Genomic DNA, 355,274 nt, shown 5'->3' on the forward strand with positions numbered 1-355,274 from the left:
ACTTGCATTGGATATCCAATGCAAGTGGTTCTGTAATGAAATATGAATCGCTATATTTAGATTTAGATTTAATTTATTTTATATTATTTTTTTAGAACTCAATTCTATTTTTAAATAAGCATAAAAAATAGGAGCTGCTATTAATCCTGTTAATCCAAAAATTGATTCTAAAACAATCATAGCAATAATCAATTCCCATGTATTAGAGTTAATTTTGTTACCAATGATTTCAGCGTTTAAAAAATATTCTAATTTATGAATTAAAATTAGATATATTAACATTATTATTCCAATACTTAATGAAACAGATAAAGCTGAAATAGTTATCATAATATTAGAAATTATATTCCCAACTATTGGTAATAATCCTAAAATAAAAGTAATGATAATTAAAGTTTTTCCTAATGGAAGAGTTTCTCCAAGTAACGGAATTAACATAAAAATCATAATTGATGTTAATAACGTATTAACGGAAGAAATTTTAATTTGAGCAAATACTATATTATGAAACGCGTGAGATAAATTATATATGCGCTCTAATAATTGATTAACAAAATATGTATTATTTTCTATATATTTTTTTGTATATTTAGGACAAGAAATTATAGTACCAATTACTAATCCTATTAGTAAAGTAATGCAACCATGTAAAATGATATGTCCCATATTACGAATAAGGATCAGATTTAATTCAATCCATGAGAATATTTGTTCTTTTAGTTCTGATGTTGTATTTGGAAAGAACTTGAGTAAGGTATCAGGGAGTTTTTTTTTAAAATCAGAAAAAATTCGATTAATTTCGTTAAGTGTATTAATTTTATTCATATCTTCTGTAAAAAAATTAGTACAGCTTGTAATACTTATCGTAATAGTAAAAATAATGATAATAATTATTATTGAAATAGAAAGTTGTCTAGCTCGGTAAGGCGTTATAAACCGTTCGAAATAAGATGCTAGAGATACAATAATTTCATAAGTTAAAAACCCAGAAAAAAAACAAGGAAATAAACCTAATGGGATAATCATAATAATAGATGAAAATATTATTGCATAAGAACTTATTATAATATAAGTTTTTGTAGAAAACATTATGAATTTCCTAATACATAAATTATTATAATAATTAAATACCTAAAGTTAATTTTATTGTTTTTAATAAAATAACTTATATGTACTTTATATGTAAAGAATCTAATTTATAATGATTAAATAACTTAGTAATAAATTAGATAAAATATATATAATATTTTTATAAAATAGTATCACGTATGTAGTATATGAAAATTTTAAAATATATACAATGTGTTAATGAGCTAATACAGAAATTGACCTAGTTTTTTACAAAAATTTAGTAATGTGATGTTAAATTTTTCATATTGGAAGTTTGAAATAAAATTTTGTTTAAATTATTTAAATATATTTATTCATATAAATGAATATTAATAAATTAATTAATATGAAACAACAGAATTGTAGTTTTAATATAAAAACTATACAAGACTTAATAATCGCTTTAGAAAGGTATTGGAAGAATCATAAGTGTATTATAGTACCATCTTTAGATATGGAAGTAGGTGCGGCTACTTCTCATCCTATAACATTTTTTAGAGCTATTGGACCAGAGCCTATAGCTGTAGCTTATATACAAGCATCTCGACGGCCATCTGATAGCAGATATGCAAAAAATCCGAATAGATTGCAGCAATATTATCAATTTCAGGTAATTATTAAACCATCTCCAGAAAATATGTTACAGTTATATTTAGATTCATTAAAAGAAATTGGAATAAATAATTTAGAAAATGATATTAGATTTATTGAAGATAATTGGGAAAATCCTACATTAGGAGCATATGGGTTGGGATGGGAGGTCTGGTTAAATGGAATGGAAATAACTCAACTTACTTATTTTCAAAAAATAGGTGGATTAGAATGTTCTCCTGTTACTGGAGAAATAACTTACGGATTAGAAAGATTATCATTGTTTATTCAAGATGTGGATAATATATATGATTTAATTTGGGGGGATACTGCAGCTAATGTCTTTACATATAGGGATTTGTATTATCAAAATGAATTAGAACAATCTAGTTTTAATTACGAATATATTAATGTTGATTTATTATTTAAAAATTTTAATAAATATGAAAATGAAGTACATTATTTACTTAATTTAGAAAAACCTTTAATGATCCCGTCTTACGAAATGATTTTAAAATTAATACATATTTTTAATTTATTAGACGCAAAAAAAGTAATCTCTATTACAGAGCGTAAAAATTATATTTTGCGTATTCAAAGATTATCACAAATGATAGCAGAGATGTATTATTTATTTCGTAAAACATTAGGGTTTCCTTTGTGTTCTAAAAAAAATATATAATGTGTATGTGAAGATATATAAGATATGAAAAAATATACTTTTTTAGTAGAAATAGGTACTGACGAATTGCCTGCTAAATTTTTAAAAAAAATAGGACAGGATTTTGCTTTTTATGTTACAAATGAATTTAAAAAAAACAATATTTGTTATGATACAGTGGATTGGTTTATTTCTCCTAGACATTTAGCAATTAAATCACATATTTTTGTGATGAAAAGGAATAAAAATTTATTTAAATCTTGTATGCCTAATGATATTGGTATCAGTAATGAAACTGTAAATACCAATGTTTTAAATAAAGAAAAGAACATTAATTTATTTCAGAACAAATCAATAAAGACTGATATTTTAAAATTAAAAAAATGTAAAATAAAACATACATTAGAAGATAATTATATAATTAATAAAAATGTAGAGGATGTATTGATTCAAGTTATTAAAAATGCTTTAGGAAAATTAACAAGTTATGAAATGATGAAATGGGGAGATATACAAGTTCCATTTATTAGGCCAATTAATACTATAACAGTATTATTAGACACTGATATAGTTCCTGGTTGTCTTTTTAATAAAAAAGTAGATAGAGTAATATATGGAAACAGATATATAAAGAATAATGAAATTATTCTGGGTAATGCAAATGATTATCCTGATATTTTAATAAAAAAAGGTTGTGTTATTGTAGATTATAATATGCGTAAAGATGCAATACGTATAGCTGTTGAGGATAAGGCTGCAGAACTTGGAGGAGTAGTTAATATTCAAGATAATAGTGTTTTTTTAGATAGGATTACTTCTTCAATAGAATGGCCTGTTATTTTGTTTGGAAAATTTAACGAAAGATTTTTAAAATTACCAAAAGAATTAATGATTCATATTATGCAAGATAAACAAAAATATTTTCCTGTATATGATAAGAATAAAAATTTTCTTTTGCCATGTTTTATTTTTGTGATTAATACAATTACACATGATTATAAAAAAATAATTCAGGGTCATGAAAATATAATTAAAATGCGTTTTATGGATGCAGAATTTTTTTTAAAAAATGATAATAGATATCGTTTAGAAGATTATTTTTTTAAATTAAGTTCAGTAGTATTTCATCATCAACTTGGAAGTTTAAAAGACAAAACAAATCGAATAACAGAATTATCTGGTTGGATAGCTAATCAGATTCATGAAAATGAATTTAAAGCTAGGAGATCTGGACATTTGTGTAAATGTGATTTGGTTACTGATATGGTATTAGAATTTCCCGAGGTTCAGGGGATTATTGGGATGTATTATGCTGAACGAGATGGAGAAGATAAAGAAGTAGCATTAGCTCAGAAAGAACATTATCAACCTAGATATAATACAGATGAATTACCTGTAGAACGGATTTCCTGTATTGTATCTATTGCAGATAAAATGGATACAATATCTGGTATTTTTGGTATTAAAGAATTTCCTACAGGAAGTAGAGATCCATTTGGTTTAAAACGATTAGCTGGAGGTGTATTAAATATTATTATTGAAAAAAAGATGTCATTAAATTTATTGAGCTTAATAAATAAGTCAGTTGAATTATATGAATCAAAATTAACTGATGATGTGATAAATGTAAAAAATAATATTTATAACTTTATGTGTAAACGTCTTTGTTTATTTTATAATGCATTAGGTTATAAAGCGAATATGGTTCAATCTGTTTTAAATACTAAATTTGGGGATTTTACTAATTTTAGAATTCATATAGATTCTATTAATAATTTCTATACTATTCAAAAAGAAAAAAGTATATTATTAAATTCAGTATATAAACGTATATCAAATATTATTAAAAATAAAAATGTATTTTATGATGATTCATCGAAAATTGATAAATTTATTTTAAAAACTGAAGAAGAAATACAATTATTTAAAAAAATAATGCATACTAAAATCAATTTAAATTTTTTTTTAGAAAAAGGTTACTATGAAGATGCCTTAGAAATATTGGTAATTTTATCGAGTTTAGTTAATGAATTGTTAGATAATGTTGTGATATTTGATCCAGATTCAAAAGTTAAAGAAAATCGATTACTTCTATTAAAGGCAGTAAAAGATTTAATTTTACAGGTTTTTGATGCGTCTGTTATGCAGACATAACAGACGCATCAAAAACCCCTTTATATCAGGTTTGATAATAAAGCGACTCATCGAATCTTCTGGAAGCTTCATCCCAATTTATTACATTCCAAAAAGCTTGAACATAATCTAAACGTCTATTCTGATATTTAAGATAATATGAATGTTCCCATAAATCTAAACCAAATATTGGAAATCCATAAGTACCAGAAAATTTTTTTCCCATCATCGGATTATCTTGATTTATAGTAGAAACAATTTTTAGATTGTTATCTTGTTGAACTAACCAAGACCAACCTGATCCAAAATGACTCAGAGAAACTTTCTCAAATTCTTTTTTGAAGTTATCTAAATTTAGAAAAGTGTCTCCTATAGCCTTTTTTAACGATCCTGTTAATTCTGTACCGAATTTAAGAGATTTCCAAAAAAGATGATGATTAATGTGTCCACCTCCATTATTTCGTAATATATCTCTTTTTTCTTGTGGAACAGAATCTAATTGTTTAATTAGATTCTCTATTGAAATATTTGAAAATTCTGGTAATTCCTTTAAAATAGAATTAGCATTATTAATGTACGTTTGATGATGCTTAGAATGATGAATTTCCATAGTTCTTTCATCAAAGAAGGGTTCTAGAGCATTGTAAGGATAACCTAATTTAGGTAAAGTGAAAACCATTTTGAATTCTCTTTAGAATCATATATTTTAATACTTGGAGTTGATTATACTTTGTTGTTTTATATAAGTAAAGTATAATTTAAAAAATTCAATGATGCATGTATTAATTTTAAGAATAATTTATTTATTATATTTAATAAATAAAAGATAATTGTATATATGTTTATTTTTGTATCATTAATATATGTTATTAATTTTTATAGTGTGTTTTAAAATAGGAATAGGTATAATTAATTATCAATGAATAAGAGGTTTTTGAATTTTGAATTGCCTGAATTTTCTGCAATTAAAATGAATCATATTAGTGATATAATAACTAAACAAATAAATTATTGTTATAATACAGTAGAATTGATTGTATCGTCAGGTAAATCAATTACTGATTGGAAAGATTTACATGAGCCATTAGTGATTGCAGAAAATAAATTAAAAAAGGTTTGGTCTCCAATAGCTCATTTAAACGCAGTACATCATAATTCGAAATTACGTTTTGTATATCAAAAAAATTTGATGGCTATACTTCAGTATAAAAATTGGGTACTTCATCATGAAGGATTGTATCGATTGTATAAATTATTTCAAAATGATAGTTTGTATCAATCATTAAGTATTGTTCAGAAAATAGCATTAAAAAAAATTTTATCTCGTTATGAATTAACCGGTATTTATTTATGTGGGGATAAAAAAAAAATTATTGTAAAATGATTTCTATGTTATCTCAGTGTAGTGTAATGTATTCTAACAATGTTTTAGATTCTACATTAGGATGGACAAAATTAATTACAGATAGAAGTGTGTTATCTGGAATTCCAGATAATCAATTAAATATAGCTCGTTTATTAGCTCAAACAAATAAACAGAAAGGGTGGTTATTTACATTACAATATCCTGTTTATTTATCAATTTTATCATATTGTGATGATCAGAATTTTAGAGAAGAACTATATTGGTCTTTTAATACACGAGCATCTGATCAAGGCCCTAATGCTAAAAAATGGGATAATACTTTAATTATGGATGAAATTTTATCATTACGTTATGAAATAGCTAAAATTTTAGGTTTTAATAATTATTTTGAAAAATCTTTAAAAACAAAAATGATTCAAGATCCTAAAAGAATACTTAATTTTCTTATGAATTTGTTTGATCATGTATATGATAATGCAAAACAAGATTTGTTAACAATACAAAAATTTGCTAAACAATATTATTCTTGTCAATGTTTAAAACCATGGGATATAGCATATTATCAAGAAAAACAAAAATCGCATCTTTTTTGTATTTCAGAAAAAAAATTACGTCCATATTTTACTGAAGAAAGAGTTTTATCTGGAATGTTTGATATAGCAAATCGTATGTATAATATTTTTATATTAAAACGTGAACATGTAGAGGTATGGAATTCAAGTGTACGATTTTTTGATATTTTTAATGATCAAAATGAATGGCAAGGGGGATTTTATTTAGATCTTTACACAAGAAAGAATAAATGTGAAGGAGCATGGATGGATACATATACAGATATAAAATACGAAGGTGATATAGAATATCAACGTCCTATCGCATACCTTACTTGTAATTTTGACCCCACTCCTGAAGATATAGATACACCACGTTTATTGACACATGAAAATATAATTACTTTATTTCATGAGTTTGGACATGTATTGCATCATGTTTTAACATCTTCGAACATTCCAGAAATTTCTGGAATAAATGAAACAGAATTAGATGTTATAGAAATTCCAAGTTTATTTATGGAAAAATTTTGTTGGGATTCGAATATATTAAGATCTATTTCTATGCATTATAAAACAAAACAACCTTTATCGGATAAAATGATTAATAGATTATTACAATCAAAATCTTATCAAATATCGTATAATTTATTAAAACAAATTATATATGGGGTATTTGATTTTAAAATTCACTATGAATATCATCCGAATTCAAAAAAATCAGTATTAAAAATATTTAACGAAATTTTAAAAAAAATGTCAGTATATCCTACTTCGAGTCAAGACAGATTTCCTCATATTTTTACTCATATTTTTGCGTCTGACGAGTATGCAGCAGGATATTATAGTTATTTATGGTCAGATATGTTAGCATCGAACATTTGGTTAAATTGTAAAAATTTAAAATTAACTGATTCTCAAATAGGAAATATATTGTTTTATTATATGGATTATATAAGTAAATCAATAAATTTAAAAAGATGTTTTACTCAGTCTAAAAATCGCACGATTACAACGAAATCTATTTTAGAATATTATAATGTTCCTATAAAAAATAATATATTTTTTAGTTTGTTTTAATTTGTAGTATGTTTATTATATTAAGTAATATTTGACCTAATTTTATATTTATAAAAATCAATATAAAATATTGTAAAATAGTTTTTCAGGAAGACGTTTTATATATATTTATAAAACAGTTTAAAAGCTAATAAATAAAATCCTCCGCTTAATATAATTGATATAGGTATCGTTAAAGTCCAAGTCATTAAGATATTTTTTATTATTTTCCATTGTACTCCTTTCCATCCGTGTATTAGCATACATCCAGTAATAGATGATGATAACACATGAGTAGTAGAAACAGGCATACCAATATAACTAGCTGTGCCAATGGATATAGCAGTAGTGAGTTGAGCAGATAAACCTTGTGCATAAGTCATTTTTTTTGTACCTATTTTTTCTCCTATAGTAATAGCAACTCTTTTCCAACCAATTGTTGTACCTAAAGATAAGGATAAAGCTACTGCTAAAATAATCCAAGTTGGAGCATATTCAACAGTATTTAATAAATATACCTTTAAATGTTTCAAGAATTTTTTATTCTTGTTTGAAATTTCTGGTTGAGTTATGATTTGATCTAAAATATCAGCAATATATATTAATAATTGCCTTATTTGAAGTCGTTGATTTAAATTTAGTTCTTCATAACTATTTAAATTATCGAGTAGTAGTAAGGAATTTTTCAAAATAGTTAAGGTTAATGAGAAGTCGTAAAAAATTTTTTTTATTTGATCTTTCGTATATATTGCTGATATTCGACAGTTACAATCAGTCTGATGATTATGTTCTCGAATTAATTTTTTTGTAATTTTTTGAATAGCTGGATCAATCATGGTTAATTGATTTAATGCTGTGGATATAGGCATAGACATAATTTCTAAAGGAATAATATTTTTAAAATGATCATCTTCTTGTTGAATATAATATCGTTGAAAGTTATTGATTGCATTTCGAGTATTAATAATATCATTATTATTAGCATGCATATTTAACACAAAACTAGCAGGTGCTACTCCTACTAAAAGTAACATAATTAATCCAATACCTTTTTGACCATCATTAGCGCCATGAGAAAAACTAACTCCAGCAGCAGATACGATTAATATCATACGAATCCATAATGATGGATGTTGTTTTCCACATATTTGAGCTTGCTCAGATGGGGTAGTATGAATTTCTTGATATTTATTATTATTTTGACATTGCAATAGTAAAAACATTATTATTTTAGCTATAATTAAACTTATTATTGGAGATATTATTAAAGATAAAAAGATATTGATTAATTGTGAGATATTTAATTCTTCATTTATCGAACAATGCATGATGAATGAATTAGCAAATCCTATCCCAATTAGCGTCCCAATTAAAGTATGAGAACTTGATGTAGGTAAACCAAAATACCATGTACTAAGATTCCATAAGATTGCTGCAGATAACATAGAAAAAATCATTATTAAAATATGATTAGCACTAGTATTTATGAAAAAATAAGTAGGAATTAAGTGTACGATAGTATATGAAACACTAACCCCACCCAATATTACTCCTAAAAAATTGAATATTCCTGACATGATAACTGCACTACTAGAGCGCAATGCACAAGTATAAATTACAGGAACTACAGAATTAGCAGTATCATGAAATCCATTAATAGCTTCGTAGATGAAAACAAAGCACAATGCAAGTATTAACATGATTCTGATATGTATGTCTAAATCATAGAATAGATATGACATAAGAAATACGCTTTTATTATAAAACAATTAATTTTTTAAATTATTTATACTAATTAACATAAAAGTTAGTATTTTGCCTTTAAATATTGAGATATATTATGTGTATATGATATACAATAGCATATTATCTTGTATATAAAATATTATGCATTAGTTTTAATTAATAAATAAAAATAATTTTATATAATAGAGTATTTATGAACAAATGAATGTTATTTCAAATTTAAAGTTATTGTTTCAATAATACTATAAGATATTTTTGCATTTAAATATAAGTAAATAGAAAAAGATTATATAACATAATAAGAATTAATATTTAATTAAATGAATAATATTTTTGATATATATAATAAATTTATTAATTTAGTTAAATTAATGCGTATTAATCAACCTATTGGTTTTTTCTTATTGCTTTGGCCAACTTTATGGGGTTTATGGATGTCAAATGAAGGTATTCCTGATACTTTTGTTTTAATTGTATTTATTATTGGGGTAATGTGTATGAGGTCTGCTGGTTGTATAATTAATGATTATATTGATTGTAATATTGATATACATATTCAACGTACTAGACGTCGTCCAATTCCTAATGGAACAATTACAAAAAAAGAAGCATTATTAACTTTTTTATTTTTAATAGTTATTGCAGCAGGATTAATTTCTGTATTTAACATTATGACTATATTGTTAGCTTTTTTAGTATTAGTATTATTATCGATATATCCTTATGCTAAGAGATACATTGATGTACCCCAGTTATTTTTAGGAATTTTATTTAGTTGGCCTATTTTAATGTCATATACTGCAACGTGTCATGATATAAATGGTACTACTTGGTTATTATGTGTAGCTAATATTATTTGGACCATAGTATACGATACAGAATATGCTATGGTAGATAGAGATGATGATCGTAAAATTGGTGTGAAATCTTCTGCACTTTTCTTTGGCTCTATGGATAAATTAATTATAGGAATATTACAAACAATTACTATATTTATATTTATATTAATTGGATGGAAAGAAAACTTATCTATGGTATTTTATTATTTTTCTGTATTTGGAGTTGGTATATTATTTGTATGGCAGCAAATATTAATGTATGATGGAAACAGAATAAAATATTTTAAAGCTTTTTTAAATAATAATTATGTAGGTTTGTTAGTGTTTATAGGAATTTTACTAAATTTTATTTAATTATGTAATAAAGATCATTAAATATATGACCGATATTAATAATATTTATGTTTGTAACATGTTTTATTCTTGTAGAAATATTTTTAAATAATTTATTTATTTTGTTATATAGTAATAGTATTTAGAATGAATAAATTTTTATTAATTTTAATTAATAATAAATAAGATAAATTATTGTTTGTCTTTTAATAAAGATTAATTATATTTTATTTAGTATGTATTAAACTAGTGCAATTAAAGCATAATCCGTGAGATTCAACGATATTGCTAGATATAATAAATCCGCTTAATTGTGCTGTATTTTGTAGTATTTCGTCAACTCCTTTGACAGTATGTTCTGTTACTTGTTTACAATGATTGCAAATAAAAAAAACAAAGTTATGAGATAATTCTAAAAAATATTTACATAACATGAAACTATTAGTAGATTCAATACGATGAATAAAGCCTTGCTCTAGTAAAAAATGTAAAGCTCGATAGATGGTAGAGGGTTTTGCATGGGGTAACGAAGATTCTTGTAATAAATTTAATAAATCATATGCACTAATTGCTTTATAGTGTTGCTGAGAAATTAACCGTAATACTTCTAGGCGTTGTGGGGTTAATCGCACATGTCTATGTATACATATTTTTTTTACTTGTATCAAGAGTGTGTGAATATTAATATTCATATCTTTATTCCTGTAATATTTTTATAAAAATAGTTGATTAATTAACAAATTTACTTAATTATTTATTTTAAATAAAAAGTAGTATAGATGTATTTAGAACAAATAAATAGATTTAAATATAGAATGGTAATTTTAGTATAGAATTATATATAATTAGTTTATATATTGTAACAAATTATTTAATTTTTTAAAATTATATTATTGATATATGAACAATAGTTATTAATTAATGGTTTTAGTACAATAATTATCAGATATGTTGATAGTAGTTATGTATTTTGCATGTGAAAATTAATATTTATGTTTAGAAAAAAAAATATTAAAGATAGTTCGATAGGAGAGCAAAAAGGATATGGTGATAATATAAAGATATTACCGTATTCATTGGAAGCTGAGCAATCAATTTTAGGTAGTTTAATGTTAGATAATGAACAGTGGGAATATGTATCCACTCAAATTACTTCTGATGATTTTTATAATTCAGAACATCGTGTTATTTTTTCTGAAATTCAACGTCTATTAGATATGAATAAACCTATTGATTTAATAACATTGTCTGAATCTTTAGAAATACAAGGGAAATTAAATTTAGTAGGAGGATTTGGATATTTAGCTGAATTATCAAAAAACGTTCCTAGTGTTTCTAATATTAATGAGTATGTTAATATAGTTAAAGAACGCTCAATAACTAGATCAGTTATAAGTACAGCTCATAAGATAGCTGATGCTGGATATAATACTCAAGGAAGAAATAGTGATGAATTATTAGATTTTGTTGAATCTCTTGTTTTTAAGATTTCACATCATAAATATAATAATAGTAATAATTTAAAAAGTATAGACTATATTTTATCAGATACTATTTCTCATCTTGAAAAATCATGTATTAATTCTAAATTTGGTATTACTGGAATTTCTAGTGGATATAGAGATTTAGATAAAAAAACTGATGGATTACATCAATCTGACTTGATTGTGATTGCGGCTCGTCCTTCTATGGGTAAAACTGCATTTGCTATGAATTTATGTGAGCATGTTGCAATGAATGAATGTAAACCAGTATTAATATTTAGTTTAGAAATGCCTGGAAATCAAATAGCTATGAGAATGTTGGCTTCTTTATCTAGAGTAGATTATATGAATATTAGAACAGGTCAATTAAATAATGAAGATCGATTAAGAATTTCTAGCACTATAGAGTTATTATTAGAAAAGCGTAATATATATATTGATGATTCTTCATATTTGACTCCATCTGATGTGCGAGGTCGAGCTAGAAGATTATTTAAAGAACATAATGGGCTAAGTTTAATAATGGTTGATTATTTACAATTAATGCGAGTGCCATCTTTATCAAATAATCGTACATTAGAAATTTCCGAGGTTTCTAGATCATTGAAATCTTTAGCTAAGGAATTAAAAGTACCAGTAATTGCTATTTCTCAATTAAATAGGAGTTTAGAGCAACGAGTTGATAAGCATCCTATTAATTCAGATTTACGGGAATCTGGAGCGATTGAACAAGATGCAGATCTTATTTTATTTATTTACAGAGATGAGTTATATCATGAAAATAGTGAAATGAAAGGTATTGCTGAGATTATTTTAGGTAAACAGAGAAATGGCCCAATAGGAACAATAAAATTAATTTTTAATGGTCAATGGGCTAGATTTGATAATTATATTGATAATAATCAATATTGAAAAATTAAGTTAAAATTTATTGAATAAATCTATGAGATTATTGTAGTGAAATATAAAATAAATCATGATACAATTATAATGCAAAATATAGTTCTATAGTATTTGTTGTTACGGTTAAGTATAATAAAATATTAAATTACAAATTGTAGATTGTTAATATTGTTGATTACCTTATTAGTAAGTATTAGATTAGTTGGAATGAAGGAGTATTTGTGTGGCTTCTAGAGGAATTAATAAAGTTATTTTGATTGGGTATGTAGGTCAAAATCCAGAAATTCGTTATATGACTAGTGGAAATGCAGTAGTCAATATGTCTATTGCTACCACTGAATCTTGGAAAGATAAACAAACTAATGAGATAAAAGAAAGGACAGAATGGCATCGTATAGTTTTGTTTGGAAAATTAGCAGAAATTTCATCGTCCTTTCTTCGTAAAGGATCTCAAGTGTATGTTGAAGGATCTTTAAGAACTAGAAAGTGGCAAGGTCAAGATGGAAGTGATAGATATATTACTGAAGTTATTGTAGGTATGAATGGGGTTATGCAAATGTTAAATAATCGTTCTACAGGATTAGAACATGAGCCATCTAGCGATGAAACTGTAGGATTAGAAGATAATGATATAATTAATATTCAAAATGATTCAAAGTCAAATGATGAATCTGAGTCAGATTTTAATGAAGATGATATTCCTTTTTAGGCATATAAAGTATTCAATTTATTTAGAGTATTTCTTATACAAGATATTAGTTTGTATATAGGTTATGTGTAAATTTCAGATTTAAATTACATATATGATATAATTGATAGGAATAATGTATTCGTATTATTGCTCATAATATTCAAATTTTATTAAAAATAATTAATCCAAATTTTATTTAAAAGTTGTAAGAATTTTTAGAATTATTTGTATGTACTTCTGCAAGTATCCCTTAGAAAAGGGTATAGCATATTATTTATATATTAAGTGTTAATATATAATATTAAATAGATTATATATACAAATATGTATATTAAGAGATAGGATTGAAATCATGGAGATTTTTTTTACAATTCTTATTCTTACTTTAGCTGTATCTATTTCAGGAATAATAAAGCAAATTTTACCATTTCAAGTACCATTACCTTTAATGCAAATTTCGTTAGGAGCAGCATTAGCTTGGCCAAAATTTGGGTTACATGTTGATTTTAATCCTGAGTTATTTTTATTGCTTTTTATCCCTCCATTATTATTTTCAGATGGATGGAAAACGCCAATGAAAGAATTTTTACGTCATGGAGGAGAAATTATAATATTAGCACTGGTGTTAGTTATTATTACTGTAGTAGGAATTGGATATTTAATTCATTGGATGATACCGGAGATACCATTAGTTGCATCTTTAGCTTTAGCAGCAGTTTTATCTCCAACGGATGCAGTAGCTCTTTCTGGAATTGTAGGGGAAGGACGTATCCCCAAAAAAATTATGGATATTTTACAAGGAGAAGCTTTAATGAATGATGCATCTGGATTGGTGTCTTTAAAATTTGCTATTGCTGTAGCTATGGGAACTATGATATTTAGTATTAGCGGAGTATCTGTAGAATTTATTAAAGTAGCATTAGGAGGATTATTAGCAGGGATATCTGTGACTTGGGGTTATAGTAAATCATTAAGATTAATTAGTCGTTTGAGTAGTGAGGATCCAGCTACTCAAACAGTGCTTCTATTATTGTTACCTTTTGCTGTGTATTTAATTGCTGAACATATTGGAGTATCTGGAATTTTATCAGCAGTTGCTTCAGGGATGACTATTGGTCAATCTGGTATTATTCGACATGCTCCATTAGCTATGCGTTTGAGAGGTAATAGTGTATGGACTATGTTGGAATTTATTTTTAATGGTATGGTTTTTATCATGCTTGGATTACAATTACCAGATATTTTATTTACTTCTATTTCTCAAGCAGAGTTAGATCCAACTATAAAAACATGGATGTTATTTGTATATGTAATTATTATTTATATAGAGTTAATTATTTTAAGATTTATATGGTTATGGTTGATGAAATACATTAGTTTATATTATATGTATAATAGACCTATGGTATTTAGTGAATATAGTATACGTGAAATTTTGATTGCTTCTTTTGCGGGAGTTCGAGGAGCGATTACATTGGCAGGTGTATTGTCAATACCAATTTTTTTAAAGGATGGAACAGCATTTCCATGTCGGTATCAACTTGTTTTTATTGCTACTGGAGTTATTTTACTTTCTTTATTGTGTAGTGTCATAATTTTGCCATGGTTGCTTCATGGAGTTAAAGTATCGGATAAATCATTGCAACGTTTAGAAGAACGAATGGCTCGTTCTATAGCCGCTGAAGTAGCTATAGATAGTTTATATAAGCTTGAGGAGAGGTTGACACATAGTACTGAAGAAAATATTGATAGTCAATTAATCAATGAGGTGAGTGCTAGAGTTATTGGTAATTTAAGAAGACGTATTGATGAAAATAATGATTTACGTTCTATGTTAATGGAGGATTTAGAAAGGCGTATGAGATTAAATGCGTTAAGAGCTGAGCGAAGTGAGTATTATCATTTACGTGCTCAGCAAAAAATCACTAATGAAACATTGATAAAATTATTACGTGATTTGGATTTGTTAGAAGCGTTATTAATTGAACATGATTAAGATATAGTCATGTTAAGTTTGATTTATTTAATTGATAATTTTACTATTTAATACGGAACGTTGTGTTAGAATATCATTGTTGTACAGTACGATTGGTAAAGTAATATATAATAAGTGATCATAAGGATTTTTAATTTAAATAGTTGATTATATTAGTTATTGAATTTTATTATATATTAAAATATTTTTTTGAAGTTACCTTTTTCAGTAATTACAAAGGTTAGATTTTTATAGAGTATACATGAATAGAAATATCAATTTTATTAAGGGGTAACTATGATGATTAGAGATTTTAAAATTACCCTTGCTTGGAAGATTTTTTTTGCTTTAAACTTGGGTATTATTGTAGGAATTGCATTACATGATCAAATGGAATTAAAAGATTGGATTATAAATACATTGCTTTCTCCATCTGGGGAAGTGTTTATTAGATTGATTAAAATGATTGTTGTTCCTATTGTGATGGCTACATTGATTGTAGGAATTGCTGGAATAGGAGATGTTAAGAAATTAGGAAGTATTGGACTAAAGACTATAATTTATTTTGAGATTATTACAACTCTTGCTATAATATTCGGTGTAGCACTTGCTAATATATTTCATCCAGGATATGGAATTGATATGTCTATTTTGTCTAAGACGGATATATCGATGTATGAACAAACAACATCTGAGATTCAATCAAATTTAACGAATACTATGTTATCATTAATTCCATCAAATGTTATAGATTCAATGGCTAAAGGAGATATGTTGCCGGTCATTTTTTTTTCGGTGATCTTTGGTCTTGGATTAGCTGCATTACCAGATAAGACTAAATTACCATTATTGGATATGTTTAATTCCATAGCAGATACCATGTTTGAGGTGACAAATATGGTAATGCGTTATGCTCCTATTGGAGTTTTTTCATTAATTTCAGTAACAGTTGCAACTTTTGGATTTAGTTCGTTATTACCTCTTACTAAATTAGTTTTGTTGGTTTATGGTGCTATAGTATTTTTTGCTTTAATAGTATTAGGAATAGTTGCCCGAATATGTAATTTAAAAATTTGGAATTTAATTTGCATTTTAAAGGAGGAATTAATTTTATCTTTTTCTACTGCAAGTTCTGAAACTGTTTTACCTCGTATTATAAAAAAAATGGAGGCATATGGAGCACCATCTACTATTACTGGATTTGTAGTGCCGACAGGATATTCATTTAATTTAGATGGGTCTACTTTGTATCAAAGTATTGCAGCTATTTTTATTGCTCAATTGTATGGTATTGAATTATCTTTAAGTCAAGAAATTATTTTAGTATTGACTTTGATGATTACTTCTAAAGGTATTGCAGGTGTTCCTGGAGTATCTTTTGTTGTATTATTAGCTACTTTAGGTAGCGTAGGCATTCCATTGGAAGGATTAGCATTTATTGCTGGAGTTGATAGAATATTAGATATGGCTCGTACTGCGTTAAATGTGGTAGGAAATGCATTAGCAGTGTTAGTAATTGCTAAATGGGAAAATCAGTATGATACAAAACAAGCATTAGCATATGAATTAAAAATGTTAGGCAATAAATGAAAAATTTTATTTTTAATATTAGATATAATATTAGTAGTGATATCTGTTTTATAAAAGAAATTAGTGGATAGAATAATATATTTATACACTACTAAATCTACTCAGTAGTAATAAGTTATGATTGTTTATTACTGAGTAGATTTAGTAGTGTATTTTTGGTTTTAAAGATATGAAGTGTTATGTATATAAAAATAGAGATAATAAATTTTATAGAATTTATATATTGTTGTACAAATGAATTAAATTTGTTGTTTAATAAAAACGCATTGCAATAGCTTCTATTTCTATTTTTACATTTTTAGGTAGTTTAGAAATTTCTACACAGGATCGAGCTGGTAAATTTAAAGGTATGTTGTTGTGTTGAGTTTTTTTTGAAAAATTTGTATTGAAGAAATCATTATAACTATCATTAATTTTTGGTAAATCATGAATATTTGTTACAAATAAAGTGGTTTTAACAAGATTGGTAATTTCTAGATGTTTTGATTCTAAGATATATTGTATATTTTCTAATGTTTGATATGTTTGATCGTAAATATTATCAGGGATTTCCCCTGTTTGTTGAATAATAGGAATTTGACCAGATATATATATTATACTTCCAGTATCTATAGCTTGAGTATATGGACCAAAGGGACCTGGAGCTTTTTTTGTATAAATAGATTGAATTATTTTTTTCATGTAAAACTGCAATTAAGTTTTTAGTAATAATAAATAATTTATATTTAAAACTGTGCATTGTATCATGTTTAATGTAATAATTAATTGAAATTATTATCTTATTAACGAAAAATTTTTTGAAAATAGTTATAGTGTTTTCATTTTAAATTTGGAAGCAATGTTGCAAGCATTAAAGATTTTATTGTATGCAATCTATTTTCAGCTTGCTCAAAAACTACACTGTATTGTTTTGATTCAAATATTTCATTTGTTACTTCTAATCCATTTAAATAATTGTATTTTTGAGCAATTTTTTTACCAATAACGGTTTCAGTATTATGAAATGCTGGTAAACAATGTAAGAATTTTACGTTTGGATTTTCAGTTTGATTTATCATATTTTGATTGACTTGATAAGGAGATAGTAAGGAAATTCGATGAGCCCATACTTTCTCATTTTCTCCCATAGAAACCCATACATCAGTATATAGGAAATCTACATTTTTTACTCCTTCAGCAATATTCTCAGTAAGCAAAATGTTTTTAAAATTAAGTTGATGAGATAGTTTTTGACATTCTAAAAATAATTCTTTTTTTGGCCAAAATTCTTTAGGCGATACTAATCTTAAATCAAATCCCATTATTATAGCTGCTTCTAACAAAGAGTTTCCTATGTTGTTTCGAGCATCTCCAACGTAAGCTAATTTCATTTTATCAAATGATTTATGTGATATTTGTTCTTGCATGGTCATCAGATCAGCAAGTAATTGTGTTGGATGAAATTGTTCAGTAAGACCATTCCATACTGGAACATTAGAATATTGAGCAAATATTTTGACAATGTCTTGGTTGTATCCACGATATTGAATTCCATGATACATTCGTCCTAAAATTTTAGCAGTATCTTTAATAGATTCTTTGTGTCCGATTTGACTAATATTAGGAGTTAAACAGGTTACTCGAGCTCCCTGATCAAATGCTGCTACTTCGAATGCACATCTCGTTCGAGTTGAATTGTTTTCAAAAATAAGTACAATATTTTTACCTTTTAATTGTTGAGTTTCTGTTTGATTATTTTTTTGATATTTTAAATTATTTGCTAAATGTAATATATATTTAATTTCTTTTACATTAAAATCTTTTAATCTTAAGAAAGATCGTCGATATAATTTATTCATAAAATATCCTTTAATTTATTAACAAATAAACTATTATTACTTAAATTTTTATTTTATAAAATAGGTGTAAATAAAATATGTAACTAATTTTTAAAATTTAAGATTTATATTTAATTTATAAAGTGTTTATTCTGATAAAGTTAGGATTATAGAAAGTTGATTAAATAATTTGTTTTTAATGTTTTCATAATAAATTAATTTTTCTTGTTTTTTAACTAAGTAAATTTTTAAATTTAAGTTGTTATTATCTAGTTTTTGTTTGATATCATTTATTTTACGGGTTAATAATTCTATTTCTTTATGTAATTTATTTATTGCAATTTTTTTATTAAATACATCTGGAATAAAAATTAATAATTCTGATTTATTTATCTTAATACTAAATGCTATTTTGGAAGGATTGTCATGTTTTTTTAAAAGATCAATTTTTTTTAGTTGTGCAATTTTAATAAGCAAATAGTTATTATTTAGTATATATCTTTTTATGTGATCAGAAGAATAGCGAAATGCTATGCTTAAAGGGATTTTATATGGTATCCCGATATATGTTCGAAACATTCTTATCTCAGAAATAACACTTTTTATCCATTCAAATTCAATGATAGCTTCTGTATCAATAAAAGGAATATGATAATTAGGGAATGGTTGTAACATAATAGTATTGTCTTTAACTTGTATTATTTGTTTGATTTGTTGCCAAATTTTTTCTGTAATAAAAGGAATAATAGGATGACACAGACGTAATAAAGTTTCAAAAGATGTGATTAAAGTATAACGAGTTCCTGTTAATTGTTGGATATTAGTATTGGAATAGAGTATAGGTTTAATAAGTTCAATATACCAATCACAAAATTGATGCCAAATGAATTCATATAATAAGTTTACAATTTTATCAAATCTGTATTTTTCTAGTTCTTGGTAAAAAATTTGAATAGTTTGATGTAACTTAGAAATGATCCAACGATCTGGTAAAGAGAATATTTTTTTTGTTTTAGAATTTATTCCACAATCTTGATTATTGGTGTGTAATAAAATAAATTTACTAGCATTCCATAATTTATTACAAAAATTATGATATCCTGTTAATCTGTTTATATCCCAGTGTATATCTCGACCAGAAGATGACAATGCTGTTAAAGTCATTCTCAAAGAGTCAGCTCCGTATGCTTTTATTTCATGTAAAAATTGTTTTTTTAATTGATTTTTATTTTTTTTATCAGAATTTTGTGTTGATTGTAGTGAATTAAAATTATTGTTTATATTGTTATTTAGTAGATTATTTGAGGATATTCCATCGATTATATTTACTGGGTTTATTATATTATTTTTAGATTTGGACATTTTTTGTCCATGTTCATCTCTTATTAGTCCGGTAATATATATTTTTTTAAATGGAATTTGACTATTGTTGTTTGTATCTTTAATAAAATACATAGTCATCATAATCATTCGAGCAATCCAAAAAAATATGATATCAAATCCGCTAATTATAATATCAGTAGGATGAAAGAAATTTAATAAATAATCACTTTTAGGCCAACCTAAGCTAGAGAAGGTCCATAAACTGGAAGAAAACCATGTATCTAATACATCGTTGTCTTGTTGTAATATTGTATCATCATTTAATTGATGTTTTATTCTTATATCTGATTCACAATGTCCTACATATATTTCATTTTTATCGTTATACCAAGCAGGAATCTGATGCCCCCAGCATATTTGTCTGGAAATACACCAATCTTGAATATTATTCATCCATTCAAAATATATATTTTTATATGTATTAGGAATAAATTCTATTTTTCTTTCCTTAACAATATTTGTTGCTTGTTTAGCTAAACATTTAGTTTTAATATACCATTGGTTGGTGATTAAAGGTTCAATAATTGTTCCAGTTCGATTATTATACGAAATTGTTGTATTGTAGTCTTTTACTTGTTCTAATAGGTTATATTGTGTGCATTCTAAAATGACTATCTTTCTAGCTTGTTCACAATCTAAATTACGAAATGTTTTTGGAATATAGTAGTGGTTATCCTGATTATAAATTTGATCATGATTATGAAAAATTTCAGGTTTTTCAAGAATTTTTCTATGAGTTGAAAAAATGTTAATCATTGGTAAATCATGTTTTTTACCTATAATATAATCGTTAAAATCATGCGCAGGAGTGATCTTAACGCAACCTGTTCCTACATTGGGATTTACAAATTTGTCAGAAATGATGGGTATTTTTCTATTTATTAAAGGTATTAATACATATTTTCCAATTAAATCATAATAACGAGAATCTTGTGGATTTACTGCAACTGCAACATCTCCAAATATAGTTTCTGGTCTTGTTGTAGCCACAGTTATATAATTACTAATAATGTTAGTATTAGTAGTGGAAATATTAAATTTTCTATTATGTTCTTCTAATTGATATTTTATGTACCACATAGAACCTTTTACTTGTTTATGTGTTACTTCTAAATCAGAAATAGCAGTTTGTAATTTGTAATCCCAATTTACTAATCGTTTTCCCCTATAAATTAAATTGTCTTCATATAAACGAATAAATGCTTCTTTCACAGCAAAAGAAATTTGTGGGTCCATAGTAAATCGTTTATTTTTCCAGGATACTGAACATCCCAATCGTTTTATTTGATAACTAATTAATTTTTCAATATGTTTTTTCCATATCCAAATTTCTTGTAGTAGTTTTTTTTTTGTATTATTTGTTTTTATTGTATTTGTGTTGCTAAAAATTTTATTTTCTACAAGTATTTGGGTAGCGATTCCAGCATGATCAACGCCGGTAACCCATAATACATTTTTTCCGTTCATACGATTATAACGAACTAAAATATCCATGATAGTTTGTTGAAGCGCATGACCTAAATGCAATTCTCCAGTAATATTAGGAGGAGGCATCATGATACAAAATCTAGATTTTTTAAAATTTATTGTATCAGGTTCAAAATAACCTGATTTTTCCCAAAATTCATAAATTGGTTCTTCTATTTGTTTTGGATTATATATTTTTTCCATCATATATTAATCACTTATCGTAAAATTAAATATTTTTAGTATTTTTAAATGAAACCCGATATCTTTTAATATTTTATATCGTATTCTAGCTAATTTTTTTAAAAAAAATTCTGAAGGAACGAAATCAATAATTTCATTGAAATTGAAAAAAAAATCTTTATTTGTTTTCATTAGATTTATTAAAATATCTTTTAGTAAAGCATTACTGAAACAACATTGCTTCCAATATATAATTATTGGGATTTTATGTATATTTTTTCCAAATAAATCATGAGGTAGAAAAGCATTTTTGTCTATGTTCCATAAAAATTCATCTATTTTTAAAGCTTGAGTTTTATTTTCACAAGCTATTAGAATGCTTTTTCCAAGTCTCCATTTATTTTGTGTTAGATAACATGCTAATTTTTCTTGAAAATTTAGTTTATTTTTATAATCTACTGAAGGCAGCAGATAAAATAATCCTTGTTTTTTATTCGACACTTCTATTAACCTTATTCATCTTTTTATTGTCAGTATATATACTGAATATATATTTTTCAGAGATATTTAAGATATAAATTCTATTATGTTAAGAGGTATAGATATAATTTAGTTATCTAATGAAATTAGATGTAGTTTTGTTAATCAAAAATTGACTTAAAAGTTCGACAGGTCTTCCTGTCGAACTTTTAAGTTCTTTATTTGATATCCATGCAGTTCCAGCAATATCTAAATGAGCCCAATTATATTTTTTAGTAAATTTATTGAGGAAGCATGCTGCTATAATAGCTCCTCCTCCAGATTTATCTCCAGTATTAGTTATATCTGCTATGGTAGATTTTAATTGTTTTTCGAATACTTCATGAATAGGCAATCTCCAGATAAAATCTTGGGTTTGCTCTGAAGCTAAAATTAAATCTTTGGCTAAATTATTGTTATTAGTCATTAATCCGCTAAAGTGTCTTCCTAAAGCTACAACACATGCTCCTGTTAACGTGGCTATATCAATCACGATTGATGGGTTATATCTTTCTACGTATGTTAAAACGTCACATAATACTAATCTTCCTTCAGCATCAGTATTTAAAATCTCTACTGTTTGACCGGATAAAGTAGTTATTACATCTCCTGGTTTTAAAGATTTACTGCTGATCATATTCTCAGAGATAGCAAGAATTCCAATTATATTTAATGGCAACTTTAGATGAGATACTATACACATGATTGCATATACTACAGCAGCTCCACACATATCATATTTCATTTCATCCATATTATTTGAAGGTTTGATAGATATTCCACCTGAATCAAAAGTGAGCCCTTTTCCTATTAAAACTATAGGATTATTCATATTTTTGCCGTCAGGATGATTTGTATATTTTATAACAGGCATTACAGCTGGGTAACTTGATCCATTTCCGACCGCTATATAGGAATTCATTCCCATTTTTTTTAGATTTGATTCACAAATAATATCTACACTTAAGTTACTATAATAACTAGGTAATTTCAAAACTTGGTTAGATAAATAATTTGGGGTACAATAATTGGGAGGCATGTTGCTTAAATTTTTTGCTATATTAATTCCGTTGGAAATAATTGATCCATCTTTCACAGCTTGTTCACAAATTTTGAATTCACTGGGATTGTTTATATACAAACAAACTTCAATTGAAGAAGTATTTTCTAATGAATTCTGGTGATTTTTAAATCTGTTAAAAGTATAGAATTGATTATTAATTATCGATATACTATGTCTTATTTTCCAATAAGGAAAGTATCCATTGATATTTAATTCAGTTAATAAGAACAAAATTTTATTAATATTAAAATTCTTGCAAAATTTAATGGAGTTACATAGTATTTTTTTGTAAGTACTAGAATTAAATTCAAATTCTTTACCGCATCCAACTAGTAAAATTTGTCTATTTAAAAAATAGGGAATATCGTATAATAATAAGTTTTGATTTAAAGACCCATCAAATTTACTTCGTTGCAATAAAGAATAAATGTATTGTTGACTGACATTATTTATATGTTCCGTCGAAGGAAATAAACGGCAATGTTCAAATACACCAGCTATGATACAAGTATCTTCATCAGATTTTAAATAATCATCAGTAATTTTAAAATTTACTGTTTGTTCATTTATTAACATAATTATTATTTATTATTAGCTAAAAATTTTAATGTAAATAAAACCTATTTTTTGATTAACTAATTTTGATTAGTATACTTATTTAATTTATATTTATGAGTATGAGACATTATATACTAAAATCACAATGATGACAGCATTTTTTATGTGTAAAACAAGACTTTAATAAAAAAAATAATGATTTTAACTAAATATATTATCAAAGAAATATTAAAAAATCAATTAATTATTTTAGCATTATTGTTTTTAGTATGTTTCTGTCAGAAATTTATTAAAATTATGGATTTAGAAAATCCTGCACCAGTATATTTAATTTTTTTATATCTTGTTTTGAGTATTCCAGAATTAGGAAAGTTACTTGTACCTTTTAGTTTATTTCTTAGTGTACTTATTACTTGTTATAAATTCTATTTACGTAATGAAATTTTAGTGATGTATTCTTGCGCCATAAATAAATTTTTTTTTATAAAAAGTATATTATTATGTAGTACAATTGTGTTTATTGTAGCTTTGGTTAATATAATGTGGGTATCTCCATATTGTGCATGGTTACGATATTTAATGTTATCTGAGATTGGTAAAAGTGTTGATTCTATTCAATTAGTAGAAAAAAAGTTTTTATTAGTATTAAGTGAACGTACAGTTTTTCTTATTAAGAAAATTAAAAATAAAAATTTGCAGTATGTTTTTGTAGTAAAAAAAAATTGGGATATTAATGGTAATGCTGTTTTTATGATTGTTATAGCAGATCAGGGTGATTTGTATAATTATTCTAATCAACTAAAATCAATTACTTTAAAATCAGGAATGTATTATGAGATACATTATGATTGTGCTCAATTAAGTTTTTCAGATGTATATGTAAGTAATTTTTGTCAGTATAATGCTTTGATTGATCATCATATTAATTTTTTTAAAAGATCTTATAGAACAGTTGAATATATGTCTATAAATCAACTTTTATGTCATGATTCACTATTCGAGAAATATATAGAATTAAATTGGCGTTTTGTTTTATTAGTATCTATTATTATTATGCCAATAATAGCTTTATTATCAACAATAAATATTTCAAATAATCATTTATTAAATGGTTTATTAGCAATTTTATTATATATATTGTTTTTTACATTGCATATTTTGTTACGTTTTTCTACTAATACAAATTATTTAGAACCTATATTAGGTATGTGGGTGATTAATTTTATTTATTGCATCATAATATTATTAATGAATTTATGTAAATATCGATGTTTATGATAAGTATAATTAATTTTTATTTGTTTTTTAAAATAAGTAAAATGTATGTATAAAATTTTAAATTTTTATATAAAAAAGTCTATATTATCAAGTATATTAATGGTTTTTTTAATATTGATATCTTTGTCAAGTATTATTAAATTAATTGATGGATTACGTGATTTTGAAAAAAAAACTTGTTCTATTATAGAATTTTTTTTTATATTTTTTTCAGCTTACTAAAAGATTGTGAATTATTTTTTCCGATATCTATTTTGTTAGGAGGATTATTAGGATTAGGTATTCTTGAAGTACGCAATGAATTAATAATTATGAAAGTTTTTGGATTAAGTAATTTTCAGATTACTATATCTGTAGTTAAAGTTTCTATTTTTATATTAATATTTCATATAATTTTTAATGAGTGGATATTGCCATATAGTCAATATATGCTTTTTGTATATAAAGGTAATAAGGAATATAATACTTATTTTTTTCCTGAAAAGGAAAAAAATTTATGGCTGATGGATAATGATAGTATTATTTCTATTGAACATATGATTGCTTCTGATAATTTGTTAGGGGTGAATTTATATTGTTTAACTAAAGATAAAAAGATAGAAAAGATTGTATGTATGAAATGTGTGACGCATATTGATAATAGTTGGATTGCATCTGAAGCAATTGAATTGAATTTTTTTGATAATATTAACGTAGTTAATAAAAAGATTTTTCAATATAAGTGGGATACAAGATTAACTCCTAATTTATTATCAATAATTACTACAAATCCTCGAGTATTATCTGTATCCAAATTAATATTTTGTATAAAATATTTAAATAAAATGAATCAAAATTCTCAATATTATGAATTAATATTGTGGAATAAGATTTTATCTCCTATAATGGGAGTAATAATGTTAGTGATAGCATTATTGTATAGTTTTGGTCCATTTTCTAATAAAAAAATAAGCACAAGATTATTTTTTGGCAGTATAATTAGTTTTTTATTTTATATTTTACATCAATTTTTTAGTATATTTAGTGTTATATATAATATACATCCGTTAATAGGATCGATAACTCCAATTATGTTGTTTATAATAATTAATGCTGTAATTATTTTTTGTAAAATTATTTAATTTTTAAATTTTTAACATACGGTCATATATTCATTTATATATTTAAGTAACATATTTTTAATACGATCTCTTAACCATTTATGGGAAGTAGATTGATTGTGTTTAGAGTGCCATGCTTGGATAATGCTGCGTTTACCTAAATTAAAATCTGCGTCAAAGTAGGTTATTGGAATATGTAATGCATGTGTAAGTATTAATATAAAATTTGGTATTATTGCTAATGCATTTGAGTGTGCTACAGAATTTATAGTAGTAATGTATTCTGAGGTAATTCCAATGATATTACGTTCTGTCCAAAAATATTTGTTAGTTTCATCTGAATTTGTTGAATGTTCATGTTTAGTTTGGATGAATTGATATTTTAGCAAATTATCTATATTTTTATGTTTAGATAAAATGGGGTGATGATTTCTACATATTACATAACATTTGGACATATAGATGGTACGAATAGTAATTTCTGGATTGAGTGGACGCATTTCTCCTAAGTATAAATCTATACTATTATTTCGTAAAAAATCATCATCATAGTCAGAATCATTCACTAAGTTCATGAATACATTAGGAGAATTAGTTTGAATATCTTGAAATAAGATAGTGCTAAGAGCAAAAAAAATGGAACTATTTGATGCTATAGTCACTGATATGTTAGTTGTTTTTGGTTCGAAAATAATATGTGTATTTATTATTGATTCAATTTGGTTTACTAATTCTTTTATATTTTGTTTTAAAGATATTGCTTTGGGAGTAGGAGTTAATTTAGTTCCACTACGTACTAAGATTTGATCATTAAATAAAACTCGTATTTTGTTTAATGACTTGCTGATGGCAGGTGCAGTAACGTTAAGTTTTTTTGAAGCTAAATTGACACTATTATTTTCTAGTAATGCATTCAAAACTATTAATAAGTTAAAATCAAAGTTATTCATATGATAAAATTCATGTAGTATAGTATTTTACTAAGTATTATAATGTATAAACGTATAATAGTAAATATCTGCATATTGATAAAAACTTTTGTATGGATTTAAATTTATATTAATGCAATAAATACGTATAAATTATTTTATGTTGTTATAGTTATGAATGTATTTAATTAAATATATTTTTGTTATTATTTTTTATAGTTATTATGTATAATAAATAAGTTACAATTTTTATAATTATAATAAGATTATGAGTATATTTTTATATTTGAGTGGTATGATGTGTGTAATGGAGTGTTTTAAATTTTATTATTAAGTTTTAATAACTGAATTGTCTACATTTTTAGTTTTTACTTATATCTTGACGCCGAAGTGGCGAAATAGGCAGACGCAATTGACTCAAAATCAATCACTGTAACAGGTATGTCGGTTCGAATCCGACCTTCGGCACATGTTGACTTCATAGAAAATATATTTGTTATATTTAATTATATTAGAGATATTGTATCTTTGATATTTTGATGATTTCTGGTGTTTTTTGTTCTGAATATGTTATAACATAACATATTCAGAACAAAAAATATTTTGAATTTATGAAATTTTATCATTTTAATTATAAAAAGAGTTTATCAACTGGAATGAAAATTTTAATAACTTCAGGGTTAATACGAATGTCAGCAATATTAATAATTTTAATTTGTTTATGGGTAATGATTATTTGGGTATCTGTTTCATTTAAATAAATTTAATGCTTATGCTAATAATGTATGATTTAATAACAGGTTATCATGGTCGCAGTATTACTCCACCAATTAGTGGGCATATTACTAAAGGTAGTATATTGGTGGTTATAGGACCTAATGGAATAGGTAAATCTACATTTTTAAAAACATTAGCAGGATTATTGCCTCCTACTTCAGGTAAGTTAGAATTTTTAGGAATTAAAAAATCTAGAGTAGTAGGATATTTACCTCAAAAAAAAAATATAGATTATAATTTTCCAATTACTGTATTTGATGTAGTGTCTATGGGTTGTTGGCCGAGAATAAATTTTTTAAAGAAAATTAATGATTATCAGAAATATTTAATATGGAAGGTTTTAAAAAAGTTGAAATTATTAGATCTGATAAATCAGTATGTAGATAATTTATCAGGAGGAGAGTTTCAACGAATGCTTCTTGCTCGTATTTTAGTACAACAAGCATCATTTATTTTGTTGGATGAACCATTTCAAGGAATAGATCAGTTGACATGTACCATTGTTATGGATGCTATTAATGAATTATGTTATGATGGATGCACTGTAGTTATAGTATTACATGATAATCAATTTGTATCTAAAAATTTTTCGTATAATACTTTATTATTGACTCATTCAGATAGTATTTGGTCTACATCTTCTTAAAATAGGTGATATTTTTGTTTCGAATGAATATGATGTTCTATATTAATACAAATATAGATGTTAATGGTTATTATATTTATATTTTTAAGATATATTCATATCTTTAATAAGGTTATATATGATTTTACATGTATTATTTGACCCATTTATTTATTTTGGGTTTATGTGTAAAGGGATAGTAGCTTGTTGTGCTTTATGTATTAGTATTACTCCAATAGGTGGATTTTTATTATTAAAGAGAATGAGTTTAATAGGTGATGCCTTATCTCATGCTATTTTACCAGGAGTTGCTATAGGATATTTTTTTTCAGGAATCTCATTAACTGTAATGAGTATTGGGGGTTTTGTTGCCGGATTAATTGTATCGATTTTATCTATTTGGGTTAGCGAAAAAACAACATTACAAAAAGATGCTAGTTTTTCTGGATTTTGTCTTGGGGCTTTAGCATTAGGTATAGTACTAATTTCATTGCAACATTCTGATATTGATTTATTAGATTTATTAGTTGGTTCTATATTGTCTGTAAGTATGTTTCATATAAAATGTATTGGAGTAGTTAGTACGATAACATTGATTATTTTATCATTATTTTATAGGGTCTTGATTATAGAATCATTTGATCCAGATTTTTTAAAAACCAACAACATTGTTTTATTTAAAAGTATTCAAATAGTTTTTTTATTTATTGTAATGCTGAATTTAATAGCCAGTTTTCAAATTACTGGTACTTTAATGTCGATAGGTTTAATGATATTACCTAATTTATCTGCACGGTATTGGGTGAATAGTTTGATAAATATGTTGTTGTTATCTGTATGTATAGCTTTATTATGTTCTTGGATTGGTTTATTAGTTGCATTTTATATGTTTTTACCAGCAGGCCCTACTATAGTGTTGTGTGGTAGTATATTTTTTTTTATTTCAATTTTATTTGGCAGTAATCATGGAATTATATTTTCTATTCGTCGAAAGGAAAAATAGAGAAATGATGAGTAACAATTTTTATAAATTTTATGTGTTTTATATATAAAATGTATGGCATATTAAATTAAAAGGTAATTTAAGATTGTGTTAAGCGATCATTATATATGTAGTTTATGATTTTTGTCAGTTTAGTGTATAATTTAGAGATGAACATTCAATTATATATATAATTGAAAATAAGTGATTTTTGTTATTTTTTGATTATTTTAATTGAATTAATAAAATAAAATTTTAAAAATGAGGTATTAAATAATATATTTAAATTTATGGAAAGTTAAAAAATTTTTATATTTTAATAATAAATAAATAGTATGATTATAAAAGAATATTAGATTCAAATTACACTATTATTGATATGTATATCCTCTTGATTCAGTAGCAGTAGTAATGAATTTTATTAAGTGTTATCTAATTTAAATAAGTTAATTAATCACTAGAATTCTATTGAATTAATTATTTGATATATAATTAAATTGAAATGAATTTCCTAAATATACTTCTTGTACATGTTTGCTACTTAAAATTTCTTGAGGAGTGCCATGAGCAACAATGACCCCTCGATTGATTACATAAATTCGTTCACATATATTTAGTATCGCTTGTACATTATGATCAGTGATTAAGATGCCAAGTTTATGTCTTTTTAGTTGTTTAATAATTTTTTGAATTTCTTTTATTGAAATTGGATCTACTCCAGAAAAAGGTTCATCTAGTAGTAAAAATTTAGGTTTAGCAATTAATGCGCGTGCTATTTCCACACGTTTTCGTTCTCCTCCAGACAAATTTCGACCAACGTTATTTCGTAAATGGCGAATATGAAAATTGTCCATTAAATTTATTACATGTTGATAACGTGCATTTTTGTTGATATAAGGATGCATTTGAGCAATAGACATTAAGTTTTCAAAGACAGTTAAATTTCTAAAAATTGAATTATCTTGAGGCAAATAACTAATTCCTAATCGGGCTCTAGCATAAATAGGTAATTTGCTAATATCTGCATCATTTAGAAATATTTTTCCAGAATTTTGCAGAGTAATACCTAGAATTATATAAAATATTGTAGTTTTTCCAGATCCATTTGGTCCTAGTAGTCCTATAATTTCTTCAGAATGTATATATAAGTTAATATCATTTATTATATGCATTTGTTTATAACTTTTAGAAAGTTTTTGTATAATTAAAGTTGCCATCTGTTTATTATAAAAACATTATGTATTTTGATCACTGATCAAAATAACCATTTTTTATTTATATATTTTTTATTTATAATTGTATATAGGATGTATTAATAGAGTTGTAGTGGTATTTCCAATGTCTTTAGAAGTAGCTTGAATTTTATGTTCATTTATAAAATATACGATATTATCGCTATGTATAGAGTTGCCTAGTTGTTCAATATAGGCATTTCCTTGAAATGTAATTGTATTATTTTCAATATTATAACATATAGTATTAGATTTAGCAGATGTTATGATATTATTATCAGTTTTTTTTTGAATATTCTGTAGAATGACAGGGTTTCCATAAGCCTTAATGAATGTTATTAATTTGTAATTATTTTTATTATGATTGATAATTACTTTTTCTGCATGCAATTTAATATTTTTGTATTTAAGAATGACATGATCTTTAAAAATTACTGTATTACTTAGTGTATTTATCAGTTGGGAAGTGGAACTAATTTCTATTGAGTGGTTATCTGCATAAATTAAATTATAAAAAGAAAATAATATATGTATTAAAGTAAATATTATTCTTTCATGTTGGTTGTATTTTTTCATATTCATATTTAGTGTATGTGTTATTTAAAAGTTCTATTTTGTTTGTGTTAAGTGATGCATACATTTTTGAGCCAACAGAATAAAAATAATATCCATGGATAATAGTTTTACTATTTGAAATCATACTATAGTTTGTAAAGTTAATTAATATTTGATTTGTAATAATGAATTTAGTATCGCGAGTATTTTTAGAGATTTTATTTATAAAAACATATCCAGATAAATTTAGTGTTTTTTTGTGATTTAATTGAGCTTTATTACATCGAATAATCCATGTTTCAATTTGTTTTTCGTTAAATATGATAATATAAGGCTTAGTAAATTCAGTTATTTGTTTATTTAGTGAATGTTGAGCGTAATTAGAAGTTAATTGAAATTTAAGATTTCCGTTAATATTGTATGAATAAATAGTGATGTTGTTTCCATACTGAATATCAGTGTCATTATTGAATAAAGAAATATCTGATTGTATTGTTGATTTAACTGTATTGCAGTACCAATAAAATATAGAAATTAATATTAGTAAAATTTTAACAAATATATTTTGTATTCTGACATTATTATTTATTTCTTTATAAGAAATGTTTATCATGTTTTAAATAAATAATTTTTATTTTTGATACAGGTATATCGTTAGTATAATATATACCATATAACAATTTCACATGAATAAATATTTGTGTGTATTAGTTTTAAAAAAATATGTTAGTTTGAGCATAATATTGTTTTTTATATTTGAGTTAATTTTGAATATTATGATGTTGTATTTTTTTTTGTTTTATTTTTTTATTTTTGTATATAAAAATGTTTATTATTTGTTAATATTACAAAGTAAGGAATTAGGAATTTACATTTTTAAATAGATTAAATATAAAAAAATTAATAGTTAAAATGAATGCAAATAAAATTAAAGAAATATTATTAAAATACTTAAAGTTAGATAAAGTATATGTTTGTTTTGATTATAATAAACATTATAAAATAATTGCTGTAGATTCTATATTTATAGGTAAAAGTAAAGTAGAACGACATAAAATTATATATACTCCTCTTATGAAATATATTATAAATAATGAAATTCATTCTTTATCCATTTATGCTTTTAATCCTGATGAATGGAGTATTAGCAATAGATTTTACAATGTTAATTGATATCTTTTATGTATATAAATGAGAGGTATAAATTCATATGTTACTATATATTATCATATAGTATAGTATTAGTTTGATTGTACTTTAAAATTAAACATAAAGAATGAATAAATTTTATATTCAAGGACCTACTACATTAAGTGGAGAGGTAGTGATATCAGGAGCTAAAAATTCTGCTCTTCCTATTTTATTTGCTACGCTTTTAACTGAAGAACCGGTGGAAATTTATAATGTTCCTAAATTAAAGGATATAGATTCTGCCATTGCATTGTTAAATTATTTAGGAGCTCAAGTAGAACGTCAAGATATTATAATATTTTCTGATACGAGCAAAGTGTATCGTTATTATTGTGCTCCTTATGATTTAGTTAAGTCTATAAGAGCATCTATTTGGATATTAGGCCCTCTGGTTGCTAGATTTGGCCATGGTAAAGTGTGGTTGCCAGGAGGATGCTCTATTGGAGCAAGGTTAATAGATTTACATATTGATGGATTAGAAAAATTGGGAGCAACAATAATAGTAGAAAAAGATTATGTAATAGCTTCTGTAAATGGTAGGCTTCGTGGAGCACATATCGTTATGAATAAAATCAGCGTAGGGGCAACAGTAACTATCATGAGTGCTGCTGCGCTAGCTGAAGGCATTACAGTTATTGATAATGCTGCACGTGAGCCAGAAATTGTTGATACTGCTAATTTTTTGATTATGTTGGGTACTAAAATTACAGGAGCTGGAAGTAGTAGAATTATTATTGAGGGATCCCGAAAATTAAAAGGAGGAAAGTATCGTATTATCCCAGATAGAATCGAAACTGGTACATTTCTGGTTGCAGCAGCTATTTCTCGTTCGAGCGTTGTATGTTTAAAATCTGATCCAAATACTTTAAAGTTTGTTTTGAAAAAACTTCAAGAATCTGGAGCAGAGATTAATATTGGAAAAGATTGGATTAGTTTAGATATGCACGGTAAAAGACCAAAAGCTATTGTTGTGCGCACAAGTCCGTATCCTGGGTTTCCCACTGATATGCAAGCGCAATTTACTTTACTAAATATTATATCAAAAGGTGTAGGAAAAATAACAGAAACTATATTTGAAAATCGGTTTATGCATGTTCCAGAGTTAATTAGGATGGGAGCTAAAGTTTATATATTAAATAATACAATTATATGTTATGGAGTTAATTCATTAATAGGCGCTCAAGTGATATCTACTGATTTGAGATCATCGGCAAGTTTAATATTAGCTGGGTGTATAGCTGAAGGATTGACTATTATTGATCAGGTGTTTCATGTTGATAGAGGATATGATAGTTTTGAAAAAAAGTTAGAAATCATGGGCGCTCATATTCAGCGTATTACTGATAAAATAAAAGATATAAATGAAATATGATTGTGATTATTTAATGTAAAATAGCTATTTATAGAAGCAGATGTTGGTTAATAAATAAAGATCAACCTTCTTACAAAAGAAATAGAACATAATATAGATATATCTTTTTATTATTATTATCTTAATAATAGAAAGATACTGGTGCCTCCTCGGACGATATTAAGCGCTATTACTGTTGGTTTTTCTTTTAAAATTTTTCGTAATTGAGATAAATTATATATTCTAGTTTTATTTAACCCGATAATTACATCTCCTTTTTGCAATCCTATTGCAGCAGCAGGAGAGTCTTTAATTACATCTTCTACCTGCACTCCTTTTGTACCATCTTTTAAATATCCATTGCTCAAAGAAGCTCCTTGAAGGGCTGGGGTTAATATTTCTGCACTAGTGCTAATGTTGGTACTGTCATCTAGTAAAACAGAAACTATGTGTGTTTTTCCATCTCTTAGTAGTCCTATTTTGATAGTTTTACCCGGGGTAGTAGTACCTACTTTTACTCGTAATTCTGCGAAGTTTTTTATTGGTTTTCCTTCTACAGATATGATGACATCTCCTGCTTTAATACGAGCTTTAGCAGCAGCTGATCCTGGTAAAACTTCGCTAACGAACGCTCCTCTTTGTATATCAATATTAAATGCTTTAGCAATATCAGTTGTTAATTCTGTACCTTTAATTCCTAATTGACCTCTTTTTACTTCTCCAAATTCAATTAATTGTTGACTTAGATTTTTAACAATATTACTGGGAATAGCAAAACCAATACCAATATTTCCTCCTCCAGGAGCTAAAATAGCGGTATTAATTCCAATTAATTCTCCATATAAATTAACTAATGCTCCTCCAGAGTTTCCTCGGTTTATGGAAGCATCAGTTTGGATAAAATTTTCTAGTCCTTCAAGATTTAAACCACTTCTTCCTAGTGCTGAAATAATTCCTGAAGTAGCAGTTTGACCTAATCCGAATGGGTTTCCTATAGCAACAGCAAAGTCTCCAACTTTTAAAGTATCGGAATCTGCTATTTTTATTTCAGATAAGTTTCTGTTAAATTTTAATATTTGTAATAATGCTAAATCGGTTTGTTCGTCATGTCCTATAACTTTTGCTTTGTATTCTTGCCCATCATTAAGTTGTATTGTAATTTTATCAGCTTCGTTTACAACATGATTATTAGTAATAATGTAACCTTTGTTAGCATTGATAATTACTCCAGATCCTAATCCTTCAAATTGTCTAGTTCCAAAATTTCCACTAGGAGGCAGATCTGGCCCAAAAAAATATCTAAATTCCTTAGGTAAAGTGAGTCTTTTTGAAGGTTGAGTACCTTCCACGTGTATACTTACTACAGCTGGAAGTACTTTGTCTAACATCGGAGCTAAACTAAGTGGCATAGAAGAATATGAAGTGTTTGCAAATAGCAGTGTATTGTAGTTGTAAGTGTAAAATTTAAAATTTATAATAATTTCTAATCCCAATATTGTACTTAATATAATTATTGAATTTATTATTGTTTTTATAAGTAATTGATTCATTATTCGTATTCTTAATAAGGTCAAAATTATATTTGATACTATTTTAGCAAAATATAATATTAATTTATAATTAAAGTTATGATTTATTATGTTTAGTTTGATTATATTTTAAGATTATGAAAATTATACAGTTTAGTATAATAGTTGCATGAAGATCATTAAAGATATGTTATAATATCCTTTTTTATTGTTATAAATTATTTTTTTCTTCTTGTATATCATGTTGTGTGTTTGAATCATCTGAGTAGTCTCTAGGAACTTCAGTAGGTAAATGTTCTGCATGTTTCTTATGCATATTTTTAATACGATCAGGATATTTGTTTTCTTGATCATATATATTGGGTAAGAAAAAATTAGCATTTTTTGTAATATTTTGATATAAATTTTGGTAATTTTCTGAAATTTTGTTTAAAATCTCTATATTATATTCAAAATGAGCTCTGAGTTTGTTTTGATATTCATTTAATTTCATTTTATTATTTTGAAGTTCATTATATATGGTTTTATGTTTGTTTAGTAGATTACGATCTTTATAATACATTAAAGTCAGTCCTATAATACATCCCGTTAGTAAACTTAAAAATATTGTAATAATCCAAATCATAATAATATTAATCTCCTTTCTTATATTTGATTTATGTAATTTTAATTTTGTGTGCCTTTTTAAAAAAATTGGTTTAATAATTTAAAAATATATAATATACTATTTTATATTTAAGATTTCTGTTTATCTTATATAGATAGAATTGTTTATTTTGGCAGATAATATAAAAAATGTATATATATAAAATACATATACATTTTTTATATAATGTTATTTTGATAGTTATATTTGTAATGTGTTGATTAAAAGATTGAAGCATATATATATGAAATAAAAGAACATATTTATTTTTGAATGTTATTTATATAATAAGTACATTACTGTCTTTAAAAGATGATTATCCTAGATAGGTTTAAATTTTATAAAATAATAAAATTTTTGTGTTTTTTAAATAAAATTTTTCAAATGATGTTATTTATGTTAAAATGCTGAGTTTAGACTAAGGGTGTAATTATTTGTATTTTTATTAAACGACTGGTTTTAGGGTATTGTAAATTAAAGAAATTTTATGAATGAATAGATTAAATATAATACAAAGGTCATGGTATCTTGTTGATGCTACTAATGAGGTTCTTGGTAGATTATCTAGTTTGATAACTAAATATTTAATTGGTAAGCATAAAGTTGAGTATGCTCCTAACCTAGATATAGGTGATTATATCATTGTAGTTAATGCAAAAAAAATTTATGTAAGTGGACGAAAATATGAAAATAAAATTTATTATAGACATACAGGTTATGTTGGTGGAATAAAAAGTTTAAAATTTAAAGAGCTTATTTCTAGTAATCCCAATAGAATAATTGAGATAGCAGTAAAAGGAATGTTACCTAAAAATAGGTTGGGTAGAGTTATGTTTCGTAGATTAAAAGTTTATGGAGATACTAGACATAAACATATAGCACAATCTCCTAAATCTTTAAAATTAATTGATGGATTTATAAGTAAGGACGTTTAGTTGTGAATATGGTGTTTAATCAATATTATGGGACTGGAAGAAGAAAAAATGCTTCTGCTAGAGTGTTTTTAAGATTAGGTTCTGGAAAAATTATAGTAAATAATCGTTTGTTAGATAGTTATTTTCCAAAAATTAATGCGCAGGCAATAGTAAAAAAACCATTAGAATTAACTAAGTTGTTAGGTTCTTTAGATGTATATATTACTGTAACAGGAGGTGGTGTTTCAGGTCAAGCTGGAGCTATATGCCATGGAGTTTCTCGTGCATTATTAAGTTATGATACAAATTTAAAAAGTACGTTACGGTCTGTAGGGTTAATGACAAGGGATTCTAGAGTAGTAGAAAGGAAAAAAATTGGTTTACGTAAATCAAGAAGAAGACCACAGTTTTCTAAACGTTAGTAAAACTATTTATAGAGTATTTATTCCCCGTTATTTTTGTAGTTGATATTACTTGTATATCGCATCTAAGTTAGTTTTGCATTGCATATTAATTATAAAATAAACAAAAAATTAAATTATGAATGTAATGACACATATGAGTGTCATGTTATTAATTGGTAGTAGTGTATCAAAATGCAGTTAAAAGATAGAAGAACGTGTAGTAAATTTAGTAATATTTTAATTGAATGAACTATTAAGTAAAAATGAAAATAGGGAATACATTTTTTACACCTTTTATGGTTTTTGCTATTTTTTCAGCATATTGACCTTCTTTATGAGTAACTTGACCTAAAAGAAATACCTCTCTATTTTCTGTAATGACTTTAATTTTTGATATATGTATATTTTTATTGGTAAATAAATTGAATCGTATTTGATTACTAATTAGTGAATCAAATAAAATGTCTTGTAAAGATATTGGGGATTTTTTTCTAATAGCGTTATAAATTTTTTTTGTTCCATTAATATTCGTAATAGTTGTTATAATTTTTTTAGATAATTCTGAAGAAGGAGATTGTCCTGTTAGTAATATGTTGCCTTGATATACTGTATTTATTATTCTAGTGGATTCTTTAATTTGTTTATCTTGATTAAGAGCATGGAAAATTCTTATTTTAAGGATATTATCATCTATTTGAGAGCCTATAGTGCGGTTATCATACCATGTAGTAGTGATGATGGTAGCAGTTCCTATAGTTAATAGGCTAGTACATCCTGATAATAATATTAAGATAAATAAGGTTAATAATGTAAAAAGTGTTGTATAATTTTTCATATTAATATAGTTGTGTATGTATACATGTATAGTATATTATAAAGATAATATTATTTTTTGTAATATAATTCGATATCAGTAGTATATATAATTATTGTTAGAATATTGTTTTATATGGTATAAGAGAATTTGTTATATATAGCGAATATTGATAAATTAAGATATATTTTATTTAAGTAAGTAAATTTTTCAAAAATTTACTTCAATTAATTAGATATGAACTAATATGATAGTGTAATTTATTCATATAATAATGGATTTATTGTTTAAATATAATGTGTTTTTGATTATATTTGGTATGATTTATTTTAATAGACAGTGTGATATATTCAAGTGAATATAAATAATGCATTATATATTGTGCCTACTCCTATTGGTAATTTACAAGATATTACATATAGAGCATTATCTACATTACGTCATGTAGATTGTATTATTGCGGAAAGTACTTGTCGGGTTAGAGTGCTGTTGAATTTTTTTTCTATTAAATCATCCATATATATTATGAATAGATATAATGAAGAAAGTAGAATTCCTTTGTTAATTTCAAAACTGCAAGAAGGATATAATTTAGCTTTAATTTCTGATGCAGGAAGCCCTTTAATTAGTGATCCAGGATATAGATTAGTACAAACTTGTCATGAAAAAAAAATAAAAGTAATTTCATTACCTGGACCATGTGCTGCTATTGCAGCGCTTTGTGGATCTGGATTACCTGTAAGTCGTTTTTGTTTTGAAGGATTTCTTCCATCTAAGCAAAATTTACGAGTAAGTCGTTTGAAAGAATTATCAGAGGAATCAAGAACCTTAATTTTTTATGATGTAAAATATAGAATTATAGATAGTTTAAAAGATATAGTATCTGTTTTCGGAGAAACGCGTTATGTTGTATTAGTGAGAGAACTAAGTAAAATTTGGGAATGTATTTATGGGGCTCCAGCAGGTCAATTATTATTTTGGATACAACAAGATAAATCTCGTATAAAAGGAGAAATAGTACTAGTTATATCAGGATATAGTTGTAAAAATTATAATAAATTATCTCTACAAGTATGGAATGTGATGAAGTTGTTAGCATCAGAATTGTCTGTAAAGAAAGCTGCGACTTTAGTTGGAAATATATATGGTATTAAGAAAAATATTTTATATCAAAGGTATTTATATGAAAAAATTAAATAAAAAATAAATAATATACGATTATTTATGTAATACCTATAAGTATTTTAGATATAAAAGTTGATTAGGCAATCGCTGCTTTTAATTTTTTAACTATAAAAGAAATAGAATAAAAGGAGAGGAAAGTCCGGGCTCCGTAGGACGAAGCGCCAGGTAATTCCTGGGGGATGTGAATCCACGACAAGTGCAACAGAAAGGACACCGCCATTTTAATTATAAAATAAAATATATTATCATTTTTATAGTAAAAGTAATATATGAATATCAGGATGAAAATGGTAAGGGTGAAAAGGTGCGGTAAGAGCGCACCATACAATTGGTAACAATTTGTAGTAATGTAAACTCCGCTTGGAGCAAGGCTAAATAAAAGTTCTATAGCATGGTCCGTGCTGAATTTGGGTGAGCCGCTTTAATTTATATGCGAATATAAATATAGATAAATGATTGCCCTAGACAGAACCCGGCTTAAAGATCAACTTTTATATCATGAATAAATAATAATGCTTACAGACGTAAGCATATGTGGAAAACAATAGATGATTATATAAGATTATATCATATTAGTGATTTTTAAAAAATTTTTAATAGAATCTTATGTTAAATCACAATTTAATTTTATTCTTTTTAGAATCTGACAATAAGATACTTGATAAGTAAATTTACTGATATTATTGAAGTTTATGGGTTTTTATCTTTAAAAAATTATCATATTTAGTTAATATTAAATTTTGATTATTAGTAAAAATTTAATACTTGCTATGAATAAATCAAATTAGTATAAGTTTTTAAAGAATATATATTTTGGATTATTAATGGTGTGTATAAAATCATGTTAAAGCTAATATATATATTTATTGTATGTTAAGTAAAAATTATGAATATATTAAAGGAATTATTAGGTGTATTGACTCAAAATGGTTTAACATTATCTTCTAATATTAAATTGATTTTAATTTTTTATATAGTGGTGTTTGTTGTATTATTTTTAGAAAATGCTATTATTCCAGCTTTTTTTTTACCTGGAGATAGTTTATTAATTGTTTTAGGAATATTAGTTGAAAAAGGTATATTAAATTTTTTTATAACTTTAAGTATTTTGACTGCCGCTTCTAGTTTAGGTAGTTGGGTAAGTTATTTGCAAGGAAAATTTTTATTAAAAAATAAAAGAGTATTGAATTATTGGGTATCATATTTACCTGGACAATCATATCAGAAAGCAAGCAATATGTTTAATAAGCATGGATTGCTGGCTTTGTTTGTGGGTCGTTTTGTTGCTTTTATCAGAACAGTTTTGCCAATTATTGCTGGAGTATCTGGATTAAATTCATTGAAATTTCAATTGTTTAATTGGATTAGTTCATTTGTGTGGGTATTAATATTAATTATTCTAGGGTGTTGTGTAGGGCATATAGAATATTGTTTAGATTTTATATTAGAATAATAATTTTTATAATATAAGATAGGTATGGTTTAGAAAGTTTCATATATAAATATATAAATATAAACAAAAACCACTATACTATCATGTGGCCCCTGCTGGATTTGAACCAGCGACCAAGCGATTATGAGTCGCCTGCTCTGACCATCTGAGCTAAGGGGCCAATTTTTTATCTACAAAAATGAATTCTACAGATAAAATTATACTATATATAATCTATAATACATACAAGCAATAAAATAAAAAAATAACATTTATTTTATATTAAGTATACTAAATTAAATATGTGTAGTATTTTATAAATATAATAAAATTTCTAAAGCATATATGTTACGAATATATGATGATTAAATATTTGTTGATCATAAAAAACAATAGAATTAATTGATGTATAAAAATTTTTGTGTTGAATATCAAATATATTTTGATGAAATTTGTTTGTAGTTTTTATTGATATTATTATGTATTTTATATTTTTATTTCTACAATTAATTATAGAAAAGTTAATTATTATTAATCATCATCTAAAAAACTCCTTAATATTTCAGATCGACTAGGATGTCTTAATTTTCTCAAAGCTTTTGCTTCTATTTGACGAATACGTTCTCGTGTTACATCAAATTGTTTACCTACTTCTTCTAAAGTATGATCGGTATTCATATCAATACCAAATCTCATACGTAATACTTTTGCTTCTCTTGGAGTTAATCCAGAGAGAACATCGTTTGTAGCAGCTTTTAAATTATCTGATGTTGCTGAATCTAAGGGTAAATCAAGACTAGTATCTTCAATCAAATCTCCAAGATGTGAATCTTCATCATCACCTATAGGAGTTTCCATGGATACAGGTTCTTTGGCAATCTTTAACACCTTTCTAATTTTATCTTCAGATATTAACATACGTTTTGAAAGCTCTTCTGGTGTAGGCTCGCACCCTGTTTCTTGTAAAATCTGTCTTGAAATACGATTAAGTTTATTTATAGTCTCAATCATGTGTACTGGAATTCTAATGGTACGAGCTTGATCTGCTATAGATCTAGTAATAGCTTGACGGATCCACCAAGTTGCATAAGTAGAAAATTTGTAACCACGACGGTATTCGAATTTATCTACTGCTTTCATTAATCCAATATTACCTTCTTGTATTAAATCTAAAAATTGTAATCCTCTATTTGTATATTTTTTAGCAATAGATATAACTAATCTTAAATTAGCTTCAACCATTTCTTTTTTTGCTCGTCGGGCTTTCGCTTCACCAATAGACATACGTCGATTGATATTTTTTACTTGTTCTATTGTTAATCCTGTTTCTTTTTCTATTTGATATAATTTCCACATGCTGTGTTGTATTTCTTCATTAACTGTATATAATTTTTTAGACCATGATTCATTTATAGATAAAGCTTTAATTAACCAATTTTTATTGGTTTCGTTACCTGAAAATAAATCAATAAACTTTTTTTTTGGCATTTTGCTAATATCTACACATAATCTCATAATTAATCGTTCTTGAAAACGAATTCGATCCATCATAGTGCGCATGTTATTAACTAAATAATCAAATTGTTTTGGAACTAATCTAAATTGTTTGAATACTTCAGAAAGTTTTAAGATTTCAGATAATGATTTAGTATGGTTTCGACCATTATTTTTAATTGTTTCTCGAGTTATTTCATATTGTTTTTGTAAAGCTATAAATTTTTTTCGTGCTAATTCTGGATCAATATTATTATCATCATCCTCATTGTCTGTATTATCTTCATCATCTGTTACAACATTAGTTGGAATATGATTAATAGGTTGTGTTGTTTGTATTGCATCAATGTTTTGATTTACATCAAGATCAACAAAACCAGTAATTAAATCTGATAGACGGGTTTCACCTATTTCTACACGTTTATATTGTTCTATCAAATAAGTGATTGCTTCTGGATATTCAGCCACTGAACATTGTACTTGATTAATCCCATCTTCAATTCTTTTAGCAATATCTATTTCTCCTTCTCTAGTTAATAATTCTACAGCTCCCATTTCTTTCATGTACATGCGCACTGGATCTGTAGTTCTGCTTAAATCTGGATCTACATTAGATAAAGCTTGCATTGCAGCTTCTGTTGCGTCTTCTTCATCATTATTAACAACTGTATCACAATTTTTTGTCAATAAAAATTCATCGGAATCAGGAGCTTCTTCCATTACTTGAATACCCATATCATTCATCATTTGAATAATATTGTTTAATTGGTCAGAATCAATAATATCTTCTGGTAAATGATCATTCACTTCAGAAAAAGTTAAGTAACCTTGTTCCTTTCCACGAGTAACAAGTAATTTTAGTTGTGATTGTGGGTTATGTTCCATAAAACGACTCCCACGAGTGTAAAAAGTAATATTTCAAATTAACAACAATTATTTTCATATATAATTTTAATTAAAATGTTAACAAATGAAAAGCAAAACAAAGTATCTTTTGATAATTATTATTAGTAGTATATTATTAATATACGATATCATTACTTATTTCAATATATGCGTTGAAGATAACTTTTGGTTGAGTGTCCAAAGTTCTTGACGTTCTTTTTTTGTTAAACTATATACTCGATCTTTCGTAATAAGTATATTTTGTCTTTTTTCGAGAACTAAATTATATAATTTGATTAAAGAATTGATAAAAGTGATGACAATCATATCTTTTTTAATTGTATGTTTCCAGTGTGCCAATTTTTTAAGAGTAAGAAAAAAATGATTATTTTTAGCATGTTTATTATAATAAAAATTTAGTAATTGTGCAGTAGTTAAAGTTGGATAGGATTGACATAATTTCACCAAGTTTATAAATATTTTTATTTTATTATATGTAATTTTTTCTAGGCCTTGTATAGTTGGAACTAATTTAGCAAGTTTTGGGTTTTGTATCAATAATCCGATTAAAATATGTTCTATATTATATAGTATATTATTTTTATACTGCCTATTATTAATAGGCTTACTTTTTTGTGTAAGTAGTTGATTTAGCTTGTTTTCATCTAATATCCCAATTATTTTGCTTAGTTTTTGTTTTAAACATAATTTCAATATTTGACCTGGAATTTTATTGATCATAGGTAATATTAAACTACTTAATTTAACCCGACCTTCTAATGTGTGTAAGTTTGTTTTTTTAGATAAAGTTTCAAATAAGAAATAGGACAAGCTGCGTGCTTGTGTGATATATTTTAAAAAATTATCTTTTCCTATTTTACGTATTAATGTATCAGGATCTTCTTGATCAGGTAGAAATATAAAATATATTTCTCGATTATCAGTAAGATATGGTAATATAATTTTAAGTATACGCCAAGCAGCTTGTTTTCCAGCGTAATCACCATCGTAGCAACAAATAATTTTATCAGTAACATTATATATTAATCGAATATGGTTAACTGAAACAGATGTGCCTAGTGCTGAAACTGCATAATTTATTCCAAATTGTGTTAACATTATTACATCCATGTATCCTTCCACTAATATTATATAAGGAATATTTTTTTGTTTTTTGCAAGTTTCATAAAATCCATATAAATACTGATTTTTTTTAAAAATATCAGTATCTGGAGAGTTTAGGTATTTAGGTTGTTTATGATTTTGATGAATAACGCGTCCACCAAATCCGATTATTTTTCCTGATTGATTTTTCATAGGAAAAATAATACGTTCACGAAATCGATCATATTTGTTTTTTTGTTTATCTGTTATTAACATTCCTGATTGAGTTATTGATTTATGATCATATATTTTAAGATTTAAATTACAGTTGATGTTATTCCAACCTGTGGGGGCAAAACCGATATTAAAGTTTAAAATAGAATTATCGGTTAATCCTCTATTTTTTAAATATTTATAAGCATAAGAATATTTTTTATTTGTTAAATTATTTTGGTAATAATTACATAAATCATACATAAATTTGTTCAAATTGCTCTTATAATGGATTTGACCATAATTATTGTGATGTAAAAAATGTTTTATAGGAATTCCATGAATAGTAGATAATTTTTGTATAGATTCAATGAACGTGTATTGATTATGATGCATTAAAAAATTTATAACATTACCGTGTGCTCCGCAGCTAAAACAATAGTAGAATTGTTTTTTAAAACTTACAGTGAAGGATGGATATTTTTCTGAATGAAATGGACAACATGCAACAAAATTTGAACCTTTTTTTTGTAAAGGTATTTGTTTTTGAATTACATTAACGATGTTAGTACGCGATATTAATGTGTCGATTAGAGTTTTTGGAATACGAATAATCATGTTTGTATCATATTCATATTGGTTATTTTGTTATATAGTAATAGTGATAAAAATAAATTAATTATATAGATAATTATATTCTAATAATAATATAAAAGAGTTTATTTTATTTTAAGTGATGAAATAATTATTGAAATAGTGTATTAAAACGATCTAATTCGTTTAGAGTTTTCTCTGATTATTTTTTTTATGTGTCTTTTTATAGCTGATGCTTTTGCTCTTTTTCGTTCTGTGGTAGGTTTTTCGTAAAATTCTCTACGACGTACTTCTGATAATATACCTGCCTTTTCACATGATCTTTTAAAACGACGTAATGCTACATCAAACGGTTCATTTTCACGTATTCTAATTACTGGCATATATTCCTCTTATTAATTTTTATTGTTATACAATTGATGTTGTTTTATAATTTGTAGTGTTAATATAAATTTTTATTATAGTGTAGAATATTTAATTTTTCAAAATATTTAATTAATTATTATTGTTATTTGAATGTAACAATATACATAAATAAAGAAATGTGATATATGCGTGTTTTAGGAATTGAAACTTCATGCGATGAAACTGGAATAGCAGTATATGATCAAAACGAAGGATTGTTAATAAATAAGATATATAGTCAAAGTTTATTACATTCAAATTATGGAGGGGTTGTTCCAGAGTTAGCAGCAAGAGATCATATATTGAGAATCATCCCTTTGCTTTTGTCTGTATTAAAAGAGACTGGATTGAGTTCATCCGATATACATGGAATTGCCTATACTGCTGGTCCAGGTTTAGTGGGAACGTTGCTAGTAGGTTCTGCTGTTGCTCGTTCTTTAGCATATTCATGGAGAATACCTGTTATTGATATTCATCATATGGAAGCTCATTTGTTAGCACCTATATTAAGTTTAAAAAATATAGTTTTTGATGCTAATTTTTATTGTAATTATGTTAATACTATTAAATTTCCTTTTATTGCTTTATTAGTATCTGGCGGGCATACTCAACTTGTGATGGTGAATGCAATAGGAGAATATAAAATTTTAGGAGAATCAGTGGATGATGCAGTTGGAGAAGTATTTGACAAAATTGCGGTGCTATTAGGATTGAAGTATCCTGGTGGAGCGGCATTATCAGAAATGGCACGAAATGGCTTGAAAGATCGTTATATTTTTACAAAACCAATGATTAATAAACCAGGTTTAAATTTTAGTTTTTCTGGATTAAAAACTGCTGTATCACGAGTAATTATGTCATTAGGAACTAACGATAATCAATCTAAAGCTGATATTGCATGTGGATTTGAACGTGCTGTAGCTGAAACTTTAACTATTAAATGTTACCGTGCTTTAAAACAAACAAAAATAAAAAATTTAGTAATTTCTGGAGGGGTTAGTGCTAATTGTGTGTTGCGATCACATTTAGAGAAAATGGTAAATTCTATTCAAGGCAATTTATTATATCCAAAATTAGAGTTTTGTACAGATAATGGAGCTATGGTAGCTTGTGCTGGGTTGATCAGGTTAAAATCAGGATTAGTAGCTAATCCTGATTTATCTATTTCGGTAAAACCTCGTTGGTCATTAGAGTCATTACCTAAAGTAATGATTAAGTGAAATATATTTAATTTTTAACTTAATTGTTACATATATTGATGCAAATATTAAAATAGTAATTGTATAAATCTAAAGATGTTTTTCTTGATTTCTCCACAATCGTTTAATATTATTAATATGTCGGATTAATATTAAGCAAGATAATAATATAATTAATGGAAAGTGTGGGTATTGAATATACCATGCGTAAAATGACATTATTAATGAAGTAGTTATTGATCCTACAGATGCATATTTGAAAAGTAATACAGTAATAATCCATGAACTAAGCATAATAATAAAAAAGTTAACATTTATTGCAGATAGACTTCCAAATGCAGTAGCCACTCCTTTCCCTCCTTTGAATTGAAAGAATATAGGATACATATGTCCTATGCATGCAAAAATAGTTATTATATGTAAATAAATAGAAGGAATTTCAAAATTTAATCCTATCCAGATTGGAATAGACCCTTTTAATACATCAAAGAGTGTTACATAAATTGCTAATTTATACCCAAATATTCTGAATATATTAGTAGCTCCAGGATTCTTAGAACCGTTATTTCTGGGGTCTGGTAAATGAAAAATTTTGCATATTAAAATAGCTCCAGGTATTGATCCTAATAAATAAGTAAGTATTATTAATATAGTAATCGTAATCATGATAATTTGAAGTAATAAGTTAAATAATAATTATTATATATATTTGGTTTGATGTAAACTAAATATTAATATTGTTTTATTATTGGATAAATATGAATTTAAATTTATGAAATTTTTATATATAGATCAATTAGTAGTAATGGCTAGAATTGGTGTATATGATTGGGAAAAGCAATGCTTACAAAAATTAGTTTTTGATTTACAATTAACTTATGATAATAAATTTTTTGAATTTGCTTCAAGTACACTTATTTATTTAGATTATACTAAAATAAATAAAATAATATTAGATGTAGTAAATTCCAGGCATTTTTTAATAATTGAAAGTGTTGCAGAAATAATAATAGAAAATTTAATGAGTAGATTCCCTATAATTTCTTGGATTCAAATAAAAGTCAATAAACCAAATGCAATACGTAATGCGTATAATGTTGGGTTTTGTATTTCGAGAAGAAAAATGAATAGTTCTAAGAAATTGAAATTATATACAGGATTAAAATAAATAATGTTATTTATAGCAAAAATGATAATTAATTGTTTTTTGTTAATATTAATTATACATAGTTAATATTTTTAGAATTTGTCTGTATTGTATATTACGTATATTTATTTGTTATATAAATTATGGGAGATTAAGATAATGTTAGATCGTTTAAATTAGTTATTGCTCTGATTTTAGGTTGTAGTAGAAGGTATAACTAAATTTCTTTCTATTTCTTCAATAGAACATATAATTTTAATTGAGAAGTTGTTATTAAATTGTGATATAAATGGTTTTCAATGAAAACTATTATAATAACTATGTAATTAAAGGTCACTTTAGTTATTTTAGCGGTTTTTAAAGGATTTTTATGTTGTGTTATTATATAGTGTACTTAGTTATTTTAGTTCAAGATATAATAGTGTTTTTTTGTTTAGGAATGTTACATATATTGATTGGAACTGTTCCAATATAATTATTAGGTTTTTATGATATTTAAAAATTGAATTATTGTATGTACTACAATTATTATTGTGTATGGTTTAATGGAAAATGGTATTTTATGTATTGAAGAATGGAGTTGGCATAAGTTATCGTTTTTATCAAAACATAGTGTATGTAACACTAAATATAAACAAGATAACTTATTATCAAGTTTTTAATAAGATGATTTTAAATGTTTAGTTTTTCTTAAAATTTTCTAGATTTTGGAGGGAGCAAGCTATTGGAATAGGTTATTAGTAAATTTGGATAGAGGAGTAGTGTTTCAATTTTCATTTTTATTTAGCTAGTTGTTCCAGTCAGATACACTTGAATCTGTTGTATTTGTTATATTATAAAGTTGATACTATATGATGTTATTAGTATGTATATGATTGTTGTGGATGTTTAATAATATTTGCTATTTCAATATTTTTTATTAGATGTTTATTAGAAGTAATTCAGAGTATTTCTTTAACTTTATTTGCGATGAACAGACTTCTATATGATTTTTAAAAATATATTTAGCATGAAAATGTGTAATATTTTTGTGTAGACAAAAAATAATGTCGTATAATATTTTTATTCAAAATGATTGTTAAGTTTTAAATAAAAATACAAATACTATGTAAATAAAAAATAAATAAAATATCTATAGCTCTTTTTTATTCCATGTCTTTAAAAGATGTAATCTTCTGTTATACAATTCTTGTCCTATATGAATTTTATAGAATCCATCGTTTATAATTTCATGAACTTTTATTTGATTAGTTAACGTAAAAGCTGTTCGTAAAAATTTTTCTTGATGATATAAATACTGAATATAAGATTTATTATCTAATAAATGAGATTTATTAATATAAATAATTTGTTCAATGTTTTTTGGGCAACGCCAGCAATTAAATTCCTTAAATATTGTCATAATCATTTTTTCAGATAATGTAGTAACATCATATAGGTAATTATAGTAAATAGAAACTGTCGTCGATAATTTAGAAATATTATTTGGAATTTTTAATCTTTTGCATAAAGTATATACTGATGAGTGTGTTGATTGTATTAGTGTATTGTTGTGATGAGATTGTTTGAATAAATTATACTGTTCACCTAAATTACAACATAGTATTGCAAAACGTACGGCAATATTTTTAGTTAAACGAGAGATATTTAATAGTTTACTCATAGTATGATCACCTATGTTATTAAAATTTAAATGCCATTTTTTTGAACTGGATATTGTAAATAATGTATATAATTCGGGGAATAATATTTTTAATGCACCACATTTTTGTAAAACCTGAAAATATACTTGAGGATCGTTTGTGAGAAGAGCTTTTTTAGTTTCCATCCATATGCGTTCTGAAGATAATAATTGTAATTCATTAGAAGTAGACATTTGAGTTATAAGTTGTAATGTTTCTGAAGCAATGGTAAATCCCATATGTTTAAGTTTTGCAGCAAATCTTGCAACCCTTAAAATTCTTAATGGATCTTCATGAAATGAATTAGAAACATGTCTGAGTAATTTTAGTTTAATATCTCTTTGTCCATGATATGGATCCAACAAATTTCCGTCCATATCGTATGCCATAGCATTAATAGTTAAATCTCTACGGTACAAATCTTCTTCAATGGTAACAGAAGGATCAGTATAACAAGTAAATCCTGTATATCCTAATCCAGATTTACGTTCAGTACGAGCTAGAGCATATTCCTCATGGTTTTCAGGATGCAAAAATACTGGGAAATCTTTACCAACTTGTTCGTAGCCTATTTCTAACATTTTTTGAGGATTTGAACCTGTTATAACCCAATCTTTTTCTACAATGGGTAAATTTAATAATGAATCTCGTACTGCACCTCCTACTAAATATTTTTTCATATTTTCTATTGAATCTGAATCAAAATTTTTTATGTAAAATACATATGCTAATTATTAATTTTTATGCTTATGCGGATTGATTTTTAAATAAAAATAATACTACAAATTTTATTTATTATGTATAGTATAAGTATATTAATTAATATGTAATAATAGTGTTTTTAAAAATTAAGTTGCAATTTATTAATAATATTTAGGCATTTTAATGAAAGATTATAATTGTTGTTCTGTAAATTTTTTAAAATCTAATGTATTAATAGTTGGAGATATAATGTTAGATCGGTATTGGATAGGATCTACTAATATGGTTGATTCAGAGTCATCATCATCTTCTTCTGTGCCAATAGTTAAGGTTAATAAAGTAATTAATAGACCGGGTGGAGCTTCTAATGTTGCAATGAATATTGCTTCGTTAGGTGGAAAAGTAAGATTAATAGGATTAACAGGGATAGATAAATCTGCTCATATATTAAAAAAACAGCTTACAAAATTTAAGGTACAATGGAGTGTTATTTCATTAAATACATATTCTACTATCCTAAAATTACGAGTGTCATCTAAGAATCAACAATATATTCGGTTAGATTTTGAAAAAGATATTAAAAATATTGATACTACTCAGTTGATGAATCAAGTTAAATTACATTTAAAGCAACATAAAATTTTAGTGTTATCTGATTACGCAAAAGGTACTTTAGATAAAATAGAAGAAATAATAAAATTAGCACGTTTAGAAAGCATTCCGGTAGTGATAGATCCTAAGGGGATACAATTTTCTCGTTATAAAGGAGCAACTATATTAACTCCTAATATGTCAGAATTTGAATCAGTTGCAGGATTTTGTCGTAATGATAGAATTTTAATTAATCGTGCTCGAGAGATTATGAATGATTATGATTTTTCGGCATTATTAGTGACTCGAGCTGAACGAGGTATGGTTTTACTACGAAAAAAAATAATAGATCCGTTATACTTGGAAGCTCAATCAAAAGTGGTATATGATGTTACTGGAGCTGGGGATACAGTTGTTGGAGTATTATCTGCAGCTTTATCATCTGGTATCAGTTTAGAAAAATCGTGTTTTTTAGCTAATTTAGCTGCTGGAGTAGTAATAGGTAAGCATGGTACTTCTACTATTGATATAAATGAAATGAAAAATATTGTTCAACAGTATGAATATAAAAAAATTCCGTTTGGTATTATATTAAAGGAAAATACTTTAAAAAGAATTGTATCTGTAGTACGTAGTAGAGGAGAAAAGATAGTCATGACGAATGGTGTATTTGATATACTACATTATGGACATGTTAGTTATTTAACTAAAGCAAAGAAGCTTGGAGATAGGTTAATTGTAGCAGTAAATAGTGATGAATCTACCAGAAGGTTAAAAGGGAAAGAAAGACCTATAAATACTCTAAAAAAACGCATGTTTGTTTTATCTGCTTTATCTATGGTGGATTGGGTAGTTCCTTTTTATGAGGATACTCCTGTTAGATTAATTTCAGAAATATCTCCTGATTTTTTAGTGAAAGGAGGTGATTACAGTGTTTGTGAAATTGATGGAAACAAAGAAGTCCTTAGTAAAGGAGGAAAAGTATGTGTATTAAAATTTCATTCCGGTTATTCTAGTAGCAGAATAATTAATTTTATTCAAAATAATACAACAAATTAAATTAACGTGAATAAACTGAGTTAAGTTAATAAAAATTATTTTTGTTATTGAAGATCTTTTTTAAAGATATTTTTATGATATGTAAAATAAGGTAAAGACAAAAGTTTTTTTGTATGTATTGTAGTAATTTATATGTTATATTTGTTTTATTATGTCTATAGTACTATTCATTTTTGTTAAATTTATGTTTACATATTTCTTCTAATATTTTTATTCTTTTCTCTAGTTTTTTTATTTTTTCTTGTATTTCAAAAAGAAATTGAGTTTGTGCATCAAATTCTTCTCTATTAGGAATGTTCATAAAATTAAGTTGATTTTGTAATATTTTTCGTATTTTAGAATCTAAATCGCATGTAAAGTGATAAATGGATCTAGGAATAGATTCATGTAAATATCGGGCAAATTTTTCAATAGTTTCAGGATCAAACATAGAAAATATTCTCAAATGTTATTCCACATGTTGTTAATATAAAAATATTGTAATAAAATTTATTTTACAGGTAATAGGTTAATAATTGATAGAAAACAGAATTATACAATTTTAGAATGATATTGTAAATTTATCTTTTAGTTAGATTTGTATTTTTATAAATAAAATTATGACATTTTTATTAGTCGTTAAAGAGTAGAAAAGTTGGTTTTAATAATGTATTAAAAATTTAGGTGTTGTATTATTTGTAAATTAATTAAAAATTTTTAATATATATTTCTTAATATTATAAAAGTTGCAGTAAAGTATTTATCGAGAATTTAAATAATTATGTATCAGCAAGAAGATCTTTTACTTGAATTTGGAACTCCGATAGAACGTGTTAAAAATGCATTAGATGCGTTGCATGAGGGTCGTGGAGTTTTAGTAATGGATGATGAAAACCGAGAAAATGAAGGAGATATGATATTTGCTGCAGAAAGTATGACTGTTAATCAGATGGCTTTAGCTATCCGATATGGTAGTGGCATAGTTTGTTTATGTTTAACAGAAGATAGATGTGAGCAGTTAAATTTACCTATGATGGTAGAGAATAATAGCAATAATTATAAAACTGCTTTTACCGTTACTGTAGAGGCTTCAAAAGGCGTAACTACTGGTGTTTCAGCAAAGGATCGATTAACTACTGTCAAGGCTTCGATTGAAGATTGCGCAAAACCTTCTGATTTAAATCGACCTGGACATGTGTTTCCTTTAAAAGCGAGTAATGGAGGGGTATTAACGCGATTAGGGCACACAGAAGCTGCGGTTGATTTAGTTACATTAGCTGGCTTTAAAAAACCATTTGGAGTGTTATGTGAAGTTACTAATGAGGATGGCAGTATGGCTCGTACCGTAGAAATAGTTAAATTTTCAAAACAGCATAGCATGCCTGTGTTAACTATTTTGGATTTAGTAACTTATATTAGTTTTAGAAATAAATCGTAAAGTTGCATATATTATTAAATAATAAGATAATAAATTATAATGTAGTAATATATACAGTCTATTATATATGGATTGATAAAATAAATTAATTGACATCTTTTGTTTGATGAAGGTATGCTTTTATAAAATGATGTTTGTATTGTTATATTTGTTGTATGTATATTAAAAATTTGTTTTTATGAAATAAAAGTATTATATATAATTTTATGTGTTTAGTATATTTTGACTGGAAGTAGCGATAGATGTTTGTTTATATATGATTGCTATAATTCGCGTAATTTTAATTTTGATGATATCAATTAATATCTGTGTATTTGGTATAGTTTATTGTTTATGTGTTCCTAAAAAATTGTGTTGTGTTAATGTGTTTAGTCAATTGTTTGGATATATGGCCTTTATTATTGGAGTGAAGATTGAAGTACGAAAATTTAAAGATTTGTCTAGATTTAAAAATTATGTATATATTTCTAATCATCAAAATAATTATGATATGATGACAGTATCTAATGCAGTACAACCGAATACTATAACAATAGGAAAAAAAAGTTTATTATGGGTTCCGTTATTTGGTCAATTGTATTGGTTAAGCGGAAACATATTGGTTAATCGATCGAATTGCAGTACGCAGGAAACTCGTAAAATTTTATTAAAGATTATTAATGTTATTAAAGTCTATGGTATGTCAGTATGGATTTTTCCAGAGGGAACAAGGAACCGTGGAAAAGGATTATTACCTTTTAAAACAGGAGCTTTTTATACAGCAATTTTTGCTAAAGTTCCAATTGTTCCGATTTGTGTGTCCAATATATCTAATAATAAAATTAAATTGAATCGTTGGTCAAATGGATTGGTAATAATTGAAATTATGCCTCCTGTAGAAACGTATCAATATAGGCTCAATCAAGTTCGTAATGTGGCTGCACATTGTCATAAAATTATGCAATTGAAAATTGATGAATTGAATAAGGAAGTAATGTTTAGAGAAAATTAAGTATCTTTAAAATGCATAATCAATCGAGTATATTAATTCATAGATGATTGTGTTTTGTTGTAGTTAATGATGTAGGATAATATATTACATTAAAGATTAGATACGATCCAATCCATTTGATAGATCTTGAAGTAAATCTTTATAATGTTCTAATCCTATATGTATTCGCACTAATGTTCCTGTAAAGTCTAATAGTCCAGCAGGACGGATAGTGTTCAATTCTTCTACTTGATTTGTTATAATTAATGACTCAAATCCTCCCCAAGAATATGCCATTTTGAAATATTTAAAATTATTAAGAAAATTTGATAGCTTCATATCAGTAAGGCGTTGTTTTAAAATAAAGGAGAATAGCCCACTAGATCCACTAAAATCTCTGATAAAATATTCATGACCTTTACAGGTAGATAAAGCTGGATGATTAACTTGATGTATTTTTGGATGTGTAGATAGCCAGTGGGCTATATACAATCCGTTTTCTTCGTGTTGTTTTAATCTAGTATGTAATGTACGTAATCCACGGGTTGCCATATATGCAGTATCAGCGTCAATAATTTGTCCCATTAAATAAGAGTGTTCTTTTAGTTGATCCCAACATCTGGCATTAGATACTGCGGTACCGAGCATACCGTCAGAATGCCCTAGAATATATTTTGTACCAGATTGAATAGAGATATCTATCCCTATTTTTAGAGCTTTTAAAAAGACTCCTGCTGACCAAGTATTATCTAGTAATATAATTATATCTTTTTTTTTTGCACGAGCTGCTTTAACTATTTCGGGGATATTTTGTACTTCCATAGTAATAGAACTAGGAGATTCTAGAATAATTAATTTAGTATTATTTTGAATAAGACTGGTAATATTAATGCCAATTAATGGATTGAACCAGGTAATTTTAATCTTCATTTTTTTAGAAATTACTCGACAAAAATATTGAGTAGGTTCATAAGCTGAACCTGTAATTAAAATATGATCTCCTGTAGTTATAAACGCAAGAATGGTATGAGTGATAGCAGCTGTACCACATGGATATAATATGCAGCCTGATCCGCCTTCTAACTCCATCATAGATTCTTGTAGAGAAAAATGAGAAAGAGTACCATATCTTCCATAAAATAATTTTCTATTCATTCGGTTTTTAAAAGCATGTTTTTTTTGTTCAACGGAATGAAAAATGACTGAAGATGCTCTTTGAATAATAGGATTTACTGCTCCTTGTGTAAAGTCTTCATTTCTACCAGATATGATAAGTTTAGTTGCATCTCTCATGATATCAATATATTTATAATTTTTGTTATATTGTACATAAATTTTTATAAGTATAACATTACATTATTGATGCACAATATATTTGTTTAGATTTTATATTTTAAAGCAAAAGTTTAGTATATATTGTTATATATGTATAGATAGAATATCTAGAAACCCACAGTTTATTTAATGTTATTAAATTTAGCAGCAGTGTAATTTTCTAGAAATTTTTTATTATAGTGTATAATATGCCCGGACTTGGAATCGAACCAAGGACACGAGGATCTTCAGTCCTCTGCTCTACCAACTGAGCTATCCGGGCAGAAAATTATAGTAATCTTGATTAGGATCATACTATATAATGTATGTAGTATACAATAAATACTTAAAAATTAACGAAGATTTGTTTAAAAAATTCAATTGCATATGAATCAGAAAATAAATGTAATTTTAAATGAGAACAGCAATAGTTTTTGTGTTAATTATTATATTAGTGATGTAGAGATAGATTGTTGTGTAAGGAGCAAGATAAGATAAAAAGGATATTTTTTATTTTAAAGTATCGATCATCCAATTTAAGTAATTTAATTCAGAATGAATTATAGGTATTGATAATAATTCCGGTATGGAATAAGGATGAAGCTCTTTGATTTTATTAAAAACTTTTTTCTGTAAATCAAATTTTGTTTTTATTAACAGTTGTATTTCATGAGAATTTTCTAATTTATTGTTCCAGTAATAGTAAGAATGTACGTTATTTAGTAGACTGATGCATGCTGCTAATTTTAAATTCAATAATATTTGTATTAATTCTAAAGCGAATTTTTTATCATTAGGTATAGTGCATAGAATAATAATTGTTTTGATTGTCATTGTAAAACTCATAATTCTTGTTATAATGAATAAATATTTAATTTTTCTATTATACAGAATTATAATAGATATATTAAATACAATAAAAAAATTGTTTTAAATATATTAACAGCATATTCCGTATTTATAAAAAATTAGGTGAATTACACTTTTATTAGTTGTTTTACTGCTGAAAAAATAGAAAAATTAAGTTTTATATAAAAGTTTTTTTTGTAACCCCTTGAAGGAATGATGAATGCCCCCATTTTACATATTGTCTTAAGAAGATAATGGTATAAAATTTTATTTTTAATTATGATGAAATAAGATATTGTAAGTAGATGTAATAATATAATAATTAGGGAGCGTTAAATGAAAATTCGTCCATTGCATGATCGTGTAATTGTAAAACGTAAAGAAGTTGAATCAAAGTCTGCTGGAGGTATCGTATTGACCGGGTCTGCAGCTGGAAAGTCTACACGAGGTGAGGTGTTGGCTGTTGGTCATGGCCGTGTTTTGGAAAATGGGGAAGTGAAAGCTTTAGATGTACGCGTTGGTGATACAATTATTTTCAATGACGGGTATGGTGTAAAAGTAGAGAAAATTGATAATGAAGAGGTATTAATTATGTCAGAAAACGATATCCTTGCTATCGTTGAAAAATAATTAGTGATTAACTTATTAATTTAACTAAAAATTTTTTAAGGGAAAATGAAATGGCAGCTAAAGATGTAAAATTTGGTAATGATGCTCGTGTTAAGATGCTTAGGGGAGTTAATGTTTTAGCCGATGCGGTAAAAGTTACATTGGGCCCGAAAGGTCGTAATGTAGTATTAGATAAGTCTTTTGGAGCTCCGGTAATCACTAAAGATGGTGTGTCTGTGGCACGAGAAATAGAATTAGAAGATAAATTTGAAAATATGGGGGCTCAAATGGTAAAGGAAGTAGCCTCTAAAGCAAACGATTCTGCTGGGGATGGCACTACAACTGCTACTGTATTAGCTCAATCTATAGTTAATGAAGGATTGAAAGCAGTTGCTGCTGGAATGAATCCAATGGATTTAAAGCGAGGAATAGATAAAGCAGTAGTAGCAGCGGTGGAAGAGTTAAAGAAATTATCTGTTCCGTGTTCCGATCCTAAAGCTATTGCTCAAGTAGGAACTATTTCTGCAAATTCTGATGAAACTGTAGGTAAATTAATAGCTCAGGCGATGGATAAAGTAGGTAAAGAAGGTGTTATTACCGTAGAAGAGGGATCTGGATTACAGGATGAATTAGATGTGGTTGAGGGAATGCAGTTTGATAGAGGATACCTTTCTCCTTATTTTGTAAATAAACCAGAAAGTGGAGCTGTTGAGTTAGAGCATCCTTTTATTTTATTAGCCGATAAAAAAATATCTAATATTAGAGAAATGTTACCTATATTGGAATCTGTGGCAAAAGCAGGAAAGCCTTTATTAATTATAGCTGAAGATGTTGAAGGAGAGGCTTTAGCCACTTTAGTAGTTAATAATATGCGTGGGATAGTAAAAGTTACTGCGGTAAAAGCACCTGGGTTTGGAGATAGACGTAAAGCCATGCTACAGGATATTGCCATCTTAACTGCAGGCACTGTAATTTCTGAAGAAATTGGATTGGAATTAGAAAAAGCAACATTAGATGATATGGGTCAAGCTAAGCGTGTGGTGATTACCAAGGACGCAACTACTATTATTGATGGAGTAGGAAATAAATCCGCAATAGATAGTCGTGTTGCTCAAATCAATCAGCAACGAGATGAAGCTACTTCTGATTACGACCGTGAAAAACTGCAAGAACGCGTAGCTAAATTAGCTGGAGGTGTTGCAGTAATAAAAGTGGGAGCCGCTACTGAAGTCGAAATGAAAGAGAAAAAAGCTAGAGTTGAAGACGCTTTGCACGCCACTAGAGCTGCTGTAGAAGAAGGTGTTGTTGCTGGTGGAGGTGTAGCTTTGATTAGAGTAGCTAATGCCATTAGAAATTTGTGTGGAGATAATGAAGACCAGAACGTTGGAATTAAAGTAGCAAGACGTGCTATGGAGGCTCCTTTGCGTCAAATCATGGCAAATGCCGGGGAAGAACCATCGGTAATAGCCAATAATGTTAGATCTGGAGAAGGAAATACAGGTTATAATGCTGCAACTGAGAAATATGGAAATATGATAGAGTTGGGTATTTTAGATCCTACCAAGGTGACTAGGTCTGCATTACAATATGCAGCTTCTATAGCCGGATTAATGATTACGACGGAATGTATGGTTACAGAGCTTCCTAAAGAAGATAAACCTGATTTAGGTGGAGCAAATCCTGGAGCTGGTGGTATGGGTGGCATGATGTAATGTTGGAATAGCTGATATATTTTTATTAAATATATTGTTACATATAAATAATAAAAGAAGAGTAAAGTGTGTTATGGAGTCTAACCAACCCAAACGTTTGCCACTCTGTATATTTTCTTTTCATACAGAGTGGCAAACGTTTGGGTTGGTTAGATAAAAAGAGAGAGTTAGATATTTATTTTCAAGTAAGTGGTAAGGTTATAAAAAAATTAAATTTATGGTATATTGTGGGATTAATGAGTTAAAAATTGGATTAAAAATAATTCAAAATAAAGAGCCATGTGTTATCATTGGAAATGAATGCATAAAACCTGGGAAAGGATTATCATTTAACAGAGTACGCTTAAAAAACATAATATCTGGAAAAATTTTAGAAAAAACATTAAAATCTGGGGAATATTTAGAATTAGCTGATGTTATTGAAACCAAATTAATATATGTATATAAAGACAGTAATTTATGGTATTTTATGGATGAAATCAATTTTGATCAAATTTCTATTCATTCAAGTGTAATAGGAGAATCCGAAAAATGGATGAAAGAACAATTGGTTTATTTTATTACTTTTTGGAATAACAATCCAGTTCTTGTTATACCTCCAGGTGTTATGTGTCTCCGAATTGTCAAAACAGGTCCAGTCATGAAGAGTGCTTCATCGTTGTCGACATCTGCTGGAAATAAATTAGCTACTTTAAGCACAGGAGCTGTAATAAAAGTTCCTTTTTTTATTAAATCTGGAGAGTTAATTAAAGTTAATACTAGTACAGGAACTTATGTTTCTAGAGTAAAATAATTATTTTTATAATAGTTTTATATGTTTAAAATTAGAATGTAATGATTTTTATACTTTGAGGTTTGGTTTTATTAGTATGTTGGTTTGATTTCATTAAAATGAGTAGTATTTTTAATATAAGAAGTTAAGTCAACAGCAGTTGTATGTTCTTTATATAAATAAATAGGAAAACACGGTAATTCTAAACCATTATCTTTGTAATATTTTATAATACTTGTGTTAATTTGATGACGTAAAGGAACTCTGGATTTTATATTTGCAGTGTATATTCGAATTTCAAAAATAGATAATCCTTGTTGAAAGTCTATTAAATATACTTCTGGGGGAGGGGTATCTAGAGATAAAGAGGAATTTTTTATTATTTTAGTAAGTACTTGTATCATTTTTTTTGTATCTATTTGTAATGGGGCAGGAATTCTAAAGATCACTCGAGTCATCGTATCCGAAAGTGACCAATTTATGAATTTTTTTGTAATAAATTCTTTATTTGGAACGATAATTTCTTTATGATCCCAATCGGTAAGTACTGTTGCTCGAATATTGATTTTAGTAACATTTCCAGTAAAATTATGAATAGTTATAGTATCTCCAATACGAATTGGTTTTTCAAATAAAATCATTAATCCAGAAATAAAATTTGCAAAAATCTCTTGTAATCCAAATCCTAATCCTACTCCTAATGCAGCAATTAACCATTGAATTTTTACCCATTCTATTCCTATTAGAGAAAATCCTACTAATCCACCTGATAACATTGAGATATATTTAGTTAATGTAATAATGGCATATTCTGTGCTTGGAGTGAAATTCAAGTATTGTAATAATGTTAATTCTAGAAAAGCTGGTAAATTTCTTACTGTTATTGTGGTAATTATAATTACCACAATAACAGTAAGAAATTTATTTAATGTTATAGGTTGAATATTTTCAATACCTTTAATGGTAGATTTGACATCCCATAGTGTAATATTTTCTAAAAAAGAAAACGCAAAACGTAATTCAGACCATAATAAAGTCATTAAAATTAAAGCTATTAAAGTAATAATAGATCTGATAAGTTGTAATGATTGTGTGCTTATAACTTCTAAATCTAAAGAGTTTTTATTGTTATTAATGAATTGTTCTTTTTTTATTAATTTTGTTCCTGAATTAGATTCATTATAATTTTCAGTGATTAATTGATTTTCTTGTTTTGTTTTAGATCGTTTAAACGCAATACGTCTACGTTGAATACCCATCCATCTTCGAATTAGATGATATATTATCAATAATAAAATCCAAATCAATAATGATGTTTCTAATCGAATCAATAATTCTTGAGCAACAAATAAGTAGCCAATTGCACAAGAAATAGCGGCAACAATTGGAGCAGCTATCATAATATTCCATAAAAATTGATTAATTATATTATCAGAAGAATCATATTTATTTAAATATAAAGGTAATCCCGAACGTTTCAAATTAGAAGTAAAATGTATTAAGTAAATGCACAATATAAAAAAGCATACTCGTCCTAAAGTATTAGAGAATTCTCTATTGTTATAATTATTAAATATAACTAAAGATGTTGTCAAGATTGTAATTGAAGTTACTGACCAAAAATAATTTTTAGAAAAGACTTGTTGAATTCTTTTTTTAGGCCATCCAAAATGAATGATAAATAATCCTTGGGGAGATGCAAAATAACTACTTATTATAAATATCCATAATATAAAAGCTGTAGCATGCATTCCATCTCCGATAGAAACGATGACTGGATACGGCCAAGCGTGGTTTAAGTTATATCCTATACTAATCCATAAAATTGGTATAGGCAAAGCTATAAACATAGAACTCCATATATTATGAAAAGTTATTAAAAAATTATCCTGATTAACTTTACCTACATATTTACTGGTTGTCTTTAAAAATTCATAATACCAACGGCGTGTTCCGAAATGCAGCCCCAATGACACTATAAAACAAAATATTGTTGGAGCTAATGTTTTAGGATTTGTTAAAATCATGCATAATGCAGATTTAATTTGATTATGAAAAATATTATTGGTTAGTAGTTTACATATATCTTGATATACATTTATTGGATAAGATATAGTGATAGGACAAATATCAGCCACCCAAAATAAGTAACGATGAGTAGCTTGTTGTACTGCTTGTAGGGAATCTTTAAGTTGATCATAAAGTAATTTTAGTTTTGTTAATTCAAGAATTTGGTTATCATAATTATTTAATAAAGATACAATTAATTCTTTTTGTATGTTTAATTGTTTTTCAAGGATATTTTTTTGGGTAAGTGTTAATTCTGATTCATCATCCTGTTTACTATTTAATATAATACTAGAAATTTTATTTATATAATTCTCATATTGTAATCGATTTGCTTTTAATTTAGCCATATCGTTATCTAATTGTTGAATTTTAGGTTTTTTAGGTAAATTAGCAACTTGAGAACGTAGTGTTTCTCCAAGAATTGGAGATTTATTTATCCATTGTGATTGTTCAACTAAATTATAAAAAACTTGATTTACTTGTAAAATATGAGTTTCAATTTCTCTTTGCCTTAAGATAATATTGTTCATATCTTGAGTGTGTTGAGTGATTAATAATGAGAGATCATGATTTATATATAATTGATTTTTTATAGATTTTGGTAATTCATCATGTTGTTCTTCTAAAATCTTTTCAGTATAAGCAATAGCCTGATCAGCTTCTTTATGACGAAGATAAATTAACTCATTTTTTAATATTTTTAATAAATTATTTGTATAATTATATTTTTTTTTTATTAATGCTATTTTTAATTTAACTAATTCTTTTCGGTTATTAGCACTTAATTGAGCTAATTCTAGTTCAACTAATTTTAATCGATTAGCGGAGCGTTCTGCTTGAAATGAAATAAATTTGGCATATTCTGTATCAGTGTTAGTAAACAAAATTTGTTGTTGTTCTAAATTATTTAATATATTTTTAATGGTAATTTGTTGTTGTGGTAGTAGTTTTAATGTTGCATAAATAGAATGTAATTGATCTTCTTCTTGCACAAGAAGTTCAGATAAATTTATTAATTGATTGTTAATTTGGAATATTTTTTGTTGTAATTCATGAATAGTTAGATTTTGATATATATTTGTTGGTTGTTCGTGTATGTTGTTGTATTCAGTTTGTAATTGTAGAATTATATATGAAAAGTTGTTTATAACATGTTGATATTCTTTAATTTTTTCATTGGATAATTTTTTTTCAGTAATAAAATATAAAGCAGATTTTAAAAGATCTATAGTAGTTTTTTGATTGTTATTAATATGGTTTAATTTTTCGATTTGTTGTAAATCTTTTTTAATTTTTTCTTCATCTAAAAGATCATAAGAAAATACCTTTGGGGCAAACAAACTCATATTTATATATATTATTGCAAAAAGTAAGGTAAGTGTATATTTTTTTAGGATCATGCTATAAATTGATAAATAGTGGTTATTAAATTGCATGTTATAAATACTATGAGGTAAATACAAACAGAACGTCAAGAAATCATTTTTAAAAATAAATGATTTCTTGACGTTCTGTTTGTATTATATGTTATGCTCTGCATATATTTCAATTATTTGTTTATGATAATCGTTTTCCTTGAGCTAAAGACATTCCAATTCTAGCAGTATCATTTTGTTTTAATTGATCATTTAAAAATATTGTATCGCCGTTAAATAGGTTAATAACAGTAGACCCCAACTTAAAAATACCCATTTCTTCTCCTTTAGGTAAGACAACTGATTCATTATTATTTTCGGAGGTAGTAATCATTTTCTTATTGTTGTTTAAAGGAGGATAGTGCCAATGTTTGACTATTCCTGTTCTAGGAGGAATAATTGTTCCACACCATGTAGTTTCAATACTACCAACCATTGCGGCTCCTACTAAAATTTGAGCCATATACCCAAATTTTGTGTCAAACAAACAAATTATTTTTTCATTTCTAGATAAAATATTAGGAATATTTTTAAAAATTTTAGGGTGTACAGAAAATAGTTCTCCTGGTATATACAATAATTCTCTTAATGTTCCAGTACAAGGCATATAAACTCGATGGCAGTTTTGAGGAGGTATATATATGATGCTAAAATTCCCATTTTTAAAATAATCTATTATTGTATCATGTCCTGCAAGTAATTCATCTAAATAATACGAACAGTTTTTAATTTTAAAAAGATGAGTATCATTAATTTTGCCGATTTGAGATATTATTCCATCTGCAGGTATTATTAAAGTATCTGGGTCTCTATTAATAGGACGAGAACTTATATCAAATTTTCTAGCAAAAAAGTCATTAAATGTTTCATAGTCATTTATGTTTGGGTTAGAGCATTCCTTTAGATCTATATTATAAAATTTAATAAATAACCTAATGGAGAATTGAGTTATTAGCCCCCCTTTTAAAGACGCTCCTAATCCTACTAAATAAGTAATCCATTTTTTTGGTAATAAATATTGCAGTATAACTTGTATTTTTTCGGACATATTATCATACCCTACTTAAGTATGAAGTTAATTTATATTAGTTTAATATAATTTTCAAGATATTCTTATTTAATTCAATTTTAGTTAACAAATTTCTTTTTAGAAAAAATTAAATTTTTGTGATATTAAGTTTTAATAATGAAATTCCATGTGTATATAATTCAACATGTTAAGTTATTTATAGTAATTAATATCAAAATTGTATTTTATCATAAAACAAACATAATGTGCTGTTTTATTTTGTACAAATAAAATGTTAATTTATTAAATAGCTTATATTTGGATTGTAGGTTTGAATAGGGTATTACTAGTAAATAATACTTATTTATATTAGTGGTGTTTATTGAAATACTTAATTGAATATTTTAAATAAATGTTTATTTTAGTTTAGCCAATTTTTTGGCATTAAAAGTAATTGAAAAAATGTTATGTATTATATATCATTAGCAATAATTTCAATTGTGTTTGATTTTTATTAAATTGTTTGATAATTAAGTTTGATTTTAGATGGTTTAGTGTGTTATTTAACATATATATGAATGCAATTAATTAGAATATATTTTGTTTATGGAAAAAAATTTAATTTGGATAGATTTAGAAATGACTGGATTAAATCCAGAAAAGGATCGTATTCTTGAAATAGCTACATTGATTACCGATAGTGAATTGAATGTTTTGTCGGAAGGGCCAAATTTAGTGATTAATCAAAATGATTTACAATTATCAGCAATGGATTCATGGAATATAAGTACTCATAATGCAAATGGTTTATTAAAAGAAGTTCGTTCTAGTAAGTTAAATGAATATGATGCATCTAGTTTAACTATAGAGTTTTTAAAAAACTGGATATCTTCTAAAAAATCCCCTATGTGTGGTAGTAGTATTGCTCAAGACCGTAGGTTTTTAATTAAATACATGCCTCAATTAGAGTCTTATTTTACTCATCGATATTTAGATGTTAGTACGATTAAAGAATTGATGATTAGATGGAGATTAGATTTAATGTCAGGATTAAAATTAAATAAAAAAACTCATCGTGCTTTGGAGGATATTCGAAGATCAATTGCAGAATTATTGTATTATCGTAAATATTTTATAAATTTCAGAAATAGTTAAGGCTTGAATATTAATTTTTATGTATATGAGTAAAAATTTAATTTTATTTTTATAGGTAGAAATTGTACTGATATATAGTGTATATTTTGGTCGCGTGTATTATTTTTGATAATAGTGTATAAGGAACAACAATAGTACGAGATGAAATGTTATCTTCATATAATATATGAATTCCTGTCGAATGCAATAAAAGTGAGCGGGAATAGCTCAGGTGGATAGAGCACAACCTTGCCAAGGTTGGGGTCGCGAGTTCAAATCTCGTTTCCCGCTTATACATGTGTTTGTTTTAATTATTGTATAATGATACATATGATATTAAATGATAATATATGTATAAATATTTATATGCATTAAGATTATTGGTTTTTAGTTGTTTTTTCTAATGAAAAATACAACTTTTACACATAAGTAAAAGTGTATTAATAACAATTAATAATTTAAAATTAATAAAATTATATTAATACAGTGTTAATTAATAATGAAACAATATGTGTTTGTTTTATCTGATAAGTCTCAAACTTTATTATTAGGAGCTGCTTTAGCTGAAGTTTGTTTGTTAAATTGTATTTTTTACTTGTATGGATGTATAGGATCTGGGAAAACTACTTTATGTAAGGGTTTTTTAAAATCTTTAGGATATAAAAAATATGTGAAAAGTCCGACATATACTTTAATTGAATCTTATTTTTTATCTAATAAACATGTTTATCATATAGACTTATATAGGTTACATTCAAAGGAAGAGCTAATAAGTACAGGTATTTATGATTGTTTTAACGGAAAATCTATATTATTAATAGAATGGCCAAAACCAGAAGTTCATATGTTGCCTGATCCAGATATTTCGATACATGTTAAGTATTGTAAAAATTATGAGAAGTCTCGAAAAGCAGTTATTACTGCTTTTAGTAGTCTTGGTCAAACAATAATAGATGATGCGTTATATACTGGAAGCTTTAAGTATGAAGTTAAAGTATAAAAAAATAATGTTTTTAATGCTAATCGTATTTAAATATTTATTTTTTAATATAATTTATGCCTCGACGGTATTTAATTCTATTTATATACAAAATAATACGCATCAATCTACAGTGATTATATATTGTAGTGTTGTTCCTATGTATACAATTTTTTATTTACATAATCCAGAAAGAATAGTTATAGATTTATTTAATATTTCAAATATACAAAAAAATGCATTTCCAGTAAATTGTAATAAAAACAATTTAATTAAATGTATTCGTACGAGTTCTGCTGTAAATGGAAATAGTACACGTATAGTTTGTGATTTAAATCATTTATCTGATATTAAGGCAGTAGTTCAAAAAAAAGTAGAAAAAAATTATCGAGTTATTTTAAAAATTTCAAAAAAAATACCAATTGAATCTTATTTGAATATGATGTACCATCATAGTACATGTAATAACTCTATTACACATCAAAAGTCGTGTGTTACTGTTTCTTCAAAACCAATAATAGGTAATAATACTAATTATCCAGTAAGAGGAATAATTAATAATAACAATATTAGCAATAATATTAAATGTTGTTCTAATAGTGGTGGTGATCAAGTTCAACAATCATTGCCTATTATTGTAGCTATTGATGCAGGTCATGGAGGTCAAGATCCAGGAGCTACAAGTTATTATGGAATTTACGAAAAAAATATTACCTTTAATATTGCAAAAAAATTAAAGAAATTATTAGATAGAGATTTAAGATTTAAAGCTGTTATGATTAGAAATGGGGATTATTTTTTATCAATTATGGATCGTTCTGATTTAGCTAGAAAAAAGAAAGCAAATATATTAATTTCTATTCATGCAGATTCTTCTACCAATTCTAATATTAAAGGAGCTTCAGTTTGGATTTTATCTAAAAATAGAGCTCATATAGAAACAATTCATTGGCTAAAATGTAAAGAAAAATATACAGAACTTTTAGGAGGAATTGGACAAATACTAAGTCATTATCAGAATGATCCATATTTTCGATATTTAATATTGGATTTACAGTTTTGTTATGCACAAAAGGCTGGATATGATATTGCAGTGCATATGTTACATCAGTTAAAAAATCTTGGGCTTTTGCATAAAAATACGCCTGAGTATTCCAGTTTTGGTGTATTACGATCTCCTGATATTCCATCTATTTTAGTAGAAACAGGGTTTATTAGTAATTTTAAAGAAGGTCAATTACTTTCAACTGATAAGTACCAAGAACAAATAGCACAAGCTTTGTATACAGGATTACGCTCATATTTTTTGTTTTCTCATCAGCAGCATCAAAAAAATAGAGTATCAAATTGTGTATGACACATATTTATTAAGAAAATGTATGAAATATTTCTAATACAAATAGAATAAATATGTTATTTAATTTAAAAATTAAATGTACTTTTATATGAAGTGATATATAACATATGATGTTTTAATACAGAATGATTGTGTAGTAAATAATTATATTAAAAATGTTTTAATTTTGAATCAATTAAAAATTGAAAATAATATTATTATAAATGAATGAAAATACCTCTTGTCCTCAAATTATTTTTTTGATGGGCCCTACAGCTTCTGGAAAAACAAATTTGGCTATTGCTCTGAAAAAAAGAAAATTAAAAATAAAAATTATTAGTGTAGATTCAGCTTTAGTATACAAAGATATGAATATCGGTACAGCCAAACCTTCTTTTTCTGAATTACAAATTGCTCCTCATAAACTTATAAATATTCGTGATCCATCTGATTGTTATTCCGTATCAGATTTTTATCATGATGCAGTCTTTGAAATAAAGGAAATTATTAGATCTGGCTATATCCCTTTGTTAGTAGGAGGGAGTATGTTATATTTCAAAGTTTTATTACAAGGGTTATTTCAATTACCAGGATCTGATCAAAATATTCGTGATAATTTAAAATGTATTGCTCAAAGAACAGGATGGATAAATATGTATAAAACACTTAAGTATATTGATCCAGAATCCTCTAGAACTATTCATTTTAACGATCATCATAGAATAATTAGAGCGCTAGAAATATTTTTAATTTCAGGTAAGACTTTAACAGAATTAAAGCATCAATCTACTTGTTATGTTTTAAAAAATAGGGTGTTGCAGTTTGCCGTGATGCCATCAAGCAGAAAAATTTTAAATGATAGAATTGAGCAACGTTTTTATAAAATGTTAGAAATGGGATTTGAACAGGAAGTAAGGGAGTTATTTTCTAGATCAAATTTACATAATAAAAAATTGAAATCATCAATTTCTTGTGTAGGTTATCGTCAAATGTGGCAGTATTTATTAGGTGAAATTGGATATAATAATATGGTATTTCAGAGTATTTCTGAAACTAGGAGAATAGCTAAACAACAACTTACATGGCTTCGAGCATGGCCTAATTTACACTGGATAAATAGTGATAATAAATCTAAAGCAGTTAATGATATATTAACAATATTGTATCAGAAATTTATTGATATATAAAATTTATTACAGTTAATTAATGTAGCCGTTTGTTTATAAAATTATTTTTTATGAAATAGAAGTAAAATTTTGAATAGTTTTGAATAAAGATCTATCTATATTTTATGTAAACTAATATTTTAAAAGATAGAAAAATATAAATATAATACATTTATAATAATAGGATTTTATAAATTAAGTTTATTTTTGTTTTCAAAAAATTAGTATTTGCAGTTAGATATAATATTCACTATAGTAAACCACTTTAATAATTATTAAGGTTATTTATGTTAATTGAAATAATTAATATGTGGAAATAATATTATGAGTAATGTTATACTGAACATAGTATTTAACTATGTATTAATATATATTATAAATGTAGTTATATCAATAAGAATTTTTAAAAAGGGAGTGATTGTTAATTGAGCACATTATTCTAATAATATATTAATAAATCAGATGAATAAAATGTTCTATATACAGAACAATAATGTATTTTTAAATTAATATTTAAGATGTATGTTTTATGTACGAATAGCGTTGTATAATTGATTTGAATAAATTTAATAATAAAGCTATATTAGTTTATGTGATGCTTTCTAAATCAGAGGATATAAATTGGAATATTGAGGAATGTTCGAATTTAGCGCGTTCTTCTGGAATTCAAGTGTCAGGCGTTCTGATTATTAAAAATTTAAGGGTAATTAATGTTAAATATTTTATTAGTAAAGGAAAAATATTAGAACTAGAATATATGGTTAAGAAACATTTAGCATCTATTGTGTTATTTAATTGCACTTTGTTTCCTAATCAAGAACGTAATTTATCGGAATTGTTATATTGCAAGATAGTAGATAGAAATCAATTAATTCTTAATATTTTTGCTGATAGAGCACGTACGTATGCAGGAAAGTTGCAAGTAAAATTAGCACAATTACGTTATTTAAACTCTCGTTTAACACATGAATGGAATCATTTAGAACGTCAAAGAGGTGGAATTGGAGTAAGAGGAGGTCCAGGAGAGATGCAATTAGAAAATGATCGTCGTTTATTAAATAAACGTATATTTCGAGTTTTATCAGATTTAAAAAAAATAGAAAATCAGAGAAAACAAAATAGGTATCGTCGAATTAAAGTTGGAATTCCTACTATTTCTTTAGTAGGATATACTAATGCTGGGAAATCTACATTATTTAATTCGATGACATTTTCAAATGTAGATACAGCTGAAAAATTATTTGTTACCCTTGATCCAACATTCAGGAGAGTTGTAAAAAAGAGAAAACCACATATGATATTAGTTGATACAGTAGGTTTTATTCAGAATTTACCAAAAGATTTAATAACTTCTTTTAAATCAACATTACAGGAAACATCAGAATCAGATCTATTATTACATGTGGTAGATGTATCTAGTAAAAAAATTGAACAAAATATTAATGTAGTTCATGATATTTTAAAAGAAATAAATGTTCAGAATATTCCTATTCTTTTAGTTATGAATAAAATTGATTTAATGGATAAAATAGAACCCCACATAGATCGAGATATTGATGGATATCCGATTCGAGTTTGGTTATCTGCTTATAATTATATAGGTATAAAATTGTTAAACCAAGTTATTGATGAAATATTGCCGAGTCATATGATATCACGAAAATTAATGATACCAATAAATAGTAGTTTGTATCAAGAGTTATATAAATTACAGGCAGTTAAAAAATTTTATTATGAAAATGAAAATATTGCAAAATTGAAAGTGCATTTATCTTTTAAAGATTGGAATTATTTAACAAAATATTACGGCTCTTTATCTAGTTATATTGTTTGAGTAATATAGTAATTTAAAATAAGGCATATGAGCATTAAATATTTGTGGGGTGTAAAATGATATGTAATTGTTTTTTTTATTGGCGTAAATATGTGTACAATTGTTGGTATAATTATATTTTTAATAAAATCATTAAAAACTTTGTAATCAAATATAAAAATAGACTAAAATTTAATATTTCTGATATATGTAAATATTTAAATAAGATGATTTTTACTTCTAATGAATTTAGTAGTTATCATAATAACAAGGAATTTTCCAATAATATATCTCCTTTAATTATTGTTGGTGTTTTTATGATAATAGCAGTTATTTTGTGGGCTGTAAGTGGATTTTACACTATTAAAGAAGCAGAAAGAGGAGTAATTTTAAGGTTTGGTAAATATCATCGTTTAGTACAACCAGGGTTAAATTGGAAACCTAATTTTATTGATTTCGTAATACCTGTAAATGTTGAATCAGTTCGAGAATTAGCAGCATCTGGAATGATGTTAACTTCTGATGAAAATGTTGTTCGAGTGGAGATGAATGTACAGTATCGAGTAACTGATCCTAAAAATTATTTATTTAGTGTAATTAATGCAGATGATAGTTTACGTCAAGCTACTGATAGTGCTTTACGTGGAGTCATTGGAAAATATAATATGGATCGAATCCTTACAGAAGGACGTACAGTAGTACGTAGTGACACTAGAAGAATTTTAGAAAAAACGATTTATCCATACAATATGGGCATTAGCTTGTTAGATGTTAATTTTCAAACTGCTCGACCTCCAGAAGAAGTGAAAGCTGCATTTGATGATGCTATTGCAGCTAGAGAGAATGAACAGCAGTATATTCGTGAAGCTGAAGCTTATGCTAATGAGATACAACCTAAAGCTAATGGGCAAGCTCAACGAATTTTGGAAGAAGGACGTGCATATAAAGCTAGAACGATTTTAGAAGCTCGGGGAGAAGTGCAGAGATTTTTAAAAGTTTTACCAGAATATAAAGCTGCTCCTGATATTACCAGAGAAAGATTGTATATTAATTCTATGGAGCGAATCTTAAGTAATACTAAAAAAATTTTTGTGGATTTAAAGAATACTAATAATATATTGTTACTTAATTCCGATACAATGATATTAAATAATAGTGATCATAAAGATGGTGCTGGTAGTAATTTAGGAAAAAATTCTAACAAAAAAAAATCTAATGTGAGTATTAAAAAAAGTTCTTCAGCATTTAATTCTGAATATAATTTACCTTCTAGTCATATTAATAGTAATTCTGCCGAAGGATTGTTGGATAAACGCCAATTGAATGCGGCAAAACGTGTTGATGTTATTAGACAGGGACAAGGAATGGAGTTATAAATGATACGAAATTTGTTGTTATTTATTATAATATGCATGTCATCAGTATTGTTTCTTTCGTTATTTACTGTTCAAGAAGGACATAGAGGGATGATATTGCGTTTTGGAAAAGTATTAAGAGATGAGGATAAAAATCCGTTGATTTATTATCCTGGATTACATATGAAAATTCCTGGAATAGAAACGGTGAAAATTTTTGATTCCAGAATTCAGACTATGAATAATCAAGCTGATCGTTTTGTTACTATGGAAAAAAAAGATTTGATTATTGATTCATATATTAAATGGCGTATCAGTGATTTAGGTCGTTATTATTTAGCTACTGGTGGTGGAGATGTTGCTCAAGCAGAAGTTTTAATTAAACGTAAGTTTTCGGATAGATTAAGATCTGAATTAGGAAAATTAAAAGTTCAAGGAATTGTAACTGATTCTCGAAATCAATTAATGACAGATGTGAGAATATCTTTAAATTATGGAACCTCTGGAGAAGAAATATTAGAATCTTCGATGAATAACAATGTATATTCATCAAACAATATACATTCGAATATACATAATATGTCAAAAAGATCACAGTGTAATCATAATGCTTATGAATATATGAATCCAAATAGTATGACTGCTTTGGGAATTGAAATAATAGATGTAAGAATTAAACAAATTAATTTACCAACGGAAGTATCTGATGCTATTTATCAACGTATGCGTGCAGAGCGAGATGCTGTAGCAAGAAGACATCGTTCACAAGGAAGAGAAGAAGCAGAGAAATTAAGAGCAACAGCAGACTATGAAGCTACTCGGACTTTGGCAGAAGCTAAGCGTCAAGCTCTTATTATGAGGGGTGAAGCAGATGCTGCTACTGCTAAATTATATGCTAAAACTTTTAATGAGGATCCTAATTTTTATTCATTAATACGTACCTTGAAAGCTTATGAAAATAGTTTTAAGAACAATGATAATCTTATGGTATTAAGTTCAGATTCTGATTTTTTACGTTTTATGAGGTCACCAAAGAACAACATATCTTCACATAAATAAGATTTACTACATATTAAATATGTAGTGTTAGAATAATATTGAGAAGAAGTTAATTGATGAACTGATTTATTTAAAGCTTATACGATAAAGATTATATGAATAAATAATATTATATTTAATTATTTTAATAACAGGTAATAAAATACAGAATGATACAAAATATTGTAGTGTTAGGAGCTCAATGGGGAGACGAAGGAAAAGGAAAAATAGTAGATTTATTAACTTCTACGGCTAAATATGTAGTGCGTTATCAAGGTGGCAATAATGCTGGACATACCATTACCATAAATAATAGAAAGATAACTTTACATGTCGTTCCTTCCGGAATACTTAATGAGAATGTTATCAATATTATTGCTGGAGGGGTAGTATTGTCTCCTATTGCTTTTATGAAAGAAATAGAAAAATTAAAAGAATTAAATATTTCTATAGACAAACGAATATTTATTTCAGAATCTTGTTCTCTAATATTACCTTATCATGTAGCAATAGACTTAGCACGAGAAAAAAAGTTATTTAACACTTTTACTGAAGGTGTATCAGTTGTTGATAATACAATTATTGGAACTACTGGATGTGGAATTGGCCCTGCTTATGAAGATAAAGCAGCACGTAGATCGTTACGTATAAGTGATTTACATAATTATAAAGATTTTGAAAATAAATTAAAAAATGTGGCAGATTATTATAATTTTCAATTAGAGAAATATTATCATTTAGAACCTATTAATTACAAAAATATTTTAGATGAAATTATGTCAGTTTCTAGTTCTTTAATAAATATGATTACGGATGTTTCAGAGTTATTAATAAATGCTAGAAAGAGAGGAGAGAATGTTATATTTGAAGGTGCTCAGGGAAGTTTATTAGATTTGAATTATGGTACTTATCCATATGTAACTTCAACTAATACTATTGCAGGAGGTGCGACGGTAGGGTCCGGTATAGGTCCAAATTATATTGATTATGTAGTTGGAGTAATAAAAGCATATTCTACTAGAGTTGGATATGGTCCTTTTCCTACCGAATTATCGAATGATATAGGAGATTGGTTATGTGTACATGGTAAAGAATTTGGATCTACTACTGGAAGACGTAGAAGAACAGGATGGTTTGATGCAGTTTCAGTACGTCATGCTATTAAAATTAGTTCTATTGCTTCTGGATGTTTGACAAAAATTGATGTATTAGATGGATTAGAAAGAATTAAAATTTGTGTTGCATATCAGTATTCGAATGGAGAATTAGTATATCATTTTCCATCTTCTTTAGAGAATATTTTAAGCATTACTCCAGTATATGAGAGTTTGTCTGGATGGGCTTATGGAAGTACGGCCGGTGTTAAAGAATTTAATCAGCTTCCTGTAGAAGCTAAAAATTATATTAAAAGAATTGAAGAAATTATAGGAATTCCAATATATATTATTTCTACTGGATCAGATCGGTCTGCGAATATAATTATAAAAAATCCATGGAACTACAATTCATGTATGTAATTCATTATAGAATATGTAATATACTATATTATTACAATATAGTAACTAATAAATATTTTATTAGTATTATTTTATATGGAATATATTTATGTAAAATAAAATAAATAAAATGCTACATTGTTAATATTATGTATTATTGTGTATTTCTATATATGAGTAATGTTTAGAAATTATTAATTTAAGGTTATTTCGTGTATATTAGTAAAATAAGATGAGTGAAATAGTATATGGAATACACGCGGTACAATCTATATTAGATAATAATCCAGATTTTGTATTAAAGATGTTTATTATTAAAAGACCAAGAAATTCAAGATTGGAATTTTTGGTTAATTATAGTATTTTTTTAAAAATTAAAATACAGGAAAAGTCTCGTCGTTGGCTAGATATTAAATCATCTGGGTCGTTGCATCAAGGAATTATTGCTGAAATTAATAGGATACCTAAAAAGCTTTGCTTAAGAGAAAATGATTTGTTAAAGTTATTACAATGCTGTAATGGAACACCATTATTTTTGGTATTAGATAGAGTGACTGACCCGCATAACTTAGGAGCTTGTTTAAGATCAGCAGATGCAGCTGGAGTACAGATGGTAATAATTCCAAAAAATCGTTCAGCACCTATAAATAGCACGGTAAGGAAGATTTCTAGTGGTTCTTCAGAATATATGCCTATTTTGCGAGTTACAAATTTATCAAGAATTTTAAAGTTACTTAAGCAACATGATATTTGGGTCATAGGAACATCAGAGAAATCTGATCAAGTAATTTTTGATACTAAATTAGTTAGACCGTTGGCTTTAGTTATGGGTTGCGAGAGTTCTGGAATACGTCGAATTATTAGAGAAAATTGTAATGAACTTATTAGTATTCCAATGTTAGGTAGAATGTCATCTTTAAATGTTTCTGTAGCTACTGGAATATGTTTATTTGAAGTACTAAGACAACGTCGTAGTTATCGTAAATAATATGCATTGAATTAATATATATAGTATTACAGAAAAAGTGGATATAGTGTTATGTTTATTTATCATATTATGGATTTTATACGGTACGAATGAGGAGTATATATGATATTTAAAAGTGTCATTATTTGTAATAAAAGTATGTGTTGTTTAAAAAATTCTTTGTTATTTCTAGTTTTTTTTAATTAAATCGTAGTATTATGATCTGTATATGATGAAGATATGTATAAGGATATATTTTATAGTATTCTACAATTTTTTAATAAAGGAAAAAATTCATGCGTCATTATGAAATAGTATTAATAATACATCCTGATTTTGGTGGTAATATTTCTAATATGATTGATCATTATACTGAAATAATTGTTAATTCTGGAGGGAAGATTCATCGTGTAGAAAATTGGGGGGATCGACAATTGGCATATTCAATAAAAAAATTAAATAGAGCTTATTATGTCTTAATGAATATAGAAGTTTCTTTAAATACTCTTAATGAATTAAGTAATATTTTTAGATTCAATGAAAGGATCTTAAGAAATATAATAATTAAAACTAAATATGCGAAAACTGATCCATCTCCTATGATGAATAAAAAAGAAGATAATAAAAATTGTAATATAAATGAAACACATCAGATAAATTAAATTTAATATTATAAATGTTTATCAATTAATTTAATGGAATTTTATATATGGGGGGATATATATAAAAAATGGCTCAACGTTATGTACGTCATCGAAAATTTTGTCGATTTACAGCAGAAAAATATATATATATTGATTATAAGGATCTTGTTAGTATACAAAGTTCTATAATAGAAAATGGTAAAATCATTCCTAGTAGGATCACTGGAACATGTTCAAAATATCAACGACAATTAGCTCGTGCTATCAAGATAGCACGTTATTTATCTTTATTACCATATATTGATAAATATTAATAAATATTACGTTATATAATGAAACGAATTTAATTAAATTTGATGACATGTAGAGATATATAAGATGAAAGTCATTTTATTAGATGATATGAAAAATTTAGGTATTGCTGGATCTGAGATAATTGTTAAATCAGGATACGCAAGAAATTTTTTAATTCCGAAATCTAAGGCAATATTAGCTACAGAAAAAAATATTGAATTATTTAAAGAAAAACAGTTGAATTATGAAAATCGACGCGTTCAAAAAAAATTAGAAGCTGAAGTTTATGTGGAATCAATAAATAAATTGGGTAGTGTTATTATTACGGCTAAATCAAGCACTCAAGGAAAACTTTTTGGTTCGATCAGGTCAAAGGAAATTGCTAGAGCGATATCAGAATCATTAGGTTTTAAAATTTATAAATCTCAAGTTCGGTTAATTGATTGTAATTCGTTTAAAAAATTGGGTGAGTATAAAGTTAAGATTCATATATATAATGATATGTGTGCTGATTTAATAGTTAAAATAATTGCTGTATCTTCTTAGAGGGAAAAGAAGATATATTGTAATTTATTGATTTATTTAAGTGATAAAAATTAAAAATTTATTATTTTTAATATAAAATTGAATTTATGTTGTAGTTTAATAAATTAAATATAAAATTGATACTTTCAAGATGACAAGGTAAATAAACATAATCGTAATTATGGAAAATAATTATAAAATAATTGATCAAATTAGTTACATTGCTCGTGTAGCTGGCGAAGAAATAATGAGAGTGTATTCTATAAATAATCATGTTAGAATAAATGTAAGAAAAAAAATAGATCAATCTTTTGTAACAAATGCTGATTTATTTGCTCATCAAATAATTTTATCTTTTTTAAAGAAATTAACTCCTCATATTCCTATTATATCGGAAGAACAGCTTCCAGCGTGGGAAGAGTGTAAAAACTGGAATTATTTTTGGTTAATTGACCCGTTAGACGGCACTAAGGAATTTTTATCTCGAAACGGAGAATTTACGGTAAATATTGCTTTTATTAAATATGGTGAACCTGTAATAGGAGTGGTATATGTTCCAGTATATGATGTATTATATGCATCAAGTGATAATAAAGCATGGAAAGTTAGTTCCACTGGAAAATTAGAATTATTAAATGTTTTTTCTAATGAATATAAAATTTATAAAAATCCTATTGTAGTAATGAGTAGAAGTAATGTTACTGCTTACCAACAGGAACTTTTAAATAATTATTTAATAAATATAAAAAATTATAAAATTGTTAATATTGGATCTTCATTTAAGTTTTGTTTGGTAGCAGAAGGAATTGCTCAATTTTATCCTAGATTTTCTTCTACTAAAATTTGGGACACAGCTGCAGGACATATTATTGCCAAGTCAGCTGGAGCTTTAATTAATGATTGGAATGGATATCCTTTAAATTACAAAAATATTAATAAATATTTTTTAAATCCTGGTTTTCAAGTATCGTTATGTTCATGATTCTGTAATATATGTGTGAAATGGAATTTATCTATATGTGAATAGATATATAATTGAACAGGATAGAAAAGAAGGGTTATGATGTTTTATTTTATTTGTTTAAATTTACGTAACAATACATGTCAATAATGTTTTTTAAAAGAATTATCGACGATATAAATAATAATCATTAAAATTAGCGGTAACGTATATATGTTATGTTTGTATAATATATAATGAGAAAAATTATTATAATAAAGTTGTATATTATTATGTTTTGGATTTTAATTCCAATATATTGTGTAGGAGAAGTGCAAATAATATTAGAAGGATTGGATGTAAAGTTAGAACATAATATACGTAAAAAACTTGAGTTTTATACAAAGTATGATATTAATTTACTTAATTCAAATGTTAAAAAAGAAATAAATGATGTAATTAAATCTAGTTTAAGGTCTTGTGGTTATTACAATCCTAGTGTTAGTTTGGATTTTGTTATTAAAAATATAGAAAATAAAAGATTGAATGTTTTAGTTATAAAAGTTTTTCCGGGAATACCTATTAAGATTGTTCAAGTAAATATTGATGTAGATGGAGAAGGAAAAAATGATATTGATTTTCATAATATAATTGAAGATAGTAAGTTATTTATTGGAAAACAATTAAATCATTATGATTATGAGCAGATTAAAAATAAACTTTATAGTTTGGCTGTGTCTAAAGGATATTTAGATGCTAAATTTCGGAAAAGTCAGTTGATTGTTATTCCTGATTTACATCAAAGTATTTGGGATATTAAGTTTTTTAGTGGATATCGATATATTGTAAAAGCAGTAAAATTTCAAGGTAGTCAAATTCAAGAACATTATTTAGAAAATATATCTAATATAAATATTGGAGATTATTATTCTACTAAATCTGTAATAGAATTAAATCGACGATTATCTTCTACTAATTGGTTTGAATCTATATTTACATCTTCGAATTCTGTTTCATGTGTTCAAAAAAAAAATTAGTATTAAACGTTTTATTGACTCCTAATGTTAAAGATAGTTTTGAGATTGGATCTGGATATACTAATGAGACAGGTTTACGTGCTAAGATTATTTGGAAAAAACCGTGGATAAATTCATATGGACATAGTTTAGAAAATAGTTTTAGTATATCAGCATTAGAACAATTTATAGATATAAATTACAAGATTCCTATTTTGCGCAATCCTTTAGAAGAATATTATTTATGTCAAGGAGGTTGGATATATGAGAATAATGTATATGATTTACAGTCTCAAGTTATTATGTTCAATATAGCACGATATTGGAAGCGTGTAGACGATAATTGGCAACGAGTGATTAATTTATATTGGTATACAAATCATTGTGTTTATAAAAATAAATTTACTAAAACTACAATATTGATTTGTCCTGGAATTAATATAAATCGAGTACAAAAACGAGGTGAAATAGTTCCATATTGGGGAAAAAGTCAACGTTATTCAATAAATATATCGGCAAATTATTGGAAATCAGATATTGATTTTATAATTTTAAGAGCCCAAAATATTTGGATTCGTACGTTTTTAGAAAAAAATCGTATTGTAATTAAAAGCAATTTAAGTTGGATGGAAGTAAATAATTTATCATCATATATTATCCCGATGTTTCGTTTGTTTTTTGATAAAGACTGTAGTATTCGTGGATATGAGTATAGAATCGTATCGTCTTTTCATGATTCTGTTCAATACACAAAATCAGTAACAAATACTTTTGAATATCAATACAATATTTTCGGCAGATTATGGAGTGCTATTTTTATAGATTTTGGGGAAATTGGTAATAATATTAATTGGAAAAAAAATTTTAAATCTGGTTTTGGTGTTGGAATACGTTGGCAGTTACCAATAGGTCCTGTAAGATTAGATATAGCAATTCCACTAATACATGAAATTAAAATAAATTATAATTTTTTACATTTTTACGTAAATTTAGGACCGGAATTGTAATGTTTATACGAAAAATGTTTTTGATTTTATTATTAGGAATAACTGCTGTATGTGGAGTATTTATATTTTTATTTGGAACAAATACAGGAACCAATTTAATATTTACAGGAATAACAAATCAGATTTCTGGTTTCACTTTTGATTCAGTTGTTGGGCGTTGGGGTGATTTTAATATATCTCATATAGAATATAAGATACCTTCATTAGGTATAGTGAAGATTAATAAATGTGATATTTCAATAAATTTTAAATATTTTTTATTTAAAAAAATATATGTAGATCATTTGTTTTTAACGGATATTTACATAGATGGAAAATTAGTTAATTTATCGCCTGATGATATAAAAAATATAAAAAAAAATAAAATTTTCAAAAAATTTTTAAAAAATTATTCAATTATTTTTAAAAATGTAATACTTAATAATATTTCTATACTATTAAATAATATAGAACTACAATTTCAACAAATTAATACTAGTTGTGTTTTTAAAAATAATATATTAAAAATATTATCTTCTGATATTACAGGAGGATCTTTTTTATATAATTTTTTTTTAGATAAAAATTTAATTAAAAAAAATAATATAACAATTCATTCAGTATGTTGGGTAAAAAGTTTTTCTTATATAAAAGATATATTACGCAGTTTCATTGATAAGACATTAACAGTTCTTCAAAAGAAACATGAAATTTCTATAAATTTTATATTAACTGATGTTCAGGGAAAAAATTTTTGTTTTTTTTTCAACAATCAAAATAAATATGTCATTAATTATTTTCAAATACATTTTTCTTATATTAAAGAGGTAATAAATACAGAATTTCATATTGATTTATCTTTAGGACGATTTGATGGTATTAGTAATGTTATTTTACGCAATCATTGTCCAATATGTATAGTAGCTAATTATGTTCATTATAATAATGATAGAGAAAGTTGTGATAATAATAAATTAGAAGAAAAAAATTTTGGAAAAGTTAAATTAGTAGTGACAGGATCTTTAATTGATGAATTATGTATAGATTGTACTACTTTTAATATTATTTCCTCTACTATACATATATTAGTGAAAATTAAATTGATGTATCCTTTTGTACCAATTAGTTTATTTATTACTGGAGAAAAAATTCCAATTGTCTTTTTGGGAAATAACAATTTTATTGTTGAAAAAATTAATTTTTTTTTGATAGGAAATATGACTAATTATTATATTCAAATGCAATCTGAACTATCTTGTGCAAAAATTATGATGACATATGTATCAGTATCAATGAATGCTCAAGGAAATTTAAATAATTGTATTATTTCCACATTAAAAATAAAAACACTAAATGATTATTATAACATAGAAGGAAAGATTAAATGGAAAGATTTAATTGATTATAATAATGTATGTTTTTTTAATAAAATAAATATGAGGGAGCATGTAAAATATTCAATGAAGAAGTTGATATGGAAAAAAAGTATGATTCAAGAATATTTAGATAATAACTTTTTAGGATTAGCAGCATCATATTCTAATGTATTTGAAAATGTTAAAAATAATAATATTGCACATGATGAATGGGTGTCTATAAAAACTGATGGGAAGTATAATATTTTTGATTTTATGTTGAATGTAGGAAAATACAATAATTTTTTAGTAATTCAAGAAAATATACAACAAAATCGTATTTTTAATATTTCTTTAAAACTTAAGGTAATAGATTGTTCTATTTTTTCATCTCAATCAAATAGCCACTTAAATATTTATTGCAAATTATATAGATCGGTTAGTTTATTTTCTATATTGTTTAAAGTTGATGCTCAATCTTTAGATTGGAAAAACAAAAATATTAACATTGAAAAAATTCAAATTAATAGTCATGTTCATTATGGTGAATTAGTTCAGAGCGATTTTTTTGTAAAGTTAGATAAAATGCAATATAAAGAATTTTTATTACATAAGCTTTTGATAAAAGGAATAGGAAATTTTTCAAAACACTTTTTGAATGTAGAATTATATGGAAAAGAATTAGTTGGAACAATGAATATTAATGGAAAATTTGATTTATTTAATCGAATTTGGAGTGGAAAAATTAATAAAACAAATATTGTGACTCCTATAGGAACGTGGAAGTTGATAAATGATATTGTTTTTACTTATCAATATATACCTCAAAAAATTATTTTTAAATCACATTCTTGGGAAAGTAAATCATGTAGAATCTCAATGTATGATATGGCTCAAAGAAGTTTTTTCAAAAAAATATTTAAAATAAATAAGTATTTTGATCCTTCATTTTTAAATTTTAAATCAATAAATATTATAAATATATATAGTATGCGTATATATTTTACAGATGTATGTTGGAATGTTACTGATATTTTACCTCAAGGTTCTATGTATTGTTCTGCAACTCAATTAAATATTGGATTATATAATAAGGATAATATTAACCTTTGTATTGAAATTAACGATGCAATTTTAAATACAATATTTACTCCAAGTAATTTTTCTTGCGTTGGATCGATAAAAACAGAAAATGATAAAAGTTGTTGGAGATTTTCAATCACTGATTTTTATAGCATTCCTAAGGTTTTTGGAAATGTAACAATCTCCAATATGAAAGTAAATTCTTTTTTTCATTTATTATTTCAACTAAAAGAATGTATAAATGGATTGATTAATATGAATTTAAATTTTCACGGAAATTTAAATTCACCTAATTTTTATGGATTTATTCAATTTGAAAATTGCAATTTTAACCAATCTAATACTTTTTTTAATATGAAAGATGGTTTTTTAAAAATTAATTTTTTTGGAGATTATGCATTATTAAATGGTTTAATAAAAACAGAATATGGAGAACAATTGAATTTAGATGGTAAATTGGTTAAATTTAATTCTTTGACGAATTTTTATTTATTATTAAATGTAAAAGGAGATCAAATTGATATACATGTATCTCCAACAACATATGCAAAAATATCTCCTAATCTTATTTGTACAATAACTGTAGATGGTGTTGATGTTAAAGGCAATGTAGATATACCTTATGCTCAAATTGAATTTCAAGAATTTTTAACAAATTCAATAGAAATTTCATCTGAAGAGGTTTTATTAGATAGTCAATTTCGTCCTATTTTTATAAATAATTCTAAAAACTTAAGTATATTTACTATTTCTAATCTTTTTGTACATCTAGGTCATGATGTAAATTTTAATGGATTAGGATTATATACTAAATTAAAAGGTGATTTAGAAATTACATATAATGATAAAAGTAATTTATTAGTAGTAGGACATGTTAGAACATCATCTGGTTATTTTAAAGCATATGGTATAAATTTAATACTAAAACAAGGTCAGATATTATTTTCTGGAGCAGTTAATGAAGCATATCTTGATATTGAGGCAATTAAAAATACTTCTTGTGTACTGAATAACTCAAAGGACCCTATTACTGTAGGTATACATATTACCGGAGTGTTAGAACAATTAAAATTAGAATTTTTATCGAACTCAGCATTATTATCTCAACAAGAGATAGCTTCTTATTTATTAGGAGAGTATAACACAACTTTATCTAATTTAAATATAATTAATAATAACAAAATAACATCTTTATTAATAGGAATGGGTATAGAACGATATGAAAAAATTATTGGTAAAATTGGTAGGGTTTTAGGAGTTCAAGACTTAACAGTGAATACGCAAGATTTTGGAACTACATCAGTAGTGGCGTTAAGCGGATATATAGCTCCTGGATTACAAATTAAATACGGTGTAAATATTTTTGATTTATTTACTACAATAACAATAAGATATTGTATAAATCATCAGTTATATTTAGAGGCTACATCTAAAGGTTATGATTATGCGCTAGACTTGTTGTATAGATTTAGTATTTTTAATTAAATACTAAATCTATACAACAAGTCTAGTTAAAAATACTAAATCTATACAACAAGTCTAGTTCTATAAATTTATTTTGATTTTGTATTAGAGAAAATTAATTTTTATTATTATGTTTGTATTTTTCTTTTTCGATTTGAGCGCGTTGAAAAGCATTAAAAATTTTTGATTTAGCTACATTAGCATTTTTCCACTCTTTTATTTTTACCCATTTATTAGGTTCTAAATCTTTATAATGTTCGAAAAAATAAGTAATTTGAGTACGCAAAAAAAAAGGAAATTCATCTATATCTTTTATAGATTCATATTGATTTGATGTTTTTCTATTTGGTACTGCTATAATTTTATAATCCTCTCCAGATTCGTCTGTCATGTCTAGCATTCCTATAGGTCTACAATGAATTACAGATCCAATTAACAAAGGATAAGGTGTAGGTACTAATACATCAATAGTATCTCCATCTAGAGCTAATGTATCATTTACATATCCATAATTACATGGATAAAACATAGGAGTAGATAAAAATCTATCAACATAAAAACCCCCATTTTCTTTATTAATTTCGTATTTTACAGGAGACGAGTTTGCTGGTATTTCAATTATGACATATATGTCTTCTGGAATATTATCCCCAGCTGAAACCTTTTGCAGATTCATACTGTTTTCACTTTAATTTATAACTTAATTGACTTTACTTTTAATATTAATTAAAAAAAAGTTATTTATTTTTTAAAAATAAACGACATACACCCACATCATATGTTTGATACTATACAAAAGATTTTTTATTTGTCAAGTATAAATTTATTAGTGTAATTTTTATTATTGATATCTTTGTATTATAAAGTGAGCCAATTTTTTTAAAGCTTGTTTATATGGAGATACAGGTAAAACATTTAAACAAGAAATAGCTTTATTAATTTTAATTTCAGCACATTTTCTAGTGTATTCTAAAGAACCATATTGTTGCATGGTATGTAAAATAATATTAAAAAAACGATGACTATTGCCGTGTATGATAGCTTGTCGTATAATTGATGCTTCTTTCGGTGTACTATGATGAATAGCATGTAGCAAGGGTAATGTAAGTTTACCTTCATTTAGATCATTTCCTGTGTGTTTACCTAAAGAAATGGTATCTGTTGCTCCATAATCTAATAAGTCATCAATTAATTGAAATGCAATTCCTATATATTTTCCATATTTACTTAATGCTTGTTCTTGTTTAAGATTAGCATTGGCTACAATTGCTGATGATTGAGAAGCTACTTCAAATAAACGAGCTGTTTTATTATAAATAATTTTCATGTAGTGATTAATAGTAATGGTAGGGTCATGACAATGTACTAATTGTAATATTTCTCCTTCTGAAATAATGTTAACTGCATTAGCCATTAAGGAAAGTATTCGTAAAGATTGTAATTCTGTCATCATTTGAAAAGCACGAGTATATATAAAATCACCTACTAATATGCTAGCAGAATTTCCAAAAATTACATTAGCAGTTATTTTTCCTCTTCTCATTTCTGATGTATCTACAACATCATCATGTAATAAAGTAGCTATATGAATAAATTCTATTAATGTAGCAATAATAATATGTTGTGTTTTTTTATAAGTTAATGATTTTGCAATTAATAAAATCATAATTGATCGAATTTTTTTTCCTCCACTATTAATAATATGGTGAACTAATTTATTAATTAGAGTTGTTTTTGATTTTAATCTTCTATGAATTTCAAAATTGACACTAGTCATATCTTGTTGGATAAGTTTATTTATTTGATTTATATTCATATTATTATGATTGGTTATGATTATATTTTTGTATAATTGCTAGTGGCGTTATGTTAATTGTACTATTTATTAAGTGTAACAATTTTATTAATATGATAATAAGTGTGTTTAATTTTATTAATTATATTGAGAAACATGATATTATAATGTATAAATATCTAATTTAGATAAAGTGTGATAATATCAGATTATAACGAGAGATGGATTATTATTTATGTATGCAGTTTTTCAAAGTGGAAGTAAACAGTACCATGTTTATGTAGGAAAAATTATTAATATTGATAGGATGAGTATTGGAATTGGAAGTCAAGTTGAATTTAATCAAGTTCTATTTCTGGAAAAGAATGGTTGCATTCAAATAGGCGCACCGTTTATCAATACTGTCAAGGTTATAGCTAGTATTATTAGTCATGATCGTTGCGAAAAGATAAAGATTATTAAATTTCGTCGTCGAAAACATTTTAGAAAATTTCAAGGGCATCGACAATATATTACAAAAGTGAAAATTATAGATATTGTAACTTTTTCTTAATATAGAAGAATGTTATGTTATTATTTTATGTAGGAAATAGGGTATATGGCACATAAAAAAGCTGGAGGTTCTACTCGTAATGGCCGAGATTCACAAGGAAAACGGTTGGGAATTAAACATTTTTCAGGAGAATTTGTTGCTGCAGGTAGTATTCTTGTTCGACAACGTGGAAGTAAATTTCATCCTGGTAGATATGTAGGTTGTGGAAGAGATTATACTCTTTTTGCTTTAAAAAATGGAAGAGTATTTTTTAAAAAGATAGGCAAATTAAATCGTAAATTTGTTTGTATTATTGATTGATGTAGATATAAGTAAAAATTTATTGTGTAAATTTTTGTTATTTAATAAAATAAAAAACAACGTAATACAATAATAATTATTGAATTTAGTCGTCTATAACATAGTACGTTTCATTAAAAATTTTTGTAAAGTTAACAATAATTTTGTCTTAATTAAGATTGATAATATATCATGATATAATGCAAGATATTAATGTTTTATTATTAAAAAATTGAGGATGAGAGTTGAAATTTGTTGATTCAGTAAACATTACTGTAATAGCTGGTAATGGCGGTAATGGATATATTGGTTTTTTTAAAAAATGGAGAAAAGGTATTTTTTTAAATAAATCTGATGGTAGTAACGGAGGGGATGGAGGTAGTGTTTGGTTATTATCTGATCCTAATATTAGTACTTTAAGTTATTTTAGTAATAACCGTGTATTTAAAGCTAGTAATGGAAAATCAGGTCAAATTAGGGGTTGTACTGGAAAACGTGGAAAAGATTTGATAATACATGTTCCTGTCGGTACTCGTATAAGTTGTCAGAAAACAAATGAATTTTTAGGAGATATGATAAATCAACCAAGTGGAACTTTGTTGATGGTAGCCCGTGGTGGGCGTCATGGCATAGGTAATAGTGGTGTTAAATATTTTAAAAAGAAGTGCAATAACAAAGATATTGAATATTTTGATAAGGTGAAAGTAAAAGGAAAGCCTGGAGAAATTAGACATTTGTTTTTAGATTTGATTTTAATAGCAGATGTAGGAGTGTTTGGATTGCCTAATTCTGGAAAGTCTAGTTTTATTAATATGGTATCTAAAGCTAAATCCAAAGTAGCAGAGTATCCATTTACTACTTTAACTCCTAAAGTAGGAGTTGTTCAGATAGATGATAGCCGCCTTGTAAATAATAATAGATTTATTATAGCAGATATTCCAGGTATAATTAAAGGGGCTTCTATGGGGTCTGGTTTAGGAATAAAATTTTTAAAACATTTACAACGTTGTCAAATGTTATTGCATTTTGTTGACATCAACCCATCAGACCAATCTGATCCAATAAGAAATATTATAAATATTGAAAAAGAACTAAAAGTTTATGATAAAAAATTAAGTAATAAAACTAGGTGGTTAGTTTTTAATAAAATAGATTTATTAGATGGGTTAGATGTAGATAATAAAATAAATTCTATAATCAGATCTTTGGGATGGAATAGTCGTTATTATGCTATTTCTGTTATACACAAAATAAATTTATCGTTATTATGCTGGGACATTATGAAATTTATTGGCAGTAATAGTATTGTATCTGCTATAAAAAGTAGATTGTGATGTCATAATTGTCAGTAATTATTTTTATAATTAGTATGATTCGCATATATTGTGTTTTGTATGTGTTAGTTAGTTGTTAAAAATAGGTTATTGTTATTTATTGGTTGATAGTTTTAGAGATAAATTTAATTTATAAATATGTATATAGAAATATAATTAATAATAGTGAGAGGTATATATTTCTTTATATCTTAAAACTTATTTTAATAAAATACAATTGATATGATTATGAAAATGAAGCAAGTTCCTATGACTTTGCGTGGAGCAGAGAAGTTGAGGAAAAAGTTGGATTATTTAAAAAACGTATTGCGTCCAGAAATTATAAGGAATATTTGTGAAGCACGAAAACATGGAGATTTAAAGGAAAATTCTGAATATCATGCTGCTCGAGAACAGCAAGGTTTTTGTGAAGGCCGTATCCAAGAGATAGAATATAAATTATCAAATGCATATATTATTGATGTAACTAAAATAATTTCTGGTACAAAAATTGTATTTGGTGCAACAGTATTTATTGAAAATATGGAAACACAATGTAAAAAGATGTATCGTATTGTTGGTGAGGATGAATCTAATTTAAAGAGAAATATGATTTCTATTAGTTCACCTATAGCTCAAGGGTTGATTGGAAATAAGGAAGGGGATATTGTAATAATTAATACTCCACAAGGACAAATAAAATATAAAATTATTAAAATTGAATATTTATCAGAAGAGTGATGTGTGTGTTTTTAATGATTACAGGTAATTGTTTACTATGGTATTTGAAAAATATAGTGAATATTATGTAGTATGTATCTTATCACTGTTACAGGAATAGTTGTTGCTTTTATGGTAAATACTGATGGAACTGATTTATGAATATGGTTATTTTATAATAAATATTATATATTAGGTATAAATTAATTGTATTTATTTTATGATATCTTTAATAAGTGATTAATTTGATGAGATTTAAATTTGTCATTAATCAATTTAGTAAATTATTGTCATTATATGTAGGCAACAAATAGGTTTTATATAGATGTTTGATAGAAAACGTTTTATACATACGTCAAGATGGACTCAAAAATATTATGCAGATCAATATACACGTGCTGCACGAGTTCGAAGATTGAGATCGCGTTCTTGGTTTAAATTACAATTTATTGATCAGATTGATGTATTATTAAAAAAAGGTATAACAGTAATAGATTTAGGATCAGCTCCTGGGGGTTGGTCTACTTATGCATCAAAAAAGGTAAGTAATACAGGATATATTATGGCATGTGATATATTACCTATGAAAAAAATTAAAGGCGTTGATTTTTTACAGGGTGATTGTGAGGATCCTAATTTTATTAAAAAAATACGTTCTTGGGCAAACGATAAAAAGGTTCAGATTATTTTATCTGATATGTCTCCTAATACAACTGGAATATCGATAATTGATGTATGTAAATCTATACGTCTTGGAGATATAGCATTAAGTATATGTCAGAATGTTTTAGAGTTAGGAGGATCATTTTTAGTAAAAGTTTTTCAGGGAAAAGGTTTTGAGCAATATTTATGTAATGTAAAATCTTTATTTTGTAATGTGAAGATTCGAAAACCGAGTTCTTCAAGATATAATTCTCGTGAAGTTTATATTGTAGCAAAAAAATTTAGATATAAGGTAATTGATATATTATGAATGTTATATTAATGAGATTTATTAAAATTGGTTAAGAAGAGGGGTTATTCTTTTGAGTGATATGGCAAAAAACCTAATTCTTTGGTTAGTTATTGCGGTAGTATTGATTTCTTTGTTTCAAAACTTTGGATTTAATGATTCAAATAATCGTAAGGTAGATTATTCTACTTTCATGTATGAGTTAAATCAAGATCAAATTAGAGAAGCTCATATTAATGGCAGAGAAATTATTGTTATAAAAAAAGATAGCAGTCGTTATATTACTTATATTCCAGTAAATGATCCAAAATTACTTGATATTCTTTTGACAAAAAAAGTTAAAGTGATTGGAGAACCACCAGAAGAACCTAGTTTAATTACGTCTATATTAATTTCTTGGTTTCCTATGTTATTGTTAATAGGAGTATGGATTTTTTTTATGCGTCAAATGCAAGGAGGTGGTAAAGGAGCGATGTCTTTTGGAAAAAGTAAAGCGAAAATGCTTAACGAAAATCAAATTAAAACTACTTTTGAAGATGTTGCAGGATGTGATGAAGCAAAAGAAGAAGTAAAAGAGTTAGTAGAATATTTGCGTGAACCAAATAAATTTAAAAAATTAGGCGGAAAAATACCTAAAGGAATTTTAATGGTAGGACCTCCAGGAACTGGTAAAACTTTATTAGCTAAAGCAATAGCCGGAGAAGCTAAAGTTCCTTTTTTTACTATTTCAGGATCTGATTTTGTAGAAATGTTTGTTGGAGTAGGTGCATCTAGAGTACGAGATATGTTTGAACAAGCAAAGAAATCAGCTCCCTGTATTATTTTTATTGATGAAATTGATGCAGTTGGGAGACAAAGAGGTGCAGGATTAGGAGGAGGACATGATGAACGAGAACAAACTTTGAATCAAATGTTAGTAGAAATGGATGGATTTGAAGGGAATGAAGGAATTATTGTAATAGCTGCTACTAATAGACCAGATGTTTTAGATCCTGCTTTATTGAGGCCTGGCAGATTTGATCGTCAAGTTATAGTAGGATTACCAGATATTAGAGGTCGAGAGCAAATACTAAGAGTGCATATAAAAATAGTGCCATTATCTTCTGATGTTAATATATCGGTAATAGCGAGGGGTACTCCTGGGTTTTCTGGAGCAGATTTAGCTAATCTTGTAAATGAAGCTGCTTTATTTGCTGCTAGAGAAATGAAAAATTCAGTATCTATGGCAGAATTTGAAAAAGCTAAAGATAAAATAATGATGGGAACAGAACGACGTTCTATGGTAATGACAGAAATTCAAAAAGAGTCTACTGCATATCATGAAGCAGGTCATGCTATTATTGGAAGGTTAGTTCCAGATCATGATCCTGTACATAAAGTGACTATTATTCCTCGTGGTCGAGCTTTAGGAGTAACATTTTTTTTACCAGAAGTAGATGCTCTTAGTGTGAGTAAACAGAAATTAGAAAGTCAAATTTCTACACTGTATGGTGGAAGATTAGCTGAGGAAATAATTTATGGTGCAAATAGAGTATCCACTGGATCTTCTAATGATATTAAAATAGCTACATCTATTGCTCGTAATATGGTAACTCAATGGGGTTTTTCAGAAAAATTAGGACCATTATTATATGCTGAAGAAGAAGAGGAGATATTTCTTGGTCGATCAGTAGCTAAAGCAAAACACATGTCTGATGAGACTGCTCGTATTATTGATCAGGAAATTAAATTGTTAATTGAGAGAAATTATTTAAGAGCTCGAACATTGTTAATAGAAAATATAGATATTTTGCATGCTATGAAGGATGCATTAATTAAATATGAAACTATTAATGCCTCTCAAATAGATGATTTAATGAATAGGAAAAGTATGAAAGATTCATTTCATAAAGAAGGTATACAAACAAAAATTGATAAGGTAGATAATATACAATCTGATACTTCAAAAGAAGTACAATCTACAAGTAAAGAATCTTATGATAATAACCCAAATGTAGCATCGTAATAAATAGAAATTTATTTAAAGTTATAAATATTTATATTTATATATAGTATTTTTATATATATATTGTATATATAATTGTATGAAGAGCTATTGTTAATAACAAATTTTTTATTGTATATTGAAAAATATTATGAAATTAATTAGTAATAATCGGGTTTTAGATCTTTTTTATACACAAGTTATGGGAATTTTAAATATTACTCCTGACTCATTTTTTGATGGAGGATTATATAATACTGTGCCTAAAGCAATTAATCATGTATCTAAAATGATTAATGATGGAGCTACTTTAATTGATATTGGAGGAGAATCTACTAGACCAGGATCTAAGGGAATTAGTGACGAAGAAGAAGCAGAACGTGTTTTGCCTGTAATACGTGCTATTGTAGATCGTTTTGATATTTTTATTTCAGTAAATACATCATCAGCATTAATAATGAAAGAAAGTGCTCAAATAGGAATACATTTAATTAATGATGTAAGATCATTGACTACTAAAGGAGCAATGCAAGCTGCAGTATATTCTAATCTTCCGGTATGTTTAACTCATATGAAAGGTAATCCAAATACTATGCAAAAGTTTCCTAATTACCATAATGTTTTACATGAGGTGAATGATTATTTTAGTAATCAGATTATGAGATGTGAATTATCAGGTATTAGCAAAACTCGATTACTACTTGATCCTGGGTTTGGTTTTGGAAAAAAGAATCAGCATAATTATAAGTTATTGTCAAATTTAAAATATTTTCATCATTTTGGTTTACCTTTACTGATAGGAGTATCTAGAAAGTCAATGCTGAATTGTAATAATCGTACTGATTCTTCAAAAAATAGGTTGGTAGGAAGCATAGCATGCGCTGTCATTGCAGCAATGCAAGGAGTGCAAATTATTCGGGTTCATGATGTTAAAGAAACAGTGGAGGCATTACAAATAGTTAAATTTGTACAAGAAAAAGAAAGAATTTAATGGAAATAGGAATTATTTATATGAATCATTTGAGATATTTTGGAACTGATGGGATTAGAGGAAGGGTAGGTCTACCTCCAATTACTCCAGATTTTATGCTAAAATTGGGGTGGGCTGTTGGAAAAGTACTAAATTGTTGTGGTAGAAATCGATTTAATCCAGTGATTATAGGAAAAGATACTCGAATTTCTGGATATATGTTGGAATCAGCGTTGGAGTCTGGATTAGCTGCTGCTGGTTTATCTGCTTCGCTAACTGGACCTATGCCAACTCCAGCTATTGCATATTTAACTCGTACTTTTAGAGCTGAAGTTGGTATTGTTATTTCTGCTTCACATAATCCATTTTATGATAATGGTATTAAATTTTTTTCTATAAAAGGTACTAAATTAAATAATTATGTAGAGTATTCTATTGAAGCAGAACTAAAAAAATGTTTAACATGTGTTCAGCCTAAATTATTAGGGAAAGCTAGTCGTATTGTAGATGCTGTTGGGCGTTATATTGAATTTTGTAAAAGCACATTTCCTACTCATCTTAGCTTGAAAAAATTGAAGATTGTTGTTGATTGTGCTAATGGTGCTACTTACCATATTGCTCCAAGTGTATTTCGAGAATTAGGAGCGGATGTAATACCTATTTTTTGTCAACCTAATGGAATTAATATTAATAAAGCATGTGGAGCTATGGATATTCGTCAATTAAGAGCAAAAGTTTTATCAAAGAAAGCAGATTTAGGTATTGCATATGATGGAGATGGAGACAGAGTAGTTATGGTAGATCATATCGGCAATAAAGTAAATGGAGATCATATGTTATATATATTAGCTAGAGAATATTTATATGGTAGAAAATTGAATGGAGGTATAGTAGGAACACTTATGAGTAATATGGGTTTAGTATTAGCATTAAAACAATTAAATATTCCTTTTGTACGCGCTAATGTTGGAGATCGTAATGTATTATCTATGTTAAAAAAAAAGGGATGGTATATTGGCGGAGAAAATTCAGGTCATATCGTTTTATTAAATAAAACCACTACTGGAGATGGAATTATTGTTGCTTTACAAATACTATCCACTATGGTAACTAATCGCGTTAGTTTGTATGAGTTATGTCATGATATATATTTACTACCTCAAATTTTGATTAATGTATATTGTTTTGGTTTGTCAAATCTTTTACAGTCTAATTTAATAAAAAAAGAAGTAAAAGTAGTAAAAAAGGAATTGTCTGATCAAGGTCGAATATTATTGCGTCAATCTGGAACTGAACCGTATATCAGAATTATGGTGGAAGGAAGAAAATATAATAAGATTTTATGTTTAGCTAAAAGAATTGCTTCAGTCATTAAAGAAGAAATAAATAAAGTTAATAAGTTAATAATATGAGATAATTTTTGTTGAAATATTGATAAAAATTATTAATTATGAATAGGAATGGTACGAATTATGTATCAATTTTTTTTGGTTACATTTGTAATAATAGCTGTTATTTTAGTCATTTTAATTATGTTACAACAAAATAATGGAAATAGCATAGGAGGATTTGATCATCGTTCTTTAGGAGATATGTTAAATTCTGGATCTTTTAACGATAATGTGACTCGTATGATTGTTATATTAGCTGTATTGTTTTTTTTATTTAGTTTAATATTAGGAAATATGAATAGTAAATATAATGATCACGTGTATCTTCAAAGTAGCAGTAAACAAAAAAGATAGGATTATATGACAACGAGTAAATAAATATATGAAAATAAATACGATGATAGTTTAGTAATGATTTATTAGTACAATACAATGTTTTATTAAGAGAAATTAGGATTTTTTATTATTGTAGTGTTGTAATATTGTATATATATTTAAAGAGTAATTTATTACTGTCTAATGCCGAGATGGTGAAAAAGGTATACACGCTATTTTGAGGGGATAGTTCCTTGTATTAGGATTGCGGGTTCGATTCCCGTTCTCGGCATTAGACAGTAATATAATTAATTAGTTGATTTTTTTAAATATTTCAAGTAAAATGAAACGGTTGGATTTTAAAATAGCGGGGTGGAGCAGTATGGTAGCTCGTCGGGCTCATAACCCGAAGGTCGTTGGTTCAAATCCGACCCCCGCAACCATTGATTGGTAATGTATGATGTTTTTGATTTGATTATGTCGTTTCAATATAGATTAGTTTTTCTTTTTTTTAATGGAAAAACTGGTAATCCTGTTTTTTAAACTAATATTTTCCTATAATTCTTTATAATTACAGGAAAGTTCATATTTCATTATATATTGTGCATAATATTGATAATAATTGTTGTTTTAGTTGTTATTTAATATATATATATATATATAAAATTTTACTAAAATTAACTTTTTACAATATATTAATTATTATTAATATATAAATATACATAAATTGTTTGATAGAAGTTTGATGTTTATTGTATCTTTCTATCTGTATAGATAATATAATATTGTTCAGGATATAAATAAAAATAAATTAAATTGTTATATCATTATTAGTATAATAACTGATTGAGATTATTTGGAATGAATAAAGAAATTCTATCTGTAGTAGAAGCCGTTTCTAATGAAAAAGCAGTTCCAAAAGAAAAGATTTTTTCTGCATTGGAAACAGCTTTAGTTACTGCAACTAAAAAGCAATTTGAGCAGGATATTGATGTAAGAGTAATAATTGATCGGAAATCAGGTCAAATACATACTTTTCGTCGGTGGATTGTAGTAAACCAAGTGATACATCCTACCAAGGAAATTACTTTAGAGGCTGCTCGTTTAGAAAATTCTGAAATTAGTATTAATGATTATATTGAAGATACCATTGAATCAGTTGGGTTTGATAGAATTACAACTCAAACGGCTAAACAAGTAATTATTCAAAAATTACGTGAAGCAGAGCGTATGATTATTATTGAGCAATTTTTAAGTCGTCAAGGAAATATTATTACAGGTATAATAAAAAAAATAAATAGGAATGCTATCCATGTAGATTTAGGTAATAATGCTGAAGGTATAATTAAAAGAGAAGATATGTTACCTAGAGAAAATTTTAGATTAGGAGATCGAATACGTGGAATATTATATGAAATTAAACCCGATTCTAAAGGTCATCAATTATTCATAAGTCGTACTTGTACCGAAATGTTAATTGAATTGTTTCGCATTGAAGTGCCTGAAATTGGAGAAGAGGTTATTACTATAAAATCGGCTGCTAGAGATCCTGGTTCTAGATCTAAAATTGCTGTTAAGACAAATGATAATCGTATTGATCCTATAGGAGCATGTGTTGGAATGAGAGGAGCACGAGTGCAAGCTGTTTCTAGTGAATTAGGAGGTGAACGGATTGATGTTATATTATGGGATAATAATCCTGTTCAATTCGTTATTAATGCTATGTCTCCAGCTGATGTAGTTTCAATTATTGTAGATGAAGATAAGCATGCGATGGATATTTCAGTTAATGAGTCTAATTTAGCTCAAGCTATTGGGAGAAATGGTCAAAATATTAGATTAGTATCTCAATTAAGTGGATGGGAACTAAATATCATGACAACTCATGAATTGGAGAAAAAACGTCAATCTGAATTACGTAATACGATGAATATTTTTGTTCAGGTATTAAACATTGATGAGGAATCTGCTAAGGTGTTAATTGATTCTGGATTTTCCTCTTTAGAAGAATTAGCGTATGTTCCTATAACAGAATTATTATCGATCGGAGTATTTGATTCAAAAACAGTAGAGCTTTTAAGATTTAGAGCAAAGCAGGCTTTAAGAAATTTTTCTGGATTTGATAGATCTATAGGAAAAAATAATCATGACGATAATGTAAATTCAGTGTCAGAATTATTACAATTGTCTGGTCTTAAATATGAAACAGCATTAAAATTAATTGATCGTGGAATTTGTAAGTTAGAAGATTTAGCTGAACAAGATATTTTAAGTTTATCTGAAATACAAGAGTTAACAAAAAAAGAAATTGGAGATTTAATTATGGAAGCTCGAAATATTTGTTGGTTTAATTGTAATAATAAATAGTGATAATAATGTTTTAAATTAAAATAAAATGTAAAGGATTATTATGATATCATCACACGTGACAATTCAGACATTGGCTATAGAAATGCAGATGTCTGTTAATCATTTGATACAGCAGTTTTTAAATGCAGGTATTATTAAAACTGCATTTGATTTTGTTACTCAAAAAGAAAGAGAAATTTTATTTAAACATATGGACTTTAATAAAGTAGCAGTATTTAATGAGTTTTCCCTACAAAGGAAGACTCGTAGTACTTTAAATGTATCTAGTATCAGCGGAAAAAATAAAAAAATACAAATAGAAGTACGTAAAAAGCGTGTATATATGGTGAAATGTGCTATTCAAGATTCTTATTCTTCTAATGAATCACATGTTGTATTTCAAGATAGAAAAAGAAATTATAAGTATAAAAGTAATGATAATGAATTAATTAAGTGTAGTTCACAGCATAACAGGTTAGTTCTTTCAAAGCTTAATAAAATACAGGATTGTACTGATAAAAAAAGTATTATTAAAGAAGATTGTTTTAACCAAATAGATACAATTTCTGTTAAAAATAAATTAGAAACCGAAGAAATTTTTGATGTTACAGATAATAAAATTCAAAAAGATATCGATGTAAGTCAAAAAGAACAATTATACAATAAACAGGATGAATTATGTAATAATAAAGATGTAAATGTATCTACGACAAACAAAAGTACTATTAGTAATAGTAATAATAAATTGGGTAAAAATATTACATCAAAAAATATCAAAAAAGATGAAAAGAAATTAGAAAATGATTGTAAAAATGATGGTGATCGGGTTCGTTTAAGATATAGAAATTTAGGAAAACTAATTAAACATAAACGGCATTATAAATCTAAATCGTACATTATGGATATAATGAATGAATCTGATAAAGAAGAAAAGTTGCCGATCTCTGCCGTATGTCGTACCTCTAAAAATAGAAGAAAAAAAAGCGTCTTATTGCAAAGTTTCAATAAACCTGTCAATATAATTCCTCGTAATATTATTATAGATGAAACAATTAGTGTGTCAGAATTGTCTAGTAAGATGTCGGTAAAAAGTTCATATATGATTAAGAATATGATGAAATTAGGATTAATAATAACTACTAATCAAATTTTAGATCAAGAAACCGCTCAATTAATTGTAGAAGAAATGGGGCATAAAGCAATTTTACGTCGAGAAAATGAGTTAGAAGAGTTAATTATGAACGATGGGAACATAAATAATATTTGTGATAATACTGTTAATTTTAAAAACAATGAAATTGATTATAAAAATAGAGCTCCGATAGTAACCATTATGGGTCATGTTGATCATGGAAAGACCTCTCTTCTTGACTACATTCGTTCTACAACTATTGCTTCTTCTGAAGTTGGTGGAATTACTCAGGGTATAGGAGCATATTGTGTAAATACTGAAAATGGTATGATTACTTTTTTAGACACTCCTGGTCATGAAGCATTTATTACAATGAGAATTCGTGGAATTAAATTGACTGATATTGCTGTGTTAGTAATAGCTGCTGATGATGGAGTGATGCCCCAGACTATTGAATCTATTAATCATATTAAGAAATTTAATATACCAGTGATAGTAGCTATAAATAAGATTGATAAACTTAATAGTAATATTGATCGAATAAAAAATGAATTAAGTAGTTATAATTTAGTTCCAGAAGAATGGGGTGGACATACTCAATTTATAAATGTTTCAGCTATTTTAGGAACAGGTGTTAATGATTTAATAGATGCAATTTTATTGCAGGCAGAAATGTTAGAATTAAAAACAGTTCATTGTGGTATGGCAAAAGCTATAGTTATTGATTCTTTTTTGGATAAAGGAAGGGGCCCAGTTGCTATTATTTTAGTTCGTAAAGGAGAATTGAAGTGTGGTGATGTTATTTTGTGTGGAACAGAATATGGTCGAGTTAAGGCTATGCGTAATGAATTTGGATGTAATATTACAGCTGCTGGTCCATCAATTCCGATAGAATTATTAGGTTTATCAGGAACTCCTAATGCTGGAGATATGTTGATTGTAGTGCATAATGAAAAAAAAGCTAAAGAAGTAGCTGTATATAGAAAAGGAAAAAAACGTGAAATGAAATTAGCAAATAATTCTGATAAATCTTCTGTAATTAAGAACGTTTTTAATAATATTAATTCTGAAAATAGAATTTCTGAATTAAATTTTATTGTGAAATCTGATACTTGTGGAACTGCTGAAGTTATTTGTGAATCTTTAAAAAAATTACCAACCAATGATGGGGTGATAGTAAAAATTTTATCTACTTCTATTGGCAATATCACTGAAACAGATGCTATATTAGCATTAACTTCTGAGGCTATTATATTAGGTTTTAATGTTAAATCAGATTTAGTTGCTAGGAATATCATTGAATCACAGCATGTAGATGTACGTTATTATTCTGTGATTTACGATTTATTACATGAAGTAAAAAGATTAATATATAGCAAATCAGTGCCAAAATATAAATACGAAATAATTGGATTAGCTAAAGTCTATAATATTTTTAGATCTCCTAAAAATGGAACGATAGCTGGTTGTTTAGTGACTCAGGGAATCATGAAACTTCATAAAAAAATTAAAATAATACGTAATGATGCAGTAATTCATGAAGGAGAATTAGAATCATTACGTCATTTTAAAAATGATGTAAATGAGATTAAGAGTGGCATTGAATGTGGTGTAGGAATAAAAAATTATAATGATATTTGTGCTGGAGATATAATTGAAGTATTGGATTTAAAAATAAATTATCGTGTATAATAAATTATAAATGTTAAATATTTTAGTTATTATATATGTTATTTTTTGTTCTTTTTTTGTTACAGTCAAAATGATCAGATAAGATGATAAAATTAATCTTTTAAAACAGAGAAGATAATTTAATATATATGTAGATATATAGCAACCGATATAATTTTAGCTATTAAGGCATTTTAACAATGTATACAAGGCGATCTAGTCGTATTCAACGTATTTCTCAGGAAATACAAAGGAAAATTTCTATTATTATGCAGCGTAAAGTACACGATCCTCGTATAGGAATTACTACAATTTCAGGAGTGAAAGTATCTAAAGATTTAAGATATGCAAAAATTTTTATTACCTTTCTAGATAAAAATAATTTAGAAGAAATAAATAGTGCTATTGAAATTATACAAAAAGCTTCTTGTTTTATTCGATTTGTATTAGCTCATTCTATAAATTTTCGTGTAGTTCCAATATTGTTATTTAAATATGATTCTTCTTTACTATCAGGATTGAGAATAGATGATTTAGTGTCACAATTAAATAAAAATAAATGTATATAGTTAATATAAGTATGTATGAATGAATGCAGAGATATTTAAATTTACTCAAAAGGGATGTTCACGGGATTTTGTTATTAGATAAACCAGCTGGGTTGTCTTGTAGTTTTGTATTAAATAAAATTAAGAAAATTTTTTATGTTAAAAAAATTGGATATGCTGGTACTTTGGATCCATTAGCAACAGGAATGTTGCCTATTTGTTTTGGAAAACTGACAAAATTTTCTACATATTTATTAGAATCTAATAAACGGTATACAGTATCAGCTAAACTAGGAGAAAGTACTGACACTTTTGATTCAGATGGAGTAATTGTTAGCACTAAATCTGTTCAATGTAGTGAAAAAAAAATTGAAAAATGTTTAAAATCTTTTGTAGGTAAATCTTATCAGATTCCTCCTATGTTTTCAGCAATAAAATATCGTGGATTACCTTTATATAAATATGCAAGACAGGGTATTTTAGTACCTAGAGAACCTAGGATAATTTATATCTATTATTTATCTTATATTAATAGAATAGATAATGTTATTGAATTGGATATTTATTGTTCTAAAGGTACTTATATACGTAGTGTAATTAATGATATCGGAGAGAAATTAGGGTGTGGAGCGCATGTTGTGAGATTACGTCGATTAACAGTATCTAGATATGTCTCTTCGTCTATGGTAAATATTAAAACTATTGAGGATATTTTTTACAATACAGTTTTCAGTGATACAGAAGTATTAAATAAGCTTGATAAATTATTAATAGATCAATGAATGATGATTGATGATGCACAATAAATTTTTAGGACAATAGTTTTGTAATGTATTTATATTTATGTATATTATGCAATATAAGTGTACGTGACGATGAAATAGATTATTAAAATTAAAAAATATTGTTGATAATAATTATTTTAATTAGATTAAAAGATAAAAATTATATTTTATTAGCATTATAAAAAGATTAATTAGTATTTATAGTGTATATATGATAAAAGTATAGAATTAGAAATATTATTTTTTGTGAAAGGTGATATATGTCTCGTGATATAAAAAAGAATGAAATTATTTTAAAGTTTGGAAATAGTAGTAAAAATACTGGGGTTACTGAAGTACAAGTTGCCTTATTAACTGAACGTATTAATCACCTAAAATATCATTTTGATACACATAAAAATGATCATCATAGTCGTTATGGTCTGTTAAAAATAGTTGCTAAACGTCGAAAATTGTTAAAATATTTAAGAAATAACAATATATTACGATATAATAATTTAATTAAAATTTTGGGATTACGTCATTAAAAAGATAGTAAATTAGTTTGGATAAGCAATTAATAGAGAATTAACGTAAACTGTTGTTAATTAGGGTTTTATAAAATTGTATGTACAATTTTTTAGAGAAGTGGCGTTATGGTGTGTAATAATAAATTTATTTTTGATTTTTTATTAGAAAAGTTATTTTTGTTTTATAAGAAAAAAAGGATATTATTTTGATAAAGTCGACTATTTGTAAATTTCAATATGGTAAGCATACTATTATTTTAGATACTGGTACCATAGCTCGTCAAGCTAATGCTGCAGTTATGATTAGTATGGATGATACTACTGTACTGGTTACTGTAGTAAGCTCTGATCAAGTTAAAATAGATCAAGATTTTTTTCCTTTAATTATAAATTATCAGGAACGTACTTACGCTGCTGGTAAGTTTCCAGGGGGATTTTTTAGAAGAGAAGGTCGACCTAGTGAAAGTGAAATATTAACTGCTCGATTAATAGACAGACCAATACGTCCGTTATTTCCAAAAGGTTTTTATAATGATATTCAGATAATAGCTACTGTAGTTTCGGTGAATCCTCAAATATCTCCAGATATTGTTGCTATAATAGGAGCATCTGCAGCATTAAGTTTATCTGATATTCCTTTTTTAGGGCCTGTAGGAGCAGCAAGAGTTGGTTATATTAATAATGAATATGTATTAAATCCGACTACTACAGAATTATCTCATAGTAAATTAGATTTGGTTATTTCAGGAACAGAATCCAATGTTTTAATGGTTGAATCAGAATCTTGTTTATTGAATGAACAAGAGATATTGAATGCTATTATGTTTGGGCATGAACAACAACAAATAGTAATTCACAACATTAATAAATTAGTACAAGAAGTTGGAAGATCTAAATATATTTGGAAAAGAAAAGAATTAGATATAGATCTACAACAATATTTGTCTAATTTATATGAATCTCGTTTAAATTCTATTTCTATTGTTATAGATAGAAAAAATCGTCAAGAACAATTAAATAATATAAAAAAAGATCTTATTGATATTATTTGTAGTGAATATAGCGATGATACTGTTAATAAAAGTGAAGTGGTATGCTTTTTAAATGATTTGGAAATTTTATTATTGCGTCGACGTGTTTTAAAAGATAATTTACGTTTTGATGGCCGTTCTCAAGATATGATTAGAGAGATAGATATAAAAGTTGGAATATTATCTAGAACTCATGGATCAGCATTATTTACTAGAGGAGAAACTCAAGCTTTAGTTTCTGTAACTTTAGGAACTGAACGTAATGCTCAAAATTTAGACGAACTTACAGGGGAACGTGTGGATCGATTTTTATTGCATTATAATTTCAATCCATATTGTGTAGGAGAAATTGGTATAGTAGGAGCACCAAAAAGACGTGAAATAGGTCATGGTCGTTTAGCAAAAAGAGGAATGTTAGCAGTGATGCCCAATGCTAATGAGTTTCCATATACAATACGAGTGGTATCAGAAATTACTGAATCTAATGGATCGTCTTCTATGGCGTCTACTTGTGGAGCATCTTTAGCATTAATGGATGCTGGAGTACCTATTAAGGAATCTGTAGCAGGAATTGCTATGGGATTGATTAAAGAGGAAAATGAGTTTATAGTGTTGTCTGATATTATTAGCGATGAAGATCATATTGGTGATATGGACTTTAAGGTATCTGGAGGTAGAACAGGCATAACAGCATTGCAGATGGATATTAAGATAAATGGAGGAGTGACTTATGAAATTCTTCGAATTGCTTTAGAAAAATCGAAATTAGCACGATTAAAAATTTTAGATCTTATGGACCAAAAAATTAGAGTATTTCGTAAAAATATTTCTAAGTTTGCTCCTAGGATATATAATATTAAAATTAATCCAGATAAAATCAAAGACATAATAGGTAAAGGAGGTTCTGTTATTAAAGCATTAACTGAAGAAACAAACACTATTATTGACATTGAAGATGATGGATTGATAAAAATAGTTTCTTTAAATGCTGATAAAGCAAAACAAGCTATATCTCGAATTCAAGAAATTACTGCCAATATAGTTATTGGTTCTGTTTATACCGGAAAAGTTACTCATATTGTAGAATTTGGTGCATTTGTTACTATTTTTTCTGGAAAAGAAGGATTATTACATATTTCTCAAATTTCAGAGAAAAGAATAAGTAAGGTATCTGATTATTTGAAATTAGGACAAGAAATATTAGTAAAAGTTTTAGATATTGATCGACAAGGAAGAATTCGTTTAAGTATGCGTGGAATAAACCATATGTAACTATGATATGAAATTTAAGATTTTTATTTTGTTCTAATTATTAGATAAGTTTTTATCATTTTATTTTCTTATGATAAATAAGATTATGTAGTTTTATAGTTTTATGTCTATTGTATAAATCATAAACATATTAATTTAACGCAATAAATAGCGTTGTGTTAGTTTAATATGTTTCGGTTGAATCTGTTGTAGGATAGATGATTATTCTAATCAAGATTATAGTGAATTATATATATTGTTAATATATAAGTGAATTTTATTCATGCAACTATTAAAGTATAATTGAGGTATATAGATGTCCCAATATGAAAGTTCTTTTGGTAGTTTAGGATTGAGTTCATGTGTTATTAATATGTTAAAAAAAATAGGATATCAACAACCTTTACCTATTCAAAAGAAATGCATTCCGTTGTTGTTAAAAGGGTATGATGTTTTAGGTATAGCGCGTACTGGAAGCGGTAAAACTGCTGCATTTTTGTTACCTTTGATCCAAAACATAGATATTAATCAAGTATTTGTGCAAGGTTTAATTATAACTCCTACTCGAGAGTTAGCTATTCAAATTGGTCAGGTTTGTGTAGAGTTTATTAAAAATATGCCTAAAATTAATGTTGCTATTTTATATGGAGGACAAAGCTACAAGATCCAGTTAAATGATTTGAAAAAAAATCCACATATTGTTGTAGGAACTCCTGGTAGATTATTAGATTATCTAGACAAAAGAGCTATAAATATAGCACAGTTAAAGACTTTAATAATAGATGAAGCAGATGAAATGTTACGTATGGGCTTTATTGAAGATATAAAACTTATTGTTAATAAAATTCCATTGAATCGACAAACAGCGTGTTTTTCTGCTACTTTTCCTGCTGCTATAAAGAAAATAAGTTATAAGTTTATGCATACTCCGAAAGAAATTTATATGAATGATAGTACGGATATGCATTGTTCTGATGTTAAACAAAGTTATTGGTTAGTAAAAAAAGGAGTGACCACTAAACATGAAGCTTTAATGCGTTTTTTAGAAACAGAAAATTTTGATGCGGCTATTGTTTTTGTGCGTACTAAATCTGATACCTTGAAAATTTCAGAAATTTTAGAGAGTTTTGGATATAATAGTGCAGCATTAAACGGAGATATGCATCAATCTATACGTCATCAAACTATATCTCGTTTAAGATACGGTACTTTAGATATATTAATAACTACTGATGTTGCTGCTAGAGGTTTAGATATTCATCGGATAAGTTTAGTAATAAATTATGATATTCCTAATAGTCATGATTCTTATATACATCGTATTGGAAGAACAGGTAGAGCTGGTAGAAGTGGAAGGTCTTTATTATTTGTAGAAAGGAGAGAATACAATATATTTCATACTATTAAGAAAAGGGAAAAATTTAATATTTCAGAAGTTAAGTGTCCTACATATAATGATTTAATTAATTCTAGATTGGTTAAAATTTCTAATAAGATAGCTGAGTACGTAAATTCTGATGATTTAATAGTGTATCGTTCATTATTGAATAAAGTAAAACCGGATAAGAATTTAACTATGGAAAATCTTGCTGCTGCCTTGTTAAAAATAGCCCAGGGAGATCGATCATTAGTATTACCTTCAAATTCAGTTATAAAAAATGAAATAGTTTGTTTTCAAAAAAAAACTAACATAAAGAATAATAAGGTGAAATTCAGTTATACTTCAAATTTTTGTCGTACTCAATATAATGACAGTTTTAATGACAGTAAAAATAACAAAAAAAACAGTAATAGTGTTTCTTCTGCTGTAGTTAATTCAAAAATGTTGTTGTATCATATGTCGATAGGACAAAATGATGGAGTTAAAACAAAGCATATCATTCAGGCAGTTTTAAATAAAATAAATATTAATTATTGTAATATTGGTAATGTGAAGTTATTTTCTTCATATTCTATTATTGAGATTTATACAACTAGTTTATCTAATAAAAGAATTATTGATATTGAATTATCAAATATACAAGTTTTAGATAAAAAAGTATATATAAGATATTTAGGCCAACGAGTTTTTGATCGAAATAATAAAATATATTCTAAAAAATGACATACTATAAGTTCTAACAATTTTTAAGGAATACATTATAGTATATGTATTGTTAATATTATAAATTTATATTTTGGCGTGTTATTTGTAATAGATTAATTATATTTTAAAATTCAAATAAGTTTGATTAATTTTGATATTATAAGGTGTTAAAATGAATAATTTTATATTTTTTCGAAAATTTGTGTGTTTAATTTAATAGTTAAAGAAATAAATTGTGTAGATATTTATTACTTATTAACAGCATTACTTATGAGATTAAGTTGGAGTTTAATTGCAAAAGAATTAGGTATTAACTTATGGCAATTAAGGTATCCTATCCTGTTAACAAATAAAATACCAACTTATTGTTTGTTAACTAAATTGAAGTTATTAATAATATCAGATGTTACTGTATTTGTGGATGATAGGTTTATTAAGGATGTTATTAGATCTATAAATATAGATATTATAGAATCATATGTCATTACTGTAGAACAAATGCATAATCTTTTCTTACCAAAAAATTTTTTAAACTGTTGTTGGTGGATGGGAGTAAAAGTTTTGTGTAATTTTAGATGTGTAACGTTATGTACTCCATCATTAGAAATATTAAAAAGTAATCTTGAAGCTAAACGTGATTTATGGAATCAAATTTATCGATATATTAATAAAAATTAATATAGTTTCTGTATATATAGATATTGTATCTTTTTCATTTGTTATATTGTAATTTTTTATTATATATTTGAATATTTTCTCAGTTAGTGACAAAAATATTTAATGGTAATTTTATTAAAAATTAATTAGTTATTTTACATATCATTGTATATTTCTCTTTAGAAATATTTTTAAATAATATTTAATACCACTAGTGAGAATTATTTTTTTTAAATTCTCACTAGTGGTAGTTATAAGTTTTTGCTGATAAAAATATTAATATTATTTAATATTAATATAGCTATTTATAAATAATGCAATGTTATAAATATATATAATAACTAGAAAAAATTGATTTGGTTAAAATTAATATAATCAGAGTAAAGAATAAATAATATTATTGTATGTAATATGAGACTAATTTTTATTTTAATTAAATACTTATATTAAAATTTTATAGTAAGTTTAAATTTTATAAATAATTAATTGATTGTTAAAAAATTATTTTAATGATATTAATATTACTTGATTGATGATATAATTAATTCTAATTTGTGTTTGTTCTAATTTTATATTATTTTGTAATAATTATATTTAATATTGTAAATGATAGTATAAATAATGTATGACTTGATCATGAGCACATATTCTGTCCTAAAATTTTTTTATAATAATAAGTAATGAAGCATAAGATTAGATTAAGTTATATCTAGGAGATGTAATATGAAAGTATTGAAATTTGGGGGAACTTCGTTATCTAATGCACAACAATTTATGCGTGTAGCTAATATCATTAAAAAAAATGCTAAAGAAGAACAGATAGCAGTAGTATTATCAGCTCCTGCAACTATTACAAATTATTTAGTGTTAGCTATAAATAATGCATTAAATGGTTTAAACATATCAGAAAGTATTTTTACTATAAAAAATGTTTTCACTATTTTGATAAAAGATATAACTCAATTTCAATCTAAATTTAATTATTTGGTTGCCGATGTAATATTGGAAGAAGAATTTAATTGTTTAAAAAAATTATTACATGGAATTTCATTATTGAATTTTTGTCCGGAAAATATAAATGCTAATATTATTTGTTTGGGAGAAAAATTATCTGTAGTTTTAATGAAAGAAGTTTTAATTGCACAAAATTTAAAAGTAATGGTTTTAGATCCTGTAAAAGTAATTTTAACTCAAGGTGGATATTCTACATCTATAGTAAATATAGAAGAATCAACTCGCCGTATTAAAAATATTTCTGTTTCTGATGATAAGATAATTTTAATGGCTGGATTTACTGGAGGCAATAAATATGGAGAATTAGTCACTTTAGGTCGTAATGGATCGGATTATTCAGCTGCTATTTTGTCAGCTTGTGTAGGTGCAAGTCTTTGTGAGATTTGGACAGATGTAGATGGAATTTATACATGTGATCCTCGTCAAGTATCTGATGCTAAGTTATTACATACATTATCTTACACAGAAGCTATGGAGCTTTCTTATTTTGGAGCTAAAATTTTACATCCACGTACTATCGTGCCTATTGCACAATTTCATATTCCTTGTTTAATTAAAAATATTTTTAAGCCTGATGGTACTGGAACTCTGATAAGTTCTCCTGATAATATTCATACTAATGTAGTAAAAGGAATTACTTATTTAAAAAACATGGTTATGTTGAGTGTGTCTGGTCCAGGTATGAAAGGAATGATTGGTATGGCAGCGAGAGTATTTGCTTCAATGTATAAAGCAGCGTGTTCGGTGGTATTAATTACTCAATCATCTTCAGAATATAGTATTAGTTTTTGTGTGCCAAATCAAGAACTTGAAAAAGCTTGTGATGCTTTAAATGAAGAATTTTATTTAGAATTAAAAAATGGGTTATTAGAACCAATAGATTCGATGCCAAATTTAGCAATTATTTCAGTGGTAGGTGATGGGATGAGGACTCAATTAGGATTAGCTGGTAAATTATTTGGAGCCTTAGCTCGTGCTAATATTAATATAATTGCTATTACTCAAGGATCATCAGAACGTTCTATTTCTGTAGTAGTTAAAAATGATGTTACTGCTATTGGTGTAAAAGCAGTTCATCAAGTGTTGTTTAGCACTGATCAGGTGATTGAAGTATTTATTATTGGAACAGGAGGTGTTGGTAGCGCATTAATAGAGCAAATTCGAAAACAACATTTTTGGTTAAAAAATAAATGTATAGATTTACGTATATGTGGTATTGTTAATTCTCAATTTATGTTGATTAATCCAGATGGTATCAATTTAAATGGTTGGAAAGTATTGCTAATGCAATCTAAAGAACCTTGTAACTTAAAGAAATTAATCACTATCATTAGGCGATATCATTTATTGAACCCAGTGATTATCGATTGTACTAGTAGCTTTCAAGTATCAAATTGTTATGTAGATTTTTTATTAGCAGGATGCCATGTAGTTACCCCGAATAAAAAAGCTAATACTGGTTCTATGGAATATTATAATGCACTTAGAAATACTGTTAATGCAACTCGACGAAAATTTTTGTATGATACTAATGTTGGAGCTGGATTGCCGGTGATAGAAAATCTACAGAATTTATTACATGCTGGAGATGAATTAATAACATTTTCTGGAATTTTATCTGGATCTTTATCTTATATTTTTGGAAAATTAGATGAAGGATTATTATTTTCTGAAGCAACTTTATTAGCTAAAAAAAATGGATACACTGAACCCGATCCTCGTGATGATCTTTCTGGTATAGATGTAGCTCGAAAATTATTAGTTTTAGCTAGGGAAGTAGGATATCAATTAGAATTAAAAGATGTAAATATTGAGTCTGTAATACCTAGCAATATATTAGATAATGATCATTATTCTATTAATGATTTTTTAGAAAAATTATCATCTTTAGATGAGTATTTTATTTACAAAGTTAACAAAGCAAAAAATTTAGGTCATGTGTTGCGTTATATTGGTAATATACAAAAAGGCAAATGTTATGTTAGAATAGAATCCATTGATAATAGCCATCCTTTATTTAAAGTGAAGGATGGAGAAAATGCCTTGGCATTTTTTACGCAATATTATCAACCATTACCTCTAGTATTGAGAGGGTATGGAGCAGGAAATGAAGTCACAGCAGCCGGTGTGTTTGCTGATTTATTACGTACTTTATCTTGATTTATTTGAAATTAATAATGGTAAGGATATGAAAATGGTTCGAGTGTATGCTCCAGCAACTATAGGCAATATTGGAGTTGGTTTTGATACTTTAGGAATGGCAATTACTCCTAGTAATGGAGAATATTTAGGAGATTTTGTAAATATTGAAAAATCTGATAATTTTGTTGTGAAGAATGTTGGACTATTTCATGATCAATTGCCTATTCAATTAGAAAAAAATATTATTTTCCAGTGTTGGAAAAGGTTTTGTGAGTTTTTATGTAAAAAATATCCTCCTGTGATTATTCAATTAGAAAAAAATGTTCCTGTTTCTTCTGGATTAGGATCAAGTGCATGTTCTATCGTAGCAACATTAATTGCTATTAATCATTATTATGGATGTCCATTGGATAATGAACAATTGTTTAAACTTATGGGAGAAATAGAAGGAAAAATTTCTGGGTCTATTCATTTAGATAATGTAGCTCCTTGTTTTTTAGGAGGCATGCGTATTTCTCTTTCAGTTTGTAGAAATATAAGTCAATTGATTCCTAGTTTTAATAATTGGGTATGGATTATAGCATACCCTGGAGTTAAAGTATTAACTTCAATATCTAGATCAGTGCTTCCTGAGCAATATAGTAGAAGAGATTGTATCAATCATAGTCAATATTTATCTGGATTTGTGCATGCTTGTCATACTAATCAAGAATCTTTAGCAATTGAGTGTATACATGATATTATTGCAGAACCTTATCGAGATAAGTTATTACCGGGAAATTTATCTTTTATTAAAAAATGTCTTATAGAAAGAGGAGCAGTGTCTTGTGGTATTTCTGGTTCAGGACCAACTATATTTGCATTATGTAATGTTAATCATGTAATAGATGATATTTGTGATTTTTTATCTAATTTTTATGTAAAAAGTGAATTAGGTTTTGTAAAAGTTTGTTTATTAAATAAATTAGGCGCTCATATTGTAGCGGAATAATTAATGAAACTATATAATATTAAACAACGTGATGAACAAGTTAGTTTTTCTGATGCTCTTATACGAGGTTTAGGAAAAAATCAAGGATTATTTTTTCCTCTTGATTTACCTAAATTTTCAACATCTGAAATTGATATTTTATATGATATGAATTTTATAGAACGAAGTACATATATTTTATCAAAATATATAGGATCTGAGTTATCATACAAAGATATTTTGACTTGTGTTAAGGATGCGTTTAATTTTCCTATTCCATTAGTGTTGATTAAAAAAAATATTGCAATTTTAGAATTATTTCATGGCCCGACTTTAGCTTTTAAAGATTTTGGTAGTAGATTAATGGCACGTATGTTGATGCAACAAGTTAATAAAAAACATGAATTAGTAGAAAAAAAACCTTTAGTTATTCTTACAGCTACTTCGGGAGATACAGGAGCTGCAGTAGCTCATGCATTTTACGGATTAAATAATGTACATGTTGTCATTTTATATCCTAAAAATAAAATTAGTATATTACAGGAAAAATCATTTTGTACATTAGGAAGAAATATAACTACTATTTCAGTAGATGGAAATTTTGATGTTTGTCAAGATTTAGTTAAACAATCCTTTGAAGATAATTCTTTTAAACAAAGATTATATTTAAATTCTGCAAATTCTATTAATATTAGCAGAATATTAGCGCAGATTTGCTATTACTTTGAAGCATTAGCGCAACTTCCCAAACAAATACGAGTCAATAATAAAGTGGTAATTTCTGTTCCTAGCGGGAATTTTGGAAATTTAACAGCAGGATTATTAGCTCAATCTTCTGGTTTACCAATAAAATGTTTTATTGCTGCTACTAATTCAAATGATACAGTACCTAGATTTTTAAAGTACGGAATATGGAATCCTTTACCTACTATTCCAACTTTTTCTAATGCAATGGATGTAAGTTGTCCTAGTAATTGGAGTAGAATAGAGGAATTATTTAGGAAAGAGAATAAATCTTTTTTAGAATTAAGATATGGTTGTGTTAATAATGAGTTAACTAAAGAAACAATATTTAAAATTTTAAAATTAGGATATATTATTGATCCTCATACTGCAGTAGCATATAACTTATTAAATGATCAATTAAATTCTAATGAATTTGGAATATGTCTAGGTACTGCTCATCCAGCTAAATTTAAGGAGTTGATAGAGTATTTATTAGAAGGTAAAATAAGTATTTTGTTGCCTGATTCTTTAAGGAATCAAATAAACTTACCTATTTTGTCTTATGAAATATCAGGGTGTTTTTCTGAATTGCGTAATTTAATTTGTTCAATAGTATTATAATTATTTATTTGATTTTTTTATTAATAATATTAATATGTGTGTAAAGATTTTAACAAATACAGAGTTATTTAATTATATATAAAATATATATACGATTAGTGTTGTTGATTTTATGTTTGGTAAAAATATAATAGTAGATTTGTGATATATGTACAGTGCTTATATAATTTATTTGATATATTGAACACGTATATGTGTTCTGTTTAAAAAAGTTTATGAAAAACAAGTTTGTTGAAGGTTGAAAAGTGTAGTTTTGACCGCATATCAGGTTCATGGTCTGGTTAAATTGTCTATTTTATTTATGTAATATAAAATAATGGAGATGTTTAGATGGGAAAGATTATTGGTGTTGATTTAGGCACAACCAATTCTTGTGTTGCGATTATTGAAGGAAATAAGCCCCGTGTATTAGAAAATAGTGAAGGAGATAGAACAACTCCTTCTGTTGTTGCTTATACACAAGATGGAGAAATTTTAGTAGGTCAACCGGCTAAACGTCAATCTGTTACTAATCCTAAAAATACTTTATTTGCTATAAAGCGTTTAATTGGTCGTCGTTTTCAGGATAAAGAAGTACAGCGGGACGTCAATATTATGCCATATAAAATAATTTCTGCTGATAATGGAGATGCTTGGATAGATATTAAGGGGCAAAAAATAGCTCCTCCTCAAATTTCAGCTGAAATATTAAAAAAAATGAAGAAAACTGCAGAAGATTATTTAGGAAGTCAAGTTACGGAAGCAGTTATTACAGTTCCTGCTTATTTTAATGACGCTCAACGTCAAGCTACTAAAGATGCTGGTCGTATTGCCGGTCTAGAAGTAAAACGAATAATAAATGAGCCTACAGCAGCAGCTTTAGCATATGGTTTAGATAAAGAAACTAAAGGAAATAGAATAATAGCTGTATATGATTTAGGAGGAGGTACTTTTGATATTTCAATTATAGAAATTGATGATGTTGATGGAGAAAAAACTTTTGAAGTATTGTCTACTAATGGAGATACTCATTTAGGAGGAGAGGATTTTGATAGTCTTTTAATTAATTATTTAGTAGATGAATTTAAAAAAGATCAAAGTATTAATTTATACAATGATCCTTTGGCAATGCAAAGACTTAAAGAAGCAGCAGAAAAATCGAAAATAGAATTATCAACATCACATCAAACTGATGTAAATTTACCATATATAACTGCAGATAATACTGGTCCTAAGCATATGAATTTAAGGGTGACTCGTGCTAAATTAGAGTCTCTTGTAGAAGAATTAGTTAATCGCACTATGAATCCTCTTAAATTAGCACTTAAGGATGCAAATTTATCTGTTTCTGATATACATGATGTCATTTTAGTAGGTGGTCAAACTAGAATGCCTTTAGTTCAGAAAAAAGTATCTGAGTTTTTTAGTAAAGAACCTCGAAAGGATGTTAATCCTGATGAAGCAGTAGCTATTGGAGCAGCTGTTCAAGGAGGGGTGTTATCTGGCGATGTAAAGGATGTATTATTGTTAGATGTTACACCTTTATCTTTAGGTATTGAAACTATGGGTGGAGTTATGACTCCTTTAATTTCTAAGAATACTACTATTCCTACTAAACATAGTCAGGTTTTTTCTACAGCTGAAGATAATCAATCAGCTGTTACAATTCATGTTTTACAGGGTGAACGTAAGAGAGCAAATGATAATAAATCTTTAGGTCAATTTAATTTAGATGGAATAGCTCCAGCTATGCGTGGAATACCTCAGATAGAGGTGACTTTTGATATTGATGCAGATGGAATTTTGCATGTATCTGCAAAGGATAAAAATAGTGGTCGAGAACAAAAAATCACTATTAAAGCTTCTTCTGGATTAAATGAAGAAGAAATAAAAAAGATGGTTCAAGAGGCTGAAGCTAATGCTGAATCTGATAGAAAATTTGAAGAATTAGTACAAATTCGAAATCAAGCCGATCATTTGGTACATAGTACTCGGAAGCAACTAAAAGAATTAGGAGATCAATTATCTGCGGATGATAAAACTGTTATTAATAATGCTTTGAAAGAGTTGGAATTAGTAATGAAAAATGAAAATAAAAATGAGATTGAATCTAAAGTACAAGACTTGATAAAAGTTTCTGGAAAATTATTAGAAGCAAGTAGCCAAAAGAATAAAGAATCAAATGCTTCTACTCAATCTCAAAGTTCTGCTAAAAACAATGCTACTACTGATTCAAATGAAGATGTTGTAGATGCTGAATTTGAAGAAATAAAAAATAAGAAATGATTATATTTTGTATGTGTATAAAATAACAAATCTTAAGAATGGTAAAATATGTACTTATTAATTTTTGGAATTTATTGTTGAAAGTATAAGATAGAGGGATAATGGCCAGAAAGTCGGATTATTATGAAATTTTAGGGGTTTCTAGAAATGCAAGTGATCGTGAAATAAAGAAATCTTATAAGCGTTTAGCGATGAAGTTTCATCCAGACAGAAATCCTGGTAATGTTTCTGCTGAAACTAAATTTAAGGAAATTAAAGAGGCATATGAAGTTTTAAGTAATCCTGATAAACGTTCTGCATATGATCAGTATGGACATGCAATTTTTGAACAAAGCGGAGGAATGGGATCAGGATCAAATTCTGGGGGATCAGATTTTAGTGATATTTTTGGAGATGTATTTGGTGATATTTTTGGAGGTAATAGAAGAAATCGTTCTAGCAGAGGTGCTGATTTACGGTATGATATGGAATTAACTTTAGAAGAAGCTGTTCGTGGGGTTGTTAAGGAAATTTTTGTCCCAACTTTATCAACATGTATAAAATGTAGAGGTAGCGGGGCTAAATCGAGTGCGTCAATAATTACATGTATGACATGTCGAGGTCAAGGACAGATACAAATGCGTCAGGGTTTTTTTTCTGTACAACAGTCTTGTCCTTCATGTCGAGGTCATGGTAAGATTATTAAAGAAATTTGCAATGAATGTCGGGGTAATGGTCGAGTAGAAAGAACTAAGACTTTATCTGTTAAGATACCTGCTGGAATAAGTTCAGGAGATCGAGTTCGATTATCTGGAGAAGGTGAATCTGGTAAATATGGAGCTTCATCAGGAGATTTATATGTACAAGTTCAGATTAAAAAACATCCAATTTTTGATCGAGAAGAAAAAAATTTGTATTGTGAAGTTCCAATTAGTTTTTCTATGGCTGCATTAGGAGGAGAAATTGAAGTCCCAACATTGGATGGAAGGGTAAAATTAAAAATACCGCCAGAAACTCAAACTGGGAAGTTATTTAGAATGAGAGGTAAGGGAGTAAAATCTGTTAGAAGTGGGGGGTATGGGGATTTATTATGTAGAGTAGTAGTAGAAACTCCAGTTAGATTGAGTGAGAGACAAAAAAAATTACTCCAAGATTTGTCAGATAGTTTTGAGGGACCTTGTGGTAATCAGAATAGCCCTAGATCAAAGAATTTTTTTGATGGGGTTAGGAAGTTTTTTGATGATCTTACTAGGTAATTAGATTGTTATTATAATCAATAATAAATTAAGAAATAAGATCATGGGGAAATTTCAGTTATTTGTTTGAAGATTTTTGATTTGCATCTAGCAGCTTTATTTTTGTGAATTAATCCTTTATAGGATTGTCGGTCTATGCATTTTTGCATAATAATGAATTGGTTCATTGCTACAGTTTTTTCTTGATTTTGAATAGACTTTTTTACTTTTTTTATAAAAGTTCGTAACATAGACTTTTTGCTGATATTAAATGCGCGTTGTATTCTTGATTTTTTGATAGATTTTTTAGAAGATTTAATATTAGCCAATGCATTTTCCTTAGAAACTTTAAGGTATCAACGTAATTTAATTCAATTATGTTACCATAAATCAATAAAATTTTAAATAACTTTTATTGATTTATGGTAATAATTATTATATTGCATGATATATAATAATGCATATATCTATGCAATAAATTTAATAAAAATATTTTAAATAAATATTCTGTAATTTTTGATGATATTTATTATGAAATTAATACGTGGATTACATAACATAAAACCTTGTCATAAAGGATGTATATTAACAATGGGAAATTTTGATGGATTCCATAGAGGACATCAATTATTGATTTCAAAATTACATGAAAATAAAAATTATAAATTACCTGTTATGGTAATGATTTTCGAACCACATCCTAAAGAATATTTTTCTAAAGTAGTAAGAATTCGATTAAGTAAATTTAGAGATAAAATTCAATATTTATTTACTGCTGGAGTTGATATAATTTTATGTATAGCATTTAATGAAAAATTTGCTTCTACTGAAGCATATAATTTTGTAAAAAAAATCCTAATATATAAATTAGGAGTGCAATTTGTTTGTATTGGCAATGATTTTAGGTTTGGAGCGTTTAGAAAAGGAGATTGTAAATTTTTGAAAAATATAGGAAAACAAGAAGGATTTAAAGTAGTATGTGTAGACACCTGTTTAGATCGATATGGACAGAAAATAAGTAGTACTGCAATAAAAACTGCTTTAATAGAAGATAGAATAATGGATGCTGAGTTATTAATGGGTCATTCTTATCGTATTTCTGGTAAAGTAGTACATGGTAATAAATTGGGTCGTGTTATTGGATTCCCTACAGCTAATATATTGTTGAAAGGAAAACAATTACCTATTCATGGCGTGTATGCAGTAATAGTACATGGCATTTTTAATTTTCCGTTACCAGGTATGGCGAATATTGGGATACGACCAACAGTTTCTGGATCATCAACACAACAATTAGAAGTACATATACTAAATATATCTATAGATTTATATTGTCGTTATATTACTATAGTTTTTCTTAAGAAAATACGTAATGAGCAGTATTTTAGTTCTATATATATGTTACAAAATCAAATTCAAAACGATATATTAAAAGTATACGAATATTTTAAAAAATATTCTAATTATAATAAGATAGTGAGTAAATAATATGACGAATTATAAAAATACTTTAAATTTACCTTATACTAAATTTCCTATGCGTGCTAATTTACCAAATGTTGAAATAAAAATTTTGAAAGATTGGTATAAAAATGATTTATATAAAATTATTCGTACAAAAAAAAATAATAAAAAACTTTTTTTATTACATGATGGACCTCCCTATGCAAATGGAACGATTCATTTAGGACATGCAATTAATAAAGTACTTAAAGATATTATTATTAAGTGTAAGGGATTGTCTGGCTATGATGCTCCTTATATTCCTGGATGGGATTGTCATGGATTACCTATTGAATTAAAAATAGAGCAACAGATTAATAAATTTAATTTTAATAGTGATACTGATGTTAAGAAGTTTTGTAATGTTTGTAGAAAGTATGCTGAAGAACAGATAGAAATACAAAAAAAAGATTTTATTAGATTGGGAGTATTAGGAGATTGGAAATATCCTTATTTAACGATGGATTTTAAAATTGAAGCAAATATTATTAGAACGTTACGAAAAATTATATCTAATGGTTATTTTTATAAAGGCATTAAACCGGTGTATTGGTGTGTTAAATGTTGTTCTGTTTTAGCTAATTCTGAAGTAGAATATTATCATAATCATTGCTCTAGTGCTGTTTATGTTGGTTTTTCTGTTATTAATAATGTTGATATTAATAAAATATTTAATACTAATATATATCAAGAGAATGTTGAATTAGTAATTTGGACTACTACTTTATGGACTCTTCCTGCTAATCGTGCTGTTTCTGTGCATCCTGATTATATTTACCAATTAATTAAAACAGTTGATGATAAATATATAATTATTGCAGCTGAATTAATAAATATGTTTATGAAATATATAAAATATGAAACTTGGGTTGTTTTAGGTCAAGCTGTGGGAAATACTTTAGAATATTTACAGGTAAGACATCCATTTATGTCATTTAATGTTTCTGTAATTTTAAGCAGACATATTACATTAGATTCTGGAACAGGAATTGTACATATTGCTCCAAATCATGGATTAGATGATTATATTCTTTTTAAAAAATATAAATTTAAAAATAATACTAATAATATTATAGACGAAAAAGGCTGTTATTTGCCTAATGTTCACAATAATTTAAATAAATTACATATATTTGAATCTAACTCAACAATAATTCAATTATTATGTCAATCAAAAAATTTTTTAAATGTTAATTTAAATTATCAACATAGTTATCCTTATTGTTGGAGACATAAAATACCTTTAATTTTTAGATCTACGTCACAATGGTTTCTTAATATGGATCATATGAATTTAAGGGAGAGATTATTGGAAGTAACTCAAAAGGTAATTTGGATTCCAAATAATGGGTATTCTAACATGCAATCAATGATTATTAATAGACCAGATTGGTGTCTTTCTAGACAACGTATTTGGGGTATCCCGATTCCTATTTTTGTTCATAAAAAAACAGAAGATTTTCATCCTAAAACATTAGAATTTATGGAAAAGATTGAAAAACTTGTAGAAAATAATGGTATTCAAGTATGGTGGGATTTAAAAGTTGAAGAATTTATTACAAATCAGGAGGAAGCAAATTGTTATAAAAAATTAAATGATGTTTTAGATGTATGGTTTGATTCTGGATCTACTCATGATTCTGTAATTTCAGAAAGATTTAAATTTATAAAAGAAAAACCAGAAATTGATTTATATGTAGAAGGGTTTGATCAATACCGAGGATGGTTTATGTCTTCTTTAATTACATCTGTTGCTATTAATAATAAAGCTCCTTATAAACAAGTATTAACTCATGGGTTTACTGTTGATTCTCAAGGAAATAAAATGTCTAAATCCATTGGGAATATTATTAGGCCGAAAGATATAATAGATAAGTTTGGGTCAGATATCTTACGGTTATGGATTGCTTCTTCTGATTATTCTAAAGATATGACGATATCAAATAGTAATTTGAAACATGTTATTGATATGTATAGACGTATTCGAAATACTATGCGATTTTGTTTGGCAAATTTAAATGATTTTGATCCAGATGAAAATTTAGTATCGCCTAAAAATATGGTTGAATTAGATCGATGGATGATAGATCATGCTTTATTAATACAATTAAAAATTATATCTAATTATGATAAATATCAGTTTCATAATGTAATTCAAAATATTATGAAATTTTGTTCAATTGAAATGGGTTCATTTTATCTAGATGTAATTAAAGATAGACAATACACTTTTAAAAAAAATAGTTTAGCTAGACGTTCTTGTCAAACAACTTTATATCATATTTTAGAAGCTATGGTACGATGGATTGCGCCTATTTTGTCTTTTACTGCAGATGATATTTGGAAATATATTCCAGGAAAACGATCAAAGTATGTATTTACTGAGGAATGGTATAATGGATTATTTAAATTAGATGAAAATCAAATTGTAAATAATGAGCTTTGGGATATTTTTTTTTACGTTCGTAAGGAAGTAAATAAAGTTATTGAAAAATCACGAATTGATGGTGTTATTAAAGGATCTTTAGAAGCTAAAATTATTTTAAATGTTACTCCAGCATTGGCAAATAAATTACGCATATTGAGTGATGAATTGGCATTCGGATTAATAACATCTTCTGTTATTATATTAGGAGATCTTCATGATACCAATATAATTGAACAGAAAAAAAAAGAAAATTTTATTGAGTTAAAAGTTACTTTAGAAAAATTTCAAGGAAAAAAATGTCTACGTTGCTGGAATTATACATTAAATGTGAAACAATACGCTAATTATATTAATATTTGTTCTCGTTGTGCTCAAAATATAATGGGATTAGGAGAAAATCGTCGATTTTTTTAGTAATGAAAATTAAATTTGTTTATAAATATTATGTATGGTTATCTTTTTCTATATTTTTTGCTTTATTAGATATTAGTGCTAAACAATGGATAAAAAATCATTTTTTTATTGGAGAAACTCAACATATACTGCCTGGTATTAATATTTGTCATATTCAAAATTCGGGATTAGCATTTGGATTATTTTCTAACATTGGTAATAATATTTATTTCAGATGGATGTGTATTGGAATAATAATATTTATACTTTTTATGTTAATTATGACGGTTTATAAACTAAAAAAATATTGTTATTTTTGTGATAGTTTGTCATATGCTATGATTATTGGAGGAGCTGTAGGAAATTTATATAGTCGAATATTTCATAATGCAGTAATTGATTTTATAGATATTTATATTAATTATTGGCATTGGCCAGTTTTTAATATAGCAGATATAGAAATTTGTATAGGAATTACATTCTTATCCATTAGATACTTTTTTGATGAAAAAATTAATATAATTAATTGATTGTGTATTTAGTAAATGTCAAAAAATAAGAGGGAGTTTGATTATATAAAATATATAAAGAATTTTTTATTTTTGTTAAATATTGGAGGTAATTGTTTATTATTAAAATTATACTAGCCTCTCCTAGGGGTTTTTGTGCTGGAGTAATTAGAGCTATTAATATAGTAAAGGAAGTAAAAAAGATTTATGAAGCTCCAATTTATGTAAAACATGAATTAGTACATAATGATTATGTAATTTCTGAATTATTAAAATTAGGTGTAATTTTTATTGAAGATTTGAATGATGTTCCTGATGGTTCTGTATTGATTTTCTCAGCTCATGGGGTTTCAAAGCAAATAAAAATCCAAGCAAAAAATAAAAAATTAATAGTATTTGATGCAACTTGTCCTTTAGTAAGCAAAGTACATATGGAAGTATTTCGTGCTAGTAGAAAAAAAATGGAAGTAATTTTAATAGGACATGTTGGACATCCAGAAGTAGAAGGAATCATTGGACAGTATGAACATATTAGTGATGTGAATACAAATATATATTTGATTCAATCTAAAAAAGATGCTTGGTCGTTGCAAATTAATTATCCAGATAATGTTTATTGTGTTACACAAACGACTTTATCGATAGATGATACTTTAGAGATTATCAAAATTTTGAGAAAAAGATTTCCTAATATGTCGGAACCTAAAAAAAGTGACATTTGTTATGCAACATTTAATAGACAAAATGCACTAAGAAATTTAGCATCGCTTACAGAATTAATTTTAGTAGTAGGATCAATTCAATCATCTAATTCTAATAGATTATTAGAATTAGCTCATAAAATTGGAAAACCTGCTTATTTAGTTAGTAATACCAATGATATTCAAAAAAATTGGATATCTAATATAAATAGCATTGGAATTACTGCAGGAGCATCTACTCCTGAAATTTTAGTGCAAAAGGTGTTAGAGAAATTGTGCGAGATAAATGCATATGATGTAATAGTTGAGAATATGTTTGGGAAGCAAGAAAATATATTTTTTGATATACCAACAATATTAAGATAAGTAATAAGAAATGAAAGTATGTAAATAATTTATTATTAGATAATATATAAGTTGCACATAGTTTTAAACAGATTATTATTTTATTTGTGTTATAATTCTTTATTTAGAATAATAAACAAAATGATATTGGTTTTATTAAAAATTTTAATTGTAGGTATGTTAATTATGATAAAAAACACCCCTATACGACTTGCTGTTACAGGAATAACAGGTCGAATGGGAAAAGAAATAATAAAGTATATTATACAACAAAAAGATCATCAAGTTAATAGAAAGTTTATTTTAGGAGCAGCGATAAGTAGAGCGAAAACTGGGATTTATAATATAGATGTAGGAGAACTTATTAAAATTGCTAATGTTGGAATATATGTTACAAATGATATTGAGTTAGTGAAAAAAGATTTTGATGTATTAATTGATTTTACTTCTCCTGAATCAACTATGGAGTATTTAAAATTTTGTATAGTAAATAATAAAAGAATGGTTATTGGTACTACTGGATTTAATAAGATTCATCAAGATATAATTAAAGATGCATCTAAGAATATAGGAATTGTATATTCTTCTAATTTTAGTATGGGAATAGCTATAATGTTAAAGTTATTAAAATTGATGAAGATGCAAGTTATAGGAAATTTTACAAATATAGATATAATTGAAACTCATCATAATAAAAAAAAGGATATTCCTTCTGGAACAGCTTTAATGATTCGTAATACTATTATTAAAAATAATTTATGTGGTAAATCATCATTGACTGAAGATATGCAGCGCAATAATGGGTCACATGAAGAAAAATCTAAGTTTAGTAGTAATATATATAAAGATATTACGATTCATTCAATACGTTCTGGAGATATTGTTGGTGAACATTCAGTTTTGATAGCTGGAATAGGAGAGTACTTAAAAATAACTCATCAGGCATATGACAGAATAATATTTGCAAATGGAGCAGTGCTTTCTGCTATTTGGTTAGGACGATCAAAAATAGGATTATTTGATTTAGATGACGTATTAGAGTGTAATATATAATTATAAAATTGATAGTATTGTATATAGTAATATTTTGTTGTATTTTTAATATTATTAAACTATAATTATTATATAGTAATATTATGGAATACATTATTGTATTAATATAAATTATAGGGTTTTTAAAAACCGAAATTTTGTAGAGTAGTAATTTATAAAAAGTATAGAGGTATTTGGTTGAGAACTGCATTATTAGTATTAGAAGATGGTAATAAGTTTTATGGACAGTCGATTGGGGCAAATGGAGATTCAATAGGAGAAATCGTCTTTAATACTTCAATAACAGGATATCAAGAAATTATAACTGATCCTTCTTATGCTCGACAAATAGTTGTATTAACTTATCCTAACATTGGTAATGTAGGTATTAATAAGTTTGATAATGAATCGGTTCGGGTTCAAGTAGCAGGATTGGTTATACGTAATTTATCAATTATTGCTAGTAATTTTCGTTCTGTAATATCTTTATCTGATTATTTAATACAACACAACATTGTTGGTATTTCTAATGTAGATACACGTAAATTAACTAGATTAATTAGGGAAAAGGGAATACAACGTGCTTGTATTATAACTTCTTCTAATTTATTAGAAGTACAATTAGCTATTCAAAAGATTTATGAATATTCGGTTGATTGTCAATTTAAATCAGTGTACGAGGTAAGTACATCTCAGAAGTATATTTGGACTCAAGGAACTAGTTGTGTAAATATTCAAAATAATTATAATTCTTCTTTAATTATTTCTAAAAAATTGATTTATCATGTTGTAGTATATGATTTTGGTATTAAATATAATATTATGCGTATATTAGTGGATTTGGGTTGTTTATTAACTGTGGTTCCAGCGAATACTCAAGCTCAAGAAGTTATTAATATGCATCCAGATGGTATTTTTTTGTCTAATGGACCAGGAGATCCTAATAAATATTCAGAAATTATTAATGTCATTAAAATTTTTTTGTTTAAAACAAATATTCCGATTTTTGGAATTTGTTTAGGACATCAGTTATTAGCATTAGCTTTAGGTGCTAAAATAATAAAAATGAAATTTGGACATCATGGGGCTAATCATCCAGTTAAAGATTTAGAAAACAACAGAGTAATGATTACTACCCAAAATCATAATTTTGTAATAGATATAGAAACTTTACCAAATATATTAAAGGTAACTCATATTTCATTATTTGATGGAACGTTACAAGGTATCAAATGCGTAAATAAGCCTGTTTTTGGATTTCAAGGACATCCGGAAGCTAGTCCTGGTCCACATGACTCAATATTTATTTTTAATTATTTTATTAAATTAATTAAAAATTATCTTAATAGTAATATTTGAGAATACTGTTTATGCCAAAACGTACTGATATAAAAAGTATTTTAGTTTTAGGGGCAGGACCGATTATTATAGGACAAGCTTGTGAATTTGATTATTCTGGGACTCAAGCATGTAAAGCCTTACGTGAAGAGGGATATCGTTTAATATTGGTAAATTCCAATCCTGCTACAATTATGACGGATCCTGATATGGCTGATGTAACTTATATAGAATCGGTTCAATGGGAAGTGGTACATAAAATCATACAAAAGGAACGACCAGATGCGTTATTATCAACTATGGGAGGTCAAACAGCTCTGAATTGTACTTTGGATTTAGATCAACAAGGGATTTTAAAAAAATTTAATGTTACTACTATTGGAGTAACGGTAGATTCTATTCATAAAGCAGAAAATAGACAAAAATTTCAAGAATCTATAAAAAAAGTTGGTTTAAACACTCCTAAGTCTGATATTGCTCATGATATTAAGGAAGCAATGTTAATTCTTACAAATATTGGATTACCGTGTATTATTCGTCCATCTTTTACTTTAGGAGGTAGTGGAGGTGGTATTGCTTATACTATGGAAGAGTTTAAAGATATTTGTCAACGTGGTTTATTTTTATCACCTAATCATGAATTACTTATCGATGAATCTTTAATTGGATGGAAAGAATTTGAAATGGAAGTTATGTGTGATCTTAAAGATAATTATATTGTTGTGTGTTCAATAGAAAATGTAGATCCTATGGGTATTCATACTGGTGATTCTATTACTGTGGCTCCTGCTCAAACTTTGACTGATAAAGAATATCAAGTTATGAGAAATGCTTCTTTTATGGTATTACGAGAAATTGGAATAAACTCCGGAGGAGCTAATGTACAATTTGCAGTAAATCCAAATAATGGGCGTATTGTTATTATTGAGATGAATCCAAGAGTATCGCGATCTTCTGCTTTAGCTTCTAAAGCTACTGGTTTTCCTATTGCAAAAATTGCCGCTAAATTAGCAGTAGGATATACTTTAGATGAATTATTAAATGATACCACAAATGGTCGAATTCCAGCATCTTTTGAACCTGCAATTGATTATATAGTAACAAAGATTCCTCGTTTTGATTTTGAAAAATTTCCAGGTCAAAATAATAGGTTATTAACAACACAAATGAAATCAGTAGGAGAAGTAATGGCAATTGGTCGGAATCAACAGGAATCGTTACAAAAGGCAATACGTGCTTTGGAAATTGGAATATTTGGATTAAATTCTAAAATTGACATAAATGATCCCAATGTATCTGAAATTATTACTCATGAACTTAAGTATGCTAGTGATAGTCGACTATGGTATATTGCTGATGCATTTCGTTATGGTATGTCTTTAGATCAAATTTTTAAATTAACCCATATTGATCGATGGTTTTTGAGTCAGATTAAAGAAATTGTACAATTAGAAAATAATGTTGTATCTAAAGGAATATCGTGTCTTGATAAAAAAAATTTATTTTTTCTTAAGCAACAAGGATTTTCTGATGTTAGATTAGGACAATTAACGAATACTTCAGAGAATAAAATTAGAGAATTAAGAAATTTATATGATATACATCCTGTATATAAACATATAGATGCGTGTGCTGCAGAATTTTTTACAGATACTGCATATATGTATTCTACTTACGATGATGAATGTGAGCATAGTGTTATTGATAATAGTAGGGAAACTGTTATGATTTTAGGGGGTGGACCAAATCGTATTGGGCAAGGTATTGAATTTGATTATTGTTGTGTTCATTCAGCAATGACATTACATGAAGCAGGATATAATGTAGTTATGGTGAATTGTAATCCAGAAACTGTTTCCACTGATTATGATATTTCTGATATTTTATATTTTGAACCAATTACATTAGAGGATGTATTAGAAATTATACGCATCAATAGATTAAAAGGAATAATTATACAGTATGGAGGCCAGACTCCATTAAAATTGGCTAAATTTATAGAAGAATACGGAGGAGTTACTATTCTTGGGACTGGTTCAAATATAATAGATCAAGCAGAAAATAGAGAACGTTTTAAAGGTGCAATAAAATATTTAGGGTTAAAACAACCAAAAAGTGTTACGGTTACTTCTATAGATTTAGTTTTAAAAAAAGCAGAAGATATTGGATATCCTATTGTAGTGAGACCTTCTTATGTATTAGGAGGAAGAGCTATGCAGATAGTGTATAATGAAAAAGAATTATTATTTTATTTAACAGATGCTATCCAAGTATCCAATAATGCCCCGGTATTATTGGATCATTTTCTTGAAAATGCTATAGAAGTGGATGTAGATGTTGTGTGTGATGGAACTCAGGTATTTATTGGTGGTATTATGGAACATATTGAGTATGCAGGAATTCATTCAGGAGATTCAGCATGTTCTTTACCAGCATATACTTTAAGTAAAGATATTCAAAATATAATACGTCAGCAAGTAAAAAGAATAGCGTTATATTTTAATATTCAGGGACTAATGAATGTACAATTAGCTGTTAAAAAAGATGAAATTTATATTATAGAAATTAATCCAAGAGCTTCTCGTACTATTCCATTTGTCTCTAAAGCTATTAATATAGCATTAGCAAAAATTGGCACTCGTGTAATGCTTGGACAATCTCTATCAGATCAAAAAATTATTAAGGAAATTATTCCTCCTTATTTTTCAGTAAAGGAAGTGGTGTTACCTTTTAATAAATTTTTAAATGTTGACCCGAAATTAGGTCCTGAAATGAGATCTACTGGAGAAGTGATGGGAATTGGTCGTACTTTTGAAGAAGCTTTTGCTAAAGCTGTACTAAGCAGCAGTCAATTTAAAATTAAACAAAATAATTATCATCAAGGTTGTGTATTATTATCTTTTTCTGAGAAAGATTTAAAATTTGAGATAATAGATTTAGTTGTTAAATTTCTTAAAAAAGGTTTTATGTTAGAAGTAACTGAAAAAACTGCAGATATGTTAAAAAATGTAGGTATTTTTTCTAAAATGATAAAAAAAATAAATGTAATGAATTTTTCATATTTATTTAATAAAATGAAGGATGGAAAATATAATTATGTAATTGACACAACTAACAATAGTTCTACAATATGTTATGATGAAATTAATAATAATTCTTCTATTTTATTAAGAAGTATGGCGTTACAAAGTACTATTCATTATAGTACTACAGTAAAAGGAGGAGTGGCTATTGTTATGTCTATTGATGAAGACCCTACAAAATATATTAGGTCTATTCAAGACACGCATATTAGTTTAATTAATTAAAAATTCTATTTAACTTAGTTATATTATGATTTTATATAATTTTTTTATATTGAAATCAAATTTTATAATAAAAAAGTAAAAAAGTTTTTATGTAAGTATAAGTGATTTTTGATCAAAGTTAGTTTTAAAGTATACTTATAATGAGTAATATATGATAAGTTTAATATCTATAATGACAATTAATCATGTTATTGGAAGAAAAAATATTATTCCTTGGCGTTTTTCTATAGATATAGATTGGTTTAAATATCATACTATTAATAAAGTAATTATTATGGGTAGAAAAACGTTTGAATCCATAGGAAAAAAACCGTTATCCAAAAGGATAAATGTAGTATTAAGTAATCAATTGTTAAATAGCGATATAAAAAATGGTGTTATTTTTGTAAATAGTCCTTATAAGGCATTGTCAAGATCTTTAATGAATAAAAATAAGGAAATTATGATTATAGGAGGAGAATCATTGTACAATTTGTTTTTTCCACAATGCACCAGGATGTATTTGACATATATTAATGTTATCTATAAGTATGGTGATACATGGTTTCCTCATTATAAAAGAAGAGATTGGAATATAACATATAATGTTTATAAAACATTTAAATCTAGAAGTAATCGGATTTATAGTTTGAATTTTAAAATTCTTGATCGTTATTAATAAGTTTATATTAATCCTGTAATATAGAATTATAGAGTAAGAGCACAAGATTCTTGTATAATTTTTTTATCTTCCCATCTTAATAAAGTTAATTTTCCTCCCCAACAACAACCAGAATCTAATCCATAAATTTTATCAGAAATTTTGGTATTGTTTAATGATGCCCAATGTCCAAAAATTATACTATATCCAGTAATAGTTGTTAATTTCGATAAATTAAACCAAGGATATATATTTGGTGGAGCAAATCGAGGAAGATCTTTATATTTTAAATTTAAAGTTCCATCTAAGTAAACATATCTCATTTTAGTGAATGCAGTAAGATTGTTTTGTATTTTTTTTAATTGGTTAATGTGAATATTGTAAGTTTCTATTGTATCTTTTTTTTGTGTGTCATTTAAAAATAATAACATAGGTTGATTACTAATTAAGATATTTTCTATTTCTTGAGCATATAATTTTGTTTGATTAATACTCCATTTAGGATGAATTCCAGCGTGACTCATTAATATTTTTTTATTATTATCAATATAAAGTATGGGTTGATGACGTAACCAATATATTAATTCATCTACATCTGAAGCATTAAGAATATCCTCGAAGTGATGATTTTTTTTTGTTTCATAAAAATATGTTTTTAACAGATGTAAATCATGATTGCCTAGTACTGCACAAGCGTTCTTTTTTAAACTTTTAATAAAACGCAGTACCTCTAACGAATTTGGACCTCTGGAAACTAGATCTCCTGTAAGATAAAGAAAATCAATATTTGGATCAAAATTTACATGATCTAATATATTTCTTAAGTTTGTATAACAACCATGTACATCTCCAACAAAATAAGTAGTCATTGTCACCTATAATACTAATGATATATAATGCCTGATTGTTACTTTATAAAATAAGTAATTAATATTTGTACTAATTATAACAATTTTGTTTTTTTAATCAACATTATTAGCATTTGTTACGTAAGATATCTGCAAGCAGACAAAATTGTTGAACAGTTAGATTTTCTGGTCTTGATTTAATATCAAGACCATACTGTTTTATTTCTTTTATATTAAAAAGTGAAGATAGACTATTTTTAATCATTTTTCGTCTTTGGTGAAAAGCAATTTGAGTAATCAAAGATAGTGATTTTATGTCAGTAATTGGATAAGGAGTATATGTATGATAAGGAATAAATTTTATCATCATAGATTCTACTTTTGGAATGGGTATAAATGATGTTTTTGATACTTCCAACAATGGTGATACTTTATAGTGATATTGAGTCATAATACTTAATCTTCCGTATTCCTTATTATTAGGTTGCGCTATAATTCGCTGACCTACTTCTTTTTGTAACATAAAATGCATATCAAAAATAATATCAGTATATTTAAATAAATATATGATTAGTTTTGTAGCGATATTATATGGTAAATTTCCTATTAATCGAATTTTTTGATTAGAGTTTGGAGAAATAAGATGAAAAAAATTTACTTTCATGACATTTGTATTTAAAATTTTTAATTTTTTAGTTTTAAAAATTTTTAAAAGTTTTTTAGTTAAAAGAGAATCGAGTTCTATTACTGTTAAAAAATCAACAAACTTTAGTATTGGCTTAGTTAAAGCTCCTAAGCCTGGCCCAATTTCTACTATAACTTGATTTTGATGAGGTTGAAATATATCAATAATGGAATCAATTATATGTTGATCTTTTAAAAAATTTTGTCCCCATTTTTTTTTAATTATATGTTGTTTGTATTGTATTTTTTGCATAATTACTAGAGTTTTTTATCATATTAATAGCGGTATTGATAGCGATATTTATACTATTAGCATTCGCAATACCTAAACCAGCTAATTTTAAGGCACTACCATGATCAACAGAAGTTCTAATAAAAGGTAATCCAAATGTAATATTGACAGATTTTCCAGGTCTAGAAAATTTTAGTACAGGTAATCCTTGATCATGGTACATAGCTAAGATCACGTCTGCATGACGTAAGTATTGTGTTTGAAAAATAGTATCTGCAGATAAAGGTCCGGTAATATCACAATTAATATTTGATTTTTTTAAATTATTTAAAGCAGGTATAATAATATCAATTTCTTCTGACCCAATGAATCCTGATTCTCCAGAATGTGGATTTAAACCACATACATAAATTTTAGGGCGTAAAATATTAAAATATTTTTGTAATCCTGTTACAAGAACACTGATGGTATTATGAATAGATTGTTGAGTAATAGATTTTGATACAGAAGAGATAGGAATATGTGTAGTTAATAATGCTACTTTTAATGTATCATTGCTTAACATCATTACAGGTGGTGTATTTATATCACTAATTTTAGCAAAAAATTCAGTATGTCCATAAAACGGTATTCCTCCTTTGTTTAGAATAGCTTTATTTATTGGACCAGTGACTATAGCTGAGAATTCTCCATTTATGCAACCTTTGGTAGCTCTATTTAAGGTATTAATCACATAATGATTATTAGCTATATTTAATCTTCCTGGAATAACGGAACTAAATAATGATACGTTTAATATAGATGATTCTCCGGGTTTGAATGGAAATATTTTTTTATCAACATGGTATGGCCATAATTTTAATGGCAGATTGATTCTTTTTGCTCTATCTAGTAATAAATTAGCATCTGCACATATAATTAATTCCACAGGCCACTTTTTTTGAATAGCCATAACAACTATATCTGGCCCGATACCAGATGGTTCTCCTGGAGTGATGATAATTCTATGGTGTTTTTTGTTGTAAATAGTCATTTTTATTAAGAATTTTGATGTATGATTCAGATTTTAATTCGTAAATCCAGTTATTTAAGTTTTCATTAAATTTTTGGCTTAATAAATATAAATAAGCACGTTCTCGTATTATTTCAGAATAGTTTAATTTTTCAATATCTATTAATTTAATTATACCCCATGTATCAAAAATATACATAGGATCACTAATTTGATTTTTCTTTAGAGAAAGCAAGGATTTTTGTATTGATAAATTAAAGTTGTTTAAATCTATCCATTTTTCTAAAACACCGTAATTTTCAGAGTAAAAATCTTTTGATTTTTCTTTAATTACTAGATCAAATGTAATATTTCGGTTTTTAAGTTCTTCTTTAATATTAAGTAATTGTTTTTTTACATCTTGTATGTCAGATATATTTTTGGATAAAATACTATTTATTTTTACTCTAATGATTGGAAAAATAGTTTTTTCAGAACGTATATCTTGAATTTCCAAGATATGAATACCATCATGTGAATGAATTGGCCCAATAATGTCACCTGCTTTAACTATTTGTAAATATTGATCGAAAATCATTGGGATATCTTTCCACGAAATCCATGATGATTTATTTACTGTAATTCTTGGGAAAATACTGTTATTGTAATATGTATGTATTAAATTTTGAGTATTTTTTTTAGATTTTATCGTGTGTATTAATAATTTTGATAAATTATTTGAAATATTAATTTGATCTAATGATGGATGTATAGGTAATTCAATAATAGTGTGTATTAGTTTAAATTTTTTATTAATATCAATGAAGTTTGAGTGTTGAATTATTTTATTTATTTCATATGAAGAAATATTAATACGTTGGTATATAGTTTGATTACATATAAGTTTATTGAGTATTTCTTGACGTATTTCTGAGCAATATTGTTTATAATTTAATCCATATTTGTTTAGTTTTAAAAGAAATTGATGGGTTGTCATGTTTCTAGAAGAAGCTATATGATCAATTATATTATCAATTTGATTATAGTCTATATTAATATTTTTTTTATTTGCTATTTGAGTAATTAGATTATCTATAATTAATTGGTTTAATGCAGTATGGTATAGATTTTTATCTTGAATAAGATAATGTGTAAAATTGGACGGATTTAATTTGATGATATTAATTTTATTTAAAACATCACTGTGCAGAATGATATTATTATTAACTAAAGCTACAATTTTATCTGTAATTTGTTCAGTACAATACGTTGTATTTGTTTGCAATAAAAATAAAATTAAAAATAATAATTGCATGTATTTCATTATATATACAAATAATTATGGATTAATGTTGTAATAATATGTTTTGCACTACATATTATTAATATAGGGTATCATACTAGATTGTAAAAGTTTATAGGGATTTAGATAAAATTTAGATTTTGAATTATTTATTTTAAAGTAAAATTGTATTTTTTTGTCATATAGTCCAGTATTTAATGCATTATTCCAGTTAATAATTTTTTGTTCAAAAAATATGGTAAAAATCCAGCAAGGATTAAATCGTTGTATTCCTATAGCTTGATTAATAACATGATTATATTTTGTATTGTAATATTGCGAATAACTTATTGTCCAATTTTTTAATAATGGACAAAAAATAATAGCTCCTAATTGAGAAATTGTTTGGTGATATATTGACGAATTAGGATGAGTTAAGTGTTTTTTTAGATATTTTGAATTAATATATTTATAATTTATTTGAAATATATGTTTATTTTTTTTGTTATGTTCTAATATAATGTTACCAAAATAAAATTCATTAATAGGGATATAGTATTGTATTTCGGAATGTATATTCCAGTAATTGTTTATATTCCAATGTCCCATTCCGGAAATTAATAAAAATTTTTGAATAAATTGATGAAAATAACATTTATAGATATTGTTGTAATGTGTACAAAAGTTGTGTTGTTTTATGCTTAAAATATTACCTATAGATAGGTAAAATAATTCATTATGTTTTTCAAGGCATCGAGCGGTTATGCTACTTGTAATTTGATTAGAAGGTTCTATTCGATCTAGTCCACTATATATAGAATTATAAAATAAATTATTATAAGTTGTATGAATCATTTTAGTATCATATATTCCAATATTTCTTTGGAAATGATAAGGAACATATAAATATTGAAATTTTGGTTCTAAAAAGTATTTATATTGTTTAGAGGTGTTTGTTTTTTTTTGAAAAATCATATTTCCTTGTATTTTAAATTGAGGAATAATTCGATTTATATTTTTTTGTAAATAATTTATTTTATCTTGTTGTGAATTATAATAATTGATATTATTTTGTTGATAATGTGTAATTTTAAGTTTTGCTTCTCCGTTTAATTTGCCCCAGAAGTTGTTTATTATAAAATTTACTGTTGGTTCTGTGTGCATTCTTATTGATGTAGGATAAATATAATGGGATGGGATAAATTGTGAAAATTGATTAAATATTTGAAAGTAAAGTAATTTTTTGTAGAGATTAGAGTATATATATAATTCTAATTGTGGAGATGCTTTATAAATTGGGTACTTTTTTTGGTGTATTTTGTTGACATAAAAGTTATCGTTTTTCAGATAAAATAGGTTTATTTTATAGTGTTTATTGTTGTAATAACAAAGAATTTTCTGATTTATAATATTGTTGTCAGGTAATTTAGTATTTATTTTTGTGGTTTTCTTATTTAAAGAAAAATCAGAATTGTTGTTTATTATGTAATCAATATCGCAATGCCATTTGTTACATATAAATCCATTATGTTTCCAGTATAATTTATAGAATATATTAGAACAGGAAACATAAGAAGGGTATGTTGAATTATTTTTTATAATATTTGCAATAATGAACCCAAATCCTGGTTTTAATGAATAATGTATTTTAGTTTTTAATTTAATTTTTGAATTAGATATAAAACATGGAGAAATAACTCCAGAATAATATTTTGAAAAAATCAAAGGGTATGGTATTTCTAATATTATTCCATGTTTTGCACTGTATTTGATATTAGGAACATAAGACTCTACAATTTCTTTTTTGTCCAAAGAAAAAGATAAATACGGACTATAAAATATCGGAATTTTTTTTATTGTACAGCGTGCATCCCAAATATCAATGTTATTTTTATGATGATCATAAACTATTTTTGAACCTATTATATTCCAGGTATCTTTATTAGAAGAACATGTAGTAAATTTTCCTTGACTTAAAATGGTATAGCGATAGTGTTCATTTTGAATAATACATGCTGCTTTTCCTCGAATATTCGATTTAAATATATAATACTCACTGTTGTAAAATTTTATTTTTTTGTTATTTAAATTAAATTGAGCAGAAGATCCTTTTAATTGAATATAATTATTTTGAAAACATACATTATTTTCAGCATATAGTATTGGTTTGTATAATTTACAATTATTGTGATAATAAAAAATTGTTAATTTATCAGATTTAATAGTATCATTATTTTGTTTAATATTGATATTACCGAAAAATTGAATTTTTTTAGGATAATCAATTTCTATTTTATCGGAATGAATATGTATTGTTGTATATAAATGTGTTTTAGTATTGAAATTGTTATTTTGTAAAATTTGTGATGTATTTAAATAATATAGATTATTTTGAGAATTGTGAGTTAGTGATGCTTGCGTATAGAGTGCTAAATAAATTAAACTGATAAATTGTATTGTACGGTATAATTTTAGTATCATTAATTTATTGTTAAGTTATACATAATATAAAAATACTAATTTGTATAAGTTTACTTATAAATATAAACATAATATGTTATTTATTATAATATTATTTAATATATTAATATTTTTAATAAATTATGTTTATATGAATATAATAGGGTGGTTTATAAAGTATAAATATTTTTGAGTTTATAGTATAAATAACATTATCATTTGAGTCTTTATTTAAAGAAATTAGGTTGATTATCTTCATATTTTTTAATTGTTGAGTGATATTTTAAAGTTAGATTAATTTTGTCTAAATCGTTAATCATAAAATTTTTATGAAAATCACTTATTTGAAATGAATATTTTTTATTTTTAGTCAATATTGTTTTAGTGTATAAATTGACAGTTACACTCATTACTTCATTAGTGTATGTTTCTATTTCTTTAAATAAAAAATTTACTTCTAGTTCTGGTAATATTGCAAGTAGTAATCGATTATTAAAACTATTTTTGTAAAAAATGTCTGCAAAACTTGGCGCTATAATTACTCGAAATCCATAATCAACAAGAGCCCATACTGCATGTTCTCGAGAGGAACCACATCCAAAATTTTTTTGAGTTAATAAAATGCTAGCGTTTTTATAATTTGAATTATTCAGTATGAAATTATAATTAAGAGTTTTAGTTGTGTTTCCTAAAAAACGCCAATTAAAAAATAAATATTTTCCAAAATTATCTCTGGTAGTTTTTTGTAAGAATTGCTTGGGAATAATACAATCAGTGTCAATATTAGCAATATCTAAAGGCAATATAATTCCTGTATGTTTATTAAATGGTGTAGTGATGTTCATATTTTTTCTCAGCAGTTTGTGTTAATTGATAAAATATGTGCGAATATCAACAAAATGCCCAGCAATGGCAGCAGCTGCTGCCATTGCTGGGCTTACTAAATGAGTTAATCCTCCTCTTCCTTGTCTTCCTTCAAAATTTCTATTACTTGTGGAAGCACATCGTTCTCCTTTGCTTAATCTATCATCGTTCATAGCTAAACACATTGAACAACCAGGTAAACGCCATTCGAATCCTGCCTTTAAAAATATAGAATCTAATCCCTCTTTTTCTGCTTGTTTTTTGACTAATTTAGATCCAGGAACTACTATCGCTTGAATATGATCAGAAATCTTATAACCTTTAATAATGTTAGCAGCAGATCGTAAATCTTCAATTCTTGAATTAGTACATGATCCTATAAATACTTTATTTATTGGAATATCTGTTAAATAAGTATCAGGTTTTAATTTCATGTAGTATAGTGCTTGTTCTGCAGATTGCCGCTCTATAGGATTATTAAAAGATTCTAATTTTGGTATAGGTTGATCAATAGAAATTACTTGACTAGGATTAGTTCCCCAAGTTATTTGAGGTTTAATATAGGATACATCAAAGTTAAATATTTTATCAAAATAAGCATCGTCATCTGAGTATAAAGTGTTCCAATATATGAGAGCTTGTTCCCAATTCTTGTTAGTAGGGGAAAATTTTCTGTTTTTTAGATAATTATAAGTAATTGAATCTGGAGCTATTAAAGCAGAAACAGCTCCCATTTCAACAGACATGTTACATAAAGTCATTCTTTCTTCCATACTTAATTTTTTAATAATGTCTCCAGAAAATTCTACTATATGATTAAATGCTCCTCCATTTCCTACTTGTCCAATGATAAATAAAATAAGATCTTTTGCTGTAATTTTATGAGGCATTATTCCAAATAAATTAATTTTCATAGATTTATGTCTAGGTTGACGTAAAGTTTGCGTTGCTAACACATGTTCTATTTCTGATGTTCCAATACCAAAAGATAAAGCTCCGAAAGCTCCATGAGTTGAAGTATGTGAATCTCCACATGCAATTGTCATTCCGGGTAACACAATACCTTGTTCTGGAGCTAAAACATGAATAATTCCTTGATTAGGATGATTTAGATCGAATAATTTAATTTCAAAATCTTTACAATTTTTAGTTAATTGGTTTAGTTGAATTCGAGCTGTTTTTTTAATTAAATTAAAATCTTTTAAGATAGTAGGAACATTATGATCCATAGTAGCAAAAGTTTTATTAGGTTTTCTAACTTTACGGTTCTTAATTCTAATAGATTCAAAAGCTTGAGGAGATGTGACTTCATGCAACAAATGACGATCAATATATAATATAGGTACATCATTTTTATCTTCGTGTACTATGTGTGTATTATATATTTTTTGATACAGTGAATGCCCCATAATAATACCTCTTATTTATTTTGTATTTTATATATTAATGAAGTTATAATATCACCCATTTCATTAGTGCCTACTATTACGTTTTCTTGATTATTTTCTGTAGATATATCTGGAGTACGATATCCTAATGTTAATGCAGAATATACTGCTTGTTCAATAATTTTAGCGATATGATCTAACTGTAAACTATATCTAAATAATAAAGCAGTAGAAAGAATTTGAGCTATAGGATTAGCTAAGTTTTTTCCAGCAATATCTGGTGCAGATCCTCCGGCTGGTTCATATAATCCAAAATTATTTTCATTAAGACTAGCAGAGGGTAGCATTCCTATTGATCCACTAATCATAGCACATTCATCTGATAAAATATCTCCAAATAAATTTGGGCATAAAATGACATCAAATCCAGATGGATTTCGAATTAATTGCATAGCAGCATTATCTACGTATAAATGTTGTAATTGAACATTTGGATAATAATGTGTGGCTAATTTTGATACTGTTTCTCTCCATAAAACAGAGGTGTTCAATACATTAGCTTTATCTACAGAGGTAACATGTTTTCGTCTTGTTTGAGCCAATTTAAATGCAAAATGAGCAATACGTTCAATTTCGAATCGGTGATATATAGCAGTATCAAATGCATGTTCTTTTAATTCTGTTCCAGATCGTCCTCGAGATTGGCTAAAATAAATACCTCCTGTTAATTCTCGAACACATGCAATATCCAATCCATTAGAAATAATTTTTGATTTTATGGGAGATAAATTTATTAATTTATTAGGTAAATATACAGGTCTTAAGTTAACAAATAAATTAAAATATTTTCTTAAGGTTAACAATGCTCCATATTCCGGTCTTTCAATTCCTTGCAGATGATCCCATTGAGGTCCTCCAACCGCTCCGAATAATATTGCGTCCGATTGTTCACAACATTTTATGGTATTGTCGGAAAGGGGAGTGCCTTCTGAATTAATTGCATTTCCACCTATTTTGTACTCTGTAGTAGTAATATTAATTTTAAAATTGTTTTTTACTGTATTTATTACTTTAAGAGCTTGCTTTATAATCTCTGGTCCTATACCATCACCTGGTAATATTGCAATTCGGTAGTTATCTTTCATAAATATTTTTACATTGTTTAAAGTATTAGTTATTATTCATTATGTTGTTTATCATATACACGGTTTTTTATAATTTGTTTTGTACGCCAAATATTATTTAAAGCTTGAATTATAGCTGTAATTGATGCATCAATAATGTCCACAGATAATCCTATACCATGAAAATTTCGATTTTTATATGATATTACAACATTGACTTGCCCTAAGGCATCACGATCGTAACCTTTAGAACGAAGTGTATATTTTTCTAAACTTATAGGTAATTTTGTGATATTTATTAATGCTTCATAGATTGCACTAATTGGTCCAGTTCCTATTGTTGAACAGGAATATATGTATTTTTGATTGCCACAATATAATTCAATACAGGCTTCGGATACTCCAGATGAATCAGTACGAATATTAAAGGATTTTATTTTAAAATATTCTATTTGATCATGGGAATTATCTGTAAAAGCCAATGCTTCTAAATCATAATCAAATACTCTTCCTTTTTGATCAGCTAATTTTAGAAAAACATTATATAATTTATCCATGTTATAATCTTTATCTTGATAACCCATTTTTTTCATATGGTATTTTACTGCTGCTCTTCCAGATCTAGATGTTAAGTTTAATTGCATTTTTTTTAATCCGATACTTTCAGGAGTCATAATCTCGTAATTTTCTCTATTTTTTAAGATTCCGTCTTGATGAATACCTGAAGAATGAGAAAATGCGTTGGATCCAATTATTGCTTTATTTGATGGGATGGGTATATTACATAATTGACTGACTGTTTTGCATGTATTATAAATTTCTTCATGATGTATATTAGTATACGCATGTAGGATATCTGCACGTATCTTGATAGCCATAATTACTTCTTCTAAGGCGGCATTTCCTGCTCGTTCTCCAATACCATTCATGGTTCCTTCAACTTGTCGGGCTCCAGCTTGTATAGCAACAATAGAATTTCCAACTGCCATTCCTAAATCATTATGACAATGAACAGAGATTATGGCTTTATCAATAGTAGGCACTTTGTTGTGTAAAGAAGTAATAATTGTTCCAAATTGATATGGAGTAGTATATCCGACAGTATCTGGGATATTAATCGTTTTAGCTCCAGCTTGTATAGCAATTTCAACTATACGGCATAAGTTATCTATTGAAGTACGTCCTGCATCTTCAAAAGAAAATTCAATATCATCAGTATATTTTCTTGCATATTGTATTGAATGAATAGTCATTTCTATAATTTGATTAAAATTTTTTCTTAATTTAGATGTAATATGTATGTTAGATGTTGGTAAAAATATATGTATTCTAAAATTTTGTGCGATTTTTAAAGCTTCAGCTGCTATGTCAATATCTTTTTCCACGCATCTTGCTAAACCACATATTGTACTATCTTTTATTTGTTGTGCTATTGTTCGTACTGATTTAAAGTCTCCTGGAGAAGATATTGGAAATCCAACTTCTATTATATCTATTCCTAATTTTTCTAATGCAAAAGCGATTTGAAGTTTTTCATTAACTTTCAAACTAGTTTGTAAAGATTGTTCCCCATCACGTAAAGTTGTGTCAAAAATAATTACTTGTTTCTTCATAGGATTAAAATATTCATTTTTGATGAAATGTTGAGAAACAGGTTAAATACCTATTAATACAATAGTGTTAATTTTTAATATTAAGGTATTTGATATCTGTATAATAATAAATTATTACATTAAACTTAATTAAATCTAATTAAATATAATTTGTCAACTATAAATCATATAAAATACTATTATTCTAATAATAACAAGTATATTATAGTGTGTTATGATGAAATGCAAAGTATATATTGAATATGTTTGATAAATAAAATAATCTTATTATATGGGAAATAGGCTTGTATATTGTCATAATATAACTATTTATTATTGTCAATTTAAATTAAATTTTTTTGTATTAATTGTTTTGAATTTCTATTGAGGAAATAGTAATAATAGTGTACTAGATATATAATACAAATATAAATTGTTGTGTGTATATTAAATAAAATTATATTTAAACCTTAAATACAGGATGGTTTGATTATTTTTATGAATCATAAAAGTGTATTATTATATGAAGCAGTAGAAGCTCTAAATATTGATCCTTCTGGAATTTATATAGATGGAACATTTGGAACAGGAGGTCATTCAAGATTGATTTTATCTAAATTGTCGAAATTAGGTCGATTGATAGCATTAGATAGAGATCAGTTATCTGTTAAAATTGGAAAAACAATTGCTAAACATGATCGTAGATTTTCTATTATTCATACTTCATTTTCTAAAATATCGGATTATATTTATGATATGAACCTTATAGGTTCTATTAATGGCATTTTATTAGATTTAGGAGTATGTTCAACTCAGTTATTTGATGCTAATCGTGGTTTTTCATTTATTCAAGATGGTCCATTAGATATGCGTATGGATGTTACTATGGGAAAAACTGCAGCTCAATGGATAGCTGTATCGTCTCGAGAAAGTATTGAATGGGTTTTAAGAAATTTTGGGGAAGAAAGATTTTTTAAAAAGATTACGCAATCTATTCTGTTGCATAGAAAAACTCGACCTATTACTAGAACGAGTGAATTGTCAAAAATTATTAGTGATGTGGTTGTATTAAATCGTACAAAAAAATATAGTTGGAATAAGCATCCTGCAACTCGTAGTTTTTTAGCAATTCGTATGTATATTAATGATGAATTAAAAGAGATAATAAGTATATTAAAAGACGTGTATAATTTATTATCCAATAAGGGTAGATTAGTAGTTATTAGTTTTAATTCTTTAGAGGATCGTTTAGTAAAAAATTTTATTTGTAAGCATAGTTGTATTGCTTTAGAACTTCCTAAATTAGCTTTGACTGAAACCCAAATAATTAATATTTATTCAAATAAATATCAATTTAAAAATATGGGAAAGATAATACCAACTAAACAAGAAATTAAAGCAAACGTACAAGCTCGTTCTGCAATTTTACGTTATGCTGAAAAAATAGATACTTATATGTATACACATGAGCAATCAAAAACGATTTAATCTTATCAGAATTATTTACACTGATTTATGTATTTATGGAAAATTACAATTAATTTTATTATTATTAATTGTAATGTCTGCTGTTGCAGTTATTTTGATAACCTACCAAACTAGATGTATGATTATAAAGCGTGAACAATTATTTTTAGAAAAAAATGTATTAGATTTAGAGTGGAATAATTTAATATTTAATAAAAAAAAATTATCTGATCATATGCGGATTGAATATATTGCTGTTAATAATTTACAAATGCGTTATACAAATCCTATCTTAGATAAGCTTGATATAAAATAAATAAGTAAAGAGTGACACATGTGTGTAAAATTTTTTTATTATGGATAAATAAATATAGAACAATATAGTAGTAATTGATAATATCTCAATTATTAATTATAAGACTAGATATGAATTTTATGGGTTTTTTTATCAAAAAACGTTTATATATATTATATATTAGTATTTTTTTAATGTTTTTTATTTTAAGTTTAAGATTAATTTATTTACAAATTGTATCTGCAAATTATTTGATTCATGAGGGTAATAAACGTTCATTAAGAATAAAAAGTATTTCAGAAGCTAGGGGAATTATTACTGATAGAATGGGTCGATTATTAGCAATTAATATTCCTACTACTTCTATTTGGATTGATCCTCAAGTGGTCAATCAATATAAAGAAATTGATGCTAATATTGCAAAGTGGACAGCATTATCTGGTCTTTTAAATTTTCCTTTAAAAAAATTGCTGTGTTTTGTACAAAATCATAGTTCAGAACGTTTTTTGTATTTATCACGACAGGTAGATTCCACTACAGCGCAACAGATAAATCAATTGAAAATACCCGGAATATATGTACAACAAGAATTAAAACGGTATTATCCTGTTGGTTCTGCAGCAGCTCATCTTGTTGGAATAACTAATATAGATAATCAAGGCATTGAAGGAGTAGAAAAAAGTTTTAATGATCGGTTATCTGGATTGCCTAGAACACGATTAGTTTATCAAGATCGATTAGGAAGAATAGTAGAAGATATTAATTTATTGAATCAAGGAAAACATTCTAAAAATGTTATGTTAACTATTGATGAACGTTTGCAGTATTTAGCATTTAAGGAGTTAAATGATGCTGTTAATTTTCATAAAGCAGAATCTGGTAGCGCAGTATTAATAGACATTAATACTGGTGAGGTTTTAGCTATGGTAAATAGTCCATCATATGATCCTAATAATTTTTCGACTATAGAAAAAGCGATGATGAGAAATAGAGCCATTACTGATATTTTTGAACCAGGGTCAACAGTAAAACCTATTGTAGTAATGACAGCACTGAAAAATAATATTATAAATAAAGATAGTATAATTAATACGTTGCCTTACATGATTAATGGTCATCAGGTAAAAGATGTATCATACAATAGTATGTTAACTATTAGTGAAATTTTAAAAAAATCTAGTAATGTTGGTATCTCTAAATTAGCGTTGGCTATGCCTGTATCTACTTTGATTGATGCATATTTGAATTTTGGTATAGGACAACTAACAAATGTTGGATTAGTAGGAGAAAGTAGGGGGAAAATATATTCATCTGATCGATATGATTCTATTATAGAACATGCTGCTCTTTCATATGGGTATGGATTAATGATAACTCCATTACAATTAGCTAGGATTTACGCTATTATTGGGGGGTTGAGTTTATCTCATCAACTTTCTATTATTAAGATAAATCAATCTGTTGTTCCTGTAATATCTTCTGAAAATCGAGTATTTTCAAGATCGTTGATGCGTACTGTCATAGATATGATGGAAGTTACGACTGTATCAAATAGTGGTTGTTATCAAGCTGCAATTGAAGGATATCGAGTTGCAGTTAAAACAGGAACTATTAAAAAAGTTGGATCTCAAGGAAAATATATTAATAGATATATTGCGTGCACAGCTGGAATAGCGCCATCTAGTAATCCAAGATTTGCATTGGTAGTAGTAATTAATGATCCAAAAAATGGAGTTTATTATGGAGGAGTGGTATCTGCTCCAGTATTTAAATCAATTATGAGTAATGCATTAAGGTTAATGAATATAAGTCCAGATTTTTTGAAGTGATATAATATTATATAGGATGAAGTATTTGAATAATTATTGTATGCTTCCTATGCATGAGTTGCGTGAGCTTCTTATGCCATGGGGTTTTAATGAGTTAATTCCATATCCACTAATTTTAACAGAGTTAAAATTAGATAGTAGGAGCGTTACTTTTGGAGATTTATTTATAGCAGTAAAGGGGTATAAAACTGATGGAAGATTATATATTCATCATGCTCTTGAAAAAGGAGCAGTTGCTGTTTTATTGGAGTCTAATACTAATTTTGTAATATACGATATTATTTGTAATATTAATACACTTATACCTATTATTCATTTTCATAAGTTACGTAAATATATATCTAGTATAGCAGGAAGGTTTTATGGTTATCCATCGAGACATTTAGATTTGATTGGAGTGACAGGAACTAATGGCAAAACTACTATTAGTCATTTATTAGTTAATTGGATAGAACTATTAGGAGAGAAAAGTGCTGTAATGGGTACTTTAGGGAATGGTATGTTAAGTAATATAAATGCTTCTAATTATACTACGTCTTCTGCTATTGATGTTCAAAAAATGTTAAGTCAATTTATTAAAAATGGAATTAAATTTGTTGCGATGGAAATATCATCGCACGGATTAGTTCAATATCGTGTAGATGCACTAAATTTTGATGTGGCAATATTCTCAAATTTAACATCTGATCATTTAGATTATCATGGGGATATTTATAAATATGAAATGGCTAAATGGAGATTGTTTAATGATTTATATGTTGATCATTATGTAATTAATGCTGATGATTGTGTTGGATATAAATGGTTATTGCATTTGCCTGATTCAGTAGCAGTAACAGTTCAAAATAATTTGCCTAAATTTTGGAAGGGAAAATGGATAAAATTAATTAAAGCAAATTATCATTATCATGGATCTGATATTATTTTTGATTCTAGTTGGGGAACAGGGGAGATTCATACTCAATTATTAGGAGAGTTTAATGTTAGTAATTTATTGCTAGCTTTAGGGGCTTTATTAATTTTAGAGTATCCTTTAATAGAATTATTAAAATTATCATCTAGATTAAAACCTATATGCGGACGATTAGAGAAATTTCAATTGTATAATAGACCTACGATTATAATTGATTATGCTCATACTCCAGATGCCTTAGAAAAGGTTTTAATATTTTTAAGTACATTGTTATATAAGAACGGGAAATTATGGTGTATTTTTGGTTGTGGTGGTGATAGGGACAAAATAAAACGTTCAAAAATGGGGGAACTGGCAGAGCGATATTCTGATCACGTAATTATAACTAATGATAACCCACGTACTGAAAATGCTCAATTAATTATAAATGATATTATTATGAAAATAAAATATTCTAAAAAAATAAGAATTATTCAAGATCGTATTCAAGCGATAAAAACTGTTATTTATCAAGCTAATTTAAAAGATTTAATATTAATTGCTGGAAAAGGACATGAAAGATATCAAATTATAGGTGATAATTACATAAAATATTCTGATCAAGATGTCGTGATAAATGCTTTGATGAATTATTATACTTTATGATAAATATAAATATGTGATTATGATTCCATTAAAACTTTATGAAATAGCATCTATTGTAAATGCTAAAATTATTGGTATGAATGTTATAATTAATGCGATTAGTATTCATTCTGGTTTAATTGAAAAACAATGTATGTTTATAGCATTAGTAGGTAAGCGTTATGATGGACATAATTTTGCAAACCAGGCGGTTATTTCTGGAGCGAAAGCATTATTGGTAAATCGTTATTTATTATTGCATATACCTCAGTTAATAGTTCATGATACTCATGATGCTTTGTTAAAAATAGCTGAATGGATGCGTCATCAAGTATCTTCAAAAATTATTGCTATTACTGGATCAAGCGGAAAGACTTCAGTGAAAGAAATGACTGCATCTATATTAAGAAATTGTGGAAAAGTAATAGCAACTCAAAAAAATTATAACAATTTTATAGGAGTATCTATAACATTATTAAGATTAACATATAAAGTTAAATTTGCAATTATTGAATTAGGATCTAATAAGTGTGGAGAATTAAAAAAATTAGGAAAAGCTATTTGTGCTGACGTAGCTTTAGTGAATAATATTTTTTCATCTCATTTATCAGGATTTGATTCATTGGATGTAATAAAACAGGAGAAAGGAGAAATTTTTTCTGGTGCATCAAGTAATGATGCTCAAGCTGTCATAAATTTAGATAATAATGCTATTTTAATATGGCGTTTAGCACTATTGAATTTTAAAAAAATATGGAATTTTTCTTTACACAAAAACACAGGTGTTGATTTTTTTGCAAGTCATATTATTTTATATACATATGGAATTCAGTTTGTTTTGCATAGTCCATGTGGATCTTCTCCTGTGTTCTTACCCCTATTAGGTATACATAATGTATCTAATGCTTTAGCTGCTAGTGCACTTGCTTTTTCTGTAGGAGCTAATTTGTTTGATATTGTATATGGATTGCAAAAAATGCATGCTTTACCTGGTAGATTATTTCCATTTATTTTAAATAAAGGTAAATTATTATTAATAGACGATACTTATAATTCTAATATTGGATCGATGATTGCAGCAATTAATGTTTTGAATATGATGCCTGGTTATCGTATATTAGTAGCAAGTGATATGTTGGAATTAGGAGATTTAAGAAGGTCACAATATTATCATATTAGTATTGGTAAATTATTAAAAAGAAGCAATATTGATCAAATAATGACTATAGGAGCTTTTAGTTATTGTATATTAAGAGTGTTTAAGAAAGGCAGACATTTTCAAAAAAAAACTGAATTAATTTTTTATTTAAATAAAATTTTATTTCAAAATCGGCCTATTAGTATTTTAATAAAAGGTTCTAGAAAGTTTAAAATGGAACAGGTAGTAGATGCTATTAAAAGTAATTATAATGTTGTTATTAAATAATATAAAAGAAATTACGTAATGATGTATTTTTTTATATCTAGTATTGAATATTCTGTTTTTTTTAGAAGTATTGCTAGTTTATTTTTTGCTTTGTTTATTTCTTTAGGAATAGGATTTATTATTATTTCATGGTTACGTCATTGTTGTATGTTTCAAATAATTCGAGTAGAAGGTCCTGAAACTCATCAATTAAAACATAACACTCCTACAATGGGAGGTATAATCATGTTAATATCATCAATCATATCGATATTAATATGGGCTGATTTATCAAATATATATGTATGGTATGTATTATGTATATTTATCGTATATGGATTGTTAGGTTGGATTGATGATTTTTTAAAAGTAACACGACAAAATACTTTAGGGGTGAATGTTTTAAATAAATATTTTTGGCAAACATTAATTGCTTTATTATTAAGTATTACCATGTGTATTACAAAAATAGATTACATAAATACAAATTTAGAAGGATGGGCTTATTTTACAAATATTATATCTAAATTAGATATTTGGAGTGTTTTATTATCATATTTTGTAATTGTAGGTACAAGTAATTCAACTAATTTATCTGATGGATTGGATGGATTAGCAATTGTTTTGATAATATTAGCAACTATTGGATTATCTGTTATAGCATGGATTAGTAGTAGTGTATATTTTTCAGGTTATTTAAATGTGTCATATATTTTTTTAGCTCAAGAATTAGTAGTTATATGTGCTGCTATTGTAGGAACAGGACTTGGATTTTTATGGTTTAATAGTTATCCAGCACAAATATTTATGGGAGATACAGGTTCGTTATCATTTGGTGGAGCAATTGGAGTAATTACTGTATTATTACAACAAGAATATTTGTTATTAGTGATAGGTGGCATATTTGTATTAGAATCATTGTCTGTAATTATTCAAGTGAGTTGTTTTAAAATTTTTAAAAAAAGAATATTTAAAATGACTCCTATTCATCATCATTTTGAATTACAGGGATATTCAGAGCCAAAGTTAGTTGTACGATTTTGGATTATATCTTTAGTTTTAATGTTACTTGGTTTAACTATTTTTATTTTGAAATAGTATAGTTATGAATAGAAGAGATTACAGAAAATCACGAGTTGTAATTATTGGATTAGGAGTTACTGGACTGTCTTGTTTGAATTTTTTTTTAATGCGAGGAGTTTTACCTAAGGTTATCGATACTAGATTATATCCTCCTAAACTGAATAAGTTGCCTAATTTTGTTAAATTTTGTTTTGGAAGATTATGCAGTTCATGGATATTAAATGCTGATTTGATAGTAATTAGCCCTGGAGTACGATTAGATAATCCTGTATTAATGGAAGCTAAAAGAGTAGGAATAGAAATTATTGGAGATATTGAATTATTTGTTCGGGAAATAACTGTTCCAATAATCGCTATTACTGGATCAAATGGGAAAAGCACAGTTACTAGATTAGTCAATAATATGGCTAAATCTGCTGGATGGAAAGTCGGAGTTGTTGGAAATATTGGAATTCCTGCTCTCACTTTGTTAAATCAGAAATATCAGTTATATATATTAGAAATATCGAGTTTTCAATTAGATGTAACGTATAGTTTATGTGCTACAGCTGCTACTATTTTAAATGTTAGTGAAGATCACATGGATCGATATTCAGATGGATTTTTATCATATAGTCGTTCTAAAAATAGAATTTATAATAATGCTATTACTTGTGTGGTAAATTCTTTAGATCCTTTAACATATCCATCGTTATCTTGTAATTATGAGCATCTTGTAAGATTTGGGAAGAATTCAGATTCTTCAGATTACCGCATAGAATACTATAAAGGAAGTAACTGGATAGTTATATATAATAAATATATATTAAATTGTCTTGAATTAAAAATGAGTTATCATATTTATTATTATAATAATATCTTATCTGCTTTAGCTTTATCAGATAGTGTTAATATTCCTCGTATGGCATCTTTAAAATCCTTAAAGTGTTTTTTTGGATTACCGCATCGTTTTCAATTAATTTATGAAAATCATGATGTACGATGGATTAATGATTCTAAAGCTACTAATTCGGGAGCTACTAAAATAGCAATTAATACTTCTGTATCTATGTTATCAGGTAATCTTCATTTATTATTAGGAGGAGATAAAAAATTAGCTAATTTTGATGGATTAAAAGATTTAATTAAAAAATATGAAGTACACTTATATTGTTTTGGAAAAGATGGATTATTTTTGACAGAGTTTGGTTCTAGAAATGTTTTTTTAACTAAAAATATAATTGATGCAATGTATATTATTGCACGAAGAGTAAAGAGAAAAGATATAGTATTATTGTCTCCAGCATGTTCCAGTTTAGATCAGTTTTTATCATTTAAGTTTAGAGGAATTTTATTTACTTATTTAGCTCAAAGATTAGGATAATATATAGAAGTGTATATTTTAAATAAAATGATAATTTTAAAATTTTTTAGCAAGAAAATAAGATCTGTATTATAGATGACGTTATTATATGATCGGGTATTATTTGGATTGTTATTGGGAATGATTTGTATTGGTTTTATTATAGCCAGTTCTGGATCTATTCCAATAGGTATAAATATATCAGGGGATCCCTATTTTTTTATAAAACGAGCGATCATTTATTATAGTATTACTTTTATCGTATGTTTAATAATATTAGGATTACCTATAACTACTTGGAAAAGTTATAATTTTATAATGTTGTTGTGTAGTTTTGTAATGTTGATAATAGTGTTAGTTTTTAATAATACTATCAATGGAGCTTCAAGATGGATAATATGGGGATCTTTCTGTATTCAGCCTTCGGAGTTGTCAAAGTTATCTTTTATTTTTTATCTTGCTAATTATTTAGAACGTAAGTTAATAGAAGTACGTAATACTTTTTGGGGTATATGTAAACCCATTATAATAATGTTATTGTTATCATTGTTATTATTAGGACAGCCAGATTTTGGTAGTATTATAATTTTATTTATTATTACTTTGTATATGTTGTTTTTGTTTGGAGCAAAATTATGGAAACTAATGTTAATATTCATATTAAATATATTTTTAATTACTGTATCTATCGTTTTAAAACCTTATCGTATTCAACGAATTCTATCTTTTTGGGATCCTTGGCAAGATCCATTTGGTAATGGATATCAATTAACTCAGTCGTTAATGGCTTTTGGTCGAGGTGGATATTTTGGACGAGGGTTAGGAAATTCTATACAGAAATTAGAGTATCTTCCTGAGTCGCATACTGATTTTGTTTTTTCTGTTTTATCAGAAGAATTAGGATTAGTAGGGTCGATTTTAGTATTATTAGTATTGTTCGTGATAGTATTTCGAGCTATGATTATTGGTACTAGTGCATTATATTGTCATCAAAAATTTTCTAGTATTTTAGCTTATTCTATTGGAATATGGTTAGGAGTACAAACATTTATTAATGTAGGAGTGGTAAGTGGAATTTTACCTACTAAGGGTTTGACATTTCCTTTTATTAGTTATGGAGGATCTAGTTTTTTGATTACAACAGTGGCAAGTATATTATTAATTCGGATAGATTTTGAAATACGTTTAATTAAAAATCAGGCCTTTTTGAAAAGGAATGAGTATAATAAATGAATGTAAAAAAAAAATTAAAGACGGTTTTGATAATAGCAGGTGGAAGTGGAGGACATATTTTTCCAGGATTATCAGTAGCGCGTTATTTAATAAATCATGGATATAAAGTAGTTTGGTTAGGATCAAAAAATAATATTGAATCCAAATTAGTGCCAATGTATGGAATTAATATTAAATTTATTTATGCTGAAAGATGGCGTGGAAAAAAAATATATAGGAGGCTGATTAAATTACTATTTATAATTTTTTTATCGATGTATCAAGCTGTAAAAATTATAAAATATTGGAAACCTGATATTGCTTTAAGTATGGGGGGGTATGTGTCTGGTCCTAGTAGTATAGCAGTTTTATTATGTAAGATTCCATTAATTATACATGAACAAAATAGAGTTATAGGTTTAACTAATCGATTGTTATCTTTTTTTGCTAAAAAAATATTACAAGGTTTTCCTAATGTTATCAATGGTGCTGTTACATTAGGAAATCCATTACGAAGTACTATTGTCTCTATTCCTGATCCAATTATTCGATGGAAAAATCGTACTGGTCCAATTCGGGTTTTGGTGATTGGTGGAAGTAATGGAGCTTATATATTTAATAAAGTTGTACCAAAAATTTTTGAAAGATTATTTAATAAGTTAATTATATGGCATCAATCTGGTGAAAAAGATTTCAAATATGTAATAGAAGCTTATCAACAGATACAACAAAAAACTCACTATAAAATAATGCCATTTATTGATGATATAGCACAAGCATATGCATGGGCAGATATCATAATATCTAGATCTGGAGCATTAACAGTAAGCGAAATAATGTGTGTTGGATTACCTGCAATATTTGTGCCGTTTCCTTATCACAAAGACAAACAGCAATACTGGAATGCCTTACCTTTAGTACAGTCAGGATCAGCAATTATTATTGAACAAAAAAAATTTACTAGTGAATATGTTAGCAAAATTTTAGAGTCTTGGACTCGAAAGACATTACTTATTATGGCTCTAAAAGCTAAATCTTTTACAACACCTAATTCAACAAAATTAGTTGCGCAAACAATAATACAACATTTACATAAAAAAAGCTATTGAAATTTTGTTCATATGCATTTATTACCACCACTAAAAAGTAATATTTTACCTGTAATTAATCGTTATAATATTAAACGAATTCATTTTATTGGAATAGGTGGTGCTGGTATGTGTGGTATCGCCAAGATACTAATGCATCAAGGATATAAAATTACTGGGTCTGATATAAAAAAAAGTGATACAACTCAGCATTTATTAACATTAGGGATAAAAATATTTCTAGGTCACTATTCTAGTAATGTAAATAATGTAGATGTTGTTGTTATATCTAGCGCTATCCGTTGGGACAACCCTGAACTTCAAGCAGCTAAATTTGCAAAAATTCCTATTATGAGACGAGCAGAAGTATTATCTGAATTGATGAGATATAAATATGGAATAGTTATTGCTGGAACTCATGGAAAAACTACAACTACTGCTATGTTAGCTAATATTTATATTGAAGCAGGGTTAGATCCAACTTTTATAAATGGAGCAATAATAAAATCGGAAGGAGTTCAAGCTCGACTCGGATGTAGTCGTTATTTAATAGCAGAAGCAGATGAAAGTGATAAATCATTTTTGTGGTTATATCCTACAGTAGAAATAATTACTAATATTGATTTTGATCATATGGATACATATCAAAAAAAATTTAAACTTCTTAAGCAAGCATTTATTGAATTTTTAAATAATTTACCGGTTTATGGTTATGCTGTAGTATGTATTGATGATCCAGTAATTCGCAGTATATTATTATTGTCTAATATTAATAAAAAAATTATTACTTACGGGTTTAGTAAAGATGCAGATTTATGTATTTTAAATTATTATCAATATATGGGAAAAAGTGAATTTACTATTCTAACAAAAAATAATAAAAAATTACAAATAATTTTAAATATTCCAGGTTATCATAATGTATTAAATGCTACAGCTTCTATAGGCGTATCTATTGAAGAAGGTATACATGATTTAATTATTTCAAAATCTATGTTGAACTTTCAAGGAATAGATCGACGTTTTGAAATTTTAGGATATATTTCTTTAAATAAAATAAATGGTCGAATTGGTAAGTTCATGATAGTAGATGATTATGGTCATCATCCCACTGAATTACGTGCAACTATTATGACTGCTCGTTCTGGATGGCCTAATAAGAGACTAGTAATGATATTTCAGCCACATCGATTTACTCGTACGTATGAGTTGTATGATAATTTTGTTCATGTACTTTCTACTGTAGATGTATTGTTAATATTAAATATTTATTCTGCTGGAGAAGAACCTATTTTAAATATAAATAGTCAATCTTTATGCAATTCAATTAGTAAGTATGGTAAAATTAAACCAGTATTTGTGCCTAACAAATATATTTTGTTAAAAATTTTATCAAAGTTACTTCAAAATGGAGATTTGCTCTTAATCCAAGGAGCTGGTACAATAGGAAACGAGATACGCGATTTATTTCTCAAAAATCAAAAATTTTGTACATTTCAACGCAATAATAACATAAATACTGTACAGTGATAGTTTTATATTTTTTGAATATGATGCTCTTTCATTAGAGAATTTATATAAGTTAAATAAAATAGTTATTTAAATTGCATTAAATGTAATGTTAATTAAGTGCGTGTCAAAATTAAAGTATTATATTAATTTAAAATTAATGATAAGTTGGATTTTTATATCTATTTTTATACTTATCAGCATTTGGGTTGTGTATAGAATGATTTTTAGTTGGATATGTCATTATTGCTATTATCCTATATCTTATGTTGTGGTTACTGGAAATCGTTGTTTTACTACTAATGATGATATTAATTATTTAATTTTAAAGTTAGAAAAATTAGGATCATTTATAACACAAGATGTTAATGTAATTCAGAAACAAATTCAAAAGTTGCCATGGATTAAACAAGTTAGTGTTAGGAAGCAATGGCCAGATACGTTAAAAATTCATTTAATTGAGTATATTCCTATAGCATATTGGAATGATAAGTTAATTATCAGCACGACAGGTATTATATTTCATTTGCCTAAATACCAAAGTAATTATTGTAATGATGATAATAATGTTAAATCTTTGCCATTTTTATATGGTCCAAATAATAAAGAACAAGATGTACTGAATAACTATTTAATATTTAATGCAATACTTCAATCTAATAAATTTGAGATAGCGTCATTAAAGATGGATATATATTATTCTTGGCAGTTAAAATTGAAGAATAATATCGAATTAAAATTAGGTAGAAATAATCCAATTGAGCGATTATGTTTTTTTATAAAAATTTATCCTATTTTATTACAAGAAATTAATAAAAAAGATATATGTATTGATTATATTGATTTGCGTTATTATTCTGGTTTTGCTGTAAAATGGATAGATAATTCGAGTACACCTATGCTTTGTGATAAGAAGTGATACATATAAATAAGGTAATTGCAAGAATGATAAAATCTTTGGATAATAAAAAGCTTTTAGTAGGATTAGAAATTGGAACAGATAAAGTTGCTACATTAATAGGAGAAGTTTTGCCAGATGAGATAATAAATATTATTGGTTTAGGTTGTTGTTCCTCACAAGGCATGGATAAAGGAGGAGTAAATAACTTAGAATCGGTAATAAAATGTGTAGAATATTCCATTAATCAAGCGGAGTTAATGGCAGGGTGTCAAATTGCATCTGTTTATTTATCTTTATCTGGAAAACATATTAGTTGTAAAAATGAAATAGGTATGGTTCCTATTTTAGCAGAAGAGGTTACTCAATTGGATGTAGATAATGTAGTACATATAGCTAAATCAGTAAAAATTCGTGATGAACATCGGATATTACATGTTATTCCTCAAGATTATTCCATTGATTATCAAGAAGGCATAAAAAATCCAGTTGGTTTATCTGGGGTAAGAATGCAAGCAAAAGTTCATTTAATTACTTGTCATAATGATATGGCTAAAAATATTGTAAAAGCAGTGGAAAAATGTGGGTTGCGAGTAGATCAACTAATATTTTCTGGATTAGCTTCAAGTTATGCAGTATTGACTCAGGATGAACGTGAATTAGGAGTGTGTGTTGTAGATTTGGGAGGTGGTACAATGGATATTGCAATATATATTGATGGATCTTTACGTCATATTAAGGTTATTCCGTATGCTGGAAATGTAGTAACAAGTGATATTGCTTATGCATTTGGAACGCCATTGTCTGATGCAGAAACTATAAAGGTACGTTATGGATGTGCTTTAGAATCTTTAGTAAATAAAAATGAAAATATAGAAGTACCAAGTGTTGGAGGTAGACCATCAAGAGTTTTACAACGTCATATGTTAGCAGAGATCATTGAACCTAGGTATATTGAATTAATGAAGTTAGTAAATAAAGAGATTTTGCAAGTACAATCACAACTAAAACAGCTTAGTATTAAGCATCATCTTGCAGCAGGTATTGTATTAACTGGAGGAGCGTCTTTGATGGAAGGTGTAGTAGCATGTGCACAAAAAGTGTTTAATATGCAAGTTAGAGTTGCATCTTCTATAAATATTAGTGGATCAATAGACGGAATAAGTGGACCGAGATATTCTACTGTTATAGGATTATTACATTATGGGAAAGAATCTCATTTAAATAATAATCTGAATATAGATAAAAGAATAAAAATTAAAAATTGGGTAAAAAAAATAAGTAATTGGTTAAAAAGAGAATTTTAATATTTATTGAATTGGTATATAAAATATAAGAGAAGTATGTGGTTTAATTATTTAAATTAATTAAGGGATAAATGGTAATCCGGAGAAAATTATGTTTGAACCAATGGAATTAACTAGTGATGCTGTAATTAAAGTAGTTGGTATTGGAGGTGGAGGTAGTAACGCAGTGGATCATATGTTGAGAGAACGTATTGAAGGTGTTGATTTTTTTGCAGTTAATACTGATGCGCAAGCATTAAGAAAAATGATAGTAGGACAAACTATTCAAATTGGCAGTTCTATCACCAAAGGGTTAGGAGCTGGAGCTAATCCAGAAATTGGTAGAAATTCTGCAGAAGAAGATCGAGATGTTTTAAAGGCTACTATAGAAGGGGCTGATATGGTATTTATTGCTGCAGGTATGGGTGGAGGAACTGGAACAGGGGCTGCTCCTGTAGTAGCAGAAGTAGCTAAAGATTTAGGGATTTTAACTGTAGCTGTAGTAACAAAACCCTTTAGTTTTGAAGGAAAAAAAAGAATGATGTTTGCAGAACAAGGAATTTCTGAATTATCAAAATATGTAGATTCATTAATTACAATTCCAAATGATAAATTATTAAAAGTTTTAGGGCGTGGTATATCTTTGTTAGATGCATTTGGTGCAGCTAATGATGTATTAAAAGGAGCAGTGCAAGGTATTGCGGAATTAATTACTCGACCAGGATTAATGAATGTAGATTTTGCGGATGTTCGTACAGTAATGTCTGAAATGGGGTATGCTATGATGGGCGCTGGAATAGGATGTGGTGATGATAGAGCAGAAGAGGCATCTGAGTTAGCTATTGCTAGTCCATTACTAGAAGATATAGATTTATCTGGAGCTCGAGGAGTATTGGTAAATATTACTTCAGGATTGAATTTAAGATTAGATGAGTTCGAAACTGTAGGCAATACTATACGTTCGTTTGCTTCTGATAATGCAACGGTAGTAATAGGAACTTCTTTAGATCCTGATATTAATGATGAATTAAGAGTAACTGTAGTAGCCACTGGAATTGGTATTGATAAACGGGCTGAGACAATATTATCCAATAATACTCAGGAAGATATGATAAAAACAACAAAAGAACATAATTATCATAATCGTTCTTCTCAAAATACGTCTGATTTTTTTAACGGATCTAGGCATAATTTAGATATTAAAGAAACTCAAGATAATGTGATTTCCGAAAAAGAGACAAATTATTTAGATATTCCAGCTTTTTTAAGGAAATAATAAGTATAGATTATATGATTATATTTTTGTGTATAGCATGAAGATTTATTTTTTATTTAGCTTTAAAAATATTATTTGAATAAGTGATGATGAAACAACGGACATTAAAACAAATGACTCATATTACTGGAGTGGGGTTGCATACTGGTCAAACAGTTACTATTCATTTGTATCCTGCTTTAGCAGATACTGGGGTGATTTATCGTCGAGTTGACTTAAATCCACCTGTAGATTTTAACGTTAATATAAAGTCTGTGGGTAATACTATGTTATGCACATGTTTAAAAGATAAATATGGCATTCATCAAGTTTGTACTATTGAGCATTTAAATGCTGCTTTATCAGGTTTGGGTATAGATAATGTTATTGTGGAATTAGATTCTGCTGAAATACCAATTATGGATGGTAGTGCTAATCCGTTTGTATCATTATTAGTGAATGCTGGTGTACAGGAACTAAATATTTCTAAAAAATTTTTTAAATTGAAACAAATTGTAAGGGTTGAAGAACAGGATAAATGGGCTGAGCTAAAGCCTAATGATGGTTTTACATTAGATGTTACTGTTGAGTATAAATGTTCCATGATTAATCCTATACGTCAACATTATTTTTTTAATTTTTCTACTAAGTCATTTATATCTGAAATTAGTTCAGCTCGTACTTTTGGTTTTGTAAATAAAATTAAAGACTTAAAAAATCAAGGATTTATTTTAGGAGGTAATCTAAATTCTGTTATTGTTATAGACGATAATAATCAAATTTTGAATATGGAAGGGTTACGTTTTGATGATGAATTAGTAAGGCATAAAGTTCTTGATGCTATTGGGGATTTATTTGTTTGTGGATATAATATTCTTGGATCTTTTTCTGCTTTTAAATCTGGTCATACTTTGCATAATAAACTGCTTAGAACTGTTTTATCACGTCAAGAATCATGGGAAATCACTTCTCGTATTAATACAAATAATTTTAATTAAGGTATTATAAGAGGATTTAAGATTGTATAGTAAATTGTTATATATAAAATTTATTTTAATTTTATAATGAAAATAGAATAAGATTATAGTTCGCATATAATGCATGTTAATTTGTATTACATATAATGTAATTATATAGGTGGCTGTTTATTAATATTTAAGGTAGTATTTTAAATATTTTTTTAATTTACTTAATTGAATAAGTAATTAAATATTAAGTTTTATATTAAGATCAAATTATTATGGTATTTTTATTTAAGTTTTTGAGAAAATTTTTTAAAAGTAGAAATGAACGCATGTTATTGCGTATGAAAAAAATAGTAGATATGATAAATTTTTTGGAAAAAGATATAGAAAAATTAAGTGATGATCAATTATCAAATAAAACTAATGAATTTCGTGAATTTATTAAATCTGGGATTGATATAGAACAATTATTACCTCAAGCATTTGCTGTAGTGCGTGAAGCTGGTAAGAGAATTTTCAATATACGACTTTTTGATGTACAACTATTAGGAGGTATTGTGTTAAATAATCGTTGTATAGCGGAGATGCGTACTGGAGAAGGAAAAACTTTGACAGCTACCTTACCTGCATATTTAAATGCGTTAAGTGGCAAAGGAGTGCATATTGTTACAGTGAATAATTATTTAGCAAACAGAGATGCAACATATAATCGGCCTTTATTTGAGTTTTTGGGATTAAGTGTGGGGGTAAATTTACCGGGGCAATCTGCATCTTTAAAGCGTTTAGCATATAACTCAGATATTACTTATGGAACAAATAATGAATATGGATTTGATTATTTGCGGGACAATATGGTATTTTCTCTTAAAGAAAAAGTACAACGCGCATTGCATTACGCATTAATAGATGAAGTAGATTCTATTTTAATTGATGAAGCTCGTACTCCTTTAGTAATTTCTGGTCCTTCAGATAATCCATCATCATCATATTTAAAAATTAATGAGTTAGTATGTAATATCATTAAAAAAAATGAAGATATCATTTTGTCTTCTTCAAAAGAAAAATATTTCACAGTTGATGAAAAAATTAAGCAAGTTATTTTAACTGAAAAAGGATTAATTTTAATAGAAAAATTACTAATTGAATCTGGGTTAATGAAATTAGGTGAATCATTATATTCTTCTGAAAATATTATATTAATGCATCATGTTAATGCAGCGTTGCGTGCTCACACTTTATTTATATGTGAAGTAGATTATATAGTTAAAAAAGGAGAAATATTGATTATTGATGAACATACAGGACGAGTGATGCCTGGTCGTCGTTGGGCAGATGGCTTGCATCAGGCAATAGAAGCTAAGGAGTGTGTAAAAATTCAAGATGAAAATCAAACGTTAGCTTCGATTACTTTTCAAAATTATTTTCGCTTATATGAAAAATTAGCTGGGATGACTGGCACTGCATATACTGAATCTTTTGAATTTAGATCTATTTACAAATTAGATACTATTGTTATTCCTACAAATAGACCGATGATTCGTAATGATTTTCCCGATGTGATTTATATGACTGAGCATGAAAAAATCGATGCTATTATTAATGATATAAGAAGTTGCGTTAAAAGAAATCAGCCGGTTTTAGTTGGGACTATATCTATTGATAAATCTGAAATGATTTCTCATGCTTTAAAAGGATTGGGAATTTCTCATAAAGTTTTAAATGCTAAATTTCATGCAGAAGAAGCAGAAATTATAGCTCAAGCAGGATATCCTGGAGCAGTAACTATTGCTACTAATATGGCAGGTCGAGGAACTGATATTGTGTTAGGTGGAAATTGGCAGGTAGAGCATGATAAATCACGTACTAATAATAACACAATTAAATCTGATTGGGAAAATCGTCATAATTTAGTATTAAAATCTGGAGGTTTACATGTGATTGGAACTGAACGACATGAATCTCGTCGTATTGATAATCAGCTTAGAGGGAGATCTGGAAGACAAGGCGATATTGGTTCATCTAGATTTTATTTGTCTATGGAAGATTCATTAATACGTATTTTTGCTTCTGATAAACTGATTGGGTTAATGAAAAAGTTAGGAATGAAGTCAGGGGAATCAATAGAACATCCTTGGATTACAAAAGCTATTGCTCATGCTCAAAGAAAAGTAGAAAATCGAAATTTCGATATTAGAAAACAATTGTTAGAGTATGATGATGTGGCTAATGATCAACGAAAGGTTGTTTATGCACAACGGAATGAGTTATTGGGTGTATCTAATATGAGTGATATTATAAAAAATATTCGTTTTGATGTTGTTAATAAATTATTGAATACTTACATACCTTTAGAGATTATAGAAAGTAAAAGAAATTTATTAAAGTTAGAAAAATGTTTAGAATTAGATTTTAATTTAACTATACCACTTATAAAATGGTTAGATGACGATTCTTCATTGTATGAAAAAAAAGAAAAAATAAGAGATCGTATATTAATGGAGATGGAAAAACAGTATGTTTATATTCAAAGATCTATTGGTATAGAATTTATGAATACTTTTGAAAAGAATATTATGTTAAAAACGTTTGATACATTATGGAAAGAGCATTTAGCATCAATGGATTATTTAAGGCAAGGTATTCATTTAAGAGGATATGCTCAAAAAGATCCTAAACAAGAGTATAAAAAAGAATCATTTTCTATGTTTAAAAAAATGTTAGATCATCTAAAATATGAAGTGATTAGTGAAGTCAGTAAATTATATGGAACTGTTTCATTAAATATGTTAAAACATTCTATAATCATTAAAAAAAAATAAATATAATAACAACAAAATTAAAAATTAAAATATTGTAATTAATTAATAAATTATGTTGATTGAAGATATTAAAGTGAACCAATGTCTTTACGATAAATATGGAGATATAATTTAAAGGTTTTAAAAGGATATATAAAAGTGTGTTGTTGTATCATTTTGATTAGGTGAGTAGTAGAGTAGTATGTATCTTTCAAGATATAAATTGGTATTAATATTTAATATTGTTGAAGTATCAAACATATTAAATTAAATGATTATTTAAATGTTTGTAAGTTTTATGAAGTTTCTGCGTATTGAAACAAAAATTAGGATTGTATTTGTATGACATTTACAAAGAAAGAGAGAATATAAAATAATATTATTATAATTTTATAAGAAGGAGTTATTTGAATTGTATAAATAATTTATTGTTATTTTTAATGATAGTCAGAAAGTGAATGTGTTTGTATATTTTGTTATTAATTTTAATACTATTAAATAGGATAATTATTCAGTTCATATTTTTGAGTAAATTTAATAGTATTTGTACCATATATAGTTGTTCGTGCTTATAAATTTTAAATGTACTGTTGTGTAATAAATATATGAGTAAGAAGTGAGGAATATATATGTTAAAAAAATCGTTGGACAAAAAACGTTCTTCTTTAAATGTATTAATGATTGCTGGAGTAAAACCGTATATCCAAACATTAGATGAAGAATATATGAATACACGTCAATTGTTACATTTTAAATCTATTTTACAGGCATGGAAGTTTCAATTAGAAACGGATATAAAGTATTCTATGTTAAATATGAAAGGCGAAGTATCTGTGAATTTTCCAGATCCAGTAGATAGAGCCGCACAAGAAGAAGAATTTAATGTCACGTTACGAAATCGAGATAGAGAACGAAAGTTGATAAAAAGGATTGAAAAAACTTTAAAGAAAATTGATACGAAAGAATTTGGATTTTGTATATCGTGTGATATAGAAATTGGAATTAAACGATTAGAAGCAAACCCAATAGCAGATTTATGTATTGATTGTAAGACTTTAGAAGAAATTAAAGAAAAACAAATGATAGGTTAAATTATTTATATTATATATTTTTAAAATTATTGAATAATAAATACTATTTTGTGATGAAATAAAAATATAAAAATTATGGAAAGGGTGTGGGTAGGAGTAGGAAGTAATTTACTAGATCCTAAAAGTCAAGTAGATCGTGCGATATGGGCTCTTTCTAATAAAATTCCAGAAACAAAATTTGTTGTTTGTTCTAGGTTTTATCGTAGTCGGCCGTTATATCAACTTGATCAACCAGATTTTTTAAATATGGTGGTAGTATTAGATACTAATTTAAATCCAGAATTATTGTTATATTATATGCAAGAGATAGAAAAAAGCCAAGGTCGTATTCGGAACCGAAGTATTTTATTTCGTCGTTTTTATCAATCGCGTACATTAGATTTAGATATTTTATTATTTGGAAAACATATAATAAATACTGTTAATTTAGTTATTCCCCATTATGATATGATGATAAGAGAATTTTTCATATATCCTTTGTTTGAGATAGATAAATATTTAATTTTTCCAGATAATACACATATAGCAGATGTTATTAAAAAATTACCTAAAAATGGACTAACTTTTTGGAAAAATTAGTCCATTTTTAGGTAATTGAAAATAAATATAAAATTAAATTAAGTTCTTGTATATTTTATTTTACTCTAATATAGAATTAATTTTTATATATTAATAATATATAATGGAATTGTGTTATCTATTAATGTAGCAATTATATATGTTATTAATTGATTATATATATAAGTATATATATAAAATATAGTTATTAATGATAATAATTGATTTTATAGTGAATTAATTAAAATTAAACATAAAAAGTTATATTTATTTTTTAATTTTAGATAAATTGATACTTTAAAGGATAAAGGATGCGTAATTTATTTAATTTTTTTAATTAAAAGATGATATTATTGTTTATTATTGTGATGGGAATAATTTATACCAAATATTTGAGTATATCTGATATATTTTTTAATATTATAGTATAGATTTTTGATTTTATATACTTGAATATAAACTAGTAGTATATAGTGTTTGTTATTCATGATGAAATGCCTGTTCAATTTTTAAAATAAATGTATTCTTGTGTATGTCTATTATATATAGATATATGTTATTTTTATAGTAATAATTTTTTAAGAGTTTTATGATGCATTTTTGCTGCTAGTTCTATTGATTCGTGTAATGTTGGATGCGCATGGATAGTTAAAGTAATATCTTCAACATCACATCCCATTTCTATTGCTAGAGTGATTTCTCCTATGATTTCACTGGAATGAGATCCGATAATTTCAGCGCCAATTATTCTATGTGTTTTTTTATCAAAAATTAATTTAGTTATTCCATCAGGGCAATCTGAGGCAATAGCTTTTCCTAAAGTTGTCCATGGCAATGAAACAGATTCGTATTCTATTTGTGCATTTTGAGCTGTTTTTTCAATATAACCAACCCAAGCTATTTCTGGATCAGTATATATAATAGATGGGATCACTTTAGCATCAAAATAATAATTTTTTCCAGAAATAACTTCTGATGCTATATATCCTTCATGTATACTCTTATGGGCTAACATTGGATGTCCAACAACGTCTCCAATAGCAAATATATTTGATACAGTAGTACGCATTTGATTATCTACAGAAATAAATCCATTTTTATTTAATTTTACTCCAATATTTTTAAGATTTAACGTATTACTATTTGGGGCTCTACCAATTGCAACCAATATAGCATCATATCTATTAGTTTTTTTTATATTTGTATCTAAGTTATTTTCCATAACTACATATATACCATCTGTTTGAGTATATACAGAAGTGATAGTTGTATTAACAATGCAATTGATATTTTTTTTGTGCAAACTTTTAGAAAAAATTCTAGATATATCTTGATCTAATATTGGAATGATGTGACTACATGATTCTAATAATTCTATTTCACTACCTAAGGATTGATATATAGTTGCCATTTCTAATCCAATAGCTCCAGATCCTACAATTAATAAAGTTTTAGGTATTAATTTTAATGATAGTGCATCGTTCGAATTCCAAATTCTTTGATCTTTTGGTAAGCAAGGTAAAGATATAGGGTAAGATCCTGTTGCTATAATAGCATAATCAAATATAATTGTTAAAGTTTCATCTTTATGAGTATTATATACTTGAAGTGTATTTTTATTAATAAATTTTCCTAATCCGTGAATAATTTTAACATTATGGGTTTTAGAAATTGAGTGTAAGTTTCTTGATAATCGGGTAATAATATTTTCTTTCCATAAAGATATTTTATTTAAATTAGGTTGAATTTGTATGTTTTGTTCTAAAATACCATATTTACTTAAATTTTTGTTATCATTAATTAATTTAGAAATATATAGTAATGTTTTAGATGGTATACATCCTACATTTAGACAGACTCCTCCTAAGTTTTCATAACGCTCAACCATTATAGTTTTCATGCCTAAATCAGCACAGTGAAAAGCTGAAGAATAGCCTCCTGGACCTGAACCTAAAACTAGAATATTAGTTTTTTCTATTTTTGTTTGCATAGTATTATTCTTATATTTTATAAAAATGGAATTATATAAATATAATACCATAATTATAATAATGATTTTTATTTCTTTTACTATATAAAAACTACATAGACAATAGTCGTATATCCGAAAGTATTTTATTAATACGATTTATAAATTTTGCTCCATCTACTCCATCTATAACTCGATGATCATAAGATAGAGATATGGGAAGCATCAATTTAGGTGTGAATTTTTTTTTATTCCATACAGGATGTATAATAGATTTAGATATTCCTAGGATAGCTACTTCAGGAGAGTTTATGATAGGAGTGAAAAACATTCCCCCAATACCACCTAAGTTAGATATAGTAAAAGTTCCTCCTTTTATATCGGAAGGAGTCAATTGACTTTCGGTACGTGCTTTTTTAGAAATTTCTGATAATTCTTGAGCTAATGTAATAATATTTTTTTTATTAGTATCATGTAGAACAGGAACTAATAATCCCATTTTAGTATTTACTGCTATTCCAATATTAATATATTTTTTAAAAATTAGTTCATTTCTATTTTTTGATAAAGAACTATTGAAACGGGGGAATTCTTCTAGTACTTTAGAGACTGCCTTTATTACAAAAGCTAATATTGTGATTTTATAATTTATATTATTACTTTTTATTTCTAAATTTTGTTGTTTTCTAAAAAGTTCTAAATCAGTGATATCAATCATATCAAATTGTGTCACATGAGGAATATCAATCCAATTTTTTTGTAAATTACGTCCAGAAGCTTTTTGTATTTTAGTTAATGGTATTGTTGATATATTATTATTTTTTTTAGAATTTATTTCTGATATTTTTTCTTTTAAATGAAAATATTGATTAGGTATTTGTGAGAATTCAGTGTTGGAGTAAGTGTGAGTGTTGTTTTTAAGATTATTTAGATGATTTTGAATATCTTCTTTTAAAATTCGACCTTTTCGTCCACTACCTTGTATCCTTAATAAATCAAGTCCAAATTTTCGGGCCATCTGTCTAACTGCAGGAGTGGCATGTACAATAAAATTATCAGTAGTAGTTGATAAGAATTTAGTATATTTTGTGTCATCATGGTAAGTTTTATTATTATCTTTTTTAATTGTGTTTTCTAAATCGTTTTTTTTATTAATAAAATTTTCTTTTTTGTTTACAGAGGTCAGATTGTTATGATTATTTTCTACATTTAGTGATAAAACTAAAGATCCTGTACGTACTTTTTCACCAATGTGAGTATAAATTTTATTAACACGACCAGAATAAGGAGAGGGGATTTCCATAGATGATTTATCTCCTTCTATTATAACTAAAGGCTGATTAACAGTAATATTATCTCCTGTTTTTATTAGTATTTCAGTTACTTCTAATTCATCTTCTCCAATATTTGGTACACTAATATTGATCATTATTATGATTCCTCTTTTTATGTCAAACGCGGATTAATTTTTTCAGGATCAATGTTAAATATTTTAACAGCTTTTAACATAGTATTGGAATTAATATGTCCTTGTTTTATTAAATTAGATAATGCAGCAATTACTATATATCCAGAATTGACTTCAAAATAATGTCTTAAATTTTCTCGACTATCAGAACGTCCAAAACCATCTGTTCCTAAAACGAAAAAATGATGATTTGGAATAAAACATCTAATTTGTTCTGCAAATAATTTCATATAATCAGTAGCAGCAACAGTAGGAAAATCATTTAAAACAGAGGTTATATAGGGAATTTTTGGAGTATTTGTAGGGTGTAACATATTCCATCGTTCGCAATCTTGACCATCTCGAGCTAATTCAGTGAATGAAGTAACGCTATATACATCTGAACTGACATTATATTCGTTTGATAAAATTTGAGCAGCTTCACGAACCATTCTTAAAATTGAACCAGATCCTAATAACTGAACTTTACCAATTTTTCCAGGTAAAGATTCTAATTTGTAAATACCTTTACAAATACCTTCTTCAACTCCTGCGGGCATAGCAGGCATATGATATTTTTCATTTAATGTTGTGATATAATAATATATATTTTCTGGATTGTTTCCGTACATACGTGTCAAACCGTTATGTATAATAACAGCAATTTCATATGAATACGCTGGATCATAAGAAATACAATTAGGGATAGTTAATGATTGAATATGACTGTGTCCGTCAGCATGTTGTAATCCTTCTCCATTTAAAGTAGTTCGACCAGATGTAGCTCCAATTAAAAATCCTCGAGCTTGTTGATCAGCTGCTGCCCATAAGAAGTCTCCTATTCTTTGAAAACCAAATATGGAGTAATATATGTAAAAAGGGATCATAGGAAAGTTATTAGTACTATATGAAGTAGCAGCAGCTAACCAAGAAGCTGCAGCTCCTAATTCACTAATACCTTCTTCTAGAATTTGACCTTGTTTGTCTTCTCGATAGTATGAAAGCATATTATAATCTTGAGGAGTATATTGTTGTCCTAATGGATTATAAATTCCAATTTTTCTAAATAAGTCTTCCATTCCGAAAGTTCTGGCTTCGTCTGCAATGATAGGAACCAATCTGTTTTTAATTGAAGGATGATTTAGTAAGATATTTAATATACGAACAAATGCTAATGTAGTAGAAATATTTTTATTTTGAGATTTAAATAATGAATGAAAATATTCTAATTTTGGGAGTTCTAAAGAATGAGTGGAATTTTTTAAACGATTAGGAAGATATCCAAATAATGATTGCCGTTTTTTATGTAAATATAAATATTCTTCTGAATTTTTTTTAAGAGTTAAATACGGTAATGATTCTATTTGGTCATCTTGAATAATAGTATTTAATTTTAATTTATTTCTAAAATATTGAATTTTTTTTATACTAATTTTTTTAATTTGATGAGCTACGTTTACTCCTTCTATTTCTGATCCCATTTCATATCCTTTAATAGTATGTGCTAAAATCACAACAGGTTTTTCAGTATTATTTTTAGCTTTTTTTAAAGCAGCAAAAATTTTTTTAGGATCATGACCTCCTCTATTTAATTCCCAAATTTCAGAATCACTCATGTCATCAACTAATTCTTTGGTTTCCTTATATTTTCCAAAAAAATGTTTACGAATATAGTTGCCATCTTTGGATTTAAATGTTTGATAATCTCCATCGACAGTTTCATTCATTAATTGAATTAATTTTCCAGTTTTATCTTTATTGAATAGTTTATCCCATTTGCTTCCCCAAATTACTTTTATAACTTCCCATCCTGATCCTGTAAATATATTTTCTAAATCATGAATAATTTTTCCATTTCCTACAACTGGACCATCCAGTCGTTGTAAATTACAGTTAATTATGAAAATTAAATTATTTAATTTTTCTCGAGAAGCAATATTAAGTGCTCCTTTAGATTCGGGTTCATCCATTTCCCCATCTCCTAAAAAAGCGTATACTGTTTGTAAAGAAGTGTTTTTTAAATTTCTATTGTGTAAATATTTTAAAAATTTAGCCTGATAAATTGCGCTAATTGCAGTAAGCCCCATAGAAACCGTTGGAAATTGCCAAAAGTCTGGCATTAATTTTGGATGAGGATATGAAGGAAGACCTGAATTATTTATTTCTTGACGAAAATTATTTATTTGTTTTTCACTTAATCGTCCTTCTAAAAAAGCTCTAGCATATATTCCTGGAGAAATATGTCCTTGAAAATAAATTAAATCTCCTTCATCTATTGAATTTCGGGCTCGAAAAAAATGATTAAAACATACTTCATATAATGTAGCAGATGATTGAAAAGAAGTGATGTGCCCTCCTAAATCTAATTTTTTTTTTGAAGCGTGTAGTACTATCATCATGGCATTCCAACGAATGGTAGCACATATACGTTGTTCTATTTCTAGGTTACCTGGATATTTAGGTTCATCCTGCGCTGGAATAGTATTAATATAATTTTTATTTAATAAATTGTTATTAAATATAATTAGTCCGTTAGTTTGGGATTGATTGATAATATGGTTTATTAAAAATTGAGCCCGAGCAATACCATCCTTTTGAATAACTGAATTAATGGATTGTACCCATTCTTGTGTTTCTATTGGATCTATATCGTGATGTAAGCAAGATGACATTATTGAATTTCCTTAATTTATTAATAAAAGAACAATGATTGTATAATATAATCTATATATATTAATATGCATTATCAATATAATAATCAATTAATATTTACTGTATTTTTTGTAATAAAAATATCTTAAATTGAAGTAAATTAACAAAATATAAGTTTTTTGTCTATATATGATGTTTATAGCGATTAATAATAAAATTTATTTTAGTTATCAGTATAAATATAAGTAAATAATGTATTGAAAAATTCACAAAATATGTATAGAGTTTTTGGTTTGTTTGAGTTTAGTTATTTTATATTAAGTAACTGCTTATTGCTATTGATGTTAGTCAATCAAAATGTTGTTATTGTAATAATTAAAAATAGAAATTATTAGTTATAATTGTTGTGTGTGTTTATACAAGCTATAAGAATAAGTATAAATATATTTGATTTGTTTTTCTGTATATAAGATGATAGTTATAGATTTATATCATTAACATAATTATTAATGATTGGTAAATTGTTATTTAGTGCATTGAGAATTTTTATATTTAATATTGTTATCTTGATAGTGATTTTAGAATGATTTTGTGAAATAATTAATGAGTTAGCTGAATTGTGTTGTATTTTAATTTAATCTCTTGAGTTAAATAAAATTATGTAAATGTACTATTTTCAATATTCTTGAAATATTAGTATATTTGTGTTAATTGATATAATAAAGTTTAATAATAATCATATATTTTATTTATTTATTAGAAATAGGTGTCTTAAATTTATTTGTGAGTTTAAACGAATTTAAGGATATTTTATTAATAGGATATGAGTTGAATTTTTTGAATTCAAAATATATATAGTATATATGTATTGTTAGATTTGATGTATGAATTTTTAAAAACTTTTTGAATATTATAAATGATATAGTTGTATTTAATTATAAGTTATAGAGATATGATTCATTTGACAAGATGAATAGATTTATTTGTGTTTATTTTTTTGTTAGTGTTTTATTTTAATAAGCAGTGTATTTTATAATTTATAATGTGTAAAAACAATTTTATTTTCATCATTGTTAGATTAATAATTGTATTTTTCAAAAAAGATCTTTTTTTACATCATGTATGTTTTAAAAAATTTCTAGTGATAATAAATAATGTATTTTATTTTGTGCGTTATGGTTTGTATGTATTTTTATGCATTACAGCATTAATTTATGGTTATGGAATTTTTTTAGATAAAAAAATAAAAAATCGTATTAGTGATAAAATATGGCAATTTCCAACAGTTATATATAGTAGAGTTATAAATATTGAACCAAATATGTTATGCAATAAAAATGATATGATTCAATTATTAAAAGTATTGCAGTATCGTCAAGTTTCTAAAATTGTACAATCAGGAGAGTTTGTTGTATCTGATAATAATATTGAATTATTGAGAAGATCTTTCGATTTTCTAAATGGAGAAGAAAAAGAAAGTCATGTACTTTTATTTTTTAATAACAAAAAATTATTACGTATTTATAATAAAGATACTAAGAATGATTTTGGGTTGTTTAGAATAGACCCAAAAATTATATCTATTCGATATTCTACTCAAGGTCAACAAAGGTTATTTATTCCTAGATCTAAATTTCCAGATACACTAATAGATATGTTATTAGCTGTAGAAGATAGGTGTTTTTATAAACATGATGGTATTCAAATATCTGCAATGATACGAGCTTTTTTTACTAATATTATATCTGGGCATACTGTACAAGGAGGAAGTACTATAACACAACAGTTAATAAAAAATTTATTTTTAAATAATACTAGATCTTTATGGCGTAAATTTAATGAAATGTATATGGCTTTGATTTTTGATTATCGATATAGTAAAGATCGTATTCTTGAATTATATTTAAATGAAATTTTTTTTGGTCAACATGGTAATGACCAAATCAGAGGATTTCCTTTAGCTAGTTTTTATTATTTTGGAAGGCCAGTAAATGAATTAAGTTTAGATCAGCAAGCTATGTTAATTGGAATGATAAAGGGTGCTTCTTTATATAATCCATGGAAAAATCCTGAAAAAACATTAGAGCGTCGTAATATAGTATTGAACTTATTAAAAAATATAAATATTATTGATGGTGATTTATATTCTACACTTAAGATTCGTCCTTTAGGAATACAATTAAAGGATAGAGTATTAATTAATCAACCTGCTTTTGTTCAGATGGTATATGAAGAAATTAGTAATATAAATAAAATTCGTAATTTATTTGGATTAAAAATATTTACTACATTGGATCCAATTGCACAGCAATCTGCTGAAAAGGCAATACAGTTGGGTATTCAAAAATTAAAATGTTGTTCTGATATATTAGATTTGGAAGGAGCTATAACAATTGTAGATCGATTTAATGGTTCAATACGTGCTATGGTTGGAGGTTCAAATCCTCATTTTTCTGGATTTAATCGAGCGATGTATGCTAGGCGTCCTATTGGATCGTTAATTAAACCAGCAATTTATTTAACCGCTTTAAATCAACCTAGTAAATATCGATTAAATACATGGATTGCAGACACTCCTATTAATTTAAAACAATCAGACGGATCAGTATGGTCTCCTAAAAATTATGATCGCCAATACAGGGGAAAAGTAATGTTAATTGATGCATTTGTGCAATCTTTAAATATTCCTACTGTTAATTTGGGATTGACAATAGGAATAGATGCTATTACTGATAATTTAATAAAACTAGGTATTTCTAGTGATTTAATTTCTTCTTTTCCATCTATTTTATTGGGAGCTATTAGTTTATCGCCAATAGATGTTGCACAAGAATTTCAAACTATAGCTAGTGGAGGCCAATATTCTAAATTATCGTGTATAGAATATGTTATAGATTCAGAAGATGTGATTTTATATCAGAATTTTCCTAGAGTTAAACGTATGATTTCTCCTCAATCAGCATATTTAATATTATTTGCAATGCAAGAAGTTGTAAAAAGAGGAACATCTTATAATTTATCAGTAAAATTTCCTAATTTTCATTTAGCTGCTAAAACTGGAACAACAAATGATTTTCGTGATAGTTGGTTTGTAGGAATTGATGGAAAGGAAGTAGTTGTAATTTGGGTAGGGCGTGATAATAATGGTAAAACGAATTTAACAGGTACCAGTGGAGCATTAAAATTATATAATCTTTATTTAGATAATAGAGGCAATCCTACTCCATTACAGTTAATAACACCAAGTAATATAATTCAAGTACCTATCGATAAATCTGGAAATTTTATTTTAAACAATAATGAGAATAAAAACGTTTATACATATATAATACCAATATGGAAAAGTAATAATTTTTCTAGTATAGAATTAAGTTTTAGTAATCAATCAGAAGTTATTGAATATACTGGAAATTTATCTATTTTATCAGAAAAACAAGATTTTCGTGATATTAAAAAGTGGATTAATAATATTCTTCAAAAATAATTAAAATATAACATATTGGTTTATTACAGTGATATGATTGATTGATATCAATATTGATGTATTAATTATAAATTTTAATTATTTTTGAGTTGATGTATTTGTGTATACAGATATTAATAGACATATAATAATAGATATACAACAAGGCTGTGATATATGAAAAATAGTGTTTTTTCTATTCAATTAACAAATTCTGCTGCTGATAAAATAAAGTATTTTATGAAAGTTCATGCAAATAAGCTAAATTTAAAGCTTCGTGTATATATTATAGGAGGAGGATGTAATGGATTTCAATATAAATTTATTTTAGATGATCAATTATTTGATGATGATTGTATTATTGAAAATAATGGAGTAACATTAGTTATAGATTCTATGAGTCTGCAGTATTTGTCAGGAGGAACAATAGATTATCGTGAAGAATTAGAAGGGTCTAAATTTATTATGATTAATCCAAATGCTAAAACTACTTGCAGTTGTGGATCATCGTTTAGTTTTTACTAAAAATGGTGTTATTGTAGATAGAGATACATTAAGAAACAAGGTTTAGAGTTGTTTAATAGTTGTATTAAGTAAATTATTTAATAAAAGTAATAAATATAATAAATTTTATTTTAAATAAGTACATTAAGTTAATTATATTGTAAATGCAGAAATTATACATGAATTATGAGTGTTATGTATAGTAGTATTGTGTTAATACATGTTGTTGTTTTTTGTTAAATATTTAAATTGAATAATACATGTTATATAAAACACTTATATTCTAATAAGAATATAAGTGTTTGTTTGTAAATCTTTTGAAATACAACATTTGTTATTAAATACTTCATATTAATTAGTTTGTTAAGAGTAATTATAAAAATCTGGATGAGTAGTGGGGATAAATTATATTTTTGTAACGGGAGGAGTAGTTTCTTCCTTAGGAAAAGGTATTATGGCAGCGTCTTTAGCCTCAGTTTTGGAAGCTCGGGGATTAAGTGTTACTATAATTAAATTAGATCCTTATATAAATATTGATCCTGGAACGATTAGTCCAGTACAACATGGTGAGGTGTTTATTACAGAAGATGGAGCAGAAACTGATTTAGATTTAGGACATTATGAACGTTTTATTCGAACAAAAATGACACGTTATAATAATTTTACTGCCGGACGTATTTATGCTGATGTTTTGAAAAAAGAACGTCGAGGTGATTATTTAGGTGCTACTGTTCAAATTATTCCTCATGTTACTTGTATGATAAAACAATGGTTAATACGTAGTTCTAAAAATTATGATATATTATTAGTAGAAATTGGAGGAACAGTCGGGGATATTGAATCTTTACCTTTCTTAGAAGCTATTAGACAAATGGCAATAGAGGTTGAAAAAAAACATACTTTGTATATACATTTAACACTAGTTCCATTTGTTTCTGTATCTGGAGAATTAAAAACTAAGCCTACTCAGCATTCAGTAAAAGAGTTGTTATCTATTGGGATTCAACCTGATATTTTAATTTGTAGATCTGCTAGAATTATTGGAGATAGTGAACGACAGAAAATTTCTTTGTTTTGTAATGTACCTAAACAAGCAATTATTGCTTTACCGGATGTAAATTCAATTTACAAAATTCCTTTATTATTACAAACTCAAAAATTAGATGATTATATTTGTAAATATTTTCAATTAAGTTGTCCTAAAGCTGATTTGTCCGATTGGGAAAAAGTAATTTATTATCAGGATAATCCAATAGGTAAAATTACAATTGGTATAATTGGAAAATATACTGAGTTGACGGATGCTTATAAATCTGTAATAGAAGCATTACAACATGCTGGTTTAAAAAATCGTTTTTTTATAAAAATTCGTTTTATTAATTCCCAAGATGTAGAAAATTTAGGGATAGAAAAAATGTTAAAAAATTTAGATGGTATTTTAGTTCCAGGAGGATTTGGATATAGAGGAGTAGAAGGTAAAATTTTATCTGCACAATATGCTAGAGAACGTAATATACCGTATTTTGGTATTTGTTTAGGAATGCAAGTAGCATTGATTGAATTTGCTCGAAATGTTGTAGGGATGTTAGGTGCTAATTCTACGGAATTTGTAAATGATTGTAAATATCCGGTAGTTTCAAAAATTCATGAATTTAATAGTAATAGTAATCGTTTTATGAAGTACGATAAAAACATTAATTTAGGTGGGACTATGCGTTTAGGAAATCAAGTATGTTATTTAGTTGAAGGAAGTTTAACTCAAAAAATGTATGGGAAAAAAGTTATACTGGAACGACATAGACATCGTTATGAGGTAAATCCAATATTATTTAAACAAATGGAATATGCTGGATTAAATTGTGTTGGTTTTTCAAAAGATAATAATTTGATAGAAATAATTGAATATAAGTATCACCCGTGGTTTATAGGTAGTCAATTTCATCCGGAATTTAATTCTACTCCTAGGGAAAGTCATCCTTTATTTATAGGTTTTGTAGGAGCTGCAATACAGTATAAAAATTATCATAATAAATTAATTCAAAATTAATATAAGTATTATGTGTTTCGTGATATCTTCTGAAATAAGAAAAGAATAATCAGTGAGTGTATTTATAAATATAGGAAAAATCTAATATGTCTAAAATTTCCAATATAATAGGTCGTGAAATAATTGATTCTCGTGGCAATCCTACAGTAGAAGCAGAATTGTATACTAAAAGAGGATTTTTTGGATTAGCTTCTGTTCCATCTGGATCATCTGTAGGTTCTCAGGAAGCATTAGAGTTACGAGATCATGATAATAATCGATTTTTTGGGAAAGGAGTTCAAAAATCGGTTGATATTATTAATGGTCCTATTCGTTCTGCTTTATTAAATATGGATGTTACTCAACAGAGTGTTATTGATCAAATCATGATTGATTTAGATGGTACTGATAATAAGTCTAAATTTGGAGCAAATTCTATTTTGAGTGTGTCTCTTGCAGTTGCTAAAGCCGCTGCTAATTTTAAGGATGTTCCTTTATATGCATACATTTCAGAATTATATGGAACACCACATGTATATTCTATGCCAATACCTATGATGAATATTATAAATGGTGGAAAACATGCTGATAATAATTTAGATATTCAGGAATTTATGATAATACCTGTAGGTGCAAAAACTATTAAAGAAGCAGTGCAAATAGGTTCGGAAATTTCATATAATTTAAAAAATATTTTAAATAAACAAGGTATATCTTCTGCATTAGGTGATGAAGGAGGATATGCTCCCGATTTGATTTCTCATATTAATGCATTAGAATTAATTAAAAAATCTGTAGAAGAGTCTAATTATATTTTTGGAAAAGATATTGTTTTAGCAATAGATTGTGCTGCATCTGAATTGTTTGATAAGAATTTGAATAAATATCATATAAAAAGTGAAAATTTATATTTTACTTCCAAAGAATTTGTTAATTATTTATGCACGTTAGTACATAAGTACCCTATTGCTTCTATTGAAGACGCTCAAAGTGAATATGATTGGAATGGTTTTTATCATCTTACTAAAACACTTGGATCTAAGATACAATTAGTAGGAGATGATTTATTTGTAACTAATCCTAATTTGTTAAATAGGGGAATACAACAAAATATAGCTAATTCTATTTTAATTAAACCTAATCAGATAGGTTCATTAACTGAAACTTTATGTGTAATAAAATTAGCTAAAAAATATGAATACACTACAATTATTTCACATCGTTCCGGAGAAACTGAAGATACAAGTATTGCTGATATAGCTGTTGGAACATCTGCTGGTCAAATAAAAACTGGTCCGGTACGTTGTTCTGATCGTACTTCTAAATATAATAGATTAATTCGTATTGAAGAGAAATTAGGAAATGCTGCAAAATTTTATGGTATTAAAGAGATAAAGAATTTTAATTTATAAGTTATATTTTAAATTTTTTGTATATTTTGATAATTATTGATGAAGTGTAATTACTATTAATTTAATGCAGTGTGATTTTAAGATATATTAACTTTTTTAATTTAAAATAAAATTTAAGTTGTATTAATTAATTGTATTCCTAATATTGTATCAATTTAAATCGATATTGAATAGTATAAAATAAAGTATATAAAAATTTATAAGTATTTAAAACATGATAGTAGTTTTTTAAAAATTAAGTTTATTGAATTAATTTTTGATAAAAATAGTATTTTTATAGTAAAAGCGTTGTGTTTTATATTTGTATTTAATAAGTTGTTAATGAAATTAACATTAATTTAGTATGAATAGCAAATATATAATTGAATAATATATATGACTATCTTAACTCCAGAGCAATTAAATCGTTTAAAATCAATATTGGATGTATTATCTAGAGAGCAGTTAATTTGGGTATCTGGATATTTATTCGGACTGTTAAATTTTAAACAATCTAAAGATGAAATTATTGCTAGTGTTTCTAACAAAGAATCAATGTCATCAAAATGTATTGTTCAAAAGACTGATAATATTGTTATTATATCTGCTTCTCAGACCGGAAATTCTAATCAAATAGCACAACAATTACACAAAGACTTAATAAAATCTGGATTGAATTCAACTTTATTTAGTGTAAGAGATTATGAATTTAAAAAAATTTCTGAAGTAAAATTGTTAATTTTTATTATATCTACATATGGAGAGGGTGAACCTCCAGAGGAAGCAATACCGCTATATAAATATTTATTTTCTAAAAAATCAGCTAGAATGGAAAGAACTAGTTTTATCGTATTAGGATTAGGTGATCGATCTTATGAGCATTTTGCTAAAGCTGGTAAAGATTTTGATCAGCGATTTGAAGAATTAGGAGCAACTAGATTATATGATCGAGTTGATTTAGATATAGATTTTAAAGATTCTGCTGATATATGGAGACAGGAAGTAGTTAAGTTATTTAAAAATAAAATTATTTCTAGTTTTTCAGTATTAAATCAATCTTCTGATACAAAGACGCGAGAAGATACTGTTTTGGCATCAAAAGATAATTACAGTAATTCCAATTATTGCAAAAAATTTCCTTTTACTGCAAGTTTATTGAGTAGACAAAAAATCACCAGTCGTAATTCAATAAAAGATATACATCATTTAGAATTAGATATTACTGGTTCTAATGTATTGTATACACCAGGCGATGCATTAGGGGTATGGTATGAAAATGATCATAATCTTGTTGATGAATTGTTAGGATTATTAAAATTAACAGGTTATGAACAGGTAAATGTTAAGGGTCAATCCATGGTTTTGCATGAAGCATTAAAACATCATTATGAGTTAACACAAAATACTTCTATATTTGTAGAAAAAATAGCCATTATTACTCAAGATAAGATGTTGTTAAATTTAATAACAGATAAGAAACAATTAAGGATGTTTATTTTAAAAACACCTATTATTGAAATGATTCGAAATATATCTATTACATTATCAGCTAAAAATTTATTACAGGCTCTACGTCCTATGCAGCCTAGATTTTATTCTATTGCATCTGCTCAATCGGAAGTAGGAGAAGAAATACATATCACTGTTGGTGTAGTACGCTACGAAATTAATGGTCGATTAAGATCAGGAGGAGCTAGCAGTTATTTAGTAGATCGTTTAAAAGAAAATGATAAAATACGTATTTTTGTTGAACCTAATAACAATTTTAGATTACCTATAGATTGTAATGTTTCGATAATTATGATTGGAGCAGGCACAGGAATTGCACCATTTCGTGCGTTCATGCAGCAACGAGCATTAGATCGATCAATGGGGAGAAATTGGCTTTTTTTTGGTAATTTAAAATTTATTGATGATTTTTTATATCAAACTGAATGGAAACGTTATGCGAAAGCAGGTCTTCTTAATAAGATTAATACAGCTTGGTCCAGAGATCAAAATTATAAGGTTTATATACAAAACAAAGTATTGGAGAATGGTTATGAGTTATGGAATTGGATTAAAGGAGGAGCCCATGTTTATGTATGTGGTGATGCAAAAGGTATGGCTCGAGATGTAGAACAGGCTTTAATTTCAATAGCATTGAAATATGGTAAGATGAATACAAGTCGAGCAAATGATTTTTGGGATGATATGAGAATACAACATCGTTATCAAAGGGATGTATACTAATGGCAATATTAAAAAATAATAATAATAAGACCGTATTATCTGATAATGAACGCATAAAAAAAGATAGTAATTTTTTAAGAGGAACTATTGAAACAGACTTAGATAATAATTTAACAGGTGGATTTAGTGCAGATAATATGCAATTAATTAAGTTTCATGGAATGTATCAACAAGATGATCGGGATGTTCGTTTAGAGAGAATGAATCAGAAGTTAGAGCCATTAATTAATATAATGCTACGTTGTCGTCTTCCAGGAGGGGTGATTACATCAAAACAGTGGTTAGCTATTCATAATTTTTCAAATCAATATACGTTATACGGAACTATTAGATTAACTAATAGACAAACTTTTCAATTACATGGTTTATTAAAACCAAAATTGAAAATGGTACATAAATTATTAAATAAATTAGGTTTAGATTCTATTGCTACTGCCGGAGATGTTAATCGAAATATAATATGTACCGCTAACCCAATGGAATCTAAAATTCATCATCAAGTATGGGAATTATCAAAAAAAATTTCAGAATATTTATTACCTAGATCTAAAGCATATGCAGAAATTTGGCTGAATGAGCAAAAAACTGAGTATATAGAGTCAGAGCCTATTTTAGGCAATACATATTTACCTCGAAAATTTAAAATAGCAATAGCCATTCCTCCGCTTAATGATGTAGATGTTTATGCCAATGATCTTGGTCTTATAGCTATTTCAGATGAGATTGGAAATCTTGTTGGTTTTAATGTTTTAGTAGGTGGAGGTTTATCTATGACCTATGGGGATAAAACTACGTATCCTAGAAAAGCTACTGAATTTGGTTATATTGACGAAAAAAATATTTTAAAAGTTATTGAAGCAGTTATCACAATACAAAGAGATTGGGGTGATCGATCTAATCGTAAACATGCTAAAACAAAATACACTTTAGTAAAAGTAGGAGTGGATGTTTTTAAAAAAGAAATAGAGAATCGATCTAAGTTAAATTTTCTTCCAACACGTTCATATAAATTTACTGAAAGAGGAGATCGATTTGGATGGATTCAAGGTATTAATAAAGATTATTGGAATCTTACGTTATTTATTGAAAATGGAAGAATATTTAATTCATCTGACAAATTTTTAAAAGATGGATTAGCAGAAGTTGCAAAAGCGCATTTAGGTTCTTTTAGAATTACTACTAATCAAAATTTAATTATTTCTGAAATACATGAAGATAAGAAAAATATTATTGAAGATTTAGTAAAAAAGTATGAATTATTAGATAATTCATCTATAACGCCTCAACGAAAATCATCTATGGCATGCGTGGCTTTGCCAACATGTCCATTAGCAATGGCAGAAGCAGAACGGTTTTTGCCAGATTTTATTACTAAAGTAGAACATATTATGTTGCGATATAATCTTAAAAAAGATTCAATTATTTTGAGAGTGACAGGATGTGCAAATGGTTGTGCACGAGCGATGTTATCAGAAATAGGACTAACGGGCAGAGGAATTGGTCGTTATAATTTATATTTAGGAGGAGATAAATTAGGTACTCGGATTCCTCGTTTATATAAAGAAAATATTTCAGAAGAGGAAATTTTAAATATTTTAAATTGGAGTATTGGTTTGTGGGCGAAAGACAGATATGCTCAAGAATCTTATGGTGATTATGTAATAAGATCAGGAATTATTCGACCTGTTTTAAACTCTGAAGAAGATTTTTATTTATGATATATGAAAAATTAGTCAATTTTGATAAGTATTATTGGAATATTAAGGAATTTAAAACATTCACTTTAAGTAAACAAGAAGTGTTGTTATGTGAAGTAAATAAATATTTAGAATCATTAACAGTAGAAGATAGAATGGAATGGGCTGTGCAATTTTTATCTAGTGGATCTATTATATTGTCTTCAAGTTTTGGTATTTATTCATCTGTGAGTTTACATATAGTGACTCATTATTTTCCTAATATTCCTGTTATTTTAATTGATACAGGTTATTTATTTCCAGAAACGTATCGTTTTGTTGATCGATTGACAGAAAAAATGAAATTAAATTTGCATGTTTTTCGTTCTAATAGATCTTCTGCATGGCAGGAAGCTCGTTATGGAAAATTGTGGGAACAAGGTATAGAAGGAATTCAGAAATATAATTTTATTAATAAAGTAAAGCCTATGCAGTATGCTCTTAAAAAACTTAAAGTAAATGTTTGGTTAGCAGGATTAAGAAGAACACAGTCAAATAGTCGTAGTAATTTAACTATTATGGCTGTTCAAAATAATGTATTTAAATTTTTGCCTATTATTGATTGGAATGACACTCGAATGCATCAATATATTAAACAATATAATTTAGAATATAATCCATTATGGACTCAGGGATATGTATCAGTAGGAGATATTCATACTACTGTAAAAAAAACACCAGGTATGAAAGATGAGGAAACTCGGTTTTTTGGGTTGAAACGTGAATGTGGTTTACATCTTTTTGATGAAAGTTAATTTTTAAAATTTTTTTTGTTTATGGGAAATAGAATAATTAAAATTTCGATTTTTCAAAAAATATATTTGTAATTATTTTTCATGTTGTTTTTATTAAGCATAATTTTGTGAAATATTTACCATTATTTATTGATTTAAATAATAAATCCGTTTTGGTAGTCGGAGGAGGTGTGGTTGCTTTTCGAAAAATACAAATGTTACAAAGGGTGGGGGCAATTGTCCATATTGTGGCACATACATTATGTCCTAACTTAAAAAGAGTTTTATTCTCTAAAAAAATAATTTGGATTGGAAAAACATTTCACCCTTCCATGTTAGATGATATGTTTTTAATTATTGTAGCAACAAATAATACTTTATTGAACGCTATGATCTTTAAGCATGCTAAAAAACGTCATATTTTAATTAATACTGTAGATGATCAATCTAAGTGTTCCTGTATTTTTCCGGCTATTGTTGATCGTTCCCCAATTATAATAAGTGTTTCTTCTTGTGGTACAGCCCCTATATTAGTGCGTATATTGAGAGAAAAATTAGAGTCACTAATACCTGTATCTATTGGGCGTTTATCAGCATTAGCAGGTATGTGGCGCAATAAGGTAAAAAAGTATATTAAAAATGTATCATGTAGGCGACAATTTTGGGAAAATTTATTTTATAGTGGGCGAGTTTTATTACTAATAGACAAAAAGAAATTTAATCAAGCAAATCGTATTATACAGAATGCCATTAAAGTAAGTAAACTGAATATGAAAAAGCAAGGAAGCGTATCTTTAGTAGGGGCTGGTCCAGGAGATAAAGAATTATTGACTATTCGAGGATTACAAGTCCTGCAACAGGCAGATTTTATATTATATGATAATTTAGTTAATCCAGATATTTTAGATTTAGCACGTAGAGATGCGGATAAAATTTATGTTGGAAAATCTGCAAATCAACATTCAATTTCTCAAGAACACTTAAACGATTTTATAATTCAATTAGCACGAAAGGGCAATAGTGTCGTTAGATTAAAAGGGGGGGATTCATTTATATTTGGTCGTGGAGGAGAGGAATTACAAGCAATATCTAAAGCTGGTATTAAATTTCAAGTAGTGCCGGGAATTACGGCAGCAATTGGAGTGGCAGCGTATGCTGGCATACCATTGACTCATCGGAAATATGCTCATAGTGTTACTTTTATTACTGGCCACAAGCAAAATAATGATCATTATCAAATTAATTGGGGCGCATTATCAGATAACTATCAAACTATAGTGATATATATGGGAAAACTTAATATCTTAAATATTAGTAAAAACCTTATTTTCAATGGAAGACATATCGATACTCCTGTAGCTATAATTAGTAGAGGAACATATATTGATCAAACAGTTTTAATAGGTAAATTAATAGAATTAGAAAAGCTTATGTTTTTAGCAAAACAACCAGTGTTATTAATTATAGGGGAGGTTGTATCTTTTTATAAAAAATTTAGTTGGTTTGGACCAAGTGTAAATTAAATTATAGTATTAATAAATTTTTAGTTAAAAGACATATTAAAAGGTAATATGCATTATGCTTCAAAATCAAAAATGTGTTACTTATTTAAATCAATTAGAATCAGAAAGTATTTATATTATTCGTGAAGTGGTTTCTGAATTTCGTAATCCTGTTATGTTATATTCTATTGGGAAAGATTCCTCTGTAATGCTGCATTTAGCGAAAAAAGCATTTTATCCTTGTTCTAAATTACCGTTTCCTTTATTACACATAGATACTGGGTGGAAGTTTCGTGATATGTATATTTTTCGTGATAGTATAGCTAAATCTGATGGTGTGGATTTACTGATTTATAAAAATCAAGAAGGTATATCGATGGGGATTAATCCTTTTATTCATGGAAGCGAAAAATATACAAGTATTATGAAAACGGAGAGTTTAAAAAAAGCTTTAAGTAAATATGGGTTTGATGCTGCGTTTGGTGGAGCTCGTCGTGATGAAGAAAAAATTCGATCTAAAGAACGAATTTTTTCTTTTAGAGATAAATTTCATTCTTGGAATCCTAAAAATCAACGTCCTGAATTATGGTCTAAGTATAATGGGAGAATTAATGTAGGTGAAAGTATTCGTGTTTTTCCTTTATCTAATTGGACAGAATTGGATATTTGGCAATATATTTTTTTTGAAAAAATTGATATTGTTCCATTGTATTTAGCTAAAAGTAGGCCTGTATTAAATAGAGATGGTAATTTAATTATGGTAGATGATGATCGAATTAAGCTACAATCTGGAGAAATTATAAAAAATAGTATGATTCGATTTCGAACATTAGGTTGTTGGCCATTAACTGGAGCAATAAAATCTCAAGCAGAAACACTTCCTATGGTTATTAAAGAAATGTTATTGTCTACTAAAAGTGAGCGTTCTGGTCGAGTTATTGATTTTGATCAGACTGGATCTATGGAAACAAAAAAGCGTCAAGGTTATTTTTAAAAGGGATAAAAATGTTAAGTATTTTAGAACAAGAAATTATTGATTGTGGAGGTATAGAAAATTATTTATATACCCAACAAAATAAAACGTTATTGAGATTTTTAATGTGTGGTAGTGTAGATGATGGTAAAAGTACTTTGATTGGTCGTTTATTACATGATACTCAGCACATTTATGATGATCAATTGAATAGTTTGTATTTAGATAATAATCAATTTGGAGTTCATGAAAACAAAATAGATCTATCTTTGCTAGTAGATGGATTACAATTAGAACGTATGCAAGGAATTACTATAGATGTTGCATATCGTTATTTTTCTTCAAAAAATCGTAAATTTATTATTATTGATACTCCTGGACATGAAGAATATACAAGAAATATGGTTACTGGTGCTTCTAATAGTAATTTAGCTGTATTATTAGTTGATGCATGTAAAGGAATACGAAAGCAAACTAGACGTCATTTGTTTGTTAGTTTTTTAATGGGAATTAGAACTGTAGTTGTGGGAATAAATAAAATGGATTTAGTAAATTATGACCATAAAATATTTCAAGATATTTGTGAGAAGTGTTTAAAGATTAGTCATGGTTTATCTGCAGATATTGATATGAAATTTGTTCCAATATCTGCTTTAGATGGTGATAATGTTGTTTTTTCTTCAAAAAATATGAAATGGTATGATGGGCTTACGTTATTTGATATATTAGATAATATTGAAATCCATTCTATTGTAGAGATTAACAATCGGAAATTACGGTTACCAATACAGTATGTAATTCGTGATAAATTAAATTTTAGAGGGTATTCTGGAACTATTGCTTCGGGAAGTTTGTATAGAGGTCAGCAAATTAGGGTATTTCCATCAAATGAAACTTCTTATATTAAACAAATTTTTAATTTTAATAAGAATCAAGTTAATTCTATAGCAGGAGAAGCAATAACAGTTACTTTAACGGATGATATTGACGTCAGTAAAGGAGATGTATTAATTGATGGCAATGAAAAAATAAATTCTATAGAAAGCGCAGTAGTGGATGTTATTTGGATGAAAAAAGATGCTTTAAAAAAAGATCAATATTTTGATGTGAAAATGACTGCTAAATTTCATAGAGTTCGAATAAAAGATATCTATTATACAATAGATATGCATACTTTTGCTAATCAAAAAAATGATGAAATATCATATAATGGAATTGGAGTAATAGAATTATTATTTGAAGAACCAGTAATATTAGATAAATATTCTCAATATCCAGTAACCGGTAGTATGATTTTTATTGATATTTTAAGTAATGATACAGTTGGTGCAGGAATGGTAAAAAATTTTAAAATTCATCAATTAATTAAATCAAATAATAAAAAATATAGTGAATTTGAATTAGCTTTACATGCGTTAATTCGGTTTCATTTTCCTCATTGGAATATTCATGATTTATCTTAATTTAAATAATAATGGAGTATGTTGATGATATGATTAATAAAAATTATAGTCATATTACTAATAGAAATATTAGTTGGAATTTTTATTGTATTAATAGAAAAAATAAAGAAAAATTACATAAGCATCGGGCTATGGTGTTGTGGTTTACTGGTTTATCAGGGTCTGGAAAATCAACTTTAGCTGCTCTTTTAGAAGAAAGATTGTATTATAACGGAGTGAGTACTTATGTTTTAGATGGAGATAATGTTAGGTACGGGTTATGTAGTGATTTGTCATTTAACTATCGGGATAGATGTGAAAATATACGTAGAGCAGGAGAGGTAGCTTGGTTAATGTTTGATGCTGGATTAGTAGTTTTGGCTGCGTTTATTTCTCCATATCGTTCTGAACGAAAAATGATACGTAATATGTTTTTAAAAGATTGTTTTTTGGAAATTTTTATTGATACTCCCATTAAAGTTTGTAAAAATAGGGATCCTAAAAATTTATATAATCAAGTTCAAGAAGGAAAAATAAAGAATTTTACTGGTATAGATGATCCGTATGAATTTCCTGAACAACCGGATATTTATTTAGATGGAAAAAAGACTACACAAGAATTAATTAACCAGTTATTTAATACTGTAATTTTAAAAATTTTTTCTTAGTTCTTTGTATATAATACAGGAGATAATGTCGATATATTTATACATTGTATAAATAATAGTTTATCTTTAAAAAGTAAGTGTGTATATTCAATTTAATTAATATTTTACGATAACATATTTTCTTTAAGTTAATTATAAGGCACGATGACGTTAGTGATGAATTGTAAAAAAATAAATAATTGTGTATTAGGAATGGTATTAATTTGGATACAATATTCTTTATGGTTAGGTAAAAATGGAATTTTAGATTACATTACTGTTTATGATGAAAATCAATGTTATAGTAATATTAATAATATCAATCAAATGAAGATTCGTAATAATCAATTATTACTAGAAATTCATAATTTAATTCATGGATATGAATTAATTGAAGAGTATGCAAGATATGATTTAGGTATGATTAAAAAAAATGAAATTTTTTATTATATTAAATGTGATTGTTAATTTTTATATTATTTAGTGAATTTAATAATTTTTAATGTATTTATTAATGTAAACATGTGTGTTTAGTTATAATAATGAATAATTTTCCAGATATGACTGCTATTCTTCCTGCAGCAGGTGTAGGAATGCGTATGAATATATTTCCACCAAAACAGTATTGTATTATTAGAAAGAAAACATTGATTGAGCATTCAATAAATGCATTATTAAATGAATCTAATATTAAACATTGTATAGTAGTTATTAATTATAATGACAATTGGTTTAATAAATTACCTATATCTTATGATTCTAGAATTAGTGTTGTAACTGGTGGAAAAACTAGAGCTGATTCTGTTATGGCCGGATTAAAATGCGTAAAAAATACAATGTGGGTAGTGATACATGATGCAGTTCGACCTTGTTTACATCGTCAAGATTTATTACGTTTATTTAGAATTACACAGTTTTCTCAGATAGGGGGTATTTTAGCAACTCCTGTTTCTAATACAATAAAGAGGGCTTATATTGATGCTGATTTTATTCAATATACTATTAATCGAGATAATTTATGGAATTCTTTAACTCCTCAATTATTTAATTATGATCTTTTAAAAAAAAGTCTAAGAAAAGCTTTAAAAAATAAAATAATTGTTCCTGATGAAGCTTCAGCTATGGAATATTGTGGGTATACTTCTGTTTTGGTAAGAGGAAGGACAGATAATATTAAGGTTACTTATAAGGATGATTTAAAATTAGCTAGATTTTATTTATCTGAAATATATAATAAAAATAAAATATTTTAAAAGATATGCGTATTGGATATGGATTTGATATACATAGGTTTGGTGGATGTCGTCCTTTAATTATTGGAGGTGTATTTATTCCTTTTGAAAAGAATTTGGTAGCTCATTCAGATGGAGATGTGGTTATGCATGCTGTTATGGATGCATTACTTGGAGCTACTTCTAATAGAGATATTGGAACATTATTTCCAGATACTGATAATCAGTATGATAATGCAAATAGTCGAAGTTTATTACGTATAGTATGGAATAAAATTGTTGATCAAGGATACTTATTAGGAAATATAGATATTACTATAATTCTGCAAAGACCTAAAATAAAAAAATATATTCCCCAAATGATTCATTATCTTACAAAAGATTTAAATTGTGTATTGTCTGATATCAATATAAAAGCCACTACTACAGAAGTTTTAGGATGTATTGGGCGTTCTGAAGGTATTGCGTGTACTGCAGTAGTTTTATTAAAAAAACAATAGTTAAAATGATATATATATTCTATAACAAAATGATTGAGTAATTTAATGAATTGAAAATGTACTCAAGTGATTACACGCTAATTTTATATATTAGTATTTAATTAATATATAATAATTTGTCTTCTAGTTTAAGTAGGAAATAAATATTTTGTTTATTATTTTATGATAGCACTTAAAATAAATTGTTTTTAACTTATCTGTGCATACATATTATCTTAGTAGATTAAGATGTATGGTGATGTTGTGTACTATAAAAATTTTTATCTTATATCTCTATGTTACATATATTAGTTATTTTGTAATAAAAATATAACAACAAATTATAAAATTTTTATTTGTCAGGATAAATTTAGATTTATATTAGATTTTGAATAAAATGCATTAATTATTTAAGTATATTAGAATCAAAATAGAAATATATGATTTATTTGTATCTTAAAAGAAATGTTTTTAATTTTTAGAAGGGAATAGGGGCTAAGTAATTTAATATGTTAGATGAGATTTTAATGGTGTTCAAGATAGTAGTTGTCACCTTTTTTACAAAATATATTGATTTAAATATTAATTTGGATTTTTATATTCCATATTATATGCAATTTAATATTATTACATATGCATCTAATATTGAACAATGGAAATTATATAATAAAAATGAAAAACGTAGCGTTGTTCGTGAATATAATAATATAAATTATGGATCATATAAAAAAATTTCATATACAATAAAACCTGGAGATACTTTATTCTATATAGCCTGGATAACTGGGAATAATTATTTAGATTTAGCAAAGAAAAATAATATTAGTAATATTCATATGTTGAAAGTAGGTCAATCTATAAAAGTACAACGAAATATTATCAAATCATCATTTCGATATATTAAAAATGAAATAAAAAAAAAAGATTTATCATTTTTGATTATGAGCCTTAAAATATGTAGTTTCAATATAATGGAACATGTAATGAATTATTTTAAAAAATCTGATGAAAAAACCATATTTTCTTGTTGTTGGAGTTGGCCTACTTTGGGGAAAGTGATTAATAATTTTTCTGATTGTGAAGGAGGTAATAAAGGAATTGATATATCTGGAGTATTTGATCAACCTGTTTTAGCTTCAAATACAGGGAAAGTAATATATGTAGGAAATATATTGAAAGGCTATGGTAATTTAATAATTATCAAGCATAATGATAATTATTTAAGTGCTTATGCTCATAATAATAGAGTTTTAGTTATTGAAAAACAACAAGTGAAAGCAGGCGAGCAAATTGCTACTATGGGATATAGTGGAACAAATGAAGTGAAATTACATTTTGAGATTAGATATAAAGGAAAATCTGTTAACCCTTTATTTTTTATATCTCCTAAATATTAATATAAATAAAATACATATATAAATATATGTGGTAGTCTTATTAAAGAAAAAAAGAATTATTACGTTATTGTTATAAAGTATCAATTTTAATAATAGTAATGGAATTATTTATGATAAATAAAATAATGTTATCTATTGTGTGGTGTTAATTTTTTAATGTAATATTAAATTACGAATGTAAATAGTGTTTGATGGAATATGTATGTATAAAAGTATTGATGATGTACGTCAAGAATTTTTAAATTTTTTTCAAAAAAAAGAACATCAAGTTGTTACTAGTAGTTCTTTAATACCTGAAAATGATCAGACATTATTATTTACTAATTCAGGGATGAATCAGTTTAAAAATATTTTTTTAGGAATAGAAAAACCGTTGTTTAAACGTGCTGTTACTGCGCAACGTTGCATTCGTGTCGGAGGGAAACACAACGATTTAAATAATATTGGTTATACTGAAAGGCATTTAACATTTTTTGAAATGTTGGGAAATTTTAGCTTTGGAGATTACTTTAAAGATAGTGCTATTGAATTTGCTTGGGAATTATTAACTGATTCAAATTGGTTTGCTTTATCTAAAGATAAGATTTGGATTACCACACATATTTGTGATGATGAATCCTATAATATTTGGACAAAACATATTGGTATTTCAAAAAATCGTATTGTTAAAATTGGTAAAAAAAATGGCAGTTTTTATGATTCTGATAATTTTTGGCAAATGGGTAATATTGGTCCATGTGGCCCTTGCTCAGAAATTTTTTATGATTTAGGTAATAATTTTTCAGGAATACCTCCTAATAATATTACGGAATTTGGAGAAAGGTATGTTGAAATTTGGAACTTAGTATTTATGCAATTTAATCAAAAGTTAAATGGACATTTGGAATCTTTATCTACGTTTTCTGTAGATACAGGTATGGGGTTAGAACGTATTACTTCCATATTACAGGGTGTATATAGTAATTATTTGATTGATGTATTTAAAAATTTAATTGCTGCTATTTCTCAGGTAATGAAAATTAAAACATCTGCTAGTAGATCGTTGTATGTAATAGCGGATCATATTCGTGCTTGTGCTTTTTTAATTAAAGATGGGATTATTCCTGCTAATGAAGGTCGTGGTTATGTATTGCGTCGTATTATTCGTAGAGCTGTTCTTCATGGGAGAAAATTAGGAGTAGATGGTATTTTTTTTCATAAATTAGTAGTACCTCTGGCTACTTGCATGAAGTATGTTGCCAATATTTTAAATGATCAAGTGGATTTGATAGAGGAAATATTATTTAATGAAGAAAAGTTGTTTGAAAATACTTTAAATAAAGGATTAAAATTATTATCTAAATCTTTAAAGGAATTAAAAACAAATAAAATTTTAAGTGGTAAAGTAGCTTTTCAATTATATTCTACTTATGGTTTTCCATTAGATTTAACCAAAGATATTTGTCTAGGATATAATATACAGGTTGATCAATTAGAATTTGACCGTCTTATGTTAGAAGAAAAAAAACAGTCGAAGCAGTTAAATCGTTTTTCTATGATACCTATTAATACTATAATACCAATTAATATAAGTAGTGTTTTTGTAGGGTATAATAATCTTACTTATCAATCTAAAGTTGTTGCATTATTTCAAAATAATGAATTAGTTAAATTAATTACTTCAAATGTAGAGAGTATGATAATTTTAGATTTTACTCCTTTTTATGCCCAATCAGGTGGGCAGATAGGCGATTGTGGTTATTTGAAAACGGAATCTGGTGGAGTATTTAAAGTTAAAAATACTAAAAAATATGGAAATATTATAGTACATATAGGAATATTAAAAAGCGGGACTATTAATATTGGAGAACAAGTTTTTGCACAGGTTAATGAATTAAAGAGAAAATTAATTTGTTTAAATCATTCGTCTACACATTTATTACACGCAGCATTATTAAAAGTTTTAGGATCTCATGTTACTCAAAAAGGATCTTTGATAAATGATAAATATTTACGTTTTGATTTTTCACACTATGAAGCTATGTCAGCAATACAAATAAATGCAGTAGAAGGTCTTATAAATGAACAAATTTGGTATAATTTAATTGTAAAAGAAGAGATAATGCCAATAGAATCAGTATATAATACTAATATTATAATGTTATCAAAAAAACAGTATAATAAAGAGGTGCGTATTATACGGATAGGAGATTTTTCTAATGAATTGTGTGCTGGAACTCATGTTAACAATACAGGAGAAATTGGATTATTTATTATTATTAAAGAATTAGGTGTTGGATCTGGTATAAGACGTATAGAAGCAATAACAAAGAAATCAGCGTTATTTATGATACAATGTAAAAGGATGTTAATTCGAAGTATTTCACAGGCGATGAATACTGATGATGATCAGTTGTTGAATAAAATAATTAATGTTAAATTATATTCTAATAAATTGGAAAAAGAAATAAAAGTATTTAAGAATAAACAGGAGATTCAAAAAGTTTTATCTTCAATACATGATGATATTTTTTATATTAAGGACATTCCAGTATTAATGAAACAGATTGAAAATGTAGAGTTAGAAATAATGTCTAATATGTTAGGGTATATTAAGAATAATTTGAGATCAGGATTAATTGTATTAGTTAATTTTAGAATAAATAATACAATACACTTAATAGTGAGCGCAACTAAAGATTTACTTGAATTTAATCGTGTAAATTCTTCAGATTTAGTGTATTGTATTACTCGAAAATTCGGAGGAAAAGGCGGTGGTAGGTCTGATTTTGCTCGAGCTAATATTAATAATATAATAAATAAATCTGAATTTATAATGCATATGAAGGTATTATTAAATGATCTTTACAATAATAAAGAATTTAAAATATAGTAGAGAGAAAGAGAGTAGTTATATTGATGTGTTTTTATAAAATATATATTTAGTAATATTAAGAGAAGAGTGTTGTATACAGATATGTGGTATACTTGAAACTCTTGAGGTTTATTGTTGTTAATTTTTCAAGGAAGGAGTAAAGAATGCTTATTCTGACTCGTCGAGTTGGCGAAACTTTAATTATTGGGGATGAAATTACAGTAACAGTATTAGGAGTGAAAGGAAATCAAATTCGCATCGGTGTTAATGCTCCTAAAAAAATTTCTATACATAGAGAAGAAATTTATCGAAAGATTCAAGATGAAAAAATAAAGCATACTTCGTGTTAAAGTAAATTAATTTTAAATTAAACATATAATTTTTAATTAACAGGTTTTTATATTTTTCTAATTAACTATTATTATCATATAATGATATCATTTGTAATGATATAAGATAATATGTATTTTGTAGTAATACCGTTTTACACATGGTGTACAAAATAGTTGATTGATAAACATTAAAGATAATATCAGTGAGATGGCCGAGTGGATGAAGGCACTCCCCTGCTAAGGGAGTATATGATTAAATATTGTATCGAGGGTTCGAATCCCTCTCTCACTGTTTTATAATGAAAATTGTTATTATATGTATTTACTAATGTAGTAAATGATATTACACCCGTAGCTCAGATGGATAGAGCACTCGGCTACGAACCGAGAGGTCGGGGGTTCAAATCCTCTCGGGTGTATATATGAGATTATATCATGTTGGTAGTTATTAAATCATATATAATGAATAATATGATTATTGTATTTTTACGTATTACTAAAATGGTGTATTGTATTTTCAAATTTTGTTATATATGATTTGCAAATTTTTATTTAGAAATTATACAGATATTTTTATAGAATATTATTGATTTGTTTATATTTTAGTATAAATAGAATTGAAAGTTACTAATTATTTTGATGATACGGAATAAAACTTTTAAGTTTAGTAGTGGTGTAATAAAACTGAATTAAGTTTTATTAATAAAAATAAAATTTGGAAGCAGATATAGGAATATGATAGATTGTTGTTTTTATTGTAGTATTAAAATAAATTAAGGTATGTTTATGGTTCGAATTAGATTATCTCGTGGAGGATTTAAAAAAAAACCTTTTTATTACGTTATTGTCACTGATAGTCGGAATTCTCGTGATGGGTATTTTATAGAGCGTGTTGGTTTTTTTAATCCATTTGAATTGCATATATCTAAAAAGTTATGCATTGATTTAGATAGGGTTCAATATTGGGTAAGTCAGGGAGCTAGTTTTTCAAATCGAGTTGACAAATTAATAAAAAAATTAAAAAAATTGTCACTATGATAGTAATAGTGTGTACGCAATTCACTGCACAGTATAAATTTCATAATTTATGAAAAATAATTTAATATATAAGCCACCTGATGATCCGATTATTGTAGGAAAGATAGGAGGAGCGTATGGGGTTCGAGGTTGGGTAAAAATTATTTCATTTACAGAAAAAATTGATGATGTTTTTAAATATAGTCCATGGTTTATCCTTGTGAAATCAAAATGGAAATTAATGAGATTAGAATGTTGGAAGTTTATCAATAAAAGTTATATAGCCAAAATTTTTGATATTTCGAATAGAGAAATCGCAGTGTCATTGGCGCAATGTGATTTAATTATAGATGCTAAGAATCTTCCTATATTAAATCAAGAAAATGAGTATTATTGGAAGGATATAGTAGATTGTAAAGTTATTAATATTGATGGGAAATATTTAGGAAATGTTGTTCGTATTATAGAGGCTGTTGTGCATGATGTATTAGTGATTAAAATTAACTGTAACTATTATAAACAAACGGATTATTGTCTTATTCCTTTTATTGAAAAGAAATTTATTAAAGATGTGAATATAGTTGATAAAATTATTACTGTTGATTGCAGTCATATCATATTTAAAAAATAATACAATAATATTGAGTAATTATTATTATGATGTTGTTTGGGATTATTACTTTATTTCCGGAAATGTGCCGAACTGTTGCAAATTACGGTGTAATAGGAAGATCTTTACGTGATGGTATAATTTCTATGAAGTTATGGAATCCTAGAGTATTTACAGAAAATTCATACAAAAAAGTAGATGATTATCCTTATGGAGGAGGTCCTGGTATGTTAATGTCTAGTAAACCTTTGAAAGAAGCTATTGATGCAGCTAGATATGAATTAGGTCCAGACACTAAGGTAATATATCTTTCTCCTCAAGGTAAAAAATTAAATCAAAAATATGTGTTTAATTTAGCTAAGAATAATAAAACTTTGATTTTAGTATGTGGACGATATCAAGGTATTGATGAAAGGATAATAAAGATAAAAATTGATGAAGAATGGTCTATAGGAGATTATATTTTAAGTGGAGGAGAATTAGCAGCTATGGTATTAATAGATGTTATAACTCGGGTTTTACCTGGTACTTTAAATAATCAAGAGTCAAAAATATCAGATTCTTTTTTTAAAAATAGATTAGATTGTCCACATTATACTCGTCCAGAAATTTTTGAAGGAATGAGAGTGCCATCAGTATTATTATCTGGAAATCATTATGATATCTTTCGTTGGAAATTAAAACAATCCTTAGGTGCAACTTGGTTAAAAAGACCAGATTTATTAAAAAAATCAAAACTTAGTAAAGAAGAACAAAATTTATTAATGGAATTCAAAAATGAATATTTGTTTTCGTTAATGAATAAATAAAAGGAAATGCTATATGTACGAAATAATGAAAAAATTTGAGTCAAATCAGTTAAAAAAAGATATACCACTATTTCATTCTGGAGATATAGTAGAAATAAAATTATGGGTTATTGAAGAAGGAAACAAAAAACGTTTTCAAATATTTGAAGGAATAATAATTGCAATTAAAAATAGAGGACTACATTCTACTTTTACTGTAAGAAAAATTGCTAGCGGAGAAGGAGTAGAACGAGTATTTCAAACATATTCTCCTATTATCAAGGATATTAGGATTAAAAAATTAGGGATGGTTCGCAAAGCAAAACTTTATTATTTGCGTAATCTGCAAGGGAAGTCTGCTAAAATTAAAACTCGTTATTTATTTTAATTAATTTACTTGAGTTATATTATTGATTTCACTTATTTATAATAAGTCATCTATGCTCTAGATAACAAATATTGTTTTATGTTAATGTAGAATTTTAAGAAAAGTAGTTATGTTAAGTAATTTTATCAATATAAAAATATAAAAATTTTAAATATTTTGCATGATATTTGTATTATAAAGTGTTTTTATATTTTTACTATTTGTACTGAGATATATAAATTGTTGATTTCTAATTTTACAAATAGATTAATTTTTCTATTTAATGACTAATTAATCTATTAACAATAATTTATTTACAATACTAACATTAGTATTATAAATAAATTATAGTACATAATATATATTACATAATTTTAATATTATAAATCTTACTTATTTTATGAGTTATAATATTTTTTATCAAGGTAATAATATGCAAAAAAATAATCAAAAAAAATTGCAGTATTGTAATACTCAATCAATAATTACACCTAATCAATTAAAATTACAATTTCCTTTAAACGAAGCTAATCAATATACTATTGAGCAATCTCAAAATATTATTAATAATATCATACATAAAAAAGATTCTCGTTTATTAATTATATGTGGTCCTTGTTCAATTAATGATACTAACGCTGCTTTTGATTATGCTAATAAATTAAAAATTTTATCAGAAAAATTAAAGGATCAATTATATATAGTGATGCGTGTATATTTAGAGAAACCTCGTACTGTAGCTGGATGGAAGGGTTTAATTAATGATCCGTATATGAATGGTTCTTATGATATAGAATCTGGATTAAAAATATCACGTCGATTATTATTAAAATTAGTTGAAATAGGATTACCTTTGGCCACTGAGGTATTAAATCCAATTTTTCCACAATACATTGGGGAACTTTTTAGTTGGGTATCCATAGGAGCTAGAACTTCAGAATCTCAAATTCATAGAGAGATAGCTTCTGGTTTTCAATCATCAGTAGGTTTTAAAAATAGTACTGATGGTAATATTTATCATGCTATTAATGCAGTACAAGCATCAACTATTCCTCATAGCTACATTAGTATTAATCAAATGGGACAGGCATGTATAATAAATACTAAGGGAAATGTTAATAGTCATATAATTTTAAGAGGAGGAATACATCCAAATTATTATCCAGAAAATATTGTTTGTTGTGAGCAGAAAATTTTAGAAATAGGTCTACCATTAGCATTAGTTATTGACTGCAGTCATGGTAATTCTAAAAAAGATTGCAATAAACAGATTGATGTAGTTAATTCTATAGTCAATCAAATAAAGCTTGGTAATTGTTCTATTGTTGGATTAATGTTAGAAAGTTATCTTTATTCTGGGAATCAAGCTTTAAATTTGGATAATCTTTCTTCTATACAATATGGAATATCTGTAACTGATGCTTGTATAAGTTGGGAAAAAACTCAAGAATTATTATATTTTATATATAAGGAATTAAAATCAATTCTATCATATCGTTTAGCAGGAGCCTAAACGATATGATAGAAAAAAAGTTAGATTTTTTAAGAAATGAAATTGATAAAATAGATAAAGATTTAATTAAATTATTATCTAAACGATTTTCTTTAGTTTCTCAAGTAGGTGAAATAAAAAGTCGTTTTGGTTTATTTATTTATGACGCAGAAAGAGAAGAAAAAATTGTATTTTGCAGAAGAAAAGAAGCAATTAAATTAGGTGTTTCTCCTGATGTAATTGAAGATATATTACGTCGAATTATGCGAGAATCTTATGCTAATGAAAGTGAAAAAGGATTTAAAAAGTTATATCCAAATTTTCGTTCTATTGTAATAATTGGAGGTAAAGGGCGAATGGGTCAGTTTTTTTTCAAAATGCTAACTTTATCGGGATATCATGTTAAAATATTAGATCAAGATGATTGGACAAATGCAGAGTCTATATTAACTAATGTTGGAGCTATATTCATTAGTGTGCCTATGCATTTGATAGATAAAATAGTTAATAAATTACCTCCTTTACCTGAAGATTGTTTAATGATAGATTTATCTTCTATTAAAACAATATCTTTAAAAACTATTTTGGACATTCATAGTGGACCAGTATTAGGATTACATCCGATGTTTGCTCCAGATAATGGAAATATGATAAAACAAGTTATTATCTGTTGTGAAGGTCGTTATCCTGAATCATATCAGTGGTTATTAAAACAATTACAATTATGGGGTGCAAAATTGTATTATTGTGATCCTAAAGAACATGATAAATACATGAGTTTTATCCAAAGTTTATGTCATTTAGTAACTTTCTCTACTGGATATCATTTATTTAAAGAAAATATTGACATAGATAAAATTTTATCTTTTTCTTCTCCAATATTTCAATTAAAGTTAATAACAATAGGTAGATTATTTCATCAAGATCCTCAGTTATATGCAAATATTATTATGGAATCTAAAGACAATATTGTTTTAATTAAACGTTATTATAGAAGATTAGGACAAATATTAATATGGTTAGAGCAAAATAATAAAATAGAATTCATAAAGGGATTTAATAAAATTAAAAGTTGGCTAGGAATTCATGCTGATATTTTTTTTAAAGATAGTTGTAAATTATTACAACTAATTAATGATTTAAAAAAGTAAATTGTTACTATGAGCGATAGTATATAATTGATATGAGTATTATTATTTAGAGAAGAAAAATTATATTTTATATACAGTGTTTTAATTAATTATTATATTAACATATAATAATTTCATTTTATGTCGATGTTTTACTTGGATAGAATCCTAGTATTTTTAGTGAATTAGAAATTCTTTTAATTTTCATTAATACTTGATGAATGTAAAAATAGTGCATGTGTGTGATGATTTCAATAATAATCATATTTTCTGAATTTTTATAAAGCAATTTGCATAATCTTAAAAATTTAATCTCAATATTATAAAATTGTAATATTTTTAATATATGGTATAATCTTTCTAAGTCGTGTTTAATAGAAATGATAAGCATAATTTTTTTAAATGTTGGATATGTATTAATGATTGAAAGTTTTGTATTTTTTAATATAATAAATCGAGTAGAGTTATAAGGGTGATTAGAAATAATTTGTTGTGGTGATAATAATAGAGGTTTTAGTCCATAAAAACTTCCTCCTTGTGCGCTGCCCAAGGCAGCTATGTTAGGTTGATTTAAAAAAGCTACTTTTTTTATGGCAATAGAGCTACTTTTACAGAATGTGATTTTTAAATTTGAAATTTTTTTTAAGAATTTACTACATTGTTTAACAGGTTGCGGGTGACTATATATAGTTTTAATTTCATTTAAGGAAGATTGAGTGTTATTTACTAATATGTGGTGTTGTATAGGAATAGTGATATCTTCAATCAAGATCAAATGAGTTTGTAATAATAAATCACATACTTCTTCAATTAATCCTGAGTTAGAGTTTTCGATAGGTACAATTCCATATTCAGCTTTTTGATTTTCTACTAAATAAAAAATATCACTGAAATTTTGACAACTACATTCTATAAATTTATTATTAAAATAATAATGTGCATATTTCATAGCAGCAATATGAGAGTATGATCCTTTTGGACCTAGAAATGCTATATGTATTATGGTTGGTTTATTTTTAATCATGATTACTTTTTATTGTAAATATAACTTATTTATTATTAATAGTAATATATATAAACATTATTATATATATATGTACATTATACATATATATAATTTTTTATATTATGTTTAAATTTGGATAAAAATATATTATTTATTTTCAGAAATGAGTTTATCTATTATGTTGGCTTGATCTATTAAAAGTATTTTTTGATACGCTCGTTTCATATAATATAATGCTTTGTAAGTTGCTAGAGTGTCTGGATAACAACGCAACATTTTTTCTGATCGTATGATCACTGATATATAAGCATTTTTTTGATTATAAAATTTAATAATAGCTAATTCATAATTGGCTATTCTATTTTTTAAGATGATTAAACGTTTATAAGTATCTGCATAATATTTGCTATTAGGATAATTTCGAATAAGTTTTGAAAAACTATTAAATGCGATATTTGCGTAAATTGGATTTCGATCAAACCAATTTATATGAAAATATTTACCGAAAAAATAAAAATTATTTTTATCTAAGTGCATATTAATTAAACCTTGCATATATAAAATATAATCTAGATACTTATGATTAGGATATGAATGTAAGAAACGTTGAATAAAATTATTTGCTGATTGGAAATCATGTAATTTATAATATGCGTAAATTAAATCTAAATAAATTTGTTGTGGATAAGGTTCAAATGGATGCAAATTATTTAAACGTAATAATTCCTGGATGGCCCCTGTATAATTATTGTTTAGTAATTTATGATGAGCAGATTTATAAAGATGATAAGAATTCCAATGTGTTGTTTGATGATAAGATGCTGATGCTGAATTAAATGTATTAAATAAAATATTTATAAGTATTAGTATTAACAATCTTATGATTGTTTGAATGTATTTTGTTGCAGAATGTTGATTATTGTTATTGATATTAATAATTGATAGAATATATTTATGCATAATAATTTAAACACTTATATTGTAATTATTGAAAATAACATATGGTGGAGAAAACATACAATAATATAACAATTAAACCTATAATTGTGCAAACAGCTTATTCAGGAAAACGATTGGATTGGGTGTTATCTGAGCTTTTACCTCAATATTCTCGTTCCCAAATAAAACGTTGGATTGTTAATAAAAAAGTAATAATTAATAATCAAGTCTCTGTTTTTCCCAAAAAAAAAGTGATTTTTGGAGAAATGATTGAAATTAATAATATAGATGATAATGTTATATGTGATAATAATATCGTTATTCCTCAAAATATCCCATTAAATGTAGTGTATGAAGATAATGACATTTTAGTAATTAATAAGTCAAGCAATATGGTGGTACATCCTGGTACTAAAAATCATCAGAATACTATTTTAAATGCGTTATTATATCGATATCCGTCAATTTTAAAAGTATCAAATCGGGCAGGAATGGTTCAACGATTAGATAAAGATACAACTGGTTTAATGATTATAGCTAAAACTTGTTTCGCATATGGTAATTTATTAAAATTGTTTAAAATGAAGAAAGTAATAAAAGAGTATGATGCAATAGTTTTTGGAAATTTTTTTTATAATACAGGAACTATAGATAAACCAATTCGTCGACATTCCATTAATCGAACTTGTATGACTGTTCATTCTTCTGGAAAACCGTCTATTACTCGTTATTTTGTTATAGAATCTTTTGGAGGTGGTGCATGTAGTAGAGTAAAAGTATTATTAGAAACAGGACGAACTCATCAGATTAGAGTGCATATGGCTTATATTAATCATCCGTTAGTAGGAGATCCAAAATATGGAATGAGGTTAAAAAAATCTTTTGTCATGAATATGGGTACTGCTAATAAATTAAGTATTTATTTGAATAATTTTAATAGACAAGCTCTACATTCATATAGATTAAAATTATTGCATCCGATTACTAATCAAAAAATGCAATGGAGTGCTCCATTACCTAAGGATATGTTAAACTTAATTAGTGTTTTGAGAACATTGTAGAATCTATTTTTAATAAATAAATTTAAAATTATTTTAAATAGTATCTATAAAAATAAATGATGTATAATGTATGCATATAGAAAAATTTATTATATTGAATGTTATTACTGAATTTGATTATTGCAGGAAATTATAGTCTATGAGATTAGATCGTTTTACTCATAATTTTCAATTGGCATTGTCTGATGCACAATCGATTGCATTGAGTCAAGATAATCAGTTTATAGAGCCTGTGCATGTAATGCATGCTTTTTTAAAAGAAAAAAATGAATCAATATGTAAATTATTACAATACTCAAAAGCTGATATAGATATATTAACTAGATTAGTAGTACAAGCATGTGATGCTTTACCTAAAGTAGAAGGTATTGGTGGAGATGTGCAGTGTTCTAATAGTTTAATAAAAGTATTAAATTTATGTGATAAATTGGCTCAAAAATATAATGATACCATTATTTCTTCAGTTATTTTTGTATTAGCTTCTATAAGTTCCATGGATATTTTAAGTAATATATTAAAAAAGTCTGGAATTACTGAGGAAAATTTAAAGAAATCAATTAAATTAATTCGAGAAAGTCACTTTATGTATAGTGATGATAATATAAAACAACAATTAAAACAGGTATTAAAAAAATTTACTGTAGATGTAACACAGTTTGCTGAACAAGGTAAATTAGATCCAGTTATTGGTAGAGACGAGGAGATTAGACGTACGATTCAAGTTCTTCAAAGAAGAACAAAAAACAACCCTGTTCTTATAGGAAATCCAGGAGTAGGAAAAACAGCTATCGTAGAAGGATTAGCTCAACGTATTGTTAATGGAGAAGTTCCAGATGGGTTAAAGAATAGTAGAATATTATCATTAGATATTGCTGCATTATTGGCTGGAACGAAATATCGAGGAGAGTTTGAAGATCGTTTTAAAAAAGTATTGCATGCTTTATCTGACGAGAGTAGTAATATTATTTTGTTCATTGATGAATTGCATGTAATGGTAGGAGCAGGTAAAACTGATGGAGCAATGGATGCAAGTAATATGATTAAACCAAAATTGGCAAGAGGAGAATTACATTGTGTTGGAGCAACAACATTGGATGAGTATAGTAGATATATTGAAAAAGATGCTGCTTTAGAAAGAAGATTTCAAAAGATATTTATTGATGAGCCTAATATTAAAGATACAATAGCTATTCTTCGTGGATTGAAAGAACGTTATGAATTACATCATAATGTTCATATTACTGATCTTGCAATAATAGCTGCAGCAACTTTGTCTAAAAGATATATTTCTGATCGTCAATTACCAGATAAAGCTATTGATTTAATTGATGAGGCAGCTTCTAGCATTCGTATACAAATTGATTCTAAACCAGAAAATTTAGATAGATTAGGTCGTCGTATTATACAGTTAAAATTAGAAAATCAAGCATTACAAAAAGAATCGGATGAATTGAGTAAAAAACGTTTGACAATATTAAAAAAAGAGTTGCTTCAGAAAGAGGATGAATATGCTCGTTTTGAATCAGAATGGAAACGTGAAAAAAAATCTTTATTTGATGTTCAAAATATAAAATCTGATTTAGAAAAAACTAAAACTTTATTAGAAAAAGCTCGGCGTGTTGGAGATTTAGATAAAATGTCTGAATTACAATATGGCAGAATACCAGAATTAGAAAAAAAATTATCAAGTATAGTGCAATCGAACAATGAAAAAATAAGTCTTCTACGTAATTATGTTTCTGAAACAGAAATTGCTGAAGTTTTGTCTAGATGGACTGGAATTCCTGTATCTCGAATATTAACTAATGAAAAATATAAGTTATTAAATATGGAAAAAATTTTACATAATTTAGTTATAGGGCAAGATGATGCAGTTCAAGCAATTTCTAATGCAATACGACGAAATCGTTCTGGTTTGTCTGATCCTAAACGACCTATAGGTTCTTTCATGTTTTTAGGGCCAACAGGTGTTGGAAAAACTGAATTATGTAAAGCATTATCTCATTTTCTTTTTGATACTGATACATCTATGATACGAGTAGATATGTCTGAATTCATGGAAAAACATTCTGTATCAAAATTATTAGGAGCTCCTCCTGGTTATATTGGATATGAAACTGGAGGTTATTTAACTGAATCAGTGCGTCGTCGACCTTATTCTATAATTTTATTGGATGAAATTGAAAAAGCACATTCAGATATTTTTAATATTTTATTACAAGTTTTGGATGATGGGAGATTAACTGACAATCAGGGTAGAACTATTAATTTTAGTAATACTGTTGTAATTATGACTTCTAATTTAGGATCAGATTTAATTCAGAAGAAATTTAAATCATTAGATTATAGTTCAATGAAAAAAATGGTGATAGATGTAGTAAATCAATATTTTAGACCTGAATTTGTTAATAGAATTGATGAAATTGTGGTTTTTCATCCACTTAATATTGAGCATATTATTGACATTGCAAATATTCAATTAAAAAGGTTATATCGTAGATTAGAAGAAAAAGGATATCCTAGTACTTGTATTACTGAAAAAGCTCTATTTTTTTTATCTAAGATTGGTTTTAATTCGGTACATGGAGCACGTCCATTAAAACGGATTATACAGCAATATGTTGAAAATCCTTTATCTCAAAAAATATTAGCTGAAGATTTATCACCAGGTAAAAAAATTATTTTAGATGTTAAACATAATGAGATAGTATTTTTTCAAGATAAGGTTTAAAAATGATAGGATAATGTTTTTTGTTTATTTTTAAATTATATAATTATAATATTTTATATAAAAATGGTTCATTTATACAATAAAATTCAGACGTATGATCGTATTGGTAGTATTTTGAATAATTTTGTATCTTTTAAAATAACATGAAAAATTGTGTACAATTAAAGTTATTAAATACTTTTTCAGTTAATGCATATGCTAATAGAGTGGTTAGTGTAAAGAGTGAGCATTCGTTATTAAATTATTGGAGAAAAAGTCGGAATATTGGAGAATATATTCTTATTTTGGGAGGAGGAAGTAATGTTTTATTTGTAGAAGATTATAAAGGTACTATATTATTGAATAGAATAAAAGGTATTGTAATTTCTGAAAATAAAATAGAATGGAAGTTACATGTTGGAGCTGGAGAAAAATGGAATGAATTAGTAATGTATACTGTTAGCAATAATATACCTGGCTTGGAAAATTTGGTGTGTATTCCAGGATATGTTGGAGCGGCTCCTATTCACAATATTGGAGCGTATGGAGTTGAGTTTTCTCAAGTGTGTGAATATGTAGATGTGTTAGAGTTAGAGCAAGGCAAAAAAAAACGTTTTAGTTGTCATGAATGTTGTTTTAAATATAGAGAAAGTATTTTTAAAGTGAATTTATATAAATATGCAATATTATTTGTGGGGTTAAGGTTAAATAAACACTGGAAACCTGTTTTGTATTATCTTAGATTATATTATTTTGGTATAAGCATGGTTACTCCATCGGAAATTTTAAGTGCTATTATTTTAATAAGAAATAAAAAGTTACCTAATCCTACAATTTGTGGTAACGCTGGAAGTTTTTTTAAAAATCCAATAATAGATGATCGTGCAGCATTTAGTTTATTTAAAAAATATCCACATATTCCGTATTACCAACAACGAAATGGAAAACTAAAATTATTAGCTGGATGGCTAATTGAAAATTGTAAACTAAAAGGTTATGTATTAGGAGAAGCTTCAGTTTATTATAAAAATGCTGTGGTATTAATTAATAATAGACAGAAAGCTACTGGAATGGAAATAGCAAAATTAGCATATTATGTATATAAAAAAGTCGCAATGAAATTTAATATTTTTTTACAACCTGAAGTGAGGTTGATTGGACAACATGGAGAAATTGATTTGAAAAAAATCTTTGAAAATTAAATACTTATATTTTTAATATAAAAGTGATATTAATTAATAATGTTATATGTGTATAACTAATACTAGTATTTGTTTAATTTAATATGTCGATTTTTGTTTGAGTGAAAATATTATATGGATTGTAATTATATTAAGTGTAATAAAGATTATTGTTTTTCTTTACTTGAATCGAGTTTAGATGAAGAACAAATTTTAGATCGATTGTTAGAAGGAAGGGTAGTAGTATTAGATGTAATTCATTCTACGAGTCAATATATTATAGATAATTTAAAGTATGTGAAATCTGGGGATGTTTTTGTAACAGAGCATCAGACTAAAGGACGAGGAAGACGAGGTAATTTATGGATTACTCCAGATAGACAGAGTGTGTGTTTATCTATTCATTGGAAATTATATCGAAAATTATTTACTACAATTGAATTAAGTTTAATAGTTAGTTTTGTTGTAGCAAGGGTATTAAAAAAAATGGGGATATCTCAAATAAAAATTAAATGGCCTAATGATTTATATGTGAGTAATAAGAAATTAGCTGGTATTTTAATTGAAATTATAACAAAAAGTAAAAATATATCTCATTTAATAATAGGAATAGGAATTAATATATCTATTTCTTTAAGTACAAAATTAAAAATTGAAATTAGTAAAAGTTGGATTGCTTTAAAAGATATAAATATTTATTTGGATCGAAATATTTTAGTAATTAATTTAGTGAATGAGTTAAGAAAAACATTAAAATATTTTGAACATAAAAATCATATATTATTCTACTATTATTCTCAAATTTTAGATTATTTATATAATAGACCGGTAGCATTATTAATAGAAAATAATGTAGTAAAATGTGGTGTTGTTTTAGGAATAGATAGAAATGGATCTTTGTTAATAATGGATAAACTAGGTATTATTAACTCATATTTAAAAGAGAATATGTCTATTAAGTTATTGTAGCAAAATAATATTTTATATAAAGAAATTTTATTATAAAAAATATAAAAATATAAACGATGTTATTATTTTTCTAGTAGTGTTGTTAACCTAAATTTAGGTTATGATTAAGGTTTGATAGAATTATTAATATGGAAATTAAATTATATTATAAGGATGTAGTAAAATATTGATTAATTTTTTATAGTTTCTATGTGTTTTGTAAAAATATTTTATGAACAATGTGTTTATTGAAGCATGTTATTTGTATTCATAATACGTTTTATAAAAATTATTATTATTCAATTTATGAAATATACTATTATTTATTTTGGTATGATGTTTTTATAAAAATATAAAATTTTTGTTTAAAATATTAATTTAATAAATAAATTAAATATGAAGTAAAGTATAGATTTTTGATTTGGGTTGATTTTTTTTTGATTAGGTATTATTATATTGCGTGTTGTACATGTAATATAGTAAGAGAAGCATGAAGAATTATTACGATGTATAAGCCAATAATGAAATAATGTCGAAATTTTAGAGTATGGTAATAAATGGTTTAATGCCGGTGTAGCTCAGAAGGAAGAGCAACTGATTTGTAATCAGTAGGTCGAAGGTTCAAATCCTTTTGCCGGCATTTTTTTACGATAAAAGTACGATGGGGTTCCCGAGCGGCTAAAGGGAGCAGACTGTAAATCTGCCGTCATAGACTTCGAAGGTTCAAATCCTTCCCCCATCATTTATTTTATGAATATATATTGATTGTTTTTAAAAGATAAAAGATAAAAGAATACATGTTGTAAAGTATATAGAGTTATTTATAACAACAAGTGGGCATCGTATAATGGTCATTACCTCAACCTTCCAAGTTGATGATGTGGGTTCGATTCCCACTGTCCGCTGTTTGTATTAAAGATAATATATTTTACATTTATATTATATATGTGTTATATATAGGATGCTGATATAGCTCAGAGGCAGAGCACTCCCTTGGTAAGGGTGAGGCCAGCAGTTCGATCCTGCTTATCAGCATATTTAAGTTTAAATATGAATATCTTGTACAACATATGAAAATTATTTATGTATTACAATATGGTAAGGGAAAATTAGAATGAAAGGTGATAAAAATGTTATTTTATATCTTAATCGTTTATTAAGTAATGAGTTAATTGCTGTGAATCAATATTTTTTACATTCAAAACTTTTTAAAAGTTGGGGATTAAAACGTTTAACTGATATAGAATATAAAGAGTGTATGGATGAATTAAAACACGCAGATTTGTATATAGAGCGTATTTTATTTTTAGAAGGTTCTCCTATTATAAGAAGTGTTGATGAATTGAGTGTTTGTAAAAATATTGAAGATATCTTGCATATGGATTTAAAAATAGAGTATAATGGAATAAATGATTTGAAGGAAAGTATTAAAAATGCTGATTTAGTGCAAGATTATGTTTCTAAAGAGATTATGGTAAAGATTCTTTATGATGAAGAGAAACATGTTGAGTTTTTAGAAACAGAGTTGAATCTTATTAAGAGTATAGGTGTGAATAATTATCTGCAATCTCAGATATATAAATAAGAGATTATTGATAGTAGTAGCATTAAAAATTATTGAGTATTAAAAATAAAGGATTATCGATTTGTTTATGTGTGATATGAATGTAAAAGATTTTAAGTCATGTGTTGTATATTGACTTATGAATGGTGGGGTTTTTGAAATTATCAAATATAATCATTAGTTATATTTTTTAACGATTGAATTTAGAATATTTATAAAAAATTCTTTATTATAAATTGTATACATTTCTATTATTATGTAATAGAGGATAAGTTATTATAATGCAAAATCAAAGAATTAGAATTCGTTTAAAAGCATTTGATCACAGATTAATAGATAAATCAACTTTAGAAATTGTTGAAACCGCTAAAAGGACTGGGGCTCAAGTTCATGGACCTGTTCCATTGCCAACTAAAAAAGAACGGTTTACTATTTTAGTTTCTCCTCACGTTAACAAAGACGCTAGAGACCAGTATGAAATACGCACTCACAAACGGTTAATAGATATAATTGATCCCACTGATAAAACTGTAGATGCTTTAATGAAATTAGATTTAGCAGCGGGAGTAGATGTACAAATTAGTCTTGGCTGATGTTGAATAGAAATATTTAAACAACTAAAACTTAATATATTGTAGTTTATGTTATTATTTTATAGAGAAATGAATTAGATGATAAATGGAGCGATTGGTAGAAAAGTAGGAATGACTAGATTATTTGATAAAAATGGAATTTCGGTACCTATAACTATCATTGAAGTATTGCCGAATCTAGTGACTCAAGTTAAAAATTTTAAACAAGATGGTTATTGTGCTGTACAAGTAACTACTGGAGATTTAGAATTAGATAATTTAAATAAACCTAAGTTAGGGCATTTAAAGAAGTCAGGGATTAAAACAGGAAAGGGGTTATGGGAATTTAGAATGTTTTCTGATCCTAAAATATCAGTTGGTGATGTTATTAATATAGATATTTTTAATAGAATTACAGAAGTGGATGTTACTGGGGTTTCGAAGGGAAAAGGTTTTGCAGGTACAGTAAAACGTTGGAACTTTCATACTCAGGATGCAAGTCATGGCAATTCTTTGTCTCATAGAGCTCCTGGATCTATTGGTCAGAATCAGACTCCAGGGAAAGTGTTTAAAGGAAAAAAAATGTCGGGTCATTTAGGCAATGTGAAAGTTACCATTCAAAATTTAAAGGTTATTAGTGTTAATATAAGTGATAATTTATTATTAATTAAAGGAGCGATTCCTGGGATAATTGGTGAGAATGTCATAATTAAAAAATCTGTTAAAACAAAGTCTATTAGTCCAGGTATAGTATGACAGTAGAATTGAAATGTTTCTTGATGAATTCAAAAGAGAATAACCTCAGTAAGGTAGAGATGTTGTCTGTTTCTGAAAAAATATTTAAGTATCCTTTTAATTTATCATTAATACATCAAGTTGTTTCAAGTTATTTAATTAATTCAAGACAAGGGTCGAGGTCTCAAAAATCTCGCTCTGAAGTTGCAGGATCAAATAAAAAGCCTTGGCGACAAAAAGGTACTGGTCGAGCTCGATCTGGTTCATTAAAAAGTCCAATTTGGCGTTCTGGTGGAGTGACTTTTGCAGCTAAACCAAGAAAATATAATCAGAAGATAAATAAAAAAATGTACAAAGGGGCAATAAAAAGCATTTTATCTAAACTGGTTGCTGAAAATAGATTTTTTTTAATGGAAAATTTTTTTTTAGAAAAACCGAAAACTAAATTTTTTTTAGACAAATTTTGTCATATAATAAATTTTAAAAAGAGTGTGTTGATTATTACTGATTTTATAGATAAAAATGTTGTATTAGCATCTAGAAATCTTCGAACAGTGGAAGTCCGTGATATGTATCATATAGATCCGGTGAGTTTAATTAATTTTGATATAGTTATTTTTAATAAAAATATTCTTAATAAAATTGAGATTTCGTTAATATGATGTATATAGAACATTTGTTAAAGATAATAAATTTTCCTCATGTTTCTGAAAAATCGTCTGTTGTGTTGGAAAAAAATAATGTTATTATTTTAAAAGTATCAAAATATGCAACTAAAATTGATATTAAAGATGCTTTGTGTATGTTATTTTCTGTTAAGATAAAAAAAATTAATATTTTGATGGTTTGTGGAAAAACTAAGGGATCAAAAGGAAATATAGGACGTAGATGCAATTGGAAAAAGGCATATGTAGTTTTAAGGGATGGTTATAAAATAGATTTATTCGATAAAATTAGGTAGTATATATAAAAAAGTATGAGCACTTAAATGATGGCTATTGTTAAATGCAATCCTACTTCTCCTGGTAGAAGACATTTGGTTAAGTTGGTAAATTCTGAATTATATAAGGGTAAACCTTATTCTTTACTATTATCTAGAATAGCAGTGGGTAAGTCAGGAGGGAGAAATAATTATGGTCGAATTACTACTAGGCATATCGGAGGTGGTCATAAAAGGCGTTATAGAATAATAGATTTTAAACGAAATAAAGATAATATTAATGCTATAGTTGAGCGAATAGAATATGATCCAAATAGATCAGCACACATTGCTTTATTGCTATATAAAGATGGAGAGCGGCGTTATATTTTATCTCCAAAAGGTATTAGTGTAGGAGATGTGGTCTTATCTGGTAGAGGTATAGATGTTCCGATAAAATCTGGAAATTCATTACCTATGATTAATATTCCGGTTGGGTCTATTGTTCATAATATAGAAATGAAATCAGGAAAAGGAGGTCAATTAGCTCGTTCTGCTGGATCGAGCGCACAAATTGTATCTAAAGATAAGGAGTATATAAATTTACGCTTAAGATCTGGTGAAATACGTAAAGTGCGTTGTGAATGTAGGGCTACAATAGGTGAAGTTGGTAATGCTGAACATATGTTACGTGCTTTAGGTAAAGCGGGGGCTAATAGATGGAGAGGTGTTCGTCCTACCGTTCGAGGTACTGCTATGAACCCAATTGATCATCCTCATGGAGGGGGAGAAGGTAAAAATTTTGGGAAACATCCAGTTTCTCCATGGGGTATACAGACAAAAGGTAAAAGAACTCGCTATAATAAACGTACAGATAGGTCAATTTTGTACTATCGTCATAGTAAATAATGTGTGTTTTGTATGATTTTAATAAAAAGGTAGTTTATGTCTCGTTCTCTTAAAAAAGGTCCATTTATTGATTTGCATTTATTAAAAAAAGTAGAAAAGGTGATAAAAACTGGAGACAAAAAACCTATTAAAACCTGGTCTCGTAGATCGACAATTTTTCCAAAAATGATCGGTTTAACTATATTGGTTCATAATGGAAAACAACATATACCTATTTTTATTTCAGATGAAATGGTTGGGCATAAGCTTGGAGAATTTTCTCCAACTCGTACATATAGAGGTCATCATGCAGTTGATAAAAAGATAAAAAAACGTTATTAAATATTTAATTATTATTAATTAACCTTTAATATAGATTATTTGGGTGTCTTTGCTAATTATGGATGTGTAATTATGGAATCAATAGCAAAATATCGTTATATTAGGTCTTCTGCGCAAAAGGTTCGTTTAGTTGCTAATATGATTAGAGGTAAATATGTATCAAAAGCACTTGATATTTTGAATTATACTAATAAGAAATCTGCTCATATAGTAAAGAAAACTTTAGAATCGGCTATGGCTAATGCAGAACACAATGATGCATTAAATATTGATAATTTAAAAGTTATTAAAATTTTTGTTGATAGTGGACCTAGCATTAAAAGGATTATGCCAAGAGCTAAAGGTCGTTCAGATCGGATTTTAAAAAGGACTAGTCATCTTACAATAGTGGTATCCGAATAAAAATATATGAACAATTATTGACAGGAGGTATTATTAAAGAAATGGGTCAAAAGGTACATCCGAATGGGATGAGGTTGGGTATTATCAAATCATGGCATTCTACTTGGTATGCAGGTAATAAAGATTTTTCTGAAAATTTACATAATGATTTTAAAGTCCGTCAGTTTTTAACAAAAAAGTTATCAAAGGCTTTAATATCTCGTATAATTATCGAGAGACCAGCTAAGAGTATGCGTGTTACTATTTGTACTGCTAGGCCAGGAATTGTAATAGGAAAAAAGGGAGGAGATATTGAAAAATTACGTGACAGTGTAGCAAAAATTTCTGGTGTTCCAACTCAGTTAAATATTTCTGAAATTAGAAAACCGGAATTAGATGCTAAGTTATTGGCAGATAATATAGCTTCTCAGTTAGAACGTAGGGTTATATTTAGACGGGCAATAAAGAGAGCAGCACAAAGTGCAATTCGTTTAGGAGCAGAAGGAGTTAAAATAGAAATTAGTGGAAGGTTGAGTGGAGCAGAAATTGCACGTACTGAATGGCATAGAGAAGGGAGAGTTCCTTTACATACTTTACGTGCTAATATTGATTACAGTTTATCAGAAGCTCATACTACTTATGGAGTATTAGGAATTAAAGTTTGGATATTTAAAGGAGAAATTTTAGATAAAATATTATTTGATGAAACTAAAACACAACATCAATTGATTAATGATTTTCCTAAGCATAAACATAAGATTCGTTTATAAGAATAAAAATAAAAAAGGGAGATTTAATTTTGTTGTATCCAAAACGCACGAAGTTTCGAAAAATGCATAAGGGACGTAATAAAGGTGTAGTAATAAATGATATGATTCATTTTGGAGTGTTTGCTTTAAAATCTATTGATAGAGGAAGATTAAAATCGTGTCAAATTGAATCAGCTCGTCGAGCTATAACTAGAGCTGTAAAACGTCAGGGAAAAATTTGGATTCGTGTGTTTCCTGATAAGCCTATTACTGAGAAACCCTTAGAGGTTCGTATGGGAAAAGGTAAAGGTAATGTAGAATATTGGGTTGCTTTAGTGCAACCTGGAAAAGTATTGTATGAAATAAGTGGAGTTTCTCAGGATTTAGCTGTTTATGCGTTTAGGTTAGGGGCATCAAAATTACCAATAAAAACTACTATTATAGGATTACAGCATAGTGAATAAATTTTTAAAAATTTTAAATCGTAATAATAAAGACAATCGATCTTCCAAGTTGAAATTAATTCGTGTTTTGGAGGAATATTTTAACTTACGAATGCAATTAAAGTTAGGTCAATTAAAACAATTACATTTATTAAAGAAATCTCGCCAAAATATTGCTCGTTTAAAATTTTTTGAATCTAAAAATGAGCTAAAGTAAGTAATTAAGGAAATTTAAATACTTTATGATTAATAGAATACGTGTATTAAGAGGATTTATAGTTAGTAATAAAATGCAAAAATCAGTTGTTGTAGCTGTGGATCGTTTTGTTAAGCATCCGATATACAGAAAATTTGTAAAACGTACTACTAGATTTCATGTGCATGATTCTAATAATGAAGGTTCAGTAGGAGATTTAGTAGAAATTAGAGAGTGTCGTCCTATTTCTAAAACAAAATTTTGGGTGATGACTACCATTCTCAAGAAATCTAGTCTATTATAAAAATATTTATTGCAATTTGTTTATATATTTATAGTGTGAAAATGTTATTATGATATATAAATGAACAAAAATTTTATTTTGAGGTATTATTTGTGTGATTCAGGAACGTACTATTTTGAATGTAGCTGATAATTCTGGGGCACGTTTTGCGATGTGTATTAAAGTATTAGGAGGATCTAAAAGGCGTTACGCCAGAATAGGAGATATTATTAAGATTACTGTAAAAGAAGCTATTCCTAGAGCTAAAGTTAAAAAAGGAGATGTCTTAAAAGCTGTAGTAGTGCGTACAAAGCAAGGTGTACGTAGATTAGATGGGTCTGTTATCAGATTTGATAGCAATGCTTGTGTTTTATTAAATGATTCTAATTTACAACCAATAGGTACTCGAATTTTTGGTCCAGTTACTAGAGAATTGCGTGCTATGAATTTTATGAGAATTATTTCTTTAGCCCCTGAAGTGTTGTAGGATTTATTTTTATGTATAGAGAGGTAAAATTTTTTAATGGCAGCTAAAAAAATTAGGTGTGGTGATGAAGTGATTATATTGAGTGGAAAAGATAAAGGAAAAACTGGTAAGGTCAAATTTGTTTCGTCTTTTAAAAACAGGGCTATTATTTCAGGAATAAATTTAATAAAAAAACATCAAAAGCCAATTCCAGACAAAAATCAACCAGGAGGAATTCTTCAAAAAGAAGCATACATTGATTTATCTAATGTTGCAATATTTAATTCTGTTGATAAAAAAGCAGATAAAGTTGGGTTTAAAATAGAGAAAGGGAAAAAAGTTAGAGTTTTTAAGTCTAATGGAAATATAATTAAATAGTGTTGTTGTTTGGGAATTAATTAAGTATGGTTAATTTATATAATTATTATAGAAGTCATGTTGTTTATAGTTTGATGGAACAATTTCAGTATTCATCTATAATGAAAGTACCAAAAATAAGTAAAATTACCATTAATATGGGTATAGGAAAGTCTATTTTAAATAAAAATATTTTAGAAAAATCAATAGAAGATCTAAAAATGATTTCTGGTCAGAAACCAGTTGTTACTAAAGCTAAAAAATCTATTTCAAGTTTTAAAATAAGGGAAGGTCAATCAATAGGATGTAAAGTAACTTTACGAAAGGTGCGTATGTGGGAATTTTTAGAAAGGTTAATTGTCATTTCTATACCTCGTATTCGAGATTTTAGAGGGTTGTCAGTAAAATCATTTGATGGACATGGGAATTATAGCATGGGAATACGAGAGCAGATTATTTTTCCGGAAATTAATTATGATACTGTTGATAGTATTAGAGGAATGAATATTACTATCACTACCAGTACTTTTTCTGATAAAGAAGGATTTGCTTTATTAACCGCTCTTCGATTTCCATTTAAAAATAAAAGTTGATTGTTTTATTTGTCTAAATAAAGAGGAGTATTAATCGTATAATGCCTAAAGAATCTGTAAAAGCACGAGAAAAAAAGCGTTTAAAATTAATTAATAAGTATTATTCTCAACGTCTTTTACTAAAAAAACTTATTGTTGGACGTAATTCTACTAATGAGGACAGATGGAATGCTATGTTAAAATTACAAACTTTACCTAGAGATTCTAGTCCATCTAGGTTGCGCAATCGTTGCAAACAAACTGGACGACCTCATGCTTTTTTAAGAAAATTTGGATTAAGTCGAATAAAAGTACGTGAAGCTGCTATGAAGGGTGAAATTCCTGGTTTAAGGAAATCTAGTTGGTAATATCGTTTTTAGTATATAGAGATAAAAATAAATATTTTCATTATTAAATTTAGAGAGTAATATAAAATGAGTATGCAAGACCCTATTTCAGAAATGTTAACTGCTATACGTAATGCTCAAATTGCTAAGAAAGATAAAATTTGTCTTCCATCATCTATCATGAAGATAGCTATCATTAAAGTGTTAACAGAAGAAGGATTTCTGGAAAAATATTATGTTCATGATGGGATAAAACCTGTATTAGAAATATTTTTAAAATATTATCAACGTAATAATCCGGTTATTGATAATATCAAACGTGTAAGCCGACCTGGATTGCGAATATATAAAAATAGAAAAAAATTACCTCAAGTTATGTCTGGGATGGGAGTGGTGATTATTTCTACTAATAAAGGTATTATGACTGATAAAAAAGCAAAGCAGCTGAATATTGGTGGAGAGATAATTTGTTATGTATCATAATGTAATTATAATTGTTGAGATATAATACTTATGAAATTAAAAAATAGTTATAATAAAATTGTTATTATTCCTGAATCGATAAATATACAATTAGAAAATCATTCTGTCATTATCGAAGGTGTTTTAGGGAAAGTATGTTATAAATTACATAAGTATATTTATGTAAAGATTAATAATGTAAATAATCTTGCTGTATATTCAGTATGTAATCATCTCAATAATAAAGCTTTAATTGGAACAACTACTTCTTTGATTAATGGTATAATTAAAGGAGTTACTTTGGGTTTTATTAAGAAATTACAATTAATAGGAATAGGATATAAAGCGTCTATAAAAGAAAATATTCTTAATTTAACAGTAGGATTATCACATCCTGTTTATTATGCATTACCTTTAGGGGTTCATGCTCAATGTATAAACCAAACAGAAATTATTTTAACTAGTTTAAATAAACAGCTTATCGGTCAAGTTGCAGCAGATTTAAGATCAATTAAACCACCAGAGCCATTTAAGGGGAAAGGAATTCGTTATATGGGTGAGTTAATACATAATAAAGATTCTAAAAAAAGATAATTGAAAATGATATTGAAAGTATATATGATATGAAAAATGGTAAACAGATTTCTAGAATTAGAAGAGCAAAAAAAATTAGAAAAAAATTGGTTAAATTAGATGTGTTTAGATTAGTAGTATATAGAAGTTCTAAACATATTTATGCTCAAATTTTTTCAAAGGATAATTGTGATGTATTGGTTTCTGCTTCTACTGTTGAAAAAATAATTTCGAATCAATTAGAAGTAACAGGAAATAAGATAGCTGCATCTTTAGTAGGGAAAACAATTGCTGAAAGAGCTTTAAAAAAAGGTATTATTAATGTATCTTTTGATCGATCAGGATATAAGTATCATGGACGGGTTCAGGCTTTAGCCGATTGCGCTCGTCAATTTGGTTTAAAATTTTAAAAATGTGAATGTTATTATGGTTAGATATATTAAGCAGAATTCTAATATTAGTGAATTGAAAGAAAAATTGATTACAGTAAATCGTGTTTCTAAGACTGTCAAGGGCGGTCGGATATTTAGTTTTGCGGCTTTAACAGTTGTTGGTAATTCTAATGGAAAAGTAGGATTTGGTTATGGAAAATCTCGAGAAGTTCCTTCAGCTATTCAGAAAGCTATGGAAAAAGCTCGTCATGATATGATTGATGTGCCTTTACGTACTGGAAGAACATTGCAACATGCAGTAATCGGAGTATATACAGGAGCTCGTATTTATATGCAACCTGCTTCTGAAGGTACTGGAATTATAGCGGGAGGCGCTATGCGTGCTATTTTGGAGGTGGTAGGAATACATAATGTTTTAGCGAAAGCATATGGATCTACTAATCCAATTAATATTGTTCGAGCTACCATGAGTGCTTTGAGAACTATGAAATCTCCAGAAATGATAGCTAAAAAACGAGGGAAATCGGTTGAATATATTTTTAATTGTTTTCATGACAAGATAAAAAATGATTAAGATTACTCAGATTAAAAGTGCTATTGGATGTATGTTAAAACATAAATCAACATTGCGTGGATTGGGATTGCGTCATATTGGAGATACTGTTATAAAAATAGATACTCCATCTATTCGTGGCATGATTAATATCATTTATTATATGGTAAAGATAGAAAATGAATGATAACTCCAGAATTTTGTTAAGGCTTAATACTATTAAATCTTCTAATGGATCTAAATGTTTAAGAAAACGTGTAGGACGAGGTATAGGATCAGGATTAGGTAAAACTGGAGGTAGAGGTCATAAAGGTCAAAAATCTCGTTCTGGATGTAAGATTAGGATTGGTTTTGAAGGAGGACAAACTGCTCTATATAGACGATTACCGAAATTTGGATTCATATCAAGAAAACGTGTAACAACTAAATCAATTAAATTGTTGGATTTGTCTCGTATTTCAGAAAATGTGATAGATTTAAATGTTTTAAAAAAATACAATATTATTGGAAATAAAATTAGATTTGTTAAAATAATTATGTTTGGAAATATTGATCGATCTGTTGTTATTAGAAATATTCAAGTAAGCAGAGGAGTTAAAGAAGCTATACAAGATGCAGGTGGAAAAATTGAAAAGAGGAGAATTATTAAATCATCATGATTATGGGAATAATTGATAAACATCGTCGTTCTATATCATCTGATTTTCAGAGTATAAAAGGAGGGTTACACGATTTAAAGCGAAGAGTGTTGTTTGTGATTGGAGCTCTTGTTATTTTTAGGATAGGATCTTTTATTCCAATCCCTGGGGTAGATTTAATTGTATTATCACAAATTTTGAAAGAACAACAGGGAACTATTATAGAAATGTTAAATATGTTTTCTGGAGGTTCTTTGAGTCGAGCGTCTATTTTTAGTTTAGGAATTATGCCGTATATTTCAGCCTCAATTATTATACAACTATTAACTGCAGTTCATCCTACATTGATGGAAATTAAAAAAGAAGGAGAAAGTGGAAGACGAATAATTAATCAGTATATTAGGTATGGAACTTTAATATTAAGTATATTTCAGTCTATGGGTATAGTAGTTGGACTTCCTAATATTAAAGGATTAGTGATAAATCCAGGGTTTACTTTTTATTTGATAGCAGTTATTAGTCTTGTGTCTGGAACTGTTTTTTTAATGTGGCTTGGGGATCAAATTACTAATAGAGGAATAGGTAACGGAATATCTATTATCATTTTTTCTGGAATTGTAGCTGGATTGCCTTCAGCGATAGGACATACTATAGAGCAAGTTAGACAAAATGAATTGCATTTTTTTGTATTAATTTTAATAGTTTGTTTGATATTTAGTATTACATTTTTTGTAGTATTTATAGAAAAAGGTCAACGTAGAATTTTAGTGTATTATGCTAAACCTAAACGTCAGCAAGGTCGTAGAATTTATTCAACACAAAATAGTACACATTTACCTTTTAAAGTAAATATGGCTGGAGTTATTCCTGCTATTTTTGCTTCAAGCGTGATTTTATTTCCAAGTACTATTATATCTTGGTTTTGTGGAGGATTAAATAATTGTTATTGGTTGACTATGATTTCTATGTGGTTTCAACCTGGTCAGTTACTATATGTTATAATATACTCACTAGCTATAATGTTTTTTTGTTTTTTTTATACATCTTTAGTATTTAATCCTAATGAAACTGCTGATAATTTGAAAAAATCAGGAGCTTTCGTTCCTGGAATTAGACCTGGAGAACAAACTGCAAAATATATTAATAAAATTATAGTGCGTTTGACTTGTATTGGTGCAGTGTATGTTACTTTTATTTGTTTAGTTCCAGAATTTATGAGAATTGCTATGAAAGTTCCATTTTATTTTGGAGGAACTTCTTTGCTAATAGTAGTAGTAGTTATTATGGATTTTATGGCTCAGATACAAACATTATTAATGTCTAGTCAATATGAATCTGTATTAAAAAAAGCTAATTTAAAGTATTATAATTAATTTAATTGTGTTGTTTAACATTAAATATATTTATATAAACATAAAATATATGGTAATTTTGAATGAAAGTTCGAGCATCAGTAAAAAAATTATGCAGACATTGTATTATTGTGAAGAGACGAAATGTAGTTCGTGTAATTTGTCGTGTTATTCCGAAGCATAAGCAACGACAAGGTTAAATTGACTGAAAACAATAAATAAATATACTGCTCATATTATATATGAAAAATTTTATTTAATAGGAGTGAAATAGTGGTACGTATAGTTGGAGTGAATGTTCCTGATCGTAAGCATGCTGTTATTGCTTTAATGTCTATATATGGTATTGGTAGGTCTCGTGCTCGAGAAATTTGTTTAAATGTTGGAATAGACTGTCATGTTAAGATTAATCAATTATCTGCAGAATATATTGATAAATTACGTGATGAAATTTCTAAATATATTATAGAGGGGGATTTACGTCGTGAAGTAAATTTGAATATTAAAAGATTAATTGATTTAGGTACTTATAGAGGGCTGCGTCATCGTAGGAATTTACCAGTTAGAGGACAGAGAACTAGGACAAATGCGAGAACTCGTAAAGGACCAAAAAAATTTGTAAATAAATAAAGTAGTATTAATAATATATTTATTGATATATCAGTAATAATAAAAACGTTAATGGAAATAAAATTTTAAAAAATGATTAAATCATCCTCTCTTAGAGTACGTAAACGAGTAAAAAAACAAGTTACAGATGGTATTGCGCATATCCATGCATCTTTTAACAATACCATTGTTACAATTAGTGATCGTCAAGGAAATACTTTAGGGTGGGCTACTTCTGGTGGATCTGGTTTTCGAGGATCTAGAAAATCTACTCCATTTGCTGCTCAAATAGCAGTAGAACGATGCGCTGAGACTGTACAAGAGTATGGTATAAAAAACTTAGAAGTTATGGTAAAAGGTCCTGGTCCAGGGAGGGAATCTGCAGTTCGAGCTTTAAATGCATCAGGATTTAACATAATTAGTATTACCGATGTTACTCCTATTCCTCATAATGGTTGTAGGCCTTCTAAAAAGCGTCGTGTTTGAAAACGATGTAATAAAAAACTATATTATTTATAATAATAAGGATGATATATGGCAAAATATTTAGGACCTAAGTTGAAATTGAGTCGTCGGGAAAATACAGATCTTTTTTTAAAATCTGGAATTAGATCTATTGATTCTAAGTGTAAATTTGAACATTCTCCAGGACAACATAGTATTCGTAAATCCAGATTTTCTGATTATGGTATACAACTTAGAGAAAAACAAAAGGTTAAACGTATATATGGTATACTAGAACGTCAGTTTGTTAATTATTACAAAAAAGCTGCTCGTATAAAAGGAAATACCGGTGAAATTTTATTACAATTACTAGAAAGTAGATTAGATAATGTTGTGTATCGAATGGGGTTTGGTTCGACTAGAGCCGAATCAAGGCAATTAGTTAGTCATAAATCTATTTTGGTAAATAATCGTCTTGTTAATATTCCATCCTATCAAGTGATTTCAAATACTGTTATTCAAATACGTGATCGGTCTAGAAATCAATCTAGGATTCACGCTGCTTTAGAAATTGCTGAACAGCAACGCGAACGTGTATTGTGGGTGGAAATTGACGCTAAAAAGTTAAAAGGTTTATTTAAAAGGCAACCCGATCGCAGTGAGTTATCTGCAAATATTGACGAACATTTAATTGTTGAATTATATTCCAAATAGATTGAACCAATACTATGTTGCAGAGAGGTAATTATGCAGAATTCTGAAAAGGAATTTTTAAAACCAAAATTAATAAATATAGAAAAAATTTCTGAAGTACATGCTAAAATTACTTTAGAGCCTTTGGAAAGGGGTTTTGGGCATACATTAGGAAATGCGTTACGTCGTATTTTGTTGTCTTCAATGCCTGGATGTGCAGTAACGGAGGTTGAAATTGATGGAGTGTTACATGAATATGGAACAAAAGAAGGGATTCAAGAAGATGTTTTAGAAATTTTACTTAATTTAAAAACTTTAGCAATTAATATTGAAGGTAAAGATAGTATAAATTTAACTTTAAAAAAATCTGGAGTAGGTCCAGTGACTGCAGGTGATATAATATGTGAAAGTAGTATTGTTAAAATAGTTAATCCAGAACATCTTATTTGTTTTATAACAGATGCACACGTAATGCTGAATATGCAAATTAAGGTTCAACGTGGTAGGGGTTATGTTCCAGCTTTTTATAAATCTAATAATTCTATTGTTATTTCTGATGATCCACAAACAATAGTACCAATAGGTCGATTAATGTTAGATGCATGTTATAGCCCTATAGAGAGAGTATCGTATACTGTAGAGGCAGCAAGAGTTGAAAAGCGTACAGATTTAGATAAACTTATTATTGATATGGAAACAAATGGAACTATAGATCCAGAAGAAGCTGTTCGACGAGCTGCAACTATTTTATCTGATCAATTATCTGCATTTATTGATTTACATGATGTACATCAGCCTGAAATTAAAGAAGAGAAGCCTGAGTTTGATCCTGCTTTGTTACGTCTTGTTGATGATTTAGAATTAACTGTACGTTCTGCTAATTGCTTAAAAGCTGAATCTATTCATTATATAGGGGATTTAGTACAAAAAACAGAAATAGAATTGTTAAAAACTCCTAATTTAGGAAAAAAATCGTTAACTGAAATAAAAGATGTATTAGCTGCTAGAGGGTTATCTTTAGGTATGTCTTTGAAAAATTGGCCTCCAAAAAATTTTATTGATTAATAATAATGATGTATTTAATTTTTATTACGTTATCTTGGTTAAGATATTTATTATGAAACATCGAAAAAAAGTTTTAAAATTAAATAAAAAAAGTTCTCATCGTAAAGCGATGTTGAGAAATATGGTAATTTCATTAGTTATGCACCAAATGATAAAAACTACTTTATCAAAAGCTAAAGTATTAAGACAAGTTATTGAACCGATGATTACTAAAGGAAAAATAGATACTGTTTCAAATAGGCGATTAATTTTTTCTCAAATTAGAAATAATGATGTTGTTACCCGATTATTTACTAAAATTAGTCCTCATTTTTTGAGTAGATCTGGTGGATATACTCGTATATTGAAATGTGGATTTAGAAAGGGAGATAATGCTCCTATGGCATATATTGAATTTGTTGACAGATCTGATATATTTAAATCTTGAGAGTAAATTTTATATTAATACATGTAAATCTAGCCTGATAGTATATTAATACTATCAGGCTAGATTTAATCGAAAATCTTGTAATATTTCTCTACTCTAAAATAGAATAAATAGGAAACCACGATAAATAAGAATTTATAAGAAATTTAACAGCAGTTTTTTTCTTTCCTGGTATCTGTAATGTAGTAAGTATAATTATACCAGATCCAGTAACAACATACATTCCTTTAGAATTAATTATGAGTATAGTTCCAGGAATATGGTGATGGGGGTATGAGTAGAGATCATTATTAGATGAATAATGATTTTTATTTATAATAGGATAATTATTAAATATTTCAGCATTCCATACTTTAATGTGGTGTTTTTTAAATTGGAAGTAACTTATAGGCCAAGGATTGAAAGCTCGAATACGTCTTTCCAATTCTATTGCTGAGTTGTTCCAATTAATACGTGCTTCTGATTTATTCAGTTTATATGCATAAGTTGCGTATAATGAGTTTTGAGGTGTACTTTTACATGTTTTTGAAATTATTTTTTCAAGTGTGTGTAATAAAGCTATAGATCCTATAGTAGCTAATTTTTTGGAAAGAGTATAACTGGTATCTTTTATTGAAATTTGATAGGATTTATTACATAAAATATTGCCAGTATCTATTCCAGAATCCATTTGTATAATAGATATTCCTGTAATAGTGTCTCCATGTTCTAAAGCTCTTTGAATTGGGGCAGGACCTCTCCAGCGTGGTAGCAATGAACCATGTACATTAATACATCCTAATTTTGGGATATCTAGTATTTCTTTACCTAAAATTAATCCGTATGATACGACTATTATTATATCTATGTTGAAGAGTTTAATAATATTAGATATTTTGATAAGATTTAAAGTATTTGATTGAAACAGACATAAATTATATTTTTGAGCTATTTGGTTAATGGAGAAATGGTGTATATTTTTATGAAAATTTTGAGATTTTTGTTCTTGAGTAAAAATTGCAATTATTTTATGTGCCGTACAATTTATCAGCACATATAAATGATATGCAGCAAATTTTCCTGTTCCAAAAAAAATAATACGTAATACTCGTTGTAATTGAAACTTCATAAATTGTACGTACTAAATATAGTCAATAATGAAAATGAAAATACTATTTTTTTATTTAAAGATAATTTGGTCCATTTTTGAATTTTTTTATTAATTCGTTTAATTTTAAGTGGAGATAAATAATCAATAAATAATTTTCCTAATAAATGATCTATTTCATGTTGAATACAAACTGACAATAAATCAGTTGCTTCTATTTCAAATGTGTTTCCATTTTGATCTAAAGACTGAACTATTATCTTTTTTGCTCTTGGAATGGATTCTCTTATTTTTGGAATAGATAAACATCCTTCTATAGTATTAATAACTCCTGTTTTTTTTATAATAAGAGGATTAATAAATACTAAACGTTGTTTAATGTCATGATGTAAATCAATAACAATTATTTGTTGATTAATATTGACTTGTGTTGCTGCCAATCCAATACCTTCTTGAAAATACATAGTATCAAACATATTACGTATTATTTTTTTTGTATTTTCGGATATTATAGAAACAGAACTTGCAATTTTTCTAAGTCTTTGATCCGGATAATGTAATATTTCCAATATAGCCATAGCATTTATTATTATTGTTAATCAAGACACAGAACTTTAATAACAGTATATTGGTCAGTTTAATAATACAAATACAAAACAGTATTTTTTATATTAAATGTTGAGATATTCAATTTTATATTAATTAATTTTTTTATAGATGCATATATATGTTGTTATTTTAAGTAAATTTTAGTTAATTTAATAGTATCAGCTTATTAACGTTGACATATTATTATATTAATTGTTTAATATATCTATTTTATGTATATTTAATACGATTAAATTAATAGTACTGTATCATGCTTAAAAATAATGATCAATACTGTCATTAAATTTAATATTAAAGATTTGGTTATTTGGTTACATCAAAATAAGGTAATAGTATATCCAACAGAATCAGTGTTTGGGTTAGGGTGTGATCCTGATAGTGAAAGTGCTATATTTACTTTGTTAAATATAAAACGTCGATCATGGAAAAAAGGTTTAATTTTAGTTGCTGCGAATTATACGCAACTTCTGAGATATATTGATGATCGTTTGCTAAGCAATACTCAGCTATTAAATATTTTTTCTACTTGGCCAGGGCCAGTAACATGGGTGTTTCCAGTTCGATCTGGTACTTCAATTTGGTTGACAGGTAAATTTTCCTCAATAGCTGTTCGAGTAAGTAATTTTGAACCGATACGGAATCTTTGTTTAGCTTTTGGGAAACCGTTAGTATCTACTAGTGCAAATTTATCAGGATATCCTCCTGCTCGAACTATTTCAGAAGTTCATAGTCAATTAGGAGAAGGGTATTATGATTTACCTATAATGAGTGAAAACGTATTAGGGCTTCCTTATCCATCAGAAATTCGAGATGCTATTACTGGAAGAATTATTCGTAAATAATTTTATATGTGGAGGTATACAAATTGAGTGCTTTTGCTGTCTTTGGCAATCCAATTAAACATAGTAAATCATCAGAAATTTATTCTTTATTTGCAAATGAAATAGGAATTTCTAATAAATATGATTTAATATTAGCATCTACAATCAAAAATTTTAGCGTTATTGCTCGAAATTTTTTTAATACAGGAGGAGTAGGGGCAAATATTACTGTTCCTTTTAAAGAACATGCTGTTTTTTTATGTGATCAATTGACTGATCGAGCCCTTGTGGCTAATGCAGTGAATACTATAAAAAAAAAACATGATAATTCCTTATTAGGAGATAATACAGATGGAATAGGGTTTATTAATGATTTAAGGCGTTTGGGTTGGATTAATACAGATAATACAATAGTTGATTTTAGTGAGAGAAATAAAAATCTTTCTGATAAGGGAGTATATATTTTATTGATTGGATCTGGTGGAGCTGCAAAAGGTATTATTCCTGTTTTATTAAATATTAAGAGATGTTATTTAAATGTAGTAAATAGAACTTTATTAAATGCTCAAAAATTAGTTCATTATTATCATAGTATAGGATATCAAAATATATCTTATATTGATATTAATAAGTTACGATATATATCTAATAAAAAGAAATATAGTCTTATTATAAACGCTACTTCTAGTAGTATGCATAATGCTATTCCTGATATACCCTCATTTTTGATTCATTATTTTACTAAATGTTATGATTTATTTTATCAAAATCAAGATACAATTTTTATAACGTGGTGTAAAAAACATGGTTCAAATTATTGTTCAGATGGATTGGGTATGTTAGTAGAACAAGCAGCATATTCATTTTATTTGTGGCATAATGTGTTTCCTTCTGTGAATCCAGTGATTCGGTATTTAAAATCAGTGTTATATACATAAGCATCATTAAATAAAAAAATTTATGTTTGTTCCCATTATTAAATTTTAATTTGAATATCAATTTATTAGAAATTAATTGTTTGACTTTTTATATAATAAATAAGATAATTTACTTCATTGTGTATGGTATATTTTATTTATAAAGTATTAATATATTTTCAACTTGGTGGCATCAGCGCGATAGTACCACCTGATTCCATTCCGAACTCAGAAGTTAAATGTCGTAGTACCAATGGTAGTGTGAGGGATCCTCATGTGAGAGTAGGGGGCTGCCAAGTTGTTGGTTATATTATATATAATTAACAATGTATAAAATAATTTATAAAAATAAAGGTATTTGTAAAGTAGATTTGTATAAGTCTTTTCTTTTTCTTAATTCTTTAAAAACTTTCCATTCTTCTCCTATTTTTGGAAAGTAGTTTAGTGCATGTTTTAAATCTGTGTTATTGCAACGAAAAAAAAGATTAATTTTTAATTCTAATGATAACATTGTTGGAGCGGGTGTTTTTTTACATGCATATAGTTTAATAACTTTTTTATAATAATTATTGATATTTGGATCTTCTGGTAATATGGAGAGTGCAAAACTAAGATTTGATAAAGTATATTCATGTCCACTGTAAATTTTAGTGTTAGCTGGAAAACTTTGAATTTTTAAAAAGGATTGATACATATGTCGAATTAATCCAATTTGAACTTTACCACAACCTGCAGAAAACAAAGTATCACCAGTAAATAACCAAGAATTGTAATAAAACCCAACATGATTTAATGTATGTCCTGGTAAACCAATTACCTTAATTTTTTTATTTAATAAAAAAAATTCATCTCCATTTGATACCCTGATTATTTTAGCATGTTTATTTTGAATATTTGTGGAACTACTGTATATTATAACGTTTGGAAAATATTTTATTAGATCATGTATGCCATTAGTGTGATCAATATGGTGATGAGTTAATAGTATGCCTTTTAAATTAAGTTGTAGTTTATCAAGTATTTTTAATATTTTTGAAGATTCTCCAGGATCAATTATTATACATTCATTTTTCTGATTATATATTACCCAGATATAGTTAGTTGTTAAAGTTAAGATCTTAATAATATTCATTATGATTATAATTTTAAAAGTATTTATTTTTTAATTTTAATTACACTATTCATTATATAATTAAATTATACTTTATAAGTGAGTTTTAATTTATTATTTATTATATTATATTTAATAGTAGTATTTTAACATTTTATAATTTTATAAATAGAAATCATATTTTATTATTTAATAATTAAATAATTATTAAATAATATTGTTGAGTTATTATTGCAATCTTTGTTTGAAGGATGTTTAGCAGCTTCTCGAGCTAGTTGGTCACATCGCTCATTATTTGGGTGTCCTGTGTGACTTTTGAGCCAATGCCAATTTTTAATAATATGGGAACGAGTTGCTGTATCTAAACGACGCCATAAGTCTATGTTTTTTATCAATTTTTCTTCAGCAGTTTTCCACTGGTGTTTTTTCCAAGTGTGGATCCATTGAGTAATTCCGGTTAACAAATATTGGCTGTCACTGTATAAAGTTACTTGACAGGGGTTTTTAAGTGATTCTAAAGCGATAATTGCTGCCATTAATTCCATTCGGTTATTGGTAGTAAGGTAATATCCTGCGCTAAATTCTTTTTTATATTGCTTATAACATAATATAGCAGCACAACCTCCAGGTCCTGGATTACCAAGGCATGATCCGTCAGTAAAAATTTCTATTTGTTTATACATATTCGATGTATTATAGTGTAATTAAAGTAAATAATCGTGATATAAAAGTTAGGAATTATGAATATTAATATTACAAGATATATTGTTTTAGATACTGAAACCACTGGTATGAATAAATTTGGAATTCATTATGAAGGACATAAAATTATTGAAATTGGAGCAGTAGAATTAATAAATCGTCGTTTAACTGAGAATTCTTTTCATGTTTATTTAAATCCTAATAGAACTGTTGATTCTGAAGCCTTTAAAATACATGGAATTAGTGATCAGTTTTTAAAAAATAAGCCAGTTTTTGCAGATATTTCAGAAAAATTTTTGTCATTTGTGAAAGGAAGCAATTTGGTTATTCACAACGCATCATTTGATGTAGGTTTTTTAAATTTTGAATTAAAGAAAGCAAATTTGAATTATGAATCTATAGAATATTATTGTACTATTATTGATAGTTTAAAATTAGCTCGTGATTTGTTTCCAGGCCAACGGAATAGTTTAGATGCTTTATGTGAACGTTATTCTATTGATGTTAGTAAACGTAATTTACACAATGCATTGATTGATGCGCAGATTTTATCTTATGTGTTTTTGGCTATGACTGGAGGTCAAACAGAAATGGAATTAACAAATGAAATTTTAAGTGTTAGTAAAAATAAATCCGATATTCATGATATACAACATTCATATAATATAAATTCACAGGAAAGATTATTAAAAATTATTTTTGCTACTCAAGAAGAGCAGATAGATCATAAAAGATATTTAGAATACATGGAAAAATCAAGTGGAAGATGTTTATGGAAACAATATAATTAAATACTATATTTATAGCAATATATTAAGAAATATCATTATATTTATATAATTCTTATTTTATAATAAGAATCAATTTGAAATACTAAGTAATACGTATTATTCATATATTATTGATTCAGGCTTTTGTAGATTTTAGGTAAAGATTATGTATGCAAATTTAATTTGTAATGAATTTAATGAAATTATAAAAATAATTAAAATATTTTCTAAAAATAGAAGTTATGTTAATTTGATATCAATCGCTGCAAAGTTAATTGCTGATACATTTAAAATAGGAGGAAAAGTGCTTTCTTGTGGAAATGGAGGATCACTTTGTCATGCTATGCATTTCGCAGAAGAATTGACTGGTCGTTATCGTGCAAATAGAGTTGGATATCCAGCAATTGCTATATCTGATCCATCGTACTTATCATGTGTGGGTAATGATTTTGGATATGATAGTATTTTTTCTCGTTATATTAAATCTGTAGGAAATAAAAAAGATGTGCTATTAGCGATTTCTAGTTCTGGAAAATCGATTAATATTTTAGGGGCTATAAAAGAAGCTCATACTATGGGGATGAAAATAATTTTTTTAACTAGGGAAAATAATGTAGAAAATAACTTTTCTAGTTATATTGATGTAGAAATTTGCGCGCCATTTTCAACTCATTTAGATTATATTCAAGAAATTCATATGAAAATTATTCATGTTCTTATCTTAATAATAGAAAAAGAAATGTTAACTGATTCATTAAATAGCAATTAATTTTTTTTATTTATTTGATTTTTTTAAAACGAAATGATACTAAAATTAGTATTCACATTTTATATGCCGATAATAGGAGTCGAACCTATATCCTTCGCATTACGAATGCGTTGCTCTTCCAATTAGAGCTATATCGGCATATAAAAACCGACTATAATTTTATGCATAATTTTATAAAATTATTTTATGTAGTATCATTGGTCATATATATATAAATATATGAATTGAATTTCATTGTATAACTTAAATCTTAAAAATAAGATATAAAAACATATCTGTCACTAATTATTGTAATAGTGGATTTATTTTCCGAAAATCTGTCTCAATTATTATAATTGAGACAGATTTTCGGAAAGATATTTTTCTACGCTTTCTTGAGAAGCGTTTAGTCCTGCTTTATTTTTATTCCATTGAGCAGGACACAAAAGTCCATTAGTTTCATTGAATTCTAAAGCATCGACCATTCTGATCATTTCATCAAAATTCCTTCCAAATGGCAAATCATTTGCGACTTGATGTCGTATTACACCTGATGCATCTATTAAGAAGGAGGCACGTAAAGCTACTCCTGCGCTGCAATGTTCTATTTTATATTTTTTAATTATTTCTCTTTTTATATCAGATACCATAGGGTATTGTACACATCCAATTCCTCCTTTATTTATTGGTAATTGTCTCCAAGCATTATGTACAAATACAGAATCTATGGAGATTCCAATAACTTCTACTGATTTTTTTTGAAATTCAAAATAACGTTTATCACAGGCAATAAGTTCTGATGGACAAACAAAAGTAAAATCCATCGGCCAAAAAAATACTATAGCTTTTTTATCTTTAATGTATTCATATAAATTGAAATCGTTAATTATTTTACCGTTACCTAATATTGCAGGTGCAATGAAATCAGGAGCGTTATGGCCAACTAACATAATATTTTCTCCTCTGTGTGGTTTTTAAAAATTCTTTTATATTTTATAAAAATAAGAAAAAATTACCCTAATATTATTAATTGTACTAATTAAATTATTTTGATGCAAATTTTATTTATTTTATTATTTTTGTTCAATTGATTTTATTATTATAATGCTTATAATGTGGATATATTGAATTTTATGTATAAATGTAACATTTTTAGTTTAAAATGCATGTAATGTATTTATTTAGATATTTATTAGAAATAAGTAGTATTAGATTAATAAAAAAATAAAAATATAATACAAAATAGGACATTTGAAATAGATTTTTCTTAATTATTATTAATAATAAGTATTAAATATTGTATTTAAACGAATTATTTTTATGGAAGTTTCTTGAAATTTAATAAATATTTAAGTTTAAGTGATTGCATAGATATGCAGATTATTTAAGAAAGTAAAATGTTTATTAATATGTTAGATTTTAATTGAATTCTTATTTATGTATAGTTTATGAAATAATAGAATCAGAACTAAGATAAATATAAGAAAGAATAGACATATTGATATATGTATTTTAAACATATAGTGATTGTTGTTGTAAATTTTTAGGATTTATTTTGATAATTAAAAGTGTTTCATTAATATTTTTATATTAGTAATTACATTAATACAAAAGATTGTTTTTATGACATCTTATTAAGATAGTATATACTACGGTTTAGTATATAAAGGTATATTTGTATTATTTTTATACAAAGTGTATAACTTTTGAAGTTTATCTATATTAGAATTAAATATTCTATTGTTTATAGATAAAGTATTTATTGGTAAGTGTTTTAAAATAGAGGCAGATTATTTAAAATCATAAAAATAAAAAACAATTTAATACTAATGAGAAGTAGTTTTTTATAAAATTATTAAAAATAAAATTGGTATGTGTTTCTTTCAAGAATACAATTATTAAATTATTTTTGAATATTTAGGATTTTTAATTTTTTATTATCTTTAGATTTTTTTCTGATATTGTGATGATTAATTTTTTATTTACTTTAATTAATATTAATTATTATTAGATATAGTATTATTGTAGGATATTAAAGTATTTTCGAGAATATTATAAAACTATTTATTTATCTATAGACTTTTAGTTGTAAGAAATTTTATATTTATTTATGTATTAAATATGCAATATATCAATTAATTTAATGGAATTTTCAATTAGGATAATAAGAATGATATTCCAATTATTTCAAACTGATGGTTGTGCTCGTTTTGGAAAATTAATTTGTAAACATGGTATAATAGAAACTCCTGCTTTTATTCCTGTCGGAACTTATGGCGTTATAAAAACGATTACCCCTCAAGAAATAAAAGAAAGTGGAGCACAAATAATTTTAAGTAATACTTTTCATTTATGGTTAAGGCCTGGTCAAAATATTATTAAGTTGCATGGTAATTTGCATAAATTTATGCGATGGAATGGTCCTATTATTACGGATTCTGGGGGATTTCAGGTATTTAGTTTAAATAAATTAAGAACAATAACAAAAGAAGGTGTATATTTTAAAGATCCTATTAATGGATCATCTGTTTTTTTAACTCCAGAAAAATCAATAGAAATTCAGACTGATTTAGATTCTGATATAGTTTTGATATTTGATGAGTGTGCTTTATATCCTAATACTTGGGATTATATAAAAAATTCGATAAATATATCTTTAAATTGGGCAGAACGTAGCCGTTATCATTTTGATAAACTAAAAAATATGAATATGTTATTTGGTATTGTGCAAGGTGGGATGTATAAAGAATTACGTGAAGAATCAGTTAAGAATTTAATAAATATTAATTTTGATGGATATGCTATAGGTGGATTAGCAGTAGGTGAATCCAGACAAAAAATGTATAGTGTTGTTTCTAGTGTGTGTAAGATTCTCCCTAAAAATAAACCTCGTTATTTAATGGGAGTTGGTAAACCAAGAGATTTAGTAGAAGCTGTATTTCGTGGAGTCGATATGTTTGATTGTGTCATTCCTACTAGAAATGCAAGAAATGGATACTTATTTGTTCATAATGGGGTAATTCGTATTCGTAACGCGCAATATAAAACAGATATATCTCCGATAGAAAAAAATTGTGATTGTTATACCTGTCAAAATTATAGTCGATCATATTTACATTATTTAGATAAATGTCGAGAGACTCTTGGGATGCGATTAAATACTATTCATAACTTAAGATTTTACCAACGTTTAATGGAGGATTTACGTCGATCAATAAAAAATAAAGAATTAGAGAAATTTGTTAGTTTATTTTGTCATTGAATTAATATTATTAATCATTATTAATTATAACAAATATTTATTATAAAATTGATAATTAAGTAAATACTTTATAAGGGAAATGTACATGAGTTGGTTAATCAGTAACATTTGGGCAAGCAGTGAAATTACAGATCAAAATAATTCTTATTCTTTAATAATAATGTTACTGTTATTTGCTGTAATATTTTATTTTTTAGTTTTTAGGCCACAACAAAAACGAAATAGAGATCATAAGGAATTATTAAATTCCATCTCTAAAGGAGATGAAGTTTTAACTAACGGAGGGTTGGTAGGTAGAGTACTGAAAGTAACAGATACCGGATATATTTTTATTACATTAAATTTTAAAAATAATAATATTAATAATGAAGTTTTAATTAAAAAAGATTGTATTACTGCTATTTTACCTAAAGGTACTGTAAAATCATTATGATTTTTGTATATCATTTTTGTTCAAAATAGAATTTTGTGATGAATTTTTATCCTACATGGAAGTATATAATGGTTTTTCTAATATTAATTTTAGGGTGTATATATGCATTACCAAATTTATATCAGGAAAGTTATACAGTATGTATTGCTAATAAAAATAATTTAAATATTCACTATAATATCAGCAATGTACCACAATATGATATTATAAAAATTTTACAAAAAGAAAAAATAATCAATAAATCTATTTTTTTTAGTAATGAACAAATTCAAATACGTTTTTTTTCTGAATTAGATCAATTACAGGCATATAAAATATTATCTTCTGTTTTTTCTAAAAACTTTTTAGTATCTTATTCAAAAACATCAGATATGCCAAATTGGTTATTTTTAATTGGAGCAAAACCAGTAAAGTTAGGATTAGATTTAAAAGGAGGGTTATATTTAATTATTCGAGTAAGCATTCAAACTATGTTAGATAAAATGCAAGATCATTATATAAATGTTTTAAAAGTTGCTTTATGTGAGAATAATATTCCTTATTTAAAAATATGTAAAATAAATGATTATAATATAAAAATTGTTTTTGAAAATTTTGTTGATAGAAATAAAGCGGTATCATTTTTGTCTAAGGAATATTCAGAATTGATTTTTTATATTCAGGAAGAATGTACGACACATGTCGTTTTTTCAAAAGAATATATCCATACCATAAGTGAATATGCGATGAAACAAAATTCTGATATTTTACGTCATCGTATAAATCAATTACAAATTTCTGAACCTTTAATATATCGTCATGGGGCTGATTTTATTTCTGTAGAATTACCGGGGATTCAAAATTCTGATAAAATTAAAAAAACTATTAGTAATACAGTGAGTCTTGAATTTCGTTTAGTCAATACTAAAATAAATCAATTTCAAATTCATAATAATTTAATTCCAGAAGATTCTGAAATAAAATTAGATAATAAAGGAAATATAGTAACACTATATAAAAAAGTTATTTTAACTGGAGATCATATTATTGGTGCAAATTTAAATTTTGATGAATATCATCGACCTCAAGTGAATATATTTTTAGATAATTTAGGAAGTTCAATTATTTCTAAATTTACTCAGGATAATATTGGAAAAGTTATAGCTACTTTATTTGTAGAATATAGAGATACTGGAAAAAAAGATATTCAAGGTCATTCTATTTTATATAGATACGATAAAGTTATTAATTTAGCTACTATACAATCTCAATTGTCTCATAATTTTTGTATTGTTGGAATTAATAATGTAAATGAAGCTCGTCATTTATCATCATTATTGAGTATGGGGTCATTAGTAGCACCTGTTTATATTGAAGAAGAAAAAGTTATTGGTCCTACTCTTGGTAGAATAAATATTATGCAAGGTATAACAGCATGTACTTTAGGCACATCAGTTTCAATATGTTTTATGATTTTATGGTACCGTTTTTTTGGAGTAATTGCTGGAATTGCGTTGATTATGAATTTAATACTTATAATTAGTTTAATGTCATTAGTTCCAGGAATTGTATTAACTATGACTAGTATAGCAGGTATTATATTGACTTTAGCAGTTGCTATTGATTCAAATGTATTAATAAATGAGCGTATTAAAGAAGAGATAAGACAAGGAAAACCTATGCAATATTCAATATATGTAGGATATCGAAAGGCATTTACCAGTATTATTGATTCTAATATTACCACTATTCTTATTTCTATTATTTTATATATATATAATATTGGTCTTATTCAAGGTTTTGCTGTAGTTACCATTATTGGAGTAGGCACTTCTATGTTTACATCTATTGTAGGAACACGAGCTTTTGTTAATTTAATTTATGGGAAAAAAAAATATATGAAAAAACTTTCTATTTAACTTAAAAATTAAAATACATGTGGAGATGAGAATATCAAAAATGGGAAATAGTGCTGTTTATAGAATTTATGATTTTATTTGGTATGGACGTAATGTGTTTTTTTTATTTATATTTTTATGTGTTATATCGTTCATATGTACTATATTTTATGGTTTTAATTGGGGATTAGATTTTACTGGAGGCATTTTAATTGAAGTAATTTCAGATAAAGATTTTGAAATAGATAAAATACGAAACGCTTTTGTTAAATTTGGATTTAAGAAATTTTCGGTACAATATTGTAATAATATAAATGAACTAATTATACGATTACCTTTAATTGATGGTGTTAATAGTTTTAATCAGCAAATTGAAAAGGAAATTTTAAATATTTTAAATAGTTCTATTACTCATCAATTTAATATTCAACAAATAAATTGGATTGGACCAAATTCTAGTACAAATTTAATAAAGACAACAATAATTGCTTTTTTAATGGTATTTATATGTATTTTTTTATATATAACATGTCGATTTGAATTGAAATTATCAATAGCAACTTTTATTACTTTAGCTTATGATATAGTAATTACTTTAGGAATATTATCTGTATTTTGTATAGAAATTAATTCTACAACTATTACTGCATTGATATCAGCAATGGGGTATTCTTTAAATAATAAAATCGTTATTTTTGATAGGATTAGAGAGAATTTTCATCATATGCCTAATAAATTATGTTCTTATGAAGTATTTAATCTTTCATTAACTCAAGTGTTAAATAGAACGATCATTACCTCAGTAACAACTATTATGGTATTATTAATGTTATTAATTTTTGGAGGCACTATGCTATATGAATTCTCTATAACTTTGTTGTTTGGAGTTATAATAGGAACTATTTCTTCTATATATGTAGCTTCATTTTTGGCTTTTAGATTTAAAAAAAAGCATATATTTATTAATTAATATTTGATTTACAGGTGACATTTAAGATAACTCATATAGAGACTGTTATGTATGTTTGGGTTAAAAAGATATCTTCATTATATAAAGAAAAGACGTAAGTATATTTAATCTATATAATTAAGATATTAATGTATTAAAGATATATTTGGTTTTTAGTAAAATAAAGTAAATATATATAAATAATAAATTAATTAATTATGGCATTATGATTATTGATATTATTCATGAAGATACAATATATTTGTCTAGAGCATTTCAATTAGCACGAAAAGGTCGGTTTACTACTATGCCTAATCCTAATGTTGGCTGCGTCATTGTGAAAAATAATTATATTATAGGAGAAGGATATCATATGAGAGCTGGTGAAAATCACGCTGAAATAAATGCATTAAAAATTGCTGGAGATGCTGCAAAAGATGCTACTGTGTATATCACATTGGAACCATGTAGTCATTATGGACGTACTCCTCCATGCACTACAGCATTGATTAAATCAGGAATTAAACGCATTGTTATAGCTATGTTAGATCCTAATCCTAATTTAACAGGTCGTGGAATAGAATTGTTGAAACAAGCAGGTATTTTAGTAAATCATAGTATTATGTTATCAGAAGCTGAATCAATAAATAAAGGATTTATTAAACGTATACGCACAGGAATGCCTTGGATTAAACTAAAATTGGCATCATCTTTAGATGGTAGAGTTGCTATGTCCTCTGGAGAAAGTAAATGGATTACTTCTGTGCAATCGAGACAAGATGTACAATGTTTTAGAGCAGAAAGTGATGTAATTCTTTCTACTGCTTCGACTGTGTTAATGGATAATCCTAGATTAAATGTACGGTGGTCGTGTTTTTCAGAAGAAATAAAAAATATATATAGTAATAGTAGTAAAATTAGATATCCGTTACGCGTAATTATAGATAGTGCTAATCGCATTCTACCTGATCATCGTTTTATAAAAAAAGAAGGAAGAGTAATATTGGCTAGAATCAAAAAAGATAATTTAAGTTGGCCTAAATCAGTAGAGCAATTATTAATTTCCCCAATTATCAATCAATCTGGATCGTATCAAATTAATTTAAAGGAGTTAATGAAGTATTTAGCGTGTTATCGTCAAATTAACAATATTTGGGTAGAATCTGGACCAACACTTTCTGGAGCTTTGTTAGATATAGGGTTAGTAGACGAGATTGTTTTATATCAATCTATGAAATTTTTAGGGTCTAGTGCAAGACCTTTATGTTATTTGCCAAATATTAATAAATTAAAAGATATTAAAACTTTTGAGTTGGTTGATATGAAAAACATTGGTCCAGATATTAGATTCATATTAAAACCAAATATTATATAATTTAAATGTTTCAAGAATTTTATTTTTCTTATTAGAAAAATAAAAAATTAATCTTTGCACTATAATAAATAGTACTTTTATATAAATTGTTATTATACATGGTGAAATTAATATATGAATATTATTGAATGCAGTGCTGTAAATAATTCAGTAAAAGTAGCTATTGTTGTTTCTAGGTTTAATCGTTTTATTAATAATAATTTGTTAGATGGAGCTACAGATGTTTTTAAAAGAATTGGGCATGTAAAAGATCAAAATATTACTATAATTTGGGTCCCTGGAGCATATGAATTACCACTAATAATAAAAGCTTTAGTGGAGACTAATAATGATACTACTTTTGTTAATACTAATGATAGTAATAACAGAAAAAGAAATAATAAATATGATGCTTTGATAGCATTGGGAACAGTTATACGTGGAGAAACTGATCATTTTCGATTTATTTCTGAATCATGTTATTCTCAATTAATTAATATTTCTGTTACAAATGTGCTTCCAATAGGATTAGGTTTACTTATTACTGATAATGTGAGACAAGCTATAGAGCGGTCAGGAATTAAAAATAATAATAAAGGCGCGGAGACTGCTTTAGCAGTTTTAGAGATGATTAATATATTAAAATTAATAGGTAATAGGTAATAACAAATCGTTTGTTAATAATTATATTTATTGAAGTAATAATAAAAAAGAGGAATTAGGTGAAATTTATAACTAGACGTCTTGCTCGTTTGTGTACGTTGCAAGCGTTATATTCTTGGCAATTGTCTAAAAATAATTTCACAGAAATAGAAAATTATGTTGTTTCTATACAAAATATTAAAAATTTTGATATTTCTTATTTTCGAGAATTATATATAGGGGTAATGGGTTGTATTGTAGAATTAGATGAATTGATGATTCCTTATTTATCTAGAGATTTTAAAAAAATGGGTTATGTAGAATATTCAGTGTTATTAATTGCATTATTTGAATTAACTCGGCGTTGTGATATACCGTATAAAGTTGTTATAGATGAAGCTATAGAATTAGCAAAGATTTTTGGGGCTGAAAAAAGTCATAAATTTGTTAATGGAGTATTAAATACAATAGTAACGAAAAGATTATTTAGGATAACTGAATGAATTTTATTTAAAACTATGATTGTATAATCGATATTTATAGTATCAATTTATGATTGTTAATAACATGATGTTAATAAAATTGTGGTATTTTTTTGCAACAGGATTTGGATTAGGTAGAGTGCCTTATATTACTCCTATTAGTGGAACCATAGGATCTGTATTAGCAATTCCTATTTGGTGGGGAATAATATATTTTTTTTCTTATCAAGTATATTTTATTTTTTTAATATTAGGAGTAATATTTGGAATCTATTTTTGTGATAAAGTTTCAAGATTTATTAAGGTTCATGATCATAAATCAATTATATGGGACGAATTTATTGGAATGTGGATTACATTAATTGTAATACCGTTGTATAGTTGGATATGGATAATGATCTCATTTTTGTTATTTAGAATATTTGATATAATAAAACCATGGCCGATTTCTTGGTTTGATCGAACGATAAAAGGTGGTTTTGGTATTGTTTTAGATGATGTATTAGCTGGATTTATATCTATTCATATCATTTTATTTTTGATACAAATATTTCCTTAAGTTTATTTATTAACTATTATTGATACTGAGCAAAAGTATAATAATTATGCTTATTATGTAGTTTATATAAGGTGTTATTATGTTATCCAATTAACAATTTTTTTATAGATTCCGGAGCTATCTAATCCTAATTCTGACAAGATTTCTTCTCTGGATCCTTGTGGAATGAAAAAATCGGGTAATCCAATATTAAGAATAGGGAGTAATAATTTGCTATTCTTTGTAAGTAATTCATTCACTCCACTTCCTGCTCCTCCTATAACCGCATTTTCCTCTAAAGTAATTAGAGCTTGATGATTTTTTGCAAGATTTTTTATTAATATTTCATCTAAAGGTTTGATAAATCTCATATCTACTAATGTGGCATTTAATTGTAATGCTACATTATATGCAGATTTTAATAAAGTCCCAAAATTAAGAATAGCAATACGATGTCCATAATGATGTATCATTCCTTTACTTAATGGTAGTGAACTTAATGTCTTAGAATTTTTATTATTATTAGATGTATTGTTGTTATTTTTATTTTTGGTATCCCCTTTAGGATACCGTACAACACTGGGTCCATGTTTGTATAAATATCCAGTATTTAACATTAATTTAAATTCATATATATCACTTGGAGCCATAATAATTACATTGGGAATACAACGTAAATATGATAAATCAAAAGCTCCTTGATGAGTTTGTCCATCTTCTCCAACAATTCCTCCTCTATCTACAGCAAATAATACTGGTAATTTTTGAATAGCTATATCATGAATAAATTGATCATAAGCTCTTTGTAAAAATGTTGAATAAATAGCAACTACCGGTTTATATCCAGCGATAGCTAGTCCAGCTGCAAAAGTTACAGCATGTTGTTCAGCGATAGCAACATCAAAATATTGTTTTGGGTATTTTTTAGAAAATGTACTCATTCCAGAACCTTCTCTCATAGCTGGAGTAATTCCTATAATTTTATTATCTTTCATCGCAATTTGGCATAACCATTCTCCAAATACTTCAGAATAAGTAATATTTTTTTTGTATTTGTTAAGCAATACTCCACTGATTGGATCAAATTTAGGTACTGCATGCCATTTTATCGGATCTTTTTCTGCTGGTTTATATCCATAACCTTTTTTAGTAATAATATGTAAAAATTGAAGCCCTTTTTTGTTGTTGCGTATATATTTTAAATTACGTATTAATTTAAATATATTATGTCCATCTATAGGTCCAATGCAATTGAAACCAAGGTTTTTAAAAAATCTCATAGCAACAGTATCATGAATATTTTTACTTGAAAAAATATTTTTTAATAATATTTTAATATTTGATACAATATTGGAATATGTTTTTTTTTTAGTGTAGTAACTAGTATTTAATGCTCCTACATTTTCTGAAATAGACATATCATTATCATTAAGAATAATTAACAAATTAATAGATTTAGTTGTTCCTGCGTGGTTAATTGCTTCGAATGCCATACCAGCAGTTAATGCTCCATCTCCTATTATACATACTGTATGTCTATTTAGCATTTCACGTTCTGCAGCTATAGCTAATCCTAATCCTGCACTAATTGAAGTAGAAGAATGTCCTACTGATAATATATCATATTTACTTTCATCTCTGCATGGAAATGGATGTAATCCATTTCGTTTTCGAATACTATTAATATTTTTTTTTCGGCCAGTTAATATTTTATGAGGATATGCTTGATGTCCTACATCCCAAATAAGATAATCAAATGGAGTATTATACACATAATGTAATGCTATTGTCAGTTCAATTGCTCCTAATCCAGATGCAAAATGTCCACTGGATTTACTAACACTAGTTAATAGGAATTGCCTTAATTCATTACATAATTTTTCTAATTTACTTTCAGGTAGTTGACGTAATTCTTCAGGAGTATTGATTAACTCTAATATAGAGTATGTGTTAGAATCATGATTCATCATGTGTATATTATTCTCATTTAATCGTCGAGTAAAAATCTTTATTTGCTGTCTTTGTTTAAAATAAATTACATAAATTTGAATAAAATGTTTACATTGTATTTAAATTCACTAATATATTCTAATATGAGACTAAGTTGTATACCATATAAAATAAATATTATAATTAACTTTATTAGATAGACATGCAGAATTAAGGTTTAATTTTATATTTTTTAATATAATTAAATGATTTGTATCATATTATTTTGTATTTAAATTTTATAGTGTATATAAAATAATGATAAAGTATATTATGTGTTTTTATCAGTTTGTTATGTATAATAGTATTTCATTATGTTTCAATTGTATAACTAAAGTAAATTTAATATAGTTTTTGGATAGTATTGAGTTAAATCAAATTTAATAATAATAATTTATACAATAATATTTGATATAACTTATAATTATAATATTAGTTATATTTATTTATTTCTTTTATTTTTGAATAAAAATTCATCTATTTATACCATAAACCAAGATTTTTAAAACAAGATTGTTATTTTTTAATGATTCGATAAGCTGTTATGTTATTAACTATTTTATATTTATAATGATAAATAATAATTTAGGCTAACATAAGTAATAAAAATAGATTTATATAATTAGAATTTAAATTATACTAATTATATATTATAAATCCAGCAATTATAAACAATTATGAAAATTATTGTCAAGTTCGTTCCAGAGATTATTATTAAAAGTCGATCAGTACGAGTTTTTTTTATAAAAATGCTTGTGAAAAATATTAGAAATACTTTAAGACAATACAATTTATTAGCTGTATTAATTAAACATTGGGATAATATTGAGATAAAATCTAACTATAATTATTTAGATATTACTAAAATATTAGTCAATATTCCTGGAATTCATCATATTTTATTAGTTCAAGATAGTATTATAAATTCTTTAGAGGATATTTATACTCAAATCAAAAATACAAAATATTATACTCAATTGTTAGGAAAGACTTTTTGTATTCGGGTAAAACGTCGAGGCACCCATGTAGTAACTTCTCAGGATATTGAACGTTATATAGGAAATAAATTATGTTGTAATATAAATGATATTCGTGTTAATTTAGTTACTCCTGAAATAATTATACATTTAAATATTAAAAATGATTGTTTATTTATAATTCTTGAACGTTTTGAAGGATTAGGAGGTTTTCCCATTGGAACTCAACAAGAATCTTTATCTTTAATTTCTGGAGGATTTGATTCTGCTGTTTCTAGTTATATGGTAATTCGAAGGGGTTGTAAGGTACATTATTGTTTTTTTAATTTAATTGATAATATAACACATGCTGTTGAAGTATATAAAATTGTATATTATTTATGGAATAAATTTAGCTGTTCACATAAAGTGAAATTAATTTCTGTTGATTTTTCCATAGTAGTTAAAGAAATATTTATGAAGATAAAGAGTAATTATGTAGGAATTATATTAAAACGTATGATGATAAGAGCTGCGTCTCGTTTGGCTGATCGTTATAAAATTAAAGCATTGATTACAGGGGAATCATTAGGTCAAGTTTCTAGTCAAACTTTAGATAATTTAATGATCATTAATAATTCTGTATCTTCTGATTGTATAATATTAAGGCCTTTAATTGTACATGATAAGGAATCAATCATTGATTTAGCTCGTAAAATTGGAACAGAAGCACTTTCTAGAACAATTCCAGAATATTGTGGTATGATTTCAAAAAAGTCTTGTATACAAGTAAAAAAAAAGTATATTGAATTAGAAGAAAATAATTTCAATTTTTCTATATTAGATCAGTCAATATCTAGATCTCATATAATAAATGTAAATAATATTCTAAAGTTTATAAATAATCAACATGTTGTTAAAATTGATTTTCAAACTAAATTAAACTCTCAAGATATACTATTAGATATTAGATCAGAATATGAACAGAATAAAAATCCTATTCACATTCCATTTAATATAAAAATAAAAAAAATACCTTTTTATAAATTAATAGATCAATTTCCGAATTTGGATCAAAACAAGATATACATACTGTATTGTGATCAAGGTGTCATGAGTTATCTTCAAGCAATGCATTTATATCAGAAAGGATTTCAAAATGTAAAAGTATATCGCCATTCTTCATGTCATACATGATAAGTAATTAGATGATTTCTTGTATAAAGATCAGTATTAATGAAAACAATGTTTGCAAGTAAATTCTCTCTAACAATATATTACTCGGATAAATAATTATCAATAAATAATAGTAATTCAATATTATTTTTAGTTTTAATGACATTTATTATTTATAATAATATTAGTGAATATTATAACTAATATCAATAGTAATATCAATTGTGTTCCTTCTTGTGTTTCTAACAATAAACCACCTGTAATTCCTCCTAGTCCAACTCCTAAAAATTGTCCAATTGAATAAATGCTAATAGCAGTTCCTTTAAAATTAGAAGGAGATTGTTTGCTAATTAAATCAGGTAAAATTGATTCTATTAAATTAAATGCTATAAAAAATAATTGCATTCCAATTAGAGTTAGCCATATATTATTTATTCCAATAAATGTGATAAATTCAGATAAAAATACTACAATTATAGAAATAGTTAATATATTCTTTTTATTTTTATTTATGTTAGTATAAAAAATATATGGTAATAATATTAATATAGAAATTAATATTATAATAGAATATATTGTATGATATATTGTAGATACATATCCTAGTGTATTCAAAATTTTAGGCCAAATAATAAAATTTAATATTAAAACAGTATGCAAAGAGAAAATATGAAAATTTAGTTTTAATAATTTTGGATGAATGATAATAATCTTAACATTATTTAATATGTCTATTAAATTCATATTTTTAATTGAATTAGGAGAAGATAGTTTTTTTGGTATCAAAAAATAAACCAATATTATAGTTACTACTGTTATTAAAGTAATAATTTGAAATAACCCATTTAATCCAAATTTGTTTGCAATAAATGGGCCTATAATTATAGAAATTGTAAAAGTCATACCAAAACTTATTCCAAGAATTGCCATAGCTTGGGTTCTATTACGTTCTTGTATTGATTCTAATAATAAGGTTATGAGGACGCTTCCTATTGCGCCTGCCCCCTGTAATGCTCGACCAATAATTAACCCACAAATTTCATTTGTTACTGCAGCTATTTCACTTCCTAAAGCAGATATTATTAATCCAATAATAATAACAGGCTTTCTTCCAAGTTTATCAGACATCAAACCAAAAGGTAATTGAAAAATTATTTGAGTAATACCATATATTCCAATTGCAATTCCTATTAGGTATTCATAAGCTCCATTTAAAGATATTGCATAAATAGGTAATATTGGTAATACCATAAATACTCCTGACATACGTAATGCAAATATTAAACTTAATATATACACTGAACGTAATTCAGTACTAGTTATTTTGATATTTCGGAGCATCATATTTATGATTGACTAATTGTAGGTATAATTTTTATTATTTTATAAATGCAATTAAATTGTTGTATTTTATTTATAATATGTTTTTATAATATATTAAAAAATAAAATTTGAATCTAAGGATAACATTAAATTTACAGATGTAATAGTAATGATAGATAAAATGAACATCTTTTTTGCCCATAAAAACTCATTATTTATTCGATTATATGCATACCATCCTGTGTATAACCAAAATAAGTTAAATATACTAATAATATATAGAAATACATAACTGGCATAGCCTTGAATAGTTAAAAATATTATAGAGATATAAAATCCCAGAATACATATAATCATATGTATTCTGGTACAATCAATTCCTTTTTTTTCAAAAAAGGTCGGAATTAAAGCTGTTTTATAATCATGATTTCTAAAAATGGTAATAGAATAAGAATGAGGAATCTGCCAAAAACTAAAGATCATTAATAGTATTAAAGCTCCTAAATCAAATTGGTTAATTACAGTGCAATATCCAATTACCGGAGGCATTGCTCCAGATATACTGCCTATAATCATGCCGTAAATTGATGTACGTTTCATGTATAAACTGTATACTACGACATATACCAAAAAACCTGTTGCTGATAAAAATATTGTATACAAGTTTTTTGTGATCCCCAATAATAAAAATCCTAAAATATTTAATGTTATTGCATAATACATGCCATGTTTTATAGAAAGTGTTTTGTTTTTTTGTGCTAATATTCTAGATTTAGTTCTAATCATAATAGCATCAATATCTCGATCAATGATGTTATTAAATACACAACTAGAAGATATAATTAAAGCTAATCCGGTAATCATATTGATTAATTCTATATAATTAATGTTTCCGTGAGATGCCATTAAAAAACCGCCCACAGAAGACATTATATTTCCTATTACAATTCCTGGTTTTATCAAAGAAAAGTAGTATTGAATTATCATAATATTATATATATTTAATTATAATGATCGAAATTTACATCATTAGATTATGGTGTAAATGTGTCATAATCCATACGCTTCCTAATACAAGAATAAATAAAATAAATATTGTAAAGATCAAAGATATAATAGTCCATACTTGATTAGATGTATTTCTTAAATGTAAAAAATAGATTAGATGGATATAAATTTGAATCAATGCACAAGATATCACTATAACAAGTAGTGTTATTTTTTCAAAAATATTATATTTTATAAGATAAAAAGGAATAATTGTTAAAATTAGAGATAATAAAAATCCAGCTAAGTATGAAGTATTTAAATTACTGTTATTCATTAATCACAACACTCCTATCAAATATACTATGGTAAATACACATATCCATACAATATCTAAGAAATGCCAAAATAAATTTAAGCATGTTAATCGAATCAAATTTTTTTGTGTAAACCCTGTTAAATTAAGATGTATAATCATAATAATAATCCAAATTAATCCAGCTATTACATGAATTCCGTGTGTTCCTATTAACACAAAAAAAGATGAAAAAAATGCATTATATGTCGGAGTATATCCATTCTGTATTAAATGATAGAATTCATAAATTTCCATTATAATGAAACATAGTCCTAATAATGCAGTTATAAATATCCATTGTGTTGATTTATATAAGCATTGTTTATCTATTGTATAAACCATACTTTTACTGCAAGTAAGACTGCTCAATAATAAAAATAATGTCTCTATAAAAATGAAATTTAAATTAAAAATATTTTTAATGTTTTCAGTAGATAAAATTATATCTACATGATTGCTCAGTACTATATGCATAGCAAATAAACTAGCAAATAAGATACAGTCACTCATTATATACAACCAAAAGCCAAATATTATTTTTTTATCTATGTTCATTTATTTTAATAGGTTTATTTGTTATGTACATGCTCGATTTTTTTAATTATATCTGATGGTACATAATATTCAGTATCATTATTAAATGTACGTGTTATCCATATTATTATTATTCCAAAAAAACTCATTATGGATGACCACCATATATACCAAATCATGCTAAATCCTAGTATTAAACTAAAAAAAGCAATTAATATTCCATCATGTGTATTTTTAGGCATATGAATAGGTGCGTATGGTTTTTTTATGTATAATAAATTGATATTTTTTCTATTTTTTACGTACCAATATACATTTTGTTCATCAGTAATAACTGGAACATTTGCGAAATTATAGAAAGGAGGAGGAGAAGAAGTAAACCATTCTAATGTGTATCCGTTCCATGGATTTGCATTATTGTGATTAGAGTTTTGATATTTGTCTCGATTAAAAATGCTAATGAATATTTGTATACATTGACATATTATTCCTAATCCAATCAAGAATGTACCTATTGCTGCCATTGCTAGCATTGGTGAAAATGAAGTGTCTATATTTTGACTTAAACGTCGAGTCATACCCATAAATCCTAAAATATATAATGGCATAAATGCTATATAAAAACCAATTATCCAGAGCCAAAAAGCACGTTTCCCCCAATTTTCATCTAGAATATAACCAAAGGCTTTAGGAAACCAATATGAAACTCCAGCGAAACATCCAAATAAAACTCCACCAATAATGACATTATGAAAATGTGCAACTAAAAATAAGCTATTATGTAATACAAAGTCAATTCCAGGTATAGCTAATAATACTCCGGTCATTCCTCCTATTGAAAAAGTAATAATAAATCCTACTGCCCATAACATTGGTGATTTAAAAATAATTTTTCCTTTATACATGGTAAATAACCAATTAAACACTTTTATTCCTGTGGGGATTGCAATAATCATAGTCATAATTCCAAAAAATGCATTTACATTAGATCCTGCTCCCATAGTAAAAAAATGATGAAGCCATACGCAAAAAGATAAAGCAGTAATAGCAATGGTGGCCCAGACTAAAGAAGTGTATCCAAATATTTTTTTTTGAGAAAAAGTAGAAACTATTTCTGAAAATATTCCGAATGCAGGTAATGCTAAAATGTATACTTCAGGATGCCCCCATGCCCAAAATAAATTAATATACATCATCATATTTCCACCTAAATCATTAGTAAAAAAATGAGTTCCTAAATATCGATCTAAAGTTAATAATGTAATTGTTACAGTAAGAATAGGAAATGCTGCAATAATTAATGCATTTGTGCATAACGCTGTCCAAGTGAATACTGGAATTCTCATCATAGACATGCCTGGAGCTCTCATATATAAAATTGTAGTAAAAAAATTTATGCCAGTTAAAGTAGTTCCAATTCCAGAAATTTGAATGCTCCATATCCAATAATCTACTCCAACTCCAGGACTATATTCTTTACTTGATAAAGGAGGATATGCTGCCCATCCAGTTTGAGCAAACTCACCTATTCCTAAAGACAAATTAATTAATGCAACTCCCGCCATGAATAGCCAAAAACTTAAAGAATTTAAAAATGGAAAAGCTACATCTCTTGCTCCAATTTGTAATGGAACTATTAAATTCATTAATCCTATTACAAATGGAGTAGCCATAAATATAATCATGATTACTCCGTGAGCTGTGACTACTTGATCATAATGATGCACAGAAAGAAATTCTGTAGATCCAATAGCTGAAAGTGCTTGTTGTGTACGCATCATAATTGCGTCAGCAAAACCTCTTAAAAACATAATACATGATACGATAATATACATAATCCCAATTTTTTTGTGATCCACAGAAGTGAGCCATTCATTCCATAAATACATCCATTTATTATAATAAGTAATAGTGCCTATTGTTAGAATTCCTATAACAAAAACTACAGCTATTGTTGACATAATAATTGGATCATGATACGGGATAGAGTGTATTGTTAATTTTCCAAACATTATATGCACCTTTTATTTCAAAAGAGATTTGTAATTGATTAAAGTTAATTATTTTTTATCATTAGAATTATATTCTTTTATTTTCGATTTATAAATTTATTAATAACTTTATAAAATAAATCAGGTTGAACATTAGAGAAATAAGTTATAGGATCAAATGTACTGGGTTTTGCTAATTCTTCATAAGTATTCATGCTATCAAGATGGTAGATAGATTGTTTTGCTTTTTGTATCCATTGGTTAAATTCGTTTTCATCATTTGTAGCAATCACTATGAATTTCATTCCTGAAAACCCATGCCCGCTAAAGTTTGAAGAAATTCCTTTATACTTTCCAGGTTCATTAGCAATTAAATTTAATTGTGTATGCATACCGGCCATTGCATAAATTTGACTTCCTAACTGAGGAATAAAAAAAGAGTTCATTACTGAATTAGAAGTAATATTAAAGTGTACAGGTATATTCGCTGGAAAAACAAGTTCATTTATTACTGCTATATTATACTGAGGATAAATAAAAAGCCATTTCCAATCTAGAGCAATAACATTCACAACAATAGAATTAATTATCGTTTTTGAATTTGAATAAATAGAATTTTTTGGATCTAGTTTATGTGTTGAATGCCATGTTAATATACTTAATAAAATAATAATTATTATTGGAATGGTCCATATTATTAATTCTAATTTTTTAGATCGAGTCCAATTAGGTTGATATTGAACATGATTATTATTTGTAGATCTATATTTTATGGAAAACAAAAAAGTCATTATTATTACTGGAATGACTACAATAAGCATCATTCCAAAAGCAACAAGTATTAAATAACGTTCTTCTATTCCTATAGATCCTTTAGGATTCATTAAAATTAAGTTATCACATCCATTTAATAAAATGGTTAAACTGTATAATAAAAAAAATATATATTTTTTTATATATTTATTTGTAATCAATTTCATATAATATATGGTTTTTGAAAAATCTTATTGTCCATTTTAATACAAAATTTTTATTTTGTAAATAAGTAACAATATTGTATATGTGAGTTTACATATATGTTTCCAGTGCTTGTTTAATATATGAATATATTATATAGAAATTTAAGTATAATTTTATTTTTTATGCTATAGACTATAAAATGGTAAATAAAATTAAGTATCTTTATTTTTATATATTATACGTAGTATAATATATAAAAATAATTTAATTTAAATCATTTAATTTGATGATTTTCAATAAAGTCATTATTATTTATTTAAATAGGATTAAAAATTTTTAATCAGAAAAAATCAATATATGATAATAGAAAATAAAAAACACATAAAATTTAAAAAATAATACGTGTATGCGTATTTTTATAATATGTAAAAAAGTAAAATAAATCATATAAATGTATTAATATAGTAAAGAATAAACTATATTACTCGACGTTTCTATACTTAATTAATTAGATATAGAGCGAATTTATGCTTTGTATATAATACACTTTCTTTCAAAAGTAAGAATAATAATGATTAAATTACAGGTTAATATTTGTTTTTACTAAAAAGTAATTTTTATTAAAAATATTAATAAAAATATGTCAATATATCAGTAATTTTTATATTTCTGAGTAAAATTATGATGATATTAATTTTTTTGGAGAAAATATGAAGAAAATGCAGTGGGTATATGATAATACTATTCGAAATAATTTATGTTGTTATAACTATAACACAGGAGTAATCCCTATAGTTATTGAACAAACTGCTCGAGGGGAACGTTCGTATGATATTTATTCTTTGTTATTAAAAGAGCGAATTATTTTTGTGACTGATGTAATAGAGAATCATATAGCTAATTCTATTGTTGCTCAAATGATGTTTTTAGAATCAGAAGATCCAGGAAAAGATATTCATTTGTATATTAATTCTCCAGGAGGATTAATAACAGCAGGAATGTCTATATATGATACGATGCAATTTATAAAACCTGATGTTAGTACTTATTGTATAGGTCATGCAGCTTCAATGGGAGCTTTTTTATTAGCTGCTGGAGCTAAAGGGAAGCGATTTTGCCTACCAAATGCTCGGGTGATGATTCATCAACCTTTAGGTTATTTCCGAGGACAAGCTACTGATATTGCTATTCATACTAAGGAAATACTGCAAGTTAAAAATAATATAAATAAGTTGATGGCAAAACATACGGGAAAATCTATTGATGTAATTATAAAAGATATGGAACGAGATTGCTTTTTATCTGCTAATGAAGCTATGGATTACGGATTGATAGATTTTGTATTAAATAAACGAATTTAATACTATATTATCTTTTTATTTAAGATATATTAGTGTATATACGCAGGTTTATTTAGTTATAGATAATAATTAATGAAGTTTGTTGTTCTTATTAATAAGTTTATATGTTAAATAATAATACTGTTGATGGTATATAATCGATAGATTTATAGTTAATAATAGGTAATTATAATATGCATGATGATCATAATCCTCATTCAAAAAAAGTATTATATTGTTCGTTTTGTGGAAAAAATCAATCTCAGGTATTGAAATTAATCAGCGGAGAATCAGCGTCTATTTGTAATGTGTGTATTGATTTGTGTAATAATATTATTGATCGAGAGTTACAATCGGATAAAGTTATTGAGTATGATGAAAATTTAAAAAAAATTCCCACTCCTCATGATATAAATCATTATTTAAGTAGTTATGTTGTTGGTCAAGAATGCGCTAAGAAAACATTATCAGTTGCGATATATAATCATTTTAAACGATTAAAATATCAAGGTGATTTCAACAGTAATGATAGTGCTAATTACAATAAAAATAATACAGAATTATTTAAGAGTAATATTTTATTAGTTGGACCTACTGGAAGTGGTAAAACATTATTAGCAGAAACGTTAGCTCGGTTTCTTAATGTGCCATTTGCTATATCTGATGCTACCACATTAACTGAAGCTGGATATGTCGGAGAAGATGTAGAGAATGTAATTCAAAAATTATTACATGGATGTGATTATAATATCCATAAAGCTCAAAGTGGTATTATTTATATTGATGAAATAGATAAAATTGCTAAAAAATCTGAAAATATTTCTATTACTCGAGATGTATCTGGAGAAGGAGTTCAACAAGCTTTGCTAAAATTAATTGAAGGCACTATAGCTTCTGTTCCTCCAAAAGGAGGTCGAAAACATCCACAACAAGAGTTTATTCAAGTAAATACTTCTAATATTTTATTTATTTGTGGAGGATCTTTTTTTGGTTTAAATAAAATAATTGAACAACGTTTATCTAGACAACGTACTATTGGATTTCATACGTTACCAAAAATAAATGCGGATACAAATTTTGAGTATTCATTTCTTAATGAAATAGAACCTGAAGATTTAATTAAATTTGGATTAATACCAGAGTTTATAGGTAGATTCCCTATAATTTCTATTTTAAATGAATTAACAGAATGTGAATTAGTTAAAATTTTACAGGATCCAAAAAACGCTTTAATAAAACAATATACAATTTTGTTTAGTTTAGATGAAGTAAAATTAGAATTTTCTGAATCTTCGTTAAGTGCTATAGCAAAATATGCAATTGCTAAGAAATCTGGAGCTCGAGGTTTAAGGTCGATTTTAGAAAGTATATTATTAGATATAATGTATGATATACCATCGTCACAAAATAAAGTGAAAAAAGTAGTAATTAATTCTCAGGTAGTTGATAAAAAAATAAAACCATTGTTATTTTATGAATGATTAATAGTTATGTACTATCTGTAGGTTATAATCAATAAAAAAGAATTGTGTTATACATGTACATGTTGTTTATTAATTAATTTAATAGTTAAATATTTCTTAGTATTTTAAATTAAGATTTTTTAAACAGAAATTCTTCCATTTTTTTTTGTAAAAAAATTCGATCTGCAACACGAATCATATTTAATTTATTTTCATTAATTAAAATTGTTTGTTGGTTTTGCCATTGTTTCCATGCTTCTTGAGAAATGTTATTATAGATTCGTTTTCCCAATTCTCCTGGAAAATAAAAATCGTTTAGTCCCTCGGAGTATTTTTTTAAAAATACACAATAAATAATTCTAGTCATTTTGTTGTAATTAATTTATATTTAGTTTGGTTATTTTTTTATTTTTGATTCTTTATAGTTTTTTGTAGTAATACAATTACTGGTTTAGGTAAACCAATAGTTTGTGGTTGATCTATATTGTACCAGATATTTTCTTCTTCGTTAAATGTCATGATTGTGTTAATATTAATTAGTATTGGTTGAATTTTTAATATAATATTACTAACATAGTGTTGTACTATATCTAAAGAACTATATTTAGTATTATGCATATTGTGTTTGTATAGCCACGATTTTAATGAGTTTATATCATGAAATTCAGGAAAACAAAACAATCCATTCCATAAGTTTGTTTTTGATCGTTTTATTAAAAATACTGTATGAGTATATGTTAATAATAGAATTATCCACCAAATATTTTGTTTATATTTTTTTTTATATGTTTTTTGTGATTGTTGGTGATAACTGGTTTTATTTTTTAAGAAAGATTGGCAATTATTATTTATAGGGCATACATTACATTTTGGATTTTTATAAGTACATATCAATCGACCTAAATTCATTATGGCTTGATTGAAGTAAGCAATTTCTTTATTAGATGGGATTAATATTTTGATTAAACTCCATAGGTTTTTGTTTATTTGAGATTGTTTAAGTGTAGAATATTCTAAAGAATAATATCGAATTAATATTCGTTTTATATTTCCATCAAGAATAGGATAGCTTTTATTAAAAGCTAAAGATAATATAGCTCCAGCAGTGGACTTTCCAATTCCTGGAAAAGATAAAAGTGTATCAAAATCTTGAGGAAATTTTCCATCATATTGATTAGTAATAAGTTGAGCAGTTTTATAAATATTAATTGCGCGTTTATAATATCCTAAACCACTCCATATATGTAATATTTCATTTAAATCAGCTTCTGCCAATTGAAAAATTGTTGGGAATTTTTTGATAAATTTTTCATAATATGGAATAACGGTAACAACTTGAGTTTGTTGTAACATAATTTCAGATATCCATATTTTGTATATGGTTTTATTTAATTGCCAAGGTAAATAAGGTAGTTTAATATCATAATGCCATAACAAAATTTTTTCTGTAAAGATAGAATTTTTTTCTAATGCATACGTCATGATATATATATTTATATATGTGTTTGTTTCAATAGAATTAATAAGATTAAATTATTACCTAAATAAAGATATAATATGTAAAATAAAAAATTTTAAATATTCAATTTTATAAAAATAAGAAATTTTATTAAATAGAATAATGATGTTTATTTGATCTTTTACCAAAAATAGCAGTTCCAATTCTTAATAAATTACTTCCTGAATAAATAGCAGCAGTCATATCGTTACTCATACCTAACGATAATGTATCTGCATGTGAATAGATATCTTTTAATTGAGTAAAAAAGGTATATATTTTTTTGAATTGTAATATTTGTTGTGTAAATTCTGATTTTGGAGTAGACATGGCCATTATCCCTTTTAATTTTAATTTTGGACATTTATTGATAATTGATGCTAATTTAATCATTTGATCTATTGTAATTATTCCTAATTTATTAGGATTATTGCTAATATTAATTTGAATTAATACATTTAGTTGGTTTAATATATTTGGTCTTTGTTTATGTAAACAATGTATTGATTTTTCATTGCTTATAGTATGACACCAATCAAAATTTTCAGCAATTAATCGACTTTTATTTGATTGAATTGACCCAATAAAGTGCCAAGTGAATTTTTTATCTTTGATATTTTTTTGTATCCAATGTATTTTTTTTAAGGCTTCTTGAACATAATTTTCACCAAAATCTTTCTGTCCATAAGATATAATTTTTTTTATATTATCAATTGATTGATTTTTAGTTACCGCAATTAATTTAATATTTTGTGGATTACGGTTTATATTATGTGCAGTAATATGTATTTTATTACGTATTTGTTGTAGTTGTTTTTGAATTAAATTCATTTTTAATTTAAATGATTATACATTTATTTAAATAAAGAGTTATACGTTCATTTATATATGAAATATAATTTTATTAATTCATTATAGTGAGTGATCAGCATTTAACCAACTTTGTAAAATTATTTCCGCAGCTACTGAATCGATGTGTGTTTTTTTTATTTTTATTAAAAATTTATGATTATATTGATTATGATAAAATCTTGATCGAGCTTCAATAGTTGTAAAACGTTCATCATGCATTTCTACGTTAGTATTAAATCGTTTTTTTAATTGCATAGCAAATTTTTTTGATAAAGCAGTAATGTATTGTTCACTGCCATCTATTTGAAGAGGTAATCCTACTATTAATCTTGAGGGTTTCCACTCGTTATATATAATTTCAATATTTTTCCAATCTGGAGTTCCAGAAATTGAGTGTAATACATTAAGTGATTGAGTTGTTCGAGTAAATTTTTGACCTACAGCAACTCCAATATTTTTGATGCCAAAATCAAAAGCCATAATTATTCCTGTTATCAACATTAAGCATGCCCCATATGATTAATAATGTTATATATATTTATACCTAGTATTTTTGCTGCAGCATTCCATCTATGCATAACAGGAGTATGAAATAAAATAGTTTCGTTTGCTGGCACTGTAAGCCAAGAATTTTCTATTAATTCTTGTTCTAATTGTCCTTTAGCCCAGCTTGAATAACCTAACGCAACTAAAATATTTTTTGGTTGATCAGGTGTACCGAAGGTTTCTAGTATATCTTTAGATGTAGTGATCATAGCTTGATCGGAAATATTGATACTAGAATTAAATCCTGATTTAGGAGTATGCAAAATAAATCCATGATCATCTAATAATGGACCTCCTAAAAATATTGGAAGATTTAATTGGATTATTGAATTATGTTTATCAGTTACAATTTTTAAATTATTTAGTATAGTTTCTAGAGTACATTTTTTGAGTGGTTTATTGATTATTATTCCCATAGCTCCAGTGTTATTATGTTCGCATATATATACAACTGATTTTTTGAATAAAGGATCTGTTAATGTAGGCATTGCAATTAAGAAATAGTTTTGTAAGTTAGTAATATTATTATTGGTCATAAATTTTGATTTAGTTGTTAATTAAAATTAATAAAATATTATTAATAAATATGTAATAGTGGTTATTTTAAGTATTATTAAAGTATAATTTTAATTATGATATCTATCAATTATAAAAGTTATTTATTATATATTTTTTAAAATTGTAAAATGAACTAATAATAAAGTTTTTATACATGTATTTTTTAATATTTAGGTATTAATTATTTATATTATTTGAAATAACATTTATTTTATTCCAGTTGCATCTTTAAGTAGATCTTTTTTATCAGTTTTTTCCCAGGGAAATTTTTCTCGTCCAAAATGCCCATAAACAGCTGTATCTTTGTAAATTGGTTGAAGTAAATTCAACATAGTTATTAATCCGTGTGGGCTAAAATCAAAAAAATGATTTATTAATTTTATCAAAGTTGTATGTAAAACTTTTTCTGTTCCAAAAGTATTAATATTAATAGCGATTGGAGTTGTGACTCCAATGGCATAGGATACTTGTATTTCACAACGTTCTGCTAGTCCTGCAGCTACAATATTTTTTGCAGCATATCTTGCTGCGTAAGCAGCAGATCGATCTACTTTAGATGGATCTTTACCAGAGAAGGATCCTCCGCCATGTCTAGCCATTCCTCCATATGTATCTACAATTATTTTTCTTCCAGTTAATCCACAATCAACAATTGGACCTCCTATTATAAAACTTCCTCCAGGATTAATAAAAAATTTAGTTTGTTTGGATATCCATTTTTTAGGTAATACTGGTTTAATGATTTCTTCCATAACAGCTTCTTGTAGATCTATTAATTTGATATGATGATTATGTTGAGTAGATAATACAACTGCACTAATTCCTGTAATTTTATTGTTTTCATAAGCAAAGGTTATTTGGCTTTTTGCATCTAAACCTAACCAAGGTAAAGTTTTATTTTTTCGTACTTCTGATTGTTTTTTTATTAAACGATGAGCATAAGTAATGGGAGCTGGCATTAAAACATCAGTTTCATTTGTTGCATACCCAAAAATTGAACCTTGATCTCCTGCTCCTTGTTTTATTTTTTGGTTAGAACATAAATTTTTAATACTATTTTGAATTTCTGATGATTGTTGATTTATTATACTCAATATTGAACAAGAATTTGCATCTAGACCCATATCTAAACTAATATAACCGATATCTCGAATGGTTTTTTTAACAATATTTTCTATATTGATTAAAGCAGTTGTAGTAATTTCTCCTCCTACTATTACTATATTTGTTTTAATATAAGTTTCACATGCAACATGAGCTGTTGAGTCTTGTGTTAAAATAGAATCTAATACTGCATCAGATATTTGATCAGCAATTTTATCTGGATGACCTTTTGATACGGATTCTGAAGTAAAAAAATGTTGACTCATTTTGTTATATATAGATGCGCGATTAATAAAAGTAGGACTATTGTTTGTGCTTTTATGTAAAGATATTATATATGAATAATAATAACGATTATAGTATCATATATTATACATAATATTGAAAATTTCACGAAATAATTTATTACAATTGTTTAGTTATAATAAACAAATGTAAAGTACTTTTTAAAATTTAGTACATATTAATTAATACATTTAAAGAATCATTTAAAGTATAATATTTGATTAATAAAAATATTTATTTTGATAACAAAAAATATATGAGTGATTTTTTTTATAAAAATGATAATTCTATATTTTCGAATGCTTTTGGATTTTTAAGATTACCTTTAGAATTAGATCCACATAGTAATCAGAGTGATTGGGTAATTACTGGTGCTCCTTTTGATATGGCCACTTCTGGGAGATCAGGAAGTAGGTTTGGGCCGAATGCTATTCGGCAAGCATCTATAAATTTAGTTTGGGAACAATGTCGTTGGCCTTGGAATTTTAATATACGAGAAAAATTTAAAATTATTGATTGTGGTGATTTAGTATATAGTATTGGAAATATACAGAATTTTACGATTAGTTTGCAAAAGCATATTGAAGATTTATTAAATGTTGGAAAGAAGGTGTTTTTATTAGGAGGAGATCATTATATCACTTTGCCTGCATTACGTGCTTATTCGAAATTTATTGGAAGAAAAATAGCTGTTGTCCATTTTGATGCTCATACAGATTGTTATAGTCATTGTAGTCAGTATGATCATGGCGCTGTTATGTTATATGCATTGAATGAAGGATTGATTGATACTAATTTTTCAATTCAAATTGGAATTCGTACTGAATATAGTCAAAATTATGGTTTTACAATATTAAATGCAGAATTTGTTAATTCAGTAGATACAGATATTGTAGTAAATAAAATAATATCTACTGTTCAAAATGTTCCAGTGTATTTGAGTTTTGATATAGATTGCTTAGATCCATCAGTAGCTCCTGGTACTGGAACTCCTGTAGTTGGAGGATTAACTTCATCTTGCGCTTTAAAATTAATACGAGGTTTATATAAATTAAATATTATTGGCATGGATATAGTAGAAGTAGCTCCTGCATACGATTGTTCTCAAATTACCGCTTTAGCTGCCGCTACATTAGGTTTAGAGATGTTGTATATACAAGCTAACCGTTGTTGTAAATAGTAATATGATTATAATATTTTTTCTCATATAATTCCATAAAAATAATATTTAATTTTTATTGTGAATATTACAGATATAAGAATAATAAAAAGATAATATATATGGAGTTATAATCATAATTCTTCTGTATAAATATGCTAATATTGATAATTTAGTTTTTGTATAATTAGAATTAAAAATAATTATATATTTCTATTTTATTATATATTTATTTAGAATTCTATATCAGACAATTGATAAAGTTTTGTTATTAATTAATAAAATATTAATTTAATTAGTTTTTATAAAACAATTTAGATATAGATACATATTGTAATATAAAGAGGTAAATCATAGTTATGATTACAATAAATGATGTGAATTTATTTAATAAAAGAATCTTGATTCGTTCTGATTTAAATGTACCTGTAAAAAATGGGGTGATTACTTCTAATAGAAGAATTCATTCATCATTACCAACAATTCAATTAGCTTTGAATAAAAGTAAACAAGTTATGGTGACTTCTCATTTAGGAAGGCCTGTAGAAGGAGAGTATGATCCTAATTTCTCTTTACAACCAGTGGTTGATTATTTTAAATATTATTTAAATCATCAAATTAAAAGAGTACGTTTAGTTAAAGATTATTTAGAGGGCGTTCATTGGGCTTCAGATGAATTATTAATTTTGGAAAATGTTAGATTTAATAAAGGAGAGAAAAAGAATGATGAAATTTTATCAAAAAAATATGCAGCATTATGTGATATATTTGTTATGGATGCTTTTGGTAGTGCTCATCGTATACAATCCTCCACTCACGGAATTAGCAAATTTGTTAAAGTAGCTTGTTCTGGTTTACTGTTAGAACAGGAATTAAAAGCGTTAAATCAAGCTTTATCTCATCCTGTTAGACCAATGGTTGCTGTAGTTGGAGGATCTAAAGTATCTACTAAATTAACTGTATTAGAATCATTATCAAAAATAGCAGATTATTTAGTTGTAGGAGGAGGTATTGCAAATACTTTTTTAGCTGCTCAAGGTAAAAATGTAGGCAAATCTTTGTATGAGACAGAGCTTATACCTACTGCTAAAAATCTTTTGAAGAATTGTGATATTCCTATTCTTACTGATGTTAGAGTAAGCTCTGAATTTTCTGAAACTGCTCAGTCCATTATGAAAAATGTGGTTGATATTAAGGATGATGAACAAATCCTAGATTTAGGTGATGATTCTATTTGTCGAATATTGAAAATTTTAGGTTGTGCTAAAACTATTTTGTGGAATGGTCCTCTTGGGGTGTTTGAATTTCCAAATTTTAGAAAAGGAACAGAAATGATATCTAGAGCTATTGCTAATAGTGATGCTTTTTCTATTGTTGGTGGTGGTGATACTTTAATGGCTATTGATTTATTTGGTATTGCTGATCAAATATCTTATATTTCTACTGGTGGCGGGGCTTTTTTGGAGTTTATTGAAGGCAAAGCTCTTCCATCTATAAAAGCTTTAGAAGATCATCAAAAAATTAGTATGATATAATAATAGATAGAACACATGCAGTGTATTATAATAAATGTATTTACAATAAGTGTTTTACTATGCTGAAAGTTATCATTCTGTTATGTTATAAATATGAATTATTTAATTATAAAATATAAAGTGATGTATAAATGACTAGTATTTTCAAATTTATAAAACCTGGAGTAATTTTTGGTAATGATATGCAGAAATTATTTGATTTAGCGAAAAAAAATAATTTTGCATTACCTGCGGTAAATTGTATAGGAATTGATTCAATTAATGCGGCTTTAGAAGCGGCTTCTAATGTAAAATCTCCAATTATTTTGCAATTTTCAAATAAAGGATCAGCTTTTATGGCAGGATACGGGTTAAATAATGAAAATTGTTCAGCATCAGTTTTGGGAGCTATTGCAGGTGGTTTATATGTCAATCATATGTCTGTTCATTATGGTATTCCAGTTATTTTACATACTGATCATTGTACTAAAAAATTTTTACCTTGGATTGATGCCTTATTAGATTTTAGTGAAAAGCATTTTGCTATGACTGGGAATCCATTGTTTTCTTCACATATGATTGATTTATCTTTAGAACCATTAGAAGAAAATATCAAAATCAGTTCAAAATATTTAAATCGGATGGATAAATTAAATATGACTTTAGAAATAGAGTTAGGTTGTACTGGTGGAGAAGAAGATGGTATCAATAATAATGATTTAGATCATTCTTTTTTATATACTACTCCAGAAGATGTAGCTTATGCTTATGAAAAATTGCATGTGATTAGTCCTAGATTTATGATAGCCGCATCATTTGGTAATGTTCATGGAGTATATCAACCTGGAAATGTACGATTAAATCCAAAAATCTTAGAAAAATCTCAAAAATATATTTCTAGTAAGTTTGGATTATCTAAAAATTTTTTAAATTTAGTATTTCATGGGGGATCTGGTTCAACTATAGAGGAAATTAAAAAAGCAATTACATATGGAGTAGTAAAGATTAATTTTGATACTGATGTACAGTGGGCTTCTTGGGAAGGAGTCTTAAGGTATTATAAAAAAAATAAAAACTTCCTTCAAACTCAATTAGGTAATCCAAATGACGATAATTTTCCAAATAAAAAATTTTATGATCCTAGAATATGGATTAGAGAAAGTCAAAAATCAATGATTAAATATTTAGAAAAAATATTTTTTATATTAAATTCAACTAATGTTTTGTAGGTATTTGTAATAAAAATATATTAAATAATATAATGAATTTGAAAGATTATATATTATATTGCTTATGCATAAATTAATTATAGTTTTTATATAAAGAAGATTTTCAATAAATACTATTAAGTGATATTTAAATATCATGTTTAATGTAATATTGTTTTTTATAAGAACTATTTTAGAACTTGGGTTTATTTTTATTAAATTGATCAATTTTTTAGTAAATCTAAATATTTATTGAAAATAATAAGAATTATATGGAACAAGATAAATTAAAAGAAACAGTAGGATGGGCAGCATTAAAATATATCAAATTTAATACTATTATAGGTGTAGGAACAGGATCCACTATTTCATATTTTATTAAAGCATTGGGTAGTATAAAAGAAAAAATAGTTGGAGTAGTATCTAGTTCGAAACATTCATCAACTCAGTTAAAACAAGTAGGAATTCCAATATATGATTTTAATCATATAGATAATCTTGATATTTATATTGATAGTGCAGATGAAATTGATGAACATATGCAAATGATTAAAGGAGGTGGTGGCGCTTTAACTCAAGAAAAAATTCTTGCTTTTGCTTCAAAAAAATTTATTTGTATTATTGATAGTAGCAAACAAGTAAATGTATTAGGTCGTGGGCCATTACCGGTAGAAGTAATCCCAATGGCTCGCACCTTAGTAGCTAAAGAATTAATTCGTTTAGGTGGATTGCCAGAGTATCGTTATGGTGTAATTACTGATAATGGCAATAATATTTTAGATGTATATAATATGAATATAATTAATGCTTCTTTATTAGAGGAAAAAATTAATAATATCCCTGGAGTAGTGAGCGTAGGTATTTTTGCTCATAGAAAAGCAGATGTTGTGTTGATTAGTGGTAAATATGGAATAAAAGTAGTAGATAATAACTCAAATTAGTTATCGTTTTGTAAATAAAATAAGAAAGATTATAAAGTTTTTTATATTTTTGTTAATTAGTATTTAAATATAATGGTATGAAACAATGTTTATTTAAGTTTGATTAAATTTTGATGTATTAATTATTTTATATATAATGTAAATGGATTATTTTGTTATCTTTATTTATAAATAAAGATGTTATAAGTTATTTCAATATAAGAAGGATGGGGTAATAATTGTAGATAATTTTACATCCCATTGTTCTATAGGTAAACAGTGGTTTGGGATTTTTTGAAAGTCGTATCCTAATCCTATGTATACACAATTTTTCATGTGATACTTCCAATATTGCAATGTTCTGTCGTAAAATCCTCCACCCATACCTAATCTATTTTTTTGTTGATCAAACGCGACTAATGGAATAAATAATATATCCAACAATTGTATAGGGATTGTATAAATATTATTATTTTTGTATTTGGGTTCATATACATTTAATCGATTACGAATAAGAGGTGTGGAGAAGGTATATTGTACGAATGATAAGCATTGAGGTTGTATGTGTATGTCTGGCAATACTGGTAGATATATTATTTTTTTCATGAGTAATAAAGTTTTAATAAGTAAATCGGTATGTATTTCTCCGTCAGTTGAAATAAAAATTGCTATATTGGTGGCCTGATATATATGATTTAAATTTATAATTTTATTGGTTATTAATTGAGCTGCTACATATTTTTCTGAAAAAGTCAAGGTATGTCTTAAAGAACGCATGTATGTGCGGATTTTTTTTTTATTTGTATTGATTTTTTAAGTGTACTCATATTGTGTATTGTCATTTATTTAATAATGGTAATATTATTTATTGATATAGTTTAGGAGTAATAAGATAAATTTATTAAATTTTTAAGTATGTTTAGAATATTCCAAAGTTAAATTAGGATTCTCTGTCAGAGAATCATGTGTTGTTAAAGCTTGTTCAATAGTTTGTTGTGCTATTAATAAATGTTGTTTAACATTTGATGCATATTTGATTGTTTTTAATTTTTCTTGGGTCAATTCATGACAAATGTTTAAAGCAGTTATAAATATTAATTGTTCAGAATTGGTTACTTTTGTTTTAATTTTTAAATCATGTAAGCGTTGAGTCAAATCTTTTACTGCTTTGTTTAAAGCATCTTTTTGATGAGAAGGGCAATTTATTCTTAATGTTCGTCCAAAAATTTGAATATCTATTGGTTTGTCAGACATATACGATAACTCCACTTTTATTGTTATTTATTTTGTTTATGTATATTAATTTATTAAAACTAATTATGTGTATAATCGTGGATAACTTTTTTGTTTTATTATTTTTTTTATTTGTATCTCTCTTATTAAATATATTATGTATTCTATATGAAATAGTAAATACATTTAATATTATAGTAATTATTATAAAATATACAAATATAAGTTAATTGATTTTTTTATTAAAATACAAGATAAAATAGAGTAAATGTATTTTTATTATTGATTTATTATAGTTATTTATGTATTAAAGTTTATGATTATTTTTATCAAATATTGTTATACAATTATTTGTTATTTATATTTCAAGTAACTATAAGGATAAAATTCTAATATTTGATATTTTTAATTCTATATTTAGTTTAAGAATTATTATATAAAATATAATTTAAATTAAAAAATTAATGAAAATGAAAAAAAATTTGAAAGATATTAATTTTGTTGTATTAAGTAATAGTGATCGAGTACTACTATATTACATATATATATGTCTATTTTATATTTTGGTAAGTAAAATTATACAATGTCTATTGTAATAAATGGTGGTGGAATAATAGGATTAATTTTAGCATTAAAATTATCTAATTTAACTCAAGGAAATTTAAAAATTTCGTTAATAGAGCAAAATTCATTTTATCTTTGTAAAAATAAATTTCTTGAAAAGAATCCTGGTGCCATTGCATTATCTAGAGGAGCATATTTTGAGTTAATTAAAATCGATACTATTGCTTCTGTTTTATCATCTTATTCTTCTGTTGTAGATAAAATAGAAATTAGCGAGCACAGTAGATTTAGTACAGTTTTTCTTCATGCTCAAGATTATCATGTATCAGAATTAGGTTATATTATACAATTGTTTCCTATTAGGAAACAATTGTATAATATTTTATATCAACAACCTGGTGTCACTGTGTATTGTGATAGCACAATACAACGTATTATACAAAAAAAATCATATAATATTGTTTTTTTAAGTAATGGAGAAAAAATAATTTCGAAATTAATAGTTGCAGCGGATGGGGCTTGTTCAAATCTAATTGATTATTATGGTATCCAACAATTTAAGCGAGATTACCATCAAACAGCAGTAGTAACGGAAGTAACTACTGCTATATCTCATAATGGTCAAGCATTCGAAAGATTTACTCCTTTAGGACCTTTAGTATTTTTGCCAATGATTAATAGTAATGTAAGTTTTATTATTTGGTGTATATCAAAAAAAAGAGATCAAGAAATTTTAAAATACAAAAATGATAAATTTTCTAAAGTATTACAAAAAATGTTTGGATGGAAATTAGGTAAAATTTTACATATAAAAAAACGATATTTTCATGATCTTTGGTTAATATATTCAAAAAATCATATTGCTTACAGATTAGTATTAGTTGGAAATTCAGCGCAAAAATTACATCCTATAGCAGGACAAGGGCTTAACATTGGTATTCGAGATATAATGGTTTTATCCAAAATTGTTTATCAAGCATTACTAAATAATACAGATATTGGAGATTATTCTGTACTTGATTTGTATCAAAAATATAGACGTTTTGATCAACTTAAAACCATTGCAGTAACGGATGGTTTAATTAATTTATTTGGAAAGCACTATTTACCGTTAATTATTGCTAGAAATTTTGGATTATTTTGTATTGAACATAGTTCTTTTTTAAAGAACTATGTTATAGAGAAAGCATTATTTTGGAATATAAATTAATTTTTATTATTTATTATTTATAATAAATAATAAATAATAATTAGAAATTTGCATTTATTATTATTTTGTGTATGTATAAATACATTTTTTATATTAGTTTAATTAAATTTTTTGGTATATCAGATTAAATATATTTAGCAAGTAAGTGTGATAAGAGCCGGGTACAAATTTTTAGTGTAGGTTTGACATTCTTATTATTTTATAATTTAGCTGTTTTTATTTTGAAATATAAATGAAAAATGTGTAAGGTCAGTATACGGTATTTAATATTTTCAAAGATTATAAGACATTAACAAATACACAGAAGGTTATTTTAATTTAAAACTGTCATTGAAATGTTTTATATGATTCATATACTACTATAAGTTAAATAATATTTCTATTCTTAGTTTTTAAATAATTAATTTAATGTCATTGATATATATAAATTTAGTTGTGTTTTAATTGTAAAAATTGTATTTTTAAATTTTATTGAGAATTAAATCGTAAGAACCTTGGGAAGTTTGAATGTATAGTTGATTGTTGTTTAGTATTGGTTTATTATGTATTATTGCTTGTATCCAAAAGTTATTTTTTTCTATCTGACAGGATTGTAATACGGTTCCCACTTTTTTACGGTATTTATTTTTCATTTGGATTGTTAAATCATCACCTATAATAGGTAATCGATTGTGTTTATCCCAATTTATAGTTCCTGTTAACTTACGTAATATCTGTTTATTTAGTTTATAATGTTGGATTCGTGCAATTAATTCTTGACCTAGGTAACAACCTTTATTAAAACTAATTCCTCCTAATAAGTCCATATTAGCTGATTGAGGAAAAAAACATTCACTTGTTGTAAGATCAATATATGGATATCCTGCCTCAATATCCAAAGACATCCATTGATAATAATTATTATATTGAGCAGATAGCGAATTAGCTTTTTTTAGTAAAGAAGTAAATAACAAATTATCTTCAATAATTAATAAAAATCTTTCTTGTGGTAAAGGAAAATAAAGTAAGCTAATTCCTTCATAGTGTACTATTGTGTTTTTTTGATCTGGCAGTGTTTTGAAAAATGTATTTAAATATTTTTTTGTATTTAATCCAGCTATCCCAATAAGGATTATATTATAGATTGGAGCGATAGTTACATCAGAAAATATTGCATATTTTTTCATGAATTCAATTTGTTTGTGGCATATATTTTTAGGCTCAATGAATACTAGTTCATTTTTTTTTGAATAAAACACATACATATTAGTAATCATTTTTCCTTGAGAATTACAATGAGCAGAAAAAATGTATTTATTTTTATTTAAATTTTTAATATCACAAGTAAACTGATTGTGTAAATACTGTATAGAATCTGTTCCATTTAATCTTATTAGTATCCAATTTTCTAAAGATATTATGGTCAAAGGTAATATTGAAGAAGGCATTGATAATTTTTTAGGGAAAATTACATTAGGTAACATTTTTAAATTTATTAAAAATTAATTATGATATTTTTTCTAAGATCACTGTGTTATTATTGTTAATAATATAATTTTTGTGTACATAAATTATATGTAATGTATTGTGCGCTAATATTATACAAAAAAAGATACTTTATGTAAATTTATATGCAAAAATAAATTATTTTTATAAGGATCAAAATAAAAATGATTGTTAGCTTTGATATGACTCAACAAAAACTTAAAAAAGCTTTAGATAAAATACGTGTTTTTAAAGATAATTTTTGACTATGATCATAAAAAGAAATTGTTGAAAAATATGAAAGTTAAATTAGAATCTGTTAGTACATGGAAAAATTTGGATGAAGCAAAAATTTTAAATAAACAATTTTTTTCTTTAGATTCATTAATACAATTAATAGATAAGATTTTTAAAAATTTAACAGATTTAAATGATTTAATGAAATTAACAAAAGATGGAGATTCTCTAATTGAAGAAATTTATAATCAATTAATTGGTTTAGAGAATATGTTTGATCAATTGGAAGTATATCAAATGTTTTCTAACAAATATGATGATTGTAGTTGTTATATAGATATTCAATCAGGATCAGGAGGAGTGGAAGCGCAGGACTGGGCAAATATGTTATTGCGTATGTATTTAAAATGGTTAAGTAATAAAGGTTTTTATGCTAAAATTACTTCAGAAATTGTAGGAGAATTTTCAGGAATAAAATCTGCTACTGTTAAGATAGTAGGATCTTATGCATATGGGTGGTTAAAAACAGAGTCTGGTGTGCATAGGTTGGTTCGTAAAAGCCCTTTTGATTCTGGTGGAAAAAGGCATACGTCTTTTGCTTCGATTTTTGTGTATCCAGAATTAGATGATGATATTAATATTGATATTAAATCGGAAGATTTGCGTATTGATGTCTATAGAGCTTCTGGAGCTGGAGGTCAACATGTTAATAGAACAGAATCTGCTGTTCGAATTACTCATATTCCAACTAATGTTGTAACTCAATGTCAAAGTGATAGGTCTCAACATAAAAATAAAAATCAAGCAATTAAGCAGCTTAAGGCAAAATTATATAATTTAGAATTACAAAAAAAAAAAATTGAGAACAAAATAAGGGAAAGTGAAAAATTAGGTATTACATGGGGGAACCAAATACGATCTTATATCTTAGATAATTCTAGGATTAAAGATTTACGAACAGGTTTAGAAAAACGTGATGTTAAAGCTGTGTTAAATGGGGATTTGGATGATTTTTTAAAAATGAGTATAAAAAAATTAAATAAAATTACATAATGTCTAAGCATATTGATTTTAAAAATTATTTGTATCAAAAAGAATTAAATTATAATAATGATGAATTTTTAGTTCGTCAAAAAAAGTTGTTGGAAATACGGAAAATGGGTATTGCGTTTCCTAATAAATTTCGTCGAAATTATACTTCCAATCAATTACATAAAAAGTATGCTCATAAGACTAAAGAAGATTTAACTATTCTTAATTTAGAAGTAAAAATTGCAGGTCGTATAATAGCTCGACGAATTATGGGAAAAGCATCTTTTCTTGTGTTAAGAGATGGAGATTGTTGTATTCAATTATACATAACTATTAATTCATTAGAATTTAAGCAAATGTATGAAAATAATTTAAAACAATTAGATTTGGGAGATATAATTGGAGCGCAAGGTATATTATTTAAAACTCGCACTGGGGAATTATCTATACGCTGTTATGGTATTATTTTGCTTTCTAAATCTTTGCGTTCGTTACCAAGTAAATTTCATGGTTTAAATAATTTAGAAATAAAATATCGTCAAAGATATGTAGATCTAATGTCTAATGAGCAATCTTTTAAAATATTTAAAAAACGTTCTTTGATTATATATAAAATACGACAATTTATGCAAAAACATGATTTTATTGAGGTAGAAACACCAATGATGCATACAATTCCAGGGGGAGCGATAGCTCGTCCTTTTATGACTTACCATAATAAATTAAAGATGAATATGTATCTTCGTATTGCTCCGGAATTATATTTAAAGAAATTAATAGTAGGTGGTTTTGATAAAATATTTGAAATAAATCGTAATTTTAGAAATGAAAGTATATCTCCATATCACAATCCTGAATTTACTATGATGGAAATTTATATGGCTTATTCTGATTATCAAGATATGATGTGTTTTACTCAAAAACTATTTACAGAATTAATAAAAAAAGTGTCAAAAAACTATATTGTTAAATACGGTGAGTATAATTTAAATTTTAAAGAGCCTTTTACACAAATGACCATAAAAGAGGCTATTATGTATTATTTACCGGAAGTTAAATCAAAAGATATAAATAATATATCAACTATTGTTGATATATTAAAAAAATTTAGCATCCAATTTGATAAAAGTTGGTCATTAGAAAAATTACATATAGTTCTTTTTGAGGAAATAATATCTAATAAAATTATTCAGCCAACTTTTATTACTCATTATCCAACAGAATTATCTCCATTAGCACGGTGTAGTGATAATGATCCAAAAGTTACTGATCGTTTTGAATTATTTATTGCTGGATGTGAAATAGGTAATGGTTTTTCAGAATTAAATGATCCAGATGATCAAAAAGATAGATTTTTAAAACAAATACAAAAAAAGTTGGCTAATAATGAGAATATAGCAGATAATGGTACAAATATTCTTAATTGTTACGATATAGATTATATAACTGCATTAGAGTATGGTTTGCCTCCTACTGCAGGAATAGGAATAGGTATCGATCGGTTAATAATGTTATTAACTAATCAACATAATATTCGTGATGTGATTTTGTTTCCTACTTTGCGTCCAAAATAAGTATAGTGTATATAGTGTGATGTTGTATTATTAATTATTATTGTCAATGCAAAGATATTTATGTTTTATATTAATTTAGTTTATTGCTAATATGATTAATTGAAGATAAATATATGTAATGTTTTATTTTAGATTTTTAATTTTTTAGTATTAATATTTTAAATATATAAAATTTATTATGTCTCCAAATGTTATTAATGAATTGTTACGCGTTCAAAATTATAGTAACTTGAAGAAATTATATCAAAAATACAAGGGTCCTGTATGGGTATATGATGCATCAATTATTGTTAATCGTATTATTCAATTGAAACAATTTGATATAATACGTTTTGCCCAAAAATCTTGTTCTAATATTCATATTTTAAAACTTATGAATAATAATGGGGTCAAAATTGATGCTGTTTCATTAGGAGAAATAGAGCGTGCGTTATTAGCTGGTTTTAAATTTGGTAAAAAAAAATCTGACATTGTTTTTACTGCAGATATTTTAGAAGAAGAAACTTTATTAAGAATATTAGAATTAAATATTCCTGTTAATATAGGATCTATTGATATGATAATTCAGTTAGGATCACGATCTCCTGGTCATGAAATATGGATGCGTATAAATCCAGGATTTGGTTATGGTCATAACAATAAGACCAATACTGGAGGAGAAAATAGCAAACATGGAATTTGGTATGAAGATATACCTATAGCTTTGTTTTATATTCGTAGATATAATCTTCAATTAATTGGATTACATATGCACATTGGATCTGGAGTGCATTATAATCATTTATCTAAAGTGTCAAGTATAATGGTAGAACAAATTTTAAAATATGAGATAGATTTAAAAGCTATTTCTTCTGGAGGAGGATTATCAATACCGTATAAATTTAATGATGAAGTTATTAATATAAATAATTATTTTAATATTTGGAATAATGCAAGAAAACATATTAGTACATATTTGAATCACTCAGTAAATTTAGAAATTGAACCTGGTCGGTTTCTTGTAGCTGAATCAGGAATATTAATTGCTCAAATTCGTGCAGTAAAGAACATGGGAAGTCGACGTTTTGTATTAATAGATGCCGGGTATAATGATTTAATGCGTCCTATTTTATATGGTAGTTATCATCATATTTCATTAGTTCCTCAAGCAGATAATGATGAAAATACTATAATATCTCAAGAAGAATTCAGTGATGTAGTAATAGGTGGTCCCTTATGCGAATCAGGAGATATTTTTACTCAAGGAGCAAATGGAGAGGTTTTATCTAGAAGATTGCCTTCTTCAGTTAAGGTTGGAGATTATCTAATTTTTCATGATACTGGAGCATATGGAGCTTCAATGTCTTCAAATTATAACACTCGTCCATTACTACCGGAAATTTTATTGGAAAATGGTGAATTTAGAGAAATTAGACGAAAACAAAAACTAGAAGAGTTATTTTCTTTAGAAATTTTCAACTAAAATATATAAAGTAATAAAGATATTTTAAAATGCATTTATGTTAAATATAAATTGTTATGTTTGTTGTTTTGTTTAAAAGTAAAAATTGATTTTTATGTAAAATTTAAATATTAAAGTTATTAATACTGAGTCGATAATGACAAAAGCATTGTTTATTAACAGTATATGAATTAAAGTTTATTATTAGATTTTGACAAATTGAGGTAATGGAGTAGTGATTGATAGCAATGGGTATCGATTAAATGTAGGAATAGTATTATGCAATGCATATGGACAAGTATTTTTAGGAAAAAGACATAAGCAACGTTCTTGGCAATTTCCTCAAGGAGGAATTGATGTTGGAGAAACTCCAGAACAAGCAATGTATAGGGAATTATTCGAAGAAACAGGGTTAAATTATTATGATGTGTGTATATTATCAGCTACTCGTTGTTGGATAAGTTATAGATTACCTACGTCATTAATACGATGGAAAATTCAACCTGTATGTTTTGGTCAAAAACAAAAATGGTTTTTGTTAAAATTGTTATCTAAGGATACTAAAATTAATATGCAATACGGGGGTAGTGATACATTTGATTCTTGGAAGTGGGTTAGTTTATGGTATCCAATACGGAGGGTAGTTTTTTTTAAAAAACATGTGTATAGAAAAGTTATGAAAGAATTTGTTAAATTAATTTTATCTTAATAATTTGATAGGTTATTTTATTTTATAAAAGTTTAATATTAGTAATTTTATTTTTTGAATATATACTATTTTATTTTACAAGTTAAGTGAATATAATAAAGAAAATATTTTATATCTAATATGTACAGTTAGTTTATTAATATGCAATATTTTTACGCTCCAAACTTTGATCCTGTTATGCTTAGAGTAGGCCCAATTTCATTGTATTGGTATGGTATGATGTATGTGTTAGGGTTTATGTTTGCTATATGGTTATTAACTCATCCTAAGTATCCCTTAAATACATTTTTTTGCAATAAGAAAGAAATAGAGTATTTATTATGTTTAAATTGTTTAGGGGTTTTAATAGGAGGTCGAGTTGGATATGTATTATTTTATCAATGGCCCTTTTTTTATTATCAAAATATATTGTGGATCTTAAAAATTTGGGAAGGTGGAATGTCTTTTCATGGTGGGCTATTAGGCGTAATAATATCAGTAAAATGGTTTTCGTATTATAAAAAGCAATCTTTTTTTCAGATATCTGATTTTATAGTGCCTGCAGTTCCGTTTGGTTTAGGATTAGGAAGATTAGGTAATTTTATTAATGGAGAATTATGGGGACGAGTAACTACTGATGTGCCTTGGGCTATGTTATTTAGTAATTCTTTTTATCAAGATCTAATAGAGCTTAGAAATCATCCAGAGTGGAATGTATTATTTAATTATTATGGAGCGCTGCCTAGACATCCGTCTCAATTATATGAAATGATTCTGGAAGGTATAATTTTATTTATTTTTATTCAGTTATATATTTTTAAACCAAGACCTGTTGGCAGTGTATCGGGATTATTTTTGATTTTATATGGGCTATTTCGATTAATTGTAGAGTTTTTTCGTCAACCTGATAGTCATATAGGATATATTGGTAATATTGTTACTTTAGGACAAATTTTATCTTTACCTATGATTTTATTTGGAGGATCAATTATAATTGTTTCTTATAAAAATTTTTTTAAATAAATTTTTGTAGAATTTAGTATAAGTATTTTAATTATTATGCATTAATTGGTTTGCAACAATATTATATAGGTATAGATATTATTGTTTTTTGTATTCTTTTAATATTATAATTATATGTTTGATTAAATGATAATCAGAGTATGTTTGTATTTATGATTCGTAAATCAATAGAAATATATTTTTTTATATAAAAGAATGTGTTTTATAAATATTTTTAGTTTTTTATTTGTCCTGAAATTATGTTTACAGTTTATCATTCTAATTGTATAGAGTTATTTATGAAATTTGTAACTGATATAATCTCACACTATCAGTTATCAAATCCTTTAAATCCCGAAATTATATTAATAGAGCATAAAATTACAGCACGATGGATAGAAAAAGAATTGACAAGTAATTTTGGGGTTTCAGCAAATATAAAATTTATTAATATGCAAGCTTTTATACAGAAAATTTCTGTAGATATATTATCTATTAAAAGTAGTGTGATCATCAGCAATTTTTGTGATGATTCTATGTATTGGAAATTCATGGAAATTTTACCCAAATTATATTTGAATACACAATGTTCTATTATTCAAAAATATTTAAGTTTTGATTTTCATCAAAAAAAACTTAGTCAACTTTCTGAACAATTAGTTGATTTATTTTCAGAATATTTAATATATAGACCGGATTGGTTAGATATATGGAAATCTAAAAAATTGATAGATAATTTAGATGATGGAGGGCATCAAATTTGGCAATCAGAGGTATGGCGTATATTTTTAAATGATATGCAGCAAAAATTACAAAAATTTAATTCTGTGTATCATTGTATGTTATTTTTGGAGAAAAATTTTAATAATATCAATTGGAATAAATTGCCTAATAGAATTTTTATTTATGGTATTACTTCTATTCCATTGATATATTGGAGAATATTAAAATTATTGAGTAATCGAATTGATATTTATTTATGGATTATTAGTCCATGTGAAAATAATTGGAATCAAAAACAATATTGCGATATATCTAAGTTTGTGAAGAATAATATCATTTATGACGATAATCGATTTGATAACAATAATATTTATAGACAGTTTAAATACCATTTATTGAATTCTTGGGGGAAAATTGGTAAAGATACGTTATCTTTATTATCTCAATTTCAGCCATTGTTTGAAATTAAGGCTTTTAGATATCCTCAAACAAATTCTATATTGCATGTTTTACAAAGAGATATTTTAAAATTTCAAAATAAACATTTAGATAATATAGAAGAGTTATCTTCTGATTTAATGGAAAAAACAATCCTTCAAAAGTGTATCTTAAATCCATCAGATCAATCTATTACTTTTCATAAATGTTACAACGTTCAACGAGAAATAGAGGTTTTACATGATAATTTATTATTAATGTTATCTAATGATCCAAATTTATTACCCGGTGATATAGTAGTAATGGCACCTAACATTAATAATTATATTTCAGAAATTAAAACTGTTTTTAATAACGTATTTAACAGAAAATTACCATTTTCTATTTCTAGTAATATTAATGATAGTATTCATCCAATTATATCTAGTATTTTAAGTATATTAGACTTATCAAATAGTCGTTTTACTGCTGAAGAGATTTTATCACTTTTATCAGTATCATCTATTGCTTCTAAATTTAATATTAATGATGAAGAAATAAATATATTACGTTTATGGGTAAAAGAATCTGGAATTAGATGGGGTTTAGATGAAAGTACTATTAAAAATTTGAATATGCCAATTACTGATCAGAATACTTGGTACTTTGGATTAAAAAGAATATTGTTGGGTTATGCAATAAAAAGTAAGAATAGTAGTGGATTATGGGAAAATATTTTTCCATATGATTATGTACATAAAGAATGTATAAATATTATTACAGGATTAGTAAAATTTTTAGAAACATTAAAAAAATGGAGGAATCGTTTAAATTATTCTTATACATTAAAACATTGGTTATTGAATTTTCAAGAAATTATTGATGATTTTTTTTGTATTAATGAATTAGATGTAAAAGATAATAAAGCTTTATTTGTATTAAAAACTCATTGGATTAACATTTTAGACGTAGGTATAAAATTGGGATATTCTAATACTGTTTATATTAGCATATTAAGAGATAAATTGATCCATAAATTAGAAAAACAAAGAATGAATTCTCAATTTTTGCCAAATGTTATAAACTTTTGTAATATTACTCCCATATGTTTTATTCCTTGTAAAATTTTATGTCTTATAGGTATGAATGTTGATGTATATCCTAGATATACATTTTTGTATGATTTTAATTTAATGCGAAAAGAAATAAGATGTGGAGATGATAATATACGACAGGAAAATGATTATTACATATTTTTATTATTATTTTTATTACCTAAAATTCGAATATATTTTAGTTTTATAAATCAATTTATCAATGGAGTAAATATTAGTAATCATTCATCAATACTAATTAGTGAGCTTATAGAATATATTGCTCAAAATTTTTGTTTAATAGAAAATCAAAATTTAAATGTGCAAAATAATATTAAATATATACAAAAGCATTTATTTTATACTTATAGTCAAATGCCATTTAGTTTTGTTAATTTTACTTTAAATTCTAAAACGCCTAGTTTTGCTAATGAATGGATATGTGCTGCTAATGTTGATGAAAATTCAGACATGTTATTAACTGATTTTGATTTTATTAGTTCATTACCATATATTAGTATATCTACAGTGTTATTTAATGATTTATTTAATTTTTATAAACATCCAGTGCGTATGTGGTTTCAAAAACGTTTACATGTATATTTTTATCAATATAAGTATAATAAATTATTTAATGATGAAGTTTTTTCTGTAAATGCATTATGTAGGTTTAAAATTAATACAAAGTTACTTAATTATTTAATATATAAAAAAGATATTAATGTATTATATGATGAAATTTATGCATCTGGTATGTTTCCTCGTGAAGCATTTAGCAGAGTATATTGGATAAAGCAAGTGGAACAAATGAGTATTTTAGCAGATCAAATTAAAAAATATTATTTACCTAACTCTAATACAGTGCTTGATTTAAATATTTTTTTAGAATTTCAAAATGTTATTTTGACTGGTAAGTTAAGTTCAGTTCCAATAAATGGATTGATACGTTGGAAATCTTCTAAACTTTCTATGCAGGATTGTTTTTTAATGTGGTTGGAACATTTAGTATATTGCGCTTCAGGAGGAAATGGAGATAGTAGATTGTTTGGTATTAATAGCATATGGCATTTTCCTTATTTTAATAGAATACAAGCAAAAGAGTTATTATTTCCTTTAGTTACAGGTTATTGCTCAGGAATTAATATTCCTTTGATATTATTATATAAATCTGGAGGTACTTGGATGAACTGCATGTTTAATTGGAATGACAAAATTATTTATTCAAATCAGATTACTCAAAAGAAAGCTAGACAAAAATTGATACAGGTATGGCAGGGTAATAATATTATTAATAAATCTTTTTATGATGGTATTGGCGAAAGTCACGATTTTTATTTAAGAAAACTTATTCCATTTGACTTAAAGGAAAAACATATACAAATAATTACTGATAATGCAAAATATTATTTTTTAAATGTTATGAAATATAGAATATTTGGGATGTAATGAATTTAATTAAAATTTTTAATATTTATAAAAAATGATTTTTAAATGAAGTTTTAAGGTAAATTAGAAAATGAATAAGTATTATTTTTTATTCTATCAAGTAATCCACTGTAACGTTGGGTAATAGAATTAATGGTATGTATTAATACATCATTTGTTGCATATAAAATAAGTTGTTGTTGAGCTCTAGTAATAGCAGTATAAAGTAGTTCTTTTGTTAAGATTGCTGTGTGTATATTAGGTAATATGATAGCAATTTTTTTAAATGAAGATCCTTGAGATTTATGTATAGTAATTGCAAAACATGTTTCATAATCTGGTAATTGATTAGTTTGTATTATTTTAATTTGATTGTTTGGTAGAAGAAAATAAGCAGATAAACGATCTTGACGAATGTCAGGTAATAAAATTCCAGTATCTCCATTGCATAATTCTAGTAATGGTTCGTTACGTAGAATAATTATAGGTTTTCCTATATAATTACCTGAATTATTTTGTGTTATCAATTTGTTTTGATAAAGAACTTGTTCAATATAATAATTTAATTTTATTGACCCAAACAGTCCATGCCTAAATGCACATAATATTCTGTATTTATCAAATATTTTCAAGATGTTTATTATAGATGTTTTTTTAAATTGTATACTGTTTAAATAATGATGATATTCTTTGGAACAATTTATGATCATATTAATATAATCTTTTTCATTTTTAAGATGTATGTAAGATAAATCAGTATATTTTTTTGAATTAAGTATAGATAATGTTTGTTCATAATCACCTAGGTTTACAGCAGCTGCTACTTGTCCTATCCCAGAATTTTTATCGAATCTATAATTTTTATTTAGAATGCATATTCCGTCAGAAATATTATTACTATAAGAGTATTGTGTACTATTAGAATGATTAGCAGTGAAGATATCAGAAGAACATTGAATAAATTCTATGAGTTTTTTTTGAAGTTTGTCAGAATATTGAGTATTAGAAAATTGACATATGTCTTTAAAAACAGATCCAGGTTCTATTGAATATAACTGATGATGATCTCCTGAAAAAATAACTTTTGCGTGTGTAGGTAAAATTTCAATTAATTGAGATAACATAAATGAACTTAGCATAGAAGATTCGTCAATAATTATGTAATCTACATCTAAAGTATTACAATAATTATATTGATTTTCTTTTTGTTGAGCAGAAGCATTGTTAATTAAATTGTGTAAAGTAGTAGCTTTTAATTTTAATATATGTGTATAAATGTTATTTAATTGATTAAAATTATTTAATTTATTATAACAAGAAAAGGTTAAAATGTTTGCTGCTTTTCCTGTTGGAGCAATCATTTTTATACGTAAGTTATTATCATATAATAATAGTGCTGTAATTATTGTAGCTATAGTTGATGTTTTTCCAGTACCAGGACCTCCAGAAATTAATATTCTAGAATTTATAAAACTAAGGGCGGTAGCTATTTTATGCCAATTGATTTGTTGTTGATCATAAGAAGTTTCAGGAAATAATTGTTGTATAATATATATTATTTTAGTAGGAAAATGTTGATTAAAATCGTTATAAGAGTTGTTAAAAAAATTAGCTATCGTGCATTCATCTTGCCACATTCGATATAAATATAAATAATTATTATCTAATACTAAAGGAGAGGTATATGTCCCATTTCCTACTGCAGATAAAGATAATAAAATTTCTTGCCAATCATCTATTGATAATTTTTTTATTTTTTGTAAAGTTTTGAAGTCTAACAATGCATGATAGTGTTGATGTAATTTATTAGAAGCAAGTATATGTATAGGTAAACAAGTATGCCCTAGTCTAACATGTGTACTTAAATACGCACTAGATAACATTAATATTGTTTTTTTTATATTCTTAATATTGTTATTATAACTTTGGTAATTTTTAGAATCAAATACCGATTCAACTAGTGTTTTAGCAAATTGCAGATCTAAAGCATTATTGCATAAATTTGTGTTTAATTTATATGTAAATAATTTTTTTTTCATATTCTATATAGTTGGTTTATGTTTTTATAAGAAATTAAATAATATTATGTAGTAATGTTTTTAAAATATAATTTTTAGTTAATTTAAATTTTAAATATCAATAATATACAAAATTTTTGTGTAATCTATTTTGATTTTTATAGTTTAAAATTATTATGTGCAATAATTTTGTAAATTTATTTATTTAATTGTTTGAAATATTGTTATAATAAATAAATTTCACAATTTAAGAAATAAGGGTATTTAGTTTTTGTATGAATTTCCAGGATGGACGGTGAAAAAAAATACCATTCTTGTGTGATATACCATCCATTCCTCTTATGAATAAATAATAAATCCCTCCAAAATGTTGTTCATAATCATACAAGATTATTTTATGTTTTAAAAATCTATGTATGGCTATAGTATAAAATTGATATTGTAATTCGTAACGATATTTAATGATAGCTAATTCTATAGAAGCGCGATTGTAGCAAGAATTATTTGTTCCTAACCAATTGGTTTTATAATCCAATAAGTAATATTTATTGTTCCAATAAAACACTAAATCAATAAATCCTTTTAACATTCCAGTAATATCTGGAAAATTGATTACAGGAGATCGACAAGATAATTGATCATAGTGTTGACATAAAGAATTTAATTTTTGAGATGTTAGATAATTATTAATAGATAAATTAAATTTCATTTCAGTTTTTTTATTTAAAGCACGAATTTTTGAAAGAGTTAAATTTTGCTGATTAATTGGAGTATTTATAATGGTGTAAATCCATTTCTGGATTAGCGATCGCCAATTTGAATGAATATTATATCTTGCCATTTGCATGTGAAGCCATTGTGTGTCTATGGTTTTTTTAAAAATTAAAACTTTTAGAAGATCATGAAAAAAAATTCCATATATTTTCCCTTTAGGAAAGGTATGAACTGTTAGCAAATTTAATTGAGTATTTTTTTTTTCTGTAAAATTAGAATGTAAATTAACTTCATATAATTCCTGAGGATTTAAATGCAATAATGTAGAATAGTTAATATTGGTAGAGTTATTGTTAATAGATTTTAAATGACTGTAACTTGTGATTTGCCACGAATTATTGTAAATTTGTGTTGATGAAGGTTTCCATATTTTAGAAAATAAATTAAATTGAGGTTTTGTAGTAGATTGTATTGTTGTGTTAAATGTATTCTTTTGAGTTGTGTTTTTAGAAATTATACGAAAAGAAATATTTCGATTAGATCGAACACTAAGTTTTTGTAAGTATTCTTGTAATGACTTTGCAGTATCAGGTGTATTGTTTTGAATTAAATATCCTAAAGCACTTCGATGTAAATCTGTAGGTTTATTGAATGTATTTTTATTGTATTTATAAATTAAAGGAGCTATACCTATAGAACAATGATAAATACTACGTGTTACGGCTACATATAATAATCTTAGATCTTCTGATAAACGATCTGTATCTAGTAAATTTGTGGTATATTTTAATAGATGATGGTTATTTTTCAGATTTAATTGGTATTCTTCTAATTGAGTAGTAAAAGTTGTTTTTTTATTAAGATTAAAGTTTGCTGCAAATGGTAGTAATGTTAATGGGAATTCTAATCCTTTAGATTTGTGTATCGTACTGATTTTTATACAATTGTGATCATCTGTATTAGATCGTATCATATAATTAGTGAATTCTTTTTCATATTGGTTTGGAGGTTGGTTTATTTTTGATTCCAACCACATTATTAATTCGTATTCAGTATTAAATTGTTTTGAAACATTATTTAATAATTCTCCTAAGTGTAAAATATTGATTAGATTATACTTTCCTGATGATGTGGATAGTAATTTTTCAGGAATTTTATAATCCAAAATTATTTTTTGAATCATAGATAATATATTATTATTTTTCCAAATAGAATAATATTTAGAAAATTCATCAATTATTTGATCCCATTTTAATACATTATTGTAAATATTATTTATATGTAATGAATTTAATCCAAAAAAAATTGTTGTAAGAGCAGGATAAATGGTTTCTTGTTTTGGAAACAAAATAGCTCTTAATAATAATAATAATTCATAAGATTCTATCGTTTCAAAAATACTTTTTCGAGTAGATAAAAATATGGTAGATATATTAATTTTTAATAATTCTAATCTAATTAAAGTAGCTTCTAAATAATCGCGTACTAAAATAGTAATATCTGATATTTGAAGTGATTTTTTAGAACTATTAGTTTTTAACCAAATTGATTTATTTTTTATATGATATATAAATTTGTTTAAAGTTATAGCACATTCTTTTGCCATGATAGTTTTATAATCGTTTTTAGTAACACATTTATTTATGTATAACCAGAAACACATAGATGATTGAGGTTTATTATTTATTATGAGTTGATGCATACTATTTTTATAAGCAAATTTTGATTCAATAAACGGAATATCTTTAAATATAAAAGGATAGTTATTAGTGGTAGATTGAAATAGTGTATTGACAGCGTTAATCATGCCAGGAGATGAACGCCAATTAATATTTAAATTATATTTATAAGACAAACTTCGACGTATTTTCATATATGTAGATACATCAGCTCCTCGAAAACTATAAATTGCTTGTTTGGGATCTCCTATTAAGATTAAACCATTTTTTTTAGATTTATTAGAATACAATGCATAAAATATTTTATATTGGTTGAAATCAGTATCTTGAAATTCATCTATTATTGTAACTGGATAGTATTTTAGTATTTTTTTAGTTAATTTTTTATGTTTATTTTCAATACCGTTATTTAGCAAAATTGTAATAATACCATCAAAAGTTATTTGAGATTTTGAGGTAATGCCCATATGTAAATTGTTGTGAATATCATTTATCACTGTATTTAATATTAAAAATTTGAATGATGATAGTGTTTGATATAATTGCTCTATTGAATTGAATAAATAAAAAACGCTAAAATTTTTGGAATTTGTATTTATATTAAATATAGATGACCTGAAACGTTTTAAAATATGGGGTGTTATATGATTATGTGTTGGTTGTCTGATCCATTGTTCAATTATTTTTATCCATGTTATTAAATTTTTTTCGTTATATATTTTTTTATTAATATAATTACTATTGTTAATGGTACTAATTATTTTATTTTGTGTTCTTGACCATTGCGTCTTTATATTATTAATATAAATAAGTATTTGATTATAATATATAGAAATATGTTTATTTGGTTGGGTGAAACATTTAGAATACTGAATTTTAAAGTTTTTATTATATATTATATATGGATATACATCTTGTAATAATTCTTCTGGATTATTCCAAAATTCTTGAATAAAACTAGTTATATTAAGTGGTAATTCATAAAAATGACGTCTCCAAAAATCGAAACATATTTGACGATATAATATAGATTCATTTTCCACAATAGATGTATTAAATGGAATATTTAATTCTATGGTGTTTTCCGTTAATATTTTTTGGCAAAATCCATGAATAGTAAAGATTGATGCTTGATGTATTTCTTTTTCTGCCATATATAATAAATGAATGGCAAGGTCTATATTATGTATTTGTAGTAATAATTTTGAAAAAATATAATCATTACTATATTTATTAATACAATCCCATCGAAATTGTTGAATACTTTTTTTTATACGCTCTCTTAAATCATATGTTGCACTTTTACTAAAAGTTACAACAAGAATTTCTTTGACTGTCAGTGGAATTGTATAATTTGACTGAGTATTATGTAAATTTAATAATAATCTAAGGTAAATAATTATTAAATTATATGTTTTACCAGTTCCAGCCGATGCTTCAATCAATCTAATTCCATTTAAAGGTAAATGCAATACGTTTAAATCTTGCATAAAATTATGCAGCTGTTAACAACACTATAATTAAGATATATAAACTGAATACAGTTAATGTTCGTTGACTTTATGGAAAAATGTTTCGTTAATTATGTTATGGTTCACGTAACAAATCATTAATTTTAGTTTTATTTTTAGTTTTGGAATCTACTTTTTTTATTATTACTGCGCAATACGTATTAATTTTATTATTTGAATCTGGGATACTGCCAGAAATCACAACTGAACCAGCTGGAATATATCCATAATGTATTTTTTTAGTATCTCGATCATATATTTTAGTGCTTTGTCCAATAAAAACTCCCATAGAAATCACAGAACCTTCTTTTACTACAATTCCTTCTACTATTTCAGATCTAGCTCCAATGAAACAATTGTCTTCAATGATGGTGGGGTTAGATTGAATTGGTTCTAATACCCCTCCTATTCCTGCTCCTCCTGATATATGGGTATATTTTCCTATTTGTGCACAAGATCCTATAGTAGCCCAAGTATCAATCATTGCTCCTGTATCAATGTATGCTCCAATATTAACATAAGAAGGCATAATCACTGTATTATTAGATATATATGCCCCATATCGTACAGTAGCAGGTGGAACTATTCTTATTTTCTTCTCATTGAATTTGTTTTCACTCCATTTTTCGAATTTTGTTGGGCATTTGTCAAAAAATTTTGCGTTACCCCATGTCATTAATTTATTATCTGTAATTTTAAAAAATAAAACTATTGCTTTTTTCAGCCATTGATAAGTAATCCATTTGTTGTTAATTTTTTCAGAAATACGAAAAATTCCTTTATCTAAATTATCAATTGTGTTATGTATAGCATGACGCAAGATAGGATCTACATTGTGCTTTGATATGTATTCTTTTTGTGTAAAAGCATTTTCGATAATTTCTTTTAAGGAGTGTATGTTTTTTTCGTTCATAATCTAAAAATTATATCTTATCTGTATTATTTAAAATGAATGATAGAGTTTTAATATGGAAGAGTTTCGTTAGTTCTTTTTGTTAAAACTTCACATCCAGTGTTGGTAATAAGAACGGTATGTTCATACTGTGCAGATAAACTACCATCTTGCGTTCTGACAGTCCATCCATCATCCTCAGTATACACATAACGTTTTCCTGTATTTACCATAGGTTCAATGGTAAATACCATTCCTGATTTTAATATTATACCTTCATCATCAGCATCATAATTAAGAACATGAGGAGGTTCATGAAATAATTTACCAATTCCATGCCCACAATACTCTTTAACTATAGAAAAATTTTTTTTATCAACAGTTTTTTGAATGATTTGGCCAATTTTTTTTAATCTAATTCCTGGTTTAATTATCCCGATTGCTGCATATAGACTTTCTTGAGTAACTTGACATAGACAATTACTTAATTGGGTTGAATTACCTACTGTGAACATTTTTGAAGTATCTGCATGAAATCCTTGCTTAATAACAGTTATGTCTATGTTAATGATATCTCCATCTTTAAGTATTTGAGAACAACTAGGAATACCATGACAAACTACATCATTGATTGATGTACAAATGGACTTTGGAAATCCATTATAGCCAAGAGGTGCAGCAATAGCTTTTTGTACTTTGGTGATGTAATTATGGCAAATATTATTAATTTTTTCTGTACTAATTCCAGGAGAAATATATGGCTTAATCATTTCTAGTACCTCTGCTGCTAAACGACCAGCTATTCTCATTTTTTCTATATCTTGTGGTGTCTTAATAGAAATGTTCATAAGTATATGTAATTAAATTATTAATTAATATTTATAATACAACTTGTGTTTATGTGTTTTCATACATTATATATAATATATTATATGTACAAAATAATAATTATAATTAATAAAAATTAATGCATTATTATTGGTTTAATAATATACATTGATTTTATTAAAATCAATGTATATTGTCTATCTTATTAGAAATTTTTATTTTTTTAAAGTTTATAATTTTTGTAAAATTTAAAATTCAATATAGTTATAACAAGTCATAACGTAGTATAGTATATTTTCATTTATTTAAAAATGAAAATATAAAGTAATTCATTTAATAAATATTAAAATTAAATTAAATAGGATAAATATATGATAGAAAAACTTTCTATATATGAAATGCTACAGGCAGGGGTGCATTTTGGTCATCAGACTCGTTATTGGAATCCGAAAATGAAACCTTTTATTTTTGGGGTACAAAATAAAGTACATATTATTGATTTAGATAAAACTATAATAATGTTTAATAACGCTTTAATTGAGTTAAAAAAAATTGCAGCATCAAAAGGTAAGATTTTATTTGTAGGAACTAAACGTGCTGCTCGAGAATCGATAAAAAGTACTGCATTAATTTGTGGACAATTTTTTGTAAATCATCGTTGGCTTGGAGGTATGTTAACTAATTGGAAAACTGTACGTCAATCGATAAAACGATTAAAAGATTTGGAAAATCAATCTCAAGATGGTACTTTTAAAAAATTAACTAAAAAGGAAGTTTTAATTCTAAATCATGAATTAAGTAGTTTAGAAAATAGTTTAGGGGGGATTAAGAATATGGGAGGATTACCAGATGCAATTTTTACAGTAGGAGCAACTCACGAACATATTGCTATAAAAGAAGCAAATAGTTTGAAAATTCCAGTTTTTTCAATAGTTGATACCAATTCTAATCCGGATAGAGTAGATTTTATTATTCCAGGAAATGATGATGCTACTCGAGCTATTAATTTATATCTAAATATCATATCTAATGTCATATATCCAGATAATCTTAATAAGGAATTAGTCTAAAATTATATACTAATTATAAGTATATTATAATATTTTATATATTCAGCAATATAACCCAAGGAAAAAAATGAACATTATAAATAATGACCTTATTAAAGAATTACGTAGACGTACTAATGTTAGCATTATGAAATGCAAGCAAGCATTAATAAAATCAAATGGAAATATTGAATTAGCTATTGATAATTTGAGAAAATCTGGATTTAAAACTGATATCGTTAAATCAAATCGATTAACTGTATCAGGATTAATTGCAGTGAAAATTGCATCTAATAATAAAACAGGATTAATGGTTGAGGTAAATTGTGAAACTGATTTTGTAGCTCGAAATAATTTGTTTCAAGAATTTGTTAATACTATTATTAATACTGCATTAGATGAATCAATTACAGATATTAATTTGTTACGAACTAGACTTAAAGATCAACATTCTATTTTAATGAATAGTGTTGGTGAAAATATTAAAATTAACAAATTTATCGTATTAACAGGTGATTTTTTAAGTGCTTATGTACATAATGCGAAAATCGGAGTCATAGTAGATATTCTATTTGAAAAAGAAATAAATAAAATTTTTGCAAAACACATTGCTATGCATATTGCGGCTAATAATCCTAAATATATTTATATTGATGATGTTCCTGAAAAGGTTATACTGAAAGAATATAATATTCAAATGGATTTAGCAAGAGAATCTGTTAAATCACAAAAAATTTTAGAAAAAATTGTTACAGGGCGTGTAAATAAATTTATAGGTGAAATTGTATTAATGAAACAAAATTTTATTATGGATACTAATAAAATAGTTGAAAATATATTGGATGAGAAATACATTAAAATTAAAAATTTCATCCGATTAGAAATAGGATATAATAGTTAATTTTTAATTAATTATTATACTTCTAGTATTTTTTACAAGGAATATATTTAATGATCAGTCATATGAGTCCAGTGTATCGACGTATTATGATTAAAATAAGCGGAGAGGCTTTGCAAGGAACTAAAAAATTTGGAATAGATTTCATTATATTAAATCGTATGGCTTCAGAAATTAAAGAATTAATAAATATAGGAGTTCAAATAGGAATTGTAATAGGTGGTGGAAATTTTTTTAGGGGTATTAATTTAGTTAAATCTGGTATAAACAAAGTTATTAGTGATCATATTGGAATGTTGTCTACTATCATAAATGGATTAGCTATACATAATGCTTTGAATGGAGTGTATGTAGATTCTCAATTAATGTCAGCTATTCCATTACAAGGAGTATGTGATCATTATAATTGGATGAAAGCAATTGATTTGTTATCTAGTAATAGGGTAGTAATTTTTGGAGCAGGTACTGGAAATCCATTTTTTACAACTGATTCTGCTGCTTGTTTACGAGGAATTGAAATTGGAGCAGATGCAATATTTAAAGCTACTAAAGTTGATGGTGTGTTTTCTGATGATCCTGAGCAATATCCTAATGATGCTATACTATATAAGCAATTGAGTTACAAAGATGTATTGAAGCGTGAGTTAAAAATTATGGATTTAACAGCATTTACTTTAGCTAGGGATCATAATCTTCCAATACATGTATTTAATATAAATAAAATAGGTGCTTTAAAAAGAATACTAATGGGATATAAAGAGGGGACTTTAATTACTGAATAATAATACATATGTATTATTATTCAGTGTTTTTAAATAATTTATTTATTTTTGATTATCATATACATAATGAGGTATAAAGTAATGAGTAAAATTTTTAAAATTCAGGAAGATTTAAAAATTCCAATGAAAAGATGTATTGACAACTTCAAAATAAATATAAATAAAATTCATGTAGGTCGTGTTTCTCCAAGTATGCTAAATTTTATTACAATTGAATATTACGGATCAGTTGTACCTTTATCTCAATTAACAAATGCTGTAGTAGAACAATCTAGAACATTAGCTATTAATGTTTTTGATGTTAATATGATTAAAATAATAGAAAAAGCTATCTTATCTTCAAATTTAGGATGTACACCTATTTCTCATGGTAATACTATTCGAATAACACTACCTGCATTAACTGAAGAAAGGCGTCGAACTTTAATAAAAATGCTTCGCATTGAAGCAGAAAAGAGTAAAATATCTATTAGAAATATACGTCGTGTTGCCAATGATAATATAAAAAATTTTCTTAAAAATAAGGAAATTAATGAAGATAATGAACGTTGTTTTCATAATGAAGTTCAAGAATTAACTAATTTTTGGATCAAAGAAATTAATTTAATTTTAAAAGAAAAAGAATTAGAGTTAATGAAGTTTTAAATATAAATTTTTTATTTTTACGAACAAAATAATTGTTTATGTAACAATATTTTATTTATTTATAATTAACAAATTTTATCAATATATATGAAATATTTAACAATTTTAGGTAGTACTGGATCTATTGGTCAAAAAACTATTTCTGTGATTCAAAAACATACAGATAAATTTTCTGCTCGAGCTTTAGTAGCCAAAAATAATGTTACTATTATGACAAAACAGTGTTTAATGTTATCTCCTGAATATGCATGTATGATATGTGAAGATGCAGCTAAAAAATTAAAAAGTAATTTACTCGGATTTGGGAAAAATAATATTAAAGTATTATCTGGAATGAAAAGTGCGTGTGCGTTAGCAGAGCTTGATGATATAGATATGGTGATGTCTGCTATAGTAGGGATAGCAGGATTGCGGCCTACTTTTTCTGCTGTAAAAGCTGGAAAAAAAATTTTATTAGCAAATAAAGAAACATTAGTTGTCGGTGGTAAATTATTTATGGAAGAAGTGCATAAATATAATGCTAAAATTTTACCTATAGATAGCGAGCATAATGCAGTTTTTCAGAATTTACCGGAAATTTGTCAAAAAAATTTAGGTCGATTATCTTCTTTATCTGAATATGGTATTTATCGTATTATTTTAACAGCATCTGGAGGTGCATTTTTAGGAATACCTATGGAAAAATTATCTACGATAACTCCAGAACAGGCTTGTGTTCATCCGAATTGGACGATGGGTCGAAAAATTTCAGTGGATTCTGCAACTATGATGAATAAAGGATTAGAATACATAGAAGCTCGGTACTTGTTTAATGCTGCTCCTAACGAAATAAAAATTTTGCTACATCCTCAATCTGTTATTCATTCTATGGTGCATTATATTGATGGAAGTATTTTAGCTCATTTATCTATTCCTGATATGAAAATCCCGATTGCGTATGCTATGGCTTACCCTAATAGAATTTCTTTAGATAATATATCTTCAAAAAAAATTAATTATGATTATAATACATGTTTTTATAGTAAATTATATTGTAATGAATTGGATAGTTCAAATTATCCTTGTCTAAAATTAGCAATAGATGCAAGTATAAGTAATAACAGTCAGTCTTCAATAATTATTTTAAATGCAGCAAATGAAGTAGCTGTAGAATCATTTTTGTGTAAAATGATTTCTTTTACTGATATACCTAAAATTATTGATCATATATTAAATACATTAAATCTAGATACACCTAACAATATAGATGATATTTTAAATATCAATCAATTAGCAAAAAAAACAACGATGCAATATATAATGCATGATATGTAATATTTTATTTGATATAAAGTATATTTGTTATATTAAATTTTAATATGAGTTGAATTTTTTGAATTATTATGAAAGATATAAAAGAACTATTATTAATTTTTATCATAAAAGAATTTAATGTCATATGGCAACATAATCATTTTTAATTAAATATATTTGTATAATTAACATATTTAATTTGTAAATACATAAATGTGTATTTCACATCAATATAAAAATAGTTTACGATATTTTTCTTATAATTTATTACCGAGACATGTTGCTATTATAATGGACGGTAATGGTCGATGGGCTAGAATTAGGGGAAGATTGCGTATTGTTGGTCATCAAGCAGGATTTTATGCTGCTCGTCGAGCTGTACGTTTTTCTATTCATTATCATTTTGATGCGCTCACATTATATGCTTTTAGTAGTGAAAATTGGAAACGTCCTAATTCAGAAATAGATTCTTTAATGCAATTATTTGCATATGCGTTAGATAGTGAAATATATAATCTTCATAAACATAATATTAAATTAAAAATTATTGGAGATATTAATCGATTTAATAAGGAACTACGAAATAGTATATTCAATGCTGAACAATTAACCGCTAATAATAATGGTTTAAATTTAAATATCGCTGTGAATTATGGAGGAAGATGGGATATTATTCAAGGAGTAAAAAAACTTGCTATACAAGTGCAGAAAGGAATTTTAAATCCATGCCATATTAATGAAAATTTATTACGTCAATATATTTGTATGAACGATATGGTTCCAGTAGATTTAGTCATTAGAACTGGAGGTGAACATCGTATTAGTAATTTTTTGTTATGGCAAATAGCATATGCTGAGTTATTTTTTACAGATATATTATGGCCCGATTTTAATGATGTAGTTTTTAAAGATGCATTACATGCTTTTATGAAACGAGAGAGGCGTTTTGGAGATAGTACTGTTATGTAATTCTAATATATAAAAAGGTATTTTTAAAAAATAACATATACTGTAAGGAGTATATGCTATGTTATATCATCGTATAATTAGTATTCTTGTATTAATTCCTGTTGTTATTTTTGCATTGTTTTTTGCATCTACAACACAGTTTTCATTATTGTTATTTATTATATGTTTAATTGGCTCATGGGAATGGGGAAATTTAATGAATTTTTCTTTAAAAATATATTATGGATGGATGGGGATCATGTGTATCTTATTATATATTGTTATGATCTTGGTTACATCAAATTATTCATACCTTAATAATTTTTGGTGTACTTTATTTGGTTTCTTTAGCTTGATTATGCTATGGTGGATTTTTATGTTAATTTTAGTAATACTTTATCCTTATTTTTCTATTTGTTGGGATAAATTTAATGTATTGCGTTTTTTATTTGGAATGTTTATGATTTTTCCTTTTTTTTTAGGAGTATTGATATTATATGGATTTAATTTTTTTAATCATAATATAAATGGAAAATTATGGTTATTCTATGTCCTAGTATTAGTTTGGATTAATGATTCTACTGCATATCTTATCGGACGTATGGTAGGAAGATATAAATTATCGCCATATGTATCTCCACAAAAAACTTGGGAAGGATGCATTGGAGGTGTATTAATTTCAACAGGAATAGCTTGGATACTTAGTCGTCAATATATTATAGTAAGTACCGATTATAGTTTTTATATAATATTGATTTGTTTTATAAGTACTATTTTGTTTTCTATAATAGGTGATTTAGTCGAAAGTATGTTTAAACGATTGTCTGGAATGAAAGACGTAAGTAATTTAATACCAGGTCATGGAGGATTTTTAGATCGAATAGATAGTTTACTTGCTGCTATTCCTATTTTTACTACTTTTTTTTTATTATTAACACATATTAATATTATTTCAAAATAAGAGATAGAATAAATATGGTAATTTTATTGCATTGTTTATGGAATTCAATAGCGTTTATTATTACAATAGGTATATTAATTACAATACATGAATATGGGCATTTTTTAGCAGCACGATTTTTTAAGGTAAGAGTAGAGCGATTTTCTATTGGATTTGGTCCGGTTTTGTGGAATTGGACATGTGCGAATGGCACTAAATATGTTATTTCTGCAATTCCGTTAGGAGGTTATATAAAATTATTTGACACAACTTCTGATCCAGTTCCTAAAAAATCTCGTGATTATATTACAGAAAATATCGTTATTAAAAATGATTCATTTTGCTCTAAACATATTTGGAAACGTAGTATTATAGTAGTTGCAGGTCCTGTTTTTAATTTTATGTTTGCTATATTATTATTTACATTAGTATATGTTATAGGTTTATCTACGTGTAAACCTATAATTAATTATATTTTACCTCATTCTATTATTGATCAATCTGGAATACCGGTGCAATCAGAAATTAAATATATAAATGATATTAAAGTTTCTGATTGGGAATCTACACGTTTTGAGATTTTAAATAACATAAATAAAGAAAAAATTTTAATTACTGTACAATTAAATAATGAAAATGACTCTCTTAAAACATATACTGTGCATTTACCTGTCAATTGGATTGATCGACCTATTATTAGAGATTCTCATGATCCATTAATAACATTAGGTATTTTTCCTGATATTTTATATATGACTGAAATTGATTCAGATTCAGAGTTGTATTGTGTTAATAAACAAAATTTATTGAAAATTGATGATAAAATTTTACTGGTTAATAAACAACCAATATATAATTGGGGTTTATTCACTCAAACTATAAAAAATAATTCAGAACAAACATTTCAGGTAGTCATAGAACGAAATAAGCACTTATTATATCTATATGCAATATTGGGTGATAAAAATTTAATTAATTCTAGTGGTGTTGTTAAAAATAACACTTATTTCTTTTTAAAAAGCAATTCTATTTTAAATGCTCAACATTTAGAAATTAAGAAATATGGATTATATGATGCGATTTTTCAGGCTTGGAATAAGACTATAAAATTAACTGTTTTTACAGTTAATTCGTTGTTTCAATTGATTTCTGGAAAAATTAAAATAACTAATTTGCATGGTCCAGTTGCAATAGCTCAAGAGGCATTACGATCAATGTGTTCTGGGTTTTGTTATTATTTAATGTTTCTAGCTGTGATTAGTATTAATTTAGGTATTATTAATTTATTTCCTTTCCCAGTATTAGATGGAGGGCAGTTATGTCTATTATTAGTTGAAAAAATAAAAGGTGCTCCATTATCTAAATTAATACAAAATATTAGTTATATCATTAGTGTAATGATATTAATATTTGTTACTATAATAGCTTTATATAATGATATTGTTTAGTAATATGTAAGCACACAATAAACATATTTAGTATACGATAATAATATTATGAAAAAAGTGATTATAGCATTTTTGTTATTTGTAAGTGATATAACGTATAGTGCTAATTTTATTGTAAATAAAATTTGTTTTATTGGATTTAATCATGTTTCTCCAGATGTGGTATTACATAAACTTCCATTTAAAGTTGGTAATATTATTAAAGATAATGATATAGCCAATACTATAAAAATATTGTTTTCCACCGGATATTTTGAGGAAGTTTCTATATCTAATAATAATTATGGAATTATTACAATAATAGTTAAAGAAAACCCTATTATTAATGAGATTATTATTAATGGAAATAACGCAATTAAAACAGATATGATACAAAGTGTTTTAGAAACCAAGAAAATTAAAGTTGGAGAACCATTAAATAATTATTCTATTTTTGAGATAACTAAAGAATTGAAAGACATGTTGCATAGCATTGGTAAATTTAATGCTACAGTTAACATTGATTCTGTAATTTTACCTAAAAATTGTATAGATATAAAAGTAAGATTGTTTGAAGGAAAAACCGCTAAAATTAGTAACATTAATATTTTTGGAAATCAATTTTTTTCTCAAAAAAAATTGATTCAACAAAGTCAATTATGTCAAAAAAGTTGGCAGAACAATTTTTTATATAAAAATAATCAATATGAAAAACAAAAAATTTTTTATGGTTTAGAAAAATTGCGTATTTTTTATTTAAATCATGGTTATGCGAAATTTTATATCAATGATATTAATATTAATTTAACAACAGATAAAAAGAAAGTTGAAGTTGATTTACATATTTTTGAAGGATCTAAGTATTTTTTTGATTCTTTAGTATTACATGGAAATGTGTTAAATCATATTCCAAATATAAAAAAATACTTACAAGTTTCAGATGGAGAATTGTATAGTAATAATAAAATTGAAGAAATAAAGTATAATATAAAATATATTCTTGGAAAATATGGATATATTCAACCTGATGTATTAATGGAACAAGATTTTAATGAGAAAAATAAAACTATTAAATTACATTTATATATAAATGTAGGAAACCGTTTTTATGTTCGAGAAGTGCGTTGTGAAGGAAATAATTTAACTAAAGATTCGATTATCAGAAGAGAAATTCAACAAGAAGAACTATTTCCTATAGATTACATTTGTGTGTTAAAAGATAAAGAACAATTAAGAAATCTTGGTTGTTTTAAAAAAGTAGATGTAGATATTGAGCCGGTACCTAATGTATTTGATCAAATTAATTTAATTTATAGAATTGAAGAACGTAATACTGGCAATCTAAATGTTAGTGTCGGATTAGGAACAGAAAGCGGTTTAAATATTCAATCTGGAATTCATCAAGATAATTTTTTGGGTACTGGAAATTCTGTATCTGTGACAGCAATAAAAAATTATTATCAAAGCTATATTGATATATCAACGTTGAAAAGGTATTTTAAAATTAAACGAGATAATATTTCTGGAAAAATATTTTATAATAATTTTTTTTCTGATAAAACAAATTTCTCTAATTATAAAATGAAAAGTTATGGAGTTAATGTTGACTATTTATATCCATTGGATGTAAATAATTTTTGTAGTATAGGATTAAATTACATATCAAACCATTTAACTAAGATAGTACCTCAAGTAGCAATATGGCGTTATTTGAATTCTATGGGTATAAATCCTGAGATTATTGATAGCAAATTTTCTGATTTTAGTGTTAATAATATTAATTTTTATGCTAATGATTTTTTAATAGTTTTAGGACAATCGTTTAATAATTTAAATGACACATATTTTCCTGAATGTGGTTCTAGTGTAAATTTTACGTTTAAATTAACACTTCCCGGATCTGATAATAAGTATTATAAAATAATGATAAATAGTAGCTATTATTATCCATTAAATAATAATACAAATTGGATAGTAATGAGCACCATATGTTCTGGTTATTCTGGAAATTTATACAAACAAAAGTCAGAGAGCCCTTTTTATGATAATTTTTATATAGGAGGAATAAGTACCATACGTGGATTTCGATTAAATAGCATTGGACCTAAAGCCGCATATTATCAGTGTGATAATTTTAATACAAGTTGCTCTAAGCATTCAATAAAAAATTCTAAAGATACTGTGGGAGGGAATGCAGTAGTATTTATAAAAAATGAATTAATTACTCCAATATCATGGATAAATAATACTCAATATTTTAATACAGCTCGGATTGCTTTGTTTTTAGATGCTGGAACAGTATGGGATACATATTGGAAAAATACAAAGGATACTAAATCTGCTGGTATTTTAGATTATGGTATTTTTGGTCATATACGAATATCTAGTGGATTGTCTTTGAAATGGTTATCTCCAATTGGTGGTCCTATAGTTTTTTCTTATTCAAAATTAATTCAAAAATATCCAGGAGATATAGAAGAACTTTTTCAATTTACTATTGGGAAAACTTGGTAAGTTTAATTAAAATTTAATTTTAATAAAATGACAAATGTAATATAAAAATGTTTAATTATATTAATGTAACTGAGAGGTTTATAGTGAAAAATCATATGTATATATTAGGAATAATTATTTGGTTAATTCAAATTAATTATGTCAGTGCTGCAAATAAAATAGCAGTAGTTAATATTGCTCATATATTTCAGCAATCTTCTCAACGTGCAGAAAGCATTAAAAAATTAGAATATGAGTTCAAAGATCGCGCTTCAGAATTAGAGATGATGGAACATGATTTGCAGATTAAAATGCAAACATTACAAAGAGATGGGGCTACAATGAAAGAAAATGATCGCAATACATTAGAAAAATCTTTAATAGCTCAAAGAGAACTTTTTTCTAATAAAGCTAAAGTATTTCAACAAGATAATCATTCTAGACAAACAGAAGAAAGAGATAAAATTCTTGATGTGATTTTTAATGTAGTTAAAAATATAGCTAAAAAAGAAAGTTATGATATAGTTATTGACACTAGTTCAGTAGTATATTTTAGTTCTAGTATTAAAGATATTACTAATTCTGTTATTAAACAAGTTGGTTAAGTAGGTAATATATTGGATGTCTTTCAGTAAAATACGGCTATTTGAGTTAGCTCAAAAGGTAGGAGCTAAACTGCATGGAAATGGAGATGTTTATATTACCCAAGTATCATCTATAGCAAAAGCACAGTCAGGACACATTACTTTTTTGAAAGATTTACGTTATCGAGATCAATTAAGTTTTTGTTCTGCATCTGCCGTTATTGTATCTGAGGAGAATTTAAAGTTTTGTCATTCAATTTCTGCACTGGTGGTTCGAGATCCTATTTTAACTTATATTAAGATAGCTAAAATTTTAAATACTCATTATTCTGATAAATTATGTTCTAATATTTCATGCAGCGCAATTATAGATACTCATACTATATTAGGTAAAGACATAGAAATTGGAAATAATGTAATTATACAATCTGGAGCTACATTAGAAAATGAGGTAAAAATTGGATCTGGTTGTTTTATAGGAAAAAATGTTAAAATTGGTACTGGTACTTGTTTATATCCTAATGTTATCGTACATTGTAAAGTAGAAATTGGAAAATATTGCATAATACAATCTGGATCAATTGTTGGATCTGATGGATTTGGATATATTAAAAGAAATGGGACATGGATAAAAATTCCTCAATTAGGACGAGTTAAAATTGAAAATTATGTAGAAATTGGGGCATGTACTACTATTGATCGAGGAGCATTAGATGATACTCATATTAAAAACGGAGTAATTATTGATAATCAATGTCAAATTGCTCATAATGTTGTTGTTGGTGAATATACAGCTATAGCAGGAGGAGTAATTGTTGCTGGTAGTGTAGTTATTGGAAATCACTGTATGATTGGAGGAGCAAGTGTAATTAATGGTCATATTAGTATTTGTGATAATGCAGTAGTCACTGGAATGAGTATGGTAATGAGATCTATTTTACAGCCTGGAATATATTCTTCTGGAATTCCTGCTCAACCTAATTTTATTTGGAGAAGAACTACTACGTTAGTTATGGGTATTATTAAAATAAATAAACGTATAAAACAGATAGAAAGGAGAATAAATTATTCTCATTGTTATAAAATGATAGGGATAATTTATTTTCTTTCTGTTCTTAGTTCAGTTGGATTAATTCTATTAATAAATTTTATTTTCAATTAGGAATAAAAATTTTGGTCACTAATACTAGCAGCGTATTATCTATAGAAGAGATCTTAAAGCTTTTACCGCATCGTTTTCCATTTTTATTAATAGATCGAGTGATTAATTTTAAAAAAGGAAAGTTTTTAAAAGCATTAAAAAATGTTTCATTTAATGAGCCTTTTTTTCAAGGTCATTTTCCAGGAAAACCTATTTTTCCAGGAGTTTTAATTTTAGAAGCTATGGCTCAAGCTACAGGAATTTTAGCATTTAAGAGTACAGGAAAATTAAAACCTGGAGAATTATATTATTTTGCAGCTATAGACGAAGCTCGTTTTAAAAAACCAGTGCAACCCGGTGATCAGATGATATTAAATGTTGAATTCATTAAAGAAAGATGTGGAATTGCTCGGTTTAAAGGAGTAGCAACAGTGAATGAGAAAACGGCATGTGAGGCATCAATGATGTGTGCTCGTCGTAAGGAAATTTAAGTTAATGATTAATCCGTCTGCTATTGTTCATCCATCTTCTATAATAAAAAAAGGAGCGAAAATTTATAATAATGTATACGTTGGACCGTTTTGTTTTATTGGAAATCATGTTGAAATAGGAGCTCGAACTATACTGAAATCGCATATTGTGGTTGATGGTATTACTCAAATTGGAGAAGATAATCAAGTTTATCAATTTGCTTCCTTAGGAGAAATTAATCAAGATTTAAAATATTCAAGAGAACCTACTAAAATAGAAATTGGGAATTTTAATCAAATTAGGGAGAACGTTACTATTCATCGAGGCACCATACAAGGGGGAGGGGTTACTACAATAGGAAATAGTAATTTATTTATGATTAATGTTCATATTGCTCATGATTGTGTAATTGGTAATAATTGTATAATGGCTAATAATGTTACATTAGGAGGTCATGTTACAGTTGATGATCACACTATTATAGGAGGTATGACTGCTATTCATCAGTTTTGTTTAATTGGTGCACATGTCATGATCGGAGGATGTTCTGGAGTAGTACAAGATATTCCTCCATTTATAATAGCTCAAGGAAATCATGCGACTCCTTTTGGTTTAAATATTGAAGGATTAAAACGAAAAGGATTTAGTCGATCTTCTATTCATGCGATTAGAAGTGCCTACAAAATTCTTTATCGTAGTAATAAAACTATTGAAGAAGCAAAAATAGCCTTGAAATTGTTGTCTATAGAATACCCTATTGTTAATGAATTTATTAGTTTTTTAATTAGATCTCAACGAGGAATTATTCGTTAATTTTATGATTAATCATCGTTCTATTTTAATCGGTATAGTAGCAGGAGAAAATTCTGGAGATATTTTAGGAGTTGGGTTAATAAAATCATTAAAAAAACATTTAAAAAATGTATATTTTTTTGGCATAGGTGGTGTACGTATGCGTTCAGAAAACATGGAATGTTGGTATATGACTGAAGAGTTATCAGTAATGGGTGTTGCTGATATTTTTTTTAAACTACCTAATTTAATAAATATTAGAAGAAATTTAATTAATCGATTTGTAAAATTAAATTTAGATGTGTTTATTGGTATTGATTTTCCAGATTTTAATATTTCTTTAGAGTATAGTTTAAAAAAAAAAGGTATTTATACGATACATTACGTAAGTCCTTCAATATGGGCATGGAGAAGCAGTCGTATTTTTTATTTAAAAAAAGCTACTCATAGTGTTTTATTACTTTTTCCTTTCGAAAAGTCAATTTATGATTATTTTAATGTACCGTATAAATTTGTTGGACATACTTTAGCTGATTTAATCCCATTACATCCTAATAAAAAAAAAATCCGGCAAAAATTAGGGATTTCTGTTTCTGATAATAAACTTTATTTAGCAATGTTACCTGGAAGTAGAATGAAAGAAATCCAAATGTTAACTAAAAATTTTTTATCATGTGTTAAATTATTAAACAATCATGTATCTAATCTTGAAATATTAGTACCATTACATGATCAAAAATTAATTGATCGGTTTGTTAAATTATCTTCATCTATTTCAATGCAAATAAAAGTTTTAAATACTCAAAAAGCATGGGAAATAATGGTTGCAGCTGATATAGCTTTAGTAACATCTGGAACGGCGACTTTAGAGTGTATGTTAGCAAAATGCCCTATGGTAGTGGCTTATCGTATGAATCCTGTGACTTTTATCTGTGTTAAAAATTTAATAAAAATACCTTGGATATCTCTACCAAATTTAATAGCTGGAAAAAAAATAGTACCAGAATTTATTCAAAAAGAATGCAATCCTGAAAATTTATCTATGGCTTTATTAACTTTATTAAATTATAATGAAACGCAGCGTTTAGAATTAAAAAAAATTTTTTATCAGCTACATCAATCTATTAAGTTAAATGCAGATGAAAAAGCAACTCATGAAATTTTAAAATTTATAAAAATTTAATGGTTTATATATTAAATAATGTGTAATAAAAAACTACCAATTATTAAAATTAAAAAATCTATATTAGTTGCTGGAGTAGATGAATCAGGATGTGGATCTTTAGTAGGCCCGGTTGTGGCAGCAGCAGTAATATTTCCTTCATTTTATCAAAAAAAAATTAGTATTATTGGTTTAACTGATTCTAAAATGATAAACAGTAAAAAAAGATTTCAGTTATATACAGAAATTAGGAAATATGCATTAAATTGGAGTATAGGTATAGTTTCTGCTTCAGAAATTGATGATTTGAATATTTTACAAGCCAGATTATTAGCAATGAAACGTGCGATTTTTAATTTGTCTATTATTCCTGATTTAATTCTTGTAGATGGAAATAAAACACCATATTTTAAAAATATATTTTGTCAGTGTTTTGTAAAAGGTGATGTTTATATACCAGTAATTAGTGCTGCTTCTATTATAGCAAAAGTTACACGAGATCAAGATATGATGATATTAAATATACAATATCCAAAATATGGCTTTAATCAAAATAAAGGATATCCTACAAAATTTCATTTAAAACAATTATATTCTTACGGACCTATAATTCATCATCGAAAATCATTTTCTCCTATTAAATATATGATAAAAAATAATATTAATCTATAATTCTTGCAGATTAAGAGCCTTTATAAACATGTTTATTAATATTGAACAATTAATATTTTGAGCGTTATTTATAATGTACCCTGAATTTATTCATTTACATGTACGTAGTGATTATTCTATGATTGATGGTATTGCCAAAATAAATGAGTTGGTTGAAAAAGCTGTTTCTTTAAACATGCCTGCATTAGCACTTACTGATTTTACTAATTTGTTTGGTCTTATTAAATTTTATAATTATTCTTATAAATTAGGTGTCAAACCAATTATTGGGTCTGATTTTTTTGTCCAAGACATATCATTAAATAATATTAATTTTAATCAAATAACATGTTTAGTTATTAATAATCGAGGTTATCAAAATTTAATTCAATTAATTTCAAAAGCATATAAGAATAAATCTAATACTGATATTGTTCCTGTAATTCAAATAGATTGGTTAAAAGATTATAATGAAGGTTTAATTTTACTTTCTGGAGGTCGTAATGGAGATATTGGAAAATTCTTATTAAAAGATAAAAAGAATCAAATAAATGAACGTTTATCTTTTTATAGTAAATATTTTCCTGATAGATATTATATTGAATTAATTCGGACTGATCGGATGCATGAAGAATTATATTTGAAATTAGCAATAGAACTATCAAAAATTAAAGGATTGCCAATAGTGGCTACTAATGATGTACGATTTATCAATAAAGATGATTTTTCAGCGCATGAGATTCGAGTTGCTATCTCCAAAGGAATGGTTGTGAATAAAATTCAGAAACTGAACAAATATAGTTCACAACAATTCATGAAAAGTGCACAGGACATGTGTATTTTATTTAAAGATATACCAGAATCATTAATTAATACTGTAGAAATTGCTCAAAGATGTAATTGTGTAATTAATTTGCATGGATCTTTTTTGCCAAAATTTCCTACAGGTTCTATGTCTACTAAAGATTTTTTTATTAAATGTGCTAAAAAAGGATTAGAAGATCGTTTATTAAATTTGTTTCCTAATGTTAAAGATCGTAATATTAATAGAAAATTATATGATATCCGATTAAATCATGAATTGAATGTAATTAATCAAATGGGTTTTCCTGGATATTTTTTAATTGTTATGGAATTTATTCAATGGGCTAAAAACAATAAAATTCCAGTTGGTCCTGGTAGAGGTTCTGGAGCTAGTTCGTTAGTAGCTTATGTATTAAAAATCACTGAACTTAATCCTATAAAATTTGATTTGTTATTTGAACGATTTTTAAATCCAGAACGTATATCTATGCCAGATTTAGATATTGATTTTTGTATGGAACATCGGGATTTAGTTATTGATCATGTTGTACAAACTTATGGTATATATGCTGTAGCACAAATTATTACATTTGGCACTATGGCAGCTAAAGCAGTTATCCGAGATGTAGGTAGAGCATTAGGTTATCCTTATGTTTTTGTTAATAATATAGCTAAATTAATTCCTGCTAAGATAGGTATAACATTAAACCAAGCTTGTTCTACAATTACACAGTTAAAGCTAATGTACAATAATAATTTGGAAGTAAAAAAGTTAATTGATTTATCTTCTCAATTAGAAGGTATTGTTAGAAATATTAGTAAGCATGCAGGAGGAGTAGTAATAGCTCCTAATAAAATTACTGATTTTTCTCCTTTATATTATGATAATGATCATACTCATCCTATGACTCAGTTTGATAAAAATGATATAGAGCAAATTGGGTTAATAAAATTTGATTTCCTTGGATTGCGTACTTTAACAATAATTGATCGATCCTTAAAGATGATTAATAATTTCAGACTTCAATCTAAATTAAATATTATTGATATTAATACAATACCATTAAATGATCAGAAAAGTTTTCATTTATTACAAACTTCGGAAACTACTGGTATATTTCAGTTGGAATCTCGAGGAATAAAAGTATTAATTAAACGATTAAAACCAGATTGTTTTGAAGATTTAATAGCGTTAATCGCTTTATTTCGACCAGGTCCTTTACAGTCAGGTATGGTAGATAATTTTATTAATCGAAAACATGGGTATGAAGCTATCTATTATCCTGATTCTCGATGGGAACATAAATCTTTACGTCCTATATTAGAATCAACTTATGGAATTATTTTATATCAAGAACAAGTAATGCAAATTGCTCAAGTTTTATCTGGATATACTCTTGGAAAAGCAGATATACTAAGGCGGGCTATTGGTAAAAAAAAACCTGAAGATATGGTAAAACAACGTTCAATTTTTATCAATGGTGCAGTTCGTAATGGTATAAATGAAATATTATCCAAAAAGATTTTTAGTCTTATGGAAAAATTTGCAGGTTATGGTTTTAATAAATCTCACTCTGCTGCTTATGCGTTAATATCATATCAAACATTATGGTTAAAAACTCATTACTCTGCTGAATTTATGGCATCTACATTAAGTGCTGATATGGATAATTTAAATAAAATAATTATTTTATTACATGAATGTAGAAGAATGGGATTAAAGATTTTACCTCCAGATATTAATAATAGTCAATATTATTTTTATGTAAATAAAAAAAAAGAAATTGTTTATGGAATTGGAGCAATTAAAGGAATAGGAAAAACTACAATAGATTTAATTGTCGAATCTCGAGATCGAAATGGAAAATTTAAAGGATTATTTGATTTTTGTGTTCGAACTGATAATTTAAAAATAAATTTTCGTATGATCGAAAAATTAATTTTTTCTGGAGCATTTGATTCATTTGGAGTACATCGATCTAAATTAATGTTTACATTAAAGGAGACAATAAATAATGCAACTCAATATATTAAAAGAAAAAATAGCAAACAAACAGACATGTTTGAAAAATATATAAACACTCATGTTCCTAAATGTAACATGTTAGATATAAATTATACTGCAGATATTAAATGGAATGATCACACTTTATTAGAAAAAGAAAAAGAAACTTTAGGATTATATTTAACTAATCATCCTGTTAATTACTATGTTAACGAAATTAAACAATATGTTCCTAGTATAGATAAAATAAAAGATGTGTTTTTAAAAAAAAATGAAGAGACAGTTTATGTTTTTGGATTACTTGTATCTACTCGTATAAAACTCAGTAAAAAAGGTAACTATACATTATTTGGTGTATTAGAAGATCAATATAATTGTATAGAAATAATTGTATTTTCAAAATTACTTAAAAAATATCAATATTGTTTAAAAGAAAATAATTTGATTTATGTTAGTGGTATTTTTAATTATGATGTTATTCGTGGTGTTTATAAATTAATTGTATTAGAAGTACAGGATATTAATGATCTTCGTAAACGCTATGTTCGTAGTTTGTCTATCGTATTAGATCGAGAACATTGTAATAAAAAATTATTGAATGATATTTATAATTTTTTAAAAAAAAATCAATTTGGTAATATACCTATATATTTTTTATATCAAATTAATGGTATACAAATTAAGTTACATTGTCATCAAAAATGGAATATCATTTTAACTGATCAATTATTAATTACTTTACGTAACTTGGTTGGATATGATCAAGTTAAATTAGAATTGCATTAATTAAGGTAGTAGAGGTTTTATGGATTTAAATTTTCTTGATTTTGAGAAACCAATTTTAGATATAGAATCTAAAATTAGCTCTTTAAATAAATTAGTGTATCAAGATGAAAAATTACCAGACAGTATTTATAAAGAAATAAATAATCTTAAGAAAAATCATGCAGAAACAATACAAAAAATTTTTTCTAATTTAAATTCATGGCAAATTACACAATTAGCTCGACATCCATATCGACCACATACTTTAGATTATATAGAATATATTTTTGATGATTTTGATGAGTTATCTGGAGATCGGGTGTATGGAGACGATAAAGCTATTGTTGGAGGAATAGCAAGATTGGAATCTAGACCGGTTATGATTATTGGACATCAGAAAGGTCGGAGTATTCAAGATAAAATTAAGCGTAATTTTGGAATGCCTGCTCCAGAAGGATATCGAAAGGCGTTACGGTTGATGAAATTGGCAGAAAGATTTAATATGCCGTTAATTACTTTTATAGATACACCAGGAGCTTATCCTGGAATAGGAGCTGAAAAAAGAGGTCAATCTATGGCTATTGCTAAAAATTTATGCATTATGGGTACATTAAAAATACCTATTATTTGCACTGTTATTGGGGAAGGAGGATCAGGAGGAGCTTTAGCTATTAGCATAGGAGACAAAATTAATATGTTAGAATATAGTATATATTCTGTGATTTCCCCAGAAGGTTGTGCATCTATCTTATGGAAAAATTCTAAAAAAGCTCCTATTGCTGCAGAAGCAATGGGCATTACTTCTTATAAATTAAAAAAATTAAAACTTATTGATAATGTTATTTCTGAGCCATTAGGAGGAGCTCATCGAGACGTATTAACTATATCTTTGTCTGTGAAAAAACAATTATTATTAGATTTAGTTGAATTAGATTCTTTAAAAGGGAAGAAACTTTTGAGCAAAAGGTACCAAAAATTGATGAATTTTGGATATTATTAACATAATTTTTTATTTTACTAATGTTAATTAAGAAATTCATGAAATATAGTTTCAGACGAACTATGTAATAATTTTTTGTTTATAAAAATATTAATGAATATTGATACTTTAATTTCAACAATTAATCTTTCGTTAAAAGATAAGTATTTATATAATCAAGTGGCTTGTTGTATTTTTAAATATCATCATTTATTGTTATCTTATAGTGGAGGATTAGATTCTACAGTACTTTTAGACATATTAACAACTTTATCAAAAAATGCTCAAATATGGATGAAATCAATAAAATTTCCACTATTTCTACGAGCTGTGTATGTGCATCATGGATTAAGCGATAAAGCTGATGATTGGGCTAATCATTGTGATTATCAATGTAAAATTCGTGGCATACCTTTTGATGTCCTTTATATTCAATGTTATGATTTACACAAGAACAAATTCAGTAATGTTGAATCATTAGCACGAAAATTTCGTTATCAAGCATTATGCAATTATTTAAATACAAATACAAAAGAGATATTATTAACTGCTCATCATATGGATGATCAATTAGAAACTGTATTATTAGCCTTAAAAAGAGGTAGTGGTCCTTCTGGATTATCTGGCATAGGAAAAGATATTTATTTAAAAAACAAAAATAGTAATTATAAATATAAATTATTGCGTCCTTTATTAGGATGTTCTCGAATACAATTGGAAGAATATGCCTATAGAAGAAAATTAGTATGGATTAATGATGATACAAATACAAATACTCGTTTTGATCGTAATTTTTTACGTATAAAAATTATACCATTATTGAAAAAACGATGGCCTTCTTTAAATAAAGTAGTAACTCGTACTGCTCAATTATGTAAAGATCAAGAAAATCTATTACATGAATTATTATTAGAATCTTTAAATAAATTAATAGATATAGATGGTTCATTATTTTTTTTACCCTTATTAAAATATAGTCAACCGAAAAGACAGGCATTATTACGTTATTGGTTAAGTAATTTTTACATAAATATGCCATCTTATCGATTATTAAATTGTATTTGGACTGAAGTTGCATTAAGTAATGCAGATGCTAAACCTATATTACATTTAGGAAAAAAACATATATGTAGTCGTTTTAGAAAAAAATTATATATTTTACCTGTTGATATGCAATTTCCTATAAATATACCTAAATTAACTTGGAATCCATCAAATAAAATTATGATGTTACCTTGTAATTTAGGATTATTAGTATTTCATCAATTTTGTATAAAAAAATTATATTTTTATCAAAAAAAAATAAATTTAAATAATAGTTTAGATATATCATCTAATTTTTTATTAAATAATTTTAAAAAAAATACCAAAATTTTAACAAATTGTTTTATACGCGCTCCAAAAATTGATGAAAAAGTATTCATTAGATTCGGTAATATTTCTGGATTATTATATATTGTTAATAGAAATCGAGGAAGATTATTAAAAAAAATTTGGCAAGAATACAACATACCCCCATGGTTACGTAGTCGTATACCATTATTATTTTATGGTGATATTTTAATATCTGCAATAGGTATATTTATTACACAGGATGGAAGTATAGAAAAATTTGAAAGTAAGACTAAAGAAGATGACAGTACAATTATCGTACAACAAGTAATTTGGATACAAGATAATTTAAGATATAATTTTTTCAAGAATATTATTTGTAGTACTTTAAGGTAAAATGTATAATTAGATTTTAATATTATTTAAATTAGTTAAATAAATATTTATGTATGTATATATGTTAATTATGTAATAATTTTTTTGTTAAAAATTGTATTACCATATTAATTTTAATTTTTATTGTTATTCTAGTTTTTCGATGTTTATATTCTATTTCTTTATTCTTTAAATTATTATCACTAATAATAAGAACATGAGGTATTCCAATTAAATCTATATCAGCAAACATAACTCCAGGAGTTTCTTGACGATCATACACAAATACATCAGATCCTATTATAGATAAAAATTGAGCATATAATTTTTCGGTAGTGTTTTTTACATTTATGGAGCGATACATATTAATCGGTATAATGGCCAATTTAAAAGGAGCAATTGAATCAGGCCAAATGATCCCATATTGATCATAGCTTTGTTCAATAATTGCTGGAATAATACGAGTAATCCCGATTCCATAACAGCCCATTGTGATGTCAAGATTATATTTTTTATGTTTTTGAATACAATTATGTATATTTCTAGAATATTTATTTCCCAATTGAAAAATATGTCCTATTTCTATCTTATTTTGAATATATGATTCATCTTTTTTTATTTTAATATAATTACTATATTGAAATTTATATAAATCTGCTATTTTAGGCAATGGTAAATTTCGATTCCAATTTACTCCGAAAAAATATTTTCCATCAATATTAGATTTAATAATAAAATCATTCATAATCGCTACATTATAATCTATAATTAAAGGTATAGATAAGTTGATAAAATTTAACAAAATTGGTTTTACTTTGATAATTTTTTCGATTTCTTGTGTATCTAAAATAGATATTGGAAAAAGAATTTCTGGAATCATCGAAAGTTTTGAACTATCTAATTGATGATCGGATCGGATTACTAATCCCAAAAAATTATATAAATTATTTCTATAGTGTTTGCTGGATTTAACGATAATTATTTTTATAGTTTTATTAGTAAGTAATTGAAATTGATTTGGAAATTTTGAAATTGATGAAACAACATTATTTTGTAGAGACATTTTTATTGATTTTATTATTTCATTAGGAAATTTTGTTGTTAATTGTATGTTATTAAATAATATATTGTTATATTTTAATAAATTATTTGATTGATTATGATGTGATATTATAGAAATTTGATTCATGTTACCATTATTATGATTAGAAAAATATGATTGAAATTCGTGTGATAATGTACCTCCCGTATTTCCAGTATCAGCTTGATTAACATGAAAACTTAAGCCAACACGATTAAAAATGGTATGATATTGGTCATATATTTTGTCATATGTATCTTGTAAGGATTGATGATTGATATGGAAAGAATAGGCATCTTTCATAATAAATTCTTTAGCTCGTATAGTTCCAAAACTTGGACGAATTTCATCTCTATATTTAGTATGTATCTGGTATACTTTTATAGGAAATTGTTTATAGGATGTAATTTCTTTGCAAATAAGATCAGAAACAATTTCTTCATGGGTTGGTCCTAGCACAAATTCTTGATTAATACGATTTTTAAAACGCAATAATTCTGGTCCATATTCTACCCAACGTCCACTTTGTTTCCATAATTTTGCTGGTTGAGTCATAGGCATTAATATTTCAATGAAACCAATATTATTCATTGCATCTCGAACAATATTTTCTACTTTTCTTAATACACGTAATCCAATAGGAAGCCATGTATATAATCCAGATGATATTTGACGAATCATTCCAGATCTTAACATTAATTGATGACTAATTGTTTCGCAACTTTTAGGTTTTTCTTTAAGAGTAGTTAATAAGTATTGAGTAGCTCGCATTAATTATAACCTAAATAAAATAGATATTCTATTAATAGAACAATGTTAATATTTATTTTTTTATGTAATTATTTTATTATAGATACTTTAAAATATCATTATAATATTTTATTTTAATTTATGTTATTATTTTAATTAATAATATATTTAAAATTAATATTCAATCCTTTTACTTATAAAAGTGATAATAGTTATGCACATTAAAAATGCTATATTTTTGGATCGAGATGGAACCATGAATATTAATAGCAATTATGTTTATAAAATAAATAATTTTTTTTTATTGATAATGTGATAAAAACATTATTAGAATTACAAGATATGGGTTTTATTTTAATTATAGTTACTAATCAATCTGGAATTGCTCGAGGTTTTTTTACTGAAGAGCAGTTTTTATATTTAACTAAATGGATGGTTTATTATTTAAAATTGTATTCTGTGCGTATTGATGCAATTTATTATTGTCCTCATCATATACAAGGAAAAATTAAAAAATTTAAACGATCTTGCTTTTGTCGAAAACCTAACCCAGGTATGTTAATAAGTGCAGGAAGATATTTTCATGTTAATATGAGTCAATCCTATATAATAGGAGATTCAAAATATGATATGTTAGCAGGAACATTAGCACGAGTAGGTACAAAAGTGTTAATTAGAAATAAAAATAATAATAAAATAACAACAGAATTATCATTAATTACAGATTATGTAGTTGAAAGTTTAGAATATTTACCAAGTATTATAAAAAATAATAGAAAAAATTTTGTATAAGTTTTATAAGATTTCAATAAATATGCTTTGTGTCCTTAAAATAAGTAAATGATACTTATTATTATAAAATAATCATGATCATTTTAAAAATAAAAAGTTAATTAATATATTTTATGTTATGATTTATGTTATGCTTGATTTTGTTGATATAAGACGATTAGCTATTAAATCATTTTAATATTTTCAGTTGTGGTTATGGGTGTTAATTTTTTTTTCTAAGTAATGAATACTAATATCTTCACCTCTTATAAAAGATTCATCAGTTATAACTTTTAAATGTAATTCAATATTAGTTTTAATCCCTTCAATAATTAGTTCTAATAAAGCATTTTTCATACGAATTATAGCAATTTCTCGTGTTTTTCCAAAAGAAATTAATTTTCCTATCATTGAATCATAATAGGATGAAACTAAGTATCCAGAATAGATATGTGATTCCCAACGTACTCCTAATCCACCAGGAGGATGAAATCGGGTAATTTGTCCTGAACTAGGAGTATAGGTATAAGGATCTTCTGCATTAATACGGCATTCTATAGAATGTCCTATAGTATTGATTTCATTTTGCTTAATGCATAAGGGATATCCAGAAGCGATTGTTAATTGATTCTGGATTAAATCAATACCAGTAATCATTTCAGTAATTGGATGTTCTACTTGAATACGTGTGTTCATTTCAATAAAATAAAAATTACCATTTTCATATAGGAATTCAAATGTACCTACGCCTCTATATCCAATTTCTCGACATACTTGCGTACATCGTTCTCCTATAAACATTCTCATTTCTGGAGAAATATTTAATGCTGGAGTTTCCTCAATTATTTTTTGATGTCTTCTTTGTATAGAACAATCTCGTTCTGCTAAATAAATAGCATTTCCTTTTCCATCAGATAAAATTTGTATTTCTATATGTCTTGGATTCTCTAAATATTTCTCTATATAAATAGTATCGTTATTAAATATTTTTTTGGATTCTATTTTTACCATTTTTATTGCATTTTGTAAATCTGATTTTTTTTTAACAATACACATTCCTAATCCTCCAGCTCCATATGCTGATTTAATAATAACCGGATAATTAATATTTATATTGTTAACATCAATATAAGAGATTTGATTTATTTTTTCATTTACTTTATAGTTTTGTCCTGGAACAGATTTAATTCCTACTTTTTTCATAATAGAAATAGCCGAAATTTTATTGCTCATAAGCCGAATAGTTTCCGGGCTAGGACCTATAAAAATAAATCCAGAACGCTCAACTTGTTCTGCAAAATCTGCATTTTCTGATAGAAATCCATAACCAGGATGTATTCCTGTAGATCCTGTTATTTCTGCTGCAGAAATAATAGCGGGAATGTTTAAGTAACTATCAGTTATAGAAGGTAGTCCTATACAAACCGTTTCATCAGATAAAAGAACATGTTTTAAATCTCTATCTATAGTAGAATGTACAGCTACTGTTTTAATTTTTAATTCTTTACAAGAACGTAAAATACGTAATGCTATTTCTCCTCTATTTGCAATAACAACTTTTTTTAACATATATTTCGTTATGTCCCTATGTTATTTTTAATATTAATAAAGGTTCTTCAAATTCTACTGGTTTTCCATCATCTACCAAAATAGTTTGTATTATACCTGATTTTTCGGATTGGATTTGATTCATGACTTTCATGGCTTCAATAATACATAATGTATCTCCTATTTCAACTGATTGTCCAGTAAGTACGAATGGTTTATCATGTGGAGTAGATGCTCTATAAAATATACCCACCATAGGGGATCGTACTATATATGTATCAATTGTATTTAAGAATTCAGGGTAATTTTGTTTTTTTATCGTGTTAGACAAAATCTCTGTTTTTTTTGTAGTGGGAATGAAATCAGATTTTGAAGATATTTTATATTCAGATCGAATGATGCGTATTGTTTTTTTTCCTTCAGTGATTTCTAGTTTAGAAATATTAGATGATTCTACTAATTCTATTAATTTTTTTATTTTTCGAATATCCATGATGATAAACTTACCCATTTAATATATTTGCTTGATTATCGATTAGATAAATATTGATGTGCCATATGTAAAGAAAATTGATATCCTGATTCTCCAAAACCACAAACAACTCCAATTGCAATATCAGATAAATAAGAATGTTGTCTAAATTTTTCTCTTTTATATATATTAGAGAGATGAATTTCAATAAAAGCGATATTTACAGATAATAATGCATCTCTTAATGCTATACTAGTATGAGTAAAAGCAGCTGGATTAATAATGATAAAATCTATATTTTTATAATTATCATGTATACAATCAATTAATTTATGTTCTGCATTAGATTGAAAATGATTTAGTTCTACCCCTAAAGAACGAGCAGTTTTATTTAAATTTGACACAATTTTAGATAAACTGCTATATCCATACACGCTTGGTTCTCGTATTCCTAATAAATTTAAATTAGGACCATTTATTAATAGTAATTTAAACATAGTATCTAAATTAAATATTTTATAAATTTTAAACTGAAGTATGGTAACATAAAATTGATATGAAAGAAATATATGTATATATATTTTTATATATGCTTTAGTAAATTGGCTTTTTAATGTAAAATAATTAGTGTAGTATATAAAAATATTAGTATTTGATAAATATATGTTTATAATATACTTTTATTTATACAAAACAAAAAGTATAAGTAAGTAAATAAAAAATGAATTTTTATATTAAATATATAAAACTTTTTGTAGTGGCAAGTAATGGGTACATATAAATCAAAATATTTAATATAAGAATTGTTTTATTATTGTTTAATTTTATTAATGTCGACGATAATTTTTAATATAGATATGTTTAAAAAATTTAGAGGTATTTTTTCAAGTGATCTATCTATTGATTTAGGGACAGCAAACACTCTGATTTATTTAAAGGGACAAGGAATTGTTTTAAATGAACCTTCTGTTGTAGCTATTCGTCAAGATCGTGGAGGGATTCCAAAAAGTGTAGCAGCTGTTGGTTATGCAGCAAAACAAATGTTGGGGCGTACTCCAGGAAATATAGTCGCTATAAGACCTATGAAAGATGGAGTAATTGCTGATTTTTTTGTTACTGAAAAAATGTTGCAACATTTCATCAAAAAAGTTCATAGTAACAGTTTTATGCGGCCTAGCCCAAGAGTATTGGTATGTGTCCCAGTTGGTGCAACCCAAGTTGAACGTAGAGCTATTCGTGAATCTGCACAAGGAGCAGGGGCTCGTGAAGTTTTTTTAATAGAAGAACCTATGGCAGCAGCTATAGGAGCTGGCCTTCCAGTGTCTGAAGCTACTGGATCTATGGTAGTAGATATTGGAGGAGGTACTACTGAAGTTGCTGTAATTTCATTAAATGGAGTTGTATATTCATCTTCTGTAAGAATTGGTGGAGATCGTTTTGATGAATCAATAATTAGTTATGTGCGTCGTCATTATGGATCTTTAATTGGAGAAGTAACTTCAGAAAGAATAAAACATACTATAGGATCTGCTTATTTAGATGAGGAACGTCGAGAAATAGAAGTACGTGGACGAAATTTGGCAGAAGGTATACCAAAAAGCTTTACATTAAATAATCATGAAATTTTAGAAGCATTACAGGAACCGTTAACTGGTATTGTTAGTGCTGTTATGGCTGCGTTAGAACAATGTCCTCCAGAATTGGCTTCTGATATTTCTGAATATGGAATGGTATTAACTGGAGGAGGAGCATTATTAAAAAATATTGATCGATTATTACTTAAAGAAACTAGTATTCCTGTAGTTATAGCAGAAGATCCTTTAACTTGTGTTGCTCGTGGAGGAGGTAAAGCGCTAGATATGATAGATCTTCATGGCAGAGATTTGTTAAGTGAAGAGTAAAAAATTATTAAATAATTTTATTTAGTTATAATATTTATAATGTTATATATATGCGTATATAAATTTGAATTAATAGAAATTATATCATTATAGGTATGGATGTTGTGTTTTATAGTAAAATTGTTAAGAAGATTCCGTATTTAGAATTACGTTTGGTAATAGCAATATTAATATCAGTTACAATGGTAATTACTGATAATAAATTTAATGTTTTTTTATCATTTAGAAATTATATAACAAATTATATTTATTTATTTTATTATTTATGTGACAAACCAAATTATGTGTTGCATTTTATAATAAAAGCATTAGCCGGATATAAAGAATTAATTGTAGAAAATGATAAATTAAGAAAAGAATTGTTCCTAAAAAACAGTGAATTATTACTGATGGATTGGTACAAACGAGAAAATTGCAAATTGCATGCATTACTTAATTCTCCTGTGTATCAAGAAAAACGTAAATTGATTACTAAAATAATTTTTTTAAATGCAGAGCCTAATAATACGCAAGCAATAATTAATCAAGGAGTCAACAAAAATATATATATTGGTCAACCTGTTATTTCTGATTTAGGAGTAATAGGACAAGTAATTTCAGTGAATACTACTAGTAGTCGAGTTTTATTAATTTTTGATCCTAAGCATGCTCTATCTGTGCGATTAAAACGTCATAATAGCAATAATGTTCATATGATATTAATGGGCCATGGACCTCATTCTGATTTATATGCAGAGTATTCCGGGAATTCTGATGATATATGCATTGGTGATGTGTTGATTACATCTGGATTAGATGGTTGTTTTCCAGAAGGGTGTCCTGTGGCACGAGTTTCTAATATAAAATTTGATTTGGAACAAGATTGCATTGTTATTCGAGCTAAACCTATAGTTGATTTTCAACATTTACGTTATGCTATGTTATTCTGGGAATAATTATTATTATGAATCTTTATAATAAAATTTGATAAATTTTATTTAATTACACATGTTTAATGAATAGTTTTTATTTATATAAATATAAAATATGGAGGATTTATTGTTCTTTTATTATTGCAATAATGCTGCAATGTATAATGTTGTTTATGACAACATGGAGCTTTCAACCTACTTGGGTTATGATGCTATTAATTTATTGGATTATCATATTTCCAAATAAACTGAATATAGGTACTGGGTTTATATTAGGAATATTAACAGACTGTATATTTTTTTATACTATAGGAATACATGCCTTATCCTTTAGCATAATTAGTTATTTGGTTGTACGAAAAGCATACATATTACGTCATATGTCTGTGTGGCAACAATCTGTTTTAGTGTTATTTTTTTCTTTAATAAATCAAAGCATTAAATTTCTAATAAAATTTTTAATTATTAAAATTTCGTATTCTCCAGAAATTTTTTGGAGTTGTATTTTAGATTGTATAACATGGCCAATTATAGTATTTTTAATGCGTAAAATATATCGTTTTTAAGTAAAAATTAGAAATAATTATTATACTAAAAATTAAATATATATTAGTAGTGTATTTACATAATGTATTGTTGTTTTAAATTAAATAAAATATTATGATATTTAATATTATAGCAATTAGATTATTAGAGTTTGTAAATATAATTAACTGGTTTTACGGAAAATTAGTTGTATTATTTATCATTATACACTATTATAACGTATATATTATGCTAAAACTACATTTTATAAAACATTGTTGTGATGCTGTTTATTCAAATGAAATAGAGGTATTATGAGTAGTATAGAATTTGTTAATCAACAAATTTTAATTCCTAATAAATTAAAGATTGATGATCTTTTGTGTTTATTAAGAATGACAGATGGTATTAGTATAGATTATTCGGATTTATATTTTCAATTATGTTTTCGTGAAAATTGGATTTTAGAAGATAAAATCATTAAATCTGGATCTTATAATATAACTCAAGGAGTTGGAATACGTGTAGTAATAGGAGAGAAAACAGGATTTTCTTATACTAATAAATTAACTTTAGATTCTTTAAAATGTAGTATGCGTGATGCTATCGATATTACAAATTCTCATAATTATAGAAATTTAGTAGTTTGTAATAATCAGCGAACAGGATCATTTTCTTCTAATACAAAAGAAAAGAGAAAGACTTATTTAAATATAAATCCATTATCTAATATGTCTAATGAGGAAAAAATTGATTTATTAATGAGGGTAGATAGAATTGCTCGAAGTGAACATTCCTATGTTAAAGCAGTACAAGCAAATTTGTCAGGAACATATGAGCAGGTTTTGATTATTGCTACTGATGGAACTTTAAATGCAGATATACGACCATTAATTCGATTGTCTATATTGGTTCAAGTAGAGAATAATGGAAGAATAGAACAAGGTTATAGTGGAGGAGGTGGAAGAAGTGGATATGATTATTTTTTAAAAAATATCATTCAAGGAGAGGCTTGTATTGATTATTGGACTAAAAATGCTGTTAAAATGGGTTTAATGAATCTTCAATCTATCCCAGCTCCTGCTGGGACTATGTCAGTAGTATTAGGTCCAGGATGGCCAGGGATATTGATACATGAGGCAGTGGGACATGGACTAGAGGCGGATTTCAATAGAAAAGGAAGTTCTGTATTTTCTCAGAAAATTGGCAAAAAGGTAGCTTCTGAATTGTGTACTATAGTAGATGATGCTACTTTTAAATTATCTAGAGGATCGTTAGTAGTTGATGATGAAGGGGTACCTGGTCAGTATAATGTTTTAATTAAAGATGGCGTATTGCAAGGATATATGCAAGATAAGTTAAATGCTAAATTTATGGAAGTATGTTCTACAGGGAATGGGAGAAGAGAATCTTATGCAACTTTACCTATGCCACGTATGACTAATACTTATATGCTTCCTGGTAAATCAACACCGGAGGAAATTATTAGTAGTATTGATTATGGGGTGTATGCTACAAATTTTGGAGGAGGACAGGTAGATATCACTTCAGGGAAATTTGTTTTTTCTACTTCTGAGGCTTTTTTAATAGAAAAAGGTCGAATTGGTAATCCTATAAAAGGTGCTACTTTAATTGGATCAGGAATTGAAATAATGAAAAATATTTCTATGATAGGTAATGATTTATCTATGGATTCGGGTATAGGCATATGCATAAAAAATGGACAACATATCCCTGTTAGTGTAGGTCAGCCTACTATAAAATTAAATAAGATTACTATAGGGGGGACAATTTAGTTTTTAGATCCCTTTTTTAATTGTTCGATTTTTTATTTAACATAACAGTGCTATCGTTATCGACAAAAGTAAAAATTTCGTTTATCTTAAGTTTGGTAAGTTTTTTATTTTGTATATGATAGTTTTTTGTAGTTTATTTTTGTAGTTATGAGAGGTCGATATGGATTTGATGAATGATATAGAACAAAATGATTGTTTTTTAAAAAAAATAGCTAATCGAGCTCTGCAATTAACAAGTCAATGCTCTGAAGAATCAGAAGTGTCTATAGTTAAAACTACTGGAATTAATGTAAGTACTCGTTATGGAGAAGTTGAGAACATAGAATTTGATAATAATGAAATATTAAAAATTACTGTATTTTTAAAACATAAAAAAGGAACTGTCTTTTCAAATGATTTGAATGATCAATCTATAATAAATTTAGTTGATTCTGCAGTTAATATTGCACGTTATGCTTCTGTAGATTTGTATTCTAAGATTCCAGATAAAGAATTATTAGCATTTTATCCTAAAGATTTAGATTTATGTCATCCAATTACTTTTGATATTAAATCAAATATTCAGCTTGCGTCTAGAGCAGAAAAAACAGCTTTAAAATATGATCGACGCATCGTTTGTACAGAAGGAGGTAAATTTAGTAATCATATCACTACCGTAGTTTGTGGTAATAGTCATGGTATGTTAAGTAGTTATAGTAGTAGTCAATATTTTTTATCTTGTAATGTAATTGCTGAAAGCAATGGGGCTATGGAACAAGAGTATGTATACACATTGAGTAGAGTTTTTGAAAAATTACATTCACCAGAATGGGTTGGAGAAGAATGTGCTCGACGGGTATTAACTCGTTTGAATTCAAAAAAAATAAACACAACAGAATCTTCAGTTTTATTTGTTTCAGAAGTAGCTATAAGTTTATTTAAACATTTTGCTGATGCTATTAATGGTAATAACCTTTATAAGAAATCAACTTTTTTATTAAATGATTTAGGAAAAAAGATTTTTCCTGATTGGTTTTTTATTAAAGAAATTCCTCATGTTACTCAAGAATTAGGTTCTGCACCGTTCGATGATGAAGGGGTACAAACATTAAATAAATTGATTGTGAAAAATGGCATTTTAAATAGTTGGTTATTGAACACTTATTCTGCACATAAACTTGGATTAAAAAGTACTGGAAATTCTGGAGGAATATATAATTGGTATGTTATTTGTCAAAATATCACTTTTACAGAACTAATAAAAAACATGAACTGTGGATTAATTGTGACTAATATTATGGGACAGGGAGTAAATATAGTTACTGGAGATTATTCGAGAGGTGTTTCTGGTTTTTGGGTAGATCAAGGTGAAATTCAATATCCAGTACATGAGGTTACTATTTCCGGTAATTTACGAGAAATGTTTGCAAATATTCATGCTGTTAGTAATGATATTGAAACTCGAAGTAGTATTCATTGCGGATCTGTATTAATTCATTCTATGAAAATAGCAGGAATTTAATTTAAATAGGGATTTAAAATCTTTTGAATTTATTGATTAAATACATATAGCAAATGTTTTGGAAATTCAATCAGTAAAAATCTAAAAATATTTTTACCATTTATATAATAATTAATTTAGAGAGAATAAAAAATTCTGCAAAATAAAACACATATCATCATATTATAATAATAAAACACATATCATCATATTATAATAATATGATGATATGTGTTTTATTTTGTTTTTAGTCTCAACTAAAAGTTGAATATAATTAATATGTCCCCATATGTTAAATATCTGATAATTAAACACAATGCAACTAAACAGTATTTGAATTTTTATAATTTGCTCGAGCAAATTAAGAAGGATAGCTGCTCTATGAATACTAAGCAATCTGCGCATATAGATATCCCCGTGTTACCATTGCGTGATGTGGTAGTTTATCCACATATGGTAATTCCTTTGTTTGTTGGTCGTGAAAAATCAATTAAGTGTCTGGAATATGCAATGAATGGAGATAAAAAGGTTATGTTGGTAGCTCAAAAAGAAGCGTCTAATGATGAACCTGGTATTAATGATCTTTTTTTAGTGGGGACAGTATCTATAATATTGCAGATGTTGAAATTGCCGGATGGAACAGTTAAGGTATTAATGGAGGGATTGATGAGAGCTCGTATCACTGAATTAGTAGATGTTGGTGATTATTTTAAAGCTAATGCAGATTATTTTGAAGTTACAGAACTAAATGAAAAAGAAAAAGAAGTATTAATAAGAGCTGTTATTCATCAATTTGAAGGGTATATTAAACTGAATAAAAAAATTCCTCCTGAAGTGTTAACGTCTTTAAACAATATTAATGATGCTGATCGTTTAGCAGATACTGTTGCCGCTCATATACCTCTAAAATTAAATGATAAGCAATCAATATTGGAAATGTCAAATATTACTGAACGTTTAGAGTATTTAATAGCGGTTATGGAATCTGAAATGGAATTATTACAAATAGAAAAACGTATTCGTAATCGAGTAAAAAAACAAATGGAAAAAAGTCAACGAGAATATTATTTGAATGAACAAATAAAAGCTATTCAAAAAGAATTAGGAGATATGGATAACATTATTGATGAAAATGAATCTATAAAAAGACGAATAGAATCATCTAAAATGCCTAAAGAAACTCGTAGTAAAATAGAATCAGAATTTCAGAAATTAAAAATGATGCCTCCTATGTCTTCAGAAGCAACAGTAGTTCGAGGATATATTGATTGGGTATTATCAGTTCCTTGGCATGCTAAAAGCAAAATGAAGAAAGATCTTGTAAAGGCGCAAGAAAGTTTGGATAAAGATCATTATGGATTAAAACGAGTTAAAGATCGTATATTAGAGTATTTAGCTGTGCAAAATAGAATAAATAAAATTAGAGGCCCGATTTTATGTTTAGTAGGCCCTCCAGGTGTTGGAAAAACATCTCTTGGAAAATCTATAGCTAAAGCTACAGGACGTAAGTATATACGTATGGCTTTAGGAGGAATGAGAGATGAAGCAGAAATTAGAGGACATAGAAGAACATATATTGGATCTATGCCTGGAAAATTAATACAAAAAATGTCAAAAGTTGGAGTGAAAAATCCTCTGTTTTTGTTAGATGAAATTGATAAAATGTCTTTTGATATGCGGGGGGATCCTGCATCTGCTTTATTAGAAGTATTAGATCCTGAACAAAATGTTGCTTTTAATGATCATTATTTGGAAGTAGATTATGATTTATCTGATGTTATGTTTGTAGCTACTTCTAATTCTATGAATATTCCTAGTCCTTTGTTAGATCGAATGGAAGTCATTAAATTATCTGGATATACTGAAGAAGAAAAATTTAATATAGCTCGTCAACATTTATTATCTAAACAAATAGAACGTAATGCTTTAAAACCGGGAGAATTAATAATTCAAGATAGTGCTTTAATTGGTATTATTCGTTATTATACTAGAGAAGCTGGAGTACGTAATTTAGAGAGAGAAATTGCTAAATTGTGTCGAAAAACAGTAAAAAATGTATTAATGAATAAACATATTACTTGTGTCACTATTGACGATAAAAATTTAAAAGATTTTTTAGGTATACAACGTTATGACTGCGTTCTAGCCGATCAAGAAAACAGAATAGGGCAAGCAACTGGATTAGCTTGGACTGAAGTTGGAGGGGATCTTTTAACTATTGAGACAGTTTGTGTCCCTGGAAAAGGAAAGTTAACTTATACTGGATCTTTAGGAGAGGTAATGCAGGAATCTATTCAAGCGGCTTTGACTGTAGTACGAGCTCGAGCAGATAAATTAGGAATTAATACAGATTTTTATGAAAAAAAAGATATTCATGTTCATGTTCCAGAAGGTGCTACTCCTAAAGACGGTCCTAGCGCTGGAATTGCCATGTGCACTGCCTTAGTATCTTGCTTAACCGGGAATTCTGTTAAATCGAGTGTAGCAATGACTGGAGAAATTACTTTAAGAGGTCAAGTTTTGCCAATTGGAGGTTTAAAAGAAAAATTATTAGCAGCACATAGAGGTGGGATTAAAACAGTTGTAATTCCTTATGAAAATAAGCGAGATTTGGAAGATATGCCTGCTGTTGTTGTAAATAATTTAAATATTTATCCAGTCAAACAGATAGATGAAGTATTAAAATTAGCTTTACAAAATTCTTTTTAAAACCTAATTGTTAAGAATAAGTCAATAATTACAACATTTTATTTATTATTTTGGAAATTTTAATAACGCTATAATGAATAAATATATTTTTTTATTTTTAAGTAATATTTTTATAATAAATGTTTAATTAATGAATTAATAAAATGAAACTTAATACAATTATATTTTGTGTTAGTAACATAGTGTTTTATAGATTAAAGTATATTAAATTATTTTATTTTTATAATTATATAAATTACTAAAATTGATCTCTTAATTATAAGAATGTTATAAATATTTTTAACAATTAATTGAGAAGCTTTATTATATAAATAAAACTATTAAAATATAAAAATAATACAATGATCTACTATATATTTATAAGAATACATATCTAAAAAATTTTTAAGTAATTTAATATAACAAATTCTGTTGTGTTTTATTATTTGCAATATTGGATAAAAGGTATGATAAGTATTAAAAATCAACAATTAATGTTAATTAAAAATAATATCAAATTTATTCCAAATTATCCAAAAAAAGGAATTGTATTTAGGGATATTAGTACATTACTTGAAAATCCTCATGCATATTCTACAAGCATTACTCTTTTAGCTCACCATTACAAGAATTATCAGTTAACTAAAGTAATAGGAGTAGAAGCTCGAGGTTTTTTATTTGGAGCACCTTTAGCTTTAATATTAAAATTAGGCTTTATTCCAGTACGTAAAGCAGGGAAACTACCACGTAATACTATCAATGAAAAATATATTTTAGAATATGGAACAGGGTGTTTAGAAATACATAAAGATTCTATTGTACCAGGAGATAAAGTTTTGATTGTAGATGATTTACTCGCTACTGGTGGTACAATTGAAGCAACTGTAAAATTAATTAGACGATTAGGAGGAGAAGTACACAATGCTGCATTTATAATAAATTTGGAATATTTAGGAGGTAAATTATTGTTAAAAAATATAGGAGTTAATTCTTATAGTTTAGTTGCATTTTCTGAATAAAAAAGATACTATTCTTTAATTTTTATATTAGTCAGTAATTTTTATATATTAAGTAATTTTATAGAGAATTTTTATGATTTATAAAGTACTTGCGTTAAAATGGAGACCTAAGAAATTTTCAGAAGTGATAGGTCAATCTCATATTACTAAAGCAATGATAAGTAGCTTCAATTTAAATAGAATTCATCATGCTTATATATTATCTGGAACAAGAGGATCTGGAAAAACTACTATAGCTCGATTGTTTGCAAAAGGATTAAATTGTAAAATTCAAACTGAATTTAATGATGTATGCGGTCAATGTAAAAATTGCTTAAACATTGAATCAGGATGTTTTATTGATCTTATTGAGATAGATGCAGCTTCTAGATCTAAAGTAGAAGAAACTAGAGAATTTTTAGATGATGTACAATATACTCCATCTCAAAGTAAATTTAAAATTTATTTAATTGATGAAGCACATATGTTATCTAGACATAGTTTTAATGCATTACTTAAAACATTAGAAGAACCTCCTCAGCATGCAAAATTTATTTTAGTTACTACTGAATATCAAAAGTTACCAGAAACTATATTATCTAGATGTTTGCAGTTTTATTTAAAACCTTTAAATATTTCTCAAATCAAGACACAACTTCAGTATATTTGTAATAAGGAAAATATTACTATCGACATACATGCATTAGAATTGTTAGCTTATTCAGCAAAAGGTAGTATGAGAGATGCTTTGAATTTATTAGAGCAAGCAATTATTTTAGGAAATCATAATAATATTACTACCGATATTATTAATAATATGCTTGGAATTTTGAATATGGATAGTTCCATATCTTTAATTGAAGATTTAATTTATGGTAGTATAAATAATTTAATGGATAAAATTGATCAATATTCAAATTTAGGAATAAATTGGGATTATTTTTTTTCTGAAGTACTAACTATTCTTCAAAAAATAGCAATTAATCAATTTGCTTCATTTTCTATGAAACAACAAAATAATGATGAATTAAATAATATCAATAGTCGAATGCGTAATTTAAGTAACCATATATCTCCTGAAACTGTACAGTTGTATTATCAAATTTTTCTGTTAGGTCGAAAAGAATTACCGTATGCACCTAGTTATCGAATAGGAACAGAAATGACTATTTTAAGGGCATTAGCTTTTTCTCCAACCAATATAAAATCAAAAAAAAATGATAAAAATGATATTAATAAATTTTCAGATAATCAAAATCATCATGAACATTCTATAAAAAAAATAGAAACTCATTTAAGTTCATTAACAACAATTAATGATAAAATTAATCTGAATAAACCAGCAATTGCTGATGCTTTTGATTTAAATAAAAACATTATAGACTCGAAAAAGGTCCAGTATGACGACAATTCTAAAATATTTGATATAAATCTAAAAAACATAATACATGATAACTCTAATAGTGTGAATAATAAATTTGATTATCATTCTACTACTGAAATTGCTAATGATACCGTTATTCCTAAACCAGAGATTTCTTCTAATACCGCTTCTGAAATATTAAAAGCTCGATCAAAACTAATTGATTATCATAAAAATTATGATAAATCTATTCAAATTAAATCTGAATTAAATAAGGATGTTGAATCTCAAAAAAGACTGAAAAACATATTAAAACGATTTTCTAATATTAATATAAAAGTTTTTACACATGATTCTGAGAATATAAAAAAAAAATAATAAAAATTTATTAACACAAGGGGTATTGAAGATATTTAATAACAGTGTGATTACTATAAATTATAGTTTGCATTCAAATTTTAAAAATCCTGTAAACGCTATTATACAAGATATATTTCAACAAGCGATAAACTTTGATCCATGGATATTTCAGATATATCAATTATCTTTATTAGAAGCTAAACAATTACTTTTAAGCTCTTGGAGAGAAATATTTGATGGTAATGAAATTCGATTACATTTATTAACTTGTTTTCAATATTTATATTCTAAAGATTTACATAATTCTATACAGATAGAATTAAACAATATTCTTAAAATACCAATTCAGTTATCCATAATAACAGATAATGATTTTTTATGGAAAACGCCAATAGAGTATTTATATTCATTATATATAAATAAAATTAATCAATTAAAACGAGAAATTTCAATTGATCCATATGTGAAAATAATTCAATCTTCTTTTGATGCTAATTTTCACGAAGAAGATATTCAAATTTTTTAAAACATTTATTGTTATTATTTGAAATTTTATTAAAGTTTACGCATTTAATTATTAGTTAATGTAGTTTTATTTAATATAAATAGGAATAAATTTTAAAATGATTAAAATTATAAAGATTAGTAATTTCTATGACATTATTAAAAATATCAATAAACATATTTAGATGAATTATCATGATACGTATTATATTTTTAGGTCCTCCTGGATCCGGTAAGGGAACTCAAGCTCATTTAATTGCAAGTTTATATAAGATACCTAATATTTCTTCAGGAGAAATATTAAGACAATCATTTGTATATAATGTATTTAAATCAGATTCAATGCTTTCTAATACTAAGAATGTAATAGATTCTGGAAAATTAGTAAGTGATAGATTAATAAGTAAATTAATTATTAATCGTATACGAAATAAAGATTGTCAAAATGGTTTTGTAATTGATGGATTTCCCAGAACAATAAATCAAGCTATTTTAATAAAACAAAATAATATTTATATTGATTTTGTAATAGAATTTCATATGACAGATTCTGAAATTATTGATCGAATAACAGGAAGACAAATTCATTTGCCATCAGGTAGAATATATCATTATAAATATAATCCCCCTAAATATCCTGGATTAGATGATTTTACTGGAGAAAAATTAATTATTCGGAAAGATGATAATAAAGAAATAATACGTCAACGATTAATAGAGTATTATAAGTGTACTGCTCCACTTTCAGGATATTATCAAGAACAATCAAAAAAAAATAATATAAATTATTTTATTATTGATAGTAATCAAGATATTATCGCAGTCCATAAAGAGTTAATTGACATCATTAATTCTTATCTAATTTTAAATTAGATAAGAATTAATGATGTTTTTTTATTATAAAAAATTAACAAAATATTAGTAATTTTGGCATATAAATACTATATTCTTAAATGTAATTAACACTTAAAATGATTTTTAATAATCTAAAGGAAAGCACATCAAGGTTATATTACCATTTTTATCATCTATTTTTACCGCTGATCCATATTTATTCCAACAACCCAATACTACTCGTTTTAATAAAATTCCATTTTTTTTTCCTGTAGATAAATAAATATTATGAATGGTTGGTTGATGTGTATGTCCATGAATCATAATTTGTGCTTGATTTTGAATTAAAATATCTATTACTTTTTGAGTGCTGACATTGAATTTTTTTTTAGATTTGTGTTGCTTATGTTTCATGCAATAAAAACGTGCAATTTTAAAAACGCATAAACGTAAAGATAAAGGCAAAGATAAAAATAACTTTTGAACTATATGACAATGTAAAAACATTTTCAATCGTTGATATGACTTATCATATATACATAAACTATCTCCATGTAACATAATTATGTTTTTACCTGATGATAATTTCAATATTTGATTATCTGGCAATAAAGTCATGCCACAAGAATTAGCATATTTTTTCCCTAATAACAAATCTCGATTACCTTTAATAAAATAACACGGAATTTTTTTTTTTTTAATGATTGTAAACCTTTAGCAATATCTGCACACATTAAACTTTGATGATCATCCCCTAACCATATTTCAAACAAATCCCCTAAAATATATAAAGCTTGTGCTTTAGCAGCATGAGTATACAAAAAATTTAAAAACCCTTTAATAATTTTTGGTTTTTCATTACATAAATGAACATCTGAAATTAATAATATTGACATATTACTTAGTAATATACATACTTTTTCTAAAAGTATAGATAGATAACATACAAAACATCCTATTTATTTCAAATTAAAATAATATTACATTATATGGTCAAATTAAACGAATGTAAATTGTTAACTATATTAATGTTTATATTATTTTTTTATTTATGTATTTATATAAAAATATGTTAACTATTATCAATATTAATTGAGATATTATATGATTGGTAATCATCACTATAATATATTATTCTTATCAATTATAAGTAATGGACGAATATTATGTTAAAAATTTTTAATACTTTAACAAAAAAAAAAGAAATTTTAAAACCAATTAATTTTAATAAAATAAAATTATATGTTTGTGGTATTACTGTGTATGACTTATGTCATTTAGGTCATGCTAGAACATTTGTAATATTTGATATGATAGTACGTTATTTAAATTATTGTGGATATCAAGTTGAATATACTCGTAATATTACAGATATAGATGATAAAATTATAAATCGAGCCTTTAAAAATCATGAAACTACTATACAATTAACCAATCGTATGATTCAAGAAATGTATACAGATTTAGATGCTTTAAATATATTACGACCTAAATATGAGCCGAAAGTAACAAATTATATTAATAAAATTATTGATTTCATTCATTTACTTATAAAGAAAAAATATGCATATATCACATTCAACGGTGATGTAATGTTTTCAATAAATTCTACTAGTAATTATGGAATTTTATCTCATAGAAAAAAAATAATTAAATTTGATAATAAATATATAAATAATAATATAATTAAAAAAGACTCTGGAGATTTTGTACTATGGAAATCTTCTAAATTTATGGAACCATACTGGATAGCTCCGTGGGGTAAAGGAAGGCCAGGGTGGCATATTGAATGTTCTACTATGAGTCATGATATTTTTGGGAATCATATAGATATTCATGGAGGAGGATCAGATTTAATTTTTCCACATCATGAGAATGAAATAGCTCAATCTACTTGTGCTTATAATATTAATCCTAATTCTTATGTAAATATATGGATGCATGTCGGTTTATTATCATTAGGTCATGAAAAAATGTCAAAGTCATTAAATAATTTTTTTACTATACGTGAAATTTTGAAAAAATATGATCCTGAAACTGTACGATATTTTTTGTTATCAGCACATTATAGACATCAATTACAATATAATGATAATAGCATGCAAAGTGCACAATTATCATTAAAACGTCTTTATATTTCTTTGCAAGGAGTTAATCCAATAGTTCAGTCTAGTAATGATGGAGGAAAATATTTTATATCAAAATTTATTGAAAAAATGAATGATGATTTTAATACTCCTGCAGTTTATTCAATACTTTTTGAAATGGCACATGAATTAAATAAATTAAAAAATAAAAATTGTTATGTACACGCACAAAGATTAGCAGCACAATTAAAATATTGTGCAAATATTTTAGGAATATTATATCAAGATCCAGAAATTTATTTAAAATGCCAATCTTCAAGAAATAATAATATTGTTGATATAGAAAATATTCAGAAGTTAATTCAAATAAGAGAAAATGCTCGTAAAAAAAGAAAATGGAAACTAGCAGATAAAATACGCACAGAATTAAATACTATGGGAATAATATTAGAAGATAAATTTGACGGAACAACTAAATGGAAATATCATTGGTTTAAAAAAGAATAAAAAACAAATTTTATTTATATAAATTAATTATTAATTGAATTTATTATAATTTTAGTTAAATATAAATAAAATTATCATTCATAAATGATTATAATAAGCTTGCAAAGTATTTTGAATTAAAGTAGCTACTGTCATTGGCCCAACACCACCTGGTACAGGAGTGATGTATGCTGCCCGTTCATAAGCACTAAGAAAGTGCACATCTCCTACTATACTTCCATCATCTAATTTATTGATACCTACATCAATTACTATAGCTCCTTTTTTTATCCAATTTCCAGGAATAAAATTAGCTTTACCAATTGCTACAATTAATAGATCAGCATTTTTAATGTATAATTCTAAATTGCGTGTAAATTTATGTGTTATAGATACAGTACATCCTGCTAATAACAATTCCATCATCATAGGTCTGCCAACAATATTTGAGGCGCCAACTATTACTGCGTCTAAAATAAACATATCTATATTATATCGTTGCAATAGTGTCATAATACCTTTTGAAGTACAAGGTCGTAATATAGGTGATCGCTGACATAATCGACCTATGTTATATGGATGAAATCCATCTACATCTTTATCAGGAGTAATGTGTTCTAAAATTTTAATATCATTTAATTTTTTTGGCAATGGAAGTTGAATTAGAATTCCGTCTACACGATAATCATTATTAAGAGTTTTAATGAGTTGTAATACTTCTTTTTCAGTTGCTGTTATAGGTAGTACATAAAGAAAAGATATAAATCCAACTTGTTTACACGCTTTTTCTTTATGAGTTACGTAAATTTTAGAAATTGGATCATTTCCAATTAAAAGCATTGCCAATCCTGGTGCTCGATTTCCCATATTTATATTTTGACAAACTTGTTTAGCGATGTTTTGTTTAATTTTTTCAGCAACATATTTCCCATCAATTAATTTAGCATTCATTTTTTGACAACACACCTGTATAATAAAGCACAGTAATATATGACACATAAATATGCGTATATTATATACCTAATTTAAAAGATATATTTATATACTTATAACAATTATATTATGTAATATATAAATAGTAGAATTAAAATGTTATATAATAAATTCATAGAAACATATAATACATACACGTGCGCTCTTAACTCAAAAGGATAGAGTAACGGCCTTCTAAGCCGTAAGTTATAGGTTCGAATCCTATAGAGCGCATTTATATCAATTTCACTATTATTTATACATATAAATAATAGTGAAATTGTTCTTAACAAGTAATTTTTTAGGTTTATATTGATTTTTAAAAAATAAGGTATATATAATAAATAATTTTTTAAATTGTTGGTTAAATAATATTAATTATATATTTTATTATATCACTATAGTATATTAGTATAATTATAATGATTTTAGGAATCGTTTGTGCTGTAATATCAGGATCATTGTGGGGATTAATTTTTATAGGTCCACTGTTAGTACCAGAATATCCTGGAATATTACAAGCTTCAGGTCGTTATATAGCATTTGGTTTAATTTCATTACCATTATCATGGATTGATAGAAAACATTTATGCAAATTATTACTAACAGATTGGATAGAAGCTGCTAAATTAGTGATAATGGGGCATTTAATATATTATACTTGTTTAGCTAGTGCAATTCAACGCATAGGAGCACCTATTTCAACAGCTATTATTGGGACATTACCTATAATGATTACAATCACATCATATATTGTTACCAATACTCATCAAAGACAAAATAATAAAAAATTACATAAATTTTCTACTGTTATCATACCTGTTATATTAATTGGAATAGGATTATTGTGTGTTAATATTGCTGAATTACAATCTGAATGTTTTATCAAAAATAATTCTTTAGAATATGTATTTGGAGTATTTTTAGCAGTGATTTCAGTGATATGTTGGTCATGGTATGCATTAAGGAACGCTTATTGGTTAAAAACTCATCCAAATAATAAACCCGTTACTTGGGCTAATGCTCAAGGAATAGTAACTTTGCCATTGTCATTTTTTGCGTATTTTATTATATGTTTATATTCATACTATACAAAAGATGAATTTATATTACCATTAGGTCCTCGTCCATTTTTTTTTATTTTTTTAATGATGTTAATTGGTTTTTGTTGTTCTTGGTTAGGAACTTTTTTTTGGAATGAAGCAAGCCAAAGATTACCAACTACTTTGATTGGATCTGTAATTGTATTTGAAACAATAGCAGGTTTAATATATGCCTTTATATATCGTCAATTATGGCCATCTCCGCTAATTTTATTAGGAATCATTTTATTAATTTTAGGGGTGTTTTCTGTGTTATATATTCAAAATTTTAGAAATAATCATTATCAATAAAAATGAAAACACTTGTTTGTTATTCTAAAAATAATAGAACTTTGCATTAATTTAAATAATTAATATTATTCAATGTATTTATTAAATAGTAGTACATGAAGCAAAAACAATAGCATCATTTGTCTTCAATACTTTTAATAAAATTAAACAATTTTATTAAAATAAAATATTTTTCTGATAACTTTTATAAAGTTTTTGAAATCATTTTTCTATGGCTATGTATAGACATGACGCATCCAAATTCTGCCATTAGTACTAATAAAGAAGATCCTCCGAAACTCATTAAAGGCAAAGGTATCCCCACTATTGGCAATATACCAGTGACCATTCCTACATTCATAAAAATAGTCAGAAATAACATCAACATAAAACTACCTATTATTATTCGTCCAAACATATGTGGAACATTAATTGCAATAGTAAACCCTCTTAATATTATACTTAAATATAATACAAATAATATAGATATTCCCACAAATCCAAATTCTTCTCCAATTACTGAAAAAATAAAATCAGTGTGACGTTCAGGTAAAAATTCTAATTGAGATTGAGTGCCGTGTAGCCATCCTTTTCCAGTTAAACCTCCTGAACCAATAGCAATTTTTGATTGAATAATGTGATATCCTGATCCTAAAGGATCAGTTTCTGGGTTCCATAACATGGATATTCTAATTTTTTGATATGGATGCATAAAACAAAACCATAGTATAGGAATACATGATAAAATTATTAGTAATATAATTATTATTAATTTCCAACTAATTCCAGATAAAAATAAAACAAATAGTCCAGAACTAGCTGTTAAAATAGCCGTGCCTAAATCTGGTTGTAATAATATAAAAATAGTAGGAATAATAGTTAGTAATAATACTATAGAAATTATTTTAATAGATGGAGGATATTGTCCTTTATTCAAATAGTATGTTGTTACTAGTAAAACAGAAAATTTAGATATTTCTGAAGGCTGAAATTTCATTAACCCTAGATCTAACCAACGTTGAGCTCCTTTACTAACATGTCCTGTAATATTCACTAAAATAAGTAGAATAAGACATATATTATATATATGTGGTGCATACATTTCATACATTTTAGGAGGTATTTGTGCTAATGAAAACATTATTACAAATCCAATTATAATTTGAATTATTTTTTGATGAATTATTTCTGCATTTTGTCCGCTTGCACTCCATGTTATAAAAATACTACATAATAAAATACAAAAAATTAATAAAAATAGTATTAAATCTATATGAAATGTTTTGAAAAAAATATTTTTTCTATAAATATTTTGATTCATTATGAAAATGATTATTTATTAATATAAAGTAAAATATATAAAATATTAAAATTCTTATAATAAAATATAATCAAATATTTTTCTAGTAATTGTTCCAATAGACATATCTACCCCTCCATTTTCTAAAATGATAACTATAGCTACAGTAGGCTTATCATAAGGAGCAAAAGCTGTCATTAATTTATGATCTTTAAGATATTTAGAAATTTTATTCGGATCATAATTTTGATGATTTTTTAATCTAAATAATTGCGCTGTACCAGATTTTGCTGCGGCTTTATATGAAGCATTAAAAAAACTATTTCTTACAGTTCCATTAGGACGATTGGCTGCTCCAAACATTCCATCTTTAGCGATTTTCCATACACTAGATGTAGGATCTCCTACTTGATTATGTTCAATTTGATTGTATGAAATAGAATAGTTTCTATTTAATAATATACGATTCAATAAATGAGGTATGCGAACATTGCCATCATTGATTAAAGTTATTAAAGCTTTAGACATTTGAATTGGAGTAGCAGTCCAATATCCTTGACCAATCCCTACAGATATTGTATCTCCTTGGTACCAAGGTATTTTAAATCTTTTTATTTTCCAATCTCTATTAGGCATAACTCCTGTTAATTCTTCAAACAAATCGATTCCTGTATATTTTCCATATCCAAATTTAGTCATCCATTCTGATAAATTATCTATTCCCATTTTATAAGCAATTTGATAAAAAAATGTATCAGAAGATTCTTCTAATGCTTTGGTAATATTTAGCTCGCCATGTCCCCATCGTTTCCAGTCTCTAAATCGTTTTTCAGAACCAGGTATTTTCCACCAACCTGGATCGAAAAAAGAAAAATTTTTGTTTATTACTCCTAAAATTAATGCAGACACTGAGATGTATGGTTTTACAGTAGATGCTGGAGGATATACACCTTGAGTAGCACGATTTAGTAAAGGACAATCATGATTTTTTAGTAAAAGATAATATTCTGATTTAGAAATACCATTAACAAATAAATTTGGATCATAGCTAGGATGAGAAACTAAAGCTTGAATTCCACCATTTCTAGGATCAATTACTATTACAGAAGATCGGCTACCTACTAATAATTTAGTAATATATTGTTGTAAATGCATATCTAAAGTTAACAAAATATCTTTTCCTGGTATTGGTTGTTTTTCATATAGTTTTCGAACAATTTTTCCACGATTATTTACTTCTACTGCTCCATAGCCTGGGGTACCATGTAAAATATTTTCATAGTAACGTTCAATACCTAATTTGCCAATATTTTGAGTTGCTATATATTTTGAATATGTACCGTTTTTATGTAATTGTTGTATATCTGATTTATTAATTTTTCCAACATATCCTATAACATGAGTAAATATAGAGCCATATGGATAATAACGAAGTTGATACCGTTTTATTGTTACTCCATTAAATCGAAATTGATTTACAGCAAATCGAGCTCGTTGTTCTTCTGTCAATTTAATTTTAATGGGGATTGGTATGAATTTAGGATAACGTTTATATTCTTTTTTAAATTTATTAATATCTTCAGTATTCAATTGTAATAAAGATTGTAATTCGTGAAGAGTTTTATTTAAATCTAAAATATGTTCTAGAGTTATTTCTAAATAATACACAGTACGGTTCATCGCTAATGCTATTCCATTACGATCATAAATAATACCTCTTTTTGGAGAAATAGGTATTATTTTGATTCGATTTTCATTAGAACGCATTGTATATATATGAAATTGTGCTATTTGTATATTATATAAATGAATAAATAGAATACAAACTATTATTATAATAATACTAAACGACACTGCTATTCGCTGCATAAATAGTAATTTAGCTGAATGATCAGAGAAAATTTGAAATTTATGAGATTTCATTCAAAATTGTTATGTATTACTAGATAATATTTTTGTAAAGAATATTTAATTGTATATCTTACAATTAAGATGTATATTGTCTTTTATTATTTTTTAAAATATACTAAATCCATAATTTTTCTAATTCATATAATTTTCGAGTTTCACTTTTCATAATATGTATTATTATATCATCTAAATCAACTAAAACCCATTCTCCAAACTCTATACCTTCTATTCTGTAAGATTTTTGATAACCTATATTACGACATTGTTTTACTATATTATGAGCAATAGAAACAACATGATGATTGGATTGCCCAGTGCAAAAAATCATCAAATTTGTAATACTGTATTTATATTTATTAGCATTTATATCTAAACAAATAATATCTTGTCCTTTTAAATCATTAATACAATTAATCACAAGTTGTTTTAATATTTCAAATTTCAAATTTCAGTATTCCTTTTAAAATATTTATATAACTTTTATATTGTTATGATATTATCATTATAATATAATTTTTATTATTAAATGTTTATTGGTTTATTTCATTCAAAAAAGATCACATAGTTATATTTTATATAGGTGTGATACATCACATTTTCATTACTATTGAAATTAAAAGATCAAGTTATTATCAAATATCTGATTTTTAATTAAATTATGTTATTATTATATTTTTAACATAATATTTCTGTTAATAATTCAAAATCTATTTTAGAAACTTCTGTATAATTTTGATGGTATTTTAGTTCCATCTGCGTTAATAATGATATAGCTTTATGTAATTGAATTAAATTTAATCTATGAATTGCTTTTGATAAAAGTACACGACGATACTGAGTATATACTTTATATTTATTAAATAATAGGGGTAATATATTTTCTTGTATTTTTGTATCATATTTAATCTGAATTATTAATAATATTTCATATTGAATTTTATGTAATAATACTTTTAGATTAAAATGCATTTGATTTAATTGTGTTAAAATTCGATTTGCACGTTGTTTTTTACCTATTAATATCGATTCTAACCAATGATTAGAATTAAAACAAGATGAATCCTCTGTAATATTTTTAATTCGATCATAAGTTAAATTTCCGTCAGGATAAACTAAAGATAGATGTTGTAATGTTTGTTTTAATAAAATTGTGTTACCTTCGTAATAATAGCATAACAATTGACAAGCTAAATTTTCTATGATTAAATTCATGCTTTTGGATTGACTTTGTATCCATGTTAACAGTCTTGAATATTTCAGTGTAGTACAGTTGATAAATAAGCTTTTTTTCTTTAAAAAGTTTACCCATATACTATGTTGGCTGATCTGATTAGATGTATATATAATTAAAATTAATATTAGGTTATCATGAATTAATGATAACAAAATTGAGCTGTTTTTTTCAAAATAAGAAATAGGGTAATTTTTAGAAAAAAGTATTGATAGTACTTTTAGTTTTGAAAATAAATCAGTTATTTTACATAATTCGAAAATTTCATTCCAATTAAAATGCGTGTTTAATCTAACTTGAAAATGTTCTAAATTGTGTAATTTCTTAATTGAATTTAAAATATCTAAATGACTGTCTTGTAATAAACATAAATCATCTCCATATAATACATATATGCGATTATTATCTTTATTTAATTCTTCAGATAGTTGTTCCGAATATATCCAAATCATACAGTTTTTAACAATTAATTAATTTATACAAATATTCAATATAATATTTTATTGTTGTTTATATTCATTAATACAATTAATGAATTGTTTTGTTAATTTATATGCTACATCTTGATACATTTCTTCTAGCATTTCATTTTCTTGTATTAAATTAGATAAAGCTTTTTCTGGATTTTTTATAAAATTTCTATATATTTGAATCAAAACAGGATAACAATTAACTTGATGAGGAATAAAAAATTCGGCTTGTATTTTTAAAATTATTTGATATTCAGATTCTATCCCATTTGGAAATACAGAAATAGTCATATGTTTTTTTGAAATATGCATAATATTTAAACTGGGTATATGTGATTTGTAATTTTTATTTATGATAGTGGTATTATCATATATATTATCAATAGTATCTATATTATTTATATACAATTCTTGCTTTATATATCGAGTGAGAGAATTAAATGAATCAGAACTTCTTAGTAAAACTGTCAATTGTTTGTTTTTATCAATGTCAAAGTTTTTTTCATTACATATATTGCGTGTATTTGTAGTAATTAATTGATAACTACACCCTGAAAATAATATTAATAATATATAAATATCTTTTCTTAAAAAAAATAAAAAATTTTTTATTGAAAACATTGATATTTATTTTATAAGAAAATTAATCACTTTATTGGGAATATATATGATTTTATATACTTGTTTTTTTTTAAAATTTTTATATAATTTAATTGACTGTTCTGCTATTTTATAAATTACGTTTTTATTACTATTTTTTGAAATAATGATACTTGTCTTTTTTTTACCGTTTACTTGTACAATAATAAGTACATTTTTATCTTGTATTGCTTTATTATCAAACATTGGCCATGAAGCATGATCAATGTTTTCTGTATTTCCTAATGATTTCCATAGAGCAAAACTAATATGGGGAGTAAATGGATATAATAATCGTATTGTCACAGAAAGAGCTTCTTGCAAAACTATTCTATCTTGAATACTGATTTGAGAAACATTTTTTAAATGATTGACTAATTGCATAATAGCTGATAAAGCAGTATTAAAGGACTGTCGCCGATCAATATCGTCGGTAACTTTTATTATGGTTGTATGTACTAAATGTCTGGTAGATTTATTTTCATTACTAAGTTTACAAAAATGAAGTTCATCATTGACCAGTCCCAATTTAACATGTTGATAAGTTATATTCCATAGTCGTTTGAGAAATCGATAAGCCCCTTCAATTCCGGATTCTCTCCATTCTAATGCAGAATGAACTGGAGCTGCAAACATTATAAAAAAACGAACAGCATCTGCACCATATTTTTGAATCATTGAATTTGGATCAATGCCATTATTTTTAGATTTAGACATTTTACACATTCCAGCATAAATTAAATTATTACCATTTACATCAACAGATTTTATTACATGACCTGTATTATTCCGAGTAACTATTACATTAGTAGGAGATACCCATATTTTTTGACCATTACTTGATATATAATAAAATGCTTCTGATAATATCATTCCCTGACATAACAATCGTATTGCTGGTTCATGTGAATTTATTAGACCTGCATCTCTCATTAATTTATGGTAAAAACGAAAATATATTAAATGCATAGTAGAATGCTCAATTCCTCCTATATATTGATCAATTGGTAACCAATAATTAGCAGCATTGGGATCTAACATTCCTTTATGATAATTAGGACAAGTATAACGCGCATAATACCAAGATGACTCCATAAATGTATCAAAGGTATCAATATCTCTAATAGCATTTTGATTTTTATATATAATTTTCATCCAATTATTTATATTTAGTTCCATAGAATTATTGGTATCGTAATAAGAGAAATATAATTTTTTGGGGAAAGTTACCGGTAATTCATTTAAAGGAACAGGTTCAATGATTCCATTTTTTAAGGTTATCATTGGCACTGGAACCCCCCAATAACGTTGGCGTGATATACTCCAATCTTTTAAACGATATACTATCTTAGAACTAGCTAATTTATTATCAATTAATACTTGAGTAATAACATTAGAAGCAATATTAGAAGTCAATCCATCAAAATCACCAGAATTAAATAATATTCCTAATTTGACCATTGCTTTAGTTTGAATATTAGGCAATTTGTTGTTTGCATATTTAATAACAGGTTTTATTGGTAAATGATATTGATGAGCAAATTCCCAATCTTGCTGATTATGAGCAGGACATGCTGCAATTGCTCCTATTCCGTCGATTTCTACAGGAACTACAAAATTTACTATCCAAATTGGCAATTTGTTATTATTAATTGGATGAATTGCATAAATATGAGTAAATATACCTTTTCTGTTTTTATTAATATAATCTTTTTTATAAAATTGTATTAAATCTACATTATAAGTATTAATAAAATCATTTACTTTTGAATTAGTTTCAGCTATTATTGAGGACATAGGATTATCTGTTGATAATGCTAAGTAAGTGATTCCCATAAAAATATCTAATCTAGTTAAATGGACGGTAATAGTTTTTGTACTGTTCATAATTTTAAAAATAACATTAACTCCTGTAGATCGTCCAATCCAATTTCGTTGCATAACCTTAACTTGGTTAGGCCAATATTTTAATTGGTCTAATCTTTCTAATAATTCTTCTGCATAATGAGTAATTTTCATAAACCATTGTGACATTTTTTTATACTGTATTGGATTTTGACACCTCCAACAATTATTGTTAATAACTTGTTCATTTGCTAGAACAGTTTTATGATACGAACACCAATTCACTACTGTTGTTTTTTTATAAACCAATCCTTTTTTATATAGATAATTGAAAAACCACTGTTCCCATTTATAATATTCAGATTTACAAGTAATAATTTCTCTATTCCAATCATAAGCAAAACCTAATGATTTTAATTGGTTTTTCATATAAGAGATATTAGAATATGTCCATTCCGATGGGTCTGTATTATTTATTATTGCAGCTTGTTCTGCAGGTAATCCGAAAGCATCCCATCCCATTGGTTGTAATACATTCTTACCAAGCATACGTTGATATCTAGAAATCACATCTCCAATGGTGTAATTTCTAACATGACCCATATGTAATTTTCCAGATGGGTATGGAATCATAGATAAACAGTAATACTTTTGTTTTTTTTTATCTTCTTTCACCGAAAATATTTTTTGTTCATACCAATATTTTTGAATTATATGTTCTATATGATTAGGAGAATAAAATTTATCCATAACTTTAATTGTATTAAATTTAATAATTTTTTAATAAAAATAACAAATTCTTAATAGTATCGATTATATTTTTTTTTGATATACGAAACAATATTTCAATATAAATTAATTAAATATAGTTGTCGGTTTTTAATTACGTTTTCGATTATAATTATAAAATTGTTTAAGAAACATATTACTGATTAGCAATAATGGATATATAATGCATATTATTATAATTATTGTAAATAACCACCATGATCCAAACTTCACATATGGAGTGAGACCTGTAGTTGGAATTACATTCTCAGTAAGTGTAGTAGAGACAAACTGAGGAATTTGTGATTTGATAGATCCATCCGCATAAATGATAGCAGTTATACCGCTATTTGTACAAAACAACATAGGTCTTCCTAGTTCTATTGCTCTCATGCGTGCCATTTGAAAATGTTGCCAAGGACCTATAGAATGTCCAAACCATATATCATTAGCAATAGTTAATAAAAAATCACTATTAACTTTAAAATTATCACGTATTTGATTACCTAAAATTATTTCATAACAAATGGCAGCAGTTATTTTTATATTCATAATATTTAATTGTGGCTGTAGATAACAACCACTTTTCATAAAGGCAATAGGTATTTTAAAATATTGAAATAAGGGTTCAAAAAAATATTGTAACGGAAATCTTTCAGCACATAAAACTAAATGATGCTTATTATATCTGTTATTGTTTAGATATGTATAGGGCGTTGTATTTCCTAATACAATAATACTATTATAATGATAATATTTATTTTTTTTAGTAGAAAATTTACTATTGATAATTCCGGTAATTAAACAAGTATTATATTCTCTTAATTGATTATCTAATAATGTTAAGAATTTATTGTGAAATAATTCATGCCCAAGAATAGCTGATTCGGGCCATATAACAATTTTTGTTTTTCCAATCAAAGGTAAAGTATGTTTTAGATATGTTTGTAATGCCAATTCAATATGATTTACATTATACTCTAAATGCGGATCAATATTGCCTTGAACTAAAGAAATAGTAGTAATTCGATCAGGTTCTAAATGATACCATTTAATCCATGTTAATGGATATAGCAATATTAATATAATTAGAGATAAAAAAAATGGGAACAATTGTATTGTTTTTATGCTTAATGCAAATAAAATACTAATAAATACTAAGATAAATGTTATACCTTCTACTCCTAAAATAGGTGCTATCCCTTTCATTGGTCCATCAATTTGAGTATATCCGAATTGCAACCAAGGAAATCCACTGCAAATATTTCCTCTAACACGCTCAACAATAGACCATAGTATTGATACAACAATACTCAATGTATTCCATTTAATTGGAAATGATTGTAATATTATAAAAAAAATAGCAAATAATACTGGAAAAATAGTTAAGTATATTATTAATATAAAAATTAATAAAAAACTTATAATCTCGTTAATATTAAAATATTGTGAAATACCAATATAAATCCAATATAATCCGGTACCAAAAAAACCTAATCCCCATAATAATGAATTCCATATGGCTTGTTTACATGAAACATTTAAAATTACTACGAACAAACCAGTTAAAGAAATAATGCTAGCTGGCCAAAAATCATACGGAGAAAATGCTAATATACCAAACATGCCGAACGTAAATGCTAATATTAGTTGTGCATATTTATTCTTAAAATTTGAAATCACAATTGAACACATATCAGTAAAAATTTTTATTTATTAGATAGATATAATGTATTGTTAGGAATTTGTACTAATAATTGAATAATACGATGATTATTAGTAATAGTAACCTTAAAAGTATAACCAGAAATATTAATAGATTCTCCATTTGTAGGTAAATGTCCAAAAGATTGCATAACAAATCCTCCTATAGTATCTATTTCTTCATTATAAAAATTAGAGTTAAACATTTTGTTAAAATCATTAATAGAAGTTAATGCTTTCACTAAAAAAGTATGGTCATTTATTTGATAAATATTACACGAGTTTTTATTATCATATTCATCTTCAATTTCACCTACAATTAGTTCCAATATATCTTCAATTGTGATAATACCAGACATACTCCCAAATTCATCAATTATAATTGCCATATGACATCGTTTTGCTCGAAATTCTTTTAACATTCTATCGACACCTTTATTTTCTGGTACTACCATAGCTGGACGTAAAATTTGATCAATATCACATGATTGAGATTTATTCAGCATGAAAGGCAATAAATCTTTAGCGATAAGAATACCTTTAATTTGATCTAGATTTCCATGTAACACTGGAAATCTAGAATGAGCAGATTTAATGATAATAGATAATTGTTCATCCCAAGATTGTGTATTTTTTAAAAATATAATTTGAGATCTAGGCACCATAATATCTCTAACTTTTTGTTCAACAATTTCCATTACTCCTTCTAACATATTTTTTGTATCTGTATCGATTAAAGAATTTTCCTCAAAATCACGAATTAAATTTAATAAATCACTTCTATTTTTAAAATTATCTCGAAATAAATGACGTAATATTATGGTAAAGAAATTTTTTTTTCGGATTAAATTAGTATTTTCCTCCACATTATTATTCATAATATTATTATATACATTTATTTTTTATAAAAATGCTTTTAATTAAAAACACAACATGTTTGATATCCAAATTTTTGGATCAGATTTAATTCCATTTTATACATTAATTCAGCATCGTCATTCAAAATATGATTGTATCCCAATAAATGTAATGATCCATGAATGATCATATGAGCCCAATGTATAATAGAAGACACATTGTATTGTTTCGATTCATATTCTACAATTTGTTTACAAATAATAATATCTCCTAATGATATAGATGGTATTCCTGATGGAGCTTTAAAAGGGAAAGATAAAACGTTTGTTGGATATTTCTTTCCTGCATAATACCAATTCAAAAATAACATTTCTTGTGTATCTACTATTCGAATAGTTAATTCTATTTTTTTTTTATACACAAAAAAAATTTTTTCTACCCAATTCCTAATTATATGTTCGTTAGGTATTCCGTATAAATTTATGCATGCTATTTGTAAATGAAGAGTAATCTTATTGCTCATTGTTAAATGATATCCTTAAATTTTAATATATAGAATTTATGTTAATTCACAAGATTCATATGCATCTATAATTTTAGTAACTATTGCATGGCGAACTGAATCTGTTTTATCAAAGAAGTTAAAACTAATATCTTTAATTATAGGTAATATTTTAATGGCGTGTGATAACCCGGATTCTTGATGTGATGGTAAATCAACTTGAGTAATATCTCCAGTAATAATTGCTTTAGAATTATATCCAATTCGAGTTAAAAACATTTTCATTTGTGTAATAGTTGTGTTTTGGCTTTCATCTAAAATAACAATAGCATTATTTAATGTTCGTCCACGCATGTACGCTAATGGGATTACCTCAATCATATTATTTTGCATTAGTTGTTCCATTTGTTTATATCCTAATACATCATTTAATGCATCATACAATGGTTGTATATAAGGATCTGTTTTTTGATTAAAATTTCCAGGTAAAAAACCTAATTTTTCTCCTGCTTCAATAGCAGGTCTACTTAGAATAATATGTTGGTTTTTTTTACGTTCTAATAAATCAATTGCAATAGCTATTGCTAAATATGTTTTTCCTGTACCTGAAGGTCCTATTCCAAATGTAACATCATGGTTAAAGATATTAGCAATATATCGAGCTTGATTTATAGTGCGAGGCCTAATAGTTCTATGTTTTAATATAATTTGCATTTGTATTGAAATAGAATTATTTTTCACATTATTCAAAAAATTTGGTTGTTTTGTTAATTCTTGAATATATTGAATGGCAAATGACACTTGTGTTGGATTAATATCATTAATTATTCCGTGTATGGATATTGTGTTTTTATATAAAGCTATTAAAGTTTTAATAGCGATATCTATTGATAAAGGTAGTCCTTTTAACTTAAAAATATTATTATGTCTATTAATAGTGATTTTCAGCTGATGTTCAAATTGTTTTAAATTATCATTGAAAGGTCCACATAAACTATTTAATCTATTGTTATTTATTGGTGTTAATGCAATTTCTGCAGTTTTTACATTCAAATATTATTTCCTTATTCTTATAAATTAATTAAAATTATCAAAACTAATGCTTATAATAAAATTTATAAATTTAAATCATATTCAATGTAAATGTGTTGTATAACACTATAACATTATTAATTAAATTTATTATAACTATATTAATAAAATAATTATAAAAAACAATAATTTTTTAATAAAAATATACAGTATAAGTACATCTATGTATATATAGATAACATTATTGATATATTATAAACATATTTCATGTTATAAATATGACAATTTTAATATTCAAGACAAATTTTACTACAAATTTTATTAAAATTCGTGTATTTATAGAAATATGTTTGCAATCTTGCAACGTATTATTCTAATATAGAAAATATAAAATTGTAGATAAAATAATATGAATAACAAATCATTTTATGACGTACTAATATTTGGAGCTGGTATTATAGGATCATCATTAGCATTACGTTTAGCACAATCTGGAATGGCAGTTGCTGTAGTAAATGATAATAATTTAATTTTGACAGAAAATAGTAGTATTGTACCAAACGCTCGAGTTTCTGCAATTAATTATGTTTCAGTAGAATTTTTTAGAAAAATTAATATTTGGAAAGATATTCCTTCAAAATTTTGCACATCATATCATTGTTTAAAAGTATGGGAATGGCCTATATCCATGGTAACATTTAATGCTAATTCTATAGGCTTATCCGAAATGGGGTATATCATTGAAAATAATCGATTAAAATTAGCTTTATGGAAAAAAATGATAGATTCTTCAAAAATAACATTGTATTATTCATCTATACTAACTGCCTTAAAGTATGATGGTAAATATTGGCAATGTACTTTAAATGATGGTATTGTGATAAATAGTAGATTATTAATAGGGGCTGATGGGGTAAATTCCCAAATTCGAAAAAAAATAGGCATTGGAATAACAGAATATATATATGATCAATATTGCATGCTATTAACTATTAAAACAAAACATTCTAAAAAAGGAACAATTTGGCAAGTTTTTACTCCACGAGGACCTATAGGTTTTTTGCCTTTATATGATTGCTGGGGATCATTGATGTGGTTTGATAAAAGCAGATATATTCGTCAACTAAAATGTTTACCTAGATTAATTTTAGAGAAAAAAATAAAAGATAATTTTTATAAGCAATTGGGAGATTTTTCATTACATAACATATGTACAATTCCTTTGCATAGCCAAAAAGCGAACTGTTCTATTTTTTCTGGAGGAGCTTTAATTGGAGATGCAGCACATACAATTCATCCTTTAGCTGGACAGGGAATCAATTTAGGTATTCGAGATGTTATAAAATTATCTGAATTATTAATTCAAATAATTGATTTTAAAAAAGATGGTTATGTTTTAAACACTATATTGCAATCCTATCAAAAATATCGAAAAATTGATGTGTATTTAATGCAAAATAGTATACATTGGTTATATGTGATATTTCATAATAATTTTTTACCATTAAAAATCACAAGAAATATGACTTTTATGGCAATAGAAAGAATACCTTGCATAAAGAAAAAAATATTAAAATATGCAGTAGGTACGTTAAATTTTATTAAATAGTTAAATAATTAAATAAAATTTAGTGTAATTAAAGCTTGTTAGTACTACTAAATATTATACCATACTAGTACAATTTAGTTATTTATTACCTAAAATCAAAAACTGGGGCACCAGGATTCGAACCTGGGAATGACGGGATCAAAACCCGTTGCCTTTCCTCTTGGCTATACCCCACATCATATGTTATACATGAATCATAAATTATTTTATATTAAAAAATACGGGAGACGAGATTTGAACTCGCATACCTGATGGTCCCAGAACCTAAATCTGGAGCGTCTGCCTATTTCGCCACTCCCGTATCTTCTTATATAAGATAATTAATTTACATAAATTATAATTATATAAAATAAATAAAAATTTTTAATTATTTTTATATAAAATTTATATAAAAATAAAAGAAATAATAGCTACGACAGGATTTGAACCTGTGCCCTCAGCATTATGAGTGCTGCGCTCTAACCAACTGAGCTACGTAGCCAATACACACTATTAATATATGCAATAGTTACAAAATTAATTTTTATTTGTAATATTAAAACTCATAGAATATATTATATAATGTATTCTAAAGAATTATTTATCAAAAATGAATTTGTATCTTCCAAATAAAAATTCATTGATCAAATTTAAAACTAATTTTAGTATAAACTGATTTCATTAATACAGCCTATATTTATTTAAAAAATTAAATAAATAAAATAATATTAATCAATCAAATTTTAATATAAAATACTATTAATTTTTCTCTATTTTACTACTTAATTAGAAATTGTATATATTTCTCCATTCACGATAGTTTTTTTTATTTGGTATTGTTTATTAAAAATAGTTAGATTAGCAATCTTATCTTTTTCTATACTGCCTAAATCACCATCTACTCCTATGGCTCGAGCTGGGTACAAAGTAGCCATACGTAACGCTTCGTCCAAAGGAATATTAGCATGTTTTACACTGTTTTGTATAGCTTGAACCATTGTCAAATTAGATCCACTAAGCACACCATGGTTATTTATGCACATGTTATTACGATGAAATACAGTTTCACCAGAAAAAATAAAATCAGTAATATGTTTTGCTCCAGAAGGGCTAGTTCCATCAGTTACTAAGATTAAATAATCTTTTTTTATTTGTTTAGCAAATTTTACATTATTCCAATGCACATGTATGCCATCTGCTATGATACTGCAGTAAATTTTCGGAGTATCAAAAATAGCTCCAATAACTCCTGGTTCTCGAGCACATATCGGAGGCATGGCATTGAATAAATGAGTTCCACAGGATACTCCGAATGAAAAACTAAGTTTAGATTCATCATAAGTAGCATTAGAATGACCAATAGATACACATATCCCTGATTTTCGTAGTTCTTTAATTACCATACAATCTAATTTTTCAGGAGCTAAGGTAATTTTTCTAATAATATTACTATTATTACATAAGTAGTGTATTATTTCTTTTGTTGGCATTCTAATTAAATTAGAATTATGTATTCCTTTTCTTTTAGAATTAAGAAAAGGACCTTCTAAATGCAAACCTAAAACTTGATTTTTATTTTGATTTAAAAACATACGTATTACTTCAACAGATTTTTTTATCAAAAAATCACTACTAGTAATTAATGTTGGCAAAAAACTAGTGCAACCAAATCGTCTATTAGTAACTTTCATAATTTCTAATGTTTTCATAGATATCGATTGTATATCATCATTAAATTGTACACCACCACATCCATTAAGCTGTAAATCTATGAATCCAGGAGACATAATTAGTCCCAATAAATTATGGGTTTTTATGTTAGCAGGTAAATAATCAATTGGACAAATTTCTTTAATATATCCATTAGATATAATAAGAGCTTGATTATTCAGTATACCATATCCAGTATACATCTTACTATTAATTAAAGCATACATGTTATAATCATTATTACGATAATAAAATAAAGCTCAATAATTAAAAACAGCTGGATTATGTGTTTCTAATTCTTGAAAATATTTAACAGTCTTTATTTTAAGTTCCATAGTTGATGAATCATCGCATATTAATATAGATTTTGGATGTAATTGTAAGCAACTTATAGTCCACATGTGATTAATACTGCCTTCAATTGCAGCTTGCACTGCAACTGCTTTATCTCGTCCTGTAGCTATTATTATTATTTCTTGAGATTCAAGTAATGTAGCTAATCCAATAGTTAACGCAAATTTTGGAACAAAATCAATGTTATTATCAAAAAATCTAGAGTTTGATAATCGTGTTTCCTTACTTAAATTTTTAATTCGAGTTCTTGAATTTAAAGAAGATCCAGGTTCATTAAAAGCAAGATGTCCATCACTACCAACACCTCCTATAAATAAATGAATATTCCCGTATGATTTAATTTTTTTTTCGTATCTTTCGCATTCAAAATTTAAATCATCAGCATTTCCATTTAAAAAATTTACATTCTCTTTTTTAATATCGATGTGATCAATAAAATTTTTATGTATAAAATTATAGTAACTTCCTTTATCCTCTTGAGATAACCCAAGATATTCATCCATCATAAATACTATTATGTGCTTAAAACTTACTTGTCCATCTTGATATATTTTTATAAGATTTTTATACGTTTTTATTGGAGTACTTCCTGTTGGCAATCCTAATATAAACGGATTTATTTCAGTAGGATGAAAAGAATTTATTTTCCAAACTATGTAATGTGAAACCCATTGAGCAATTTGATTTGAATTATTTAAAAATATAACTCTCATAAATAATCTTTATCGACAATTTAAATTACAAGTTAAAAGTTATTAATAAAATAAATATAAAAAATTTTTAATCCTCAATATGATGTAAATCATATATTACCATGAACTAACATTTATAGTTAATATAAAATTTTAATGAATATTTATTACTTAATGTTCTATATTGTAATAATCTAATATTCATTTATAAATATATAAATAATTAGAGCATAAAGATCAACTTAATAAGACTAAACAAGATTAATTATTCTTATTTTTAAATAAAGAATGAAATTAAATCTGATTATATCGAATATAATAATAATTACAATATTTTAAAAAATTAAAAATACTTAATTAATTTTTAACATTTATTTTAATTAATATTAATTGTTTTATTGTATATTTATTAAATAATACATAAAATATACATCCGATTTTTTTTTAAATATTAAGAACTATCATGTATTATAAACCTAATTTTATATATAATATTATTGATAAAGATTTAAAATCCAAAAAATACATTAAAATATGTACAAGATTTCCTCCAGAACCAAATGGTTACTTACATATTGGGCATGCTAAGTCTATTTGTTTAAATTTTGGTATCGCTCAAAATTATAATGGGAAATGTAACTTAAGATTCGATGATACAAATCCAGAAAAAGAACACAAAGAGTACGTAAATGCTATCAAATATGATATTAAATGGCTTGGTTTTGTATGGAATAATAAAGTAAGTTATACTTCAGATTATTTTGAACAATTATACAAATATGCTGTAGAGTTGATTAAAAAAGGATTAGCATATGTTGATGAATTATCTGTATATGAAATTAGACAATATCGAGGTACATTAACAAAAATTGGTATAAATAGTCCGTATAGATGTCGAAGTATTAAAGAAAATCTGATTTATTTTGCTGATATGCGTAATGGAAAATTCTCAGAAGGTAAAGTATGTTTAAGAGCAAAAATAGATATGTCCGATTCTTCTTTGATAATGAGGGATCCGGTATTATATCGAGTAAAATATACCCCACATCATCGTATTGGAAAAAAATGGTGTATTTATCCAACATATGATTTTAGTCATTGTATTTCAGATGCAATAGAAGGTATTACACACTCATTATGTACCTTAGAGTTTCAAGAAAATCGTCGTTTATATAACTGGATATTAAAAAATATTAACATTACTCAATGTCCAGAACAATATGAATTTTCTCGGCTTAACTTAAAATATGTAGTAACTTCTAAACGAAAATTAAGTATTTTAGTTAAAAATAATGTAGTAGATGGCTGGGATGATCCGCGTCTACTTACTATTTCTGGATTAAGACGTAGAGGATATACAGCTCAATCAATTCGTGAATTTTGCAAATGTATTGGAGTTAGTAAGCAAGATAGTCAAATAGAATTATCAGTATTAGAATCGTGTGTTCGCAATGATTTAAATAAAATAGCACCTAGACTAATGGCAGTAATTAACCCTGTAAAAATTATTATAAGTAATTTACCAGATGGATATACAGAAAATATTGTTGTTCCTAATCATCCTAAAGATCAGAGCATGGGAACTCGTTCTATAATTTTTACTAAAGAAATTTTTATTGATCGTTCTGATTTTTATGAAGAACTACCGAATCATAATTTTCCTAAATTGACTATAGGAAAGGAAATTCGTTTAAGATATGCTTATGTTATCACTGCTAATCATATTAAAAAAGATATACATGGTAATATTTCGACTATATACTGCAGTTTCAATCCACATACCTTAAACAAAAATCCTATGAATCAAAAAAAACAAGTTCAAGGGGTGATTCATTGGATATCTTCAAAGAATAGTACACCAGCAAAATTTCGTTTATATGAAAAATTATTTACTCATTCTAATCCTGCTTCTGCAAAAAACTTGTTAAGTATTATTAATCCTAATTCTTTAATAACTTTAAGTGGATTTGTTGAATCGAATATATCTTTTTTTAATAATCCTGGTCCATATCAATTTGAACGAGAAGGTTATTTTATTTTAGATTATAAGTGCAGTAAATTTATTGATTTAGTTTTTAACAGAATTGTAAATTTAAAAAGAGCTTCAATAAAAAATTAACTTGTATTACAAATATAAATTACTGACTATATTACATTTTCATCTCTAAGCAAATTTTAGAAACCCAATTTTTTACTCGAATTTCAGTTAATTCTGGCTGCCTATCTTCATCTATTGCTAAACCAACAAATTGATTATTATCAGTGATACTTTTCGACATATCAAAATGATAACCTGAACTAGGCCATAACCCAACTATATTTGCTCCATTTTTTACAACAATTTTGTATAAAATACTCATAGCATCACAAAAATATTCTGAATAATCTTCTTGATCTCCGCATCCAAAAATTGCCACTTTTTTTCCAACAAAATTTATATTTTTAAACTCAGGTAAAAATGAATCCCAATCACATTGAGGTTCTCCATAATACCAAGTAGGAATACCAAATATTAATTGATCATAAGTTTCTATATCTTTCTTAGAACTATCAGCAATATCAAAAATACTTGATAAATCTTTTCCTAGTGTTTTTTGAATCATATTAGCAAGTTTTTCAGTATTACCAGTATCACTACCAAAAAAAATACCTATTGATGTGTTTTTCATATTTTAACCCTATGTTATTAATGGATTATTGTAATTATTTCTTGATATAAATATCATACATTAATGTATGATATTTATATTCTTAAAATTTATTATATTATATTTTTCTTCTTATTATATGACAATTAATTTTAATATAAATTATAATCTATTATTTATGGATTATATTCATGATATATAATTTCATTGAGATGTCTGATAGATAACATTAATAATATATTAAAAAAGTAATTTTATAAAAATTATTGTCTTGGTAAGTTATATATTTTAAAAAGATATAAATTTTAAAGGTTTTAATCAATTTTTGATAAAAATATCATAAAATATATATTTGATCATACTCAAGAATTACTGGGTTAATATCATGATTTAAATAAATTAAAATTTTTATACAAATAGATTATTAATATTCAAAATTTAAAAAATTAAGATAATACATGATACATTTTATTATTATCTAATATAATTAAATATAAAAAATTTTTAATTAATAAAACAATTTATCATATATATTAATATATATTGGTTATATGAACACAGGTATCAACTTATTTTTTTAATAATCCTAAGAAAATATCATTCTGATTAACGAACAATATCTCTTTTGAAGAAATATACTTTTTGTAACATTTTATAATAAGTATTTTTCTAATTAAAAATCATGTATACTTTATAAGTAAAATTATTAATCTATTAATAATAAGCAAAACATCACATGATATATAATTTTATTATTTGTTATAACGTTTTATTTAAAATTGTTCTATATATATTAAAAATATTGTAAATTTTAATATAACATACGGTGAATGATTGCATTTAGCACAAATAACACATAATCATATTATGGTTTAGTATCGTTAGAATTCTATAGATATTTGTTAACAATTTTCAAAAGAGCATATATGATGAATAATAATTCAAAATTTATACAGTTAGATATAAGAACGATAAAATTTCCTATTACTGCAATAGCTTCAATTCTTCATAGAATTTCTGGAATTTTTTTATTTATAACGATTGGTCCAATGTTATGGATATTAAGAAAATCGTTATCTTCTGAAGATAATTTTTATAAAATTAGTAATTATTTATTAACAGATAATTATTTTTTTCAATTTTTAAAGTGGAGTATAGCTATTACATTAAGTCATCATATAATTTTTGGAATACGACAAATGTTAATGGATTTTGGATATCTTAAGCAAACTTTGTTGATAGGAAAAATTAGTGTAATTATTGTATTTTTATTAGTTATTTTTTTATCTATTTTTATAGGCATAAATATATGATGGTCTTCATAAAAAAATTAAATTTATTAAAGCATTATGGAGTGTATGAGTGGTTAATAGTACGATTATCTGCGATTTTAATGATGATATACATGTTATGTATATTAAATTTTATTTTATCTAGTAATTATGTTGTATCTTATGAAAAATGGTGCGATTTTTTTTATAGCAATAAAATCCGAATATTTAATGGTATAACTTTATTATTTCTTTTGAAACATATTTGGATTGGCGTAAAACATGTATTAGAAGATTATATTCAATCAGTTAAATTGAAACAATTAGGAATACGCTTAGTCAGCTCTGTAGTTTATATATATTTATTATTGGGAATAATAATTATTTGGGGTATATAAATATGTTGTATTATAATCATTTACCAATAAAAGAATTTTTTTCTGTTATTATAGGTGCTGGGGGAGCCGGTATGCGGGTTGCTTCATACATTTCTAGAATGGGCTTTTCTTGTGCTTTAATTTCTAAAGTATTTCCAACACGATCGCACACAGTATCTGCTCAAGGAGGTATTACAGTAGCTCTTGGAAATCAGCATGAAGATCATTGGGAATGGCATATGTACGATACAGTTAAAGGTTCTGATTATATAGGAGATCAAGATGCTATTGAATATATGTGTAAAACAGGGCCAAAAGCTGTTTTAGAACTAGAACGAATGGGTTTGCCGTTTTCTAGATTAAAGAATGGACGTATTTATCAAAGACCGTTTGGAGGACAAACTTTATCTTATGGAAAAAAACAAGCTTCTCGTACTGCTGCATCTGCTGACAGAACTGGACACGCACTATTACATACTCTATATCAACAGAATTTAAAAAATAAAACTGTTGTATTTTCAGAATGGTATGTATTAGATTTAGTAAAAAATCAAGACGATAGAGTGTTAGGTTGTGTTGCGTTTTCTATTGAAACTGGAGAATTAATATATTTTAAAGCTCGAGCTACAGTAATTGCTACTGGAGGAGCTGGTCGTGTTTATCAATCAACTACCAATGCTTACATTAATACAGGAGATGGAATCGGAATGGTATTACGAGCTGGATTTCCAGTACAAGATATGGAAATGTGGCAGTTTCATCCTACTGGAATAGCTGGTGTTGGTATTTTAGTAAGTGAAGGATGCAGAGGAGAAGGAGGATATTTATTAAACTCAAACGGGGAAAAATTCATGGAAAGATATGCCCCGAATGCTAAAGACTTAGCTGGACGAGATGTAGTATCTAGAGCAATTATTATTGAGATTAAGGAAGGACGAGGCTATTCAGATATATATTATGGACCGCATGTTAAGTTAAAATTAGATCATTTAGGAAAGGAATTATTAGAGTTGCGTCTCCCAGGAATTTTAGAATTAGTTCGAACTTTTGCTAATATTGATCCTGTAAAAGAATTAATTCCAGTTTTTCCAACTTGTCATTATATGATGGGAGGTATCCCAACGAATATCCATGGACAAGTAATCACCGTAAATAATAGTAACAAAAAAGATGGATATAATTATAAAATAGTCCCTGGTTTATTTGCAGTTGGAGAGACTGCCTGTGTATCAGTACATGGAGCTAATAGATTAGGTGGAAACTCCTTATTAGATTTAATAGTATTTGGACAAGCTGTAGGATTATGCATACATAAATATCTTTTAGAGGAAGAATGGCCTCCTGCAAGAGATGCCACTATTTCTGATATAGAGCCATCTGTATTTCGTTATACTAAATGGAATAATAATCAAAACCATTTAATATTAAATAAAGAAAATCCTGTTACAATAAGAAAAGATTTACAGTGGTGTATGCAAAATAATTTTGCAATTTTTAGAGAAGAAAAAACAATGCTGAAAGGACTGGAAGAATTAAAAGAAATAAAAAAACGATTAGATAAAGTTGTGTTACAAGATAAAACACTTATATTTAACACGCAACGTATTGAATGCTTAGAGTTAGAAAATTTATTAGAAATTGCTTATGTAACTGCAATGTCTGCTATTTTTAGAAAAGAAAGCAGAGGAGCACATAGTAGATACGACTTTCCTTTTAGAGATGATAAAAATTGGCTATGTCATACATTATTTTTACCAAAAGATAACATTATGATTCGTAGAAACGTGAATATGAATCCACAATTTAGACCTACTTTTTTACCAAAGACTCGTGTTTATTAAAATAGAGAAAAATATGAAAGTTAAATTTTTAATTTATCGTTTTTGTCCTGAAAAAAATGAATCTTCTTATATGCAAGAATATTATATCAATTTATCAAAAATACATAAAATGACATTATTAGATGCTTTAATACAATTAAAAGAACAAGATCCTACTTTAACATTTCGTAAATCTTGTAGAGAGGGAGTATGCGGATCAGATGGAATGAATATAAACGGGATAAACGGTCTAGCATGCATCACTTCATTAACAAATTTAATTAAGAAAACACGAAAGAAAACAATTTCTATAAGACCATTACCTGGATTCCCTGTAATACGAGATTTAGTAGTAGATATGAATCAATTTTATTTACAATATGAAAAAATAAAACCTTATTTAATAAATAATAATATCAATCAACCATCTCATGAATATTTACAATCTCCAGAGGATAGAGCTAAATTAGATGGATCTTATGAATGTATATTATGTGCATGTTGTTCTAGTTTTTGTCCTTCTTTTTGGTGGAATTCAGATAAATTTATTGGGCCTGCTGGATTATTAACACTATATCGTTTTTTAGTAGATACCAGAGATACTAATAGTAAAGAGCGATTAGAAAATATCAATGATAATTTTAGTGTTTTTAAATGTCATAATATTATGAATTGTGTTAGTGTGTGTCCTAAAAAATTAAATCCAGCTCAAGCTATAGGAAATATTAAACGTATGCTAGTCAAAAATATTATTAAGCAATGATTCTTTAATTAAAATCGATACAAAACTCATTTATTATATATATACATATAAAATTAATATATGAGTAATAGTCATATATATACTTATGAATAGGATTGTGCCATGGATAGTGATGAATTTAAAAAATTAATAGGGTCCTCTTTTTTAATAAAAAATAATCAATCATATATTGAGCAAATTTATAAAGTTTTTTTAGAAAATCCTAATGATATAGATCCTAGCTGGAATAAGGTATTTCGAGAATGGATCTGTGAAGAAAAATATTTGAATCGTATTCCTCAAGATTTAAAATTAAATAATAAATCATGTGTTGAAGTTAAAGAAAAAAAAATTACAGGTTCAGTGCTGTTAGATAAAAATAGTGATGTTTTTATAAAAATATTACAATTAATTAATTCTTTTAGAATATATGGGCATCAATATTCAAAATTAGATCCACTGGGTTTATTTGTCAATAAAAATAAAAATGACCTTCTGGAATTAGAACATTATAAATTTATGAATGAAGATTGGTATCGATTAATAGATACCAATCTTTTAGGGATTTCACAAGGTTTGATGACTATAAAAGATATATATCAATTTTTTAAAACAATTTATTGTAAAACTATTGGGATAGAATATATGCATATTTTAAATCCCGATATAGTTTTATGGATTCAAAAACAAATTGAATCTATCACAAATATATCTACTAATTTGAGTAATTTAGCTCAAAAACAATTTCTTACTGAAATTATTTCAGCAAATATATTAGAGCATTATTTAGGAATAAAATTTCCTGGAGTAAAAAGGTTTTCTTTGGAAGGAGGAGATGTATTGATTCCTATGTTGAAAGAAATAATACGTTATTCTTCTGAATATCATGAAATTCAAGAAATATTTCTAGGTATGGCTCATAGAGGTCGATTAAATGTGTTAATTAACGTATTAGGTAAAAATCCTCATGATTTAATTGAAGAATTTTATGGTAAAAATTGTGAATATAATAAAAGTGGAGATGTAAAATACCATCAAAGTTTGTATTCAAATATTGTTGTGAATGGACGAAAAATTAATTTGTTTTTATTTCCTAATCCATCACATTTAGAAATTGTTACTCCAATTGTAATGGGTGCTACACGAGCAAGGATAGATCAATTATCTCATAATAATGTTCAACAATTTACTGAAAATGGTGATTTTAAATCACAAAATAATAAAATATTGCCAGTTGTAATACATGGAGATGCTGCGATTAGCGCTCAAGGAGTAGTTCAGGAATCATTTAATATGGCTAATACTAGAGCTTATGGGGTTGGAGGAACAATTCATATTGTAATTAATAATCAAATTGGATTTACTACATCTAACATCCATGATCTTAGGTCTACTTCATATTGCACTGATATTGCAAAAATGATACAAGCTCCTGTTCTTCACGTTAATGCAGATGATGTTAATGCAGTTATTTTTGTTACTCGATTTGCATTAAAATTTAGACATCAATTCAAACAAGATATAATTATTGATTTAGTTTGTTATCGAAGGCATGGACATAACGAAGCAGATGAACCTAGTGTTACTCAACCTGTAATGTATAAAAATATTCGTAAACATCCTACAGTTGTTGATATTTATTCTAAATTTTTACATAAAAATAAAATAATAGTGGACATAAATAAAGTTCAAGATATGATTCAATCATATCGTTCAAAATTAGAAGCTGAACATTGTGTACTTGAATCTTGGAAACCTATAAATATACGTTCTACATATCACTGCAACAATAATCCTCAACATAAATCGAATTGTTTTAATGGCAATAACCAACAAATAAACAAACAATACTTAAAAAATTTGGCATGTCGAATTAGTAACATTCCAGTTAATTTTAAGATGCATGAAAGAGTAAAAAAAATTTATGATGAACGTGCCGAAATGGCATTAGAAAAACGATTATTTGATTGGGGAGGGGCTGAATGTTTAGCATATGCTGTACTGTTAGAAAAAGGTTATTCTATTAGATTGTCAGGGGAAGATGTAGCACGAGGAACATTTTTTCATAGACATGCAGTAATATATGATCAAGATCATGGATCACTATATGTTCCATTAATGAATATTAAAAAAAAACAAGGATCATTTTTAGTGTGGGATTCAGTATTATCTGAAGAATCAGCTTTAGCGTTTGAATACGGATATTCTACTATCGCTTTTAAAAATACTTTAGTTATTTGGGAAGCTCAATTTGGGGATTTTTCTAATGGAGCTCAAATAGTTATTGATCAATTTATTAGTTCTGGTGAACAAAAATGGAATCAATTATGTGGATTAGTTATGCTATTACCTCATGGATATGAGGGTCAAGGTCCAGAACATTCTTCATGTCGTATAGAAAGATATTTACAATTATGTGCTGAAAACAATATTCAAATTTGCGTGCCTTCTACTCCAGCCCAAATCTATCACATCTTATTAAAACAATCAAGAAATGTCATACAAAAACCATTAATTATAGTATCCCCAAAATCTTTATTGAGACATACTATGGCAACTTCTACAATGGATGATTTAGTATATGGATCTTTTAACACTATTTTTAACGAAACTAATGATTGTTGTATATTAAATCAAGTAAAAAAAGTAATTATATGTACAGGAAAAATATATTATGACTTGTTAAGTAGTCGAAATAAAGCGCACTTGTATACTACGGCAATAGTACGTATTGAACAATTATATCCTTTTCCTTATTCTGATGTAGCAATGATTTTAAAACAATCATATAATCATGTAAAAGAATTTATTTGGTGTCAAGAAGAACCCAAAAATCAAGGAGCTTGGCATTATATACAGCGTTGTTTTTATAAATGTATTAATACATCATGTATTGACGATAATATTACATTAAATTATGTAGGACGAGATTCATCAGCTTCACCTGCTTCAGGGTATTTTGCCATACATCAATTACAACAAAAAAAAATAATTAGTGTTGCCTTAGGTTTAAATGAACAATAAAAGGATAAAAAATGAGCAATAGTAGTAATAATATTTTAAAAATTTTAGTTCCTAATTTACCTGAATCAGTCGAAGATGCTACTGTCGCTGTTTGGCATAAAAAAGAAGGAGAGCATATTCAGCAAGATGAAATATTACTTGAAATTGAAACAGACAAAATCATGCTAGAAGTACCAGCCTCTCAAAATGGAATATTAGAAATAATATTAGAAAAAGAAGGATCTGTTGTTAAGTCTGGTCAAACTTTAGGTCATTTAAAATTAATTGATAATATAAGTGTTGATGAATCAAATCATAATCCAATAATTTTAAATGAAAAGCACAATAACAAATTTGAAGATTTAAATGATACTAATATTTCTGATGATTATAAATATATACATAATGAAAAAGATGACTATACCATTTTATTAAGTCCTTCCGTTAGAAAATTAATCACTGAATATAATTTAAATATAAACAATATAAAAGGAACTGGTATAAAGGGACGAATCACTAAACAAGATATAGAAAAATATATAAAAATCCAATCAGCAGTACAGAAAACTAATTTTACTACTGATGTTATATCTAAAAAGAAGATGCATTATAATATTATGCAAAACAATAATAATATGAATCATATTACTAATGATAGAAAAGAAATTAAAGTTACAATGAATCGTTTACGGAAAAAAATTGCCGAACGTTTATTATATGTAACAAATTCTACAGCCATGCTTACTACATTTAATGAAGTAAATATGCAACCTGTTATACTATTACGTAATAAATACAAAACATTATTTAAAGAGCGGCATGGTATTAAATTAGGGTTTATGTCTTTTTTTGTAAAATCAGTACTAGAAGGGTTGCGACGATTTCCTGAAGTTAACGCTTTTATTAATGGAGAAGAAATAATATATCATAATTATATTGATATAAGTATTGCAGTTTCTACAGAACGTGGATTAATTACACCAGTATTAAGAAATGTAAATGAATTAAGTTTTTCTGATATTGAAAAAAAAATTAAATTTTTTTCTGAAAAAGGAAAACAAGGAAAATTAACTTTAGAGGAATTAACTGGAGGAAATTTTACTATTACTAATGGAGGAGTGTTTGGTTCTTTGATGTCTACTCCTATTATTAATCCTCCTCAAAGCGCTATTCTTGGAATGCATGCTATCAAAGAGAGACCAATAGCTATAAATGGAGAAATGGTAATTTTACCTATGATGTATTTAGCTCTGTCATATGATCATAGATTAATAGATGGAAAAGATTCGGTAAATTTTTTAAAAACAGTAAAAGAATTAATAGAAGATCCAGCGCGATTATTATTGGATATTTAAAATATGAATAGACAAATATAGTTCTATATTCATATGTTATACAAACAAAAAATATTATATACTTCGCTATATGTAATATTTAACTTCAATTAATACACTAGAATAAATTACTATGATGAATTTATACGAATATCAAGCAAAAAAAATATTTAACCAGTTTAAAATACCTGTTTTAAAAAATTATGTTTTTTTTAATATATCAGAAATTAAATATTGTAAATCATCCATTATAACAGATGGTCCTCCGTGGATGGTAAAATGCCAAATATATTCAGGAGGACGAGGAAAATCTGGAGGAGTAAAAGTTGTATATTCATTAGACGAGATACAGTCTTTTGCTCAACGGTGGATTGGAAAACGACTTATTACATATCAAACAACTACAGAAGGGGAAATAGTCCATGCTATTTTAGTAGAATCAGTGGTTGAAGTTATTAATGAATTTTACCTTAGTGTGTTAATTGATAGAGATTCATCTCAAATTTTGTGTATAGTTTCTACTAAAGGAGGTATAAACATTGAAAATGTGGCTGATAAATTACCTGATTTAATTTTTAAAATTGTGATAGATCCTGTAGCTGAAGCATATGAATATCAAGGACGTATATTAGCAAATAAATTAGGCTTTACAGGAATACAAATTAACAAATTTGTTAAAATTTATATGAATATTATTCAAGTATTTCTAAAAAAAGATTTTACTTTATTAGAAATAAATCCATTTATTATAAATAAAAATCAAGATTTAATTTGTTTAGATGCCAAAGTTAGTATAGATAGTAATGCATTATTTAGACAAAAAGATCTTTTAAATTTATGTTTAAATAAAAATATGTCAGAAGATAATGAGTCTATCTCTTCTATTAATAATGAAAATATTGGAATTAATTATATTTCTTTACAGGGAAATATAGGATGTATGGTAAATGGAGCTGGTTTGGCGATGGCTACTATGGATTTAATAAAATCATTAGGAGGAAATCCAGCTAATTTTTTAGACATAGGTGGTGATATAAATAAAAATTCTATTATATCAGCACTAACTATAATTTTAAAAAACACATCAGTAAAAGCGATATTTATCAACATTTTTGGTGGAATCGTATGTTGTAATTTAGTTGCAGAAGGAATTATTGATGTTTTATCCCAAAACACTAACAATATACCTATTGTAGTTCGGTTAGAAGGTAACAATGCTATTTTAGGTCAAAAAAAGTTAATAAATAATAAAAAACTAAACGTTTTTGTCATTAATAATTTATTAGATGCAATACGTCAAACTATAGAGTTAGTAAAATAAATATGTCTATTCTAATTAATCAAAACACTACAGTAATTTGCCAGGGATTTACTGGTAAAAAAGCTAGTTTTCATTCTCAACAGGCGTTGCTATATGGAACAAAAATAGTTGGAGGGGTTACTCCTGGAAAAGGGGGATCTATTCATCTTGGTCTTCCAGTATTTGATACTGTTGATGAAGCAATAAATCATACTAAAGCTGTTGCTTCTGTTATTTATGTACCAGCTCCCTTTTGTAAAGATGCTATCTTAGAAGCTATATATTCTAAAATTAATTTAATCATTTGTATCACAGAAGGAATTCCAATATTGGATATGTTAATAATTAAACAAAAATTAAAAGCACAGAATATATGTACTTTGATTGGACCAAACTGTCCTGGAGTAATTACTCCAGGACAGTGTAAAATTGGCATTATGCCTGATTATATTCATAAACCTGGTAATATCGGAGTTGTATCTAGATCCGGAACCTTAACCTACGAAGTAGTAAAACAAATAACAGATTCTGGATTAGGACAATCTACTTGCGTAGGGATTGGAGGGGATCCAATATTAGGATCTAGTTTCATTGATGTTTTATTTTTATTTGAACAAGATCCTAAAACAAAATTAATAATCATGATCGGAGAAATTGGAGGAAAATCGGAAGAGCAAGCTGCAACTTATATAAAAAAATATATAAAAAAACCAATCATAGCATATATAGCAGGATCCTCAGCGCCTAAAGGAAAACGTATGGGACATGCTGGAGCTATCATTTCAGGAAAAGGAACTAGTGTATATGAAAAATGCATGGCTTTATCGAAAGCTGGGGTATATGTTGCTGAAAATTTCGTAACTATTGGGGATATGGCTAAAAAGATTTTAACCAATAATCATTTAAAAAATAAATAATGCTAAAATCTAAATATTTGATAATAAATTAATGGAAAATAACTTTTATTGTAATTCGCAATACTTAATATGAATGTACTTGATCTATTTTCAAAAACTAATATTTTAGTAAAAATCACTGTGATTTTACTAATTATATTTTCTGTCATATCATGGAGTATAATTTTTCATCGTGTTTTCATTTTAAAAATAGAACAATATAGATTAAAATTATTTGAAAATAAATTTTGGTCTGGAATAAAATTATCTCATTTATATGAAGAAATATCAAATAGACGAAGTCAACTTAATAGTTCTGAACATATCTTTTGTGTAGGTTTTAAAGAATTTTCTAAATTATATCATATAAAAAATTGCTTACCTGAAACGGTAACTAATAGAGTATTTCGGATTATGCGCAGTACAATGAATGTTGAATTAGAAATATTAGAGCAATATATTCCTCTAATTGGAACAATTGGATCTATTAGTCCGTATATTGGATTATTTGGAACAGTATTAGGAATAATACATGTTTTTTTAGAATTAGGAAAAATAATTACTACTGCTGATCATATGGTAAGCACTCATATGCAAATTATTGCACCTGGAATAGCAGAAGCATTAATTTCTACAGCAATAGGTTTATTTGTAGCCATTCCAGCTGTTATGGCTTTTAATTACTTAACAAAACAAATTAATGATCTTAATCAAAGTTATGATTCTTTTATAGAAGAATTTGTTACAATATTATATCATCAGGTATTTTTACACTCTGATTCCATTGAAATGAATAAGGACAAGCAGTATGTATCATTATCGAAAAAAGAACCAGAGATTTAAAATTCAATCTGAAATTAATATCGTACCATTTTTAGATATCTTATTAATTTTATTAATTATTTTTATGATGATACCATTTCAATTGATACAAGGATTTCAAGTAAATCTACCAAATAGCACTAACACCGTTAATATTACTAATCACAATAATAAATGTGCAATAACTATAGAAATTTTAGAAACAGGATTATACAATTTTAGGGTGTATAATAAATATACCAAAAATATTGATTTTCATAAATTATCATTAGAAATAAACAATATTGTTCAACAAAATCCAGAAACCATAGGTTTTATAGCTGCTTCAGCCTACACGAAATACAACGAAATAATTCAAATATTAACTTTATTAAGTGATAAAGGAATATCTTCTGTAGGAATGATTGCCAACCCTATTGATTAAATAATCATATAATATGTCTATGATAACATACAATTCCAATTATAGTAAAAAATCTCATATAAATATTAAGTATGCCATCTTTATTTCAATTATCATGCATATAATTATTTATATGCTATTATTTCATTGGATATTTTTTAATACAAAAAAAAATCACATTTCTACCGTTTTTAAAATATCTTCTGAAAAAAATAATTACCAAATGATTAATGATCATAATTATCACCAACATTCAGAACAATCAGATCGATTC

General features: G+C 26.3%; 304 protein-coding genes, 16 tRNA genes, 1 rRNA gene, 1 other RNA gene and 2 pseudogenes. 230 read left to right on the forward strand and 94 right to left on the reverse strand.

Features of this window, described 5'->3' with window-relative positions:
- Positions 1-78: 78 nt before the first annotated feature.
- The gene (locus Bfest607_RS00090; RefSeq protein WP_500838301.1) at positions 79-1,089 is read right to left on the reverse strand and encodes an AI-2E family transporter; all 1,011 of its coding nucleotides are present in this window, start codon (positions 1,087-1,089) and stop codon (positions 79-81) included.
- Between the two features lie 367 nt (positions 1,090-1,456).
- On the opposite strand from Bfest607_RS00090, the gene glyQ reads away from it, so the two are divergent.
- Together glyQ and glyS are read left to right on the forward strand one after the other, a co-directional pair.
- On the forward strand, positions 1,457-2,383 hold the full coding sequence (glyQ, locus tag Bfest607_RS00095) for a glycine--tRNA ligase subunit alpha (protein ID WP_500838302.1): 927 nt from the start codon (positions 1,457-1,459) through the stop codon (positions 2,381-2,383).
- Positions 2,384-2,407: 24 nt separating this feature from the next.
- Positions 2,408-4,516, forward strand: coding sequence for a glycine--tRNA ligase subunit beta (gene glyS / locus Bfest607_RS00100; protein ID WP_500838303.1), 2,109 nt, complete (start codon positions 2,408-2,410; stop codon positions 4,514-4,516).
- 25 nt (positions 4,517-4,541) lie between these two features.
- On the opposite strand, the gene Bfest607_RS00105 is transcribed toward glyS, so the two are convergent.
- On the reverse strand, positions 4,542-5,174 hold the full coding sequence (locus tag Bfest607_RS00105; RefSeq protein WP_500838304.1) for a Fe-Mn family superoxide dismutase: 633 nt from the start codon (positions 5,172-5,174) through the stop codon (positions 4,542-4,544).
- 240 nt (positions 5,175-5,414) lie between these two features.
- Here Bfest607_RS00105 and Bfest607_RS00110 point away from each other — a divergent pair, with 240 nt between their 5' ends.
- Together Bfest607_RS00110 and Bfest607_RS00115 are read left to right on the forward strand one after the other, a co-directional pair.
- Positions 5,415-5,879: a hypothetical protein gene (locus tag Bfest607_RS00110; protein ID WP_500838305.1), complete on the forward strand. Its 465-nt coding sequence runs from the start codon at positions 5,415-5,417 to the stop codon at positions 5,877-5,879.
- A gap of 26 nt (positions 5,880-5,905) precedes the next feature.
- A complete protein-coding gene (locus tag Bfest607_RS00115; protein WP_500838306.1) occupies positions 5,906-7,492 on the forward strand; it encodes a M3 family metallopeptidase in 1,587 nt (528 codons plus the stop codon).
- 98 nt (positions 7,493-7,590) lie between these two features.
- Here Bfest607_RS00115 and Bfest607_RS00120 read toward each other — a convergent pair whose 3' ends face one another.
- Positions 7,591-9,213: an inorganic phosphate transporter gene (locus Bfest607_RS00120; protein WP_500838307.1), complete on the reverse strand. Its 1,623-nt coding sequence runs from the start codon at positions 9,211-9,213 to the stop codon at positions 7,591-7,593.
- A 324-nt stretch (positions 9,214-9,537) separates the two neighbouring features.
- Between Bfest607_RS00120 and ubiA the strand changes: the two genes are divergently transcribed.
- On the forward strand, positions 9,538-10,410 hold the full coding sequence (gene ubiA, locus Bfest607_RS00125) for a 4-hydroxybenzoate octaprenyltransferase (protein ID WP_500838308.1): 873 nt from the start codon (positions 9,538-9,540) through the stop codon (positions 10,408-10,410).
- 206 nt (positions 10,411-10,616) lie between these two features.
- On the opposite strand, the gene zur is transcribed toward ubiA, so the two are convergent.
- Positions 10,617-11,081, reverse strand: a complete 465-nt coding sequence (gene zur / locus Bfest607_RS00130) for a zinc uptake transcriptional repressor Zur (RefSeq protein WP_500838309.1) — start codon at positions 11,079-11,081, stop codon at positions 10,617-10,619.
- Between the two features lie 300 nt (positions 11,082-11,381).
- On the opposite strand from zur, the gene dnaB reads away from it, so the two are divergent.
- From dnaB to gltP, 4 genes are all read left to right on the forward strand, one after another.
- Entirely contained in the window at positions 11,382-12,785 is a 1,404-nt protein-coding gene (gene dnaB, locus Bfest607_RS00135; protein WP_500838310.1) for a replicative DNA helicase, read from the forward strand.
- Positions 12,786-12,999: 214 nt separating this feature from the next.
- A complete protein-coding gene (gene ssb, locus Bfest607_RS00140) occupies positions 13,000-13,485 on the forward strand; it encodes a single-stranded DNA-binding protein (RefSeq protein WP_500838311.1) in 486 nt (161 codons plus the stop codon).
- A gap of 334 nt (positions 13,486-13,819) precedes the next feature.
- Positions 13,820-15,463 carry a Na+/H+ antiporter gene (locus Bfest607_RS00145; RefSeq protein WP_500838312.1) on the forward strand — a complete coding sequence of 548 codons (1,644 nt, stop codon included), beginning with the start codon at positions 13,820-13,822 and terminating at the stop codon, positions 15,461-15,463.
- A 276-nt stretch (positions 15,464-15,739) separates the two neighbouring features.
- Positions 15,740-17,032 carry a glutamate/aspartate:proton symporter GltP gene (gene gltP, locus Bfest607_RS00150; RefSeq protein ID WP_500838313.1) on the forward strand — a complete coding sequence of 431 codons (1,293 nt, stop codon included), beginning with the start codon at positions 15,740-15,742 and terminating at the stop codon, positions 17,030-17,032.
- Positions 17,033-17,284: 252 nt separating this feature from the next.
- Here the strand turns inward: gltP and Bfest607_RS00155 are convergent, their stop codons facing one another.
- The 5 genes from Bfest607_RS00155 to Bfest607_RS00175 form a co-directional block, all read right to left on the reverse strand.
- Positions 17,285-17,713, reverse strand: coding sequence for a Rid family detoxifying hydrolase (locus Bfest607_RS00155; protein WP_500838314.1), 429 nt, complete (start codon positions 17,711-17,713; stop codon positions 17,285-17,287).
- 137 nt (positions 17,714-17,850) lie between these two features.
- The gene (gene argF / locus Bfest607_RS00160) at positions 17,851-18,870 is read right to left on the reverse strand and encodes an ornithine carbamoyltransferase (RefSeq protein ID WP_500838315.1); all 1,020 of its coding nucleotides are present in this window, start codon (positions 18,868-18,870) and stop codon (positions 17,851-17,853) included.
- A 126-nt stretch (positions 18,871-18,996) separates the two neighbouring features.
- Positions 18,997-21,903, reverse strand: a complete 2,907-nt coding sequence (locus Bfest607_RS00165) for a valine--tRNA ligase (protein ID WP_500838563.1) — start codon at positions 21,901-21,903, stop codon at positions 18,997-18,999.
- 6 nt (positions 21,904-21,909) lie between these two features.
- Positions 21,910-22,383 (reverse strand): DNA polymerase III subunit chi, encoded by a 474-nt coding sequence (locus Bfest607_RS00170; RefSeq protein WP_500838316.1) that lies wholly within the window; start codon positions 22,381-22,383, stop codon positions 21,910-21,912.
- A 112-nt stretch (positions 22,384-22,495) separates the two neighbouring features.
- Entirely contained in the window at positions 22,496-24,040 is a 1,545-nt protein-coding gene (locus Bfest607_RS00175) for a leucyl aminopeptidase (RefSeq protein WP_500838317.1), read from the reverse strand.
- A 177-nt stretch (positions 24,041-24,217) separates the two neighbouring features.
- Here Bfest607_RS00175 and Bfest607_RS00180 point away from each other — a divergent pair, with 177 nt between their 5' ends.
- The 3 genes from Bfest607_RS00180 to lptG all read left to right on the forward strand — a co-directional run bounded on the left by Bfest607_RS00180 (position 24,218) and on the right by lptG (position 26,421).
- A complete protein-coding gene (locus Bfest607_RS00180) occupies positions 24,218-25,300 on the forward strand; it encodes an LptF/LptG family permease (protein ID WP_500838318.1) in 1,083 nt (360 codons plus the stop codon).
- Between the two features lie 99 nt (positions 25,301-25,399).
- Positions 25,400-25,522, forward strand: a complete 123-nt coding sequence (locus Bfest607_RS00185) for a hypothetical protein (RefSeq protein WP_500838602.1) — start codon at positions 25,400-25,402, stop codon at positions 25,520-25,522.
- Entirely contained in the window at positions 25,477-26,421 is a 945-nt protein-coding gene (gene lptG, locus Bfest607_RS00190) for an LPS export ABC transporter permease LptG (protein WP_500838319.1), read from the forward strand. The genes Bfest607_RS00185 and lptG overlap by 46 nt, the downstream gene beginning before the upstream one ends.
- 11 nt (positions 26,422-26,432) lie before the next feature.
- On the opposite strand, the gene Bfest607_RS00195 is transcribed toward lptG, so the two are convergent.
- On the reverse strand, positions 26,433-27,350 hold the full coding sequence (locus Bfest607_RS00195; protein ID WP_500838320.1) for a LysR family transcriptional regulator: 918 nt from the start codon (positions 27,348-27,350) through the stop codon (positions 26,433-26,435).
- Between the two features lie 363 nt (positions 27,351-27,713).
- Between Bfest607_RS00195 and Bfest607_RS00200 the strand changes: the two genes are divergently transcribed.
- The 4 genes from Bfest607_RS00200 to Bfest607_RS00215 all read left to right on the forward strand — a co-directional run bounded on the left by Bfest607_RS00200 (position 27,714) and on the right by Bfest607_RS00215 (position 29,734).
- Positions 27,714-27,797: transfer RNA gene (locus Bfest607_RS00200), tRNA-Leu, on the forward strand.
- Positions 27,798-27,940: 143 nt separating this feature from the next.
- Positions 27,941-28,090, forward strand: a complete 150-nt coding sequence (locus Bfest607_RS00205) for a hypothetical protein (protein WP_500838321.1) — start codon at positions 27,941-27,943, stop codon at positions 28,088-28,090.
- Positions 28,091-28,095: 5 nt separating this feature from the next.
- Entirely contained in the window at positions 28,096-28,752 is a 657-nt protein-coding gene (locus Bfest607_RS00210; RefSeq protein WP_500838322.1) for a metal ABC transporter ATP-binding protein, read from the forward strand.
- 118 nt (positions 28,753-28,870) lie between these two features.
- Complete coding sequence (locus tag Bfest607_RS00215; RefSeq protein ID WP_500838323.1) at positions 28,871-29,734, forward strand: metal ABC transporter permease; 864 nt, start codon at positions 28,871-28,873, stop codon at positions 29,732-29,734.
- A 452-nt stretch (positions 29,735-30,186) separates the two neighbouring features.
- On the opposite strand, the gene lptB is transcribed toward Bfest607_RS00215, so the two are convergent.
- From lptB to lptC, 3 genes are all read right to left on the reverse strand, one after another.
- Positions 30,187-30,930 carry an LPS export ABC transporter ATP-binding protein gene (lptB, locus tag Bfest607_RS00220; protein WP_500838324.1) on the reverse strand — a complete coding sequence of 248 codons (744 nt, stop codon included), beginning with the start codon at positions 30,928-30,930 and terminating at the stop codon, positions 30,187-30,189.
- A 69-nt stretch (positions 30,931-30,999) separates the two neighbouring features.
- Positions 31,000-31,521, reverse strand: a complete 522-nt coding sequence (lptA, locus tag Bfest607_RS00225; protein ID WP_500838325.1) for a lipopolysaccharide transport periplasmic protein LptA — start codon at positions 31,519-31,521, stop codon at positions 31,000-31,002.
- Positions 31,499-32,113, reverse strand: a complete 615-nt coding sequence (gene lptC / locus Bfest607_RS00230) for an LPS export ABC transporter periplasmic protein LptC (RefSeq protein WP_500838326.1) — start codon at positions 32,111-32,113, stop codon at positions 31,499-31,501. Before lptC ends, lptA begins: the two co-directional genes overlap by 23 nt.
- A 299-nt stretch (positions 32,114-32,412) precedes the next feature.
- On the opposite strand from lptC, the gene Bfest607_RS00235 reads away from it, so the two are divergent.
- A complete protein-coding gene (locus Bfest607_RS00235) occupies positions 32,413-32,673 on the forward strand; it encodes a BolA family protein (RefSeq protein WP_500838327.1) in 261 nt (86 codons plus the stop codon).
- Between the two features lie 103 nt (positions 32,674-32,776).
- Positions 32,777-34,063 carry a UDP-N-acetylglucosamine 1-carboxyvinyltransferase gene (murA, locus tag Bfest607_RS00240; RefSeq protein ID WP_500838328.1) on the forward strand — a complete coding sequence of 429 codons (1,287 nt, stop codon included), beginning with the start codon at positions 32,777-32,779 and terminating at the stop codon, positions 34,061-34,063.
- A 116-nt stretch (positions 34,064-34,179) separates the two neighbouring features.
- On the opposite strand, the gene Bfest607_RS00245 is transcribed toward murA, so the two are convergent.
- Positions 34,180-35,592, reverse strand: coding sequence for a Do family serine endopeptidase (locus Bfest607_RS00245; protein ID WP_500838329.1), 1,413 nt, complete (start codon positions 35,590-35,592; stop codon positions 34,180-34,182).
- A 190-nt stretch (positions 35,593-35,782) separates the two neighbouring features.
- Positions 35,783-36,196, reverse strand: a complete 414-nt coding sequence (locus Bfest607_RS00250; protein WP_500838330.1) for a Z-ring associated ZapG family protein — start codon at positions 36,194-36,196, stop codon at positions 35,783-35,785.
- 512 nt (positions 36,197-36,708) lie between these two features.
- Between Bfest607_RS00250 and rplM the strand changes: the two genes are divergently transcribed.
- Together rplM and rpsI are read left to right on the forward strand one after the other, a co-directional pair.
- Positions 36,709-37,152 carry a 50S ribosomal protein L13 gene (gene rplM, locus Bfest607_RS00255; protein WP_500838331.1) on the forward strand — a complete coding sequence of 148 codons (444 nt, stop codon included), beginning with the start codon at positions 36,709-36,711 and terminating at the stop codon, positions 37,150-37,152.
- A gap of 8 nt (positions 37,153-37,160) precedes the next feature.
- Entirely contained in the window at positions 37,161-37,553 is a 393-nt protein-coding gene (rpsI, locus tag Bfest607_RS00260; RefSeq protein ID WP_500838564.1) for a 30S ribosomal protein S9, read from the forward strand.
- Positions 37,554-37,788: 235 nt separating this feature from the next.
- Here the strand turns inward: rpsI and dolP are convergent, their stop codons facing one another.
- On the reverse strand, positions 37,789-38,370 hold the full coding sequence (gene dolP, locus Bfest607_RS00265; RefSeq protein WP_500838332.1) for a division/outer membrane stress-associated lipid-binding lipoprotein: 582 nt from the start codon (positions 38,368-38,370) through the stop codon (positions 37,789-37,791).
- A gap of 333 nt (positions 38,371-38,703) precedes the next feature.
- On the opposite strand from dolP, the gene rsmI reads away from it, so the two are divergent.
- From rsmI to Bfest607_RS00280, 3 genes are all read left to right on the forward strand, one after another.
- Positions 38,704-39,549, forward strand: coding sequence for a 16S rRNA (cytidine(1402)-2'-O)-methyltransferase (gene rsmI / locus Bfest607_RS00270; protein ID WP_500838333.1), 846 nt, complete (start codon positions 38,704-38,706; stop codon positions 39,547-39,549).
- 53 nt (positions 39,550-39,602) lie between these two features.
- Positions 39,603-40,030: RNase P RNA component class A (gene rnpB, locus Bfest607_RS00275), an RNA gene on the forward strand.
- Positions 40,031-40,420: 390 nt separating this feature from the next.
- Positions 40,421-40,987, forward strand: coding sequence for a DedA family protein (locus Bfest607_RS00280; protein ID WP_500838334.1), 567 nt, complete (start codon positions 40,421-40,423; stop codon positions 40,985-40,987).
- An 86-nt stretch (positions 40,988-41,073) separates the two neighbouring features.
- Here Bfest607_RS00280 and Bfest607_RS00285 read toward each other — a convergent pair.
- The 4 genes from Bfest607_RS00285 to rpsU all read right to left on the reverse strand — a co-directional run bounded on the left by Bfest607_RS00285 (position 41,074) and on the right by rpsU (position 45,639).
- Positions 41,074-41,147, reverse strand: a tRNA-Ile gene (locus tag Bfest607_RS00285).
- 350 nt (positions 41,148-41,497) lie between these two features.
- Positions 41,498-43,345 carry an RNA polymerase sigma factor RpoD gene (rpoD, locus tag Bfest607_RS00290; protein ID WP_500838335.1) on the reverse strand — a complete coding sequence of 616 codons (1,848 nt, stop codon included), beginning with the start codon at positions 43,343-43,345 and terminating at the stop codon, positions 41,498-41,500.
- Positions 43,346-43,501: 156 nt separating this feature from the next.
- Entirely contained in the window at positions 43,502-45,280 is a 1,779-nt protein-coding gene (gene dnaG, locus Bfest607_RS00295) for a DNA primase (protein WP_500838336.1), read from the reverse strand.
- 143 nt (positions 45,281-45,423) lie between these two features.
- A complete protein-coding gene (gene rpsU / locus Bfest607_RS00300; RefSeq protein ID WP_500838337.1) occupies positions 45,424-45,639 on the reverse strand; it encodes a 30S ribosomal protein S21 in 216 nt (71 codons plus the stop codon).
- 168 nt (positions 45,640-45,807) lie between these two features.
- Here rpsU and tsaD point away from each other — a divergent pair, with 168 nt between their 5' ends.
- Positions 45,808-46,881: a tRNA (adenosine(37)-N6)-threonylcarbamoyltransferase complex transferase subunit TsaD gene (tsaD, locus tag Bfest607_RS00305; RefSeq protein WP_500838338.1), complete on the forward strand. Its 1,074-nt coding sequence runs from the start codon at positions 45,808-45,810 to the stop codon at positions 46,879-46,881.
- A gap of 69 nt (positions 46,882-46,950) precedes the next feature.
- Here tsaD and plsY read toward each other — a convergent pair whose 3' ends face one another.
- Positions 46,951-47,526 carry a glycerol-3-phosphate 1-O-acyltransferase PlsY gene (gene plsY, locus Bfest607_RS00310; RefSeq protein WP_500838339.1) on the reverse strand — a complete coding sequence of 192 codons (576 nt, stop codon included), beginning with the start codon at positions 47,524-47,526 and terminating at the stop codon, positions 46,951-46,953.
- Between the two features lie 106 nt (positions 47,527-47,632).
- Between plsY and Bfest607_RS00315 the strand changes: the two genes are divergently transcribed.
- The gene (locus tag Bfest607_RS00315; protein ID WP_500838340.1) at positions 47,633-48,028 is read left to right on the forward strand and encodes a dihydroneopterin aldolase; all 396 of its coding nucleotides are present in this window, start codon (positions 47,633-47,635) and stop codon (positions 48,026-48,028) included.
- 1,111 nt (positions 48,029-49,139) lie between these two features.
- On the opposite strand, the gene Bfest607_RS00320 is transcribed toward Bfest607_RS00315, so the two are convergent.
- Positions 49,140-50,369 carry a multifunctional CCA addition/repair protein gene (locus Bfest607_RS00320; protein WP_500838341.1) on the reverse strand — a complete coding sequence of 410 codons (1,230 nt, stop codon included), beginning with the start codon at positions 50,367-50,369 and terminating at the stop codon, positions 49,140-49,142.
- 205 nt (positions 50,370-50,574) lie between these two features.
- On the opposite strand from Bfest607_RS00320, the gene hldE reads away from it, so the two are divergent.
- The gene (gene hldE, locus Bfest607_RS00325; protein ID WP_500838342.1) at positions 50,575-52,041 is read left to right on the forward strand and encodes a bifunctional D-glycero-beta-D-manno-heptose-7-phosphate kinase/D-glycero-beta-D-manno-heptose 1-phosphate adenylyltransferase HldE; all 1,467 of its coding nucleotides are present in this window, start codon (positions 50,575-50,577) and stop codon (positions 52,039-52,041) included.
- A gap of 163 nt (positions 52,042-52,204) precedes the next feature.
- Here the strand turns inward: hldE and Bfest607_RS00330 are convergent, their stop codons facing one another.
- Complete coding sequence (locus tag Bfest607_RS00330; protein WP_500838343.1) at positions 52,205-52,471, reverse strand: accessory factor UbiK family protein; 267 nt, start codon at positions 52,469-52,471, stop codon at positions 52,205-52,207.
- Positions 52,472-52,801: 330 nt separating this feature from the next.
- Between Bfest607_RS00330 and ribB the strand changes: the two genes are divergently transcribed.
- Both ribB and Bfest607_RS00340 read left to right on the forward strand, forming a co-directional pair.
- Positions 52,802-53,458 (forward strand): 3,4-dihydroxy-2-butanone-4-phosphate synthase, encoded by a 657-nt coding sequence (gene ribB, locus Bfest607_RS00335; RefSeq protein WP_500838344.1) that lies wholly within the window; start codon positions 52,802-52,804, stop codon positions 53,456-53,458.
- A gap of 256 nt (positions 53,459-53,714) precedes the next feature.
- Positions 53,715-54,449, forward strand: coding sequence for a 1-acylglycerol-3-phosphate O-acyltransferase (locus Bfest607_RS00340; protein ID WP_500838345.1), 735 nt, complete (start codon positions 53,715-53,717; stop codon positions 54,447-54,449).
- 96 nt (positions 54,450-54,545) lie between these two features.
- On the opposite strand, the gene metC is transcribed toward Bfest607_RS00340, so the two are convergent.
- The 3 genes from metC to cutA form a co-directional block, all read right to left on the reverse strand.
- Positions 54,546-55,721 carry a cystathionine beta-lyase gene (gene metC, locus Bfest607_RS00345; RefSeq protein WP_500838346.1) on the reverse strand — a complete coding sequence of 392 codons (1,176 nt, stop codon included), beginning with the start codon at positions 55,719-55,721 and terminating at the stop codon, positions 54,546-54,548.
- Positions 55,722-55,952: 231 nt separating this feature from the next.
- Positions 55,953-56,025, reverse strand: a tRNA-Phe gene (locus tag Bfest607_RS00350).
- 227 nt (positions 56,026-56,252) lie between these two features.
- Entirely contained in the window at positions 56,253-56,576 is a 324-nt protein-coding gene (gene cutA / locus Bfest607_RS00355; RefSeq protein WP_500838347.1) for a divalent-cation tolerance protein CutA, read from the reverse strand.
- Between the two features lie 351 nt (positions 56,577-56,927).
- Here cutA and Bfest607_RS00360 point away from each other — a divergent pair, with 351 nt between their 5' ends.
- From Bfest607_RS00360 to efp, 3 genes are all read left to right on the forward strand, one after another.
- Positions 56,928-57,221: a co-chaperone GroES gene (locus Bfest607_RS00360; protein WP_013516405.1), complete on the forward strand. Its 294-nt coding sequence runs from the start codon at positions 56,928-56,930 to the stop codon at positions 57,219-57,221.
- 50 nt (positions 57,222-57,271) lie between these two features.
- Entirely contained in the window at positions 57,272-58,912 is a 1,641-nt protein-coding gene (groL, locus tag Bfest607_RS00365; protein WP_500838348.1) for a chaperonin GroEL, read from the forward strand.
- A 217-nt stretch (positions 58,913-59,129) separates the two neighbouring features.
- Positions 59,130-59,705 carry an elongation factor P gene (efp, locus tag Bfest607_RS00370; RefSeq protein ID WP_500838349.1) on the forward strand — a complete coding sequence of 192 codons (576 nt, stop codon included), beginning with the start codon at positions 59,130-59,132 and terminating at the stop codon, positions 59,703-59,705.
- A 71-nt stretch (positions 59,706-59,776) separates the two neighbouring features.
- Here efp and mscM read toward each other — a convergent pair whose 3' ends face one another.
- Together mscM and asd are read right to left on the reverse strand one after the other, a co-directional pair.
- The gene (mscM, locus tag Bfest607_RS00375) at positions 59,777-63,100 is read right to left on the reverse strand and encodes a miniconductance mechanosensitive channel MscM (RefSeq protein ID WP_500838350.1); all 3,324 of its coding nucleotides are present in this window, start codon (positions 63,098-63,100) and stop codon (positions 59,777-59,779) included.
- Positions 63,101-63,311: 211 nt separating this feature from the next.
- On the reverse strand, positions 63,312-64,217 hold the full coding sequence (gene asd / locus Bfest607_RS00380; protein ID WP_500838351.1) for an archaetidylserine decarboxylase: 906 nt from the start codon (positions 64,215-64,217) through the stop codon (positions 63,312-63,314).
- Positions 64,218-64,784: 567 nt separating this feature from the next.
- Here asd and orn point away from each other — a divergent pair.
- The 17 genes from orn (at position 64,785) to Bfest607_RS00465 (ending at position 83,790) form a co-directional block, all read left to right on the forward strand.
- The gene (gene orn / locus Bfest607_RS00385) at positions 64,785-65,333 is read left to right on the forward strand and encodes an oligoribonuclease (RefSeq protein ID WP_500838352.1); all 549 of its coding nucleotides are present in this window, start codon (positions 64,785-64,787) and stop codon (positions 65,331-65,333) included.
- Positions 65,334-65,529: 196 nt separating this feature from the next.
- Positions 65,530-65,603 (forward strand) — tRNA-Gly (locus Bfest607_RS00390).
- Between the two features lie 208 nt (positions 65,604-65,811).
- Entirely contained in the window at positions 65,812-66,312 is a 501-nt protein-coding gene (gene tsaE / locus Bfest607_RS00395) for a tRNA (adenosine(37)-N6)-threonylcarbamoyltransferase complex ATPase subunit type 1 TsaE (protein WP_500838353.1), read from the forward strand.
- Positions 66,269-67,648 carry an N-acetylmuramoyl-L-alanine amidase gene (locus Bfest607_RS00400; RefSeq protein ID WP_500838354.1) on the forward strand — a complete coding sequence of 460 codons (1,380 nt, stop codon included), beginning with the start codon at positions 66,269-66,271 and terminating at the stop codon, positions 67,646-67,648. Before tsaE ends, Bfest607_RS00400 begins: the two co-directional genes overlap by 44 nt.
- A 203-nt stretch (positions 67,649-67,851) precedes the next feature.
- Positions 67,852-68,814 (forward strand): tRNA (adenosine(37)-N6)-dimethylallyltransferase MiaA, encoded by a 963-nt coding sequence (gene miaA / locus Bfest607_RS00405; RefSeq protein WP_500838355.1) that lies wholly within the window; start codon positions 67,852-67,854, stop codon positions 68,812-68,814.
- A gap of 535 nt (positions 68,815-69,349) precedes the next feature.
- Positions 69,350-70,627: a ribosome rescue GTPase HflX gene (gene hflX / locus Bfest607_RS00410; protein ID WP_500838356.1), complete on the forward strand. Its 1,278-nt coding sequence runs from the start codon at positions 69,350-69,352 to the stop codon at positions 70,625-70,627.
- A gap of 56 nt (positions 70,628-70,683) precedes the next feature.
- Complete coding sequence (gene hflK, locus Bfest607_RS00415; RefSeq protein WP_500838357.1) at positions 70,684-71,982, forward strand: FtsH protease activity modulator HflK; 1,299 nt, start codon at positions 70,684-70,686, stop codon at positions 71,980-71,982.
- Complete coding sequence (gene hflC, locus Bfest607_RS00420) at positions 71,983-73,020, forward strand: protease modulator HflC (protein WP_500838358.1); 1,038 nt, start codon at positions 71,983-71,985, stop codon at positions 73,018-73,020. It begins immediately after the preceding gene.
- A gap of 149 nt (positions 73,021-73,169) precedes the next feature.
- Positions 73,170-74,516 carry an adenylosuccinate synthase gene (locus tag Bfest607_RS00425; protein WP_500838359.1) on the forward strand — a complete coding sequence of 449 codons (1,347 nt, stop codon included), beginning with the start codon at positions 73,170-73,172 and terminating at the stop codon, positions 74,514-74,516.
- A gap of 211 nt (positions 74,517-74,727) precedes the next feature.
- A complete protein-coding gene (rlmB, locus tag Bfest607_RS00430; RefSeq protein ID WP_500838360.1) occupies positions 74,728-75,483 on the forward strand; it encodes a 23S rRNA (guanosine(2251)-2'-O)-methyltransferase RlmB in 756 nt (251 codons plus the stop codon).
- A 275-nt stretch (positions 75,484-75,758) separates the two neighbouring features.
- Positions 75,759-76,124, forward strand: coding sequence for a 30S ribosomal protein S6 (gene rpsF, locus Bfest607_RS00435; protein ID WP_500838361.1), 366 nt, complete (start codon positions 75,759-75,761; stop codon positions 76,122-76,124).
- A gap of 68 nt (positions 76,125-76,192) precedes the next feature.
- The gene (gene rpsR, locus Bfest607_RS00440) at positions 76,193-76,420 is read left to right on the forward strand and encodes a 30S ribosomal protein S18 (RefSeq protein WP_500838362.1); all 228 of its coding nucleotides are present in this window, start codon (positions 76,193-76,195) and stop codon (positions 76,418-76,420) included.
- Positions 76,421-76,484: 64 nt separating this feature from the next.
- Entirely contained in the window at positions 76,485-76,946 is a 462-nt protein-coding gene (gene rplI, locus Bfest607_RS00445) for a 50S ribosomal protein L9 (RefSeq protein WP_500838363.1), read from the forward strand.
- A 178-nt stretch (positions 76,947-77,124) separates the two neighbouring features.
- Positions 77,125-77,907, forward strand: coding sequence for a 3'(2'),5'-bisphosphate nucleotidase CysQ (gene cysQ, locus Bfest607_RS00450; protein WP_500838565.1), 783 nt, complete (start codon positions 77,125-77,127; stop codon positions 77,905-77,907).
- A 251-nt stretch (positions 77,908-78,158) separates the two neighbouring features.
- Positions 78,159-78,902 carry a POTRA domain-containing protein gene (locus tag Bfest607_RS00455; RefSeq protein ID WP_500838364.1) on the forward strand — a complete coding sequence of 248 codons (744 nt, stop codon included), beginning with the start codon at positions 78,159-78,161 and terminating at the stop codon, positions 78,900-78,902.
- Positions 78,881-79,888, forward strand: a complete 1,008-nt coding sequence (locus Bfest607_RS00460) for an autotransporter assembly complex protein TamA (protein ID WP_500838365.1) — start codon at positions 78,881-78,883, stop codon at positions 79,886-79,888. Before Bfest607_RS00455 ends, Bfest607_RS00460 begins: the two co-directional genes overlap by 22 nt.
- Complete coding sequence (locus tag Bfest607_RS00465; protein ID WP_500838366.1) at positions 79,888-83,790, forward strand: translocation/assembly module TamB domain-containing protein; 3,903 nt, start codon at positions 79,888-79,890, stop codon at positions 83,788-83,790. The genes Bfest607_RS00460 and Bfest607_RS00465 overlap by 1 nt, the downstream gene beginning before the upstream one ends.
- A 94-nt stretch (positions 83,791-83,884) precedes the next feature.
- On the opposite strand, the gene ppa is transcribed toward Bfest607_RS00465, so the two are convergent.
- Both ppa and ispB read right to left on the reverse strand, forming a co-directional pair.
- Complete coding sequence (gene ppa / locus Bfest607_RS00470; RefSeq protein ID WP_500838367.1) at positions 83,885-84,445, reverse strand: inorganic diphosphatase; 561 nt, start codon at positions 84,443-84,445, stop codon at positions 83,885-83,887.
- Between the two features lie 165 nt (positions 84,446-84,610).
- A complete protein-coding gene (gene ispB / locus Bfest607_RS00475; protein ID WP_500838368.1) occupies positions 84,611-85,585 on the reverse strand; it encodes an octaprenyl diphosphate synthase in 975 nt (324 codons plus the stop codon).
- A 214-nt stretch (positions 85,586-85,799) separates the two neighbouring features.
- Here ispB and rplU point away from each other — a divergent pair, with 214 nt between their 5' ends.
- The 24 genes and pseudogenes from rplU to dnaJ all read left to right on the forward strand — a co-directional run bounded on the left by rplU (position 85,800) and on the right by dnaJ (position 115,033).
- Complete coding sequence (gene rplU, locus Bfest607_RS00480) at positions 85,800-86,117, forward strand: 50S ribosomal protein L21 (RefSeq protein ID WP_500838369.1); 318 nt, start codon at positions 85,800-85,802, stop codon at positions 86,115-86,117.
- A 45-nt stretch (positions 86,118-86,162) separates the two neighbouring features.
- Positions 86,163-86,417, forward strand: coding sequence for a 50S ribosomal protein L27 (gene rpmA, locus Bfest607_RS00485; RefSeq protein WP_500838370.1), 255 nt, complete (start codon positions 86,163-86,165; stop codon positions 86,415-86,417).
- A gap of 224 nt (positions 86,418-86,641) precedes the next feature.
- A complete protein-coding gene (gene cgtA / locus Bfest607_RS00490) occupies positions 86,642-87,730 on the forward strand; it encodes an Obg family GTPase CgtA (protein ID WP_500838371.1) in 1,089 nt (362 codons plus the stop codon).
- 234 nt (positions 87,731-87,964) lie between these two features.
- A complete protein-coding gene (greA, locus tag Bfest607_RS00495; protein WP_500838566.1) occupies positions 87,965-88,450 on the forward strand; it encodes a transcription elongation factor GreA in 486 nt (161 codons plus the stop codon).
- 304 nt (positions 88,451-88,754) lie between these two features.
- Positions 88,755-89,402 carry an RlmE family RNA methyltransferase gene (locus Bfest607_RS00500; protein WP_500838372.1) on the forward strand — a complete coding sequence of 216 codons (648 nt, stop codon included), beginning with the start codon at positions 88,755-88,757 and terminating at the stop codon, positions 89,400-89,402.
- Positions 89,403-89,454: 52 nt separating this feature from the next.
- Positions 89,455-91,386: an ATP-dependent zinc metalloprotease FtsH gene (gene ftsH, locus Bfest607_RS00505; protein ID WP_500838373.1), complete on the forward strand. Its 1,932-nt coding sequence runs from the start codon at positions 89,455-89,457 to the stop codon at positions 91,384-91,386.
- 130 nt (positions 91,387-91,516) lie between these two features.
- Positions 91,517-92,356, forward strand: coding sequence for a dihydropteroate synthase (gene folP, locus Bfest607_RS00510; RefSeq protein WP_500838374.1), 840 nt, complete (start codon positions 91,517-91,519; stop codon positions 92,354-92,356).
- A gap of 20 nt (positions 92,357-92,376) precedes the next feature.
- Positions 92,377-93,747 (forward strand): phosphoglucosamine mutase, encoded by a 1,371-nt coding sequence (gene glmM / locus Bfest607_RS00515; RefSeq protein WP_500838567.1) that lies wholly within the window; start codon positions 92,377-92,379, stop codon positions 93,745-93,747.
- Positions 93,748-93,795: 48 nt separating this feature from the next.
- Positions 93,796-94,080 carry a preprotein translocase subunit SecG gene (gene secG / locus Bfest607_RS00520; RefSeq protein ID WP_500838375.1) on the forward strand — a complete coding sequence of 95 codons (285 nt, stop codon included), beginning with the start codon at positions 93,796-93,798 and terminating at the stop codon, positions 94,078-94,080.
- Between the two features lie 167 nt (positions 94,081-94,247).
- Positions 94,248-94,333 (forward strand): annotated as a pseudogene (locus Bfest607_RS00525).
- 74 nt (positions 94,334-94,407) lie between these two features.
- A tRNA-Met gene (locus Bfest607_RS00530) sits at positions 94,408-94,484 on the forward strand.
- 418 nt (positions 94,485-94,902) lie between these two features.
- Positions 94,903-96,408: a transcription termination factor NusA gene (gene nusA, locus Bfest607_RS00535; RefSeq protein ID WP_500838376.1), complete on the forward strand. Its 1,506-nt coding sequence runs from the start codon at positions 94,903-94,905 to the stop codon at positions 96,406-96,408.
- Positions 96,409-96,451: 43 nt separating this feature from the next.
- Positions 96,452-99,214 (forward strand): translation initiation factor IF-2, encoded by a 2,763-nt coding sequence (gene infB / locus Bfest607_RS00540; RefSeq protein ID WP_500838377.1) that lies wholly within the window; start codon positions 96,452-96,454, stop codon positions 99,212-99,214.
- A 179-nt stretch (positions 99,215-99,393) separates the two neighbouring features.
- A complete protein-coding gene (gene rbfA, locus Bfest607_RS00545; protein WP_500838378.1) occupies positions 99,394-99,762 on the forward strand; it encodes a 30S ribosome-binding factor RbfA in 369 nt (122 codons plus the stop codon).
- Positions 99,763-99,785: 23 nt separating this feature from the next.
- On the forward strand, positions 99,786-100,523 hold the full coding sequence (gene truB, locus Bfest607_RS00550; RefSeq protein WP_500838379.1) for a tRNA pseudouridine(55) synthase TruB: 738 nt from the start codon (positions 99,786-99,788) through the stop codon (positions 100,521-100,523).
- A gap of 263 nt (positions 100,524-100,786) precedes the next feature.
- Positions 100,787-101,053, forward strand: coding sequence for a 30S ribosomal protein S15 (rpsO, locus tag Bfest607_RS00555; RefSeq protein WP_500838380.1), 267 nt, complete (start codon positions 100,787-100,789; stop codon positions 101,051-101,053).
- A gap of 188 nt (positions 101,054-101,241) precedes the next feature.
- The gene (pnp, locus tag Bfest607_RS00560; protein ID WP_500838381.1) at positions 101,242-103,338 is read left to right on the forward strand and encodes a polyribonucleotide nucleotidyltransferase; all 2,097 of its coding nucleotides are present in this window, start codon (positions 101,242-101,244) and stop codon (positions 103,336-103,338) included.
- A 295-nt stretch (positions 103,339-103,633) separates the two neighbouring features.
- Positions 103,634-105,421, forward strand: coding sequence for a DEAD/DEAH box helicase (locus tag Bfest607_RS00565; protein WP_500838382.1), 1,788 nt, complete (start codon positions 103,634-103,636; stop codon positions 105,419-105,421).
- A gap of 186 nt (positions 105,422-105,607) precedes the next feature.
- On the forward strand, positions 105,608-106,081 hold the full coding sequence (locus Bfest607_RS00570; protein WP_500838383.1) for a DNA polymerase III subunit psi: 474 nt from the start codon (positions 105,608-105,610) through the stop codon (positions 106,079-106,081).
- A 702-nt stretch (positions 106,082-106,783) separates the two neighbouring features.
- Positions 106,784-109,234 (forward strand): bifunctional aspartate kinase/homoserine dehydrogenase I, encoded by a 2,451-nt coding sequence (gene thrA / locus Bfest607_RS00575; RefSeq protein ID WP_500838384.1) that lies wholly within the window; start codon positions 106,784-106,786, stop codon positions 109,232-109,234.
- A gap of 34 nt (positions 109,235-109,268) precedes the next feature.
- Positions 109,269-110,207, forward strand: coding sequence for a homoserine kinase (thrB, locus tag Bfest607_RS00580; RefSeq protein WP_500838568.1), 939 nt, complete (start codon positions 109,269-109,271; stop codon positions 110,205-110,207).
- Positions 110,208-110,210: 3 nt separating this feature from the next.
- Positions 110,211-111,533 (forward strand): threonine synthase, encoded by a 1,323-nt coding sequence (gene thrC, locus Bfest607_RS00585; protein ID WP_500838385.1) that lies wholly within the window; start codon positions 110,211-110,213, stop codon positions 111,531-111,533.
- A 330-nt stretch (positions 111,534-111,863) separates the two neighbouring features.
- Positions 111,864-113,798 (forward strand): molecular chaperone DnaK, encoded by a 1,935-nt coding sequence (dnaK, locus tag Bfest607_RS00590; protein WP_500838386.1) that lies wholly within the window; start codon positions 111,864-111,866, stop codon positions 113,796-113,798.
- Between the two features lie 101 nt (positions 113,799-113,899).
- Positions 113,900-115,033, forward strand: a complete 1,134-nt coding sequence (gene dnaJ / locus Bfest607_RS00595; protein ID WP_500838387.1) for a molecular chaperone DnaJ — start codon at positions 113,900-113,902, stop codon at positions 115,031-115,033.
- Positions 115,034-115,074: 41 nt separating this feature from the next.
- Here the strand turns inward: dnaJ and rpsT are convergent, their stop codons facing one another.
- Positions 115,075-115,341, reverse strand: a complete 267-nt coding sequence (rpsT, locus tag Bfest607_RS00600; protein WP_500838388.1) for a 30S ribosomal protein S20 — start codon at positions 115,339-115,341, stop codon at positions 115,075-115,077.
- A gap of 202 nt (positions 115,342-115,543) precedes the next feature.
- Here rpsT and ribF point away from each other — a divergent pair, with 202 nt between their 5' ends.
- From ribF to Bfest607_RS00640, 8 genes are all read left to right on the forward strand, one after another.
- A complete protein-coding gene (ribF, locus tag Bfest607_RS00605) occupies positions 115,544-116,500 on the forward strand; it encodes a bifunctional riboflavin kinase/FAD synthetase (protein WP_500838389.1) in 957 nt (318 codons plus the stop codon).
- Between the two features lies 1 nt (position 116,501).
- Complete coding sequence (gene ileS, locus Bfest607_RS00610; RefSeq protein ID WP_500838390.1) at positions 116,502-119,357, forward strand: isoleucine--tRNA ligase; 2,856 nt, start codon at positions 116,502-116,504, stop codon at positions 119,355-119,357.
- Between the two features lie 2 nt (positions 119,358-119,359).
- Positions 119,360-119,866 carry a signal peptidase II gene (gene lspA, locus Bfest607_RS00615; protein WP_500838391.1) on the forward strand — a complete coding sequence of 169 codons (507 nt, stop codon included), beginning with the start codon at positions 119,360-119,362 and terminating at the stop codon, positions 119,864-119,866.
- 101 nt (positions 119,867-119,967) lie between these two features.
- Positions 119,968-120,912 carry a 4-hydroxy-3-methylbut-2-enyl diphosphate reductase gene (ispH, locus tag Bfest607_RS00620; RefSeq protein ID WP_500838569.1) on the forward strand — a complete coding sequence of 315 codons (945 nt, stop codon included), beginning with the start codon at positions 119,968-119,970 and terminating at the stop codon, positions 120,910-120,912.
- A gap of 165 nt (positions 120,913-121,077) precedes the next feature.
- The gene (gene dapB / locus Bfest607_RS00625; protein WP_500838392.1) at positions 121,078-121,944 is read left to right on the forward strand and encodes a 4-hydroxy-tetrahydrodipicolinate reductase; all 867 of its coding nucleotides are present in this window, start codon (positions 121,078-121,080) and stop codon (positions 121,942-121,944) included.
- Positions 121,945-122,121: 177 nt separating this feature from the next.
- Positions 122,122-123,282, forward strand: a complete 1,161-nt coding sequence (carA, locus tag Bfest607_RS00630; RefSeq protein ID WP_500838393.1) for a glutamine-hydrolyzing carbamoyl-phosphate synthase small subunit — start codon at positions 122,122-122,124, stop codon at positions 123,280-123,282.
- Between the two features lie 11 nt (positions 123,283-123,293).
- Positions 123,294-126,569 carry a carbamoyl-phosphate synthase large subunit gene (gene carB / locus Bfest607_RS00635; protein ID WP_500838394.1) on the forward strand — a complete coding sequence of 1,092 codons (3,276 nt, stop codon included), beginning with the start codon at positions 123,294-123,296 and terminating at the stop codon, positions 126,567-126,569.
- 151 nt (positions 126,570-126,720) lie between these two features.
- Positions 126,721-127,227 carry a dihydrofolate reductase gene (locus Bfest607_RS00640; protein WP_500838395.1) on the forward strand — a complete coding sequence of 169 codons (507 nt, stop codon included), beginning with the start codon at positions 126,721-126,723 and terminating at the stop codon, positions 127,225-127,227.
- Positions 127,228-127,256: 29 nt separating this feature from the next.
- On the opposite strand, the gene Bfest607_RS00645 is transcribed toward Bfest607_RS00640, so the two are convergent.
- The 9 genes from Bfest607_RS00645 to leuA form a co-directional block, all read right to left on the reverse strand.
- Complete coding sequence (locus Bfest607_RS00645; RefSeq protein WP_500838396.1) at positions 127,257-128,078, reverse strand: symmetrical bis(5'-nucleosyl)-tetraphosphatase; 822 nt, start codon at positions 128,076-128,078, stop codon at positions 127,257-127,259.
- 106 nt (positions 128,079-128,184) lie between these two features.
- Positions 128,185-128,994, reverse strand: coding sequence for a 16S rRNA (adenine(1518)-N(6)/adenine(1519)-N(6))-dimethyltransferase RsmA (gene rsmA, locus Bfest607_RS00650; RefSeq protein ID WP_500838397.1), 810 nt, complete (start codon positions 128,992-128,994; stop codon positions 128,185-128,187).
- The gene (pdxA, locus tag Bfest607_RS00655; RefSeq protein ID WP_500838398.1) at positions 128,960-130,006 is read right to left on the reverse strand and encodes a 4-hydroxythreonine-4-phosphate dehydrogenase PdxA; all 1,047 of its coding nucleotides are present in this window, start codon (positions 130,004-130,006) and stop codon (positions 128,960-128,962) included. Before pdxA ends, rsmA begins: the two co-directional genes overlap by 35 nt.
- A complete protein-coding gene (locus tag Bfest607_RS00660) occupies positions 129,978-131,279 on the reverse strand; it encodes a peptidylprolyl isomerase (protein ID WP_500838399.1) in 1,302 nt (433 codons plus the stop codon). The genes pdxA and Bfest607_RS00660 overlap by 29 nt, the downstream gene beginning before the upstream one ends.
- A 57-nt stretch (positions 131,280-131,336) precedes the next feature.
- Positions 131,337-133,727 (reverse strand): LPS assembly protein LptD, encoded by a 2,391-nt coding sequence (gene lptD / locus Bfest607_RS00665; RefSeq protein WP_500838400.1) that lies wholly within the window; start codon positions 133,725-133,727, stop codon positions 131,337-131,339.
- 206 nt (positions 133,728-133,933) lie between these two features.
- Positions 133,934-134,551 carry a 3-isopropylmalate dehydratase small subunit gene (gene leuD / locus Bfest607_RS00670; RefSeq protein WP_500838401.1) on the reverse strand — a complete coding sequence of 206 codons (618 nt, stop codon included), beginning with the start codon at positions 134,549-134,551 and terminating at the stop codon, positions 133,934-133,936.
- A 21-nt stretch (positions 134,552-134,572) separates the two neighbouring features.
- Complete coding sequence (gene leuC, locus Bfest607_RS00675; protein WP_500838402.1) at positions 134,573-135,979, reverse strand: 3-isopropylmalate dehydratase large subunit; 1,407 nt, start codon at positions 135,977-135,979, stop codon at positions 134,573-134,575.
- An 11-nt stretch (positions 135,980-135,990) separates the two neighbouring features.
- Entirely contained in the window at positions 135,991-137,103 is a 1,113-nt protein-coding gene (gene leuB, locus Bfest607_RS00680) for a 3-isopropylmalate dehydrogenase (RefSeq protein WP_500838403.1), read from the reverse strand.
- 32 nt (positions 137,104-137,135) lie between these two features.
- Positions 137,136-138,695: a 2-isopropylmalate synthase gene (gene leuA / locus Bfest607_RS00685; protein WP_500838404.1), complete on the reverse strand. Its 1,560-nt coding sequence runs from the start codon at positions 138,693-138,695 to the stop codon at positions 137,136-137,138.
- A 477-nt stretch (positions 138,696-139,172) separates the two neighbouring features.
- On the opposite strand from leuA, the gene rsmH reads away from it, so the two are divergent.
- The 17 genes from rsmH (at position 139,173) to folK (ending at position 160,313) form a co-directional block, all read left to right on the forward strand.
- Positions 139,173-140,162, forward strand: a complete 990-nt coding sequence (gene rsmH / locus Bfest607_RS00690) for a 16S rRNA (cytosine(1402)-N(4))-methyltransferase RsmH (RefSeq protein WP_500838405.1) — start codon at positions 139,173-139,175, stop codon at positions 140,160-140,162.
- A complete protein-coding gene (ftsL, locus tag Bfest607_RS00695) occupies positions 140,140-140,457 on the forward strand; it encodes a cell division protein FtsL (protein WP_500838406.1) in 318 nt (105 codons plus the stop codon). The genes rsmH and ftsL overlap by 23 nt, the downstream gene beginning before the upstream one ends.
- Before the next feature lie 173 nt (positions 140,458-140,630).
- Positions 140,631-142,265, forward strand: a complete 1,635-nt coding sequence (locus Bfest607_RS00700; RefSeq protein WP_500838407.1) for a penicillin-binding transpeptidase domain-containing protein — start codon at positions 140,631-140,633, stop codon at positions 142,263-142,265.
- 40 nt (positions 142,266-142,305) lie between these two features.
- Positions 142,306-143,823, forward strand: coding sequence for a UDP-N-acetylmuramoyl-L-alanyl-D-glutamate--2,6-diaminopimelate ligase (gene murE, locus Bfest607_RS00705; RefSeq protein ID WP_500838570.1), 1,518 nt, complete (start codon positions 142,306-142,308; stop codon positions 143,821-143,823).
- 19 nt (positions 143,824-143,842) lie between these two features.
- A complete protein-coding gene (gene murF, locus Bfest607_RS00710) occupies positions 143,843-145,228 on the forward strand; it encodes a UDP-N-acetylmuramoyl-tripeptide--D-alanyl-D-alanine ligase (protein WP_500838408.1) in 1,386 nt (461 codons plus the stop codon).
- 18 nt (positions 145,229-145,246) lie between these two features.
- Positions 145,247-146,305, forward strand: coding sequence for a phospho-N-acetylmuramoyl-pentapeptide-transferase (gene mraY, locus Bfest607_RS00715; protein ID WP_500838409.1), 1,059 nt, complete (start codon positions 145,247-145,249; stop codon positions 146,303-146,305).
- A 7-nt stretch (positions 146,306-146,312) separates the two neighbouring features.
- Entirely contained in the window at positions 146,313-147,653 is a 1,341-nt protein-coding gene (gene murD / locus Bfest607_RS00720; protein ID WP_500838410.1) for a UDP-N-acetylmuramoyl-L-alanine--D-glutamate ligase, read from the forward strand.
- A gap of 75 nt (positions 147,654-147,728) precedes the next feature.
- On the forward strand, positions 147,729-148,865 hold the full coding sequence (ftsW, locus tag Bfest607_RS00725) for a cell division protein FtsW (RefSeq protein ID WP_500838411.1): 1,137 nt from the start codon (positions 147,729-147,731) through the stop codon (positions 148,863-148,865).
- The gene (gene murG / locus Bfest607_RS00730; RefSeq protein ID WP_500838412.1) at positions 148,862-149,953 is read left to right on the forward strand and encodes an undecaprenyldiphospho-muramoylpentapeptide beta-N-acetylglucosaminyltransferase; all 1,092 of its coding nucleotides are present in this window, start codon (positions 148,862-148,864) and stop codon (positions 149,951-149,953) included. Before ftsW ends, murG begins: the two co-directional genes overlap by 4 nt.
- A 12-nt stretch (positions 149,954-149,965) precedes the next feature.
- Positions 149,966-151,462, forward strand: coding sequence for a UDP-N-acetylmuramate--L-alanine ligase (murC, locus tag Bfest607_RS00735; protein ID WP_500838413.1), 1,497 nt, complete (start codon positions 149,966-149,968; stop codon positions 151,460-151,462).
- 199 nt (positions 151,463-151,661) lie between these two features.
- Positions 151,662-152,360 carry a cell division protein FtsQ/DivIB gene (locus Bfest607_RS00740; RefSeq protein WP_500838414.1) on the forward strand — a complete coding sequence of 233 codons (699 nt, stop codon included), beginning with the start codon at positions 151,662-151,664 and terminating at the stop codon, positions 152,358-152,360.
- A gap of 26 nt (positions 152,361-152,386) precedes the next feature.
- Positions 152,387-153,646 (forward strand): cell division protein FtsA, encoded by a 1,260-nt coding sequence (gene ftsA, locus Bfest607_RS00745; protein ID WP_500838415.1) that lies wholly within the window; start codon positions 152,387-152,389, stop codon positions 153,644-153,646.
- A 91-nt stretch (positions 153,647-153,737) separates the two neighbouring features.
- On the forward strand, positions 153,738-154,901 hold the full coding sequence (ftsZ, locus tag Bfest607_RS00750; protein ID WP_500838416.1) for a cell division protein FtsZ: 1,164 nt from the start codon (positions 153,738-153,740) through the stop codon (positions 154,899-154,901).
- A gap of 86 nt (positions 154,902-154,987) precedes the next feature.
- The gene (gene lpxC / locus Bfest607_RS00755; protein WP_500838417.1) at positions 154,988-155,878 is read left to right on the forward strand and encodes a UDP-3-O-acyl-N-acetylglucosamine deacetylase; all 891 of its coding nucleotides are present in this window, start codon (positions 154,988-154,990) and stop codon (positions 155,876-155,878) included.
- 242 nt (positions 155,879-156,120) lie between these two features.
- Entirely contained in the window at positions 156,121-158,664 is a 2,544-nt protein-coding gene (gene secA / locus Bfest607_RS00760; RefSeq protein ID WP_500838418.1) for a preprotein translocase subunit SecA, read from the forward strand.
- Positions 158,665-159,272: 608 nt separating this feature from the next.
- Positions 159,273-159,734 carry an RNA polymerase-binding protein DksA gene (gene dksA / locus Bfest607_RS00765; protein ID WP_500838419.1) on the forward strand — a complete coding sequence of 154 codons (462 nt, stop codon included), beginning with the start codon at positions 159,273-159,275 and terminating at the stop codon, positions 159,732-159,734.
- A 75-nt stretch (positions 159,735-159,809) separates the two neighbouring features.
- The gene (folK, locus tag Bfest607_RS00770) at positions 159,810-160,313 is read left to right on the forward strand and encodes a 2-amino-4-hydroxy-6-hydroxymethyldihydropteridine diphosphokinase (RefSeq protein WP_500838420.1); all 504 of its coding nucleotides are present in this window, start codon (positions 159,810-159,812) and stop codon (positions 160,311-160,313) included.
- Positions 160,314-160,854: 541 nt separating this feature from the next.
- Here folK and lpdA read toward each other — a convergent pair.
- The 3 genes from lpdA to aceE all read right to left on the reverse strand — a co-directional run bounded on the left by lpdA (position 160,855) and on the right by aceE (position 166,380).
- Positions 160,855-162,282 carry a dihydrolipoyl dehydrogenase gene (gene lpdA, locus Bfest607_RS00775; RefSeq protein WP_500838421.1) on the reverse strand — a complete coding sequence of 476 codons (1,428 nt, stop codon included), beginning with the start codon at positions 162,280-162,282 and terminating at the stop codon, positions 160,855-160,857.
- A gap of 91 nt (positions 162,283-162,373) precedes the next feature.
- Positions 162,374-163,690, reverse strand: a complete 1,317-nt coding sequence (locus tag Bfest607_RS00780; RefSeq protein ID WP_500838422.1) for a 2-oxo acid dehydrogenase subunit E2 — start codon at positions 163,688-163,690, stop codon at positions 162,374-162,376.
- A 17-nt stretch (positions 163,691-163,707) separates the two neighbouring features.
- Entirely contained in the window at positions 163,708-166,380 is a 2,673-nt protein-coding gene (gene aceE / locus Bfest607_RS00785; protein ID WP_500838423.1) for a pyruvate dehydrogenase (acetyl-transferring), homodimeric type, read from the reverse strand.
- 1,121 nt (positions 166,381-167,501) lie between these two features.
- On the opposite strand from aceE, the gene mrcB reads away from it, so the two are divergent.
- From mrcB to tyrA, 25 genes are all read left to right on the forward strand, one after another.
- Entirely contained in the window at positions 167,502-169,844 is a 2,343-nt protein-coding gene (gene mrcB / locus Bfest607_RS00790) for a bifunctional glycosyl transferase/transpeptidase (RefSeq protein ID WP_500838424.1), read from the forward strand.
- 156 nt (positions 169,845-170,000) lie between these two features.
- The gene (erpA, locus tag Bfest607_RS00795) at positions 170,001-170,348 is read left to right on the forward strand and encodes an iron-sulfur cluster insertion protein ErpA (protein WP_500838425.1); all 348 of its coding nucleotides are present in this window, start codon (positions 170,001-170,003) and stop codon (positions 170,346-170,348) included.
- 373 nt (positions 170,349-170,721) lie between these two features.
- Positions 170,722-172,374 carry a CTP synthase gene (gene pyrG / locus Bfest607_RS00800; RefSeq protein WP_500838426.1) on the forward strand — a complete coding sequence of 551 codons (1,653 nt, stop codon included), beginning with the start codon at positions 170,722-170,724 and terminating at the stop codon, positions 172,372-172,374.
- A gap of 86 nt (positions 172,375-172,460) precedes the next feature.
- On the forward strand, positions 172,461-173,765 hold the full coding sequence (eno, locus tag Bfest607_RS00805; protein ID WP_500838427.1) for a phosphopyruvate hydratase: 1,305 nt from the start codon (positions 172,461-172,463) through the stop codon (positions 173,763-173,765).
- A 375-nt stretch (positions 173,766-174,140) separates the two neighbouring features.
- A complete protein-coding gene (locus Bfest607_RS00810) occupies positions 174,141-175,976 on the forward strand; it encodes an assimilatory sulfite reductase (NADPH) flavoprotein subunit (RefSeq protein ID WP_500838428.1) in 1,836 nt (611 codons plus the stop codon).
- Positions 175,976-177,694 carry an assimilatory sulfite reductase (NADPH) hemoprotein subunit gene (cysI, locus tag Bfest607_RS00815; protein WP_500838429.1) on the forward strand — a complete coding sequence of 573 codons (1,719 nt, stop codon included), beginning with the start codon at positions 175,976-175,978 and terminating at the stop codon, positions 177,692-177,694. Before Bfest607_RS00810 ends, cysI begins: the two co-directional genes overlap by 1 nt.
- Positions 177,691-178,467, forward strand: coding sequence for a phosphoadenylyl-sulfate reductase (locus Bfest607_RS00820; protein ID WP_500838430.1), 777 nt, complete (start codon positions 177,691-177,693; stop codon positions 178,465-178,467). The genes cysI and Bfest607_RS00820 overlap by 4 nt, the downstream gene beginning before the upstream one ends.
- Before the next feature lie 107 nt (positions 178,468-178,574).
- Positions 178,575-179,969: a siroheme synthase CysG gene (gene cysG, locus Bfest607_RS00825; RefSeq protein WP_500838431.1), complete on the forward strand. Its 1,395-nt coding sequence runs from the start codon at positions 178,575-178,577 to the stop codon at positions 179,967-179,969.
- Between the two features lie 55 nt (positions 179,970-180,024).
- The gene (gene cysD / locus Bfest607_RS00830) at positions 180,025-180,942 is read left to right on the forward strand and encodes a sulfate adenylyltransferase subunit CysD (RefSeq protein ID WP_500838432.1); all 918 of its coding nucleotides are present in this window, start codon (positions 180,025-180,027) and stop codon (positions 180,940-180,942) included.
- Positions 180,943-180,953: 11 nt separating this feature from the next.
- The gene (gene cysN, locus Bfest607_RS00835; protein WP_500838433.1) at positions 180,954-182,384 is read left to right on the forward strand and encodes a sulfate adenylyltransferase subunit CysN; all 1,431 of its coding nucleotides are present in this window, start codon (positions 180,954-180,956) and stop codon (positions 182,382-182,384) included.
- A 29-nt stretch (positions 182,385-182,413) separates the two neighbouring features.
- Positions 182,414-183,031 (forward strand): adenylyl-sulfate kinase, encoded by a 618-nt coding sequence (cysC, locus tag Bfest607_RS00840; protein WP_500838434.1) that lies wholly within the window; start codon positions 182,414-182,416, stop codon positions 183,029-183,031.
- A 144-nt stretch (positions 183,032-183,175) separates the two neighbouring features.
- Positions 183,176-183,478, forward strand: a complete 303-nt coding sequence (locus tag Bfest607_RS00845) for a septum formation initiator family protein (RefSeq protein ID WP_500838435.1) — start codon at positions 183,176-183,178, stop codon at positions 183,476-183,478.
- 68 nt (positions 183,479-183,546) lie between these two features.
- Positions 183,547-184,263, forward strand: coding sequence for a 2-C-methyl-D-erythritol 4-phosphate cytidylyltransferase (gene ispD / locus Bfest607_RS00850; RefSeq protein WP_500838571.1), 717 nt, complete (start codon positions 183,547-183,549; stop codon positions 184,261-184,263).
- A 5-nt stretch (positions 184,264-184,268) separates the two neighbouring features.
- Positions 184,269-184,742: a 2-C-methyl-D-erythritol 2,4-cyclodiphosphate synthase gene (ispF, locus tag Bfest607_RS00855; RefSeq protein ID WP_500838436.1), complete on the forward strand. Its 474-nt coding sequence runs from the start codon at positions 184,269-184,271 to the stop codon at positions 184,740-184,742.
- A gap of 488 nt (positions 184,743-185,230) precedes the next feature.
- On the forward strand, positions 185,231-186,118 hold the full coding sequence (locus Bfest607_RS00860; RefSeq protein WP_500838437.1) for a peptidoglycan DD-metalloendopeptidase family protein: 888 nt from the start codon (positions 185,231-185,233) through the stop codon (positions 186,116-186,118).
- 202 nt (positions 186,119-186,320) lie between these two features.
- On the forward strand, positions 186,321-188,990 hold the full coding sequence (gene alaS / locus Bfest607_RS00865; protein ID WP_500838438.1) for an alanine--tRNA ligase: 2,670 nt from the start codon (positions 186,321-186,323) through the stop codon (positions 188,988-188,990).
- 146 nt (positions 188,991-189,136) lie between these two features.
- Positions 189,137-189,322: a carbon storage regulator CsrA gene (csrA, locus tag Bfest607_RS00870; protein WP_500838439.1), complete on the forward strand. Its 186-nt coding sequence runs from the start codon at positions 189,137-189,139 to the stop codon at positions 189,320-189,322.
- Between the two features lie 184 nt (positions 189,323-189,506).
- A tRNA-Ser gene (locus tag Bfest607_RS00875) sits at positions 189,507-189,596 on the forward strand.
- A 53-nt stretch (positions 189,597-189,649) separates the two neighbouring features.
- Positions 189,650-189,723: transfer RNA gene (locus Bfest607_RS00880), tRNA-Arg, on the forward strand.
- A gap of 367 nt (positions 189,724-190,090) precedes the next feature.
- On the forward strand, positions 190,091-190,342 hold the full coding sequence (rpsP, locus tag Bfest607_RS00885) for a 30S ribosomal protein S16 (RefSeq protein WP_500838440.1): 252 nt from the start codon (positions 190,091-190,093) through the stop codon (positions 190,340-190,342).
- Between the two features lie 49 nt (positions 190,343-190,391).
- A complete protein-coding gene (rimM, locus tag Bfest607_RS00890) occupies positions 190,392-190,952 on the forward strand; it encodes a ribosome maturation factor RimM (RefSeq protein WP_500838441.1) in 561 nt (186 codons plus the stop codon).
- Between the two features lie 29 nt (positions 190,953-190,981).
- A complete protein-coding gene (gene trmD, locus Bfest607_RS00895; protein ID WP_500838572.1) occupies positions 190,982-191,740 on the forward strand; it encodes a tRNA (guanosine(37)-N1)-methyltransferase TrmD in 759 nt (252 codons plus the stop codon).
- A 13-nt stretch (positions 191,741-191,753) separates the two neighbouring features.
- A complete protein-coding gene (rplS, locus tag Bfest607_RS00900) occupies positions 191,754-192,107 on the forward strand; it encodes a 50S ribosomal protein L19 (protein WP_500838442.1) in 354 nt (117 codons plus the stop codon).
- Positions 192,108-192,519: 412 nt separating this feature from the next.
- Complete coding sequence (locus tag Bfest607_RS00905) at positions 192,520-193,599, forward strand: 3-deoxy-7-phosphoheptulonate synthase (RefSeq protein WP_500838443.1); 1,080 nt, start codon at positions 192,520-192,522, stop codon at positions 193,597-193,599.
- Between the two features lie 8 nt (positions 193,600-193,607).
- Complete coding sequence (gene tyrA, locus Bfest607_RS00910; RefSeq protein WP_500838573.1) at positions 193,608-194,729, forward strand: bifunctional chorismate mutase/prephenate dehydrogenase; 1,122 nt, start codon at positions 193,608-193,610, stop codon at positions 194,727-194,729.
- Between the two features lie 118 nt (positions 194,730-194,847).
- Here tyrA and Bfest607_RS00915 read toward each other — a convergent pair whose 3' ends face one another.
- Both Bfest607_RS00915 and bamD read right to left on the reverse strand, forming a co-directional pair.
- The gene (locus tag Bfest607_RS00915) at positions 194,848-195,732 is read right to left on the reverse strand and encodes a prephenate dehydratase domain-containing protein (RefSeq protein ID WP_500838444.1); all 885 of its coding nucleotides are present in this window, start codon (positions 195,730-195,732) and stop codon (positions 194,848-194,850) included.
- Between the two features lie 129 nt (positions 195,733-195,861).
- The gene (gene bamD / locus Bfest607_RS00920; RefSeq protein WP_500838445.1) at positions 195,862-196,674 is read right to left on the reverse strand and encodes an outer membrane protein assembly factor BamD; all 813 of its coding nucleotides are present in this window, start codon (positions 196,672-196,674) and stop codon (positions 195,862-195,864) included.
- 41 nt (positions 196,675-196,715) lie between these two features.
- Here bamD and rluD point away from each other — a divergent pair, with 41 nt between their 5' ends.
- The 37 genes from rluD to rplQ all read left to right on the forward strand — a co-directional run bounded on the left by rluD (position 196,716) and on the right by rplQ (position 218,575).
- A complete protein-coding gene (gene rluD, locus Bfest607_RS00925) occupies positions 196,716-197,714 on the forward strand; it encodes a 23S rRNA pseudouridine(1911/1915/1917) synthase RluD (protein WP_500838446.1) in 999 nt (332 codons plus the stop codon).
- A 139-nt stretch (positions 197,715-197,853) separates the two neighbouring features.
- Positions 197,854-200,445, forward strand: coding sequence for an ATP-dependent chaperone ClpB (clpB, locus tag Bfest607_RS00930; protein ID WP_500838447.1), 2,592 nt, complete (start codon positions 197,854-197,856; stop codon positions 200,443-200,445).
- Positions 200,446-200,588: 143 nt separating this feature from the next.
- Positions 200,589-201,626 carry a UDP-N-acetylmuramate dehydrogenase gene (murB, locus tag Bfest607_RS00935; protein ID WP_500838448.1) on the forward strand — a complete coding sequence of 346 codons (1,038 nt, stop codon included), beginning with the start codon at positions 200,589-200,591 and terminating at the stop codon, positions 201,624-201,626.
- A gap of 114 nt (positions 201,627-201,740) precedes the next feature.
- Complete coding sequence (locus Bfest607_RS00940; RefSeq protein ID WP_500838449.1) at positions 201,741-202,574, forward strand: biotin--[acetyl-CoA-carboxylase] ligase; 834 nt, start codon at positions 201,741-201,743, stop codon at positions 202,572-202,574.
- A 546-nt stretch (positions 202,575-203,120) separates the two neighbouring features.
- Positions 203,121-203,193: transfer RNA gene (locus tag Bfest607_RS00945), tRNA-Thr, on the forward strand.
- A gap of 20 nt (positions 203,194-203,213) precedes the next feature.
- Positions 203,214-203,295 (forward strand) — tRNA-Tyr (locus Bfest607_RS00950).
- 91 nt (positions 203,296-203,386) lie between these two features.
- Positions 203,387-203,458: transfer RNA gene (locus Bfest607_RS00955), tRNA-Gly, on the forward strand.
- Positions 203,459-203,516: 58 nt separating this feature from the next.
- A tRNA-Thr gene (locus Bfest607_RS00960) sits at positions 203,517-203,588 on the forward strand.
- Between the two features lie 79 nt (positions 203,589-203,667).
- Positions 203,668-204,138 carry a bacterioferritin gene (gene bfr, locus Bfest607_RS00965; protein ID WP_500838450.1) on the forward strand — a complete coding sequence of 157 codons (471 nt, stop codon included), beginning with the start codon at positions 203,668-203,670 and terminating at the stop codon, positions 204,136-204,138.
- Between the two features lie 260 nt (positions 204,139-204,398).
- A complete protein-coding gene (gene rpsJ / locus Bfest607_RS00970) occupies positions 204,399-204,710 on the forward strand; it encodes a 30S ribosomal protein S10 (RefSeq protein ID WP_500838451.1) in 312 nt (103 codons plus the stop codon).
- 81 nt (positions 204,711-204,791) lie between these two features.
- Complete coding sequence (gene rplC, locus Bfest607_RS00975) at positions 204,792-205,445, forward strand: 50S ribosomal protein L3 (protein WP_500838574.1); 654 nt, start codon at positions 204,792-204,794, stop codon at positions 205,443-205,445.
- Between the two features lie 59 nt (positions 205,446-205,504).
- Entirely contained in the window at positions 205,505-206,086 is a 582-nt protein-coding gene (gene rplD / locus Bfest607_RS00980; RefSeq protein WP_500838575.1) for a 50S ribosomal protein L4, read from the forward strand.
- Entirely contained in the window at positions 206,083-206,385 is a 303-nt protein-coding gene (gene rplW, locus Bfest607_RS00985) for a 50S ribosomal protein L23 (protein WP_500838452.1), read from the forward strand. The genes rplD and rplW overlap by 4 nt, the downstream gene beginning before the upstream one ends.
- 30 nt (positions 206,386-206,415) lie before the next feature.
- Positions 206,416-207,252, forward strand: a complete 837-nt coding sequence (gene rplB / locus Bfest607_RS00990; RefSeq protein WP_500838576.1) for a 50S ribosomal protein L2 — start codon at positions 206,416-206,418, stop codon at positions 207,250-207,252.
- Positions 207,253-207,288: 36 nt separating this feature from the next.
- On the forward strand, positions 207,289-207,573 hold the full coding sequence (gene rpsS, locus Bfest607_RS00995; RefSeq protein WP_500825490.1) for a 30S ribosomal protein S19: 285 nt from the start codon (positions 207,289-207,291) through the stop codon (positions 207,571-207,573).
- A 72-nt stretch (positions 207,574-207,645) separates the two neighbouring features.
- Entirely contained in the window at positions 207,646-207,975 is a 330-nt protein-coding gene (gene rplV / locus Bfest607_RS01000; RefSeq protein ID WP_500838453.1) for a 50S ribosomal protein L22, read from the forward strand.
- 41 nt (positions 207,976-208,016) lie between these two features.
- Positions 208,017-208,724, forward strand: coding sequence for a 30S ribosomal protein S3 (gene rpsC / locus Bfest607_RS01005; RefSeq protein ID WP_500838577.1), 708 nt, complete (start codon positions 208,017-208,019; stop codon positions 208,722-208,724).
- 29 nt (positions 208,725-208,753) lie between these two features.
- Complete coding sequence (gene rplP, locus Bfest607_RS01010; RefSeq protein WP_500838454.1) at positions 208,754-209,167, forward strand: 50S ribosomal protein L16; 414 nt, start codon at positions 208,754-208,756, stop codon at positions 209,165-209,167.
- Positions 209,160-209,363, forward strand: coding sequence for a 50S ribosomal protein L29 (gene rpmC, locus Bfest607_RS01015; protein ID WP_500838455.1), 204 nt, complete (start codon positions 209,160-209,162; stop codon positions 209,361-209,363). The genes rplP and rpmC overlap by 8 nt, the downstream gene beginning before the upstream one ends.
- 25 nt (positions 209,364-209,388) lie before the next feature.
- Positions 209,389-209,646, forward strand: a complete 258-nt coding sequence (gene rpsQ, locus Bfest607_RS01020) for a 30S ribosomal protein S17 (protein ID WP_500838456.1) — start codon at positions 209,389-209,391, stop codon at positions 209,644-209,646.
- 94 nt (positions 209,647-209,740) lie between these two features.
- Positions 209,741-210,112: a 50S ribosomal protein L14 gene (gene rplN, locus Bfest607_RS01025; protein ID WP_500838457.1), complete on the forward strand. Its 372-nt coding sequence runs from the start codon at positions 209,741-209,743 to the stop codon at positions 210,110-210,112.
- A 36-nt stretch (positions 210,113-210,148) separates the two neighbouring features.
- On the forward strand, positions 210,149-210,469 hold the full coding sequence (rplX, locus tag Bfest607_RS01030; protein WP_500838458.1) for a 50S ribosomal protein L24: 321 nt from the start codon (positions 210,149-210,151) through the stop codon (positions 210,467-210,469).
- Positions 210,470-210,495: 26 nt separating this feature from the next.
- The gene (rplE, locus tag Bfest607_RS01035; RefSeq protein WP_500838459.1) at positions 210,496-211,041 is read left to right on the forward strand and encodes a 50S ribosomal protein L5; all 546 of its coding nucleotides are present in this window, start codon (positions 210,496-210,498) and stop codon (positions 211,039-211,041) included.
- A 41-nt stretch (positions 211,042-211,082) separates the two neighbouring features.
- Positions 211,083-211,388, forward strand: a complete 306-nt coding sequence (gene rpsN / locus Bfest607_RS01040; RefSeq protein ID WP_500838460.1) for a 30S ribosomal protein S14 — start codon at positions 211,083-211,085, stop codon at positions 211,386-211,388.
- A gap of 66 nt (positions 211,389-211,454) precedes the next feature.
- Positions 211,455-211,850 carry a 30S ribosomal protein S8 gene (gene rpsH, locus Bfest607_RS01045; protein ID WP_500838461.1) on the forward strand — a complete coding sequence of 132 codons (396 nt, stop codon included), beginning with the start codon at positions 211,455-211,457 and terminating at the stop codon, positions 211,848-211,850.
- A gap of 30 nt (positions 211,851-211,880) precedes the next feature.
- Positions 211,881-212,423, forward strand: coding sequence for a 50S ribosomal protein L6 (gene rplF, locus Bfest607_RS01050; protein WP_500838462.1), 543 nt, complete (start codon positions 211,881-211,883; stop codon positions 212,421-212,423).
- 29 nt (positions 212,424-212,452) lie between these two features.
- Positions 212,453-212,812, forward strand: a complete 360-nt coding sequence (gene rplR, locus Bfest607_RS01055) for a 50S ribosomal protein L18 (protein WP_500838463.1) — start codon at positions 212,453-212,455, stop codon at positions 212,810-212,812.
- Between the two features lie 16 nt (positions 212,813-212,828).
- Positions 212,829-213,368, forward strand: coding sequence for a 30S ribosomal protein S5 (gene rpsE, locus Bfest607_RS01060; RefSeq protein ID WP_500838464.1), 540 nt, complete (start codon positions 212,829-212,831; stop codon positions 213,366-213,368).
- On the forward strand, positions 213,361-213,534 hold the full coding sequence (gene rpmD, locus Bfest607_RS01065) for a 50S ribosomal protein L30 (RefSeq protein WP_500838465.1): 174 nt from the start codon (positions 213,361-213,363) through the stop codon (positions 213,532-213,534). Before rpsE ends, rpmD begins: the two co-directional genes overlap by 8 nt.
- Positions 213,527-214,006 carry a 50S ribosomal protein L15 gene (gene rplO, locus Bfest607_RS01070; RefSeq protein ID WP_500838466.1) on the forward strand — a complete coding sequence of 160 codons (480 nt, stop codon included), beginning with the start codon at positions 213,527-213,529 and terminating at the stop codon, positions 214,004-214,006. The genes rpmD and rplO overlap by 8 nt, the downstream gene beginning before the upstream one ends.
- Before the next feature lie 2 nt (positions 214,007-214,008).
- On the forward strand, positions 214,009-215,358 hold the full coding sequence (secY, locus tag Bfest607_RS01075; RefSeq protein WP_500838578.1) for a preprotein translocase subunit SecY: 1,350 nt from the start codon (positions 214,009-214,011) through the stop codon (positions 215,356-215,358).
- A gap of 62 nt (positions 215,359-215,420) precedes the next feature.
- Positions 215,421-215,537, forward strand: coding sequence for a 50S ribosomal protein L36 (gene rpmJ / locus Bfest607_RS01080; RefSeq protein WP_500838467.1), 117 nt, complete (start codon positions 215,421-215,423; stop codon positions 215,535-215,537).
- Positions 215,538-215,610: 73 nt separating this feature from the next.
- Positions 215,611-215,967, forward strand: a complete 357-nt coding sequence (gene rpsM / locus Bfest607_RS01085) for a 30S ribosomal protein S13 (RefSeq protein ID WP_500838468.1) — start codon at positions 215,611-215,613, stop codon at positions 215,965-215,967.
- A gap of 72 nt (positions 215,968-216,039) precedes the next feature.
- Entirely contained in the window at positions 216,040-216,432 is a 393-nt protein-coding gene (rpsK, locus tag Bfest607_RS01090; RefSeq protein WP_500838469.1) for a 30S ribosomal protein S11, read from the forward strand.
- Between the two features lie 48 nt (positions 216,433-216,480).
- Positions 216,481-217,104 carry a 30S ribosomal protein S4 gene (rpsD, locus tag Bfest607_RS01095; RefSeq protein ID WP_500838470.1) on the forward strand — a complete coding sequence of 208 codons (624 nt, stop codon included), beginning with the start codon at positions 216,481-216,483 and terminating at the stop codon, positions 217,102-217,104.
- 33 nt (positions 217,105-217,137) lie between these two features.
- Positions 217,138-218,148: a DNA-directed RNA polymerase subunit alpha gene (locus Bfest607_RS01100; RefSeq protein WP_500838471.1), complete on the forward strand. Its 1,011-nt coding sequence runs from the start codon at positions 217,138-217,140 to the stop codon at positions 218,146-218,148.
- Between the two features lie 52 nt (positions 218,149-218,200).
- On the forward strand, positions 218,201-218,575 hold the full coding sequence (gene rplQ, locus Bfest607_RS01105) for a 50S ribosomal protein L17 (RefSeq protein ID WP_500838472.1): 375 nt from the start codon (positions 218,201-218,203) through the stop codon (positions 218,573-218,575).
- 91 nt (positions 218,576-218,666) lie between these two features.
- On the opposite strand, the gene fmt is transcribed toward rplQ, so the two are convergent.
- Both fmt and def read right to left on the reverse strand, forming a co-directional pair.
- The gene (gene fmt, locus Bfest607_RS01110) at positions 218,667-219,683 is read right to left on the reverse strand and encodes a methionyl-tRNA formyltransferase (protein WP_500838473.1); all 1,017 of its coding nucleotides are present in this window, start codon (positions 219,681-219,683) and stop codon (positions 218,667-218,669) included.
- The gene (gene def / locus Bfest607_RS01115; protein ID WP_500838474.1) at positions 219,680-220,240 is read right to left on the reverse strand and encodes a peptide deformylase; all 561 of its coding nucleotides are present in this window, start codon (positions 220,238-220,240) and stop codon (positions 219,680-219,682) included. The genes fmt and def overlap by 4 nt, the downstream gene beginning before the upstream one ends.
- Positions 220,241-220,534: 294 nt before the next feature.
- On the opposite strand from def, the gene tsaC reads away from it, so the two are divergent.
- From tsaC to rrf, 3 genes are all read left to right on the forward strand, one after another.
- Positions 220,535-221,113: an L-threonylcarbamoyladenylate synthase type 1 TsaC gene (gene tsaC, locus Bfest607_RS01120; RefSeq protein ID WP_500838475.1), complete on the forward strand. Its 579-nt coding sequence runs from the start codon at positions 220,535-220,537 to the stop codon at positions 221,111-221,113.
- 23 nt (positions 221,114-221,136) lie between these two features.
- Positions 221,137-222,030 carry a shikimate dehydrogenase gene (gene aroE, locus Bfest607_RS01125; protein WP_500838476.1) on the forward strand — a complete coding sequence of 298 codons (894 nt, stop codon included), beginning with the start codon at positions 221,137-221,139 and terminating at the stop codon, positions 222,028-222,030.
- A 162-nt stretch (positions 222,031-222,192) separates the two neighbouring features.
- Positions 222,193-222,308: ribosomal RNA gene (gene rrf / locus Bfest607_RS01130) — 5S ribosomal RNA — on the forward strand.
- 41 nt (positions 222,309-222,349) lie between these two features.
- On the opposite strand, the gene gloB is transcribed toward rrf, so the two are convergent.
- Together gloB and rnhA are read right to left on the reverse strand one after the other, a co-directional pair.
- The gene (gene gloB / locus Bfest607_RS01135) at positions 222,350-223,141 is read right to left on the reverse strand and encodes a hydroxyacylglutathione hydrolase (RefSeq protein WP_500838477.1); all 792 of its coding nucleotides are present in this window, start codon (positions 223,139-223,141) and stop codon (positions 222,350-222,352) included.
- A 164-nt stretch (positions 223,142-223,305) separates the two neighbouring features.
- Positions 223,306-223,803 carry a ribonuclease HI gene (gene rnhA, locus Bfest607_RS01140; protein ID WP_500838478.1) on the reverse strand — a complete coding sequence of 166 codons (498 nt, stop codon included), beginning with the start codon at positions 223,801-223,803 and terminating at the stop codon, positions 223,306-223,308.
- A 57-nt stretch (positions 223,804-223,860) separates the two neighbouring features.
- On the opposite strand from rnhA, the gene dnaQ reads away from it, so the two are divergent.
- On the forward strand, positions 223,861-224,613 hold the full coding sequence (gene dnaQ, locus Bfest607_RS01145; RefSeq protein WP_500838479.1) for a DNA polymerase III subunit epsilon: 753 nt from the start codon (positions 223,861-223,863) through the stop codon (positions 224,611-224,613).
- Positions 224,614-224,758: 145 nt separating this feature from the next.
- Positions 224,759-225,361: a D-sedoheptulose 7-phosphate isomerase gene (lpcA, locus tag Bfest607_RS01150; RefSeq protein WP_500838480.1), complete on the forward strand. Its 603-nt coding sequence runs from the start codon at positions 224,759-224,761 to the stop codon at positions 225,359-225,361.
- 64 nt (positions 225,362-225,425) lie between these two features.
- On the opposite strand, the gene Bfest607_RS01155 is transcribed toward lpcA, so the two are convergent.
- Positions 225,426-225,499: transfer RNA gene (locus tag Bfest607_RS01155), tRNA-Thr, on the reverse strand.
- A gap of 191 nt (positions 225,500-225,690) precedes the next feature.
- Positions 225,691-226,290 carry a peroxiredoxin C gene (locus Bfest607_RS01160; RefSeq protein WP_500838481.1) on the reverse strand — a complete coding sequence of 200 codons (600 nt, stop codon included), beginning with the start codon at positions 226,288-226,290 and terminating at the stop codon, positions 225,691-225,693.
- A gap of 1,220 nt (positions 226,291-227,510) precedes the next feature.
- Between Bfest607_RS01160 and tgt the strand changes: the two genes are divergently transcribed.
- The 8 genes from tgt to Bfest607_RS01200 all read left to right on the forward strand — a co-directional run bounded on the left by tgt (position 227,511) and on the right by Bfest607_RS01200 (position 234,898).
- Positions 227,511-228,602: a tRNA guanosine(34) transglycosylase Tgt gene (gene tgt, locus Bfest607_RS01165; RefSeq protein WP_500838482.1), complete on the forward strand. Its 1,092-nt coding sequence runs from the start codon at positions 227,511-227,513 to the stop codon at positions 228,600-228,602.
- 85 nt (positions 228,603-228,687) lie between these two features.
- Positions 228,688-229,035, forward strand: coding sequence for a preprotein translocase subunit YajC (gene yajC / locus Bfest607_RS01170; RefSeq protein ID WP_500838483.1), 348 nt, complete (start codon positions 228,688-228,690; stop codon positions 229,033-229,035).
- 38 nt (positions 229,036-229,073) lie between these two features.
- Entirely contained in the window at positions 229,074-230,933 is a 1,860-nt protein-coding gene (gene secD / locus Bfest607_RS01175) for a protein translocase subunit SecD (RefSeq protein ID WP_500838484.1), read from the forward strand.
- A gap of 40 nt (positions 230,934-230,973) precedes the next feature.
- A complete protein-coding gene (gene secF / locus Bfest607_RS01180) occupies positions 230,974-231,882 on the forward strand; it encodes a protein translocase subunit SecF (protein WP_500838485.1) in 909 nt (302 codons plus the stop codon).
- 205 nt (positions 231,883-232,087) lie between these two features.
- The gene (gene ribD, locus Bfest607_RS01185; protein ID WP_500838486.1) at positions 232,088-233,236 is read left to right on the forward strand and encodes a bifunctional diaminohydroxyphosphoribosylaminopyrimidine deaminase/5-amino-6-(5-phosphoribosylamino)uracil reductase RibD; all 1,149 of its coding nucleotides are present in this window, start codon (positions 232,088-232,090) and stop codon (positions 233,234-233,236) included.
- A 114-nt stretch (positions 233,237-233,350) separates the two neighbouring features.
- Positions 233,351-233,878 (forward strand): 6,7-dimethyl-8-ribityllumazine synthase, encoded by a 528-nt coding sequence (gene ribH / locus Bfest607_RS01190; RefSeq protein ID WP_500838487.1) that lies wholly within the window; start codon positions 233,351-233,353, stop codon positions 233,876-233,878.
- 59 nt (positions 233,879-233,937) lie between these two features.
- Positions 233,938-234,360: a transcription antitermination factor NusB gene (gene nusB, locus Bfest607_RS01195; RefSeq protein ID WP_500838488.1), complete on the forward strand. Its 423-nt coding sequence runs from the start codon at positions 233,938-233,940 to the stop codon at positions 234,358-234,360.
- A 64-nt stretch (positions 234,361-234,424) separates the two neighbouring features.
- Positions 234,425-234,898 carry a phosphatidylglycerophosphatase A family protein gene (locus Bfest607_RS01200; protein WP_500838489.1) on the forward strand — a complete coding sequence of 158 codons (474 nt, stop codon included), beginning with the start codon at positions 234,425-234,427 and terminating at the stop codon, positions 234,896-234,898.
- Positions 234,899-234,975: 77 nt separating this feature from the next.
- Here the strand turns inward: Bfest607_RS01200 and dxs are convergent, their stop codons facing one another.
- Positions 234,976-236,844 carry a 1-deoxy-D-xylulose-5-phosphate synthase gene (gene dxs, locus Bfest607_RS01205; RefSeq protein WP_500838579.1) on the reverse strand — a complete coding sequence of 623 codons (1,869 nt, stop codon included), beginning with the start codon at positions 236,842-236,844 and terminating at the stop codon, positions 234,976-234,978.
- A gap of 699 nt (positions 236,845-237,543) precedes the next feature.
- On the opposite strand from dxs, the gene thiI reads away from it, so the two are divergent.
- Positions 237,544-239,019, forward strand: coding sequence for a tRNA uracil 4-sulfurtransferase ThiI (gene thiI / locus Bfest607_RS01210; RefSeq protein WP_500838490.1), 1,476 nt, complete (start codon positions 237,544-237,546; stop codon positions 239,017-239,019).
- A 135-nt stretch (positions 239,020-239,154) separates the two neighbouring features.
- On the opposite strand, the gene Bfest607_RS01215 is transcribed toward thiI, so the two are convergent.
- The 6 genes from Bfest607_RS01215 to cyoA form a co-directional block, all read right to left on the reverse strand.
- Positions 239,155-240,339, reverse strand: a complete 1,185-nt coding sequence (locus Bfest607_RS01215) for an MFS transporter (protein ID WP_500838491.1) — start codon at positions 240,337-240,339, stop codon at positions 239,155-239,157.
- A 96-nt stretch (positions 240,340-240,435) separates the two neighbouring features.
- Positions 240,436-241,308, reverse strand: a complete 873-nt coding sequence (gene cyoE / locus Bfest607_RS01220) for a heme o synthase (RefSeq protein ID WP_500838492.1) — start codon at positions 241,306-241,308, stop codon at positions 240,436-240,438.
- Between the two features lie 34 nt (positions 241,309-241,342).
- Positions 241,343-241,645 (reverse strand): cytochrome o ubiquinol oxidase subunit IV, encoded by a 303-nt coding sequence (cyoD, locus tag Bfest607_RS01225; RefSeq protein ID WP_500838493.1) that lies wholly within the window; start codon positions 241,643-241,645, stop codon positions 241,343-241,345.
- A gap of 3 nt (positions 241,646-241,648) precedes the next feature.
- A complete protein-coding gene (cyoC, locus tag Bfest607_RS01230) occupies positions 241,649-242,221 on the reverse strand; it encodes a cytochrome o ubiquinol oxidase subunit III (protein ID WP_500838494.1) in 573 nt (190 codons plus the stop codon).
- A 14-nt stretch (positions 242,222-242,235) separates the two neighbouring features.
- Positions 242,236-244,212: a cytochrome o ubiquinol oxidase subunit I gene (gene cyoB, locus Bfest607_RS01235; protein ID WP_500838495.1), complete on the reverse strand. Its 1,977-nt coding sequence runs from the start codon at positions 244,210-244,212 to the stop codon at positions 242,236-242,238.
- 77 nt (positions 244,213-244,289) lie between these two features.
- The gene (cyoA, locus tag Bfest607_RS01240; RefSeq protein ID WP_500838496.1) at positions 244,290-245,171 is read right to left on the reverse strand and encodes a ubiquinol oxidase subunit II; all 882 of its coding nucleotides are present in this window, start codon (positions 245,169-245,171) and stop codon (positions 244,290-244,292) included.
- 690 nt (positions 245,172-245,861) lie between these two features.
- On the opposite strand from cyoA, the gene clpP reads away from it, so the two are divergent.
- On the forward strand, positions 245,862-246,512 hold the full coding sequence (gene clpP / locus Bfest607_RS01245) for an ATP-dependent Clp endopeptidase proteolytic subunit ClpP (protein ID WP_500838497.1): 651 nt from the start codon (positions 245,862-245,864) through the stop codon (positions 246,510-246,512).
- A gap of 173 nt (positions 246,513-246,685) precedes the next feature.
- On the forward strand, positions 246,686-247,972 hold the full coding sequence (clpX, locus tag Bfest607_RS01250; protein ID WP_500838498.1) for an ATP-dependent Clp protease ATP-binding subunit ClpX: 1,287 nt from the start codon (positions 246,686-246,688) through the stop codon (positions 247,970-247,972).
- Between the two features lie 112 nt (positions 247,973-248,084).
- Here clpX and Bfest607_RS01255 read toward each other — a convergent pair whose 3' ends face one another.
- The 6 genes from Bfest607_RS01255 to metK all read right to left on the reverse strand — a co-directional run bounded on the left by Bfest607_RS01255 (position 248,085) and on the right by metK (position 252,778).
- Complete coding sequence (locus tag Bfest607_RS01255; RefSeq protein ID WP_500838499.1) at positions 248,085-248,321, reverse strand: oxidative damage protection protein; 237 nt, start codon at positions 248,319-248,321, stop codon at positions 248,085-248,087.
- A gap of 38 nt (positions 248,322-248,359) precedes the next feature.
- Positions 248,360-249,436 carry an A/G-specific adenine glycosylase gene (gene mutY / locus Bfest607_RS01260; protein ID WP_500838500.1) on the reverse strand — a complete coding sequence of 359 codons (1,077 nt, stop codon included), beginning with the start codon at positions 249,434-249,436 and terminating at the stop codon, positions 248,360-248,362.
- Between the two features lie 127 nt (positions 249,437-249,563).
- Positions 249,564-250,283 (reverse strand): YggS family pyridoxal phosphate-dependent enzyme, encoded by a 720-nt coding sequence (locus Bfest607_RS01265; RefSeq protein WP_500838501.1) that lies wholly within the window; start codon positions 250,281-250,283, stop codon positions 249,564-249,566.
- Between the two features lie 81 nt (positions 250,284-250,364).
- The gene (gene ruvX / locus Bfest607_RS01270) at positions 250,365-250,805 is read right to left on the reverse strand and encodes a Holliday junction resolvase RuvX (RefSeq protein ID WP_500838502.1); all 441 of its coding nucleotides are present in this window, start codon (positions 250,803-250,805) and stop codon (positions 250,365-250,367) included.
- On the reverse strand, positions 250,805-251,386 hold the full coding sequence (locus Bfest607_RS01275; protein WP_500838503.1) for a YqgE/AlgH family protein: 582 nt from the start codon (positions 251,384-251,386) through the stop codon (positions 250,805-250,807). The genes ruvX and Bfest607_RS01275 overlap by 1 nt, the downstream gene beginning before the upstream one ends.
- A 228-nt stretch (positions 251,387-251,614) precedes the next feature.
- Complete coding sequence (gene metK / locus Bfest607_RS01280) at positions 251,615-252,778, reverse strand: methionine adenosyltransferase (RefSeq protein ID WP_500838504.1); 1,164 nt, start codon at positions 252,776-252,778, stop codon at positions 251,615-251,617.
- Between the two features lie 275 nt (positions 252,779-253,053).
- On the opposite strand from metK, the gene speB reads away from it, so the two are divergent.
- The 4 genes from speB (at position 253,054) to rpiA (ending at position 257,619) form a co-directional block, all read left to right on the forward strand.
- A complete protein-coding gene (gene speB / locus Bfest607_RS01285; RefSeq protein ID WP_500838505.1) occupies positions 253,054-253,977 on the forward strand; it encodes an agmatinase in 924 nt (307 codons plus the stop codon).
- Between the two features lie 338 nt (positions 253,978-254,315).
- Complete coding sequence (locus tag Bfest607_RS01290) at positions 254,316-255,491, forward strand: phosphoglycerate kinase (RefSeq protein ID WP_500838506.1); 1,176 nt, start codon at positions 254,316-254,318, stop codon at positions 255,489-255,491.
- A gap of 131 nt (positions 255,492-255,622) precedes the next feature.
- On the forward strand, positions 255,623-256,699 hold the full coding sequence (gene fbaA / locus Bfest607_RS01295) for a class II fructose-bisphosphate aldolase (RefSeq protein WP_500838507.1): 1,077 nt from the start codon (positions 255,623-255,625) through the stop codon (positions 256,697-256,699).
- A gap of 251 nt (positions 256,700-256,950) precedes the next feature.
- Positions 256,951-257,619 carry a ribose-5-phosphate isomerase RpiA gene (gene rpiA, locus Bfest607_RS01300; RefSeq protein WP_500838508.1) on the forward strand — a complete coding sequence of 223 codons (669 nt, stop codon included), beginning with the start codon at positions 256,951-256,953 and terminating at the stop codon, positions 257,617-257,619.
- Between the two features lie 192 nt (positions 257,620-257,811).
- On the opposite strand, the gene Bfest607_RS01305 is transcribed toward rpiA, so the two are convergent.
- Both Bfest607_RS01305 and zapA read right to left on the reverse strand, forming a co-directional pair.
- A complete protein-coding gene (locus Bfest607_RS01305) occupies positions 257,812-258,408 on the reverse strand; it encodes a 5-formyltetrahydrofolate cyclo-ligase (RefSeq protein WP_500838580.1) in 597 nt (198 codons plus the stop codon).
- 99 nt (positions 258,409-258,507) lie between these two features.
- Complete coding sequence (zapA, locus tag Bfest607_RS01310) at positions 258,508-258,852, reverse strand: cell division protein ZapA (RefSeq protein ID WP_500838509.1); 345 nt, start codon at positions 258,850-258,852, stop codon at positions 258,508-258,510.
- Between the two features lie 562 nt (positions 258,853-259,414).
- Between zapA and Bfest607_RS01315 the strand changes: the two genes are divergently transcribed.
- Entirely contained in the window at positions 259,415-260,605 is a 1,191-nt protein-coding gene (locus tag Bfest607_RS01315; RefSeq protein ID WP_500838510.1) for an FAD-dependent monooxygenase, read from the forward strand.
- A 461-nt stretch (positions 260,606-261,066) separates the two neighbouring features.
- On the opposite strand, the gene ygfZ is transcribed toward Bfest607_RS01315, so the two are convergent.
- Complete coding sequence (gene ygfZ, locus Bfest607_RS01320) at positions 261,067-262,068, reverse strand: tRNA-modifying protein YgfZ (protein WP_500838511.1); 1,002 nt, start codon at positions 262,066-262,068, stop codon at positions 261,067-261,069.
- Between the two features lie 235 nt (positions 262,069-262,303).
- On the opposite strand from ygfZ, the gene prfB reads away from it, so the two are divergent.
- The 6 genes from prfB (at position 262,304) to recC (ending at position 271,723) form a co-directional block, all read left to right on the forward strand.
- Entirely contained in the window at positions 262,304-263,359 is a 1,056-nt protein-coding gene (gene prfB, locus Bfest607_RS01325) for a peptide chain release factor 2 (RefSeq protein ID WP_500838581.1), read from the forward strand.
- Complete coding sequence (gene lysS / locus Bfest607_RS01330; protein WP_500838512.1) at positions 263,359-264,912, forward strand: lysine--tRNA ligase; 1,554 nt, start codon at positions 263,359-263,361, stop codon at positions 264,910-264,912. Before prfB ends, lysS begins: the two co-directional genes overlap by 1 nt.
- A gap of 178 nt (positions 264,913-265,090) precedes the next feature.
- A complete protein-coding gene (lysA, locus tag Bfest607_RS01335; protein ID WP_500838513.1) occupies positions 265,091-266,374 on the forward strand; it encodes a diaminopimelate decarboxylase in 1,284 nt (427 codons plus the stop codon).
- Between the two features lie 214 nt (positions 266,375-266,588).
- Positions 266,589-267,062 (forward strand): RNA pyrophosphohydrolase, encoded by a 474-nt coding sequence (gene rppH, locus Bfest607_RS01340; RefSeq protein ID WP_500838514.1) that lies wholly within the window; start codon positions 266,589-266,591, stop codon positions 267,060-267,062.
- Between the two features lie 141 nt (positions 267,063-267,203).
- On the forward strand, positions 267,204-268,064 hold the full coding sequence (lgt, locus tag Bfest607_RS01345) for a prolipoprotein diacylglyceryl transferase (RefSeq protein WP_500838515.1): 861 nt from the start codon (positions 267,204-267,206) through the stop codon (positions 268,062-268,064).
- Between the two features lie 239 nt (positions 268,065-268,303).
- Positions 268,304-271,723, forward strand: coding sequence for an exodeoxyribonuclease V subunit gamma (recC, locus tag Bfest607_RS01350; RefSeq protein WP_500838516.1), 3,420 nt, complete (start codon positions 268,304-268,306; stop codon positions 271,721-271,723).
- Positions 271,724-271,776: 53 nt separating this feature from the next.
- Here recC and recD read toward each other — a convergent pair whose 3' ends face one another.
- From recD to map, 4 genes are all read right to left on the reverse strand, one after another.
- Positions 271,777-273,741 carry an exodeoxyribonuclease V subunit alpha gene (recD, locus tag Bfest607_RS01355; protein WP_500838517.1) on the reverse strand — a complete coding sequence of 655 codons (1,965 nt, stop codon included), beginning with the start codon at positions 273,739-273,741 and terminating at the stop codon, positions 271,777-271,779.
- Between the two features lie 226 nt (positions 273,742-273,967).
- Positions 273,968-277,603 (reverse strand): exodeoxyribonuclease V subunit beta, encoded by a 3,636-nt coding sequence (recB, locus tag Bfest607_RS01360; RefSeq protein ID WP_500838518.1) that lies wholly within the window; start codon positions 277,601-277,603, stop codon positions 273,968-273,970.
- Between the two features lie 97 nt (positions 277,604-277,700).
- On the reverse strand, positions 277,701-278,522 hold the full coding sequence (gene dapD / locus Bfest607_RS01365; RefSeq protein ID WP_500838582.1) for a 2,3,4,5-tetrahydropyridine-2,6-dicarboxylate N-succinyltransferase: 822 nt from the start codon (positions 278,520-278,522) through the stop codon (positions 277,701-277,703).
- Between the two features lie 65 nt (positions 278,523-278,587).
- Positions 278,588-279,364, reverse strand: coding sequence for a type I methionyl aminopeptidase (gene map, locus Bfest607_RS01370; RefSeq protein ID WP_500838519.1), 777 nt, complete (start codon positions 279,362-279,364; stop codon positions 278,588-278,590).
- 351 nt (positions 279,365-279,715) lie between these two features.
- Between map and rpsB the strand changes: the two genes are divergently transcribed.
- The 18 genes from rpsB (at position 279,716) to tilS (ending at position 300,901) form a co-directional block, all read left to right on the forward strand.
- The gene (rpsB, locus tag Bfest607_RS01375) at positions 279,716-280,414 is read left to right on the forward strand and encodes a 30S ribosomal protein S2 (protein WP_500838520.1); all 699 of its coding nucleotides are present in this window, start codon (positions 279,716-279,718) and stop codon (positions 280,412-280,414) included.
- Between the two features lie 67 nt (positions 280,415-280,481).
- Entirely contained in the window at positions 280,482-281,294 is an 813-nt protein-coding gene (gene tsf, locus Bfest607_RS01380; protein WP_500838521.1) for a translation elongation factor Ts, read from the forward strand.
- A 50-nt stretch (positions 281,295-281,344) separates the two neighbouring features.
- Complete coding sequence (pyrH, locus tag Bfest607_RS01385; RefSeq protein ID WP_500838522.1) at positions 281,345-282,073, forward strand: UMP kinase; 729 nt, start codon at positions 281,345-281,347, stop codon at positions 282,071-282,073.
- An 81-nt stretch (positions 282,074-282,154) separates the two neighbouring features.
- A complete protein-coding gene (gene frr, locus Bfest607_RS01390; protein ID WP_500838523.1) occupies positions 282,155-282,718 on the forward strand; it encodes a ribosome recycling factor in 564 nt (187 codons plus the stop codon).
- A gap of 87 nt (positions 282,719-282,805) precedes the next feature.
- Positions 282,806-284,032, forward strand: a complete 1,227-nt coding sequence (gene ispC, locus Bfest607_RS01395) for a 1-deoxy-D-xylulose-5-phosphate reductoisomerase (RefSeq protein ID WP_500838524.1) — start codon at positions 282,806-282,808, stop codon at positions 284,030-284,032.
- A gap of 192 nt (positions 284,033-284,224) precedes the next feature.
- Positions 284,225-284,980: a polyprenyl diphosphate synthase gene (uppS, locus tag Bfest607_RS01400; RefSeq protein WP_500838525.1), complete on the forward strand. Its 756-nt coding sequence runs from the start codon at positions 284,225-284,227 to the stop codon at positions 284,978-284,980.
- A 58-nt stretch (positions 284,981-285,038) separates the two neighbouring features.
- A complete protein-coding gene (locus tag Bfest607_RS01405) occupies positions 285,039-285,920 on the forward strand; it encodes a phosphatidate cytidylyltransferase (protein ID WP_500838526.1) in 882 nt (293 codons plus the stop codon).
- 14 nt (positions 285,921-285,934) lie between these two features.
- On the forward strand, positions 285,935-287,347 hold the full coding sequence (gene rseP / locus Bfest607_RS01410; protein WP_500838527.1) for an RIP metalloprotease RseP: 1,413 nt from the start codon (positions 285,935-285,937) through the stop codon (positions 287,345-287,347).
- A gap of 48 nt (positions 287,348-287,395) precedes the next feature.
- Positions 287,396-289,840 carry an outer membrane protein assembly factor BamA gene (bamA, locus tag Bfest607_RS01415; protein WP_500838528.1) on the forward strand — a complete coding sequence of 815 codons (2,445 nt, stop codon included), beginning with the start codon at positions 287,396-287,398 and terminating at the stop codon, positions 289,838-289,840.
- Between the two features lie 83 nt (positions 289,841-289,923).
- A complete protein-coding gene (locus Bfest607_RS01420; RefSeq protein WP_500838529.1) occupies positions 289,924-290,424 on the forward strand; it encodes an OmpH family outer membrane protein in 501 nt (166 codons plus the stop codon).
- A gap of 16 nt (positions 290,425-290,440) precedes the next feature.
- Positions 290,441-291,565 (forward strand): UDP-3-O-(3-hydroxymyristoyl)glucosamine N-acyltransferase, encoded by a 1,125-nt coding sequence (gene lpxD, locus Bfest607_RS01425; RefSeq protein ID WP_500838530.1) that lies wholly within the window; start codon positions 290,441-290,443, stop codon positions 291,563-291,565.
- A gap of 11 nt (positions 291,566-291,576) precedes the next feature.
- Positions 291,577-292,035 (forward strand): 3-hydroxyacyl-ACP dehydratase FabZ, encoded by a 459-nt coding sequence (gene fabZ, locus Bfest607_RS01430; protein ID WP_500838531.1) that lies wholly within the window; start codon positions 291,577-291,579, stop codon positions 292,033-292,035.
- 4 nt (positions 292,036-292,039) lie between these two features.
- Positions 292,040-292,828: an acyl-ACP--UDP-N-acetylglucosamine O-acyltransferase gene (gene lpxA / locus Bfest607_RS01435; protein ID WP_500838532.1), complete on the forward strand. Its 789-nt coding sequence runs from the start codon at positions 292,040-292,042 to the stop codon at positions 292,826-292,828.
- Between the two features lie 4 nt (positions 292,829-292,832).
- Positions 292,833-293,990: a lipid-A-disaccharide synthase gene (gene lpxB / locus Bfest607_RS01440; RefSeq protein WP_500838533.1), complete on the forward strand. Its 1,158-nt coding sequence runs from the start codon at positions 292,833-292,835 to the stop codon at positions 293,988-293,990.
- Between the two features lie 18 nt (positions 293,991-294,008).
- Complete coding sequence (gene rnhB / locus Bfest607_RS01445) at positions 294,009-294,641, forward strand: ribonuclease HII (protein ID WP_500838534.1); 633 nt, start codon at positions 294,009-294,011, stop codon at positions 294,639-294,641.
- 70 nt (positions 294,642-294,711) lie between these two features.
- Positions 294,712-298,215, forward strand: coding sequence for a DNA polymerase III subunit alpha (gene dnaE / locus Bfest607_RS01450; protein ID WP_500838583.1), 3,504 nt, complete (start codon positions 294,712-294,714; stop codon positions 298,213-298,215).
- Positions 298,216-298,234: 19 nt separating this feature from the next.
- The gene (accA, locus tag Bfest607_RS01455) at positions 298,235-299,194 is read left to right on the forward strand and encodes an acetyl-CoA carboxylase carboxyl transferase subunit alpha (RefSeq protein ID WP_500838535.1); all 960 of its coding nucleotides are present in this window, start codon (positions 298,235-298,237) and stop codon (positions 299,192-299,194) included.
- A gap of 93 nt (positions 299,195-299,287) precedes the next feature.
- Positions 299,288-300,901, forward strand: a complete 1,614-nt coding sequence (gene tilS / locus Bfest607_RS01460) for a tRNA lysidine(34) synthetase TilS (protein WP_500838536.1) — start codon at positions 299,288-299,290, stop codon at positions 300,899-300,901.
- 64 nt (positions 300,902-300,965) lie between these two features.
- On the opposite strand, the gene Bfest607_RS01465 is transcribed toward tilS, so the two are convergent.
- A complete protein-coding gene (locus Bfest607_RS01465; protein WP_500838537.1) occupies positions 300,966-302,732 on the reverse strand; it encodes a proline--tRNA ligase in 1,767 nt (588 codons plus the stop codon).
- Positions 302,733-302,925: 193 nt separating this feature from the next.
- Here Bfest607_RS01465 and gmhB point away from each other — a divergent pair.
- Positions 302,926-303,503 (forward strand): annotated as a pseudogene (gene gmhB / locus Bfest607_RS01470) (D-glycero-beta-D-manno-heptose 1,7-bisphosphate 7-phosphatase).
- A gap of 183 nt (positions 303,504-303,686) precedes the next feature.
- Here the strand turns inward: gmhB and accC are convergent.
- Genes accC through aroQ form a run of 3 tightly spaced genes read right to left on the reverse strand, consistent with a single transcriptional unit; the run spans position 303,687 to position 305,999 of the window.
- Positions 303,687-305,051, reverse strand: a complete 1,365-nt coding sequence (gene accC / locus Bfest607_RS01475) for an acetyl-CoA carboxylase biotin carboxylase subunit (protein WP_500838538.1) — start codon at positions 305,049-305,051, stop codon at positions 303,687-303,689.
- Between the two features lie 16 nt (positions 305,052-305,067).
- Positions 305,068-305,523, reverse strand: coding sequence for an acetyl-CoA carboxylase biotin carboxyl carrier protein (gene accB / locus Bfest607_RS01480; RefSeq protein ID WP_500838539.1), 456 nt, complete (start codon positions 305,521-305,523; stop codon positions 305,068-305,070).
- 35 nt (positions 305,524-305,558) lie between these two features.
- On the reverse strand, positions 305,559-305,999 hold the full coding sequence (gene aroQ / locus Bfest607_RS01485; RefSeq protein WP_500838540.1) for a type II 3-dehydroquinate dehydratase: 441 nt from the start codon (positions 305,997-305,999) through the stop codon (positions 305,559-305,561).
- A gap of 360 nt (positions 306,000-306,359) precedes the next feature.
- Here aroQ and Bfest607_RS01490 point away from each other — a divergent pair, with 360 nt between their 5' ends.
- From Bfest607_RS01490 to Bfest607_RS01535, 10 genes are all read left to right on the forward strand, one after another.
- Positions 306,360-307,403 carry a rod shape-determining protein gene (locus tag Bfest607_RS01490; protein WP_500838541.1) on the forward strand — a complete coding sequence of 348 codons (1,044 nt, stop codon included), beginning with the start codon at positions 306,360-306,362 and terminating at the stop codon, positions 307,401-307,403.
- A 95-nt stretch (positions 307,404-307,498) separates the two neighbouring features.
- Entirely contained in the window at positions 307,499-308,338 is an 840-nt protein-coding gene (gene mreC / locus Bfest607_RS01495) for a rod shape-determining protein MreC (RefSeq protein ID WP_500838542.1), read from the forward strand.
- A gap of 59 nt (positions 308,339-308,397) precedes the next feature.
- Positions 308,398-308,880, forward strand: coding sequence for a rod shape-determining protein MreD (gene mreD, locus Bfest607_RS01500; protein WP_500838543.1), 483 nt, complete (start codon positions 308,398-308,400; stop codon positions 308,878-308,880).
- A 273-nt stretch (positions 308,881-309,153) separates the two neighbouring features.
- Entirely contained in the window at positions 309,154-310,635 is a 1,482-nt protein-coding gene (gene tldD, locus Bfest607_RS01505) for a metalloprotease TldD (protein WP_500838544.1), read from the forward strand.
- 160 nt (positions 310,636-310,795) lie between these two features.
- Positions 310,796-312,136 carry a metalloprotease PmbA gene (pmbA, locus tag Bfest607_RS01510; protein WP_500838545.1) on the forward strand — a complete coding sequence of 447 codons (1,341 nt, stop codon included), beginning with the start codon at positions 310,796-310,798 and terminating at the stop codon, positions 312,134-312,136.
- A gap of 360 nt (positions 312,137-312,496) precedes the next feature.
- Positions 312,497-314,824: an endopeptidase La gene (gene lon / locus Bfest607_RS01515; RefSeq protein ID WP_500838546.1), complete on the forward strand. Its 2,328-nt coding sequence runs from the start codon at positions 312,497-312,499 to the stop codon at positions 314,822-314,824.
- Between the two features lie 446 nt (positions 314,825-315,270).
- Positions 315,271-315,822 (forward strand): adenine phosphoribosyltransferase, encoded by a 552-nt coding sequence (gene apt / locus Bfest607_RS01520; RefSeq protein ID WP_500838547.1) that lies wholly within the window; start codon positions 315,271-315,273, stop codon positions 315,820-315,822.
- 73 nt (positions 315,823-315,895) lie between these two features.
- Entirely contained in the window at positions 315,896-317,542 is a 1,647-nt protein-coding gene (dnaX, locus tag Bfest607_RS01525; RefSeq protein ID WP_500838548.1) for a DNA polymerase III subunit gamma/tau, read from the forward strand.
- 46 nt (positions 317,543-317,588) lie between these two features.
- Entirely contained in the window at positions 317,589-318,050 is a 462-nt protein-coding gene (locus Bfest607_RS01530; RefSeq protein WP_500838549.1) for a DNA polymerase III subunit gamma/tau C-terminal domain-containing protein, read from the forward strand.
- A gap of 173 nt (positions 318,051-318,223) precedes the next feature.
- The gene (locus tag Bfest607_RS01535) at positions 318,224-318,901 is read left to right on the forward strand and encodes an adenylate kinase family protein (protein WP_500838550.1); all 678 of its coding nucleotides are present in this window, start codon (positions 318,224-318,226) and stop codon (positions 318,899-318,901) included.
- A 105-nt stretch (positions 318,902-319,006) separates the two neighbouring features.
- Here the strand turns inward: Bfest607_RS01535 and Bfest607_RS01540 are convergent, their stop codons facing one another.
- On the reverse strand, positions 319,007-319,516 hold the full coding sequence (locus tag Bfest607_RS01540) for a UDP-2,3-diacylglucosamine diphosphatase (protein ID WP_500838551.1): 510 nt from the start codon (positions 319,514-319,516) through the stop codon (positions 319,007-319,009).
- Positions 319,507-319,758 (reverse strand): hypothetical protein, encoded by a 252-nt coding sequence (locus Bfest607_RS01545; protein ID WP_500838552.1) that lies wholly within the window; start codon positions 319,756-319,758, stop codon positions 319,507-319,509. Before Bfest607_RS01545 ends, Bfest607_RS01540 begins: the two co-directional genes overlap by 10 nt.
- Positions 319,759-320,028: 270 nt before the next feature.
- On the opposite strand from Bfest607_RS01545, the gene cysS reads away from it, so the two are divergent.
- Positions 320,029-321,456, forward strand: a complete 1,428-nt coding sequence (cysS, locus tag Bfest607_RS01550) for a cysteine--tRNA ligase (protein WP_500838553.1) — start codon at positions 320,029-320,031, stop codon at positions 321,454-321,456.
- 78 nt (positions 321,457-321,534) lie between these two features.
- Here cysS and folD read toward each other — a convergent pair whose 3' ends face one another.
- Complete coding sequence (gene folD, locus Bfest607_RS01555) at positions 321,535-322,386, reverse strand: bifunctional methylenetetrahydrofolate dehydrogenase/methenyltetrahydrofolate cyclohydrolase FolD (RefSeq protein ID WP_500838554.1); 852 nt, start codon at positions 322,384-322,386, stop codon at positions 321,535-321,537.
- A 181-nt stretch (positions 322,387-322,567) separates the two neighbouring features.
- Between folD and Bfest607_RS01560 the strand changes: the two genes are divergently transcribed.
- Together Bfest607_RS01560 and Bfest607_RS01565 are read left to right on the forward strand one after the other, a co-directional pair.
- A tRNA-Arg gene (locus tag Bfest607_RS01560) sits at positions 322,568-322,641 on the forward strand.
- 188 nt (positions 322,642-322,829) lie between these two features.
- Entirely contained in the window at positions 322,830-323,801 is a 972-nt protein-coding gene (locus Bfest607_RS01565) for a DMT family transporter (protein ID WP_500838555.1), read from the forward strand.
- Positions 323,802-323,985: 184 nt separating this feature from the next.
- Here Bfest607_RS01565 and rodA read toward each other — a convergent pair whose 3' ends face one another.
- The 10 genes from rodA to Bfest607_RS01615 all read right to left on the reverse strand — a co-directional run bounded on the left by rodA (position 323,986) and on the right by Bfest607_RS01615 (position 336,061).
- The gene (rodA, locus tag Bfest607_RS01570; RefSeq protein ID WP_500838556.1) at positions 323,986-325,101 is read right to left on the reverse strand and encodes a rod shape-determining protein RodA; all 1,116 of its coding nucleotides are present in this window, start codon (positions 325,099-325,101) and stop codon (positions 323,986-323,988) included.
- Positions 325,102-325,155: 54 nt separating this feature from the next.
- Entirely contained in the window at positions 325,156-327,003 is a 1,848-nt protein-coding gene (gene mrdA, locus Bfest607_RS01575; protein WP_500838557.1) for a peptidoglycan DD-transpeptidase MrdA, read from the reverse strand.
- A gap of 103 nt (positions 327,004-327,106) precedes the next feature.
- Positions 327,107-327,436: a ribosome silencing factor gene (rsfS, locus tag Bfest607_RS01580; RefSeq protein ID WP_500838558.1), complete on the reverse strand. Its 330-nt coding sequence runs from the start codon at positions 327,434-327,436 to the stop codon at positions 327,107-327,109.
- 230 nt (positions 327,437-327,666) lie between these two features.
- A complete protein-coding gene (gene holA / locus Bfest607_RS01585; RefSeq protein ID WP_500838559.1) occupies positions 327,667-328,674 on the reverse strand; it encodes a DNA polymerase III subunit delta in 1,008 nt (335 codons plus the stop codon).
- A gap of 48 nt (positions 328,675-328,722) precedes the next feature.
- Positions 328,723-329,313: an LPS-assembly lipoprotein LptE gene (locus Bfest607_RS01590; protein WP_500838560.1), complete on the reverse strand. Its 591-nt coding sequence runs from the start codon at positions 329,311-329,313 to the stop codon at positions 328,723-328,725.
- Positions 329,314-329,319: 6 nt separating this feature from the next.
- Positions 329,320-331,926, reverse strand: a complete 2,607-nt coding sequence (gene leuS / locus Bfest607_RS01595; protein WP_500838561.1) for a leucine--tRNA ligase — start codon at positions 331,924-331,926, stop codon at positions 329,320-329,322.
- 129 nt (positions 331,927-332,055) lie between these two features.
- A complete protein-coding gene (gene lnt, locus Bfest607_RS01600) occupies positions 332,056-333,627 on the reverse strand; it encodes an apolipoprotein N-acyltransferase (protein WP_500838562.1) in 1,572 nt (523 codons plus the stop codon).
- A gap of 26 nt (positions 333,628-333,653) precedes the next feature.
- Positions 333,654-334,526 (reverse strand): CNNM family magnesium/cobalt transport protein CorC, encoded by an 873-nt coding sequence (gene corC / locus Bfest607_RS01605; RefSeq protein ID WP_500838016.1) that lies wholly within the window; start codon positions 334,524-334,526, stop codon positions 333,654-333,656.
- Between the two features lie 38 nt (positions 334,527-334,564).
- A complete protein-coding gene (gene ybeY, locus Bfest607_RS01610) occupies positions 334,565-335,029 on the reverse strand; it encodes an rRNA maturation RNase YbeY (RefSeq protein WP_500838017.1) in 465 nt (154 codons plus the stop codon).
- A gap of 36 nt (positions 335,030-335,065) precedes the next feature.
- A complete protein-coding gene (locus Bfest607_RS01615) occupies positions 335,066-336,061 on the reverse strand; it encodes a PhoH family protein (protein ID WP_500838018.1) in 996 nt (331 codons plus the stop codon).
- Positions 336,062-336,449: 388 nt separating this feature from the next.
- Here Bfest607_RS01615 and Bfest607_RS01620 point away from each other — a divergent pair, with 388 nt between their 5' ends.
- On the forward strand, positions 336,450-337,649 hold the full coding sequence (locus Bfest607_RS01620) for an FAD-dependent monooxygenase (protein WP_500838019.1): 1,200 nt from the start codon (positions 336,450-336,452) through the stop codon (positions 337,647-337,649).
- Positions 337,650-337,751: 102 nt separating this feature from the next.
- On the opposite strand, the gene Bfest607_RS01625 is transcribed toward Bfest607_RS01620, so the two are convergent.
- The 5 genes from Bfest607_RS01625 to nagB all read right to left on the reverse strand — a co-directional run bounded on the left by Bfest607_RS01625 (position 337,752) and on the right by nagB (position 340,405).
- Positions 337,752-337,823: transfer RNA gene (locus Bfest607_RS01625), tRNA-Gln, on the reverse strand.
- A gap of 45 nt (positions 337,824-337,868) precedes the next feature.
- Positions 337,869-337,950: transfer RNA gene (locus Bfest607_RS01630), tRNA-Leu, on the reverse strand.
- Between the two features lie 106 nt (positions 337,951-338,056).
- Positions 338,057-338,130 (reverse strand) — tRNA-Met (locus Bfest607_RS01635).
- Between the two features lie 280 nt (positions 338,131-338,410).
- The gene (gene nagA / locus Bfest607_RS01640) at positions 338,411-339,565 is read right to left on the reverse strand and encodes an N-acetylglucosamine-6-phosphate deacetylase (RefSeq protein ID WP_500838020.1); all 1,155 of its coding nucleotides are present in this window, start codon (positions 339,563-339,565) and stop codon (positions 338,411-338,413) included.
- 33 nt (positions 339,566-339,598) lie between these two features.
- Positions 339,599-340,405 (reverse strand): glucosamine-6-phosphate deaminase, encoded by an 807-nt coding sequence (gene nagB, locus Bfest607_RS01645; protein ID WP_500838021.1) that lies wholly within the window; start codon positions 340,403-340,405, stop codon positions 339,599-339,601.
- A 442-nt stretch (positions 340,406-340,847) separates the two neighbouring features.
- Between nagB and glnS the strand changes: the two genes are divergently transcribed.
- Entirely contained in the window at positions 340,848-342,503 is a 1,656-nt protein-coding gene (glnS, locus tag Bfest607_RS01650) for a glutamine--tRNA ligase (protein WP_500838022.1), read from the forward strand.
- Positions 342,504-342,534: 31 nt separating this feature from the next.
- Here the strand turns inward: glnS and fldA are convergent, their stop codons facing one another.
- Positions 342,535-343,053, reverse strand: a complete 519-nt coding sequence (gene fldA, locus Bfest607_RS01655; protein ID WP_500838023.1) for a flavodoxin FldA — start codon at positions 343,051-343,053, stop codon at positions 342,535-342,537.
- Positions 343,054-343,958: 905 nt separating this feature from the next.
- Between fldA and sdhC the strand changes: the two genes are divergently transcribed.
- From sdhC to Bfest607_RS01705, 10 genes are all read left to right on the forward strand, one after another.
- On the forward strand, positions 343,959-344,345 hold the full coding sequence (gene sdhC, locus Bfest607_RS01660) for a succinate dehydrogenase, cytochrome b556 subunit (protein ID WP_500838024.1): 387 nt from the start codon (positions 343,959-343,961) through the stop codon (positions 344,343-344,345).
- The gene (sdhD, locus tag Bfest607_RS01665) at positions 344,342-344,701 is read left to right on the forward strand and encodes a succinate dehydrogenase, hydrophobic membrane anchor protein (RefSeq protein WP_500838025.1); all 360 of its coding nucleotides are present in this window, start codon (positions 344,342-344,344) and stop codon (positions 344,699-344,701) included. Before sdhC ends, sdhD begins: the two co-directional genes overlap by 4 nt.
- A gap of 2 nt (positions 344,702-344,703) precedes the next feature.
- Positions 344,704-346,521, forward strand: coding sequence for a succinate dehydrogenase flavoprotein subunit (sdhA, locus tag Bfest607_RS01670; RefSeq protein WP_500838026.1), 1,818 nt, complete (start codon positions 344,704-344,706; stop codon positions 346,519-346,521).
- A gap of 13 nt (positions 346,522-346,534) precedes the next feature.
- Entirely contained in the window at positions 346,535-347,263 is a 729-nt protein-coding gene (locus Bfest607_RS01675; protein WP_500838027.1) for a succinate dehydrogenase iron-sulfur subunit, read from the forward strand.
- A 102-nt stretch (positions 347,264-347,365) separates the two neighbouring features.
- Complete coding sequence (locus Bfest607_RS01680) at positions 347,366-350,266, forward strand: 2-oxoglutarate dehydrogenase E1 component (RefSeq protein ID WP_500838028.1); 2,901 nt, start codon at positions 347,366-347,368, stop codon at positions 350,264-350,266.
- An 11-nt stretch (positions 350,267-350,277) separates the two neighbouring features.
- Positions 350,278-351,600, forward strand: coding sequence for a 2-oxoglutarate dehydrogenase complex dihydrolipoyllysine-residue succinyltransferase (odhB, locus tag Bfest607_RS01685; RefSeq protein ID WP_500838029.1), 1,323 nt, complete (start codon positions 350,278-350,280; stop codon positions 351,598-351,600).
- A 112-nt stretch (positions 351,601-351,712) separates the two neighbouring features.
- Positions 351,713-352,900 (forward strand): ADP-forming succinate--CoA ligase subunit beta, encoded by a 1,188-nt coding sequence (sucC, locus tag Bfest607_RS01690; RefSeq protein ID WP_500838030.1) that lies wholly within the window; start codon positions 351,713-351,715, stop codon positions 352,898-352,900.
- A gap of 2 nt (positions 352,901-352,902) precedes the next feature.
- On the forward strand, positions 352,903-353,796 hold the full coding sequence (gene sucD, locus Bfest607_RS01695) for a succinate--CoA ligase subunit alpha (RefSeq protein ID WP_500838031.1): 894 nt from the start codon (positions 352,903-352,905) through the stop codon (positions 353,794-353,796).
- A 69-nt stretch (positions 353,797-353,865) separates the two neighbouring features.
- A complete protein-coding gene (tolQ, locus tag Bfest607_RS01700) occupies positions 353,866-354,618 on the forward strand; it encodes a protein TolQ (protein WP_500838032.1) in 753 nt (250 codons plus the stop codon).
- The gene (locus Bfest607_RS01705) at positions 354,584-355,021 is read left to right on the forward strand and encodes a biopolymer transporter ExbD (protein WP_500838033.1); all 438 of its coding nucleotides are present in this window, start codon (positions 354,584-354,586) and stop codon (positions 355,019-355,021) included. The genes tolQ and Bfest607_RS01705 overlap by 35 nt, the downstream gene beginning before the upstream one ends.
- Positions 355,022-355,274: the final 253 nt, after the last annotated feature.

The organism is Candidatus Blochmannia festinatus (nom. nud.), from assembly GCF_059936355.1.

Excerpts from the sequence above, each read along its gene's own strand:
- gloB (WP_500838477.1), bottom strand. The coding sequence starts at position 223,141 with ATGAATATTATTAAGATCTTAACTTTAACAACTAACTATATCTGGGTA.
- Bfest607_RS00320 (WP_500838341.1), bottom strand. The coding sequence starts at position 50,369 with ATGAAAAAATATTTAGTAGGAGGTGCAGTACGAGATTCATTATTAAAT.
- rpsC (WP_500838577.1), top strand. The coding sequence starts at position 208,017 with ATGGGTCAAAAGGTACATCCGAATGGGATGAGGTTGGGTATTATCAAA.
- Bfest607_RS00235 (WP_500838327.1), top strand. The coding sequence starts at position 32,413 with ATGAATGCAAATAAAATTAAAGAAATATTATTAAAATACTTAAAGTTA.
- rpsK (WP_500838469.1), top strand. The coding sequence starts at position 216,040 with ATGATTAAATCATCCTCTCTTAGAGTACGTAAACGAGTAAAAAAACAA.
- secF (WP_500838485.1), top strand. The coding sequence starts at position 230,974 with ATGGGAAATAGTGCTGTTTATAGAATTTATGATTTTATTTGGTATGGA.
- Bfest607_RS00780 (WP_500838422.1), bottom strand. The coding sequence starts at position 163,690 with ATGATCAATATTAGTGTACCAAATATTGGAGAAGATGAATTAGAAGTA.
- Bfest607_RS01215 (WP_500838491.1), bottom strand. The coding sequence starts at position 240,339 with ATGCTCCGAAATATCAAAATAACTAGTACTGAATTACGTTCAGTGTAT.
- cyoE (WP_500838492.1), bottom strand. The coding sequence starts at position 241,308 with ATGATAATTCAATACTACTTTTCTTTGATAAAACCAGGAATTGTAATA.
- Bfest607_RS00110 (WP_500838305.1), top strand. The coding sequence starts at position 5,415 with ATGAATAAGAGGTTTTTGAATTTTGAATTGCCTGAATTTTCTGCAATT.
- miaA (WP_500838355.1), top strand. The coding sequence starts at position 67,852 with ATGAATGAAAATACCTCTTGTCCTCAAATTATTTTTTTGATGGGCCCT.
- Bfest607_RS00460 (WP_500838365.1), top strand. The coding sequence starts at position 78,881 with ATGTGTTCAAAAAAAAAATTAGTATTAAACGTTTTATTGACTCCTAAT.
- dksA (WP_500838419.1), top strand. The coding sequence starts at position 159,273 with ATGTTAAAAAAATCGTTGGACAAAAAACGTTCTTCTTTAAATGTATTA.
- cysD (WP_500838432.1), top strand. The coding sequence starts at position 180,025 with ATGCTTCAAAATCAAAAATGTGTTACTTATTTAAATCAATTAGAATCA.
- Bfest607_RS00195 (WP_500838320.1), bottom strand. The coding sequence starts at position 27,350 with ATGAATAACTTTGATTTTAACTTATTAATAGTTTTGAATGCATTACTA.
- lon (WP_500838546.1), top strand. The coding sequence starts at position 312,497 with ATGAATACTAAGCAATCTGCGCATATAGATATCCCCGTGTTACCATTG.
- Bfest607_RS00315 (WP_500838340.1), top strand. The coding sequence starts at position 47,633 with ATGAAATTTTTATATATAGATCAATTAGTAGTAATGGCTAGAATTGGT.
- mreD (WP_500838543.1), top strand. The coding sequence starts at position 308,398 with ATGAATAGTTTTTATTTATATAAATATAAAATATGGAGGATTTATTGT.
- cysC (WP_500838434.1), top strand. The coding sequence starts at position 182,414 with ATGATTAATAAAAATTATAGTCATATTACTAATAGAAATATTAGTTGG.
- metC (WP_500838346.1), bottom strand. The coding sequence starts at position 55,721 with ATGAGAGATGCAACTAAACTTATCATATCTGGTAGAAATGAAGACTTT.
- pdxA (WP_500838398.1), bottom strand. The coding sequence starts at position 130,006 with ATGACTATTTACAACAAAAAACACCATAGAATTATCATCACTCCAGGA.
- Bfest607_RS00360 (WP_013516405.1), top strand. The coding sequence starts at position 56,928 with ATGAAAATTCGTCCATTGCATGATCGTGTAATTGTAAAACGTAAAGAA.
- Bfest607_RS00245 (WP_500838329.1), bottom strand. The coding sequence starts at position 35,592 with ATGAATCAATTACTTATAAAAACAATAATAAATTCAATAATTATATTA.
- dnaG (WP_500838336.1), bottom strand. The coding sequence starts at position 45,280 with ATGATTATTCGTATTCCAAAAACTCTAATCGACACATTAATATCGCGT.
- Bfest607_RS00210 (WP_500838322.1), top strand. The coding sequence starts at position 28,096 with ATGCTTATGCTAATAATGTATGATTTAATAACAGGTTATCATGGTCGC.
- rplQ (WP_500838472.1), top strand. The coding sequence starts at position 218,201 with ATGAAACATCGAAAAAAAGTTTTAAAATTAAATAAAAAAAGTTCTCAT.
- Bfest607_RS00645 (WP_500838396.1), bottom strand. The coding sequence starts at position 128,078 with ATGACTACTTATTTTGTTGGAGATGTACATGGTTGTTATACAAACTTA.
- ybeY (WP_500838017.1), bottom strand. The coding sequence starts at position 335,029 with ATGAGCAATAAGATTACTCTTCATTTACAAATAGCATGCATAAATTTA.
- rpsO (WP_500838380.1), top strand. The coding sequence starts at position 100,787 with ATGTCTCGTGATATAAAAAAGAATGAAATTATTTTAAAGTTTGGAAAT.
- orn (WP_500838352.1), top strand. The coding sequence starts at position 64,785 with ATGGAAAAAAATTTAATTTGGATAGATTTAGAAATGACTGGATTAAAT.
- Bfest607_RS01490 (WP_500838541.1), top strand. The coding sequence starts at position 306,360 with ATGTTTAAAAAATTTAGAGGTATTTTTTCAAGTGATCTATCTATTGAT.
- sucD (WP_500838031.1), top strand. The coding sequence starts at position 352,903 with ATGTCTATTCTAATTAATCAAAACACTACAGTAATTTGCCAGGGATTT.
- ileS (WP_500838390.1), top strand. The coding sequence starts at position 116,502 with ATGACGAATTATAAAAATACTTTAAATTTACCTTATACTAAATTTCCT.
- accB (WP_500838539.1), bottom strand. The coding sequence starts at position 305,523 with ATGGATATTCGAAAAATAAAAAAATTAATAGAATTAGTAGAATCATCT.
- rluD (WP_500838446.1), top strand. The coding sequence starts at position 196,716 with ATGGTGGAGAAAACATACAATAATATAACAATTAAACCTATAATTGTG.
- holA (WP_500838559.1), bottom strand. The coding sequence starts at position 328,674 with ATGATTTGGATATATTCGGAACAACTATCTGAAGAATTAAATAAAGAT.
- murC (WP_500838413.1), top strand. The coding sequence starts at position 149,966 with ATGCATTTATTACCACCACTAAAAAGTAATATTTTACCTGTAATTAAT.
- leuC (WP_500838402.1), bottom strand. The coding sequence starts at position 135,979 with ATGGGGCATTCACTGTATCAAAAAATATATAATACACACATAGTACAC.
- Bfest607_RS01200 (WP_500838489.1), top strand. The coding sequence starts at position 234,425 with ATGATGTTAATAAAATTGTGGTATTTTTTTGCAACAGGATTTGGATTA.
- Bfest607_RS00090 (WP_500838301.1), bottom strand. The coding sequence starts at position 1,089 with ATGTTTTCTACAAAAACTTATATTATAATAAGTTCTTATGCAATAATA.
- cysS (WP_500838553.1), top strand. The coding sequence starts at position 320,029 with ATGTTAAAAATTTTTAATACTTTAACAAAAAAAAAAGAAATTTTAAAA.
- thrC (WP_500838385.1), top strand. The coding sequence starts at position 110,211 with ATGAAACTATATAATATTAAACAACGTGATGAACAAGTTAGTTTTTCT.
- Bfest607_RS00185 (WP_500838602.1), top strand. The coding sequence starts at position 25,400 with ATGGTTTTTTTAATATTGATATCTTTGTCAAGTATTATTAAATTAATT.
- rnhB (WP_500838534.1), top strand. The coding sequence starts at position 294,009 with ATGTGTAATAAAAAACTACCAATTATTAAAATTAAAAAATCTATATTA.
- rpsE (WP_500838464.1), top strand. The coding sequence starts at position 212,829 with ATGGTTAGATATATTAAGCAGAATTCTAATATTAGTGAATTGAAAGAA.
- ribH (WP_500838487.1), top strand. The coding sequence starts at position 233,351 with ATGAATATTATTGAATGCAGTGCTGTAAATAATTCAGTAAAAGTAGCT.
- rplB (WP_500838576.1), top strand. The coding sequence starts at position 206,416 with ATGGCTATTGTTAAATGCAATCCTACTTCTCCTGGTAGAAGACATTTG.
- lpxB (WP_500838533.1), top strand. The coding sequence starts at position 292,833 with ATGATTAATCATCGTTCTATTTTAATCGGTATAGTAGCAGGAGAAAAT.
- Bfest607_RS00145 (WP_500838312.1), top strand. The coding sequence starts at position 13,820 with ATGGAGATTTTTTTTACAATTCTTATTCTTACTTTAGCTGTATCTATT.
- dapB (WP_500838392.1), top strand. The coding sequence starts at position 121,078 with ATGATAAAAAACACCCCTATACGACTTGCTGTTACAGGAATAACAGGT.
- clpP (WP_500838497.1), top strand. The coding sequence starts at position 245,862 with ATGAAGAAAATGCAGTGGGTATATGATAATACTATTCGAAATAATTTA.
- alaS (WP_500838438.1), top strand. The coding sequence starts at position 186,321 with ATGTATAAAAGTATTGATGATGTACGTCAAGAATTTTTAAATTTTTTT.
- Bfest607_RS00845 (WP_500838435.1), top strand. The coding sequence starts at position 183,176 with ATGACGTTAGTGATGAATTGTAAAAAAATAAATAATTGTGTATTAGGA.
- murE (WP_500838570.1), top strand. The coding sequence starts at position 142,306 with ATGCTTCCTATGCATGAGTTGCGTGAGCTTCTTATGCCATGGGGTTTT.
- erpA (WP_500838425.1), top strand. The coding sequence starts at position 170,001 with ATGAAAAATAGTGTTTTTTCTATTCAATTAACAAATTCTGCTGCTGAT.
- lspA (WP_500838391.1), top strand. The coding sequence starts at position 119,360 with ATGAAAATTAAATTTGTTTATAAATATTATGTATGGTTATCTTTTTCT.
- Bfest607_RS00820 (WP_500838430.1), top strand. The coding sequence starts at position 177,691 with ATGATATATGAAAAATTAGTCAATTTTGATAAGTATTATTGGAATATT.
- Bfest607_RS01255 (WP_500838499.1), bottom strand. The coding sequence starts at position 248,321 with ATGACTAGAATTATTTATTGTGTATTTTTAAAAAAATACTCCGAGGGA.
- mutY (WP_500838500.1), bottom strand. The coding sequence starts at position 249,436 with ATGACGTATGCATTAGAAAAAAATTCTATCTTTACAGAAAAAATTTTG.
- Bfest607_RS00915 (WP_500838444.1), bottom strand. The coding sequence starts at position 195,732 with ATGATTAAAAATAAACCAACCATAATACATATAGCATTTCTAGGTCCA.
- ppa (WP_500838367.1), bottom strand. The coding sequence starts at position 84,445 with ATGAATCTGCAAAAGGTTTCAGCTGGGGATAATATTCCAGAAGACATA.
- nagA (WP_500838020.1), bottom strand. The coding sequence starts at position 339,565 with ATGTATGCTTTAATTAATAGTAAGATGTATACTGGATATGGTATACTG.
- def (WP_500838474.1), bottom strand. The coding sequence starts at position 220,240 with ATGGCTATATTGGAAATATTACATTATCCGGATCAAAGACTTAGAAAA.
- bamA (WP_500838528.1), top strand. The coding sequence starts at position 287,396 with ATGAAAAAAGTGATTATAGCATTTTTGTTATTTGTAAGTGATATAACG.
- rplD (WP_500838575.1), top strand. The coding sequence starts at position 205,505 with ATGTTGTCTGTTTCTGAAAAAATATTTAAGTATCCTTTTAATTTATCA.
- frr (WP_500838523.1), top strand. The coding sequence starts at position 282,155 with ATGAGTAAAATTTTTAAAATTCAGGAAGATTTAAAAATTCCAATGAAA.
- secA (WP_500838418.1), top strand. The coding sequence starts at position 156,121 with ATGGTATTTTTATTTAAGTTTTTGAGAAAATTTTTTAAAAGTAGAAAT.
- rplM (WP_500838331.1), top strand. The coding sequence starts at position 36,709 with ATGAATAGATTAAATATAATACAAAGGTCATGGTATCTTGTTGATGCT.
- Bfest607_RS00120 (WP_500838307.1), bottom strand. The coding sequence starts at position 9,213 with ATGTCATATCTATTCTATGATTTAGACATACATATCAGAATCATGTTA.
- murF (WP_500838408.1), top strand. The coding sequence starts at position 143,843 with ATGATTCCATTAAAACTTTATGAAATAGCATCTATTGTAAATGCTAAA.
- rplO (WP_500838466.1), top strand. The coding sequence starts at position 213,527 with ATGAATGATAACTCCAGAATTTTGTTAAGGCTTAATACTATTAAATCT.
- rplU (WP_500838369.1), top strand. The coding sequence starts at position 85,800 with ATGTATGCAGTTTTTCAAAGTGGAAGTAAACAGTACCATGTTTATGTA.
- Bfest607_RS01465 (WP_500838537.1), bottom strand. The coding sequence starts at position 302,732 with ATGCGAGCTACTCAATACTTATTAACTACTCTTAAAGAAAAACCTAAA.
- rpsJ (WP_500838451.1), top strand. The coding sequence starts at position 204,399 with ATGCAAAATCAAAGAATTAGAATTCGTTTAAAAGCATTTGATCACAGA.
- Bfest607_RS00155 (WP_500838314.1), bottom strand. The coding sequence starts at position 17,713 with ATGAAAAAAATAATTCAATCTATTTATACAAAAAAAGCTCCAGGTCCC.
- bamD (WP_500838445.1), bottom strand. The coding sequence starts at position 196,674 with ATGCATAAATATATTCTATCAATTATTAATATCAATAACAATAATCAA.
- Bfest607_RS00180 (WP_500838318.1), top strand. The coding sequence starts at position 24,218 with ATGATTTTAACTAAATATATTATCAAAGAAATATTAAAAAATCAATTA.
- mreC (WP_500838542.1), top strand. The coding sequence starts at position 307,499 with ATGGATGTTGTGTTTTATAGTAAAATTGTTAAGAAGATTCCGTATTTA.
- fbaA (WP_500838507.1), top strand. The coding sequence starts at position 255,623 with ATGACTAGTATTTTCAAATTTATAAAACCTGGAGTAATTTTTGGTAAT.
- Bfest607_RS00330 (WP_500838343.1), bottom strand. The coding sequence starts at position 52,471 with ATGTTTGATCCTGAAACTATTGAAAAATTTGCCCGATATTTACATGAA.
- rpmA (WP_500838370.1), top strand. The coding sequence starts at position 86,163 with ATGGCACATAAAAAAGCTGGAGGTTCTACTCGTAATGGCCGAGATTCA.
- rplW (WP_500838452.1), top strand. The coding sequence starts at position 206,083 with ATGATGTATATAGAACATTTGTTAAAGATAATAAATTTTCCTCATGTT.
- gltP (WP_500838313.1), top strand. The coding sequence starts at position 15,740 with ATGATGATTAGAGATTTTAAAATTACCCTTGCTTGGAAGATTTTTTTT.
- thrA (WP_500838384.1), top strand. The coding sequence starts at position 106,784 with ATGAAAGTATTGAAATTTGGGGGAACTTCGTTATCTAATGCACAACAA.
- Bfest607_RS01680 (WP_500838028.1), top strand. The coding sequence starts at position 347,366 with ATGGATAGTGATGAATTTAAAAAATTAATAGGGTCCTCTTTTTTAATA.
- Bfest607_RS00700 (WP_500838407.1), top strand. The coding sequence starts at position 140,631 with ATGTTTTTTATTTTAAGTTTAAGATTAATTTATTTACAAATTGTATCT.
- Bfest607_RS01160 (WP_500838481.1), bottom strand. The coding sequence starts at position 226,290 with ATGTTAGTTGGCCATAACGCTCCTGATTTCATTGCACCTGCAATATTA.
- Bfest607_RS00340 (WP_500838345.1), top strand. The coding sequence starts at position 53,715 with ATGATTGCTATAATTCGCGTAATTTTAATTTTGATGATATCAATTAAT.
- fmt (WP_500838473.1), bottom strand. The coding sequence starts at position 219,683 with ATGAAGTTTCAATTACAACGAGTATTACGTATTATTTTTTTTGGAACA.
- rsmH (WP_500838405.1), top strand. The coding sequence starts at position 139,173 with ATGAATCATAAAAGTGTATTATTATATGAAGCAGTAGAAGCTCTAAAT.
- dnaQ (WP_500838479.1), top strand. The coding sequence starts at position 223,861 with ATGAATATTAATATTACAAGATATATTGTTTTAGATACTGAAACCACT.
- Bfest607_RS00740 (WP_500838414.1), top strand. The coding sequence starts at position 151,662 with ATGATTTTTAGTTGGATATGTCATTATTGCTATTATCCTATATCTTAT.
- rplF (WP_500838462.1), top strand. The coding sequence starts at position 211,881 with ATGAAATTAAAAAATAGTTATAATAAAATTGTTATTATTCCTGAATCG.
- sdhC (WP_500838024.1), top strand. The coding sequence starts at position 343,959 with ATGATGAATAATAATTCAAAATTTATACAGTTAGATATAAGAACGATA.
- murD (WP_500838410.1), top strand. The coding sequence starts at position 146,313 with ATGAATAGAAGAGATTACAGAAAATCACGAGTTGTAATTATTGGATTA.
- rplV (WP_500838453.1), top strand. The coding sequence starts at position 207,646 with ATGGAATCAATAGCAAAATATCGTTATATTAGGTCTTCTGCGCAAAAG.
- csrA (WP_500838439.1), top strand. The coding sequence starts at position 189,137 with ATGCTTATTCTGACTCGTCGAGTTGGCGAAACTTTAATTATTGGGGAT.
- zapA (WP_500838509.1), bottom strand. The coding sequence starts at position 258,852 with ATGTCTGACAAACCAATAGATATTCAAATTTTTGGACGAACATTAAGA.
- nagB (WP_500838021.1), bottom strand. The coding sequence starts at position 340,405 with ATGAGAGTTATATTTTTAAATAATTCAAATCAAATTGCTCAATGGGTT.
- rplI (WP_500838363.1), top strand. The coding sequence starts at position 76,485 with ATGAAAGTCATTTTATTAGATGATATGAAAAATTTAGGTATTGCTGGA.
- pmbA (WP_500838545.1), top strand. The coding sequence starts at position 310,796 with ATGGATTTGATGAATGATATAGAACAAAATGATTGTTTTTTAAAAAAA.
- Bfest607_RS00860 (WP_500838437.1), top strand. The coding sequence starts at position 185,231 with ATGTTAGATGAGATTTTAATGGTGTTCAAGATAGTAGTTGTCACCTTT.
- Bfest607_RS01405 (WP_500838526.1), top strand. The coding sequence starts at position 285,039 with ATGTTATATCATCGTATAATTAGTATTCTTGTATTAATTCCTGTTGTT.
- tgt (WP_500838482.1), top strand. The coding sequence starts at position 227,511 with ATGATATTCCAATTATTTCAAACTGATGGTTGTGCTCGTTTTGGAAAA.
- tolQ (WP_500838032.1), top strand. The coding sequence starts at position 353,866 with ATGAATGTACTTGATCTATTTTCAAAAACTAATATTTTAGTAAAAATC.
- rpsQ (WP_500838456.1), top strand. The coding sequence starts at position 209,389 with ATGATTAATAGAATACGTGTATTAAGAGGATTTATAGTTAGTAATAAA.
- mrdA (WP_500838557.1), bottom strand. The coding sequence starts at position 327,003 with ATGAAATCTCATAAATTTCAAATTTTCTCTGATCATTCAGCTAAATTA.
- Bfest607_RS00500 (WP_500838372.1), top strand. The coding sequence starts at position 88,755 with ATGTTTGATAGAAAACGTTTTATACATACGTCAAGATGGACTCAAAAA.
- eno (WP_500838427.1), top strand. The coding sequence starts at position 172,461 with ATGTCTAAAATTTCCAATATAATAGGTCGTGAAATAATTGATTCTCGT.
- ispC (WP_500838524.1), top strand. The coding sequence starts at position 282,806 with ATGAAATATTTAACAATTTTAGGTAGTACTGGATCTATTGGTCAAAAA.
- truB (WP_500838379.1), top strand. The coding sequence starts at position 99,786 with ATGCAGAGATATTTAAATTTACTCAAAAGGGATGTTCACGGGATTTTG.
- rpsI (WP_500838564.1), top strand. The coding sequence starts at position 37,161 with ATGGTGTTTAATCAATATTATGGGACTGGAAGAAGAAAAAATGCTTCT.
- greA (WP_500838566.1), top strand. The coding sequence starts at position 87,965 with ATGAAGCAAGTTCCTATGACTTTGCGTGGAGCAGAGAAGTTGAGGAAA.
- bfr (WP_500838450.1), top strand. The coding sequence starts at position 203,668 with ATGAAAGGTGATAAAAATGTTATTTTATATCTTAATCGTTTATTAAGT.
- rnhA (WP_500838478.1), bottom strand. The coding sequence starts at position 223,803 with ATGTATAAACAAATAGAAATTTTTACTGACGGATCATGCCTTGGTAAT.
- Bfest607_RS01675 (WP_500838027.1), top strand. The coding sequence starts at position 346,535 with ATGAAAGTTAAATTTTTAATTTATCGTTTTTGTCCTGAAAAAAATGAA.
- Bfest607_RS01315 (WP_500838510.1), top strand. The coding sequence starts at position 259,415 with ATGTCTATTGTAATAAATGGTGGTGGAATAATAGGATTAATTTTAGCA.
- lpcA (WP_500838480.1), top strand. The coding sequence starts at position 224,759 with ATGTATGCAAATTTAATTTGTAATGAATTTAATGAAATTATAAAAATA.
- rplX (WP_500838458.1), top strand. The coding sequence starts at position 210,149 with ATGGCAGCTAAAAAAATTAGGTGTGGTGATGAAGTGATTATATTGAGT.
- tsf (WP_500838521.1), top strand. The coding sequence starts at position 280,482 with ATGAACATTATAAATAATGACCTTATTAAAGAATTACGTAGACGTACT.
- ispF (WP_500838436.1), top strand. The coding sequence starts at position 184,269 with ATGCGTATTGGATATGGATTTGATATACATAGGTTTGGTGGATGTCGT.
- lpxC (WP_500838417.1), top strand. The coding sequence starts at position 154,988 with ATGATGAAACAACGGACATTAAAACAAATGACTCATATTACTGGAGTG.
- metK (WP_500838504.1), bottom strand. The coding sequence starts at position 252,778 with ATGAGTCAACATTTTTTTACTTCAGAATCCGTATCAAAAGGTCATCCA.
- Bfest607_RS00250 (WP_500838330.1), bottom strand. The coding sequence starts at position 36,196 with ATGATTTGGATTATTACAATATTTTTAAGTTTACTAACGGGATGTATT.
- ruvX (WP_500838502.1), bottom strand. The coding sequence starts at position 250,805 with ATGTTGATAACAGGAATAATTATGGCTTTTGATTTTGGCATCAAAAAT.
- secD (WP_500838484.1), top strand. The coding sequence starts at position 229,074 with ATGAATTTTTATCCTACATGGAAGTATATAATGGTTTTTCTAATATTA.
- aceE (WP_500838423.1), bottom strand. The coding sequence starts at position 166,380 with ATGTCATCTTGCTTACATCACGATATAGATCCAATAGAAACACAAGAA.
- Bfest607_RS00280 (WP_500838334.1), top strand. The coding sequence starts at position 40,421 with ATGAATATATTAAAGGAATTATTAGGTGTATTGACTCAAAATGGTTTA.
- rsmA (WP_500838397.1), bottom strand. The coding sequence starts at position 128,994 with ATGCAAAAAATACAATACAAACAACATATAATTAAAAAAAAATGGGGA.
- odhB (WP_500838029.1), top strand. The coding sequence starts at position 350,278 with ATGAGCAATAGTAGTAATAATATTTTAAAAATTTTAGTTCCTAATTTA.
- Bfest607_RS01100 (WP_500838471.1), top strand. The coding sequence starts at position 217,138 with ATGCAGAATTCTGAAAAGGAATTTTTAAAACCAAAATTAATAAATATA.
- Bfest607_RS00215 (WP_500838323.1), top strand. The coding sequence starts at position 28,871 with ATGATTTTACATGTATTATTTGACCCATTTATTTATTTTGGGTTTATG.
- ftsA (WP_500838415.1), top strand. The coding sequence starts at position 152,387 with ATGATAAAATCTTTGGATAATAAAAAGCTTTTAGTAGGATTAGAAATT.
- ispB (WP_500838368.1), bottom strand. The coding sequence starts at position 85,585 with ATGAATATAAATCAAATAAATAAACTTATCCAACAAGATATGACTAGT.
- infB (WP_500838377.1), top strand. The coding sequence starts at position 96,452 with ATGATATCATCACACGTGACAATTCAGACATTGGCTATAGAAATGCAG.
- thiI (WP_500838490.1), top strand. The coding sequence starts at position 237,544 with ATGAAAATTATTGTCAAGTTCGTTCCAGAGATTATTATTAAAAGTCGA.
- Bfest607_RS00115 (WP_500838306.1), top strand. The coding sequence starts at position 5,906 with ATGTATTCTAACAATGTTTTAGATTCTACATTAGGATGGACAAAATTA.
- folK (WP_500838420.1), top strand. The coding sequence starts at position 159,810 with ATGGAAAGGGTGTGGGTAGGAGTAGGAAGTAATTTACTAGATCCTAAA.
- murB (WP_500838448.1), top strand. The coding sequence starts at position 200,589 with ATGAAAAATTGTGTACAATTAAAGTTATTAAATACTTTTTCAGTTAAT.
- sdhA (WP_500838026.1), top strand. The coding sequence starts at position 344,704 with ATGTTGTATTATAATCATTTACCAATAAAAGAATTTTTTTCTGTTATT.
- rpsF (WP_500838361.1), top strand. The coding sequence starts at position 75,759 with ATGCGTCATTATGAAATAGTATTAATAATACATCCTGATTTTGGTGGT.
- Bfest607_RS00175 (WP_500838317.1), bottom strand. The coding sequence starts at position 24,040 with ATGTTAATAAATGAACAAACAGTAAATTTTAAAATTACTGATGATTAT.
- cysN (WP_500838433.1), top strand. The coding sequence starts at position 180,954 with ATGTTAAGTATTTTAGAACAAGAAATTATTGATTGTGGAGGTATAGAA.
- Bfest607_RS00810 (WP_500838428.1), top strand. The coding sequence starts at position 174,141 with ATGACTATCTTAACTCCAGAGCAATTAAATCGTTTAAAATCAATATTG.
- rodA (WP_500838556.1), bottom strand. The coding sequence starts at position 325,101 with ATGAATCAAAATATTTATAGAAAAAATATTTTTTTCAAAACATTTCAT.
- thrB (WP_500838568.1), top strand. The coding sequence starts at position 109,269 with ATGGTTCGAGTGTATGCTCCAGCAACTATAGGCAATATTGGAGTTGGT.
- Bfest607_RS00465 (WP_500838366.1), top strand. The coding sequence starts at position 79,888 with ATGTTTATACGAAAAATGTTTTTGATTTTATTATTAGGAATAACTGCT.
- lpxD (WP_500838530.1), top strand. The coding sequence starts at position 290,441 with ATGTCTTTCAGTAAAATACGGCTATTTGAGTTAGCTCAAAAGGTAGGA.
- Bfest607_RS00565 (WP_500838382.1), top strand. The coding sequence starts at position 103,634 with ATGTCCCAATATGAAAGTTCTTTTGGTAGTTTAGGATTGAGTTCATGT.
- rpsN (WP_500838460.1), top strand. The coding sequence starts at position 211,083 with ATGCCTAAAGAATCTGTAAAAGCACGAGAAAAAAAGCGTTTAAAATTA.
- glmM (WP_500838567.1), top strand. The coding sequence starts at position 92,377 with ATGAATCATTTGAGATATTTTGGAACTGATGGGATTAGAGGAAGGGTA.
- secG (WP_500838375.1), top strand. The coding sequence starts at position 93,796 with ATGGTACGAATTATGTATCAATTTTTTTTGGTTACATTTGTAATAATA.
- dnaX (WP_500838548.1), top strand. The coding sequence starts at position 315,896 with ATGATTTATAAAGTACTTGCGTTAAAATGGAGACCTAAGAAATTTTCA.
- Bfest607_RS00400 (WP_500838354.1), top strand. The coding sequence starts at position 66,269 with ATGCGTTATATACTGGAAGCTTTAAGTATGAAGTTAAAGTATAAAAAA.
- uppS (WP_500838525.1), top strand. The coding sequence starts at position 284,225 with ATGTGTATTTCACATCAATATAAAAATAGTTTACGATATTTTTCTTAT.
- Bfest607_RS00105 (WP_500838304.1), bottom strand. The coding sequence starts at position 5,174 with ATGGTTTTCACTTTACCTAAATTAGGTTATCCTTACAATGCTCTAGAA.
- Bfest607_RS01545 (WP_500838552.1), bottom strand. The coding sequence starts at position 319,758 with ATGTCAATATTATTAATTTCAGATGTTCATTTATGTAATGAAAAACCA.
- lpdA (WP_500838421.1), bottom strand. The coding sequence starts at position 162,282 with ATGCAAACAAAAATAGAAAAAACTAATATTCTAGTTTTAGGTTCAGGT.
- clpX (WP_500838498.1), top strand. The coding sequence starts at position 246,686 with ATGCATGATGATCATAATCCTCATTCAAAAAAAGTATTATATTGTTCG.
- lptB (WP_500838324.1), bottom strand. The coding sequence starts at position 30,930 with ATGGCAACTTTAATTATACAAAAACTTTCTAAAAGTTATAAACAAATG.
- Bfest607_RS00165 (WP_500838563.1), bottom strand. The coding sequence starts at position 21,903 with ATGGAAAAAATATATAATCCAAAACAAATAGAAGAACCAATTTATGAA.
- glyQ (WP_500838302.1), top strand. The coding sequence starts at position 1,457 with ATGAAACAACAGAATTGTAGTTTTAATATAAAAACTATACAAGACTTA.
- leuB (WP_500838403.1), bottom strand. The coding sequence starts at position 137,103 with ATGAAAGATAACTACCGAATTGCAATATTACCAGGTGATGGTATAGGA.
- Bfest607_RS00205 (WP_500838321.1), top strand. The coding sequence starts at position 27,941 with ATGAAATTTTATCATTTTAATTATAAAAAGAGTTTATCAACTGGAATG.
- efp (WP_500838349.1), top strand. The coding sequence starts at position 59,130 with ATGGTATATTGTGGGATTAATGAGTTAAAAATTGGATTAAAAATAATT.
- Bfest607_RS01705 (WP_500838033.1), top strand. The coding sequence starts at position 354,584 with ATGTATCATTATCGAAAAAAGAACCAGAGATTTAAAATTCAATCTGAA.
- Bfest607_RS00455 (WP_500838364.1), top strand. The coding sequence starts at position 78,159 with ATGTTTTGGATTTTAATTCCAATATATTGTGTAGGAGAAGTGCAAATA.
- ftsL (WP_500838406.1), top strand. The coding sequence starts at position 140,140 with ATGAGCAATCAAAAACGATTTAATCTTATCAGAATTATTTACACTGAT.
- aroQ (WP_500838540.1), bottom strand. The coding sequence starts at position 305,999 with ATGTTTAAATTACTATTAATAAATGGTCCTAATTTAAATTTATTAGGA.
- rpoD (WP_500838335.1), bottom strand. The coding sequence starts at position 43,345 with ATGGAACATAACCCACAATCACAACTAAAATTACTTGTTACTCGTGGA.
- dnaJ (WP_500838387.1), top strand. The coding sequence starts at position 113,900 with ATGGCCAGAAAGTCGGATTATTATGAAATTTTAGGGGTTTCTAGAAAT.
- leuA (WP_500838404.1), bottom strand. The coding sequence starts at position 138,695 with ATGAAGAAACAAGTAATTATTTTTGACACAACTTTACGTGATGGGGAA.
- rplR (WP_500838463.1), top strand. The coding sequence starts at position 212,453 with ATGAAAAATGGTAAACAGATTTCTAGAATTAGAAGAGCAAAAAAAATT.
- murA (WP_500838328.1), top strand. The coding sequence starts at position 32,777 with ATGAATAAATTTTATATTCAAGGACCTACTACATTAAGTGGAGAGGTA.
- Bfest607_RS01565 (WP_500838555.1), top strand. The coding sequence starts at position 322,830 with ATGATTTTAGGAATCGTTTGTGCTGTAATATCAGGATCATTGTGGGGA.
- yajC (WP_500838483.1), top strand. The coding sequence starts at position 228,688 with ATGAGTTGGTTAATCAGTAACATTTGGGCAAGCAGTGAAATTACAGAT.
- lptD (WP_500838400.1), bottom strand. The coding sequence starts at position 133,727 with ATGATACTAAAATTATACCGTACAATACAATTTATCAGTTTAATTTAT.
- murG (WP_500838412.1), top strand. The coding sequence starts at position 148,862 with ATGAATGTAAAAAAAAAATTAAAGACGGTTTTGATAATAGCAGGTGGA.
- Bfest607_RS00905 (WP_500838443.1), top strand. The coding sequence starts at position 192,520 with ATGCAAAAAAATAATCAAAAAAAATTGCAGTATTGTAATACTCAATCA.
- rlmB (WP_500838360.1), top strand. The coding sequence starts at position 74,728 with ATGAGTGAAATAGTATATGGAATACACGCGGTACAATCTATATTAGAT.
- sucC (WP_500838030.1), top strand. The coding sequence starts at position 351,713 with ATGATGAATTTATACGAATATCAAGCAAAAAAAATATTTAACCAGTTT.
- rpiA (WP_500838508.1), top strand. The coding sequence starts at position 256,951 with ATGGAACAAGATAAATTAAAAGAAACAGTAGGATGGGCAGCATTAAAA.
- recC (WP_500838516.1), top strand. The coding sequence starts at position 268,304 with ATGTTTACAGTTTATCATTCTAATTGTATAGAGTTATTTATGAAATTT.
- fldA (WP_500838023.1), bottom strand. The coding sequence starts at position 343,053 with ATGAAAAACACATCAATAGGTATTTTTTTTGGTAGTGATACTGGTAAT.
- recD (WP_500838517.1), bottom strand. The coding sequence starts at position 273,741 with ATGAAAAAAAAATTATTTACATATAAATTAAACACAAATTTATGCAAT.
- leuS (WP_500838561.1), bottom strand. The coding sequence starts at position 331,926 with ATGGATAAATTTTATTCTCCTAATCATATAGAACATATAATTCAAAAA.
- rpmJ (WP_500838467.1), top strand. The coding sequence starts at position 215,421 with ATGAAAGTTCGAGCATCAGTAAAAAAATTATGCAGACATTGTATTATT.
- speB (WP_500838505.1), top strand. The coding sequence starts at position 253,054 with ATGAGTGATTTTTTTTATAAAAATGATAATTCTATATTTTCGAATGCT.
- Bfest607_RS00940 (WP_500838449.1), top strand. The coding sequence starts at position 201,741 with ATGGATTGTAATTATATTAAGTGTAATAAAGATTATTGTTTTTCTTTA.
- cyoA (WP_500838496.1), bottom strand. The coding sequence starts at position 245,171 with ATGAAATTGATTACAAATAAATATATAAAAAAATATATATTTTTTTTA.
- tsaC (WP_500838475.1), top strand. The coding sequence starts at position 220,535 with ATGATCAATACTGTCATTAAATTTAATATTAAAGATTTGGTTATTTGG.
- mraY (WP_500838409.1), top strand. The coding sequence starts at position 145,247 with ATGATGTATTTTTTTATATCTAGTATTGAATATTCTGTTTTTTTTAGA.
- ribF (WP_500838389.1), top strand. The coding sequence starts at position 115,544 with ATGAAATTAATACGTGGATTACATAACATAAAACCTTGTCATAAAGGA.
- hflK (WP_500838357.1), top strand. The coding sequence starts at position 70,684 with ATGATATGTAATTGTTTTTTTTATTGGCGTAAATATGTGTACAATTGT.
- lptC (WP_500838326.1), bottom strand. The coding sequence starts at position 32,113 with ATGATAAACATTTCTTATAAAGAAATAAATAATAATGTCAGAATACAA.
- carB (WP_500838394.1), top strand. The coding sequence starts at position 123,294 with ATGCCAAAACGTACTGATATAAAAAGTATTTTAGTTTTAGGGGCAGGA.
- rplE (WP_500838459.1), top strand. The coding sequence starts at position 210,496 with ATGGTTAATTTATATAATTATTATAGAAGTCATGTTGTTTATAGTTTG.
- ubiA (WP_500838308.1), top strand. The coding sequence starts at position 9,538 with ATGAATAATATTTTTGATATATATAATAAATTTATTAATTTAGTTAAA.
- rpmD (WP_500838465.1), top strand. The coding sequence starts at position 213,361 with ATGATTAAGATTACTCAGATTAAAAGTGCTATTGGATGTATGTTAAAA.
- Bfest607_RS01290 (WP_500838506.1), top strand. The coding sequence starts at position 254,316 with ATGATTACAATAAATGATGTGAATTTATTTAATAAAAGAATCTTGATT.
- rimM (WP_500838441.1), top strand. The coding sequence starts at position 190,392 with ATGAAAAATAATTTAATATATAAGCCACCTGATGATCCGATTATTGTA.
- tsaD (WP_500838338.1), top strand. The coding sequence starts at position 45,808 with ATGCGTGTTTTAGGAATTGAAACTTCATGCGATGAAACTGGAATAGCA.
- dxs (WP_500838579.1), bottom strand. The coding sequence starts at position 236,844 with ATGAATCATGATTCTAACACATACTCTATATTAGAGTTAATCAATACT.
- rpsS (WP_500825490.1), top strand. The coding sequence starts at position 207,289 with ATGTCTCGTTCTCTTAAAAAAGGTCCATTTATTGATTTGCATTTATTA.
- mscM (WP_500838350.1), bottom strand. The coding sequence starts at position 63,100 with ATGAGTTTGTTTGCCCCAAAGGTATTTTCTTATGATCTTTTAGATGAA.
- accA (WP_500838535.1), top strand. The coding sequence starts at position 298,235 with ATGGATTTAAATTTTCTTGATTTTGAGAAACCAATTTTAGATATAGAA.
- trmD (WP_500838572.1), top strand. The coding sequence starts at position 190,982 with ATGTTGTTTGGGATTATTACTTTATTTCCGGAAATGTGCCGAACTGTT.
- apt (WP_500838547.1), top strand. The coding sequence starts at position 315,271 with ATGATAAGTATTAAAAATCAACAATTAATGTTAATTAAAAATAATATC.
- recB (WP_500838518.1), bottom strand. The coding sequence starts at position 277,603 with ATGCAAGATTTAAACGTATTGCATTTACCTTTAAATGGAATTAGATTG.
- rpsU (WP_500838337.1), bottom strand. The coding sequence starts at position 45,639 with ATGCCAGTAATTAGAATACGTGAAAATGAACCGTTTGATGTAGCATTA.
- rpsD (WP_500838470.1), top strand. The coding sequence starts at position 216,481 with ATGGCAAAATATTTAGGACCTAAGTTGAAATTGAGTCGTCGGGAAAAT.
- rpsR (WP_500838362.1), top strand. The coding sequence starts at position 76,193 with ATGGCTCAACGTTATGTACGTCATCGAAAATTTTGTCGATTTACAGCA.
- asd (WP_500838351.1), bottom strand. The coding sequence starts at position 64,217 with ATGTCCGAAAAAATACAAGTTATACTGCAATATTTATTACCAAAAAAA.
- ftsZ (WP_500838416.1), top strand. The coding sequence starts at position 153,738 with ATGTTTGAACCAATGGAATTAACTAGTGATGCTGTAATTAAAGTAGTT.
- Bfest607_RS00660 (WP_500838399.1), bottom strand. The coding sequence starts at position 131,279 with ATGCAATTATTATTTTTAATTTTATTTTTATTGCAAACAAATACAACG.
- Bfest607_RS00640 (WP_500838395.1), top strand. The coding sequence starts at position 126,721 with ATGATAAGTTTAATATCTATAATGACAATTAATCATGTTATTGGAAGA.
- lgt (WP_500838515.1), top strand. The coding sequence starts at position 267,204 with ATGCAATATTTTTACGCTCCAAACTTTGATCCTGTTATGCTTAGAGTA.
- clpB (WP_500838447.1), top strand. The coding sequence starts at position 197,854 with ATGAGATTAGATCGTTTTACTCATAATTTTCAATTGGCATTGTCTGAT.
- pyrH (WP_500838522.1), top strand. The coding sequence starts at position 281,345 with ATGATCAGTCATATGAGTCCAGTGTATCGACGTATTATGATTAAAATA.
- Bfest607_RS01265 (WP_500838501.1), bottom strand. The coding sequence starts at position 250,283 with ATGAATTTAATTCAAAAACAACTACAACAAATACGTAATAAAATACAT.
- map (WP_500838519.1), bottom strand. The coding sequence starts at position 279,364 with ATGAACATTTCTATTAAGACACCACAAGATATAGAAAAAATGAGAATA.
- dnaB (WP_500838310.1), top strand. The coding sequence starts at position 11,382 with ATGTTTAGAAAAAAAAATATTAAAGATAGTTCGATAGGAGAGCAAAAA.
- accC (WP_500838538.1), bottom strand. The coding sequence starts at position 305,051 with ATGTTAAAAAAAGTTGTTATTGCAAATAGAGGAGAAATAGCATTACGT.
- ftsW (WP_500838411.1), top strand. The coding sequence starts at position 147,729 with ATGACGTTATTATATGATCGGGTATTATTTGGATTGTTATTGGGAATG.
- Bfest607_RS01535 (WP_500838550.1), top strand. The coding sequence starts at position 318,224 with ATGATACGTATTATATTTTTAGGTCCTCCTGGATCCGGTAAGGGAACT.
- rseP (WP_500838527.1), top strand. The coding sequence starts at position 285,935 with ATGGTAATTTTATTGCATTGTTTATGGAATTCAATAGCGTTTATTATT.
- Bfest607_RS01620 (WP_500838019.1), top strand. The coding sequence starts at position 336,450 with ATGAATAACAAATCATTTTATGACGTACTAATATTTGGAGCTGGTATT.
- cutA (WP_500838347.1), bottom strand. The coding sequence starts at position 56,576 with ATGACAATCAAAACAATTATTATTCTATGCACTATACCTAATGATAAA.
- dnaK (WP_500838386.1), top strand. The coding sequence starts at position 111,864 with ATGGGAAAGATTATTGGTGTTGATTTAGGCACAACCAATTCTTGTGTT.
- sdhD (WP_500838025.1), top strand. The coding sequence starts at position 344,342 with ATGATGGTCTTCATAAAAAAATTAAATTTATTAAAGCATTATGGAGTG.
- folD (WP_500838554.1), bottom strand. The coding sequence starts at position 322,386 with ATGAATGCTAAATTAATTGATGGGAAATATGTTGCTGAAAAAATTAAA.
- folP (WP_500838374.1), top strand. The coding sequence starts at position 91,517 with ATGAAATTAATTAGTAATAATCGGGTTTTAGATCTTTTTTATACACAA.
- lptA (WP_500838325.1), bottom strand. The coding sequence starts at position 31,521 with ATGAAAAAATACAACCAACATGAAAGAATAATATTTACTTTAATACAT.
- Bfest607_RS01590 (WP_500838560.1), bottom strand. The coding sequence starts at position 329,313 with ATGTTTTCAATAAAAAATTTTTTATTTTTTTTAAGAAAAGATATTTAT.
- cysI (WP_500838429.1), top strand. The coding sequence starts at position 175,976 with ATGGCAATATTAAAAAATAATAATAATAAGACCGTATTATCTGATAAT.
- rpsP (WP_500838440.1), top strand. The coding sequence starts at position 190,091 with ATGGTTCGAATTAGATTATCTCGTGGAGGATTTAAAAAAAAACCTTTT.
- tilS (WP_500838536.1), top strand. The coding sequence starts at position 299,288 with ATGAATATTGATACTTTAATTTCAACAATTAATCTTTCGTTAAAAGAT.
- cyoD (WP_500838493.1), bottom strand. The coding sequence starts at position 241,645 with ATGAATAACAGTAATTTAAATACTTCATACTTAGCTGGATTTTTATTA.
- ribD (WP_500838486.1), top strand. The coding sequence starts at position 232,088 with ATGATTATTGATATTATTCATGAAGATACAATATATTTGTCTAGAGCA.
- rpsH (WP_500838461.1), top strand. The coding sequence starts at position 211,455 with ATGAGTATGCAAGACCCTATTTCAGAAATGTTAACTGCTATACGTAAT.
- lysS (WP_500838512.1), top strand. The coding sequence starts at position 263,359 with ATGTCTAAGCATATTGATTTTAAAAATTATTTGTATCAAAAAGAATTA.
- rbfA (WP_500838378.1), top strand. The coding sequence starts at position 99,394 with ATGTATACAAGGCGATCTAGTCGTATTCAACGTATTTCTCAGGAAATA.
- plsY (WP_500838339.1), bottom strand. The coding sequence starts at position 47,526 with ATGATTACGATTACTATATTAATAATACTTACTTATTTATTAGGATCA.
- hldE (WP_500838342.1), top strand. The coding sequence starts at position 50,575 with ATGAAAGATTATAATTGTTGTTCTGTAAATTTTTTAAAATCTAATGTA.
- cyoB (WP_500838495.1), bottom strand. The coding sequence starts at position 244,212 with ATGTTTGGAAAATTAACAATACACTCTATCCCGTATCATGATCCAATT.
- rpsB (WP_500838520.1), top strand. The coding sequence starts at position 279,716 with ATGATAGAAAAACTTTCTATATATGAAATGCTACAGGCAGGGGTGCAT.
- ribB (WP_500838344.1), top strand. The coding sequence starts at position 52,802 with ATGTATCAGCAAGAAGATCTTTTACTTGAATTTGGAACTCCGATAGAA.
- nusA (WP_500838376.1), top strand. The coding sequence starts at position 94,903 with ATGAATAAAGAAATTCTATCTGTAGTAGAAGCCGTTTCTAATGAAAAA.
- tsaE (WP_500838353.1), top strand. The coding sequence starts at position 65,812 with ATGAAACAATATGTGTTTGTTTTATCTGATAAGTCTCAAACTTTATTA.
- lysA (WP_500838513.1), top strand. The coding sequence starts at position 265,091 with ATGTCTCCAAATGTTATTAATGAATTGTTACGCGTTCAAAATTATAGT.
- glyS (WP_500838303.1), top strand. The coding sequence starts at position 2,408 with ATGAAAAAATATACTTTTTTAGTAGAAATAGGTACTGACGAATTGCCT.
- rplS (WP_500838442.1), top strand. The coding sequence starts at position 191,754 with ATGTACGAAATAATGAAAAAATTTGAGTCAAATCAGTTAAAAAAAGAT.
- glnS (WP_500838022.1), top strand. The coding sequence starts at position 340,848 with ATGTATTATAAACCTAATTTTATATATAATATTATTGATAAAGATTTA.
- Bfest607_RS01275 (WP_500838503.1), bottom strand. The coding sequence starts at position 251,386 with ATGACCAATAATAATATTACTAACTTACAAAACTATTTCTTAATTGCA.
- ygfZ (WP_500838511.1), bottom strand. The coding sequence starts at position 262,068 with ATGTTACCTAATGTAATTTTCCCTAAAAAATTATCAATGCCTTCTTCA.
- zur (WP_500838309.1), bottom strand. The coding sequence starts at position 11,081 with ATGAATATTAATATTCACACACTCTTGATACAAGTAAAAAAAATATGT.
- tldD (WP_500838544.1), top strand. The coding sequence starts at position 309,154 with ATGAGTAGTATAGAATTTGTTAATCAACAAATTTTAATTCCTAATAAA.
- leuD (WP_500838401.1), bottom strand. The coding sequence starts at position 134,551 with ATGAACATCACTACACCATTTAATAAACATACAGGAATTATATTGCCT.
- dolP (WP_500838332.1), bottom strand. The coding sequence starts at position 38,370 with ATGAAAAATTATACAACACTTTTTACATTATTAACCTTATTTATCTTA.
- Bfest607_RS00425 (WP_500838359.1), top strand. The coding sequence starts at position 73,170 with ATGATACAAAATATTGTAGTGTTAGGAGCTCAATGGGGAGACGAAGGA.
- hflC (WP_500838358.1), top strand. The coding sequence starts at position 71,983 with ATGATACGAAATTTGTTGTTATTTATTATAATATGCATGTCATCAGTA.
- corC (WP_500838016.1), bottom strand. The coding sequence starts at position 334,526 with ATGAATAATAATGTGGAGGAAAATACTAATTTAATCCGAAAAAAAAAT.
- groL (WP_500838348.1), top strand. The coding sequence starts at position 57,272 with ATGGCAGCTAAAGATGTAAAATTTGGTAATGATGCTCGTGTTAAGATG.
- lpxA (WP_500838532.1), top strand. The coding sequence starts at position 292,040 with ATGATTAATCCGTCTGCTATTGTTCATCCATCTTCTATAATAAAAAAA.
- cyoC (WP_500838494.1), bottom strand. The coding sequence starts at position 242,221 with ATGAACATAGATAAAAAAATAATATTTGGCTTTTGGTTGTATATAATG.
- argF (WP_500838315.1), bottom strand. The coding sequence starts at position 18,870 with ATGAATAAATTATATCGACGATCTTTCTTAAGATTAAAAGATTTTAAT.
- secY (WP_500838578.1), top strand. The coding sequence starts at position 214,009 with ATGGGAATAATTGATAAACATCGTCGTTCTATATCATCTGATTTTCAG.